This is a genomic window from Bradyrhizobium sp. USDA 4452 (assembly GCF_054063575.1).
In genome coordinates this window covers 4,183,637-4,631,132 of the sequence record NZ_JBSSGK010000001.1, presented here as the reverse complement: position 1 = coordinate 4,631,132, position 447,496 = coordinate 4,183,637, and the positions used below count along the sequence as shown (strand labels likewise).

Sequence of the window (447,496 nt, the reverse complement as noted above, 5' to 3'; positions counted from 1 at the left end):
CGTGCGGACCCTTCGTAGATGGATGCGCGGGTCAAGCCCGCGCATGACGAGCGGTGGTCAGAACCAGCGCTCGCCGACGAACACCGTATCGCCCGGGCTCATCGGGGTGCCCAGCGGCACCACGGCGCGGCCGGCGCCGGATGCGTCCGTGTGGGTCAGCGTCACGCTGTCGCGGCGGGCGCGCGGCGAGAAGCCGCCGGCGATCGCGACCGCGCTTTCGACGGTCATGTTCGGCACGTAGGGATATTGGCCGGGAGCCTGGACCTCGCCGAGGATGAAGAACGGCCGGTAGGATTCGATCTCGACCGCGACCGAAGGCTCGCGGATGAAGCCGTTGCGCAGCCGCGCCGAGATTTCACCGGCGAGCCCGGCCGGCGTGCGGCCGCGTGCCGGCACCGAGCCGATCAGCGGCATGGTGATCGCGCCGGCGGCGTCGATCGCATAGGAGTTGGTCAGGCCTTCCTGGCCGTAGACCACGACGCGGAGCTTGTCGCCCGGGCCGAGATAATAAGAGTTGTCGTAACCGGCGGGCCCACCGGGGGCGGCGGCATAAACCACCGGGGCGGGGCCCGGCGCGGGATAACCATAACCAGGAGACGTGCTGGCAAAGGCGGAGCGCAATGCGCTGATCGCACCACCGCCGCCTGCATCGGCAACCGGGGCGGGTGCGTAGGCCGGGCCATAGGTCACGGCGTCGACGCCTTGCGGGCCGACGGCGACCGGACCCGACGTGCTCATGCAGCCAGACAGCGCGAGCGCAGCCACAACGGCAGTGATCGGCAATCGTAACGCGTGTGCAACCGGCACCGGACCTATCCCTCAACGGCGAGACAGGCCCAGTCTTGCACCACTTATGGTTAATAAAGGGTTTTCGAGCACCGAGCGGGGAGCCGGAAAGCCCGCCTCCCCCTCGATTTAGCGCATGACCAGGGCGATCAGGCGGTGACGCCGACGCCGATCGGGCAGGACACGCCGGTGCCGCCGAGCCCGCAATAGCCCGCCGGATTCTTGGCGAGGTATTGCTGATGGTAGTCCTCGGCGAAGTAGAATTCGCCGGCCGGAGCCACTTCGGTCGTGATCGCGCCGAGGCCCTTGGCGGCCAGCGCTTTCTGATACATCGCCTGCGACGCATCGGCGGCTTTGCGCTGCGCGTCGCTGAACGTGTAGATCGCGGAACGATACTGCGTGCCGATGTCGTTGCCCTGGCGCATGCCCTGCGTCGGGTTGTGGTTCTCCCAGAACGTCTTCAGCAGCTTCTCGTAAGAGACCTTCTTCGGATCGAACACGACCAGCACGACCTCGGTGTGGCCGGTGCGTCCCGAGCAGACCTCTTCATAGGTCGGGTTCGGCGTGTGGCCGCCGGCATAGCCGACCGCCGTGGTGTAGATCCCGTCGCCGAGTTCCCAGAACTTCCGTTCCGCGCCCCAGAAGCAGCCGAGCCCGAACACCGCCTGCTCGAGGCCTTGCGGATAGGGCGGCGTCAATTTGCTGCCATTCACGAAATGGGTTGTCGCGGTCGGGATCGGCGTCGCGCGGCCTGGCAGCGCCTCGGCGGCGCTCGGCAACGCGGTGGTCTTGCGCATGAACAACATGGATACCTCCAGGCGGGACATCGGACGACGCGGGCTGCGGCCTGCGGGCCGGCCGTCACCTATATATGTCCTTACGCGGATGATGGCAGCCCCGTTACTGAACGGCTGCAGCGAAGACAAGCTCAAGCGGGCCGCTGCCTGTTCAGTCGCGTGCGTAGCCGATCAGCGGCTTGCGCGGCCGGAACAGGATCATCAGCAGGATGCCGGCAATGCCGAGCACCGCGAACACCGGCTGCTCCAGCAGCACGCGGATCACGCTGTTCCAGAGCCAGGGCGCGAAGCGATCCACCCAAGCATGGAACGCCTGCTGGCTCGACTGGTGGATATCGTTCCAGAACTGGCCGAATTGGGTGAACCGCAGGCTCTGGTCGGCGACGTAGCGGGCCCCGTCATAGACCATGAAGATGAAACTGCCGGCCAGCAGCAGAAGGCCGATCAGGCGGAAAAAGCCGCGGATCATGCGTCACCATAACTCCCTGTCGCGCCCCACGCGTCGTCAGGCCTTACCGGGCGGCCCCCGGAAATTCAACCTCTTCAGCGGCTTATCCGGCCCTCGTGAGGCCCGATTTCGGGCCGTTTTTCGGTCCCGAAAGCGTTGACGGTTAAGCCTGCGCCATCTATAAGACCGGCCGATGGCGGCGGGCGCAATCCTGCCGCCGCTGTTCTTTGGACAGTGCCGCATGCGGGGGCAGCATTATGCGCCTTGGCATGGCCGCCTCAAGGACACCCAAGAAATCCACCTTGGACAAATAGCATCAGAGTAGAGATTTGAACCGGCCGGTGCGCGCAAGCCCGACCACCGAGCGATCACCGCCGAAGGACAGTTAGAGAACCATGGCCAACACCACCTCCGCCAAGAAGGCGACCCGCAAGATTGCCCGCCGCACCATCGTCAACAAGTCGCGTCGCACGCAGATGCGTGGCGCGGTGCGCACGGTCGAGGAAGCGATCAAGAGCGGCGACCGCGAGGCGGCACTCAAGGCGATGCGCAAGGCCGAGCCCGAACTGATGAAGGCAGCGCAGCGCAACATCATTCACAAGAACCTCGCGAGCCGGAAAGTGTCACGCCTTACGCAGAGCATCGCCAAGCTCGCCAAGTGAGGCGACCAAGCGAGCTCAGCGAGTAACGCTCGCGCGCGTGAGTTGACTGAGGAACAGATTTGTCACGAAGCCCGGCTTGCGCCGGGCTTTTTGTTTTGGTCTCGCATTTTGTGTGGAAGTTTCACAACGCGAGAAGAGCAGGCGTTGCCGTGCAACGAACTGCGTGTCATGTTTCGTCCGCGTCCGTAGTTCTACCGGCTCAATATGCTTAACGCGCCGCACTCGCGCACAGATTGTTCTGCGCTAAGCTAGGTAGATGGAATAATACGCGAACATCTCGCGTTGAAAATTGCGAAGCGGGGTTACCCTGCAAAAGTAATCGCGAAAAATGACGTCTCGCGAATTACTTATGCACATAGCGCCGAACAGCGATTGGAAAAATGACCGGCGCGAGACCGAATGTAAATTTTCTATGAAAAATTTTTGGTATTGCACCGTCGTTTGTGACACGCGTGAATCTGTGCGCTGATTCAAAACCTTGCTTTCGCAGCTCTGTGTCGGCAACACCGCAACAGTCGCGAAGAGTCTCGATCCCCGTCGAATCCACGGATTGTCAGAAAATACGCTTGGTGTATCTATTTGTTGTTCGCGACGCCCACGGCTCTGCAGATCAGCGCGGTTTGAGAACCAAGGGCGGACGCACAAATCGGCGGCGGTGTGTGCGTTAGCGACGCTTTCCAAGCGAAGCTGGATTGACGGCTCATAGCGATATGGGGACGGTCGACCTGTGTCTAAATATCTCCGGCGATGCCCCGGTAATTTGGGGGATCGAACAAGAGAGACCAGGACGTCAGTCGGAATCCGGCAGCGGGAACGCGGCGCGAGCGAACGGGTTGACGACGACACGCGGCGGCGAAGCGCCGGGCATCTCGGTGTTCGGTAGCGGCAGTTCGCATTTGAAGACACCAGCAAGCTGACAACTTGCCGCGATACGTCGCGGCGGGAGGGGGAGGAGTTATGCCTTACGGGATCATCACTGCAGTCGAACCAACGACAGCTGAAGTGCAGCTCTCCAGTGGTGCCGTAATCAACTCCTCGGACGTCGGCCCTTACCCGCAGGCGCCGTCGAGTACGCGCTGACCTCGCGGGACGCATCTTCTCCAAACAGCTGACCTGTCGCGTGGCGCATGGCCGCCACACGGGAGAGCTTTGTCCGGAGCAGATCGCGCCCGCTAGAGGTCGCGTCGTGGCAGGAAACCTGCGCGGCGCTTTCGCAACAATTATCTCTCAGACTTGGAAGTACGAAGGCAATGACGAACACGGAACAGGATCGCTGGTCGCGGGTGAAGGGACGTTTGCGGACGAGCGTCGGCGAGGACGTTTACACGAGCTGGTTTGCACGGATGGATCTGGAGAGCGTGCACAATGAGAGCGTGCATCTGTCGGTTCCGACCCGGTTCCTCAAGAGCTGGATCCAGGCGCATTACGCCGAACGCGTGCTCTCCTGCTGGCAGGCCGAGATGCCCGAAGTGCATCGCATCGATCTCACCGTGCGCTCGGCCATCCGCGCGACGGCTCCGGTGAAGGAAGCTGCCGCGCCGGCCGAAGTGCGCCGTGTCGAGCGCCATGACGGCCGTCCCGCGCCTGAACTGCGCTCGTTCGCGACCGCGCCGGTGTCCGCGAGCCATGACGCGCTCGGCGGCTCGCCGCTCGATCCGCGCCTGACCTTTGCAAGCTTCGTCGTCGGCCGTTCCAACACGCTGGCCCATGCGGCTGCGCGCCAGGTCGCGGAAGGTCGCCGCGGCGACCCCGTGATGTTCAACCCGCTCTACATCCATGCCGGCGTCGGCCTCGGCAAGACGCATCTGCTGCAGGCCGTGACCTGGGCCGGCAATTCCGGCGGCGAGCGCAAGGTGCTGTATCTCACCGCCGAGAAGTTCATGTACGGCTTCGTCGCGGCGCTGAAGACGCAGACGGCGCTGGCGTTCAAGGAGGCGCTGCGCGGCATCGACGTGCTGGTGATCGACGACCTGCAGTTCCTGCAGGGCAAGTCGACGCAGGCCGAGTTCTGCCACACGCTGAACGCGCTGATCGATGCCGGCCGTCAGGTCGTGATCGCGGCCGACCGTCCGCCGTCCGACCTCGAAAGCCTCGACGACCGCGTGCGCTCGCGGCTGGCCGGTGGCCTCGTGGTCGAGATGGGCTCGCTCGGCGAGGAACTGCGGCTCGGCATCCTGAAGTCGCGCGTCGCCGCGGCCCGCGCCCACCACGCAAGCTTCGACGTGCCGGAGGAAGTGCTCGACTATCTGGCGCGCACCATCACCCACAACGGCCGCGACCTCGAAGGCGCGATCAACCGCCTGCTGGCGCACTCCAAGCTCAACAACCAGCCGGTGACGCTGGAGATGGCCGAGCGCGAGGTGCGCGACCTGATCCGCCCGCAGGAGCCGAAGCGGATCAAGATCGAGGACATCCAGCGCGTCGTCGCCCGGCAGTACAATGTCAGCCGCTCCGACCTCCTGTCGTCCCGCCGCACCGCCAACGTGGTACGTCCGCGCCAGGTTGCGATGTACCTGGCCAAGACGCTGACCCTGCGCTCGCTGCCGGAGATCGGCCGGCGCTTCGGCGGCCGCGACCACACCACGGTGTTGCACGCGGTGCGCAAGATTGAGGCACTGGTCGCCAAGGACACGACGCTGTCCGAGGAAGTCGAATCGCTGAAGCGGCAATTGCAGGAATGAGACTGCAGGAATACGGCCTGCCTCATCCGGCCGGATCGGCCCATAGCCCTTCCCTTTATCGAGAGGGGAGGGCTAAACTTTTTCCGGCCCAAAACGTGGGGAACGGGGCCCGTTTCGCGCCCGTATCCCTTGCACCGGCCGCCCATCCGCGCCACCTTGCGGTCCCCCCGTGGGTTTGATCAAATCCGGTATTGATCCGGCTTATCGGGTTTCCAATGCCGCGGTGCTGCCCTGAACGGCCGCCCGGCTTTTCCATCTGAGGGATCTGGCGGGTATTGCAATGAAGGTCACCGTCGAGCGCGCGCAACTCCTGAAATCGCTGGGTCACGTTCACCGCGTGGTCGAGCGCCGCAACACCATCCCGATCCTCGGCAACGTGCTGATCCGCGCCGAGGGCGCCAAATTGTCGCTGAAGGCGACCGACCTCGATCTCGAGGTGACGGAGACGCTGCCGGCGGAGACCGGAACCGCCGGCTCGACCACGGTGCCCGCGCACATGTTCTACGACATCGTCCGCAAGCTGCCCGACGGCTCGCAGATCGTGCTGGAGGCCGACGGCGACCGCTCGGTGCTCGCGGTGCGCGCCGGCCGCTCGCGCTTCACGCTGCAGACGCTGCCCGAGAGCGATTTCCCCGGCCTTGCCGCCGGCGACATGACGCATTCGTTCTCGCTGCCGGCCTCCGACATCAAGCGGCTGATCGACCGCACCCAGTTTGCGATCTCGACCGAAGAGACCCGCTATTACCTCAACGGCATCTATCTGCACGCTGCCGGCAGCGCCAAGGCCGCGACCCTGCGCGGGGTTGCGACCGACGGTCATCGTCTGGCCCAGATCGACCTCGCACTGCCCAAGGGCGCGACCGGCATGCCCGGCGTGATCGTGCCGCGCAAGACGGTCGGCGAGGTACAGCGGCTGATCGAGGGCGACGACGCCGAGATCTCGATCGAACTGTCGGACGGCAAGATCCGCTTCACGCTCGGTAATGTGGTGCTGACCTCGAAACTGATCGACGGCACCTTTCCGGACTATGGCCGCGTCATTCCGCAGAACAACGACAAGGAACTGGTGGTCGACAAGAAGGATTTCGAGGCCGCCGTCGACCGCGTTTCGACCATTTCCAGCGAACGTGGCCGCGCCGTGAAGCTGGCTTTGTCCCCGGGCAAGCTGGTGCTCTCGGTCACCAACCCGGATTCCGGCAGCGCCACCGAAGAGCTCGAGGTCGAGTACGCCTCCGACGCGCTCGATATCGGCTTCAACTCGCGCTATCTGCTCGACATCGCCGCCCAGATCGAGGGCGAGGTCGCGGTGCTGAAGCTCGCCGATCCCGGCTCGCCGACCCTGGTGCAGGACCGCGACAGCAAGGGCGCGCTCTACGTGCTGATGCCGATGCGGGTGTGACGCTACTTCTCTTGGCGCACATCAGCACTAGATTGCGTCGTGGCTGGGCACGACTGCCCGGCAATGACGAGCTGAGATGACCCCGTCCCGCATTCATCGCCTGTCGCTGACGCATTTCCGCAATTACCGGGCGGCGACGCTGCAGGTCGCGGGCGACATGGTGGTGCTGGTCGGGCCGAACGGCGCCGGCAAGACCAATTGCATGGAGGCGGTCTCGTTCCTGTCACCGGGCCGCGGGCTGCGCCGCGCGACCCTGGAGGACATCGCCGACAATCAGGGCGACGGCTCCTGGGCGGTCTCGGCGGAAGTCGAGGGCGCGCTCGGCCTCGCCACGCTCGGCACCGGCATCGATCCCCCGACCGGCGAGGCGAGCAACAGCCGGCGCTGCCGCATCGACCGAGAACCGGTGGGGTCCGCAACCGCGTTCGGCGACCATCTGCGCATCGTGTGGCTGACGCCGGCGATGGACGGCCTGTTCATGGGTGCGGCGTCGGAGCGGCGGCGCTTCTTCGACCGCCTGGTGCTGGCGATCGATTCCGAGCATTCCAGCCGGGTCTCGGCGCTGGAGCGCTCGCTGCGCTCGCGCAACCGGCTGCTCGAGGTGCGCAACTACGACGACCATTGGTGTGATGCGATCGAGCGCGAGACCGCGGAGCTTGCGGTCGCGGTCGCCGCATCGCGCGGCCAGACCGCCGCCAAGCTCGCCGTGATGCTGCATGAGCGCGGCGCGGCGTCGGCCTTCCCGTCCGCCGAGATCATGCTCGACGGCTGGATGGAGAATGCGCTGCTGCAGGAGCCCGCAACGGCGGTGGAGGACCGCTACCGCGAGATCCTGCGCGCCAGCCGTCCCCGCGACGCCGCCGCCGGGCGCACGCTCGACGGCCCGCATCTGACCGATCTGCAAGTGGTCTACGCGCCGAAGAACATGCCGGCGCGCGATGCCTCGACCGGCGAGCAGAAGGCGCTGTTGATCGGGCTGGTGCTGGCGCATGCCACGATGGTCGCGGAGATGACCGGCATCGTGCCGCTGCTGCTGCTCGACGAGGTCGTCGCCCATCTCGATCCCAACCGGCGCAAGGCGCTGTTCGAGGAGCTCGCCAGGCTCGGCGCGCAGGTCTGGATGACCGGCGCCGATCCTGCCGCCTTCGTCGATATCGGCCCGACGGGTGAGATTTTCGACGTCGAATCCGGCCGCGCCACGCGGCGCGGCTAATTGGGGCAATCTGAAGCGATGGCGCCGTTGCGGAGCGCATCGGCAAAATATCGAAAACAACCCCATGCACAGTAGCCGGCGACGGCCGGTCGGGAGAAGCGAGCCTCCCAATCCGCTCCAATTCAGCCTGGTCCCATGATGTTTCCGGCGACACAGAATCGACCCCGATGAGGGCCCCGAATCCGCCCTCGAAACGGGCTTTTCAGAGCCTCCCGAATCGGCCTTTGAAGACCTTGAAAAAGGCCTAAAAAATCCTATTTATTCAATAGTTTGTAGACGGAGACTTTGCGCTAGGCGCAACTCGTCTTTCATGGCACAAATAGCGGAATCAGCGCCTCATTTTGTGCAGCTGATTCGGGACATCCTCGAAGGCCTCACATGACTGAACCTGCCCGGCAGACCCCTGCCGAATCTGAGCATCCCATTCCTGCTGAATATGGTGCGGAATCGATCCGGGTGCTGAAGGGCCTCGACGCTGTCCGCAAGCGGCCCGGCATGTATATCGGCGACACCGATGACGGGTCCGGCCTGCATCACATGGTCTACGAGGTCGTCGACAACGCGATCGACGAGGCGCTGGCGGGCCATGCGAGCCGCGTCCTGGTCACCCTCAACGCCGACAATTCCGTCACCGTCTACGACGACGGCCGCGGCATTCCGGTCGACATCCACAAGGGCGAAGGCGTCTCGGCGGCCGAGGTCATCATGACCCAGCTGCACGCCGGCGGAAAATTCGACCAGAATTCCTACAAGGTCTCCGGCGGTCTGCACGGCGTCGGCGTCTCCGTCGTCAATGCGCTCTCGAGCAAGCTCGAGCTGCGCATCTGGCGCGACGACAAGGAACACTACATCGAATTCGCGCACGGCGATGCCGTGGCGCCGCTCAAGGTGGTCGGCGATGCCCCGGGCAAACGCGGCACCGAGGTCACCTTCCTCGCCTCGACCGAAACCTTCAAGAACGTCGAATATGATTTTGCGACGCTCGAGCACCGGCTGCGCGAGCTCGCCTTCCTCAACTCCGGCGTCCATATCGTGCTCTCAGACATGCGTCACGCGGTCGAGAAGCGCGAGGAGATGCACTATTCCGGCGGTGTCGAGGAATTCGTCAAATATCTCGACCGCAACAAGAAGGCGATCGTGCCGGCGCCGATCATGGTGCGCTCGGAAGCCAATGGCATCGGCGTCGAGGCCGCGCTGTGGTGGAACGACAGCTACCACGAGAACGTGCTTTGCTTCACCAACAACATCCCGCAGCGCGACGGCGGCACCCATCTGGCCGGCTTCCGCGGCGCGCTGACGCGCCAGGTCAACGGCTACGCCGAGGCCAATGCGAAGAAGGAAAAGATCGCGCTGACCGGCGACGATTGCCGCGAAGGCCTCACCGCGGTCCTGTCGGTGAAGGTGCCCGATCCGAAATTCTCGTCGCAGACCAAGGACAAGCTGGTGTCCTCGGAGGTTCGACCGGTGGTCGAGAACGTCCTCAACGAGGCGCTCGCCGCGTGGTTCGAGGAGAATCCGAAGGAAGCCAAGGAAATCGTCGGCAAGGTGATCCAGGCCGCCGCAGCCCGCGAGGCCGCGCGCAAGGCACGCGAGCTGACCCGCAAGAACCCGCTCAGCGTCTCCTCGCTGCCCGGCAAGCTCGCCGACTGCCAGGAGAAGGATCCGGCCAAGTCCGAACTGTTCATCGTCGAGGGCGACTCGGCAGGCGGCAGCGCCAAGCAGGGCCGCAACCGCGAATTCCAGGCGGTGCTGCCGCTGCGCGGCAAGATCCTCAATGTCGAGCGCGTGCGCCCCGACAAGATGCTGTCGTCGGAGCAGATCGGCACGCTGATCACCGCGCTCGGCACCGGCATCAGCGACGATTTCTCGGTCGACAAGCTGCGCTATCACAAGATCATCGTGATGACCGACGCCGACGTCGACGGCGCCCATATCCGCACGCTGCTGCTGACCTTCTTCTATCGCCAGATGCGCTCGATCATCGATGGCGGCTATCTCTATATCGCCCAGCCGCCGCTCTATAAGGTCTCGCGCGGCAAGTCCGAGCAATATCTGAAGGACGAGCGCGCGCTGGAGGACTATCTGATCTCGACCGGGCTCGACGAATGCGTCTTCAAGCCGGCCTCAGGCGAAGACCGATCGGGCCGTGACCTGCTGTCGCTGGTCGAAGACGCGCGGGTGATCCGCTCTGTGCTGCGCAATTTGCACAGCCGCTACAATCGCGCGGTGATCGAGCAGGCCGCGATCGCGGGCGTGCTGAGCCCGAGGATCACCGGCGAGGTCGCCACCGCCAACTCGGCGGCCGAGTACATCGCCAAACGGCTGGACGCCGTGGCCGAAGAGGTCGAGCGCGGCTGGGTCGGCACCTTCACGGAGGGCCAGGGCTTCCACTTCGAGCGCACCGTGCGCGGTGTCAAGGAAGTGGCCGTGATCGACGACGCGTTTCTCGGCTCGGCCGATGCACGCAAGCTCGACGAATATGCGACCAGGCTGCAGGAGATCTACGTGCGGGCGGGCAAGCTCCGACGCAAGGACGCCGAGCAGATCATCCATGGTCCAGTCGACCTGTTCGAGGCGGTGACCGACGCCGCCCGCAAGGGCATCTCGCTGCAGCGCTACAAAGGTCTCGGCGAGATGAATCCGGAGCAGCTGTGGGAGACCACGCTGGACACCGAGGCGCGCTCGCTGCTCCAGGTAAAGGTCAAGGAGGTCGACGAGGCCGACGACATCTTCACCAAGCTGATGGGCGACGTGGTCGAACCGCGCCGCGACTTCATTCAGGAAAATTCGCTGAGCGCCACCATCGACATCTGAGGATCGCGGCCGGCCGGCTTGCGGCTGCCGGCGCGATGGCTTGGCGAACTTGACGTCTCCGTGACCGCGCGATCCGCCCGGCCGCACTGCTACCTTTCGGGTGGAAGCTACGCCGGGAGTTGTGTTACGGTGCCGGGCAGCCATTGATTCCGTTGCGGAATTTCGCGTGGCCAAGTTCGAATCCAAATCTGGATGATGCGTTTAGGGGACATTCCGCGTGCCGCCGATCCAATACATCGTCGAAGGCGGCCGCCGCCTTTCGGGCACTATCGAGCCGTCGGGCAACAAGAACTCTGCGCTGCCGATCATCGCAGCCGCCCTGCTCACCGAGCACCCGGTCACGCTGACCAACGTGCCGCGCATTCGCGACACCGAGACGCTGGTCGAGCTGTGCCGTTCGGTCGGCGCCAGCGCCGAATGGACCGAGCGCAATACGCTGCAGATCCACGCCAGGGAGATTCGCGCCGCCGATCTCGATCCGGCGCTGTGCGCGCGGATCCGCGCCTCGATCCTGCTGGCGGGGCCGCTGCTCGCCCGCTGCGGCGAGGTCGCGCTGCCGCCGCCCGGCGGCGACGTGATCGGCCGCCGCCGGCTCGACACGCATTTTCTGGCCTTCGAGCAGCTCGGCGCGACGGTCACCGCGACGCACCGGCTGGAATTCCGCGCCTCGCGCCTGAAGGGCGCCGACGTGTTCCTCGACGAGCCCAGCGTCACCGCGACGGAGAACGCGCTGGTCGCCGCCGTCGCTGCCCGCGGCACCACCTATCTGCGCAACGCGGCGTCCGAGCCGCATGTGCAGGACCTCGCCAATTTCCTGGTCGCGCTCGGCGCCAGGATCGAGGGCGTCGGCACCAACACCATCATCGTGCACGGCCAGGCGACGCTCGGCGGCACGAGTTTCGCGATCCAGCCCGACCATATCGAGGTCGGATCGCTGATCGGGCTCGCCGCGGTGACCCGGTCGCCGCTGCGCATCGCGCGCGCCGGCGTCGAGCATCTGCGCTCGATCCGGATGGGCTTTGAGCGGCTCGGCATCGTCTGCGGCATCGAGGGCGACGACCTCGTCGTGCCGTCGAACCAGACCATGAAGATCCAGGACGATTTCGGCGGCCATGTGCCGAAGCTCGAGGACCAGCCCTGGCCGGCCTTCCCGGCGGACCTGATGTCGATCGCAATCGTCACTGCGACGCAGTGCGACGGCATCATCCTGATGCATGAGAAGATGTTCGAGTCGCGGATGTTCTTCGTCGACAATCTGATCGCGATGGGTGGCCGGATCGTACTGTGTGACCCGCACCGCGCGATCGTGGCAGGTCCCAGCCGCCTGCGCGGCGCGCCGATGAACTCGCCCGACATCCGCGCCGGCATGGCGATGCTGCTCGCCGCGGTGTGCGCCAACGGCACCTCCACCATCAACAATGCCGACCAGATCGAGCGCGGCTATGAGCGGATCGACGAACGGCTCAACGCGCTCGGCGCCAAGATCAAGCGGATACCCGCGCGATCGTGATCCGCGTCTAACCCGCGCTGGGATCATGCGCGAACGACAACTCGGGATGCGATGACCTCTGCGTGAGATCGTCGCGTTTGGGCAGCTTGGCCATGCTTTTGGCCGGTCCGCCGTGCTAGGCACACAACCATGACCTGCATCGACAAGATCGACCCGGCCGCGTCGCGCACGGCCGTCGTCCCACCTCGCAAGCTGCTCACGGCCGAGCTCGCGGAAACGCTGAAGCTCGCCGTGCCGCTGGCGCTGACGCAGCTCGGGCAGATCGCGATGATGACGACCGATCTCGCCTTCATCGGCCGGCTCGGCAGCGAGAACGTCGCCGCGGCGGCACTGGCGCACACCGTGTATTTCGTCAGCTTCACCATCGGCATGGGCATGATGTCGGCGGTCTCGCCGCTTGCCGCGCAGGCGTTCGGCGCCCGCGATCCGCGGGTGATGCGGCGCGCGCTCCGCGTCGGCCTGTGGGCGGGGTTCTTCATGGTGCTGCCGCTGATGGCGCTGCCGTTCCAGGGCGAGCGCATCCTGCTCGCGCTCGGCCAGACGAAGGCCACCGCGCATCTGGCGCAGCAATATCTGTTCGGGCTCGCCTGGGGCATCCTGCCGGCGCTTTGCTTCATCGCGATCCGCGGCTTCATGAGCGCGGTGAACCGGCCGGAGCCGGTGCTGTGGATCACGCTCGCGGCGATCCCGGCCAATGCGCTGATGGTCTATCTTCTGCTCTACGGCAAATGGGGCATGCCCGAACTCGGCATGTTCGGCGCCGGACTTGCGACCACGATCGTCAATCTCGGCACCTTCCTCGCCGGCGTGTGGTTCGCGGCGCGTCGCCGCCCGTTCCGCAAGTATCACGTGTTCAGCCGGGTCTGGCGCATCGACTGGCCGTTGTTGGGCAGGCTGGTTACGATCGGCGCGCCGATCTCGATCGCGTTCCTGCTTGAATACGGCCTGTTCGGCGCGGCCGGCCTCTTGATGGGCCTGATCAGCACCACCGCGCTGGCGGCCCACCAGATCGCGCTGCAGATCGCGGCAATCCTGTTCATGGTGCCGTTCGGCGTCAGCATGGCCGCCACCGTGCGGGTCGGCCAGGCGGTCGGCCGCCGCGACCCCGATGCGGTGCAGCGTGCCGGCTTTGTCGCGGTCGCGCTGTCAGGCGTGTTCATGAGCGTCATGACGCTCGCGGTGATCCTGGCGCGCTTCGAGATCGCAGCGCTGTTCCTCGGCGAAGCCTCCGACGCCACCGCGCAGCTCACCGCGACGCTGCTGCTGATCGGCGCAACCTTCTTCATCGCCGATGGCGTGCAGACCACAACCGCCGGCGCGCTGCGCGGCATGCACGACACCCAGGTGCCGCTGCTGTTCGCCGTCATCAGCTACTGGCTGATCGGCTTCGCGTCGGCCTCCGCGCTGGCGTTCTGGGCCGGGCTCGACGCGCCCGGCGTCTGGATCGGGCTGTCGCTCGGCACTGCGGTCTATGCGACGCTCCTGATCTTGCGTTTCCGCCTGCTGGCACGCAGACTGGTTGGATGATGGTCGACGAGGAGGCTAGCGCATGACCTTGTCGGTCGATCTGTTCTTCTCATTCCGCAGTCCGTACAGCTATCTGGCGCTGCCGAAGACATTGAAGATGGTCGCCGACTACGACCTCGCGGTGAATTTGCGGCCGGTCTATCCGCTCGCAGTGCGCGTGCCCGGCTTCTTCAAGAGCACCAATCCGCAATTCGCCCGCTATGTCGTGCTCGACTCCCGTCGCGTCGCCGAGCATGAGAACATCCCGTTCCGCTTTCCGCGACCGGACCCGATCGTGCAGGACATGACGACGCTCGACGTCGCCGCGCACCAGCCCTACATCCATCGCCTGACCCGGCTCGGCGCTGCAGCCCAGCTCGAAGGGCAATCACTCGCCTTCACGGCCGCGATCAGCCGCGTGCTGTGGGACGGCTCGGTAAAAGGCTGGAACGAGGGCGATCATCTCGCCAAGGCCGCCGGTGCCGCCGGCTTCGATCTCGCGGCGATGGATGCGGTGATCACGGCCGATCCCGATCGCTATGAAGCGGTCATCAAGGACAACGAGAACGCACACGCGGCCTCCGGCCATTGGGGCGTACCGACCTTCGTGTTCGAGAACGAGCCGTTCTTCGGCCAGGACCGAATCGACCTGCTGATCTGGCGCATGGAGAGCAAAGGCCTGACGCGCCGCTTGACCTAGATCATGATGCGCTTCCTCAGAGTCGCATCATGATCTCATCTCATTGTTTGAGCATAATCTTTTCGGAAAACCGCTTCGCACTTTTCCGGATCATGCTCTAGCCCAAGGTCATGCCGCGCTCTTCTCCGACGTTTCCGCAACGATCTTCTCGGCAGCATCCTCGTTGGTGCACCAATTGCTGTGGCAGCGCTTGAGGTCGCTGAGGTTCTGCCGCATCTGGTCGAGCGAGAAGCCGAGCGCGAAGAACCGCTCCATGGCATCGACCGGCAGGCCCCGGGTCAGGCCCTCGCTGCGCACCGCGGCGACCTCCTCGCTATAGGCATGCAGCGCGGCATCGACCGGCGCCATGTCGGCCGGGCCGCTGCCGGCGCGCAGGGCGGTCGCGACCGCCATCATGTAGGTGACGATCGCCTTGCTGACCTCGGCCAGCGGCCGCGCCAGCCTGGCCTGGATATCGGCCGGCAGCGGCACGACGCAGGCGCGCCCGATCATCACGACGTCGTGCCGCAGACGCTGGATCGTTCGCAGCAACGGACCGGTCTCCGGCCCCGACGACAGATGCATGGTGCGTTCGCGCTCGGCCTCGAGGCCGGTCGCGTGCAGATTGGTCACCGCGGTGCCGATGCCGTCCTGGATACGATGCAGCGCGTCGTTGTCGAGCCCGCGCGTGAGGCCGGCGAGCAATTCGGCGAACGCCGCCGAGAGCAGTTCCAGGAGCTTTGACGCATTGACCCGGATCTGGCTGACCGCGCGCGACGGCAGCACCAGGAACGAGATCAGAAGTCCGGTGAGCGCGCCGACGGTCACCTCGAGGACACGGTCGATCGCGGAATCCAGCGGATTGGAATGATGCATCGTCGGCAGCAGCAGCACGATCACCGCCGTCACCGTCGCCGAGTTCAGGCTGGGATTGAGCGCGGCGATAAACGCGAGCGGCACGATCGCCAGCACCAGCAGCGCCAGCAGGCTGCCTTCGCCGGAATGCGGGATCAGCACCGCGATCGCACCGCCATAAATGGCACCGCCGATGGTGCCGAGCATGTAATCCCGCGTCGCCTTCAGCGAGCGGCCGACACTCATTTGCGTCACGATCAGCGAGGTCAGCACCGCCCAGAGCGGCAGCATGAGGTTCAGCGCCACCGCGATGACATAGGCCGCCACGCCGGCGGACGCGATCCGGACCGCCAGCGCCAGTTGCGTCTTGCGGGTCCAAAGCTTGTCGAACATGCGTTTTGCGAAGGTCCTCATGCACCCTGATCCGCAATCAATGGAAAGGCCCGTGTTACATGACTTGACGTCCAGCGACCCGAAGCATGGCTGCTGCCCGCGGCGGCAAGGTGGCTTGAAAGGCCAAACCCGCCCGCCTACCCTGCGCCGCAAAATTGAGGAAACACGATGGCCCACGAAACCGCAACGCTCGCCGCCTACGTCGCCGACCTGAAATATTCCGATATTCCGCCGGAGGTGCTGGAGCGCGCCAAGGTTTTGACGCTGGATTTCCTGGGCAGCACCATCCGCGCCCGCCGCGACGCGGAATCGACCCCCTCGCTGATGAAGATGCTGGAGGCGCTGGCGCTGGACGGCAAGGGCGAGGCCACGGTGTTCGGCGACAGCAAGACCTGGACCCCGGCGGTGGCGGCGCTGCTCAACGGCGCGCTCGGCCATTCGCTCGACTTCGACGACACCCACGCCGATTCCTCGCTGCATCCGAGCGCGCCGGTGGTGCCCGCCGCGTTTGCGGTCGGCGAGATGGTCGGCGCCTCCGGCCGCGACGTGCTGACCGCGATCGTTGCCGGTTATGAAGTGTGCTGCCGGCTCGGCAACGCGCTCGATCCGACCTCGCATTACGCCAAGGGCTTCCACCCGACCGCGACGGCCGGCACCTACGGCGCGGCGGCGGCGGCGGCAAAACTGTTCGGACTGTCGAAGGAGCAGATCGTCTCCGCGTTCGGCGTCTCCGGCAGCCAGGCCGCCGGCTCGCTGCAATTCCTGGTCAATGGCGCCTGGAACAAGCGCTACCAGGTCGGCGCCGCCGCGATGAACGGCGTGATCGCTGCGACCCTGGCGCGCAACGACTTCATCGGTTCGAGCGAGTCGGTCGAAGGCAAGCACGGCCTCCTGGTCGGCTATACCGACGACGCGCATCCGGACAAGGCGGTGGCCGGCCTCGGCAGCACCTACGAGACGCTGAAGATCGGCGTGAAGCCGTATCCGAGCTGCCGCTATACCCATGCCGCAATCGACGCGCTGATCGCGATGCGGCGCGAGCACAATCTGACGCCGGACCAGATCAGGAAGGTCGAGATCGGCCTGCACCGCAACGGCATCACGCTGACCGGCGATGCCGCCACCAAGCGTCACCCGACTTCGGTGGTCGGCGGCCAGTTCTCGATGTTCTTCACCGGCGCGATCGCGCTCGACCAGGGCCATTTCGGCTGGGATGATTACGACCGCCTCGGCGACAAGGCCATCGACGCGCTCGCCGACAAGTTCGACGTGGTGCAGGACGACCGCCTCGAAGTCGGCCGCACCCACCCGTTCGGCGCCCGCGTCTCGATCACCACCGATGACGGCACCCACGAGCGCCTCTATGCCGACCCCTCGGGTGAGCCGACCTCGTTCCCCGATGCAAAGGCGATGCAGCAGAAGTTTTTGACGCTGGCCCGCCCGGTGCTCGACAAGCGCGCCGACCAGCTCGCCGACGCGATCCTGACGCTGGAGCGGTTCGATCGGGTGGAAAAGGCGACGCAGCTGGGAAGGCAGTAAGGGCGCCGCTGAGGCGCAGGCTACACGCCACGCCTACACCTGTCGTCCTGGCGAAAGCCAGGACGACGAGAAGGATGGTTACGATTCTAGTTATCAAACCTCACTGTCATTCCGGGGCTCGCGTAGCGAGAACCCGGAATCCACTGGACCGCATCACGTGAGGGGAAATGGATTCCGGGCTCGCGCCAGGCGGCGCGCCCCGGAATGACGGAGAGCCTGCTCCGCGCCTCCAATGATCACGAAATCCCCGCCTTGCGTGACGTCTCCGTTAGTTGCCGCCCGCGAGCCGCGCAGTTGTGGAGGTCGCCGTCACCACGTCGCGAACCAGCTCGAACACGCCGTCCGCCTCGGGCGGCATGTTCGGCGAGCGGCCGAGCCGCACGATGACGAGGTGCTGCGACGGCACGATGATCGCATACTGCCCGATCGTGCCCTTGGCGAAGAAGGCGTCGCGCGGCCAGCCGTGCTTGACACGGAAGTTGGCGCCAAGGCTGTCGCCGAGATTGGTCCAGAAGCCGGCGCCGATGCCGACCCAGCCGTTCGGTGTCGGCGATGCGGAATACTTGACCCAGCCTTCGGGCAGAATGCGCTTGTCGCCGGCCATCCCGTCGTTGAGGTAGAGCTGGCCGAGACGCGCCCAGTCGCGTGCGCTCGCCATCATCGCGCCCGATCCTTCCGGCGTGCCCGCAGCATCGAACTGCATCACGACATTGCGCATGCCGAGTGGATCGAACAACTCCCGACGCGCGAAGCGCATCACATCAGCCGCATGCCCGCCCGCGGCGTTGCGGATCAGATGCGAGAGGATCAGGTAGTTGCCGTCGTGATAATTCCAGACCCGTCCGGGCACGCTCTCCAGTGCAGCGCGCTCGGCAAAGGCGGCCATGTCCGATTCCATGTACTTCATGCGGTTGACCGGCTCGAGCACGGACGCCAGCGACGCCTCCAGCGAGCTGCCGAGCGCAAGCCCGGCGGTGTGGCGCAACAGCTCGTCGACCGTGATCGCGTGGCGCGGATCCTTCGGATCCTGCCAGGCCGCGATCGGCACCGGCCGGTCGACTGCGAGCTTGCCGTCGCGCACGAGGATTCCGATCAGGGCCGAGATCGCCGACTTGCTCATGGAGAAGCCGAGCAGCGGCGTCTCGATGCCGATGCCGTCGGCATAGCGCTCGGCGACGATGCGGCCGTCCTTCATCACCACGACGGCGCGGGTGTGGCGGAACGGCGGCTCCGCCGGCTCGGCAAAGGCGCGGTCGAGCGCAGCCGCGAGCTGCGGGCTCTGCGGCGCGACGAGCACAGGACCGGCGATCTCGGGCAGCGACGCGGCTTGCGGCCTCGCAGGCGGAAGCGCGGTATCGGCCAGCATCTCGCCATGTTCGAGGGTGCAGCCGAGCCCCTCGCGATAGACCGCATGGCTGCGGCCGAGCCCGAACAGCGTCACGGTGACGTCGCGGCGATCGAGGTCGACCTCGGTATCCATCGCCCAGGTGAGCAGGCGAGCCCCGGGCATCGCATCGATGGTCTCGGTCACGTTTCGCCTGGGGTCGAGGCCGCTGACGAAGGTCTCCGAGCAGACGATATTCGCAACAAAGCCGGTTGCGACCTTCGGCACGTCGCGGGCACGGGCGGCGGACAGCGCCAGCGCGCCGCACGCGGTGCTGGCGGCGAGAATGAGAAAGAGCTTTCGACGGGTCACGGGATCCTCCGGCATCGCGCGATGGGCGCGTGGCCGGGATCAGGCCGGAGCGGGCGCAGTGGCGCTCGCCGGATTTGGAAATGGGGCTAGTCGAGGATTGCGGACGGCTCGCCGATTCTGGAATCTTTCAACGATTGTAGTGGTTTAGGGACGAGGCAGCCTCTCCCTTCTCCCCTTGCGGGAGAAGGTGGCGCGGGCGCAGTCCGCGACGGATGAGGGGTCTCTATCCGCGGAGACAGACCCCTCACCCCGCTTCGCTGCGCGAAGCGACCCTCTCCCACAAGGGGAGAGAGTCCAGCGGAGCCGCCCAGCGACGATTACACCGCGTTGGCCTTCTTCCGGTACTCGGTCGGGGTCACGCCTGTGGTCGCCTTGAAGGCGCGGTTGAAGGGGCCGAGCGACTGAAAGCCGGCGTCCATGGCGATGGTGATGACGGGGACTTCGGCCTGCGAGGGATCGGCGAGCGCGGCCTTGGCTTCCTCGATCCGGTGGTTGTTGAGGAAGACGTTGAAGTTGCGGTAGCCGAGCCGCTGGTTGATCAGCCGCCGCAGACGGTACTCGGGGATCTTCAGCCGGGTCGCCAAACTGCCGATCGTGACGTTGTCGTGGCGGTAGATGCGCTCGTCCGCCATCAGCCGCATCAGCGCGTCGACCAGCTTGCGGTCTGCCGCCTCCTCGGCCGCGGCCGGCTTCGTCAGCACGACGGCCTCCGCCGGCACCGTGAACAGGTCGGCGCCATCGACGCGCATCATCGCCCAGGTGATCGCGGCCACGACAGCAGTGAGCACGGCCGCGTTCACCAGATTGGCCCATTCCACGGTCACGCGGCTGCCGGCATAGGCAATCTGAAGCAGCGCGTTCATTCCGCCATACAGCGCAGAGGCGACGACGATGAAGACGCGGACACGGCGGCGGCGCTCGACCAGATCCGCCGACCACGAGGTGATGGTCTGTGCCACCGCAAGCGCAATGAAGACGAGCGAGAGCGAATTGACCATGGTGATCGCGAACCGTGCGTGACCGGCGGGTGCGATCCATATGCAACTGACGAAGCTGTAGGCCACGACCGCAGCCCAGATCAGGCCGTGCCACCAGCGCAGCACAAACGCATCATCGAACAGCGCGCGCGTGAACAGCCAGAACACCACGATAGCGCCGGTCGAGAGCGCGATCAGCGGCGCATGCCAGTCCGAGACCGGCGGCCCGGCACCGATCGACGCGGTCACCGCATGCGCGGCCGAACCGAGCGCGAAGGCGGCCGCAAGTCGCCCGGCCAGTACCTTGCCGAAATCCGCGACCATCGAGGCCGCGAGCACCAGAAGCAGCGTCACGGTGGCGGCGCGCAGGCACAATTCGGTCGCGGCAAAGGTCATCGGTCGGTGCGATCTCCAAGGTGAGCAGAGAATCGTCCGTCAGGGGCGATTTTTCAAGAACCATCGCGCGGCCAGCGGCTGCGCTGCGTGACCCAGATATCGACAACATCGCCCTCGAGCTTGCCCGGGCCCTCGTTCACCGCCCCCAGTCGCCGCGCCACTGCCTGCGAGGCCACGTTGGCCGGATCGATGCAATGGATGATACGGTCGACCGTGAAGTTCGCGAATACAAAATCGATCGCGGCGCGCGCCGCCTCCACCGCATAGCCCTTGCCGCGATACTCCCTGGCAATGCCCCAGCCGACCTCGAAGCCCGGCCATTCCGGCGGACAATACGGGCCGACACGCCCGATGTAGCGGCCGGAGGATTTCTCCTCGACCGCGAACATGCCGAAGCCGTGCAGCGCCCAGTGGCCGGAGATGACCGCCGCATTGCGCCAGCCCTTCAGCTCCGAGGTGACGGGCTGATGATCCGGCGTGATGAAGCGCGCCGTCTCGGGATCGGACAGCATCCGCGTGTTGTCGACGACGTCGGATGCGCGCCATGGCCGCAGGATGAGCCGCGCGGTTTCGATCACGGGACCATCGACCTGCAACAACCTTGCGCCCGGCTTGATCAGAGAAACCATCGGCACCCCCGGTTTCCAAGTTTACGCTGTTATCACGCACGCGCACACGCCAGAAGTACTTCGTCGTCCCGGCTCGTGCGGCGCCTTGTCATCGGGCGGCGCTTCCCGCCGACCCGTTGCCTTGGCCGGGACGACGGTTGGAGTATGATCAAGGCAAGCAAGAAGGAGACTTTACCATGAGCTGGCAGCCCTCGACCGATCCCGAACTCGGCGATCCCAAGACCTGCGACGCGCTGGATCTGATCATCGTGCCGCGCACCCGCGATCTCGGCGACGGTTTTGCCGTGCGCCGCGCGCTGCCGCACGGCAAGCGGCAGATGGTGGGGCCGTTCATCTTCTTCGATCATTTCGGTCCGGTGCAATATCTCGCCGGCAAGGGCATGGATGTGCGGCCGCATCCGCATATCGGGCTCGCCACCGTCACCTATCTGTTCGACGGCAGCATCATGCACCGCGACAGCGAGGGCAACATCCAGGAGATCCAGCCCGGCGCGATGAACCTGATGACCGCGGGTCGCGGCATCGCGCATTCCGAGCGCACCCCCGACGTGCAGCGTCGCGACGGCCAGAAGATGCTCGGCCTGCAAAGCTGGATCGCTCTGCCGGCCGGCAAGGAAGAGATCGCGCCGTCGTTCCAGCATTATGGCGCGGGCGACCTGCCGATGATCTCGGAACGCGATTTCACCGCGCGCGTCATCGCCGGCTCGGCGTTCGGCATCAGCTCGCCGGTCAGCATGGTCTCGCCCTGGTTCTACACCGAGGTGACCGCGCAGGCCGGCACCTCGGTGCCGCTCGACCCCGATCACGAGGAGCGCGCGATCTATCTCGTCGACGGCGAGGTCGAGATCGCGGGTGACCGCCACGAGGGGCCGCGGCTCCTGATCTTCCGGCCCGGCGACCGCATCACCGTGAAGACGCTGCGACCGACCCGCATGATGTTCCTCGGCGGCGACGCCCTGGAGGGGCCGCGCCACATCTGGTGGAATTTCGTCTCCTCCTCGAAGGAGCGGATCGAGCAGGCCAAACAGGACTGGAAAACCGGGCGTTTCGCGCAAGTTCCGCACGAACACGAGTTCATTCCGCTGCCGGAGTGAGCTATTTCCTGTGTTAGTCTCTCGCGCCCGCACGGCTCGTGCGGGCGCTCGTCGTTGAAGCCACCCGGAAAGACCACGCCCATGACCGCGATGCTGTCCAGCGATTTGCCCCTGCCCCGGATCGGCCGCGGCAAGGTACGCGATATCTACGCCGTCGGTGACGACCGCGTGCTGCTGCTCACCACCGACCGGATCTCGGCATTCGACGTGGTGATGGCGGAAACCATTCCGATGAAGGGCGCGGTGCTGACCCAGATCAGCGCCTGGTGGTTCCGGCAACTCGAAGGCACCGTGCCGCATCACATGATCAGCGCCGATGCCGACGAGATCATCCGCGCGGTGCCCGAACTCAAGAACCATCGCGCCGACATCCTCGGCCGCGCGATGCTATGCAAGCGCACCACCGTGTTTCCGATCGAATGCGTGATCCGCGGCTACATCTCCGGCTCGGCCTGGAAGGAATACGCGGCCGAGGGCACGCTCGCCGGCGAGAAGCTGCCGGCGGGCCTGATCGAGAGCCAGAAGCTCGAGCCTGCAATCTTCAGCCCGGCGACCAAGGCCGAGGCCGGCCATGACGAGAACATCACCGTTCAGCGGGTGCGCGAGATCGTGGGTGCTGATGTCGCTGCGTCGCTGGAGAAGATGGCGCGCGACGTCTACGCTTTCGGCGAGCAGACCAGCCGCGCCCGCGGCATCATCATCGCCGACACCAAGTTCGAATTCGGCCGCGACAAGGACGGCCGCATCATCCTGATCGACGAGGTGATGACGCCGGATTCGTCGCGCTTCTGGGCGGTCGATGCCTACAAGCCCGGCCAGCCGCAGCCGAGCTTCGACAAGCAGCCGCTGCGCGACTATCTCGACGTCGAGCGCCACGCCGGCCGCTGGAACGGCGACGCCCCCGCCCCGCCGCTGCCCGCCAGCGTGGTGGATGCGACCAGCAAGCGGTATCTGGAAGCGTATCGCCGTGTGACGGGGACTGAGCTGAAGGTCTGACCTCTCCGTCATTGCGAGCGAAGCGAAGCAATCCACTTCGCCGATTGCGGAGGCATGGATTGCTTCGTCGCTTCCGCTCCTCGCAATGACGGCCTGAGGTGAATCCCATTCACCCCTGTTGAAGACATACCTTTTGTCGTCACCGCCGCCTCCCTGCACTCTCCGACCAAAACGGAGAGTGCACGATGCGGCAATTGACTTATATCGGCGGCAACAAGGTCGAGTGGTGGGACGTTCCCTCACCGCGCCTGCAGGATGACCGCGACGCGCTAGTGCAGCCGCTCGCGGTGACGCGCTGCGATCTCGATCTTGCGATCGTGCATGGCCGATCGGGCTTCGCAGGTCCATTTGCGCTCGGACATGAGACCGCCGGCCGCATCGTCGACGTCGGCGGCGCCGTGAGGAATTTCGCGCCTGGCGACCTCGTCATCGTCCCGTTCCAGATCAGTTGCGGGGCTTGCGACCGCTGCCGCCGCGGACACACCAATGCCTGTACGGCGGTGCCCTTCCGTTCCTCCTACGGGTTGAAGCCGGTCTGCGGCGTGGAGTATGGCGGCGGTCTGTCCGACCTGATCCGCGTGCCGTTCGCCGATCACATGCTGGTCCGCCAGCCGAACGGCCATGCCCTGTCGCAAACCGCGGGATTGGCCGACGGCGCGACCGACGGGTTCAGCGCGGTGGCGCGCTGGCTCACGCAACGGCCCGGCGCCGACGTGCTCGTGATCGGCGGCTTCGCCCAGTCGCTCGCGATGTTCGCGGTGCAGGCGGCGGTGGCGCGCGGTGCGAGCCGCGTCGTCTATCTCGACGACCACGCGCCGCGCCTTGCCAAGGCGAAGTCGCTCGGTGCAGACATCATCGAAGCCCCAAGCGGCCTGTCGATCGAGCCGCCCGGCCTGTTCCCGATCGTGATCGATGCGGCCGCGACCGACGCCAGCACCCTGCTGGCATTCCGCGCAACGGAACCGAACGGCATCTGCCAGCGGATGTATGGCGACTTTGCCGAGACCACGCCGGTGCCGCTGCGGCATATGTATGGAATCGGCATCACGCTGAAGGTCAGCCGCGTCAATGTTCGCGCCGAACTGCCGGATTGCGTTGCCCATGTTGCGGCAGGCGATTACCACCCAGAACACGTCATCACCCGCCGCGTTCGCTTCGAGGATGCGCATGAGGCGATCGGGGACCCGACCATCCGCGTCGCTTTCGTTCGCGATGGCATTGCCTGACCGGGACCGCTAGGTTGGCTCCAACCAACAAACTCAGGGAGCGATCCATGTCCGATGCCGATACCGTGCTCGTCGAGCGCGACGGTCCCGTCACCATCATCTCCATCAACCGTCCGCACAACCGCAACGCCGTCGACGGCGCCACCGCGCGGAAGCTGTATGACGCATTCCTTGCCTTCGACGCCGACGCAAGCGCATCGGTCGCGGTGTTCACCGGCACCGGCGGCTATTTCTGCGCCGGCGCAGACCTCAAGGCAGTGGCGGCGGGCGATCCCGAGAAGAAGCGCGAGATCGGCGGCCACAACACGATCGCGCCGATGGGACCGAGCCGGCTGCGGCTGTCGAAACCGGTGATCGCCGCGATCGAGGGCTTTGCGGTCGCCGGCGGCATGGAGCTTGCGCTGTGGGCCGACATGCGCGTCGTCGCCGAGGACGCCACCTTCGGCGTGTTCTGCCGTCGCTTCGGCGTGCCGTTGATCGACCTCGGCACCATCCGCCTGCCGCGCCTGATCGGCCATTCGCAGGCGATCGATCTGATCCTCACCGGACGTCCAGTCGCAGGGCCCGAGGCATTTCGCATGGGGCTCGCGAACCGCTTGGTGCCGAAGGGCGAGACGCGCGCGCACGCCATTGCGCTTGCCAAGGACATTGCGAAATTCCCGCAGAACTGCATGCGCGCCGATCGCCTGTCGGCGCTGCGGCAGTGGGATCTGGAGGAAGAAGACGCGATCAGGAACGAGATGCGCGGCGGGCTCGAGGTGATCAGGTCGGGCGAAACGCTGGCGGGTGCGACGCGCTTTGCGTCGGGCGTCGGCCGCCACGGCGCCTTCGGCAATGAGGGCGGCAACGGTTAAGGCGATCTGCGTGGACGTAGCCCGGATGGAGCGGAGCGCAATCCGGGCTACGAGGGTGAGTTGAACTACAGCAACCCGCGGCTTTCGCTCGCCGCGAGCTCGGCCATCAGCGCCCTGTCGTCATAGCGCGCGAGCGAGAGGCTGCGGGCGAATGCGGGCGCCGGCGCGTCGGCCACGACGCGAGCGCAGAGATCACCGGTAGCACAGGCGCCCATCGTGCCGTAACCCGACAGCGCGGTAGCGAGGAAGACGCCCGATGTCTTCGCCGCGCCGATCAGCGGCCAGTTCTCCTTCGTCATCGGATAGTAGCCGCCGTAGTGCACGCGGTCGCGTGGCAGCGCACCGAGATATTGCGCAAGGCGCGGCTGCAGCCGGCTTGCCGCACGCAGCACGACTTCAGGGAAATACGGATTGAGCTCCGGCTCGCGGACCGGCGCCGTGGTCGGCTCGGTGTTGAAGGCCCAGCCGAGCTTGATCCACTCGCCGTGATCGCCGCCGTCGGGCCGGCAATGGATGCTGCCCGGCATCGGCGCCAGCAGGCGCGCGAATTCCGGCGCCGCCGACAGCGCCTCGCGCTCGTCGTCGGACCAGGCCAGCGTCTGGCCGTCGAGATCGATCGCGAACGGCATCCTGCGATCGACCGCGCGGTTGCGATCGGCGAAGGCGATCTTCTGCTGCAGCACATTGACGATCGGCAGCTGCTCGCCATGCATCGCCGCGACATCCGCGGCGAACGGCCCCGCGGCATTGACGATGATATCGGCCTTGATGGTCTGCCGCGCGCCATCGGCCAGCACGTCGACGGCGAAGCGATCGCTCTTCGCAATGCCGACCACCCTCGCCTGCTGAAACTGCGCACCCAGCGGGCGCATGGTCTCCAGCATGTACTGGCCGAGCTGCTGACCGCTGATGTCCCCCGCCCTGCGGATGTGCAGCGCGGTTGTAACCTCCTTGTCGAACGTCGGATAATGCGCCTGGATCAGATCGCGCCCCTGCAGGACGTCGACGCCGTCAGGCGCCCGCTGCCAGTCCGCCGAATGCGGCGGCACATAGCCGCGGCTTGCTCCTTCATGCAGGCGGATCAGTCTTGCAGCCTGCTCGCCGTAGCCGGCGTAGAGCTGCTGCAGCAGCGCCTCAGGCTTCTCCTCGCGCGTGACCAGCAGATATCCGCGCCGCGTCATGTGGATGCGGTTGTCGCTGCGGCGTGCGATCTCCTCCATCAGGTCGGTACTGTGGTTGGTGAAATCGGCCATCGTCGGATGCGGCCACCAGTTGCGGTAGTTCTCGCCCGATTGCGCCGAGGTCACCGCCATCGGCTGGCCTTCGTCGACGATCAGCAGACGCGACCGCTTGTGCTGGACGGCGAGGTAGTAGGCCGTGGCGATGCCGACGATGCCCGCACCGATCACCAGGATTTCGACGTCATTGGTCTTCACGCATAGTCTCCCAAAGGCCCGTTGCGGGGCCTGCAATGATTCAGATTGTTCGAGCGATCAGACTGAGCGTTCGGGGCTCGCATCGCGCACCGCCTGGCGCTGCGCCGAGCGCAGCGTCTTCTGCGTTTCCTCGATATGATCGCGCAGCAGGCGGACGGCCTTCTTGACCTCGCCGTCACGGCAGAATTCGAGCAGCCGGTAGTGCTCGCGCTGCGGACGCTCCTTGCCGGTCGCCTGCGACACCAGCGCCCGCGTGAAGCGGCCGACGTGGCCGTAATTCGCCTCGATCATGCCGAGCAGGCGCGGTCGGTTGCACGGCGCGTAGAGCGTGGCGTGGAATTTCCAGTTGAAGGCGCCCCATTGCGCCGGATCGGGCTCGGCGTCGTAGGCGCGGAGGATTTTCGTCGCTTGTTCGAGATCGATCTCGCCCATCGCAGGGATCGCCAATCGCAGCGCGTGGCATTCGAGCGCGATCCGGATCTCGAGCAGCTCGATCACCTCGTCGATCGACAGGTCGGAGACGACAGCGCCGCGGTTGGGCAGGAAGGTGACAAAGCCTTCGGCCTCGAGCTGGCGCAGCGCCTCGCGCACCGGGATGCGGCTGGTACCGAACCGCGCAGCGAGCTCGTCCTGGCGGAGCTGCAATCCGGGCGCGAGCTCGCCCGAGCTGATCGCGGCCCGCAGCGCCTCACGCACGGCGTCAGGCGCGGAACCGTGAGGTCCGGCCCCTCGATGGGTTGCGGCGGTTGCGGGTTCCATCCGGTATCTCTCTGGCTGGCGTCAAGCTACGGTATCCGACTTGGCCATGATTGTATAAAATCAGATTGCCGATTATGCAATCCAATGTATAAAATCTTGGCTGATCGTATCCAATTCTGCCGGCGAGCGCGAGCACCTGATGAATAATCCACTCAAGCAATTGACTCTCCTGGCTTTTCTTGCGGCGACGATATCAGCCCCGGCACAGGCCCAATCGCCCGGTGGCACGCTGGCCAAGATCCGCGACATCGGCGAGATCCGGCTCGGGCACCGCGACGTCTCGGTCCCGTTCTCCTATCTCGACGATAACCAGAAGCCGGTCGGCTTTGCGATGGACCTCTGCGCGCGGATCGTCGATGCGGTGAAGGACGAACTCAAGCTGCCGGCGCTGGAGACCCGGCTGCAGCCAGTCCAGCTCTCCACCCAGATACCGCTGATCGAGAACGGCACCATCGACATCGTCTGTGGTCCCGCGACCAACACGCTGGAGCGGCAGAAGGTCGTCGCCTTCAGCACCACGATCTTCGTGTCGAGCATTCGCGCGGTGGTGCAGAAGGACGCGCCGATCAAGACCTTCGAGGATCTCGGCGGCAGGCCGGTCTCTCTGACCTCAGGCTCGACCTCGATCGGGCTGCTCAGCGCACGCGCCCAGGCGAAGAATTTTCAGACCAAGAACATCCTGACGCCGGACCATGCGGCATCGTTCCTCGCGCTGACCACCGGACGCAGCGACGCCTTCGTGATGGACGACATTCTGCTCGCCAGCCTGATCGCCGGCAGCCCCAATCCGTCGGACTGGCGCATCATCGACGACAGCCTGCGCACCGAGCCCTACGGGCTGATCATCCGCAAGGGCGATCCGGACTTCAAGGCGCTGGTCGACAGGACGCTGGTCGCCATGATGAAGAGCAACGAATTCCAGGAGCTCTACGCCAAATGGTTCACGCGGCCGATCCCGCCGAAGAACGTGAACCTGAATTTCCCGATGACGGCGCCGCTGAAGGACGCCGTCGCCAATCCGAACGACAAGGGCGTGTGACGGGCGCATCTGGTCAGGCGAGTTCTCGGCTGCGGCCGCCTTGCTTTGCGGCTGCGGCGGGCGAAGCCCATTTAAAAGGCGGCTTCGAAGCGCCGCGCTAGATGTCCCTTTGCGCTGGATCAAAGCAAGCCCCCCTTGCCGGCCGCATGTTGAATCAAGATGAGGCACTGGAAGGCGTGCATCCTCGGGGTTCGCATTGGGTCCCTGGCAAGGATCGCGCCCGTCGAGAATTGGAACGCGCATGAAAGTAAAGCCATTTACCGCCTTGTTGCTCGCCATGTCGGCCGCCGCGGTGATTCCGACCAGTTGGGCCCAGTCACCTCCCGGGGCGGGCAATGCCGAGCGATATATCCCTCAGCTCGCCAACATCATGACCGCCGCGCAGCTGCAGCACCTCAAGCTGTGGTCGGCGGGAACGGCCCATAACTGGCCGCTCGCGGCCTACGAGCTGCAGCAGCTCCGGGAGAGCCTCGTGGAGGCGGCGCTGCTCTACCGCGGAATTCCGGTCTCCAACGTCACGACACTCGCCTCGTCCATTTCCGTCATGACGGAAGCGATCGACCGAAAAGACCCAGAGCGGTTCGCGAAGGAGTTCGCCGAGCTGACCAAGGGCTGCAACACCTGTCATCAATCGATGGACCGCGCCTTCATCGTGTTGCGCACGCCTGCCGAGCAACCATTTTCCAACCAGGCGTTCCAGCCGAAGAGCAAGCCTTAGCCATATGCCAATGCGAACGCACCGCGCGCCCACAAGCTGAAACGTGAGAACCAAAGCGCCGTGGATCTCGGGGCAGTGCCGGGTCAGACGCCGCCCGGTGAGCCATCCAGGTCACAGCCGAAAACCTGACTGGTGCGACCGCCGTCCGCGATCACCTGATGCCGGAGGCATCGTCCGCAGACGGCGAATTCAGCGGCGATGACGACAGCTGATCAGACGCCGGCCATCATCACGTATTTGATCTCGACATATTCATCCATGCCGTGGCGCGAGCCTTCGCGGCCGAGACCCGATTCCTTGACGCCGCCGAAGGGGGCGACCTCGGTCGTGATCAGGCCGGAGTTGACGCCGACCATGCCCGACTCCAGCGCTTCGGCGACGCGCCAGACGCGGCCGATGTCACGCGAATAGAAGTAGGAGGCGAGGCCGAACGGCGAGGCGTTGCACATCGCGATCACATCGGCCTCGTCCTTGAACCGGATCACCGGCGCGAGCGGGCCGAAGGTCTCCTCCTGCGCCACCAGAGCGTCGGGCCGCACGTCCGACAGCACGGTCGGCTCGAAGAAGCTGCGGCCCAGCGCCGAGCGCTTGCCGCCGGTCACGACCTTGGCGCCGCCCTTCACGGCGTCGGCAATGTGCCGCTCGACCTTTTCGACCGCCTTCATGTTGATCAGCGGTCCCTGGGTCACGCCGGACTCGGTGCCGTCGCCGATCTTCATCTCGGCGACCTTCTTCGACAGCTTCTCGACGAACTGGTCGTAGATCTTGTCCTGCGCGTAGAGACGGTTGGCGCAGACGCAGGTCTGGCCCATGTTGCGATACTTGGAGACGATCGCGCCTTCGACCGCGGCATCGATGTCGGCATCGTCGAATACCACGAAGGGCGCATTGCCGCCGAGCTCGAGGCCGAGCTTCTTCACGCCGACCGATGCTTGCCGGTACAGGATCTTGCCGACATTGGTCGAGCCGGTGAAGCCGACGAAGCGCACCGCCGGATGTTCGCACAGCACCTTGCCGATCGGCGGCGCATCGCCGGTAATGATGTTGAGCACGCCCTTCGGCACGCCGGCCTTCTCAGCCAGCACAGCGAGCGCGAGCGCCGACAGCGGCGTCTCGTTGGCGGGCTTCAACACGACGGTGCAGCCGGCGGCCAGCGCCGGCGACACTTTTCGCGTGATCATCGAGTTTGGGAAATTCCACGGCGTGATGGCGCCGCAGACGCCGATCGGCTGCCGGATCGCGAGCAGGCGCGCGTCCGGACGCTGGGTCGGAATCGTCTCGCCATAGACGCGGCGCGCTTCCTCCGCGAAGAACTCGACATAGGCCGCGCCGATATCGACTTCGCCGAGCGCTTCAGCGAGCGGCTTGCCCTGCTCGGAGGTCAGGATCAGCGCGAGGTCCTCGCGGTTGGCGATGATCAGGTCGAACCATTTGCGCAGGATATTGGAGCGCTGCTTGGCGGTCAGCTTGGCCCAGGCCGGAAATGCGCGCTGGGCGGCCTCGACGGCCCTGGTCGTGTCATCGGCGCCGAGCTGCGGGATCTTGATCAGTTCCACGCCGGTCGCCGGATTGTTGATGGCGAATTCGGGGCTGCCGACCCAGGCGCCGTCGATATAGCAGCGGTCGCGCAGCAGCGACGGATCCTTCAGGCGGCTTTGCAGGGTGGATGCTGCGGATGGCGTGGCGCGTGCGGCAACGGGCGGGGTCATGGCGTTACTCCTGGAATTTCTTTGGGAGGTCTTCGCCTATATAAGCGGAAAGCCGACGCGATGCATTGTCCGTGACGCTCATCTGCTGGCGCGCAAATGCGACCCTGTCCACGTCATTCCCGGGCGATGCGAAGCATCGAACCCCAGGTGCGCAATTGCGCACCTGGGAATCTCGAGATTCCCCGGAGTGACATTCTTCCTTCCGTCAGATCGCGCCGCCCGACATGTAGGTTTCACGGCGGCCGATCATACGCTCGGCCGCGGCCTTGGCATCCGCCTTGGTCGAGGTTGCGCAAGTCCGGTATTCGAGGTCGGCCTGCGCCCGCGCATCGCGGCGGCCGAACCAGGACTTGGTGCCGGTCTGCAGCAGCGCCAGTGCCTGGGCGACATTGTCGACGGCCTCGAACGAGTGCAGGGCGCCGGTACCCGCGTAGCGCACTTCGTAAAGACCCGGGCTGACCGGCGCCTCGATATTCTCGCCGCGGCCCGGCCGCGGATAGCGCTTCCATTCACTCCATGTCGAAATCATTGCTGCGTCCCCGCGAGGCGCGAAATGACGAATCTTTTCGTCAAATCCATCCAATCCGCCGCACCGTTTGTGCAGCGATCTGAATGCGTTAATGCAAAAAAACAGGTACGAAAATCAACTCGTGGATCACGTTACCGTGGCCGCCTTGTGGGGTCACCGGGACCGCTGCGGAGTCCACCGCAAAATCTGCGCGCGTGGTGAACAGCTGTTTGAGCGTGGCCGCCCTGCCGGGCCGGCTGTCACGACATCGCGACAGCATCGCATCGCGGCCGCCTTGCGGGACCCCGAAAGCGGGAGGATGATCCGCCCCGTTTCAAAACAATAAACCCCCACCGGAGGACGCCCCCAATGCAGAGCAAGGCTCAGATCGATCAGGTATTGCGGCAGAAGAGCGAGGCAAAGGAGATTCCCGGCGTGGTCGCCGTCGCGGCCACCGGCAAGGACGTGATCTACGAGGGCGCGTTCGGCAAGCGCGACCTCTCCAAGAGCGATCCCATGACGGCGGACAGCGTGTTCTGGATCGCCTCGATGACCAAGGCGGTGACGTCAGCGGGCGCGATGCAGCTCGTCGAGCAGGGCAAGCTCTCGCTCGATGAGCCGATCGGCAAGCTGCTGCCCGATCTCGCCGCCGTGCAGGTGCTCGACGGCTTCGACGCCAAGGGCGAGCCGCAGCTGCGGCCGGCAAAAAAGCCGATCACGCTGCGCCAGCTGATGACCCACACCGCCGGCTTCGCCTACGACATGTGGGACGCCAATCTCGGCAAATACCTGGAGAAGACCGGCACGCCCGGCATCATCACCTGCCTGAACGCCGCGCTGAAGACCCCGATCATGACCGACCCCGGCACGCGCTGGGAATACGGCACCAATATCGACTTCGTCGGCAAGGCGGTGGAAGCCGCGTCCGGCAAGAAGCTCGATGCCTATCTGCGCGACAACATGTTCGCGCCGCTCGGCATGAGCGACACCGCATTCAAGATCTCGGACGACATGCGCAAGCGGCTGGTCGGCATGCATGCGCGCGGCGAGGACGGCACGCTCGCCGCGATCCCGTTCGAGCTCGAGCAGAACCCTGAGTTCCACATGGGTGGCGGCGGCCTTTATTCGACCGCGGCCGACTACATCAAGTTCTGCCAGATGATCCTCAACAAGGGCAAAGGCAACGGCAATCAGGTGCTGAAGGCCGAGACCGTCGCAACGATGGGACAGAACCACATCGGCGAGCTCACCGTCGACAAGATGACGACGGCGGCACCGATGTACACCAACGACGTCGATCTCTGGCCCGACATCGTCAAGAAGTGGGGCCTGAGCTTCCTGATCAACACCGCCAAGACGCCGGAAGGCCGCAGCGCCGGCAGCCTCGCCTGGGCGGGCCTCGCCAACACCTATTACTGGATCGATCCGTCGCGCGACGTCTGCGGCGTGATCCTGACCCAGCTGCTGCCGTTCGCCGACAAGCATAGCCTCGAGGCCTTCGCAGGCTTCGAGAAGGGCATCTATGCCGGCCTCGACGCCGGCAGCGGACAAAGGGCGGCCTGAGGTTCCGGTCCGGCAACAAGAAATCCCTCCCCTCGCGGGGAGGAATTTTTCGTGCCCGCCATAGGTCGGGCCTGTCCTGCCGGCGTCAAACGACTAAGATCGCGCAAAAAAGCGCGACGACACGAATACGACCACGAGGAGGACGAGCTTGGCACCCAAGATTCCGGCACCCAAGGCAGACAGCTATGTTTGCGGCATTTCCGATACGCCGCTGCTCGGCGAAACCATCGGCCGCAGCCTCGACCGCGCACGCGCCCGCTGGGGCGAGCGCGAAGCGCTGGTCTCGTCCAGCCACAATGTGCGCTGGACCTGGAACGAATTCGCCGACCGCGTCGAAGCGCTGGCCGCCGGCTTCCTCGCGCTCGGCCTGCAACGCGGCGAGCGGATCGGCATCTGGTCGCTGAACCGGCCGGAATGGACGCTGACGCAATTCGCCGCCGCAAAAGCCGGCCTGATCCTCGTCACCATCAATCCCGCCTACCGGTTGAGCGAGCTCGAATTCGCGCTTCACAAGGTCGGCTGCGCCGCGATCGTGACCGCGACCGCGTTCAAGACCTCGGCCTATATGGAGATGCTGAACACGCTGCTGCCGGAGCTTGCGAGCGCCACACCCGGCCAATTGCGCTCGGCGCGGCTGCCGCAGCTGCGCGCCGTGATCCAGATCGGCGGACCGGCGGCACCGGGCACGATTCCATTCGAGCAAGTGTCGCAGATGGGCGGCAAGCGCCATCGCGAGCAACTCGCGGCGCTCGGCGACAGCCTGCAGTTCGACGATCCCGTCAATATCCAGTTTACCAGCGGCACCACCGGCTCGCCGAAGGGCGTCACGCTGACCCATCACAACATCCTCAACAACGGGTACTTCACCGGCCGCGCGATGCGCCTGACCGAGCAGGACCGCATCTGCATCCCGGTGCCGCTCTATCATTGCTTCGGCATGGTGATGGGCAATCTCGCCTCGGTCACGCTCGGCACCACCATGGTCTATCCCGGCGAAGGTTTCGATCCGCTGGCGACGCTTGCGACGGTCGCGCAGGAGAAATGCACGACGCTGTACGGCGTGCCGACCATGTTCATTGCCGAGCTCGATCATCCCGAGTTCAAGCGCTTCGACCTGTCCTCGCTGCGCACCGGCATCATGGCCGGCGCGCCCTGCCCGATCGAGGTGATGAAGCGCGTCAACACCGAGATGAACATGCGCGAGGTGACGATCGCCTACGGCATGACCGAGACCAGCCCGGTGAGCTTTCAGAGCGCGACCGACGATCCGCTGGAGCGGCGCGTCTCGACTGTCGGCCGCATCCATCCGCATGTCGAGGTCAAGGTCGTCGATCTCGACGGCAAGGTGGTGCCGCGCGGCGAACGCGGCGAGCTCTGCACCCGCGGCTACAGCGTGATGTCAGGCTATTGGGACGAGAAGGAAAAGACGAGCGAGGTGCTCGACGCCAATGGCTGGATGCACACCGGCGACCTCGCCGTGATCGACGACGAGGGCTATTGCAACATCGTCGGCCGCATCAAGGATTTGGTGATCCGCGGCGGCGAAAATCTCTATCCGCGCGAGATCGAGGAATTCCTCTACCGCCATCCGAAGATCCAGGACGTGCAGATCTTCGGCGTCGCCGACCAGCGCTACGGTGAGGAGCTGTGCGCGTGGGTTCGCGTGCGGGCCGGCGAGACGCTGACCGCCGACGAGGTCCGCGCCTTCTGCCAGGGCCAGATCGCCCACAACAAGATCCCGCGCTATGTCGAATTCGTCGATGAATTCCCGATGACGGTGACCGGCAAGATCCAGAAATTCGTGATGCGCGATGCAGTCGAGCAACGGCTCGGGCTGAAGGCGGCGAAGACGGCGTGACGTTGCTCTTCTGCCTCTCCCGCTTGCGGGAGAGGCAAGAAAGAGCTTCGCCCTTACACCAACAACCCCTTCTGCTTCGCCAGATCCTTCAGCGAAACCAGCGGCCGGGCGCCGATGTGCTGGATCACTTCGGCGGCGGCGAGCGCGCCGAGGCGGCCGGCATTCTCATGACCGATGTTGCGGACGAGACCGACCAGGAAGCCGGCGGCGAACAGGTCGCCGGCGCCGGTGGTGTCGACCAGCCTGTCGATCGGAGAGGCGGGCGCCGATACGACGCTATCACCTGAGATCACGACGCAGCCCTTCTCGCTGCGCGTGACGACGCCGAGTTTGGTGTCCTTGCCGAACTGCTTCAGCGCGGTGTCGAAATCCGAGGTCTGGTACAGCGAGTGCAATTCGGACTCGTTGGCGAACACGAGATCCACCGTGCCCTTGCGCATCAGCGCGAGGAATTCGTCGCGGTAGCGATCGACGCAGAATGAATCCGACAGCGTCAGCGCGACCTGGCGGCCCGCGCCATGCGCGATATCGGCCGCCTTCACGAAGGCGTCCTTGGCGTTCTTCGGATCCCAGAGATAGCCCTCGAGATAGATGAAGCTGGCGGCTGCGATCTGGGCCGGATCGATGTCGTCGGGCGTCAGGTCCTGCGCCGCGCCGAGATAGGTGTTCATGGTGCGCTCGCCGTCCGGCGTCACCAGGATGTAGGAGCAGCCGGTGGCCGGGCCGGCCTTGGCCGGCGCGGTATCGAAGGTCACGCCGGCGGCGCGGATGTCGTGGACGTAAAGCTTGCCGATCTGGTCGTCCTTGACCTTGCCGACATAGGCGGCGCGGGCGCCGAGATTGCCGACGCCGACGATGGTGTTCGCGGCCGAACCGCCCGACATCTCGGTCGCGACCCCCATGTCGCTGTAGATCGCGGTGGCGCGCGCCTCGTCGATCAGCTGCATCGAGCCCTTGGTCATGCCGTGACGGGCAAGGAACCCCTCGTCGGTCTGCACCAGCACATCGAAGATCGCGTTGCCGATCCCGAGAACGTCGTATTTTGCGTCAGCCATAGACCTGCCCTGTGTTAACGCCACCCAACAAGAGCCGCGACCTATCACGTTACGGCTAGCGCCAGCAAGGGAAGCGGCTGCTATACAGAGCCAATGTTCCGCTCCTTCCTCACGGTCTCCACGGGAACGCTGACCTCGCGACTGCTCGGCTTCGTACGCGATTCCGTGATCGCGGCGCTGCTTGGCGCGGGGCCGGTGGCGGACGCTTTCCTGGCGGCATTCCAGCTTGTGAATGTCGTGCGACGGCTGCTGGCCGAGGGTGGATTGAATGCCGCCCTGGTGCCGGCCTGGCTGAAGGCGCGCGATGCCGACGGCATGGCCGCGGCAACCGCGTTTGCTGGCCGCGTGCTCGGCACCGTCAGCGCAGCGGTCATCGCCGCCGCGCTCGTGATCGGCGCGTTGATGCCGCTGGTGATCGCGGCGATCGCGCCCGGCTTTGTCGGCCGCGAGACGCTGCAATTCGCGGTCGACAACGCCAGGCTGATGCTGCCCTATCTCGCCTTCGCCGGCCCGGTCACCGTGATGATGGCGCTGCTCAATGCGCAGGGACGCTTTGCCCTGACGGCGTTTTCGCCGCTGTTGTTCAACATCGCGCTGATATCGGTGATGGTTGTGTTGTTGGTACGGCAACAGGACCCGATGCAGGCCGCACTGATCATGGCCGCGACGATCGGCGTCGCCGGCTTCCTGCAGCTCTCGATGCTGGCGCTGCGCGGCGCAAGGCTCGCCGCACCGCTGCGGATATCGTTCGATCCCGAGATGCGCGGCTTTCTCGGCCGTGCGATCCCCGGCATGATTGCGAGCAGCGCGCCGCAATGGCTTGTCGTGGCGGGCGCCGTGATCGCATCGACCTCGCCATCGGCGGTGTCCTGGCTCTATTTCGCCAACCGCCTGCTTGAGCTGCCGCTCGGCATCGTCGGCGTCGCCATGGGCACCGTGTTGATCCCGGAGATGACGCGCGCGGTGCGCAGCGGCGAGCCCAGCGCGATCGCGCATGCGGAATCGCGCGCCCTGGAGCTTGCGGTCGGGCTGGCGCTGCCGGCGACGCTCGGCCTGATGGTGCTGAGCGAGCCGATCGTGCGGATGCTGTTCGAGCACGGCGCGTTCACCGCCGAGGATACCGCGGCGACCGCGCAGGCCCTGATCTGGCTGACGCTGGCCTTGCCGGCACATGTGCTGGTGAAGTCGCTGTCGCCGGCATTCTTTGCGCGCGAGGACACGCTGACGCCGCTGTTTGCGACGCTGAAGGCCATCGTGGTGGCGATCGCGGCGGCCTTCCTGCTCGGCCGTATCTTCGGCGCCAACGGAATTGCCGCGGGCATTGCGCTCGGCGCCTGGAGCAATGCGCTGGCGCTGATCCGCAGGGGCGCCACAACCTTCGGCTTCTCGATCGACGCCGCGGCGCGCCGCCGGCTGCCGCGCATCCTGGCCGCAGCGCTCGCGATGGGCGTCCTGCTCTGGCTCGCGGCAGGCGCGCTGCCGGCAGCCGGCCGCCACGGTTTCGTGCAGGCGGCCTCTCTCCTCGTGCTGATCGCGGCCGGGATCGCCGGTTACGGGCTGTTCTTGCAGCTTTTCGGCGTCACCGGCTGGCGCGACGCGGTTAACGCCGTCAGGCAAAGACGCCCCGCCTGACTTGCGCGCGCAGGGCTTAAGTGGCAAACGACGCCGCAAAGCCGATCATTTCCGGGAATCGAGACCATGGCGTTCGTTGAACGGGTTTTCTCAGGCGTCCAGCCGACGGGCAATCTGCACCTCGGCAACTATCTCGGCGCCATCGTCAACTTCGTGAAGATGCAGCAGACCCATAACTGCATCTATTGCGTCGTCGACATGCACGCGATCACGCAGGGCGTCGACGTCTGGGGCGGACCGGCCGAGCTCGCGCGCAACACCCGCGAGGTCACCGCGGCCTTCATCGCCGCCGGCATCGACCCGAACAAGCACATCGTGTTCAACCAGAGCCAGGTTGCCGGCCATGCCGAGCTGACCTGGATCTTCAACTGCGTTGCCCGTGTCGGCTGGCTCAGCCGCATGACCCAGTTCAAGGAGAAGGCGGGCAAGGACCGTGAGAACGCTTCCGTCGGTCTCTACGACTATCCGGTGCTGATGGCGGCCGACATCCTCCTGTACCGCGCCACCCACGTGCCGGTCGGCGAGGACCAGAAGCAGCATCTCGAACTGTCCCGCGACATCGCGCAGAAGTTCAACAACGACTTCGGCGATTCGATCCGAGGCCACGGCTTCGATGACGGCCTCTATTTTCCGATGCCGGAGCCGTTCATCACGGGGCCGGCGACGCGGGTGATGAGCCTGCGCGACGGCACCAAGAAGATGTCGAAGTCGGATGCGTCGGACAATTCGCGCATCAACCTCACCGACGACGCCGACACCATCGCGCAGAAGATCCGCAAGGCGAAGACCGATCCGGAGCCGTTGCCCTCCGACGAAAAGGGCCTCGAGACGCGCCCCGAAGCCGACAATCTGGTCGGCATCTACGCGGCGCTCGCCGAGATCACCAAGCAGGAGGTGCTCAATCAGTTCGGTGGCGGACAGTTCTCCAGCTTCAAGAACGCGCTGGTCGAGCTGTGCGTCGCAAAACTGGCGCCGATCGCAGGTGAGATGAAGCGGCTGGTCGCCGATCCCGGCCATGTCGATTCGATCCTGGCCGACGGGGCCAACCGGGCACGGATCATCGCCGACGAGACCATGCGCACCACGAAAGACATCGTCGGCTTCATCCGCCAGCGCTGACATCACCGGCAGACCTGCGCGCTCCCTCTCCCCAACGGGGAGGGAGTGTGGCAGCATGGGTTGGTTTGGTTCAGCACCGGGACATGCATGACCACCCAGCGACGCAGCTACGAGACAGGTCACAAGCCGAAATGCCTCGTCATCGTTGACGACACCGCGGAATGGGACCGCGCGGTCTATTACGCCAGCCGCTGGGCGATCCGGGTCGGCGGCGGCGTCGTGATGCTGCGGGTGATCGAGACCGAGGACCAGAACCAGCAATGGCTCGGGGTCGCGGACATCATGCGCGCGGAAGCCGAGGAGGCCGCCAATGAGGCGCTCGACCGCGCCGCCGGCCGCGCCAACGGCATCGCCGCGATCACTCCCGAGCGGGTGATTCGCGAGGGCGACCCAACCGAGCAGATCCTCGACGTGATCGACAAGGACGTCGATATCGCGATGCTGGTGCTGGCCGCCAATCCGGGCGCCGAGGGCCCCGGGCCGATCATCACCACCATGGCCAAGACCATGGGGGCGTTCCCGATTCCGGTGACCATCGTGCCCGGCGGCCTGACCGACGCCGAGATCGACGCCCTATCCTAGCGTGAGCGGGCCTTTGAGGCCGCTCCAGAGCATGGATTGTGGCCCGGAACCGCGGTTTTGCAGCTTGATCGCCGGCTTTTTAATTGCCATCTGGTAGGGGAACCCAACGCGCCGGCCTTGAACCGGCGACGCCGGAGACAGCAAATGTTCATTCAGACCGAAGCTACGCCCAATCCCGCCACCCTGAAGTTCATCCCGGGCCGCACGGTGCTCGACAGCGGCACCCTGGAATTCTCCTCGGCCGAATCCGCCGCGCGCTCCCCGCTCGCCGAGCGGCTGTTCGCCGTGCCGGGCGTCACCGGCGTGTTCTACGGCGCCGATTTTGTCACCGTGACGAAGGCGGATGGCGACTGGCAGCACCTCAAGCCCGCGATCCTCGGCGCCATCATGGAGCATTACATGTCCGGCGCGCCGCTGCTCGCCGATGGCTCCGCTGCCAGCGACGAGGCCCGCGACGAGGAAGACGAGTTCTTCGACGAGGCCGACGCCGAGACGGTCGAGCAGATCAAGGACCTGATCGAGACCCGCGTGCGTCCGGCGGTTGCCAATGACGGCGGCGACATCACCTTCCGCGGCTTCAAGGACGGCATCGTCTATCTCAACATGAAGGGCTCCTGCGCCGGCTGCCCGTCATCGACCGCGACCCTGCAACACGGCATCCAGAACCTGCTGCGGCACTTCGTGCCCGACGTGCAGGAAGTCCGGCCGATGTGATGGAGCGACGAATGGCGCGTGGCGGATCGCGGATCGCGTTCTCCTCGAATTTCCTGTTCGTCATTTCGTATTCGCCATTCGCCCTCCCATGATCATTCTCGCGATCGATACCGCGCTCGACGCGTGCTCCGCGGCGCTGCTCGACACCACCTCCGGCAATACCATTGCGATCGAATCGCAGGCGATGCAGCGCGGCCACGCCGAGGCGCTGATGCCGCTGATCGCGCGGGTGATGAAAGAAAGCGGCATCGGCTTTGCCGGGCTGGACCGCATCGCCGTCACCACCGGTCCCGGCAGTTTCACCGGCCTGCGCGTCGGACTGTCGGCGGCGCGCGGCATTGCGCTCGCAGCTTCCAAGCCGATCGTCGGGCTGTCGACGCTCGCCGCCTACGCCGCGCCGGTCGTTGCCGAGAATGGCACATCCCCGATCTTGTCGGCGATCGACGCGCGGCACGATCACGTCTATTTCCAGCTGGTTGCAGGCGACGGCGGCCCGATCCTCAAACCGAAGGTCGCGCCGATCGCGGAGGTGTTCGAGGCTTCCCAATACGGCGCGCTGCATCTGGTCGGCAACGCCGCCAACATCCTCGCCGAGCGCTGGCCTGCCGACGCCCCGCCGCCGGTCAAGGTCGACAGGCAGCCCGCACCCGACATCATCTGGGTCGGCTGGGTCGGCGCCGCCGTGGATCCCGACACCGCACCGCCGCGGCCATTCTATCTGCGCGCGCCCGACGCGAAGCCGCCGAGGGATCGCTTGGTCATCAGCGCGCCGCCATCGACATGACCGGCTGGCTGTCGCGATGGTGGGGCGGCGGCACGCCCGCGGTCGAGCCCGCCTCCTTGCGCGATGCGGCGCGGCTCGCCCAATTGCACGGCGCGTCGTTTCATCGCGGCTGGGGCGAAGGCGAATTCGAGGCGATGCTGACCGAGCGCAACACGCTGGTGCACCGCCTGCGCCAGGGACGCACGGTGATCGGCTTTGCCGTCTCGCGCATGGCGGCGGACGAAGCGGAAATCCTGTCGATTGCGATCGATTCCAATCAGCGCGGGCGCGGCCTGTCGCGCGACCTGCTGTTGACCCATCTCGGCCATCTCGCCGGCCGCGGCATCCGCACCATCTTCCTCGAGGTGGAAGAGAACAATCAGCCGGCGCGACGACTCTATGAACGGGCCGGATTCGGCGTGATCGGCCGCCGCGAACGCTATTACAAGCAGCCCGGTGGGGAACATTTGAACGCGCTTCTGATGCGGCGCGACTTGTCGTAACATCGGCGCGATGGCAGAACACCTCCCGCTCTGCCACTCAGGTTTGAAGAATACGGCCCGAAACCCATGACCACGGTGAAAATCCCGCCTGCGCACAAAAATACCGGCATCGAGGCGCGCTGCGCCGCGACCGGCATGCGCATGACCGAACAGCGCCGCGTGATCGCGCGGGTGCTGGCGGAGGCGATGGATCATCCCGATGTCGAGGAACTCTACCGCCGCTGCGTGGCGGTCGACGACAAGATCTCGATCTCGACGGTCTATCGCACCGTCAAGCTGTTCGAGGATGCAGGGATCATCGAGCGCCACGATTTCCGCGAGGGCCGCGCACGCTACGAGCAGATGCCCGAGAGCCATCACGACCATCTGATCAATCTGCGCGACGGCAAGGTGATCGAGTTCACCTCCGAGGAGATCGAGAAGCTGCAGGCCGAGATCGCGCGCAAGCTCGGCTACAAGCTGGTCGATCACCGTCTCGAGCTCTATTGCGTGCCGCTCGACGACGACGGCAAGTCGTAAGCCGTAGCGTTTTGAAGCGAAGTGGGCACCGGTTCGCGTGAAGAAAACGCACCAACGGAACATGAGCTTCGAACTCGTCATCTTCGATTGCGACGGCGTGCTGGTCGACAGCGAGGTGATCTCCTGTCGCGCGCATGCGGACACGCTGACAAGGCACGGCTTTCCGATCACGCCCGATGGCGTGCTGAAGCGCTTCCTCGGCGTGTCCGACCGCGAGGCGCGGCGGATCGTCGAGAGCGAGATCGGACGCGCGCTGCCCGAGACCTTCGAGGCCGAGGTCAAGCACGCGACGCTCAGTCTCTATGCCGACGATCTCAACGCGATCGCGCATGTCAGCGAGGCGATATCAGCCCTGACCTTGCCGAAATGCGTGGCCTCCAGCGGCACGCCGGAAAAGATCCATCACGGCCTGACCTGCGCCGGGCTCTACGATCAGCTGGCGCCGCATATTTTCTCCGCCACCCAGGTCAAACGCGGCAAGCCGGCGCCCGATCTGTTCCTGTTCGCCGCAGACCGGATGGGCGCCACCCCGGCGCGCTGTGTCGTGATCGAGGACAGCGTGGCCGGCGTCACCGGCGCCCGCGCTGCCGGGATGACCGTGCTCGGATTTCACGGCGGCAGCCACTGCACGGCGGAACATGAGGACATGCTGCGCCGGGCAGGTGCGGCCGTAACCTTCGCCGATATGCGCCAATTGCCCGATTTGATCGCCCAGACAGGGGCCAAAACCCAGTTGCGTGAGCATTCTTCTCCTTCCCCCTGAAAGGGGGAAGGTCGGGATGGGGGTCCAGCCGCGGGCGGCGCTGCGTGCAGAGAGAGCAAATCCCCACCCGCTTTGCTCTGGCGAGCAAAGCGACCTCCCCTTGGAAAGGGGAGGTTACTAAACCGTCCCCGGACCGCTGGATTTTCGCCCGTTTAAGCTATATTTCAGCATCGGCGCCCTGATGGCGCCGTTTCCATTTTCGTACTCAGGGTTCCATGACGCCGCCGCGCAAGCTGCACATCAAGTCCTATGGCTGCCAGATGAACGTCTACGATGCGCAGCGCATGGTGGACACGCTGGCCGGCGAGGGCTTTGTCGAGACCGCGAGCGCCGAAGACGCCGACCTCGTGATCCTCAACACCTGCCACATCCGCGAGAAGGCGTCGGAAAAGGTCTATTCCGAACTCGGGCGGCTGCGCGTCGCCAAGGACGAGGCTGCACGCCAGGGCCGCGAGATGAAGATCGCGGTCGCGGGCTGCGTCGCGCAGGCCGAAGGCGCCGAGATCATCCATCGCGCGCCGACCGTCGACATCGTGGTCGGGCCGCAGAGCTATCATCATCTGCCTGCGCTGCTGAAGCGCGCGAAGGAAAGCGGCCGCGCGCTCGAAACCGAATTCCCGGTCGAGGACAAGTTCGGCTTCCTGCCGCAGCCGAAGCCGGACGCGATCCGCGCCCGCGGCATCTCGGCTTTCGTCACGGTGCAGGAAGGGTGCGACAAGTTCTGCACCTTCTGCGTGGTGCCCTATACGCGCGGCGCGGAAGTCTCGCGACCGGTCGCCAGGATCATCGACGACGTCAAGCAGCTCGCCGACAACGGCGTGCGCGAATTCACGCTGATCGGACAGAACGTCAACGCCTATCACGGCGAAGGCCCCGACGGCCGGGTCTGGCCGCTCGGCAAATTGCTGCAGCACCTCGCCACCATTCCCGGCGTCACGCGGTTGCGCTATTCGACCAGCCATCCGCGCGACGTCGACGACAGCCTGATCGCAGCGCATCGCGATCTGCCCGAGCTGATGCCGTTCGTGCACCTGCCGGTGCAATCCGGGGCGGACCGGATCCTGGCCGCCATGAACCGCAAACATACCGCCGATGACTACCGGCGGGTCATCGACCGGTTCCGGGCGGCACGGCAAGACATTGCTTTTTCATCAGATTTCATCGTGGGCTTCCCCGGAGAGACCAGGGAAGAATTTTCCGCCACCCTCGCGCTCGTCATGCAAATCGGGTACGCTGCGGCGTATTCATTCAAGTATTCGCCGCGGCCAGGTACGCCGGCGGCGGAGATGCGGGAGACGGTGTCAGCGGCGGAGATGGACGAGCGCTTGGGGCGGCTTCAGGAATTGATCGACAGCCAGCAATCGGCCTTCAACCGTGCTGCGATCGGCACAACGGTCGATGTGCTGTTCGAACGCGCCGCGCGCAATCCGGGCCAGATCGTCGGCCGCACCGCCTATCTGCAGCCCGCCCATGTGATGGCGTCACCCGACATCATCGGCCAGGTCCGCTCCGTGAGGATCGACAGCCTCGAGCGCTACAGCCTGATCGGCGAGCTCGCAACGCAATCCGCACCCGGCCTCATTTCGCAGACCATTGGAGCCTGAAATCCTTGCCCAAAAGCGCATCGGATTCGTCTTCGCTCGCTCCCAGCCGCAAACCTGACCGCGACATGCAAATGCCACCTGAGACTCAGGTCGTCATCGATTTCGACGACAACCGCGCCGCATCCGCGCTGGTCGGCCCCTATGGACAAAATCTGGCGCTGATCGAGCGGCGGCTCGGCGTGGTGGTCGATTCCCGCGGCAACCATGTCACCATCGCGGGCTCCCGCGACGGCTGCGACGCGGCGCGGCGCGTGCTGGAGACACTCTACGCCCAGGCGGTCGCCGGACACGATCTCGATCAGGGTGAAGTCGAAGGCGCGATCCGCGCCGTGATCGCGCAGGGCTCGCTGTTCGAATTCGACAACAAGACCGCCAAGCCGACGTTTGAGACGATCAATCTGCGCAAGCGTCCGGTGCGCGCCCGCACCGCGGCGCAGGATTCCTACATCCGCGCGCTGAAGCGGCACGAGCTGGTGTTCGGCATCGGCCCGGCCGGCACCGGCAAGACCTGGCTCGCGGTCGCCCATGCGGCGCAATTGTTCGAGCGCAAGGAAGTCGATCGCATCATCCTGACGCGGCCCGCGGTCGAAGCCGGCGAGCGGCTCGGCTTCCTGCCCGGCGACCTCAAGGAGAAGGTCGATCCGTATCTGCGCCCGATCTACGATGCGCTGTACGATCTGATGGATGCCCGCGTCGTCGAGCGCGCGCTGCAGGGCAACGAGATCGAGATCGCGCCGCTCGCCTTCATGCGCGGCCGCACCCTGACCAACGCCGCCATCATCCTCGACGAGGCACAGAACACCACGACGATGCAGATGAAGATGTTCCTGACGCGTCTTGGCGAAAACAGCCGGATGATCGTCACCGGCGACCCGTCGCAGATCGACCTGCCGATTGGGCAGACCTCGGGGCTCGCGGAAGCCGTGAAGCTGCTCGACGGCGTCGAAGGCATCGCGCAGGTGCATTTCAAGGCCGAGGACGTCATCCGCCACGAATTGGTGGCGCGCATTGTGGCCGCCTATGAGGGATTGCCGCAAAAGCCGGCAAACGCCAGATCTTGAGACCAATAGCTTCGGCCGCGAGCCCGCGCGATGCGGGTTCCGGCCATAACGCAGATTTTGAAACGAACGTGTCTGCCTTCCCTGCAACCGAGGTTCTCGTCACCGCCGAATGCTGGCAGGCCGAGCCCGATGCCGACGCGGTGATTCACCGCGCCATCGAGGCTGCCGCCGCAATCGCCGATGCCGATGTCGCGGATGCCGAGCTGGCGGTGATGCTGACCGACGACGCCGGAATCCGCACTCTGAACGCCAACTGGCGCAGCATCGACAAGCCGACCAACGTGCTGTCGTTTCCGGCGCTGCAGCCGGAAGGCGCCGGCGGCGAAGGCGATGCCCCGCGCATGCTCGGCGACATCGCGATCGCCTATCAGACGACGCGGCGGGAAGCCGACGAGGAACAGAAACCGTTCGACCATCATTTGAGCCATCTCGCGGTGCATGGCTTCCTGCATCTGATCGGTTACGACCACGAGAACGACGACGATGCCGAGAACATGGAGGCACTCGAGCGCGAGATCCTCGCCTCCCTCGGCATTCCCGACCCCTATGCGGATCGGATCGCCTGACATGCCGGATTCCGACCCGACCCATGACAATCCGCGCAACGTGAGCAACCTGCCCGTCGTCGTCCACGAAGGCGAGGTGCAGCGCCCGGCGGCCGAAGGCTGGCTGGTGCGTGCGATCCGAACGCTGTTCGGCTGGAAGGCCGGCTCGGTGCGCGACGATCTGCAGGTCGTGCTCGACGCCTCGACGCCCGACGATGTCGGATTCTCGGCGATCGAGCGCACCATGCTGCGCAACATCCTGTCGCTGAACGAGCGGCGGATCGCCGACGTCATGATCCATCGCGCCGACATAGTCGCGGTCAAGCGCGACATCCCGCTCGGCGAATTGATGAGCCTGTTCGAGAGCGCGGCGCATTCGCGGCTCGTGGTCTACAACGAAACCCTCGACGACCCCGAGGGCATGGTGCACATCCGCGACCTGCTCGCCTTCATGACGGCGAAAGCGCGCGTCACCGACGCGACCAAGACCAAGCGCAAGAAGCCGTTCCCGGCCGGGCTCGACTTGCGCAGCGTCGATCTCGCGCTGCCGCTGGCCGACGCCCACATCATCCGCAAGCTGCTCTACATCCCGCCGTCGATGCGCGCGATCGACCTGCTGGCGCAGATGCAGGCCTCGCGCATCCATCTCGCGCTGGTGGTCGACGAATATGGCGGCACCGACGGGCTGGTGTCGATCGAGGATATCGTCGAGCAGATCGTCGGCGAGATCGACGACGAGCACGATTCCGACGAGCCGCCGTCCATCGTCCGCCAGCCGGACAACTCCTTCATCGCCGACGCGCGCGCCAGCCTCGATGATGTCCGCTCGGTGATCGGCGAAGATTTCGTCACCGGCGAGGCCGGCGAGGAGGTCGAGACGCTGGGCGGCTATCTGGTGTCATTCGTCGGCCGCCTGCCGGTGCGTGGCGAGGTGATCTCGGGGCCCGGCAATTACGAGGTCGAGGTGCTCGATGCCGATCCACGCCGGGTCAAGCGCGTGCGGATCACGACGCGCAAGGAGCGGCCGGCGCCGCGCAAGGAGCGCGAGCGACGCCGCGAGCAGGCCCCGGATTCCGGCAACCCGCAGGCGAATGACAACCAGCCGCCGCCCGGCGAAGGAGCCGGTCCGCAGTGAGGCTCTCCGACAGGCTCCGATCGATCGGCCTCGCCGTCATCCTGACCTGGGGCTGGAGGCGCGTCGTGCTCGCGCTCGCAGCGGGCGCCTTGTCATCGCTGGCGATGGCGCCGTTCAACGCCTGGCCGGTGCTGTTCCTGACGTTTTCGATCGCGGTCTGGCTGATCGACGGCAGCGCTGCCGGACGCTGGCGCGGCGTACCCGCCGCAGCGCTGTCCGGCTTCTGGTTCGGCCTCGGCTATTTCGTGCCGGGACTGTACTGGATCGGTTACGCTTTCTTCGTCGACGCAGACACCTTCGCCTGGCTGACGCCGTTCGCGGTGCTCGGCCTGCCCGCCTATCTCGCGCTGTTCACCGCCTTTGGCTTCGCGCTGGCGCGGCTGATCTGGCCGCGCGACGCCACGCGCGTGCTGGCGCTGGCGGTCAGCTTGACGATTTCCGAATGGCTGCGCGGCCATCTGCTCAGCGGCTTTCCGTGGAATGCGTTCGGCTACGCGCTGACCGAACCCCTGGCGCTGGCGCAGAGCGCATCGCTGATCGGGCTGTGGGGCATGACGTTCCTGGCCGTCGCGATCTTCGCAAGTCCCGCCGTCTTGATCGACGGTGCCTCGCGCGGCCGCAAGCCGTGGCGCGCGCCGGTGGCCGCGGTGCTGGTGCTCGCCGCGATGCTGGCGTTCGGTGCGGTCCGCCTCTCGCAACAGCCGACCAGTTTGGTCAGCGGCATCAAGCTGCGCATCATGCAGCCCGATCTGCAGCAGGACGCCAAATTCAACTACTCCGCCAAGGCGGCGGTGATGCAGAAATATCTCACTCTGTCGGATCGTGCCTCCGGGCCGCACTCGACCGGCGTAAGCGACGCCACCATCCTGATCTGGCCGGAATCGGCGTTTCCATTCTTCCTGACCAAGGAAGCCGACGCGATGGCGCAGATTGCCGATCTGCTGCCGAAGGGAACCGTGCTGATCACAGGCTCGGTGCGCACGCCCGATCTGCCGCCCGGCGTCCGCGTCACGCGCGCCTACAATTCGATCTACGTCATCGACCATGACGGCAGCGTGCTTGCGGTCTACGACAAGCTGCACCTCGTCCCGTTCGGAGAGTATCTGCCGTTCCAGGACTGGATGGAGAAGCTCGGCTTCGTGCAGCTCACCAAGGTGCAGGGCGGCTTCATTCCCGGCACGATCCGCCGCACGCTCGATATTCCGAATGCACCGCGCGCGCTGCCCTTAATCTGTTACGAGGCGATCTTCCCCGGCAACGTCGTGAGCCGCGACGACCGTCCCGGCTGGATCATCAACGTCACCAATGACGGCTGGTTCGGAATCTCGACCGGCCCCTATCAGCATCTGCAGCAGGCCCGGCTGCGCTCGATCGAGGAAGGCCTGCCGATGGTGCGCGCCGCGAATACGGGCATCTCGGCCATCATCGACCCGCTGGGGCGGACCGTCGCCCAGCTCGGGCTCGGCATCGAAGGCGTGCTCGATGCCGGCCTGCCGGCGGCCATCGCGCCGACGATCTATGCGCGTGTCGGCAACATCCCGGCCGCAGTGATTGTGTTAGTTGCCCTCGCAATCGTCCTGCGGAAGCGTTTTGTCAGGCGAAAACCCTGACGGCGCGTATCGCCGATAGTCACACGAACCCGAAAAAGTGTCGAAATTTACCTCAGTGTGATTCCACCTGTTGACAGATCGACCGTGCACTTCGCATTGTACGGGTCCACGCGAAATCACAAGCCAAGTCAGCCCCTTTGCGCAAATTGTCCGCATTTCGTCCCGATCCTCCTTGCAGGATTTGACGGCACCGGCGCCTGAGGCATACTCCACGTCCAACTTGCCTCACCCCCGGGCGCGCAATCCCTTAGGAGAGTTGGAAATGTCCACCAAAGCGCCCAATCCTGTTGACAAATATGTCGGCAGCCGCGTCCGCATGCGGCGCATCATGCTCGGCATGAGCCAGGAAAAACTGGGCGAGGCGTTAGGCCTGACGTTCCAGCAGGTGCAGAAATACGAGAAGGGCACCAACCGCGTCGGCGCCAGCCGGCTGCAGCAGATCTCCGAAATCCTGCAGGTGCCGGTCTCTTTCCTGTTCGACGGCGGCCCGAGCGGCGTCAAGACCGCCGACGGCTTCAGCGAGGGCTCCTCGCCGGCCTATGTGTCCGATTTTCTGGCAACCGCCGAAGGCCTGGCCCTGACCCGGGCGTTCACGCGGATAGCGGATGCCAAGCTCCGCCGCAGCATCGTCGAGCTGGTCGAGCAGATCGCGGCGCGTGAGGCCGCCGAGCAGGCCTGATCCGGCCATATCCGTTTGAGAGATCGTCAAATCTGGAATATGTCATTCCGGCGCACGCTAGGGCGCGGCGAGTTCCGTTGAATCGTCGTCGCGCTTTAGCTCTTTGTTTGTGCATGATCTTTCCGGAAACCACTTCACGCTTTTCCGGATCATGGCTCGGCGCGTGCGCTGAATGACAACGCGAATTCACAGGCGACGACAGCAGCATGCCCAGCAATCCGTTCGAAGCAGCTGAGATCCTCGACGGCATTCGCCGCTGGGTCGAGATCGAATCGCCGACGGAGCGGCCGGACCAGGTCAACAGACTGGCCGACCTCGTCGCCTCTGAATATCGCGACCTGCCGGCCACCGTCGACCGCGTTGCCGGACGCGACGGCTGTGGCGATCACCTGGTCGCGCGCTCGTCCTGGGGGCAGGACGCGCCGGGCATTCTGGTGTTGAGCCATCTCGACACAGTTCATCCGATGGGATTCATCGAACGGTTACCATTCAAGATCGAAGGCGACAGCGCGTTCGGCCCGGGCATCTACGACATGAAAGGCGGCGCGTATCTTGCCTATCACGCGTTCCGGCAGGTCTGCGCCGATGGCGCGCGCCCGCCGCTCGGCATCACCCAGCTCTACGTCTCTGACGAGGAGATCGGCAGCCCGACCTCGCGCGCGCTGATCGAGGCCGAAGGACGCAAGGCGAAATACGTGTTGGTGACCGAGCCGGCGCGCGACGGCGGTAAGATCGTCACCGGACGCAAGGGAGTCGCGCGCTTCGACGTGCATATCAAGGGCGCGCCGGCACACGCGGGCACGCGCCCCGAGGATGGCCGCAGCGCGATCCGGGAACTCGGCCATGTGATCCTGGCGCTGGAGGCGATGAACGATATTGCGCGCGGCGTCACCGTCAATGTCGGCGTGGTGCGCGGCGGCACCAAGCCGAACGTGATCGCCGAAGAGGCCTACGCCGAAGTCGACATGCGCGTGCCGTCCATGGCCGACGCCGACGAGCTGGTGCCGAAAATCCTCGGCATCACCTCGCGCACCGACGGCGTCAGCGTCAAGGTGACCGGGGAATTGAACCGTCCGCCCTACGAGAAGAGCAATGCCGGCGCCGCGCTCTACGAGCACGCCAGGGAGCTTGCCGGCGAACTCGGCTTCGAGCTGCTCGATGTATTCACCGGCGGCGGCTCCGACGGCAATTTCACCGCGCCGCATACCGCAACGCTCGACGGCCTCGGCGTCGACGGCAAGGGCGCGCACACCCATTACGAGCAGCTCTACATCTCGTCGATCGAGCCGCGCGCACGGCTGCTCTACCGGCTCTATCAGACGCTGCGATGACCCCTGCTCCGAACGACAGAGACGATCGCGATTCGTCCGACGATGGCGCGATGGCCCATTCGCGCGGCTCATTTTTCGGGCGGCGCAAGGGTCACAAACTGCGCGCGCACCAGGCCGATCTGATCGACACGCTGCTGCCGCATCTTTCGCTCGACATCTCGGCGACCGCACCCGAGGCGCTGACCGAGCTATTCGATGATGGCATTGAAAACGTCAGGCTCGAAATCGGCTTCGGCGGCGGCGAGCATCTGATCGCGGAAGCTCAGGCTTTTCCGGCGACGGGCTTCATCGGCTGCGAGCCCTATGTCAACGGGATGGCCAAGATCCTGACCCAGATCGAGGCGCAAAATATCGCCAACATCCGTCTGTTCGCCGGCGACGCCGCCGAGCTGCTGGCTTGGGCGCCAGCCCGCTCGCTGGCGCGCATCGATCTCATTCATCCCGATCCCTGGCCGAAGCGGCGGCACTGGAAGCGGCGCTTCGTGCAGGATGCAACGGTCGCGGCGATGAGCCGGTTGCTGCCGCCGGGCGGCGAATTCCGCTTCGTCAGCGACATCGACGATTACTGCGCGTGGACGCTCGCACATCTGATGCGCTCGCCCGACTTCGCCTGGCTCGCCGAGCGCGCGATCGACTGGCTCAAGCCGTGGCCGAACTACACCATGACGCGCTACGGCGCCAAGGCCGAGCGCGAAGGGCGCAAGGCGGCATATCTGCGATTTCGGCGCTTGGCCTAAATCGTCGTCATTGCGGGGCGTACGAAGCACGGACCCGAAAGCCATTGCGCCGCGTGCAAGCTGAAAAATGGATTCCGGGCTCTCGCTGCGCGAGCCCCGGAATGACGAACAGTTATCCCTGTCCCGCCATCCGCGCCTTCCTGACGTCGGTCGCTTCCCAAACCATGCGCTTGCCGCGCTCGCGACCGAGCAGCTCGATCGGATCGTGATTGTCGATGTGGCCGAACTGGCCCTTGTAGACGCTGTAACCGCACAATTCCTGCAAGCGGCGCGGAAAGCGCGCCGCGGTCTCGCGCGGAATGCCGAGTTGCAGATTCTCCTGCTGGCGCATCCAGCCCCAGCAATAGGCGCAGGAGAACGCAAAGCGCCTGGCATCGCTGGTGTTGGGGCCGCCGCCATGCCACAGCGCGCTGTCGAACAGCATCACACTGCCCGCCGGCATGGTCGCGGTGACCGCGTCGTAATGCTTGCCGTACTCCGGCGACGATTTGAATTTGTGGCTGCGCGGAATGATCCGCGTCGCGCCGTTGTCGTCGCGGAAATCGGACAGCGCCCAGATCGCATTGATCGTGATCGGAATGTGCGGCCGCGGCAGCGGGATCAACTGGGTGTCTTCGTGGATCGGCTGCGCTTCCTGGCCGGGACCGAGCACCAGCGAGCAGAACGACGACAACAGGCATTCCTTGTCCAGCACGCGTTCGACCACCGGCAGCACGTTGTCATGCAGCGGCACCTCCCAGAACAGTTCGTCATAGGTCAGGAGGTTGTTGATGCGCAGCGTCTTGAAGCCCTCGAACGAGGTCCGGGCGAGGCCAAGATTGTGCTCGCTCTCGATCCGCTCGACCGCCGCCTTCAATCCCTCGACCAGGTCCGGCGAGGCGGCGCGCTCGATCACGGTGTATCCGTCGTCGCGGATCCGCTCGGCGTGCGATTGGATGTCGGCGTCCGTCAGCATGGCAATCTCCCCGTTGGCGCTGTGTCGCGCCTTGCGCAAAGCATAGCGGGCCGATGCAATTTTTGGGAAGGGATTTTTGATGCTGCGGCCCAGCCTCGTCATTGCGAGCAAAGCGAAGCAATCCATCTGTCCGCTTGCGTGGAAGCATGGATTGCTTCGTCGCTTCGCCCCTCGCAATGACGAAGGGGAGAGCGTACCGCCAATGGTCGTGTGACGCTCGACTTCAGCGCGACTTCCAGAAGTCCACGACGCGCTGCGCCGTTGACGGCATCAGGCGGACGAAATTCACCCGCGCACCTTCGATATCGGCCGGCGACGGCACGCGGTTCGGCCCGAGGCGCATCAGGATCAGGGCGCGCACGGTCGGCCATTCGAAACCGATCGTCTTGCTGGCGATCAGGATCGGATCGTAGCGATCGCCGGCGATCAGGCGATCGAGCGTCACAATCTTCACGCCGGTCATCGCCGCGAGCGCCGCCACGCATTCCTCGTATTTGAAGGCCTTTGCGAAGCCTGCCACCGCGGCCTCGTTCAATTCGCCGGCGCGGTGCAGGGCCAGGATCGCGCGCTGCGCGGCAGCGAAATCGCGGCCCTCGACCTGGGCGACGACGCCTTCGATCTCGTTCAGCGCCAGCTTGATCTCGGCCTGCCGTTCCGGCTTGGCGACGATCTGCAACCGGCGGCGGATCACGTCGATCGAACCGGCCAGCAGGCTCTTCAGATGCACGGGCGGAAGATCGTCACGGCGGCCGATCCGCAAGGTCAGCACGCCGTCCTGAGCGGCGCGCCGCACCAGCGTCGCGAACGATGCGTCCGAGAACGCGGCGCCGGCATTGCCGGCCGCGCTTCGGATCACATCGCGATCGCCGCGACGGACGATGACGTCGGTCAGTGCGGTCGAGAGCCTGGATCGCTCACTCATCGCCAGCAGATGGCCCTGGCCCTTGGCATTGGCGATCTCGACCAGCACCCGATCGTCGAGGACGGGCGAGCGGCGCAGCACCGGGCCAGCGATCGCGACCTCGTCCTCGTGGGCGAGTTGCCCGACCAGACACCGCGGCGCGTTGGCGAGCGGCGCGAGCCGTTCGGCGAGATCGATGCGCGCCGCAAGCTCGGCATGCGGCACCAGACTGGTCAGCACCCCGTCGAACAGGTCGATATGGTCGGGGCGAAAGCTCGCCGCACCCTGCAGGAACAGATCGCCGAGCCGCCGCGCGGCCTCGGCGCGGCGCCTGGGGTCGCCGCGGCGAACGATGTCGTCGAGTTCCGGGATCAGCGCGGGGGCTGTCGTCATGAGCCTTGTCCAACCGGCGACTTCTGCCGATTTTCGGCAATCTATGGCCCGGTTCGTAAACGGAGGGTTAGACCAAACCTGCACCCTCCAGGCCGCAAAATCGCCCTCCGCCCGGGCCGGAGGCCTTGCCGGGCCCCGGCAAAAGGGCTATATCGGGCGCAACTTATGGTATCTCATACGATCGCGTAGGAGAGTGGGCCCCCCGGGACCCGCTCTTTTTTATTACCTGACGGGACCCGGCGAGGCCGGATCCGGCTTAGGTAGCGTTAGCGGCCCCTTAAGGCCACCTGAACAACACAACAGACCTCAGACAGCCGTTAGACCCTAGACAGCCTTTGACACTGGACATGACCGATCCGACCGCCACGCCCGTGGACACCGAACTGCTCGCCGAGCCGCGGCTCGTCGTCGAGCCCGGGGTCGCGGCCCGCGTCGCAGCGGTCGCGGTCCCGGTGTTGCAGGGTATGGGCTATCGCCTAGTGCGCATCAAGGTTTCCGGCGACGCCGGTTGCACCGTGCAGATCATGGCCGAGCGCCCCGACGGCTCGATGCAGCTCGAGGATTGCGAGGCGATTTCGCGTGCGTTGTCGCCGGTGCTCGATGTTGCCGATCCGATCGAGCGCGCCTACCGGCTGGAAATCTCCTCGCCCGGCATCGACCGGCCGCTGGTGCGCCGCTCCGACTTCGAGCGCTATACCGGGCATCTGGTGAAGATCGAGATGGCGGTGCCGCATCAGGGCCGCAAGCGGTTCCGCGGCCTGCTCGCCGGCGTAGAAGGCAATGCGGTCCGCGTCAGGCGCGACGACCCGCGCCCGACCGAGGACGCCGAGGTCGTCCTTGTCATGGAGGACATCTCGGACGCGCGGCTGGTGCTGACCGACGAGCTGATCGAGGAATCGATGCGCCGCGGCAAGGCCGCCGAGCGCGAACTGCGCCGCGAGCTCGGCCTCGCGCCGCCGCAGCCGGCCCACGCCAAGAAGAGCGATCCGGCGAAGAGCCAGAAGCCGAAACCCAAGCCTGGTGACAAGCCTGCTCATAAGCCCGGCAAGAAGCCGGCCCCGACCAACACCAAAAAGCACCGCCTGGCCGCCGAGCGCGCGCGCCGTGGCGAGATCGATCCATTCGAAGGAGACTAAGCCATGGCAGTCAGCGCCAACAAACTCGAACTGCTGCAGATCGCAGACGCAGTTGCGCGCGAAAAGTCGATCGACCGCTCCATCGTGATCGCGGCGATGGAAGACGCCATCGCCAAGGCCGCCCGCGCCCGCTACGGCAGCGAGACCGACGTCCATGCCGAGATCGACGCCAAGAAGGGCGAGCTGCGGCTGACCCGCCACATGCTGGTGGTCGATGTCGTCGAGAACTCGTCGAACCAGATTTCGCTGCAGGATGCGCAGCGCGCCAATCCGGGCGCCCAGGTCGGCGACACCATCGCCGACACGCTGCCGCCGCTGGAATATGGCCGCATCGCCGCGCAGTCCGCCAAGCAGGTGATCGTGCAGAAGGTGCGCGAGGCCGAGCGAGACCGGCAGTACCAGGAATTCAAGGACCGCATCGGCGACATCGTCAACGGCATCGTCAAGCGCGTCGAATATGGCAGCGTGATCGTCGACCTCGGCCGCGGCGAAGCGATCGTGCGCCGCGACGAGATGCTGCCGCGCGAGGTGTTCCGCAACGGCGACCGCGTCCGCGCCTACATCTTCGACGTCCGCCGCGAGACCCGCGGCCCGCAGATCTTCCTGTCGCGCACCCATCCGCAGTTCATGGCGAAGCTGTTCGCGCAGGAAGTGCCCGAAATCTACGACGGCATCGTCGAGATCAAGGCGGTCGCCCGCGATCCCGGCTCGCGCGCCAAGATCGGCGTGATCTCGCGCGATTCCTCGGTCGACCCGGTCGGCGCCTGCGTCGGCATGCGCGGCTCGCGCGTGCAGGCCGTGGTGAACGAGCTGCAGGGCGAGAAGATCGACATCATCCCGTGGTCGCCCGACATCGCGACCTTCGTCGTCAACGCGCTTGCGCCGGCTGAAGTCGCCAAGGTCGTGATCGACGAGGACCGCGAGCGCATCGAGGTCGTGGTTCCCGACACCAACAACCAGCTGTCGCTGGCGATCGGCCGCCGCGGCCAGAATGTCCGCCTCGCCTCGCAGCTGACCGGCTGGGACATCGACATCCTGACCGAGCAGGAAGAGTCGGAGCGCCGCCAGGCCGACTTCGAGAACTCGACCCGCGTGTTCATGGAAGCGCTCAATGTCGACGAGGTGGTCGGCCAGCTGCTCGCCTCCGAAGGCTTCACCTCGGTCGAGGAGCTCGCGCTGGTCGACGTCAAGGAGCTCGCCGGCATCGAAGGTTTCGACGAGGAGACCGCCACCGAGCTGCAGACCCGCGCCCGCGAATATCTCGAGCAGCTCGAGGCTGAGCTCGAGGCCAAGCGCAAGGAACTCGGCGTCGAGGACGCCATGAAGGACGTGCCCGGCATCACCGGCAAGATGCTGGTGAAGCTCGGCGAGAACGATGTGAAGACCGTCGAGGATCTGGCCGGCTGCGCCACCGATGATCTGGTCGGCTGGACCGAGCGCAAGGAAGGCGGCGAGCCGACCAAGCATGCCGGGTTCCTCGATGGCATCGAGATCACGCGCGACGAGGCCGAGGCCATGATCATGCAGGCCCGCCTGAAGGCCGGCTGGATCACCGAAGCCGACCTCGCCAAGCCTGCCGAGGAGGCCGAGGCCGCCGAAGCAGAAGCGGCGTCGTAGCGCGTGTTCCGCAAAGGTGGATACCGGCTTTGCGATAAGAACTCGCGCAGATTTATGATGGAGATGCCCTACGGATGCTCGCTCAGGCTGACCCCGATCTCGACGATGGGCCGCGGACGCAGAAGTCCGCGACCACGCGGATGTGCGCGGTCAGCCGCGAGGTGCGTCCGATCGACGAGTTGATCCGGTTCGTCGTCGCACCCACGGGCGAGGTGATCCCGGACCTCAAGCGCAAGCTGCCGGGCCGCGGATTATGGGTCTCCGCATCGCGGCGCAGCGTTGCGGAAGCGGTCCGCCGTCACCAATTTAGCAAGGGATTCAAGCGCGATGTCCGCGTCGCGCCGACCCTTCCCGCCGACACCGACGCTCTCCTGGTCCGCAGCGTCACCGAGGCCCTGGCGATGGCCGCCAAGGGCGGTCAGGTCGTGGCAGGCTTCGGCAAGGTCGAGGACGCACTCAACCGGAACGAAACTGCAGCCCTGATCCACGCTTCCGACGGCGCAGCGGACGGAATCCGCAAATTGGACGCGATCGTCCGGCAAAGGGGCGAAAAACGTGGTGAATCGCCGGTAATCGCCGTCGTCAATGTTTTGACGTCGGAAGAATTGGATTTGGCACTTGGGCGGTCAAATGTGATACATGCTGCGCTGCTCGCGGGCCCGGCGAGCAAGACGTTCCTGTCGCGCTGCCAGATGCTGGTCCGATACCGGATGGCCGACGACGACAAGACCGCCGAAGCGGCCAGAAATTCCAGAGCCTGATCCAGGAAGGCGGATGCCGTCTTTCCGACCGGATCATGCTCAGCAAACGACGACACGTTGAAGGATTTGTGCGGTAAACGCACAGCGAAACGAGATTAGGACTGCTGAATGGTTGATACCAAGACCCCTGGCGACAAGACTTTGAGTGTCCCGAGCAAGACGTTGTCGCTGAAGCCGCGCGTCGAGACGGGCACCGTGCGCCAGAGCTTCAGCCACGGCCGGACCAAGCAGGTCGTGGTCGAGAAGCGCGGCAAGCGTCGCGTCGGTGGCGATGTTCCCGGCGAGGCGCATGCGCCGGAGCCCGTGGTTGCAAAGCCGGCGGCGCCCGCCCCGAGGCCGCCGCAGGGCCGCCCCTCGGGCCCGCCTCCCGGCCAGCAACAGCGCAACACCCGCTCCGGCGTGGTGCTGCCGACCTTGACCGAAGACGAGCGTTCCGCGCGCGCGAGCGCGCTGGCCGACGCCCGTCAGCGCGACATCGAGGAACGCCGCCAGGCCGAAGAGGAAGCCAAGCGCCGTGCTGCCCGCGAGGCTGCCGAGAAGATCGAGCGCGAGGCCGCCGAGGCCCGCCGCAAGGCGGAAGAGGAGCGTCACCGCCACGAGGAAGAGGCCAAGCGCAAGGCCGAGGTCGAGGCCAAGCGCCGCTTCGGCGAGGGCGAAGCCAAGCCCGGCGCGACGCCTGGCGCTGCACCGGCCAAGCCGGCCACAGCCGCACCCGCGTCTGCTCCGGCCGCCCGCGCGCCCGCAGGCCGCCCGGCGACCACGACAACCGCGCGCACGCCGGCCTCTGCGCCGGCGAAACCGCCGGCCGTTGCCGCCGAAGCCGACGAGGACGAAGGTCCGCGTCTGGTGCGCCGCCCCGGCGGCATCGTGCGTCCCGCCGCCGCACCGAAGACCACCCACAAGCCCGGCCCGCAGAAGCAGCGCGGCCGCCTGACCGTGACCACCGCGCTCAACGTCGACGAAGTGCGCGAGCGTTCGATCGCCTCGTTCCGCCGTCGCACCCAGCGCCTGAAGGGACATGCGTCGAACGAGCAGAAGGAAAAGCTGGTCCGCGAAGTCATCATTCCGGAAGCGATCACGATCCAGGAACTCGCGAACCGTATGTCGGAGCGCGCGGTCGATGTCATCCGCATGCTGATGAAGCAGGGCGCGATGCACAAGATCACCGACGTGATCGACGCCGACACCGCGCAACTGATCGCCGAAGAGCTCGGCCACAGCGTCAAGCGCGTCGCCGCCTCCGACGTCGAGGAAGGCCTGTTCGACGTTGTCGACGATTCCACCGACACCGAGCCGCGTTCGCCCGTGGTCACGGTCATGGGTCACGTCGACCACGGCAAGACCTCGCTGCTCGACGCGCTGCGCCACGCCAATGTGGTGTCGGGCGAAGCCGGCGGTATCACCCAGCATATCGGCGCCTACCAGGTGCTGTCGCCCGAGAGCGGCACCAAGATCACCTTCATCGACACGCCCGGCCACGCCGCGTTCACCGCGATGCGCGCCCGCGGCGCCAAGGTCACCGACATCGTCGTGCTGGTGGTCGCCGCCGATGACGGCGTGATGCCGCAGACGATCGAGGCGATCAACCACGCCAAGGCGGCCAAGGTGCCGATGATCGTGGCGATCAACAAGATCGACAAGCCCGATGCGCGGCCCGAGCGCGTCCGCACCGAGTTGCTGCAGCACGAGGTGCAGGTCGAATCGCTCGGCGGCGACGTCGTCGACGTCGAGGTTTCCGCAAAGAACAAGACCAATCTCGACCGGCTGCTCGAGATGATCGCGCTGCAGGCCGAAATCCTCGACCTGAAGACCAATTCGCAGCGTCCGGCGGAAGGCACGGTGATCGAAGCCAAGCTCGATCGCGGCCGCGGTCCGGTCGCGACCGTGCTGGTCCAGCGCGGCACGCTGCGGATCGGCGACATCATCGTGGCCGGCGCCGAGATGGGCCGCGTCCGCGCCCTGATCTCCGACCAGGGCGAGAATCTCGATGAGGCCGGCCCGTCCGTGCCGGTCGAGGTGCTCGGCTTCAACGGCCCGCCGGAAGCCGGCGACCGTCTCGCCGTCGTCGAGAACGAAGCCCGCGCCCGTCAGGTCACGAGCTACCGCGCGCACCAGAAGCGCGAGAACGCGGCTGCCTCGATCTCCGGCATGCGCGGCTCGCTCGAGCAGATGATGTCGCAGCTCAAGACCGCGGGCCGCAAGGAGTTCCCGCTGATCGTCAAGGCCGACGTGCAGGGCTCGCTGGAAGCGATCCTGGGCTCGCTCGAGAAGCTCGGCACCGACGAGGTCGCCGCCCGCATCCTGCATGCCGGCGTCGGCGGCATCTCGGAGTCCGACGTCACGCTGGCGGAAGGCTTCAACGCCGCGATCATCGGCTTCTCGGTTCGCGCCAACAAGGAAGCGGCGGCCGCAGCCAAGCGCAACGGCATCGAGATCCGCTACTACAACATCATCTACGACCTCGTGGACGACATCAAAAAGGCGATGTCCGGCCTGCTCGCCCCCACGCTGCGCGAAACCATGCTGGGCAACGCGCAGATCCTGGAAGTGTTCAACATTTCCAAGGTCGGCAAGGTCGCGGGTTGCCGCGTCACCGACGGCACCGTCGAACGCGGCGCCAATGTTCGCCTGATCCGCGACAACGTCGTGGTGCACGAAGGCAAGCTGTCGACGCTGAAGCGCTTCAAGGATGAAGTGAAGGAAGTGGTCGCCGGCCAGGAGTGCGGCATGGCATTCGAGAACTACGGCGACATGCGCGTCGGCGACGTGATCGAATGTTACCGCATCGAGACGATCCAGCGCTCTCTGTAAGTCCAAATCTTACGAAGAGCAGATCTTACTAGGTGTTGGGTCCATTTAACTGAAAATGCGACGACGTGGCCGGACTTCAGTCCGGCCACCCGCGCATCGTCCGATTGAAAGCAAAGCTAGGACATTGATGCCCGCGGCCACGGCCGGCGGGCGCGACGGTTTTGGAAAAAGGTCATGCCCCGTCAAAAGAAGAGTTCCAGCCCCGGCGGATCGCAACGTCAGCTGCGCGTCGGCGAAACGGTTCGCCATGCAGTTGCCGAGATTCTGTCACAGGGTGAGGTTCACGATCCCGATCTGGAAGGCCACATCATCACCGTTCCCGAGGTGCGTATGTCGCCGGACCTGAAGCTCGCCACGATCTACGTGATGCCGCTCGGCGGCCGCGACACCGACACGGTGATATCTGCGCTTGAGCGCAACAAGAAGTTCCTTCGCGGCGAGATCGCGCATCGCGTCAACCTGAAATTTGCACCCGACATTCGCTTCCGCGTCGATGAGCGGTTCGACGAGGCGGAGCGCATCGAGAAACTACTGCGGACACCTGCGGTGCAGCGAGACCTTGCACCCGATTCGGACGACGAGGAATGACTGTGATGACGACCAACAGCGTGATCGACGCGAAGGATGCCGACGCGCGCGACGCTGAGCGGGACGCCTTTGCCGGGCCGCGCACCGACGATGCGCGCCGCACCAACAACGACCCGCGCCAGAAGCACGGCAAGCAAAACCAGCAGCCGCGCCGCGACAAGCGCGACGTCCACGGCTGGGTGGTGCTCGACAAGCCGATCGGAATGACCTCGACGCAGGCCGTCGCCGTGCTCAAGCGCCTGTTCCAAGCCAAGCGCGCCGGCCATGCCGGCACCCTCGACCCGCTCGCCTCCGGCGGGCTGCCGATCGCGCTCGGCGAGGCCACCAAGACGGTGCCGTTCGTGATGGACGGCCGCAAGCGCTACCGCTTCACGGTCAGCTGGGGCGAGGAACGCGACACCGACGACACCGAGGGACGGCCGGTCCGGACCAGCGAGAGCCGGCCGACCGCCGATTCGATCCGCGAACTGCTGCCGCGTTTCACTGGGGTGATCGAGCAGATCCCGCCGCAATATTCGGCCATCAAGGTGCAGGGCGAGCGCGCCTATGACCTGGCGCGCGACGGGGAGACTGTGGAACTGAAGCCCCGCCCAGTCGAGATTCACGAATTAACCCTTGTAGAACATGGAGATAACGGACAATCCGTGTTCGAGGCCGAGTGCGGCAAAGGAACCTATGTCCGGGCCCTGGCCCGCGATATGGGCCGAATTCTGGGCTGTTTCGGCCATATCTGCGCCCTGCGGCGGACCCTGGTCGGTCCGTTTACCGAACGGGACATGATTCCGCTGGAACAGTTGGAGGCTTTATGCAATAGAGCCGCGTCTGGCGAGGGCAGCCTCGCCGACGCGCTTTTGCCCGTTGAGACCGCGCTGGACGACATCCCGGCACTGGCCGTCACACGGGCTGATGCGGCAAGGCTCCACAGGGGCCAGGCCGTTTTGTTGCGCGGACGGGATGCGCCCAATACTAGCGGCACAGTCTATGTCACGGTGGCAGGCCGGCTTCTCGCGCTTGCTGAAATTGGCAATGGCGAACTCATCCCCAAGCGCGTGTTCAACCTGAACGGACTGACTGCCGGTCCGGCTCGCAACAATGAAAGTAACTGACGATGTCGATTACCGCAGAACGCAAAGCGGAAGTCATCAAGACGAATGCCACCAAAGCCGGCGACACCGGCTCGCCCGAGGTCCAGGTCGCGATCCTGTCGGAACGCATCAACAACCTCACCGAGCACTTCAAGAGCCATGTGAAGGACAACCATTCACGCCGCGGCCTCCTGAAGCTCGTGTCGACGCGTCGCTCCCTGCTTGACTACATCAAGCGCAAGGACGAGGCGCGCTACAAGGCGCTGCTTGAGAAGCACAACATCCGTCGTTGATTTGAGAAGCACGCGCGCGAGGTTCGCGCGCGTTTTCGCATGGTCGTCCGTGAACTCGGGCTTTCGAATTGTCGAAAGATGATCATGCGCAACAGCATGGCAATCGCACCATGCACACTAGCGTCCAGCAGCAATCCGGCCGCTGGACCGGGCAAGATGCCCAGATGACCGAAAGGATGGACGCCATCCGAAATCCAGGGACCATGGCAGGATCGCCGGATGCTGGTCGCGACAAGCGCATCAGTATCTCGCCGTCTTGGCATGGTCTTTGTGTTTCAGGGCGCCGTGCTTTCGTGAAACCATGAAAGAAACCGAAATGTTCAATTCGCATTCCGTCGAGATCGACTGGGGTGGACGTCCCCTCAAACTTGAAACCGGCAAGATTGCCCGCCAGGCCGACGGCGCCGTGATGGCGACCTACGGCGAGACCGTGGTGCTCGCCACCGTCGTCGCCGCGAAGGCACCGCGCGAAGGCGTCGACTTCCTGCCGCTCACGGTCGACTACCAGGAGAAGACCTACGCCGCGGGCCGCATTCCCGGCGGCTATTTCAAGCGCGAGGGCCGTCCGACCGAGAAGGAGACGCTGGTCTCCCGCCTGATCGACCGCCCGATCCGCCCGCTGTTCGTCGACGGCTGGCGCAACGAGACCCAGGTGATCGTCACCGTGCTCTCGCACGACATGGAGAACGATCCGGACATCGTCTCGCTGGTCGCCGCCTCCGCCGCCCTGACGCTGTCGGGCGCGCCGTTCAAGGGTCCGATCGGCGCCGCGCGCGTCGGCTTCGCCAATGACGAGTTCATCCTCAACCCGACGCTCGACGAGATGGCCGAAACCCAGCTCGACCTCGTCGTCGCCGGCACCGCCGACGCCGTGCTGATGGTCGAATCGGAAGCCAAGGAGCTCAACGAAGACGTGATGCTCGGCGCGGTCATGTTCGGCCACCGCCACTTCCAGCCCGTCATCAACGCGATCATCGAGCTCGCCGAGAAGGCCGCCAAGGAGCCGCGCGAGGTCACCACGATCGACAATTCGGAGATCGAAAAGGAGATGCTCGGCATCGCCGAGCAGGACCTGCGCAAGGCCTACGCGATCCCGGTCAAGCAGGAACGCTATGCCGCGGTCGGCGCCGTCAAGGAGAAGGTGCTGGCGCACTTCTTCCCGGAAGGCCAGGAGCCGAAATACGACAAGCTCCGCATCGCCGCGGTGTTCAAGGAGCTGGAAGCCAAGATCGTTCGCTGGAACATCCTCGACACCGGCAAGCGCATCGACGGCCGTGACGTCAAGACCGTGCGCAACATCATCGCCGAAGCCGGCGTGCTGCCGCGCGCCCACGGTTCGGCGCTGTTCACCCGCGGTGAGACCCAGGCGATGGTGGTGACCACGCTCGGCACGGGCGAGGACGAGCAGTACATCGACGCGCTGTCGGGGACGTACAAGGAAACATTCCTGCTGCACTACAACTTCCCGCCCTACTCGGTCGGCGAGACCGGCCGCCTCGGCGGCACCAAGCGCCGCGAGATCGGCCACGGCAAGCTCGCCTGGCGCGCGATCCACCCGGTGCTGCCGCCGCACCACGAGTTCCCGTACACGATCCGCGTGGTCTCCGAGATCACCGAGTCGAACGGCTCGTCCTCGATGGCTTCGGTCTGCGGCGCTTCGCTGTCGCTGATGGACGCCGGCGTGCCGCTGAAGCGGCCGACCGCGGGTATCGCCATGGGCCTGATCCTCGAAGGTCAGCGCTTCGCGGTGCTGTCGGACATCCTCGGCGACGAGGATCATCTCGGCGACATGGACTTCAAGGTCGCCGGCACCGACCAGGGCATCACCTCGCTCCAGATGGACATCAAGATCGAGGGCATCACCGAGGAGATCATGAAGGTGGCGCTCGGCCAGGCCAAGGAAGGACGCATCCACATCCTGGGTGAAATGTCCAAGGCCCTGACCGCTGCGCGCGCCGAGCTCGGCGAATACGCACCGCGCATCGAGACCTTCAAGATCGCCACCGACAAGATCCGTGAAGTGATCGGCACCGGCGGCAAGGTGATCCGCGAGATCGTCGAGAAGACCGGCGCCAAGGTCAACATCGAGGACGACGGCACCGTGAAGGTCGCCTCCAACGACGGCGAGGCGATGAAGGCTGCGATCAAGTGGATCAAGTCGATCGCCTCCGATCCGGAGGTCGGCCAGATCTACGAGGGCACCGTCGTCAAGGTGATGGAGTTCGGCGCCTTCGTGAACTTCTTCGGCGCCAAGGACGGCCTCGTCCACATCAGCCAGCTCGCGGCCAACCGCGTGCAGAAGACCTCCGACGTCGTCAAGGAAGGCGACAAGGTCAAGGTCAAGCTGCTCGGCTTCGACGACCGCGGCAAGACCCGCCTCTCGATGAAGGCGGTCGACCAGGAAACCGGCGAGGACCTCGAGGCCAAGCAGAAGGCCGACGCTCCGGCGCCGCGCGAAGCTGCCGGCGAGTAAGCCTGCTCGAAGCGAAACAACGAAGGGCGGCCGAGAGGCCGCCCTTTTTGTTTGGGTTGGCACACGCGGCGCATGAACCGGATGACGAAAACTCGCCGGCTGCATCATCATCCTGTAGGTTGAGCGCACCACAGACGCCGCGATTCCACGCGAGACGCATCGCAGTCCGAGAGATCGACAATGACGCCACTGGTGATCCGCATCGCCCGACCGGACGAGTATGACGAGATCGCTCTGGTCTGGATGGAGAGCTGGGTCACGACTGGTCTCGCCGAGGCCAATGACGCCCTGCTCTCCAATCTGCGCGAGCGTGTGCGCCACGAGATCGCGCAAGGCTGGAGTCTGTTCGTCGCTGACGACAACGGTACGCTCGCCGGCATGTTGGCGCTGCACATATCCGACCATTACCTCGATCAGCTCTTCGTCGCCCCCGGCTATCAGGGCAGGGGCGTCGGGCGCCATTTGCTTGCCTTCACACGCGAGCAGATGCCCGACGAGGTCTGGCTGAAATGCGCGAGCGGAAACGAAAAGGCCTGGCGCTGGTATGAACGTGAAGGCTTCTTGTATGAAGAGGAGAAGATCAACCCGCTGAACGGGTTGATGATGAAGTATTACCGGTGGAAGAGGGCTTGCGGCTGATCTGCCCCAGATCATTGAGTTGGCCAGCATATCGATTTGAGGCCGGAGCGCTCGTCCAGCCGTCGTAAGTTGCCAATTGGAGCCGGACGCGCGATGAACGGGCCCGTTCGTCCACGTCGCAGAAAGGCTGAAGCACCATGATCAAGCTGTACTGGTCGCCACGCTCGCGCTCGTTCTCCGCGATCTGGTTGCTCGAAGAATCCGGCCTGCCCTACGAGCGGGTGCTGACCGACATCAGCACCGGCGCGCAGAAGTCACCGGAGTTCCTCAAGATCAACCCGATGGGCAAGGTGCCGGCGTTGACCGACGGCGATGCGCAGCTCGCCGAGGCTGCGGCGATTTGCGCTTATATCGCCGACCGCTATCCCGAAACGAAGCTTGCGCCGGCCGTGACCGATCCGAAGCGCGCACGCTATCTGCAATGGCTGTTCTTCTCGCCGGGCTGCATCGAGCCGGCCCTGATCCAGCTCTTCACCAAGCTCGAAGTGCCGACCAGCACCGCCGCTTGGGGCAGCGCGGCGCAGGTGTTCGACGTGCTCGACGCCGAGCTGCAGAAGGGGCCATGGATCCTCGGTGAGCAGTTCTCCGCCGCCGACATCGCGATCAGCGCGGGGCTGAACTTTGCGGTACGCATCTTCAAGATGGTGCCGCCGCGGCCGTCATTCGAGGCCTATATCGACCGCTGCGTGGCGCGGCCCGCCTTCCAGCGGGCAGAGAAGATCGCGGCCGGGTGAGGCTCGCGTAGCCGGATGACAGCAGTAGCTTCCCGAACCGCCTAACCCGGCACGACGCGCGGATCGACGTCCTGCGTGTAATCGACGCCGTCGATGCCGAAGCCGAACAGGCGCAGGAACTGGCTCTTGTATTCGCCGAGATCCGCCAGCTCGCCGAGCGTCTCGGTGGTGAGCAGCGGCCAGCGCCGCGACACCTCCGTCTGCACTTCGGGCGAAAGCTCCCAATCGTCGACCCGGATGCGTTGCGTATCGTCGAGCGCGACGCCCTTGCCGAGCTTCGTCCGGAACAGGCGGTCGATCTGCTCGATGCAGCCCTCATGCAGCCCGAGCTGCTTCATGACCTTGAACAGCACCGTGCCATAGAGCGGCACCACCGGAATGGCCGAGCTCGCCTGGGTGACCACGGCCTTCAGCGCGACGACGCGGGCGGCGTCCGCACCGAGCCGGCTCCGGATCGCTTCCGCCTTGCGGTCGAGATCGACCTTGGCGCGGCCGAGCGTGCCGTTCCAGTAGATCGGCCAGGTCAGCTCGCTGCCGATATAGGTGTAGTTGAGTGTCCGGAAGCCCGGCGCCAGTACGCCGGCGTCAGCCAGCTGGTCGATCCAGCGTTTCCAGTCGTCACCACCCATCACCGCGACCGTCGCCGCGGTCTGCTCCTCGTTCGCGGGCTCGAGCGTGGTCTGGAACACCTCGCCGGTCTCGGTGTCGAGCGTCTTGATCTCGACCGGAGCGCCGAGCGGCTTGATCACCGAGCGATAGGTCTTGCCGGTGTCCGGATCGGTGCGGACCGGAGCTGCCATGCTGTAGACCAACAGGTCGAGCTGACCGAATTTTTCGCGCACGCGCGCGATGAAGTCCTTCTTCATCTCGTCGGAGAAGGCGTCGCCCTCCAGCGTGAGCGGCGAGCGTCCGATCTTCTCGGCCTCGATCTCGAAGGCGCGGTTGTTGTACCAGCCGGCGCTGGCGCTTCTCTTTTCCGACGGCTCGCGCTCCAGCGACACGCCGATCGTGTCGGCGCCGCCGGCGAAGGTGGCAACGATGCGGCTCGCGAGACCATAGCCCGTCGAGCAGCCGAGCACGGCAACCCGTTTCGGGCAGTCCGCGACCGGACCCTGCTTGAGCACATAAGCGATCTGTTCGCGGACATTCGTGGCGCAGCCGACGGGATGTGCCGTCGTGCAGATGAAGCCTCGCACGCGCGGTTCAATAATCATTCCCACCCCATTCCGGATCGTTGCAATATCCCCATTGGCCGCCTGCGGATCTCCCTCAGCAAGCGAGGAGAGTCGAAATCAGGCATCAAGCCGCCTGAACACGAGCGTGGCGTTGGTGCCGCCGAAGCCGAACGAGTTCGACAGCACGGTCGTGAGCTTGGCGTTGTCGATGCGCTTGCGCACGATCGGCATGTCGGCGAACACCGGATCGAGCTCGGTGATGTGCGCGCTTTCGCAGACAAAGCCGTTGTTCAGCATCAGCAGCGAGTAGATCGCTTCCTGCACGCCGGTGGCGCCGAGCGAGTGGCCGGTCAGCGCCTTGGTCGCCGAGATCGGCGGGCACTTGTCGCCGGTGCCGAACACCTTGCGGATCGCCTCGATCTCCGGCGGATCGCCGGCCGGCGTCGAGGTGGCGTGCGGATTGATGTAATCGACCGGCGTGTTCACCGTCGACATCGCCATGCGCATGCAGCGCTCGGCGCCCTCACCCGACGGCGCCACCATGTCGTAACCGTCCGAGGTCGCGCCGTAGCCGACCACCTCGCCATAAATCCTGGCGCCGCGCGCCTTGGCATGCTCGAGCTCTTCGAGCACCACGACACCCGCGCCGCCGGCGATCACGAAACCGTCGCGGCTGATGTCGTAGGGACGCGAGGCGGTCGCCGGCGTGTCGTTATACTTCGACGACATGGCGCCCATGGCGTCGAACAGCACCGACAGCGTCCAGTCGAGTTCCTCGCAGCCGCCGGCGAAGATGATGTCCTGCTTGCCGATCTGGATCGTCTCATAGGCATTGCCGATGCAATGGTTCGACGTCGCGCAGGCCGACGAGATCGAATAGTTCACGCCCTTGATCTTGAACCAGGTCGCGAGCGTCGCCGACGCAGTCGAGGACATGCCCTTCGGCACCGCGAACGGGCCGACCCGCTTCGGGCCCTTGGCGCGCGCGATGTCGGCCGCCTCCACCAGCGTGCGCGTCGACGGTCCGCCGGATCCCATGATGATGCCGGTGCGGATGTTGGATACCTCGTTCTCCTCGAGACCGGAGTCGCGGATCGCCTGCTCCATGGCGACGTGATTCCACGCCGCGCCTTCGGCGAGGAACCGCATCGCGCGGCGATCGATCACCTCGGCGGGATTGAGCGTCGGCGCACCGTGCACCTGCGACCGGAAGCCTAGCTCGGCAGCCTTCTCCGCACGCGAAATGCCCGACTTCGCCTCGTAGAGACTCGCAAGCACTTCCTGGGTGTTGTTACCGATGGACGAGACAATCCCCATCCCCGTGATGACAACCCGCCTCATGTTCGCCTCGCCCTGCCTTTATGTTGCCGCATGATCATCCTGCTCAGGATGGCGCCGTGCCCTGCTTGAACAATCCGACCTTCAAGTCCTTGGCGCGATAAATAATCTCGTCGTCCATGGAAAGCCACCCGTCGGCGATTCCAAGCACGAGCTTTGACCGCATCACGCGCTTGATATCGATGTTGTACACAACCTTGCGCGCGTGCGGCAGCACCTGTCCGGAGAACTTCAACTCGCCGAGCCCGAGCGCGCGGCCGCGACCTTCGCCGCCGATCCAGCCGAGATAAAAGCCGACCATTTGCCACATGGCATCGAGGCCGAGGCAGCCCGGCATCACTGGATCGTTCTTGAAATGGCAGCCGAAGAACCAGAGATCGGGCTTCACCTCGAGCTCGGCGCGCACCAGCCCCTTGCCGTACTCGCCGCCACTCTCCGAGATCGCGCTGATGCGATCGAACATCAGCATCGGCGGCAGCGGCAACTGGGCGTTGCCGGGACCGAAAAGCTCGCCCCGTCCGCAAGCCAGCAAATCCTCGTATTCGTAACCGCCGCGCCGATCCAGCATCCTCTTTCCACCTCTGATGTCCCGATGAAGCGCTTTGCTTGGTCGGACCCTAATCTACCCACGGGAACCGGAATAACCCGTCCCGCATCTTGGCGCTACCTGGGTACGCTACCGACCTGTTATCTCTGCCGAAAGCGCATATGTGGTCCGCGCGCTCTCTAACATAGGGCCAACTGGGCGGCAAAGCGGCATTCCGATGATAAATTGCCGTTTCTCCTTAGGTTTCTACCGCAGCTTGGATTCGTTCTAGTTGCGAAAAACTTGCATCTGACGGGCATCCTTTTTATATTTATGAGGAATATTGCCTGAGTTGGGTGCATAGAGTGGATATGAACGAGGAAGTACCGGCTGTGAACGATGATGCCGTGCACCCGGCTGCGCGGGGCGCTGGGCACCACCCGGCCCTGACCGGCTGTCCGTGGCATGACGTCAACGAGATGCTGCAGTCTGCCGGTCTCCGGCCGACCCGGCAGCGCATGGCGCTGGGTTGGTTGCTGTTCGGCAAGGGCGCCCGCCACCTGACCGCTGAAATGCTGTACGAGGAAGCCACGCTGGCCAAGGTTCCGGTGTCGCTGGCGACCGTCTACAACACGCTCAACCAGCTGACCGATGCCGGCCTGCTGCGCCAGGTCAGCGTCGACGGCACCAAGACCTATTTCGACACCAACGTATCGACGCATCACCACTTCTATCTCGAGCACAATCACGAGCTGGTCGACATTCCCGACCCGCACCTCGTGTTGTCGAAGATGCCGGACGTGCCGGATGGCTACGAGATTTCCCGTGTCGACATGGTCGTACGGCTGCGCAAGAAGCGCTGAACGATCTTGCCGTCGATCTCAGTTGTAATGGCCGGGCTCGTCCCGGCCATTTTCATTCGGGTAGGTGGAAACTCAGTCCACCTTCTCGTCGGCGTAGACGCCCCACAGGCGCTGCTGCTCGATCCAGCCGTCGAAGCCGTTGCCGGTGACCCGGCACCAGTTATTGGCGCATTTCTTGACCTGCGCGACGACGCCGGCCTGCAACCGCGCCGCGATGGCGCTGGTGGCGTCGGGGCGATCGTACAGCGAGGCCAGATCGTCCTTGTTCTTCATCGTCACGACCGCGGTGCGGCGACCGGACAGCAGCGAATGATAGACCCAGCCTTCGGCACCTTCGGAATCGCGCACCCGCCGCCAGTTCTCGAACTCGGCGGTGATTTCGACCGGCAGCCCCGACCGGGTGTAGACCCAGGCGACGTCGTTATCCTTGGTCGGGCCGGCCCGGACGTTCACATGGTCGGATTTCAGGCTGACATAGCGCGGAATCGGCAGGCCGCTGGTGGTGGGGCTCAAATCCTTGGCGGAATGTCCGGGCATGACCGACGCACTCAGCATGCTCCCGACCAGAGCCACCAATGAACCGAAACGCCAGACCATCCACTCGTCTCCTGCCGAGATGTCCAACCCGCATCCGGCGAGCTGCAACCCAAACCCAAATCCAAACCCGTGCCCGAAGGCCGCTGCGCCAGCGGTGTTCGTTCCCCGCCCGCATGGCTCCGAGGGGTTCTTGTCTTGGCCCGGCCTTCTGCTAGAGAGGACGGAACGCCTGAGAGCCAGAACACCCGAATTTCCCGACATCGCCGCTTTGCGAAAGCCGGGGCAAGTATCGGGGAACCCTAGGAAACGCGAAGGAAACGCCGGGACAGCGCGGCTATCAGCAGTGTCGAACAACCGGGTTAATGAGGCCTCAACGGCTCGGTTTTTGGCGAGCCGCGCGCCTCATGAAAGCAGGACATGTCGGTGAAGAAAAAGCCTCTCGTCGTCGTCACTCGCAAGCTGCCGGACTCGATCGAGACCCGGATGCGCGAGCTGTTCGATGCCAGACTGAATCTCGACGACACGCCGATGACGCCGGAACAGATCGCCGAGGCGGCGAGGACCGCCGACGTGCTGGTGCCGACCGTGACCGACATGATCCGCGAGGACGTGATCAATCAGCCCGACTGCAAGCTGAAGATGATCGCCAATTTCGGCAACGGCGTCGACAATATCGACGTCACCGCCGCACATGCCCGCGGCATCACGGTGACCAACACCCCGAAGGTGCTGACCGAGGACACCGCCGATATGACCATGGCGCTGATCCTGGCGGTGCCGCGGCGCCTGATCGAGGGCGCCTCGATCCTGACCGAAGGCAAGCAGCACTGGGCGGGCTGGTCGCCGACCTGGATGCTCGGCCACCGCATCGGCGGCAAGCGCCTCGGCATCATCGGCATGGGCCGCATCGGCCAGGCCGTGGCGCGCCGCGCCCGCGCCTTCGGCCTGCAGATCCACTATCACAACCGTCGCCCGGTGGCTCCCATGATCGCCGAAGAGCTCGGGGCGACCTATTGGGAAAGTCTCGACCAGATGCTGGCGCGGATGGACATCATCTCCGTGAACTGCCCGCATACGCCGGCGACCTATCACCTGCTCTCGGCGCGGCGGCTCAAGCTGATCCGCAAAGAGGCCTATATCGTCAACACCGCGCGCGGCGAGGTGATCGACGAGGACACCCTGATCAAGCTGATCGAAGCCGGCGATGTCGGCGGCGCCGGTCTCGACGTCTATGAGCACGAGCCTGCGGTGAACCCGAAACTGGTGCGGCTCGCCAGGGCCGGCAAGGTGACGCTGCTGCCGCATATGGGCTCGGCTACCATCGAAGGCCGCGTCGAGATGGGCGAGAAAGTGATCATCAACATCCGAACCTTCCTCGACGCTCACAAGCCGCCGGATCGCGTGCTGCCGAGCATGCTGTGATTTCGCAGCTCCACCTCCCCTTGAAAAGGGGAGGTCGCTTTGCTCGCCAGAGCAAAGCGGGTGGGGATCCACTCTGTCCGCATGGAGTGTCACCTGCGGCTGGACCCCCATCCCGGTCTTCCCCCTTTCAGGGGGAAGGAGAAGAACCGTAGCCCGGATGGCGCCGCCAAAAATATCGAAAACAACCCCATGCACAGTAGCCGGTGCGGCCGATCGGGGCCCATCCTGCAATCACGCACTCGGTGCCGTCCCTGCGAAAGCAGCGACGACGATGTGGTGAGAGCTCGACCTATCTCTTCCGCCGCGCCTGCTTGCGCCAGTCGGCGACGAACGCCACGAAGGCGGCGAGCGCCGGCGGCGGCTGGCGGCGGCTCGGATAGTACAAAAACGGTCCGTCGAACGGCGGACACCAGTCGTCGAGCACGCTGACCAGCGCGCCGGACTTGATGCCGTAGCGGACATAGCCCTCGAACGTCGCCCAGTAGCCGACGCCGTCATGGACCGCACGCAAGGCGAGGCCGAGATAGGTCGCGATCAGCCTGGCCGGTGGCGAGACCTTCACGACGCGGCCGTTCTTCTCGAACTCCCAATCAAAGATCGCGCCGCTGCCGAAGCGGGTGCGGATGCAGGCGTGCTTGAGCAGATCCTTCGGATGCATCGGCCGGCCGTGCCTGGCGACATAATCGCTCGACGCCACCACCGCGTAGCGCTGCGGCGCGCCGAGCGGCACCGCCACCATGTCCTGCGCGAGATGCTCGCCATAGCGCACGCCGGCGTCAAATCCCTGCGCGACGATGTCCACGAACGCGCTCTCCGCCACGACATCGAGATCGACCTGCGGATATCTGGCGAGGAACGGCGCGATCATCGGCGCCAGCACCAGATCGACCGCGGGCGGCGGCGCGTTGATGCGCAGCCGGCCCGACGGCTCGGCGCGCAGGCCGCGGACCTCCGTGATCGCGTCCGCGACGTTGGCGATCGCCGGTGCGACGCGGGCGAGCAGCAGCTCGCCGGCCTCGGTCAGCGCGACACTGCGGGTGGTGCGGTTCATCAGGCGGACGCCGAGCCGCTCCTCCATGTCGCGCAGCCGCTGGCTGAGGCTCGAGACCGAGACGCGGCTCTCCAGCGCTGCACGCCTGAAATTGCGGGTGCGCGCCACCGCCACGAAGGCGTCGAGGTCGCGAAGGTCGAAATCCTGCATTGTTCGATATAGTGAACAACCCATTCGGGATTGTCCAGCTTATCGCGGAAGCCGGATCGGCCCATATCGGCGGCGTCATCTGCCGGCGGATCATCCGCTGCACAACTTTGGGAACACCACCATGGACGCACGCAAACTCGGTTCCACCGGCCCCACCGTTTCGCTGATCGGCCTCGGCTGCATGGGCATGTCCGACTTCTACGGCCCGACCGACCGCAGCGAGAGCATCGCCACCGTCCATGCCGCGCTCGAGGCCGGCATCACGTTGCTCGACACCGGCGACTTCTACGGCATGGGTCACAACGAGATGCTGATCGGCGAGGCGCTGAAGAGCAGGAGCCGCGACAATCTCGTGATCAGCGTCAAGTTCGGCGCGCTGCGCGATCGCAACTACGGCTTCCTCGGCTATGACTGCCGGCCCAATGCCGTGAAGAATTTCGTCGCCTATTCGCTGCAGCGGCTCGGCGTCGACCACATCGATATCTATCGGCCGGCGCGGCTCGATCCCAATGTGCCGATCGAGGACACGATCGGCGCGATGGCCGACATGATCAAGGCCGGCTGGATCAGGCACATCGGTCTGTCGGAGGTCGGCTCCGACACCATCCGCCGCGCCCACAAGGTGCATCCGATCGCCGATCTGCAGATCGAATACTCGCTGATCTCGCGCGGCATCGAGACCGACATCCTGAAGACCTGCCGCGAGCTCGGCATCGGCGTCACCGCCTATGGCGTGCTGGCACGCGGACTGATCAGCGGGCACTGGTCGAAGAACCAGGCAGGCGAAAAGGATTTCCGCCTGATGAGCCCGCGCTTCCAGGCCGGCAACATCGACACCAACCTCGCGCTCGCCGAGCGGCTGCGCGGCATCGCCGGCGAGATCGGCGCCTCTCCGGCGCAGGTTGCGATTGCCTGGGTCGCAGCGCAAGGCAAGGACATCGTGCCGCTGGTCGGCGCGCGGCGGCGCGAGCGGCTGACCGAGGCGCTCGGCGCGCTCGATGTGAGATTGACCGCGGCGCATCTTGCCGTGCTCGCCGAAGCATTTCCGCCTGGTGCTGCCGCCGGCGGCCGCTATCCGGAAGAGCACCTGCGGCACATGGACAGCGAGAAGCCCGCGACCGCGTTCTGAAAAATGATGAGATCAAGTTGAGCTAGGGAGGCATCGAAGGTTCACCTCTCCCTTGGGAGAGGTCGATTTGCGCAGCAAATCGGGTGAGGGGTTACGGTCTATCGAGAGAGCAAGAGCCCTCACCCGGATTGCTTCGCAATCCGACCTCTCCCCGCTGGGGAGAGGTGGACCGACATCGCGGTAAGCTGATTCAACCCAATTGGCTCAGAGATGCCCGCTCAGGTCGGTGATGCCTGGCGCATCGCCGTTGAGCGGGTTCTGCGGATCGCGCGCGTAGCGCAGGGTTTCGAACCGCATCGCGCGCGCATCCACCATCAGGAGGCGGCCGACCAGGCCCTCGCCGAAGCCGACGATCTCGCGGATCGCCTCCAGTGCCATCATCGATCCCATGAGGCCGGCGAGCGCGCCCATCACGCCGGCCTCGGCGCAGGCCGGCACCGTGCCCGGCGGCGGCGCTTCCGGGAACAGGCAGCGATAGGTGGGGTTGAACATGCCGTCTGCATTCTTCTCGTGTGCGCGGATCGTGGTCAGCGAACCGTCGAACTGCCCCAGCGCCGCCGTGATCAGCGGCCGCTTCGCGAGGAAGCAGGCATCGGCGACCAGATAGCGGGTTTCGAAATTATCGGAGCCGTCGAGCACGAGATCGTAATTTCCGATCAGCGCCATCGCATTGTCGGCGGTCAGCCGCACCGGATGCGCTTCGAACTTCACATGCGGATTGAGCGCATGGATCTGCGCCGCCGCGCTGTCGACCTTGCGCTTGCCGATGTCTGATGTCGTATGGATGATCTGGCGCTGCAGATTGGAGAGCGAGACGATGTCGTCATCGATCACGCCGAGCCGGCCGACGCCGGCGGCGGCCAGATACATCAGCACCGGCGCGCCGAGGCCTCCGGCGCCGATCACCAGCACCGACGCTTTCTTCAGCGCATTCTGGCCGGGGCCGCCCACCTCGCGCAGCACGATGTGGCGGGCGTAGCGTTCGAGTTCGTCAGCACTCAGCATGATGATGTCCTGCGCGCTGTTCCCTGAACCGGAGCGCGGTTGTTGCCGACCAAGCAGATGTGCTTAATTGCGTGGACGTCAATGGTTTCAGTCATTTCCCTGGATTTGTCATGAGATTGGTGCTTTCGGCAACATTGATCGTCGCGGCTGTAGGCGCGGCGCACGCCCAGTTGACGCCGCCGACGACGGCCGGGGCCAAGCCGAAAACGGTGACGACGGTGCCGGTTCGCCCCGCGCTGCAAAAGCCGGAGGATACCGCGGGCGCGATGGCGCAGGCCGAGCGGCTGGCGCTGCAATCCGACCTCGCGTGGGTCGGCGAATATAACGGCGCGATTACCGGCGACGTCAGCGAGCGCATGGTCAATGCGATCAAGGAATTCCAGAAGAACCGCGGCGGCAAGCCGACCGGCGTGCTGAACCCGCAGGAGCGCGGCGTGCTCGCCGACACCGCGCGGCGGAAGCAGGAGAGCGTCGGCTGGCGCATCGTCACCGAACCTGCCACCGGAGCGCGGCTCGGCATTCCCACAAAATTGGTGCCGCAGCTCACCAGCGATGCCTCCGGCGCCAAATGGACTTCACCCACCGGCACCGTTCAGGTGCTGCTGACCCGGCGCAAGGAAGCGAGCCCGACCACCGCAAAGGTTGCCGAGCAGGAGAAGAAGGAGCCGGCCGGCCGCACCATCGACTACACCGTGGTGAAGCCGGATTTCTTCGTGCTGTCGGGCATGCAGGGGTTGAAGAAGTTCTATCTGCGCGGCACCTTGAAGGGCGACGAGGTGCGCCTCCTCACCATCCTCTATGACCAGGCGATGCAGACCACCGTCGAGCCGGTGGTGATCGCGATGTCGAGCGCCTTCAACGCATTTCCGACGGGCGTGCAGGCCGGCCCGCCGCCGCGCAAGACGGTCGAATATGCCACCGGCGTCGTGGTCAGCGACGATGGCGCAATCATCACCGATCGCATCGCGACTGACGACTGCATCGCGCTGACGATCCCGGGCTACGGCAATGCTGATCGGGTCGCCGCCGACAAGGAGCACGACCTCGCTTTGCTGCGCATCTATGGCGCACGCGGACTGAAGCCGCTCAACATCGCGGGCCAGGCGACGCAGACCGCGCTCGACGTCACCGGCATCGCCGATCCGCAGAACCAGGGCGGCGGCGCGGCCGCGAGCAGCGTCAAGGCCGCTGCAGCGCAACTCAGCGGCGGCGATCAGGCGCTGTCACCGCCGCCCGCGATCGGGTTCTCCGGCGCGGCGGCACTCGACAGCAGCGGCAAGTTCGCCGGCATCGCGGTGCTCAAGCCGGTCATCGTTGCAGGCCCCGCAAACGCCGCGCCGCCGGCGCAAGCCGCGTTGGTGCCGGCCGACACGGTGCGCAACTTCCTGAAGGCGCACGGCGTCAACGCGTCGGGCGAATCGGCGGACGCCAAGGCCGCCGTGGTCCGCGTCATCTGCGTCAGGAAGTAAGTTCACCTCGCCCCGCTTGCGGGGATAGGGAGCCTGACCACCTCACCTCAACGCAAACCGCACCCCGGCACGAGCGAGACCGCCGGCGATGCCGACCGGCGTGCCGTCGGCGCGCCAACAGGCCGCGCCCGACATCGTACCGTCGGCGTGGAACTGGATCGCGTTCATGCCGCCGGCGACCGTCGGCACGACTTGCACCTTGTGGCCTTTCGCCGACAGCGCGGCGCGGATGGTCTCCGGCACCGCGTGCTCGACCTCCAGCGCATTGCCCTCGGTCCACACTCGCGGCGCCTCGACCGCTTCCTGCAGCTCCATGCCGTGATCGATCAGATTGATCAGCGCCTGCATCGCGCTCGGGAAGATGCGCTTTCCGCCGGGCAGGCCGAGCGCATAAACCAGTTTGCCGTCGCGCAGCGCCATCATCGGCGACATCGAGGTGGTGACGCGCTTGCCTGCGGCCAGCGACAGCGCGTGTCCCGGCCGCGGATCGAACAGGTTCATGTAGTTGTTCGGCACGGTGCCGAGGCCCGGGATCAGGATCTTGGCGCCGAACAGATTGTTGATGGTCTGGGTGGTCGCGACCACGTTGCCCATCGCATCCGCCGCAGTCATGTGCGTGGTGTGCGCGCTTTCGAGCTGGCTGACGCCGGCGCCCCACGCCTGCGCGCGGTCGGGATCGATGGCGCGGCGGCGCTCCTCGGCATAGGCCTTGGAGGTGAGCCGCTCCACCGGCACGTTGATATAGGCGGGGTCGCCGCTCGCAGCTTCGCGGTCGGCAAAGGCGATCTTCAGCACCTCGGCAAGATAATGGATCGTCTCGGTCGTGCCGAAGCCGAGGCCTGCGATGTCATAGCCTTCGAGGATGTTGAGCATCTGCGTGATGTGCACGCCCGACGCTGCCGGCGGCGGGGGCCCGAGGATTTCCCAGCCGCGGTAGTCACAGCGGATCGGCTGCCGCTCGACGGTCTTGTAGGTCGCAAGATCCTCCTGCGCGATGAAGCCGCCGTGCTTCGTCATGTAGTCGACCAGGATGTCGCCGAGCGGTCCCTGATAGAGCGCGTTGTCGCCATGGTCGGCGATGTATCTCAGCGTCTCGGCATATTCGGCCTGCACCACCCGCTCGCCCGGCTTCAGCGGGGTGCCGCCAGGCAGATAGATCGCCGCAATCGGCTTGTCCTTCAGCATCTCCTCAGCGCCGTCGGTGATGCATTCATGCAAGTAAGGCGTCGCCGCGTAGCCGCGCGCGGCGTGCTTGATCGCGGGCTGCATCACGTCGGCGAGGCTCATGGTGCCGAAGCGGCGCAGCGTTTCGCACCACGCCTTCAGCGAGCCCGGCACCGCGACCGCCTTCGGCCCGTTCAAATTCTCGTTGCCGACGGTATCGAACACGTCATGCGCCGAGCCGGGCTTCGATATGTACGTATCCGGCCGCACCGCCTTCGGCACCGTGCTCTGGCCGTCGATGAAGCGATGGCTGCCGTCGGCGAGGCGGATATGCGCCATGCCGCCGCCGATGATGCCGACCATCATCGGCTCGACCACCGTCAGCGTGAACAGCGTCGCGATCGCTGCATCGATCGCATTGCCGCCGGCGGCCAGCATCTCGGCGCCGGCGCTCGATGCCAGCGGATGATTGCTCACCACCATGCCGCGGCTAGAGGTAGCTGGCTGCTTCTCGCACTGAAAGCTCGTCGCGGCGCGATCGCGCCAATTGCCGTTCATCGCCATTGTGTTCTCGTTTTTTGGGGAGCGATCGGCGCCATGTTCTCCGGCCCCGCAGGCGCGGTCAAGCCGTCGGTCGATCACGCAGCCAGGTCTCGCGCGTAACCTTCCACTTCTCCGCCCGGGACTCGCCATTGTGGTGCGGAAGCTCGACGAGGCCGACGAATTCGGCGCCGGTCTTCTGCTTGACCCTGCGCGAGGCGACGTTGGACTGCGCATTGCAGACATGGAAGTGATGGAGGCCGAGCGTCAGGAAGGCGAAATCATTCACCGCGGCGATCGCCTCGGTCATCAAGCCCTGATTCCAGAAAGGCTCTGCAAGCCAGAAGCCGCGATTGCCCTTGCGGCCGTCGGCGCGCGGCCGGAAATTGATGCTGCCGATCGCCTCGCCGTCACCGTCGCGCAACACCAGCACCCATTGATAGCTTTCCTCGCCGGCCGCGATCTTGTGCAGCTCGCGCTTGATGAAGCTCTCCGCGCCGTCGTCGGGATAGGGCCACGGCACCACCGTGGCGAGGGTCCTGATCACGTTCCAATTGTTGAAGTGATGCTGGATCGCCGCGGCATCCGACAGCGCAAGCGGCCGCAGGATCAGCCTCCGCGTCTCGATGCGCGGTGTCTCGAACATGTTACTTCTGGCACTTCGGGCACCAGAACGTGGAGCGGCCGTTCTGGGTGAAGCGCCGGACGATGCCCTCGCAGCCCGAGGTGCGGCAGGTCTCGCCCTCACGGTCGTAGACCTGGAATGAATGCTGGAAGTAGCCGAGGTCGCCGTTGGTCAAGCGATGGTCGCTGATCGAGGAACCGCCGGCCTTGATCGCCTGGTTGAGCACCGAATGGATCGCATCGACCAGCCGTTTGGCGTGGTCGGTCGGCTCGGCTTTCTTCGTCGCCAGCGTCGCGGCCAATCGCCGCGGCGACAGATGCGAGCGAAACAGCGCCTCGCAGACGTAGATGTTGCCAAGTCCCGCCACCACGCGCTGATCGAGCAGCGCGGCCTTCAGGCTGGTCTTCTTGTTGTGGCAGGAGCGCGCCAGCATCGCGGCGTCGAATTCGTTGCCGAGCGGCTCAGGTCCGAGCCCCTTCAGCAGCGGCTCATCCTCGATCGCGTTGCGGGCAATGATCTTCATGTAACCGAAGCGCCTCGGATCGTTGAACACGACCGCCGCGCCCGACGACATGTGGAACACGACGTGATCATGCGCGCGGTCATCACTGCGCGGATGGTGGAATTGCCCCGGCGTCGCACCGTCTTCGTCCTTGAGCACCCGAAACGAGCCCGACATGCCCAGATGCATCAGCAGCACGTCGCCGGAGTTCAGGTCCGCCATCAGATATTTGGCACGGCGGCCGAGCCCGGTGATGGTCTGGCCCTCAAGCCGGGCGATAAAGTCTTTTTGAAACGGAAACCGCAAATCCTTGCGGCGGGCCTCGGCCTTGAGGATTTTGGAGCCTTCCATGGCCGGCTGCAGGCCGCGGCGGACGGTCTCGACTTCGGGTAATTCCGGCATGGCAGGCATTCACCTTTTGGAAGTGACGTGATAGCGCCATTGCGGCCGCCGCGCTATGGTTTGGCTGGGCGCTTTCGAGCGAAGAAAACGCGACCAAAAGGGTAAGAGTTCTGAGTGATGGATCGGCCGGATCAAACCACCCATTTCGGCTTCAGGGACGTGCCCCTGGGCGAGAAGCAGACGCTGGTGAACGATGTGTTTCACAGCGTGGCACGGCGCTACGACCTGATGAACGATCTGATGTCGGCAGGCCTGCACCGGGCCTGGAAGGACGTCATGATCACGGCGCTCGACCCGCCGAAAGGCGACCGGCCGTTCGCGCTGCTCGACGTCGCCGGCGGCACCGGCGACATCGCGTTCCGGGCCGCCAAGGCCGCGGGCACCGGCTTCCATGCCACGGTCTGCGACATCAATACCGACATGCTCGCCGTCGGCCGCGAGCGCGCCGCCAGGCAGCATCTCGACGACCGCGTGTCGTTCGTCGAGGGCAATGCCGAGTCGCTGGGCTTCGCCGATCGTTCGTTCGACGCCTACACGATCGCGTTTGGAATCCGCAACGTGCCGCAGATCGACCTTGCGCTGCGCGAGGCCTATCGGGTGCTCAAGCCGGGCAGCCGCTTCCTGTGCCTGGAATTCTCCACCGTCGACGTCCCCGGCCTCGACAAAATCTACGATCTGTTTTCCTTCAAGGTGATCCCGCCGCTCGGCCGCGCCGTCACCGGTGACGCCGAGTCCTATCAATATCTGGTCGAGTCGATCCGTAAATTCCCGCGGCCGAACGCGTTCGCCGACATGATCGGCGCCGCCGGCTTTGCGCGCGTGAAATGGCAGAGTCTCTCCGGCGGCATCGTGGCGCTGCATTCGGGCTGGCGTTTGTGATCTCTGCACTGACCCACATCTCGCGCCTTGCCCGCGCCGGTTTCGTGTTTGCGCGCGAGGGCGTGTTCGGCGTCGTCGATCCCGCGCTGGTGCCGCCGCCCGGGCAGCTCGCGCTGAAGCTGGCGCGGCTGATCGAGCGCCGCTCCGCCAAGTCCGGTCCGCGGCTGTCGCGCGCGCTGACCCGGCTCGGGCCCGCCTATCTCAAGCTCGGGCAATTCCTCGCCACCCGCCCCGACGTGGTCGGCGTCGCGATGGCGCGCGATCTCGAAAGCCTGCAGGACCGGCTGCCGCCGTTCGCGCAGGAGGAGGCCGAGACTGTCATCGCGCAATCGCTGGAACGGCCGCTGGCGCAGGCCTTCGTGCGGCTGGGTCCGGCGGTGGCCGCAGCCTCGATCGCGCAGGTGCATCGCGGCGAGGTCGAGCGCGACGGCGTGCGGCAGCAGGTTGCAGTCAAGGTGCTCCGGCCCAATGTCGCCGCGCGCTTCCGCCGCGACCTCAGCGACTTCTTCTTTGTCGCGCACAAGGCCGAAGCGCATTCCGCCGAGGCGCGTCGCTTGCGGCTGATCGAAGTCATCAACACGATGTCGCGCTCGGTCGCGATGGAGATGGACCTGCGGCTCGAGGCGGCCGCGCTGTCCGAGATGGCCGAGAACACCCGCGACGATCCGGATTTCCGTGTGCCGGCTGTGGACTGGGATCGCACCGCGCACAGCGTGCTGACGATGGAGTGGATCGACGGAATCGCGCTGAACGACCACGCTCGCCTTGCGCAGGCCCAGGTCGACCTGCCGGACCTTGGCCGCAAGGTGATCCAGAGCTTCCTGCGCCACGCGCTGCGCGACGGCTTCTTCCATGCCGACATGCATCCGGGCAATCTGTTCCTCGACGACGCCGGCCGCCTCGTTGCGGTGGATTTCGGCATCATGGGGCGGCTCGGGCTGAAGGAGCGGCGCTTCCTCGCCGAGATCCTGCTCGGCTTCATCACCCGCGACTATCGCCGCGTCGCCGAGGTGCATTTCGAGGCCGGCTATGTCCCGGGCCACCATTCGGTGGAGAATTTCGCACAGGCGATCCGCGCCATCGGCGAGCCGATCCACAACCGCACCGCCGAGGAAATCTCGATGGCGAAGCTGCTGACGCTTCTGCTCGAGGTCACCGGCCTGTTCGACATGCAGACGCGCCCCGAACTGATCCTGCTGCAGAAGACCATGGTGGTGGTCGAGGGCGTGGCGCGCGGCTTCGATCCCAAGCTCGACATCTGGAAGATCGCCGACCCCGTGGTGCGCGAATGGATCACGCACAATCTCGGCCCGGCCGGCCGGATTCAGGGCGCGATATCGGGTGTGGGCGAGCTCAGCCGCATCATCGCCAATTTGCCGTCGATCGCCAGCCGCGCCGTCACGGTGCTCGAGCAGCTCGAGACCATGACGCGGGAGGGCCACATGTTGTCGTCGGATTCGATCGACGAAATGGCCCGCGCCGAGGCCCGCAAGGCGCGGGTGCAGACCGTCGGCCTTTGGGTCATTGCCGCCGCCCTGATCGCAATCTTTTTCGCCATCCGGGCGCACTGATTGCAATGCATGCACCATGTGATAGCATCGCTATCACAATGATGCCTGAGGGCACGCCATGGCCAGCCTGACCATCCGCAAACTCGACGACAATTTGAAAGCCTATCTGCGGCTGCGCTCCGCCAGGAACGGGCGCTCGGTCGAGGAGGAGATCCGGGTGATCCTCCGCGAGCTCGCAGAGGGCGGTACGGAGCTCACGGAGGCGCCGGCGGCGGGTTCCCTGACGGTTACAGCCTCTGTACCACGGGTCACCAGCGCGGCCGGCGAGCCCAGGGTGACCCTGATCATCGGCGGCGGGATTGCGGCCTATAAGGCGCTGGACCTGATCCGGCGGCTCAAGGAGCGGCACATCCAGGTCCGCTGCGTGCTGACCAAGGCGGCGCAGCAGTTCGTGACGCCGCTGGCCGCCAGCGCGCTGTCGCATGAGCGCGTCTACACCGACCTGTTCGACGCCGAGAGCGAATTCGACGCCGGCCATATCCGGCTGGCGCGGGATTGCGACCTGATCGTGGTGGCGCCGGCGACCGCCGACCTGATGGCCAAGATGGCGCAGGGCCATGCCGACGACCTCGCCACCGCCACCCTGCTGGCGGCCAACCGGCCGATCCTGCTGGCGCCGGCGATGAACCCCTTGATGTGGAACAATCCGGCTACCCGCCGCAATGTGCTGCAACTGCGCCGCGACGGCGTCCACACCGTCGGCCCCAATGCGGGCGAGATGGCGGAGGCCGGCGAGGCCGGCGTCGGGCGGATGGCCGAGCCTGTCGAGATCGCTGCCGCCGCCGACCGCATGCTGCGGCCGCCGCAGCCGCGCCCGCTCGCCGGCAAGCGCGTGCTGATCACCGCCGGCCCGACCCACGAGGCGATCGATCCGGTCCGCTACATCGCCAATCGCTCGTCCGGCAAGCAGGGCTTTGCGATCGCCACCGCCGCGCGCGCCGCCGGCGCCGAGGTCGTGCTGGTGACCGGCCCGGTCGAGCTCGGCGACCCCGCCGGGATCTCCGTGATGCGCGTGGAATCCGCGCGCGACATGCTGCACCGGGTCGAGGCCGCGCTGCCGGTCGACGTCGCGATCTTTGCGGCCGCGGTCGCCGACTGGCGGGTCGCCACCGAAGGCAGCCAGAAGCTGAAGAAGACCGCAGCCGGCATGCCGCCGCTGCAGCTGGTCGAGAACCCCGACATCCTCGCGACGATCTCGAAACTGAAGGAGAAGCGGCCGCCGCTGGTGATCGGCTTCGCCGCCGAGACCGAGCATCTGATCGAGAACGCCAAGGCCAAGTTCGCCCGCAAGGGCTGCGACTGGATCGTCGCCAACGACGTCTCGCCGGCGACCGGCGTGATGGGCGGCGACCGCAACACCGTTCATTTGCTCTCGCGCGAGGGCAAGGATGTCACCGTCGACTCCTGGCCCGTGATGACCAAGGAAGAAGTCGCGACCGCGCTGGTGTCGCGGATCGCAAGAGAAGTAGGAATCGCATCGTGAGCGCCACCATCAAGGTCGAAGTCCGCCAATTGCCGCATGGCGCAGACCTTCTGCTGCCGATCTACCAGACCGCCGACGCGGCCGGCCTCGACCTGCTTGCGGCCGTGCCGCAATCGGCGCCGCTGCTGCTGCTGCCGGGCCGCTACGAAATGGTTCCGACCGGACTGACGATCGCGCTGCCGCCGGGCTATGAGGCCCAGGTGCGGCCGCGTTCCGGCCTCGCCGCCAAATACGGCGTCACGGTGCTGAACTCGCCCGGCACGATCGACGCCGACTATCGCGGCGAGATCAATGTGCTACTGGTCAATCACGGCCACGAGGTATTCCCGATCCGGCGTGGCGAGCGCATCGCGCAAATGGTGATCGCGCCGGTCACCAGGGCCGAGCTGGTTCCGGTCGACGTGCTGCCGGCGACCGATCGCGGCAGCGGCGGCTTCGGCTCGACCGGGCGCTAGAATGGCGACCGGAGAAGTGTGCGGCGCTCTCCGGCAGATCACGCTCCCCCGCGTGAATACGGAGTCAATTCGCGTAAAATCCACATCGCCAGCCGCATTTTTTCACAGCGGATTCTGCGTTCACGGTCTGGACTCTTACTCGCCGAGTCCGGTTGGGACTATTCTGGATTGATTCGAGCGCGACGGGGGGTCTTCGTCGGGCTGTCGGGTCCTGCTTGGGCATGATCCCCGGACAAACGTCCAACGTTTGCCGTGAGGGAATAGCGGTTCTGCTGCTTTCCGGATCATGCCTTAAGGTTTGTGCGTTCTGGGGCAACATATGTCGGGCGTAGTCGCGGCAATGCGTCGAACCCTGCTGTCATGCACCTCACTGGCGCGCGACGGCATGCTTGGGCTCGCCATGTCAGCATTGCTGCCGGCCCGCGCCTCGTTCGCCGCCGAGAGCCTGGTCGCCAAGGCGCTGTCGGACCATCTCGGCTTCAATCACCAGGAGGTCGCGGTTCTCGCGACCTCGTTCGCGCTGGTCGGCTTCTCGGCCGTCGCCGCGATCCTTCTGATGCGTACCCGCCTGCGCGCGACGCGGAACGAGGAGCAGCTGCAATCCGAGATCACGGACCTGCAGGCGCAGTCGGACCGGCTGCGGGCGCTGCTGTTCGTCGAGCCGCAGGTCCTGATCTCCTGGGCCGCGGGCGACAACCGGCCGCAGATCTCGGGCGACATCTCGCTGGTGATGTCGCAGGAAAGCGCGCCGCAACGCATCCTCGCGTTCGGAACCTGGCTGCCGCCCGAGCCGGCGCTGCAGATGGATCACGCGGTCGACGCGCTGCGCGAGAAGGGCGAGGCGTTCCTGCTCAACCTCTCGACCTCGGCTGGCCGCGCCATCGAGGCGATGGGCCGCGCGATCGGCGGCCAGGCCATCGTGCGGATCCGGGAACTTGGCGGCCTGCGCCGCGAGCTTGCCGAGTCCAACCTGCGCTACAAGACGCTGCAGGAGGAGACCGAGCTGCTGCGCGATTTCGCCGCCGCCGCGCCATGGCCGATCTGGGCCAAGAGTCTCGAGGGCAATCTGCGCTATGCCAACGCGGCCTATGTCCGCGCCACCGAAGGCAAGAGCGTGTCGGACGCGCTGCAGCGCAACCTCGAACTGCTCGAAAGCGACCAGCGCAGCGAACTGACCCGCGCGCTGAACGACAACGCCCATTATGCCGCCCGGCTGCCGATCGTCGTCAGCGGCGAGCGGCGGATCTACGACGTCCAGGCGCTGAAACTCTCCGGCGGCAGCGCCGGCATTGCGATCGACGCCAGCGAAGCCGCGGCGCTGCGCGCGGCGATCGCGCGGATGGTCGAAGCGCACCGGCGCACCCTCGATCAGCTCTCCTCGGGCGTCGCGGTGTTCGATGCCGACCGGCGGCTCACCTTCTACAACGAGTCCTATCGGCGGCTGTGGGGCCTCGACCAGGCCTTCCTCGACAGCAACCCGGACGATTCCAGCGTGCTCGACCGGCTGCGCGCCAACCGCAAGCTGCCCGAGCAGCCGGACTTCCGCGCCTGGAAGGCCAAGCTGCACGAGGCCTATCGCGCGGTCGAAGCCGAGACCTACACCTGGTTCCTGCCCGACGGCCGCGCCATCAGCGTCGTCACCACGCCGAATCTCGAAGGCGGCGTAACCTACCTGTTCGACAACGTCACCGAGAGCCTGGACCTCGCGCGCCGCTACGACCGCCTGACCCGGGTGCAGCGCGAGACCCTCGACAATCTCGGCGAGGCGGTCGCGGTGTTCGGCAGCAACGGCCGCGCCGAGCTGTTCAACCCGCCGTTCGCCAAGATGTGGAAGCTGCCGGCCGATGCGCTGCAGGGCGAACCGCATATCGAGGCGGTGGAAGCGCTGTGCCGGCCGCTGTTCGACGACGCGCCGACCTGGCGGACACTGCGCGAGCAGATCACCGCGATCGAGAACCGCGCCCAGGTCGCGCTCAAGCTCGAGCGCAAGGATGGCAGCGTGCTGAATTGCATGACGGTGCCGCTGCCGGACGGCAAGACCCTGCTGGCCTTCCAGGACATCACCGACACCGAAAATGTCGAGCGGGCGCTGCGCGAGCGCAACGAGGCGCTGGAAGCCGCCGACCAGATGAAGGTGGATTTCGTCCACCACGTCTCCTACGAGCTGCGCGCGCCGCTCACCACCATCATCGGCTTCGCGCATTTCCTCAGCGATCCCTCGACCGGGCCGCTGACGCCGAAGCAGGCCGAATATCTCGACTACGTCACCAAATCGACCAACGCGCTGCTGGCGCTGACCAACAACATTCTCGATCTCGCCACCATCGACGCCGGCGCGATGAAGCTCGAGCTCGGCCCGGTCAATATCGGTCAGGCGATCGAGGCCGCCGCCGAAGGCATCCAGGACCGTCTCGCAACCGACCGCATCACGCTCAAGGTCGATATCGAGCCCAACATCGGCGCCTTCGTCGGCGACGAGCGGCGCGTGGTGCAGGTGCTCTATAATCTGCTCGCCAATGCGGTCGGCTTCTCGCCGCATGACGCCACCGTCACGATCAGCGCGCACCGCACCGAGCACAGCGTGGTGTTTGCGGTGACCGACGCCGGTCCCGGCATTCCGGCCGAGATGCGCGACAAGGTGTTCAACTGGTTCGAGAGCCATTCGCACGGCTCCCGGCACCGCGGCGCCGGGCTCGGCCTGTCGCTGGTCCGCTCCTTTGTCGAACTGCATGGCGGACGGGTGCGCGTCGATTCGACCGTAGGCCGCGGCACGACCGTGACCTGCGACTTCCCGATCGACCAGACCGCCCATCGCAACGCCGCGGAATGACGGCGACCTCGACATTCTCGGTGGCGCTCGCGAACGAAGCCGCGACGTCAGAGCTGATGGCCGACCTTGCGCTCCTGATCGGCGCCGGCGACGTCATCACGCTGTCGGGTGACCTCGGCGCCGGCAAGACCGCGGCCGCCCGCGCGCTGATCCGCTACATCGCGGCCGACGATGCGCTGGAAGTGCCGAGCCCGACCTTCACGCTGGCGCAGACTTACGAGCTGCCGTCGTTTCCGCTGGTTCATGCCGACCTCTACCGCATCAACGATGCCAGCGAACTCGAGGAGATCGGGCTGTCGCCAATGCCCGACGACACCGTGGCGCTGATCGAGTGGCCCGAGCGCGCGCCGGACGCGATGCCCGCGGACCGCATCGACATCGCGTTCAGCCACCGCCCGGCGCTCGGATCGGCCGCACGCGCAGCCGAGATCACCGGCTTTGGCAAGGGTGCGGCGAAGGTCGCGCGGCTGCACGAGCTACGCCAGTTCCTCGAGCGAAGCGGCTTCCTCAATGCCCGGCGCGAGCGGATGCCGGGCGACGCCTCGACGCGCTCCTATGCGCGACTGCGCAACGACGACGGCAGCGTCATCCTGATGAACTCGCCGCGCCGCCCCGACGGCCCGGCGATCTACGACGGCCGATCCTACAGCGCCGCGGTGCATCTCGCCGAGGACGTCAGGCCGTTCGTCGCGATCGGAAACGGCCTGCGCAAGCACGGCTTCTCCGCACCGGCGATCCGCCACATCGATCTCGAATCGGGCTTCCTGATCACCGAGGATCTCGGCGCCGAAGGCGTGATCGAGGGCGATCCGCCGCAGCCGATCGCCGAGCGTTACGAGGCCGCCGTCGACATGCTGGCGGCGCTGCATCGCGAGGTGCTGCCCGACACGCTGCCGCTGACAGCAGACGAGAGCTACGCCATCCCGGTGTTCGATATCGACGCCTGGCTGATCGAGATCGGGCTGATGCTCGAATGGTACCTGCCCGACCGCGGCGTCCAGGTCAGCGATGAGCTCCGCGCCGACTTCCTCGGGATGTGGCGCGGCCTCTTGCAGAAGCCCGCCGCGGCGCCACAGACCTGGGTGATCCGCGACTTCCATTCGCCGAACATCATCTGGCTTGCCGAGCGCACCGGCATTCTGCGCGTCGGCATCATCGACTTCCAGGACGCGCTGCTCGGCCCTGCGGCCTATGACGTGGTGTCGCTGCTGCAGGACGCGCGGATCGATGTACCCGAGCAGCTCGAGCTGTCGCTCCTGACCCGCTACATCAAGGCGCGGCGCGCCACAGACGAGAGCTTCGATGCCGCCGGCTTCGCCGAGCTCTATGCGATCATGTCGGCGCAGCGCAACACCCGTCTGCTCGGCACCTTTGCGCGGCTCAACCGCCGCGACGGCAAACCGCAATATCTGAAGCACCAGCCGCGGATCTGGACCTACCTCGAACGGTCGCTGGCGCATCCGGCACTGGCCACCTTCCGGATCTGGTACACAGCTAACGTCCCTCCCCCGGTACCTTAGTTTACGGGTTATTAGCCTCAGCTCCCCTAAGGTCGCGGAGGCCGTACCTCATCCAGGGCGCGGCCTGATCGGGAGCGGGACCACACGATGGGGACGGAACGACGCAGGGGCGATCGTGTCACGTTTGAGCGCGGCATAGCCGCGCACATGATGGGCATTGACGGCACCTGGCGGCGCGACTGCACCATGGAAGACGTGTCGGAGACGGGCGCCAAGCTGACCGTCGAAGGCTCGGTCGAGGGCCTGAACCTGAAGGAGTTCTTTCTGCTGCTGTCGTCCACAGGATTGGCCTATCGACGCTGCGAGCTGGCGTGGGTCAATGGCGACCAGATCGGCGTCAACTTCCTTAAACAAGGCGACAAGAAGAAGAAAACTGCCAGGCGCGGCGCGCAGGCTGCCGACGTCTAGGCCCCGTTGCCGTCTTACGGCCGTCATGTCCCGTGACTATGGCGGATATGATTGCCGAATCGCCGTGATATGATCGGCGCCGAGAGATGATGACCGAGAATATCAGGAAAATGCCCGTCACTCCCCACAAGGCTATGGTGCTCGCTGCGGGCCTCGGCGTACGCATGCGCCCACTGACCAACACGATGCCGAAGCCGCTGGTGAGCGTCGCCGGCCAGCCGCTGCTCGACCATGTGCTCGACAAGCTCGCCGGCGCCGGCGTCAGCGAAGCGGTCGTGAATGTGCACTATCTGCCCGACCAGATCATCGAGCACGTCAAGCCCCGCAGCCGCCCGCGCGTCATCATCTCCGACGAACGCGACGAGGTGCTCGGCACCGGCGGCGCGGTCGTGAAGGCGCTGCCGCTGCTCGGCGATGCGCCGTTTTTCCATCTCAATGCCGACACGATGTGGATCGACGGCGTGCGCTCCAACCTGTCGCGGCTGGCGGAAACTTTCGATCCCGCGCGGATGGATATCCTGCTGCTGATGGCGCCGACAGCCTCGAGCATCGGCTATAGCGGCCGCGGCGACTACTCGATGCTGCCGGACGGCGCGCTGCGCAAGCGGCGCGAGAACCAGGTGGTGCCGTTCGTCTATGCCGGCGCCGCGATCATGTCGCCGGCGCTGTTCGCCGACGCTCCGGCCGGCGAATTCTCGCTGACCAAGATGTTCGACCGCGCCAACGAGCAGGAACGGCTGTTCGGCCTGCGCCTCGACGGCGTCTGGATGCATGTCGGGACCCCCGACGCGATCCTGGCCGCGGAAGAAGCCTACCTGGAAAGCGTCGCGTAGAGCCTGGCGAGATTAGCCTGAGATAGAACGGCATCGCACGTTCACCTCTCCCTTGGGAGAGGTGAACCGAGACCGCGCCAAGCCGATTCGACCGAAACTCGTCCTCCTTTAGGCAAGGCTGTCGTCAATCAGCGCTGTCGATGGCGAGCACTGCAAAGCTCGCGAGCCAGTGTTCGCCCATATAGTCGCCGGCGATATGCGGCAGGCCGGCGTCGAGATGATCTCGCGCAGCATCCAGCAGAATCGGACGACGCGGATCGGCTTCCGGCAACGCACCAGCCAGCGCGCGCCAGCACCAGGCGCGGCTGAGATTGAGTCCGTCGAGATGCGCGAGCTTGCCGTCGGTGCGATCGGTGACGGTGGCGGGCCTGAACAGGGTTGCGGGTTCGCGTTGCGCCAACCGCGGCAGGAAGCGGTCGAACCAGGGCAGGAAGTCGCGAGGCCCCAGCAGCCGGCGCATGCATTCGGCTTCGATCAGCGCAGGCGACTGGAAATCGTCGCCGCTCGGCTCGCCCCAGGCGGGGCAATCCTGATCGGCGCCGTACCAGCGCAGCGCGGTCTCGCGCAGCAGCGCATTGAGCGCATCGTCCTGCGTCACCGCGGCATAGTCGGCGGCCATGCGAAGCCCGAACGCCGTGTTGAAGTGTGTCCCGACCCGCACCGGATAGGTGGCGAGCGGCAGGAAATCGCGGAAGCGCTGCGCGAAGATTGCGGCCAGCGGCGCGATCTGCTCGTACCACCGCGCCGCGTCGAGCAGCGCGAGCTCTGCCGCCAGCTTCAACAGCCAGCCCCAGCCGTAAGGCCGCTTGAAGCCACGCGCGGTCGGTGCCGCAAGATAGGCGCATTCGGCCGCGACCTTCTCGTCAACGAACTGTGCGTCGAACAGTGTGCGGATATCGCCCGCTACGTCGGATACCGGATAGCGACGGAGCAACCGGGCGAGCATCCAGTAGCTATGGACGCAGGAGTGCCAGTCATAGCTGCCGAAGAACACCGGATGCAGCTCGCGCGGCGTGCGCGCGTCCTTCGGTCCCGCCAGCACATGATCCGGCTTGTTCGGATACTCGCGCGTGACATGGCCGAGCGCGATGCGGGCGAAACGCGCGGCGAGGTCTTCAGTCAGGATCGTCTCGCTCATGATGAGGCTTTCTCCTTGCGCTCGCGCCGGACCAGCAGCTCGATCAGCCGCGGCATCATATAGATCGGAAACTGCGTGGCGGCGAAGAACAGCGCCGTCATCGGCGACACCGCCGCGCCCATCGCCGACCAGACCAGTCCGACATTGCGGTTGCTCAGAATGAGGCCCGTGGTCAGCCGCTCGGCCAGCGGACCCGGCGTGAGCAGCGCGCCGAACGCCTGCAGCGCGAGATTGCAGGCGAAGGCAAGGCCCGCCAAGGTCAGCGCGGTGGCCGGCTGCGCTGCGATCTGTGCGCGCACCCCCGCCATGGTCGAGATCGCGAACACCAGCAGCGCGGCGAGCACAAATGCATCGATGATGCGCGAATGCCGCGCCAATTGCGCAGCGGCCTGGCGGCGCAGCAAGAGCGCCAGCGCGCCGGAACCGACCACCAGCAGCGCGAGCCGCGCGGCGAGCGCCAGTGGATCGAGCGCGAGACCGGCAAATCCCGCTGCGATCAGCGGAACCGTGATCGGCGCCAGCACCATCGACAGCAGCGTCACGGCGAGCGGAATGGTCGCGTCGAAGCCGAGCATGCGTGCGACCGCCGCCGTGCCGGTCGACGGCGGCGCGCACACCGACAGCACCAGCGCCACGATCAGCTCGGTGCGAAATCCGGCGCCGCGCGCGGCGAAGCCGACCGCAAGCGGGCAGGCCAGCATCGCCAGCGCTGGCAGCAGCAGCGAGACCAGCGGTCGCGCCAGCGCACGCCGGAACGCCGCGGCGTCGACCTGGAGAAAAGTCCCCAGCGCCAGCACGAAGATCGCCGCCGCCATCAGTGGGCGCACGCTGTCCGCCAAGGCAGGGAAAGCCAGTCCGGCCAGGACGCCGATGACCAGCAAGGTCGGCCCGCGCGGCATCAGTCTCGCGAATGAGTCTTTCCGCCTCGTCATCCTGTCGGTCACCACCGTAAGCGCGGGCAGAGCATTGTTGAAATCGATTATCATTATGATCATTATTGCTAGGATGAATTTAGCCGCCGTCGATCTCAACCTGCTGGTCGCCTTTGAGGCGCTGATGGAGGAGCGCCACGTCACGCGCGCGGCCGAGCGTATCGGGCTGGCCCAGCCGTCGATGAGCAGCGCCCTACGGAGACTGCGCGCCCTGTTTGCTGACGAATTGTTCCTGCGGGCCGGCGCGGGCATGCAGCCGACCGAGAAGGCGCTGGCGCTGGCCGGTCCGATCGGCGAGGCGCTGCGGCAGATCAGGGGCGCGCTGGCGCCCGACCGGAGCTTCGATCCGGCCAACGCGCGAAGGCGCTTCACCATCGCAGCGACCGACTATGGCGACCTCGTTCTGGTGCCGGAACTGAGCCGCCTGCTGCGGATGGAAGCGCCTGGCACCGAGCTTGCCGTGCGTCCGCTGACCGACACGACGGCGGCGTTGGCCAGGCTGGAGCGCGGTGAACTCGATGCGCTGATCGGCGGCCACCTGCCGGACTCGCCGCGCTGCGTCCGGCACCGCTTGTTCGAGGAACGCTTCGTCTGCATCCGCGACTGCGCGCGCGCGAGCCGATCGGAAGCGCTCAGCCTGGAGGATTATGCGAGCCTGCAGCACGCGCTGTTCTCCGCGGCCGGCGGCGACGGCCTGCCGAGCGTGATCGATGCGCTGCTGGCGCGCCATGGACTGAAGCGACGGGTGGCCGTCACGCTTGCGCATGTGGTGGCCGTTCCGTTCGCCGTGGCCGGCACCGATCTGATCGCCACGATGGCCGAGCGCGTCGCCCGCCGCTTCACGCAGCTCGCCGAAATCACCGTCGTGATGCCGCCGATCGAGATCCCCGCCTTCGCGATCGACCTGATCCACACCAGCCGGGCGGCCGAGGATCCGGCGCTGCGCTGGTTCCTGGATGCCGTCGATCGCGCCGCCGGCCGGCTGCGTCATTGAGCTGTTATGGCTGACCTGCAGGGGTGGCTAACGATGGCCGCCGCTCCCTATATTGGCGCCTGATTCGAACAAGGCAGCCCATGCGCGTTTTCAGCGTTCCCGTCTCTGCGCCGTTCCTGCGCACCGTGATCTCGGCGCTGGTGGATGGCCGGCTGGTACCGGGATTCGAGGCGCAGAGCGATCCGGCAAAGCTCGCCACCGCCACGCTCTATCTGCCGACCCGCCGCGCCGGACGGCTGGCGCGCGAAATCTTCCTCGACGTGCTCGATTCCGATGCCGCGGTGCTGCCGCGCATCGTCGCGCTCGGTGAGATCGACGAGGACGAGCTCGCCTTCGCCGGCCAGGGCGACGATTTCGGCGGCGCCGCGCCGCTGGAGATCCCGCCAAGGCTCGGCGAGCTCGAGCGCCGGCTGACCCTGGCGCATCTGGTCGCGGCGTGGGCGAAGACGCCGGTGTCGGCACCGCTGGTGGTCGGCGGCCCTGCCTCGACCTTGCAGCTCGCCGGTGATCTCGCGCGGCTGATGGACGACATGGTGACGCGCGGCGTCGACTGGCGCGCGCTCGACCGCCTGGTGCCTGACCAGCTCGACAAATACTGGCAGCACTCGCTCGACTTCCTGCGCATCGCGCGCGATGCCTGGCCGAACTACCTCAAGGAGATCGGCCGGATCGAGCCCGCGGCGCGCCGCGACCTGCTGATCGAGGCGGAGGCGGCGCGGCTGACCGCGCATCCCACGGGCCCGGTGATCGCGGCCGGTTCGACCGGCTCGATGCCGGCCACCGCAAAATTCCTCCACGCAGTGGCGAAGCTTCCGAACGGCGCCGTGGTGCTGCCCGGACTCGACACCGATCTCGACGAGGAGTCCTGGGACACGATCGGCGGCGAGCGCGGCGACGACGGCAGGTTCACGACGCCGCCCTCCTCGAACCATCCGCAATTCGCGATGCACGCGCTGCTCGACCGCTTCGGCATCAGGCGCCGCGACGTCGAGAGCCTCGCCCAGCCTGCGCCGCAGGGACGCGAGGTGCTGGTGTCGGAGACGATGCGCCCCTCGACCGCGACTGCGCAGTGGCACGACCGGCTGGAGCGGCCCGAGATCGTGGCGCGGATTTCTGCCGGGATGACCAACCTCACCGTGGTCGAGGCGCCCAATCCGGAAATGGAAGCGCTGGCCATCGCGGTCGCGATGCGCGAGGCGCGGCATCTCGGCAAGTCGGCCGCGCTGGTGACGCCGGATCGCGCGTTGGCGCGGCGCGTGATGGCCTCGCTGACCCGCTGGAATCTGGAGTTCGACGATTCCGGCGGCGATGGGCTGATGGAAACGCCGGCCGGCGTATTCGCCCGCCTCACCGCGGAGGCCGCGGCCAAGGGGCTGGAGCCGCCGACCTTGCTCGCGCTGCTCAAGCATCCGCTGTTCCGGCTCGGCGGCGCCCATGGCGCGCTGAAGCGCGCAACCGAGGTGCTGGAGCTCGCGCTGCTCCGCGGCACCCGGCCGCAGGCGGGAACCGCCGGCCTCGCGCGCGACTTCGCCCGCTTCCGCGCCGAGCTCGTCAAGCTGCATGGCGGCGAGACCTCGTCGCTGCATGCCATGGAGCCGCGCGCCCGGCTGCGCGACAACGAGCTCAACCAGGCCGAGGGCCTGATCGCCAAACTGCAGGCGGCGCTGGCGCCGCTCGAAGGCACGGCATCGTCAAAGCCCTACGACTTCGCCGAGCTGGCCGCGCGTCATCGCGAGGTGCTGATCGCGCTGTCGGCCGATCGGAACGGCGTCGCCATCGTGTTCGAGGAGCGCGCCGGGGGATCGCTCGCGTCCGCCTTCGACGAGTTGCTCGCCAAGCAGCAGCCGAGCGGGCTGGCGACGCCGCTCGCCGATTACCCCGAGGTGTTCCAGACCGCGTTCGCCGACCGCATGGTGCGGCGCCCGGACTCGGCGCGCGCGCAGCTCAACATCTTCGGCCAGCTCGAGGCGCGCCTGACCGAGTCTGATCGCGTCATCCTCGGCGGCCTGGTCGAGGGCGTCTGGCCACCGGCGCCGCGGGTCGATCCGTGGCTGAGCCGGCCGATGCGGCACGAGCTCGGGCTCGATCTTCCCGAACGGCGCATCGGCCTCTCGGCGCACGACTTCGCGCAGCTGCTCGGCCATGACGAGGTGATCCTCACCCACGCGGCCAAGGTCGGCGGCGCGCCGGCGGTCGCCTCGCGCTTCCTGCACCGGTTAGAGGCGGTTGCGGGCGAAGCGCGCTGGAAGGCGGCGACATCGGCCGGAGAAACCTACGTGCAATATGCCGCCGAGCTCGACCGGCCCGACACCGTCGCGCCGATCGCTCAGCCGGAGCCGCGGCCGCCCCGCGAGGCGCGGCCGCTGAAAATGTCGGTGACCGCGATCGAGGACTGGCTGCGCGATCCCTACACGATCTATGCGTGCTATATCCTGAAGCTAGATCCGCTCGATCCGGTCGACATGCCGCTGTCGGCCGCCGATCGCGGCTCGGCGATCCACGAGGCGCTCGGCGAGTTCACGCAAACTTACGCGGACGCGCTGCCCGCCGACACCATGCGCGCGCTGCGCGAGATCGGGGCCAGGCATTTCGCGCCGCTGATGGAGCGGCCCGAAGCGCGTGCGCTGTGGTGGCCGCGCTTCCAGCGCATCGCGGCGTGGTTCGCCGAATGGGAACAGGCGCGGCGCGGCAGCATCGACGCAATCAGGGCCGAGATCCGCGGCGAGATCGGCATTCCGCTCGATGCTACGAGGACATTCACGCTCTCCGCGCGCGCCGATCGCATCGAGCGGCGCGACGACGGCAGCTTTGCGATCCTCGACTACAAGACCGGCCAGCCGCCGACCGGCAAGCAGGTGCGCATGGGGCTGTCGCCGCAGCTGACGCTGGAAGCCGCGATCCTGCGCGAGGGCGGCTTTGCCGATATTCCGGCCGGCTCCTCGGTCGGCGACCTCGTCTATGTCAGGCTGAGCGGCAACAACCCGCCGGGCGAGCAGCGTTCGCTGGAGCTGAAGGTCAAGACCAGCGACACGCCGCAGCCGCCCGATGAAGCCGCCGACGCCGCGCGGCGCAAGCTGGAAGCCTTGATCCGCGCCTTCGACGACGAGAGCCAAGCCTACACCTCGCTGAACCTCTCGATGTGGGCGAACCGTTACGGCGCCTATGACGACCTCGCGCGCATCAAGGAATGGTCCGCCGCCGGCGGCCTGGGGATCGAGGAATGGTAAAGGCACCGCGCCCAATCCCGCCGGCGGTGCGCGACGCGCAGGCGCGCGCGTCCGATCCGAAAGCGTCGACCTTCGTGTCGGCCAATGCCGGCTCCGGCAAGACCCATGTGCTGGTGCAGCGCGTGATACGCCTTTTGCTGTCCGGCGTGCCGCCGGAGAAGATCCTCTGCATCACCTTCACCAAGGCCGCCGCGGCGAACATGGCCGAACGCGTGTTCACGACGCTCGGCCACTGGGTGACGCTCGATGACGCCGGGCTCGATGCCGCGATCCGCGAGGCCGGCATCGCGCATCCCAGCGTCTCGCTGCGGCGCGAGGCGCGAAAACTGTTTGCCTGTGCGCTGGAGACGCCCGGTGGGTTGAAGGTGCAGACCATCCACGCGCTGTGCACCCGCCTGCTGCAACAGTTTCCGTTCGAGGCCAACGTGCCGGCGCGGTTCGCCGTGCTCGACGATCGCGACCAGAACGAGATGATGGAGCGCGCCAATCTCGCCGTGTTCCTCGAAGCTTCGCGGATTCCCGACAGTCCGATCGGCCGCGCGCTGCGGACGGCGATGGCGAATGCCGCCGACGTCACCTTCAAGGAGGTGGTGCGCGAGGCCTGCCTGAGCCGCGACCACTTCATGGCCTGGACCGATGCCGCCGGCAGCGCCGCGGCCGCCGCCGCGCAGATGTCGGCGGCGCTCGGCGTCTCCTCCGATGATCGCATCGAGGATGTCGAGCGCGAGATCGTCGACGGGCCGAACCTGCCGCGCGCGAGTTGGAAGGAGATGGCGACGCTGCTCGACACCAGCAGCAAGGCGGATCAGAAGCAGGCCGAACGGCTGCGCAGCGCGCTGGCCTTCACCGGTGCGGCGCAGGTCGACGAGTATCTCGGCGTCTTCCTGACCGACGACCGCGCGCCGCGCGCCTCCGTCATCACCAACAATTTTATCAAGAAGAACCCTGTTGCAGGCCACAGGTTCGAGGCGGAGATCGATCGTCTCGGTCCCTTGATCGAGCGGCGCCGCGCGGTAGTCGCGCGCGACCGCAGCGAAGCACTGATCCACATCGCGACCGCGGCGGCTGCGCACTACCGGCGCGAGAAGCTGGAACGCGGCCTGCTCGACTATGACGACCTGATCGACAAGACGCTGGCGATGCTCGACCGCGTCTCCTCGGGCTGGGTGCATTACAAGCTCGACCGCGGCGTCGACCACGTGCTGATCGACGAGGCGCAGGACACCAGCCCGCGGCAATGGGATATCGTCGCCCACATCATCTCGGAATTCACCTCCGGCGCCGGTGCGCGCGACGGCTTGGTGCGCACGGTGTTCGCGGTCGGCGACGAGAAGCAGTCGATCTTCTCGTTCCAGGGCGCAGCACCCCGTGAGTTCGACCTGCGCCGGCGCGAGCTGAAACGGCGGTTCGAGGAGGCCGGGCTGAAATTCGATCCGGTGTCGTTCACCTATTCGTTCCGCTCGGGGCCGGTGATCCTGCATTCGGTCGACCATGTATTCCGCGAGCAGGAGATCTTCCGCAGCATCCATGCGGTCGAGAACGGCTACCCGATCCACAATGCGATGGCCGATGCCGGCCCCAGCCTGATCGAACTCTGGGATCTCGCAGTCGCCGACGACCGCCAGGATATCGAAGGCTGGCGCGCGCCGTTCGACGGCGTCGCGGTGACGAGCCCCGAAGTGAAGCTCGCACGGCGCATCCAGGCCGAGATCAAGCGCCTCGTCACCAGCGGCACCATGACCGGCAGCGCCGGCAGCCGGCGGCCGTTGCGTTACGGTGACATGCTGATCCTGGTGCGGCGGCGCGGCAACGCCTTCGACGCTGTCATCCAGGCGTTGAAGCACGCCGGCATCCCGGTCGCCGGCGCCGACCGGCTGAAGCTGACCGAGCACATCGCGATCATCGACCTGATGAACCTCGCCGACGCGCTGCTTCTGCCGCAGGACGATCTCGCGCTTGCGGTGGCGCTGAAGAGCCCGCTGTTCGGTCTCGACGACGACGATCTGTTCAAGCTGGCGTATCAGCGCCGCGGCTCGCTGCGCGAGGCGCTGACTGCGCACGCGCCGACCGATGAACGCTTTTCGGCCGCCTTGCGCCGCCTGGAACAATGCGAGCGCCGTTTCACCCAGGAGACGCCGTTCGCGTTCTACGCCTGGCTGCTTGGCGGGGACGGGGGACGCGCGCGCATCCTGCGCCGGCTCGGCCACGAGGCCAACGACGCGCTCGACGAGTTTCTCGAACTGGCTCTGAGCTACGAGCGCAAGGCGCCGGCCTCGCTGCAGGGCCTCGTCGCCTGGCTGCGCGCCGCCGACACCGAGGTGAAGCGCGACATGGAGATTTCGCGCGACGAGGTCCGCGTCATGACCGTGCACGGCGCTAAGGGCCTCGAAGCATCTGTCGTGTTCCTGGTCGACACCACAACCTCGCCGTCGGACACGCAGCGGCTGCGGCTGATCCATCTGCCGCAGGGCAACGCGGCGCCGAACGCGCCCGGCGTCGTGGTGTGGGCCGGCAAGAAGGCCGAGGATCCCCCCAATGTCGCTGAGGCGCGCAAGGCAATGCTCAGCGACACCGAGGACGAATATCGCCGCCTGCTCTATGTCGCGATGACCCGCGCCGCCGACCGGCTGATCGTCGGCGGCTGCATGCCCGGCAACATGAACACGGTGCGGAAATCCTCCTGGTACGATCTGATCGCCAGGGGGCTCGCCAATTCCGGGCTTAAGCTCGAAGAAGAGCAGACGCCGGCCGGCAAGGTGATGCGCTATTCGCGGCCGGACGACATTGCCGAACTCACCGGCGCTTCTGCATCGGCAGCTGCGCCGCCGATCGTGCTGCCGTCCTGGCTGCGCGCTGCGGCAGCCCCTGAAGCATCCGCTGCGCGCGTGCTGCGCCCGTCCGATCCGGCTGACGGCGACAGCCATCCGATCCGAACCGGCGAATCGGTGCTGCTGCGCGCCCGCGCCCTGCAACGCGGCACGCTGGTGCATCGCCTGCTGCAATCGCTGCCCGATGTCGCGGTGGAACGACGGCTCGGCGCGGCGCTCGGTTATCTCGCGCGTAACGCCGACGGCTGGAGCGAGGAAGAGCGCGCTGCGCTGGCTCGGCAGGTGGTCGCCCTGACGGTCGATCTGCGCTTTGCGCCGGTGTTTGCCCCCGGCAGCCGTGCCGAGGTTTCGATCGTGGGCCGGCTGGAGCGGCCGGGCCAGCCGAAGGTGCTGGTCTCGGGCCAGATCGACCGCCTGGTGGTCACGCCGAACGAGGTCCTGATCGTCGATTTCAAGACCAACCACGCGCCGCCAAAGACCGCCGCCGACGCCCCCGAGGGTTATATCCGGCAGCTCGCGCTGTACCGTGCGGTGCTGGCAAAACTTTATCCCCAAAGGATCATCCACGCCGCCCTGCTCTGGACCGAAATCCCTGAAATGATGGAGATTTCCGCCTCCGCGCTGGACGCCGGGCTGGCATAAGTTCATGTCGGCGTGAGCGAGCTTGACCCGGCAAGGGGGCATTCATACGTTTGCCCCATGCTCCCGGGCGCGATTCTCAACCGCGCCCTTTATCCCAACCGAACGAGGTACTCACATGGCCGTTGGCAAGGTTTCTGACGCCGATTTCGAAGCCGAAGTGCTCAAGGCGACCGGGCCGGTGGTCGTCGACTTCTGGGCCGAATGGTGCGGCCCGTGCCGCATGATCGCACCCGCTCTCGATGAGATTTCCGGCGCGATGGGCGACAAGGTCAAGATCGTGAAGCTCAACGTCGACGAGAGCCCGAAGACCGCGTCGAAGTACGGCGTGATGTCGATCCCGACCCTGATGATCTTCAAGGGCGGCGAGATGGCCTCCCGTCAGGTCGGTGCCGCGCCGAAGGCCAAGCTGCAGCAGTGGATCACCGCTGCGGTCTGATCCGGTTCTCCTGATTAAATAATTTTGAGCACGGCCGGCGGATTCGCCGGCCGTTTGCGTTGGCATGACGTGTGTTGCCTCGAAAGGTCCCAGCGCTTGCCGTCCTCGCGTCATAAGCCCCCGTCCGGAGCGGCTCGGCTTGCTGCCATGGAAGCGCGTTCGGTGGCTGACATTCCCCGGGGCGAGCAATGGCAGTACGAGCCCAAATGGGACGGCTTCCGCTGCCTGCTGAGACGCGACGGCAACAAAGTCGATCTGCGCTCGAAATCCGGCGAGGATCTCAGCCGTTATTTTCCCGAGCTCGTCGTTGCAGCACAAGAAGTGAAGGCCAAGGGCTTCGTACTCGACGGCGAGATCGTGGTGCCGCATGGCCGGACGTTTTCCTTTGATAACCTCCTGCAGCGCATCCATCCTGCCGTCAGCCGCGTGAAGCGGCTCGCGCGGGAGACCCCGGCCTTGTTCCTGGTGTTCGACCTGTTGGCCTGCCCGAGCGCGAAGCAGCTATCGAGACGACCGTTGAGCGAGCGGCGGCCGAAGCTCGAAACGTTCGCCCGGTCGCAGTTGAAATCGAACTCCAGCTTTCGCCTCTCACCGGCGACGCCAAGTTATCTGCTCGCGAAGAAGTGGCTGGCGCGGTCGGGCGGCGGCTTCGACGGCGTCATCGCCAAGCGCCTGGATCTGCCCTATCAGGCCGGCAACCGCGACGGCATGCAGAAGATCAAGAAATTCAGAAGCGCCGATTGTGTGGTCGGCGGCTTTCGCTATGCCACGAACAAAATCGACGGCCGCAAGGTGGTGGGTTCACTGCTGCTCGGCCTCTACGATCACGACGGCCTGCTGCACCATGTGGGCTTCACCTCGGCGATCAAGCAGCAGGACAAGCCGGCGCTCACGGATCGCCTCGAGCCGTTGATCGCCAAGCCGGGCTTTACCGGAAATGCGCCGGGCGGCCCGAGCCGGTGGTCGACCGAGCGCTCGGCACAATGGTGCCCGCTGCGGCCCAAACTCGTGATCGAGGTCTGCTACGACCATTTCAGCGGCGATCGTTTCCGCCACGGCACCTCGATCCTTCGCTGGCGGCCGGACAAGGCGCCGAAACAATGTACGCTCGACCAGCTGAAGCAGAAGGCCGCCGATCCGATGAAGCTGTTGAAGGCATAGCTCCGTCAGCGTATCCACCCCGTTGCCAGCGCCGAGGCGAGTTCGGCCTGACCATTGCGCCGCGCCAGCGCCGCCATCGCTGCGTGGTCGTACGGGATGTGACGGAAGGTGACGTCCCAGTTGCCGTCGACCTGTTCGAGAACGGCGTAGCGCGCAGCGGGCGAACCGGCTTCGACGACATGCGGATACGGCTTGCCGGCGCTATAGCCGGGCGAGCCGACGCTGCCGGGATTGACGATCAGCCGCCCGTCGCGAAGCCGCACCGCGCGCGCGGTATGTGTGTGTGCGCAGAGAATCAGCGATTGCGTCACGCCGGCCGCCCTCGCCTCGATCGATTCCAGCGACGACATCAGGACTTCGCCGCCCGGCAGCACGGTCTCAAGCCAATAAGTGTCGTCGTCCTGCGGCGTGGCGTGACAGAGGAACACCGCGTCGCGATAGACCGCGTTCGCCGGCAGCGTGCGCAACCAGTCGAGATGTCGCGGCTCGAGCTGGGTGTAGGTCAGCCGCTCCCATGAGCCCATCTTCTCGTGCGGGCGGTCGATCAGATAGCGGTCGTGATTGCCGAGCAGATGAACCGCGTCGAGTGCCATCAGCATATCGATGGTCGGACGGGCGTCGAGTGGCCCGCTCACCATGTCGCCGAGATCGATGATCTCGGAAATCCCTTGCGCGCGAATGTCCGACAGGACAGCTTCAAGAGCGAGATGGTTGCCGTGGATGTCGGCGATCGCAGCAAAACGCATGATGTGTTGTCCTCCCGTAGCCCGGATGGAGCGAAGCGCAATCCGGGGTCCTGCTACCACGGATCGAGCCGTCCCGGATTTCGCTGCGCTCCATCCGGGCTACGACGCCGACCTCATGCAGGAGGCGTGCCGTTGGCGGCAAGCACCGGGCCGGCAAGGTACAGCGAGCCGGTGATCAGGATACGCGGCGGCACCTCATAGGCCAGCGTGGCGAGCCGTTGCAGCGCGGCGTCGACACCGGATGCGATCTCGACCCGCATGCCGAGCGCACGCGCGGCGTCGGCGAGCTTGTCCGGCGCCATGCCGTTGTCGCGGCCAGGCACCGGGACTGCGATGATATGGCGCGTCAGTCCGGCGAAATTGGCGAGGAAGGCGTTGGCATCCTTGTTGGCCATCATGCCAGCGATCACGACCAGCGGCCGCGACACGCGCTCCTCAAGATCGCCGAGCGCTGCCGCCGCGACGCGGCCGCCCTCGGCATTGTGGCCGCCGTCGAGCCAGACCTCGGAGCCCTGCGGTCCCTGGCAGGCGAGGCTGCCTGCGACCAGCCGCTGCATCCGCGCCGGCCATTCCGCGCTGACGATGCCGGCCTCATAGGCCGCGATGTTGAGCCTGAAGGTGCCGATCGCACGCAAGGTCGCGATCGCAAGGCCCGCATTGTCGAACTGGTGCCGGCCGAACAGTTTTGGCGCAGCAAGATCCATCAGGCCGTGCTCGTCCTGATAGACCAGCCGGCCGCGCTCGACGCCGACATGCCATTGCTGGCCGGCCGCATGCAGCGGCGCGCGCATGCGGTTCGCCTCCGCCTCGATCACCGCCATCGCATCCGGCGCTTGCTCGGCGCAGACCACCGGCACCTTGCGCTTGATGATCGCGGCCTTCTCGCCGGCGATCAGAGCCAGCGTATCGCCAAGGAATTCCATGTGATCCATACTGACCGGCGCGATCACCGAAGCGAGCGGCGTCTCGACCACGTTGGTGGAATCGAGGCGGCCGCCGAGGCCGACCTCGAGCAACGCGACGTCGGCCGGATGCTTCGCGAACAGGCAGAAAGCGACCGCCGTCTCCATCTCGAAGATGGTGATGGGATGGCCGGCGTTGATGCGCTCGCAATGCTCGAACGTGGTGCGCAGCTCGTCGTCACCGACGAGCTTGCCGCCGCCTGCGGCGCCCAGCCGGTAGCATTCGTTGAGCCGCACCAGATAGGGCGAGGTGAAGACGTGCACGCGCAGGCCGGCGGCCTCGAGGATCGCGCGCAGATAGGCGATCGTCGAGCCCTTGCCGTTGGTGCCGGCGACATGGATCACCGGCGGCAGCTTGCGCTCAGGATGATCGAGCCGCTCCATCAGGCCGCGCATGCGATCGAGGCTGAGATCGATGTGCTTCGGATGCAGCGCCGATATCCGCGCGATCAACGCCTCGAACGAGGGTCGCGATGGGGCGGCGCTTGCGGTCACGCGTGCGGCGCAGCCGGCACCGTCTCCGGTGCCGTGACGATCTGGGCCGGCTCGGTGACGGCGACCGTGGGCTTGGACGCGGTTTCGAGCGCCGGCGCCTTGGTGAGCAGGCGACACAACCGCGCCAGCGTGGCCTTCATGTCATGGCGGTGCACGACCATGTCGACCATGCCGTGCTCGCGCAGATATTCGGCGCGCTGAAAACCTTCCGGCAGCTTCTCGCGAATGGTCTGCTCGATCACCCGCGCGCCGGCAAAACCGATCAGCGCACCGGGTTCGGCGATCTGGACGTCGCCGAGCATCGCATAGGAAGCGGTGACGCCGCCGGTGGTCGGATTGGTCAGTACGACGATATAGGGCTGCCGCGCCTCGCGCAGCATCTGCACGCCGACCGTGGTGCGCGGCATCTGCATCAGCGAGAGTATGCCTTCCTGCATCCGTGCGCCGCCGGACGCGGCGAATACGATGAAGGGCGACTTCTTCTCGACCGCGAGTTCGAGCCCGCGCACGATCGCCTCGCCTGCGGCCATGCCGAGCGAGCCGCCCATGAAATCGAAATCCTGTACCGCGACCACGACGCCGGTGCCTTCCAGCTTGCCGTAACCGACCTTGACCGCGTCGTTCAGGCCGGTCTTGCTCCGCGCATCCCTGATCTTGTCGATATATTTGCGCTCGTCGCGGAATTTGAGCGGGTCGGCGACGACCTCGGGCAGCGCGACGTCGAACCAGGTCTCGTTATCGAAGATCGACTTCAGCCGCGCCACCGCGCCCATGCGCATGTGGTAGTTCGAGCCGGGGATCACGAACTGGTTCGCCTCGACGTCCTTGTAGAACACGAGCTGGCCGGAATCCGGGCACTTGATCCAGAGGTTTTCCGGCGTCTCGCGCCGCAGGATGTTGCGAATCTTCGGCCGGACGACGTTGGTGAGCCAGTTCATGGTTCGCTCCGAAATGCGGGTCGCTCCCGCACCAGCTGGATATATGGCGGGCCGGGCGAACCCGGCAAGCCGCCGTCTGCGGCCTTGTTGCCGCAAAATGTGGCTTATTCAGCGGCCTGCTTGGCGCCCCGGACCCCCTGTGCCAGCGCGGACACCAGGTCCGCCACCGCGCTCACGGTCTTCGGCGTCGCGCGGCCCTCGGCATCGAGATTGGCCCGCACCACATCGACGATCGCGGTGCCGACCACGGCGCCATTGGCGTTCTCGGCAATCGCACGTGCCGTTTCCGGGGTGCGGATGCCGAAGCCGACACAGACCGGCAGCTTGGTGTGGCGCTTGATGCGGGCAACCGCTTCCGCGACCGCGTTCGAATCGGCCGTCGCAGCGCCGGTGATGCCGGTGATCGAGACGTAATAGACAAAGCCCGAGGTATTCGCGAGCACCGCGGGCAGGCGCTTGTCGTCGGTGGTCGGCGTCGCGAGGCGAATGAAGTTCAGTCCGGCCTTCATCGCGGGGATGCAGAGCTCGGTGTCTTCCTCCGGCGGCAGGTCGACGATGATCAAGCCATCGACGCCGGCCGTCTTGGCATCGGCCAGGAAGCTGTCGACGCCGTAGATGTAGATCGGATTGTAGTAGCCCATCAGCACGATCGGCGTCGCGTTGTCCTCCTTGCGGAAGTCGCGGACCATCGCCAGCGTCTTGCGCAAGGTCATGCCGCCCTTGAGCGCGCGCAGGCCGGCGGCCTGGATCGACGGGCCATCGGCCATCGGATCGGTGAACGGCATGCCGATCTCGATGACGTCGGCGCCGGCCTTCGGCAGCGCCTTGAGGATGTCGAGCGAGGTTTTTGCGTCGGGATCGCCGGCCATCACGAAAGTGACGAAGGCGGAGCGGCCCTGCTGCTTCAGCTCGGCGAAACGTGCGTCGATACGGGTGGTCACTTCTGCCTCGCCTTCAAGATGTCGCCGACCTGCGGCACGTCCTTGTCGCCGCGGCCTGAGAGGTTGACCACCATCAGGTGATCCTTCGGCCGCTGCGGCGCGAGCTCGGACAGTTTCGCGATCGCGTGCGCGGATTCCAGCGCCGGGATGATGCCCTCCAGCCGCGACAGCAGCTGGAATGCGGCCAGCGCTTCCTCGTCGGTGGCGGAGAGATATTTGACGCGGCCGGTGTCATGCAGCCAGGCATGCTCGGGGCCGATGCCGGGATAATCGAGGCCGGCCGAGATCGAATGCGCTTCCTCGATCTGGCCGTCGGCGTCCATCAAAAGATAGGTGCGGTTGCCGTGCAGCACGCCGGGCCGCCCGCCGGCGAGCGAAGCGGCATGCAACTGCGTCAGCCCGTGACCGGCCGCCTCGACGCCGAAAATCTCGACCGAGGGATCATCGAGGAACGGATGGAAGAGGCCCATCGCATTGGAGCCGCCGCCGATGCAGGCGATCAGCGAGTCCGGCAGGCGGCCCTCGGCCTCCTGCATCTGCGTGCGCGTCTCGTGGCCGATGATCGACTGGAAGTCGCGCACCATCATCGGATAGGGGTGCGGACCCGCCACCGTGCCGATGCAGTAGAAGGTGTTGTGCACGTTGGTGACCCAATCGCGCAGCGCGTCGTTCATCGCGTCCTTCAGCGTGCGCGCGCCCGACTGCACCGGGACGACCTTGGCGCCAAGCATCTCCATGCGGATCACGTTGGGCTGCTGCCGCTCGACGTCGACCGCGCCCATATAGACCACGCATTCGAGCCCGAAGCGCGCGCATAGCGTCGCCGTCGCCACGCCGTGCTGGCCGGCGCCGGTCTCGGCGATGATGCGCTTCTTGCCCATCCGGCGCGCGACCATGATCTGGCCGAGCACGTTGTTGACCTTGTGCGAACCGGTGTGGTTGAGCTCCTCGCGCTTCAGATAGATCTTGGCGCCGCCGAGATGCTCGGTGAGCCGCTCGGCGAAATACAGCGGCGAGGGCCGGCCGACGTAGTCCTTCAGATAGACGTTCATCTCGGCCTGGAACGCCGGATCCGCCTTGGCGTCGGCATAGGCCTTTTCGAGATCGAGGATCAGCGGCATCAGCGTTTCCGCGACGAAGCGTCCGCCGAAAATGCCGAAATGCCCGCGCTCGTCGGGGCCGCTGCGGAAGGAATTGGGCAGGTTTGGATTCATCGAACCATCAGTTCTTGGGTCGTACTTTGGGTTGCGCGTGCGGCGCGGATGAAGGCGCGGATCAGCTCGGGATCCTTGACGCCGGGCGTGCGCTCGACGCCCGATGACACGTCAACCCCGCCGGCGCGGGTGACGCGGACAGCCTCGGCGACGTTATCGGCGTTGAGCCCGCCGGAGACCATATAGGGCAGCGCGAGATCGAGATTTTCCAGCACGTGCCAGTCAAAGGGCGCGCCGAGACCGCCCGGCCGCGTCGCATCCTTCGGCGCGCGCGCATCGAACAGGATACGGTCGGCGACGCTGGCATAGCCCGGCAGCGGCGCGAGGTCGGCTGCGGTCTCGACCGGCAGCGCCTTCATCAGCGGCAGGCCGAACTTCTGCTTGATGTCGCGCAGCCGCGCGGTGGTCTCCTTGCCGTGCAATTGCAGAATGTCCGGCCGCAGCGTCTCGATGATGTTTTCCAGCGTCGCGTCGTCGGCATCGACGGTCAGCGCAACCTTGACGGCGCGGCCCTTGGCGCGGCCGCCCAGCTCGCGCGCGGTCTGGAGGCTGATATGGCGCGGCGACGGCGGGAAGAACACGAACCCCACCATGTCGGCGCCGCCCTCAAGCGCGACGTCGAGCGTCTCGCGCGTGGACAGGCCGCAGATTTTGACGAGCAGGGGCATGGTCTCGAAACGGGTCTCAAAACGGGTTTTCGGGCGTCCGGAACAGGGCTGTACCGATCCGACGGGGCGGGTTCTACAACGTCGCGCCCTGCTTGTCTCGCCCATTGGGCCCGTAAAAGCCCAGCTGGGCCGGGGCCGAACGGCGCTGCGCGTCGTCCCGGGAGGCCGCCGCCCGAAGGTCAGCCAGCTCTGCGCGGACGTGGCGGGCGTCCGCCTCGTGCTGCCGGGCGGCACGGCGCCAGCGCCCTTGCTTGAACCAGGTTCCGATGCCGCCCGCGATCACACCCAATATGGCAGAGGCGATGATGACGACGAACAGCGGCAGTGTGACCGCAACCGTCGGCGTCACAGAGTTGAAGGGATCGAACGACACCGTCACCCAGTGACGATTGGCGACGGCGAAGATGATGAAAATCAGTCCGAGCGGAACGACGAAGACTGCCGTGAAGAACTTTCGCATGACCATCTCTCGCAACGATGGAGAAGGTACGGGCACCTCGCCCGCAGCACGGCAACGCTCGACGTCGCGCGTTAAGCGCCAGCCTTGTTACGCATCGGCCTTGGGCGCGTCGACCTTGGAGCCGCCCGCCGCAGTCTCGTCGCGATTGAGACGCTCGCGCATTTCCTTGCCGGTCTTGAAGAACGGCACGCTCTTCTGATCGACCGGCACATGCTCGCCGGTGCGCGGATTGCGGCCGGCACGCGCCGGGCGATGCTTCACCGAGAAAGCGCCAAAACCGCGCAACTCGACGCGGTCGCCACGCGCCAGCGCCGCGACGATTTCATCGAGAATCGCATTCACAATGTTCTCGACATCCCGCTGATAGAGGTGCGGGTTGTGCTCGGCGATGCGCTGAACAAGTTCGGATTTGATCATCGAAAGTGGGATCCGGGCTCTTGCGGAAACCCATTTCCGTGAAAATGCCGTGCACTGTCAAGACGCTAAATCGATTTAGGACGCCGTGAATTCGCGTGACAAATAACCCAATTGGGGCATGCGGCGATTCCCGCAGAGCGGGAATACCCTGATCAACACGCCTTTCGCTCCCGATGGAGCCCCGTTCCGATTGAATCGGAACGCAGCTCGGGATTTTTGCTTTGACGCGTTTTCTTCACGCGAACCGGCGCCCACTTCGCTCGAAAACGCTCTAATCGGTTCCTCCGGGAGTCCACAGCGCCAGCATGCCGTCGAGTCCGAACCGGTCGACCGCCTGAGCGACACCGCCCTGCTCGATCCGTCGCGCGATGCCGCCAAGGCCAAACGCATCGAGCGTCATCGATGCTGCGGTGCGCAGGAAGGTCAGGTCGCTGAATCGCGGATTGAGCTTGTAATTGCGCACCGGCAGGTCGCTTTTGACCTTCTTCTCCGCGACCAGCCAGGCGATCGCGGTCTTTTCGTCCCCGAGCTGATCGATCAGCTTGAGATCGACCGCCTGCCGGCCGGTGAAGACGCGGCCATCCGCGACCTTCTCCAGCAGGCCGTCATCCATGCCGCGCCGCTCCTTCACCAATCCACGGAACCATGCATAGGAATCCTTGACCAGGCCGTCGATCGCAGCGCGGGCCTCCGGGCTGGTCGGCTCAAAGCCGTTGGGCGCCGCCTTCAGCGGCGAGGATTTGATTTCCTCCATCTTCACGCCGACGGTCTTGAGCAACTCGGACACGTTGGGAAACTGGAAGAGCACGCCGATCGAGCCGACCAGCGAGGTCTGCTGGGCGACGATATGGTCGGAGGCGATCGCCGTGATGTAACCGCCCGAGGCCGCCAGGCCCTCGACCACGACGACGAGCGGCTTCTTCGCCTTCAACTGCATCAGCGAGTCGTAGAGCTGCTCGGAGCCCGCGGTGGTGCCGCCGGGCGAATTGATGTGCACGACAACCGCCGCATAGCTCGATTTGCCGAGCCGCTCCAGCGCCTCGACGCGCTCCTGGTCACTGCGGATCAGGCCGTCGATATTGATCCGCGCGATCGTGTTCGACGTCGAGAAGCTGCCGCGTCCGCCGGCGGCGATCACACCCACGCCGACGATGGCGGCGATCGCAATGACCGCAGCGGCGAGGCGCCAGAACGTCAGCTTGCGCCTGATCCGGCGGCGGTCGACGATCACGTCAGAATCCAGCGACATCCGATCTCTCCAGAAACAGTCAGCGCGCAATCCGCGCGTTTTGCCGTCGCAGCGTCACTATCAGCTTAGCCAAATACATCAATTGCGACGCAATATGAAGAAAACAAGGCTCCGTCTTTGGAGGTACCTGTAGCCCGGATGAAGCGAAGCGCAATCCGGGAGCGCTTCACCCGCGGATGCAAGACCCCGGATTTCGCTGCGCTCCATCCGGGCTACGGGCATTCCCAAAACAAAAGGGCCCCGGCTTTTCGCCGGGGCCCCGATGTTCGCCTCAACGAGACGGGTGCTTACTTGTCGGTGCCGCGGTTCTTCAGCGCGGTGCCGAGGATGTCGCCGAGCGTCGCTCCCGAATCGGAGGAGCCGTACTGCGCGATGGCTTCCTTCTCTTCGGCAACTTCCAGCGCCTTGATCGAGACCTGCACCTTGCGGGCCTTCTTGTCGAACTGGATGACGCGGGCATCGACCTTCTCGCCGACGGCAAAGCGTTCGGCGCGCTGGTCGTTGCGATCGCGGGCCAGCTCGGACCGCTTGATGAAGGTGGTGAACTCGGTGCCCGAAATCCGGACCTCGATGCCGCTCTCCTTCACTTCGAGCACTTCGCAGGTCACGACCGCGCCCTTCTTGACGTCGCCCGGCTCGGCGAAGGGGTCGCCTTCGAGCTGCTTGACGCCGAGCGAGATGCGCTCCTTCTCGACATCGACATCGAGCACCACGGCCTTGACCATGTCGCCCTTCTTGAAGTTGTCGATGACCTGCTCGCCCGGAAGCTTCCAGTCGAGGTCGGAGAGGTGGACCATGCCGTCGACGTCGCCCTCGAGGCCGAGGAACAGACCGAACTCGGTCTTGTTCTTGACCTCGCCCTCCACCACCGAACCGACCGGGAACTTCTCGACGAAGACTTCCCAGGGATTGCGCATGGTCTGCTTGAGACCGAGCGAGATGCGGCGCTTGACCGAATCCACTTCGAGCACCTGCACTTCGACTTCCTGCGAGGTCGAAACGATCTTGCCGGGGTGCATGTTCTTCTTGGTCCACGACATCTCGGAGACGTGGATCAGGCCTTCGATGCCCGGCTCGAGCTCGACGAACGCGCCGTAGTCAGTGATGTTGGTGACGCGGCCGGTGAAGCGGGCACCCAACGGGTACTTGGCTTCGATGCCCTGCCACGGATCATCCAGCAGCTGCTTCATGCCCAGCGAGATGCGGTGGGTCTCGTGGTTGATCTTGATGATCTTGACCTTCACGGTCTGGCCGATGGTCAGCACCTCGGTCGGGTGGTTGACGCGGCGCCAGGCGATATCGGTCACGTGGAGCAGGCCGTCGATGCCGCCGAGATCAACGAACGCACCGTAGTCGGTGATGTTCTTGACCACACCGTCGATCACCTGACCCTCTTCGAGGTTCTGCACCAGCTCCTGGCGCTGCTCGGCGCGGGTCTCTTCGAGAACCGTGCGGCGCGACACCACGATGTTGCCGCGGCGGCGGTCCATCTTGAGGATCTGGAACGGCTGCGAGTTGTTCATCAGCGGCGCAACGTCGCGGATCGGACGAATGTCGACCTGCGAGCGCGGCAGGAAGGCCACCGCACCGTCGAGGTCGACCGTGAAGCCGCCCTTGACCTGGTTGAAGATGACGCCGTTGACCTTTTCGTTGTTCTGGAACGCCTTCTCGAGCTTGCCCCAGCTCTCCTCGCGGCGTGCCTTGTCGCGCGACAGCACGGCTTCGCCGAGCGCATTCTCGATCCGGTCGAGGAACACCTCGACTTCGTCGCCGACTTTCAGATCGCTTTCACGGCCGGGGCCGGCGAATTCGCGCAGCGCGACGCGGCCTTCGGTCTTCAGGCCGACGTCGATGACGGCCATGTCCTTCTCAATTGCAACCACCTTGCCCTTGATGACCGAGCTTTCCTGCAAATTGCCGCCGGCAAAGGACTCATCAAGCATCGCCGCGAAGTCGTCGCGGGTCGGGGTATAGGAAGACACAGTATTCGAAGCCATTTGTTCTCCAGTGCGGGATCTTGCCGGCCGTTCGGGTTGATGGGCGCACCGCGCGTGAAGTGTCAGGGTTCCGCAAACCCTGACGACCGCTCATTGCAGGAGGTGCAACAGCGGGCCGGCAGCAAAACTGCACGTTCGGTACGTTTGAATTGATTGGAGCCTGATAACGAAAATATCGCCTTCAAGACCTGGGAGCGGGCGTTCCTCCAGATGCGGCGAGGGCTAAAACCCGGCGCCGGCCCGCTCAGACACGGCCTCGACACGGTCGATGGCGCTCCGAACGGCGCTGATATAGCCCTGCAAGCCGTTTTCGGCAAGCAGGAAATGCCCCATTTTGCTGGGTTTTCGGGCCGAAAGGGCCTTCCGATGCGGGCTATTCTAGCGTCGGGCGCGCGCCGCCTCGACGATGGCGATAGCGGCGCGGACGCCAGCCTCGATGTCGAGATTGGAATTATCCAGCGTGTGGGCGTCCGGAGCCGGCCGCAACGGCGCAATGGCGCGGTTCTGGTCCCGCTCGTCGCGCTTGAGGATGTCGGCCAGCACCGCCTCTTCGTCGGCGTCCTCGCCGCGGGCGCGGGCCTCCAGGGTGCGCCGCCGTGCCCGCACGCGGGGATCGGCGACCACGAAGATCTTCACGTCGGCGTCCGGGCAGATCACGGTGCCGATATCGCGGCCATCGAGCACCGCACCGGGCGGATCGGCGGCGAACTGTCGTTGGAAGCTGACCAGCGCCTCGCGCACCCTCGGAAAGGCCGAGACAACCGACGCGCCCTCGCCGACCTTCTGGGTCTTCAGGATCGGATTGCCGAATTTTTCAGGATCGAGTTCGAGCGCAACGGCCACCGCCAGCGCCTCGTCGGTGAGGTCGGCACCCTGCGCCATCATCGCATAGGCCACCGCGCGGTAGATCACACCGGTGTCGAGATGGCGATAGCCGTAATGGTGGGCGAGCCGCTTGCCGAGCGTGCCCTTGCCGGAGGCGGCGGGTCCGTCGATGGCGATGATCATGCGAAGTCAGCTCCGAGCGCGCGCATCATCGGGATGAAATCCGGGAAACTGGTGGCGATGAAGGCGGTGTCATCGATCTTCACCGGCCGGTCCGAAGCACAGCCCATCACCAGCGCCGACATCGCGATGCGATGATCCATGTGGGTGGCAACGAGGCCACCGCCTGGAACGTGGCCGCGGCCCTCGACGATCAGGTCATCACCGGAAACCTCGACCTTGACGCCGTTGACGCGCAGCATGTCGGCGGTGGCTTCGAGGCGGTCGGATTCCTTGACGCGCAGCTCCTGCAGACCGCGCATGATCGTGGTTCCCTCGGCAAACGCCGCCGCAACCGCCAGCACCAGATATTCGTCGATCATCGACGGCGCGCGCTCCGGCGGCACCTCGACGCCCTTCAGCTTCGAGGCCCGCACGCGCAATTGCGCCATCGGCTCGCCGGCATCGCCGCGCACATCGCTCTCGTCAATCGAGGCGCCCATTTCGCGCAGCGTGGTGAATAGGCCGGTGCGCAGCGGATTGGTCATCACGTCGGAGAACACGACGTCGGACCCTTCGACAATCAGCGCCGCCACGATCGGGAACGAGGCCGAGGACGGATCGGCGGGTACCACGACCTCTGCGCCGTGCAGCTCTGGCTCGCCGTTCAGCGAGATCCGGCGGCCGTGGCTGCCTTCCTTCTCCGAGGAGATCTCGGCGCCGAAATGCTTCAGCATCAGCTCGGTGTGGTCGCGGCTCGCCTCCTGCTCGATGACCGTCGTGATGCCGGGCGCGGACAGCCCCGCCAGCAGCACCGCGGACTTGATCTGGGCCGAGGCGACCGGGGTCTTGTAGACGATCGGCACGGGATAACGGGCGCCATGCAGGGTGAGCGGCAGCCGGCCGCCCTCCCTGACATCGCTGGTCCGGGCACCCATCAGCTCCAGCGGATCGAGAATCCGGCGCATCGGCCGCGAACGCAGCGAGGCGTCGCCGTCGAAAACCGCCGCGATCGGGCAGCCGGCCACCGCGCCCATCACCAGCCGGCAGCCGGTGCCGGAATTGCCGAAATCGAGCGGGGCCGAGGGCTGGGCGAAGCCGCCGACGCCGACGCCGGCGACCGACCACGCAAAAGGCGCCGTCCGCTCCACCCTGGCGCCCAGCGCGCGCATGGATTTGGCGGTATTGAGGACGTCTTCGCCCTCCAGAAGGCCGGAAATGCGGGTTTCGCCGACCGAAAGCGCCCCGAGGATCAGGGCACGGTGGGAAATCGATTTGTCGCCGGGAACGCGGACCTTGCCGGCCAGCGGGCCGCAGGCGCGTGATTCCAGCGGGGTCGGGGTGTCGGAATGAGCCAAGATTGTGTCCTCTCGCGCCGCGGCAGGTATCACATAGGCAACACCGCGTCACGCGCCCGTCACTTGCGCGCACACCGCTATTGACAGCGGCGGCTCAACTAGCCAAGTGAAGCTCCGTTTTTCAGCAAAATTCTGGGATGACCACGTTGGCCAAGTCCGAGCTCGGAACCAAGCGCATTTGCCCGACCACGGGCAAGAAGTTCTACGATCTCAACAAGAATCCGGTGATTTCGCCCTACACCGGTGAGGTCGTGCCGATCGCGCCCGTAGCCCCGCCGCGGGGCCGTGGCGCCCCCGTCAATTCGCCTGCGACCGCCGCCGACATGCCGGAGCCCGCCGAGGCCGAAGAGTTGGTCTCGCTCGAGGAGGCCGATGCCGAGGAGAACACCGGCAAGGTCAAGGCGCAGGTTCCCGAATCCGAGGACGATATCGAGGTCGATGAGACCATCGACGACGATGACGACGACGATTCGACCTTCATCGCCGACGAGGAAGAGGGCGATGAGGACGTCACCGATATCATTGGTGACGTCGGCGGCGACGAAGAGACTTGAGATCGGCGCCGATCTGTGATCAACGGTGCTCCCGCGCGAGTCGCCTAGGCCGTGCGGACCGGGATTGATCCCCCAGGATCGACCCAACTGGATAAGGGGCCATAGCTCAGCTGGGAGAGCGCTTGCATGGCATGCAAGAGGTCGGCGGTTCGATCCCGCCTGGCTCCACCACGCTTCGCCCTTCGGGCTACGCGTGGCGCAGCCGCGCGGAGCCTGAGGGGCGAAGCGTGGTGTCCGGCGTAGCCCGAAGGGCGAAGACGGACTGCCAAGGGTTCTGTTGCCCGCGCTTCAGTGGATGCGAATGTGGTACGTCTACATCATCCGCAGCATCGAATTATCTGACCAGGAATACGTTGGCGCCACCGAGGACCTGAAGCGCCGCATCCCCGAGCAGAACGCCGGCAAATCCGCGCACACTTCAAAATTCAAGCCGTGGGAGCTGGTCTGGTACTGCGCATTCCCAGACAAGTACAAAGCCCTCGCGTTCGAGAAGTATCTCAAATCGCACAGCGGCCGCGCCTTCGCCAGGAAGCGGCTCTAGCCACCGTCCGCCTACTCCCCCAGCGCCGCATTCAACCGGTCGCGCAGGGCGACGATCTCGTCCTTCATCGCCAGCAACTCACCAACCGTGCAGTCGGAAGCCGCGAGGATCGACTGCGGAACGGCCTTGGCCTTTTCGCGCAGCGCGTGGCCCTGCGGCGTCAGCGCGATCAGCACGACCCGCTCGTCCTCGGTGCTGCGGGTCCGCCTGATCAGCTCGGCCGCCTCCAGCCGCTTCAGCAGCGGAGTCAACGTGCCGGAATCCAGGAACAGGCGCTCGCCGAGGTCCTTCACCGCCACGTCGTCGCGCTCCCACAGCGCCAGCATCACGAGATACTGCGGATAGGTGAGGCCGAGCCGGTCGAGCAGCGGCTTGTAGACGCGGTTGAAGGCGTGCGCGGTCGAATAGACCGCAAAGCAGATCTGGTTATCGAGCCGCAGCGCCTGATCCGCCGCCGTCTGTTTCCTGACCATGATTCCCATCGAATCCATCTCGCTTTCCAGGTCATTCTGGCCTCCCGTGACCGCGGATTCAATTGCGAACAATTAAATGTGAGGCCGCATATTTTATATTGTGCACAATATAACTGTGTGCAATACATCTCTCGTCGAATTCAAACCCAAGCCTAAACTACCCGGTCCAAACCAAGGGAGACCACGATGTCTGTGAACGTGCTCTACAAGACCAGCGCCAAGGCAACCGGCGGCCGCGACGGCCATGCGGCAACGCTCGACGGCGCGCTCGACGTCAAGCTCACCACCCCGAAGGAGCTCGGTGGCGGCGGTGGCGCTGGCAACAATCCGGAGCAGCTGTTCGCGGCCGGCTATGCCGCCTGCTTTATCGGAGCCATGAAGTTCGTGGCCTCCCAGGGCGGCCCCAAGGTTCCGGCCGACGCCGCGGTGACCTCGACGGTCGGCATCGGCCCGCGCTCGGAAGGTGGCTTCGGCCTCGCGGTCGAGCTCGCCGTCTCGCTGCCCGGCCTGTCCCGCGCCGACGCCGAGGCGCTGGTCGAGAAGGCCCACCATGTGTGCCCCTATTCCAACGCGACCCGCGGCAATGTCGACGTCAAGCTGAGCGTCGTCTAGTCCACCGACTGCCGATAGTCCGCCACGTGCCGCGTGGCGGACTATTGCGTTTCAAGAGAGCACTGCAGATGCCAGTTCGCTTCTTTCAGTTCGCTTGGCGAACGTACGCGCCGCCTGCTGCATGGGCCTGCGCCGACGGAAGCATTGCTGCCTCGCCTGAAGACCGTTAGCTCTGGGATCGCATTTTTCCGATCCCAACTGAGCGAAGGTTGTTTCCATGAATACCCCAGCGGCTACGGGCGCGATGGCCGGACTGCGCGTGATCGATCTGACGCGTGTGCTCGGCGGCCCGTATTGCACCCAGATCCTTGCCGACCACGGCGCCGACGTGATCAAGGTCGAGCCGCCCGCCGGCGACGAGGTGCGCGACTGGGGCCCTCCCTTCCATGAGGAGGACGCGGCCTATTTCGTCGGCATCAACCGCAACAAGCGTTCGATCGGCCTCGACCTCGCCTCCGAGGGCGGACGCACCGTGCTGATGAAGATGCTCGAGACCGCCGACGTGCTGATCGAGAATTTCAAGCCAGGCACGCTCGACAAATGGGGCATCGGCAACGACGTGCTGCGCGCGAAGTTTCCGCGTCTCGTGCATTGCCGGATCTCCGGCTTCGGCGCCGACGGCCCGCGCGGCGGCAATCCCGGCTATGACGCGATCATCCAAGCGATGACCGGCATGATCGCGGCGACCGGCTCGCCCGAGAGTGGCCCGATGCGCATCGGCGTGCCGCTGGTCGACATCACGACCGGTCTCTATGCGGCGATCGGCATCCTGATGGCGCTGTCGGAGCGGCAGCGCTCCGGGCTCGGCCAGTTCATCGAGACCACGCTGTACGAGACCGGGCTTGCGATCATGCATCCGCACACCGCAAACTATTTCATGCATGGCAAGCCGCCATCGCTCACCGGCAACGAGCATCCGAACCTCGTGCCCTACGCGATCTTCCCGACCAAGACCGACAACATCTTCATCGGCGTCGGCAATGACGGCACCTTCCGCAAGCTCGCCAAGGAGATCGGCAAGCCCGAGCTCGGCACCGATCCGCGCTTTGCCCGCAACAAGGATCGCATCGCCAACCGCGACGCGCTGCGCGCCGAGCTTGCCGCGGTCTTCAGCCAGCACGAGGCCGAGCCGCTGTGCAACCGGCTGCTCGCCGCCGGCCTGCCGGCCGGCCCGGTGCAGAAGATCGACCAGGCGCTGACCAACCCGCATACGATCCATCGCGGTGACGTCATCGAGAAGGATTGGTACAAGGGCGTCGCCTCGCCGATCCGCCTCGACCGCACCAAGCCGAGCCTCCGCCGCACGCCGCCGAAGTTCAGCCAGCACGCCGCCGAAGTGCTCGGCGAGTTCGGCTACTCCAAGGATGAGATCAGCGGCCTGATCGACAAGGGCGTGGTCTGCGGCCCTCAGCGAAAGCGCTGATAGCACCTCGAACCAAGCCCGTCCCGCACGCGATGTGGGACGGGCACCGGTTTTCCGTCAAGCCAACACGTCCTGCCCCTGCGGTGCAACGTCGCGTCCGGCGTTGCACCGCACGCACGTGGGCTGCGATGTCAGCCTTTTTTACCGCTTCCCTTCGCCTCGGCTTCCCCCCTACCATGGCTTTCGTTTATACGGTCATTTGAACGTCATCCGGCGCTGATAACGCGCGCAACGAAAGATGGCGTTCCAACCGGGAGGGGCTTTTGATGATCTTCAGACGACTTGGCGCTGCTGCGGCAGCCGCTGCCGCACTTGTATTCGCGTCGCCTGCGTTTGCGGTGACGGAGATTCAGTGGTGGCACGCGATGACCGGCGCCAACAACGACGTCATCGTCAAGCTGGCCAACGACTTCAACGCTTCGCAGTCCGACTACAAGGTGATCCCGACCTACAAGGGCGGCTATGCCGACACCATGAACGCCGGCATCGCCGCCTTCCGTGCCGGCAACGCGCCGGCCATCATGCAGGTGTTCGAGGTCGGCACCGCGACCATGATGGCCGCCACCGGCGCCGTGAAGCCGGTCTACAAGCTGATGGCCGACGCCGGCGAGAAGTTCGATCCGAGCGTCTATCTGCCCGCGATCACCGGCTACTACTCGACCTCGAAGGGCGAGATGCTGTCGTTCCCCTTCAACTCGTCGTCGACCGTGATGTGGGTCAATCTCGACGCGCTGAAGAAGGCCAACATCGCCGAGATCCCGAAGACCTGGCCGCAGGTGTTCGAGGACGCCAAGAAACTGAAGGCCGCCGGCTACGCCACCTGCGGCTTCTCCGGCTCGTGGGTCACCTGGGTCAATCTCGAGCAGCTCTCGGCATGGCACAACGTGCCGCTCGCCAGCAAGGCCAACGGCCTCGACGGCTTCGACACCGTGCTCGAATTCAACGGCCCGCTGCAGGTCAAGCATCTCGAGAACCTGGTCGAGCTGCAGAAGGACAAGACCTACGACTATGCCGGCCGCACCAACACCGGCGAAGGCCGCTTCACCTCCGGCGAGTGCCCGATCTACCTGACCTCGTCGGCCTTCTTCGGCAACGTCAAGGCGCAGGCCAAGTTCAACTTCACCGCCGCGCCGATGCCCTATTATCCCGACGTCAAGAGCGCACCGCAGAACTCGATCATCGGTGGCGCCTCGCTCTGGATCATGGGCGGCAAATCGGCCGAGGAATACAAGGGCGTCGCCAAATTCCTGACCTTCCTCTCGGACACCGACCGCCAGGTCTGGATCCACAAGGCCTCGGGCTATCTGCCGATCACCAAGGCGGCTTACGCCAAGGCCAAGGAAGAGGGCTTCTACAAGGACCAGCCCTATCTGGAGACCCCGCTGCTCGAACTCACCAACAAGGAGCCGACCGAGAACTCCCGCGGTCTGCGTCTCGGCAACATGGTGCAGCTGCGCGACATGTGGTCGGAGGAGATCGAGCAGGCGCTGGCCGGCAAGAAGACCGCCAAGCAGGCGCTGGACTCGGCCGTCGAGCGCGGCAACCAGATGCTGCGGCAGTTTGAAAAGACCGCCGTCCACTGACATGATGATGCCTTGAGGCACCCGGCAGGCCGCAAGCGCGCGGCCTGCCAATTCTTCCGAGATCATGCAGAAGCAATCGATTTTCCAATCAAAGCTGTTGCCGTACGCGCTGGTTGCCCCGCAACTCGCGATCGTCCTGATCTTCTTCTACTGGCCGGCCGCGCAGGCGGTGATCCAGTCCTTCCTGCTGCAGGACGCCTTCGGCCTTTCCACCAGCTTCGTGTGGTTCGAGAACTATCTCGAATTGTTCAAGGACCCGGCCTATTTCGCCGCGATCGTCCGAACCTTCGCGTTCTCGTTCGCGATCGCAGTGTCCTCGCTGTCGTTCGCGCTGCTGCTCGCCGTGATGGCCGACAAGCCGCTGCGCGGCTCGACGCTCTACCGCACGCTGCTGATCTGGCCCTACGCCGTCGCCCCGCCGGTGGTCGGCGTGCTCTGGGTGTTCATGCTGCACCCCTCGCTCGGTGTGCTGTCCCGCTATCTGCGCGCCATGGGCGTCGACTGGAATCCACTGCTCAACGGCGACCAGGCGGCGGCCCTGATCATCCTCGCCGCGGCCTGGAAGCAGATCTCCTACAATTTCCTGTTCTTCCTCGCAGGCCTGCAGAGCATCCCGAAGAGCGTGATCGAGGCCGCCGCGATCGACGGCGCCCGCCCGATGCGGCGGTTCTGGACCGTGATCTTCCCGCTGCTGTCGCCGACCATCTTCTTCCTGCTGGTCATCAACATCGTCTACGCCTTCTTCGACACCTTCGGCATCATCGACACGATGACCCGCGGCGGCCCCGGCAAGGCGACCGAAACGCTGGTCTACAAGGTCTACACGGACGGCCTGCTCGGCGGCAATCTCGGCTCCTCGGCGGCGCAATCGGTCATTCTGATGGTCATCGTCGTCGTGCTGACGGGCATCCAGTTCCGCTTCGTCGAACGCAAGGTGACCTACTGATGGTCGAGGAGGAAGGCTTCCAGCGCTATCTGGCTCACATCATCCTGTGGATCGGGATCGCGATCGTCGCCTTCCCGGTCTATCTGGCGCTCGTCGCCTCGACCCAGGACAACGCCGTCATCGCCAACGGCCAGATGTCGCTGCTGCCCGGCGGCCATTTCCTCGAGACCTACTACCAGACGCTGTTCGTCGGCACGAGCGGCTCGACCCGCGAGCCGGTGCTCAACATGATGCTGAACTCGCTGATCATGGCGCTGCTGATCGCGGTCGGCAAGATCGCGATCTCGATCATCTCGGCCTACGCGATCGTCTATTTCCGGTTTCCGTTCCGGATGGCGATCTTCTGGATCATCTTCATCACCTTGATGCTGCCGGTCGAGGTACGCATCTATCCGACCTACAAGATCGTTGCCGATCTGCATCTGCTCGACAGCTATGCCGGCCTGTCGCTGCCGCTGATCGCCTCCGCCACCGCGACGCTGCTGTTCCGGCAGTTCTTCATGACCGTGCCGGATGAATTGCTGGAGGCCTCGCGCATCGACGGCGCAGGCCCGTTCCGCTTCTTCTGGGATACGCTGCTGCCGCTCTCGCGCACCAACATGGCCGCGCTGTTCGTGATCCTGTTCATCCTCGGCTGGAATCAATATCTCTGGCCGCTTTTGATCACCACGCGTGACGACATGCAGACCATCCAGGTCGGTATCCGCAAGATGATCACCACGACCGACGCGCTGACCGAATGGCCTGTGGTGATGGCGACGGCGCTGCTCGCGATGCTGCCGCCGGTGTTCGTCGTCGTCGTGATGCAGAAACTGTTCGTGCGCGGATTGGTGGAGACGGAAAAGTAATGGCTAACGTCACGCTGCGCAGCGTCCGCAAGACCTATCCCGGCGGCTTCGAGGCCATCAAGGGCGTCGATGTCGACGTCGGCGACGGCCAGTTCTGCGTGCTGGTCGGCCCAAGCGGCTGCGGCAAGTCCACGCTGTTGCGCATGGTCGCGGGGCTGGAGACCATCACCGGCGGCGAGATCGACATCGGCGGCCGCGTCGTCAACCAGATCGAGCCCGCCGATCGCGACATCGCGATGGTGTTCCAGAACTACGCGCTCTACCCGCATATGAGCGTCTACAACAACATGGCCTATGGTCTGCGCAACCGCGGCATGGCTGAAGCCGAGATCAAGACCCGCGTCGAGGAAGCCGCCCGCGTCCTCGAACTGTCGCCGATGCTGGAGCGCAAGCCGCGGCAGCTCTCCGGCGGCCAGCGCCAGCGCGTCGCGATGGGCCGCGCCATCGTGCGCCAGCCGAAAGTGTTCCTGTTCGACGAGCCGCTGTCGAACCTCGACGCCAAGCTGCGCATCGCGATGCGGGTCGAGATCCGCAAGCTGCAGCGCCGGCTCAACACCACCTCGATCTACGTCACCCACGACCAGCTCGAGGCGATGACGCTCGCCGACATCCTCGTGGTGATGAATGGCGGCCAGGTCGAGCAGATCGGCAATCCGCTGGACATCTATCAGAAGCCGGCGACCACCTTTGTCGCCTCCTTCATCGGCGCGCCGCCGATGAACCTGATGCCGCTGCGTTCGGACGAGCTGACCTCCCAGATCGCGGGCGCCGATGGCGCCGGCATCGTCGGTATCCGGCCGGAGGATTTCGTGATCACGGCCGAGACTGCCGCCGGCGGCGTCGCGCTCGGCCTGACGGTCGAGGCGATCGAGCATGTCGGTGCCGAGACCTTCGTCTACGGCAGCCGCCAGCGCGAGGAGCGGGGCGTTGCCGCCAATCCGGGCGAGCTGCCGCCGGGCGAGGTCATCGTCCGGGTTCCCGGCGCCACTGGACCTGCCGTCGGCGAGCGGATCCGGGCGGTTGCGCCACGCGATAAACTGCATCTATTTACCGCCGACGGCCGCAAGCGCGTCAGCCCGTAACCGATCGGGAAGAATTTACCCTCATGTTGCGGGCGTTTAGGCTGGTTTCGGGGCTGCTTGAACGCTATCCAGATCGCCCCCATATCCCTCACTGACCGGCAGGCCAGACGGCCCGCCGGTTGCATGGGGTGCCGCAAGGGCCCCTCAAAGTCGCTTCGAGAGGACTTTGTAATGTCTCGTGTTCCATCGTTGTCCAGTCCGTTCCTTCTGGGATTCGACGAGATCGAGCGTGCGCTCGACCGCGTCGTGAAGGGCGCTGACGGCTATCCTCCGTACAACATCGAGCGGTGCGACCGTACCAACGGGCAGCCCGAGCGGCTCCGCATCACGTTGGCGGTGGCGGGCTTCACCCGCGACCAACTCGATGTAACTATTGAGGAAAATCAGCTCGTTATCCGCGGCCGCCAGCAGGACGACAAGGCTCGGCAATACATCCATCGCGGCATCGCCGCGCGCCACTTCCAGCGCACCTTCGTGCTGGCGGAGGGGATGCAGGTGCTGGGCGCGGATCTGAAGAACGGGCTGTTGTCGATCGACCTGGCGAGGCCAGAACCTGAACGGGTCATTAAGACAATCGCTATCAATGAACACGAATAATAGAAACAAGGAGCGGACTCGACCGCTTATCTGACTGAGGAGTCGAGACCATGAGTGACATGAGTACCACCACCATTGAATCCAGCAACGTCACGCCGGAAGCGCTGGCCCATCTGGGCGAAGGTCATATCGCCTATGTGAAGCAGGTCCGTTCCGAGGACGTGCCCGATCTCTTTCCGCAGGCGCCGAAGATCGCGCCGGGCCTCAAGCTGTTCGCACTGCATGCCGCCGACGGCACGCCGATCATGCTGACCGACAGCCGCGAAGCCGCGATCGCGAACGCCTGGAGCAACGAGCTGCAGGCCGTCAGCGTCCACTGACGCCCGGCTCAATCCAACATCCGCGAGTTCGATGCGCGGGCAGGCCTCGACACCGAGGCCGCCCGCGCATTTTTTATGGCCGTATCCTTTATGACGATGTGTTTGATGCGGCGAGCATCGGCCCCATGCTGAGCTGCACCTCGCCGGGCACGTTGTAGTCGCGCATCAGCATGCGGTTGTTGCGCAACCCGCACGCCTCCCGCTGCACCACGAACATCCAGAGCGCATGACCGGCCTCCCGCACAAGGATGCGGCGCGCCTGTTGTCTTGCTTCGGAGGGCTGATGGGCAGCATCGAACTCGCGCAGCTTAGCGAGCGCCTGTTCCAGCGCGCGGCCCATGCGTCCGAGTGCGCTCGCCCGCTCCTCGGCGAGCTCGTAGGCGAGAACATCGATCGGAGCACGGTCAAGGCGAAAATCGCGGGACATCAGCCATCCCTGGTTCGCACGCGCAATATTGCGCACGACCGTCTTCTGGCGTCACCGGCAAGTTGTCAATACACGTTCAGGCCAGCCGCGCGCGGATGTCGGGCTTCAGCACCTTGCCGACCTTGGACCGCGGAAGATCGTCCCAGACTTCGATCTGCTTCGGTGTCTTGATGCTGCCGATCTGCTGCTTGACGAACGCCGCAAGCGCCGCCGCATCGACGGTGTGGCCGGCGCGCGGCTGCACAACCGCGACGATGCGCTCGCCCCATTTGTCGTCGGGTAGCCCGATCACCGCGCAGTCCTGCACCGCTTCATGGGCCCGCAACGCATTCTCGACCTCGATCGAATAGACGTTGAAGCCGCCGGTGATGATCATGTCCTTGGCGCGATCGACGATGTAGAGGTAGCCGTCGTCGTCGATGTAGCCGATATCACCAGTGTGGTGCCAGCCATGCGCCGAGGCCTCGCGTGTGGCCTCCGGGTTCTTGTAGTAGCCTGCCATGACGAGCGAACCACGCACCACGATCTCGCCGCGCGATCCCGAGGGAAGCAGCTTGCCGTCGCCATCCATGATGCCGGCCCGCACCAGCGGGCCGATCCGTCCGGCGGAGGCAAGGCGCTCCATCGCGATGGAGCCGTCCGCATTGTAGTGATCGGCCGGCGCCATCATCGAGATCATCATCGGCGCCTCGGTCTGGCCGAACAGCTGCGCCATCGGCCCGATCCGTTGCAAGGCTTCCGCGAGCCGCGTCGCCGAAATCGGTGCCGCGCCGTACCAGAAGCATTGCAGCGAGCTGCGGTCGGTCGCATCGAGCCTCGGATGATCGAGCAGCATGTAGATCACGGTCGGCGGCAGGAATGTGTGCGTGACGCGATAGCGCTCGATCAGCGTGAGGAACTCGCCGATGTCGGGGTGATGCATGATCACGACGCGGCCGCCCAGCGTCATGATCGGGAAGCAAAGCACGCCGGCGGCATGGGTCAGCGGCGCCAGCGCGAGGTAGACCGGACGGCCCTTGAACGGATAGCCCATCAAGGTCAGCGCCGTCATCGCCTCGATGTTGCGTCCCGAGAGCATCACGCCCTTGGGCTTGCCGGTGGTGCCGCCGGTGCCCGGGATCATCGCGAGATCGTCGATCGTCTCGCGCTGATAGACATCATCGGCGAGCCCGCTGAGCCAGCGATCGAATGACGGCGCGAACGGCAATTCGGTATCGAGGCAGACCAGCGCGCGCAGCTTGGGCAGATCCTGCCGCACGGCCTCGACCATCGGCGCGAAGCTCGAATGAAACAGCAGCAGGCTGCAATCGAACTGGTCGAGGATGAACTTGTTCTCGGTCGCCTCGTTGCGCGGGTTGATCGGGCACCACACCGCGGCGGCGCGCGAGATGCCGAACACGCAAGAGAACGCGAGCGGATCGTTGCCGGACAGGATCGCAACCTTGTCGCCGGGCGCGATGCCGGATCGCTCGAGCCCGCGCGCGATCCGGTAGCTCAGCCGCTGCACCTCGCCATAGCTGAGGTCGCGGCCGTCCATGGTGAGGCACGGCGCATCAGTGCCGAGCGAGGCACCCTTGTCGAGGTAATCGATGAAGCGCATGGCGGGCCTCGCGCAAAGGGCGGGTGACGCGCGACTGCGTCACCCGCGCAAGGGGCGTTTTCGAGCAAATCGGATACCGGTCCGCCTGACGAAAACGCTTCAGGGAGCGGAATGCTGAGCCCCGATCCGATCGGGGCTCAAGCTCAATCATGCACGGTCAGGACCGGCTTGCCGACCAGGCCGAAGCTGCGCAATTGGCCGAGCAGTTCGTGATGTCCGAACGCCTGGCAGCCGGAGGCGAAGCCTGTGCGCTTGGGCGGCTGCTGCAGCAGATACGCCGCGGCAAAGGCCTGCAGCATGCCGGTCTGCTTGTAGTTGCTGTTGCCGTAGATCACGCAGTGCGCGCGGCCCAGCGGGCCGGAGGCATACACCGAATCCATCGACTTGTTGACGCGCGGGTTCTCGCGCGGCGGCATGGTGTTCATCACGCCGGCAGCAGTCTGCGCAAGCGCGGCATAGCGCTCGTCGGGCTTCATGTCCTTGGTCGCCTCGAGCGCTGCGGCGACGATCTGCGGCACGCCCAGCATCAGCGCGCGGTTGAACACGCCGCCCAGCACCTTCACATTGGCGACGCGCGGATCGCGCTTGAACCACACCGGGTGCGAGGTGCCGCCCCAGGGCAGCGCCATCTCGTCCAGGAACTTGACACTTGTCAAGCCTGAATTTGACAAGTGTCAAAGAGGATGATTGTGAAGAGATGGAGTGCGCCGCGGTTTGCGCGGTATAAGTTCGCTCGAGGGAAGAGACAGGAAAGGCACGAGATGGCGCGGCAAGCGACGGGAGCGGCCCACCGCGTGACGGTGGCAGCCGAGACACTGCGCGACGAGAAGTTCAACGCCCGCCGCATCGAGCTTGCCGAAGCCGCGCTGGAAACGCTCGGCGAACTCGGCTTCGCGCGCACCAGCCTGCGCGAGATCGCGCAGAACTCCGCATTCACGCACGGCGTGTTTCACTACTACTTCAGCGACAAGCTCGACCTGATCTGCTGCTGCGTGCGTCACTACAAGGCGAAATGCGTGACGCGCTATGACGAGGTGGTGACGACGGCACGCAGCCGCGACGAACTGACCGAAGGCTTTCTCGCCAAGCTCGCGGCGACGCTGCGCGACGAAGCGCGCATGCACCGGCTCTGGTACGATCTGCGCTCGCAGGCGATGTTCGAGCCGGCGTTTCGCAAGGACGTGCTCGAGATCGACAAGAGCCTGGAAGCGATGATCTGGCGGATCGCCACGCGCTACGCGGAGCTCGGCAACAGGAAGCCGGCATCGTCTCCGGCCGCGCTCTACGCGCTGTTCGACGGCCTGTTCCAGAGCGCGCTGCTCAGGCACCTCGCCAGCGACGAGAAGGCCGTGCCCGATCTGCTCGACGAAGTCCGTCGCCTGCTGCCGACGATCTGCTGAGAGAATTGCGGCGTACACAGCTTCGTAGCCCGGATGAAGCGCAGCGAAATCCGGGACTCGTGCCAGCCGTGAGATTTGCCCCGGATTGCGCTTCGCTTCATCCGGGCTACGGGAATTCGAACGTCGACGACGCATTGGCGCGCGTCATCACGTGGCGCATCGATCATGCTCCGGTGACAGTTGCGCGAACGAGTTCGCTGACGCGGATGACTACGCCGCGCTCGCCGGCGGCAGCGCGAGCACCGAGTAGATGGCCTGCGCGTCGCGCGAGGCGCGCAGCTTCTTGGCGACGTCCTGGTCGCGCAGCAGGCGGGCGATGCGCGCCAGCGCCTTGAGGTGGTCGGCGCCGGCGCCTTCCGGCGCCAGCAACAGGAAGATCAGATCGACCGGCTGTCCGTCCATCGCCTCGAAATCGATCGGGCGCTCGAGGCGGGCGAAGAAGCCGAACAGCTTCTCCAGCTTGGGCAGCTTGCCGTGCGGAATGGCAACGCCATAGCCGACCGCCGTGGTGCCGAGCTTCTCGCGCTGCAGCAGCACTTCAAAGATCGCGCGTTCGTTCTGCCCGGTCAGCGCGGATGCACGCGCCGCGAGTTCCTGAAGCGCCTGCTTCTTGCTGATGACTTTCAAAGCCGGAAGTATCGCCTCGGGTGCGACCAGATCGGTAATCGGCATTGGGACGTTCCGAGGTGAATGAACCGTCAGGTTGCGAATAGGCTTTACAGCGGCGGCGTCAAGAAGTTGAGGTGGGATGCGGGCTTAGCCCGGGTCCAGCTGGCAGGGCTTCTACTCCAACGTATCGGCGGTGCCAACACCTGCGAACCCTGTTCCGCCCCCCTTATTGCCGGAGGCGGCGGACCATAAGCAGGGCGGGCTTCGGACGTCAATGCCATCTGCCAACTATCCTCAGGGGCTCACCGCCGGCGGATCGACCCAGCCGACGTTGCCGTCCGTACGGCGGTATATGATGTTCAACCGGCCACTGCCGCCATGCTGGAATACCAGGCAGGAGGCACCGGTCAGATCGAGCTCCATCACGGCTTCGCTGACCGACAGCCGCTTCAGCGCAGTGGTTGCCTCGGCAATGATCACCGGGCTGTACTCGGTGATCTCGTCCTCGTTCTCGGGTGCCTCGATGACGTAGCTCGGCGCGTCGAGGCCTGCGCTGTTGAGGCCTGCGCCGTTCAATTCGGCAAGCGCAGCGGTCGCGGCATAGGCCTTGCGGGCCGAGCGGTCCTTGAGCCGGCTCTTGTAGCGGCGCAGCCGCTTCTCGATCATCAGGAGCGCGGCGTCCGCGCTGGCATAGGCGTCGGCGGCGTTGGATTCGGCTTCCAGCGTGATGCCGGAATCCAGATGCAGCGCGCAGTCGGTGCGGAAGCCAAAGCCATCCTTGCTCAGCGTGATGTGACCAGAATAGTTGCCATCAAAATACTTTCGCAGGACCTCGTCGGTGCGCTCGCTGACGCGCGCGCGAAGCGCCTCGCCGATGCTGATGCTCTTTCCCGAGATTCGAAGGGTCATTTGATGCCTCGATTGCTGGATGCCTCGATCACTCTTGCAGGAGCGTGGAGCTTGCTGGGCTTCCGGTTACCTCCCTGTCTGGATGGCGCTTCGCCTGGAGAGGTTGAGACTATTCCGATTTGGCACGAACGCAACGAGCGGATGGCCCGCTCCGTACTCGGACGGAGCCATACTCAAGAAGTAACCTAAACGGGGGCTGTATCGCGCGAGCGGTCGGGCGAGGAGGCAGGAGCCGAAAGGGCATTACCGAGCATGCTCTGTTTGTCACGGCGGCGCTGCACCGAGGATGGTATCCGCATCGCCTCGCGGTACTTCGCGACGGTGCGGCGGGCAATATCAATGCCCGAAGCGCGCAAACGTTCCACGATCGTGTCGTCGGACAGGATCGCCGACGGCGCCTCGCCGTCGATCAACTGCTTGATGTGGTGACGCACCGCTTCGGCCGAATGCGCCTCGCCGCCGTCGGCGGAAGCGATCGACGCGGTGAAAAAATACTTCAATTCAAAACTGCCGCGATTGGTCGCCATGTATTTGTTGGCCGTGACGCGCGACACCGTCGATTCATGCATCTGGATCGCATCCGCTACCGCCTTCAGATTGAGCGGCCGCAGATGCGCGACGCCATAGGTGAAGAATCCATCCTGCTGGCGGACGATTTCAGTTGCGACCTTCAGGATGGTTCGGGCTCGCTGATCGAGCGCGCGCACCAGCCAGGTCGCGTTCTGCAGGCAATCGGTGAAGTACGACTTGTCCCCGTCCTTGCGGATCGTCTTCGACAGCTCAGAGTAATAGGTCTGGTTGACCAGCACGCGCGGCAGAGTGTCGCTGTTGAGCTCGACATGCCAGCCGCCGTCGGGACCCGGACGCACATAGACGTCGGGCACCATGGTCTGCGTCCGCGCGGTGCCGAACTTCAGCCCGGGCTTCGGATCGAGCCGGCGGATCTCGGCGATCATGTCGGTGATGTCTTCGTCGTCGACGCCGCACAGCTTTCGCAGGGCCGCGATGTCGCGCTTGGCGAGCAGGTCGAGATGCTCGACCAGCGCCTGCATCGCCGGATCGTAGCGATCGAGCTCGCGCAGCTGGATCGCCAGGCACTCGCTCAGGTTTCGCGCGCACACGCCCGGCGGATCGAACTTCTGCAGCACCGCGAGGACCTCGTCGACCGCCTGCTGCGAGGCACCGAGCCGCTCGGCGGCCTGGCCGAGGTCGGCCGGCAGGTAGCCGGCGTCGTCGACCAGGTCGATCAGGTACTGCCCGATCATGCGCTGCGCCGGCGCCGAGAACGCCACCGCGAGCTGTTCGGCAAGGTGGTCGGCGAGCGTCAGCTCGGCGGCCACGAAGGCTTCGAGATTGTATTCGTCGTCGCTGGAGGCCCCACCGCCCCATTCGGTATAGACCGACGGGGCTGCGTCCTGCGCGGCGCGCGCGGCGGCTTCGGCCGGTTCCTCGGAGAACACATTGTCGAGCCTGGTATCGAGCGTCTGCTCGATCTCGGCTCGGGTGCCGAGGTCGCGGTTCAGCCATTCCTCCTGGCCGGGCTCAAAGCCGGCCTCGCCGCCCGAACCTGCAGCCATGTCAGAAGCGTCGCCATCGTCCCCGTAGCTATTGGAACCGTTGGAATCGCCGTAGTCCGGCCGCTCCATCACCGGCTCGCCCGCCACCGGCGGTTCCGGCCCGTCTGCGGCCCGCTCGAGCAGCGGATTGCGTTCCAGCTCTTCCTCGACAAAGGCCGACAGATCCAGGTTCGACAGTTGCAGCAGCTTGATCGCCTGCATCAGCTGCGGCGTCATCACCAGCGACTGCGACTGGCGGAACTCTAGTCTTTGCGTCAGTGCCATGGAGGCAAGATCGACCTTAAAAGTTGGCTCGATTCTTGCTTATCTTAGTCCGTGAAGCTTGTACACGGCTTGACGGACGCAAAATTTTGGCTACAGCCGGAATTCCTCGCCAAGGTAAAGCCGGCGTACATCGGGGTCGTTAACGATCTCCTCCGGGCTGCCCTCAGTCAAGATCTCACCGGCATAGACGATGTAGGCACGGTCGGTCAGGCCGAGCGTCTCGCGGACGTTATGGTCGGTAATGAGCACGCCGATGCCGCGGTTGGTCAGATGACGGACCAGGTCCTGAATGTCGCCGACCGCGATCGGGTCGATGCCGGCGAACGGCTCGTCGAGCAGCATGTAATTCGGACGCGTCGCCAGCGCGCGCGCAATCTCGACGCGGCGGCGCTCGCCGCCGGACAGCGCGATCGACGGGCTCTTGCGCAGCCGCGTGATGTTGAACTCGTCGAGCAGCGAATCCAGTTCGTGCTCGCGCTTCTTCCTCGAGGGCTCGACGACCTCGAGCACCGCGCGGATGTTCTGCTCGACCGACAGGCCGCGGAAGATCGAGGCCTCCTGCGGCAGATAGCCGATGCCGAGGCGCGCGCGCTGATACATCGGCAGCTTGGTGACGTCATGGCCGTCGAGCTCGATCGCGCCGCGATCAGCCTTGATCAGGCCGGTGATCATGTAGAACACCGTGGTCTTGCCGGCGCCGTTGGGTCCGAGCAGGCCGACCGCCTCGCCGCGGCGCACATAGATGCTGACGCCGCGCACGACCTGGCGGCTGCCAAAACTCTTTTCCACGCTGTGCACAGCGAGGTAGCCCGGCCGCTTGATGAGCTGCGGCGCTGAAGCGGCGTTGTTCCTGGCCGGCCTTGCCCGCGCCGGGGCGGCCGCAGCCGCTGGCTGGGATCGCGGCAGCTCGACGGCGGGAACCGGAGCGGCACGCGCCATCGGCGGCGCGTCGCGCACCGGTGACGTCAGCATCTCGCCGAACTGGTCGCCGAGCGCCGTGATGTCGTCATGCGCGCGCGCAAATCCGGAACTGCGTTTCGCAGGGCGCCGCCGGAACATGCCGAGAAAATCCACCATCCCCGCTTCGCTTCAGCCTTTCACGGTGATCCCGCGACCTTGCCTGCGGACCGATCGATTCGCACGGCAAAGCGCGATCACCCGCGCCTTGAATGAATGGATGCCCCTGTCCCGGCCGACATAACTCCCCCTCGAAGGCACATCGTCCGGCCGGGCCGCTGGAGTAGATACAGTCTCGCCCCGCGCGCTTCAACCTCGCGGTCGCAAGATATTATCTAACTTATTGATTCTACTTCACCTTACGTGAGGCTTACTTTGTGGTGCCTATTTCGGCTTGCTGCCCGGAAGCAGTTGAAGCGGCGACGGGGCCGGGGCCGTGCCGGGGGCGGCCGGCGTGCCGCAGCCGCCCTTGCCGTTCTGGCCGCCCTGGGACTGGATGAACAGGCCCTGCACCTTGCCGCTGTCGGATTCCACCCGCGAGACGCCGGTGGTCATGTCGACCAGCAGGCGGTCGCCGCGCAGCACGTTCTGGCACTGGGTCAGCACCACCTGGCCGCCGCCTCCGCCGAGCATGGTGATCAGATTGGTCTTGGTGTCGAAGATCGCGGTCTCGCCGGTGACGACCTGATCCTTCTGGGTGACGACGACATTGCCCTTCGCCTCCAGTCGCTTGATCGAGGACGCGCCGCCGGGGCCCGGGGTCGCCGATTGCATCGGCGCGCCCTTCTGAGCGGCGGCAGCCTTGGTGCCGCTCGCGGCCGGCGCCGGCGCCGCTGTCGACTTGTCCTCGTAGAACACCACCAGGATCTTCGAGGTCATGGTGGTATCGCCCTGCACGACCTTCACATTGCCGGAGAAGGTCGCCTCCTTCTTCTTGTCGCGCATCTCGAGCGCGGCGGCCTCGATCTGGATCGGCTGGTCGCGGTTCTGCGAAAAGCCCTGCATGGCGTTGGGAACACCGGACATCGAGCCCTGCGCCGCGGCGTAGTTCACGGCGAACAGCGCGAGCAGAAAGGCCGCAATTGCGATGCCGTGCGGAAAGCGTCTCATCATCAAATTCATTTCGTGTTGGCGGATTTGCGCGCCTTCGGCGGCGCAGGAGGAGGTGGTGGTGGTGCGGGCTCGGCGGGCGCGCTCGCATTGTTGTCGCCGAGCTTGTCGAGATACATCACGACATTGCCTTCGAACCGCACGAGATCGCCGCTGTTGTAGATCCTGAGCCTGTCCGATGTCAGCGTGCCCTGGAGCAATTTGACGTCGACATGCTCGTCCGACGAGACGTTGCCCTTGTTGATGTCGACGAAGGCCTGCGTCAGCTTGGCTTCATAGCCGGTGGACGACTGCAGGAAGATATCCTGGCGCAGGTCGAGCAGCTGCTTCTTGTTGTCGAAGAAGCCGGTGCGCGCATCCATCGTCACGGTCGACTCATCCTGCTGCGCCACCTTGGCGCGGATCGTCTTCAGCTCGACATGATCGGGGTCGGTGACGTCCTGGATCGCCGCCTTGGCCCACATCTCATAGGGCCGCCCCTCGGCCGAGAAGCCGGCGATGTGCGGCGATTCCATCGTGATCTTGGTGCCGGAGACGACAAGATTGTCCATCTCGACCGGCAGCTTGGGGATCATCTCGCGGAATGGATTGTAGACCGAGACGAAGATGATCGAGGCCATCGACAGCCCAACCACCGCAGGCACGGCGATGCGCAGGATCCGCACCATGCGGCTGTGCCGTGCGGCGGCGGCAAACCGCGCCTCGAGGCCCGTGACGTAGCCGGGATTCTGGGCTGGATTCTGAACCGAATTCACCTGAGCTCCAGAGGCACGAAATTGCCCCTATCCTAGCCGGAGCCGCCCGATTATGCAGCCCGGACCTCGCGTCGCGCCCCTGCGGGAGACCACGCGTGAACAGTTTGGCCGAAACGGGGCGGAACCGGCCCCGCCGCGACGAATTCGCGCCCCATCATTAACGGGCGAAATCACGAATGGGCGAAGATGTCCTCGGCCTCCCAGCCGTCGAGGTCGAGCCTGGCGCGGGTGGGGAGGAAATCGAAACAGGCCTTCGCGAGATCGGTGCGTCCCTCACGCGCCAGCATCACATTCAACTTGTCGCGCAACGCATGCAGGTGCAGCACGTCGGATGCGGCATAGGCGAGCTGGGCTTCGCTGAGGCTTTGCGCACCCCAGTCGCTCGACTGCTGCTGCTTCGACAGCTCGACGTTCAGCACCTCGCGCACCAGGTCCTTCAGGCCGTGGCGGTCGGTATAGGTGCGCGAGAGCCGCGAGGCGATCTTGGTGCAATAGACCGGCGCCGGCATCACGCCGAACGTGTTGTAGAGCACCGCGACGTCGAACCGCGCAAAATGAAAGATCTTGGTGATCGCAGGGTTGGCGAGCAGCGCCTTCAGGTTCGGCGAGTCGGTGTGGCTCTTCGGGATCTGGATCACGTCGGCGGTGCCGTCGCCGTTCGACATCTGCACCACGCAGAGCCGGTCACGATGCGGATGCAGTCCCATGGTCTCGGTGTCGATCGCAACGGAATCGGTATAGCGAGTGAGATCGGGCAGGTCGCCGCGATGCAGGCGGATGGTCATGAAATAAGGCCTCGGGTCTCGGATCGATTCGACAGGCGACACTAGCCCCCAAACGCCGGGGATGCGAGCGGATAGGCGGTCGCGGCCGGCTCAGCCAGGGGTTACGCCCCCCTCTTGCCATATCCCGGCACGGCTGCCCAGCATCGCGTGAACTCTGTTGCATTTGGATCACGCGCAATTCAAACGATTGGCAATGGGATGACCCGAGGCCTCGCAATACCCATATGGAGGAGCGAGAGTTTCGCGGTTTTTGATCAGTCCCGCATAATTTTTTGCGCGTCCGCGCCGATGAAATCCACGGATGGCGCCCTATCTGTGCCCAGCCGCTCGCACGTCCTACTCATCTTCAGAAATGAGCCTCATGTCGGACCAGACCATCGCCGCGCCGATCGATGACGAGCCGCAGGAGCGCGGCTTTACGCGCTATCAGACGTTCCTGATCGCGCTGCTCGCCTTCACGCAATTCACCCTGATCCTCGACTTCATCATCATGTCGCCGCTCGGCGCCATCCTGATGCCGTCGCTCGACATTACGGCCGGGCAGTTCGGCGTCGCGGTGTCGGCCTACGCCTTCGCGGCCGGGATCTCCGGCATCCTCGCCGCCGGCTTTGCCGATCGCTTCGACCGCAAGCGGATGCTGCTGTTCTTCTATGTCGGCTTCACCTTCGGCACCGTGCTGTGCGCGCTGGCGCAGAATTTCCACGTCCTGCTGCTCGGCCGCATCGTCACCGGGCTGTTCGGCGGCGTGATCGGATCCGTGGTGCTCGCGATCGTCACCGACCTGTTCCCGCTGCAGCTGCGCGGCCGGGTGATGGGCTTCATCCAGACCGCGTTCGCCGCGAGCCAGGTGCTCGGCGTGCCGGCCGGACTTTTTCTCGCCAATCACTGGAACTGGCACATCTGCTTCGTTGCCATCGTCGGCCTGTCGATCGCTGCGATCGCCACCATCGCGTTGTTCATGCAGCCGGTCGACGGTCATCTCAAGCTGCAGCACGATCGCAACCCGTTCCAGCATTTGTTCGCAACCGTGACGCAGCCGCGCTACACGCTGGCCTTCATGGTGACGACGCTGCTGGCGACCGGCGGCTTCATGCTGATGCCGTTCGGCAGCGCCTTCACGGTGCACAATCTCGGCATCGACATCGTCCATCTGCCGACGATCTATCTGGTCTCCGGCCTGTTCAGCATCCTGATGGGGCCGCTGGTCGGCCGCGCCAGCGATGCGTTCGGCAAATATCCGACCTTCATCTTCGGCTGCGTGGTGTCGGCGATCATGGTGCTGATCTACACCCATCTCGGCCACGTCTCGCTGCTGACCGCGATCATCGTCAATGTGCTGATGTTCGTCGGCATCTTCTCGCGCATGATCCCGTCGCAGGCGCTGATGTCGGCGATCCCCGACGCCAGCCAGCGCGGATCGTTCAGCGCGGTCTCAGCCTCGGTGCAGCAGCTCTCCGGCGGACTGGGCTCGGTGGTCGCGGCCGCGATCGTCGCCGAGACTGCGGACGGCTCGCTGCTGCATTTCGACCGGATCGGCTACGTCGTCGTCGCGAGCTCGATGATCTCGATGATCGCAATGTACTTCGTGCAGAAGCCGATCGCGCGGCGGGCGGGACGGCGGGTCGTGTGAGGGAACTCGAAATCCGAGAAACGCCGTGAATGGCCAATCGCCAGTCTTGGAGGTTCGATTCTCCGCTTGGAAATTGTTCAAGTACGTTCTGCTGGGCGGTGCGATGACAGCGCTCTGCGTTGCCATCGCCTTCGGCTATTTCACGAAGCCCGCGCCCAGTATGTTCGTGCGATTGGCAGCTGACTTTGGCATCGTCTTGTTCGGTGGCGGCACGCTGCTCTCGACATGCTACGCCATTGCGCGATTGGGCAAGCCGGTGATCACCCTCAGCCCAGATGGCATTCGAGACGATCGCGTTGCGAAGGAAATCATTCCATGGAGCGCCGTCGAGAGCGTATCGACGCGGCGGTTTGATCCGCCAAGATCTGGGGCGATATGGCCGGTACCTTATCCAGCCGATTTGCGATTGATGATTTTGCGGCTCAAGCCGGAGGCTGAGAAACATCTCTGCCTGACGGCTGCATCAAAGTTGTTCAGACGTCCGAACCGCGCACTGGGCGTCGATGGGATCGTCATCAGCCCGACTGGACTTGATATCGAATACGACGAACTTTTTGACTTGAGCCCAGCCTATGTCGCGGCCGCTGCCGAGGTTGGCGGCCAGCCTGCGCTTTGAACCTGCAAGCGGTCAAACGCCTGGCGCGTCAGGTAGATTGGTAATGGCGCCATCCGCCGTCTCAGCCGCCTCCGGCGGTCGCGGCCTCGCCGCACCCACCCTCCGGATGCTGAGCGATTTCAATCGCTTAAAAAGGGGGTGGTGCCCAGGAAAGGACTCGAACCTTCACGGCCGTTAAGCCACTGGCACCTGAAGCCAGCGCGTCTACCAATTCCGCCACCTGGGCATGTGGAGCGGCTTAGTAAGGATCGGTTACGCGCTTGTCAAATTCGCGATTGAAAATTCAATTAGCCTGTACAGGATTGGGCTGATGTCGTATCGCCAGAGGCTGTAAATACGCTCAATCGCTCTCGAATCCGGCAGGAATGGACCTCATGGCATCGAACCTGGAAACGCTCGTCACGGTATTCGGCGGATCCGGATTTCTGGGGCGGAACGTGGTCCGGGCGCTCTGCAAGCGCGATTACCGCGTGCGGGTCGCGGTGCGGCGGCCTGAACTGGCCGGCCATCTGCAGCCGCTCGGCCGCGTCGGGCAGATTCATGCCGTCCAGGCCAATGTGCGCTACCCGGCCTCGGTCGAGGCGGCGATGCGTGATTCGCATATCGCGATCAACCTGGTCGGCATCCTGGCCGAAGGCGGCGGGCAGAGCTTTGACGCCGTGCAGGTGAAGGGCGCCGAGACCATCGCCAAGGCAGCCGCCGCCGTGGGCGGGCGAATGGTCCACGTCTCGGCGATCGGTGCCGACGCGGATTCGCCCTCGGGTTATTACCGCGCCAAGGCGGAGGGCGAGCAGGCCGTGCAGGCGGCCCTGCCAGAGGCCACCATCATGCGGCCGTCGCTGCTGTTCGGGCCCGAGGATCAGTTCACCAACCGGTTTGCGGCACTGGCGCGGATGTCGCCGGTGCTGCCGCTGGTCGGCGGCGGGGTCAACAAGGTGCAGCCGGCCTATGTCGCAGATGTCGCGGACGCCGTGGCCGATGCCGTCGACGGCAAGGCGAAGGCAGGCGCGACCTACGAACTCGGCGGGCCGGAAGTGCTGACCATGCGCGAGGTGATGCAGATCATCCTTCAGATCACCCAGCGCGACCGCGTGCTGGCGCCGCTGCCGTTCGGCCTTGCCAAGCTGCAGTCGTATGTCCTGCAATTCGCGCCCGGCCCCTTCACCTTGACGCCGGACCAGGTCGCTATGCTGCGTTCGGACAATGTGGTGTCGGATGCCGCCAAGGCCGCCGGCCTTACTTTCGCGGGCCTCGGCATCACGCCCGATTCGATGGAAGCGATCGCCCCGCAATATCTCTGGCGCTTCCGCGCGACCGGGCAGTTCCAGAAGAAGAGCGCGTAGGCACCTCTCCAATCGTCGTCCCGGCGAAGGCCGGGATGACGAGATTAGGTCTTACTTTCCCATCGCCAGCGCGATCAGACCGAGCGTGCCGACGATCACGCGCCACCAGGCGAAGAACGTGAAGCCGTGGCGGGTGACGTAGTTGAGGAACGTCTTCACCACGACCATTGCCACGACGAAGGAGACCACGAAGCCGACCGCGATGACGCTGAGATTGTCCGAGGTGAAATCGGCGCGGTTCTTGTAGAAATCATAGACGAACGCACCGACCATGGTCGGGATCGCGAGGAAGAACGAGAACTCCGCCGCCGAGCGCTTGTCGGCGCCGAGCAGCATCGCAGCCACGATGCTGGCGCCGGAGCGCGACACGCCGGGGATCATGGCCAAGCACTGCGCGACGCCGATCCAGAAATACATCAGCAGCGGGAACCGGGTCGCGTCGTCCTCGTACACTTTGAGATCGAGCTGATCGACCCAGAGCAGGATGGCGCCGCCGACGATCAGCGTGAAGCAGACCACCCACGGATTGAACAGAAATTCCTTGATGTACTTGCCGGCGATCAGGCCGATCACGACGGCGGGCAGGAACGCCACCAGCACGCCGATCACGAAGCGGCGGTCGTCGGGATTGGAGAACATGCCAAGCGCGACGCGCCACAATCTGGTGAAATAGAGCACGAGGATCGCGAGGATCGCACCGAGCTGAATCAGGATCGCAAAACTCTTCCAGAAATTGCCTTCGCCGAGATTGAAGAAGCGTTCCGCGAGCAGCAGGTGGCCCGTCGAAGAGACCGGCAGGAACTCGGTGACACCCTCGACAATGCCGAGAATCACCGCCCGCAGCATATCCGTCATCATGATCTGATCTGCCCTGTGTGGAAAACCGAATTCTTCTCGCTTATTCGCACATAGGCCGCAATCGCAAAGAATCGTCAAACAATGGGTTACCCGGCCGATTTGCTGGGCTATAGCGTTTTTGTGACCCGCACCATCCGCGGAGGTGGCTTCCGGTTTGCGTGCCGACGCGACATAGAGACGAGCGGAACTGGTCCGGCCAATTCACAGGTCAGGTCACACAGGTTGATGGTTTCTTAAGCGCCACGACACTACCAAGGGCTTCATGTATACGCTGTATCACCATCCGTTCTGTCCGCATTCGCGCTTCATTCGGCTCGTGCTCGGCGAGTATGGCCTCGATCTGCGCCTGGTGGAGGAACGGGTCTGGGAGCGGCGCGAGGCGTTCCTGGCGCTCAATCCGGCGGCGACCACGCCGGTGCTGATCGCCGAGGGATTTCCGCCGATTCCGGGTGCGCCTGTGATCGCAGAATATGTCGACGAGACGCATGGCCTCGACGCCGGCGAACGTCGGCTGCTGCCGACGTCTTCGGCCGAGCGTGTCGAGGTGCGCCGGCTGATGGCGTGGTTTAACGAGAAATTTTTCGAGGAAGCCTCCAACCCGCTGGTGACCGAGCGGATCTACAAGCGCTTCATGAGCGAGGACAATGGCGGCGGCCCGCCGGCACCCGACATCATGCGCGCCGCCAAGGTCAATGTGCGCTATCATCTGAGCTATATCGGCTGGCTGGCGAAGACGCGGAACTATCTCGCCGGCGACCGCCTCACCTACGCGGACCTCGCCGCCGCTGCGCATCTCTCGGCGATCGACTATCTGGGCGACGTGCCATGGAGCGAGGACGACGCGGCAAAGGCGTGGTACGCACGGGTGAAATCCCGCCCGTCGTTCCGCCCGCTGCTCAGCGAATGGCTGGCGGGGGTGCCGGCGTCGCGCACCTATGTGGACCTCGACTTCTGAGCCAGGCGGTCCGGCTCTCTCCGTCCGATCTCAAGGACGCACTTCGGCGCGAGGCGCGCGCGCTCGGCTTCGATGCCATCGGCTTCACCGATCCTGATGCGACGCGCGAGGCCGGCAGACATTTTCTGGAATTCCTCGACTCCGGCGGCCATGGCGAGATGGACTGGCTCGCGGCCAATCCGGAACGGCGCACCGACCCGCGCGTGCTGTGGGATGGCGTGCGCTCGATCATCATGCTCGGCGTCAATTACGGGCCCGCCGATGATCCGCTCGATATTCTCGCGTGCCGATCGCATGGCGCAATCTCGGCCTATGCGCAGGGCGACGACTATCACGACGTGATCAAGAAGCGGCTGAAGACGCTGGCGCGCTGGCTCGCTGCCGCGACCGGCGACGAGGTGAAGGTGTTCGTCGACACCGCCGCGGTGATGGAGAAGCCGCTCGCACAGGCCTCCGGCATCGGCTGGCAGGGCAAGCACACCAATCTGGTGTCGCGCCAATTCGGCTCGTGGCTGTTTCTCGGCGCGATCTATACCGCGACCGAGCTGCCGCGAAACGAAGCCGAAGCCGATCATTGCGGCAGTTGCCGCGCCTGCCAGGACATTTGTCCGACCGCAGCGTTTCCTGCTCCCTACAAGCTCGATGCGCGGCGCTGCATCTCGTATCTGACGATCGAGAACAAGGGTCCGATCCCGCAGGAATTCCGCAAGGCCATCGGCAACCGCATCTATGGCTGCGACGATTGCCTCGCGGTGTGCCCGTGGAACAAGTTCGCCGAGGCCGGCCGCGAGCAGAAGCTTGCGGCACGCGATGCGTTGCGCGCGCCCGCGCTCGCCGATCTCGCGCGGCTCGACGATGCGGCTTTCCGCACATTGTTCACGAAATCGCCGGTCAAGCGCATCGGCCGTGACCGCTTCATCCGCAATGTGCTGATCGCGATCGGCAACTCCGGCGACGCAGACCTCGCCGCCGAAGCGCGTCGTCTGCTCGATGACGCAAGCCCGCTGGTGCGCGGCGCTGCGGTGTGGGCGTTGTCGCAACTGATCGCCCGCGACGCGTTCGCGGCGCTGGCGTCACGTGCCGGCGGCGAGCCTGATCTCAGCGTGCAGCAGGAGTGGCGCGCGGCAGCCGCCTCTTGATTTCATCGCGCTGTTCCCGTCATGGTCGCGGACCATGACAAACCAGCCCTTCTTCACCAGACATGGCGACGGCTTCATGCCGACGTCAGTTGCGAACGGTCCGTGGAGCCCGGAATCGATGCACGGCCGCGTCGTGATCGGCCTGCTCGGCTTCGTCATCGAGGAGCGCCACGGCTCCGACGATTTCGTCCCCGCGCGGCTCACGGTCGACATGTTCCGGCTGCCCAACATCACGACGCCGGTCGAAGTGACGACCAGGCTGGTACGCGATGGGCTCCGTATCAAGGTGATCGAGGCCGAGTTCGTCTCCGGCGGCACCAGCATGGCGCGCGCCTCCTGCCAGTTGTTGCGCAGGACGGAAAATGCACCCGGCAATGTGTGGTCGCCGCTGAACTGGCAGGTGCCCGCGCCCGCCGACATTCCGAAGCCGGCCGATCCAAGGCTCGGCATGAACGGCAAATGGGAGACGCGGCCGATCACAGGCCACATGGGCTCGCTCGGCGAACGGCGGCTGTGGATGAGCGAAGTCCGCGAGCTCGTCGAAGGCGTGAAGATGACGCCGTTCGTCCATGTCGCGACCGGCGCGGATTTCGCGAGCCCGTTCGCCAATGCCGGCGACCAGGGCCTCGGCTACATCAACAGCGACGTCACGATCTATCTGCACCGTTTGCCGGTGAGCAACTGGATCGGCTTCGAGGTGGTCAATCACCACGCGACAGACGGCATCGCGATCGGCGAGTGCTGGCTCTATGACGAGAAGGGCCCGATCGGCACCTCCACCGTGGCCGCACTCGCCCAGCGCAAGCCGATGAGCAATCCGCCGCCGCCGTAGAATCTCCACCGTCGTCGTTTGGCCCGGTTCAGGCTGCACGCCACGCTGCGATTTAACATGACAGTTTTAAGAATGATCTAGCGCAAGGATCGCGCCGCTTGGGTGACGCATACAGGTGAGACCGAAATCTCATCTTGCCCTGTGTGTCATGAAAGCCCAGATCCTCAAAGAACTCGGACAGGCAGACATACTGCTGCCGTCCCTGGTAGCCGCCGGTCTGTCCGCCAACGATCGCATCAAGGTTCGCCTGAGCGCGCTGCAGGCCGCCGCCGCACATGCGCGGGAACCCGGGCGTCCGGTCAATGAGCTTGCAGTTGAGAGCCATGCCGCCGGCATCGCGCCGGCGGCGATCGCATCCTTGATCAACAGCGCGGATCTGATCGGCGAAAGCCGGCTGACTGCCCCCAATCTCGCAAAGCTGATGAAGGAGATCCAGGGCGACATCGACACCATGATCCGCTCCGTCAGCGCCGGCGATGCAGTGGAAGCGGATAGGGCGCGCGGCCGCCTGAATGCGATTCAGGCCGCTGGACTGCTCGATGCGTCGCCTGAGATCGAGCTTAGCCGGATCACCCGTCTGACAAGTGCGGCGCAAGACGCTGGCGACACCCTGCATCGGCTGGTCATGGATCTGCACAAGGCGTTGAACAGGCTTGCCGTCGGCTGCTCGGAAGAAAATCTGGCAGGAGCACAGGTGTTCGGCCTGCAGAGCGAGGATCGCGTGCCGGTCGAAAGTTTCATGCGAGGTCTGGCAGAGACCCGCGCGCTGAAATTCGACCATCCCGGCCTTGATACGATGGCAACCAGATCGGACGGCCGGCTCCTGATTCAGAACGACATCGGAACTACCGACGCGCATGTCCTGGTGGTAGCCGTCAAACGCAATGCGGTGACCGTGACTTATACGGACGTGCATCTGGCTCGCGCAAAATTCTTCGTCTCGCTATTCGGCCACTTCGACGCCGAATGGAGCGGTCTTGATCATCATGCGTCGACGGGATTTGAAGACGGCGGCTTCTTCCTCGTGACCGGCCGATTGCAGGCCAGGACGGCCACGGATCGTAATGAATTCCTTACCGCCGTCGGCTCTGCGCTCGTGTTCCTGATCGACTGGAACAAAGCCCGCAAGCTGTTGCGAAACTGGGTCAACAAGGATGACGCGGCGAAGATTCTCGAATGGGCGGCGCGGCAGCGCGTTGGCCATCGTGGCTTTCTCGAACTCGGCGGCAATGAGTTGCTCGGCAGTGCCGTTCGCAACGCGGCACCAACGCGTATCGGCTTCGGCGAGCGATTGGACCAGGTGCTCGGCCGCACGGCAGCAATGGATTTCCTGAAGTGCGCGCTGCGCCTCTCGACCGAAGCGCTGCTCGCAGGTCATTCGGTCAGGACCGTGCGGGACGAACTCGAGGCTGAGCTGGTCAGGCGCCTGGAGCGCGTCGAGAGCGCGTTGCTTGCTGTGGTGCTGCGGCAGGTCGGGCTGGCACACGACCTCAGCATCACGATCTCTGGCTATATCGCCGGACTGCTGGCCGGCCAGGAGACCGACGGCAAGGCATTGGCGGCGCGCGCCAGCCGGATCGAGCAGAAGGCGGACCGGATCGCGCTCGAAGCGCGCAGGGAGGTCAACCGCTTCGGTGCCCGGCCGATCATCGAACAACTGGTGGACCGCGCGGAGGAGGCCGTCGACGAACTCGAGCAGGCGGCCTTTATCGCTTCCCTGACGTCGGCGAGCGTCGACAAGCAGCTGATCTCCGCACTGGGTGAACTCTGCGCGATTGCCGTCACCGCCGCCGAGGCGGCGGCCAGCGGGCTGGCTGCGGCCGCGGAAGTACCGGAGGGCCGTCGTGCCGATTCCGAAGACGCGCTTGCCGCGGTGGTGCGTCTTGTCGACGCCGAGCACGCCGCGGACTGCCAAGAACGGGCGATCACGTCGCTGGTCTTCACCGGTAACCACGACACCACGACATCGCTCTCGGTGCTCGAACTGGCGCGCGCCATCGAACGTTCGACCGATCGTCTCGCCGGCTTCGGCCATCTGCTCCGGCAGCACGTCATGACTGATCTGGCAGCCTGAAGAGGGGTCCAACATGCACATCGTATGCATTGGCGGGGGATCGACCGCTTTGCACCCTGCCGAAGAGATCGGTGCCAAAGCGGCGAATCTCGCCCGGATGGCCGCGCTTGGTCTTGCGGTGCCGCCGGCGTTCGTATTGCCGGTCGGGCTGTGCGCCGACATCATCGGCGGGCGGACGGCTGCGGAGCGCCATTTGCTGGACGGATTGAAGGAAGGCATCGGGTTCCTCGAGCGCTCCACCGGCAGGCGCTTCGGCGATCACAGACGTCCGCTGCTGGTTTCGGTGCGGTCGGGCGCAGCCCGCTCGATGCCCGGCATGCTGGACACCGTCCTCAATGTCGGCTGCACGACGCGCGCCGTGCGCGGCTTGATCCGATCGACGGGACGCTCACGGCTCGCATGGGATTGCCGGCGCCGATTTCTGGAGAGTTACGGCGAGGCCGTGCTCGGCCTCGACCCTGCGCCCTTCGCGGCGCGGATCGCCGCGCTGACCGCCGAGGAAGGCGTCGCCAATGACCGCGAGCTCGACAGCGAAGCGATCGAGCGTCTTGCCGGTGAGGAACTGGCGCTGATCGAGGGCGGAGACGATCGCTGGCTCGAGGACGCAGACGAGCAGCTCGAGCGGGCGGCGCGGGCGGTCTATCGATCCTGGATGAGCGAGCGGGCGCAGACCTATCGCCGGCTGCAAAAACTCGAGCATCTGGCGGGAACGGCCGTGACCGTGCAGGCCATGGTATTCGGCAATGGCGGGCTTTCGTCGGGAGCGGGCGTCGCGTTCTCCCGCGACCCTTCGACCGGATCGACGCAGCCCGTCATCGATCTGGTACTCGACGCGCAGGGCGAGGACGTCGTGTCGGGCCGGCGCACGCCGGATAGCGGGGAGATGATCGCCCGCGCATTGCCGATGCTCATCGCCGATCTCGGCAACGTCCTGACGCGCCTCGAGCATGAGTTCGGCGACGTCCAGGACGTCGAGTTCACCGTCGAGGACGGAAAGTTATGGATCCTGCAGACGCGTCCGGCAAAGCGCACGCCACGCGCCGCGCTCAGGATCGCGATCGACCTCGTCCATGACCGGCTCATCACTCCGAAACAGGCACTCGACCGCCTGAGCGATCTCGATCTTGCGTCGCTGGAGGAAGTTTCCCTGGTCTCGGCCGACGATCCGATTGTCGCAGGGATCGGTGCGTCCGGCGGCATTGCCGTCGGGCGTGCCGTCTTCGACTCCGACGCTGCGCAGCGGCTTGCAGCAGCCGGCGATCCCGTCATTCTGATGCGTCCCGATACCTGCACTGCAGACGTTGCCGGTTTTGCCGTGGCCTGCGGCATCGTAAGCAGGGTTGGCGCGCGGACCGCTCATGCCGCGCTGGTGGCGCGTCAGATGGGAAAACCGTGTGTGGTGGGCTGCGGCAGCATGACGATCGAGGCCGCCGGCGAGCGCGCCGCACTCGGCAAGGCGGTGATTTCGGCAGGCGACTGGGTCACGATCGACGGAGACAGCGGTGGCATCTTTCTCGGGCGGCGGGAAACCCGGACAGTCCGGCCCGAAGCGGAGCTTGCCGAAGTCGCGAAATGGCGATCGGAAGTGCGCGGGGGCGCGGTTCGTCGCCGCCGGCCGCGCAAATCGGCCGCGGCCTGATCCACGCCGCATTGCAGTCGCCAGTAGCGACGATCAGGTCTCCAGGTGCCGCTTCATCTCCGGCCGCGCCCGCAGCGCAGCGCCCTGCTTGCCGACGATCTTGGCGATCCGCTCCGGCGCGAAGTTGAGGTCGACGAAGGCCGGCGCGGTGTTGGCGACCTCGTGATATTCCGTGATCTTGCCGTCGCGCAGCCGCATGATCGCGACGCCCTCGAACATCGCCCGCGCCCCCTTGGCTTCCGGCAGGGTCGAGCGGTAGCTGAACGTGTAGCGCGCGTAGAGCGTCGTGCCGTCGCTGACGGGATCGTGCATCACCCAGCGGAAATCGGTCGCAGTCCGGTAGAACCAGTCGTCGATCATCTCGGCGATCCTGGCGTGCCCCTCGAACGCGCCATAGAACACGTCGTGGTAGACGCCGTCCTCGGTGAAGAGGCTTGCGAAGGCCTTGCCGTCGCGCTGTTCGACCGCGTCGCAGAACGCGCGCAGCATCGTTGTCGTGTTCATGGCGCCTTTCCCAACCACTTCTGTCATGCCCGCGCATGCGGGGCATCCAGCATTCCAGAGCTCCCGCCTTGAATCGAGAGGCCGCGGCGTATCCGCTTTCGCGGATGATGACATCGAACAAGATGGGCGACGTTAGCCGATCTCCGCCACCGCGGCGATGATGCGCGCGATGTCCTGTGGCCGCGACAGCCGATGATCGCCGTCCTGGATCATGGTCAGCACCACATCCTCGGCCGGCAGGCGGTGCACCAGCGCGAAGGCATGCTTCCACGGCACGTCGGGATCCTGCGCGCCCTGCAGGATGCGCACCGGACAGCCGACATCGATCTTGCTTCCGAGCAGCAAATGGTTGCGGCCCTCCTCGATCAGATTACGGGTGATCGGATAGGGCGAGCCGTCGCCATATTCGGATGGCCTGAGCCAGACGCCCTTGGTCTCGATCTCGGCACGGATCTCCGGCGAAAAACCCTTCCACATCAATTCCTCGGTGAAGTCGGGCGCCGGTGCGATCAGCACGAGGCCGGCGAGCTGTGCCTTCGCCTTGCCGCGCTTTGCGATCTCGCGCGCCAGCAGCAACGCCATCCAGCCGCCCATCGAGGACCCGATCACGACCTGCGGCCCGCTGCAGAACTGCGAGAAGACCGCGACGCTCTCCTCTAGCCAGCAGCCGATGGTGCCGTCGGCGAATTCGCCGCCGGATTCGCCATGGCCGGAATAGTCGAACCTGACGCAACTGCGGCCGTGCTCGGCGGCCCATGTGTCGAGCGCGATCGCCTTGGTGCCGGTCATGTCGGACTTGAAGCCGCCGAGCCAGAACAGTCCCGGCGCGCTACTTGCGCTGCCCGGCGCGCCACTGGCGCTGCCGGGATTGCTCCCCGCCCGGGCGCGCACCGCGATCCGGCGTGCGCCATGGCCCTCGCCGACCTCGATGAAGGCAGGTTCCTGCTCGGATGCGGTGGTTTGGCTCATGGTTCGGTCACTCGCGTGTCAGAGATCTGGTTTTCAATCGTGGCGCGGCAGCGGTCAACGGCAGCAGGCCCGCCTTGCAGAGCAGGCGCGCCCGCTATATGTGCCGAGCGTGGCCAAAATGCCTCGCAATTGACGGTTTTGCCGCTTAAAAGAGCGAGTTCGCTTGCCCGTCGCAGCGTCTTGCTTCAAAATATCCGCCTTCCCTTTCACAACTTTGGAGAGTTACCCATTCGCCGTCCCAATAGAGCCCCGCCCACAGTCGCAAAAGACGGGCCGCGCACCAATGATGAGATTCGCAACGCGCAGATCCAGCTGATCGATCAGGATGGTGTCAACCAAGGCACCGTCGAAACCATGGTGGCCATCAAGATGGCCATGGAAGCCGGCATGGACCTCGTCGAGATTTCGCCGAATGTCAGTCCTCCGGTCTGCAAGATCATGGACTACGGCAAGTACAAATATTCCGCGCAGAAGAAGGCCGCCGAGGCTCGCAAGAAGCAGAAGGTCGTCGAGATCAAGGAGATCAAGCTCCGCCCGATGATCGACGATCACGACTATGACGTGAAGATGCGCGCCATGCAGCGCTTCTTCGAGGAAGGCGACAAGGTCAAGATCACATTGCGCTACCGCGGTCGTGAGATGGCGCACCAGGAGATCGGCACCAAGCTCTTGGACAAGGTGAAGGCCGACGTTGCCGAGTTCGCCAAGGTCGAGCAGGACGCGAAGTTTGAGGGCCGCCAGGTCGTGATGGTGCTGGCGCCGCGCTAATTCGAGTTTGTCGCTTTGTTGAAATGAAGTGGCCCGCCGGATCGCCCGGCGGGCTGTTTCCATTTTGGCAGCCCGGATGGAGCGCAGCGCAATCCGGGACGGCAGCGTCCGCGGCGCGACCTGCCCCGGATTGCGCTTCGCTCCATCCGGGCTACCGGTTCCGCCAAAATCTCGAAAACAACCCCATGCAAAGGAGCCGACGACTGCTGCGGAGCGGACCGATCTGCCGCCGGTTCCGCGCTTCAAACGTTGCAAAAGCGCCGATCCTCTGTCATAAGCCGGGCCTTCGCCGCCCGGCTGATCAAGGGCTGCCGTGGCGACGTCCAGTGCAGGTTCTTTCAATTCGGAAAAAACCTTAGCACTTTCAACGCTCTAACGAGCATTTTAGCCGGCCGAACGCCTCTTTGGGCGATATTCGTGTTGGGCGACAGGAGAGCTAAATGCCCAAGTTGAAGACCAAGTCGGGCGCTAAAAAGCGCTTCAAGGTGACTGCCACTGGCAAAGTCATGCACGCCCAGCGCGGCAAGCGCCACGGCATGATCAAGCGGACGAAGAAGCAGATCCGTCAGCTCCGCGGCACCCGCGTGCTGTTCAAGACCGACGGCGACAACGTCAAGAAGTACTTCTTGCCGAACGCCTGATCGCGCTCATCCGCTTGAACCCGGCCGCGCCTCGCGCGGCGCCCCGTCACTTCTTCTAGATCTCAAGGATTTCCGTCATGTCTCGCGTCAAACGCGGTGTGACCGCTCACGCCAAGCACAAGAAAGTCTACAAGGCCGCCAAGGGCTATTACGGCCGCCGCAAGAACACCATCCGCGTCGCCAAGCAGGCCGTCGAAAAGGCCGGCCAGTACGCCTTCCGCGACCGCAAGCGCAAGAAGCGCACCTTCCGCGCGCTCTGGATCCAGCGCATCAACGCCGCAGTCCGTCCGTTCGGCATGACCTACAGCGTGTTCATCAACGGCCTGTCCAAGTCGGGCGTTGTGGTGGACCGCAAGGTGCTGTCGGATCTCGCGATCCACGAGCCGGTTGCGTTCCAGGCGATCGCCGAGAAGGCCAAGGCCGCGCTGGCCGCCTGATCCTGGCGGGCGATCCTAGCGCGCGCTGGCGCCCGCTTTCAGCGCCTTCTGCGAATAGCGCTGGGCGACCTGCGCCCGGCAGAACGCCGTAAACGAGATGTACATGGTGCCGGATTCATTCCGGTACTTGCGGTCGCAGACCTGCATCTCGTGCCGGTACGTCCGTTTCGGCCCGCCCTTGAGGCCGGACAGGAAGTCCGCCTCGCATTTCTTCTCGACCACGGCACCGAACTGGACGTCGCCGCTGGCGCCGTATTCGCACGCCTCGAAGATCTTCATCGCGCGGTTGCAGCTCGGCGCCTTCTCCAGCACCGCGATGATGTCGTCCATCTGGGTCGATTTGGCAGGACATTCCTCGGTCGCGGCATGCGCCGGGACCAGCATGAACAGGACCGCCGGCACGGCCAGGCAAGATCGCAGCAACATCGTGTGGGTCTCCTTGCACTCCCCTTGGGTAGCGCGGCCTCCGCGCGAAGTTCAATGCCGCCGGCCACGAGCCCGAATGACCGGCTTTTTGCTTGACGTTACGGCCTTCGGGCGGCGACAACCCAGCCGAATTTTGGCGCATGGTTCGGAAGCCGGCTCTTCCCGCCGGATCATGCTCAGCGCAGGAATTGACCGTGTCCGACCTCGCAACGCTCGAAACATCCATCCTCGACCAGATCGCCTCGGCCGCTGACGAGGCCGCCCTCGAGGCGGTGCGCGTCGCAGCACTCGGCAAAAAGGGCTCGATCTCGGCCTTGCTCGCCACCCTCGGCAAGATGTCGCCGGAGGAACGCAAGACAGAAGGCGCGAAGATCAACCTCGCCAAGGATGCGGTGACGCAAGCGCTCGCGGCCAGGCGCGACGTGCTGAAGGCGGCTGCGCTCGATGCCCGCCTTGCCGCCGAGACCATCGACGTCACGTTGCCGCTGCGCGATGCGCCGGCGGAGACCGGCCGCATCCATCCGCTGAGCCAGGTGTGGGACGAGCTCACCACGATCTTCGCCGACATGGGCTTTGCGGTCGCCGAAGGTCCCGACATCGAGACCGACGATTACAATTTCACCAAGCTGAACTTCCCCGAAGGCCACCCGGCGCGCGAGATGCACGACACCTTCTTCTTCAGGCCGAAGGAAGACGGCTCGCGCATGCTGCTGCGGACCCACACCTCGCCGGTGCAGGTGCGCACGATGCTGAGCCAGAAGCCGCCGATCCGCGTGATCTGCCCGGGCCGCACCTATCGCATCGACTCGGATGCGACGCACACGCCGCAATTCCACCAGGTCGAAGGCCTCGTGATCGACAAGGGCTCGCATCTCGGCCACCTGAAATGGATCCTGCACGAGTTCTGCAAGGCGTTCTTCGAGGTCGACCACATCAACATGCGGTTTCGGCCGTCGTTCTTCCCGTTCACCGAGCCGTCGCTCGAGGTCGACATCCAGTGCCGCCGCGACAAGGGCGAGATCCGCTTCGGCGAGGGCGAGGACTGGATGGAGATCCTCGGCTGCGGCATGGTGCACCCGAACGTGCTGCGCGCCTGCGGCATCGATCCTGACGTCTACCAGGGTTTTGCATGGGGCATGGGCATCGACCGCATCGCGATGCTGAAATACGGCATCGCCGATCTGCGCCAGCTGTTCGAGAACGACATCCGCTGGCTCAGCCACTACGGCTTCAAGCCGCTCGACATCCCGACCATCGCGGGGGGATTGAGTTCGTGAGGCTCGTTCTCAACCATAATCGCATCCGGTCTCTCTCCGTTCCCTCCCCCCTTGTGGGGGAGGGTCAGGGAGGGGGGTAGCCCAGGATGCCGCACGCAGTCGTCAGCGAACGTCAGCGCAACAGAGCGAAGCAGCTTCGCCAAACGATGACGCGCGCCGAAACGCTGCTGTGGCGCCACCTGAAGGCCAATCGAATGGACGGGGTCGGATTTCGTCGTCAGACGCCGATCAAGAATTACGTCGTCGACTTCGTTTGCTTCTCCGCAAATCTGATCATCGAGCTCGATGGCGACTCGCATGATTTCGAGGAGCGTCAGAAGGCGGACGAACGTCGCGATGCTTTCTTTAGCTCTGAGGGCTTCCGGGTTCTGCGCTTCACCAATGAACAAGTGACGTCGAATCTGGAAGGAGTCGTAGAAGCGATCCGCGAGGCGACCAGGGTCGGAGCAAGCGGCTCACCCCCCTCCCTGACCCTCCCCCACAAGGGGGGAGGGAACGGAAACACCGATCAAGATCAATCAGTAACCACCAACAAGAACCGAGGCATGCAGCCGTGAAGTTCACCCTCTCCTGGCTGAAGGAACATCTCGAGACCGACGAGCCGCTCGACAAGCTCGCCGACAAGCTCACCATGATCGGTCTCGAGGTCGAGAACATCGAGGACAAGGCGAAACAGCTCGCGCCATTCACCATCGCACGCGTGATCTCGGCCGAGCAGCATCCGAATGCCGACCGGCTGCGCGTGTGCATGGTCGACACGGGCGACGGCGGCGCGCCGGTGCAGGTGGTGTGCGGTGCGCCGAATGCGCGTGCGGGACTGATCAGCGTGTTCTCGCCGCCCGGCACTTACATCCCCGGCAAGGACATCACGCTCGGTGTCGGCACCATTCGCGGCGTCGAGAGCCGCGGCATGCTGTGCTCGGCGGCCGAATTGCAGATCTCGGAAGACCACGACGGCATCATGGAGCTGCCGGCGGACGCGCCGATCGGCAAGGGCTATGCCGAATGGGCCGCGCTCGGCGATCCCGTCATCGAGATCAATCTGACGCCGAACCGGCAGGACTGCACCGGCGTGCACGGCATCGCGCGCGATCTCGCCGCCGCCGACATGGGCAAGTTCAAGGATTCCGGCATCAGGCCGATCAAGGGCGAATTCCCCTGCCCGATTCAGGTCAAGGTGGAAGACGCCACGCTGTGTCCGGGCTTCGCGCTGCGGCTGGTGCGCGGGGTGAAGAACGGTCCGTCGCCGGAATGGCTGCAGAAGCGGCTGACCTCGATCGGCCTGCGCCCGATCAACGCGCTGGTCGACATCACCAACTTCATGACCTACGACCGCGCCCGTCCGCTGCACGTGTTCGACGCCAGGAAGGTGCAGGGCAACCTCACCGTACGCCGCGCGAAAGACGGCGAGACACTGCTCGCGCTCGACGGCCGCACCTACACGCTCGACAGCAAGACTTGCGTGATCGCCGACGAGCACGGCGTCGAGTCGCTCGCCGGCATCATGGGCGGCGAAGCCTCGGGCTGCGACGACAACACCACCGATGTGCTGATCGAATCGGCGCTGTGGAACGAGATCAACATCGCGCAGACCGGCCGCAAGCTCGGCATCAATTCGGATGCGCGCTACCGCTTCGAGCGCGGCGTCGATCCGGCCTTCATGGTGCCCGGGCTCGAGCTCGCCACCAGACTGGTGCTGGAGCTGTGCGGCGGCACGCCGTCCGTGAACGTCGTGGTCGGCAAGCAGTTCGGCGAAGACCGCGTGATCGACTTCCCGCTCAGCGAGGTCAAGCGGCTCGCCGGCATCGAGGTGCCGTTGGTCGAGGTCAAGATGATCCTCACCCGGCTCGGCTTCATGCTGGCCGGCAACGGGCCCGTCGTGAAGATCGCGATCCCGTCCTGGCGCACCGACGTGCAAGGCAAGGCCGACATCGTCGAGGAAATCGTGCGCATCGTCGGCGTCGACAAGGTGCCGATGACGCCGTTCGAGCGTGGCGAGGAGCCGCGCAAGCCGGTGCTGACGCCGATGCAGCAGCGCACCCGACGCGCCAAGCGCGCGCTCGGCGTTCGCGGCATGGTGGAAGCCGTGACCTGGTCGTTCATCACCAATGATGCGGCAAAACTGTTCGGCGGCGGCCAGAGCGAGCTGGTGCTCGCCAACCCGATCGCGGCCGATCTCTCCGACATGCGGCCGAGCCTGCTACCCGGCCTCGTCGCGGCGGTTCAGGCCAACATCAACCGCGGCTATCCTGACGTGGCGCTGTTCGAGGTCGGCCAGGTGTTCCGCGGCGACCGCCCGGAAGACCAGCTCATGGCCGCCTCCGGCGTGCGCCACGGCTACGCCTCGTCGAAGGGCATCGGGCGGCACTGGACCGGCTCGACATCGGCGGATGCGATGGATGCCAAGGCCGACGCCTTCGCCGTGCTGGCGGCCGCCGGCGCGCCGATGCAGGCGTTGCAGATCGTCCCTGGCGGTCCGGCGTGGCTGCATCCGGGACGATCGGGCACGATCCAGATCGGCCCGCAGAACGTGCTCGGCTATTTCGGCGAGCTGCATCCGCGTGCCGCCGAAGCGCTCGGCGCCGACGGTCCGATGCTCGTGTTCGAGGTGATCCTCGAGCGCATCCCGCAAGGCAAGCAGAGGGCGACGCGCGCCAAACCGGTGCTGGAGCTCTCCGCGTTCCAGCCGGTGTCGCGCGATTTCGCCTTCATCGTCGACCGCAGCGTCAAGGCCGGCGACATCGTCCGCGCCGCGCAGAGCGTCGACAAGAAGCTGATCACCGACGTGACGGTGTTCGACGTCTACGAAGGCAAGGGCATCGATCCCGACAAGAAGTCGATCGCGATCGCGGTGACGATCCAGCCGCGCGAGAAGACGATGACCGACCAGGAGATCGACGCGGTCGCCGCCAAGGTCGTTGCCGAGGTGACCAAGAAGACCGGCGGTACGCTGCGGGCGTGAGGCGGGCTGGGGTGCCGCATAGCTGCAGGGCCGCGGACTCAAACCCATCACCGTCACCCTGAGGTGGCCGCTTCTTCAGCGGCCCTCGAAGGGTCGATGGCCCCGTCGGTGGCCGTGCATCCTTCGAGGCTCGCTGCGCTCGCACCTTAGGATGACGGGGGTTGATAACATGGCGCTCGCGTTTGAGGCTCTCTTCGCTCACTCATGACTTCTCTCTCCCTGATCCCCTCCGACATCTCCACCAACATCGCGCTTGCGATCTGCGCGATCGCGTTCGTGTCGGGCACGGCGCGCGGCTTCTCCGGGTTCGGTTCGGCGCTGATCTTCATGCCGCTCGCGAGCAGCGTGGCGGCGCCGCGGCTGGTGGCCGCGCTGCTGCTGATCATCGATTTCGTCGCCGCGGCGCCGCTGCTGCCGAACGCCTGGACCCACGCCGACCGCAAGGCCACCGCGGTGATGGTCGCGGGCGCGCTGGTCGGCGTTCCCGTCGGCACTTATTTCCTGACCGTGCTCGAGCCAGTGACGACGCGCTGGATCATCTCCTGCTTCGTCGCGGCGCTGCTCGCGCTGCTGCTGTCCGGCTGGCGCTACCACGGCAAGGATCACCCCGCGCTCTCGATCGGCGTCGGCGGCCTGTCCGGCTTCTGCAGCGGCCTCGCACAGACCGGCGGGCCGCCGATCGTGGCCTACTGGCTGGGGCGCCCGATCTCGTCGGTGATCTCGCGCGCCAACATCGTGCTGTTCTTCGGCGCCTCGGATTTCTTTTCGCTGGCCAGCTACTGGTTCACCGGACTGATCACGATCGAATCGGTCAAGTTCTCGCTGATCGTAGGTCCGGTCTACGGCATCGGCGTCTGGTTCGGCGCCGCGCTGTTCGGCAAGGCAAGCGAGCAGATGTTTCGCGCGATCTGCTACGCGCTGATCGCAGCCGCGGTCATCGTCGGCCTGCCTGCGCTTGATGGCATTTTGCGCGGCGGTTAGGGTCGCGTTCGGAATAAAGCCAAGGGAGGAAGACCATGATCGATCGCCGCAATGCATTGAAACTGGCGCTCGGCAGCGCTGCCCTGCTCGCGGCCCCCGGCGTGCACGCTCAAGGCACAAAGCCGCGCACGCGCATCGTGTTCCTCGGCACCAAGGGCGGTCCGCGGGTCGGCATCGGCGCCTCCAATCCCGCCAATCTCGTCGTCGTCAACGACACGCCGTTCGTGATCGATTGCGGCATGGGCGTCAGCCGCCAGCTGGTCAATGCCGGCGTGCCGATCCCGTCCGTGAAATACATCTTCATCAGCCATCACCATTCCGATCACAATCTGGAATACGGCAATCTGTTCTACAACGGCTGGGCGGCCGGCCTCTCGACGCCGGTCCATTCGTTCGGCCCCAAGGGCATCGAGGCGATGACCAAGGAATATTGGGAGCTGAACAAGTTCGACGTCGAGACCCGGATCGCGGATGAAGGCCGGCCCGATCCGCGCAAGCTGCTGATCGCCAAGGACATCACCGACGACGGTGTGGTGCTGAAGACGCCTGACGTCACCGTCACCGCGTTCCGCACGCCACATCCGCCCATCGTCGACAATTTCGCCTACAAGTTCGAGACGGCGGACGGTGTGATCGTGTTCTCCAGCGACACGGCCTACAATCCGAAGCTCGCCGAATTCGCCAGGGGTGCCGACGTGCTTGTGCACGAGTGCCTGTACATTCCGGCGGTCGATCGGCTGGTGGCGAAGACCAGGAACGGCGCGACGCTGAAGAAGCACCTGCTCGACAGCCACACATCGACGGAAGATGTCGGCCGCATCGCAGCCGCCGCGGGCGTCAAGACGCTGGTGCTGAGCCACTTCGTTCCCGGCGACGACCCTGATGTTACCGACGACGACTGGACGCGGGACGTGAAGACCAATTTCAAGGGCCGGATCGTGGTGGCCAAGGATCTGATGGAACTGAAGCTGCCCGTGTGAGGCGGATGTGCGACTCCAAGATCGTGCAACAAACCGCTGTCGTCCCGGGCAAGCGAAGCGCGGCCCATAACCACAGGCCCTGATTGCTGCACGACGCGGCGCCACAGCTCACTCCTGCGGCACACCCCTGTGGGTGATCGGTCCCGGCTTTCGCCGCGACGACAGCTGTTATGCGGCAGCGTTCTGGTCGCATATCGAGCAGCGCTACTCGATCTCACCCCACCGTCAATTCATCGGCCCCGCAGAGCGCGGCGCGCGGCGCTTGTGTTTTGCGGCGGGCACTGCAGGTTCCGGCGTCGTCTCCTTCACCCCTCCGATCCGGCGCAGCGCGGCGTCGGCGGCGCGCTCGCCGCTCTCCCAGGCGCCGTCGACCGTGCCCCATAGCGTCTCATGCGTGGCCTCGCCGGCGAGATACATCGCGCCGATCGGCTCGGACAGGATCCGGCGCGAGAATTGCGCGCCGGGCGCCGCCGCCGACATCGCGCCGAGGATGAAGGGCTGCGCATTCCAGCGCGTCGCGCTGGTCTTCTTCACGGCGGCGCCGGCCTCGCTGCCATAGAGCTTGCTCAGCCACTCCACTGCGAAAGCTGTCATCGCCTTCTCGCCCTGTACAGACAGGTCGCGGCCGAACGAGCCTGCGACGTCGATGGTGCACAACGAGGAGCCCGCGATATTGCCGTAGAACAAAGCCGTCCTGGTCGAATTGCTCTGCTCGACGATGACGTCATCGCGCGACAACCCGAGCGGATTGCCGGGGATCTGCAACGCGATGCGGTCGTAGCTGCCGAGGGTCAGCTTGGCGGCCGCGTCGAGCGCGCGCTTCGGCAGCTCCGGTGCAAACTTGATATTGCCGCTCGCCAGCACGTTGCTCGACACCGTGACGATGGCCGCGCGCGCGACAATCTTGCCGGATGCCGTCTCGACCGTCACGTCGCGGTTGCTCCACAGGATGCGCTGCGCCGGTGTCGACAGCACGAGCGGCAGCCCCTCGCCGAGCTTTGCGATCAGCGCGCCGAGCCCCTGCCGGCAGGCGATCGCGGTGTTGCGATCCTGCGCTCGCACCTTGTCGACGGCCGAGAGGTCCTTCAGATCCTTGCCGCTGAAATTGGCGCCGAGCAGGAACTCCGCGGTGCCGGCCCAATCGCCGAGATCCTTCGGCATGGCAGCAGCGCAGGCGATATCGGCCTTGCGCGAGGCGTCGTCGATGGCGCGATTGGCACGCACCAGCGCCGCAAGAAACTCCTCGGTCTCGCCGGGGCGGGCGTAACGACGGCCGATGCGAATCTTCTGGCCGGCGGGCGCCGTGACGATGTCGAGGCCCGCCGAGCGCGCCAGGCGGATCATCGGATTGGTTTCGGGATTGTGCATCCAGCGCGCCCCGCGGTCGAACGGCACGTCGAAGGTCGTTGCATCGGTCTGGCAGCGCCCGCCGACCTGGCCGGACGCCTCCACCACGATCACCTTGCGGTTCGCGGCGGCGATCCGCCGCGCCGCGGCGATGCCCGCGGCCCCCGCGCCGACCACGACGATGTCGGCCTCGCGCGGCAGCGGCGCGGCGACAACCCGCCCGCCGAGCGCGGGCGCCAGCGCGAGAGCTGCAGACGCCGACAGGAAATCGCGGCGGGTCACTGGCATGACATAGCTTCTGGCATGGTTTCCGGGGACTTGCGGAGAAAGGGAACGCTTCGCGAACTGTGCCGCATCTCACCGACCGCAGCAACCATCATGGTAAATCAATCATGATTGATCCGCCGATGGCATGAACTAAATTGCAACGGCTTGCGACCATGATTAAGTCAACAGAAGCGGTCGTAGAACCGCTGGGGGGAATCCATGGGCGTAATGCTCGATACCGTCGGTAAATGGATCGCGGGGTACCTGTCGAAGGAAGTGCCCGGCTACGAGCCGTTCACGCCGAGCGATCCCGACCATCTGCGTGGCATCATCCAGGAAGGCGATGTCCTGCTGGTCGAGGGCAACAACCGGATTTCCGGCATCATCAAATACCTCACGCAATCGACCTGGTCGCACGCGGCGCTGTTCGTCGGACCGATCGACGGCGCATTCGAACCAGACGGCGAGCAGCATGTGCTGATCGAGGCCAATGTCGGCGAGGGCGTCACCTCCGCGCCGCTGTCGAAATATTTCACCTATCACACCCGCCTCTGCCGCCCGGTCGGGCTGTCCTTCGAGGACCGCACCACGGTGTGCCGCTACGCCATCAACCGGATCGGCTTCGGGTACGACACCAAGAACATCGTCGATCTCGCACGCTATCTGTTTCCGCTGCCGATCCCGCAGCGCTGGCGGCGCCGCATGATCGCGTTCGGCTCCGGCGATCCGACCAAGATCATCTGCTCGGCGCTGATCGCGCAGGCGTTCGACGCCGTGCGTTACCCGATCCTGCCCAAGATCACGCGCGCCGCCAGCCGCAAGGCGCGCCGCGAGATCCTGCACATCCGCGATTCCTCGCTCTACATGCCGCGCGACTTCGACATCTCGCCCTATTTCGAAATCGTCAAACCCACCATCGTGCACGGTTTCGACTACACGGCCCTGCACTGGGCCGACAAGCAAAAGCCGCTCCAGGAGGTAGCCGGCGAATTCAGTGTGTTTCCAGAGCGCAAGTCGCCGCCGCTTGTTCCTGAAGCGACTGACGAAGAGACGGCGCTTCCGGCTGCGGAAATGACCGCGGCAGAGATCGCGCCGGCGTGACGGACGCGGGCGTCGGGCTCGACATGTCGAGCACCGGCCGCGTCAACCATTGATCCGGAATCCGTCTTATCGTCCCGCTTCGTCGTTGAGTTCTCGCGGCCGCATCATTAGGGTGCGCGCGCTTCAAGCTTGTTTTCATTCGGTAGTTTTACGGTGCTTTCGCTCATCAATTTCTCGGCGATGGCCGCGGCGTCGGAGAAGGATCCGGCGCGCTGGCGTCGTCCATTGATCACATGGCTGGAGGGAATCGAGACCGGCTGGTCGATCCCGATTCTGCTCGTGCTCTTCGTCGCGATCTGGACTGCATATCTCGTCATCGCCTATCTCGGCGCCGGCCTGCACCCCGACGTGCTCGAGACCTGGACGCTCGGCCGGCATCTCGCATGGGGATACCCCAAGCATCCGCCGTTGATGGGCTGGATCGCGCGGGGATGGACCGCGGTTTTTCCTCTGACCGACTGGTCGCTTCAGTTGATGGCGATGGTCAACGCAGCGGTAGCGCTGTGGGCGGTCGATCTGATCGCCCGCCGCTTCGTCCGTGGCGAGAAGCGGGCGATCGTGCTGCTGCTGTTGATGCTGCTGCCGGTCTATCAATTCCATGCCCAGCGATTCAACGCGAACACGGTGCTGTTGGCGGCCTGGCCGCTGGCTACCTACTGCTTCCTGCGTGCGTTCGAGGCGCCGAGGCAGCTCGGTTGGGCGATCGCGGCAGGCGCAGCCTGCGCGCTCGCGATGCTCGGCAAGTATTATTCGATCTTCCTGGTCGCAAGCTTCGTCTTCGCTTCCGTGCTGCATCCGGATCGCCGCCGCTACCTGCTGTCGGCTTCGCCCTGGATCTCGGCGCTGGCCGGCATGCTCGTGCTTGGGGCGCATCTGCACTGGCTCGCCACGACAGGGGCGACGACGTTCGACTATGCGCTCGCGCATGCCGGCGTCGATCATGTCGCCGCACTGTGGGAAGTCACCTATTTCATCCTGGGCCTGATCGCAGCGCTCGCGATCCCGGCGGTGACCTGGGTATTCATTGCCGGCCCCCGGCTGGCGCGGCTGCCGGCCGATTTCCGCGCGATGAACGCCGGGCTCCGCCTGCTGCTGCTGGTCGCAATTGGAACCATCCTGTTTCCGGCGATCGTCTCGCTCGCGGTCGGCACCGACCTGCCCTCGCTCTGGGCGGTGCAGGGTCTCTTCCTGTTCGTGATCCTGATCGTGTGCACGACGAGCTACCCGATCGAGCGCTTCTACGCGGTCAACTTGGCTGTCATGGTGGCCGGGATCGCCATTCTCGCGGTCGTCGTCGGCGCACCGATCCACGCCCTTTATCGGAACGCTTACGGCTACGAAGAAGGCCGCGACTTCTATCACGCCGCCGCGGCAGAGCTCACCGCGCGATGGCGCGACGCGGCCGGGACGCCGCTCGCCGCCGTCAGCGGCGACGACGCGCTCGCCTTCGCTGCCGCCTTCTACAGCCCGGATCATCCGCGCTATGCCCGGCCGTTCGCCTATCAGTACACCTGGGGCCTGCCGCGCAAGACCACGCTCGATCGCGGCTGGGCCGCATTGTGCTTCGCCGACCAGACGGACTGCCTGAGCTGGATGGCGCGCACGACGTTGCGCGCAACCGACGTCTTTCGCTCCGAGTTCGATGCACAGGCGACGCTGCTGGGCAGGCCCGGTCGGACACGGCGGGTCGTGATGCTCATCGTCCCGCCTTATCGCGAGACACCGCCTGTGCAGCCCGATGTCGAGGACTTCAGCTCGATCCGCCGCACGCGCGACTGATCAGAACGTCGCCGCCAGCGTCAGGCGCACGGCGAGCGGCTCGGCGGGATGTACATGACGGTCGGCGACGCCATCGATCGGCTCGCCCGGCAGCCGCGACAGATAGTAATATTCGATCTGGTTGGTTTGCGCATTGAAGAGATTGAGGACGTCGAGCTGCAGCCGCATGCCGTTGTCGAATTTGTAGCCGGCGCGGGCGTTGACGATGAACGACGACAGCGAACGCACGCTGTCGTCCTCGATCAGCGGACGCGGGCCGAAATAGCGGGCGCGCAGGCTGCCGAACCAGCCGGTGTCGCGGCCGAAGGTGACGCCGCCGCTGGCGACCCAGGCCGGAGCGCCGGGAATAAAATTCCCGATCGGATCGAAATCGGTGAAGCGGGCGCGGGTATAGGCGAGGTCGAAATCGAGACTCATCCATGGCAGCACTTTGTACTGGTTGGTCCACTCGACGCCGACCCGCCGGCTCGGGCGGCTCGGCTCGGTGGTGCCGGCGTCGCCGACGAACAGCAGTTCGGAATCGAAATCGAGCACGAACACCGCGAGCGACGAGGTGAGACCGTCGATCGCCTTGCTGCGGATGCCGAGCTCGGCCCCCTTCGAACGCACCAGGAGCGGGACGCGTCCGAGCGGCGTCATCTTGTCGTTGGGATCGACGGTGATGGTCGCGCCGCGGATATCATTGGAATGCAGGCCGAACCCGACATTGCCGTAGAACTCGGTCCTGGACCAGGGGCCGAGCACGATGCCGGCCTTCGGGCTCGTCATCGCCGCCTGCGCGTTGCCGGAATTCTGCGGCGCGTCGCTCAGCACGTGGCCCGCGAAATAGTCCTCGCGGATGCCCACCGTAGTGCGCAGCCAGTCAGTCCAGCGCGCGGTGCTATCGGCCCACAGCGCGACGCTGCTCTCCTGCACCTGGTCGTTGCGCACGGTAGACAGGATCTCGCGCTGCGCGGTCTTGAACAGGCCGACATTGATGTCGTCGTAGCGCGTCTGCACACCGACCCGGGTCTGGGTGTCGATGCCGGCGATACGGATATCCGCGGCATGGCCGGCATCGAAGCCATAGACGGTGCGCCTGTCGGTCTGGCTGAACTGATCGCCATTGATGGGATCGTCGAGGAAGTAAGTGAAGTCGTTGTAGAGCTGCAGCGACGAGCGGATCACGTAGGCGTTGAGCCTGGTCTGCCCGTAGTCGTTGGACTGCGCCCAATTGCCGGACAGGCTAAAGCGGCTGGAGGTGCCGCCATCGGTCGGATCGAGCGAGCCGTAACGGCCGATCAGACCCCGATCGATCGCGCGCTGCGCCACCTGGTCGGTCGAATTCCAGCCGTTGGAATAGGCCATCGCGGTCAACGAGAAGCCGTCGGTCGCAGTGCCCTGGCTGTAGCGCAGGACGCCATTTAGCTTGCGGATGTCGTCGGGCACGTCCCACGGGCCATTGTACTTGGTGGCCTCGAAGGCTGCGAGCAGCGTCCCGTCACCGATCTTGGTCGAGCCCGCCGCCATCGCGCGCTGGTAGCCGAAGCTGCCGGCGGCCAGCTCCACGATATTCTTGGAAAGCCGATCGAGGTAGTTGATGTCGACCGCGCCCGCGGACGCGAAGTCGCCCTTGTCGGCGTAGTAGGGACCCTTGCGGACATCCATTGACCGGATCAACTCCGGGATCAGAAAATTGATGTCGGCATAGCCCTGGCCATGACCATGGGTCGGCATGTTGACCGGCATGCCGTCGACGGTGATGGCGAGATCGGTGCCGTGGTCGAGATTGAAGCCGCGCAGAAAATACTGATTGGCTTTGCCTTCGCCGGAATGCTGGGTGACGATCAATCCCGGCACCGCCTCGAGGACCTCGCCGACGCGCGAAACCGGCCGTGCATTCACCTCCTCGCCGCTGATCTGCCGCTCGCTCGCCGCGGTCGGTTGCAGGCTGGAGGCAGACACGGTCGCAGAGTGGCCGCTGACGCCGGTCGCCGGCACAGCTTGGCTCGCTTGCGGTGCCGTGGGCGTGCGGCGACCAGCGGCGACGTGATGTCGACGCTGCGATGGCCCGGCGCGCTTGGGCGGAGCCTGATCGGGCGAGGTCACGGTCACCGGCGGCAATTGCCCGGGCGCGGTGGGAAGCATCTGCGCTTCGGCGATCGGCGCGAATGCTGCAATGGATGCGGCGGCGGGAAATATCCGCCATGCAGTACGACGCAATGCGCATGCCCCCGCATGATACCTGCTACAGTCACGCGACGACCGCACCAGCCCAAACCAATCCCGGCGAAACGACGCTAGCAAGCTCGGTATGATGATTCAAGATCAATGTCATACTGACGACCAAGACGGATAGTCCATGCAACGCATCACCATTACCATCGAAGATGATCTGCTCGCGGAGATCGACGCCGCCGCCGAAGCGCGCGGCTATCAGAACCGCTCCGAGATCATCCGCGATCTCGCGCGCGCCGGCCTGCAACAGAGCGCGGAGCACGCGCCGTCAGGGCAATGCGTCGCGGCACTGGTCTATGTCTACGATCACGCCGCGCGCGACCTGTCGAAGCGGCTGGTGCAGAATTTCCATGGCCATCACGATCTGTCGTTGGCCACGCTGCATGTGCATCTCGACGACGACAGCTGCATGGAGGTGACGGCGCCGAAGGGCGCCAGCAGCGAGGTCCGCCACCTCGCCGACCACGTCATCGCCGAGCGCGGGGTGCGCTACGGCCGCGTCGTGATGATCCCGACAGCGGCGGACAAGAAGCCGCGCAAGCGGGGGCACCGGCACGATTGAGCTTGCGTGCCTCCATCCGGGCTACGCGGGCGTCACGCCGCCTTCGCTTTGGTGCCGCGCGGCAGGCCGGCGCGGGCGAGGCCGCCATAGAGCTGCTCGTTCGGCATCTCGGCCTTCAGGATCGCGCGCACCTCGACCAGCCGGTCGAGATCGATGCCGGTCGGAAATCCCTTGCTCTCGCAGAGGAAGACGAGGTCCTCGAACACGACATTGCCGGTGGCGCCCGGCGCGAACGGGCAGCCGCCGAGACCGCCGAGCGAGCCGTCGAGCACGCGGGCGCCCTCGTCGAGCGCGGCCGAGGCATTGGCGATGCCCATGCCGCGGGTGTCGTGCAGATGGACGCAGACCGGCCTCGAGCCTGCGATCCTCACCGCGCCGCGCGTCAGCTCGCCGACCTGCTTCGGCCCGGCATAGCCGACGGTGTCGGCGATCGCGACCATGTCGACGCCGACCTCGTAGAGCTTCTCGGTGAGGCGCAGCACTTCCTTCGGATCGACCGCGCCCACGATTGAGCAGCCCAGCCCCATCGAGATCGCGGCATTGACCAGCGGCTTGTGCGCGCTGGCGTCGCGCAGCTCGCAGAGACGCTTGATGTTCGCGATTGCCGACTCGCGCGAGCGGTTCGCATTGGCCTGGCTGTGCTCCTCGGTCGCCGACACCACCGAAGCGATCTCGGCGACCCCGGAGGCCAGCGCCTCGTTGACGCCGCGCTCGTTCAGCGCCAGCGCGATGCCATGCGCCCCGGGCAGCGATGCGATGGTGGCAACCACATCGCGGACATCGACGAACTGCGGAAATGTCTTGGCCGGCAGGAACGAGCCGACCTCGAAGTGCCGGACGCCGGCGGCATATTCGTCGCGCACCCAGCGCTGCTTCGCCGCGGTGGAGGGGAATGTCTTCACGAGCTGCAGGCCGTCGCGCAGACCGACCTCGCGCAGGCTTACCTTGTCGTTGGGATAGATATCGTGGACGCGGGTCATGTCAGCCTCACGCAGCGTTTCCGGTTGATGAAATTGTCTGTTGCGCGAGTTCAGCGCGCACATCATCGGTATCGGCGCCAAGCACCGGCACTGTCAGGCCTTCGCCGATGTTGCTGCCGTTCCACTCGACCGGCAGCGCAGGGACGCGGAACGGCTTGCCGTCAGCGTTGACATTGTTGACGAGTCCACCCGGACGCAACACATGCGGGTCCTGCAAAAGGTCCTCGGGCCGGTTGATCGGCGAGAAACAGATGTTGAGCGCGTCGAGCCGCGCCGAGAGGTCGGCGACGTTCCAGCCCTCGATCACCTCGGCGACGCGCGGAATGATGCGGTCGCGCGCCATGATGCGGTCCGTGGTCGAGCTCAACGACGGATCGTCCGCGAACTCCTGCAAACCGAACTCGCGGCAAAAACTCTGCCAATGGCCTTCGGTGACGACCCCGATGAAGATGCGATCGCCGCCGGCGGTATCGAAGATGTCGTAGATCGGCCAGGCATGCTCGCGCTCCGGCATCGAGCGCGGCTTGCGCCCGGTCATCTCGTATTCGACCATGTGCTGGGCAACCAGGAACAGGCAGTTCTCGAACAGGCCGATGCGGATGTCGGCGCCATCAGTGTTGCCGCCGCGCTTCTGGTAGAGCGCGGCGAGGATCGAGATCACGCCGAACATGCCGCCCATGATGTCGTTGGCGGAAGAGCCGACGCGCTGCGGCTTGTCGCGCGTGCCGGTCATCGCCGCGAGCCCGGACATCATCTGCACGACCTCGTCGAGCGCCGGACGGTGATCGTAGGGCCCGGAGAGAAAGCCCTTGTGGCCGGCGATGATCAGATGCGGATATTTCGCGCGCAGCTCCTCAGGCCCGAGCCCCTGCTTGTCGAGCTGTCCGTCGCGGAAATTCTCCAGGAACACGTCGGCGCTCGCGAGCAGCCGGTGCATCGTGTCGCGGTCCTCGGGCTTGGCGAGGTCGAGCACGACGCTGCGCTTGCCGCGATTGAACAGCGGGAAGAACGAGACGCCCATACCGCCGAGCGAGCGGGTCTTGTCGCCGGCCGGAGGTTCGACCTTGATCACCTCGGCGCCGAGTTGCGCCAGGATCATACCGCAGGTCGGCCCCATCACCATGTGGGTCATCTCGATGACCCTCACGCCCTCCAGCGGCAGTCCGCTCCCGGTCATCGGTTTCTCCGTGCTCGTTGCGCTCGTTTGAGTGATCGGCGCAGGTTAGGCTTTCGCACGCTATCTGAAAAATATAATCTGTCGAATAGTGTATTCGTCGTTTTAGAACGCTCATCCCGTATGGATTCACGCCAGCTCCGCTATTTCATCGCAGTTTACGAGCAGCGCAACCTGTCGCGGGCGGCGGATCAGGCCAATGTCGCGCAATCTGCGCTCAGCCACCACATCGCCAATCTGGAGGCGGAATTCGCCACACCGCTGTTCGAGCGCAAGCCGCGCGGCATGGAACCGACCGCGGCAGGTGAGCGGCTGTACGAGCATGCCCGCATCATCCTGCGGGCGATGGCGGCGGCCGAGCGCGAAATCAAGGAAGGCGGCAGCGCGATTGCCGGCGAGATCTCGATCGGCATGGCCAATTCCGGCATGAAGGCGATCGGCGTGCCGCTGATGCGCACCGTGCTGGCGAAGTATCCCAACCTGAAGCTGTCGCTGACCGAAAGTCTCTCCGGCGCGACACTGCTGCATCTGATGAGTTCCGAGGTCGACCTGGCACTGGTCTACAATCCGCCGTCGGAAAAGGATCTGATCGCCGAGCCGGTGCTGGAGGAGCAGATGTTCTGCGTCGGCACGGAGAAGCTGATCGGCAAGAAGGGACCGATCACGTTCGACGAGGTGGCACAGCTGCCGCTGATCCTGCTGCGGCACGGGCTGTCGGCCCGCGCCCTATTGGATGACCCCGTGCCGCTGAAGCGGCTGGAGGCCAATGCTATCCTGCACCTCAATTCGACCAGCGGCATGATCGGCGCGCTGACCGCAGGTCTCGGCTGCACGATCGCCACGACGCACTTCGTCAGCGAGCCCTTGAAAGCGCGATTGCTGGTCGCACGCGAGGTGATCGAGCCGAAGCTGAGCCGGACGCTCTATCTCTGCCGCCTGCGCAACCGGCCGATGACCTACGTCATGGAGGAGATGTGCCGGCTGATCCGCTCCCTGATCGCCGAACAGGTCGGACGCGGCGCCTGGGAGGCAACGCTCCTGATCTAAATGTGCCTCCAAGCGCATCAGAAGCAACGCTATCGAAAATATCGAACGGTTCCTTCGATATGTTCGTCTGGATTTCTGGCACCCGGCCGCCAAACATGCCGGAGCGGCACGCCTTCGCAAGAAGGGCGGCCGCCGGACCATTCGGGGAGGATCATCATGAGCGCCGTCGAACTCGGCTCGGTTGCCGATCTTGCCAACACGACTTGCGGACCTGACGAGATCTCGCGCCGGCTCGAGGCGCTGCCGACTTCCGGCTATGTCTGGCGGCTCGTGATCCTGCTCTCGCTCGGCGGCTGCTTCGAAATCTACGATCTGTTCTTCACCGGCTACATCGCGCCGGGCCTCGCCCGCAGCGGGCTGATGACCACGACGACCCAGGCGTTCTTCGGCTTCTCCGGGATCGGCGCCTTCGTCGCGGCGACCTTCGCCGGCCTGTTCATCGGCACCTTCTGCCTCGGCTTTCTCGCCGATCGCTACGGGCGCAAGACCGTGTTCACTTATTCGCTGCTGTTCTACAGCGCGGCGTCGGTGATTATGGCGTGCCAGACGACGCCGGGCGGCCTCTTGCTGTGGCGCTTCATCGCCGGGATCGGGATCGGCATCGAGGTCATCACCATCGACGCCTACATCACCGAGCTGGTGCCGAGCTGGATGCGCGGCCGGGCCTTTGCGATCAACCAGGCGGTGATGCTGTCGGCGGTGCCTGTTGTCGCCGCGCTGTCGTGGTGGCTGGTGCCGCTGTCGCCTTACGGCGTCGATGGCTGGCGCTGGGTGGTGCTGATCGGCGCCGCCGCCAGCATGATCATCTGGGTGCTGCGGCTCTACGTGCCGGAAAGCCCGCTCTGGCTGGCTCGGCATGGCCGCCTTGCCAAGGCCGAAAAGATCATGCGGACGCTCGAGGCTGCATCGCCTGCCGCCGCGCCGCGCCCTGTCCGCACCGCAGCGACCACGCCGGCGCGTGCGCCAATCGAGACCGGCTATGCCGATCTGTTCCGGCCGCCCTATGCCTCGCTCGTCCTGCTGTTCATGATCTTCAATCTGTGCCAGGCGTTCGGCGTCTACGGCTTCTCCAACTGGGTTCCGGCGCTGCTGGTCGAGAAGGGCATCAACGTCACCAAGAGCCTGCAATATTCCTTCATCATCGCCTTCGCCTATCCGCTCGCGCCGCTGCTGGCCGCAACCTTCGCCGACCGCTTCGAGCGCAAATGGATCATCTGCGGCGCCGCCGCCGCGATCTCGGTGTTCGGCCTCGCCTTCGCGCAGCTCACCGAGCCGGTGCTCCTGATCGCCAGCGGCGTGCTGGTGACCGGCGCCAACATGACGCTGTCCTATGCCTATCACGCCTACCAGACCGAGGTGTTCCCGACCGCGATCCGGGCGCGCGCCGCAGGGCTCGTCTATTCGATGAGCCGGCTCAGCGCGACCTTCTCCGGCTTCATCGTGGCGTTCATGTTGAAGGAGGCCGGCGCCATTGGGGTGTTCGGCCTGATCACCGCAGCGATGGTCATCGTGATCATTACGATCGGTGTCTGGGGACCCAACGTCCGCGGCAAGCCGCTCGACGCCTAGCGCATTAACACTCTCATCGCGACACACGCGGCACTTGCCGAAGCCATAACGGGTGGCTACCTCTCGCTCGTCAATTTGCAGAGGTAACCCGGTCATGTTCGACGCCGCCGTCAAGGCGCTTTCGCAAATCCTGTCGCCGCCGATGCGCACGATCCTGTGGCGCTCGATCGGCCTTGCGCTGGTGCTGATCACCGTGCTGGCAATCGGATTGCAGCGGCTGCTGAGCTGGTTTGCCGAAACCGGCGAGGTCTGGGCCGAAGGCATGCTCGGCCCCGGCTTCCATTCCACGCTGCACGTGCTGTCCTGGATCATCTCGATCTCTGCCGGCCTCGGCGTCGTGCTCGGCGGCATCTTCCTGATGCCGGCGATCACCTCGCTGGTGGCGAGCCTGTTCGTCGACGACGTCGCCGACCATGTCGAGCGCGAGCACTATCCGGCCGACCATCCCGGCGTCGCACTGCCGGTCACGCTCGCGACGATCGAAGGCGTCAAGACGGCACTGCTGACGGTCCTGGTCTACCTAGTCGCGCTGCCGTTCGTGCTGTTCGCGGGCGCGGGCTTCATCATCTTCTTCATCGCGACCGCCTGGCTGCTCGGGCGCGAATATTTCGAGCTCGCCGCGATGCGCTTCCGCTCGCCTGATGACGCCAAGGCGATGCGCAAGGAGAATGCCGCGACCGTGTTCACCGCCGGCCTGTTCATCGCCGCCTTCGTCTCGATCCCGATCATCAATCTGGCGACGCCGCTGTTCGGGATGGCCTTCATGGTGCACATGTACAAGCGGCTGTCGGGCCCGCGGCGCGAGCTGATCGAGCCGGCGCGGCGCAGCAACGTGTCCTCGATCTAGACGGCATTCCGCGGCACCTGCACCGATGCAGGCGTCCGATCGCGCGCCAATGGTACCAGCAGAAGCCCGACGATCGCCACGCAGGCGAGCAGCGCCCATGCCTCGTTGACGCTGAGCGCGAGCGATGCCCGCTCGACCAGCGGTCGAACAAACGCCACCGCCGCCTCGTCCGGCGCACCTGGCGGACGGTTGATCAGCAACATCGGATCGAGGCCGATCGCCTGTGCCGCGTTGAGATCGCCTGCCAGCAGGCGTGCACGAAAATCCTCACCGTAAATTGGGCTTCGCCCGTAGAGGATGGTGTCGATCAAGGCGATCCCGATCGCGCCACCCAGATTGCGCATCAGGTTGAACAGTCCGCTGGCATCGGCAACCTCCGCATCCGGCAAGGCACCCAATGCAATGCGAGTCGGCGGCAGCAGGCAGAACATGATCGCGACGCCGCGCACGATTTGCGGCCAGAGCATTTCTCCGAAATCCGCCGTGCGGGGCTGAAAGGCGCTCAAGCCGAGACCCAGCGCGAACAGGGCGAAGCCCGCGCTCGTCAACGCAAGCGCGCCGATACGGCTTTCGAGGATGGCCGCCAGCGGCGCGGCGACGAGCTGTGCGACTCCCGTGACCAGCATGACGGTGCCGATCTCGAAGGCATCATGGCGGCGGACGAAGCCGAGGAACACCGGCATCAGATAGGTCGATCCATAGAGGCCGATGCCGAGGCAGAAGCTCAGCGCGCAGCCGATCGCGAACGAACGCCGCCTGAAGAGCGTCAATCGCGCAATCGGATGTGCCGCGCGGAGCGTGCGCCGGATCAGCAGCGCCATCCCGGCCATGCTTCCGGCCAGCAGGCTGAGGCAAAACATCGAGCCCCAGCCGCGCTGCGGCGCTTCCTTCAAGCCGATCATCAGGCTTGCGAGCGCCGCTGCGAGCAGGACCAGCGACCACGTGTCCAGTCTGGCGAATGCGCGGGGATTCGCGCTCTGCTTCGGAAGCAGCAGCGGCGTGACGATCGCCGCAATCGTTCCCGGAATCAGGTTGATCAGGAACAGCCACGGCCAAGACCAGGTCTGCGTGATCCAGCCGCCGACAACAGGTCCGACGGTCGGTGCGAGCACCGCGACGACACCGCCGATCGTGGTCGCCACCGCATGGAGCCGCGCCGGGAACAGCATGAACACGGCGGAGAACACCGCGGGGATCAGGACGCCGCCGGAAAGTCCCTGCAGCACACGAAAGGCCAGCAGCACGGCAAAGCCGCCGCTGACGGCGCAGCCGACCGAGGCGATCGTGAACACGCTCACGGCGAACGCGAACAGCCATCGCAATGACAGCGCATGGGTGAACAATCCGGTCAGCGGGATCGCGATCACCTCCGCGATCAGATAGGCGGTCTGGATCCAGCTCATCGCGGACGGCGAGATCGCCAGCGCACGCTGGATCGTCGGCAGCGCGGTCGCGACGACCTGGATGTCGAGGATCGCCATGAACATGCCGATGCACATCAGCAGGAAGCCCGCCCAGGTCGCCGCCGACGGGCTGTCGGTTGGGTGATCCGCCCGGTCGCTCATGGCGTGCTGACGCGCGGCCAGTCCGCAACCGAGAGCGCGCGGCTCTCGGCGCGAATCCGGATCGTAAGCACCGCGAGATTCAGCAAGGTGAAAATCAGCGCTAACTCCCGCAGATGCAGTGCGAGCGGAAGCAGCGCGATCTCGCCGACGACGACGGCATAGTTCGGGTGCGGGAAATATCGGTACGGCCCGGATGCGACCAGCGGCGTGCCCGGCAACACGATGATCCGCGTGGTCCAGCGCGGCCCGAGCGCAGCGAGCACCCACAGCCGCAAGGCCTGCAACGCCAGAAAGGCCGCGAGTATGGCCAGGTTGACATCCTGGTTGCGGCCCCAGATCCAAAGCGCGGCGAGCCAGCCGGCGTGAACCAGCACGATGAGCGGATAGTGAGCGGCACCGACCTCGATCACGCCTTGCGCCAGCAGCCGCGCCGTATTGCGACGTGACAGAACGAGCTCGCCGAGACGCTGCAAGGTGACCGACGCAAGAATGAGCGAAGCCAGGCTCATGCCGCGTGCCTGAGCGCAACGCAGCTGAGCGTGAAGCCGGGCCCGAGCGCGGTGAGCAGCGAGCGCGGCGGCAAGCCGTTGGCGCGGGCGCGTTCGAGAACGAAGAGAACGGTCGGGGCCGACATGTTGCCGCACGCCGCGATGACGTCGCGTTCGTGACCAAGCGTGCCCTGGTCGAGCGTGAGCGCGCGCTCCAGCGCGGCGATGACCTTGGCGCCGCCGGGATGACAGAGGAAGCGATCGATATCATCGGCCGTCAGCTCCATCCGCGCCAGGATCTCGGCAACGGCCGGCCCGACATGGTCGCGAACGAAATCCGGAATGGTGCGCTGAAAGACGACACCGAATCCTTCCGGATCGACCGTCCAGCCCATGATGCCGAGCGTATCCGGCCACAGCTTTTCGCCGGCCGCCTCGATCCGGGTCGCACCGCCGTCGCCGGCGCGCAGCACGATCGCAGCGGCGCCATCGCCGAACAGGCTGGCCGCGACGATATTCGCCTTGGTGAGCTCATCATGGCGAACCGCGAGGGTGCAGAGCTCGAGCGCAACCAGCAGCACGTTCGCACCAGGCTGTGCCTGCGCCAGCCGCGCCGCGATCGACAGGCCCGACACGCCGCCCGCGCAGCCGAGGCCGAACACCGGCACGCGCGATACATCGGTCCGCAAGCCGAGCTGGCTGGCGACGCGCGCCTCCAGCGTTGGCGTGGCAATGCCCGTCGAGCACACTGTGACCACGACATCGATGTCGCTGCCGCTCAGGTCGGCGCGCGCAATCGCCTTGCGGGCGGCTTCGACGAACAGCGCCTCCGCGCCTTCCAGGAACGCCTGCGTGCGCTCGGGCCAACCGCGGCGCTCAAGATACCATTCGATCGGCTTCACGCCGTAGCGATGCTGGATGCCGGTGTTGGCGAACAGGCTGGAGAGCGTGGCGAATTCGGGATAGCGGTCGGCAAGAAGGTTGCGCGCCGCCTGCAGGATTTGTCCCTGATGGAATAGATGCGGTGGAACCGTCGTCGCCATGGAAACAAGCGCGGCCGTCTGCTTGGTCTCGATCATCGTGGCTCCCGTTCCCCCGCTTATGGAACCACGCGACCTGCAAAATATTTCAGACGCCCGCGAGATAGCCGGAGCGCTGCATTCACTATAAATTGACGCCGCCGGCGAAATGCACGCCGCGCGGTTTCGGAGATCAGGGCGCGGCGGCGTCCGGCTTGCGCAGCACGGTCTTCGCGAAACCGAACGGCACCGGCGACAGCGGGCCCTGCGGCGCGCGCGTGATCAGGGCGACCAGGAACAGCGCCAGGATCGCGAGCCAGAAGCACAGCCAGAAGCCGTCGATGTAGGCGAGCGTGTTGGCCTCGCGCTGCACCAGCGCCGCGAGCGTTCCGACGGCGCGCCCTGCGGCTGCGCCGATGCCGTGGGCGGAAAATTCACCGGCCAACTGCTTCAGCAGGTTCACGACGTCGACATCGCCGTTCTGGACATGCTGGCCGAGATAGTTCGAATGGATCTGCTCGCGGACACGCAGCCAGGTGCCCATCAGGGCGATGCCGATCTCGGCGCCGCCGAGCCGCATGATCTGGATATAGGCCGCGAATGCCGTCGCCCGTGACGGGTCGGAGTTCGACAGCGCCATGATGATGATCGGCAGCAGCGTCAGCGCCTGCCCGACCGACGTGAGCAGCACGATGCCGATAAAATCCTCGCGCGCCCAGACATGGCTCAGCTGCGTGCCCCAGAGATTGGCGGCGGCGAATGCCGAGAAGCCGAGCACCACGACGATGCGCGGATCGAGGTGACGAAGCAGAACAATCGAGATCGGCACCAGCACGAACATCGGCAGCGCACCGTAGCTGAACAGCAGCGCGCCCGACTGCTCCGGCCGCAGGCCGCCGACGGTGCCGAGGAAATTCGGCACCAGCGACGAATTCGACAGGCTGGTCAGCGTGTAGAGCAGGATGACGATCAGCGAGAGCCCGATATTGCGCGAGAACAGCACGTTGAAATGCGCCCACGGCCGGCGCGCGACCATCTCGTTGATCATGAAGGCGACGATCAGGAGGCCGCCGCCGATCAGGAGCGCCATCACGGTGCCTGACGAGAGCCAGTCCAGCCGATTGCCCTGATCGAGCCCGGCATAGACCATTCCCAGGCCGGCGCCGAGCAGCAGCATACCGCCCCAATCGGCATGGTGCAGCAGGTCGCGATTGACCGATTCCTTCGGGGTGCCGAGATACACCATCAATCCCATCAGCGGCGCGATCACGACACCCTGCCAGTACAGCCACTGCCAGCCGAGGTGCTCGACATAGAAGCCGACCAGCGAGCTCGATGAATCCAGCGCAAAGCCGACGCGGATCGAATACATCGCGATCGCCGGCAGCCACCAGCGGATCGGCAAATTGCGCAGGATGATCATTAGCGTCGCCGGCACGAAGGTGCCCAGCAGCATGCCGTGCGCAATGCTGAGCGCGATCAGCGTCGTGTAGTCGTGCACGAACGGGATGGTCAGCGAGACCATGGCATAGACGAGGCTCGGAATGCCGAGGACGCGGCGCAGGCCGAACGCGGTGGCGAGCCACGCCACCGCGGGCGCGATGAAGATCTGCGAACCGATCGCCGCGGTCGAGAGCCAGGCGCCCTCATCGAAGCTGAGCGAGAACGCGCCCCGCAGGTCAGGCAGGCCAACCGTGGTCAGGCGGCTGTCGAAATTCGCCAGGAACGCGCCGAGCAGCACGGCGACGACGGCGAACAGCGGATAGCGCGCGACGTCGCCGCGCGAGACCGGACCGCTGTTGCGGTCGTCACTCTCCGCCATTGGCGGCCGCCTCGCCGGTATTGATCCGCGTCACCACGGACATGCCCGGCAGCAGGCGCGCGAGCAACGGCTGGTCCTTGTCGAACTGGATGCGCACCGGGATGCGCTGCACCACCTTGGTGAAATTGCCGGTGGCGTTATCGGGCGGCAGCAGCGCGAATTGCGATCCGCTGGCCGGCGCGATGCGTTCGACCGTGCCGCGCAGCTTCTGGCCGGAGAATGTATCCACGGTGACCTCGACCGGCTGGCCCGGCCTGACGTTGGTCAGCTGGGTTTCCTTGTAGTTGGCGATCACATAGACGTTCGGCAGCGGCACCACATTGACCAGATTGGTGCCGATGTTGACGTAGTCGCCGGGCTGCACCTGGCGCTCGCCGGTGACGCCGTCGAACGGCGCGACGATCTTGGTGTAGCCAAGCTTGAGCCTGGCAGAAGCCAGCAACGCCTTGGCGGCGTCGAGATCGGCGGCGCGCTGCTTCTTGGTGCCCTGCAGAACCTCAAGCTGATGGCGCTGCGCTGCGATCACCGCACGGCTGGCCTGCACGTCGGCCTCCGACTTGGCGTAGGAAGCCGTCGCCTGCTCGAGCCGCTGCCGCGTGCCGGCATCGGTTTGCGACAGCGACTGCTGACGCTCCTGCTCCTGACGCGCCAGGGTCTGCTGCGCTTCCGCTGACAGCCGCGAGGCCTCGGCCTGCGCGATGGTCGCATATTGCAGCTCGACCTGGTTGTTGAGGTTGTCGAGCGCGGCTTGCGCGCCGACCACACCCGCCTCGGCCTGCGCGACCTGCGCTTGATAATCGGCAGGATCGATCTGCACCAGCAGATCGCCGGCCTTGACGCGCTGGAAATCGGAGACCGCGACCGTCAGCACTTCACCGGACACGCGGCGGGAAAGCTGGGTGAGCTCGGCCCGTATGTAGGCATCATCTGTGGTCTGGATTTTTGCGCTGCCGACCCACGCGTTCCAGCGCGAGGTCGCTACGACGACGAAGGCGATCGCGACGAGCACGGCGAACAGCGGGATGGCGAAGCGGCGCCAGAAGCCCTTGGTCGCAGATTTCGGCGTGACCGCCGTCGCCGGAGCAAGAGCCGGCTGGGTGGCCCGTGAGGCACCATCTTGGACCTGCTCTGTCACACTATACTCCCCATTCACGCACCGGAACGCCGGGCGAGCCTAATAACACATGATGACGATCATGGCTTAGACGGTCTTCTCCGGCCATCGGCAAAGATCGTTGATCAGGCAAACATCGCAGCGCGGACCGCGGGCGAGGCAGGTGTAGCGGCCATGCAGGATCAGCCAATGATGGGCGTGCAGCATGAACTCGGCCGGGATCACCTTCTCCAGCCCGAGCTCGACCTCGAGCGGCGTCTTGCCGGGCGCGAGGCCGGTACGGTTGCCGACACGGAACACGTGGGTGTCGACCGCCATCGTATGTTCGCCGAACGCCATGTTGAGCACGACATTCGCGGTCTTGCGGCCGGCGCCGGGCAATGACTCGATCTCGGCACGGGTGCGCGGCACTTCGCCGCCGAACTCGGCGATCAGCTTCTCGGACAGCGCGATGACGTTCTTCGCCTTGTTGCGATAGAGCCCGATGGTCTTGATGTAGTCGCGCACTCTGTCTTCGCCGAGCTCAAGCATCTTCTGCGGCGTGTCGGCGACCGCAAACAGCGCGCGCGTCGCCTTGTTGACACCGGCGTCGGTTGCCTGCGCCGACAACACCACGGCGACCAGCAGCGTGTAGGGATTGAGGTGCTCGAGCTCGCCCTTCGGCTCCGGATTGGCTTTGCGGAACCGGTCGAACGCCTCAAAGACCTCCGCCGCCGTCCATGGCTTCGGCTTTGCGGTTTTCTTGGCAACCTTCTTGGCGGCCTTGGTCGCCGGCTTCTTTGCCGCGCGTTTGGGCAGCGGGGTTGCCGCTTTCGCAGCTTTCTTCTTCGGCGCGGACCGAACGCTTGAGGTGTCGGCGCGTTGAGAGCGGATGATTTTGGCCATGAACGGGATATACTGATACGTCATGACCGCAGGCAACGACTTTGATCCGGGCGAAGACCCCGGGGGAGACCTCAGGGCCGATGCCCCGGACGTCGATGCGCCCGAGGGGGAGCCGAAGCTGTTCTCGGCGCTGCTCACGCCGCACCGCTCGCTGAATCGCACCGGCTTCATCGTGCTGATGTCGTTCGTCACCGTGGTCAGCTTCGTCGCCGGCGCGGTGTTCTGGTGGCTCGGCGCCTGGCCGATCTTCGGCTTCTTCGGTCTCGACGCGCTGGTGATCTATTGGGCGTTCAAGGTCAATTTCCGCACCGCCAGGGCGAGCGAGGAGATCACCGTCACGCCGTCGGAACTGCGGGTGCGCCGGATCAGCCACCGCGGCCATGTGGCCGAATGGGTGCTCAATCCGCTCTGGGTGCGGTTCGAGCAGATCTCGCACGAGGAGTTCGGCATCGAGCGGCTTTATCTGGTGTCCCGGGGCCGCCGGGTCAGCGTCGGCAGTTTCCTGAGTCCCGACGAAAAGGCCAGCTTTTCGAAGGCCTTGACCGCGGCGTTGAATACCGCGAAACGCGGTCCGACCTACACCCCCATTCACTAGGCCCGCTTGTCAGAAATCGGGTGGTCTGGACGCGCCATGGCTCCTAAATCAGACACCATGATGACACTCGCCATACACGATCAGCGCCTGGCCAAGCCGGGCCTCCAGAGCGCCGCGCTGCGCGACTACGACTCGGTGCGGCGCGCCATCGCGTTCATCTCCGAGCACTGGCGCGCACAGCCGACCATCGAAGCGATGGCCGATGCCGCGGCCGTCACGCCGGATGAACTGCACCATCTGTTCCGCCGCTGGGCCGGGCTGACGCCGAAGGCCTTCATGCAGGCGCTGACGCTCGATCACGCCAAGAGCCTGCTGCGCGATTCCGCCAGCGTGCTCGACGCGGCGCTCGACTCAGGTCTTTCAGGCCCGGGACGGCTGCACGATCTGTTCGTCACGCACGAGGCGATGTCGCCGGGCGAATGGAAGACCGGCGGCGGCGGCATGACGCTGCGCTACGGCTTCCACCCCTCGCCGTTCGGCACCGCGATCGTGATCGCAACAGACCGCGGACTCGCAGGCCTTGCCTTCGCCGACCCGGGCGACGAGCAGACGGCGTTTGCGGACATGAAACGGCGCTGGCCGAATGCGACCTATGTCGAGGACACCGCCGGCACCACCGCGCTGGCGCAGCGCGTGTTCGATACGAAGTTGTGGCGGGCGGACCAGCCGCTGCGCGTCGTCCTGATCGGCACCGACTTCGAGGTGCGCGTGTGGGAAACGCTGCTCAAGGTGCCGATGGGCCGCGCGGTGAGCTATTCCGACATCGCTTGCAAGATCAACAGCCCGAGGGCCTCGCGCGCGGTCGGCGCCGCAGTCGGCCGCAATCCGGTGTCGTTCGTGGTGCCCTGTCATCGCGCGCTCGGCAAGAGCGGCGCGCTGACCGGCTATCACTGGGGTATCACCCGCAAGCAGGCAATGCTGGGCTGGGAAGCGGGACAGGTGGGCTTGCACTGACCTCTATCTCGTCATTCCGGGATGGTCCGAAGGACCAGACCCGGAATCTCGAGATTCCGGGTTCGATGCTGCGCATCGCCCCGGAATGACAACATCAAACCTCTACCCCGCCAGATCGACCTTCGATGCAACGGTGGAATCGGCGTTGAGCCGATAGACCACCGGCGCGCCGGTCGCGAGTTCGCGCTTGAGGATCTGCTCCGGCGAAAGCTTCTCCAGCACCATGATCAGCGCGCGCAGCGAGTTGCCGTGGGCGGCGATCAGCGTGCGCTGGCCGCGCAGCACGCCGGGCAGGATCTCCTGCACGTAGTAGGGCAGCGTGCGCGCCAGCGTATCCTTCAGGCTCTCGCCGCCGGGCGGCGGCACGTCGTAGGAGCGGCGCCAGATCAGGACCTGGTCCTCGCCCCATTTCTTGCGGGCGTCATCCTTGTTGAGACCGGAGAGATCGCCGTAGTCGCGTTCGTTGAGCGCCAGATTCTTCGTGGTCGGCAGTTCGGTCTGGCCGATCTGCTCCAGCATCAGCTTCAGCGTGTGCTGCGCGCGCGTCAGATCGGAGGTGAAGGCCACGTCGAACGACAGGCCTTGCGCCTTCAGCTTGCGGCCGGCTTCCTTGGCTTCCGCGATGCCCTGCTCGGTGAGATCGGGGTCCTTCCACCCGGTGAACAGGTTCTTCAGATTCCATTCGCTCTGACCGTGACGAACGAGCACAAGAAGACGATCACTCATTTCAGATTCCGTTTTCGCTTGGCTGGATTGATTTCGTCGGCGGGCTCAGTCGCTCAGCCCGAGCACGTCGGTCATCGAGTACATGCCGGGCTTCTTGCCGTGCGCCCACAGCGCCGCCTTCAGCGCACCCTGCGCGAACAGCGCGCGGTCCTCGGCATGATGCGACAGCGTGATGCGCTCGGAGGGACCGGCAAAGATCACGCTGTGATCGCCGGCCGCAGTGCCGCCGCGCAACGAGGCAAAGCCGATATCGCCGGCACGCCGCGCCCCGGTGAGACCATCGCGGCCGCGCGCCGAATGCTGGTCGAGCGCGATTCCGCGCCCCGCAGCGGCAGCTTCGCCGAGCATCAAGGCGGTGCCCGACGGCGCATCGATCTTGGACTTGTGGTGCAGCTCGAGGATTTCGATGTCAAAACTCTGGTCGAGCGACTGCGCGACGCGCTTGACCAGCGCGGCGAGCAGATTGACGCCGAGGCTCATATTGCCCGACTTCACCACGATCGCGCGGTCGGTGACGCTGCGGATCACCGCATCGTCGGACTGCGACAAGCCGGTGGTGCCGATGACGTGGACCAGGCCGCGCTCGGCCGCGATCGCGACATTGGCGATGGTCGCAGCCGGCACGGTGAAATCCAGGATGCCGTCGGCGTTCGCCGACATCGACCACAGATCGGCCGACAGATTGACGTCGTTGGCGGGAAGGCCGGCGAGCACGCCGGCGTCCTTGCCGAGCAGCTCCGAGCCCGGCGCTTCCAGCGCGCCGACCAGCACCGCTCCGGGGGTTTCGGAAATCACCCGCGTCAGCGTGCGGCCCATCCGGCCGCCGGCTCCCGCAACGATCAAACGCATGTCAGCCATGGCTCACCTCTCACCGCCGTATAAAGCATGATCCGGCAAAGGGGAAACCGGTTTTCCGGCGCGGGATCATGCCTAAACGGCGGTCATCGGCGACTGTTCCAGCCAGCCGAACCGGCGGCCCGGTGTCCGAGGCTACGGGCTGTCGTACCCCTCGATGATGATGAGATCGGCGATCGAGTGCGGCTGCCGCACCTTGATGTTGGCCTGGTATTCCGGCGAATTGTAGCAGGCGAGCGCGGTGGCGTAGTCCGGGAATTCGATCACGACATTGCGCGAGCGGCTCTGACCCTCCACACCGGTGAACTTGCCGCCGCGCACGATGAACTTGCCGCCGAATTTCTGGAAGATCGCCGGGTTGGCCGCCATGTAGGGCTTGTAGCCCTCCTCGTTATGAACGTCGACGCGTCCGATCCAGTATCCCTTCGCCATCTCTGTTCTCCCTTGTTGTCGGTTCAGGCGAGTGCCTGGGCGATCTCGGCGTGAATGGCTTCAGCGGCGGCCTTCGGATCGGCGGCTTCCATCACCGGACGTCCAACCACCAGATAGTCGGCGCCGGCGGCAATGGCGCGGGCCGGCGTCATGATGCGCTTCTGGTCGCCGGTCGCCGAGCCCGCGGGGCGAATGCCCGGGGTCACGAGGTTCATCTGATCGCCGACGATCTTGCGCAGGGCGGACGCTTCCTCGGGTGAGCTGACGACGCCGTCGACACCGAGCGCCTGCGCCTGCCTGGCGCGCGCTTCGACGAGATCGGAGACATTGAGGCGATAGCCCGCCGCCTGCAGATCACTGTCGTCGTAGGAGGTCAGCACTGTCACCGCGAGGATCTTCAGGCCCGAGCCCGCGCGCGCCTCGACCGCTGCCTTCATGGTCTGCGGATAGGCATGCACGGTGAGAAAGGTCGCGCCGAGGGCGGCGACGCTTTCGACGCCGCGGGCGACCGTATTGCCGATGTCGTGCAGCTTGAGATCGAGAAAGACCTTCTTGCCGCTGACCGCGAGCTGCTTCGCCAGCGACAGCCCGCCGGCGTAACCGAGCTGATAGCCGATCTTGTAGAAGGTGACGGCATCGCCGAGCCTGTCGATCATCGCCTCGGCCGCAGCGACCGACGGCAGATCGAGCGCTACAATCAACCGGTCTTTCGGTGCGATCATCTGGGCTGGCTGCATGTCACCTCACATCATGCGTTGGGAATGGTCGATCAGCTGCCGCACCAGCGCCCGCATCGCGTCGATATCGGCCGGATGCTTCAGATGATCCATATCGTCATAGGCCTGCTCGGCGAATGACAGCGCGAGCTGGTTCGGGATCACGGCGGCATGGCACGCCGTCAGGATCAGGCGCAGCGCGGCCAGTGCGCGCGTGCCGCCGAGCCGGTTGCCGGATGCCGCGGCGATCGCGAAGGCGCGGCCGTGGAACACCTGGCCGCGGGTCTCGTGCGGGTCCTGCACGCGGCTCACCCAGTCGATCGTGTTCTTCACCAGCGCCGGCACCGAGGAATTATATTCCGGCGTCACGATCAGCACGCCATGATGGGCGCCGATCATCCGCTTCAGGTTGACGGCGTGCTGCGGCACGCCCGATTTGGCCTGCAGATCGCCGTCATAGATCGGCAGCGGGAAATCGCCGAGCGAGATCCGCGTGACGTCGGCCCCGAGTTGTGCGAGCTCATGCGCCAGCACGGCGGCTAGCTTCGCGTTGAGCGAGCCCGATCGCAGCGATCCCGGGATCACGAGGATTTTCAGCGCCGACATTTTGAAATCGCAGGTGTAGGTCGCACCCAGCGCGACGGCGCCGGAAGGTCAGCCCTTGCGATACACCCAGACCCGCGCGGGCGGAAGGTTCATCCAGATCCGCTCGGAGGCCTCTGTGGACACGCCGGGCAGCGACTTCGGAATCGGCGGCGCCACCGAATAGGTGAACTGGACGAACGGCGCACCGGGCGCGAGGGCCAGGAAGGCGTCGCGGACCAGCTTCAGGCGGGTCAGCATCGGCTTGGTGACCAGCGGCAGGCCGGAGACCACGGCCGAGGCTGGCGTCTTCAGGACGTCCCACAGCGTATCGCGAAGGCGGTAGGCGTCGCCCTGGACCACCCTTGCCTGCGGATAGCGTTCGCGCAGCAACGCGCAGAAGCCTGGATTGTATTCGACCAGGACGAGACGCTTTTGATCGACACCGTGTTCGATCAGCGCATTGGTGATCGGCCCGGTGCCGGGTCCGAGCTCGACAACCGGCCCGTCGGCTTCGGGATCGACATATTGCGCCATGGTGCGTGCAAGCAGCCGTCCGGACGGCATCACCGCGCCCATATGCAGCGGCTTCTCCATCCATGAACGGAGGAAACGAACCTCGTCGTCGAGACGGAGGGGCTTCTTCGACGCACGCACGGACGATTGCAGAGGCATGTCGCTACCAGGCGGGACCGCGCACAATCGAGCGGTTGTCAGAAAACGGTCATAAACACGTATAGATCGAAGTCGTTACGGTCAAGCATAACGACTGCGGCTAGACGGAGCGGCTTCCGAAGAAGTCCTTGACCTTAGAGAAGAAACCCGCCGCCTCCGGTTGCGTTGCGCCGGACGAGAGTTTTTCGAACTCCATCAGCAATTCTTGCTGCTTCTTGGTCAGATTCTGCGGCGTTTCGACCACAACCTGGACATACATGTCGCCGGTCTGGCGCGAGCGCAGCACCGGCATCCCCTTTGATGCGATGCGGAATCGACGGCTGGACTGGGTCCCGGCCGGCACCTTCACCTTGGTCTTGCCCTTGTCGATGGTCGGCACCTCGAACTCGCCGCCAAGGGCCGCGGTCACCATCGAGATCGGCACGCGGCAGTGCAGGTCGGCGCCGTCGCGCTGGAAGAACTGGTGGGTGGCCAGCGACAGGAAAATGTAGAGATCGCCGGGCGGTCCGCCGCGGACGCCGGCCTCGCCTTCGCCGGCGAGACGAATCCGCGTGCCGTCCTCGACACCCGGGGGAATGTTGACCGACAGCGTGCGCTCGCGCGTCACCCGGCCGGAGCCGGCGCAGGAGGCGCAGGCGTCCTCGATCATCTGGCCGCGGCCCTGACAGCCGGGGCAGGTCCGCTCCAGCGTGAAGAAGCCCTGGGCCTGCCGGATACGGCCGGCGCCGCCGCAATGCGAGCAGGTCTTCGGCTTGGTGCCGGCCTTGGCGCCGGTGCCGGAGCAGGATTCGCAGGTGACCGAGACCGGGATCTCGATCTGCGCGGTCTTGCCCTGGAAGGCCTCCTCGAGCGTGATTTCCATGTTGTAGCGCAGGTCGGCACCGCGTTCGCGGCCACCGCCACCCCGGCGCTGCCCGGCCATGCCGAACAGATCCTCGAAAATGTCGGAGAAGGAGGAGGCGAAGCCGGCGCCGAAGCCGGGGCCGCCGCCGCCCATGCCCTGCTCGAACGCGGCATGGCCGAAGCGGTCATAGGCGGCGCGCTTGTCGCCGTCCTTCAGCACCTCGTAGGCTTCGTTGATTTCCTTGAAACGCACCTCGCTGGTGGCGTCGCCCGGGTTCTTGTCCGGATGCCATTTCATCGCGAGCTTCCGGAAAGCCGATTTCAGCTTGGTCTCGTCCGCGTCCCGTTCAACCTCGAGGGTCTCGTAATAGCAGCGCTTGGTGGACATCCTTCAATTCCGTCCGAAGTTCATCGCGATCGCCGAAGATTGCGCAAAGGATTGCGCCGAGAATCGCGTCAAGGATTGCGCTTGTCTGGAAGATGCAGCGATCGCCTTAAAGAAAAATGACCCCCACTCCTCCGAGACGCCTGGCGTGCTCATTGGTGTGAGGGTCATGATCGCAAATCCGCTTAGGCAGACTTCTTGCTGTTCTTGTCGTCGTCGACCTCGGTGAACTCCGCGTCGACAACGTCATCCTTCGCAGCGTCCTTGGCCGCATCGGCCTCGGCCTGCTGCTTGTACATGGCCTCGCCGAGCTTCATCGAGGCCTGTGCCAGCGTGTTGGTCTTGGCCTTGATCGCCTCAGCGTCGTCGCCCTTCAGCGCTTCCTTGAGGTCGCTGACGGCGTCCTCGATCGCACGGCGATCGGTCTCCGGGATCTTCGAGCCGTGTTCGGCCAACGCCTTCTCGGTCGAATGCACCAGGCCGTCGGCATGGTTCTTGGCATCGACCGCCTCGCGGCGCTTCTTGTCCTCGGCCGCGTTGGCCTCGGCGTCCTTGACCATCTTGTCGATGTCGGCCTCGGACAGACCGCCGGATGCCTGGATCCGGATCTGCTGTTCCTTGCCGGTCGCCTTGTCCTTGGCCGAGACGTTGACGATGCCGTTGGCGTCGATGTCGAAGGTCACCTCGATCTGCGGCATACCGCGCGGAGCCGGCGGAATGCCCATCAGGTCGAACTGGCCGAGCATCTTGTTGTCGGCCGCCATCTCACGCTCGCCCTGGAAGACCCGGATGGTGACCGCGCCCTGATTGTCTTCGGCGGTCGAGAACACCTGGCTCTTCTTGGTCGGGATCGTGGTGTTGCGGTCGATGATGCGGGTGAACACGCCGCCCAGCGTCTCGATGCCCAGCGACAGCGGGGTCACGTCGAGCAGCAGCACGTCCTTGACGTCGCCCTGCAGCACGCCGGCCTGAATCGCAGCACCGATCGCGACGACTTCGTCGGGATTGACGCCCTTGTGCGGCTCCTTGCCGAAGAACTGCTTCACCACTTCCTGGATCTTCGGCATGCGGGTCATGCCGCCGACCAGCACCACTTCGCCGATCTCACCGGCGGTCAGGCCGGCATCCTTCAGCGCCTTGCGGCACGGCTCGATGGTCTTCTCGACGAGGTCGGCCACCAGCGCCTCGAACTTGGCGCGGGTCAGCTTCATCGTCAGATGCTTCGGACCGGTCTGGTCGGCCGTGATGAACGGCAGGTTGATTTCGGTCTGCGTGGTCGACGACAGCTCGATCTTGGCCTTCTCGGCGGCTTCCTTCAGGCGCTGCAAAGCGAGCTTGTCGTTACGCAGGTTGATGCCCTGCTCCTTCTGGAACTCGTCGGCGAGGTAGCCGACCAGGCGCATGTCGAAGTCTTCACCGCCGAGGAAGGTGTCGCCGTTGGTCGACTTCACCTCGAATACGCCGTCGCCGATCTCGAGGATCGAGACGTCGAAGGTGCCGCCGCCGAGGTCGTACACGGCGATCGTGCCGGATTTCGACTTGTCGAGACCGTAGGCCAGCGCGGCAGCCGTCGGCTCGTTGATGATGCGCAGCACTTCGAGGCCGGCGATCTTGCCGGCATCCTTGGTGGCCTGACGCTGCGCGTCGTTGAAATAAGCAGGAACCGTGATGACGGCCTGATCGACCTTCTGGCCGAGATGCGCCTCAGCGGTCTCCTTCATCTTCTGCAGAATGAAGGCCGAGACCTGCGAGGGCGAATAGGTCTTGCCGTCGGCTTCGACCCAGGCATCGCCGTTCGATGCTTTGACGATCTTGTAGGGAACGAGCTTCTTGTCCTTTTCGACCATCGGGTCGTCATAGCGGCGGCCGATGAGGCGCTTCACCGCAAAGAACGTACGCTCGGGATTGGTCACCGCCTGGCGCTTCGCCGGCTGTCCGACGAGGCGCTCGCCATCGTCGGTGAAAGCAACGATCGACGGCGTCGTTCGCATGCCCTCGGCATTCTCGATCACCTTGGCGTTCTTGCCATCCATCACGGCGACGCACGAATTCGTGGTGCCGAGGTCGATCCCAATGACCTTACCCATGGTTTTGATATCCTCTTTGCTACGGCAGGTTGGTTGGGCCCTGACGGCGCTCCGTACCGAACCCCCAGACGTTCACATACTCGCGATATTGCGACGGTGAGCCTGATATAGGAGGGAGGGTCCTGCCCGCAAGGACCGGACGCAACGTTGAGGCCTGAAAAGACTGACGTTTGAAAGATTGTGTCAGCCCGACCGTGGCAGCGGTTCAAGCCCGGACCAAGTTAACAAATCGGCAATGATCCCTCCCGCCATCGACCGCGACGTCAGCGCTGTTGAGTGAACGCTCACAAACGTCGTATGCGAGAGCGGCGCATGGGTCGGGGGCGCGCTGTTTGGCCGCTGGCGGCCGCAGGTGAGCGTTCTTTGGAAATGCCGGGAAACTGGAAAGTGCCTGCCAATCAAGGCGAAAAGCCCATGGAATCGCGCCTGCGGGCCCCGAGCGGAGATTTGGCGGCCTGTTGCAGGGCCATCAAAACCGCTAAAAGCGGTCCGACTGAAAGAGGCCATCCAGCCCTGCACCGGCCCCGTTGCGCGGCCACCAAGCAAAACCGGTAGATCCCCCATGACGCCTTTTCGAGCTCTCGTTGCGGTCGCCTTGCTGATTGCTGCCACCTGTCGTGGCTTTGCCGCCGACGTGGTGTTTCCGCCGGGCGCGCATGTCGGGATGAAACCGCTGGTCGGCCTCGTCCGCGCCAAATTGTTCATCGGCTTCGAGACCGAGGACCAGGGCGTCAAGGTCCTGATCGCCGACCTGCCCGCGGACGCCTACAACGAGGTCGTGACCGCCTTCAAGGCCAACCCCGCCGGCACCGGAAACATCAAGCCCGAGAGCCTCGAGACGTCGGCCGGCCTCGCCTACTACACCGTGGAGAGCGCCCGCGACGGCGCCAGCAATGTGCGCCGCTACTCCATGATCCTGCCGGGCCCGACCTTCTCCGGGTACGTCGCGGTCCAGGTGCCGGAGAACGCCAGCAAGATCTACACCGACGACGCCGTCCGCCAGATGTTCGCCTCGGCCGAAATCCGCAAGGAGGTGCCGGTCGACGAGCAGCTCGGCATGATGCCGTTCAAGGTCACCGAGCTCGGCAGCTTCAAGAACATCCGCATGCTGGCGCCGGGCGCAGCGCTGCTGATGGCCGACGGCGACGACAAGGGCCTCGAGACCAAACCCTTCATGCTGCTCGGCGTGATCGGCTCGGCGCCGGCCACGCCCGACGATCGCGGCCGCTTTGCCCAGCAGATCGCCACCACGATCCCCGGCGTGCGCGACGGACGGATCACCATGTCCGAACCGATCCGGATCGACGGCCAGCCCGGCTTCGAGACCCGGATCGACGCCATCAGCGGCAAGGACAACACCCCGGTGACCATCGTGCAGTGGCTGCGGTTCGGCGCGCAGACATCGGTGCGGATCATCGGCAGCTCGCCGCGCACCGATTGGGAGACGGCCTTCCCGCGCTTCCGCGCGGTCCGCGACGGCATTCAGCCGCGCGGCTGATCGGTTCGCCAGGCCTTTCGAAAAATCGGACTTTCGCAGGTCCACGAACGGAACTAGCCTCCTCCAGCGGTATCAAAGCGAGGAGGGGCGCGATGTTGGATCGACGACAGATAGTTGCAGGCCTCGGCACGCTGGCGCTTGCGACCCTCGTTCCCAGGAGTCTCTGGGCGGCTGCGATCAAGCCCGACGACGGCTCCGCGCTGCTTGTGATCGACGTGCAGAACTGCTTCCTGCCCGGCGGCAGCCTTGCGGTGAAGGACGGCGAGCAGGTGGTGCCGGTCATCAACAAGATCGCCAAGAGCTTTGCCAATGTGGTGATGACGCAGGACTGGCACACGCCCGGACACGTGTCGTTCGCGTCGGTCCATGAAGGCAAGAAGCCGTTCGAGACCATCGACCTCGCCTACGGCAAGCAGGTGCTGTGGCCCGACCACTGCGTGCAGGGTACTGATGGCGCCTCGCTGTCCAAGGAACTCGCGATCCCGCAGGCCGAGCTGATCATCCGCAAGGGTTTTCACAAGGACGTCGACAGTTACTCCGCCTTCACCGAGGCCGACGGCAAGACCACCACCGGGCTTGCCGCCTATCTGAAGGCGCGCAATGTCGAGCGGGTTTTCGTCGCCGGGCTCGCCACCGATTTCTGCGTGGCCTGGACCGCTCTCGACGCGCGCAAGGCCGGCTTCGAGACCTATGTCGTGGAGGACGCCTGCCGCGGCATCGACACCCAGGGATCGCTGGCCAAGGCCTGGACCGACATGGACAAGGCCGGCGTCAAGCGGATCCAGTCGTCGGATATCGCTTAGGCGCCAGCGCGCGAGGTCCGCATGGCCGAGCCTGCGGCCCCCGCCGAATTCGATTTCGCCTGGCGTCCGCCATCGCCGCGGATGGCGGGCCTGATTGTCGGGATCACGGGCTATCGCGAGACGGCCGCGGGCCGGTTCTTCCACCGCCAGACCGCGCCGCTCATTGTGCCCTTCATCGTCAGCTTCGGCTCGCCCTATCTGATCGCGCTGGCGCGGCAGCCCGGACCGTCCGACCTTCAGCTCAGCTTCACCGCGGGACTGCACGCCGGCCCCGTCAACATCGAGTCCGACGGCCGCGCCGAGTCCGTGCAAATGGATTTCACGCCGCTCGGCGCCTATCACTTCTTCGGAGGTGCCATCACTGAGCTCGTCGGGCGCATGGTCGATATTGGCGATGTGCTGGGCCACGACGCGCGGCGGCTACGCGATCAGCTCGGAGCCGAACCGTGCTGGCAGCACCGCTTCGATCTGCTCGAGGATTTCGTGTTGCGCCGCCTTGGCCGCGGACCGTCCGAGGAAGTCGCGTTCGCTTATCGCATGTTGGCGCGATCGGGCGGCACCGCCCGGATCACGGCGGTTGCTTCGGAGATCGGTTGGAGCCGCAAACACCTCGCCGGCCGGTTTCGATCCGAGCTCGGCCTCGCGCCCAAGCCGGTGGCGCGCATGATGCGCTTTCATCGGGCTTGCCGGCTTGCGCAGGCTGGCGCGGCCGACGGCTGGGCCGCAATTGCTGCCGAGAGCGGCTATGCCGATCAAGCCCATCTTGTGCGTGAATTCGTCGAGTTTGCCGGGGAATCACCGACCGCCTGGGCACGCCGCCTGACGTTGACCGACAGCCGGCTGTCCCATTCCGGCGAGCTGCAGCCCGACTGGTAACAAACCTTCAAGCCGAAGCCGCATTGCCTCGTGCAGAGTGGCGTCATCAGCCAACGAGGTGAGCCGCCATGACGCACGACATCGAACCGCCACGCATCTATCCGACCCTGCGCTGCAAGGACGCCGAGGCGATGATCGGCTGGCTCAAGGCCGTGATCGGATTCACCGAACACGTGGTCTATCGCGACGGCGGCGTGATCCACCACGCCGAGCTCGCCTACGGTTCCTCGATGCTGATGCTCGGCCAGAGCCGCGACGATGCCTATGGCAAAATAGTCGGCGATGTCGCCGGCCGCCGCACCGATTCAATCTACATCGCCGTCAACGATCCCGACGCCCTGTATGCGAAGGCTCGGGCGGCGAGAGCCAAAATCGAAATGGAACTACGTGACACGGATTATGGCAGCCGTGATTTCGCCTGCCGTGACCCGGAAGGAAATCTCTGGAGTTTCGGCACCTATTGGCCGAAGGCGCATGAGAAGCCGCTGCCGTGAAGCCACGACAGCGCGCTCACACTCTCGCAGTCAAAGTCGGTTGGATCAGACCGTGATGTCGGCGCTCGGAGCCGCCTTGGCGCCGCCCTTGGAGACGCCGACCAGCGCCGGACGCAGGATGCGCTCGCCGATCATGTAGCCGGCCTGCACGACCTGCACCACGGTGCCCGACGGCACCGAGGTGTCCGGCACCTCGAACATCGCCTGCTGGAAGTTCGGATCGAACTTCTCTCCGATCGGATCGAACTTCTTGACGCCGTTCTTCTCCAGCGCGTTGAGCAGCGACCGCTCGGTCAGCTCGACGCCTTCGATCAGCGCCTTCAGGCCGGGATCGGCCGCTTCCTTGGTCTCGGCCGGCACGGCGTCGAGCGCGCGCTGCAGATTGTCGGCGATATCGAGCACGTCGCGAGCGAAGCCGGTGATGCCGTAGATCTTGGCGTCGGCGACCTCGCGGCGGGTGCGCTGACGGAGATTCTCCATCTCGGCCAGTGTGCGCAGCGTCCGGTCCTTCGCCTCGGCGAGTTCCTTGGCCAGCGCCTCAGCCGATCCCACTTCGGGATCGTCAGGCATGATGTAGGGCTTCGAGACCACGGGCTCACCCGTCGGCGCCGAATTCTCGGTGTTGTCATTGGCCCGGTTCGGATCGGTCATGGCTTGCCTTCTCGAAAACTCGCGTCGGTTCAAATCTTGGGGATTGCTTGCCGGGATATCGTGCTTTGGGCGGCGAAAATCAAGCGCAACATGCCGCCTTCGGGAACAGGAACCTCCGACTTGGGTGACGAAAACCCGTCAAATGAAAGCGAAATGCACTCCGGTCAGCCGCCCAGCATCTTGCTGACGATGCGCGCGGCATAATCGACGGTCGGGATCACCCGCGCATAGTTCAATCGCGTCGGTCCGATCACGCCGAGGACGCCGACGATCCGGCCCTGGGCGTCGCCATAGGGCGCGATGATGGTGGAGGAACCCGACAGCGAGAACAGCTTGTTCTCCGAACCGATGAAGATCCGCACGCCCTCGCCGCGCTCGGCTCGGCCGAGCAGATCGATCACGCCGCGCTTGGTCTCGAGATCGTCGAACAGCGACTTGATGCGTTCGAGATCGTCGAGCGCATGCAGATCCTCGAGCAGGTTGGCGTGACCGCGCACGATCAGCTGGCGGTCCTCGCTCTCGCCGCCGGACCAGCTCGCGATGCCGGCCGCGACGACCTTCTGGGTGAGCTGATCGAGTTCGGCGCGGTTTTGCGCCAATGCCGTCTCGAGCTCGAGCCGCGCTTCGGCCAGCGTCCGGCCGCGGATTCGCGCGTTGAGGAAATTGGTTGCCTCCGTCAGGGCCGACGACGGAACACCGGGCGGCAGCGCCAGCACCCGGTTCTCGACCTGGCCGTCCTCGCCGACCAGCACGACCAGCGCCTTCTCCGGCTCCAGCCGCACGAATTCGATGTGCTTCAGCCGCGCATTCGACTTCTGCGTCAGCACCACCGCAGCCGCGCGGGTCAGCCCCGACAGTTGGGTCAACGCTTCGCCGAGCGCCGCCTCGACCGATTGCGCACGTCCGACGGCGGCGAGCTGGGTCTGGATCGATTGCCGCTCGGCCTCGGTGAGGTCGCCGACCTGCATCAGGGCGTCGACGAAGAAACGCAGGCCAAGCTCGGTCGGCAGCCGGCCGGCCGAGGTGTGCGGCGCATAGATCAGGCCGAGCTGCTCGAGATCCGACATCACATTGCGGACCGAGGCCGGCGACAGCGGTAATGCGATCAGGCGCGAGATGTTGCGCGAGCCGACCGGCTCGCCGGTCGCGAGATAGCTTTCGACGATTTGACGAAAAATGTCGCGCGACCGCTCGTTGAGCTGGGCGAGCCCGGCATGCGGCGCGATCAGGCCTATCGGATCGTGGTGAGTCACACTCCAGTCCCTCACAATTGCTGCCTAATTTGTCGATCCGGAAGGCCGGTGACAAGCATGCATTCGGCCCCCAGGTACCGGGCCACACCGGGGTCGAAAACCCCAGCCAAAACCCCGCCAAAACCCTTGGCAAGACCCTTGCCGCTGCCGCTTCCCCCTCCTACAAGCACGCCCAGCCTTAATCTCTCGGAATTCTGGAGGATTTCCATGCGGCCAAGCCGCCGTGCGCCCGATGAACTGCGTCCCGTGTCGCTGGAACGCGGCGTCGTCAAATATGCCGAGGGTTCCTGCATGGTGAAGTTCGGCGACACCCACGTACTGGTGACCGCCACGCTGGAAGAGCGGCTGCCGCCATGGCTGAAGGGCCAGGGCCGCGGCTGGGTCACCGCCGAATACGGCATGCTGCCGCGCGCCACCCTGGAACGCACCCGCCGCGAGGCCTCCGCCGGCAAGCAGGGCGGCCGCACGGTCGAGATCCAGCGGCTGATCGGCCGCTCGCTGCGCGCCGCCGTCGACCTCGAGGCGCTCGGCGAGCGCCAGATCACGGTCGATTGCGACGTCATCCAGGCCGATGGCGGCACCCGCACCGCCTCGATCACCGGTGCCTGGGTGGCGCTGGCCGACTGCATCAACTGGATGAAGACCCGCAACATGCTGAAGACCAACGTGTTGCGCGACAACGTGGCGGCGATCTCCTGCGGCATCTACCAGGGCACGCCGGTGCTCGATCTCGACTATGCCGAGGACTCCGAGGCCGACACCGACGCCAATTTCGTCATGACCGGCGACGGCCGCATCATCGAGGTGCAGGGCACCGCCGAGAAGACGCCGTTCTCGCAGGACGAATTCCTGGCGCTGATGGCCCTGGCGCGCAAAGGTGTCGCGCGTCTGGTCGACTTGCAAAAGATCGCGGTGGCGTAGTCAGATTGGCCATGCATCGCCGAATCACCGGAAGGCTCGTGATCGCCACCCATAATCCCGGCAAGCTTGCCGAGATGCGGGAACTGCTGGCGCCGCATGGCGTCGAGGCGTTGTCGGCCGGCGATCTCGGCCTCGCCGAGCCCGAGGAGACCGGCGACACCTTTCGCGCCAATGCCGCGATCAAGGCCATCGCCGCGGCAAAGGCGACGGGACTGCCGGCCTTCGCCGACGATTCCGGCCTCGTGGTCGACGCGCTCGACGGCGCACCCGGGATCTACTCGGCGCGCTGGGCGGGCGACGGCAAGGATTTCATGGCGGCGATGACGCGGATCGAGCGCCTGCTGCAAGAACGCGGTGCCACGACGCCGGAGCAACGCAAGGCGCACTTCGTCTCAGCGCTGTGCGTGGCCTGGCCCGACGATCACCTCGAAGAGGTCGAGGCCCGGGTCGACGGAACCCTGGTCTGGCCGCCGCGCGGCACCGCCGGATTCGGCTATGATCCGGCGTTCCTGCCCGACGGATACACGCGGACCTTCGGCGAGATGAGCAGCATCGAGAAGCACGGCCTGCCGCCGCTCGGACTCGGCCTGTCGCATCGCGCGCGCGCCTTCGTGAAGCTCGCGGAGATCTGCCTTGAGCCACGCTGAACGAGAAGCTTTCGGCGTTTACGTGCACTGGCCGTTCTGCCTGTCGAAATGTCCGTATTGCGATTTCAACAGCCACGTGCGGCATGCGCCGGTCGACGAGGCGCGCTTCGTGCGCGCCTTCGCCCGCGAGATCGAAACCACGGCGGCGCGGGTGCCGGGGCGCGAAGTGTCCTCGATCTTCCTCGGCGGCGGCACGCCCTCGCTGATGCAGCCGCAGACCGTCGGCGCCGTGCTCGATGCGATCGGCAAGCACTGGCAGGTCGCGCACGATGTCGAGGTGACGCTCGAAGCCAATCCGACCAGCGTCGAGGCGACGCGGTTTCGCGGCTATCGCACAGCCGGCGTCAACCGCGTCTCGCTGGGCGTGCAGGCACTGGACGATGCGTCGCTGAAGGCACTAGGCCGCTTGCACACCGCGCGCGAGGCGCTGGACGCGGTCGCGATCGCCCGAAGCGCATTCGACCGCTACTCGTTCGATCTGATCTATGCGCGGCCCGACCAGACGCCGCGGATGTGGGCCGACGAACTGAAGCAGGCGATCTCGGAAGCGGCCGAGCATCTGTCGCTCTATCAGCTCACGATCGAGGAAGGCACACCGTTCTTCGGGCTGCATGCCGCCGGCAAATTGCAGACCCCGGATGAAGCGACCGCGCGCGCGCTCTACGACGTGACCCAGGAGGTCTGCGCACGCGAAGGATTGCCGGCCTACGAGATCTCCAACCACGCCCGCGCGGGCGCCGAGTGCAAGCACAACCTCGTCTACTGGCGCGGCGAGGAATATGCCGGCATCGGTCCCGGCGCGCATGGAAGGCTCGATATCGACGGCGTCAGGCACGCGACCGCGACCGAACGGCGCCCCGAGGCCTGGCTGCTGAACGTCGAGGAGCGTGGCCACGGCGTCGTCACCGATGACAGCCTCAACAGCGAAGAGCGCGCCGACGAATTTCTCTTGATGGGGCTGCGGCTCGCCGAAGGCATCGATCCCAGGCGCTATGCGAAGCTCTCGGGCCGTCAGCTCGATCCGCACCGGATCGCGATGCTGCGCGAGGAAGGCGCGATCGCCGTCGATGCCGATGGACGGCTGCGCGTGACCAAGTCGGGATTCCCGGTGCTCGATGCCGTCGTGGCGGATCTCGCCGCCTAGAGCGCGATGAGATTAGGTCGAGCTGGAACGACATCCAAGGTTCACCTCTCCCGTGGGAGAGGTCGATTTGCGCAGCAAATCGGGTGAGGGGTTACGGTCTATCGGGAGAGCAAGAGCCCTCACCCGGATTGCTTCGCAATCCGACCTCTCCCCAACGGGGAGAGGTGAGCAGAACCCGGCGGCAAGCTTATTCACCAAAATCACCCCGCTCCAGGCCCACGCTGCGAAAATATCGAAAACAACCCCATGCACAGTAGTCGGCGGGTATAGGCGCTCGACAAGGCAGCTTGACCGCCTGACGAAAATCAGGCGCCGAAACTCTTCGGCGAGCCGGCGACCGGCGTGCTGCCGCCGGAGGCCACCTTCATGACCGCAAGGCCGCGCTCATTGGTGCCGTCGGACCGGAAGCGGAACAGGCCGTCGATGCCGGCAAAGCCGGACGGGTTGGTCAGCGTCTCCGGCGCGAAGCGCTGCGCGCCCTGGGTGCGCGCAAGTGCGGCCATCAGCGCGACGGCGTCATAGGCAAGCGTTGCGGTGCGCACCGGCTCGCCGCCGTATTTGGTGCGGTAGCGGCCGGCGAAACTGCGGAACCCGGACGGATCGGGCGCGGCGTAGAGGCCGCCCTGCAGGACGGGGCTCGCGAACACCCGCGGATTATCCCACAGCCCGGTGCCGAGCAGCTGGATATTGTGCAGATTGGCGCCGGCTGCGGTCAGCGCATCGGCCGTCGCGACCACCGAATCGCCGTCGTCGGCAAGCAGCAACGCATCGGCTTGGCCGAGCGCCTGGGCCACCGTCCGCGCCGGCGTCGCGCGATCGGCGCCATATTTCTCGAATGCGACGACGCGGCCGTTCTTGCGGCCGACCGCCTGCTTGAACGCGGCCTCGACCACGTTGCCATAGGCGTTGTCAGGCACCATCGCGGCGAACGAACGTTTTCCGATCCCCGCGGAATAATCGACGATCCGGTTGATGTCTGACTCCGGCAGGAAGCTGAGCAAATAGACGCCGCGGCCGGCCACGCTCGAATCCGTGGAGAATGCGATCACCGAGGTTCCGCGCGGCCGCGTCAGTTGCGCGACGGCCGGGACGGAGCCTGCGAACAGCGGTCCCAGGATGATCTCGGCGCCCTCGGACAGCGCCTGCTGGGCACCCTGCGACGCGCCCTGCGGGCTGCCGCCATCGTCCTTGATCAGGAGCTGGATGTTCGGGTTCTGAAATTCCGCGAGCGCCATTTCGGCGGCGTTGCGCATCGACTGGGCGGCGAGCCCTGCGTTGCCGGACGCCGACAGCGGCAAAATCAACCCAATTTTGACCTGACCGGTGCCGACCGCCTGCGGTTGTTGCTGCGGGCCGGCGGGACCGGCTTCCGGGTTGCTGCTGGAAAATTGGCTCAAGCTCTGCTGGATGCCGGAACATGCCGCCAGCAACGGCGCACCCACGATCAGGCCAAGCGCGGTCCGCCGGGTCGTGCCCGACGGCAGGGTCTTGCGGTGATGCGGGCCTTCCATCGTCTCTCTTCTCTTGGCCGACCATGATCGGCCAGGACTCCATCCGGCTCTCATCAGGCGGGCGGATTCAGGCATATTGTCGGCGAATAGTTAACTAAAACAAAAGGATTATGGCCCCGCGGCGCCGTTGCCGCGGCCTCCATTTCTCTCCCCTCAGGCGGCGTTCCGTCACCGCCTTTTGCCGATGTGGCGCGAGCGCCGCCATCCCGCTAGAGCCTATATCCACTTCGCTCGAAAACGCTCTAGATTGCCATTATGCGCGCAAAAGCCAGTTCCCTCCACCATTCGGATGCCACGACGGGTGCTGCGGCCAGAACCTTTTCGATCGGCGGCCAGCAACTCGCCGCGCCGAAAGCCAGGGCCGGGCTCCATCTGGTGGCGACCCCAATCGGGAATCTCGCCGACATCACCTTGCGCGCGCTGGAGACCCTTGCCGGCGTCGACGTCATCGCCTGCGAGGACACCAGGATTACGCGCCGGTTGACCGAGCGTTATGCGATCACCGCTGACCTCGCGCTCTACCACGAGCACAACGCGGCCCAGGCCCGGCCCAAGATCCTCGAGCGGCTGGCGCAGGGCGCCGCGATCGCACTGGTTTCGGATGCCGGCACGCCGCTGATCTCCGATCCCGGGTTCAAGCTGGTGCGTGAGGTCTGCGCCGCCGGCCATGCCGTCATCGCGGTGCCGGGGCCGTCGTCGGTGTTGACTGCGCTGTCGGTCGCGGCGCTGCCGACCGACCGGTTCTTCTTCGAGGGATTTCTGCCGGCCAAGGAGCACGCGCGCCGCGCCCGGCTCACCGAGCTCGCCCGGATCGATGCGACGCTGGTGATGTTCGAGTCAGGCAATCGCGTGCAGGACACGCTGCGCGATCTCGCCGCGATCATGGGCGGACGCGATGCCGCGATCTGCCGCGAGCTGACCAAGCTGCACGAGGAGGTCAAGCGCGCGCCGGTCGCCGAGCTTGCCGCTAGCGCGGACGCGCTGGAGACCCGCGGCGAATTCGTGCTCGTGATCGGGCCGCCGGCCGACGATGCCGGGATGATGGACGAGAATTCGCTCGACGACCTCCTGCGCGCGCAGCTCGGCCGCGGCAGCGTCAAGGATGCGGTTGCCCATGCCGTCGAACTGTCGGGCCGGCCGCGCCGCGAGGTCTACGCCCGCGCGCTCGAGCTTGCGAAAACCATCGGGGACGGCGATGGCGAAGACTGACAGCGCCTCGCCTGAACGCGTCGCCGCATTCCGCACCGGCATCTCGGCCGAAAGCCGCGCCGCGGCGCTTCTGATCGCCAAGGGCTATCGCATCCTGGCGAGGCGCTTCCGCACCCCCTACGGCGAGATCGACCTGGTGGCGCGGCGGCGCAACCTCGTTGCCTTCGTCGAGGTCAAGGCGCGGGCCAGCCTCGATGAGGCCGCCTATGCGGTGACGCCGCGCCAGCAGCAGCGCATCGTCAACGCCGCCCAGGCCTGGCTGATGGCGCATCCCGAACATGCCGAATTTGACCTCAGATTCGACGCCGTGCTGATTGCGCCCAAGAGCCTGCCGCGCCATCTGTTAGCGGCATTCGACGCCAGCCCTTAAAGTATTCTCAGACCTCGCGAGACACGCCTATGACACTGAAGATCGCCGTCCAGATGGATCCCATCGCGCGCATCAACATCCGCGGCGATTCGACCTTCGCGCTGCTGCTTGAGGCGCAGAAGCGCGGCCACGGCATTTCCTACTACACGCCCGACAAACTGTCGCTGCGCGGCGAGGAACTGGTGGCCCCGGTGCAGCCGCTCACCGTGCGCGACGAGGTCGGCGATCACTTCACGCTGGGCGAGCCGAAGCGGGAAGCCCTCAATGGCTTCGACGTCGTGCTGTTGCGGCAGGACCCGCCGTTCGATCTCGCCTACATCACCTCGACGCACTTTTTGGAGCGCATCCATCCGAAGACCCTGGTCGTCAACGATCCGGCCAGCGTGCGCAACGCGCCGGAAAAGCTGTTCGTGATGAATTTCCCGCAGCTGATGCCGCCGACGCTGATCTCGCGCGACCTCGACGAGATCAACGCCTTCCGCGACCAGCATGGCGCGGTCGTCATGAAACCGTTGCACGGCCATGGCGGCGCGGCAGTCTTCCGCGTGATGCCGCAGGACATGAACTTCGGTTCGCTGTTCGACATGTTCTCGGTCACCTTCAAGGAGCCCTGGGTGATCCAGCGCTTCCTCCCCGAGGTGAAGCATGGCGACAAGCGCATCATCCTGGTCGACGGCGAATTCGCCGGCGCGGTCAACCGCGTGCCGGCGGCAGACGATCTGCGCTCCAACATGGTGCGCGGCGGCGCGGCCAAGGCGACCGAGCTGTCGGATCGCGAGCGCGAAATCTGCGCCACGCTCGGGCCCGCGCTGCGCGAACGCGGCCTGCTGTTCGTCGGCATCGACGTGATCGACGGCAATCTGACCGAGATCAACGTCACCTCGCCGACCGGCATCCGCGCCATCCAGCGCCTCAACGGCCCGGATGTCGCGGCGATGATCTGGGATACCATCGAGAAGAAGCGCGCCCCGAAATAATCCTCCTCCTTTGTGCGCCGCACAGGCTGGCTGAAATTTTAGCCAGCGTACGGGCGCGCGTGCGTTCGCCTTATTCTTCTTGCCAGCTTGCGCAGGCGAAGGCAGCATCCTCTTGCCTGCGTCAGGTCAAGCGGCGGGCTGACGCGGGCGACAACGCGAAACATCATAAAAATTGTGGAGGAAGAACGTTATGACGCTCAATGTCTCACGACGATCCTTGCTCGCGCTCGGCGCCGGTCTCGGCGCCAGCACACTGCTTGGGGGCACCGCCCAGGCGAAGGCACCGAAGCTCGGCACGCAGACACCCTATTGGCACCGCTTCGTTCTCGGCGATGCCGAAGTGACCGTCGTCTCCGACGGCCCGCTTCCGCTCGGCGATCCCTCCGGCACCTTCACCGGCGTGCCGAAGGAAGAAGTGAAGAAGATGCTCTCCGACAATTTCCTCTCGCCCGACAATGTCGTGCTCGAGCAGAATTCGCCGATCGTCAACACGGGCGACAAGCTCATCCTGTTCGATACCGGCATGGGCACCTCGAAGGCGTTCGGCCCGACCACCGGGCGTCAGCAGAAGAGCATGCAGGAAGCCGGCATCAAGCCGGAGGACATCGATGCGGTCGTGCTGTCGCACGCGCATATCGACCATATCGGCGGCATCGTCGGTGCCGACGACAAGCCGCTGTTCCCGAATGCGCAGTACTACATCGCGCAAAGCGATCTCGATTTCTGGACCGATGAAGGCAAGATGGGCAGTCCGTTGAAGGACTTTATCGTGCACGCCCGCAAGAACCTGCTGCCGGTGCGCGACCGCATCGTTTTCTTCAAGGACGGCCAGGAATTCCTGCCCGGCGTGACGGCGATCGCAGCGCCCGGCCACACCGTGGGCCACACCATCTTCATGGTGAGCTCGGGCGGCAAGTCCTTTGCCTTCCTCGGCGACCTCTCGCATCACGCGGTGCTGCTCCTGGAGCGGCCGCGGATGGAATTCTCCTACGACACCGATCCGAAGCAGGCGGCGAACTCACGGGTCAAGCTGCTGGAGATGCTGGCCGCGAACAAGACGCCGGTCATGTCGTATCACTTCGCCTGGCCGGGCTACGGCCATGTCGCCAAGGCCGGCGAAGGCTTCCATTATTATCCCGAGCCGATGCAGATGACGCTGTGACGAGCGGGCGCTTGGGGGCGGCGCGCGTCGCCCCCATGCGCTGCCCGGATGCCCCCGTCCTGCCTCACGCAGCGGGATTAGTCGGGAACGGCTTTGGTCGCCTCTATTCTCTCCGCGCAAAGGAGCTCGTTGCAGAGCTTGTCGATGAAGCTGCTGTTGATTGCCCTCAAGCCGACGAACCCGGCTGTCACGACATCTGCGGCGTCGGACCACGTGGTGTCCTTGGTGGGAGTCTGCGCCTCCTTTATCTTGTCGAAGATCTGCATTCTCGTGGCCGACCATTTCGCGATTTCCTCGCGCATGAAATCTTTTTCCGGTCCATCCCGAAAGCCATTCAGCAAGGGCGGGTCGTCATGTTCGTCCTTTGGCGGATTGAGCCCGAATTCTTCAGCCTCGGCCTCAACCAGGACGATCTCCTGCTGAAGCTTCTGCAGCAACTCGGCCTTCTTCTTTTCGGGGAATTTCGGGTTCTTGTTGAGTTCGTCGGACAAGGGCAAGACGCGCTGGCGAAAGCGGATCGACAGGATCAGCGCGCTCAGCAGCAGCGATGTCTTGAACGTCAGATTGAAGCGCCGATCCCGCGACGGAATGAATGCGACGTAGCACCGCCTGGCGCCGTTTCTGAAATTCAGGTTTCTGGCGATGATGGGCCGGTAGAACTTGCCGTCGTTCCCCAGGCAGAGAAAATCCGTCTGCGTCGGTACTTTGCCAAGCAGGAGGTCCCTTGCCGCTGTCTCCATGTCGTTGATCCAAAGCGGGGTCATCTCATTGCCGCTTCGCGCGGAAGCCACCGCCTTGATATCGGCCCAGGTCGTCGAGGTCCCAGCAATTGTGAAGATGTTGGGCAACGCGTTGAATTCCCCCGTCACCACGGTGGTCGGGGTCAGTCCCTCCGCGCTTTGCGATGGTGGCGGCACCATAAAGCTGATGCGTGGTTGAAAGACGTCTTCGCCGACGAAGTCATTGGCTCCGTTTTGAACGAATGCCCGTGTGATTCTTCGCACGCCATTCCTCATGGCTTTGCGCGTGTTGGGGTCGTCAATCCCACGGAAGGAAATACCCGTCGAGTTCGTCAGCAGATTCTCGAAGAAGTCGAATAGCTCCGTGTTTTCGTAAGCGAGCGAGTCGTCATTGTCGGCGTCGACGTTGAGCAATACGTCGTTACGATTGCGGATCGATACCAGGGAGCCTTGATAGCGGGACAGTTGATCCGGACGATCGACGTCGTACAGGAAGCAAATTCGATCTCGCACCGCTTCTTTCTGATCTGCCCGTTCGAGCTTGGCGCGGAACTGGCCGGCTTCGTAGAAGCACCAGCTCATGTCCTTTTCCGATTTGTTTCCCCCGCTACAGATGAAAACGAACCACTGGGATTTCTGAATCGATTCCGAAATCTTGGCTTCGTAGTCGTCGCCGCCTTCAATTCCGGCACGATCGATGAACACCTCGAGATTCGTCGACAGGCCGGCGAGCGACTCCACCACCGCTTCTGCGATTTTCTTGTCTTTGTGATTGTACGATATGAAGACTCCGGTCTGGGCCATGGTTGTCCTCTCAGCGCAATGTTTCTGGCAGCGAAATATTCCTGGACCGGCAGATGCCGTCCTTCGTCTGGTTTCCGGCATTGGAGGCCCGAGACTGGAGCAGCACCGCTGCGACCAGGAACAATATTTTCCAAACTCGAAATGAAGGTTCGGGCTTCCTCAAGCTGAAAGCTTAGGGTCACGCTCGTACAGATTGCAATGAAGCAAATCACACATCCCGAAATCCCGGACCGGGCCGGATCGGCCGGAGGGACTAGCCGCCTCCGCTCCGGTGTGGTTTGCGTCTGCCCGAATACCGGCCCATCCCCCGAATGTTCCTGTAATGTTCTTGACTTCACCCCCCGCTCCGCTACCTTGGGTGGCGGAAGATAGGGGCAGCATGGTCCAGCGGGTTTCCACCGTCGCATTCGAGGGGATTGAGGCCCGCGCGGTCGACGTGCAGGTGCAGGTCGCGCCGGGACTGCCGGCGTTTGCCATCGTCGGCCTGCCCGACAAGGCGGTGTCGGAGGCGCGGGAGCGGGTGCGTTCGGCGCTGATCGCTTCTGGCCTCGCGCTCCCCGCCCGCCGCATTACCGTCAACCTCGCGCCGGCCGATTTGCCCAAGGAGGGCAGCCATTACGACCTGCCGATCGCGCTCGGCCTGATGGCGGCGATCGGGGCGATCCCGCCGGATGCGCTCAGCGGCTTCACCGTGCTCGGCGAGCTCGGGCTCGACGGCTCGATCGCAGCCGTCGCGGGCGTGCTGCCCGCGGCGATCGGCGCCAATTCGCGCGACGAGGGACTGATCTGCCCGGCCGCCTGCGGCTCGGAGGCCGCCTGGGCGAGCCCGGACATCCAGATCATCGCAGCCCACTCGCTGATCCAGATCGCCAATCACTTCAAGGGCACGCAGGTGCTGTCGCGGCCGCAGCCGAAGGTGCAAGACCAGAACGAGGCGCGCGAGGAAGCGCTGCTCGACCTGCGCGACATCAAGGGCCAGGAGAGCGCAAAGCGCGCGCTCGAGATCGCCGCCGCCGGCGGACACCATCTGCTCATGATGGGCTCCCCCGGCGCCGGCAAATCGATGCTGGCGGCGCGGCTGCCTTCGATCCTGCCGCCGCTGTCGCCGTCCGAACTGCTCGAAGTCTCGATGATCGCATCCGTCGCCGGGGAGATCCGCGACGGCGCGCTGACCGCGCGGCGCCCGTTCCGCAGCCCGCATCATTCCGCCAGCATGGCGGCGCTGACCGGCGGCGGCATGCGCGCCAAGCCGGGCGAGATCTCGCTCGCGCATCAGGGCGTGCTGTTCCTCGACGAATTGCCGGAGTTCGATCCGCGGGTGCTGGATTCGCTGCGCCAGCCGCTGGAGAACGGCGAGGTTTCGGTGAGCCGGGCCAACCATCGCGTCACCTATCCGGCGCGCTTCATGCTGGTCGCGGCGATGAACCCGTGCCGCTGCGGCCATGCCTACGAGCCCGGCTATTCCTGCAAGCGCGGCCGGCTCGACCGCTGCACCGCCGATTACCAGATGCGGATCTCCGGCCCGCTGATGGATCGGATCGACCTGCGGATCGAGGTGCCGGCCGTGACCGCGGCAGATCTCATCCTGCCGCCCCCGGCGGAAGGATCGGCCGAGGTCGCCGCCCGCGTCGCGGCGGCACGCGACATCCAGCTCGCGCGCTACGCTGCGGCCGGCATGCCGCATGTCCGCACCAATGCGGAGGCACCGAGCGCGCTGCTGGAGACCATCGCGCAGCCCGACGCGCATGGCCAGAAGCTGCTCCGCGAGGCCGCCGAGACCATGCACCTCACCGCGCGCGGCTATCACCGCGTACTGCGGGTGGCGCGCACGCTCGCCGACCTCGACGGCGCTGATACGATCGGCCGGCTGCACCTCGCCGAAGCGCTGTCCTATCGTGCATTGGCCGACGATTTGCGCCGCGCGGCGTGATCGCCCCCGTTTTGTGCCCGGCGCGCGCCGCGTCAACACGACGGTAACCACTCTCATTTACGCTCCGCAAACCATAAGCACCGCGATCCGCGGCAGGCTTGGGTCGAGAGTTGTGTCATGTTGCGTATGAAGGTTCTGGCCTCGGTGGTCCCGCTTGCCGTGGCCGCGGTATTCGCCCGCGCTGAAATCCTGCCGGGCCCCCGGCCCTGCATCGAGGTCGGCGGCGCCACGATGCAGATCGTATCGGTCCCCTGGCAGGCGCAGCTTCACGTAAGCTTCACCGACGACCCCAGCCTTGCGACCGTCCGGGTCCGGATCGCCGACAGCGCCGAGGCCGCCGATTTCACCGTGATCGACGACATCGACGATGCCGAGGCCGGCACCTGCGAAAGCAATGCGGTGCCGCAGCTGATCGGGATTTCCAGCGCGCCGACCGCAACCGGCCCGATCATCTATCTCGCCCATGACGGTCCGTTCGATTACCGGGTCTACGTGCAGTCGAAGACGTTCTCGGCGCGCGATGCCGCGGCCCTGATCGTCAGCGCCCGCGGCGGACACCGCCGCCTTGAGGCGGCATCGCTCGCGCCGCACATGCGCTTCCGCGACCAGTCGATGGCGGAGTTAACCTCCCGTTAACCCTGTTCCGAGGGGCGGCGCGAAACGGCCGCCAACCTCAAGCACTTTGCAAGGTGGCCGACGCATCGTCATCGCCAGACCAAGCACTCTCAGGACCACCATTGATGGGGCGTTTCTTCCGAATCAAGTTACGCCTTCGCCGCTTCCTGCGGCGCCATTCCTGGGTCGCGGCGATCGTCCGTTCCTTCACGATCTTTTCCGTCGCATTCGGCGGCGCCTTCGGGTTCATTTCCGGCGCCCTCTCGCAACACAGCGGCTACGATCCCAATACATTCGCGATCGGCGTCAGCTTCCTGTTCGCGATCGCCTGCCTCTGGATCGTGACGCTCGGCATCCGGCTGCGGCTGATGCGCAGGAGGTTGCGCACCATCGCCATGCACAACGAGGCGATGGCCGACCGCAACTGGGAACTGCAGGAAGCCGAACAGCGCGCCTCGACGCTGTTCGAGGCGCGGGACGATCTGATCGTGCTGCGCGACATCGACGGCCACATCACCTATGCCAACGACGCCTATTGCGAGCTGGCACAGATCGCCCGCGGCGAATTGATCGGCAGCACTGCGACCCTCAAGGTGCTCGAGCAGGGCAACACCGCGCTCGAATCCAACGGCACGCGGGTCTACGACCAGAAGATCGAGGGACCGCACGGGCCGCGCTGGATCGCCTGGCGCGAAGGCCTCGTGCGCAACGATGCCGGCGCGCCGGCGGAGATGCAGAGCGTCGGCCGCGACGTCACCGACCGCACCGAGAGCGAGCGCGCGCTGGCAGAAGCGCGCGATCAGGCCGACGCCGCCAACCGCGCCAAGTCGCGCTTCCTGGCGATGGCAAGCCACGAGATCCGCACGCCGCTGAACGGCATCATCGGCATGAGCGGGCTGCTGATGGACACCCAGCTGACGCCGGAGCAGACCACCTACGTCAAGGCGGTCAAGACCTCCGGCGACGCGCTGCTCGCGCTGATCGAGGAGCTGCTCGACTATTCCAAGATCGAAGCCGGCAAGATCGATCTCGAGCACCGCGCCTTTGCGCTGTCCGGCCTGATCGAGGAGATCACCGAATTGCTGGCGCCGCGCGCGCAGGCCAAGGGCATCGAGATCGCCGCCTATGTCGACGAGCGGCTGCCGATGCAGGTGACCGGCGACGCCGCGCGGCTGCGTCAAGTGCTGCTCAATCTCGCCGGCAACGCCATCAAGTTCACCGCGACCGGCGGCGTCGCGCTGATCGTCGAGCCCGGCATCTGGCCGAACGAGATCAGCTTCCTGGTTCGCGACACCGGCATCGGCATCGCACCGGAAGCGCAGCAGCGCATCTTCCGGGAGTTCGAGCAGGCCGACGACCGCATCGCGCGCAGCTATGGCGGCACCGGCCTCGGCCTCTCGATCAGCGACCGCATCGTCAAGCGCATGGGCGGCCGGATCTCGCTGGCGAGCACGCCGGGCGCGGGCTCGACCTTCGAGGTCTCGATTCCGCTCGCCGCCGCCGACACCGGCGAGGCCCATGGCTTCACGGCGCCCGACCTCGCCGGCCAATCCATCATGCTGCTCGCACCGCACAGCATCGAAGCCTCGCTGATCTCGCGGCGGCTGCAGCGCTGGGGCGCGCAGACCTGTATCGTGTCGGATCCCAATGTCGCCGAAGCACTGCTGCCGGAACGGAGTTGGCACACGGTCCTGATCGATCACTCGCTCGGCACGCAAGCGATGGAGGCGTTCGCTGGCGCGGCTCGCATCCACGCAACCCATCGTATCGTGATGGTTACGCCGGCGACGCGGCAGGACCTTCCGGCCTCCGAGACAACCATGCTCACCGGCTATCTGGTCAAGCCGCTGCGGGCGTCGTCGCTCGCCGCGCGCCTGACCGCCTCACCCGAGATCGCCGCACCAAGCCTCGTGATGCCAGGCCCTGCGATCGAGACGGTCGCGGAGTCCGCGCCAACGGCGCCGGCGGCCGCACCGGCGCAGCAGGGGCTGTCGATCCTGGTTGCGGAAGACAATGAGATCAACGCGCTCCTGATGCGCTCGCTGCTCGCCCGACTCGGTCATACCGTGGTCATAACAACCAACGGCGAGCAGGCGATGGAGTCCTGGCTGTCGGCGACGTCGGCCGGCACGCCCTACGATCTCGTGTTGATGGACATCCAGATGCCGCGCCTCAACGGCATCGAGACCACCAAGCAGATCCGTGCCCATGAGTCGGGCGGGCTGGCCGGCCAGTCCGGACGCCGGACGCCGATCCTGGCGCTGACCGCCAATACGCTGGTCGAGGACCGCTATGCCTGCTTCGAAGCCGGCATGGATGGCTTCCTGATCAAGCCGCTGGATCGCGAGAAGCTCGAGGAAGCGCTCGCGGGCCTCGCCGCTGCTCGGCACATCGCCGCGTAGATTTTAATCGCCATTGCGAGCCACCCGGTCGGCGCAAAGCGCCGCCGGATGACGGGCTCCGCGAAGCAATCCACGCATCCGCCTATGCAGAACGATGGATTGCTTCGTCGCTCAGCTCCTCGCAATAACAGCCGAGACGGCGGATCCTACAGCCGCCGCAGCGCGACGGACTGCACCACGTGATCGGCGCCCTTCTTCAGGATCAGCGTCGCGCGCGGCCGGGTCGGCAGGATGTTGTCCTCGAGATTGGCGAGGTTGGTGCGTTCCCAGATCGCGATCGCGGTTGCGGTCGCTTCCTCGTCCGACAGCAGCGCATAGCGATGAAAGTAGGACCTTGGATCGGTGAACGCGGTGTCGCGTAGCGCCAGGAAGCGCTTGATGTACCACTGCCGCAGCGCGGACTCGTCGGCGTCGATATAGACCGAGAAATCGAAGAAGTCGGAGACGAACGGGACCGCCTTGCCGTCACGCGGCAGCCGCCCGGTCTGCAGCACGTTGACGCCCTCGACGACCAGAATGTCGGGCTGGTCGATCTCGACCCATTTGTTCGGCACGATGTCGTAGGTCAGATGCGAATAGACCGGCGCGCGGACGCGACGCCGTCCCGCCTTGATGTCGCTGAGGAATGACAGCAGCGTCGGCAGGTCGTAGCTCTCGGGAAAACCCTTCTTCTGCATGATGCCCTGCCGCTCGAGCACGGCATTGGGGAACAGGAAACCGTCGGTCGTGATCAGGTCGACCTTCGGGCGCGGCGACCAGCGCGCCAGCAGTGCCTGCAGCACGCGCGCCGTGGTCGATTTGCCGACCGCGACCGAGCCGGCGACGCCGACGATATAGGGCATCTTGCGATCGCGGATCGCGAGGAACTGGCGCTGCGAATAATACAGCCGCTGGGTCGCATCGACATAGATCGACAGCAATCGCGACAGCGGCAGATATATGTCCTCGACCTCCTGCAAATCGAGGCGATCGTGCATCGAACGCAGGCGATCGAACTCGCCCGGCTCGAGCGTCATCGGCGTATCGTCGCGCAGATGCGACCATTGCTGGCGCGTGAATGTGCGATAGGGGTTGTATTGCTGATCTGGTGCCCGGATGTCCATGACGCCCCTCTCCATGCGCTCGATCATGTGCGCTAGTCGCGCTTGCGCGACGCCTTCTCTTCCAGTCCCGACATCGCGGTGCGCTTCTGAAGCGCGGCCTCGACATCCTCCAGCCTCACGCCGCGTGACTTCAACAGAACCAGCAGGTGAAACACGAGATCGGCACTTTCGGCGATGAGGTGGTCGCGGTTGTTCTCGACCGCAGCGATCACGGTCTCGACCGCCTCCTCGCCCAATTTCTTGGCGCAGTGCTCCGCGCCCTTGTCGAGCAGCTTGCGGGTATACGACGCCTCGCCGCCCGATGCAGCGCGGGCGTCGATGGTGGCGGCCAGATCGTGGACCGTGAAACGCGACATCAACTCAACTCAAGCATGCGCACCGGCACCGCCAAGGTGCCATCCCCTAGGTGGGGGCTTAGCATTTTTGTGACAAGGAGTCCCAAATCACGCGCCAGCGCTGGAGATCAAGGCTTAAGGATCGAGGCGCATCGGCAGGCCGGCGCGCACCATGTGATCCTTGGCCTGGCGGATGGTAAATTCCCCGAAGTGGAAGATCGACGCCGCCAGCACGCCGGTGGCATGACCCTCGCGGACTCCGTCGACCAGATGATCGAGATTGCCGACGCCGCCGGAGGCAACGACCGGTACGGGGACACTGTCCGCGATCGCCCGGGTCAGCGGCAGATCAAAGCCCTGCCGCGTGCCGTCCCGGTCCATCGAGGTCAGCAGGATCTCGCCGGCGCCGAGCGAGACGACCTCCTGGGCATATTCGATGGCGTCGATCCCGGTGGCATTCCGTCCACCATGGGTGAAGATCTCCCAGCGGTCGGAGCCGCCGGCGCGCTTGACCCGCTTGGCATCGATCGCGACCACGATGCACTGCTCGCCGTACTTCTCGGCCGCTTCCTTGACGAACTCGCGGCGGCTGACCGCCGCCGAATTGATCGAGACCTTGTCGGCGCCGGACCGCAGCAGGATCTTGATGTCGTCGACGGTGCGGACGCCGCCGCCGACCGTCAGCGGCATGAAGCAGGCCTCCGCCGTCCGCCGCACTACATCCAGCATGATGCCGCGGTTTTCATGGGTGGCGGTGATGTCGAGGAAGGTGAGCTCGTCGGCGCCGGCGGCGTCATAGGCGATCGCGGCCTCGACCGGATCGCCGGCGTCGCGCAGGTCGACGAAATTGACGCCCTTGACCACGCGGCCGTCCTTGACGTCGAGACAGGGGATCACGCGAACCTTGAACATGTCTCTAACTCCTAAACCGCGCTGCGGATCAGCTTGAGCGCGGCGGCCGGATCGAGCCGTCCGTCATAAAGCGCACGGCCGACGATGGCGCCGGCGAGCTTCTTGGCGCGCGGCTCCAGCAGCGCCTTGACGTCGTCGATCGAGGCGAAGCCGCCGGAGGCGATCACCGGGATCGAGATGCGGTCGGCGAGGCCGATCGTGGCATCGAGGTTGAGGCCCTTGAGCAGGCCGTCGCGGGCGATGTCGGTGAAGATGATCGCGGCGACGCCGGCGTCCTCGAATCGCTGCGCGATCTCGAGCGCGGTCACATGCGAGGTCTCGGCCCAGCCCTCGACCGCGACCTTGCCGTCGCGCGCATCGAGGCCCACCGCGACGCGGCCGGGAAACTGCTTCGCCGCGCCCTTCACCAGTTCGGGATCGCGCACGGCAGCGGTGCCGATGATGACGCGCGTGATGCCCTTGTCGAGCCAGGCTTCGATGGTCTTGAGGTCGCGGATGCCGCCGCCGAGCTGCACCGGCATGGTGACGGCCTTCAGCATCGCCTCCACCGCATGCGCATTCATCGGCTTGCCGGCGAAGGCGCCGTCGAGATCAACGACGTGGAGATATTCGAAACCCTGCGCGGCGAAGCTCCTGGCCTGCGCCGCCGGATCGAGATTGAACACGGTGGCGCGCGCCATGTCGCCTTGCTCGAGGCGCACGCACTGGCCGTTCTTCAGATCGACCGCTGGAAAAAGGATCACGGCTTCCACTTCAAGAAATTGGAGATCAGAGCGAGGCCGAAGCGCTGGCTCTTCTCGGGGTGAAACTGGGTGCCAACAGCGGTGTCCTTGCCGACGATCGCGGTCACCGGCCCGCCATAGTCGGCGCGCGCCAGCACGTCGGCCTCGTTGGCGGCGTTGAGGTGATAGGAGTGCACGAAATAGGCGTGGCGCCCCTTCGGCCCGAGCGGCAGCCGCTCCAGCACCGGATGCTCGCGCACCATATCGAGCGTGTTCCAGCCCATGTGCGGGACCTTCAGGCTCTCGTCGCGCGGCTCGATCTTCACGACATCGCCGCCGATCCAGTTGAAGCCCTCGGTGATGACGTGCTCCTTGCCACGCGTCGCCATCAGCTGCATGCCGACGCAGATGCCGAAGAACGGCCGCGCCTTGACCCGCACCGCCTCGGTGAGCGCCTCCCGCATGCCGTCGACCGCGTCGACGCCGCGGCGGCAATCGGCGAACGCGCCGACGCCGGGCAGCACGATGCGATCGGCGCGATACACCGCGTCGGGATCGCGCGTCACCTTGATGGCTTGCGGATCCTCCATGCTGCGCGCCGCGCGCTCGAAGGCCTTTGCCGCCGAATGCAGATTGCCGGAGCCGTAATCGATGATTGCAACGGTCATCGCGATCCTCCTGGCTCTGGAAACAATCCGATGATGCCGCCCTGCGGCATCGGCGGGGGTTTTGAGAAAGATTGGCCGGGCACGTCCCGGGTCGGCGGCGGCCCACCGCGATCGACCGACCGCTGGTCATTGAAGGCGCCGCGATGCCGCGCGATCCAGCGTTCGAAGAAGCGGCGCTCGGCGGCGTCCTTGTTGTCGGCCACGACGATGTCGAGCTGGCGCCATTTGCGCCGCGACAGCGTCCAGCGTTGCAAGGTCGGGGCCTCCAGCCCGATCAGCACCATCAACACCAGGTCGACGAGCAAGATCGCGCCGCGGCCGATCCCGAGCTTGGTCAGCGCAAAATCGATCGCGAAAGTCAGCACCAGCCAGCCGATCAGCGCCAGCCAGAGCCGATGCCAGACCAGCCAGATCGCGCCGGCGACCGCGGCCCAGAAATGGAAGCCGTCGCGCACGAAAACGAACTTGTCGGCCGCCGCGAGATCGGCGCCGCTGGCCACGGGGGCATGCACTGTATAGACCGGCATCGAACGCTCCGCCGAGGATGGACTTTTACTTACAGCATGATCTCCGGGAGAACGGGTGCCACCGTGTCCGGATCATGCTCCCGGGGTCAGCCGCCGAGCTGACCCTTGGTCGAGGGCACTTCGCCCTGGGCACGCGGATCAATCGCAATCGCCGTCCGCAGCGCCCTCGCCAAACCCTTGAAGCAGGATTCGGAGATATGATGGCTGTTCTCGCCATATAGGGTCTCGACGTGGAGAGTCACGCCGGCATTCATCGCGAAGGCGTTGAACCATTCGCGCACCAGCTCGGTGTCGAACTCGCCGATCTTATCACGCGGGAACTCGACCTTGAACACCAGCACCGGGCGGCCGGAAATGTCGATCACGACGCGCGACAGCGTCTCGTCCATCGGCATGTGGATCGAGGCGTAGCGGGTGATGCCCGCCATGTTGCCGAGCGCCTGCTTCACGGCCTGCCCGAGCGCGATCCCGACGTCTTCGGTGGTGTGGTGGTAATCGACATGGAGGTCGCCATCCGCCTTCACCGTGATGTCGATGCGCGAATGCCGGGCCAGGAGGTCGAGCATATGGTCGAAGAAGCCGATCCCGGTCGAAACCGTGGATACGCCTGCTCCGTCGAGGTTGACCGTCACCTCGATGTCGGTCTCCTTGGTCTTGCGCTTGATGGTTGCCGTGCGCATGAAGATTAAGCTTTCCCGTGCCGAAAACGCCGGTCTTTTAACAGGCTGATGTCACCTTCGCTACTGCGGGATGACCCCGAAACGCCCTAACTTCGGGCCATGGTGACCCAAATTCCTTGCCGTCTTGTCATACCGCGTTTTCTTCACGCGAACCGGTGCCCATCCCGGATCAAGTCCGGGACGGGCTTCGCTCGAAAACGCTGCTTTTCGCCCGATTGTAACCCTCTGCCCGACCGCCTAAATCTGCCCGGAAGAGAGGTAACCTATGCAAGCATCCCAAAATGAGCTGCCGGTCTGGCATGGCACCACGATCTGCACGGTCCGCAAGGGCGGCAAGGTGGTGATCGGCGGCGACGGGCAGGTCTCGATCGGCCAGACCGTGATCAAGGCCAATGCCAAGAAGGTCCGGCGGATCGGCAAGGGCGACGTGATCGGCGGCTTTGCCGGCGCCACCGCCGACGCCTTCACGCTGTTCGAACGGCTCGAAAGCAAGCTGGAGCAATATCCGGGGCAATTGACCCGGGCGGCCGTCGAGCTCGCCAAGGACTGGCGGACCGACCGTTATCTGCGCCGGCTGGAGGCCATGATGATCGTGGCCGACAAGGACGTTTCCCTGGTGCTGACCGGTACCGGCGACGTGCTGGAGCCGGAATCCGGGGTCATGGCGATCGGCTCCGGCGGCAATTATGCCCTCGCCGCGGCCCGCGCGCTGGTCGACACCGACAAGGACGCCGAGACCATCGTGCGCCGCGCGCTGGATATCGCCGCCGATATCTGCGTCTACACCAACCGCAACGTGACGATCGAGACGATCGGCGGCTAGGCATGGCCGGTCGCTATCGTTTCCGCCCAATGACGACGGCCGACCTGCCGCAAATCAGGCAGTGGCTGGCGCTGCCGCATGTCCGCCAGTGGTGGGGCGACCCGGCCGAGCAATACGCGCTGGTCAGCGGCGACCTTGAGGAGCCTGCGATGGACCAGTTCATCGTTGCCGCCGAGGGCAACGATTTCGGCTACATCCAGTGCTACGACCTGACGGCATGGAATTCCGGGTTCGGCAAGCAGCCGGAAGGCACCCACGGCATCGATCTCTTCATCGGTGCGCCCGACATGATGGCAGGCGGCCACGGCTCGGCGCTAATCCGCGCCTTTGTCGACGACCGGCTGGCTAACGGCGCGCCACGCATCGTCACCGATCCCGACCCGGCCAATGCGCGGGCCGTGCGCGCCTATGAGAAGGCCGGCTTCCGGAAGGTCGGAATGGTCGATACGCCCGACGGACCGGCGCTGCTGATGGCGCGCGACAAATGACCCAAAACGCTGGCGCATACCGGCGCTTGCCGAGACCATTCCTTCAACCTAGCTAGAGCCAATGACCGACTTCTCCCCCCGCGAAATCGTTTCTGAACTTGACCGTTTCATCGTCGGCCAGGCCGATGCCAAGCGCGCGGTATCGATCGCGCTGCGCAACCGCTGGCGGCGGCTGCAGCTTGCCGGTTCCCTGCGCGAGGAGGTTCTGCCCAAGAACATCCTGATGATCGGGCCGACCGGCGTCGGCAAGACCGAGATCGCGCGACGGCTAGCCAAGCTCGCGGGCGCGCCGTTCCTCAAGGTCGAGGCCACGAAATTTACCGAGGTCGGCTATGTCGGCCGCGACGTCGAGCAGATCGTCCGCGACCTCGTCGAGGTGGCGATTTCGCAGACCCGCGAGCGCAAGCGCAAGGACGTCCAGGCCCGTGCCCAGCTCGCCGCGGAGGAGCGCGTGCTGGATGCGCTGGTCGGCCCCGGATCGAGCCCGGCGACGCGCGAATCGTTCCGCAAGAAGCTGCGTGCCGGCGAGCTCAACGACAAGGAGATCGAGATCGAGACCCAGTCGGGCAGCAGCGGCATGCCGATGTTCGAAATCCCCGGCATGCCCGGCGCCCAGATGGGCGCGATCTCGCTCGGCGATATCTTCGGCAAGATGGGCGGACGCAGCAAGACCCGCCGCCTGACGGTGGAAGGCTCGCACGAGATCCTCGTCAACGAGGAATCCGACAAGCTGCTCGACACCGATCAAGTGGTGCAGGAGGCGATCAACGCCGTCGAGAACAACGGCATCGTGTTCCTCGACGAGATCGACAAGATCTGCGTGCGCGAGAACCGCGCCGGCGGCGACGTCTCGCGCGAGGGCGTGCAGCGCGATCTGCTGCCGCTGATCGAGGGCACCACGGTCTCGACCAAGCACGGCGCGGTCAAGACCGACCACATCCTGTTCATCGCCTCGGGCGCCTTCCATATTGCCAAGCCCTCGGACCTGCTGCCCGAACTGCAGGGCCGGCTGCCGATCCGCGTCGAGCTGCAGGCGCTGACCCGCGACGACATGCGCCGGATTCTGACCGAGCCGGAAGCGTCGCTGATCAAGCAATATGTCGCGCTGCTGAAGACCGAGGGCGTCACGCTCGACGTCACCGACAGCGCAATCGACGCGCTGGCCGATGTCGCGGTTGCGGTCAATTCGACAGTCGAGAATATCGGCGCGCGGCGGCTGCAGACCGTGATGGAGCGGGTGCTGGACGAGATCTCCTTCACCGCGCCCGATCGCCACGGCGAGACCATCCAGGTCGACGCCGACTACGTGACCAGGCATGTCGGCGACCTCGCGAAGAACGCCGATCTGAGCCGGTTTATTTTGTAGGCGGCGCAGCCATCGTCGCCCCGGCGCACGCCGGGGCCCATAACCCACTGCTGCTTGCATTGAGCCAAGACTCGGGCCGCTATCCCGTCTAAGAACTGACTTCGGTGGTTATGGGTCCCGGCCCCCGTGCGCAATTGCGCACTAGGCCGGTACGACGTGGTGGACAATCTATGAATCTGCGGGTAGCGCAAAACCCCTGGCGCGTGATGCTGGCCGTCAATGCGGCCGTGCTGGTCGGGGTGTTCCTGCACAAGATCGCACTGCCGCCCTTCGTCCCCTACATCCATCTCCTGGTCGACTATCACTACGGCTTCACCAAGCGCGCGCTGATCGGCGCGATCGTGTCGCTGTTCACCGACAAGGTGCCGGTGTGGCTGGTGTTCGCGCTGGCCGGCGCGATCTGGCTGGTGACGTTCGGGCTGTTCGTCAGGCTTTTTCATCGCACATTCGGCTTCCGCGATGGGCATTGGCCGCTGTTCGTCTTCATTGCGGGATCGCCGTTTTTCCTGAAGAACTTCATGCACACGCTCGGCCATTTCGACATCTACGGCTGTGCGCTGACGATCGTGCTGCTGCTGATCCCGGCGCGCTCCGTGATGTACGTGGTGATTGCAGCGCTGATCTCGATCTTGCTGATCCTGGTCCATCACATCTTCGTCTTGATGTATGTGCCGACGATCGCGGCGATCGTGGTGCTGCGCTTCTACCTGACGCAGGGGGCGACGCCGCGAAACATCGCCATCGGCCTCGTGGCGCTCGCCGCGGTCGGCATCCTGTTCCTGGTCGCGCAATTCGCCGGCACGGTCGAGGTGCCCTATGACGAATTCATCCGTCACCTGCAGAGCCGGATGGCCGATCCGTCGCGGACCGACCTGCTGCAGTTCGGCTACATCTGGTACCAGCCGCTGTCGAAGGAGTTCGCCGACACCTGGGCCCGGATGCCCTCTAACATCCTGGGCGTCCCGGTATTTGCGCTGCTGATCTGGGTGCATGTGCCGCTGTGGCGCTATTTCGCGCGGCTGATCGGCGCGCTGGCGCATGAGCTGCATCGGCGGATCGTGTTCGCCGCGCTCATCATGATCAGCGCCGGCTATTTCGTGATGTTCGTGACCGTGTTCGACTATTCGCGCTGGATCTCGAACTGGGCGGTCTGCATGTTCCTGATGCTGCACGCGGTGAAGATGCTGCCGGCCTCGAAGGACGTAGCGCCGATCGATTCAGACGATCGCAAGACCACAGTCTTGGGCTGGATCGTCACGCTGATCCCGCGCGTCGGGATCGTTCGCCCTTTCTGATCTCAGGATCTCGCGCGACGGACCCGCACATAGAGCGCGCCCTCGCCGCCATGGCCGATATGCGCTTCCTCGAACCCGACGACCAGCGTGCGGAATTCCGGCAGGCTGAGCCATTCCGGCACCTGCCGGCGCAACACGCCGCGTTCGGACTCGAGGCCACCGACCTTGCCCTTGCCGGTGATGACCAGCACGAAGGTAAGCCCGTCGCTATGCGCACGCTGCAGGAAGGTGAACAACACGCGATGCGCGCGCATCTGCGTCATGCCGTGCAGATCGAGCCGCGCATCGATCTCCTGTCGGCCGCGTGACAGTTTTGCGCGCTCGCGGCGGCCGATCGGCGCCAGCGGCGGCACAGGCGGACGCGGCGCCGGCGCCGCCTTGGCCGACGTCACCGGCTTGACCGGAATGGGCTTGGCTGCGGCGTGATGCGTGGGCGGGTCAGCGGCGACGGCATGGGCTTTCGGTGCGGCCGGCTTCTTGCGCAGCGGCTTGACCTGCTTGGCCACGCTCTCCCAGAGCGCACGCTCCTCCTCGCTCAGCGCACGCTTGCGCCGCGACGGAGCGGACAGATCGAGGATCGGCGCGGGTCGTTTCATTGATCGCGGTGATGGCGAGTGCGCCTATAGCGCCGCTTCTCCGGTTGCTGCGGAATGTCGGGCCGGGCGACCGGCAACGGCACCGGTTCTGCCACAGGAGCGGCCTGCGCGACAGGGGCCGTCGTCCCGGACGCAGCGGGCGGAGCATCCTTTGCAGGGGGGCTCACGGACGGGTTCCTGGCGGCGCCGTTGCCGGCGTCTTTCGTCCCAGCCCTTGTCCCGGCCTTGGCAACGGTCGCCGTGGTCGCATCCGCAGGCTTCGCTGCCGCCTTTTCCTTCGGCGGATCGGTCTGCGGAAACAGTTTTGCGATCCTGGCCGACGGCCGCTCGTCAGGGATCGGCAGCTTGTGGCCGCGCGCGACGGGATCGAGCCCCTTCGGCACCAGCATCACGAACTGCATGTTGTGGCGCAGCCGGCCCGAGACCTTGCCGGCATCAGCGCCGGCGCCGAAATAGAGATCGGCGCGCGCCGGGCCGACGATGGCCGACCCGGTGTCCTGCGCGATCATCAGCCGGTGGAACGGCGTCCTGGATTGCTCGGATTCGATCGGCAGTTCGCCGGCGATGAAGAACGGCGTGCCGTAGACATGCAGCGCCTTGTCGACCGCGATCGAGCGGCCCGGCGTCAGCGGCACGCCCTGCGCACCGACCGCCTCGTCCTTGTCGGACAGCGGCACTTCGCGGAAGAACACGTAGGCGCGGTTCTGCCGCCGCAGCTCCTTGGCGCCGTCGGGGTTCTGCTCCATCCACTCCCTGATCTTCTGCATCGACATCTGATCCTTCGGGATGATGCCGCGGTCGATCAGGACGCGCCCGACCGGCGTATAGGGATAGCCATTATGCGCATCGTAATTGATGCGGAGCGTGGTGCCGTCCTCGAACTTGATCCGCGCCGAGCCCTGGATCTGGGCGAACAACAGGTCGGTCTGGCTCTTCAGCCAGGCGATCTCCAGCCCACGGCCGGCGATCGCGCCGTCCTCGATCTGGCCGCGGTCGTAGTAGGGCACGAGCTTGCGCCGGCCGATCTTGCGATACACCGGACCGCTGTTGGGCAGGCCGACCGACGCCTGCGTCTTGCCGCGCACGAACAGGTTGGACGGCCGGCGATAGACCGGAACATTGTAGACGTCGGTCTGGGTCCGCGAGCCATCGAGCACCGGCTCGTAATACCCGGTGACGAAGCCGGCGCCCTCGCCGAGCCGCGAGATACGCAGCGGCACAAAGTTCTCCTCGAAGAACTCCTTCGCTTTCGCGCCACCGGCGAGATCGAGTCCCTTCGCGATCCGGCAGGGATCGCGCAGCGAGCTGCCGAGCGCCTTCGACTCCGCGGGCGCGCCCTGCTGGGCCGCGATCGGCTTGCAGCTGGTGCGAAATGCTCGGTAGGCCGCGAGATGATCGTCCTCGCTCCAGCCGGTGACATCGGCCCAGGCCAGCGGCTCATACTGGCTGCCGCTGACCTGCAGCGGCAATTCCAGATCGGGATAAGGGATCGGGTGGGACTGCTGGAGTCGCGGCGCGGCGTGCCGGCTCGACCTGTAGCGTGCGGCGATCGCCGCGGTGGAGCACACAACCGCGAGCGCGCAGCACGCGATCGCGAGGCGCCCGTAGCTGAGATGTTTAGTGAGCGCTTCCAGTGCCAACCAGCTTCCAATTCGGATCGCGGGAAGTCGAGTCGCGGGCGAATGTCCAGATGTCGGTGATGTCGGCGACCTTGTCCGGGCTGCCGTCGACGATGGTCCCCGCCTTGTCGCGCGTGACCGAGATCATCTGCGACACGAAGCGGACGGTCAGCTGGGTCGAGCGATCGCGCGTCTCGGCGCCGACGATCTCGGCCTTGTCGATCGACACGAACCGCGTTTCGGTCTTCTGCTCGTGCTTCTCGCGATCTTTGATCGCGGCCTCGAAGCTCTCATAGACCTCGGCAGACAGCAGGTCGCGCAGCGCGCGGCGATCGCCATTGGCGAAGGCCAGCACGATCATTTCATAGGCCGAGCGGGCGCCCGAGAGGAAATGCCGCGGATCGAACGAGGAATCCTGGGCGACAACCGCGTCGAGACCTTGCGCCAGCGGCGTGCCGGGCTCGGCGATGCCCTTCCAGCGTTCGGTCGGCTCGACCGGATCGGCGGGCGCAGCCGGGGCCGGCTGATCGATCACCGATCCCGGGATCGGCACGACGTTGTTATCCTGGCCGCGCTGCAGGACGTTGGGTGCTGCACGATCATACGGCGGCCGCTCGCTTCCCGTGCGCTGTCCGAGAACGCTGCGCAGACGCAGGAAGATAAATACGGCCAGCGCCAGGAAGATGATGGTGTAGATATCCACGTCGAGTTCGCTTTCTGCTCTCTGCCGGCAACGGGGCCGGGCATCAAAGCGTTCCCGGTCGGGAACGGCAGAGATTACATCACCGATTGAGTCCGCTGCATGTAGGCACGAAACTATGCCCGGCCAATGGCGCTTTTTGGCACGGGCAAGTGTAGCGCGTTTCGGCCCCGGGGGGAAACCCGTTCCGTCCCGGAAATCGCGTATCTTCAATAATTTAGGAAGCCGTTAAGGGATTGGGCGGAGTTGCGTTCGCAAACCCGTTGCGGAAGATTTGGCCGCAGGCCCGCCTGGATGCAGGCGCTCGTCGTCCTTGTGGACCGAGCCGGGCCTATGATAGCCACTCGCCGGCATCGGCATTTCCAAACCTTAACGCGTGCCGTCGGACATCCTGTCCCGAGCGCCGCTCCAGGAGACATTTTCATGACCAATGGCAACGGCGCCCCCGTCGAACAGCCCGCCCCCCAGCTCAACGTGCTGGCGCAGTACACCAAGGACCTGTCGTTCGAGAACCCGAATGCGCCGGCCTCGCTCGGCCAGCAGCAACAGCAGCCGGCGATCAACATCCAGATCAACGTCTCCGCCAACAACCTGTCGGAAAACGAGTTCGAGGTGATCCTCTCGATCGAGGGCAAGGCCGAGTCGGCCGGCAAGGTGATGTTCAGCTTCGACCTCGCCTATGCCGGTGTCTTCCGGATCGTGAACGTGCCGAAGGAGAATTTGCACCCGCTGGTCATGATCGAGTGCCCGCGGCTGCTGTTCCCGTTCGCGCGCGAGATCGTCGCGACCTCGGTCCGCGATGGCGGCTTCCCGCCTTTGCTGCTCGACCCGGTCGATTTCGTCGGCCTCTACCGTCAGAACATGGAGCGGCAGGCAGCCGCCCAGGCCGCTTCCGGCGTCAAGCCGAGCTGATCCCGAAAGTTCGATCGTTTGGCTCCCGTCACCCTGAGGAGCCCGCGCTTGCGGGCGTCTCGAAGGATCGGCGGGCGCCGATCGTGGCCGATTCATCCTTCGAGACGCCGCTTCGCGGCTCCTCGGGATGAGGGGAAACATTAATCTTGAATCAAGCCGCCGGTGCTGCAGCAGGTGCCGGCGGCGGCAGATAGTCGTTCCAGATCGGCTTGTCGCCGAGCGTCGCGACGAACGCCCGGTGGGCTTCGCGATCCGCGTCGCTGACCCGCGCAACCAGCGCGGTTTCGCGCTGCCGCCGCGGCGTATCGCCATAGCTTCCGCTGCGCGCATCCGAATTTTCCGACGCCAGGATGAGCTGCGACTGCCGTGCCCCGATCAGGTCGATGTAGACCTCGGCCAGCAGCTCGGCGTCGAGCAAGGCGCCGTGCTTGGTGCGGCGGGAATTGTCGATCTGGTAGCGCGAGCAGAGATCGTCGAGCCGGTTCGACACACCAGGATGCTTGCGTCGCGCCAGCAGCAGCGTGTCGACCAGCCGGTCTTTCGGGATCGCCTTCCGCTTGATGCGGTCGAGCTCGGCGTTGATGAAGCTGATGTCGAACGACGCGTTGTGGATCACCAGCGGCGTATCGCCGATGAAGGCCAGGAACTCGTCGACCACTTCAGTGAACAGCGGCTTGGAGGCCAGGAACTCGGTCGACAGCCCGTGCACGGCGAAGGCCTCCGCCGGCATGTCGCGTTCGGGGTTGATATAGACGTGGTAGGTCTGCCCGGTCGGCATGCGGTTGAAGATCTCGACGCAACCGATCTCGACCAGCCGGTCGCCGCGCAGCGGATCGAGGCCGGTGGTTTCGGTATCGAGAACTATTTCGCGCATGACGTAAGGGAATCCGGAACAGCGGGGCGAATCAGGTTCGCCGCTCCGGCATCTTAGCAACCTCGGCCAGAATGTCGCGGATCCGCGCCCGCACGGGGTCAAGTCCGAGCGAGGTATCCACGATGAAATCCGCGCGCTTGCGCTTCTCGGCGTCCGGCATCTGCTTGGCGATGATGGCATCGAGCTTGGCGGCATCCATGGTGCCGCGCGCCAGCACGCGCTCGCGCTGCAGTTCCGGCGATGTGGTGACGACGACGACGGCATCGACGCGTTTCTCGCCGCCGGTCTCGAACAGCAGCGGGATATCGAGCACGACGATAGGTGCGCCGGCGGCCTCTGCGTCGGCGAAGAATTTCTGGCGCGACGTACCGAGCATCGGATGCACGATCTGCTCGAGCTGTTTGATCGCTACCGGGTCCTGCACCACGCGTGCCGACAGCTTGGCGCGGTCGACCTTGCCGTTCGCAGTGGTGCCGGGAAAGGCCGCCTCGATCGCCGGTGCCGCTTCGCCTTCATAGAGCTGATGCACGGCCGCATCGGCGTCGTAAACCGGTACGCCGGCCTCCATGAAGAGCTTGGCCGTGGTGGATTTCCCCATCCCGATCGAGCCGGTCAGTCCAAGAATCAGCATCGCATCAACATCGTTTCAGTATGTCTTCGTGGCATGCGTCTCAGGCGTTCACACCGCAAGCAACTTCTCACGGCGCAGGAACGCGAGCAGCGACAATAGCGGCAGGCCGAGGATGGTGAAATGGTCGCCTTCGATCCGCTCGAACAGATGCACGCCGAGGCCCTCGAGCTGGTAGGCGCCGACGCTGGTCGTCACCGCCTCCCCGGCCTGGTCGAGATAGGCTTCGATCTCGCCGGCCGCGAGCCGCCGCATCGTCATCCGGGCCACGCTCACGTCGTCGAACAGGACTTTACCATCGCGCGCCACCGAGACGGCTGAATGCAGCGCGTGCGTCTGTCCGGCGAGCAGGCCGAGTTGCTCGGCAGCTTGGGCGCGGCCGGCAGGCTTGCTGAACATCCGCTCTCCCAGCGCCAGCGTCTGGTCGGCGCCGACGACATATCGACCCGGCTTCTGCCTCGATATGAACAGCGCCTTCTCGCGCGCCAGGAGCGATGCGATATCGGCCGGGGCCGAAAGGCCGGAATTTTTCTGCACCGCGCGTTCATCGATATCGGCCGGCAGCGCCTCGAATTCGAGCCCGGCATTCTCGAGCAGCATCCTTCGCGCACGGCTTTGCGAGGCAAGGATCAGTTTCTGCGGGCCACGCCAGATGCTCATGATTTGGCCGCTACTCCGACGGCCGCGCGCGCTGGCGGTCGTTGTAGAGCTTCATGATCGCAGCCGCCGTTTCCTCGATCGAGCGACGCGTCACGTCGAGCAATGCCCAGTTGTATTTCGCACTCAGCCGCCGTGCAAACGCGACTTCGTCGGCCACCGCCTGCTTGTCGATATAGGTGTCGTTGTCGCGGTCGCCCATCGTGAGCAGGCGGTTCTGCCGGACCTGGATCAGGCGTTCCGGCGTCGCATGCAGGCTGACCACCAATGGCTTCTTCAGGGTCTCGAGCTGGTGCGGCAACGGGATGCCCGGCACCAGCGGCACATTGGCGGTTCTTATGCCGCGGTTGGCGAGATAGATCGAGGTCGGGGTCTTCGATGTGCGGGATACGCCGACCAGGACGACGTCAGCCTCCTCGAGGCCTTCGACATGCTGGCCATCGTCATGGATCATCGTGTAGTTCAGCGCGTCGATCCGGCTGAAATATTCCGCGTTCAGCACATGCTGCGCACCGACGCGTCCGGTCGTCGCGGCGCCCAGATACGCCTCGAACAGCTGCATCACCGGCCCGATGATCGACAGGCTCGGCACGTTGATCTCCTTGCACTTGCCCTCGAGCCGGCCGACCAGATCCTTCTCGAGCAGCGTGAACAGGACAATGCCGGGCGATTCCTCGATCTCGTCGAGCACACGATCGAGCTGCTTCTGGCTCCGTACCAACGGATAGACATGCTCGACCGCGGTCACGTTGGCGTATTGCGCAGCGACCGCGCGCGCCACGGTGATCAGCGTCTCGCCGGTCGAATCGGACACCAGATGCAGGTGGAAATAATTGGAGGTCGTCGGCACCGAAGCCCCTGTCTATCCTGTGAATCCCTGTGGAGGTCGAGGAGAAGAATCCGGGTCCGCCGCCAGGTCCCTGTATATCGCGTCGCCTTCTTCACAGCACCGCCGAAAAGGATAAGTCGACGTCATGGCGCGGATGATAGTGAACCGGTGTGGATTTGTCTCTTGATAAGCTGGCCACAGAGGCCCGCAACCGATTGAGTAAAGCGACAGATTCCGGATATCCGCCCTCGCTGGTCGAAATGTTGAGGGATGTGAACAAGCCCGCAAGAACGGCTGGATTGCGTTGCGTGAGTCAAATTCACCGCCACTAAGACTCAAACCTTAGATTCTAAAATTAATTAGGTTTAGGAGAGCCCTGTGTGCGGATATGTATCCGTCCCTCGCAAGCAGAGCTTGGCTCGCAACGCCGAGACCGCCCGAGCTGTTCCCTGAAAGGCATCACCGCGATGTTGTATGACTGGATCAAGGCCCTGCACATCATTGCCGTGATCTCCTGGATGGCGGGCATGCTCTATCTGCCACGGCTGTTCGTCTATCATTGCGAGGCCGAAGCTGGCTCGAAGCAGTCCGAGACCTTCAAGGTCATGGAGGGGCGGCTTTTGAAGGCGATCATCAACCCGGCGATGATCGTGACCTGGCTTGCCGGGCTTTATCTGGTCTGGGCCGGACACTGGTACCTATCGGGCTGGTTTCACCTCAAATTTATGCTGGTGCTCATTATGTCGGGTATCCACGGCTTTTTGTCCCGCTGCGTAAAGGATTTCGCCGCCGACCGGAATCAGCGCACCCAGAAATTCTACCGCATTATCAACGAGGTGCCGACGCTTCTGATGATCCTGATCGTGATCATGGTGGTCGTGAAGCCGTTCTAGACATCGCGATGCTCAAGACGCATGCTTCAGTCCTTCTTGCGAAGGACGAATCGATTTTCTATATAGGGTTCATCCCACCCCACGCAGGCGGATGTGGTCGCGTTTCGGTTCTTTTTGGGCCGGCGCCGCATCAGGTTTGGAAGCCCAAACGGCACTTTCCTGGCTGAGACCTGCGGACCTTCCTTTGGCGTCCGCTTTTTCCAAGCCACCTCGCACCCCTTCCCTACTTACTTCCTCACAGGACGACCCCAATGCGGGAAATCAAGCTCCAGGACCTCAAATCGAAAACGCCGGCCGAGCTCGTCTCGTTCGCGGAAGAGAATGGGGTCGAGAATGCCAGCACCATGCGCAAGCAGGAGCTGATGTTCGCAATTCTCAAAAACCTCGCCGCCGCCGAGACCGACATTGTCGGCGAGGGCGTCGTGGAGGTGCTGTCCGACGGATTCGGCTTCCTTCGTTCGCCCGACGCGAACTACCTGCCCGGTCCCGATGACATCTACGTCTCGCCCTCGCAAATCCGCCGCTTCGGCCTGCGCACCGGCGACACCATCGAAGGGCACATCCGCAGCCCGAAGGAAGGTGAGCGCTATTTTGCGTTACTGAAGGTCAATACGCTCAATTTCGAGGATCCCGAGAAGGCCAAGCACAAGGTCAATTTCGACAACCTCACGCCGCTGTTTCCCAATCAGCGTTTCCGCATGGAGCTTGAGGACTCCACCAAGAAGGATCTCTCTGCCCGCGTCATCGACATCGTCGCGCCGATCGGCAAGGGCCAGCGCGCGCTGATCGTGGCGCCGCCGCGCACCGGCAAGACGGTGCTGATGCAGAACATCGCGCACTCGATCACCGCCAATCATCCCGACTGCTATCTGATCGTGCTTCTGATCGACGAGCGTCCGGAAGAAGTCACCGACATGCAGCGCTCGGTGAAGGGCGAGGTGGTGTCGTCGACCTTCGACGAACCCGCCGTACGTCACGTCCAGGTCGCCGAAATGGTGATCGAGAAGGCCAAGCGTCTCGTCGAGCACGGCCGCGATGTCGTGATCCTGCTCGATTCGATCACGCGCCTCGGCCGCGCCTACAACACCGTGGTGCCGTCATCCGGCAAGGTGCTGACCGGCGGTGTCGACGCCAACGCCCTGCAGCGCCCGAAGCGCTTCTTCGGTGCGGCGCGCAACATCGAGGAGGGCGGTTCGCTGACCATCATCGCGACCGCGCTGGTCGATACCGGCAGCCGCATGGACGAAGTCATCTTCGAAGAGTTCAAGGGCACCGGTAACTCGGAACTGATCCTCGACCGCAAGGTCTCGGACAAGCGGACCTTCCCGGCGATCGATATCGCCCGCTCCGGCACCCGCAAGGAGGAGCTGATCACCGATCCGCAGGTGCTGAAGAAGATGTATGTCCTGCGCCGCATCCTCAATCCGATGGGTACCATGGACGCGATCGACTTCCTGCTCGACAAGCTCCGGAACACCAAGAGCAATTCGGAATTCTTCGATTCCATGAACACCTGAGCCTACGGCTGAACAGAAGAGGGCGCTCCGCACAAACGGGGCGCCTTTTTCATGTTGCGGGTTTGCTGCAGCGGAGTGCAGCATGAATTGGTCGAGCTTCCGCGCCGAACCTTCATCTAACTGTCTGATATAATTTATATTTATATTTATATCCTGCCTGTATCGGGCCGGGGCACCGCAGCAAAATTGCTGCACGCCTGCTGCGCAGTAAAATGAGGCTATGCTGCATTGCAGCATAATGCCGTGGGGGCATGCGAGATCGAAGCGGCATTGCCTTTGCTGATTTGCTGGAAGAAATAGGCGATGCATCCGCGCGACCAGACCATCTTCGCATTATCCTCCGGGCGGCCGCCGAGCGCGATCGCCATTGTCAGGCTGTCTGGCCCAATGGCCGAGTCGGTCATTGCTGGACTGGCGGGCAAGACTCCGGCCCCGCGAATGGCCACCCGTGCGTTGATCCGCGATTCAAACCATCAACCGATCGACGACGCGGTCGTGTTATGGTTCCCCGGCCCGGCGAGCGCGACCGGCGAGGACGTTGCCGAATTTCATGTCCATGGCGGGCGCGCGGTGTTGGCGGCGCTGCTCGATGCCATCGCCGCGTTCGAGAATGTGCGGCCGGCTGAGCCAGGCGAGTTCACCCGGCGGGCCTTCGAGAACGGCAAGCTCGACCTGACCGAGGCCGAGGGTCTCGACGATCTGATCCACGCCGACACTGACCGTCAGCGGCGCCAGGCGCTGCGCCAGCTGAAGGGGTTGCTCGGCGATCGCGCGCGCGACTGGCGTGAGCGGATCATCGCGGCGTCGGCGCTGATCGAGGCCGGCATCGATTTCTCGGATGAAGGCGATGTCCCGGCCGAGCTGGTCGCACCTGCGCTTGAGACGATCCGAGCGCTGCACGACGAGATCAGGCAGGTGCTTGCAGCGCAGGGGCAGAGCGAGCGGCTGCGCGACGGCCTCGTGGTCGCGATCGCAGGTCCGCCGAATGTCGGCAAATCGACCCTGATCAATCAGCTTGCCAAGCGCGAGGTCGCGATCGTCTCGCCGCATGCCGGCACCACGCGCGACGTGATTGAGGTGCAGCTCGATCTCGACGGCTATCCCGTCACGGTCATCGACACCGCCGGGATTCGCGAGACCGACGACCCGGTGGAGCAGGAAGGAGTTCGCCGCGCGCGGGCCCGCGCCGCAGAAGCCGATCTCGTGCTGTGGCTGGCCGACAGCCGCGGCGCGAAGGTCGGGCATGGTGGAACCACGCCAACCTGGCTGGTGCGAAACAAGATCGACTTGGTGAGGAGCGCGACAGGCGAGGGAGGTAGCTACCCCGAGTTCCGGATCTCCGCGTCCCGCGGCGACGGCCTCTCTGAGCTGATCGCCGCGCTGGTCGGTTTCGCGCACGACTATTTCGCGACCAGCGAGGGCGGTCTGATCAGCCGGACGCGGCAGCGCGGACTGCTGGAGGAGACCGTCGAGTCGCTTCGGCGTAGCATCGACGTGGTCGGGCAGGGCGAGGAACTCGCCGCCGAGGAACTTCGCAGTGCGGCCACCTCACTCGGACGTTTGCTCGGCCGGGTCGATGTCGAGGACATCCTGGACGTCATCTTCCGCGAGTTCTGCGTCGGGAAGTAGCAAGCCCCATCTGTTTCACGTGAAACATGGTTTCGATTTGGTTAAGGAAGCCGCCTGCCGTTTCACGTGAAACAATTGCTGCGCCCGACCGGGCTGTTTCACGTGAAACAACCCCGCCCCGTTATTGCGGGCGAAGCAACGCAATCCATATCTCGACTGTTAAATCGGTTCTCAGACCGACGGCCTAACTTCGTTCTTCCGGCTTTCATCACTCCGCGATAGAAGTCCCGCCATGACTATCAGGGCAGACTCATTTGACGTCATCGTCATCGGCGGCGGCCATGCCGGCTGCGAGGCCGCGAGTGCGGCTGCCCGGATGGGCGCGAAGACAGCCCTGGTGACCCATCGTTTCGCGACCATCGGCGCGATGTCCTGCAATCCCGCGATCGGGGGCCTCGGCAAGGGTCATCTGGTCCGTGAGGTTGACGCACTGGACGGACTGATGGGCCGGGTCGCCGACGCCGGCGGCATCCAGTTCCGCATGCTCAATCGCCGGAAGGGTCCGGCGGTCCGTGGACCTCGGGCCCAGGCCGACCGCAAGCTCTATGCGGCGGCGATGCAGGCAGCGATCACCGAAACCGCGAACCTCAGCGTCATTGAGGGCGAGGCGGATGAGCTGATTGTCGTCAATGGCCGCGTGACCGGCATTCGCCTGGGCGATGGCCGCCAGCTGTCATCCGGCGCGGTCGTCGTCACGACCGGCACCTTCCTGCGCGGTCTGATCCATCTTGGTGAGAAGAACTGGCCGGCAGGCCGGGTCGGCGAGGCGCCGGCCATGGGCCTGTCAGCCTCGTTCGAACGAGCGGGTTTTGTGCTCGGTCGGCTCAAGACCGGAACGCCGCCACGACTCGACGGCACGACGATCGACTGGTCCGCGGTCGAAATGCAGCCGGGAGACGATCCACCGGAGCCGTTTTCGGTCATGACGGACAGGATTACGACCCCGCAGATCCAGTGCGGGATCACCCGGACCACACCGGCGACCCATGAGGTGATCCGGGCCAACGTCCATCGCTCGCCGATGTATTCCGGCCAGATCAAGAGCTCCGGACCGCGTTATTGCCCCTCGATCGAGGACAAGATCGTCCGTTTTGGCGATCGTGACGGCCATCAGATCTTCCTGGAGCCGGAAGGGCTCGACGACAGCACGGTCTATCCCAACGGCATCTCGACCTCGCTTCCCGAAGAGGTTCAGCTCGCGATCCTCGCCAGCATCCCCGGCCTCGAGCGGGTCAAGATGGTTCGTCCGGGCTACGCGATCGAATACGACCACGTCGATCCCCGCGAGCTCGATCCGACCTTGCAGACCAAGCGCCTGCGCGGGCTTTTCCTGGCCGGCCAGATCAATGGCACCACAGGCTACGAAGAGGCGGCGGGGCAGGGCATCGTTGCCGGGCTCAATGCCGCGCTGGCCGCCAGTGGTGCCGATCCGATCCTGTTCGATCGTGCCGATGGCTATCTCGGGGTGATGATCGACGACCTCGTAACCCGCGGGATCACCGAGCCCTATCGGATGTTCACCTCGCGCGCCGAATACCGGCTGACGCTGCGGGCCGACAATGCCGACCAGCGCCTGACCGACAAGGGTATCGCGCTCGGTTGCATCGGTTCAGCCCGCGCGGAACGTCACCGGACCAAGATGGCGGCGCTGGACGCGGCCAAAACCTTGGCGAAGTCGCTTGCGATTACGCCAAACGAAGCCGTCAAGCACGGGCTGGCGCTCAATCGCGACGGTCATCGTCGATCTGCATTCGAGCTGCTGGCCTATCCGGAGATCGAGTGGCCGGCAGTGCAGGCGATCTGGCCGGAACTGTCGGCCATTGACCCTGCGATCGCCGTGCACCTTGAGATCGATGCCAAATACGACGTCTATCTGAAGCGCCAGACCGCCGACGTCGACGCCTTCCGGCGCGACGAGGGCCTGGTCCTGACCGATGTCGACTATGCCGACGTGCCCGGGCTTTCGAACGAAGCCCGCGCCAAGCTGCAGAAGGCGCAGCCGCGGACGGTCGGGCAGGCGGGTCGGATCGACGGTATGACGCCAGCGGCGCTGGGTATCCTTGCGGCGTATCTGCGGCGTGAGGCGCGGCGGAAGTCAGCCAAGGCGTCGGCCTGACGTTTCACGTGAAACGCGACGGGGGAGCGCCTATCTTTTGCGAAGGCGAATCGACCCACGCGCCGCGCGTCGGCCTCGCCACCGGTTCTCACTACGTCAGACAAACGGCCCTGTTCCCCGATGGCTCCAGCCGCGCAATCCGCCGGACTCAGCGTCTCCGCCAAGGATAGGGCCGAGGCGCTCACGCTGACGCCTGTTTCACGTGAAACGGAAGCGCGGCTCGATCGCTACATCGCGCTCCTGCTCGAGTGGCAGGCCAAGACCAATCTCGTCGCGCCCTCCACGCTACCGAACCTCTGGACGCGGCATGTCTCCGATTCGTTGCAGCTTCTGAGCCTCGCACCCTCGGCAAAATCCTGGGTCGATCTCGGCAGCGGCGGCGGCTTTCCTGGTGTCGTGCTGGCGTGCGCGTTGGCCGAGACACAAGGCGCGCGGATCCATCTGGTCGAGCGAATCGCCAAGAAGGCTGCGTTCTTGCGCGAAGCAATTCGAGTAACGGCCTCGCCAGGGACGGTGCATCTGGCTGATATCGGGGATACTGTGGATAGAATCGCGGGCCCGATCGATTGCGTCACCGCGCGGGCGCTGGCTCCGTTACATCAACTCATCGGCTTTGCGGAGCCGTGGGTCAAAAAGGGCGCCAAGGCGCTGTTTTTGAAGGGTCAAGATGTAGAGGCCGAATTGACCGAGGCCACTAAATATTGGAATATTGAGCCAAAGCTACACTCCAGCCGGACCGGCGGACAGGGCTGGATCGTCGAACTCGGGTCAATCGAGCGGCGCCAGGGGACTCCGCAAAAGTAAATGGTATTTTGGTATGACGGTGATGGACGAGGTTTATCAAGGGGATAAGGCGCTCCAGGCGCCGGGCCATCCGCGCATCCTGTCGCTCGCCAACCAGAAGGGCGGCGTCGGCAAGACCACCACAGCGATCAATCTTGGCACCGCACTCGCTGCGATTGGCGAGCGCGTCCTGATCGTCGACCTCGATCCGCAGGGCAACGCCTCGACCGGTCTCGGCATCGATCGCCGCAACCGCAGCTGCTCGACCTACGACGTGCTGATCGGCGAAGCGCCGCTGCGCGACGCGGTGGTCGCGACCGCGGTGCCGCGGCTCCACATCGCGGCCTCCACCATGGATCTTTCCGGCCTCGAGCTGGAGCTCGGCACCACGCCGGGCCGCGCGTTCCGGCTGCGCGATGCGATCGCAGGATTGAACAACAACGTATCGCCGGAAGCCGACTACACCTACGTGCTGATCGACTGCCCGCCCTCGCTCAATCTGCTCACGGTGAATGCGATGGCGGCGTCGGACGCGATCCTGGTGCCGCTGCAATGCGAGTTCTTCGCGCTCGAAGGTCTGTCGCAATTGCTGCAGACCGTGGAGCAGGTGCGCTCGACGCTCAATCCGAACCTATCGATCCACGGCATCGTGCTGACCATGTTCGACTCGCGCAACAACCTCTCCAACCAGGTGGTCGCCGACGTCCGCCAGTTCATGGGCGACAAGGTCTACGACACCATGATCCCGCGCAATGTGCGCATCTCGGAGGCGCCGTCCTACGGCAAGCCGGTGCTGGTCTACGACCTCAAATGCGCCGGCAGCGATGCGTATCTCAAGCTCGCCACTGAAGTGATCCAGCGCGAGCGCGAGCTGCGCACGCATTGACGATGCCCAAGATGGGCAGAGCGCAGCGAAACCCATCACTCTCGGTGTGTGCCGCGATGGGCTTTGCTGCACGCGGCCCATTCGACGATTCTGAAATTCAAGTCTGGAGTATTGCGTGTGAATCCAAGGGAGCTCGCAACAATGGCCGATGAAGCGCGTTCGCGACTGGGGCGCGGGCTGGCAAGCCTGATCGGAGATGTCGGCGGCGAGGCGGCCGCGCATGTCGAGCGGCCGCGCACGCAGCGCAAGGTGCCGATCGAATTTCTCAAGGCCAACCCGCGCAATCCGCGGCGCAGCTTCGCCGACGCCGAGCTCGGCGAGCTCGCCGATTCGATCAAGGCGCGCGGCGTGATCCAGCCGATCGTGGTGCGCGCCATCAAAGGCGTGCAGGACCGCTTCGAGATCATCGCCGGCGAACGCCGCTGGCGCGCCTCGCAGCTCGCCGGCCTGCACGAAGTGCCGATCGTGCCGGTCGAGGTCAATGATGCCGACGCGCTCGAGATCATGATCATCGAGAACGTCCAGCGCGAAGACCTCAACGCGATGGAGGAGGCGCTGGGCTACCACGCGCTCGCCGACGAGTTCAAACGCAGCCAGGAAGACATCGCCAAGATCGTCGGCAAGAGCCGCAGCCATGTCGCCAACATGATGCGGCTGACCAAGCTGCCGGCCGAGGTGCAGGCGCTGATCTCGAAGGGCGACCTCTCCGCCGGCCACGCCCGCGCGCTGATCGGCGTGCCGGATCCGCTCACCGCCGCGAAGCGCATCGTCGCCGAGGGCCTCAACGTCCGCCAGGCCGAAGCGCTGGCGCATGAGGAGGGCGTGCCGGAACGCAAGCCGCAGAAGCCGCGGAGCAGCGCCGCGGCCAAGGTCGACAAGGACGCCGATACGCTGGCGCTGGAGAAGCGCGTCAGCGATGCGCTCGGCCTTGCCGTCACGGTGAGCCATCGCGATCCCGGCGGCACCGTCCAGATCAGCTACCGCAACCTCGAGCAGCTCGACGAGGTGGTGCGGCGGCTGGAAGGCGGCTAGTCTAGTTCGTCCGACACGCATCCACGTCATTGCTTTGCTTCGCTCGCAATGACACCTTCCCGGTATCGTGCGTCACGCCCGCCGCTTCGCATTCGCGGCGATCGACAGCAGCGCGCGCTGCGCGATGACGGCGGCGAGCGAGGCCTGCTTGCGCATGTCGAGCGCTGCGGTGGCGAGCTGATCGATCACGTTGACCAGCCGCGGCGGTGTGAAATTGCGCAGCGCGATCTCGACCGCCGGCTTGCGCGAGAAGTGCAGCCGCGGAAATCCGCCCTCGAGCACGGTCGACGCCGGCGTGCCGTCCGCGATCGCGAGCGCCGATTTATGCAGCCACGCCGCCTGGCGCTGCGCGGCCGAGATGATCACGCCGGGATAGGTGCCGGCGACCATCGCCTTGGTGAACTCGCTTTCCACCAGCGCGGCGTTGCCGGCGAAGGCGCCGTCGACGATCGGATCGAGCTTCAGCTCGGAGGCGTCGGAGACCACGGTCATGACGTCGTCGAGCGTGATCTCGCCCTTGCCGTGCGCGAACAGCGCGAGCTTGCGCAGCTCGTTGCGGGAGGCCATGCGGTCGCCGCCGAGCAGCGACATCAGCACCGCGCGTGCATCGCTCGCAAGCCGCAGGTTGGAGACGCGCAGCTCGTCCTCGATCAGCTTGGTGAGATCGCGTTCGGTGTCGGGATAGCAGCCGATCGCGACCGCATTCTTGGCGCGCTCGCAGATCTTGCGCAGCGGCGATTCCGGCCTGAGCTCGCCGGCCTCGATCACGATGCGGCAATCCCTGAGCGCGGTGGTCTCGGTCAGCGTCTCGACGCCGCTTGCGAAATTGCGCGAGCCGGCGCGGACCCGGATGGCGCGGCGGCCGCCGAACAGCGGCACCGTCATGGCCTCGTCGACCAGCCGCGACGGTTCGGCGGCGAGTTCGTCGCCGTCGAGCCGGACCAGCGAGAATGGATCATTGGGATCGTCGACGGCCGAGGCCATCAGCGCGTCGGCGCGCTCGCGCACCAGGCCGAGGTCCGGACCGTAAAGCAGGATGATCGGGCGACCGGCGTCAGGCCGGGCGAGGAAACTGTCGATCTCTTTTCCGCGAAGTGCGACCATCTAGCCTAACTGTCATTCCGGGCGCCTCGTCAGAGGCGAACCCGGAATCTGGAGATGATGGATCGAGATTCCGGGTTCGTGCCCCGTACGCCCTGAAATGACATCGGTGGCTTAGGTTCCGGAGGAGAAGAACGAGGCGAGGCGGGTCTGGATGTTGTCGGCGATCTCCTGCGCGGCGCGGTCCTCGGCGTCGCGGAGGGCGCGGGCCCGGGCGAAGCGCTGGTAGGAGCCCGGCATGTCATAGGACACGCGCGAGAACGTGCTGCCGGTCATGACCGACTTGTTCGACGCGATCTCGATCAAGTTGAAGTTGGCATCGACGCCGTAGTTTTCGCTGGTCGGCAACGCCGTGTTCTGGTCGATCATCAGCGAGGAGCGGCTGGTGGTGAAACGGAGCACCAGGCGGTGCGTCGGCGGTGCGCCGGTGGCGGTGCCGTAGAGCTTGAAGGCGAGGGCGTTGCGGACCTCGACGCCGACCCGGGCCTCGCGGGAGGCGTTCGGCTTGTCGACCGGCGGAACCTCGACGCTCATCAGCTTTTCGCGCAAGGCGGACGACTGACCATCGAGGGTGCGCTCGGCATACATCGGCTGGAAGCAACCGGCCGTCAGCGCGGCCAAGGCTGCCACGGCCACGAGCCGGGCGGCGATCCTGATCCTAGCCGACAACATTGACGATCCTCATGGGCACCACGATCACCTTGCGGACGGGTTTGCCGCCCAGTGCGGCTTTTACCGCATCGAGCGCCAAAACGGCAGCCTCTATATCCGCATTTTGCGCCGCCCGTGGCACGGTAACATCACCTCGTTTTTTACCGTTGACCTGGACGACCAGGGTCACGCTGTCTTCGACCAGCAAATCGCGTTCGATTTGCGGCCAATCGGCCTCGGAAACCAGCCCGGATTGGCCCAGCACCACCCAGCACTCCTCGGCCAGATGCGGCATCATCGGCGAGAACAGCTGGACCAGGATGGTCGCGGCCTCCTTAACCGCCCAGGCGAGATCCGGCGCCGGCTTGTCGCCCGATCCAGCTTCTTGGGCCAGCACCTCGGCCAGCGCGTTGGCGAACTCGCGGATATGGGCGAGGCAGACGTTGAAATGCAGCCGCTCGATCCCGGACGACACCTTGTCGAGCGCGCCATGGGCGGCCTTGCGCAGCGCCAGCGCCTCGGGCCCGAACGTGCCCGGCCGGGCCGCCGGCGCCGATTTGGCGATCTCGGCCGATTCGTTCACCAGCCGCCACAGCCGCTGCACGAAGCGCGCGGCGCCCTGCACGCGCTCGTCGCTCCAGATCACGTCGCGGTCCGGCGGCGAATCCGACAGCATGAACCAGCGCGCGACGTCGGCGCCGTAGCTCGCGATGATGTCGTCGGGGTCGACGGTGTTCTTCTTCGACTTCGACATCTTCTCGATCGGGCCGATCGCGATGTCCTCGCCGGTCGCCAGCAGCACCGCGCGGCGGCCGTTGCCGCCGACCTCGATCTTCACCTCGGCCGGCGTGACCCAGCCGCCGTCGGCCTTCTGGTAGGTCTCGTGCACCACCATGCCCTGGGTGAACATGCCGGCGAACGGCTCACTCATGTCGATGTGGCCGGTGGCCTTCATCGCGCGGGTGAAGAAGCGGCTGTAGAGCAGATGCAGGATCGCGTGCTCGACGCCGCCGATATACTGGTCGACCGGCATCATCCGGTTGGCGACCGCGGGCGTGGTCGGCGCGGTCGCGTTCCACGGATCAGTGAAGCGCGCGAAGTACCACGACGAGTCCACGAAGGTGTCCATCGTGTCGGTCTCGCGCACCGCCTTGCCGCCGCACTGCGGACAGTTGACGTGTTTCCAGGTCGGATGATGGTCGAGCGCGTTGCCCGGCCTGTCGAAGCTGACATCCTCCGGCAGCGTTACCGGCAGCTGGTCGTCGGGCACCGGCACCACGTCGCACTTCGGGCAGTGGATCACCGGGATCGGGCAACCCCAATAGCGCTGGCGTGAAATGCCCCAGTCGCGCAGGCGGAAATTGACCTGCCGCTCGGCGACGGGCGCGTTGCCGCGCAGTTCGCTCTCCAGACGCTTCGCAACCTCTTCCTTGGCCGCTTCGATCGTCATGCCGTCGAGGAAGCGCGAATTGATCATGCGGCCGTCGCCGTCATAGGCGGTGTCGGTGATGAAAAACGTCTTCGGGTCCTGGCCCTCGGGGCAGACCACCGGCACATTGCCGAGGCCGTATTTGTTGACGAAGTCGAGGTCGCGCTGGTCATGCGCCGGGCAGCCGAAGATGGCGCCGGTGCCGTATTCCATCAGCACGAAGTTTGCGACATAGACCGGCAGCTTCCAGCTCGGATCGAACGGATGCACCGCCTTGATGCCGGTGTCGAAACCCTGCTTCTCGGCGGTGTCGATGATCGACTGCGCGGTGCCGATCTTCTTGATGTCGGCGATGAACTCGGCAAGCTTCGGGTTCTTCGCGGCGGCCGCCTGCGCCAGCGGATGATCCGCCGAGATCGCCATGAATTTCGCGCCGAACAGCGTGTCCGGCCGCGTCGTGAAGATCTTCAGCTCGCTCTCGCCGGCCGGCGTGGTCGCCGGATCCAGTGCGAAACGGATCAACAGGCCCTCGGAGCGGCCGATCCAGTTGCGCTGCATCAGCCGCACCTTGTCGGGCCAGCGGTCCAGACCGTCCAGCGCGTCGAGCAGTTCCTGCGAGTACTTCGTGATCTTGAAGACCCATTGGCTCATTTCCCGTTGTTCAACAACGGCGCCCGAGCGCCAGCCGCGGCCGTCGATCACCTGCTCGTTGGCGAGCACGGTCATGTCGACCGGATCCCAGTTCAGCTTGCGCTTCTCGCGCTCGGCGAGGCCGGCGCGCAGCATGTCCAGGAACATCTTCTGCTGATGCTTGTAGTAGCTGGGGTCGCAGGTCGCGAATTCGCGGCTCCAGTCGAGCGACAGCCCGATCGACTTGAGCTGCTTCTTCATCGCGGCGATGTTGTCGTAGGTCCAGGCCTTCGGCGCCACCTTGCGCTCGATCGCGGCGTTCTCCGCCGGCAGGCCGAACGCGTCCCAGCCCATCGGGTGCAGCACGTTGAAGCCCTTGGCGCGCATGAAGCGGGCCAGCACGTCGCCGAGCGTGTAGTTGCGGACATGGCCGATATGGATGCGCCCCGACGGGTACGGGAACATCTCGAGCACGTAGTATTTCGGCCGCGGATCGTCGTTCTTGGAGGCGAAGATCGCCTTTTCGTCCCAGATGGCTTGCCAACGGGGTTCGGATTCACGGGCGTTGTAGCGTTCGGCGGTCATGAAATCGCAGGGATTCTGGGTGGCTTTGGGTGATTTTCGGGTCCCATCCGGGGACGGCGGACTAGGCCACAAAAGCGCCTGCGGGGTCAACGGCTTGGGGGCCGCCAAATGGTCATGCCTGCGGTCGGTGCGGAGGAGGGAGGGCCGGGCTGAAAGGGTCGCCGCACGGCAGCCCGTCCGGAACCCATCCGGTGTCGTCGCCCGGCTTGATCGGTGACCCAGTATGGGGCGCGATTTTCACCCTGGCACCCGCGCATCACGTCCGAGCAAGGCCCTGCATATCTCAGGGTTTCGGCTGCATGCCCTGCAGGAAGCGAAGCGGGTTGAGCGGGCCAATGGGGATCAGTTCGAAGCTCATCATATGTGCTTTACCCAACGGCAGCTTCTCGAGCATGTCGTGGGCGACAGCTGGATCGGTGGCGTTGATGATGAACGCAACGCCCCGCTTTTCCCCCTGCAGCGAGTACCACTGCTCGATCTTGCCATCGAGGTAGAGGTCGGCAGTTTCCCGAACTTCATCCGGCAGGACAGCAAACACCTGCGATTGTTCAAAGCCGGGATTGATGGTCCCAATGGCAAGAATCTTGGTTGTCGGCGTTGTCTTCATGGCGGCTCCTTGTGCGCTTGCGGAATTGAAGCCGACAAGGCAGCCCACAAGTGCCAATGCGGCGGCAGATACGAATTTCATGCTATCTCCCCTCTGTCATGTCACTCAGGCGACCGGTGAACTCGTTGGGAGAACATAGGCGAACGTTGCCTTGTCGGTTCAATCGATTTGCCGTGAGTACAGCAGACCGGCGCGTCGAACTTCAGCTCAACGCCCAGCCGCTGGCGGCTCATCGGAAGGCGGCACGAACCTCATCGATGGCCCGCGTTGGGTCTTGCAAATGGGGAAAATGGCCAATGCCGGGAAGAAGGGTCAGCTCCGCATGCAGCCTTGCGGCGAACTCCACTCCCATCGCCTTGTTGATGTAGAGATCGTCCTCGCCCCAAACCACTTTCACGGGTGTCTTGAGCCGCGCCAGCTGCGATTCGAAGTGATCCTGGTCTCGCGTAAAGTGCGAGTAATAGTGGGAGAACGCGTCCGCGGTCGTCATCGCTCCATGGGTCCATGCCCGGGACATGTCGTCCTTGAATTCACGCGCGACCTCAAAATGCGCTTCCTTGGGCAAACCTCGCGTGAAGGTGTTCTCCAGGATCTCGTCGCGATTGCTGTTCAGGGCGGCGCGGACCTGGTCCATCGCAGGCCCGGCCTTCAGGGCTTGCAGGCTCGCATACATGAACTGGGGCCGGTTGAAGGGGGCGAAATCGCCCACGATGATAGTCCTTGCGATATCGGGTTTTTCCACGGCCAACAGAAGCGCCGGCAGCGCTCCGATATCGGTTGCGTAGATTGCGAGCTTCGATGTGTCGATGCCCGCCTTACCGATGTATCGATCGAGAACACGCGCGTAGTCCTTTGGCGCATAGGAAAACCTGTCCGCCGTTGGCCTCGCTGACAGGCCGTAACCTGGCCAGTCGAAAGCGTGGACCTCGTAGTCATCAGCCAAAGCCTCGGCGATATCCTTCCAGGCATACAGCGTTTCCGGAAACCCATGCAGGAGGAGAACGGTCCCCTTCGGGTTCGCGTTGCACAGAACCATGCGTCTGAGCGTGATATCCCCGTCGATCTCGAAGAAGTCGATCGTGTCGTCGTTAGCTGGCTGTGACATGATGCAAATCCTTCGCTGCTTGGCGGTGATGGATAAGCCCTTCCGAAATTGATCGGTATCGGGCAATATCGAGAAACATTCTTCCAAAAACTGGAAGCAACATGGATCGCTTCGAAGGAATGTCGATCGTCCTGGCAGTGGCCGAAGCCGGAAGCCTGACTGCTGCGGCCCGTCGCCGGAAAATGCCGCTGGCGACTGTGAGCCGCAAGGTGTCGGAGCTGGAGGCGCATCTTCGCACGAAGCTGTTCAATCGGTCGACGCGCGCATTCGTGCCGACCGACGCGGGGGTCTCCTACATTGCCGCAGCAAAGCGAATCCTCGCCGACGTCGCGGAGGCCGAGCGGGCTGTTTCCGGCGAGTACAAAACACCGCGAGGAGAGCTGAGCGTTACGACGCTGGTCGCGCTCGGGCGCTCATGTCTGCAGCCGATTCTGTCAGAGTTCCTGATGACCTTCCCCGAAGTGGACGTTCATCTCAATCTAGAGGATCGGACGGTCAATCTCTTGGAAGAGCACATTGACGTTGCGCTTCGCGTTGGCGAACTGGCTGACAGCAGCCTGATCGCGGTCCGTGTGGGGCAAATCCACCGCGTGGTTTGCGCCAGCGCGGAATATTTGGAAGCTCGCGGAACGCCCAAATCGCCTGACGACCTCCAGGTGCACGATTGCATCAGCTATCCGCCGATGCAGTCGCCATCCACATGGAGATTCAAACGCGACAGGACCGACTATGTGGTGCCCGTTCGGTCGCGCTTCATTGCGAGCAATCTCGAGTCGGCGTGCGATGCTGCACGCGAAGGCCTCGGAATCACCGAGGCGTTCTCTTATCTCCTCGCCGATTCGATAAGCTCGAGGCAGCTGATTCCGCTTCTGCAGGATTTCCAGCCGCCGCCGCAACCCGTCAACTTCGTGTATTCGCCAAATCGCTTCATGCCGGCCAAATTGCGCGCGTTTCTCGACTTCGCGGTGCCACGTCTAAGGGAGCGCCTCGCCGCACCAAATGGCATGACCCCGAAAAGCGACCCCCGCAATCGTGCTTCTCGTGGATAGAATTGCTCAATTCTTCGCCCTGCACGGCGAAACGCTCAACTCGCCAGCGCCATCCCCGCTTCATCCAGCGTCTGCAGGAAGCCGTGCTCGATCACGGCATTCCTGCCGCGGCGCTTGGCGGCGTAGAGGGCGGCGTCGGCGGCTTCGATCAGGTCGCCGGGGCGCTGGGTCTCGTTCGGCTTTGTCGTGGCGACGCCGACGCTGACGGTGACGACGCAATGGCTCGAGGGGGCGTGCGGCACGGCGAGGCCGAGCACCGCAGTGCGGACAGTCTCGCCGATCGCCAGCGCATGCGCGGCATCGGTATTCGGCAGCAGCAGGCAAAACTCCTCGCCCCCATAGCGGCCGGCGAAGCCCATGGTGTCGGCGGCGATGCCCGACAGCGTCTCGCCGATCCGGGTCAGGCAGGCGTCGCCTTCGGGATGGCCGTAGGTGTCGTTGTAGAGCTTGAAGTGATCGACATCGATCATCATCAACGACAGCTCGCACTCATATTGCTGCGCCCGCATCCACTCGAAATCGAGCCGGCTCTGGAAGCCGCGCCGGTTGGCAAGGCCGGACAGAGCATCGATCGAGGCCATCACCGTGAGGCGATCGTTGGAGGCGACGAGCTCGCGCTCGCGCTGGCTGAGCTGCGCCGCCATCGCGTTGAAGGCGCGCGCCAGCGGCACGAATTCCGAGGGCAGCTTGTGTTTGGCGACGCGCGCGGTCCAGTCGCCCTCGCCGAACCGCCGCGCCATGCTGGTCATCAGCTCGATCGGGTGGATCACCAGCCGCTCGGCACCGACGAGAGCACCCAGCAAAACGAAAAGACAGACGAAGCCGAGCTGCAGATAGGCGGTGCGGATCTCGCGGCTGATCGCCGCCGTTACCTTGGCCTCATCCATGCTTACGATGAGGCGGGACTGCGTTCCGGCGATGCGGGCAAAGCTCAGCGTGCGCTGCGCGCCATCGGATGCCGTGAACGACACCGAGCCTGACGGCTCGTCGTAGCTCAGTGCCTTCTCCGCGATCGCCGACATCAGGGGGATGCTGTCGAGCGAGCGGCCGATCAGGCTCGCATGATCTGCGGGGGCTGCGACCACGACGCCGGTCGAGTCGACCAGCACGGCCGACATGCCGGGCTGGCCGCCGAGATTGGCCATGATCTGCGACAGCCAGTCAATGTTGATGCCGGCGACGACGATGGAGTCGAGCTCCGGATTGATCGCGGCCACCGGATAGGCAGCCATCATCATCGGGCGGCCGTTGGTCCTGCCGCGCAGATAGTCGCTGAACACGAAGCCGCGGTTGTCCTGCGCCTTCTTGAAATATTCGCGGTCGCCTAGATTGAGTCCGACCTGGCTGTTGAGCGTCGAGCACTGCACCAGCCCGTCCCTTGAGACGAACATGATGCTGCGGATCCACGGCAGCACCGTCGGTAGGCTGGCGCGCAGCACCTCGCAGCTCTGCCCGATGCCGCCGGAGGCGCGGATATAGGCGGCCGATTTCAGCATAGTCTCGACCGAGGAGACCACCTCGCGCTGGGTTTCGGCGGCATGCGCGGTGAGGTTGGCATAGCCTGCCGCGGCCTGCGCGATCTGCGTCGAGCGGAAATTCTCCAGCGTGCGGACGCGATCGAGCATCAAGGGCGCGACCAGCATCACCGCAAGCAACGCGAGCCGGGCACGAATGCCCAGAACCTTCTTGAGTCTGACCCGGTTACGGTTGAAAGTGACGCCCGACATTCTGGTCCCTTGCCCGGGCGCAAGGTAGAGTGAAGGGCTTCAAAAAGCCTTTCCCGAATTTGGTAAAATTCGAGCCAACCCCCCGCGCCTGTCAGAGAACGGCACAAGCATGACACAAAGCCCGACCGCGCCGTTATCGGCTGATTCACCACATGACCCGGCCTCTGGCCTCGCCGCCGTGGAGCGGGAGATCGCCCATGCCTGCAAGGAAGCGCGGCGCGATCGCGCGTCGGTGACCCTGATCGCGGTGTCGAAGACATTCGCAGCCGACGCAATTTTGCCGATTATTCGCGCCGGCCAGCGCGTATTTGGCGAAAACCGCGTGCAGGAGGCCAAGGGCAAGTGGCCGGAATTGATCCAGGCGAACCCCGGACTGCAGCTGCATCTGATCGGACCGTTGCAGTCGAACAAGGCCAAGGAGGCGGTCACGCTGTTCGATGCGATCCATTCAGTCGACCGCGTCAGCATTTGCGAAGCGTTAGCCAAGGAAATCAAAAATCAGGGCAGGCATCCCGAGCTGTTCGTCCAGATCAATACCGGCGAGGAGCCGCAGAAGGCCGGCGTCGCGCCGCAGGATGCGGATACCTTCATCGCAGCATGCCGCGACACCTATGGCCTGCAGATTTCAGGACTGATGTGCATCCCGCCGGTCGACCAGGCCCCGGCACCGCATTTCGCGCTGTGCGCCAAGATCGCCGCGCGCAACGGGCTGAAGAATCTGTCGATGGGCATGAGCGCGGATTTCGCGGTCGCGATCCAGATGGGCGCGACCCATGTGCGGGTCGGCTCGGCGATCTTCGGGACGCGGACGACGTCAGTTGTGCGGTGAGCACGACTTACGCGAACTTCACCGACACTTTCCCGATCGCGCCGAAATCGGCTGCGAACACATCGCCCGCCTGGATCGGCAGCGGCGGATGGCAGGTGCCGGTGGTGACGACCTCTCCTGCCCGTAACGTCAGCCCGAGCGCGCGCAGCTCGTTCGCGCACCAGGCGAGCGCCATACGGGGATCGCCGAGCACGTTCTTGCCGTGACCAATGTAGCGCTCGCCGCGCAGCGTGATGGTCGGGCGCTCCTCGACCAGATCGATCGCCCGCCAGTTGGCCGACGTTGCAGGTCCGAGCACGAACAGATGCGCGCAGGCATTGTCGGCGATCAGTTGCGCCTCGCCGGCGGAGACGAAATCGGCGAAACGTGAGTCCGGGATCTCGATTGCGGGATGCAGCGTGCCGACGGCATCTAGCACTTCCTGCACACTGAATGGTGTCGCGCGCGGCGCGAGATGACGCGCCATGCGGAAGGCGTATTCCGGTTCGCCGACGCGCATCGCGTTGCCCTTCATCGATGCAGTGCCGCCATCTGCGATCAACGTCTCGGCGAGGATGCGCCCGGCCAGCGGGCCTGCGACATTGATATGCTTCTGGCCGGCCGCGCTGGTTGCCGCGATCTTCCAGCCGAACAGTTTTTCGCGCGACGTCTTTTCCAGCTGAGCCTGCACCGCGTAACCCTCGGCACGGTCGCGCGGCCGCATGGCGCCGTCGAGCGCGGCGAGTTTCGTTCCCGCGTGCCAGTGATCGTGCAGGACCTTGGCGGCGGCGACGATCTGGTTGTTGTCGAGCATGCGATTTCGTCCCTGCGGGAATTTTCTGTGTTGCGCATGATCTCAGCACAAGCGCGTCGTGTCTGTCGCGTGGGAAAACCGATGCTCAGCCATTCCAGAACTTTACCCGATGATGATCTTTGTCTTTGGCGACATCCGCCGCAGCAGCCGCAGCATCGACGCCTTGGTCATCGAGACACAGCCCGCGGTCGGGGCGAAATTCGGGCGCGCCAGATGCAGGAACACGGCGCTGCCGCGGCCGGCGATGCGCGGCGTGGCGTTGTGATCGATCTCCACAATGAAGTCGTAAAGATGATCCTCGCGGGTCAGGCGGTCGCCGCTCTGCTCCCGGTCGAGCCGGATCGGCTGGTTGTAATGCCGGTCGGCCGGATCCTCGCACCAGGCGTCCTCGCGACGGATCGGTCGGGCCGGCAGCAAGGTCACGGGGCGACGGTGCCGGTCGGCGCGCCACCACAGCTGCCTGGGATGGAAGATGCCGCGCGGCGTGCCGCCGTCGCCTTCGCGCTTGTTGGCGAGGATTCCGCCGCGTCCGAGCGCCACCGGAACGGTCCAGCCATCGGCGGTCAGCCAGCCCCGGCGCGGGTCGCCGGCGGCGCCGTGGACCTCGATGGCAGAGAGCGGGCGATCACGTTTCGCTGTCATATAAGTGATTGAAATGGCTGATCTTCCTTTAAGAATCGTTCAAAACTGAACTTGCCTTGGAAGCCCCAAACATTCTATCTCCCGGCATTACAGGACATTCACGCCCTGCCCCGCCGGATTTGAGGTAGACTGCGTTGCCTTGTGAATCGGTAACGATGGCCTACCTGAGCACGTATCTAGCCGACGCTACGGCCAAAAGCGCGCCCCGCTTCTGACCGCCCCGCCCCCGAAGGATTGTACCTATGGCCAATGCCCGCAAGATCTTGATCGTGGATGACGATACCGATCTGCGCGATACGCTGGTCGAGCAGCTGTCCCTGCACGAGGAATTCGAAGCCTCTGCAGTCGACACCGGCGCCAAGGGCGCCACTGCCGCCAAAGCCAATTCTCCCGATCTGGTCCTGATGGACGTTGGCCTGCCCGACACCGACGGCCGCGAAGTGGTCCGCAGCCTGCGCAAGGGCGGCTTCAAGGCCCCGATCATCATGCTGACCGGCCATGACACCGATTCCGACACCATCCTCGGACTGGAAAGCGGCGCCAACGACTACGTGGCGAAGCCCTTCCGCTTCGCAGTGCTGCTGGCCCGGATTCGCGCGCAGCTGCGCCAACACGAGGCCAGCGAGGACGCGGTGTTCTCGGTCGGCCCCTACTCGTTCCGGCCCGGCTCGAAGATGCTCACCGGCGCCAATGCCCGCAAGGTGCGGCTGACCGAGAAGGAAACCGCCATCCTGCGCTTCCTCTACCGCGCCGGCCAGATGCCGGTGTCGCGCGAGACCCTGCTCCAGGAAGTCTGGGGCTACAATTCCGGTGTCACCACCCACACGCTGGAAACCCACATCTACCGCCTGCGCCAGAAGATCGAGAAGGACGCCGCCAACCCGGAAATCCTGGTCACGGAAGCCGGTGGCTACAAGCTGGTGCCGTGATACGCTTCGCGCTCAACGATTCGTGAAATCGAGGCGCACCGCGGTTACCGGCCCTGAATGTCGATCGATGATGACGTAGCCCTGCTCGAGCGGGTTCCGACGATGCGTCTGCTGGGCGACAGCTCCTTGCGCATGCTGGCGATCGGCTCCGAGCAACGTGACTTCAACGCAGGCGAGGTGCTGTTCAAGACCGGTGACACGGCGGACGCCGGCTACGTCGTGCAGCGCGGCACCTTCCGCGTCGAGGAAGGCGGCGCCGAGATCATCGCCGGCCCTGGCGCGCTGATCGGCGAGCTCGCACTGATCGTAGCGATGAAGCGGCCCTCAACGGCGACCGCGCTGGAGCGCGGCTCGGTGATCCGAGTCGCGCGCAGCCTGTTCCAGCGCGTGCTGGAAAGCGACCCGGCCGCCGCCCGCCGTCTGCGCGACGAACTCGCGCTACGCACCAGCCAGCTGGCTAGCGACATCCTGATAGCGGGCGGGAAGCTGAGTACGTAGCTGCCGTCTATTGACCCGTCACCCTGAGGATGACGGTGCTTAGGCTGACGACAGCTTAAACCTCCATCACCGCCGTGACCGGCACGTGATCCGACGGCCGCTCCCAGCTGCGGGCGTCGCGGGTGATCTTGAAGTCGCTGACCTGATCCTTCAGCGCGCGCGAGACCCAGATGTGATCGAGCCGGCGGCCGCGGTCGCCGACAGTCCAGTCCGCGGCGCGATAGCTCCACCAAGTGTAGACTTTCTCCGACATCGGAATCCGCTCGCGCGCGATGTCGAACCATTCGCCATGCGCCTGCGCTGCGAGCAGCTTCTCGGTCTCGACCGGCGTGTGCGAGACCACTTTCAGCAGCTGCTTGTGCGACCACACGTCGTTCTCGTGCGGCGCGACGTTGAGGTCGCCGACCAGGATGTGGCGGTCGTCGCCGCGCGGGTGCAGCGGCTCGCAACTCTTCATCTCGTCGAGGAATTGCAGCTTGTGCTCGAACTTCGGATTGAGCGCGGGATCGGGAATGTCGCCGCCGGCCGGCACGTAGAAATTATGCAGCACCAGCGGCTTTGAAAGCTGCGCCTTCTCGCCAAACGACACTGAAATGTGCCGCGAATCGATCTTGTCGCAGAACGTCCGGATGTCCGTGGTCTCGAACGGCAGGCGCGAGACGATGGCGACGCCGTGATAGCCCTTCTGCCCGTTCAGCGCGACGTGCTCGTAGCCGAGCCGCCTGAAGCGCTTCAGCGGAAACGCATCGTCGATGCATTTGGTCTCCTGCAGGCACAGCACATCCGGCCGCGCGCTCTTCAGGAATTTGGCGACGATGTCGATGCGCAGGCGCACCGAATTGATGTTCCAGGTGGTGACGGAGAACCGCATGAGAGGTGCGTCTTAGCACGGTTCGCGGTGCGGGTTGGCGCCTTGTCCACAAGCAAGCGCTCTACCCGTCCCTACGCAAGACGGTTATCCCGGCGATGAGCCCGGATAGGTCGTGAAGTCGATCTTGAACAGTCCGGGATCCGGCTTCTGCGTCGCGTCGAGATTGTAGACCGCAACCGTCGTGTCGTAGCCCTGCGGGTCGGTGACGGTCCACTGCTTGAGCTTGCCGTCCTTGGCGCCGATCATCAGCAGGAAGCGGCTGGTGCCGACTAGCGCCTGCTTCTCCTCGATCGTGATGCTGACGAACACGTCGTCGGCGGTGACGCTGACGACGTTGGTGTCCTTCATCAGGTCGATGCGGTCCGACAGCAGATAGCGCAGCGGGGTCTGCGACAGCGGATAGATGTCCTGGGTGGCGAGCCTGCGGTCGCGCACCGCGACCGACGAGCCGTCGGCGATCACCTCGATGGTGCTCGGATTGTCATATTCGAAGCGCAGCTTGCCGGGCTTCTGGATGTAGAAATCGCCCTTGGTCTTGGTGCCGTCTGGGCCGACCTGGACGAAATTCCCGACCAGCGTCTGCAGCGACGACAGATAGGCCGAGACCTTGGCGGCCTGCGCCTTCTGATTGGCGTCGAAGGTCTGGAAGATGTTGGCCGGCACGTTGCGGCGCGGATCGGGAATCACCGGGTCCGGCGGTGCCTGGGTGGCGCCCGTGGTCGTCGGGCCCTTGTCCGCATTGCTCTGCGCGCCGGCGTCCCTGGCCTTCGGCGCTGCCTTGGGTGCGGGTTTCGGCGCAGGCGCATTTTGCGCAGTCGCGCCGCCGGCGATCGCGGCGGTGACGAGAAGAGCCAGCGCAGTGCGCGCGCCGCGGTCAATGAGATGTTTTGCCATCAGATATGTCAGGTCTCTGTTCGACGCTCGTCCCGCTGCGCCGGATTTTATCCCGCCTCTTCCGAGGGAGATATGGTTTTTCCGTGATGATCGCCCCCGGTCAGAACTGGCCTTCTTCCTCCCCGACCAGGATTTCGCGCTTTCCGGCGTGATTCGCCGGGCCCACGATGCCCTCGAGTTCCATCCGCTCCATCAGCGAGGCGGCGCGGTTATAGCCGATCTGCAGCCGGCGCTGGATATAGGAGGTCGACGCCTTGCGGTCGCGCTTGACGATCGCAACCGCCTGGGTGAACAGATCGCCGCCGCCGTCGCCACCCATGCCGGTGGCATCGAACACGGCGCCGTCCTCGTCGGTCGGCTCTTCCGCGGTGACGGCTTCGAGGTATTCCGGGGCGCCTTGCGTCTTCAGGTGGCGCACCACCTTCTCGACTTCCTCGTCGGAGGCGAACGGGCCGTGCACGCGGCTGATGCGGCCGCCGCCCGCCATGTAGAGCATGTCGCCCTGGCCGAGCAGCTGCTCGGCGCCCATCTCGCCGAGGATGGTGCGGCTGTCGATCTTCGACGTCACCTGGAAGGCGATGCGGGTCGGGAAGTTGGCCTTGATCGTGCCCGTGATGACGTCGACGGACGGACGCTGCGTGGCGAGGATCACATGCAGGCCGGCGGCGCGCGCCATCTGCGCGAGGCGCTGCACCGCGCCTTCGATGTCCTTGCCGGCGACCATCATCAGGTCGGCCATCTCGTCGACGATGATGACGATATAGGGCAGCGGTTCGAGGTCGAGCTTCTCCTCCTCGTAGATCGCCTTGCCGCTCTCCTTGTCGAAGCCGGTGTGCACGGTGCGCGTCAGCTCTTCGCCCTTGGCCTTGGCTTCGACCAGGCGCGCATTGTAGCCGTCGATGTTGCGCACGCCGAGCTTGGCCATCCGCTTGTAGCGCTCTTCCATCTCGCGCACGGCCCATTTCAGCGCGACGACGGCTTTCTTCGGATCGGTGACGACGGGCGTCAGCAAATGCGGGATGCCGTCATAGACCGAGAGTTCGAGCATCTTCGGGTCGACCATGATCAGGCGGCACTGGTCCGGACGCAGCCGGTAGACCAGGCTCAGGATCATGGTGTTGATCGCGACCGATTTGCCGGAGCCGGTGGTGCCCGCGATCAGCATATGCGGCGTGCGCGCGAGGTCGATGATGACGGGATCGCCGCCGATCGTCTTGCCGAGGCACAGCGGCAGCTTCGCAACCGAATCGACGCTTTCCTTGGCGACCAGCAGCTCGCGCAGATAGACCTTCTCGCGATGCGCGTTCGGCAGCTCGATGCCGATCGCATTGCGGCCGGCGACCACGGCGACGCGGGCCGACAGCGCGCTCATCGAGCGGGCGATGTCGTCGGACAATCCGATCACGCGCGACGACTTGATGCCGGGCGCGGGCTCCAGTTCGTACAGCGTGACGACCGGGCCGGGGTTGGCCTTGACGATCTCGCCGCGCACGCCGAAGTCCTGCAGCACGCCCTCCAGCGCACGCGAATTGGTTTCGAGTTCGGCCTTGCTCAGCGGCTGGCGATCGCTCGCCTTCGGCGCACTGAGCACGGAGACCGACGGCAGCTCGAACTTGTCGGAGTTCTTCTTCTTCGGCTTCGGCTCGGCCTTCTTGCGCGGGGCGCGCGCGACCGGAGCTTCCTCCTCGTCGTCCTCTTCTTCCTCGTCGAAAGCCTCGGCCTCGTCTTCGTCCTCGTCGTGATCTTGATGCGCAGGCGCGATCGAGGGCGCCGTGCGGCCGCCGCCGATATTGGGCTCCTGGCGCTCGAACGCAGCGCTGCGGCCCTGCGCTCCGCTCGACACCAGCGATTTGTAGGCGGTCGTGAACAGCCAGCCGAGCCGGGCTTTCGCGCTCATCAGCGCGTGGAACAGCCAGCCGAGCGAGACCGAGCTGCGGTCGTTGTCGTCGTCTTCGACGAACGGCTCGTCGTCGTCAGATATCGGCGTCAGCTCCTCGTCCTGTTCCTTGGCGCCCCAGCCGCAGGCGAACAGGAAGGTCGCGGCCATCGCGACGAACAGGATCAGGCCGAGCACGACGCGATAGAGGAAACCGGGCGGCCCGAACACCACGGCCGGCGTGCGCAGCAGCGCGTCGCCGACCACGCCGCCGAGCCCGGTCGGCAGCGGCCATGACGTATTGTGCGGCCAGCAGCTGGCGAAGCCCGCCGCGATCACGGTGCACAGGATCCAGCAGCCGAGCCGCAGCGCCTCGCGGTCGAACGGACGATGCGTCAGCATCCGCCAGCCCCACACCGCCACCGGCAGCAGCAGCATGATGGCGCCGAGGCCGAGGATCTGCATCAGGAGGTCGGCGCCGATCGCGCCGGGATAGCCGAGCACGTTGCGGATCGCGCGCGAGGTGGCATGACTGAGCGAGGGATCCTGCACCGACCAGGTCATCAGCGCTGCGGTGACCGCGCCCGACAGCGCGATCAGGCCAAGCCCGGTGAGTTCGCGCAGCCGTCGCGCCAGCGCCTCGCGCAGCGAGAGCGGCAGATGGCCGACCAGGGGGATGACACGTTCGATCGCTGGCATACTCAATCTTCGCGCTTCGCGATTAACCCAGGGTTTCGACCAGGCGATGCATCGCCTCGGCCGTCGATTCACTGTCGGAGACCAGCGCAAGGCGGATATAGCCAGCGCCCGGATTGGAACCGTCGCTCTGCGTGCGCGCCAGATAGCTGCCCGGGATCACCCGAACGCCGGCGTCGCGATAGAGCCTGACGGTCGTCTCCTCGTCGCCGCCGCGATCGGAGACGTCGAGCCAGACGCAGAAGCCGCCGGCGGGACGCTTGTAGCCGTAGCGGTTGCCGAGGATCTGGTCGGCGAAATCGAACTTGATGCGATAGAGCCTGCGATTCTCCTCGACATGCACCTCGTCGCCATAGGCGGCGACCGCGACATGCTGCAGCGGCACCGGCACCTGCGGCGCGGCGACGTTGCGCAGCTCGAGGAAGGCGGCGAGAAACTTCCGGTCGCCGGCGGCGAAGCCGACCCGCATGCCTGGCAGGTTCGAGCGCTTAGACAACGACTGGAACGCCACGACATTGCGGAAGTCGGGCCCGGCGCATTCCAGCATGCTGCCCGGCGCCTCGCGCGTGTAGATCTCCGAGTAGCACTCGTCGGACAGGATCATGAAGCCGAACCGGTCGGCGAGCTCCTTCAGCCGCACGAAATAGGCGCGCGAGGCGACCGAACCTTGCGGATTGGCCGGCGAGGCGATGAAGAAGGCGACGGTGCGGGCCCATGTCGCCTCGTCGATCGCATCGAGGTCGGGCAGGAAACCGTTGGCGAGCGTGGTCGGCAGCTGGATCTGCTCGCAGCCTGCCGCGCGCGCGCCGGCGCCATAGGCCGGGTAGAATGGATTCGGCATCAGCACCGCCGGCCGTCCCTTGCGCGGGGCGACGTAACGCGCGGCTGTGATCGCGGCAAAGAACAGCCCCTCGCGGCTGCCGTTGAGCACCAGCACCTCGTTCTCGGGATCGACCGGACGCGGCAATTGGAACCGGCTCGATAGCCAGGTCGCGACCGCGCGGCGGAACGGTTCGATGCCCTTGGCCATCGGGTAGCGGCCGAACTCTGCGGTGTGCCTCGCCAGCACCGGCCCGACGAAGTCGGGCACCGGATGCTGCGGTTCGCCGACCGACAGTGTAATCAAGGGCTTAGCCGGCTGGTACGGCGCCAGAAGTTCGGTGGTTCGCACGAATGGGGAGCGCTCGGCCTGGCCGGCGGATGTGGCATCGGCGGCGCCCTGCGCCACGCCGGATGAGGCGGTCATTGCCATGATTGAAAAGCCAGCACTTTCACTGCGGTCGGAGGGGTGGGGGGAGCCGACCGTAAACCGATCAAATCACCATAGATAGGGCGAGGTTAAGACGCGATTAACCATCGGCGGCGCGCCAGGATGGGCTGCGGCGTGATAGCAGTGCTCACCCAAGAAAGACCGCATCGAAATTGCTCCGAGACATGATCCACCGCCGCGCCGTCAGGGCGCTCATCATCACCGGCGAACGCGAGGTCCTGCTGATGCGGATCCGCCGGCCAGAGGGGGATCGCTTCTGGATCGCGCCCGGCGGCGGCATCGAGGGCGACGAGACGCCTGAAGCGACGTTGCAGCGGGAGCTGGCCGAGGAACTGGGCCTAGTCGATTTCGAACACGGCCCCGCCGTCTGGCGGCGTCATCACACCTTCGATTGGGACGGCCGGCGGATCTCCCAGAAAGAAGAGTACCGGATCGTCCACGCCGATCGATTTGTGCCTGTGATGGCCGATGTGGCCGAAGCGAGGGTGCTGGATTGCTTCCGCTGGTGGCCAATCGCTGATCTGGCCAGCGCGGAGGAGCGCCTCACCCCGCTGTCGCTCGCCAACATCCTCGAAAGCTATCTGCGCGACGGCGCGCCGAGCGAACTGCCAAATGAGGAAGTCTTGGTCGACTGACAGAGCTTGCCGGTCATTGCCGCGCATTCGAGTGATCCGCTTTACCCGCCATTAAGGCCGGCGCGCCGCGTCACGAGTTCCTTCAGCAATTCGCAACACAGCACGCCGAATGATCCCGCGTATTGCGAGGATCTGCAGACGGACATGACCATCAGGATCGAGACCCGCGGCGACGTTCTGCGCCGCACCTGCAAGGTGATGGTGATTGCCGCCGGCATGACTGCGATGATGTCCTTCACCATCGGCATGCTGGTGTTCGGCCGCGATCTGTCCGCGCCGATCACGGTCGGCCAGATGCAGCTGTTCGGGCTCACCGCCGGCGTGTTCATCTCGATCGCGCTCAGCGGCGCGATGTCCTATCGCGCCGGCCTGTTGATGTTGGAGCTCGCGCAGACCCGGCGCGAGCTGGCGCAGATCTCGCAGACCGACCAGCTGACCGGCCTGTTGAACCGTCGTGGCTTCGACACCGAGGCCGCCGCCGCACTCGACCAGGCGCAGGCGAATGGCGCGGCGGTCGCGGTCCTGATGTGCGACATCGATCATTTCAAGTCGATCAACGACCGCTACGGACATGAGATCGGCGACAGGGTGCTGGTCGAGATCGCCGACGTGCTGCGCCAGTTCGCGAACCGGCACGGCGCGCTGGTCGCCCGCTACGGCGGCGAGGAATTTGCAGCCGTCGTGACCGGCCTGACCCACGAGCAGGTCGCGCACGGTGCCGAGGAGATCCGCCGCGACTGCGCAGGCCGCACCATCCTCGATGGCGTGACCCTTCTGCCGGTGACCATCAGCATCGGCTTCACCTTGAAGGACTCCGGCTTCGACCTCGGCAATCTGATGCGAACCGCCGACCAGGCGCTCTATGCCGCCAAGCGCCACGGCCGCGATCGCGTCGAGCACGCCCGCGACGCGGCGTGAGCTTTGCTCGTCACAGCTAAGCGGGTGAGGATCCGGTCTCTCCACGAGTAGCGATGCGCGCGGCGCCCCCATCCGGACCTTCCCCCTTTCAGGGGGAAGGAGAAGAGGACCGTAGCCCGGATGAAGCGCAGCGAAATCCGGGGCGGTCTTCCCTGCGGCGATACCGTTCCGGATTGCGCTTTGCTGAATCCGGGCTACGCATGCGACGTGTGACGACTACCGCGCCGGCAGCTTCTCGAACGACGGCTTGCCTTCGGGCAGATGGTGGAAGGTCTGCTTGTCGCAGGTGTAGATCGTCATCTGCGGGGTGAATACGCTGGGATCGTCGAATGTGCCGACCTTCAGGATCGTGGCGGGCAGGCCGGGCACCTTGGTCACGAGATGGGTGCCGCATTCCGGGCAGAATTCGCGCGTCACGGCGCGCTCGAGGTCCTTCCGGGTGAACTGCTTGGGCTCGCTGGCGGTGTATTTGAAGCCGGTGGCCGGCATCGCCATGAACATGTTCGGTCCGCCACCGGTGATGTACTGGCATTCGCGGCACAGGCATTGCGCCGCCATCATCGGTTCGCCTTCGGCCTCATAGCGCACGTTGCCGCAATAGCACCTGCCTTGCACCTTCATGACGTCCTCCCTTTCTTGTTATTGGTAGCCTGTCGTTTCACAATGACGGGCAATTCCGACATTATTTTCTCAAGCCGCGGAAAAAGAAAGGGGCTCCAACTTGCGCTGGAGCCCCTCAACGGTCCGGACATTGCCGGGTATGTGCCCGGACCGTAGTTCTGGGAACGACCGCTTGGGGAGGTCGCGCCCCGGGAGAACCTCTTACATGTTGTAGGCGCGCTCCGTGTGTTCGGTGATGTCGAGGCCTTCACGTTCGGTCTCGACGTTGGCACGCAGGCCGACGATCACGTCCACGATCTTGTAGAGGATCGCCGAACCGATGCCCGACCACACCAGCGTGGTGGCGACGCCCCAGCACTGCGAGATCATCTGCGCCGCGAAGTCGTAGTCGGCAACCTTCGGCGGGATCGCGGTGTAGTCGATGATCCCCGCACCGCCGAGCGCCGGGTTGACCAGGATGCCGGTGCCCAGCGCGCCGATGATGCCGCCGACGCAGTGGACGCCGAACACGTCGAGCGAGTCGTCATAGCCGAGCGCGTTCTTCACGACCGTGCAGAAGAACAGGCAGACCACGCCGACCACGAGGCCGAGGACGATGGCGCCCATCGGACCGGCATAACCGGCCGCCGGCGTCACCGCCACGAGGCCCGCGACCGCGCCCGAGAGCGCGCCGAGCAGCGAGGGATGGCCCTTGATGATCCATTCCGCGAACATCCAGGCCAGCGCCGCCGCAGCCGTGGCCACGAAGGAGTTGGTCATGGCGAGCGCAGCGCCGCCATTGGCTTCGAGGTTGGAGCCGGCGTTGAAGCCGAACCAGCCGACCCAGAGCAGCGAAGCGCCGATCATGGTCATGGTCAGCGAGTGCGGAGCCATCAGCTCCTTGCCGTAGCCGGTGCGCTTGCCGATCAGGAGCGCGCCGACGAGGCCGGCGATGCCGGCGTTGATGTGCACGACGGTGCCGCCGGCGAAGTCGATCGCACCCTTCTTGAAGATCCAGCCCGCATCGGCATTGACCGCGTCGAGGGCGGCCTGCGCCTTCGTCTTGGCATCGCCGTCAGCCGCGGCGGCAAGCGCCTTGGCGGCATCCTGGATCGCGTCCGGGCCCGGCCAGTACCAGACCATGTGCGCGATCGGGAAGTAGATCACGGTGACCCAGATCGGGATGAACAGCGCGATCGCCGAGAACTTCATACGCTCGGCAAAGGCGCCGACGATGAGGGCCGGCGTGATCGCCGCGAAGGTCATCTGGAAGCACATATAGACGAGCTCCGAGATGTTGGCGTCGACCGAGAAGGTCGCGGCCTTGGAGTCCGGCGTGACGCCCATCAGGAAGGCCTTGGAGAAGCCGCCGATGAAGTCGGAGCCGCCGGTGAAGGCGAGGCTGTAGCCGTAGAGGGCCCAGAGCACGGTGACGATGCAGACGGTGTAGAACACCTGTGCCAGCACCGAGAGCATGTTCTTGGAACGAACGAGACCGCCATAGAACAGCGCGAGGCCCGGGATGGTCATCAACAGCACCAGCACCGTCGATGTCAGCATCCAGGCGTTGTCGCCCTTGTTGACGGTTGGCTCGGCGTAGGCGGCGGTTGCGGCGAACAGGCCGACTGCGAGGGCCGCCAGTCCCGCGCCATAGGGACGCTTGAACGTCATGTTATTTCACTCCTGAGGTCTTAAAGGTTTGAGCGCGAAATCAGAGGGCCGCAGCATCGGCCTCGCCGGTGCGGATGCGTACGGCGTGCTCGAGGCTGATGACGAAGATCTTGCCGTCGCCGATCTGTCCGGTCTTGGCGGCGGAGGTGATGGCGTCGATGGTCTTGTCGACCTGATCGGAGGCGACTGCGACCTCGATCTTGATCTTGGGCAGGAAGCTCACCGCATATTCGGCGCCCCGATAGATTTCCGTGTGGCCCTTCTGACGGCCGTACCCCTTGACTTCCGTCACCGTGAGACCGTGAACGCCAATGGCGGTCAGGGCGTCACGGACCTCTTCCAGTTTGAATGGCTTAATGATCGCCATAACAATTTTCATGAGTCCTATCCCCGCTTGGGCCCGGTGCGAACGAACACCGGGAGTTTCGACTGAGGTTCACCACGCGGAGGACATCCACTACGCGGGCACAGCCGGGACCCTTAGAATCAAATGCCGTGCCAAACGGCTCCGGTTCGCTAATGGATTATGAATCCGGACCTTTTCCCGCATTGCGGGAGCTCGGTGCTGCTGCGCTATTCCGTCGCGCCTAAAATCTAATCAGATTGGCCTAATTCGTGAGCAAGCCAGGGTCTGGACACAATTCTGCTCAGTCGCGGTGCAGGCCACGGTATTGAGATAAGGAAATGCCGGGCCATTAGGCGGCGTCGCGGGCTGCAAAAACCTTGTCGATCAATCCCCATTCGAGCGCCTGCTCCGCGGACATGAAGTGATCGCGGTCCAGCGTCCGCTCCACGTCCGCCTCGGTGCGCCGGCAGTGCTGCGCATACAGCCGGATGATGCGCCGTTTGGTCGCCTGCATCTCGGCGGCATGGATCTGGATGTCGGAGGCCTGGCCCTGGAAGCCGCCGAGCGGCTGATGCACGTGGAGGCTGGCATTCGGAAGCGCGGCGCGGTGACCGGGCTCGCCGGCCATCAGCAGGAACGATCCCATCGACCGCGCCGTGCCCATGCACAGCGTGTGCACTGGCGCCTTGATGAACTGCATCGTGTCGTACATCGCAAGCCCGCTGGTGACCACGCCGCCATAGGAGTTGATGTAGAGGTTGATCGGCTTGTTCGGGTTGTCGGCCTCGAGGAACAGCAGCTGGGCGCAGACCAGCCCGGACATCGCATCATTGACCTCGCCGTTCAGGAAGATAATGCGCTCGCGCAAGAGTCTGGAATAGATGTCGAAGGAGCGTTCGCCGCGCGACGACTGTTCGACGACCATCGGGACGAGTTGCATCATGTCGCGCATCGGCGACCTCCCTTTTCAGCAGGTGGTGAAGTCTCAGCGAGTGAAGCGCGGGATCAGGCCGCGCGCATCAGCGTGCGGCTGTTGCTGTTTGCCGCTTGCGGCTGGTTTGCGCGCTGGTCGCAGGCTTGCTGGATGATGCGAAACCGGGTGCCACCGGCCTCGTTCGGCTCGATCCGGAAGGTGACGTCGCTCTCGCGAAACGGCGGCTCGGCATCGCGCAGCCGGTAACGCACCTCTTCACCCGTGATCGATGATAGAGGTTCAGCGCCGGCGAGATCGCAGTCCGGCAGCCAGCGCTCGCGCAGGGCTGGGATGGTGACGGCGCGCCATACCTTCTCGGGCGGTGCGTCGAGCTCGTATTCGATCACCAGAGCTGCGTCCGCGTCAGGCTCAACCGTGTTGCTCATTGATCCATGTCCTTCAGGAGGTCGGAGAGCGCCTCGATGCGCTTCGGCCAATAGGCGCGATAGCGGGCGAGCCAGGTCCCGATGCTGGCGATCCCGTCCGGGTCGACTTCATAGTTGACGAAGCGGCCCTGCCGCTGCTCGCGCACCAGTCCGGCCGCGCGCAGCACTGCCAGATGCTGCGACATCGCCGGCTGGCTGATCTCGAGTCCGTCGCGCAAGGCGCTGGCGTTCAGGCTGCCGCCGGCCAGCTTCTCAAACACCTTGCGGCGGGTCGGATCGGCCAGTGCCTTGAAGATATCGGTATCGACCATGCCAACACATAAGCACATACTTATGTGTCGCGCAAGCCTGAACCGTCACGTGAAGCGTGAGTTTCGCGGCGCCCGGGTACTGTGCATGGGGTTGTTTTACGAATTTGTCCCGGCAGCGCCCATCTCGTCCGCGACACGAGCTCGGCTGCTACTGGAGCGCTTCACCGTGCTGCGAGATGTCGAGACCCTCCAGCTCCTGCTGCATCGAGACGCGCAGCGGGACGAAGGCGCTGACCAGCTTGAGCAGCACGAAGGTGATGCCGCCGCACCAGACCAGCGTGACGACGACGCCGTAGAGCTGGATCAGGAGCTGCCCCGGATTTCCCTCGAGCAGGCCCGACGTGCCGCCGATCGCGGCGGTGGCGAAAATACCCGCGAGCAGCGTGCCGGTCAGGCCGCCGATGCCGTGCACGCCGAACACGTCGAGCGAGTCGTCGTACTGGAAGCGATGCTTCAGCCAGGTGCAGGCCCAGAAGCAGACCAGGCCGGCGATGATGCCGATGATGATGCCGTGCCACGGCGCGACGAAGCCGGATGCCGGAGTGATGGTGCCGAGCCCGGCGACGGCGCCCGAGATCATGCCGAGCACGGACGGCTTGCGGCGCGTCGCCCATTCGATGGCGCCCCAGGTCAGCGCGCCGGCGCAGGCCGCCAGGTGCGTTGCGGTGATCGCCATCACCGCGCGCGAATTGGCCGCCAGCGCCGAGCCGCCGTTGAAGCCGAACCAGCCGACCCAGAGCAGGCCGGTGCCGACCACCGCGAGCGACAGGTCGAACGGCGACAGATTGTCATGGCCATAGCCATGCCGGTTGCCCATCACCTTGGCCGCGACCAGGCCGCTGATGCCGGCGGACAGATGCACGACGAGGCCGCCGGCGAAATCCATCACGCCCATCGAGGCGAGGAAGCCGCCGCCCCACACCCAATGCGCCAGCGGCACATAGGCGAAGATGAACCAGCCGATCGAGAACAGCACATAGGCGGAGAACCGCATGCGGTCGGCGACCGAGCCGGCAACCAGCGCCACCGTGATGATCGCGAACGTCATCTGGTACAGCATGAACAGCGCTTCCGGGATGGTCTTTGCCGCCGGATTGACGCTGTCCATCGTGATGCCGGCCAGGAACCAGCTGTCGAGCGAGCCGAGCCATGGACCGGTGCCGACGAAGGTCAGCGAATAGCCGAAGATGACCCACAGGATCGAAATGATCGCGACCGCGGCGAGGCTCTGCGCCATCGTCGCCAGCACGTTCTTCTTGCGCACCATGCCGGAGTAGAACAGCGCGAGCCCCGGGATCGTCATCATCAGCACCAGCGCAGTGGCGACGATCATCCAGGCGGTGTCGGCGGGGTTGATGGCGGAGGCGCCGGAGTCTTGCGCCGACGCCGGCGTGCCCCACGAGAGCAGCATTGCAGCGGTGATCGGCGCAGCTGATATCGCTGCACGAAGAGCTCGTGCCCCCATCATCATTCCCCGGCGTGTCGTGGTTTGTTTACGTTGCTTTTGGTGTGTGCCGGCATCGCTGGCGGCGGTGATCTAGTTTCTTTGTTTGAGCATGGTCTTTTCGGAAAACCGGCGTCCACTTTTCCGGACCATGCTCCGAGACTCAGAGCGCGTCGTTGTCGGTCTCGCCGGTGCGGATGCGCCGGGCGTGATCGATAGGCGTCACGAAGATCTTGCCGTCGCCGATCTGGCCGGTGCGGGCGTGCTCGGTGATGACGCTGACCGCCTTCTCGGCGAGCGCGGTGTCGACGGCGATCTCGATCCTGAGTTTGGGCAGGAAATTCACGACGTATTCGGCGCCGCGATAGATCTCGGTGTGGCCCTTCTGGCGGCCATAGCCCTTCACCTCGGTCACCGTCATGCCGTGGACGCCGATCGCGGTCAGGGCCTGGCGCACCTCATCGAGCTTGAACGGTTTGATGATCGCGACGACGAGTTTCATGGTTCAGGCCTTCATTCCCTTGAGGTTTTCCGTGTGTGCCCGTCCCCGGAGCGGCACTTGCCGTGTCCGAGCCTGCATGTCCCACCGCCAGAGCGGCAGTTTGCCGCCACCAAATCTGGCAGCTTTCTGGGCAAATGGCATAAAAAAGTTGCAGGTTGAAGGGGAAAACGTACGCAGCGCGTGAACTCCGTCACTGTACGGGACGACAACCGCAGGCCAGAATATGGCTTTCCCGCCCCGGCCGGCGCTCCCGCTGGCTCGCTCTCGCCACAGCGCGTGCACCCGCGCCCCGAGGAATCAAGAAAATGTCGAATCGAAACTGGTTTTATGCATCCGAAGGCCAGCAAAAGGGCCCCTTGCCTGAAGCTCAGCTCCGCGACCTGATCACCCGTGGCATGGTGGGCGCCGATACCCTGGTGTGGACCGAGGGCATGGCCGGCTGGCAGAAGGCCGGGGAGATCCCCGGCCTTGTTCCGAGCGCCGGTGCGCCGCCGGCGTTCCCGCAAGCCGGCGGACCGCCGCCGGTGGCCGCATCCGGCAGCTATAGCGGCGGGGCGCTCTCGGCCGACTTCCCGATCTGGGGCCTGTTCGGGCGGAGCCTGCTGATGTTCATCGGTCAGATTTTCGTCATCCCGGCGCCGTGGACCGCGACCGGCCTGTATCGCTTCGCGATTCCCTATATCCGCGTGCCGGGCCGGCCGCATCTCGGCTTCACCGGGCAGCCGCTCGACATCTGGTACGTCTTCATCGTGCTCGGTCTTTTGACCTATGCCGGAGCGGCCAACAGCAACATCGTCACGCTGCTCTCGCTGCTGCTGCAGGGCTTCCTGAGCTGGATGATCGTTCGCTGGATCTTCAGCCGTCTCAGCTCGAGCGGCCAAGAGCTGCCGATCTCGTTCAAGGGCAGCCCGGCCGTGTATGTCGGCTGGTACGTGCTGATGGTGGTCGCGGCTATCACCATCATCGGCTGGGCCTGGGTGATGACGGCGTGGTTGCGCTGGATCTGCCGCAACGTCGAGGGCACACGCCGCGAGGTCACCTTCAATGCCTCGGGCCTCGATGTGCTGTGGCGAACCATCGTGTTGACCGTCGGCTTCGGATTCCTGATCCCGATTCCGTGGGTGCTGCGCTGGTACGCCAACTGGTTCATCTCGCAATTCGCGCTGACCGAGCGCGGCGCCTACGCAGCTAGCTAAGGATTACTTGCGTTCGCGCACCGAGCCTTCTTGTGCGACGGACGCCACCAGCGTGCCGTCGGGCTTGAAGATCTGGCCGCGAGTCAGGCCGCGGCCTGACTGTGCGCTCGGCGAATCCTGCGCGTAGAGCAGCCATTCGTCGGCGCGGAACGGGCGGTGAAACCACATCGCGTGATCGAGGCTCGCCGGCATCATGCGCCGGTCGAACAGCGTGCGGCCGTAGCGCGCCATCACGGCATCGAGCAGCGAGAAGTCCGACGCATAGGCCAGCGCGCACAGATGCAGCGCCGGATCGTCGGGCAGTTTCGCCGCGGTGCGGATCCAGACATGGATGCGGCCGTCGTCGATCTGCTGGCCGAAATAGCGGCCGAGCTCGACCGGGCGCAGCTCGATCGGCCGGTCGCTCTCATAGTAGCGGCGGATGAACTCCGGCATTTCCTTGAACATCGGCTGCTTCGAGACTTCCTCCGCGGTCAGCTTCTCCGGCGGCGGCACGTCGGGCATCTTCTCCTGATGATTGAAGTTGCTCTCTTCCTCGGCGTGGAACGAGACCATGATGGAGAAGATCGCGTTGCCGTGCTGGATCGCGGTGACGCGGCGGGTGGTGTAGCTCTTGCCGTCGCGCAGCCGCTCGACCTGGTAGATGATCGGAATTTGCGGATCGCCCGGCAGGATGAAATAGCAATGGATCGAGTGCGGCAGCCGGCCCTCGACGGTGCGGCAGGCCGCGACCATCGCCTGGCCGATCACCTGGCCGCCGAACACCCGCTGCCAGCTCGTCTTCGGGCTGTTGCCGCGGAACAAATTCACCTCGAGTTGCTCGAGATCGAGGATGGACAACAGGTCGATCAGGCTCTTGGACATGGGGCTCTCTTTCGTCATTCCGGGGCTCGCGAAGCGGGAGCCCGGAATCCATTCATCCACGGAACATGCGGCCTGATGGATTCGGGCTCGTGCTGCGCGCGCCCCGGAATGACGTTCGTTAAGGTCGAGGACCTTGTTTCTGCCCCCTGTTTCGCCCAGCTAATATCAGGTAGCAAGCACAGTCTGACGGCGCGGGGCGCGTAAGGAAAAGGCATGCCGGCACAACGAAGTATCGTGATCTGCGGGGGCGCTTTTGCGGGGCTGGCGCTGGCCGTGGCGTTGCGTCAGGGGCTTGGGCCGGACGTTCCGGTGATCGTGGCGGATCCGGCGCTGAGCCAGCGCCCGAGCCGCGATCCGCGCGCGACCGCGATCGTGGCGGCCTGCCGGCGGCTGTTCGAGACCCTCGGCGTCTGGGGGCAGGTGGCGCCGACCGCGCAGCCGATCACCGACATGGTCGTAACCGATTCGAAGCTGGAGGATGCCACCCGTCCGGTGTTTTTGACCTTCGCCGGCAACGTCGAGCCCGGCGAGCCGTTCGCCCACATGGTCGAGAACCGCTATCTGATCGATGCGCTGGCGACCCGCGCCGAAGCCGAGGGCGTCGAGTTGCGCGCCACCGCGGTGTCGAGCTTCGACGCGCGGCCCGACGGCGTCAGCGTCCGGCTGGCCGACGGCACCGATATCGAAGCGAGCCTCTTGGTCGCCGCCGACGGCGCGCGGTCGAAGCTGCGCGAGCGCGCCGGGATCGCGACCCATGGCTGGGACTACGACCAATCCGGCATCGTGGTCACCGTAGGCCATGAGCGCGAACATCACGGCCGCGCCGAGGAGCATTTCCTGCCTGCCGGCCCGTTCGCAATTTTGCCGTTGACCGGCAACCGCTCGTCGCTGGTGTGGACCGAAACGCGCAAGGATGCCGCGCGCATCACGGCGCTGAGCGAAGAGGAATTCCAATCCGAGCTCGAGCGGCGCTTTGGTTTGCATCTCGGCGAGATCAAGCCGCTCGACAAACCGCGCGCATTCCCGCTCGGCTATTTCGTCGCGCGCTCGTTCATCGCCGAACGCCTGGCGCTGATCGGCGATGCCGCGCATGTGATCCATCCGATCGCAGGACAGGGGCTCAACATGGGCCTGAAGGATGTCGCGGCACTGGCCGAGGTCGTGGTCGATGCGGCACGGCTCGGCATGGATCTCGGACAGGCCGACGTGCTCGAGCGTTATCAGCGCTGGCGGCGCTTCGACACGATGGCGATGGGCGTTGCGACCAACTCGCTGAACTTCCTGTTCTCCAACGAATCGACACTGCTGCGCACCGTGCGCGATATCGGTCTCGGCCTCGTCGATCGCGCGCCGCCGCTCAAGAGCATGTTCATCCGCCAGGCCGCAGGATTGTCAGGCGAAGTACCGCGGCTGCTGAAGGGCGAGGCGCTGTAGGGCTACGGCTTCACCGCGCATCCGCTCACTACTGTGAAATGAAGCCGGCCACCGCGTCGATCAGGTCGGGATCGAGCGGACGCTCCGGCTCATTGTAGCTTGCCACATCGTCCGCCGCGTCGGTGACGTCGACCAGCAGGTGATTCATCTCCGGCAACCACAATGATGTGGCCGCGATATCGGCGGTGGTCAGCGCGAGGAAGTCGAGCCGCGCGAGCTGATGGTCGCGGCCGCCCGCGACGATCAGCGTCGGCCCGGTGATCTTCTTCATCGGATCGATCGGATCCTCGGTAAAGGCGGATGCAATGGCGGGCTGCATCGCAGGCGCGATCGCCAGTCCCGCCGGAGGCGGATCGACGATCTGCCCGGCCATGATGTCGTCGATGGCCTTTCCGACCGGTGCGAATTTGTCCGGTGGCAGCTGCTTTTCGAGCTGCGCCTTCAACACGACGCCCTGCTTGCGCGCCGCCGTTGCCAGCAGCACCAGCCGGTCGATCGGCGCGCGCTGCGCGGCGAGGATCGCGACCAGGCCGCCCTCACTGTGCCCGATCACCGCAACATGAGCGAACCTGCCGCTGCCGCGCAGATAGTCGATCAGTGCCGCCGCGTCGCTGACATAGTCCTTGAAACGAAAGTCCTCCGGACGGCCGAACTCCTTCTTCCATTCGCCGGCGCCGCGCTTGTCATAACGCAGCGTCGCGATGCCGCGTGCGACCAGCTGCTCGGAGAGCTTCTTCAACGTCGCCGGCTTGAGCTGCGGCCCGTTGCCGTCATGGTCGGTCGAGCCGGAGCCGGCGATCAGCAGCGCCACCGGCGGTTTTGCGATGTCGGGCGGCACCGTCAGCACCGCGTCGATGGCGCCGATGCGCAGCGTGCTCTCGTCGGCTGCCACGCTCGCCACCGAGACGAGCAGCAGCAGCGTTGTGACGAGCGCGCGCATCAATCGATCTTGCGCGCCTCTTCCGGCAGCATGATCGGGATGCCGTCGCGGATCGGATAGGCAAGCTTTGCGGAGCGCGAGATCAGTTCCTGCCGCGCGGCGTCGAACTCCAGCGGTCCCTTGGTGATCGGGCACACCAGGATTTCGAGCAGTTTTGGGTCGGCGGTGCTTTCGAGATGATCAGTCGTCGAATTCATTGCGGTCTCCGGTTGCCCGTCGTCTAGCATATTCCGAGGCGGGCTGTCAGCGCTTGGTCAGGTGCAACAGCTCGTCGATCGCGGCCTGCTGGCGCGGCTTCGGCAGCGTCTGTTCGGACAGCGCGTAGCCGATGAAAGCCCAGTAGAAGATCTGCGCCCGGCCGCGCGCCACGTCGTCGGGGAATCCGGCATGCCGGAGCAGGGTTTCGATGTAACCGATGCGGCGCCGGTCGACCTCGAGCACGGCGGCGCGCGCCGCGGCATCGGCGGTGGCCCAGCTGCGCACCGCGCGTTCCAGCGCCATCCGGGCCGAGAAAGTCCGGCGCAGCAGCAGCGCCAGCGCGTCACCGCCTTCAGGAATGGTCTCGAGTTCGGCGATCACCTGCTCGGCGGCGACCTCGCGCCAATGGTCGAGGATCGCGGTCCGGTAGGCGCCGATATCGGCGAAATGCCAGTAGAAGCTGCCGCGCGAGACCCCCATGGCCTTGGCCAGCGGCTCGGCCTTGAGCGCCGTGAAGCCGTGCTTCGCCAGCGTCTTCAGGCCCTGATCGAGCCAGTCCTTGACCGAGAGCTGTTCCGTCATGGTTCCCGTTCCGCGTCTCGACCATACACAAGTGTATTGACAGGCGCCAGTCGGCGGTGTCCTATCCATACAGTACTGTATGGAGGCGTTACGATGCGTGATCTTCTGCTGCAAGGCGCCGGTGTCATCGCCATCCTGGTCAGCCTGATCCATGGCGTTCTCGGCGAGACCAAAATCTTCGCGCGCGCCACCGTCGAACCTCCGCGGCTGCGTCTGCTGCTTCGCCTCGTCTATCAGGCCGGCACGGTCGCCTGGATCGGCGGCGGCGTGCTGCTGGTCGCCGCGCCCGCGATGGCCTCCGATGCCGCGCGGCACTGGATCGTGGCCACGCTTGCCATCGTGTTCGGCAGCGCCGCGCTCGCCAATGCGGTCGCGACCCGCGGCCGGCATTTCGGCTGGATGGCGATGAGCGCCGTCGTGGCGCTCGCCGCCGCCGGCTACTAGCGCGGAAGATCATGATGATGATCGCGCCGGCCGGAGCATCACCATCACCATCACCATCACCATCGTCAGCGCTACTACTCGTGGAGACCGAACAGGGCGGGGCGTCGCTGGTCGCAACCGGCGAAACCGTCCTCGTTCCGCTCGAGCGTTGAGGGCACGCAATCGCAGGGGTGTGCAGAATCTATAGAGCCATCAAATTCCGTGTGGAATCGGCTTACGCGCGGATAACCATGCCACTGAAAGTTGTAGAAAATTATCGAGAAGACAATTCAATCGGCCTAGCTTGTCCGCGCGGACAACCATGGACCGACGCATGTTTCGTGTTCTTACGTGTCTTTCAGGTGAGCATGACTGGCGGCTCGTACTGCTCGCCGGCCTGGTCTGCTTCGTTGCGAGCATTGTCGCCGTCAACATCTTCCACCGCGCGATCGCGTCGCAGGCGAGGACGCGGCTGATCTGGATCGCGATTGCGGGAGCCGCGATCGGCTACGGCATCTGGGCAACGCATTTCATCGCCATGCTCGCCTACGAGCCGGGCGTGCCGACCGGCTACGGTATCGTCCTCACGGCGCTGTCGCTCGCGGTTGCGATGATGCTGACGTCCGGCGGACTCGGCCTTGCCGCCAGCGACTCCGGCTCCTGGCGTGCGCCGGCCGGCGGCGCGGTGATCGGAGCCGGCATCGCCAGCATGCATTATCTCGGAATGTGGGCACTGGAAGTGCCGGGCCATGTCGTGTGGTCGCTCGACCTCGTGGCGGCCTCCATCGTGCTCGGCATGCTGTTCGGTTACGCCGCGCTGTCGGTCGCGGTCCGCTATCAGGATCGCTGGATGTCGCTCGTCGCGGCGCTGTTGCTGACGCTTGCGATCGTGTCGCACCATTTCACCGCGATGGGCGCGGTCGAGATCGTTCCGGACCCGCTGCTGGCGCCGGCGGCGTTGTCGCTCTCTCCCGCCTTCCTCGCCATCGTGATCGCGGGCGTGGCGCTCTCGGTGCTCGGGATGAGCCTGGTCGGTGTGCTCGCCGATCGGCGTCTCGCGCTTCGCACCCGCCGCTTCGAGGAGATCATCAGCCAGCTCTCGCTGGCCCGGCAGCAAGTCGAGGCCTCGCAGAAGGAACTGGAAGAACAGCGGCTCCGGCTCGACACCGCGATCAACCACATGGGCGAGGGCCTCTGCATGTTCGATGCGGAGAAGCGCCTCGTCGTGTGCAACGAGCGCTACGCCAAGATGTACCGGCTGCCGCCCGAACTGCTGCTGCCCGGCACCGCCCATCGCGAAATCATCACGCATCGGATCGCCAACGGCATTCTCAAGGGCGAGACCAGCGACAGCGCCGCGACCCAGGTGCTCGCGACATTGAACGCGCTGCCGGCCGACGAGATCAGCAGCCGGGTCGACGAGCTCGCGGACGGCCGGCTGATCTGCGTGACGCGGCAGCCGATGCCCGGCGGCGGCTGGGTCGCGACGCATCGTGACGTCACCGAACAGCGGCGCTCCGAGGCCAAGATCACCCATATGGCGCAGCACGACGCGCTGACCGATCTGCCGAACCGCGTGCTGCTCAAGGAGTGGATGGAGCAGGCGCTCTCCGGCGCGCGGTGCGGCGGACCGAGCCTTGCGGTGCTGATGCTCGATCTCGACCGCTTCAAGGACGTCAACGACACCCTCGGGCATCCGGCCGGCGATGCTTTGCTCAAGTCGGTGGCCGCGCGGTTGCGCAGGTGCGTCAGCGATACCACGCTGATCGCACGGCTCGGCGGTGACGAGTTCGCAGTGATCGACTACGTCACCGATCCGGTCACGGAAGCCGGAGTGCTCGCCGAGAGGATCAGGAAGGCGCTCAGCGAGCCGATCGATCTCGGCGATCATCGGGTGACCACCACGACCAGCATCGGGATTGCGATCGCGCCACGTGACGGCACCTCCTCCGACGAGGTCCTGCGCAGCGCCGATCTTGCGCTCTACTCGGCCAAGAGCTGTGGCCGCGGCTCGTTCCGCTTCTTCGAGCCGGAACTCGACCGGCTGCTGCAAACCCGGCGCAGCCTCGAACGCGACATGCGCAGCGCGCTCGCCAATGGCGAGTTCGAGCTGCACTATCAGCCATTCATCCATGTGGCGAGCGGGGAGACCTGCGGCTTCGAGGCGCTGTTGCGATGGCATCATCCAGAGCGCGGCATGGTCTCGCCGGCGCAGTTCATCCCGCTGGCGGAAGAGACCGGCCTGATCGTGCCGCTCGGCGAATGGGTGCTGCGCACCGCGTGCGCGGAAGCCGCCAAATGGCCCGACGACCTCAAGATCGCGATCAATCTGTCGCCGGTGCAGTTCCGGAGCCCGGAATTGGTCCCGGTGATCGTGCACGCGCTGGCGAGCTCCGGCGTTTCGCCAGGACGGCTCGAGCTCGAAGTCACCGAAACGGCGATCATCCAGGACAGCGAAGCGGTGTTTGCGGCGCTCAGCCAGTTGCATGATCTCGGGGTGCGGATCGCGCTCGACGATTTCGGCACCGGCTATTCGTCGCTGAGCTTCCTGCAGAAGTTTCCGTTCGACAAGGTCAAGATCGACCGCAGCTTCGTGTCCGAACTCTCGGGCGCAACCGACGAGTCGCGCCGGATCGCGCGCGCGATCGTTCGCTTCGCCGTCAGCCTCGGCAAGACGACGACGGCCGAAGGCGTTGAAACGAGGGAGCAGCTCGACATCCTGCGCGCCGACGCCTGCGTGGAAGTGCAGGGCTTCCACTTCAGCCCCGCGGTCCAGAGCGAGAAAGTCGCTCAGATGATCGGTGGGCGGGCCTCGGCCACAGCCGAACGCCCCGCAATTCGTCTCGCAATGGTCGGTGCCGCGTCCTGAGGCGTAAGGCCGCAGCAGGCGCTCAAGCCCAAATTGCGCGTGGAGCGCAAAGCGGTTTTCGCGACCGTTAGAATTTCTCTAAAGCGTGCCGCGTTGGCGCTTCCTTGACTTGGCAATCACCTCGGCATTGTTCACGCATGTGCTCGGCGCGATGGCGTTGTGGGCATGATCGTCAACGGAGGGGAGATGCGCGTGAGAGTGATTCTGAGCGCTGTGCTTGCAGTGTGCGTTCTGGGGTTTGCGGGATCGGCAGCGTTCGCCGACGGCTACAAGACTTGTACCAAGCTCGACAAGGCGTCATGGAAGCCGGCAACCGATGCCGAAGCCAAGGCCAAGGCGGCGGGCTACGAGGTGCGCCGCTCGAAGGTCGAGGGCTCCTGCTACGAAGTCTATGGCGTCAAGGAAGGCAAGCTCTACGAGCTGTTCTACAGTCCGGAGGATCTCAGCCTGAAGCACACGATCGCCAAGTGAACCGCGAATTGAATCGCCGAGTGAAGCAGACGCGATGACGAAGGCGGCGCCCGGCGCCCGCGGCGCCACCAGCGTGCAGGTCTGGGACCTGCCGCTGCGGCTCTGGCACTGGGCGCTCGCCATCCTCGTCCTGGTCGCATGGGTGACGCCCAACGTCCATGACCGGCTGCACCGGCTGGCGGGCTATTCCGTGATCGCCCTGTTGGCGTTCCGGGTGATCTGGGGCTTTGCCGGCACCCGCTATGCGCGTTTCGGCAAGCTCGGAGTCAGGTTGCGCGCCGCGCCGCGTTTCATCTGGCGGCATCACCGGTCGCTATATCGGGCTCAATCCCGCGGGCACCGTGATGCTGGTCGCGCTGCTGCTCACGCTCGCGGTGTCCGCGATCACGGGCGCAATGGAGGTCACCGTCACCTTCTTCGGCGTCTGGTGGATCGAGGACACCCACGCCTATGCCTCGGATGCGGTGATCATCCTGGTTGGGCTGCACGTGCTCGGAGTCATCGCGGTCGGATTGCTGCAGCGTCAGAACCTGGTGCGCGCGATGTTCACCGGACGCAAGCAGCTTCGCGATCGCTGATCCGTCTGGCCGCAGCCTTACTGCACCGGCGGGTCGCCGCTGGTGCGCTTCTTGGCGAGGTCCATTTCGGTGACGGCGATCAGGATCTCGGCGCGGGTCTTCAGGTCGGGTGCCTCGAGCATCGCCTGCTTCTCGGCGGGACCGTAGGGCGACATCATCGCCAGCGCATTGACCAGCGCCTCGTTCGGCGCGGATTCGATGCCCTCCCAGTCGACCTTCAGATTGTTGGCTTCCAGGAAATCGGCGAGAACTTCCAGCAGCGCCTTGCGGTCGACGGCGTCCTCGCCCTTGCGCGCGGTGAAGTCGCCGGTGAAGGAGAAGAAGTCGACCTTGCACTGCCGGTACGGCGTCTGCACGTTCAGCTCCTCGACCACCTTGAAGCGTGCGACGCCGGTCAGTTCGAGGATGTAGCGGCCGTCGCCGGATTCGGCGAGCTGGGTGATGCGGCCGACGCAGCCGATGCGAAACAGCGCCGGCTTCGCCTCGTTCTGCGAATGCGCCACGTCGGGCTGGATCATGCCGATCAGGCGGTGACCGTCGCGCAGCGCGTCGTCGATCATCGCGAGATAACGCGGCTCGAAGATGTTGAGCGGCATCTGGCCGCGCGGCAGCAGCAGCGCGCCAGGCAGCGGGAACACCGGGATCACCTCGGGGAGCTCGCCGGGCCCGCGATATTCGGCATTGATCGGCATCTGCGGTCCCGCTGCTGTGACGGGTGTGTTTTACGAGAACAGAATCGTCGACAACCGCCTGCGCCCCTCGACGGTTGCCTCATCGGTGCCGCCCCAGGCCTCGAAGAACTGCACCAGCTGCTTGCGCGCGCCGTCGTCGTTCCACTTGCGGTCACGCTTGACGATTGCGAGCAGCTGCTCGGTCGCCTCCGTGCGCTTGTTCATTGCATTGAGCGCGGTCGCGAGATCGAACCGGGCCTGATGATCGAGCGGGTTTGCGGCGACCTTCTGTTCCAGCTCCGCGATCGGTCCGACGGACTGCGCCTGTTCGGCGAGATCGATCGCCGCCTGCACCGCCTTCACCGCGGCGTCATTGCGTTTGGCCTCCGGCACCATCGCGAGCGTCTGCTTGGCCTGCTCGACCGCGCCCGATGTGACGTAGCATTTGGCGAGGCCGGCCAGCGCCGCGATGTTGGTGGCGTCGTGCGCCAGCACTTCGGCATAGATCTGCGCCGCACCCTCGACATCGCCCTCGGCCAGCACGGCGTCGGCCTCGGCCAGGATCTCGGCGAGATTGGGCTCGCCGGCGGCGGGCACGCCCTTGGTGATCTTCTCGATGAAGGCGTTGATCTGGCTCTCCGGCACCGCGCCCATGAAGCCGTCGGCGGGCTGACCGTTGACGAAGGCGATCACGGCCGGGATCGACTGGATACCCATCTGGCCGGGAATCTGCGGATGCTCGTCGATGTTCATCTTGACCAGCTTGACCCGGCCCTTTGCGTTGCGAACCGCCTTCTCCAGCATCGGTGTGAGCTGGCGGCAGGGACCGCACCACGGCGCCCAGAAGTCGATCATGACCGGCTGGCGGCGCGATTCCTCGATGACGTCCTTGACGAAGGTCTGGGTCGTCGTCTCCTTGATCAGATCGGGCGCTGCCTGGGGCGTGGGGCCGCCCTGCTCCATTATCGTCACGTTGTCCTCGCCTGCTTCTGAGGTCGGAAATCCCGGGGGCGTTCTACCACGCTCCGAGCGGCTCGTTCAGCCGTTCTGTCAGCCTAAATGGCGGTCACCCAAGCAAAATTCAATCGTTTCCTGCCCGGCCTGTTCCATCGGAGATCGGGTGGGCCCGCGCCCCCGAACGGCCGATGATGGCACTCCTTCATCGCAGCAGGGGATCGCCCATGGCAAAGGCCTATTACAGCACCGTGTTCGAGCAGCCGGCCGGCGAGGTCTGGAAAATCATCCGTGATTTCAACAATTACCCGGTCTGGGTCCATGGCGCGGGCAGCAGCGAGATCGAGGACGGGAAGTCCGGCGACACCGTCGGGGCCGTGCGCAATGTCCTGTACCGGGAACGGCGGATCCGGCAGCGGCTGCTCGCACAGTCCGATGTCGAGCGCTTGCAGACCTACGAATTTGCCGGTCCGCCGACCCTGCCGGTGACGGATTTCAGCGCGACCCTGCGGGTGACCCCGGTGGTCGACGGCGATCGGGCCTTCATCGAGTGGTGGGCCATGTTCGATTGCGACGCGGATCGCCGCGTCGAACTGGCGCAGACGCTGACCGGCTGGTTCGAGATCTGGCTCGAATCGCTCCGCGACGAGATGGCTCTGAGGCTGGTTCCGGCCGAAACGTAAAAAGAAATCGTCGCGACGACTGGTTTTGGCCGATTCGGGGTCAATTTTTAAGGAAACCGTGCGATTTCGTGAAGTTCGGACCGCGCTCTTGTGTTGCATTCACGGACAGCATTTGGCATAGGTCTGCCGTTGCCGGCGAGCGATCGCCGCCATTTCGGATGCGGGTGTAGCTCAGTGGTAGAGCACGACCTTGCCAAGGTCGGGGTCGAGGGTTCGAGCCCCTTCGCCCGCTCCAAAACATCTCGCTGACCGAGCTGACGGTCTGATGAAGGCCCGCCCTTTGGCGCGGGCTTTTTGTTGTTCGGGCGGTGTGGTGATCTCGCGGCCAAGATGCCGCGGTCCGCGATGGGCGGTTCTGCCCGCCGCCGCGGTCAAACTGCGTTCCGGCTCCGACATGCGCCGCAACCGAAGCGCGCGAGAGCTGCAAGGCGCTCGCAGACGGATTCCGATTCCAGCGCGAGATCGTGCCGCAATGCGCGCGCCGCGTCGCCGATTGCGATCGCGGACAGCATGACGCCGTGGAGCGGCGACATCATCGCCGTCGATGGCGGCTTCGAGATCGCGGCGAACTTCGGCGGGCAGAAGCGCGGTGTCTTGTGCGGGCCGTTGCCGAAGGCACATGCGCTCGGGCGTTCGCGCCTCTCGTGGCGATAGACGCGATCGCGTGCGTTAGCTTCGTTCGAATATTACGCTGTCGCGCAGAATGCCTTCTTATCAGGCAGCCGGTGCAAGAAAATTTGGTCTCGAGTTTCGTCTCAACTTGTTTTGACGCAGCGCACACCATTGCATGCGCTTTTCAGCGTCGATGGATGTGCTACCATTTTGCCGTCTGACCTACCTCACAGACCGCCACCATCATCTCTCAGGGCGTTCAAAATCAATAACAGGCAAGCTGCAACGGCTTGCGTAGGGGAGTGACGCGATGAAATCGGCTTTCAATCGATCCATACTTGCGTTCGCGGCGATTGCGCTGCTGGCGGGGACAACCTTCGCCAATGCGCAGCAACAAACTGACAAGAACCGGGCACTGAAGAAGTACGAGTCCGGTACCAAGGAATTCTGGACCCATCCGCCGGATGACTGGTTCCTCGGCGACGAGACCGAAGCGCAGAAGGGCCTTGCCCCGCCGTCCGGTCCGCCGACCGGCGCGTCCGATGCCGAGCTCGCCACCATGATGAAGAAGATCAAGCTGCCGCCGGGCTTCAAGATCGAGGTCTATGCCTCGAACGTGCTCGCGGCGCGGCAGATGGCCTGGGGCGACAAGGGCACGCTGTTCGTCGGCTCGTTCGGCCTCGGCAACGTCTATGCGATCAAGGACAACAACGGCAAGAAGGAGGTCAAGACCATCCTCAAGGGCCTCAACATGCCGACCGGCCTCGCCTTCAAGGACGGCGCGCTCTATGTCATCGCAGTCGACAAGCTGATCAAGTACGACAACGCCGAAGCCAATCTCGACAATCTCGGCAGCGGCAAGGTGGTGTATGACGACATGCCGTCCTATGCGGCGCACGGCTGGAAATACATCGCCGTGGACAAGGACGGCTGGTTCTACATTCCGTTCGGACCGCCCTTCAACATCGGCATCCCGCCGACCTCGGTGTCGCAGATCCGGCGCGTCGATCCGAAGACCGGCAACGCGGAGATCTGGGCGCTCGGCGTGCGCAACTCGGTCGGCGGCGACGTCGATCCGCGCACCGGCAAGTACTGGTTCACCGAGAATGCCCGCGACTGGATCAGCGACGATCTGCCGAGCGACAAGCTCAACATGATCTCGAAGATCGGCGAGCATTTCGGCTATCCCTATTGCCACCAGGGCAATTTGCCGGACACCAAGTTCGCGATGGGTCACAAGTGCTCGGAGTTCACCCCGCCGGTCTACAATCTCGGCGCACACGTGGCTCCGCTCGGCATGAAGTTCTACACCGGCAGCCAATTCCCGGCCGATTACAAGAACAGCATCCTGATCGCCGAGCACGGCTCCTGGAACCGGCACAAGTACCAGGGCGGCCGCATCGTGAAGATCACCGCGAGCCCCGACGGCAAAAATGCCAAGCAGGAAATCTTCGCCTCCGGCTGGATCGAGGGTGACCAGGGCTATCTCGGCCGTCCCGCCGACATCCTGCTCGACAAGGACGGCTCCATCCTCGTCGCCGACGACTGGGCCGGTGCGATCTATCGCATCAGCTACAGCAAGAAGTAACGGTTGAACCATGCGGGGCTGCGGCGGCCGATGAGGCAACCGCAGCCCCGTTTGCTGAGACGACTACGGAACAGACTCGTCATGCCCGGACTTGATCCGGGCATCCATCCCAACAAAAACCCTTGTTCAAGTCAGATGGATTGCTGGGTCAAGCCCGGCAATGGCAGCCGGAGAAACTGACAATGCGTCATGCGTCTTTTGGAGTTCTAGCAGCGGCCATCCTGCTGGCATCGTCCGCTCAGGCCGCTGACGTTGCCGCCGGCAAGGCAAAGGCCGAAATCTGCGCCGGCTGCCATGGCGACAACGGCATCTCGCAGACCGAGAACATTCCCTCGCTGGCCGGCCAGCTCGACCAGTTCATTCAATGGCAGCTGGTGTTCTTCCGCGCGGGTGCGCGCAAGAACGAGCAGATGCAGCCGATCGTCGAGCAGCTCAACAACGACGACATCCGCAATCTCGGCGCCTATTTCGCGCAGCTTGCGCCGTTCAAGGGCGGCAAGGACGACAATCCGGACTTGTCCGAGAAGGGCAAGCAGGCCGCGGCCGGCCGCCGCTGCGCCTCATGCCATGGCGACACCTTCGCCGGCACCAAGGCGGTGGCCCGCATCGCCGGGCAGCGCGAGGAATATCTGGTCAAAGCGCTGCACGACTACAAGTCGGGACAGCGCTCCGGCGGGGCGCAGGCGGCGATGGCCGATGTGGCGTATCCGTTGAGCGACGAGGAGATCACCGCGCTCGCGCACTATCTGGCGCATTTGTGACAGCGTACTTGCGTCGCCCGAATACCTGTACCATTTGCAAAACTGCTTTGACCTCCCCTTGAAAAGGGGAGGTCGCTTTGCTCGCGAGAGCAAAGCGGGTGGGGACCGGCTCTCACCGCATGGCGCACCATCTGCGGCTGACCCCCATCCCGACCTTCCCCCTTTCAGGGGGAAAGGGAAGTCAGCGTGTCATCCGGGTCTAGATCCATGTTACGCTTGCCGCTGCTTCTCATATGCCTTGAGATGCGTGTAGGCGGTGCGCAGTTTCGGCACCGGGATCTTGGCGGCATCGGCGCGCACGATCAGGTCGCCGATCACGTGGTCGGCCTCGACCGGCAGCCCCGCCTTGATGTCGCGGAACATCGATGCGGTCATCGGCGATCCTTCGGTGGTCAGGAGTCCGCGGGTGCGCTGGAAGAACGGACCGCCCGGCATGTGGCCGGCGTCGGCGGCGATCGCGCTGCATTCGTCGAGGATGCCGAGCAGGAAATCCTGCCCGCCGGGCGCGGCGAGGATGTTGCCGACCGAGGTCCGCATCAGGCTGGTGGAGGCGGCGAGCGACGCCAGGAACACCCACTTCTCCCACATGTCCTGCATGATGTGCTCGCTGGCGGCCGCGCCATTGATCGCGGAGAAGGTCTCGGCGATCGCGCGCACCCGGTCCGACAGGCCGCCGGCGCGCTCACCGAAACCGAGCGACTGCATCGGCTGCAGCTGCACCACCTCGCGCTTCTCGTTCAGCGTCGCCGCGATCGCGCAGAGGCCGCCGAGCACGTGCTGAGCGCCGAATGTCTTGTCGAGCGCATCGAGATGCAGCATGCCGTTGAGCAGCGGGATGATCGCTGTCTTGTCGCCGACCGCTGGCGCAAAGGACTTGATCGCGTCTTCGAGATCGAACGCCTTGCAGCTCAACAGCACGACGTCGAACTTGTCCGAGAGCTTGTCGGCCTGCACGGTCGGCGGGTTGTTCAGCGTGACGTCGCCGTTCGGGCTCTTGATCACGAGCCCTGAGGAGGCGAGCTCGGAAGCGCGGCGCGGCCGGACGAGAAAAGTCACGTCGCGACCGGCCTGAAGCATCCGGCCGCCGAAATAACCGCCGATCGCACCGGCGCCGACCACGAGAACGCGCATGGGAATTTGTCCTTCTTTGTTGGTGCCTCGAAGAGGCGCAAATGGCGAATAGATAGGGATGTTAGCGCGCTATTCGCTACCTGCTATTGGCCATTCGCTCATCTCACTTTCCCGACACCAGTTCCTCGACCTCGCGCAGTTGCTCCTTGCCGAAGAAGATCTCGTTGCCGACGAAGAAGGTCGGCGAGCCGAACGCGCCACGCTCGACGGCGGCCTGGGTGTTCGCGATCAGCCTGGACTTCACGTCGGCGTCCTGTGCACGGGCGAACAGTTTTGCGGCGTCGAGACCGGACGAAGCGAGGGCTTTGCCGGCCACTTCGGGATCGTCCATCTTCTTCGGCTCGACCCACATGTGGTGGAAGGCCGCCTCGATGTATTTCTCGAATACGCCCTCGAACTGGGCGGCGACGGCCGCGCGCATCAGGTTCAGCGTATTGACCGGGAAGAACGGGTTCCACACGTAGGGCTTGACGCCAAAGCGCCTGAGGAAGCGCTCGGTCTCGATCTGCATGAATTCGGGCTTGTTCTTAACGCCGGCCAGCGTCTCGGCCGGCGACTTGTTGTTGGTGGCCTTGAAGATGCCGCCGAGCAGGATCGGGACATATTCGAACTTGACGCCGGTGCGCTGTTCGATCGCCGGGATCGCCTCGTGGCTGAGGAAGGCATTGGGGCTGCCGAAATCGAACAGGAATTGCGGATTTGGGCTCACGGCGGTCTCTCCCTCGGCTTGCTTGGCATCTCTCTAGCATAGGCCTGCTGCCGCAGGCGCCATCAGGAGAATATGATACTCATCATGTGAGCAGCAGTGCGCGATGTCAAATCAGCCGCTTGATGGTCTGCTTGCGCCATACCAGGGCGTAATAGGCCATCTGCAGCAGGAACATGGTTGCGAAGGTGACGGGATAGGCGATCCAGATGCCGCTGACGCCTATGCTGCGGCTCAGCAGGGTCGCGACCGGCACCTCGACCAGCGCGATCGCAAGGGTCGAGAGCAGCAGCGGCATCCACACCGTGCCGCCGGCGCGCATCGCACCTGAGAACACCGTCGCCATGCCGAACAGCACCATGCTCCACAGCACGATGTAGAGAAGCTGCTGGGCGAGCGCGAGCACCGCGCCATCGACGATGAAGAGGCCCATCAGCGGCCGCGCAAAGAGATAACCGAGCACCACCAGTCCGCCGGTCAGCGCGAGGTTCATTTCGATGCCGGTGCGGACGATGGCGCCGACCCGGTTGGAATCGCCCCGGCCGATCGCCTGCGCGCCGAAGATCGACACCGATATGGCGATCGAGATCGCCGGAAACTGCACATAGCCGATCACCTGGTTGACCGCGCCATAGGCCGCGGTGGCGTCGGAGCCGAAGCCGTTGACGAGGCCGAGCAGCACCAGTTCGGCGAGCGAGACCACCACCATGCCGATCGCGGTCGGAATGCCGAGCCGCAGCACGATGCGCAGCAGCGCGCCGTTCGGTCGCATCGCGCGCAGGAAAGCGGCGTCGAAGGCGAGCGGATGCTTGTGCCGCAGCATGTGGACATGCAGCCAGAGCAGCGTGACGACGCCCGAGACGGCGGAGGCAATTGCGGCGCTGGCTACGCCGAGCATCGGCAGGCCGAGCCAGCCGCGGATCAGCGCGGGCGTCACCACGAGGCCGACGACGGTTGAGACCGTCAGCGCCACCAGGGGTGTCACGGTGTCCCCGACACCGCGCATCATCGCCGCCAGCAGCAGGAAGCCGAACGTGACGGGCATCGTGATCATCATGATCCGCGCATAGGACACCGCGGCGTCGAGCACGTCCGGCGGTGTCGCGAGCGCGATCAACAGCGGCCGGGCGAACAGGCCGCCGAGGATTGCAATCGCCAGCGCCAGCAGCAGCGTCACGGTCATGGTCGTACCCGCGACCGCCTTGACGCGGTCGGGCTCGCCGGCGCCCCAGGCCTGGCCGATCATCACCGAGGCGCCGGCGCCGAGGCCGATCACGAAGGAGATGAAGAAGAACATCACCGGGAAGAACACCGACGCCGCCGCGAGTGCGTCGACCCCGATCATCTGGCCGAGATAGATGCCGTTAATGGTGCCGAACAGCGATTGCAGCACATTGCTCAGCAGCATCGGCGCCAGGAAGAACAGGAAGGATTTGCGTAAGGAGGGAGGCTTGGACACGTTCAACTTCCAAAAATGATGAGACCGTCAGGACGGCGGCGGGGCGGGTCTGCGGTTCCGCTCTGAAAGCCGAATCGCCGACGCGCTGCCGCCGCCTATTTCGCGTGAAAGCGCTTCAGTCCGCTTGATCGCTATAGGCGAGCGCGATCGCGTGGTCGCGGATATCGGCCGGCCAGTCCGCAATCAGTGTCGCAAAGCGCCGCCGGTCGTGTGCGAACAGGGCGCGGATCGCGTCCTCGTAGTTCGGCCGGTTGCCCCCCATCGTTGTCATGAAACGATAGGCGGCATCCTGCGCGCTGCGCGTGCGGTCCTTATCGCCGCTCGCGCGCCGCGCCTCGTCGACCAGCTTGCGGAGCGCGACCGAAGCGCCGCCCTTCTGCTGTGCGAGCCAGTCCCAGTGGCGCGGCAACAGCGTGATCTCGCGCGCGACGACGCCTAGCTTCGGCCGTCCCGGACCGCGCGGCGCTGCCGGCTCCTCGACGGGCGGAGTCGCGAGCTTCGGCAGCCGCGCCAGCACGTCATCGACCGAGCCGCGGAAATCGATATCGACCAGCGCCGAGGTGCGGCCGTTGAACACCAGGACCGCGGCCTGCTTGTGCTGGTCGAGGTGTTGCTTGGCGGCGCGGGCGACCTCAGGGAGGTCGCCGGTCCCGATGCGATGCTCGCCTTCGAAGGCGACATAGGCAGGAATCATGGTAGACCTCTCCGATTGCGCCGACATTTCAGAGGACGCCCATGTTGACGGTTCATCATCTCAACAATTCCCGCTCGCAGCGCGTGCTGTGGCTGCTCGAGGAGTTGGGCGTTCCTTACGAGATCGTGCGCTACCAGCGGCAGCCCGACATGCGGGCGCCGAAGGAACTGCGCGCGATCCATCCGCTCGGCAAGTCGCCGGTCGTCACGGACAACGGCAACACCATCGCGGAATCCGGCGCTATCCTCGAATACATCATCGCAACCTACGGCAAGGGCCGCCTGATCCCGCCGGCCGATACGCCGGAGCGGCTGCGCTACACCTATTGGCTGCATTATGCCGAAGGCTCGGCGATGACGCCGCTGCTGTTGAAGCTGCTGTTCACGCTGATGCCGAAGCGGGCGCCGGCGCTGCTGCGGCCACTGGTGCGCAAGGTCTCGAACCAGGCGCTGTCCACCCTGGTCAATCCGCAGCTCAAGCAGCACATGGCCTACTGGGAAGGCGAGCTCGGCAAGAGCGAGTGGTTCGCCGGCAACGAATTCTCCGGCGCCGACATCCAGATGAGCTTTCCGCTCGAGGCTGCCGCCGCGCGCGGCGGGCTCGCGGACGGTCATCCCCGATGCGTCGAATTCCTCGAGCGCATCCACGCCCGCCCGGCCTATGCGCGGGCGCTGGAGAAGGGCGGGCCGTACGAGGTTGGGCGCTAGCATCCCGGTCATCGCGGCAACTCCACCAGCGGCAGCAGCCGCGAATCCGCAAGTGCCGCCGTGCGGTGTCCGATGCCGGCGAGATAGGCCTCCGCCGCCGCGAAGGCGAGGAATGCGCCACGGCTCTTCTGCCGGATCAGCATCGCGCGATCCCAGTGCTCGCCCTCGGGCCCGATCAGGAACGAGCCGCCTTCACCCATGAACAGGATATCGCCGCCGCTCTTCCGCAGATGCGGCAGCGTGTGGGCGATATAGCGGTCGTACGCCTCAGCCCCCGTGATCGGCTGCGGCGGGGCCAGCTCCGGACTTTGCGAATAGTCGGCGATCTGCCGGAAGCGCAGCAGATTGAGCATCACCAGCTCGCCGGCGATCGCGCGCTGGGCAAAGTCGCGCCCGGCATTCCAGGTCGGCTCCAGATGGCAGGTGATGTCCATGTCGACTCGTCCCATTTGCTTTCGATGGCTAAGTTTTATCCGGGTGTAATTGCCATGTCAATAATATCCGGGTAAAAATAGAGCCAACCGACAGGAGCCGACCATGAAGACCGAGGACCGCAAGCTCGCCATCGCCGACTACAAGAAACGCGCTGCCGTCGCCGGCGTGTTCGCGATCCGCTGCCGCGCGACCGGGGAGGTATGGGTCGGGCAGGCGCCCGACCTGGAGAAAATTCAGAACCGGATCTGGTTCACACTGAGGATGGGAAGCCACCGCAATGCCGAGTTGCAGCGCGCTTGGTCGGCGCACGGCGCGGACAATCTCTCGCTCGAAACGCTGGAGCGTATCGAGGACGAGGAGCTCGCCTATGTGCGCGATACGCTGCTCAAGGAGCGCGTGCAGCACTGGCGCGCAGAGCTGAACGCGTCGGCAATCTAGCCGCGTTCAACGCGACGGCAGCGCCTGCACGGTGACGCCAGGCGGCGGCACGTCGTCGTCGGGAACGAAGAAATCCGACATCAACGGCACCGAGGGATCGACGCGGTAGCGCTCGAAGTCGCGCACGCCGTTGGCATAGAGCACCTTGTCGTCGATGCAGAAATTGCCGGTGAACTCGCGCGATGGCCGGGTGATGATCGCGTAGGCCGCATCGCCCATGATCTCGGGGGTGCGGCTCGCCCGCATCATGGCGTCGCCGCCGAGCAGATTGCCGACCGCAGCGGTCGCGATCGTCGTGCGCGGCCACAGCGCGTTCACGGCAATACCGGCGGATTTCTGCTCGCCGGCCAGCCCGAGCACGCACATGCTCATGCCGAATTTCGCCATCGTGTAGGCGGTCGAGTGCTCGAACCACTTTGTCTTCATGTCGAGCGGCGGCGACAGCATCAGGATGTGCGGGTTCTCCGCCTTCTTCAGATGCGGGATGCAGTATTTCGACACCATGAACGTGCCGCGGGTATTGATCCCCATCATCAGATCGTACCGCTTCATGTCGGTCGCCTGCGAGTTGGTCAGGCTGATGGCGCTGGCATTGTTGACGCAGACGTCGATGCCGCCGAATTCGGCGACGGTCTGGTCGATCGCCGCCATCACCTGCGCCTCGTCCCTGATGTCGCAGATGACAGGCAGGGCCTTGCCGCCGGCGGCGCGGACCTCGTCGGCGGCAGTGTAGATCGTGCCTTTCAGCTTCGGATGCGGCTCTGTGGTCTTCGCCGCGATCGCGACATTGGCGCCGTCACGTGCGGCGCGAAGCGCGATCGCCAGCCCGATGCCGCGGCTCGCACCCGAGATGAACAGCGTCTTGCCTTTGAGCGATGTCATGAGAACCTCCTGTGAGGGACGCACGAGACGGTGGCTCCCTCTCCACTTGTGGGAGAGGGTTGGGGGTGAGGGGTATCCCTCCACACGGCAAACTGCATGGAGAGATCGCGACTCCTCGCGCGGATTGCATCTTTCGATGCAATCCGGCCACTCCCACAGGGGGAGAGGCAAAGCGGAGCAAGGGCCGCAGTCATCGCCTTACCTCATCACCTACCCACCCGCATGCAGCACGCGGCCACGCGTTTCCGGCAGCGCGTAGGCGGCGATGAAGAACACGGCGTAGGCCGCCACCGCGAAGATCGCGATCGCATTGGCGAGCGAGGTCGTGGTCGAGAGCGCGCCGACCAGGAACGGAAACAGCGCGCCGACGCCGCGGCCGAAATTGTAGCAGAAGCCCTGGCCGGAGCCGCGCAGCCGGGTCGGATAGAGCTCGGTCAGGAATGCGCCCATGCCGGAGAAATAGCCCGAGGCAAAGAAGCCGAGCGGGAAGCCCAGCACCCACAGCACCTCGTTGGACAGCGGCAGCTGGGTATAGAGCAGCACGACCGCGATAGCGCCGAGCGAGAAGATCAGGAACAGATTGCGTCGGCCGATCCGGTCGGCAAGCCAGGCGCCGACCAGATAGCCGATGAACGAGCCGATGATCAGCGTCGCGAGATAGCCGGTCGAGCCGACCACCGAGAGCTTGCGCTCGGTGGTCAGGAAGCGCGGCACCCAGAAGGTGATGGCGTAATAGCCGCCCTGCATGCCGGTGCCGACCAGCGAGGCCAGCAGCGTGGTCTTCAGGATCGGTCCCTGGAAGATCTCCCACAGCGCGGCGGGCCCGCTGCCGGATGCCTGCTGCTGCGCCATCGTCGCGGCGGAGATCTCCGGCTCGGTGACATAGCGGCGCAGATAGAACACCAGCAGCGCCGGCAGCGCGCCGATCACGAACATCCAGCGCCAGGCGTTCTCCGGAGGCAGGATCGAGAACAGAACCGCCTGCGCCAGCACCGCAAGGCCCCAGCCGATCGCCCAGCCCGACTGCACCGAGCCGACCGCGCGCCCGCGATATTGCGGCCGGATCGCCTCGCCGATCAGCACCGCGCCGGCCGCCCATTCACCGCCGAAGCCGAGACCGAGCAGCGCGCGCGCGATCAAGAGTTGGTCGAAATTCTGCACCACGGCGCAAACCAGCGAGAAGAACGAGAACCAGATGATGGTGAGCTGCAGTGTCTTCACCCGCCCGATCCGGTCGGACAGATAGCCGCCGAGCCAGCCGCCGACCGCGGAAGCCAGCAGCGTCACGGTGCCGGCGAGGCCTGCAGTACCGGCATCGACCTTCCACAGCGTGATGATGGTGCCGATCACCAGCGGATAGATCATGAAATCCATGCCGTCGAGCGTCCAGCCCGAGGCGCAGGCCCAGAACGTGCGACGCTCCTGCAGGTTCATGTCGCGATAGAAGGCGAGGAGGCTGGTGTCCTCGATCTCTGCGAGTTCGATTGATTTGGATTCGGCCGTGCTCATGCGCGTTCCCCGGAGAAATCATTCACCGGCTGTTTGCGATCCGCGGCCGGAGTTGCGCGGACCGCCAATCTATCGCGATGTTGCAGGCCGGGCAAAGCCGCGTTTGCGCTGGCTTTTTTGTTTTGGCGCGTTTTCTTCACGCGAACCGGGGCCACTTCGCTTGAAAACGCTCTCTAGTACCCCGCGGCCTCCGAGCCGCGGGTGCGTGGATCGGGCGCGCCGAGCAGACCGCTGGTCGTGACGACGATCGAGTTCGCGGAGGAGTAGCCGAGCGGTTCGACCGGCTTGTGGCCCTTGGCGCGCAGCTCGGCGAGCACCTCGTCGGGAAACCCTTTCTCGATCCGGACCTCGTCGGGCAGCCATTGATGGTGCATGCGGGGTGCGGCGACCGCGGCCGCGATGTCCATCCTGTAGTCGATCACGTCGACGATGATCTGCGTCACCGCGGAGATGATGCGGCTGCCGCCGGGCGATCCCGTCACCAGCACCGGCTTGCCGTCCTTCAGCACGATGGTCGGCGACATCGACGACAGCGGGCGCTTGCCGGGTCCCGGCAGATTGGCCTCGAAGCCGACCAGGCCGAACGCATTGGAGGCGCCGGGCGCCGCGGTGAAATCGTCGAGTTCGTTGTTGAGCAGCACGCCGGTGCCGTCGGCGACGAGGCCGACGCCGTAGGGGAAGTTCAGCGTGTAGGTGTTGCTCACGGCGTTGCCGGCGGCGTCGACCACCGAATAATGCGTGGTGTTGTCGCCCTCACGCGGCTGTCTGGCGTTGCGCACATCGGTCCAGGGCGTGGCGCGGGCGAGATCGATCGTGGCGCGCTGCTTCGCGGCATAGTCCTTGTCGATCAAGAGCTGGGTCGGCGCGTCGACGAAGGCGGGATCGCCGAGATAGCGGGCGCGATCGGCATAGGCCCGCTTCATCGCCTCGATCATGACATGCAGCGAGGCGGCCGAGCCCTGCTTCATGTCCGACATCGGAAAGCCCTCGAGGATATTGAGGATCTCCAGCAGCACGACACCGCCGGAGGAAGGCTGCGGCATCGAGACGATGTCGTAGCCGCGATAGGTGCCGCGGATCGGCGTGCGGATCACCGGCCGGTAGGTTTTGAGATCTTCCAGCGTGAAGATGCCGCCGGCATTCTTGATCCCGCTGACAAGCTTCTCGGCGACCACGCCTTCGTAGAAGCCGCGCGGTCCCTGTTCGGCGATCGCGGTCAGCACGCCGGCGAGATCGCCCTGGATCAGGCGGTCGCCTTCATGCAGCGGCGTGCCGTCGGCATGTGAGAACGTCTTGGCGGAGTTCGGCCAGCGCGACATGCGGCGATACATGTCCGCCAGCGTATCCGACGTATCGTCGGTGACGATGAAACCGTCGCGGGCGAGATCGATCGCTGGCTTGAGGATCTGCGCCAGCGTGAACTTGCCGGAGCCGTATTTCTCCAGCGCCAGCGCGAGGCCCGCGACCGTGCCGGGCACGCCGATCGCGAGCGCTGAGTTGCGCGACTTGTCGGGATCGGGCTTGCCGTCGGCGTTCAGGAACATGTCGCGGGTCGCGGCCTGCGGCGCAGTTTCGCGATAGTCGATTGCGACGTCTTCATTGCGGCCGGCGAGATGGATCACCATGAAACCGCCGCCGCCGATATTGCCGGCGCGCGGATAGGTCACCGCCATCGCAAAGCCGGTGGCGACCGCGGCGTCGACTGCGTTGCCGCCTTGCCGCAGGATGTCGGTGCCGACCCGCGCCGCCAGCTTCTCCTGCGCCACCACCATGCCGTGTTCGGCGCGGATGCTTTGAAGCGTGTTGGTGGCCGAGGGCTCGTAAGCGCGCCGCTGCACCTGGCCGAGGGCCGGTGTCGCGATGCCGATCATCAGGAGAGCGGCAAACAGCCGTCGCGACATCGTTGCCGTCAGCGCCATCGAAATGTCCTGCCCTGTTCATCGCCGTATCAGCAAACCGGCCCATGCTATATGGGAACGGATTGAAGCGGCAAAAGCGTGCCTGTGGTTCGGTTTGGAGAATATCTTTCACGATGACGACAACAATGCAGACGGGCACCGGACATGCGAGGACCTCCACCACGATCTATCCTGGCCGCGCCGCCGTCATCAGCTGGATCTTCTTCGACTGGGCCGCGCAGCCCTATTTCACGCTGATCACGACCTTCGTGTTCGCGCCGTATTTCGCCAGCTTCGTCGCTTCAGATGCCGCGAGCGGGCAGGCGCTGTGGGGCTTTGCCACCGCGGCCGCAGGCCTTGCGATCGCGTTGCTGTCGCCGGTGCTGGGTGCGATCGCCGACGCCAGCGGCCGGCGCAAGCCGTGGATCGCCGTGTTCGGCGCGCTGCTGGTGATCGGCGCGAGCGCGATGTGGATCGGCACGCCGGGCACTCCCGACATCATCCCCGCGCTGCTGCTCGCCTACGCGATCGCCAGCGTCGGCGTCGAGTTCGCGACCGTCTTCAACAATGCGATGATGCCGACCCTGGTGCCGCCGGACCGGATCGGGCGCCTGTCCGGCACCGGCTGGGCCACCGGCTATGTCGGCGGCATCCTTAGTCTCATTCTCGTGCTCGGTTTCCTCGCCGCCAACGCCGAGACCGGCAAGACGCTGTTCGGCTTCACGCCGCCGTTCGGTCTCGATCCCACCATGCATGAAGGCGATCGCATCACCGGGCCGTTGACCGGGCTGTGGTTCATCATCTTCGTGACGCCGATGTTCCTGTTCACGCCGGACTATCCGGCGAAACGCCCGATGCGCGCGGCGCTCGGCGAGGGCCTGCGCGAGCTCAGGGAATCCTTGGCGAGCCTGCCGAAGCAGAAGTCGCTGGCGCGGTTTCTGCTGGCCAACATGATCTACACCGACGGGCTGGTCTCGCTGTTCGCGTTCGGCGGCATTTATGCCGCCGGTACGTTCGGCTGGGACACCATCCGGATCGGCACCTTCGGCATTATCCTGGCGGTCGCCGGCACCTTCGGCGGCTGGCTCGGCGGCAAGCTCGACGACGCGCTCGGGCCGAAGCGCGTGATCACCGGCAGCCTCGTGATCCTGCTGTTTGCGATCGTCGTGATCCTCACCGTGAACAAGGATTCCATCCTGTTCATCCCGGTTGCGCCCCCGATGCCTGGCGGTCCGTTGTTCGCGGGCGCCGCCGAGCGCGCCTATATCGTGCTGGGCTGCCTGATCGGCGCCACCGGCGCGCCATTGCAGGCGGCCTCGCGCTCGCTGCTGATCCGCCTCGCGCCGAAGGACCGCATCGCGCAGTATTTCGGCTTGTTCGCGCTGACCGGAAAGGTGACGTCCTTCATCGGCCCGCTGCTGATCGGCGCGATCACGGCTGCGACCGCAAGCCAGAAGGCCGGCATGGCCGTGCTGGTGGGGTTCTTCGTGGTGGGATTGGCGTTGCTGGCGAAGGTGCGCGAATAACAACCGCTGTCGTCCCGGCCATGCCCCGTAGCCCGGATGCAGCGAAGCGCAATCCGGGGTCTTTGGTCCGCGGAGAAACCGCCCCGGATTACGCTGCGCTCTATCCGGGCTACGGGTCCAATTAATGCCTGAAATGCCGGACGCCGGTGAACACCATGGCGATGCCGTGCTCGTCGGCGGCCTTGATCACTTCATCATCGCGCATCGAGCCGCCAGGCTGGATCACCGCTGTGGCGCCGGCCTCGATGCAGGCGAGCATGCCGTCGGCGAACGGGAAGAACGCATCGGAGGCGACCACTGAGCCCTTGGTCAGCGGCTCGGCGAGCTTCAGCTCGGCCGCCGCATCCAGCGCCTTGCGCGCGGCGATCCGCGCCGAATCCACCCGGCTCATCTGGCCGGCGCCGATGCCGACGGTGGCGAGGTCCTTGGCATAGATGATGGTGTTCGACTTGACGTGCTTGGCGACGCGGAAGGCGAATTTGAGGTCGCGCAGTTCGGCGTCGGTCGGCGCTCGCTTGGTCGCGACCTTCAGGTTCATGTCCTCGACGACGGCATTGTCGCGGCTCTGCACCAGCAGGCCGCCGGCAACGGTCTTGGCGGTGAGGCCGGCTGCGCGCGCGTTCGGCAGGCCGCCTGCGAGCAGCAGGCGCAGATTGCGCCGGCCGGCGATGATCGAGATCGCCTCTTCGGTCGCGTCGGGCGCGATGATCACTTCGGTGAAGATGCCGATGATGGCGCGCGCGGCGTCCGCATCGAGCGTGCGGTTGACCGCGATGATGCCGCCATAGGCCGAGGTCGAGTCGCAGGCCAGCGCGCGGGCGTAGGCGGTGGCAAGATCCGGACCCTCGGCGACGCCGCAGGGGTTGGCGTGCTTGACGATCACGCAGGCCGCGGTGCGCTGCGGATCGAATTCGCCGACGCATTCATAGGCCGCATCGGTGTCGTTGATGTTGTTGTAGGACAGTTCCTTGCCCTGTAGCTGGCGTGCGGTCGCAACGCCCGGCCGCTTCTCCGGCGTCGCATAGAACGCCGCGGTCTGGTGCGGGTTCTCGCCATAGCGCAGCGACTGGATCAGCCGGCCGCCGAAGGCGCGGAAGTCCGGCGCCTTGGTGTCGAGCTGCACGGCGAACCAGTTCGAGATCGCGGCATCATATGCCGCGGTGCGCGCATAGGCCTTGGCGGCGAGCCGGCGGCGCAGGCCGAGCGAGGTCGCGCCCTTGTGCGCGGCGAGTTCATCGAGCACCGATTGATAGTCGTTCGCTTCGACCACCACGGCGACGTCGTCATGGTTCTTGGCCGCGGCGCGGATCATCGCGGGGCCGCCGATGTCGATGTTCTCGATGCACTCCTCGAAGCCGGCGCCTTTGTCGACGGTGGCCTCGAACGGATAGAGGTTGACGACCAGAAGATCGATCGGCGCGATGCCGTGCGAGGCCATCGCGGCCGCATGTTCCTTGTTGTCGCGGATGGCGAGCAGGCCGCCATGCACCTTCGGATGCAGCGTCTTGACCCGGCCGTCCATCATCTCCGGAAAACCGGTGAGCTCGGAGACGTCCCTGACCTTCAGCCCGGCCGCCGCGATCGCCTTGGCGGTGCCTCCGGTCGAGACCAGCTCGACGCCATGGTCGGACAGCGCCTTGGCGAAGTCGATCAGTCCGGTCTTGTCGGAAACGGACAACAGAGCGCGGGTCACGCGGCGAAGCTGCTCGGTCATATCGGAAAATCCCTGGCTGTTAAGGCAGCCGGGTAGCACGGTTTTTCGGGGTTCGGAACCGTGAAGGGCCGGTTTGGCCACAAATTTACAGCGGCAGTTCGGGCTCGCGGCGGGCGTTGCGGCGGGCGTTGGTGGCGGTGGCCGAGGTCGAGGAGCGCACGAAGCTCCAGCGGATGGTGGCGGCCTGCCTGGCGTCCTGCCGGATCACGATCTGGGAGGTGCGGCGCGGGCCGTCATTGCCGGCCAGGAACACGCTGTCCTCGAGGTCGACCTTGTCGTCCATCGCCTCGAAGGTCCAGACGTCGCGGTTGGGCAGCACCAGCATCACGCCGCGGGCGTCCGACAGCCGGCTTGCCTTCACCGAGGGGTGCAGGTGGAAGCGCAGCGCGAAATCGGCCTCGCTGCCCTTGATGCGGCCGCCGGGTGCCGGCGTCAGCTGGTCCTCGCCCTCGAGGCGGGTGCCGTCCTGGGAGACCATCAGCACGCGGCGGTGGATTACGCCGAAGCGCGAGAGATAGCCGTCGTGCGAGGCGGTCAGCACGTCGCCGCCGGGAACCGCTTCGCGGTAGCTCTCGACATTGCTCGGGCCGCTGGTGACCGGCGCGCCGCGGAGCAGCCGCTTCATCGCCGACAGCTCGACGAACTGGCACGACGAGGTGTCGCGATAGGTCAGCGTCGAATGCGCCGCGGTGGAGCGCGCGAACGGCCGCCAATTGTCGCGCCCGGTGTTCGGCATGCCGCAGTTGACGACGATGCGGCTCACGCCGGAGGAGAGCTCGAACGACAGGCAGCCGGCATGCGCATCCTGGCTGACGCTGGCCGGCGGCGGCGGTCCGGTGTCGATGATCAGGGTGGTGTTGCCGGCATCGAGCCGCTGGAAACCGGTGTGCGGCATGCTCGCCATCGGTACGCCGCGGGTGTCGTCATAGGCGAGCAGTGTTGCGACCAGATCGGAGGGCGCGGTCGACATGCCGTTGAACAATGCGAAGCTGCCGTCGCCGTGCCGGAAGAAGCGCAGCATCGGCATCATGCGGTCGATGGCGTTGAGCAGCGCCGGCGGCGGCGCGATGTTCCGTGCAGCAAAGGTCTGCCGCAGCGGCAAGAGATCGCTGAGCAGTTCGACCAGCGCGCCGGGGTTGCGCGAGATGTGGCCGCCGTCAGGCAGGATCTGGCGCTGCAATTCGTCCGACAATTTGCGCGTGGCGGATTTGATGTTTCGCGCCTGGTTGGCAAGGCAGAGCGAGGCGTAGCACAGCGCGATCAACGCCTGCAGGCGCGGCACGCCGTCATTGTCGAGCGTCGAATGGCGCAGATAGCGGATCTCGCGCGCCAGTCCGCGCAGATATTTGCGGTAGAATTTTCCGTCGGTGTCGCCGAGCACCAACGGGGCCTGCGACAGCAGCGAGATCACCCGGCGCGCGCGCACATCGGCGCGCCGCTCCAGCGGCCGCTTGCGGGCCTGGTTGGAGATCCAGTCGTCGACCAGCGAGCGGGCATTGGCGCGGGTCAGCGCAGTGTCGGCGGCGCGCAGATGGCGCAGCCAGCCGAAGCCGAGCAGGGCGGCCTCCCAATCCTCCGACGGCGGCTCGAGATCGAAGATCGAGCGGCCGTGGCAGGTGACGATCTTGCCGGCGAACACGAATCGCCCGGCATAGATCTCGGCCGCGCGGGTGGCGTCGGCGGTCCTGAGGTCGTGCGGCGCGATGATCAGCCGGTCGGTACGGCCGGGCCAGAGCCGCGACAGCGCGACCGTGCTCCCGCTGGCGCGCGCGATCATGCTGCGGGCAAAGCGGCCAGCAATCAGCGTCGAGATGCGTCTGCTTTGAGCGACCGACACGCCTAACCTTGCGGGGAGGGAATTTTCAACGAATCCTTATTTAATCCGGAAACGCGGCCAAGACACCCTCTTGATATCCGAGACACCCTCTTGATACCGCGCGAATCACTTCGAGCTTAGAGGACTGAAGTTTAAAATCAGGATTTGACGAGCCGGGCGGCGTAAAAGCCGTCCAGCCCGCCCAGCCGCGGGTCGGCGTTGGGTAAATGGCTGGGCAGGGTGCGCAGATCGCCGTCGGCGGTGATGATATCGTCGAGGCCGGCGACCTCGTCCTTCTCGACCGGCGCACGGCGCAGGCCTGATTCGCTCGCCAGCAGCGCGGCAATCGCGTGCTCGCCTTCCTCCGGCTCCAGCGAACAGGTGCAATAGACCAGCGTGCCGCCGGGCTTCAGCAGATGGACGGACTTCTGCAACAGCCGCTTCTGTAACGCCGACAGCGCGGCGATGTCGCCTTCCTGGCGCAGCCAGGCGACATCGGGATGGCGGCGGATGGTTCCCGTCGACGTGCAGGGCGCATCGACCAGGATACCGTCGAAGCTTGCGGCCTCGGCGGGCCATTCGGCGGCGTCGGCTACGACGGTCTCGGCTTGCAGCGCCAGCCGCGTGAGATTGTCGCGCAGCCGCGCCACCCGCGCCGGCGAGCGGTCGACCGCGGTGACCTGTGCACCGGCCTGCGCGAGCTGGGCGGTCTTCCCGCCGGGTGCCGCACAGAGATCAGCGATCCGCTTGTCCCTGATGTCGCCGAACAGCCGCGCCGGCAACGCAGCGGCGGCGTCCTGCACCCACCAATGGCCCTCGGCAAAGCCCGGCAGCATCGTGACGGAACCCTGCAGCAGGGTACGCACGGTTCCCGTCGGCAGGATCTCGCCATGCAGGCGGCTCGCCCATTGCGGCGCGTCGGACTTCACCGTGAGATCGAGCGACGGCTCGTGGCCGAGCGCCAGCGCCATCTCGCGCGCGGTGGCTTCACCGTAATGCGCGTTCCAGCGCGCCAGCATCCATGGCGGCAGGTCCAGCGTCTGCGTGCTGATCTCGTCGATCAGGCCCTGGCCCTCGCGCGCGCAGCGACGCAGCACGGCGTTGACCAGCCCTGCATACTTTGCCGCGCGCCGGTCCGACTGCACCAGCCGCACCGAGAGATCGACCGCGGCATGGTCAGGCACGTCCATCCAGAGGATCTGCGCGGCGCCGATCAGCAGCGCGCTCTGCGCACGCGGCGCATCGGTCGGCACGCCGCGGTCGAGCAGCCGCGACAGCAGATGGCCGAGCGTTCCGAGCTTGCGCAGGATCGTCGACACCAGCCGGCGCATCAGCGCGCGGTCGCGATCGGCCAGCGATTTCAGGCCGGGATGCGCGCCGGCGCCGTCGAGCTGATCGTCGAGCGTGCGGCGCTTGTGCAGCACGCCATCGAGGATGTCGGCCGCGATACGGCGCGCTGCGAGACCGGGGACTTCGGCAGGAACTGCAAATCTTGAAGGAGGCATGGAGCGGAGATATCTCGAAGGTGCTGAGTTACGTTCGGCTCATGCCATCAACTCGAAAACACCACTGGCATGCGAATATGCCAAATGTAAGAATCGTCTTGCGGAATTCGTGATCGTGATGTCGTCACTGAGCCAGGTCAGAGATACGAAATTCGCGGGCAGAAAGTTTTGCCGAGAAACGTTTGCCAAGAAGGCTTGCCATGTCTGAGAAGTCGCCACCTCCGCCGGAACCCGCGCCGCGCAAGCCGCTGACGCCGGCCGCGCAGCGCGCGCTCGCCGAGGCCGCGGCGCGGCGCAAGGCGGCCGAGGAGCTCGCCGCGAAGGATGCGGCCGCGCGGCCGAAGGAATTCCAGGGCCCGAAGGGGCCGGAACCGACGCGTTACGGCGATTGGGAGACCAAGGGCATCGCCTCGGACTTCTGAGAGTCTTGCCTGAGGGCTCGACTCAAGCCAGTCTGGGAATATGTCCCCATACGAGAGAATAAATCCTTATCGTGGGACGGAGCGTCCGCCTTTCCGCAGGACGCCTCCACGGTCACCTTGGCGCCGCCGCGTCTCGGCGGCACTGCCCTGGGTGTTCGTGCTCGGCATCGCCGTCGGCAGCACATTGCCGATCCGCCAATATGTGCCGCAATGGATGCCCTTGCCGTCGCACTGGTCGTTGGAGCGGTCGCGCGATGCCGAAATGATCCGGCAGCGTGGCGGCACGCCCGACGCGCGGCATGCCGTCGATGTCGTCAGGACGATCGATGGCGATACGTTCGAGGCGCGGGTGCATCTCGCGCCGGGCCCCGATCTGTATACGCGGGTCCGGCTGCGCGGCATCGATGCGCCGGAGCTGAAGGCGTCCTGTGCGCGTGAGTTGCAAATGGCGCAAGCGGCGACGGTGGCGCTGCGCGATCTGCTCGGCGAGGGCGATGTCGCGATCTACAATATCGGTCCCGACAAATATCAGGGTCGCGTCGTCGCCGACGTCGCGACCAGGAAGACTGACAATGTCTCGGCGGCGCTGCTCGCGGCCGGTCATGCGCGCGCCTATAATGGCGGGCACCGCTTCGGCTGGTGCGGAAGTTTTATGCGCTGAGTAACAGCGTCACGGCCGTGCCCGCGCTGGACAAGCGAACAAAAAGCCGCGCAGTTGCGCGGCTTTTCGTTCGGCGAAGCTCGTGCGCGATCAGCGGGTGACGACAACAGTCGTGCCGACCGAGACGCGCGAGTAGAGGTCGGTGATATCGGTGTTCAGCATGCGGATGCAGCCGTAGGAGACGAAGCCGCCGACCGAGCCCGGCACGTTGGTGCCGTGGATCGCATATTCGCCGCCGGCCAGCGTCATCGCGGCGACGCCCATCGGGTTGCGCGGCGAGCCGCCGGCGATCACGTCCGGGATGCTCGGCTTGTCGCGCTTGACCTCGGCGGGCGGCGACCAGGCCGGGTTGCGATACTTGCCGTCGATCTTGGTGGTGCCGGCCCATTGCTTGCCGGATTTGCCGACGCCGACCGGGTAACGCATCGCGTGGCCGGAATCGAGAATGAGATAGAGCCGCCGCTCGTTGGTCCTCACCACGATGGTGCCCGGCTCATAATTGTCGGCGTGGATTCCGACCATTTCCGGCCGGGCTTCGGCCGTCTGCGACGTCAGGGCAACGGCACCGAGCGTGGCGGCGAACGCCACCGCAAACTTCATCGACATCAACCTCTCCACTTCCCAACAGCTCCGGCAAGGGAGCCAAAAACGAAGATGCAGAGCCCTGAAAAAACCGGGCCCGCCGGTCTCACGCACGCAATATTAACCGCGTGTCTTAACGGGGTGGTTTCACACCGGCCGCGAGACACGTCCTGATGGCGCGCAGAAAAGGAAAAGTTCGGATTAAAGTAAATGACCTGAAAACAACACTCGGCCACAAACGCGCCGCAATGGCGCCGCGCCTCTGACAATCCCGTGAAAGGGCTGTCCAGAGCCGTCTTCGAGTGCAGCGGACGCGGCTCGCGTGCAGAAAAAAGGCCGCGGCGGTGATCGCGCGCGGCCCTACAAGGTCTCGATATTGGCGTTGCCGGATTACTTCTTGTTCTGCCGGTTCTGCACGAGATCGTCGACCACGGCGGGATCGGCCAGGGTCGAGGTGTCGCCGAGGCTGGACGGTTCGTCCTCGGCGATCTTGCGCAGGATGCGGCGCATGATCTTGCCGGAGCGCGTCTTCGGCAGGCCGGGCGCGAACTGGATCAGGTCCGGCGAGGCGATCGGGCCGATGTCCTTGCGGACCCAGGCGACGAGTTCCTTGCGCAAGGCCTCGGTCGGCTCGGTGCCCTTCATCAAGGTGACATAGGCGTAGATGCCCTGGCCCTTGATGTCGTGCGGGTAGCCGACCACAGCGGCTTCCGACACCGCCTCATGCGCAACCAGCGAGCTCTCGACCTCGGCGGTGCCCATGCGGTGACCGGAGACGTTGATGACGTCGTCGACCCGGCCGGTGATCCAGTAATAGCCGTCGGCATCGCGCCGGCAGCCGTCGCCGGTGAAGTACTTGCCCTTGTAGGTCGAGAAATAGGTCTGCTCGAACCGCGCGTGGTCGCCATAGACCGTGCGCATCTGGCCCGGCCATGACTTGGCGATGCAGAGATTGCCCGAGGTCTCGCCCTCCAGCGTCTTGCCGTCGGCGTCGACGATCTCAGGCACCACGCCGAAGAACGGCCGCGTCGCCGATCCCGGCTTCAGCTTGGTGGCGCCGGGCAGCGGCGTGATCAGGATGCCGCCGGTCTCGGTCTGCCACCAGGTATCGACGATCGGGCAGCGGTCGTCGCCGACCACGCGGTGGTACCACTCCCAGGCTTCGGGATTGATCGGTTCGCCGACCGAGCCGAGCAGGCGCAGCGATTTGCGCGAGGTCTTCTTCACCGGCTCGTCGCCGCCCTGCATCAGCGCGCGGATCGCGGTCGGCGCGGTGTAAAAGATGTTGACCTTGTGCTTGTCGACCACGTTCCAGAAGCGCGAATTGTCCGGGTAGTTCGGCACGCCCTCGAACATCAGCGTGGTCGCGCCGTTACAGAGCGGACCGTAGAGGATGTAGCTGTGGCCGGTGACCCAGCCGACGTCGGCGGTGCACCAGTAGACGTCGCCGTCGTGGTAGTCGAACACGTATTGATGCGTCATCGACGCGAACACGAGATAGCCGCCCGAGGTGTGCAGCACGCCCTTCGGCGTGCCGGTCGAGCCCGAGGTGTAGAGGATGAACAGCGGGTCCTCGGCATGCATGTGCTCGGCCGGACATTCCGTCGTCACCATCTCGGCGGCCTCGTGATACCAGAGGTCGCGGGTCGGGTTCATGTCAACAGCACCGCCGGTGCGCTTCACCACCACGACCCAATCGACGCCGCCGGTTTTGGCGATCGCGGCATCGACATTGGCCTTCAGCGGCACCTTCTTGCCGCCGCGCAGGCCCTCGTCGGCGGTGATGACCACCTTGGAATCGCAGTCCTTGATGCGCTGGGCGAGGCTGTCCGGCGAGAAGCCGCCGAACACCACCGAATGGATCGCGCCGATCCGGGCGCAGGCCAGCATGGCGTAGGCCGCTTCCGGAATCATCGGCAGATAGATCGTGACACGGTCGCCCTTCTTGACGTTCCGCGTGCGCAGGATGTTGGCCATCCTGCAGACTTCGTCGTGCAGCTGGCGGTAGGTGATGTGCTTGGATTCGGAGGGGTCGTCGCCCTCCCAGATGATCGCGGTCTGGTCGCCGCGCTTCTCGAGATGGCGGTCGATGCAGTTCCAGGCGACGTTCAGCACGCCGTCCTCGAACCATTTGATCGAGATGTTGCCGGGCGCGAAGGAGACGTTCTCGACCTTGGTGTAGGGCTTGATCCAGTCGATCCGCTTGCCGTGCTCGCCCCAGAAGCCGTTGGGGTCCTTGACCGAGTGCGCGTACATCTCGCGATATTTGGCGTCGTTGACATAAGCGCGCTTGGCCCAGTCGGCCGACACGTCATAGATCTTCTCGGACATCGCTTTCCTCCACACATTGCCGATCGCAAACGACGCGACGGCAAGCCTTTTTGATTCAAAGCCGTCTTGATCATTGCCGCGATTATGCGTTGCCGCATTCCGGCCCGGCAAGGAAAAAGGACTGTCACTTTCGTCGCGCTGAAGCGGCCAAGCATTCCGCCGGCCGCCTCGTCTGATCGGGCGGTTTACCGCGCCTCGTTGACGAGTGAAACCTATGCTTCATCGCGTGCTCGAGGTCACTGGTCTCTTGGTCGTAGTGGTATCGTTCTCTGCTCCGCTTGCCGGGCTCTCACGCCGTCGGCGCGGACGGTGGCTGTCGCGAAAGAGTTGCCGACCGCGATCCGCCTGATGCCGAGATGGGAAAGCCTCAAGGCCATGTTCAGGCGCGAGTTGAGGCCGACTGCGACGCGACGCCTCGACGTCAATTCTGCTGGATCACCAGCAGCGCATTCGGAAGAACAATCGCAGGGCCGCCGCGGCGATCTGCGCCGACGATTTCGCCCGAACCGCCTGTGCGCCTCGATCGCCAGGAGGGCCGGGTCGATCGTGAGGGGGCCATCCGGACTTGGCGCGAAACGGCACCGTCCCGGACCTGTCTGCTTTGGCCGGGTCGTGCCGCTCAGAACCCTGTTCCCAAGCCCGACTCCCGCCATTTTGACCGATCCGGGAGGGGGCCGAAATCAAGGTTATCGGGCGAATGACACCCATGAAAGGTATTTAGAAACCTCCGATAACCGATTCGCGACTCGCAATGTCGGCCCTGACGCCCTAAATCGCGAAACCGAGGCCGAGTGGCCAACCGGAACCAAGCCCGAAGCACGGCATTACCGGGAGAACAGCGGAACAAGGCGTCTTGGAAGTATGATGGATCAGCAGAACATCGCGGCTGTGCGGCCCATGTCCGCCGATCCCGCTGTCGCCCTGGCTAAGGCGCTGGGCCAATGGCCCAAACAGCCGCAGGCAAAGCTGCCGTCGCCCCGGGCGAAGCTCAAGCTTGACGCGTCCGTTGCCATCAAGACCTCCGTCGAGGATCTGGCGCGCGATCTCGGCCTGCGGCTCGGTGACCAGAACGAGCTGACCATCCGCCGCATCAAGCGTGGCAAGAATTATTCATTCGTTCGCGCCAATGGCTCGCGCGTTCGGGATGCCCGTACGATCCGCCGGCTGCACGCCATGGCGATGCCGCCGGCCTATCGCCAGGTCCGCTACTCCACCGATCCGAATACGCATTTGCAGGCGGTTGGCCTCGATGCCGCGGGCCGCTTGCAATACCGCTATCACGCCGACTGGGAGAAGGTCCGCGAGCAGCGCAAGGCGCATCGCCTTGCCAAGCTCGTCGCCGCGCTGCCGAAGATCCGGCGCAAGGTGTCGGCGTTCCTGTCCGGCGACGAGCCGACGCGCGAGTTCGCGCTGTCGGCGGTGATCGAGCTGATCGCGCGCACCGCGATCCGGCCCGGCAATGAATCCTATGCCCGCCTCAACGGCACCCGCGGCGCCACCACGCTTTTGAAGTCCAACGTCACGCTGGAAGACGATTCGCTGGTGCTGACCTTCAAGGCCAAGGGCGGCAGGGCCGTGCGCAAGGAATGCGACGCGGCCAAGCTGGTGCGTGCGATCGGCATTCTGCGCGCTGTTCCGGGCAAGCGCATGTTCCAGTACTACGACCGCTCCGGCGTCGTCCGCGCCGCCTCGACCACGGCGGTGAACGCGTTCCTGCGCGAGCTCGCCGGCATCAAGATCTCGCTGAAGGATTTCCGCACCCTGATGGCCTCGGCCGTCGTCGTCGAGTCGCTGTCGCGGATCACGCCGGCGGCCAGCCAGCGCGGCCGCAAGCGCCAGGTGCTGGACGCGATCCGCGCCGCCGCCGACCAGCTCTCCAACACGCCGGCGATCTGCCGCAGGAGCTACGTCCACGACACCATCGTCACGGCCTTCGAGGACGGCATCCTCGAACGCTTCGCCGCGACGATGGGCGGTTACCGCACCCAGTCCAAGCGCGAGCAATTGCTGGCGCAGGTGGTGATGGCGGCGGGGGCGTAAGCGCCGCCGCAAACTCCGCCGTCGTCCCGGCGAAGGCCTGGACCCGTTACCCCACATGTTGATTGTTGAGGCGAACTGGGGCCACAGCGCGCTCCAACAATGCGCGCCTGTGATATGGGTCCGGCCTGCGCCGGGACGACGGTAGAATTTGCTTGGGTCGCTACAGCCCGCCCATCTTGCAGACGTACTTCCACTCTTCCGCGGTCACCGGCTGCACCGAGAGGCGCGAATATTTCACCAGCGCCATGTCGGCGAGCTTCTTGTCGGCCTTGATCGCGGCCATCGTCACCGGGCTCTTCAGCGGCTTGTCGGCCTTGATGTCGACGCAGACGAACTTGCCGGTCTTGTCGGTCGGATCGGGATAGGCTTCCTTGACGATCTCCGCGATGCCGACGATCTCCTTGCCCTCGTTGGAATGATAGAAGAACGCCTTGTCGCCCTTCTTCATGTTGACGAGGTTCTGCCGCGCCGTGAAGTTGCGCACGCCGGTCCAGGCTTCGCCCTTCGCACCCTTGGCGACCTGCTGGTCCCATGACCAGACCGACGGCTCGGATTTCACCAGCCAGTAATTCATCGCAGCTCACCCCGTTCGATTGCGCTGCAATCTATAACCAGGCAGATGCCCGCGACAAGCGTGGGCATCTGGCCGTCCTGCCATGCTTACTGCTTCAGATATCGATCGAAGAATTTGGCGATGTCGGTGAAGGCTTCCTTGGTTTCAGGCGCGTCGATGTTCATCTGGTACTGCGCGTGGGATTGCCCCTCATAGACATTGAGATCGGCGATCACGCCGGCGCGGCGCAATTTGCGGTGCGTGCGAACCGTGTTGCTGAGGAACAGGTCGCGCGTGCCCGATGTCAGGATGGTCGGCGGAAAGCCCTTGAAGTCACCATAGATCGGCGAGATGTAGGGATTCTTCAGGCTGGTCCCGTTGGCGTAGAGCTTGGCCGCACGGCCGAGCCAGCCGTCCCAGGTCACCAGCACATTGTCGACCCACTCATTGCTCGCGTAGCTGTCGCCGATCTTGTCGATGTCGGACCACGGCGTGCCCGGCGCGATCGCGGCCGGCAGGGGCAGCTTCTCGTCCCTCGCCCGCAACACCATCGCAAGGGTCATCGCGCCGCCGGTCGAGGTGCCGAAGATCGCCAGCCGGTGACGCTCGTGCGATTTCAGGACTTCCTTCCAGACCGCCATCGCGTCGTCCATCGCGGCCGGATACGGGAAGTCCGGCGGCATCCGATAGTCGACCGAGATCACCTTGTAGCCGCCGAAGCCCGCCATCATGATGGCTTCCGGCAACGCGGCTTCGCGGGGGCCGAACACGTAGCCGCCGCCATGGACATGGATCAGCAGACGCCGCCGGTTCTCGAGCGCGATCTTGTTCGGCGTCACGACGTAGCAATGCACGCCGGCAATTTTGGTCTCTTCGACCTTGACGCCGAGCTTCGCCTTCATCGCGGGGATATTCGCGATGACCCCCTTGGCGCGGCGGTCGATCAACTCCTTCCATTCCGCCGGGGTCTTCGGGTCGGCGTTGAAATGCGGCGGATAGGGCGCGCCGATCACCGCCTGCATCTCCGGAGAGACGTCACTTGAGGGATTGCCGATCGATTTGAGCGGGGCGACCCGCTTGCCGTCCTCGGCGTTGGCCGCAGCCTCGCTCCTGGCGAGGTCGTCGTAGGACGTTGCGGTTTGCGCGTGGACTATAGCGGATGAAGCGGTGAGGGCGACGGCAAGGCCGATCGTAAGGATGGCGCGTTGCGGTTGACGCATGGTCTTTTCCTTGGGATCCGTTGTTCGATTTGTTCGACCGGGATCCGACGGTTCGCCGTAACGCTATTACGATGTACGCGGATCGTGAAGCTCAGCCATCTGCGCCCGTGGTCTGCGTTACTCGGCCTTGAACGGTCGCGTCAGCAGGCCTTCGATCGCGGCATCGATGGTTAGCCGATCGCCGAGGATCGCCGCGACCGCGTTTGATACCGGCATGTCGACCTTCTGCGCGGCGGCGAGCTCGCACAGCACCGGCGCGGTGAACGCGCCTTCGGCGAGCTTGCCGACCGGCGCCGCTTCGCCGCGACCGAGCGCGAGGCCGAGCGCGAAATTGCGCGATTGCGCGGTGGAGCAGCTGAGCAGGAGATCGCCCAATCCGGACAGGCCGGCGAGGGTCTCGGCGCGCGCGCCGCAGGCGCGGCCCAGCCGTGCGAGCTCGCTGAAGCCGCGCGTGGTCAGCGCGGCGAGCGCGGAGGCGCCGAGATTGCTGCCGACCACGATGCCGGCGGCGATCGCCAGCACGTTCTTGGCCGCGCCGCCGATCTCGACGCCGCGCACGTCGGTGGTGTGATAGGGCCGGAAGGTCGCCGAGCCGAGCGCCTGCACGAGCGCGCGTGCCAACGCCTCGTCTTTGGCGGCCAGCGTCACAGCGGTCGGCAATCCGCGCGCGACGTCATCGGCAAAGCTCGGTCCCGACAGGATCGCGGGCACGGCGCGCGGTGCTGCTTCGGCGATCACCTCGGTCATGAATTTGTGGGTGCCGTGCTCGATGCCCTTGGCGCAGGCGATGACGGGCGTCTCGGGTTTGAGGTACGGTGCAAGATGACTGACCGCCGCGCGCAGATGCTGCGCCGGCGTCACGGCGAGAACGATGTCGGCGCGCGCGGCGCCGGCGATATCCGACGTCACCGCGATGCCGGGCTGAAGCTGGACGCCGGCCAGCCGCGGATTGATCCGCGTCGTCTGGATCCGCGCGGCATGCTCGGCATTGCGGGCATACAGCGTCACCTTGCGTCCGGCGCGCGCTGCGACCTCGGCCAATGCCGTGCCCCAGGCGCCGGCACCGATCACGCTGACTGAGATATCCGCGGGCATCGCGACCCCTAGCTCAATATCCGGCGCGGCTGTTGGCGTGGCCGGCCGGCGCCTTGGCATTGGCATCGAGCAGCCAGCGCGCGCGCGGCGGCGCTTCCAGCGTGTCGGTCAGCCCGAGCGCCATCCGCTCGGCGCCGGCCCAGGCGATCATCGCGCCATTGTCGGTGCAGAGCGCCGGCGGCGGGATGATCAGCGTGGTCTGCGCTGTCGCCGCGACATCCTGCAGCGCGCTGCGGATCGCATGGTTGGCGGCGACACCGCCGGCCGCGACCAGCGCGCGCGGCGTGCCGAACCGCTCCTCGAACAACCGCAAGCCGACGGTCAGCCGGTCCGCGGTCGCTTCCAGCACTGCGGCCTGGAAGCTTGCGCAGAGGTCGCTGATGTCCTGCGGCTCGAGCGGCTCCAGCCGGCTCGCTTCATTGCGCACCGCGGTCTTCAATCCGGACAGCGAGAAGTTCGCATCGGGACGGCCGAGCATCGGGCGCGGAAACGCGAACCGCGTCGGGTCGCCGCCGGCCGCTGCGCGCTCGACTTGCGGTCCGCCGGGATAGGGCAGCGACAGCATCTTCGCCACCTTGTCGAACGCCTCGCCCATCGCATCGTCGACGGTGGTGCCGAGCCGGACATATTCGCCGACGCCGACCACGGCGACGATCTGGGTGTGGCCGCCCGAGGCGAGGAACAGGCAATAGGGAAACGCCAGCGCGCAGGTCAGCCGCGGCGTCAGCGCGTGCGCCTCGAGATGGTTGACCGCGATCAGCGGCGTGTCGTGCACCATCGCGATCGCCTTGGCGGTGGTGAGGCCGACGATCACACCGCCGATGAGGCCAGGACCGGCCGCGGCCGCGACCGCCGACAATTGTCCGTAGCCGACACCGGCCTCCTTCATGGCGGAGGCGACGATCCCGTCGAGCAGGTCGACATGGGCGCGCGCCGCGATCTCCGGCACCACGCCGCCGAAGCGGGCGTGCTCGTCGGTCTGCGAACGCACGACGTTGGAGAGGATCCTGGCCTGCCCGTCAGCCTGGCGCTCGACCACGGCGGCTGCGGTTTCATCGCAGGTGGTCTCGATCCCCAGCACCAGCATCGGTGGTTCGTGTCCCAATTTCGGCCCTTGTGCTACCAGCATGATCCAGTCAGGCCGGAACCGGTTTCCGGCGAGGTCATGTTCATCAAAACGCCCCTCCGGGGTAGCATTGCGAGGTCTCAAAGTGCAATCGGTCGGCAAGGCCCAATTCGCAAGGCGGGAGCCCTGAGGCGTGACCATCCTCGTCACACGACCGCATCCGGACAATGAAGCGACACTCGCGACGCTGCGCCAACGCGGCTTTGAGGCCCTCGCGGCACCGGTGCTGCGCTTCGAGCCGTTACCGTTTCATGACGACGATGCGGATTACGACGCGGTCATCCTGACCAGCGCCAACGCGCCACGCGCCATCGATCTCGCCGGCAGCCGGCTGTTGCGGCTGCCGCTGTTCGCGGTCGGCGCGCACACCGCCGACGCCGCGCGCGCCGCGGGCTTCGACAAGGTGATGGTGGCCAAGGGCGATGCGGTGAGCTTGCGCGATCTCGTGCTGGCGCGGGTCGAGGCCGGCGAACTTTCGCCGTCGGCCACGCTGCTTTATCTCGCCGGCGCCGACCTGTCGCGCGATCTGGCGGGCGAGCTCGGCGAAAGGGGGCTGGCCGTCATCACCCACACCACCTACCGGATGGCGCCGGTCGTCGCCCTCCCTAGGGAGGTCAGCGACGCCTTCCTGGCGAACCGGATCAGTGCGGTGCTGCATTATTCCCGCCGCAGCGCGCAGGCGTTCCTGGACGCGATACGGGCCGACGGAATCGAGATTTCGGCGCTTGCCCTGCCGCAATGCTGCATTTCGGCGGCGGTCGCCGCGGTGCTCCATGATGCCGGCGCGACCAAGGTGGTGGTGGCGGCGCGGCCGGACGAAGACGCGCTGCTGGAGGCGCTCGGCCGTGCCCTGCGGCCGTGACCGCAATTAATTCTTTCGTCTGACCATGATGTTAGGCAATGCTCCGTTTTTAGGATCGTGCTCTAAGAACGCCGGCCGATTCTGCTACAATGTGCGGCCAGTAGTTTTGAGGACCCTCGCGATGGCTGAAGAAAGGCCCGACGACCCAGGACCTTCGCCGGATTCCCGGCCCAAGCGCCCGCCGCCGACCATCGATCTTCAGGCGACCGAGATCTCCAGCGAGCCGCAAAGGACCGAGGGGAGCGCGGAAGCCGGCAAAGATACCGAAAAGGATAGCGACAAGGATACCGACAAGGCGGCGGAAGCGTCGGCGCCCGAGGCGGAGCCGCATCCGGATCCTGCTCCCCACCCGGAGCCGCACCCCGAGGCTGCATCCGCGGCGTCCGGTGCGGAACCGTCGCGGCCAGTGTCGCCCTGGGTGGTGGCGCCGATATCGGGCGCGGTCGCGGCGGCGCTGGTGATCGGGGTTGGCTGGCTGCTCGGCTGGCCCGCAGTGCAGCCTGTGTCCGCGCCGCCGCCCGGTGCCGTAACATTGGATGAGCTCGGTACGCGCCTCGCCGCGCTCGAGTCAAAGCCGAGCAAGCCGCTCGCCGCGGCCGCCGATCCCGCGGCAACCGCGCGGCTGGAGGCGCTCGACAAATCGATCGCGGCACTGCGCACCGAGATTGCGGCGACGCGGGCGCAATCCGACAAGCTCGTCGCCGCCGTCAATGAGGCGACGGCCGCGCCGCGCGATGGCGCGGCTGCGCCTGATATCTCCGGCATCACGGCGCGCATCGACAAGGTCGAGGGCGCGGTGAAGGCGCAGGGTGCCGCGATCGCAAGGCAAGACAGCAAGATCGCCGACAGCAAGGCCGAGGCGAAGGCAGATGACGTGCCGCTGCGCCGCGTGGTCGCTGCAGCGTTGCTCGACGTCGCGGTTCGTCACGGCGATCCCTATGCTTCGGCGCTCGAGGCCGCGAAAGCGATCACCGACAATCCCGACCTGCTGAAGCCGCTCGACGTGTTCGCGGCGTCAGGCGTGCCGACCCCGAATCATCTGTGCCGCGAGCTGATCGAGATCGTGCCGCAACTCGCGCCGCCGCCGCCGGAAGCCGCGGCAGCCAGCGCCGGGCTGGTCGATCGTCTGCAGGCCGGCGCGTCCAAGCTGATCCGCATCGAGCGGACCGACGGCACCGGGACCGACCGCGGCAGCATCGTCGCGCGCGTGACATCGGCCGCCGTCCATAATGATCTTGCATTGACCGAACGTGAACTGAAGTCGTTGCCGCCGGCGGATCGCACCGCGGCGCAAGCCTGGCTCGCCAAGGTGGACGCGCGCCGCGCCGCGCTCGACGCGTCGCGCAAATTTGCCGACAACGCCATGGCGGCGCTCGCCACGGTCAACCAGTAAGTCCTTGCAATGGGTTCGCGATGATCCGGATCATTCTGTTCCTGCTGCTGATCGCCCTCGCCGCAGCGGGTGCGGCCTGGCTGGCCGATCAGCCCGGCGATCTCGTGCTGAACTGGGGCGGTCTGCGCCTGACGTCCAAGCAGCCGATGTACCTGCTCGGCCTCCTCATCGTCGTCGCGATGGTTGCCGGCGTGATCCTGCGCGGCCTGTGGAAGATCCCCTCGCACATCCGCCGCGGCCGGCGTGAGCGGCGCCACGCGCGCGGCCGTCACGCCATCACGCAAGGCCTGCTCGCGATCGGGCACGGCGATTCGTCGGCGGCGCGGGCGCATGCAGAAGTGGCACGGAGCCACGCCGGAGGCGATCCGCTGGCGTTGCTGCTGCACGCGCAATCGGCGCAGCTCGACGGCGATCGCGACGGCGCGCAGCGCGCCTTCCGCGCCATGGCCGAGCGCCCCGACACGCGGCTGCTCGGCTTGCGCGGCCTGTTCATCGAGGCGCAGCGCGCCGACGATCCGGTCGCGGCCGTGATGATTGCCGAGGAAGCGCTGAAAATGTCGCCGTCCTCGTCCTGGGCGTCGCATGCGGTGCTCGGCTTCTGCTGCGCCAAGGGCGATTGGGCTGGTGCGCTGTCGATCATCGACAACAACCAGGCCGCAGGCCTGATCGACAAGGCGACCTATCGGCGCCAACGCGGCGTGCTGCTGACGGCGCGTGCGCTGGAGTTCGAGACCGTCGATCGGGATTTGTCTCGCGCTAGCGCGATGGAGGCGCTCAAGCTGGCGCCGACGCTGATCCCGGCCGCTGTGCTTGCCGCCAAATTCGAGAGCGAGGCGCATCAGGTGCGCCGTGCGATGCGCATCGTCGAGACTGCGTGGCTGGCGCAGCCGCATCCCGATCTCGCCGATGCCTATTCGCATGTGCGGCTCGGCGATTCCGCGCGCCAGCGCCTGGTGCGCGTCGAGACCTTGGCGGCGAAAACGCCCGGCCATATCGAGGGCGCGCTGGCGATCGCCCGCGCTGCGATCGATGCGTCGGAATTCGCCAAAGCGCGCGCGGCGCTGGAGCCGTTCATCGCGGCGCCGACGCAGCGCGTCGCGCTGCTGATGGCGGAGATCGAGCGCACCGAACATGGCGACAGCGGCCGGGCGCGGGCCTGGACCCTGCGCGCCGTGCGCGCGTTGCACGATCCGGTGTGGACCGCCGACGGCTATGTCTCCGACCGCTGGCGTCCGGTGTCGCCGGTCACCGGCCGTCTCGATGCCTTCCAGTGGCAGACCCCGGTGGCGGCACTGCCGTCCGACAAGGGCCATGCGATCGAGCCCTCGCCGTTCGAGGAGGCGATGCTGGCGCCGCGCCGGGTCGAGCCGCCAAAGGAGGTGGCCAGCGAGCCGGTGGCCGCCAAACCGCCGGAGGCAGCCGAGCCGCCGGAGGCAGTCAAGCCGGTTGAGCCGGTCGAGGTGAAGCCGGTCGAGATCAAGCCCGCCGAGCCGGCCGAGCCGACCGCGCAGGATAACGCCCCGGTGCCGGCGGCCATCGAGGCCGAGCCCGCGCCGACCGCATCAGCCGCGCCTGAGCCGGCTCCGCCGCCACCAGCCGCCGAACCGGCGCCGCTGTTCCGCTCCCGGTCCGACCTGCCCAAGGCGCCGCCGGCGCCGATCCCGGCCGTGATCCCGATCGTCCGGGCCCCCGACGACCCCGGGGTCGACGAGGACGGCCCGGTCGACGAATTCGCGGAACAAATCGGCCCGCCCAAGGCCCAGGCGGGCGGCTGGCGCGGATTTCTGTCACGTTTGGGAAGCTAATTCGCGGTTAGATAACCGCGGCACGGTTAAATACCCGCGTCATCTTGCCAATCGGGGTCATGCCCGATATCAGGTGGCACGAATGATCCGGCCGTCGCCGAAACGGTTCGCCGCAATAGCTCAGTTGGTAGAGCACGTCATTCGTAATGACGGGGTCGGGGGTTCGAGTCCCTCTTGCGGCACCAGTTATCCCTTTGATGTCACATTATTTTTCATGCGCAGCGTTCCTTGCGATTGGCTGAAGAACAATCAAGGAACCACCGCGTAACCACCAACTCAGGACTGACAAATGGCGCCTCTGCCCACCGAGCCGGTACACCTCATCGAAGACGCTGCTACTGGCGACCGCTTCTTGGTGTACGGGACGGATAAGGGGCTCAGGGTCGAACTGCGATACGAGGGCGAAACCCTCTGGATGACGCAGCCCCAAATGGCGGAACTCTTTGGCGTGACCCGCCAGGCGGTGAATGCCCACCTGAACAACATCTACGACGAGGGTGAGCTTGATCGCGAATCAACCTGCAAGGAAAGCTTGCAGGTTCGAGACGAAGGCGGCCGGGAGGTCAGCCGTAAAGCCCTCATCCACAATCTCGATGCCATCATTGCCGTGGGCTATAGGGTGTCCTCCAAGCAGGGCACCGTTTTCCGCCGGTGGGCGACTGAGAAGCTGGTTCAGTTCGCCACAAAGGGCTTTGTGATCGACGCCGAGCGCCTGAAGGCGCCCGACAGCAGGGACCGTGTCGCCGAGCTCAAGGAAATCATCCGAGACATTCGCTCGGATGAAGCAAATGTCTACCGTGAAATCAAACGCATTTGCACGATGTGCAGCGACTACGATCCGAAGTCGCCAGCGTGGCATGCATTCTATGCGCATACGCAGGCCAAGCTGATGTATGCAGTCACCACCCACACGCCTTCTGAGATGGTTTATAGCCGCGCCAACGCCGATCATCCGAACATGGGCTTGCGCACATGGAAGGGCGACAACGTCACTCAGGCAGACGTGGACGTTTCAAAAAACTATCTCGCCGAAGGTGAGCTGCGCGAGTTCAATCGTTTGACCGTGATCCTGCTCGACATATTCGAAGACCAGCTTGATCTCGGCAAAATCAACACGATGGCGGAGATCGAAGCCCTGCTAGACAACCAGCTCAAGTCGCTCAATCGGAGCCTGCTCCGAGGTGGCGGAACTGTAAAGACAGAGCAGGCTAGCGGTTCGGTGCCAAGGTTTTCGACACGGGAGGCGCGCACAATGCCGGCCAGCGGAGCGACGCCGATGCGGGTTTGCATCGTTGAGAGGCTTCTATCGTTGACGTTCTCCAGAACGAACCGGTTGAAGGCTGCGTCAGTTTTGCGCAGGTGAGCCCACTGAACGGCGTCCATCGATCGCTCGGGCCCCCTGATGATCTGCTCGATCCTGTAACCAGCAACCAGGCTGCGCTTGGCTCTTTCGATCATTTTGGGAGTGATCGGCTTGACCTTGGCGTGGTTCATCAGCATGCATGTCTTGCACTGGCGCGTGCCGTTGGTTGACCGGAAATAGACGTTGTCGAGAGTGTACTCGTGACCGCGCTTGCAGTGCGTTCTTGCCGCCATTTTTGCCTTCCACGCTGCGACACGTGCATGGTGCATGTTCGTACGCATCAGGGGCGTTACAATAGCGTCCCACTCTGGGTGTTCCGCCCGATATCGATCGAACGAATGATGCTCCTTCCCTGCCGGCATCCGGATTTTCTTTAACGTCTTGCCGGCCTCGAGCTGTTGCAAAATCAAGGCTGCCTCGGCCGGCGTGAGATCCTTACATTTCCTGCACATGTGATGGCGGTAGCCCTTGCCGGTCAGCATGACCGCGATGTTTTCCGGCGTGAGACGATGACCCGCTTTGCAATGGGTCCGCTGCGGTCGGCCGATGCTGACGCCGACGTACACAGAAAGTTTTTTTGCCGCGGCCTGCACTTCCTCAGCCGTGAATTGACGCGGCTTGTATTCCATCTGACTGCGGCAGACCAAACACGCGCGGGGATTCCAGCCGACCGCCCCCTCCGGCATCAGGCCCCTGTCGAATGTCTCTGGCGTCAGCTCGTGCCCACGGGTGCAATGAGTTCGATCCATGCGAGCACGCGCCGCAGCTGCAGCTTTTTTCTTGTCGGCGTTGATATCTGCGAGCGCTTCGACCCGGGCCGACCAGTCCGGGTTCTCCTTGCGATACGCTTCGAAGCCCATCTGTTTCGTGAAGCTCAAGTTGAGGTCTTTGATGGAGGCGCCGGCCTCCATCCTCGCCTCAATCGAGGCAACATCGTCCGGTGTCAGGTCCATGCACGTGCGACACTGACGCCAGGGATACTTGTGCCCCCTTGGCTGCACGATCCTAGTGTTCTCTGGCGTCATTGCGTGGCCGTAGTTGCAGTGCGTCTTAACCATCGGATCGCTCCATGAGATGCGCGGAATAGCGCACGGGAAGCCGATTCCTGAATCCGGATCGATGCCATTAAGACAAGATGACAACCCCCGCATTGCCCGCAATCCACTGCCCCGGACTACTCAGCGGGGCAGTCGATGCAATCCGGAACAAGGTGTGGGAGCGCGGGTTGCTCATGCAATCGCGCCTGCTGCGTGTCAGCTATCGCCGATTGAATTGCCACTCTAAACGTCGTCGGCACTGAGCGCAGGTTCATCCAACATCCGCGCATGTCGGGCTGCTCAGCTCTTACTCGGGGCCGCTTGCCCGGTTCGTAGAACCACTCGTAGCAACGTCGCTTTGTCCTGGCGGTGCCATGCCAGAGGCTGCAGCCAGGGAGCGGCGGGATCGTACTTGTGATGCTGACCTGTCTCATGCCATGGCTCCCTGCTGCCAATCCTGGGTACCGACCTGCTCTAGCAAGCCATCCATGTCGCCGATCCCGCTGTCGTTGTCCTCCTCGAGGTCGTCGGTTCCGCCAGCAGCCCAATGGGTCTGAGAAGCCCGGTCAAGACTGCCCAGATCGGGCTCGTCGTCCTCGAAGCAGTCCTCGCGCTCGTAGTCGTCCAACTCGCGCTCGGTCATCACATACTCATCGCTGGCATCGAGGAAGGCGATCAGGCGCTCGATCTCGGCCCGCGCCTCTTTCCTCAGCTCGGAAAGGCGCTGGAGAGTCGTTTCCCGCTCTCGCTGTTGGATAGCGAGACCAGTGAGCATCTTTGGCCGCTCCAAGACGTGCGTATCAGTCATTGCCGACCTCCATCGGTACAGCAGCGTCGGCGCTGCCGTTATTAAAAGTCCGCTTGGCGTTTTCAATTGCCAGCACCAAGGCTCTATACCGGCGCGGAGGCAGGATCCCGGTACTCACCGCGCTTTCAGCCGCCGTGAGCAAATCGGACACTGCCAATAAATGAGCCAGGGTTAGCCGCATGTCAGAAAGCCGACCGGCGAACGCCGCTGCGCTCAGCACCGAACGCAGTGACCATCACGTATTCGATGGGGAGGCCATGGCGTTCGCGCCAAGCGGTCTGGAGTTGCGGGATGATTCCGGCATACTCGCGGATGGCGGATCGCAACGACCGAGGGGTGATTGCGCCATAATCAGACATGGCCCGACGACGAGCGAGGCCCTTGAGAACCGAAGCGCGGACCTCCCCATTTTGCTCGTCAATGAGGTTGTGGATGCTCAGGATGGTTGAAGGCATAGCTCCGCCGCTCACCGAATAGGTGCTTTTGCTCATCTGGGTTGCCTTTGGGCTTCTGTCTTGATACAAAATGGATCATATCAATGATCCAAAAAGTGTCAAGCGGGAATCGTGATGATTTCGATCGAACAGATAAGAGCGGCGCGTGGCCTACTCGGTTGGTCTCAGACCGACCTTGCAGAGGCCGCCGGGCGCTCGCTACCGACCATCAAGCGCCTAGAGCGGGAGAGCGACGACGGCTCTGCTGTGTCAGAGGATGTTCGGGATGCGGTACGTCATGCCCTGGAGAAGGCCGGCGTCGAGTTCATCCCGGAGAACGGTGGTGGCGCTGGCGTGAGGATGAAGAAGCGGAAGCGCTGATTTTTTATTCGGAAGTACCCCACCCAATTTGGGGCCCCAACTGCCCGACTAGTCAGCTCTAAAAGAGCCTTTCGGCCAAGTCCTTGAGGCGAAAACCCCGCCGACCTTGCGCATCCCATAAAGGAAGCATTTTTTGAGGCCGAAAATGCAAGTTGTGCCCGATTCTAAAGGACGAAAAATCACTTCGAAAATCCAGATCACCCGATTTTTCGGACTATTGTTGGCTGCGGCCACCTTGCAGGCAGGAACGGCCCGTGCAGACGAGTTGATCGGGCAGGCAAGTGTGATCGACGGCGACACGCTCGAGATCCACGGCACCCGCGTTCGGCTGTGGGGCATCGACGCGCCCGAAAGCGCCCAGCTCTGCCGGGGCGATGACAGCCTGCAATACCGCTGTGGTGCCAAGGCGGCCAACGACCTTGATGCGTTCATTGCGCGCAGGCCGGTAAACTGTGCTCCGGTTAGCAGGGATCGCTATGGGCGAACGGTCGCGACATGCACCGTCGGCGGGGTCGATCTCGGGGAATGGCTGGTCCGCAGCGGCCTCGCGCTCGACTGGCCGCAGTATTCCAAGCGTAGGTACGATACGGCTCAGCACGAAGCAGAGCGCGCCGGCCGCGGCCTATGGGCTGGCAGCTACGTTGCGCCGTGGCTGTATCGGGGTTGCGTCAAGGATAGTGGGAGGTCGGGCGATTGCTCCGATGACGCCAATGCACACCCGTAAAGACGGCTGCACCCTATTGATCTCGCGCGCTGGTTGCGGTTGGATGGTCCGAGATACAGGTCGCATATTTTTGGCGTTGTGGCGCCCTGCGAGGCGTTTAGGTTTCTGACCTGATCGCCGGTATCGCAGTGGTGAAAATCTTTAGAGGGGGCCGACTGATGAAGCGCACGATCCTGCTAGTGGGGCTTTCTATTGCATGGGCCAGCACTGCTCTTGCTCAAGGGAATCTTTCAGCCAATCGATACGCGCCGAACTCGACTTCTAACTCTTACGGTGCTGGCAGCCCGTACGATCCAAACAGCATCAACAACCCGTATGGGCGATATGGCAGCCCTTACAGCAATGAATCGGCGAACAATCCTTACGCGACCAACGCTCCGAAGCTGTACGATTCCGACGGAAATTATCGAGGACGCCTCAGCAGCAACCCCTACGATCCGGACTCGGTATCGAATCCTTACGGCCGATACGGCAGTCGCTACTCACCGGACAGCATCAACAATCCATATGGTGCCGGCAATCCATACTCGCCGGACAGCCCAACTAACCCTTATGGCTCCGGGCTGTCTATTCAGGGTGATGACGACTAAGCGAAAAGTACTCCCCAGCGGCGGAGACAGAAATCTATGTGGGTCCAAACAGCCTGCGAAGCGCTGACCAAGGGCTGCGTTTTAGAGCTTCTGTACGACGGATATTTCCGATTGGTCGAGGTCCACGCTGTTGGCTTCACGCAAGAGGGGAACGCCATCATGCGGGTTTGGCAAACTAGCGGTGGTAGCGTCAGCAATGAACCTGTCGGTTGGAAGCTCTTGCGGCTTGATGAAGCTACCGGGGCTAACGTTACCAACGTCCGTTCCGCAGCTCCTCGAACGGGCTACCGACGAAATGACCGCGTCATGGTCCGCATCGTCTGCCAACTCTAAACCGCCACAATTGCACTCGCCGCGCGGTAAGGCGGGCTCGTTATAGATCGCACAATCAGAGTAGTGTTTCATATTTTCAGGTCCTAGTTTTCTTCGGTGAATGGCCTAGCCGGGATAGCTCTCGCCGTCTGGCGATGACGTAGGCAACCAGCAAATCCCTTGGATCGGCACGTCAGGTCCCTCGATAGCCTGCCTTTTCCGAATTTCCTCCCTCAGACGGTCTTCCGTCAGCGCGAAGAGGATGATCGGATTTTGGCGAGGTGCGATCGATTTTTCCAGATCCTCTACCCGCTTGTGCAATCGCATCGCGTTCTCCTCAGAATGTAACCCGATCAAGAACGAGGTACGCCAGTGCTCACGAACAGGCTCGCAGGAGTAGCTCTGCCGGAGGCGATCAATTCATCTATTTCGCGCCGACGCTCTTCGTATAAAGAGCCGGACAGGACAACAATTCCCTGCGGGCCACGAGCCACTTCCAATTTCTTAAGCCGGCTTAGCAACTTCATCTGAACCACCGAATTTCATGAGGCAGACAAAGAGGCTATCGGGATCTGCACGGCCCGAGGTAATCAGAGCATCAATCTTCTCTCGGTGTTCGGCATTGGAATGCCCAGAAACCACGAACAGGCCGCGCCTGCCTCGGCGCGTTACCTCTTCTAGCTTTGCCAATCTCGTCGCGAGCTTCATGGCGTGCCAGTCTTCTCTATGGGCGGCCAGATGAAATCGCTCACGGAAGCGACCTGTCCGGACCGATCCTCATACAGGTTGCGAAACAGGATTCGCGTCGGGGATTCATGCCGAGCCTCAAGCGCCGTCACTCGCCTCTCCAAGCTCATTGACTTGTCATCCTCTCGAGGCGTTCGATGCGTGCTGCCAAATCGGCAATCTCGACGGCTTTGACGAATGTCTCTACCAGCTTGGCGACCTCACCAGCCTCGCCTGGTGTGATCTGCCCAGCCGATACTCCGACAAGAATGGATGCCATTGCCGCTGCCGCTTCCGCTGGCTCCTTGATCGCCGGCATATCGAAGGTCACAGGCCGGTCGCGACGTGGCGGAACAATCCGCTCCATGCAGAGGCGGAGCGCGGCCATGTCTCCGCCCTTCGCGAGCTCGATCGCTTTACGAGTGAGTTCTTCGGCCTCACCATCAAACAACGCCTCGATGGCCACCGTGGTGGCGTTCCTGGCCCCCTTGGGACGGCCAGCAGGGTTTCCGGACTGACCGGGCTTGAACGGGCGTCCCCGCTGTTGCTTTGTTGTATTTTCAGGGGCGCCGGTCAATTTGATGCTCCGTTTTGAGCGGTCCTTGCCAACATGAGCAGCGCGGCCCTTTTTGTGTTGGTTATGGCCCACATGACGCCGTCGATGGCCTTGGACGGATCGCCATACTTGGCCTCAAGGATCGCGTCCCTCATGATCACTTCGCCCTGACGCAGATCTTCCAGAACGCCGGTTTCGGAACCGCTGATGATGGCGGCAGTCTCTTCATCGAACGGCATCGCTATCGTTCCCACCTTGGCGCGCTTCAAAAGAGCCACCAGAAATCCAGCTTCAATGTCCCTGATTGGGCGCTGGGCAATAGCGAGCAGGACGAACAGCAGGAACAGGTCCCGAGTGTGACCCGCGAATTTAATAGCTTCGGCGCAGTGAAGCATTCCAAGATTGAAGTCGATATCGCCGTCCCCGGTGACCGCTGGCGCCCAATGGTCATAGTTTGACAAGTCGGAGGGCTGCTTCGTCGCTTCCGGTCGGACGCCTACAAAGCTCGGAAGCTCGGATAGCCACGCCGGGGCCAAACATGGTAAGTGATCGCTCATTGGGTGCTCAACCTCACCGGTTTTGCCATGCTCCGCATCATCGTTTGTTCAGCCGTGTTGTTCGCCATCCTGGCTGGCGTAAAATGGGGCTATTGGCGGCGCCTTTAGCGCGTGGGGCGACGGCTGGGGCATGACGATCTGTCTGGTAGGATTTGGCGCTACCTGCTTCATCGCGTACCTGTACGACCGCGCAAATACTCGTTCTCAAGAAGCGCTGCCGCCAAAGCAGCCCGATCGCCGATAGCCGGCGCTATGGCCCTTTGGGCCTCGTGATTTCGCAGAGCCTCCGACAACGCCAGCAAATAGCGGTCGCGCTCGGCTCCCTGTGCTGAGAGCACACGAGCAATCTCCCCATATTGCGCTGTTGGATCGGCCCTCATGCCGTTGATTGCCCAATTGGCCGCCTTCTTCGCGCCAGCCGACACCAAACCGATGCCGGTCGTCTGCGGCGTGATCAGCTGCATCTCGCCAGGCACTTCCGGCTTCATGTTTTCTGCCGCGGCGCGGCGCTGAGCAGTCTGCGAGTTCTCAACGACCTTGTTATGGGTGTCTCGGAACTTCGCATTGCGCTCGACTGATGCCATCAACTCGTCAGCGGCGTCCTGTCCATGAACGGTCGCAATCTTTGCGGTATTCCAACCTCCTTCCCCTTGCAGCTCGCCCTTCAAGGCCTGCAGGTCGTTCGCCTTGGTGCCGAGCACGCGATCGATGTTCCCGCGCGAGCCCTTCGCGAATGCGATCTGCTCTCCGTGCTCGAGCCGGCCGAACTCGTCGGCGAACCGCCCAGGTGACGGCGTCGTCTTGCCGGACCCGAGATACTGCGTCCCCGCTTCGACGGCATCGCCCCGGCGAGCGAGAGCAGCAGACTGCCGATTGGCATTCGCATAGCCCGGGACCTGCTGCTCAAGCGCTTCGTTCAGCTGACCACGCATCATCCGGAGCGCGCCCTGCTGGCGCGAAACGGCGCCGGCCGGAATGCCAAGGCCCGGCGCGTCATACTGAATGACGTTGTCGAGTTCTTGCTTCACCTTGTGGAGGACTTCCGCATTATTCTGCGAAACCGGCACCTCGTCAAACACCGGCTGACCTGTCCGCGGGTTGACTTCCTGATGCCCAAACTCATCAAGCCGCGGTCGGCGCTCGGTCGTCATCATCATATTGCGCAGGTTGGTCAACGCCCGACGCTCCATGCCGACAGCGCGCGGGATCATGTCATCCAGCTGCGTCAGGATCGGCGCCGTCTGCACATCGGGAGCGTTATTCAGCGCTGCTGGATAGTTTGCATTATCGACCTCTGCGCGTCGGGCCCGAATCGCGTTGGAGACCGTTTGCGGATCTTCTGCAGGTCCCAGCGCGCGATTGACATCGTCTGTGATTCGCTGGTTCGTGCCTTCATTCCGGCGCGTGAGCGCATTGACCATCTGTGAGCGACCTTCGTCGCTATTCAGCGTCACGCCCTGCGCTTTACCGAGGAATGCGGGTCCCGCGTCAGACAACATCGCATCCGGTCCGAGTTCGTCCAACCGCGAGCGCACAGCGGCTGGCGTATCGGCCGTCAGCGCAGCGGCGAGCTGCTTTGTTGCAGGCCGTGTAAGGCCTTCGCCTTTCAGCATCGCCGCAGTGAAGGCGTTGTAAGCAGAGCCGACCGCTTTTGCGGTGCCCGGAAGTAGGCCACCAACCAGCAATCCCACGCCCGCGCTGTTTCGCGCTCGCCGGAGGGTATCCGGCAAATCGGCTAAATCCGGCGCGTCTGACGCACCCTGCGCACCGCCGAAAACAGCACCGGTGCCACCACTCAACAGCGTCTTACCCAGCAGGGTTGCGCCCTTAGCAGCTGCCCCTGCCGTTCCCAAGGGCAGCATCGCCCCGCCAACCAAATGCGCCGCGGTGTTGGCGATCGGGGCAGCCTCCTCGAGCCGCCTGTCCTCTGCACGCTGCTTTTCGAGGTTGCCCGCATAGTCGCCGCGCTCCCCGCCGATACCGGTCAGGGCCCCCATGCCAGCCGCGAACCGGTCCATGAACGGGATGCCGTTGGCAACCGCGCGCACCCCGCCGTCAACCGCACCTAGAACGTGGCGCATCTGTTCGCCGCCGTAGGGCATGACCGGGCTAGGCGCCTGTTCATCCGAGGTCACGCCGGTCGCATTGCCCATCAGGTCAAATCCGGGCGCAGGAAAACCCTGTCTGGTTTTCAACTCCGGGACATGATCACTCTCCAAGGCCGCGATCAGCCTTGGATCCGTTACGCGCTTTCCCGGTGCTTCCGCGGCTTCGAGCTGAGCCAACAGCGCCGGATCGGTGACTTGATTTCCCGCCATCACTGCTTCTCAAACCAGTTGCCGTCTTGCTTGACGTAAGTCCTGCCGTTGACGATTTTCTCGATCGGTTCAGGTGCAGCCTGTTTTAGGGGCTTTGCACTGTTCTCCAATCGCTCCGTCACCTTCTGATCGGTGATCGGTACCAAACCATCCTGGCCTTTTCGGAACCACGTGTAGCCGCCTTGCCCGGTTGATGGGAGCTTGACGAACTGCGAACCGTCGCCGTTGTTGATCGGCGGCGCGACGCTGAAACCGGAAAGCGGGCGAGGGTTTCGCTTTGATTTCCGCATTCCACTTCTTCTGAAAACCGTCGAGACTGTGGTTATTTTCTCGCCAGTAGTCCTCCTGAGCCTGAAGGTAGTCGCGTTTGATAGCGATACCGTTTCGGTTCAGGTCCAATAGATACTTGTTACCGCCATCGCTGGTCTCAAGCCCAGGATTTGCCCGCTGCGCGTTCTCGAACTCCACCTTCAAGACGCGGCTGCCGCCGATAGCTTTTGCCATGTCGCCGGAGGCCTTGATGCCACCCTTGTTGAAGGTCTCAAGGCTCGTGAGCGTGGTGGGGTCGCCACCGAGATCGACGCCCCAATTGTTCTTGATGTAATCCGCGGTGCGAGCGAGATCCAAGCCGGCCTTCGCAAGCGCCCCACCGGTGGGGAGCTTGCCTCCGTTGCGCTCGATCGCGTCCTGCATCATCTGGAAATTGTGGTCAGCATCTTCCAATGCCGGCGTTGTCTCGTTCTGACCTTTGCGCACCGCTTCCGCGTCGAGTTTGCGAGCCTCGTCCAGTCCCTTGTTCTCGCCACCGACTACGACACTGGTATTTGCGGCCCCAGCGCGCGCCTTCTGCACTGAGAAAGTGGCATAGTCCATCGGCTGCGGCTGGGTCGGACTTGGCTTGAAGTTCTTCAGATAGAAATTGTACTCGAGCACTGACGTTGGCGTTTTGTCATCCGCCTCATACAGCCTGCGACCTTCACCCGTTCGGCTATTATAGAGATAGCCATTGCCGGCGCTCGACCATTGATCCTGCTTCGTGGCTCCGGAGACAATCGCGGCCATGACCTGCTTTTCAGCAGCCGATGCATAGGGACTGTTTATGACAGCCATGGCCGCCGCAATGTTCGGCTGCGGACGCCGGGGCATATTCGGAAGCTGCCCTTGTGTCGGCTGCGCGTTGGCGGGCGTTTTCTCGTCATCATCATCATTGCCTGCCAACTGCACATGCACCGGATCGTTGGCGACGGGCTGCGCCAGGCCATATTGAGGCAGCATCGCGCGCTGCGCAGGCGTCATCCCGCCGATGTCTGCGGCCAAGCCCTGCTCATGCAAAGACGTTCCCGGAGGCGCGACGGGATTCGGATTATTCGCCCGATCTGCATAGAGTCGCGCCTGATCGTCCCGGCTCCGAATCCCGCTGGAGAGAGAGGTCCCCGGATTGTCCTGGATGAAGTCTTGCGTCCGATCGGCAAGACGCTGATCCATGCCGACCGTTCCCGGAATGGCATTGGCGTCGTTCTGGACGGTCGGGCCGGCGGTAAGTGGTCCCTCCGATAAGCCAGACGCGGAAGGAATTCCGGGAGCGACGGTCGGAGAGGAGTCAGCCCCCAATGCCTTGGCAATCCACTGTGCCTTCTGGCGGTCACCTTCTGTTTCCTGCCGGTCCAACTGACCGGATTGATAGCCGCCAAGCGCGCCAGCCAAACCGCGATTGAGCACCGTGACCCAGCCGCCCCCAGGACCCCCAGCGGCAGGAGTGGAATCCATCCCCTGCTTCATCAGCGCCTCGGCATACATGCGCCTACGTTTGAGACTGTCAGATGTCCCCGACTGGTTGCTAGTGTCGATCGTGTAGTCAGGAAGGACCATTTATGCAGCCCCCGGCAGCTCGGTGGGATCGATGCCATCCGCTTTCAGTCGGTCAATGACGCTGCGTCGGACAAACTCGGACTTCGTCTGACAATTGCGGCGAGCGGCCGTTTCGATTGCATCGGAAAGAAATTCCGGCGCTCGAAACTGCAGAAGCTTCATCGGTTCATGCTGCATGGCAATCTAGTCCGCATGTGAATGTCATGCGGGACACGATACGAGCAGCGACTGCTCTGTGAAGCTCAAGCGTGTTCCACGTTTTCCGCAATTGCCGATGTCGCCTAGCGTTTCGCTTGGCCGTCCCCATCCGCTGCGATGCCGAGCATGGCAAAATAAGCGAGCACTCGTTCACCCTTGCGACCGTTCCGCTCGTACTCTTTCAATGCCTCACGGTCGCGATAGAAAAATAGCATCGTCAAAGCTACGATGCTGACTTGCCATTCGCGCCCGCGGGCGAGTTGCGCGCCGATGCCGAAGTCATGGCACCAATTGCGAATCGTTCGCTCCGACATCCCGGTTCGTGCGGCGGCATCCGCAATGGAAATTGCCTCTTCCTTCATGAAAGGAACGAGTACTTTGGACCTGGTCATGATCGCTCGACCTCGTTCAGCAAGGTTGCAAGCGGACTGGGAGCGCCGCCGGATCTCGCCAGAGCATGGCGGATGGTCTCGACCGGGCAACCATGCTGGAGAGCCAAGGACGCGACAATTGCCGCGTCCTGAGCGTTGGTCTCGGCGGCTGTGCCGACCTTTGCCCCGTTGATAAACACCTCGGCGATCCGGCCATCCTCGAACCGGCCGATGCCGCCGGTGTAGGTCTGGCCATCGCATTCGAACCGGAAGAGCCAGTGAGCTCTCCGATCATTCAAGCGCTTTCGGAGGCCCGTCATTGCGAACCTCCGACCTCTCCATGGGCGCCCAAATCATCCATAGGCGCCCTTGTTTCGGAGGGGGCGCCCATGGGGTTTTTGGGTGCCCATGGGGCGTCCGGCAACTCCAGCACGTACCGGGAACCGGGTCCAAAGCCGTCGCGGGTAGACTTGATGCCCAGTTCGGCTCGGCCGTCACGGAAGGCCTTGCTCTTGCTGAGCCGCTTGTCGTCCTCCAGCAGAGCTGCCGCCCGAGCTTGGCGCTCGACCTCTAAAACGTCCACCGGGCCAGCCGAGAGAATGTCCCTCAGGAACTGCACGACGTCCTCCTTGCCACCGCCCGATTGCCCCTTCCTGGTCCCACGGCTCTCGGAGGCAGACAGCGCCTCATCGATCGACTCGCTGACATGGTCGCCCTCGAACATGACGTTCGATGACATCACGTCGTCGCCGACCAGGCGCTGCTCGAGCCGGAAGGCCAGACCCTTGCACTTCTTGCCGAGGTTATTCTTGGCCTGAAGCAGGAACCGCCGCTCGTCGTCCTCGGGATCCTCGATCACTGCGAAGGCTGCACGAGCCGCGGCGACGAACGCGATTGAACCGGCGAACCGGTTCAACGCGCTCTGATTGCCACCGCCGCCGCCCTTGTTGAGGTGCGTTACGGCGACCACGGCGATCCGGAGACGGTTCGCCATGTCAGCCAACGGCTCCAGGACTTCGCGGGTCTCTACGTTGCCGTTGCCATCACTGCCGCCCATGTACGCAGAGATGGGGTCAACGATTATGAGCCTGACCGCGCCGATTTTCCTCGCCATCTCCTCCAGGAGGTCCACGTCCGTCTTCAGGCTGAATGTCTTCCGACCGGTCCCGTCCGGCTTGGTCGCGGCTGAGACGATGTGAACGCGCTCACGGTCCGCTCCCGCTGCCATGAGCCGCGGGATGATGGTGTCCTGCACGCCGTCCTCCGCCGACATGAAGATGACATCGCCCGAGAGAGTCGAGCCCTCGCCGCACGGCCAGTGGCCGCCATTCGAGACCGTAGCTGACATGAAGGCGGTCAACTGGCTCTTGCCCAGACCGGGCGGCCCACCGAGCAGCACAAGCTTGCCTTCAGGGATGCGGCCGGGCCACACCCATACGAGCTTTTCCGGCTCCAAGTCGCTGGCTCGATGCGCGATCAGCCGTCGCTTCGGCGCGGTCTTTGGCGATAGCTCGATCGGCGGAACCTCGATCTTGGCCACAGCATCTGAGATGATCCTCTGGATTTCCTCGGGAGACTTGCCGAACGAGCTGTGGGCGTCCGCGACTTCTTGCAGGCGGTCCGCGATGATGGCCTTCGGCAGCCACCGCTCGACCACCGCGGCAGCCAGCGTCGCTGCCGCAGCTTCAAAGGCCACGAGCTTTCCATCGGCGGGTGCCAAGGCAACATCTCGTTTGCAATCGCGGATGATGCCGGCTGCACGCTCTCCATATTGACGAGCATCGGCCTTCTCCAGCATCGGCTCCCGGCTTGCGTTCAGAACTTGGGCCCGCTTGGCGAGTTCAGCCGGCGTGAGGGGCGATCGGGACTGAAACGTCATTGCTGCGCGACCTCCGCAGATACGACTTCCAGCGGCGTCTCAAGGCGGTAACGTCCGTGTGTTCCCGGAAACTCGCCTTCGTGTCCCTCGTAGTCAGTGGAGATGCTCAAACCGGCTCGCCGAAGTTTGTAGATGTAATGAGACCAGCGCGGCGCCGGATGCTCCAACGTGGTCAAGCCACGCGCCCCGGCCTCGACGAGCTGGCGGAGAGCCCAAGCTTCCCGGCCGTTGAAGGTCTGTTGAACGCCGCTCGGCTTTCGGATGGTCAGCTTGCTCATCGCTCGACTCCAGCACCGATCCCGGCCAAATTCGCCACGAGGTCCGCAAATGCCGGATGCACCCGATATCGGCGCGCAACGAAGTTTCCGGCTGGAGTAGCCGGGCGCAGGACAACGACCCGCCAGGCGAACAGCGGAAGGTCGGAAACGGGTTGAGATTTGGGGTGTCGTTTGATACAGCTTTTCAAGTTGAAGACTCCAAGAGAGCCCGGTGCGCGCGATCTGATCCGCCAAGATGTGGATCGTGCAGCCGGGTTTTCGTTTGAGGATGGTGGCTAGGCGACGCGACGGACTTCAGAGGTCGATCGGACCAGGGGGCCGATCTTTTTCTTTGCCCAGTCGTCGAGACCGGAGATCGGATAGAGGGGAAATCGTCCGGCCAGCCGAAAAGGCGGCCCCTCCGAACTCACACAGGCAAGCTTCGCAAGCGTTTTCGGGGAGCAAGGAACGTTGTACGTTTCCGTGACGTACAGGGCCGCCTCCTTCCGTCGAAGGTGGCGCTCATTGGGAGATGTTTGATCAGTGTCCATCGTGGTCTCGCATCATCACGGATCAATCTCCGTGGGTGCGAGGTAATTGGACGATCCCAAAATGCGCCGTAAAGATGCGCGGCTAATGCGCGGCGCAAGTTATGGCGTATTTGTAGCGGCCTATTTGCCGCGCATTACCTCGACTTCTCCCCTCGCTTTCGCCCACCGAATTTCTTCACGAGTTCTCTCACCTCCGCCCGGCTGACTCCGTATCGCTTCATGTGAGCAATATCTTCTGTGGCGGTCGGTACGTAACCTGCTGGCTGCTGCGCGCGCCATCGCTTGAACATGGGCTCGATCTCGCGTTCCGCGATCCGGCGATTAACGCTGGTTGATCTAGGAGCGGAGTCAACCGGTTCACCTATCGAACTATCGTTATCTACGGCATACTCGCTGTCTTCTTCCGCGCAGCGCGCTTCGGCAACATCCTCGCTGCGCCCTAATGGCCAAAGTCTTTTGACGTCCAACCGCGCAAACTCTACGTCCCGATAAACCCGATCGGGACCGATCAGGATCGCTTTGCCTGAAGGCTCCTTCCCGCGCAGCAGTCGAGACCAAAGATAGTGCGGAATCTCGACCATCTTGCCATTGAAGTCGCTTGCGTCGGCGCACTCCAATCCAGTTGCCTTGATTTTGTTCTCGCCGGCCGCGAGCCAAAGGGCGTCGATTGAAACGTCTGGGTGAATGCCTTCACTGCGGATCCTCATTTCGAGCCCGTACCAAGAAGAGGGACCCCACGAGGCAAGACGCCATTCGCCGCTCTTTAATCGGCGATCAAGCTCCGGGTCGTTTGGCGCAATGTCGCCGGCTTCAAGATTTCGCAGGGCAAGTTTTCCTACCTCTGCTAGCGCCGCGGGATTGCTGTGAAAGGTCCAATCAGCACATTCTTCCCGAAAGGTATTCCATTGTTCACGGACGCGACCAAGGTCCCCCCAGACAATCCAAGCAATCGTCATGGTGATCGACCAGTGTGACAGCTTGTCGGGATCGTATCTCTCCTCGACAGGCCTTATTCGGCGCGCCCAGGCCTCCTCTCTTGAGTTTGGAGGAGTATCGTTTTCGAACATCGTTGGTCCTCCGCAAGGACACGTCCGCAAGTGGACGACGCGGCAGGCTGGTGCGGACCAGCTTTTCGGGAGCTACCCTAGCCGCGCCGGTTCTTTGATCGCTTGGCCTTTGACAGCTTGGTGACGTTATTGCGCGGCTTCACCTCGCCCATTGCCGTCGCAAGCCTGCTGCCGATGTGCTCTGCCGCCTTCTTGACCGGATCATTATCCAGATGAGCGTACCGCTGGGTTGTCGCTACCTGCGTGTGACCGAGCAACTTGCCGATGATAGGCAGACCCAAGCCGACGCCAACCCCGACCGACGCATGCGTGTGCCGCAGATCGTGAATCCTCACCCCCTCGAGACCGGCCCGCTTCGAAATGGCCTTCCAAGGCTTCTTTAGGTCTGATCGCGGTTTCTCCTCGTCGGTGCCGGCGGACATGCCGGCAATGACGTGGGCGCCAACCCGTGGAAGCGAGTTGAGAATGGCCAAGGCAGGTGCGTTCAAAACAATTGTCTTTTTGCCAGTTTTGCTGGTCGGCAGGAGCAGCAGGCCTCGTTCGAAATCGACCTCTTCCCATTTCAGATGCAGGATCTCGCGCAACCTGGCGCCCGTGAATATCAACAGGCGGATTGCCGCCGCGGCATGCGGGCCAATCACGGTCCGGCGGCTCTCCTCTTTTGGAGCATGTTTAGCGGCCGGCTTGGTTTCGTCCACGCTATATGGAAGGCCGATCGTTTCAGCCTCCCGGATTGCTTCGCCAATGGCGGCCAGCTCTTGGGACGTCAGGTAGCGCTCGCGCCCCTCCTCGGGAAAGAACTCGATGCCACGGCAGGGGTTGAAGCCGAGCGGGACGATGTGAGCCTTGGCTGCGAACGTATAGAGGCTGCTCAGAACCCTCAGCATCCGGTTGGCCTGATAGGGACTGTGGCCGAGCTTCGAGTGCATCCGCTGCACTTCGGCCGTGGTGACTTTCTCCGCTTTCCTTTTGCCGATCTCGGGGATTACGAGCCGTTCGAGCAGATCCCGGTACGACGTCGCGGAGGAGGCGGCACGCTTCGCTTCAACGTGTTCCTTGAGGAACTGTTCGGCAGCTTCTGCTACGGTGGACGCGCGCTTTTCAGCCGCCCGCTGGGCTGCCGGGTCAGCACCATTGGCGACGGCGCCGAGCGTCTTCCTAGCGAGTGTCCGAGCCTCTTCGGGGGTTATCTTTCCGACCTGGGACAATGTGAGGCGCCGCGTAGGGGCTCCACGACCGGCGCCGGCCCGGTATTTGACGACGTAGGACTTCGCGCCAGTCGTCTGGACACGAATGCCGAATCCGGCGAGGGAGCTGTCCCAGACGAAGTATTCGGCATCTCGGGGCTCTAGCCCTTTGATCAATCGCTGGGTAATTTGACCTGTCGCCACGGGCGCCTCTAGGAACCACGTAACCACCGAGGAACCACGAATCGGCAAATCGGGGTAACGTTGAGCAATCACCGTAGACAAACAAGCCGTTGCTACAAGGCCATTTTCTAGCTTTTGGAAATTTGGAGAAATCTCAAGAAGTTACGGGCCGCATAATTCGTAATGACGGGGTCGGGGGTTCGAGTCCCTCTTGCGGCACCATCCTTCTAATCGGCTCGAAGCGCTCTCCCAGGCAGCAAGACGCATTTCCTACGCTTTCTGATACCTAATCAGGCCTTGCGGTTGTGCTCTCTCGAGCACCGTGGTTACGCGCGGGTTACAGGTTCGAATGAGAGTTGTGTCGGCGCCCGGAAGGCCGCTCGGTCTCGATGGCAAACTGTACCGAGAGTTCGAATCCCTGTCGCTCCGCCACCTCGCCCCGAAATTTCGTACCTCCGAACGGAGACAGCCCCGAAAACTCGGCCGTTTTCGTGAATCTTTTTGCCCTGGAGAATAGGGGGCGTACCAAAAATGAGCCGAGAATAGGGCTGGAGAACGGGTTTTTCTCCGAATCCTAGAACGTCGGGAATCGGTACAGTACGGCATTTCAGCGAAAACATGGTGGCCGGTTTCGCATCTCTCTCGCTCAACCAAAAAACTCAAGAAACCGAAATGTAATGTTGGCATAAGACATGGGACTAAAAGGGAAAATACCGGAAGCTGTCGCGTACCTCCGGACCTCGTCGGCAGCTAACGTCGGTGCCGACAAGGACTCCGAGAAGCGACAGCGGGCAGCCATCGAGAGCTATGCCAGACGCGCAGGGGTCAGTTTGGTCGGGGAGTTCACGGACGCTGCCGTGTCAGGTGCAGACCCAATCGAGAGCCGTGCCGGCTTCGCTGCCTTGCTCGATCAGATCGAGGGCAATGGTGTGAGGACCGTGATCGTCGAGGACGTCAGCCGCTTCGCTCGCGACCTTATGATCCAAGAGCTTGGCATTCTGGCTTTGATCAATCGCGGTGTGCGGGTCCTGACCGCGAATGGTGATGACTTGACCGATAGTAGTGATCCGTCGCGGGTCATGATGCGGCAGATCGCAGGGGCGTTTCACCAGTGTGAGAAGGCGCGGCTCGTCGCCAAGCTGAAGGTCGCACGGGACAGGAAGCGGGCCGAGGGCATGAAGGTTGAGGGCCGGCGGAGCAACGTGGAGATCGACGCCGCGAAGACCGGAGGACAGATGCTTGCGCTCGCCCGGAAGCTGCGGCGCAAGACTCCCAAGGGAGGCCGGAGATCGCTGCGAGCCGTGGCAACTGAGCTTGCGAAGGCCGGATTCTTCAGCAGCAGTGGCCGGCCATACGAGCCCACGGCCGTCGGGCACATACTCGGCGAGATCAAATAGCGGCAGAACTGACCAGATCAGAAAGCCCTTTGGGTCTTCAATATCCCCGCTCTTTTCAGCCGCATGCTCCTCCTCTTCGTGTTCGGGTCGATCCGGCGCAGGATGTGTGGATCGCTGAGCCAATTCACACAAATGCACACAACTGCACATCAATGATGATTCATTTACATTTCTGCGACAAACTGCACATGATGGCGGCCGAATCAGCGGTCTTGACTGATGGCTCCGGATGTCGAATCCTGCCCGTGTTCACGTTTTGGTCCCGCAAGAAGAGGCCGAGCGCTTCGACGCCTACTGTCGAAGCCGAGGCTTCAAAAAATCGACGCTGATCGTTCGACTTATACGCGAGCACCTTGACCGCGAAAATTTTCAGTTGCAGCGCGAGATGTTTAACAGCTCCACACCGCCAGAGCGTAAGCCATGAACCCGTACCTGTTGAGAATGCCCGGGCAGATTCGCCTTAGGTCGAGGCCGACAGCCGTCGATCTGTTCTCCGGCGCCGGTGGGATTACACTAGGGCTTTTGAACGCGGGCTTCGACATCGTATTTTGCTCAGATCGCGATCAGACCTGCGCTGTCACTCATCGCCGTAACTTCCCCGACATTCCGTTCGCTGAGGCGTCTGTCGAGCAGCTGAGCGGAAGCGACATCCTTCGTGGTGCCGGCCTCAAGCGCGGCGAATTGGACCTGCTGATCGGCGGGCCGCCTTGCCAGGGCTTCAGCATCATCGGCCAGCGAGAAATCTGGGATGTTCGGAACGGGCTCTTCCGCGAGTTCCTGCGCCTCGCAAAAGAGCTGCGGCCGAAGTGCGTGGTCATAGAAAACGTGCCGGGGCTCGCCACGCTGGCGGATGGCACAGTGCTTCGTCAGATCGGGGACGCCTTCCGGGATGCTGGCTATTCGATCGATTGTGCCGAGCTGCTTGCCGCTCAATACGGCGTGCCGCAGATGCGCTGGCGGATGTTCTTCATCGGATGGCGCACTGACCTCGGGAAGCGCGGCGGATTTCCGGAGCCCACCCACGGGCGGGCAGGCATTGGTGATCTCTATCCCAACAACACGATCTCGCCGGAGGACTCGGCTGGGTTTGTGACGATCCGCGAGGCACTTGGTGATCTGCCTCGCGTCCAGGCTGGGGAAATCGAAACCAAATATTCCAAACCACCGCAGGGTCTGTATCAGGAAGCCATGCGACGGTCCGCACCGCAGTCGCTTGCGAACCATTACGCACCGCGTTTGTCCGATCAAAATCTGGCGCGTATCAAATCGCTAGAGCCCGGCCAGGACTGGCGTGACCTGCCCCGAGAATTGCTTCCGCCGAGCATGCAGCGAGCACTCCGGAAGGATCACACGAGGCGGTATCGGCGCATGCGCTGGGACGGAATTGCTCGATCCATCATCACTCGCTTTCGCGACCCGAAATCGGGCGAGTACATTCACCCGGAGCAGGACCGCACCATTAGCATCCGAGAGGCGTCACGCATTCAGAGCTTCCCGGATTGGTTCGTGTTCGAGGGAGGCTACTCGGCTCAGTACGACCAAGTCGGGAACGCTGTCCCACCGTTGCTTGCGCGAGCCGTCGGTCTCAAGATTCGCGAGATGCTTCGGCGCCAAGGGCCAGTGCAGCAACCACCGGTGAAATCTCGTTACCAGATCCCGACCGACCTGTTCCAGCTCGCGGCGGAATAGGGATGGCGAAGAGCAAGTCCGACGCGGGGAATTTTGTCAGCGAGTGGTTCGGCCACCGGGTTTACCCGTCGGTGGTTTCGTCAGCGCAGGCGATCGCCGATCAGAACTCGGAGCGGTGCCCCTTCCTCAGCCAGGCCACCGGCGAGGACCGTGTCTGCATCAAAAATGTCAGGTCGAGGGGCGTCTGTTCTGTCAGCTGTCCCAGCAACGGTACGCGCCAAGACTGGCTTGTCTGTCCGTACCGTGCGCTCAGTCCTGAGATCGTCAATGGTGCTGTGCGGCGCCTGTTCGGCCTTGCTGATCAAGTAGACCCGTTTGTCACTCCCGCGGTCAATCTCGTGAAGGAGGACGTGCGAAGCGACATCCAGCAGCGTCTTGAAGCAGGGCAGCCCGTCTTCACTTACTTCGACGAGAAGATGGGCGGGGAGCTGTCGATCCCGGCGACTGACAAGTCCCCAGAGTTCGCTTTCGACGTCACGATCATCGAAATAACGCTCAGCGAGGGTGTTCCAGAGATCGGGCGCTTTGGCATCCTGGAGATACAGACCACCGACTTCCACGGCTCGTACCAACACGCGGTGCGAAACCTGAAGGACGGGCTCAGGCTGCACAAGACCACGTTTGCCGACACGCTGCAGAAGAACCAGGGCTGGCTGTCTGACGGGATTGAGGGGCCGAACATCGCGAACGTGTTTAAGCGCACGTTCTACCAGATGATGTTCAAGTTCCAGTTGGGGCAGCACGGACGCTGCGCCGGGTGCATTCTTGCGATCCCTAAGTCCGTCTGGGACAGTTGGGACCGGCACCTTGGAAACCCACAAGTGACAGCTGAACGCGATGGCACGTTCAGTTTGTTGAAGCCAGGTCAAACCCGGTCCGCTGAGTGTCCTGCCTGGATCTTCGTTTTTGATCCGGATGCCGCATCGGCGACCACGCCGTCGCCCATCATTGTGAATCGCACCATTGGCACGGACGCCCCGTCGTTTTCGTATTGGGCCTTGGAAGTCGCACCTGAGGCGGCAGTCTCCAACATAGACGCGGAGGCCGGGTTTCTGGCCAGCCTGTCACGGCGGATGAAGGGGGTGTGGCCAGCGCTTGCCAAGGCGGCCATCGTCGAGAAGACTACGACGAAAGGGCGCAAAAAGAAGATGCCGATCCAGGCGCTGGAGGAGGCCTCGGATCATGACCAGCCCGGTCCCGACGCGGTCAACTCAGATCCGGACACATCCAGCGGATAAGCCTCAGGTCGCCTCTAGCGTGCGCGCAGGCGCTTGAGCGCCTTGGCGAGACGCCGGAGGAGCGTGTGGTCATCGACTTGGCACTCCCATACCACGAAGACGTTCCATCCTGCCGATTGCAGGGCCTTGAGCACCGCAGCATCGCGCGCCTGGTTGCGGTTGATCTTCTCGAACCAGTAGCTGGTGTTCGATCGAACTGAGCGGCTACCTACTCGACAATGGGGACAGCGATGCCAGAAGCAACCGTGCACGAAGACGACCGCGCTTCTCCGCCGGAAGACCAGGTCCGGTTTCCCCGGAAGCTGGGCAGCGTGTAGCTGATACCGGAGTCCTTGCGCATGTAGGAAGCGACGCACCGCCAGCTCCGGCTTGGTGTTCTTCCCCTTGATTGCAGCCATATTCCGGCTGCGTTGTTCCCGGCTCACGGTGTCCATCGCCAAGTCGCTATATCACCGCAATCCGTCTTGAAAACGGTGCATGAGTAAGCGGCGAGGCGGCCAGTTGCTTGCAGCTTAGATGCGACGAGGGAACGGTTTGACCTCGGCCGCCTGCGGCTCTTCCTCTTTCTTCGAGGCGATGCCCGCAAGGTCGCCAAGGGTTAGATCAGCAAGCTTGATCTCGCCCAGAAGCCGCTTTCGCAGTTCGGGGGAGACGGTGAAGCCGTGGGTATCGATCAGGTCCACGTCAAGCTCCTTTCCATTCCACGCCTTGAACAGGTGCACGATGTCCGTCGAGGTGAGGTTGATCTCCATCCGGTAGTTGCCCGTGTAGGACATCTTCTGTCGCCAGTGGATGCCAATCGAGCTAAAGCCTTTGAAGAGCGAAATACCATCCCACTGCACCCACTCGCGAGGGTCACGCACGGGTGAAATTTCCGACAAGTCCGCGGTGGCAAGACACTTCGTGCCCATATCGCGGCTCCAACCACGCAAAGTGACGTCCATGGCACTCTCCTGAAGTTGTTTATAGAGGGAACTTTGCGTCAAATCGGGACGGAACTTTGGCGTTATGCTAAGTTTAATTGAAATATTATGGTGTTACATCGGCCTCAATAGAATTTTTATTCCACGTTGCGGCCTAACTTGTCGGCATGACTACAGATTTTCCCCGCCAGGTTGTCTATATTTAGTATCTGGATTGGGCTCGGTGTTCGGGCGAAACATCCCGGATCATCGCGACGTGATCACGGGCGAGCTGGCGCAGCGCGGGGACTGGATCGTGGCCAACATCGCGACCAGCAGCCCCTGGCCTATCGCAGAAGGTGCGGTGGCGGGGTGCTGACATTTGGATCATGCCGGTGATGAAAGAGTTCTTCCCGGCCGTCGCCATGATGGTCCCGCCTGGCAAGACCCGGACCGAATGCGAGGAGCTGGTGATGCGCTTCATCTCCATGCTCAGCTGGGTCGAGGAGCGTTGGTACGCGGTCGAGGGCGGTGGTCTCGGCGGCGGAAGTCTCCCGAGCCCCATGGGACGCGACAAGCAGCGCGGCTTCATGATCTGCGACGAGTTCGACCTGTCGTACTTCCCCGAGGTCACCGCAGAGAAGGCGATGCTCGCCTTGGCGCTGATGCGGGAGGGGCGCGGGCTCAACCACGTCGGCTACGCATTCTTGTCCTTCTACAAGGTGCTCGAAACCGCCTTCCCGCGCGACGAGAAGCGTATTGCCTAGATCGCGGGCGCGATAGCCGACCTTGACGGCTTCGGGGTCAAGGAGGCGATCGACGTTATCAAGGCGCAGGGCTTCTCGACCGCCGAGGACATCGGTACGCACCTGTTCAAATCTGGCCGATGTGCCATGGCGCATGGTGCACGGAAGCCGATCGTTGACCCTGACATCCCGGGCGATCTCCGTCGGCTCGGGTCTGAGCTTCCGATCGTGCGGGCTCTCGCGATCAGGGCAATTGAGCAGGTTTTTGGCATCGAAACTCGGGGGACGAACTTCAGGAAGCACCTTTACGAGCTGGCGGGCTTCAAGAAGATCTTGGGGCCTGAGATCGTGAAGGGCATGCAGGAAGGTAAGCCGCCTTCTGGCGATCCCGTCGTGGACGTGCCGGACATCAGCGTGCGCATTCGCCGAAAGGCGGCCTATAGCCCGCTCGAAGTCTGCGGTGCAAACACCTAGGCCATTCGGGCAGCGTCGTTCAGATGCACTTCGAGTCGCTTCAAGGGGACGTCACGTTCAGGTTTTTGCTCGACTTCGGGCAGGAGCGTATCGTTTTCGACGTGTTCAAGGATATCGGGGTGCGGGACACCGGCAGCGCTGACTCGGCGGAGCGGGTTCATGAAGTCAGGCGGTTCGAGCAGGATTATTTTGGCAACGGCCAGCTCCATATCGTCGAGGCCGACACTGGTGAGCTGATCGGACGCAAGGACGCCTTCATTCCGATGAACATGTATCTCGACGGCGCTGGAGCCAAAGCGGAGCTGGCGCACTGGAAGGCCCTGGCGGGCCAGCGCCGGCGTCGCGATGAGGAATTTGCTCGGCAGATGGAGCGCGACGCCATGGGTTATCAGGTGGAGGTAACCGTCGGCAGTTCGAGCTGAACTGCTTGTTTCCGGTACACAACACCGGTACACAGGACCTAGCCGGTAGGCTCGAATCCCCTAGAAAATAGGGCAATTTCAGTGGTGGCGACCCAGTCCTTTCCTGGGCACCAGCAAGGGGGTGCCCTCTTCTTTTCTAGTTCCATAACATTCGATGGGCGCGATCGGTGATCGCTGCCCGCTTGCGATCGGCAGATCGGAGCTGCATCGTCAGGGGATTTACTGGTAGCCCGACACCTGCCGGCTCCTTTGCATGGGGTTGTTTTCGATATTTTGGCGGAGCCGCCGCCGGGCTGCGATCAGAAAACGAAAGCGCCCCTGGATCGGATCCAGGGGCGCCTTGGGTTGAGCGTGTTGCGTGCGTCTGCGGCGTTACTCGGCGACGGTCTGCACGACGTTGCCGATCGGCCGGCCGGTTGCGATCGGCTTCTCGGTCTTTGCCATCATCGCGTCGTATTCCGGCAGCGTCTCGATCTGGGTCTTGGCCTTCATCCAGACCACCTTGTAGCCGCCCGCCTTCAGCTTGCGCAGCAGGGTCGGCAGCGCCTGCGCGGTGTGCTTCTGCAGATCGTGCATCAGGATGATGCCCTTGTGCTCCTTGTCGAGCTTGGTCATCACGTTGTTGATCACCTCGTCCGAACTCTTCGACTTGAAGTCGTTGGAGTCGACGTCGACCGAGAACATCGCAATGTTGCGGCTGCCGAGATAGGCTGTGGTCGCCGGGGTGTGCGCTAGCGCCGGGAAGCGGAAGAACGGGGCGGGGTTGGCACCCAGCGCCAGCTTCACCGCGCTAAAACCCTTCTCGATCTCGTCCTTGGCCTGCTGCTCGGTGATCTTCTTGCTCGCCAGATGCGCATGCGACCAGGTGTGGGCGCCGATGGTGTGGCCGGCGGCGGCGACCTGGCGCAGGATGTCCGGGTGATAGGTGGTGTGCAGGCCGATCGGGAAGAACACCGCCTTGGTGCACTCGTCCGCCAGCGCCTTGAGCACGGCGGGCGTGGTCGGCCACGGACCGTCGTCGAAGGTCAGTACCACCTCATGGTCGGTCAGGAAGTCATACTGCTTGTACTGCAGGAAGCCGAAGCCCGGGCCGCCCGTGGTGTCGACCACGACGGTACGGCTGACGCCGAGCCCGTCGGGATTGGCGCATTTCGGCGCGGCTGCGACCGGAGCCGGCATCGGGGCTGGTGCGGGCGCCGCGGCAGGAGCCGCCGCCTGGGTGGCATCGGCGCGCTTCGACAGCGCGGCCGTCGTCTCGACATCGTCCCTGGCAGCCTGCTTTGCCGCCGCCGCGGGAAGCGGCTCGGCCTTCGCTGCTGCCGTTGTCTGCGGAGCAGCCGCGTCGGCACGCGGCGAGGAGGTCCAGAACCACACGCCGGCGATCACGATCGCCGCTACAACACTGGCCAGCATCAGGCCCAACGCACTACGCATCGCTACACACTCTCTCGAAACCCAAGGATACGCCACCGCCGTAACGAGCGATTAATGCCAACAAGGTCTTAACGCGATCCCAACAGGGCGCCGGAAGCGGAAGAAAAAGTGCGGTTTGCGCGTACGTGATGACCATCACGGTCGGTCCGTGCGCTCCCGTGCAGGATCAGACCCGTCAAACGACGGGCCCGCCATTTGCGGTGCCGATGGGAGCCGATCATGACCACCGTCTTTACGAGTGAGGTTCTTGGGTGTGGCGTTCGCAGTACCGGCCTCGCGTTGGCTTTTGCGGCCGGCGTTTCCGTGCTGTCGTCGACTGCGAGCTTTGCGTTCAGCGCCGAGGCGCAGCAGATGTGCTCGGGCGATGCGTTTCGCCTGTGCAGCGCGGAGATCCCGAACATCCCCAGGATCACCGCCTGCATGGTCAGGAATCGTTCCCAGCTGAGCAGCGGCTGCCGCGTGGTAATGGACCGCGATCTCGCCGCGCAGCGCAGGGCCGCCGCCGAGTGATTTGCAGCGCATCGAATCGGGCGGAACCGGCCCGTTCGCGCCGCCGTTTCGAGCTTCTTCGCCGCGCTGAAAGCGCTATAACCGGCGTCGCATTCCTTAGAGGCTTTGAGAGATGACCCGATTCGTGTTCGCCGTCGTTCCGCTGGTTCTGGTGACGTCGGCCGCCTCGGCACAGCAGCAGGGCCGCGATGCCTGCTCGCGCGACGCCTCGCGGTTCTGCCGCGCCCATCTCAGCGAGGGCGATCAGGTCGTGCTGGCCTGCCTGAAGGAGCATCGCAGCCGCCTCAGCAAGGCCTGCCAGCAGACGCTCACCGACAACGGGCAGTAACGCGCGCTTCGTCACGTGCTGCTGCCCGCCGCGGTCGCCACGACCGGGATCACTTCCTTGGCGGCGCGGTCCGGGGTCTCGTCCTTCCAGCGCACCGAGCCGAAGGGACGCTCCAGCATCCGGCGCACGCGAATCGGCTCGGCGCCGATGTGGAAGCCGGCCGCTTTCTGATGCAGCTCGCGCTCGATCTGGGTGGCGCGGTTGCGCTGGCGCAGGAAATCGAGCCAGGTCGGACAGTGATAGCGCTCGGTCCACAATTCGGGATCGGCGATGTCGCGCGCGATCGACCAGCCATAGGCGCCGTTGCGCTGGCGGCTGAGCTGCACGTCCTGCATAACATTGTGGAAGGCGCGGGCATTGTCCTGCGCCACCCGGTATTCGATCTCGACCACCAGCGGCCCGCTGCGCCCGGTCAGTTGCAGCCGCACCTCGGGATCGGCCAGCATATCGGTCGCGTCCTCGTTGCGCGCGCCGACCGGCGGCATCCGGAGCCAGATGCCGAGCAGCGGCGATGCCAGCATCAGCCCGGCGGAGATCAACAGCGCCATCTCGACGCCGCCGAGGTCGGTGATGCGGCCCCAGCACCAGCTTCCGATCGCGATGCCGCCGGCGATCGAGGCCTGGAAGGCGGCCAGCGAGCGGCCGGCGACCCAGCGCGGCGCCGACAGCTGCACGCCGATATTGAACAGTGCGACCGCAAGCATCCACACCGCGCCGGCCACCACCAGCGCGGCAGCGGTGAGCACCGGCTGCTTGCTGACCGCAACCGCGGCGATTGCCGCGCCCATCGTCAACGCGCAGACGCGGATCGCGGCTTCGCCGCTGAGCCGGCTGCGGATCTCGCTGATGTTGAGCGCGCCGATCACCGCGCCCATGCCGAAGGCGCCGAGCATGATGCCGTAGGTCTGCGCGCCGCCATGCAGGAGGTCGCGCGCCACCAGCGGCATCAGCGCCGAGACCGAGCCGCCGATGATGCCGGTCACCATGGTGCGGGTCAGCACGATCTTGATCGACGGCGAATTGGTGATGTAGCGCACGCCGGAGACGATGGCGCGGTTCAATCGTTCACGTGGCAAACGCGACGGCTCGCTGACGCGATTCCACAGGAACAGCACGACGAGCAGCGGCAGATACAGCACGGCGTTGGCGGCAAAGGCCGCCACGGCGCCGGCGGAGGCGACCACGATGCCGCCGATCGCGGGTCCAAAGCTGCGCGCGATGTTGTAGCTGATGCCGTTCAGCGCGACCGCGGCGGGCAGCGTCTCCGACGGCACCTGCTCGCTGACCGAGGATTGCCAGGCTGGACCGAACAGCGCCATGCCGCTGCCGACCACGAAGCACAGCGCCAGCAGGATGTTCGGCGTCACCAGATTGAGCCAGGCCAGCACCGTCAGCGTGGTGGCGCCGGAGAGCGCGATCGCCAGCGACACCAGCGCGACGATGCGGCGGTCATGCATGTCGGCGATGGCGCCGGCCGGCATCGAGATCAGCATGACAGGCAGCATCAGCGCGGTCTGCACCAGCGCCACCTTGTCCGCCTCCGCGGTCATCTGCGTCATCGCCCAGGCGGCGCCGACGCCCTGGATCAGGATGCCGAGATTGGAGAGCAGGCTGGCGAGCCAGATTCGCCTGAAGATTGAATGCCGTAGTGGCGCAGTGATACTGTCGGATCGATCGCGCGGTTCGGTCATATCCGGTTCCGGTTGGCCTGCTATGGCTTGTTGAAATGGCTTGTCGAATGATTCCGGCTGCATCACTGATGCCCGCGAAATGCGTGTCCTGTCCAGCGATTACGCCATCCTGGGCGGCGGTAGGACACAGCTAACGCACTGAAAGACCTGAGGAAGGTTTGGGGAAGGGCACCGATGGCGCTGTCGCGGCGGAGATTGTTGCAGGGGGCCGGCGCGCTGTCGCTGCTGGCGGGCCGGCTCGGCGTCCCGGCGTTGGCGCAATCGGCGGCGGCCAGCGACATCCCGCCGATCCTGTTCGTACACGGCAATGGCGATCACGCCGCGCTCTGGCTGACGACGCTGTGGCGGATGGAATCCAACGGCGTGCCGCGCGAGCGCATGGCCGCGATCAATTTCACCGATCCCCTGGCGCGCACGGACGACAAGGTCGAGCAGGCGGGCCGCTCCTCGACCGAGGACCAGCGCCGCGAGCTCGCCGAGGCGATCAAGGAACTGAAGCAGAAGACGGGTGCCGCGCGCATCGCGCTGGTCGGAAATTCGCGCGGCGGCAATGCGATCCGCAACGCCATCAAGAACGGGAGCGGCGACGACGTCAGCCACGCGGTACTGTGCGGCACACCCAATCACGGTGTGTATGCCTGGGACGACGGGCTCGGCAACGAGTTCAACGGGCGCGGTCCGTTCCTGCGCGGGCTGAACGACGGCGACAGCGAGGTGACATCCGGCACCGCCTTCCTGACCTTGCGCAGCGAGGGCCTCGACAAATACGCGCAGGCCGACGGTCGCTTCATCGGCAAGCCGGGCACGCCGACCAATGTGACCGCGGAAGGTCCGGCGCTCAAAGGCGCGACCAATCTCGTGCTCGGCGCAGTGGACCATCGCGAGACCGCGTATCATCCGCGCGCCTTTCGCGAGATCTACAAATTCATCACAGGGCACGAGCCGTCGCGGATCGAGATCGTGCCGGAGACGACGGTGCGGCTGAGCGGCCTCGTCACCGGCACGCCGGGCGGCGTGCCGACCAACCGGCCGGTGCCGGGCGCCACGGTCGACATCTATCGCGTGTCGGCGGAAACCGGCGAGCGCCTCGGTGGTCCGCTGCACAGCTCGCAGACCGGTGCCGACGGCCGCTGGGGGCCGGCGCAGGTCGATCCATCCTGGCCGCTCGAATTCGTGTTGACCTCGCCGGATGCGGTGACGACGCATATCTATCGCGCGCCGTTTCCGCGCTCCTCCGAGGTCGTGCATCTGCGCGCGGCGCGGCCGCTGTTGCCGGCCGATGCCGGTGCCGGCGCCATCGTGCTGATGTCGCGGCCGCGCGGCTATTTCGGGCTACCGCGCGATATCGTGCTGTTCGATGGCAAGGAACCGGCCGATGTCAAATCCGGCGTGCCGACGGATGCGGTGACGACGTTGCGGCTCGCCGCAGCCGATATCGGCCGCCCGGTGGTCGCGATCTTCAACGGGGAACGCATCGTGATGCGGGCCTGGCCGGCGTCGGAGAATCGGATTGCAGTCGCCGAGCTGACTTATTAGGTCTGGTGCAGGGTCCGCGCGCCTTCATGGCGCCGGGATCGCATGGCCGGATCGGCCGTTGCGTGAGGCAGGAAGCGAGGACCATGAGCATAGCCGAAGTCTACGACATCACGGTCACGCGGCGTCCCCTGGTCCCGCCGGCGCCGCCGCGCGCGCCCGAGGACATGACCGCGTTCCAGCGGATGCGGGTGATGCGCAACTCGCCGATCGAGACCTGGGGCCGGCGCGCCTATGAGGACGACATCGTCCAGGGCCGCTTCTTCAACCACTCGAGCTTCATCCTCAATACGCCGGATGCGATCCGCCATGTGCTGGTCGACAATTACGAGAACTACACCCGTACGCCCGCCGGCCTTCGCGTGCTGCGTCCGATGCTGGGCGAGGGATTGCTGATCGCCGAGGGCCGCGCCTGGAAACATCAGCGCCGCACGCTGGCGCCGGCGTTCACGCCGCGCGCGGTGACGACGCTGGTGCCGTACATGATCGCTGCGGTCGACGAGACCATCGCCAAGCTGAAGGCCGCGAGCGGCGGTCCGGTCGATCTGCGCGAGGTCATGCAGCGCATGACGTTGGAGATCGCCGGCCGCACCATGTTCTCGTTCGGCATGGATCGCCACGGCGCCGCACTGCGCGACTTCGTGATGGAGTATGGCGACACGCTGGCGCGGCCGCACATGCTGGATTTGGTGCTGCCGTTGAGCTGGCCGACCCCCCAGGATTTCCGGCGTGCCCGCTTCCGCAAGCGCTGGACCGCGTTCATCGGCATGCTGATGGCCGAGCGCCGCGCCGCCGGCAAGGACGACAACGCGCCGGCCCGCGACCTGTTCGACCTGATGGGTGCCGCGCGCGATCCCGAGACCGGCCAGGCCTTCTCCGACGCCCAGCTCGGTGACCAGGTCGCGACCATGATCCTGGCCGGCCATGAGACGACCGCGACCGCGCTGTTCTGGGCGCTCTACCTGCTGGCGCTCGATCCCGAGACCCAGGAACAGTTGGCGGCAGAAGTCAGGAGCGTGACGGCGTCAGGCGCGCTCGACATCGAGCGGTTGAAATTCACCCGCGCGGTGGTCGACGAAACCATGCGGCTTTATCCGCCGGCGTTCCTGATCGCGCGTGCGGCAGCCGGCCCCGACACCATTGCGGGCCGTCCGGTCAGGAAGCATGACGTAATCCTGATCGCGCCATGGCTGCTGCACCGGCATGAAAAGCTGTGGCGCGATCCTAACGCGTTCGTGCCGCAGCGTTTCATGACGGAGGCGCCGCCCGATCGCTTCGCCTATCTGCCGTTCGGTGTCGGTGCGCGGGTCTGCATCGGCGCGCATTTCGCGCTGGTCGAGGCGACGCTCGCGCTTGCGAAGATCATCGGCGCGTTCCGCGTCGCGCTGGCGGACAACGAGCCGGTGCTTCCGATCGGCGTGGTGACGACACAGCCGAACCGCTCCCCGGTGTTCACGATCAAGCCGCGCTGACCTTGCGCGGCTGTGTCTCAATGCTCATTTAGGGGCTGACCATGAGCGATACGCAAGCCCACTTCGCAGTCCTCAGGCAGACGGCCGATCCGGCCGTCGTCGACGCCATGCAGCAGCTGATCGCCGATGGCCACGATCGCGAGCTCAATCGCATCAACGTTCTGGATTTCTCGCGCCGTACCGGGCTCGACCAGGAGAAGGTGATCTCCGGCTTCCTGCATGCCTCCCGGCTCGGCCTGTTCGACATGAGCTGGAACGTGCTGTGTCCGGGCTGCGGCGGCGTCCTCGACGCCCACACCACGCTGAAGTCGCTGCGCCATGACGACTACAATTGCGCGCTGTGCGCGGCCGGCTACGAGGCTTCCGTCGACGAGCTGGTCGAGGTGGCCTTCACCGTCAGCCCGCGGGTCCGTCACATCGCCGCGCACGATCCCAACACGCTGCCGATCTGGGAATATTTCCGGCAGATATTCTGGAGTTCAGGGATCGAGTTCGACGAGAGCTCGGTGTCGACCCTGATCAACGAGGTCACGCTGGAGGGGCTCGAACTGCCGCCCGGCGAGAAGGCGATCCTGTCGCTCAATCTGCCCAATCAATTCGTCATCGTGTTCGAGCCGGTGACGCATTCGGCGCACTTTTTTGCCGTCGAGGGCGAGCCGACCACCGAGCGTCAGCAGTTCTCGATCGCGTTCAACAAGTCGCATGCGCCGACCGGCACCTCGACGATGCGGCCGGGGCCGCTGCGCCTCGCGCTGGAGAATCACGCCGACGTCCGCGTGCTGCCGTCGGTGTGGATCGCGGGCGATCCGCTGCACAAATTGCTCGGCAAGCGCAAGCCGATCCTCACCGCGAAGCGGATGCTGTCGAACCAGACTTTCCGCGACGTGTTCAAGGCCGACAACCTCACCGTCGACCAGCGGCTGAAGATCACCGCGCTGACCTTCCTGTTCACCGATCTGAAGGGCTCGACCGCGCTCTATGAGCGGGTTGGCGATCTCGCCGCGTTCGATCTGGTGCGCGCGCATTTCCACGCTTTGCTTGAGATCATCGCCTCCGAGCACGGCGCCGTCGTGAAGACGATCGGCGATGCCGTGATGGCGACCTTCATCCGGCCCGAGCATGCATTGTCGGCGGGCCTGCGCATGCGGGCCGCGATGAAGCAGCTCAACACCGAGCGCGGCAAGGAAGACCTGGTCGTCAAGATCGGCATCCATGAGGGGCCGTGCCTCGCGGTGACGCTCAACGATCGGCAGGATTACTTCGGACAGACCGTGAATATCGCAGCCAGGGTGCAGAGCCTGTCGACGTCGCAGGAAATCCATTTGACCCAGCCGGTCATGGAATCCGCAGAGGTCGCCGGCATCCTCGATCGCGCCGCGATCAAGCCGATCCAGAAGGAAGCGGCGCTGCGCGGCATTGCCGACAAGCTCGTGGTGTACGAGATACCGTAGTCATATTGCCGACACGTAATGCTTGCTGAAACGTAATGCCGCAGCGGGAACCCGCGCGGATTGCGTCGGCTCTGTTTCCACGCCATATAGATTTCAACGGCGCATGATCCGGAAGTGTCCCGGACCGATGCTCAAATCAAGCTTCCAGGCTTCATCCCACAGAGAGAGCGATGCTCGACGGACTCCGCCAATTCATTGCCGATATCGTCTCCCCCGATGCACAGGCCGACCGCAGCTTCGACGACAGCGATTATCGTCTGGCGGCGACTGCGCTCCTGGTGCATGTCGTGTCGCTCGATGGCGAGCCGACGCCGGCCGAAAAGCTCAAGCTGCACAGCCTGATCGAGAGCCGTTTCGGCCTCGATCCCGGCACCGCCGACAGGTTGATTGCCTCCGCGATGCGCGTCGAGGGCGAGGCGGTGGATCTCTATCACTTTACCAGCGTGATCATGCGCTCGGTGAATGAGGAGGGACGGCTGCGCATCGTCGAGATGATGTGGGAGCTGGTCTATGCCGACGGCCAGGTCAGCGAGTTCGAGGACAATGTGGTCTGGCGCGCTGCCGATCTGCTCGGCATTTCCTCACGCGACCGCATCGATCTCAAGCACCGGGTCGCCGAGAAGCAGGCGGAGCTGCCAAAGGGCCCCTGGGGCACGGCTGACACGGCTGCCTGACAGGCGGACGCCCCCTACCGGCATGGCGGATAACGAAATTTTAATGTCAGCCGCGATTGTGAGCGATCCGACTGAAAATTGGTCGTTTCGTCGCGAAACCAGCGTTCTGCCGCTATCCACAAGCCCATACGCGGCTTGCGTCACACCGCATGCCTATGCTCTCGTCGCCCCGTTGGGGACTTCACTAGAATTTGCAGTAAGAGTCTGAAACGTGACTGAGCGTGTGACGCTGATAACCGGGGCATCGGCGGGCATAGGCACCGAACTGGCGCGCGTGTTTGCATCGAATGGTCACCGCGTGGCGCTGGTGGCGCGGCGCGCCGATCGCCTGACAACGCTCGCCGACGAGCTCGGCGCCAAGGGTGGCGCGGCGCCGATCGTGATCCCCTGCGATCTGCAGCAGGCCGATGCGGGCGACCGGATCGCGCAGGCCCTGACCGAAGCCGGGGTCGAGGTCGAATATCTCGTCAATAATGCCGGTTTCGGCCTGTTCGGCCTCGCTGTGGAGCGCGACCGCGTCGAACAGCTCGACATCATCAATCTCAATATCCGCGCGCTGACCGACCTGACGTTGCGCTTTGCCGACCAGCTGATCCGCAACCGCGGCGGCATCCTCAATCTCGGCTCGATCGCCGGATTCCTGCCGGGCCCCGGCATGGCCGTGTACTATGCCAGCAAGGCCTATGTGCTGTCGTTTTCCGAGGCGCTGCGGTGTGAGCTGGCGCCGAAGGGCGTGCGCGTCACCGTGGTTTGCCCGGGTCCCGTGCCGTCCGAATTCCAGGACCGCGCCGGCTTTGCCCCCGGCTTCGATTCCGCCATCCTCAACGTCGCGCCGGCCGAGGTCGCCCGGCAGGCCTACCGCGGCCTGATGGCCAACAAGCGCGCCGTGCTGCCCGGCGCCTTCATCAAGCTGGTGCCGTTTCTGCTCCGGCTGTTTCCGCGCTCCTTCATCCTGACCGCGGTCGGCGGTTTTCAGCTGCGCAAGCGCTAGCTTCCCCCGGATCGCCGTTAAGCCTGTATCTGGCCCGCGAATTGCTTCGCACGGGTGTGCGCAAACTCACACGATGTTAACGACCACTTAGCTATGATCGTGCCTTACGTGCCGAAACTTTAAGCAGAGGCCAAACCTTCAAGCAGAGGCAATGTCGTTCCGGTCTGACCAGAGCCGTGTCGTGGTGCCCTTCGTGAGCCGAAGGCCGGCCGCGGTCACGCCCGAGGATCGAATCCGGGATCAGGCTTCGCTGCGGCCGGTGCTGGTCGTGCTGCACCAGGAGACGTCGACACCCGGCCGGATCGGCAATGCCCTGCGCGCGCTCGGCTACCCCCTCGACATCCGCCGTCCGCGTTTCGGCGACGCGCTGCCCGATACGCTCGACGCGCATGCCGGCGCGGTGATCTTCGGCGGCCCGATGAGCGCCAACGATCCCGACGATTATGTGCGGCGCGAGATTGACTGGATTTCAGTCCCGCTGCGCGAGCAGCGCCCGTTCCTCGGCATCTGCCTCGGCGCGCAGATGCTGGCGCGGCAACTCGGCGCCAAGGTCGCGCCGCATCCGCAAGGTCGCGTCGAGGTCGGCTATTACCCGATCAGGCCGACGGCGGCGGGCCGCGCTTTGTGCCCGGACTGGCCGGCGCGGGTCTATCACTGGCATGGCGAGGGCTTTCAATTGCCCGCCGGCGCGGACCTGCTCGCGGCGGGCGATGATTTTCCGGTGCAGGCGTTCCGGATCGGCAACGCCTTCGGCCTGCAATTCCATCCCGACGTGACCTACGCGATGATGCATCGCTGGACTACGCGCGGCTGCGCGCGAATGGATTCGCCGGGCGCGCAGCCGGGCCATCTGCACTTCGCCGAGCGCGCCGTGCACGATGCCGCCGAGCGCGCGTGGCTGAAGCATTTCGTCGACGGCTGGATCGCGCGCGTGCCGCGGCCGGTGATGCTGCAGGCCGCCGAATAGCCGCCGCGCGGAATTTCGCGCCGCAGACGACACGGCTTTTCATTTTCGCTTCCGTGCTAATCTCGTACAGGCTGCGCGCGCCGTCGCGTAGTCGCGCGAACACAAGACAACAAAACAAACACAGCACAGGGAGATCGCCGTGAGCTACCAACACATCCTCTATGAGGTCAGCGAGCGGATCGCGACCATCACGCTCAACCGCCCCGACCGCATGAATGCGTGGACCGCGATCATGGAGCGCGACGTGCGCCACGCGATGGAGACTGCAGCGAACGACGACAATGTTCGCGTCATCGTGCTGACCGGCGCGGGCCGCGGTTTCTGCGCCGGCGCCGACATGGAAGCGCTGCAGGGGATCGATCCTAACGAGGTCCGGCGCGGCGAGAGCATTCCGTTCGACATGAACCGGCGCGCCGACTGGCAGACCCGCTACGCCTATTACCCTGCGATCAAGAAGCCGGTGATCGCGATGCTCAACGGCGCCACCGCCGGCATCGGCCTGGTCCACGCGCTGTATTGCGATCTGCGCTTCGCGGCCGACAGCGCGGTGTTCACCACAGCCTTCGCACGGCGCGGCCTGATCGCCGAGCACGGCATCAGCTGGATGCTGCCGCGCATCATAGGTCACGCCAATGCGCTCGATCTTTTGATGTCGGCACGGCGCGTGTCGGCTGCGGAGGCGCTGCGCATCGGCCTCGTCAACCGGCTCGCTTCGCCGGAGAAGCTGCGCGAGGAAACTTATGCCTATGCCCGCGATCTCGCCGATTTCGTCTCGCCGAGCGCGATCGCCGTGATCAAGCGCCAAGTCTACGACGTGCCGTTCCAGACGCTGGCAGAGGCCACCATCGATGCCAACCGCGAGATGCAGATCGCGCTGAAGAGCAATGATTTCAAGGAAGGCGTGGCGAGTTTTGTTGAGAAGCGGCCGCCGAGGTTTACGGGTACGTGAGGGGGAGGGAGCCTGGTGGTGAACCGGTCCGTCTCCGCCCTTTGGGCTTCGCCGGACACCACGCTTCGCCCTTCGGGCTTCGCGCGGCTGCGCCACGCGTCGCCCGAAGGGCGAAGCGTGGTGGAGCCAGGCGGGATCGAACCGCCGACCTCGTCATTGCGAACGACGCGCTCTCCCAGCTGAGCTATGGCCCCATTGCGGCCGGGTGTTGCTGAGTATCCCGGCCGTCAGTCGGGCGCCATTTACAGTCCCGCCCAAGGCCAAGTCAAGAACGCTGAAACGACGGTTTTCAGCCTTTCCCGCCGGGAACTTCCCTTGTTTGCGGGGGGATGAACCGATATTTAGAGCATGATCCGGACCCGGCGGGCCGCGCCAGCAACAAGTGCGTCGCGGTTTTCCGAAAAGATCCTGCTCAACAAGAAGCGCGCTGTTGGCCCAGTCCGGTCTCGTTGCGCTTCATTTGGTCGTCCCACCCGCGAGCCCCCATCATATGCGCGCTGTTCTCGACATCGTCATCATCGTCCTCGACCTCTATGTCTGGCTCTTGATCGCCTCCGCCATCCTGTCCTGGCTGGTGGCTTTCAACGTCGTCAACACGCGCAACCAGTTCGTCTCCGCGGTGGCCGAGTTCCTGTACCGGATCACCGAGCCGGTGCTGCGGCCGATTCGCAACGTGATGCCGAATCTGGGCGGGCTCGATATCTCGCCGATCATCGTGATCCTGATCATCATGTTCATCCAGCGGGTGATCGCCTATTACATCTATCCCAACGTGATCTGATCCTGCGCGAGGGCCGATGGATCCCTGGCGTTACTCCAGCGAGGGCATCAGCATCGCGTTGCGCGTGACCCCGCGCGGCGGCCGCGACGACATCGACGGGATCGAGACGCTGGCCAACGGCCGTTCGGTGGTGAAAGTGCGGGGCCGCGCCATCGCCGAGGGCGGCGAGGCCAACCGCGCGGTGACCGAACTGCTGGCCAAGGCGCTCGGCGTACCCAAGGCCAGGGTGAAGCTGTTGTCCGGCGCCACGTCGCGGCTGAAGCAGGTGGCGGTCGACGGCGACCCGAAGGGGCTCGGCGAAACATTGCGGAAGTTGACGGCGGCCAAGCCGAACCAGGAAACGAAGGACTGACATGACTGCCCGCATCATCGACGGAAAAGCCATCGCCGCCGAGCTCAGAGCCCGCGTCGCCGACGAGGTCGCCCGCGTCAAGCGCGACCATGCGCTCACGCCGGGGCTCGCGGTCGTGCTGGTCGGCCATGATCCGGCCAGCGAGGTCTATGTTCGCAGCAAGCACACCCAGACCCAGGCCGCCGGCATGGCCTCGTTTGAGCACAAGCTGCCGGAGGACGTGTCGCAGGCCGATCTGCTGGCGCTGATCGCACAGCTCAACCGCGATCCGAAGGTGCATGGCATCCTGGTGCAGCTGCCGCTGCCGAAAACGCTGCACACCGAAACCATCATCAACGCGATCGACCCGGCCAAGGACGTCGACGGCCTGCATCCGAACAATGCCGGCCGGCTCGCCGGCGGCCTCGCCGCGCTGTCGCCCTGCACGCCGCTCGGCTGCATCATCCTGACCAAGAGCGTGCATGCCTCGCTCGAGGGCATGAATGCGATCGTGATCGGCCGCTCCAATCTGGTCGGCCGTCCGCTGGTGCAATTGCTGCTGAACGAGAATGCGACGGTGACGATCGCGCATTCGCGCTCGCGCGATCTGCCGAAGCTCTGCGCCCAGGCCGATCTGGTCTATGCCGCGGTCGGCCGTCCGGAGATGGTGCGTGGCGACTGGCTGAAGCCGGGCGCGACCGTGATCGATGTCGGTATCAACCGCATTCCGGTCGACGGCGGCAAGCCGAAGCTGGTCGGCGACGTCGCGTTCCAGGAAGCGCTTGGCGTCGCAGGCGCGATCACGCCGGTGCCCGGCGGCGTCGGGCAGATGACGGTCGCGTGCCTGTTGGTCAACACGCTGCGCGCCGCCTGTGCGATTGCCGGCCTGCCGGCGCCGGCGGTGTGAGTTAGCGGGGAAATCTCTCGGCCGTCATTGCGAGCGAAGCGAAGCAATCCATCGCCCAACGTTCGCGGAACCATGGATTGCTTCGTTGCTACGCTCCTCGCAACGACGGGGGAGTCAGACGGACCTCGGTCCTTCTACTTCTTCTTCGCGCGCTCGATGCCTTCGAGGATCAGCTTGCGGGCTTCCTCGGCGTCGCCCCAGCGCAGCACCTTCACCCACTTGCCCTTCTCGAGATCCTTGTAGTGCTCGAAGAAGTGCTGGATCTGCTGCAGCGTGATGTCGGGCAGGTCGCTGTAGTTGTGCACCTTGTCGTAGCGCTGGGTCAGCTTCGACGACGGCACCGCGATGATCTTCTCGTCACCGCCGGCCTCGTCCTCCATCAAGAGCACGCCGACCACGCGGACGCTCATCACGGCGCCCGGCACGATCGCGCGGGTGTTGACGATCAGCACGTCGCAGGGATCGCCGTCGCCCGACAGCGTATGCGGGATGAAGCCGTAATTTCCGGGATAGCGCATCGGCGTGTAGAGGAAGCGGTCCACCACCAGCGTGCCGGCCTCCTTGTCCATCTCGTACTTGATGGGCTCGCCGCCGACGGCAACCTCGATGATGACGTTGACGTCGTGGGGCGGGTTTTTTCCGATCGATATGGCGTCGATACGCATGGATTGCTCCGCGTGGCCTTTTGGAAGTTGAGAACGATGTGATTTTTTGGTTGGCGCCGCCAGGCCGCAAAACAGCACCAGGCCCGGCCTTGGGGCCGGGCTGGCCGTCGCGCGCAAACGCTCAGGCTGTTTAGCCTTGCTGCAGCTGCGAGAGAAGCGGGATTTTCAGTTGGCCCAGGCGAAAGCGACCTTGTCGAGCGACTTCGGCCCGAACCGCTCCGAGGAGCGCGCCACCATGCGGCCGCCCAGCGCGCGGTAGAACTCGGTCGCCGGCTCGTTGTCGGAGAGCGCCCAGATCACCATGGTCTTCAGGCCGCTCTGCAGCAGGTCGCGGCGAGCTGCGGCGAACAGGCGCCGGCCGAAGCCGAGGCCCTGGAATTCCGGCCGCAGATAGAGCTCGTAGATCTCGCCTTCGAAGTGCAGGCTGCGGGCACGGTTGCGGCCGTAATTGGCGTAGCCCGCGATCCGGTCGCCGAACACCAGCACGCTGACGCGGCTGCCCTTGCGGATGGCGCTGTCCCACCACTGCGGGCCACGTCGATTGATCAGCTTTTCGAGTTCGGCGCCGGGGATGATTCCCTGATACGCCGAGCGCCAGGCTTCGTCATGGGTAGACGCCACCGAGGCTGCGTCTGCAGCTTTGGCCGGCCGGACCTCGATTAGCGTTGTGCTCATGGACGTAATCAAAGCAAGTCGGAGGGCCGCCTTCAAGGTCCATCGTTAATTATCAGTTAACCTGTGGATTTTTTGCATCAGTGTCATGAAAACTTGTACCGAAAAAGGACACTCGCCCGGCTTGCGCGACCAATCGCCGATCCTAGCCTGTGCAAAGCGTCGATCGCGAGTTCTCTATGGCAATGTCGCAATTCGGGAAAACGCCGTTCGGAGCTGATTCGGTGTCGGAATTTGCGAATGAATCCAATTGCGACGGGGGTGCGTCGAGCGCGCCGCCGCAGTGGAATTTCGCGCGCGTCCGACCTATGGCAGCGGCGGTATTTGCGCGCACCGCGACCGGCCCGATCACGAGCGGACTGCAATGACGCTCTACTTCCTGATCAAATATCTGCATGTGCTCGGCGCCATCGTGATCCTCGGCACCGGGACCGGGATCGCCTTCTTCATGCTGGCGGCGCATCGCACGCACGATGCGGCTTTCATCGCGCGCACGGCGGCGACCGTCGTGATCGCGGACATGATCTTCACGCTGAGCGCCGTGCTGCTGCAGCCGGTGAGTGGCGGACTATTGATGATGCTGTCGGCGACAAGCCTGACCGAGCGCTGGCTGCTGGTTTCGCTGGCGCTCTACGCCCTGGCCGGCGTGTTCTGGGTTCCCGTCATCTTCATGCAGATCGAGATGCGCGACCTCGCGCAGGCGGCCGCCGAAAAAAGTCTGCCGCTGCCGCCGCGCTACTTTGTGCTGTTTCGCCGCTGGTTCCTGTTCGGGATTCCCGGCTTCGGATCGGTGATGATCATCCTGTGGCTGATGATCGCGAAGCCGTTTTGAAGCATGATCCTATTCCCATGAGTGACGATGTATCACACAACATCCTCGTGCTCGGCGCATCCGGCCTGATCGGACGCCACCTCACCGACGATCTGCGGGCGCGCGGCTTTCACGTGATCGGAATCGCGCGGCATTTCACGCCTGCGCAAAAGATGAGCGCGGCCGACCTCGAACTTCCCGTGATGTCGATGGATGCCGCCGCGCTGGCGCAGCTTGTCCGCACGCACGAGGTGGATGTCGTGGTGAACTGCCTCGGCGTGCTGCAGGATGGTCCGGGCAGCGACACAAGCGCGGTGCATCGCGACTTCGTGGCGCGGCTCCTGCAGGCTGTTAGGGACAGCCACCGTGCCATCCGTCTCGTTCACATTTCGATTCCCGGCACCGCCGAAGAGGATCGCACGGCCTTCAGCACCACCAAGCGCGAGGCCGAACGGCTGATCGCTGCATCCGGCGTTGCCTACGCGATCCTGCGCCCGGGTTTTGTCATCGCGCCGTCGGCCTATGGCGGCAGCGCCATGCTGCGCGCGCTTGCGGCGCTGCCGGTCGATCTGCCGGCTGAAGAGGCGGCGACGCCGTTTCAGCCGGTCGCGGTCGAGGATATCGCCGCCACCATCGCCTGGCTTGCGGCGCGCGATGTCACTGATGAAGCGGTGCGATCGGTGACATGGGATCTGATGCAGCCACAGCCGATCTCGCTCGGCGGCGTCATCGCCCGGTTCCGTTGGTCGTTCGGCACGGCGAAACATTTTCGACTTCCGACGCCGCCGTTCCTGATCGATCTCGGCGCCCGTCTCGGCGATCTCACGAGCCGCTTGGGGTGGATGCCGCCGCTGCGTTCCAATGCGATTGCCGAACTGCGCCGCGGCGTCACCGGCGATCCCGCGGCCTGGATCGACGCGACCGGCATCGTGCCGAAGACGATCGCGCAAGCCGTCGGCGGCCGCCCGGCGACCATTCAGGACAAATGGTTCGCGCGGCTGTTCCTGATCAAGGCGCTGATCTTCGCAAGCCTCGTGCTGTTCTGGGTTGCGTCCGGCTTCATCGCGCTGGTCATCTCCTATGACGCCGCCGCCGGCATGCTGAGCGCGCACCATTTCCCGCCTGCCCTGGTCGGGCCGGTGACGGTGCTGACCAGCCTGATGGACATGAGCATCGGTGTGCTGATCGCCTTCCGCCGCACCGCGGCGTTCGGTCTGGTTGCGGGCATCATTGCCTCGCTCGGCTACATGGCGGGATCTGCGATCCTGACGCCAGATCTCTGGATCGAGCCGCTCGGCGCGCTGGTGAAGACGGGGCCTGCGATAGTGTTGATGCTGGTCGCGCTGCTGATATTGGACAACCGATGAGCAAGTGGCCTGACGACGACGTGATCCTCTATGACGGCGTCTGCATCTTCTGCTCGCGCTGGGTCCGCTTCGTCGTCGCGCGCGACACGACGCGCCGCTTCCGCTTCACGCCGATCCAGTCCGGTTACGGCACCCGGCTGGCAAGGACCTTCGGCATCGACCCCGATGACCCCGACACCAACGGCGTGGTCCACGGCGGCATCGCCTGGATGAAGTCGGACGCGGCCCTGACGGTGCTGAGTCATCTCCCCGGCTGGGGCTGGACCCGCGTGCTGTTCGGCGTGCCAAAACCGCTGCGCGATGCGGTCTACAGCCTCATCGCACGCACCCGCTACAGGATCTTCGGGAGGTACGAGACGTGCTTCGTGCCGGATGCCGACATGCGGGTGAGGGTGCTGGAGTAATCCGCGCCGTCATTGCGAGGAGCGAAGCGACGAAGCAATCCATGCTTCGGTTATGCTGCGCGATGGATTGCTTCGTCGCTTCGCTCGCGATGACGATGCGGCTACTTGCGCGCCGCCTCCGACACCACTTCCTTCGCCGCCCGCTCCCCCGAGTCCCTTGCTCCATGCGCCGTCGAGAAGAAATGCGGTGACGTCGCCTCGCCGGCGAAGAACAGCCGGCCGTCGACCGGTGCGGCCAGCACGGCGCGCTTGTCGGCGTGGCCGGGCAGCGCGTGCGAGTAGGAGCCGCGGGCGAACGGGTCGTGGGCCCAGCGGGATTCGCTGAGCGGCGTCAGCTTGCGGCGGAAATCATTGCCGAGGAAGGAGACGATCTCGTCGATGCTGTGGGCGGCGATGGCGCCGTCGCCGGCATCTTCGAGCTGTTGCGCAAAACGGCCGCCGAAAAAGCCCTCGATGCAGGGCTGGCCGAACGGGCGGATGTGATAGGTGCCCATCTCGGTGCGCATGGTGGCGCCGCGCAGATTGCCTTCCCTTGGCAGCGCCTCGGGCTCGGCGAGCGCCAGCGTCACCTTGTCAGCAAGGCCGAGCGGCAGGCCGCGTGCGGCGTCGAGCTTGTCGGGCAGCGCAGGGACAAAGCGGATCGCCTCAATGGCGATCAGATTGGTCGGCACGGTGATGATCACCTTGTCCGCCTCCAGCACGCCGCGCGATGTCTCGATGCGCAGGCGCGGGCCTGCGTGATCGATCAGCCTGACCTCGCAGTTCAGCGCGACTGGAACCTGCGCGCCATAGGCCGCGATCAGCGCGCCATAGCCGCGCCGCACCCGCCAGTTGATGTTGGTATCCTCATAGGCGTCGACGTCGAGGATCGAGACCTGGTCGAGCTCGCAGCCATTCACATAGGTCGAGATCGCATCGATCATCGGGTTCCAGCGATTGCCGGGCTCGAGGTACAGATTGGCCGGGGAGTCCTTGCCTTGCTGAGCGGCCCGCTCGATTCGATCGTAGAAATCGTCGAGGGCCAGCGTGAAGTCATCGCGGTCGGCCAGCGGAAACGCCTCGCCGTAGGCCCGTTCGCGCCACGGCGGGAGGTCCTTGTTGAGCTCGAAGCCGAGCTGCTGGGCGATGCCGACAAAGCTGTTCTGGTCGGCCGAGTGCAGCCAGCCACAGCCGACGTCGAACACCACGTCGGGCGCGGCCTTGATCGTATGCGCGCGGCCGCCAAGACGGTCGCGGGCTTCCAGCACGATGGCGGAAAGGCCGCTGCCCTTCAGCGCATGCGCGGCGCCGAGGCCCGCAGCGCCGGCGCCGATGATGGCGACATTGACCGTGGAAGGGAGGGAACTCATGTCACGGCTCTAGCACGTCCGCCGCCGGGCCTGAAGCCGCCGCATGCATGACTGTCATCACCCGCGAAACCGGATGCGGGTGATCCCGTATTCCGGAGACAGCAGAGACTGAGCCGATCAGCCGCGGCGTACTGGGTGCCCCGGTCGAGCCGGGGCACGACAGATGAGGCTTACGCCACCGCTTCCTTGGCCTTTTCGGCGCGCTTGCGGTCGTTCGGATCGAGATGCTTCTTGCGCAGCCGGATCGACTTCGGCGTCACCTCGACGAGTTCGTCGTCCTCGATATAGGCGAGCGCCTTTTCCAAGGTCATCCGGATCGGCGGGGTCAGGCGCACCGCTTCGTCCTTCGAGGTGGTGCGGATGTTGGTGAGCTGCTTGCCCTTCAGCACGTTGATCTCGAGATCGTTGTCGCGGGTGTGCTCGCCGACGATCATGCCTTTGTAGACCTTCCAGCCCGGCTCGATCATCATCGGGCCGCGGTCTTCCAGCTTGAACATCGCATAGGCCACCGCTTCGCCCTGGTCGTTGGAGATCAGCACGCCGTTGCGGCGGCCCTGGATCTCGCCCTTGTAGGCGGCATAGCCGTGGAAGATGCGGTTCATGATCGCGGTGCCGCGGGTATCGGTGAGCAGTTCGCCCTGGTAGCCGATCAGGCCGCGGGTCGGCGCGTAGAACACCAGCCGCAGGCGGTTGCCGCCGGACGGCCGCATCTCGATCATCTCGGCCTTGCGCTCGCTCATCTTCTGCACGACGACGCCGGAATGCTCCTCGTCGACGTCGATCACGACCTCCTCGATCGGCTCCTGCCAGGCGCCGGTGGCCTCGTCCTTCTGCAGCACGACGCGCGGGCGCGACACCGAGAGCTCAAAGCCCTCGCGGCGCATGGTCTCGATCAGGATCGCGAGCTGCAATTCGCCGCGGCCGGAGACTTCCATGGAATCCTTGTCGGCGGCCTCGACGACGCGCAGCGCGACGTTGCCCTCGGCCTCGCGCATCAGGCGGTCGCGGATCATGCGCGAGGTCACCTTGTCGCCTTCGGTGCCGGCGAGCGGCGAGTTGTTGACGATGAACGACATCGACACCGTCGGCGGATCGATCGGCTGCGCCGGCAGCGGCGTCTCGACGCTGGGATCGCAGAAGGTGTCGGCGACGGTGCCCTTGGTGAGGCCCGCGATCGCGACGATGTCGCCGGCCTCGGCCTCTTCCAGCGGGGTGCGCTCGAGGCCGCGGAAGGCGAGGATCTTGGTCAGGCGGCCGGTTTCGATCAGCTTGCCGTCGGCGGACAGCACCTTGACCTGCTGGTTCGGCTTGATCGAGCCGGAGGAGATGCGGCCGGTGATGATGCGGCCGAGATAGGGGTTGGCTTCGAGGATGGTGCCGATCATGCGGAACGGACCTTCCTCGACCTTCGGCGGCTCGACATGACGTACGATCAGGTCGAACAGCGGCTGCATGCCGAGGTCCTTCGGGCCCTCCGGGCTCTCCGCCATCCAGCCCTGCTTGGCCGATCCGTACAGGATCGGGAAGTCGAGTTGCTCCTCGCTGGCGTCGAGCGCCGCGAACAGGTCGAACACCTCGTTGATGACTTCGGTCGGGCGCGCGTCGGGACGGTCGACCTTGTTGATCACTACGATCGGCTTGAGGCCGATCTTGAGCGCCTTCGACACCACGAACTTGGTCTGCGGCAGCGGACCCTCGGCGGCGTCGACCAGCACCAGCGCGCCGTCCACCATGTTGAGGATGCGCTCGACCTCACCGCCGAAATCGGCGTGGCCGGGGGTGTCGACGATGTTGACGCGGATGTCCTTCCACTGCACCGAGGCCGCCTTGGCCAGGATGGTGATGCCGCGCTCACGCTCCAGGTCGTTGGAGTCCATGGCGCGTTCGGTGACCTTCTGGTTCTCACGAAAGGTGCCGGATTGCTGCAGCAGGCGGTCGACGAGGGTGGTCTTGCCGTGGTCGACGTGGGCGATGATGGCGACGTTGCGAAGGTTCATGGCTCTTCTTCTGGTCGTGCAATGGTCAGATGCGCGATCTCGCCGGACCAGTTTGGCCGGCCGCTCGCTCGCGTGGCCCCTCAGGGGCCCGGATCACGCTCATACCCAAGAAATTTGACGGGGACGCATCACCCCAAAAAGGAAGCCCGGTCAGAGGACCGGGCACCTTGCGCGTTGCGGCGCAATATAGTCGGAAAACGTCAAAAAACAATGGTTTATTGGTCGTTTTGAGGGCCGATTTTCGCTCCGGAGGCTGGTTTTGATGGGCTTTTCGGGTGTGATTCAGCCTCGCTTCTGCGCACGCGCGAACACGACCAGCCCAAGCCCAACAAGCGTCACCAGCACCGAGACCCCGGTGAGCGGGTTGCCGGACCCGCCCAGGGTGACATTGAGGACCACACAGAGGGCGCCCGGGACCAGCAGCAGCACCCCGACGACCAGCATGAAAATCGTGCAGCCCGGCGGCAGTCTCGGTTCTCGTGGAGGCTGGTCCAGATTGCTCATGAGCTTCCCTTGATCGCGGCGCGGACCAGCATCACGCCGGCGAAGCCGACCGCGAGCCCGAGCAGGGCCAGGGAAAGTAGCGAGGGATCGGGGCGCGAATCGAAGACGGTGCTGCCCCCGATCAGGAGTGCACAGAGCCCGGGCAGCAGCAGGAACAACCCGAATAGCGCCATGAACGCGGTCGCACAGCCGCCGCGCCGTGGCGGAAGCGGCGGAGGCAGCGAGGGCGGAGATCCGTCCGGATTGATGGGCCGGCTCTCGTCGCTCATCGCGGCACCTCCTCGCTCTGCCGTGTCTCCCGGTAGGTCTGGCCGGCGAGCGCGGCGCGAATGCCGTCGATCTTTCCATCGCGGTAGAACAGGTTGTAGGTGTCGAACGGGATAATCGCACCGCTCTCGGTGACGAAGTGGATGCAGCTCCGCTTGACGTTGCCGACGCAGAAATTGAAGCGATCGAGAAACTGCACGATGGTGACGCGGAACACGTTCTCGTAGCTGAGGCCCTCCGGCACCTCGAAGCTCGGCAGGCAGCACAGCAACTCGCAGACCCGCTCTGAGGTGTTTGATGGTCCCGACGACAGCGAGAACAAATCGACGAACTTCTCGCGCAGCACCGGATATTTCTCCGGGCTGATCGTGTTCGGCATCACGGCGACGAGCTGCTCCTGCTGAAACAGCGAGGTCAGCGGCAGCACTTTCTCGCCGTTGCGCAGGCCGTAGCCGATCGAGATGCTCTCGGGATTGCATGGCAGCGGGATCATGTCCTTGTCGCCGAACACCCCGGTCTCGATCACGCGCTGGCGAATCTCCGACAGCATGATGCGGTCGGTGTCCTTGTTGAAATGCTCGTTGCGGCCGGCGTCCTGCACCGGCTGCAGCGTGACGCCGCGCACGCATTTCCATGTCAGCGCGTGGCGGACGATATCGCCGATCTCGGCATCGTTGACGCCGCGCTTGACGGTGGCGACCAGCGTGGTCGAGACGCCCGCGCGCTCGAGATTCTCCAACGCCTGCTGGCGGATCCTGCGCAGGTCCGCGCCGCGCAGATTGATCAGCGCCTCGCGCTTGAGCGAATCGAACTGCAGATAGACTTCCAGCCCGCGCTTGTTTTCGGCAAGCTTCGCCACGAAGTCCGGCTCGCGCGCGATCCTGAGGCCGTTGGTGTTGATCATGACGTGACGGATCGGGCGGGCCCGCACCGCATCCAGAATGGCGAAGAAATCCGGATGCAGCGTCGGCTCGCCGCCGGAGATCTGCACGAGGTCGGGCTCGCCCTCGCTCGCCACCAGCGCGTCGAGCATTGTCTCGATCTTGGCCAGCGGCGTGAAGCTGGTACGCGCCGGCGAGGAATCGGCAAAGCACACCGGGCAGGTCAGGTTGCAGTGCTCGGTGATCTCGATCAGCGCCAGGCAGGAGTGCTGCTCGTGGTCCGGGCACAGCCCGCAATCATAGGGACAGCCGAATTCGGTGTGGCGCTGGAAGGCGAGCGGCCGGTCGCCGGGCTTGATGAAATCCTTGCACAGCCGCCAATAGGCCGCATCGGTCGAGACCAGGGTCGATTGCACGCCGTGCTGCTTGCAGCGCTTCTCGTACCAGACCTCGTTGCCTGAGATCTGGATCTTGGTCGGAACCAGGGCCAGGCAGGTCTCGCACAATGATTGGGTCTGGCCCCAGAAGATGTAGGGGCGGGACTTACGCAGCGGCGCGTTCATGCTTCACCCTCACATTCGGCGCCGTCGTCAGCATGACGGCGGCATAGACCATGACAAACAGCGACAGCAGGTGGAACAGCGAGAACGGGCCGATCAGCGCGCCATAGGGCTTGATGAACTCCCACACGAAGCGCTGCAGGCCGTAGTAGAACAGCACGAGGTAGAATCCATTGGTGATGACAGTGGCGTTGCGGTTCAATACGGCCCAGACATAGAAGATCGCGAACGCCGTCATCGCCAGGCTCTCATAGAGCTGCACCGGATGGCGCCGGATGCCGTCGCCGAAATCGTGGCCCCAGGGCAGCGCGGTCGGCGTGCCATAGGTGAAATCCTCGAGCCCCGCGCAATAGCAGCCGAGCCGGCCGACCGCGACGCCGACCGCAAGCGGCAGCGCGAACCGCGCCCCGGTGCGCAGCGAGATGCCGTGCCGCCATTTGTAGAGCTCGATCGCGAGGATGCCGCCCGCCAGCGCGCCCTCGACCGAGCGGGCGATGCCGGACATGCCCGAGAACCACAGGTTCAGCGTGCCGAAGATGTAGGCGCCAATGCCGGCGCCGAACACCAGCGCGGCGATGTACGTCAGCTCGAAGGATTGCCGCGGGAATTGCAGCCCGCGCACCCGCGATAGCCACCACATCGCGATGGCGGCTGCGCACCATGCTGCAACGTCGAAAATGGCGTGAAGTCCAGCCCCGCTCATGCGGCGAGTGTAACGTGATTTTCGCGGTGGACGATAGCGGGTTCCCGATTGCGGCCGGCCGTCTAGTTCGCCGGGTTGTCTTCGCTTGGATACACCCCGCGCAGCACTTCCTCGAAGTGATCCTTCACCGCGTCATTGCACAGGCAGGAGCGCAGCTTGAGCTTGTCCGGGTCGCGGATCACGATCGCGCCGCGGCGCGTGTCCAGCACGCCCTCCGCCTTGAAGTTCTGGATCACGCGGCTGGTGTAGCTGCGGCCGACGCCGAGCAGGGTCGAGAGCTGCTCATGCGTCAGCGGCACCACACCGTTGCCGTCGGTGCGCTCCATCGCCGAGATGATCCATTTCGCGGCGCGCTGCTCGATCGAGTGGATCGCATTGCAAGCGGTCGCCTGGAAGATCTGCGCCAGCATGCAGTCGGCGTAGCGCGCGAAGATGTTGCGCACCGAGATCGACTTCAGCTTGGCGGCGTCGAGCTTGCTGATCGGCAGCCGCGCGAATGGCCCGCCGAACTTGACGGTGATGCGGGTGAAGGCCGGCAGGAATCCCTGGCTGACGATGCCGCCGACCGCGCCCTCGCGGCCGACCAGGATGGTCTCGACGTCGCGGCCGTCCTCGTTGGCCACCATGTAGGACGCAAGGCTGGGCCCACATGGGAAATGCACGATCTGGACGTCGTCGCCGGGATTGTAGAGCAGCTCGCCGGCCGCAGCATCGACCACCGCAAGGTGCGGTGCGATCAGCTCGTAGTCGGCGGCGTTCAGCCGGCGCAACAGGTTGTTGAACGGCCGGTCGTTCGTCCCGGCCAAATCGGTCCGTTTCGCAATCATTGGAAAATCCTGAAGACCCAACGCCGACCATAATTAAAAAGTTCCCGATTTTATGTGCACTAGTGAACAGACGCGGCCGCTCACGATGTGGTGGTTTCATTTCGGGAACAGCCGGCGTGCTTTCGGGCGCCGGTCGCGGGCCATCCGGCCGGACTGATCCGGTCTCTTATCCATCATCGAAGCAAATGGACACCGTGCCATGGAATCCGCTCCCAATGCCGGCATGCCCGGTGACGTCCTCGTGGTCGAGGACGATCCGATCATCTCGCTCTATTTCGAGGACGCCATCCTGGGCTTCGGCGCCCGGACGGTGCGCACCGCGGCGAACGTCGCCCGCGCGCTCGAATTGATCGCCGAGCGCGCGCCGGATTTCGCGCTGCTCGACGTCGGTCTCGTCCGGGGCGAGAAGACCTTCGCGATCGCCGAGCGGCTCGATGCATTGAAGGTGCCGTTCGCGTTCGTCACGGGCTACGGCGCCGATATCAGGCTGCCGGAATCGTTCGCCGGCAAGCTGCGGCTGACCAAGCCGTGTACGAGCGAGGCGCTCGAAGCCGCGCTGAGAAATGGGCACTGACCGATCGCCAGGCTTCGGCCTCGCCGGCGGCGCGTTCGTCGTCTACCATCCGGACTATCGGATTCGGCGACGCACAGGCATCGGGAAGCCGTCATGGCGATCAGGACGTCCGCCGCTGCGCGTGCAGCGGCGCTCTCGCTCGGGCTGCTCCTCGCGCCGCCGCTTGCCTGGACCGTCGTCGGTAGCTTGGTGTCTCCCGCGATTGCCGGGCCGGCCACGCTGACGAGCGAGCAATCGGCCGCGCTTAAGACTTACGACAATGCCCTGAAGGACTTCGTCTCGATCCTGCGCCAGCGACGGGCGCAGATCGATTCCCGTCAGCCGCTGCCCGACCTGCCGGGCCAGGCCGTTTACCTTGCGCGGGTCGAGATGATGAGCGCCTACAAGGATCTCACCGATGCGCTTCCGACCAGGATTGGAAGACCCAACAGATTCGGAATCCCTCCGGCCTATTTTGATGCCGACAATGAGCCGCTGCTCGATGAGTACAGGAAGCTGTTCGACGTGATGGAGGCGCCGCCTGCAAGCGCGCAGAGCTCCGGGACGCCGTTCGAGGACGTGGTCGATCTGGCGACGGTGATTGCGCGCGCCAGGGGTCTGGATGCCGCCGACGCTACTGTCGCCGGCCGGATCAGCCTCGGCCTGTTCTTTGCCGAGACGAACGGCAAGCAAAATGCCGGTAATGCGCGATCGAACACCTACAAGGGCAGCCTGCAGACCGGTCCGTCGGAGGATCGTAACGGTCGAAGGAAGTGGGCCGCGATCAAACCGTCGATCACGACGCTGGATCCTGCGCTGAGCCGTCGCGACGACAGGGAAGAGGCCCGGGCCGGCAACCTCGATCACCGGTTCAATCACTGGACCGCGGTGCGGGACGGCCTGATGAACGCGCACGCGGAGATTTTCCCGCAGGTCCCGGCGATCGCACGAGCCCTGCCCAATCCGATCGATCAGATGAAGCTGTTCGAGCTGATCCAGATCATTCCGACGCCGACCAGGGCCGCGCTCCGGTCGGGTAATCTGACGGGTTACAGGATCTCCGATCCCAGGATCATGGGATATCTGCGAAACAACAGCGTCTTTGCCTTCGGCCGAGCCGACCGGGCCCGAACGTCCGCGACCTTCCGCGAAATCCTCGACGCGATGTGGCTGTTCAACGCCAAGTTCGAACAGGCGCTGGCCAAATTCGCCGAGCTTAAGGCCGGCAAGCGGGAATGAGATCAGCGAGGCGTCAAAGCGGGCCGAGCAGCGCCCAGCGCGGATCGCAGAATTCCTTCACGGCAGAGGCGACGCCGCCGGCGATGATGTTGCGACGCTCGGGCGAGCCCATTGCGAGCTCTTCGTCGCGGTTGATGATCGAGCCGGCCTCGAGCAGGACCGCGGGCATCGCGGTCTTTCGCAGCACGATCAGCTCGTCATAGCTGTAGACGCCGGTGTCCTTGTTCAGCAGCGGGTGCTGGTCCTGACCCATGATGGGCAAACTATATTGCGCGGCATAGCGCAACCCCCCAGCCTTCATTTCCCTCGCGACCAGTTCGGCGAATCGAAGACTCGTCCTGAAGTCCGGATTCTCCCGCGAGACGAACACGGAGTAACCGCTGAAGCGGTCGCTGTAGTGGCTCTTCTTGCCCTCGAACTCCCAGTCCTCGAGCATCTTGTTGGGCACGGAGTCGTGGTGGATCGACAGCAGCAGATCCGCGTGCAGATTGTTGGCGCTCGCGACCCGCCTGAACAGGCTCGGCCGCGCCTTGCCTTCGGTCAGCAGCAGCCTGGTTTCGGCAAAGCCTTCGGCCTTCAGCTTTTCCTCGATCAGCTGCGCAAGGCGCCGGTTGAAGGTGAACTCGGCGACATTGCGCGCGCTGATCGCGCCCTCCGATTCGGCGGTATGTCCGACATCCAGCACGATCCGGAATGTTGTGGGATCGCATGCGGCCGCGGTCGGCTTGGCTGCGGATGGCGGCAGGGCGATCGGTCCAAGCGCGGCAAGCCGCGTGGCGCGAGGCTTTGATGGCGCGCGGTGCTTCGCCAATTTGGCGTACCTTGTCGATTGCCGCGCCGACTTCGCGTGCTTGGGCGATTTGGCTTGCTTGGATGAGGTCTTGAAGAGATCAGGAAGCCAGCCGGCATCGCCGGCCTTGATCGGCAGCAGCGCGAACACCGCGATCGCGACCACAATCAAGCGGCGAGGCCGAAACCTCGCGACGACGCCACCGAGCACGCGAAAGAATTCGCAGCGCCTCATGCTCCGCCCCTCCGGGCCCCCAGCATAACCGCTCTGATATCGGTACCGGAAGAGGCAGGTCGCGTCCATCCTCCGTCAATCGCGGCGCCCTTGCTTTCGGGGCAGGGGCGTCGAGGACAGGGGCGTCAGGTTCCGTCGTGGCCGCGACTACACCGGCTTCGGATCGAGCGTGATCGCCCACAGCTCGGCGTCGACGCGGTCACGCAGGCTCACCGTCATCTGCCCGCTCCTGCCGTCGATCTTGACGTGGCCGAAGAACTGCATGCCGGCCGACGGCGGCAGGTTCTGGTTGGCTTCGCCCGGCGCCTTGACGAACTTCACCTCGGGGCCAAACGTGTTGTCGAGCTCGTTCGGACCGAACGTGCCGGCATGCAGCGGGCCGGAGACGAATTCCCAGAACGGATCGAACTCCTGGAACTGGGCCTTGTTCGGGTTGTAGTAGTGCGCAGCCGCGTAGTGCACGTCGGCGGTCAGCCACACCGTGTTGACGATCCCCGCTGGTCTTGATGAAGCGCAGGATGTCGGCGATCTCGAGCTCGCGGCCGCGCGCCGGTCCGTCGCCCTGCGCGAAGGCTTCCGAGCCCTTCTTGTTGGTCGCATCGTCATAGACGATCAGCGACAGCGGCATGTCGGAGGCGATCACCTTCCAGGTGGCGCGCGAGTTGAGCAGCGCGCGCTTCAGCCAGGCCATCTGATCCGGGCCGATGAAATAGGCGTCGGGTCCGTAGGTCTCCTGCAGATTAGGACCGTTGGGGCCGCGATAGCTGCGCTCGTCGAGCATGAAGACGTCGAGATGCGGGCCGTAGCTCAGCGTGCGATAGACCCGGCCCGGCTCGACGATGCTCTCGCGCATCGGATACATCTCGTGGAAGGCCTTTGCCGCGCGCGCGGCCAGCACGGTGATGTCGCGCTCCTTGTAGGCCGCCGGCAGCTGCTTCGACAGCGACCAGTTGTTGGTCACCTCGTGGTCGTCCCACTGCACGAAGATCGGCACCTCGGCATTGAAGGCGCGCAGGTTGGAGTCGAGGAAATTGTATTTGTGCGCGGCGCGGTATTCGTCGAGCGTCTCGGCGACCTTGGCCTTCTCCGGGATCGTGATGTTCTTCCAGATCTTGCCGTCGGGCTGCTTCTGCTCGGCGGTGATGATGCCGTCGGCGTAGATGGTGTCGCCGGAATGCAGGAAGAAATCCGGGGCGTGCTTCTTCATCGCGGCAAAGGTGATCATGCCGCCGTCATCGGGGTTGATGCCCCAGCCCTGGCCGGCGACGTCGCCGCCCCACACGAACGAGACATCGCGACGGTCGCTCGGCGCGGTGCGGAAGCGGCCGACCACGGGCTCGCCGACCACGTCGATATGGGCGAGGTCGCGGAAGCGGACGCGATAGAAGATGTCCTGGCCCGAGGGCAGATTCTCCAGCAGCATCTTTGCGGTGAAGTCGCTCTCCGGCAGCGCCGTGATCGGCGGCAGCGCGCGGGCATTCTTGAACGAATCTGTCGTCGCGACCTCGACCATCATCTGCGACGGCCGGTCCGCACGCGCCCATACCACGCCGCCGTCGACGCCGACATCGCCGGACTGCACGCCATGGGTGATCACCGGGCGATCGGCGGCGCGTGACAGGTAGGGCATCGCGATCACGCCGGCGCCGGCCGCAGCAGCCGTCGAGAGAAAGCGTCGGCGGGTCAGATTTCGCGAGAACCGGATCGTCATGGGGAGCCTCCTTAAGGTCACAGCGACAATGCGCCGCGGGCGAGGACAGACCTAGAAAAATTCCATGACGGTGAGATTACAGGGGTGGGTGCGCGGGATGTCAGAGACAGTGCGCTTCGTAAGGTGGGCACGCACGTCAGGCTCCTTCCCCCCTTGCGGGGGAGGGGTGGGGAGAGGGGTAAGCCCCGAGCGAGATGTCCGTTGAGAACGACGCCTTCGCAGCTCGGTCGCCTGTTGTCGAACTGCATCTTGAGAGAGCACGTCGTGTGGCACCCCTCTCCCTAACCCTCCCCCGCAAGGGGGGAGGGAACGGAGAGAGTTCGTTCGCCGATGGCGTAGTCGTGCAGTATGGAGACCTACGCCGTGCCCGCCGCCCTGAACTGGCTCGCCGCGCGCTGCAAATTCTGCGGCATGCTGAGCAGCAGCGCCTTGCGGTCGGCGACGGCGTTATGGAACTGCTCGAGCGCGATGTTGAACGCGGTCAGCGTGCCTTCCTCGATGGCGCCGTGCTCGAAGCAGTCCAGCGTGTGGCGCAGGATGTCGTCGGCTTCCGCCTGCAGCTGGTCGAGCTCGTCGGTCGAATCGCTCTGCCGCGCAGTCTTCAGCATCTCCAGCAGGCGCTCGCGCTGCGAGGTGTTGGTGTTGCGTTCGTCCTGCTTGAGATAGCCGGCGAACCATGCACCGGCCGAGCCCATCGCCGAGAACGCCATCAGGCTCCACCAGATGTAATCGCTGTAGCGGTCGAGGAAGGTCTTTTCCTCGCCATCGACGAAGGCGGCCGCGCCGGGATGCACCGGGATGGTGGCGTCCTTGTCGGTGTCTGGCGTCTCGATCTTGGCGGCGAGCGGGAAGTCGTTCTTGAGCGATTGCCGGATCGCGAACAATTGCCGGGTGAATGCCGCGACGGTGGCGTCCGACAGGCCCTTTCGCGCGACGATATGGTGCGAGAAGCTGATCGTCTTCACCTCGTCGTCGGGCCGGTCGGCCGAGCCGAGCGAGCCGGCGGGAATTTCCGCGGCCTCATAGGCCGGATGGTTCTGCGCAATCGCCTCGGACGCGTCGATCGGCAGGAAGGTGGGCTCGCCGCCGTCCTTGGCCGACGCCGTGATCGCATCGATGGTGAGCTTGCTGTTGGCCGGCCCCACGGCGAGATAGGCGTCGGCCTTCAGGTTCTTGATGGCGTCGACCGCTTCATTGGCCGGGAACTGCACGATCTCGACCTTCATCGGGTCGACACCGTATTGCGTCAGGATCAGCTTCAGCAGATTGACGTTGGCCGGGGTGCGGCCGACGACGCCGATCTTGCGGCCGGCAAGCTGTGCGATCTTGGTGATCTTTGCAGCCTTGCGGCCCTTGCTCTTGCCCTTGGCTGCGGGCGGCACCCACATCACCACGACGTTCTTGCGCAAGGTTGCGACCGCCTGCGCATTCTTCGGCACATCGAGATCGCCGCGGATGATGGCGAGGTCGGCCTTGCCGTCCGCCAGCGTCTGCGCGCTGGCGCTGGCGCCGTCGGTCTGCACCGGGCGGAGCTTGACCTGGGTGTGCTGCTGGTTGTTGAAGGCCTGCGCCAGCGCCTGCACCACCTTGACGTCGTCGCTGTTGGCGGGGCCGACCGCGATCTTCAGCGTCACCGGGCGCACCGCGAAATAGTAACCGGCGATCGTCGCGCCGATGATGGCGAGCGCGCCTGCGATCAACACGAACATCAGCCGTCGCTTTGCGGAGCGCAGCGGCTTGGGCGATATGCTGGCGGAGCCGTCTGTCATCGATCTCGCAAACAATCGTCGGGGCTCAATCTCGTAAAACTACCAACGCGCACACATCCGCTACTTGTAGCAAATTCCTGGAGCCACAGATGTTACATCTCCGTCATGGTTACCAGCGGCGATAGGACGCTATTTCGGCCTTAATTTCGGCGTGGATCCCCCTCGAAGGCCGGTTGTTGGGATAAGGTCGGCGTCAAACGGGAGGGTTGCCATGGTCGAAAGGCTGTCAGCGGAAGCAAGGAAGGCCGCGCTTTGGGAACTGGCCGGCTGGTCGGAGCTGGCCGGGCGCGAGGCGATCGCAAAGACCTTCGTGTTCAAGGACTTCAACGAGGCCTTCGGCTTCATGGCGCGCGCCGCTTTGGTCGCCGAGAAGAGCGATCATCACCCCGAATGGAAGAACGTCTACAAGACGGTCGAGGTCGTGCTGGCGACCCACGATGTCGGCGGGGTGACCAAGCGCGATATCGACCTCGCCAAGGCGATGAACGCGATTGCAAGGCAGCTCGGGGTCAGTTGACCCGGCTGCCGCGCAGCCTTGCGCCGGTTGGCCGACATCCCCAGATTCGCATCGTCCGCCGCCGATCCGTCGCGCGGCACTGAGGGAACCTTGCGATGCCGTCGACCGACAGCGGCGTGGGATTCGGGCCTGCCGACCGGTTGGCGCAGGACCCCGAAAGCCTGCGCCGCCGCTTCTGGATCAAGTTCAAGAAAGTGGTGGCGCGGCTGCCTTTCGCCGAGGATCTGCTGGCCGCCTATTACTGCGCCTTCGACCGGCAGACGCCGCGCCATGTGCAGGCCGCGCTGCTCGGCGCGATCGCCTATTTCATCCTGCCGTTCGACTTCATCCCGGACATGCTGCCGGTGCTCGGCTTCACCGACGATGCCGCGGTGCTCGCAACCGCGATCCGCATGGTGGCAAACCACATCAAGCCCGAGCACCGCGAAGCCGCCCGCGCCGCGTTGAAGCGCGGGGTGCCTGAGAGCACCGAATAAGAAGTAGCCCGGATGAAGCGAAGCGCAATCCGGGTCTTTCTCGCAATCGATCGAGCGGTCCCGGATTTCGCTACGCTCCATCCGGGCTACGCTATTCTTCCGTCAGCTTCCCGGATGCAGGATCACCTTGCCCATCGCCTTGCGGCCGGCGAGCACTTTCAGGGCCTCTGCAGTCTGCGACAGCGGGAAGGTCCGGTCGACATGCGAGGAGATCTTGCCTTCCGCGGTCCACTGCACGAGCTTCTCGAGGTTCTTGCGGTTCTTCTCCGGATTCTGCCGCGCCCACGCGCCCCAGAACACGCCGCGGATGTCGCAACCCTTCAGCAGTGCGAGGTTGAGCGGAATCTTCGGAATGTCGCCGGCGGCAAAGCCGATCACCAGGAAGCGGCCTTCCCATGCGGTCGAGCGCAGCGCCGCCTCGGCATAGGCGCCGCCGACCGGATCGAACACGATGTCGGCGCCCTTGCCATCGGTCAGCTTGCGCAGGCCTTCTTTGAGATCTTCCTTGGCGTAGTTCAGCGTCAGCTCGGCGCCGTGCTGCTTGGCGAATGCGAGCTTCTCGTCCGACGACGCGCAGGCAATCACCTTCAGGCCCATCAGTTTGCCGAGCTCGCACGCGGCAAGGCCGGTGCCGCCGGCGGCGCCCAGCACCGCGAGCGTCTCGCCCGGCTTCGGGCTGGCGCGATCTTCCAGCGCATGCAGCGCGGTGCCGTAGATGATGATGATGCCGGCGGCGCGGTCGTAATCGAGATTGTCGGGAATCTTCACGATCGTATTCGCCGGGAGCGCGATCTTGTCGCGCGCGCCGTTGTGGCCGCATGACGCAGCGACGCGGTCGCCGACCTTCAGGTCGGTGACGCCGGCACCGATGCTCTCGATCACGCCGGCGACTTCGGCGGCCGGCGAGAATGGGAACGGCGGCTTGATCTGGTACTTGCCCTGGATCATCAGGATGTCGAAGAAATTCAGCGCCGCCGCCTTGATCGCGATCACGGCTTCGCCCGGGCCGGCCACCGGATCGGGCACGTCAGCCAGAACGAGATCGTCGGGTTGACAGTATTGCGAGCAGAGGATGGCTTTCATGGACACACCTGAGTTTCGGACGCAGAAAGAACTGCAAGATCTTGGACTACAAGCTTCATGCCGGATTTGTGGCGGAGCGACAATACAGTGCGGAGGGATCAAACTATGTTTGAAAAGGGCCTGCTAGCGAAAAAGCGCATCCTGATCACCGGCGGCGGCTCCGGCCTTGGTGCTGCGATGAGCGCCCGCTTCGCCGAACTCGGTGCCGAGCTGATCATCTGCGGCCGGCGCGAGGCGCTGCTGGAGGAAACCGCAGGCAAACTCCGCAGCGAGCTCGGGGCCAAGGTGTCGACCGCGCGCTGCGATATCCGTGACGGTGCCGCGGTCGAGGCGATGATGGATCAGGTCTGGCAGGACGCGCCTATCGACGTTCTCGTCAACAATGCTGCCGCAACCTTTATTGCGCAGAGCGAACATTTGTCATTCCGCGCGGCGGACGCGATCCTCGCACCGACGCTGCATGGCACGATGTATTGCACGCTCGCCGCGGGCCGCCGCTGGATCGAAGGCAAGCAGAAGGGCGTGGTGCTCTCGATCCTCTCGACCTCGACCATCACCGGCCGCGCCTTCACGGTGCCGTCGTCGATGGCCAAGACAGCGGTGCTGGCGATGACCAAGAGCCTTGCCGTCGAGTGGGGTCCGAAGGGCATCCGCACCGTGGCGATCGCGCCGGGCGCGTTTCCGACGCCGGGTGCGACCGGGCAGTTGCGTCCCGAAGGGCGCAGCGAGACCTGGTCGCAGCGCAACCCGCTCGGCCGCGCCGGCGAGCATTCGGAGCTCGCCAATCTGGCGACCTTCCTGATCTCCGATCAGGCCGGCTACATCAACGGCGAGATGGTGGTGCAGGACGGCGGCGCGCATTTGCGCAGTTCCGGCGCCGAAGACCTGCTGCAATGGACCGACGAACAGTGGGAGAAGCAACGCGCGGCGCGCGCCACGGGCTGATCGAGGGATGATCAAGGGCTGATGCGCGACAACGAGCGCTGAATTGCGACGATGCGCGTGCGGCCGTGGCCGGCACGCGCGTTCGGGTCGAACTGCCTTCCCAAAAAAGCGTTTCCCGGTTATCCATCCGAGCCGGCGGAGGGGGAATCGCCGGGCCATCTTGCAGTCACAATGATGGGGGAACCAGTTGGCTGTGCGGCAGATTCTGACATCACTGGCGGCTTGTATCCTGTGCGGGATCATCTCCCTCGCGGCAGCGCAGGCTGCACCCAGGAAGGATGCGGCCAAGGAAGCAGCAAAGTCGGCGCCTTCGGCCGCCGCGGCTGCGGCCGGCGGTGCTGAGCCGACGCTGATCGGCCAATTCGGAACCTGGGGCGCCTACACCGCATCGCCGAACGGCAAGAAGGTGTGCTTTGCGCTCGCCAAGCCGTCGTCGTCGAAGACTAACCCGCCGAACCGGCCGCGCGATCCGGCCTATGCCTTCATCTCGACCCGCCCGGCCGAGAAGGTCGTCAACGAAGTCTCGATTATGATCGGCTACACCGTGAAGCCGGGCTCGGAATCGACGCTCCAGGTCGGCGGCGGAACCTATGCGATGTATACCCAGGGCGACGGCCTCTGGATCAAGAATGCGGCCGAGGAGGAGCGGATGGTGGAAGCCATGCGCAAATCGGCCGATCTGACCGTAAAAGCGGTCTCGGCCAAGGGTACCGAGACGATCGACAGCTTCTCGCTGAAGGGCCTGGCGCAGGCGCTCGACCGGCTTGGGCAGGACTGCCGGCGTTAAGACCGACTCTGAGACGTGAAATTGAGGCATTTGGCGGCTTTCCAGCACCGGCTGGAAGGCCTATTTGAGGTTTCATGACCGACACCGTGACCACGACAGCCGTGTCCGGCGCCAGCGCGCTGGTCGAAAAGGTTCCGCTCGAGACCTATGTGCCGCCGGCCAAGCCGTCGCTGATCGGGCTGTCGCGCGCCGAAATCGCCGACCGCCTCGGCGAGATCGGGGTGCAGCCGGCGCAGCGCAAGATGCGCACCCAGCAGCTCTGGAACTGGATGTATTTCCGCGGCGCCAAGAACTTTGGCGAGATGACCAACGTCTCAAAGGACATGCGCGCCCAGCTCGAGAAGCATTTTACCGTCGACCGTCCCGAGGTGGTCGCCGAGCAGATCTCCAATGACGGCACGCGCAAATGGCTGCTGCGGCTGCCGAGCGGAAACAATCTGGAGAAGCCGCACGAGGTCGAATGCGTCTACATCCCCGAGACCGATCGCGGCACGCTGTGCGTCTCTTCGCAAGTCGGCTGCACCTTGAACTGCTCGTTCTGCCACACCGGCACGCAGCGGCTGGTGCGCAACCTCACCGCCGGCGAGATCGTCGGCCAGGTGATGGTGGCGCGCGACCGGCTGAACGACTGGGCCGACCGCGAGGACGGCACGCGGCGCGTCACCAACATCGTGATGATGGGGATGGGCGAGCCGCTGTACAATTTTGAAGCAGTGCGCGATGCGCTCCTGATCGTCGGCGACAACGAAGGCATCGGCATCTCTCGCCGCCGCATCACGCTGTCAACCTCGGGCGTGGTGCCGAACATCAAGCGTACCGGTGAGGAGATCGGTGTGATGCTCGCGATCTCGCTGCATGCGGTGCGCGACGACTTGCGCAACGAGCTGGTGCCGCTGAACCGTAAATACCCGATCAAGGAACTGCTGCAGGCTTGCCGCGACTATCCCGGCGCGTCGAACGCGCGGCGCATCACCTTCGAATATGTGATGCTCAAGGGCGTCAACGATTCGCTCGACGATGCGAAACTGCTGGTGAAGCTGCTCAAGGGCATTCCGGCCAAGATCAATCTGATCCCATTCAACCCGTGGCCGGGCACCGCCTATGAATGCTCGGACTGGGAGCAGATCGAAAAATTCTCCGAATACATCTTCAATGCCGGCTATTCCTCGCCGGTGCGCACGCCGCGCGGCCGCGACATCCTCGCCGCCTGCGGCCAGCTCAAGTCGGAGACCGAAAAGCTTTCGGCCCGCGAGCGCCAGGCGCTGCGTGCGATGGCGATGACGGATTGAGACGTGCCGCCCTCGATGCAGTTCGTCATTGCGAGGAGCGAAGCGACGAAGCAATCCATGTCTCGGCAAGTGGCGAAGTGGATTGCTTCGCTCCGCTCGCAATGACGGGGAGGTAGCATGGCCCTGATCGGCCGCCTGTTCGTCGTCGCGTTCGGCTTCCTGATGGCCTGCTTCGTGGCCGGGATCATCGTGGTCGTCGCGGTGTTGTATCCGGAGATCAGCGATTTCGGTGGCCAGATCGATCAAAGCGCGATCGACATCGTGCTCGGCTTCGGCTTCGGCTTCATCTTCATCTCAGGCTTTGCGCTGCTGCCCGCGCTGATCGTGGTGCTGCTGACTGAAGCCTTCTTCATCCGGAGCGTGCTGGCCTATGCAGTCGGCGGCGCGATCGTCGGCGCGGCCTGCTATCTCGGCCTGGTTCCGTTCGATCCCGACATGATGCAGTTTCACGGCATCGTGCGCCGGCACATGGAGATCATGACCGGCGCCGGCATCGTCGCGGGCCTGGTCTACTGGCTGATCGCCGGCCGCACCGCCGGCGCCTGGCGCGAGCCGCCGCGCCCCCCCCGCCTTTGCCGTCGCAATCGCCGCGGCCGTGATGCTTCCCATGCCCCACCGCCTCGGCTAAACCGCGCGCCATGAACCGGACCGGACTCTTCATCGCGCTGGCGCTCGCGCTCATCATCGGCATCCTGTTTGGGGCCTATCCCGAACTCGATCTGAAGCTCGCGGCGCTGTTCTACGATACCGCGGAAAAAACCTTCCCCGTGAAGCTCGACGCGGTGGCGCAGTTCGCGCGCGATGCGGCGATGTGGATCGCCTGGGCGCTGGTGCTGCCGGCGATCGTGACCATCGTCTGGAAATTCATCCGGCCGGATCGGCCGATGCTGATGTCCGGCCGCGCCGCGGTGTTCCTGCTCACCACGATGCTGCTCTCGGCCGGCGTGCTCACCAACCTCACCTTTAAGAACTATTGGGGCCGGCCGCGGCCGGTGTTCGTGACGCAGTTCGGCGGCGACCTGCCATTCAAGCCGTGGTGGGATCCGCGCGGCGGCTGCCCACGCAACTGTTCGTTCTTCTCCGGCGAGGGCGCCACCGCGTTCTGGACCTATGCGCCGGCGGCGCTGACGCCGCCCGCCTGGCGGCCGCTGGCTTTTGCCGGGGCGACCGCGTTCGGCATCGTCACCAGCGGGCTTCGCATGGCCTTCGGCGGCCATTTCTTCACCGACGTCGCGATCGCCGGCCTGGTGTCGTTCTTCACCGTCTGGCTGTTCTATGCGCTGATCTACCGCTGGGCCGCGACCCGGCTGACCGACGAGGCGGTCGATGCCGCGCTGACGCGGCTGGCGATGCCCGGCTACCGGCTGATGCAGCGCTGGCGCCGGGGCGGCAAGGCCGAGCCCGGCGGTACGGAAGCCTGATTAAAGGCGTGCCCAGGCTCCGGAAATTTGATATTCGCCCCCAGAGCATGATCCGGAAAACTGGAAGCCGGTTTTCCGAAAAAGATCATGCTCAAAACAGTAGCATCCCGATTTCGACCGATTGGACCGTCCCATGAGTACGATTCTGAAAAGCCTGCCCACCGGCGAGAAAGTCGGCATTGCGTTCTCGGGCGGGCTCGACACCTCAGCGGCGCTGCTCTGGATGAAGCTGAAGGGCGCCAAGGTCTTTGCCTATACCGCCAATCTCGGCCAGCCCGACGAGGCCGATTACGACGCGATCCCGCGCAAGGCGATGGATTTTGGCGCCGAGAAGGCCCGCCTGGTCGATTGCCGCACCCAACTGGTGCATGAGGGCATCGCCGCGATCCAGTCCGGCGCGTTCCACATCTCGACCGGTGGCATCACCTATTTCAACACCACCCCGCTCGGCCGCGCGGTGACCGGCACGATGCTGGTCGCGGCGATGCAGGAGGACGGCGTCAACATCTGGGGCGACGGCTCGACCTATAAGGGCAACGACATCGAGCGCTTCTACCGCTACGGCCTGCTGACCAACCCGAGCCTGCGCATCTACAAGCCCTGGCTCGACCAGCAGTTCATCGATGAGCTCGGCGGCCGCGCCGAGATGTCGGCGTTCATGACCGCGCAGGGTTTTGCCTACAAGATGAGCGCGGAGAAAGCCTATTCGACTGACAGCAATCTGCTCGGCGCGACGCATGAGGCCAAGGATCTCGAAAGTCTTGCGAGCGGCATCACCATCGTCAATCCGATCATGGGCGTCCCGTTCTGGCGCGCCGACTGCGACGTCAAGGCCGAGAAGGCCACGGTGCGCTTCGAGGAAGGCCAGCCGGTCGCGCTGAACGGCAAGACGTTCGCCGATCCGGTCGCGCTGTTCCTGGAGGCCAATGCGGTCGGCGGCCGCCACGGCCTCGGAATGAGCGACCAGATCGAGAACCGGATCATCGAGGCCAAGAGCCGCGGCATCTACGAGGCGCCCGGCATGGCGTTGCTGCACATCGCCTATGAGCGGCTCGTCACCGGCATCCACAACGAGGATACGATCGAGCAGTACCGCATCAGCGGCATGCGGCTCGGCCGCTTGCTCTATCAGGGCCGCTGGTTCGATTCGCAGGCCCTGATGCTGCGCGACACCGCGCAGCGCTTTGTGGCGCGCGCCATCACAGGCGAGGTTACGCTCGAACTGCGCCGCGGCAACGACTACTCGATCCTCAACACCGAGAGCCCCAACCTGACCTATGCGCCGGAGCGGCTCAGCATGGAGAAGGTCGAGGACGCCGCCTTCTCGCCGGCCGACCGCATCGGCCAGCTGACGATGCGCAACCTGGACATCGCCGACACCCGTGCCAAGCTCGGCCTCTACAACAAGACCGGCTTGATCTCGAGCGGCGGAGGCTCGCAGATCTTCCAGCTCGAGAACGACAAGCAGTGAGGCGAGGCGCCACCGCCGTCATTGCGAGGAGCGAAGCGACGAAGCAATCCATCTTTCCGCGCGTGTGGAGGGATGGATTGCTTCGCTGCGCTCGCAATGACGGTGGAAAGAGCGTGGTCACAGATTCTTCTATTCACTTCACCCTGAGCGCATCCAGCAGCGAGCCGAACGCGCGCGCGTAATCCGTGCCGGTCTTGCCGATATCGGGCCCCGCGGACACCGCGACCGCAGCTTCGGTCACCGCGCCGAGCAGCAGCCGCGCCAGGGGTTCGATCGGTTGCCGCGCGATCACGCCGGCATCCATTGCAGCCGCCAGCGCGCGCGGAAATTTGCCGCCGAAATGTTTTGCGTCGATCTCGCGCCAGCGCTCCCAGCCAAGCACGGCCGGGCCGTCGCGCAAAATGATCTGGCCGATCGGGCCTTTTGAGCACGCCGCGAAATAACCCTGCGTTCCCGCCGCCATTGCCGCGAGCGGGTCGTTCTCGGCGCGCGAGATGCGGTCGAGATCGGCGACGAGGTCTATCGAGACCTGCTCGAACACGGCCTCGAACACCGCCTCCTTGGTCGCGAAGTGATGATAGACCGCGCCCTTGGCGACGCGCGCGCCGCTCGCGATGTCGTCCATCGTTGCCGCCGCAAAGCCGCGTTCGCCAAAAATGCGCCGCGCCGCCTTGACGATCGCGGCTCTGGTCTTCTCGCGCCGTTCGGCCTGGGTTGCCATGATGAATGTCTAGCCCAGGTTCCGCAGCAGCGCCAGTTGACTTACCGACTGTCAGTCGATAAATACCGACCATCAGTCGGTAAATGGAGAGTGCCATGCCTTCCCTCGAGACGCTGCAAGCCTTCGCGGACACGGTCGAATCCAACGACCATGTCGGCGCAATCAGGAAGTTCTATACGGCCGATGCCCGCACCCAGGAGAACGACGGCGAATGGCGCGTCGGCCGCGAGGCGCTGGCGGCGCGCGAAGCGGCGGTGCTGGCTGCGGTCTCCGGCGTAAAGACCACACGGCTCGGACCGCTGCTGCTCGACGGCGACCATTCGGCGATCTGCTGGCGATTCGAATTCACCGGCAAGGACGGCAAGGTCCGTAGCATGGAGGAGGTCGCCTGGCAGACCTGGCGCGGCGAGGAGCTGATCGAGGAGCGCTTCTTCTACGATCCGCAGCAGATGGCGCGCTGACTCCCGTCCTTGCGGCAATACGTCCCGGCGCCGCCTCATTGCGGCGTCATCCGCCGCAACTAGCCTCCGCCCCGGCACGCATCGTGCGCAAGGGACGGAGCATCGATCATGATCAAGTCATTGGCCGGCGTGGCCGTCACGCTGCTGGTGTCGGCGGCGCCGGCGCTCGCCCAGACCATCTATCCGATCGATCGCGCCGAGATCCTCGTCGGCGCCAAATTCGACTTCAAGGTCGAATTTCCCGGCCTCGTCGATCAGGCCCGGCTGAAGGTGACGCTGAACGGCGCGGACCATGCTGCGGTGTTCGGCCAGAGCGGTACGTTCATCGCGCGCGAGGCCGGCAAGGATCAGTCGGCGTTGCTGCTTCGCGATGTCTCGCTCGCCCGGCCCGGCCCCGTCACCGTCGAGGTCAGCGACGGCACGCAGAGCCGTAACGTGACCTGGACGGTCTACGACACCGGGCCGCGCAAGGCGAAGAACGTGATCCTGTTCATCGGCGACGGGATGTCGCCGGCGCATCGCGTCGCCGCGCGAATCCTCTCCAAGGGAATCGCGGAAGGCAAGAGCCGCGGCAAGCTCGCCATCGACGACATGCCGCACATGGCGCTGGTCGCGACCGCAGGCTCCGATTCGATCATCACCGACTCGGCGAATGCCGCGAGCGCCTACGCCACAGGCCACAAGGCCGCGGTCAATGCGCTCGGCGTCTACGCCGATCGCACGCCCGATCCGCTCGACGACCCCAGGGTCGAGACCATCGCAAGTCTTGCCAAGCGGGCCGGCCTCGCCGTCGGCATCGTCACCAACACCGAAATCGAGGACGCGACGCCGGCCGCGATGGTCGCGCATACCCGCCGCCGCGCCGCGTATGATGCGATCGTCGCGCAGTATTTCGATGCGAAGCCGGATGTGCTGATGGGCGGCGGCGCCGCGAATTTCCTGCCGCAATCCGCCGCGGGATCGAAGCGCAAGGACGATGTCGATTATCTCGCCCGCTTCCGTGACGCCGGCTATCCGGCCGCGACCACCGCAGCCGAGCTGAGTGCGCTCGCCGCGAAGCCCGCGACGCGCCAACTGCTCGGCCTGTTCGCCCCCGGGAACATGGACGGCGCGCTCGACCGCAAGTTCCTCAAGGGCGGCGGCGTCAGGAAATTTCCCGAGCAGCCCGACCTGACCGAGCAAGTCCAGGCGGCGCTCACCGTTCTGTCGAAGCATGATGCCGGTTTCTTCCTGATGGTCGAGTCCGGCCTGATCGACAAATACGCCCATCTGCTCGACATGGAGCGCGCGGTCTACGACACCATCATGCTCGATAATGCGGTCCGGCTGGCAAAGGACTGGGCCAAGGCGCGCAACGACGACACGCTGATCCTGGTCGTTGCCGACCACAACCATCCGAACAGCCTGGTCGGCACCATCAATGACGACATGACTGCTGTACCCAACGTGCCGCTGCGCGAGCGCGTCGGCGTCTACGACAAGGCCGGCTTTCCGAATTACCCGGCGCCCGATGCCGAGGGCTATCCGTCACGCGTCGATGTCTCCAGGCGGCTTGCGATCTTCTCGGCCAGTCTGCCGGACCATTACGAGACGTTCCGTCCGAAGCTCGACGATCCGAACGAGCCGACCGTGAAGGGCGATCAGGGCGACACCTTCAAGGCCAACGACAAGTACAAGGACGTTCCCGGCGTCGTGCTGCGTTTCGGCAATCTGCCGGCGATGATCGGCGCCAGCGTGCATTCCGGCGAGGATGTCATCCTCACCGCGACCGGGCCAGGCAGCGAGCGCGTCCACGGTTCGATGGACAACACCGAGGTGTTTCGCGTGATGGTCGATGCGCTGGGGCTGGGGGCGGGGAAGTAGGAAATGATGTTGGCGTGAGCGGCGACGCTTCTCCGACCTCCCCTTGAAAAGTCCTTGAAAAGGGGAGGTCGCTTTGCTCGTCAGAGCAAAGCGGGTGGGGATCTGCTCTCTCCGTGAGCAGCGTCGCCTGCGGCTCGGCCCCTCCCGACCTTCCCCCGTTCAGGGGAAGGAGACCAAACAGAAATGGCCGGGATCGCTCCCGGCCATTTCGTATCGTGATGTGGCGCCGGCTCAGCGCGGCGGCGCGGCGGAGGCGGTGCCGCCGTTGAGCAGCGGGGTGATGCGGCGAACGGTGACGCGCCGGTTGATGCGGCTCGGTCCGTCGGTCTGCTCCTTCAGGTACTGCGAGCCGTAACCCTGCGAGGTCAGGTTTTCCGCCGGAACGCCGAATTGCTGCGTCAGCAGCTCGGCGGCGGATTGCGCACGGCGGTCGGACAGCGACAGATTGTCGGTGTCGTTGCCGGTCGCATCCGTATGGCCTTCGATCAGGAACACCTCGCGCGGATTGCGCTGGATGGCCCGGTTGAGACCGTCGGCGATCACCTGCAACCTCGCCGCCTGATCCGGCGGGATGGTCCACGAACCGGAGTCGAAGTTGATCGTGTTGAGGTCGATGCTCGGCATCTGCATGCGGACATTGGGGCTGTAGCGGATCTCTTCGAGCGAGTAGCGCCGATCGATCCGCTGCACCGGCGGTGCCTCCATGGTCTCGTAGATCACGTCGGGCGACGCTTCCTGAGCGTCGACGATGTAGCGATCGTAGGGAATGTTGACCACCGGCGGCGGCACGTCGACATAGAAGCCGCCGACCGCGCGCGGATCGCGATAGCTGTTGTCGATGATGACGAGCTCGCGCCCGCCGGGATCCCTGCGGATCCGGCGCAGCATCTGGCCGTCGGCACCGACCACCGTGATGATCTCGCTGCCATCGGGACGGACCACAATGGTGCGGGTTTCGCCGCCGATCGTTTCGGTGCGGATGTCACGCGCGCCATAGCGGAAACGATAGACGTCGTCGCCGCGCACATAGGCCTGGCCGCTCGGGTCGCGAATGATGACCCGGTCCGGTTCGGTGTAGATGGTGCGGCCGTCTTCGACGACCTCCTGCCGCTGGCCGCGCAGGTCGGCGATGCTCCCGCCGATGATCGCACCGGCCACCACGCCCGCACCGACCGCGGCGCCGATCGCAAGCGGCGTAATGTTGTCATGCCGCGGCGGCGGCGGCAGCGGCGCTGCGACCGCAGGCGCGGCCCGGAATGCCGGTGCAACCGTCGGCGGGGCGTATTGCGCCTTGCCGGGCGGAGGCGTTGCAGCCGCCGAGCCGGGGACGACGGTCGGTGCCGCGGGCGCGCCCATGGCGGCTCCCTGGGCCGGTGACACGCCGGGCGCAACGCCCGGGCGTGCCTGCTGAGCCGGAGCCGGTGTCGTGCCGGGAGCGCCCATTGCCGCGCCCGGAGCCGGAGGCGTTCCGGGCGGCGTGGCTGGACGTCCCTGCTGACCCGGAGCCGGTGGCGCTGGCGTGGCGCCCGGCGGCGTGGTTGCGGCGGGCGGGGCGCCGGGGGTGCCAGGTCGTGCCGGCGGCTGCCCGCCAGCGGCGGGAGGCGTCGTCGGTGTGGCAGGCGCAGGCGTTGTCGGTGTTGCGCCGGGCGCAGGCGTGGGCGGTGTACCGGGCGGTTGCTTGGCACCGCCAGGACGCTCACCGTTAGGCCGTTCGCCGCGCTCGCCGCGTGGGCGTTCGCCCGGTGCCACTGACGGAGCTGCAGGTGTTGGCGTTGCGGCCGCGGGCGGCGTGCCGGGGCGTGCTGCGGGAGCGGCGGTGCCCGGCGCTGCCGGTGTTGCGGCACCCGGGGCCGGCGTCGGCGGCGTGTGCGCGGGACCTGCGCCGGGCGCCGGTGTACCCGGGCGTTGTGGTGCTGCGGCAGGCGGCGGCGGGGTCGGCGTCGGATGTGCGGGCGCCGCTGCCGGTGGCGGTGGCGTCGCAGGCTTCGCGGGCGCCGCTGCAGGCGGCTCCGGCCGTGCGGGTGCAGCCGGCGGCGGTGGCGTTGCTGGCTTCGCGGCCGGTGGCTCGGGTCGCACGGGTGCGGCTGCCGGCGGAGGCGGCGCCGGGCGCGCTGCGGGCGGTTCGGGCCGTGCAGGAGCGGCCGGCGGAGCAGGGTGTGCGGGCGCGGCCGCGGGCGGCGGAGGCGGAGCGGGGCGTGCAGGCGCGGCTGCGGGCGGAGCTGGCGGCGTCGGATGCGGCGCGGCCGCCGGAGGTGGCGGTGTCGGATGAGCAGGCGCAGCTGCCGGAGGTGGCGCCTGCGGATGCGGTGCGGCTGCGGGCGGAGCCGGATGCGCGGGAGCGCCCGGCGCGGGCCGCGGCTTGGGCTTTCCGTCGGGTCCGAGCTCTTCCTTTGGCTGCGCTTGTGCGACGACCAGCGGCGAAGTTTGTGCGTGCGACGCTGAGGCGGCGAATTGCATCACCGTCAGCGCAGTCGTGGCGAGCAGCACGAGACGAAGCTTTGTCATGGTATTGGAGTCCCCGGGCGGAAAGTCTGGGCAGGAGAGAAAGTGAGAGCCGAACAATTCGGCAGGACGATGAATTGCCAGCCGTTAGGCCGGATTGTGGCGAGCACCGAATCATCGGCGAAGTTTATTTCGACATTATAACGGGTTGCATGTGCCTTTGTTCACTGGCCATTCAGAAGAAACGCTCGGACACACTCGCGATCGATGTGGAACTGAGGCGCGCTCGTGAATCAGCGGGCTGCGGGGCGATCTGTCGCAGGCGGTGGACCGGATGGTCCGGGCGGTCCGCGCACCGGTGATTCGTCGGGCGTGTTGCCGGGCAACTCATCCGGTCGTGGCGGCTCGCCGGGTTCGCGCACCGGCGGTGGAACCTCAGGCTGCGGATTGCCGGGCGGAATTCCCGGCGGCGGTTCGCTCGGATTGCCCGGCGTCGCGGGCGGAATCTCGGGTGGTTCGATCGGCATCAGATCGAGACCCTGTTGCCGATGTCGGGTCCGCTGATGTCAGGTCGCATTGCGCGCATCGATCGCTCCATCGAAGTTCCAAGCGATAACGGATCGCGCGCCGCGCCGTTCCCCTGAACTCATCCGGGGGTGTGGCAGACCGCTTCGATATTGTGGCCGTCGGGATCGAGCACGAAGGCGCCGTAATAGTTCGGATGATAATGCGCGCGAATGCCGGGCGCGCCGTTGTCGCGGCCGCCGGCCGCCATCGCGGCCTTGTAGAAGGCGTCGACGGTGGCGCGGTCCTTGGCCGCAATCGCGATATGCACCGGCTTGTTCAGCGCGCCTTCGCCGCCGATCCAGAAATCCGGCTTGCCGTCGGCGCCGAAGCCTGCCGCTGGCGCGTGCCCCGCAACTTCAGCAGGCACTTCCATGATCAGGCCGTAACCGAGCGGCGCCAGCGCCGTCTGGTAGAACGCCTTCGCGCGCTCGTAGTCGGAGACCGAAAAGCCGATATGGTCGATCATTGCGAGCTTCCCTTGCTGTGCCGCATTGTCATGCGCACCTCCCCTTGAAACGGGGCAATGACGATGTAGCCCGGATGCAGCGAAGCGCAATCCGGGCTGCTCTAGCCGAGGATGGTCTGACCCCGGATTTCACCGCGCTTCATCCGGGCTACGATCCCGTCGTCATGCAATTGCGTCCGCGTTCTCGCTTCGCCTCCTCTTCGAAAGGGGCTAACGCCTGGCGAAATGTCGTTGCGGGGGATCGCATATGGCCCATCGAAAGCGGCGCATGCATAGCCGGTCGTGACGGGAGCGCCAACGCCCGCTATGCCGCCTTGTCCGACACCTTGGCCGAGGCTCGCTGTTGGCGCAAGAAGCGCCCGAGCAGCCGCCGCTTGCCCTTGCGCGGGATCAGCTTGACATCGCTGACCAGCTTCGCGCCGCCCTTGCGGCGCTCCAGCACGATCTTGCGGCTATGGAATGCCTCGAGCTCGACGCGATGGGCGACGCTGACGATGGTCGCCTTCGGCAATTCCGTCGTCACCATCTCCATCATGTTGTCCTGGCTCTTCTCGTCGAGCGCGGAAGTCGCCTCGTCGAGCACGACGATGTCGGGGTTGTGCAGCAGCAGCCGCGCAAAGGCGAGCCGCTGCTTCTCGCCGCCGGACAGCGTCTGGTCCCACGGCGCCTCCTCCTCGATCTTCTCCTTGAGATGGTCGAGCCCGACCTTGTGCAAGGCGTCGCCGATCTCATCGACGCTCCAGTCCTCGGCGGCGCCGGGATAGGCCACCGCGCGCCGCAGCGTGCCCGAGGGCACGTAGGGCTTTTGCGGCAGCATGAACAGGCGGCGGTCCGCGTGCAGGCCGACGCTGCCGCCGCCCCATGGCCACAAGCCGGCGATGGCGCGCACCAGCGTGCTCTTGCCGGTGCCGGATTCGCCGGCGACCAACAGCCGCTCGCCCGGCTCAATGACCACTTCGGTCTCGCCGACCACGGCGGTGCCGTCGTCGAGCGTGACGGAAAGGTCGTTGAGGCTCAGCATGGCATCGCCCTCGGTCTCGCCACGCTCGATGCGGCCGAAGCCGTCGCCGGTCTCGGCGCGCTCCAGCCCGTCAAGCGACATCATCAGCGAGGCGATGCGTCGTGCGCAGGCGTTCCAGTCGGCGAGCCGCGGATAGTTGTCGACCAGCCAGCCGAACGCCGTCTGCACGATAGTGAAGGCCGAGGCTGCCTGCATCACCTGGCCGAGCGACAAGCTGCCATCGAGGAATTTTGGCGCGCACAGCAGCAAGGGGACCACCGGCGCAATGAGATTCGATCCCTGCGATACCAGCGTCGTGCGCATGTGCTGCCCAGCGAGCCGCGCCCATTGCCGCAACACGTTCGAGAACGCCTTGTCGATGCCGTCGCGCTCCTCGGTTTCGCCGCCGAGCAGCGCGATGCTTTCGCCATTCTCGCGCACGCGGGTCAGGATGTAGCGGAATTCCGCTTCCGCCTGGTTCTTGTCCTCGGAGATCTGCACGAAGCTGCGGCCGATCGCCGTGATCGAGCCCGACGCGACCGCCGCATAGATGATCGCAGCAATGACCAGGAAGCCCGGGATACTGATGGACGAGCCGCCGAGCGTCACCGTCAGCGCGCCGCCGATGGTCCAGAGCACCACGATGAAGGTGACGGCCGAGAGCAGCGCCGACGTCACGCCAGCGATGAAGTCGACCGGGGAGTCGGTTGCGATCCGCAGATCCTCGGCGATGCGGTATTCCGGATTCTTGTGGTCGCCGTCGACCAGATTGAGCTGGTAGTAGCGGCCGTTCGCCAGCCAGCGCGACACGACGGCGTTGGTCAGCCAGGCGCGCCAGCGCCGCTGAATACTCATGCGACCGAACACCTGGCCAACGCCCAGCAGCACGCTGCCGATCGCAAGCGGAAAGAAGATGGCCGTCAGGTGGAACACCGCGGCCGAGTCGCGCTTCTCGATCGCATCGAAGATCGCGCGATTCCAGACATTGATGCCGTACTGCACGGCGACGTTGGCGACGATCAGCAGCAGCAGACCGATCGTGAACAGCCATGCCAGCCGGTCGCCGCCTTGGCTCCAATAGCCGCGCGCGCTGATCCAGAACCGCGTCAGCAGATAGTCCTTGCGCGCTTGTTCGGCCTCTTCGGGCGACAGTTCGGGATCGGGCTCGACAACGTCCGGCGGCGGCGGTTCGACATGGTCGCCGTTTTCGGCGACGATCTCGACGAATTCCGATTTGTCGTCGGCTTTGCCCTGTGCGGCAGCGGTGTCTTCGGTACCGCCGCGCGTCGCGCCCGCTTTCCGAGGCGCGTTGGTCTTCGCCGGCGCGGGCCTGTTCGACGATCCGGATTTTGCCTCGGCTTTGCGCATCGCGCGATAACGCGAGGGAAATCAGAAGGTTCCAAGCCAATTCCGGCGTATGCGACGGGATGATCCGACGGGCAAGCCGGCAAAATCCGTCAATGGCTGAGCCGCAAACCCAGTGTCATCCCTGCGAAAGTTTTCGCAGGCGCGGCAGCGAATGCGCGATACGCGTACGCGGTTCATTCACCCCGCCGGCGCCTGGTCCCGCTTCAGCCGGCGCGAGCGGGTGGCCTTGTGCAGCACCCGCGCCAGCTGCTCGGCCGAATACGGCTTCTGCAGCAGCTCGAAGCCGCCGCTGCCTTGCTGCGACAGCACCTGGCTGTAGCCGGAAGCAAGCACGATCGGCAGGTCGAGGCCCTGCCGGCGGATCTCCTCGGCAAGCTCGATGCCGCTCATGCCGGGCATCACGACATCGGTGAACACGAGGTCGAACCTGTCGGGGTCGACGGCCAGCTCCTCCAGCGCGTAGGTGGCGTTCTCCACGAGCACGCAGGTGCAGCCGAGCTGGGTCAGCGTGTCGGCGGCGAACTTTCCGACCTCGGCATTGTCCTCGACGATGAGGACCGACGCGCTGGTCGGCTCGACCGACGGCGCGTCCTCCGTGAGCGGCGATTGTGCGTTGTGCTTGCCGACGACACGCGGGAGATACAGCGTGAACGTCGAGCCCTTGCCGACTTCGCTGGTCACGGTGACCTCGCCGCCGGATTGCTTGGCGAAGCCGAACACCTGCGACAGGCCAAGGCCGGTGCCGTGACCGACCTCCTTGGTGGTGTAGAACGGCTCGAAGATGCGGCCGAACAGCTCCTGCGGGATTCCGACGCCGGTATCGGTCACCGACACCGCGACATGGCCGTGCTGGCTCGGCGGCGTGATCGCCTCGGCCGGCAGATTGCTCACGGCGCGGACCGCGATCGTGAGCCGGCCGACGCCGTCCATCGCGTCGCGCGCATTCACCGCCATGTTGATGATGGCGGTCTCGAACTGGCCCGCATCGGCGTTGACGAGGCAGGTCTCGTCCGGCACCTGCGCCGTGATCTCGATCCGCGAGCCGATCAGGGTGGTGATCATCTCGCTCAGGGTGCGGACATTCTGGCAGACGTCGAACACCTCGGGCTTCAGGGTTTGGCGGCGCGCGAACGCAAGCAGCTGGTTGGTCAGCTTGGCGGCGCGGTTCACGGTGTTGGAGATCGCATCGATATAGCGCTGCCGCCTCGCCTCCGGCAGGTCCGACCGCCGCAGCATGTCGACCGACGCGCGGATCACGGTGAGCAGATTGTTGAAGTCATGCGCGACGCCGCCGGTGAGTTGTCCGAGCGCCTCCAGCCGCTGACCATGCCGCAGCGCGTCCTCGGCTTCGATGCGCCTGTCGGCTTCCTCCAACATGCGCTCAGTTCTCTGATAGGCGAGCACGAGCAGGCCGAACAGCAGCGCGGTCGCCGGTATGCCGAAGATCAGGTGCTGCGCCATGGTCGATATCCAGCGCGCATGGATCGCCGAGGTTTCGAGCCCCGCGCTGACATAGATCGGGTACTCGGCCAGCCGCTGATAGCGCATGCGCCGTTCGATGCCGTCGGCCGGCGAACGGATCGTCATGCCGCCGGCTTCGGGATTGGCGACGATCTGTCGCCCGAGCGGGCCGCTCGGCTCGAACCTGGCGTCGTGGTCGATGACCGGAAAATGCGCCAGGATCGAGCCATCGGTCCGGATCAGCGCCAGGAAGCTGCCGGGCTCGCGGCCGATCTTGGCGTAGAAATTCTCGAAATATTCCGGAAGCACGGAGGCCTGGATCACGCCGCCAAAGCTGCCGTCCTCGTTGTTGCGGCGGCGGCCGACGCTGAAGAACCGCGCACCCTGATAGGGTGGCCGCGGCGTCAGCACCTCGCCGATATAGGTGCCGATGTCGCGCTCGGCGTGGATGCGGAAGTAATCCCGATCGGAGAAATCGATGCCGGGGGCCGGTTGCACCAGGCTGTTGACCAGGGCATGGCCGTTGGCATCGAACACCCAGATCGATTTCACCTGGGGGAGCGCGTCCGCGAGCCGGCGCAGCCGCTCGTGCAGGCCCTTCTCGCGCGCGACGATCTCGGCGTCGCCCATGCCGCGGACGACCTCGGTGACCTCGGCAAGGCTGCGGTCGATGGTCTCGAACACCTTGAGCGCGTGCTCGTGGGCGACGTCGAGCGTGCGCTGGATCTCCTGGTCGGCGGCCTCGCTGGTCGACATCCGGGACATCGAGGATGCAAACACGAACAGCGCCAGCGGAAGGGCCAGCGATGCGGCCATCATCCATTGCAGCAGTCTCAGCGAATTGCGTTGTGCGGTCTGCACGGGCGCTCCGGCTCCTTGCGGACCTTAACGCAAACCGTCGCGCCGGAGGAAGCAAAACCCCGTCCCGGCACCCGGCGCCGCGGCTGCCTCGCCTTGCAGCCGCCGGTCAAGGTTACCGGAGGCCAACCCGGATCGATCAAGTGCGAGCCGGCACGCGTCCGGGGCGACGCAGGGCGGATGCCGCCTGGCGTCATCACGACCCTGTTGCTCCACGCCGGCCGTTAAGCGGAAAAACGACCCAGATGACGCTTCCCGGCGCTGTTTTTAGGGGTTCTAAAACCTCTCACGGGCAAATGCTTGACCCTATGACTAGCTGCTGAAAAACAGGCCGCATGACAGGCGATCCAAACTCCTCCCAGGATAAGCTACAGGACATCCGGCTCGGACATGCGGATCGCGGTTTTGTCGGAAAAATCATCAGGCTCGATGCGCTCGTGACGGGTTCATCGCTGTCTCCGCAGGAGCTCGAGCAGCGCCTGGTGGAGATGGGATTTGTCGAGGGCGCACGCGTGGAAATCCTGCATGAAGGCACCATCCGGCGGGATCCGATCGCGGTGCGCGTCGACAACATCACGATCGCGCTGCGTCGGAGCGAAGCCATGGCTGTGATCGTCGAATGACAACTGCATCCTTGCGCCTGGCGCTGGTGGGCGCGCCGAACACCGGCAAGACGTCGCTGTTCAACAGTCTGACCGGCAGCCGCCAGAAGGTCGCCAATTATCCCGGCGTCACGGTCGAGCGCAAATCCGGCGGATTCGTCACGCCGGAGGGCCGCAGCGTGACGGTGCTCGACCTGCCCGGCACCTATTCGCTGCGCGGCCGCAGCCCGGACGAGGAGATCACCCGCGACATCGTGCTCGGCCGCTTCGACGGCGAGGCCGTGCCCGATCTCGTGCTCTGCGTCGCCGACGCCACCAATCTGCGGCTGACCTTGCGGCTGGTGCTCGAGCTGAAGCGCGTCGGCCGGCCGATGATGCTCGTGCTCAACATGATCGACATCGCGAAGCGCCGCGGCGTAACGATCGATCTCGATCGCATGTCGCAGGAGCTCGGCCTACCGATCGTGACCTCGGTCGCGGTCCGCAAGGGCGGTGTCGACGAGCTCTTGAAGCGGACTGACGAATTCCTGGCGAAGTCGCACGAGGTGGCGGCCAGCCAGTGGACGACGCCGACGATCGCGGACCTCAAGGCCGCGCAGCGCGAGGCGGACCGCATCATTGCCGCAGCGGTGACACTGCCGACCAAGCCCGACACGCTGACCAACCGGATCGATTCGGTCGTGCTGCACCCGGTCTGGGGTCTCATGATCCTCGCCGTGATCCTGTTCGTGATGTTCCAGGCGGTGTTCACCTGGGCGCAGCCGGCGATGGAGTTGCTGTCGGGCGGCTTCGCCGCGCTCGGGCAGCTGATCCACGATCTGCTCCCCGAAAGCTGGAGCCTGTTGCAGAGCTTCCTGCAGAACGGCCTGATTTCGGGCGTCGGCAGCGTCATCGTGTTCCTGCCGCAGATCATCATCATCTTCCTGTTCATCTTGCTGCTGGAAGATTTCGGCTACATGGCGCGCGCCGCATTCCTGATGGATCGCATCATGGGCGGCGCCGGGCTGCATGGCCGCGCTTTCATTCCGCTGCTGTCGAGCTTCGCCTGCGCCATTCCCGGCATCATGGCGACGCGGGTGATCGACAACCGGCGTGATCGCCTGACCACGATCCTGATCGCGCCGCTGATGACCTGCTCGGCGCGAATTCCGGTCTATACGCTGATCATCTCGGCGTTCGTTCCGGCGACCACGCTGTGGGGCTTCGTCAATCTGCAGGGGCTCGTGATGTTCGGCCTCTATGCCGCCGGCATCACCAGCGCGCTGACGGTCTCGGCGATCGCAAAGTTCTTCCTGTGGCGCGACCATGCGCCGGCGCCGTTCCTGCTGGAATTGCCCGACTACAAGGTGCCGCGGCTGCGCAGCATCGCGATCGGCGTGCTCAATCGCGCCAAGATGTTCCTGTATCGCGCCGGCACCACGATCCTCTCGATGATGGTGCTGATCTGGTTCCTCGCCTCGTTCCCGACCGCGCCCGCCGGCGCCGAGGGGCCGGCGATCAATTACAGCTTCGCGGCGATGATCGGCCATGCGCTCGAGCCGCTGCTGCGGCCGATCGGCTTCAACTGGCAGATCGCGGTGGCGCTGATCCCGGGCATGGCGGCGCGCGAGGTCGCGGTCGCGGCGCTCGGCACCGTCTATTCGATCGAGGGCGGTAAGGAGGCGGCGGAGCAGATCGGCCAGGTGCTGGCACAGAAATGGACGCTGGCGACCGCGCTGTCGATGCTGGTCTGGTACATCTTCGCCCCGCAGTGCGCCTCGACGCTCGCGGTGATCCGCCGCGAGACCGGCGGCGCGAAGTGGATGGTCGTGACGTTCCTGTACATGCTCGCGCTGGCCTATGCCGCGAGCTTCCTGACCTTCAATCTGGCGCAGGCGCTGGGGCTGCATTAGCCGGGCCGTTGCGTTCTGTCGCGGCGGCAATGGGTGCAACCGGGCGGGCGACGCAGTAGAGTTCGTTCGGGGCGCCTTGCGCGCATCCACGGGTTCCCTGCGAGACCTTGCAATGTCGACGTACGGCCTGGAGCGGCTATTTTCGCCTCGAAGCATCGCCATTGCCGGCGGCAGCCCCCGCCCGTCGTCGCTCGGCGCGGCGGTGCTGCGAAACCTCAAGGCGAGCGGCTTCGCCGGCAAGGTCGGCATCGTCAATCGGCACTATGCCGATGTTGACGGCGAGCCCACCGTTGCCGACCTGAAGTCGCTTCCGTTCGTTCCGGACCTCGTCGTCATCAGCGCACCGGCGGCGGCGATCCCGGAGATCGTCGCGGAGGCCGGGCTCGCCGGGGTTGCCGGTGCTGCGATCCTGTCGGCCGGTCTCGGCCATGGCGCAGGCTCGCTCGCGGAGATCGTGGAGCAGGCGGCGCGGCGTCACGGCATGCGCCTGCTCGGGCCGAATTGCCTCGGAATCATGGTGCCGCGTGCGAAGCTGAATGCGAGCTTCGCCTCGCATCAGCCGTCCGATGGCCATGTCGCACTGATCTCGCAGTCCGGTGCGGTCGCGTCGGCGATGATCGAGTGGGCGGCGGAACGGCGGCTCGGCTTCTCCGGCATCGCCTCGATCGGCGACCAGCTCGATGTCGACGTCGCCGACCTCCTGGATTATTTCGCGCTCGACGATCACACCGGCGCGATCCTGATCTACCTCGAAGCGGTGAAGGACGCGCGCAAGTTCATGTCGGCGGCGCGCGCCGCCGCACGCATGAAGCCGGTCGTCATCGTCAAGTCGGGCCGGATGGCGGAGGGAGCAAGGGCCGCCGCGACCCACACCGGGGCGCTGGCCGGCTCCGATGCGGTCTATGACGCCGCGTTCCGCCGCGCCGGCATGCTGCGGGTCTACGATCTTCGCCAGCTGTTCGATTGCGCCGAGCTGCTCGGCCGCGGCTTCGTGCCGCGCGGCAACCGGCTCGCGATCCTGACCAATGGCGGCGGGCTCGGCATCCTCGCCACCGATCGGCTGGCCGAGCTCGGCGGCGTTCCCGCGACGCTGACGGTTGAGACGATCGAGCGGCTCGACAAGATGCTGCCGCCGGGTTGGTCATGCGCCAATCCAGTCGACATCGCGGGCGATGCCGATGCTGCCCGCTACGTGGTGGCGCTCAACGCGCTGCTCGATGACCCGAACAGCGATGCGGTGCTGGTCGCGAATGTCGAGACGGCGGTGGCGCCGGCCGATGGCATTGCCGAGGCGGTGGCGCAATGCGTGCGTGAGCGTAGGACGAAGCGGAGTGCGGTGGCAGCACTGGTGCTTGCGGCGTGGGTCGGCGCCGATGAGCGCACCGGCGCGATCTTCGAGGCGGCGCGGATTCCGCACTTCCCGACCGAGGACGATGCGGTGCGCGCCTTCATGTATCTGGTGCGCTATCGCGAGGCCTCCACCGCGCTCGCCGCGACCCCGCCTGGCGTCGCATCGGTGTTCACGCCGGAGACGGCCGCGGCGCGGCACGTGGTCGTAAACGCGTTGTCGGAAGGGCGCGCCTGGCTCGATCCGGCCGAGATCGTCACTCTGTTCGAGGCCTATCGCATTCCGATCGTGACGACGGTCGTCGCCGACAATGCGGAGGACGCGGCCGAGAAGGCGGCGCCGTTCCTCGCCGAAGGGCATGCGATCGTGGTCAGGGTGTTCTCGCGCGACATCAGGCACGCGGCTGATGTCGGCGGCGTCATCCTCGACCTGCGCACCAGGGAAAGTGTCGTCGAGGCCGCCCGCACAGTCATGCAGCGGGCACGCAGCGCGCGGCCCGATGCCACCCTGCAAGGCGTGACGATCCAGCCGATGATCGTGCGGCGCGCGGCGCGCGAACTGATCCTCGGCATCGCCGACGATCCGACCTTCGGGCCGGTGATCGTGTTCGGCCGCGGCGGCCCTGCGGTCGAGGTGATCAACGACAAGGCGCTGGCGCTGCCGCCGCTCGACATGAATCTCGCTCGCGAGCTGGTCGGACGCACGCGTGTCTCGCGGCTGCTCGGTGGCTATGGCGATGTGCCCGCTGTTCCGGCCGATGTGGTGCCGCTCACTTTGGTCAAGCTGGCGCAGATGGCGGCCGACATTCCCGAGGTCGCCGGGCTCGACATCAATCCGATGCTGGCGGACGAGGCCGGTGTGCTTGCGCTCGATGCGCGGGTGGCGATCCGCAAGCCGGCGCGGCTGTTCGCCGGTCAAACCAGATTGGCGGTCAGGCCCTATCCGTCGCAATGGGAGGGCGAGCTTGCGCTGCGCGACGGCTCGCGCGTCGTGGTGCGGCCGATGCGGCCGGAGGACGAGCCGATGGTCGCCGAGTTCTTCAAGCGCGTCACCGCCGAAGATCTCAGGCTGCGCTTCTTCCACGCGATGAAGGAATTCTCGCACGCCTTCATCGCGCGCCTGACCCAGCTCGACTATGCGCGCGCGATGGCGTTTGTGGCGCTCGATCCGGCGACCGGCGAGATGATGGGAGCGGTCCGGCTGCATTCGGACTCGCTGTACGAAAACGCCGAATACGCGATCCTGCTGCAGTCCGATCTCAAGGGCAAAGGGCTCGGTTGGGCGCTGATGCAGCTCCTGATCCACTATGCGCGATCGGAGGGATTGAAGCGGCTGTCCGGCCAGGTGCTGACCGAGAACACCACGATGATCGGGATGTGCCGCGATCTCGGCTTCACCGTGACGATGGATCCGGAGGATCACAGCATCGTCGACGTCGTGCTCGATCTCCGCAAGCCGGGAGTCGAGGCGGTCGGCTCCGATATCCTGATCCGGGCTGGGGCGGCTGCCCGCTGATACCAGCAGCGGCAGCCGCGATCGGGTCGGATCAGATCTGGCGTTCGACCATCTTGAACTTGAGCTCGGCGATCGCTTCCGAGGGATTGAGGCCCTTCGGACACGCCTTGGCGCAGTTCATGATGGTGTGGCAGCGATAGAGGCGGAACGGATCCTCGAGATTGTCGAGCCGCTCGCCGGTCGCTTCGTCGCGGGAATCGGTGACCCAGCGCGTGGCCTGCAGCAGCGCGGCGGGACCGAGGAAGCGCTCGCTGTTCCACCAGTAGCTCGGGCAGGAGGTCGAGCAGCAGGCGCACAGGATGCACTCGTAGAGACCGTCGAGCTTCTCGCGGTCCTCGTGGCTCTGCCTCCACTCCTTCTGCGGCGTCGGCGTCGTGGTCTTCAGCCACGGCTCGATCGAGGCATACTGGGCGTAGAAATTGGTGAGGTCGGGGACGAGGTCCTTGACCACCGGCTGGTGCGGCAGCGGATTGACCTTGACCGCGCCGCCGGCGCCGACGTCGTGCATCGACTTGGTGCAGGCCAAGGTGTTCTGGCCGTCGATGTTCATCGCGCAGGAGCCGCAGACGCCTTCGCGGCATGAGCGTCGGAAGGTCAGCGTCGGGTCGATGTGGTTCTTGATCCAGATCAGGCCGTCCAGCACCATCGGACCGCAATCATGGGTGTCGACATAATAAGTGTCGACGCTCGGATTCTTGCCGTCGTCCGGGTTCCAGCGATACACCCGGAATTCGCGCGTCTCGGTGGCGCCGGCCGGCTTCGGCCAGGTCTTGCCGCCGGAAATCTTCGAATTCTTTGGAAGTGCGAATTCAACCATGCTTGCTCGCCTTCGTTCTCAGTAGACCCGCGCCTTCGGCGGGATGTACTGCACATCATTGGTCATCGTGTAGTCGTGGACCGGACGATAATCGATCGCGGTCTTGCCGGCCGGATCGATCCAGGTCAGCGTGTGCTTCATCCAGTTCTTGTCGTCGCGGGCCGAGAAGTCCTCGCGCGCATGCGCGCCGCGGCTTTCGGTGCGGTTCGCCGCCGAATCCATCGTCACGATCGCCTGCACGATCAGATTGTCGAACTCCAGCGTCTCGACCAGGTCGGAATTCCACACCAGCGAGCGGTCCGACACCGAGATGTCGCCGACGCCGCCATAGACCTTGTGAATCAGGTTCTGGCCTTCATGCAGCACGTCGCCGGTGCGGAACACCGCGCAATTGTTCTGCATCACATGCTGCATGCTGTCGCGCAGCTTCGCGGTCGGCGTGCCGCCGGAGGCGTGGCGGAAGCGATCGAGCCGGCCGAGTGCGAGGTCGGCCGAATCCTTCGGCAGCTCCGGCTGCTTGGCGTTCGCCGTCAGCTTGTCGGCAAGGCGCAGCGCCGCGGCGCGGCCGAACACCACGAGGTCGATCAGCGAGTTGGAGCCGAGGCGGTTGGCGCCGTGCACCGAGACGCAGGCGGCTTCGCCGATCGCCATCAGGCCCGGCACCACCGAATTGTCGTCGCCGTTGCGCTTGGTCAGCACCTCGGCGTGATAGTTGGTGGCGATGCCGCCCATGTTGTAGTGCACGGTCGGCACGATCGGGATCGGCTCGCGGGTGACGTCGACATTGGCGAAGATCTTCGCCGATTCGGAGATGCCCGGCAGCCGCTCGTGCAGCACCTTCGGATCGAGGTGGTCGAGGTGAAGGAAGATGTGATCCTTCTTCTTGCCGACGCCGCGGCCTTCGCGGATCTCGATCGTCATCGCGCGCGAGACGACGTCACGCGAGGCGAGGTCCTTGGCCGAAGGCGCATAGCGCTCCATGAAGCGCTCGCCCTCGGAATTGACGAGATAGCCGCCTTCGCCGCGCGCACCCTCCGTGACGAGACAGCCCGAGCCGTAGATGCCGGTCGGATGAAACTGGACGAACTCCATGTCCTGCAGCGGCAGTCCGGCGCGCAACACCATGCCGCCGCCGTCGCCGGTGCAGGTGTGCGCCGAGGTGCAGGAGGCATATGCGCGGCCATAGCCGCCGGTCGCGAGAATCGTGGTCTGGGCGCGGAAGCGATGCAGCGTGCCGTCATCGAGCTTGAGCGCGATCACGCCGCGGCAGACGCCCTGGTCGTCCATGATCAGGTCGATGGCGAAGAATTCGATGAAGAACTCGGCCGAGTGGCGCAGCGACTGGCCATACATCGTGTGCAGCATGGCGTGCCCGGTGCGGTCCGCGGCCGCGCAGGTGCGCTGGGCCTGGCCCTTGCCGTAGTCCATGGTCATGCCGCCGAACGGGCGCTGATAGATCTTGCCGTCCTCGGTGCGCGAGAACGGCACGCCCCAATGCTCGAGCTCGTAGACCGCGTCGGGCGCGTTGCGCACCATGTATTCGATCGCGTCCTGATCGCCGAGCCAGTCCGACCCCTTCACGGTGTCGTACATGTGCCAGCGCCAGTCGTCCGGATGCATGTTGCCAAGCGAGGCCGAGATGCCGCCCTGCGCCGCAACGGTGTGCGAGCGGGTCGGGAACACCTTGGTGATGCAGGCGGTGCGCAGGCCCGCTTCCGAGCAGCCGACCACGGCGCGCAGACCCGCGCCGCCGGCGCCGACCACGACGACGTCGTAGGTGTGGTCCTGGATCGGATAGGCCTTGCCATTGGTGGCCGGGCCACTGCCGTTGGTGGCCTTGCCGTTTCCTTCACCGGCCATGGGTTATACTCCCGACGACAATTTGAGGATTGCGTAGATCGAGGCCAATGCGACCGCGACGCAGAAGAAGTTGTTCGCCATCACGCTGGCGATCTTCAGCTTCTCGTTGTGGATGTAGTCTTCGATCACGACCTGCATGCCGATCTTCATGTGCCAGGTGCTGGCGACGATGAAGAGCAGCAGGATGATGGCGATCGGGATCGAGCCGAGGATCTGTGCCGCGCCGGCATGGTTGCGGCCGATCAGCATGATCACCACGACGATCACGGGAACGATCAGCAGCGTCATCGCTACCGCGGTAAGCCGCTGGCGCCAGAAATCGCCGGTGCCGGTGTGGGCGGAGCCGAGGCCGCGGACGCGCTCCAGCGGCGTGCGCATCGAAGAGGGGCCGCTCATCGTCCACCTCCAACCGCGTAGGCAATGATCCAGACCAGCACGGTCAGCGCGATGCCGGCGACCAGCGCGCCCCAGGTCAGAGCTTCGCGCTCATTGGCCTTGAAGCCGTAGCCGAGGTCCCAGACGAAATGCCGGATGCCGCTGCACAGATGGTGCATCAGCGCCCATGTGTAGCCGAACACGATCAGCTTGCCGATCGCGCTGCCGGTGAAGGCCTGGACGTTGGCATAGGCGGTCGGGCCGGAGGCGGCTGCGATCAGCCACCATGCGAGCAGCAGGGTGCCGAAATAGAGTGCCACACCTGTGGCGCGGTGGACGATGGACAGCGCCATCGTCAGCGTCCACCGGTAGGTCTGCAAATGGGGTGAAAGCGGTCGTTCGATCCTGGCGGTCATCGGCGGGCTTTATGGTGTGAGGGACCGCGGCCGGCCCATCGGGGAACGCGGTAGAGGAGTTCTATTTACGGAGTCGCACCCCGCCGCGCAACGGCCAAATAGCCTTCGGTCGAACCGAAGTTCATTGTTAGAGTTGCCGAATTCTGGTTGATCCGCAGTGTGGTATTCTATATGCAAGGTCGGTCGAACCAAAAAATGAATCATTGATCATTGTATCACTCAGCGAGTTGAAGGCGACGCGGAGGGGGGCGTGAGGCGTCGATTTGCCCCATTGTTCCACCGGATAATTGGCTGTTGCCCTGATCTTAGGCGCTGGTCCGCGTGACGGGCGAAACGCCAGCTGCACTGGAGTAGCTGGCGGCTCGCGGCCGAACGGCACGCCGCGACCGGCCACTGACGCGGCCAGACTGCAGATGTCGGCGCCGGCACGCGGACGATGCCGGCGCGATACCGCAGCGCATCAACCAACGTCTCCAGGCCATTCATCCAAAGCCGACCGGATATGCGGAATTCGCGATTCGCCTTCGTACCGTCGATAGGACGCACGCGAGATTTGCATGAGGTCCTGCGCAGTCGCGCCGATACTCCCGAACCTGAAAAGCGGTTATTGCTCGCGAGCGACAGTCGCGAGACGCCGCCGAAGCATCCGCTCTGGCGACACCAACCTGATGCTGCACGAAAAGGACAATGGCCGGCCTCGATCCCCGGGAGTTGCTCGAGCTTGCGCTGCTGCTGATCGCGGTCGGCGCGCTGTCCGGATTTCTCGCCGGGCTGTTCGGCATCGGCGGCGGCGCGATCCTGGTGCCGGTGTTCTACGAATGCTTTCGCCTCGCCGGCGTGCCGCTCGAAGTGCGGATGCCGCTCTGCATCGGTACCTCGCTCGCGATCATCATCCCGACCTCGCTGAGCTCGTTTCGCGCCCACTATCGCCGCGGCGCGGTCGACATGGAGATCCTGAAGCGCTGGTGGCTGCCGATCGTGATCGGCGTCGCCGCCGGCAGCGTCACCGCGCGCTTCGCCCCGGAGCGGCTGTTCAAGATCGTGTTCGTGCTGGTGGCCTGGTCGGCGGCGGCACGGCTGCTGCTGGCGCGCGAGACCTGGAAGTTCGGCGACGACGTGCCGAAGGGATTTCTGATGCGCGTCTACGGCTTCTTCGTCGGCCTGCTGTCGACACTGATGGGGATCGGCGGCGGCCTGTTCGCCAACCTCTTGATGACTTTCTATGGCCGGCCGATCCATCAGGCGGTCGCGACGTCGTCAGCGCTCGCGGTGCTGATCTCGATCCCCGGCGCGCTCGGCTACGTCTATGCCGGCTGGCCCGCCGCCGCGCGCTTTCCCGATGTTACGGCGCTGCAGCTGCCGTTCGCGCTCGGCTACGTCTCGCTGATCGGAGCGCTGCTGGTGATGCCTACCACGCTGGTCACCGCGCCGCTCGGCGTCAGGGTCGCGCACGCGCTGTCGAAGCGGGCGCTGGAGGTGGCGTTCGGGGCCTATCTCTTCATCGTCGGCGGACGGTTCGTGATCAGCCTGTTGGGCGGCGCATAACCTCCCCTTGAAAAGGGGAGGTCGCTTTGCTCGCCAGAGCAAAGCGGTGGGGATCTGCTCTCTCGGCTTGCAGCAGGTCTGCGGCTGACCCCCATCCCGACCTTCCCCCTTGCAGGGGGAAGGAGAAGACAGGCAGGCTGCGACACCGAGCTACTTCGCGTAAATATCCTTATACGTATCCCGCAAGATATTCTTCTGCACCTTGCCCATCGCGTTGCGCGGCAATTCGTCGACGACGAAGACGCGCTTGGGCATCTTGAATTTGGCGAGCCGCCCGTCGAGCGCCTTCAGCACCGAGGCCTCGCTGATATCGGCGCCCTTGTTGCAGACGAGGACGGCGGTGACGCCTTCGCCGAAATCGGCATGCGGCACGCCGATTACGGCGGATTCGATCACGCCGGGCATGGCGTCGATCTCGCTCTCGATCTCCTTCGGGTAGACGTTGAAGCCGCCGGAGATCACGAGATCCTTGCCGCGGCCGAGGATGTGGACGTAGCCCTTGTCGTCGATCTTGCCGAGGTCGCCGGTGATGAAGAAGCCGTCGGCGCGGAATTCGGCTTTGGTCTTCTCCGGCATCCGCCAATAGCCCTGGAACACGTTCGGGCCCTTGACCTCGATCATGCCGATGGTCTCCCGCGCGAGCTCCTTGCCGGTCTCGGGATCGGTGACCCGCACCGAAACGCCGGGTAGCGGGAAGCCGACCGCGCCGGGCACGCGGTCGCCGTCATAGGGATTCGACGTGTTCATGTTGGTTTCGGTCATGCCGTAGCGCTCGAGCACGGCGTGGCCGGTGCGCGCGGACCATTCGCGGTGGGTGTCGGCGAGCAGCGGCGCGGAGCCCGAGATGAACAGCCGCATGTGTTTGGTGGCGTCCTTGTTCAGGCCGGGGTTCTGCAACAGGCGGGTGTAGAAGGTCGGCACGCCCATCATCACGGTGGCGCGGGCCATCAGCTTCAGGATCGCGTCCGGATCGAACTTCGGCAGAAAGATCATCGAGGCGCGCGAGAACAGCGTCACGTTGCTCGCCACGAACAGGCCGTGGGTGTGATAGATCGGCAGCGCGTGGATCAGCACGTCCTTGTCGGTGAAGCGCCAGTAATCGACCAGCGAGTAGGAGTTCGACGCCAGATTGTCGTGCGACAGCATCGCGCCCTTGGAGCGGCCGGTGGTGCCCGACGTGTAGAGGATCGCGGCGAGGTCGTCATTGCCGCGCGGCACAGTGGCGAAGTCCTTCGGCGCCTTGTCGGCGGCCTCGGTCAGCGAGCCCTTGCCGGTGGGATCGAGCGTTTCGATCTTCGCCCCCACCTTGGCGGCGATCGCCTTGATGCCGTCCAGCTTGGACGGATCGCAGACCACCAGCGACGGCTCGGCGTCGGTGATGAAGTATTCGAGCTCGTTCAGCGTGTAGGCGGTGTTGAGCGGCAGATAGACGCCGCCGGCGCGCACGGTGGCGAGATAGAGCACCAGCGCCGAAACCGACTTCTCGGTCTGCGCCGCGACGCGGTCGCCCGGCTTGACGCCGCGCTCCACCAGCACGTTCGCCATCCGGCCCGCGCGCGCGATCAAATCGCCATAGGAGATGCGGCTGCCGTCGAGCTGCTCGATCGCGAGCCGATTGGGGTCGTCGAGGCCGTCGAACAGGCGGGAAAACAGGTTGGCGTTGGTGGTCGTGTTCATGCAACATCCCCTGAGGGGCGAAAGCGCCGGTAAAGGTCCGGCTGGATTAGCAAAAACGCCCTTCGGAAAGCAACGGAGACAGTTTGCATGACAAATAATGGGAAGCGCGTGGCCTGGGTCACCGGTGGCGGCACTGGAATCGGCGAATCCGGGGCGGAATTCCTGGCTGCGGACGGCTGGACCGTGGTGGTGTCCGGCCGTCGCAAGGAAGAGCTCGACCGCGTGGTGGCCAACATCGCGAAAAAGGGCGGCAAGGCCGAGGCGATCGCGCTCGATGTCAGCAACAAGACCGCCGTCAACAAGGCAGCTGAGGCGATCGTCGCCAAGCACGGCCGCATCGACCTTTTGGTCAATAGCGCCGGCATCAACGTGCCGAAGCGCAGCTGGGCCGACATGGAACTGGAGGGCTGGGACAAGCTGGTCGAGGTCAATCTCAACGGCGTGCTGTATTGCATGCGCGCCGTGCTGCCGGCGATGCGCAAGCAGCAGGACGGCTGCATCATCAACGTCGCCTCCTGGGCCGGCCGCCACGTCTCGAAGATGCCGGGTCCGGCCTACACCACGACCAAGCATGCGGTGCTGGCGCTGACCCATTCCTTCAACATGGACGAATGCGTCAACGGCCTGCGCGCCTGCTGCCTGTCGCCGGGCGAGGTCGCAACCCCGATTCTGAAGCAGCGGCCGGTGGTGCCGAGCGAGGCCGAGCAGGCCAAGATGCTGCAGCCGGAAGATTGCGGCCGCACCATCGCCTTCGTCGCCAGCATGCCGGCGCGGGTCTGCGTGAACGAGATCCTGATCAGCCCGACCCACAACCGCGGATTCATTCAGACGCCGGCGAACCGGGACTAGGTCTCCTCCTTCCCCCTGCAAGGGGAAAGGTCGGGATGGGGTCGGCCACAGGCGACACTGCTGGTGGAGAGAGCTGATCCCCACCCGCTTTGCTCTGCGAGCAAAGCGACCTCCCCTTTCCAAGGGGAGGTTGACTTACGTAGCCCGGATTTCGCTTCGCTCCATCCGGGCTACATGCTCACTCGCTGATCTCGTTCAGCTCCTTGCCGGTATGCTCCGGCACGCAAAAGAACACGCCGACCGCCATCGCGATCATCAGCACGGGGATGCAGAGGAACGCCAGCGCGAACGAGCCGGTGTGCTGCTGGAGCGCGATCGAGACGAACGGGAATAGCACGAAGCCGACGAAATAGGCGATCGCCCACACCACGCCGTTGGCGGCGCCGCGGATGCGGGTCGGGAAGATCTCCGCGGTCAGCGTCGTGCTCGGGCCCCAGAAGCCGAGGAAGCCGAGACACCAGAGCAGTCCGAACGTCCACAGCAGCACGCGATCCTCGGAATAAACCCAGAGCGTCATGAAGATCGCGCCCTCGATCAGGGTGATGATGAAGGTGCGGCGGCGGCCGATCTTGTCGATCAGCCAGCCGACCAGGCACAGGCCGAGGAAGCCGCACAGGCCATAAAACACGTAGAACAGGCTGTATTCGGCGGTCGACCAGTGTTTCTCGGTCGAGAGGTAAAGCGGCATCCAGGCGCCGACCGTGCCGTAGATGCAGGTCGAGGCGCAGGCCACGAACAGCGCGACCAATGTCGACGGCAGCACGTCGGGCATGAACACCTGGCGGATGCCGACTGACTTGGCCTTGCCGAACCAGGCGCTGTCATCGGCGCCCACCGTGCCGCCGCGCGCCAGCGTTTCCGAGATGCGCCGCTTGCGATCCTGCGACCGCACCCAATAGGGCGATTCCGGACAGGTGGAGCGGATATAGATCGCGAGCAGCGCGATCGCGCCGGGCACCATCACGGCGATACGCCAGCCGAAATTGGCGGCGACGAGGCCGGTGATCGCGCCGGCAAGCGTGGCGCCGATGCACCAAGCCGAGCGCGTGATGCTGATGACGCGGCCGCGCAGGCGGGCCGGCCAGGTCTCCGCCACCAGCATCGAGCCGAGCGACCATTCGCCGTTGAGTGCGAAGAACAACAGCGAGCGCGCGATCACGAACACCGTAAAGGTCGGCGAGAGCGCCGCGACCGGCATCAGAAGCGAGAACAGCGCGATGTTGACGGCGAGCAGCGTGCGGCGGCCGTAGCGGTCGGCGAGCCACGGCCAGAAATAGAGCCCGGCGATGCCGACGAACAGCGCGATCTGCATGCCCGAACGGTATTCCGGCAGGCTGAGCTGGAATTCCTTGATCACCATCGGCGAGATCAGCGCGAAGATCACGCCGTCCATGCCGTCGAAGCCCCAGCCGAGCGCGTTGGCGGTGGCGATGTGCCAATGGGTTTTCGTCAGCTCGGTGCTGCCGGCGACCGCGCGGTAGTTGGCGTATTGCAGATGTTTCTGCTCGAGCGGGCCGACGTCGCCGTCGGCATCGTTGACCACAGGCGCGGCGCGCCCGTCCGCCGTCATGCTGCTCATGATTGGCATCCCCACGACTGCCTGCGGCGAAGCCGCACCGCAATCTCAGGCTGAACCAATTGCACCATAGCGGCAAGCGAATTGCTCGCGGCAGCGCACGCGTCCATTCCGTTGAGTGGAATGCGTGGGCGCGCTGCGTAAAGCGCCGCATGTACGAAGCGCGGCCCGCCCGGTTTCAGGAATCACAAAGAGTTATTTCCGGAAACCGCCCGGAAAACCTGCCGTAGCTCAGGTCGACGACGACGCACACACCATCCAACCCGCGCCGTTGTTGCCCCTTCATCGCCGGCGAAACTGAGCCGGCCAGATTGCCCATCGGGAGACGAACCATGTCGAAGCGTATTGCCTATCTTGCCGCCGCCGCCTTCAGCGCGCTCGCGATCACCGCCACCGTCGTGGCGCCGGTCCGCGCCGAGGAGAAGACCGTGATGGTCGGTGGTGCCGCGATGTTCCCATCGAAGAACATCATTCAGAACGCCGTCAATTCGAAGGACCACACCACCCTCGTCGCCGCGGTGAAGGCCGCCGGTCTGGTTGGCACGCTGGAAGGCAAGGGGCCGTTCACGGTGTTCGCGCCGACCAACGCCGCGTTCGGCAAGCTGCCGGCCGGAACCGTCGACAATTTGGTCAAGCCCGAGAACAAGGCGACGCTGACCAAGATCCTCACCTACCATGTGGTGCCCGGCAAGCTCGAAGCCTCCGACCTCACCGACGGCAAGAAGCTGAAGACCGCCGAAGGCGAGGAACTGACCGTGAAGCACCAGGACGGCAAGGTCTGGATCGTCGATGCCAAGGGCGGCACCTCGATGGTGACGATCTCCAATGTCAACCAGTCGAACGGCGTGATCCACGTGGTCGACACCGTGCTGATGCCGGCGACGTAACACCCCGCGGCCCGATTTAGTCCCTGGACCGACCTGCAAGACAGTGAGCCGGAGCCTCGCTCCGGCTCGCATTTTTGTGACCGTGCGAACTGGCATATATCGAACTGATGATGCGCGACCCCGTAACGGACCGCCGGTTCCCGGCGTATAAGCCGGTAACGACCATAAGCAGAGACATTCCATGACGAGCCTTGCCGTCAGTGACCACCAGGCAGAGACCGCGGCGCCCGCGAAGGTGATTCAGCCGGTCTGGGTGCGGCTGGTGCACTGGATCAACGCGTTCGCGATGATCCTGATGATCATGTCCGGCTGGCAGATCTACAACGCCTCGCCGCTGTTCGGCTTCACCTTCTCGCACAGCATCACGCTCGGCGGCTGGCTCGGCGGCGCGCTGCTCTGGCACTTCGCGGCGATGTGGCTTTTGATGGTCAACGGCCTGATCTATCTGGCGCTCGGCTTCGCCACCGGCCGCTTCCGCAAGAAGCTGCTGCCGATCACCCCTGGCGGCGTGATTGCCGACACCAAGGCGGCGCTGACCTTCAAGCTCTCGCATGACGATCTCAGCAAGTACAATTCGGTGCAGAAGCTGCTCTATGCCGGCATCATTACCGTCGGCGTCGTCATCGTGCTGTCCGGCTTGTCGATGTGGAAGCCGGTGCAGTTGCATTGGCTGGTATCGCTGTTCGGCGGCTACGACATCGCGCGCTATGTCCACTTCACCTGCATGGCGCTGATCGTCGCCTTCCTGGTGATCCATGTTGCGCTCGCGCTGCTGGTGCCGAAGAGCCTGCGCGCCATGATCATCGGGCGCTGAGGGAGGGTGTGATGGGTCGTCTCAGAAAACTCCTGATCCCCGGCGTCGACAAGAAGCTGCTTGTGCGCGACGCAGTGAAGACGATGCCGGAGCTGACGCGCCGCCGCTTCATCACGGCCGGCACCAGCCTCGGCGCCTTGACGCTGTTGACCGGCTGCGACGTGGTCGATTCGTCGTCGGCGGAGGAATTGCTGAAGAAGGTCTCGAAGTTCAACGACGCGGTGCAGGCCTGGATGTTCAATCCGGATGCGCTGGCCCCGACCTTCCCCGAGAGCATGATCACCAAGCCGTTTCCGTTCAACGCCTATTACGATCTCGACGATGCGCCCGAGATCGCAGGCGCGGACTGGAAGCTCGAGGTGCGCGGGCTGGTCGAGAACAAGAAGTCGTGGACGCTCGACGAATTGTACAAGCTGCCGCAGGAGAAGCAGGTGACGCGCCACATCTGCGTCGAAGGCTGGAGCGCGATCGGCAGCTGGACCGGCACGCCGCTGCGCGATTTCCTCAAGCTGGTCGGTGCCGACACGCGCGCCAAATATGTCTGGTTCCAGTGCGCCGACAAGGACGGCTATAATTCACCTTTGGACATGCGTACCGCGCTGCATCCGCAGACCCAGATGACGTTCAAATTCGCCGACCAGATCCTGCCGCGCGCCTACGGCTTCCCGATGAAGATCAGGGTGCCGACCAAGCTCGGCTTCAAGAACCCGAAATACGTGCTCTCGATGGAAGTCACCAACGACTACAAGGGCGGCTACTGGGAAGACCAGGGCTACAACTCGTTCAGTGGGAACTGATGTCGCTCCTTGAAAGCCTCACGCGCTATCGATGCCGAGGGAGCTTGGTCAATTTCTGCAGGGCCTGTTGTGCAGATCGAACGACATCATGCCATGCGGGGTCATCGAGGATGGCCGCGTTGTCGTAATCATTTCCAGCTGGAGATTTGTGGGCGGCAAGCGTCTTGCCGAATTCGATTAGGATTGTCGCCTCGGCGGGCGATAGCCAGCCCTTTTTCTGACCTGCTTCTAATTCATCCGTATCAGGATATGAGCAGACGAACTCGACATACGACCAGTGCGGGTTCTTGTTGTTGGGATCGAGCCACGTCCGTCGCTGGAGATCGAGATTCCCGATCTCATCCAAGGATGACCACCAGATTTTCCGGACTAAGCGGCCGGTCTCTTCATTGGTGACGCTCACGCGCAGTTCCTCCGACGTCCAATTTCTTCTGAAACGCCGACAGCACCGCCCCCAACGCCAGCATCGCGGCCGAGACGTTCAGTGCAAACGACAGGCTGCCGACCGCGTCGGTGATGGCGCCGACTACGATCGGGCCGAGCGTCTGGCCGATGCCGAAGGCGATGGTCATCGCCGCGATTGCGGTCGGCCAGGCTTCCGGTGGGTAGTTGAGGCGCACGAAGGCGGTGGTCGAGCCGACCACGGCGAAGAACGCGACGCCGAACACCAGCGCCGAGATCGCGAGCAGCAGAGGCGAATGGCCGAAGATCGGCAGCGCCGCGCCGAGCGCGTTGACACCGAGGATGATGGTGGTCGCGAGCCCGCCGCGGTCGAGCGCCAGCACCCGCCGCCAGACCCATGGCGTCACGAACGCGCTGATGCCGATCAGGCTCCAGAACGCGCTCTGTGCGGCTGCGCCACCGCCGCCGTCGCGGACATAGGCGATCATGAAGGTCATGTAGGCGATGTAGCCGGCGCCGAACAGGAAGTAGGCGGTGAGGTAGATCAGGACCGGCGCGATGGCGAATTTGGTACGCACGATGCCGCCGGCGATCGCATCGGCGTGGAGTGGCGCCAACATCAGCGGCACGATCATGATCGCGGAGAGCAAGGTCATCGCCCACCACACGATCCACCATGAGCCGGCGCCAAAGCCCTGCAACACGAACGGCGCGATCAGGCCGGATGCCAGAATGCCGACGCCCGGCCCGGCATAGAACAGGCTGAGCAGGAAATTCGCGCGCTCCGGCCGTGATTGCGCGATGGTTGTTGCGAGCGCGCCGCCGCCGACGAAGCCGAACGCGGCGGCGAAGCCGGCCAGCAGGCGGGCGAAGCTCAGCACCGCGAAATTGCCTGATATGGCGCACAGCGCCAGCGAGAGCACGCAGGCCAGCGTCGACCAGCGCACCGACGCGGCCAGCCCGAAGCGCCGGATCAGGCGCGAGGCGAACAGCGCGCCGACCAGATAGCCGGCGGCATTGATCGTGTTCATGAAGCCGGCGGCCGAATACGACCAAGCCAGCTGCTCGCGCATGTCGGGCAGAACAAGCGAATAGGCGAAGCGGCCGATGCCGAGACCGACCGTCGGCGCGAGCGACAAAATCAGGATCAGCCGCGCGGGATGCGGGTAGGCTGGGGAGGGGGCTCTCACAATTCACTCCGGCAATATCGACATTGTGGCAGGCCGCGCCGGTCCTGCCCAGCGCCGTGGGCGGCAACACTGCCTTGCGGATCGGGCAATCAGGCGATCAGGACCAGCGCGACGCCGATCACGGTCAGCAGGGTTCCGGCGACGATCCGCGCGGTGATCTCGACATGCTTGAGCATGACGGCGCTCAGCGCCACGGTCACCAGCGGGTAGATCGCAGCGAGCGGCGCCACCAGCGTGATCGGGCCGTTGCGGACCGCGGCGAACAGGCTGAGCGCACTGAGCCCGTTGCTGATTCCGGTCAATGCAAACCAGAACCGGCCGTCACGCGGCGCCTGCACCATGAAGCTGCCCTTGCGGACGCGCTGCACCGTCAGCAACACCAGCGAGGACATGATGTAGCCAACCAGGCAGGCCCATAGCGGGCTCGGCCAGATCGCCAGCCCGAGCTTGGCAATCGGCGGCACGATGCCGCGCACCAGCGCGCTGGCAAGCGGCAGCAGCAGGGCCCAGCTGCGCCAATGACCGAGATCGCGCGGCCGGGTCACGGTAATGATCGCGGCACCGGCCACCGCGACCACGAGCCCGATCAGCTGTTGCGGTGCGAGCGGCTCGTGCAGCAGCACCACGGCGGCGGCGACCGCAAGCAGCGGCGCCAGATTGCCCAATGTCGAGGTGATGACAGGTCCAAGCGCCCGGTTCGAGGCGAAGGTGAGGAGCGTCAGCGAGGCTGGGAAGAACAGGCCGATCGCCATGAAGATCGGCAGGCCGCGCCAGACCATCGGCTCGCCATGCAGGATCAGCGGCGACAGCATGAGGAATAGCAGGGTGAAGGATGGCACGCTGATCGCTGCGCCCGACAGCGGTTCGACGGTACGCAGGCCAAGCTGCGCCAGCACGACGCCGGCACCGAGGAAAATGGCCGAGGCGAAGGCGTAGATAATGGCTGCGGTCATGAGGTCCGTCTTGTTGGCTTCTCTTGGGGCGCGGTTGGCTCTTTGCGGGTCATTTTGGCCCTGTCCGGGGTGCCTTGCCAATCGGTGCGGGGCGTTTTAGCACTCGCGCGGAATGATGGCGGGCATGCCCGATTGAGCGAGGTAACGACCATGGCGACCCATAAACTGCTGCTTCTCCCCGGCGACGGCATCGGCCCCGAAGTGATGGCCGAGGTGCAGCGCCTGATCGACTGGCTGAACGCGCAGGGCATCGCGAAATTCGAGACCGAGCAGGGCCTGGTCGGCGGCTCGGCCTATGACGCGCACAAGGTGTCGATCTCGGAAGCCGATATGGCCAAGGCCAATGCGGCCGACGCCGTGATCTTCGGCGCGGTCGGCGGTCCGAAGTGGGACAGCGTGCCCTACGAGGTGCGCCCCGAGGCCGGCCTGCTGCGGCTGCGCAAGGATCTCGGCCTGTTCGCCAACCTGCGTCCGGCGGTGTGCTATCCGGCGCTGGCGGATGCTTCGAGCCTGAAGCGCGAGGTGGTCGAGGGTCTCGACATCATGATCGTGCGCGAGCTCACCGGCGGCGTCTATTTCGGCGAGCCGAAGACCATCACCGATCTCGGCAATGGCCAGAAGCGCGCGATCGACACCCAGGTCTACGACACCTTCGAGATCGAGCGGATCGGCCGCGTCGCCTTCGAGCTGGCGCGCAAGCGCAAGAACAAGGTGACGTCGATGGAAAAGCGCAACGTCATGAAGTCCGGCGTGCTCTGGAACGAGGTCATGACCCAGCTCCATGCGCGCGAGTACAAGGACGTCACGCTGGAGCATCAGCTCGCCGATTCCGGCGGCATGAACCTCGTCAAGACGCCGAAGCAGTTCGACGTCATCGTGACCGACAATCTGTTCGGCGACATGCTGTCCGACATCGCCGCGATGCTCACGGGCTCGCTCGGCCTGCTGCCGTCGGCCTCGCTCGGCAAGGAGGACGCCAAGACCAAGGAGCGCAAGGCATTGTACGAGCCTGTGCACGGCTCGGCGCCCGACATTGCCGGCAAGGGCCTTGCCAATCCGATCGCGATGATCGCCTCGTTCGGCATGGCGCTGCGCTATTCCTTCGGCATGGGCGATCTCGCCGACAAGGTCGATGCCGCGATCGCCGCCGTGCTCGCCAGCGGCCTGCGCACCGCCGACATCAAGTCGGCCGGCACCACGTCCGTCAGCACGGCGCAGATGGGCGAAGCGATCCTGAAGGAATTGCAGAAGTTGCACGCGTAACGGCTCGCCCCGGAATGACGAAGCCCAAAACAAAAATGCCCGGCCGGAGCCGGGCATTTTCGTATCGGCTATCAGCCGAAATTCAGTACAGCGGGAAATTCCGCGGATAGCCGCCGAGGTCGGCCGGCGGGCTGAGCGGCTGGCGATCGATCGGGCGGTTGTTGTTCTCGCGCGCGAACGACGGGTAGCCGACATCCGGCGGATAGGCGTAGTCGTTGAACTTGCGGTCGCCGGGCAGCACTTCGGTGCCGGCGTCGAGCCAGGAGCGCGTGGTGACGTAAACCCGGGTGCGCGGCCCCTGCTGATAGACCCGGTTCGGACCCTGCGCGCCGTAATAGCGGCGGCCGTCGCGGTCATACTGCTCTTGCTGCTTGCGCTTGCTCGGGGTCTGCTGCGCGCTGGCCGCGGTCATGCCAAACGCGGTTGCGGTGACGACAGCCGCGGCAAGCAACACCACGAGCTTGTTCGCGGCAGGGAATTTCAAGGTCATCGCATCCTCGTCATTACGGCCCCCATTGGGGGCTGGCGCATCAGCCAAAATCACTCGGAACACATTGTAGCCATGGTGGGAGGCCGTCACTAGGTCAATTGCGCCACACCATTAGAGATAATGCGTGTCCAAGCGCAAAAGTTTCATGAAAACCAGTACGTTGCCACGGTCTCGCCATCAAAGCGCGCCGCGCAGAAGCGGGTTCTCGCTGCCCATCACCCAGTCGGCCGACAGGGCAGGCGGGCCGGAGGTAACGCAGTCGGTGCGGCGCAGCTCGGCATGCGCGAACAGCGCGGCGAGCCTTGGGTCGTTGCCCGCGGCCAGCAGGGTCAGGCGGTTCAGCATGCAAATGATCGCAGCGCGCTGGGCCGGCAGGCTGGCGCCCTGGCAGGTCCAGCCCGAGATGCGCAAATCAGGTGCGTCGGCCTGCTTGAGGAAGCCGAGGCAGGCGCGGCTGCCGTCCGGCCGCGCCGGACGCAGCAGGGCGACGCTGCCGAACTTGCTGTCGACGATGCCGGCGGCCTCGAGGTCGCGGACGCCGCCCGGGTCGAGCCGCCCGGCAATCTCGGCAACCGCGGATCCCATGGCCTCGCCGCCGGGGCGGTAGATTTCCAGCTCGGCCGCCGGTGCGCCGTTGGCATCGGTCCAGCGGAAGACGTCCTTGCGGCCGCCCTCGGGATGCCGGAAGATTTCGTAAGTCTCTGTTTTATCTCGCGGATCGAGCCTGCTCACGGCGAAGGCAGGCGCCTGCCGGCCAGCCAGGCTCCAGCCTGCGGCGGCGGGGACCGGCGTCGCCGTTGCCTCCGGCAGTTGCTTCCATAGATAACTGCCGAGGGCGGCGAACAGCGCGAGCACGGCGGCATAGGCGAACAGCCCGGAGAGCGTGGCGTAGACCTCATCGACGAAGCTCGTCAGCGCGGACGGATTCCTCGTATGATGGGGCGCGGCCGGATCGGCCCGAAATAAACGCATCAAAACGCTCAAAAGCTTGCGCAACGTTGTCTTGACAGGGTTTCTCGCATAGAAGCGCTGCCTCTTCCCTTTCCTTGAGTTACGGGGAAACGGGCATTTTTCGTCGGAGAGTGAACGATGGGTTACAAAGTCGCGGTGGTCGGAGCGACCGGCAATGTCGGGCGCGAAATGCTCAACATTCTCGACGAGCGCAAATTCCCCGCCGACGAGGTCGTCGTGCTGGCCTCGCGCCGCAGCGTCGGCATTGAGGTCTCCTATGGCGACCGCACCCTGAAGGTGAAGGCGCTCGAGCACTATGACTTCTCCGACATCGACATCTGCCTGATGTCGGCCGGCGGCTCGGTCTCCAAGGAATGGTCGCCCAAGATCGGCGCCGCCGGCGCGGTCGTGATCGACAACTCCTCGGCCTGGCGCATGGACCCGGACGTGCCGCTGATCGTGCCAGAGGTGAACGCGGATGCAGCCGCCGGCTTCACCAAGAAGAACATCATCGCCAACCCGAACTGCTCGACCGCGCAGCTCGTCGTCGCCCTGAAGCCGCTGCACGACAAGGCGACGATCACGCGCGTCGTGGTCGCGACCTATCAATCGGTGTCGGGCGCCGGCAAGGATGCGATGGACGAATTGTTCTCGCAGACCAAGGCCGTCTACACCAATGACGAGCTGGTCAATAAGAAGTTTCCCAAGCGCATCGCCTTCAACATCATTCCGCAGATCGACGTCTTCATGGAAGACGGCTTCACCAAGGAAGAGTGGAAGATGATGGCGGAGACCAAGAAGATCCTCGATCCGAAGATCAAGCTGACCGCGACCTGCGTGCGCGTGCCGGTGTTCGTCAGCCACTCCGAGGCCGTCAACGTCGAGTTCGCCAACCCGATCACGGCGGACGAGGCACGCAACATCCTGCGCAACGCGCCGGGCTGTCTCGTGATCGACAAGCACGAGCCGGGCGGCTACGTCACGCCCTACGAGGCCGCCGGCGAGGATGCGACCTATATCAGCCGCATCCGCGAGGATGCGACCGTGGAGAACGGTCTGTCGTTCTGGTGCGTCTCGGACAATCTGCGCAAGGGCGCGGCGCTGAATGCGATCCAGATCGCGGAAGTCCTAATCAACCGCAAGCTGATCACCGCGAAGCAGAAAGCGGCCTAAAGGACGGGGACCAACGGGGGGCGCAACCATGTCGGAACAGTTGGCTCCCACCCCATCGAGCCCTCCGACGCCGCGCATCATGCGCGGCTTCGAATATGTGCTGTTCAACAGCCGCTGGCTGATGGCGCCGTTCTATGTCGGCCTGGTGGTGGCGCTTGCCGTGCTGCTGCTGAAATTCGCGCGCATGCTCTGGGAATTCGTCCTGCATGCGTCCGGCTACAAATCGACGGAAGTCATCCTCGATGCGCTGGCGCTGATCGACGTCACGCTGGTCGCCAACCTCATTCTGATCGTGGTGTTTTCAGGCTACGAGAACTTCGTCTCGCGCATCGACACGTCGGGCAATCCGAACTGGCCGATCTGGATCACCAAGATCGATTTTGCCGGGCTGAAGCAGAAGCTGCTGGCGTCGATCGTCGCGATCTCCGCGATCCATGTGCTGGAAGCGTTCCTGAACATCGATGCCGCGTTCGACGCGACGCGGATGACCTGGCTCGTCGCGGTGCACCTGGTGTTCGTGATCTCAGCGCTGCTGCTCGCGCTGTCGGATCGCTGGGGCGGCTATCACGGTGATGAGTAGCCGATCGCGCGCAGCTACGCGCCGGCCTTCACGGCCTCGGCAACGCTGATGAATTCCTTGGCGACCCGATCGAGCACGAACAGCGAGCCCTCGGCGACGCCGAAATAGGCGCCATGCAGCTGCATCTCGCCGCTTTCGACGCGCTCGCGGACGAACGGGAAGGTCATCAGGTTTTCCAGCGAGCGGAATACCGCGGCCTTCTCGATGCGGGTGACGAAGTCCTGCATGCTCTCATGGTCGCGCTGTTCGACGATCTCGCCCGGCTTGATGAACATCTGCATCCATTTGCCGATGAAGTCGCCGGGCGTCAGCGGCTTGATCTTGTCGATGAAGGCGCGGATGCCGCCGCACTGGGCGTGGCCCAGCACCACGATGTTCTTCACCTTCAGCACGGTCACGGCATATTCGAGCGCGGCCGAGACGCCGTGGGCATTGCTGTCGGGCTGATAGACCGGAACCAGATTGGCGATGTTGCGGACCACGAACAATTCGCCGGGTCCGGCATCGAAGATCACTTCCGGCGAGACGCGGGAATCGCAGCAGCCGATCACCATGGTCTCGGGGAACTGGCCGCGCTCCGACAGGTCCCGGTATCGCGACTGTTCAGTCGGCAACCGTTGGGTCGCGAACGTCCGGTAGCCGTCGATCAACTGCTTCGGAAAGAATTTCATGGCCTCTGGCTAACCACATGCTGGTGACGGGAACAAGACTTTCGGTGTGCCGCCTGAGATGATACGGCAGCATTGAACGATGGTTCCGCCCAATGCCCAAACAATGGACAGTGGCGGGGCCGGAGCCCCCTGGAGAATGCCGATGACCCGTCCGCGCCGCAGCCTGTTGTTCATGCCGGGATCGAATGCACGGGCGCTGGAGAAGGCCCGCACGCTGGCGGCGGACGGCATCATCCTCGACCTCGAGGATTCCGTTGCCCCCGACGCCAAGGCGGTGGCCCGCGAGCAGATCGCCAAGGCGGTCGCCGCCAAGGGTTTTGGCAAGCGCGAGGTCCTGATCCGTATCAACGCGCTCGACAGCCCGTGGTGGGTCGACGACATCGGTATGGCCGGCAAGGCGCAGCCGGACGGGATCCTGGTTCCCAAGATCTCCACCGTCGAGGATTTGAAAGCTGTCGCCGACCGGCTGCGCGGCGCTGACGTCTCGATCCGGGTCTGGGCCATGATCGAGACCGCGCGTGCCGTGCTCGACGCCGACAAGCTTGCCGCGGCATCGAAGGATTCCGAAATCCGGCTCGCCGGCTTCGTGTTCGGGCCGAACGACATCGCGCGCGAGACCCGGATCCGGATGAAGCCGGGCCGCGCGGCGATGATCCCGATGATCACGCATTGCATCCTGGCGACCCGCGCGCACGGGCTCGAAATCCTCGACGGTCCCTATGGCGATATCAGCAATATCGACGGCTTCGCCGAGGAATGCGCGCAGGGCCGCGATCTCGGCTTCGACGGCAAGACGCTGATCCATCCGAGCCATATCGATGCGTGCAACGCGATCTTCACGCCGCCTGAGGCCGAGGTCGCCGAGGCCCGCAAGATCATCGCCGCGTTCGAGCAGCCGGAGAATGCCGCCCGCGGTGCGATCCAGCTCGACGGCCGCATGGTCGAGCGCCTGCATGCCGAGATGGCCAAGCGTACCATCGCGATCGCGGATGCGATCGCCGCGATGCGGTCGTGACGACCGTCGATCCTGCGGCGAGCGCTAGTCCCGCTTCAGGCTCATGATGTAATTCGCGAGATCGTCGGCCTCGCCTGGCCCGATGATGATGTTAGGCATCGTCGGATGACTCGTTTTCAGGAATACCTTCAGCCAGAGCACGGTGGTTGAGGGCCGGTTGGCGACGGCGGCGAAGTCCGGCGGGACTTTCTTCGCGCCCGTCGCGAGCGGGCCGACGAGATGACACTCCATGCACCAAGCTTCCGCCAGCCGATGCCCGGCCGTGATGCTATCCGAAGGCTGTTCCGCGCCGTTGGCCTGATGCAGGCGCAGCAGCAGGAGCGCGGCCATCCCGACCAGCAGGATCAGCAATGCGTGACGCCAGACGGCGTGCTGATTCAGCATCGATTTACCTTCAAGACGGTGATCTGCCGTGGCGTACAGCCTCACCCAGCGCTTCGATCGTGGGGGCGTTCGGACAGTATTGCTGATAGCACGCACCGGAGGTGCCGGCAGCGAGATCATGGTCGCACTGCCGCTTGTGGCCGCACAGGCTGCAGACTCGCTCCATGTCACGCAGCACCAGTGTCTCGGCGCGGGCCAGCTTCTCCCGATCGATCCCGAGCGCCTCGAGCAGCATGGGCAGTTGGTCCGCACTGTGCGGACCCTGGCGCGCCAGCGCCATGAGGTCCTCGGGGCTGATCCGCAAGTCGCTCGCAATCTGGCTGAAGCTTGCGTCGTCCAGTTCGCGCAGTTCGCCGAGCTCGCGCTGATGCTTCAGCCAGTTGCTGAACAGATCGATCAGATATTCAACGACGGGGTACTGGGCTTCTGTGGTCATGCGCACCTCCGATAAAGAGTGGCCGCCTATCTGAAACCTTCTGCGCGATCTCGCCTTGCGGCAGATCAAATCCGCTCAGGCTTGGCCGAAGCGCTCCGCCGCCCACGCATAGAGGCTGCCGGGGATCGGCGCCTCCTTGCCGCGTCCTTTCGGCGAGATGTGCAGGCCGATGATTGCGGGATCGTTCAGGTAGCGCGAAACATCCGACGGCTCGAAGAACAGTCTTGGTTCGGCATGCACCGCATAAAACGAGCGCTTCGGCAGCGCGTGCTGTAACTCGCCTTCGCGGCGTGCGAGCGCGGTCAGCGCTGCGGGGCCAAAGATCGCGACGCGGATGTCGGAGAGGCGATTGGATTTGCCGCGCAGCTTGCGCATCGCGAAGGTCAGGCGGTGGCGCAGCGCCAGCCAGTCCGGCGTGAGCTCGTCCTGCTGCATCAGCGCTTCGAATGCGCGTACGATCGGATCGTTGTGCGGCAGATACAGCACGGAGTTGCCGAGCTGCCGCGGCCGCTCCCAGGCAAAATAGGGCTTTGCCGGATCGATCTCGACACCCTTCAAGAGCAGCACATCGGCGTCGAGCCAGAGCCCGGCGCGCTGCGCCATCAGCCGCATGCGGAAGAAGTCGCTGAACTGCAGGATGGTCCAGTCGCGCCATGATCCGTCGCGCTCGGCCGGGCGCAGCCGCTCCGAGAACGAATGCGGCAGCACGGCCTCGGCCTCGGCGTTGCCGATGCCATCCGGCAGGCCGGGAATTGGATCGAAACTGTAGACGGTGACCTTGTGCCCGGCGGCCAGCTGCGAGCGCAGACAGGTCCGGCGCAGCGCGTCCATCGATCCATGCCAGAAGGTGACGATGTCAGGCAGCATGGGCGTCAGCCATCAGCAGGTTCGTGAGGAGACAATCTCGCAAAGAAAAGCCCCGGCGCCTGAAGGCACCGGGGCGCGACGAACGGATGCGCCTCAGGCCCAGGCGCGTTCCTTGAGCCTGGCTTCATAGCTGTCGATCGACGACTTCTTCTCCATCGTCAGGCCGATATCGTCGAGGCCGTTGATCAGGCAGTGCTTGCGGAACGGGTCGATCTCGAACTTCACCGTGCCGCCGTCGGGACCGCGGATCTCCTGGTTGGGGAGATCGATGGTCAGGGTCGCATTAGCGCCGCGCTCGGCATCGTCGAACAGCTTGTCGAGGTCTTCCTGCGACACGCGGATCGGCAGGATGCCGTTCTTGAAGCAGTTGTTGTAGAAGATGTCGCCGAACGAGGTCGAGATCACGCAGCGGATGCCGAAGTCGAGCAGCGCCCAGGGCGCGTGCTCGCGGCTGGAGCCGCAGCCGAAATTGTCGCCGGCGACCAGCACCTTCGCATTGCGATAGGCAGACTGGTTGAGAACGAAATCGGGGTTCTCGCTGCCGTCATCCTTGTAGCGCTGCTCGGAGAAGAGCCCCTTGCCAAGGCCGGTGCGCTTGATGGTCTTGAGGTACTGCTTCGGAATGATCATGTCGGTGTCGACATTGATGATCTTCAGCGGTGCCGCGACGCCTTCCAGCGTGGTGAACTTGTCCATCGGTGCTCTTCCCGGGCCAAAAAGTGGGGGTAGGGGCTGGATATCTATCTCGAATGTGACACCGGTAAAAGGGCCATTTCTGCACAGCTAGCCCGCATCGGCCTCAATCGCCTCCATATCGGCGTCGGAGAGGCCGAAATGGTGCCCGATTTCATGGATCAACACGTGGCGGACGATTTTGCCGAGGGTCTCGTCGTGCTCCGCCCAGTAGTCCAGGATGGGCCTCCGGTAGAGCCAGATCAGATTGGGGAGACGGGCCACGTCGCCATGGCTCTGCTGCGGCAGGCCGATGCCGTGAAACAGGCCGAGCAGGTCGAACTCGCTCTCGGCCTGCATCTCGTCGAGCACCTCGTCGGTCGGGAAGTCGTCGACACGGATGATCAGGCCCTCGCAGAGGGCCCGGAACGTTGGAGGCAGGCGCTCGAAGATCTCGTGCGCCACGGCCTCCATCTCGGCGAGCGAGGGGGCTTTTTCTGTGGTCCACATGACACTCCTTTAGCGCGAGTGCCTCAGCCGGCGCCAGCGCAGTTGACCTTGGCGGTGCAATGGGAGACCGTGCGGCCCAAGATTGGGGCTCAAGAATGGGGCTTGGGTGGCGTGATGAAACGGATCGTGACGGCAACGCTGTTGGCGGTGGCAGTCGGGCTCTCGCTCCCGGCGGGAGAGGCGCGGGCACAGAGCGCGGCGGCCGAAGCGCGCATCGGTGAGCCGGCGCCGGTCGTGCGCGAGCGTGTCGTCGAGCACCGCCGGCTGAGGCGCGTGCCGATTTACCGGTCGCGCCCCGATCATTGGGAACCGGATGTCATCCCGCGCTACAATCCCGGTCCGAACGCCGTGCGCGATTGCACCGCGACCTATGTTCAGGAGCACCGGCCGAGCGGCACCGTGATCACGCCGCGCATGAACTGCTTCTGGCGCCCGGGCTAGCTCGTCTTCGAGCAGCGCGGCAGCTAGAGGTGACGCTGGCGCACAGCGCCGATCAGTCCAGCCGCGACGACCGCTCCTGTCGTTCCATAGACCGCGAGCGCCATCAGCATTTGCGTGAGATGGCTCGCCGTTCCCCTGCCGCCGCCCGGTCCTTGCGAGGACAGCGCGACATCAATTGAAATCATGGAACCAGCGAGCACTGCCGCGGCGAGCGTGGACCATTTGCGCGAGCCATGTTGTGTCATTGGCGATCTCCTGTGCGAGGCTCCTTACAACATACGACCATCGTCTATTCCGGTTTTACGCACGGACATGAAAATTCCAGCGGCTGTGCCGGAACCTGCGCGCGCCAGCGGCATTCACCCAAGTGGCGCAGTCATTCACATCCCATTCACGTCGCCCGCATTTGGCTTGCGATCTGCGTCGCGGCAACGGGGGTCGATTCGCATGTCATGGCGTTTTCGAGCGAAGCGGATTCCGGTTCGCATGAACAAAGCGCGTCAAGGCAAGAAGCTCGAGTCGTCGTTGCAAGGCGTGACATCAGGGGATCAAGGAGAAAACTCATGAAGGTGATGAAAGTTCTGGGGCTCGCGGCCGTCGGCGCCGTGCTGGTTGTGGCGGCGCCGGCCGAGCGCGCGAGCGCGATGTCGCTTGCGACGCCGGGCACTGCCGCAGCGGTTCAGGACAACGCGAACCAGACGACCACCCAGGTACGCTGGGGCCATGGACATCACCGTGGCTGGGGTCGCGGACATCACCATGGTTGGGATCGTGGACACCATCGTGGCTGGGGCCATCGAGGCCACTGGCGCCGCTGATCGCGCGGCGTATCAGCGCAGTTGAGACACAGGCCCGTGAGCAGCGGGCCTGTTGTCGTTCCAGCCATCAAACCGGCAGATTCGCGCGCCCGAGATGACATCAATCGCAATCTACAGGAGTTGATCATGATGAGATGGATCGGTGTTGCCGCGGTCGCTTGTGCATTGGCGCTGACGGCGCCGGCATCGGCAAGTGCCGTGGCGTCAGCCAAGCCGCAGGTCGCGGCACAACAGCAAGCGGCGGGCAAGGCGACCGACTTCAGCGCGCAGCGCCATCATCGCCACTACCATCGTCACCATTATCACCGCGGCTACCGGCCCTATCACCGGCCGTACTACCAGCCCTATTCCTATTACCGGCCCTACGGCTCCTATTATTACGGGCGGCCTTATTACTATCGGCCGTATCCATACGCCGTGCCGGCGCCGTTCACCTTTGGCTTCGGGTTCGGCCCGTTCTGGTGATGCAACTGGCGGCGTTGCGATCGTCGCCGACATTCCACGTCGGCTATCGCGCCGGCGGCTTCCATCGTCACCACTGGCAGCCGTGTCGGGTTTATTGGTGAGGGCTGAAATGACAGCGGGCGCCTCACGGCGCCCGTTTTTCAGTCTAGTCCCAGTCCTTCAGCTTCCAGGACTTTATCTTCCACGGCGTCAGGTTTTCCATCCGCCATTGCGTCCAGCGCTCCGGCGGCCAGTGGCTGAGGCGTGAGGTTTCCTTCACCTCGGGCAGCGGATCGATGATACGTGGTGCGGCGCGACGGCGCTTCTGCCGCGTCGCCTCACTGATCATGTCGACGAATTCGGGTTTGTCCGCCACGGCACGCACTCCTTGCGAAGACTTGGTTTCGCAAGGAGGCAGTGTGCGTACGTCACGTTAACGAGCCGTTTCCACAACGGCTCGAGCTTGAGACAAGCCATAGCGTTTTCGAGCGAAGTGGAGTCCGGTTCGCGTGAAGAAAACGCGTCAAAAAAGAGAATCGGGTTTCGGTTCTGATCTGGTCAGAACCGAAGCTCCCGCGCTTGCCTTATCGCCAGTCGCGGACGTCGACGAAGTGGCCGGCGATCGCGGCGGCCGCAGCCATCGCGGGTGACACAAGATGGGTGCGGCCCTTGAAGCCCTGGCGGCCCTCGAAGTTGCGGTTCGAGGTCGAGGCACAGCGCTCTTCCGGCTTCAGCTTGTCCGGGTTCATCGCCAAGCACATCGAGCAACCCGGCTCGCGCCATTCGAAGCCTGCCGCGATGAAGATCTTGTCGAGGCCTTCGGCTTCCGCCTGCTCCTTCACGATGCCCGAGCCCGGCACGATCATCGCGTTGACGTTGGCGTTGACGGTCTTGCCCTCGGCGATCTTCGCCGCGGCCCGCAGGTCCTCGATGCGGCCGTTGGTGCAGGAGCCGATGAAGACGCGGTCGAGCTTGATGTCGGTGATCTTGGTGCCGGCGCTCAAGCCCATATATTTCAGCGCGCGGTGCTTGGAGAGCCGCTTGGCCTCGTCCGCGATCTTGTCGGGATCGGGCACGAAGCCGGTCACCGAGATCACGTCCTCCGGGCTGGTGCCCCAGGTGACGATCGGCGGCAGCTTGGCAGCGTCCAGCCGCAGCTCGTGATCGAAATGCGCGTCCTCGTCGGAGCGCAGCGTCTCCCAATAGCGCATCGCGGCATCCCAGGCCGCGCCCTTCGGCGCCTTCGGGCGGTCGCGCAGGAAGTCGAACGCCTTCTGGTCGGGCGCAACCAGGCCGGCGCGGGCGCCGCCTTCGATCGACATGTTGCAGACCGTCATGCGGCCTTCCATCGAGAGCGCACGGATCGCCTCGCCGGCATATTCCAGCACATAGCCGGTGCCGCCGGCGGTGCCGATCTCGCCGATGATCGCCAGGATGATGTCCTTGCCGGTCACGCCGTCGGGCAATTTGCCGTCGACGATCGCGCGCATGTTCTTGGCCTTCTTCTGGATCAGCGTCTGCGTCGCCAGCACGTGCTCGACTTCCGACGTGCCGATGCCGTGCGCGAGTGCGCCGAACGCGCCGTGGGTCGAGGTGTGGCTGTCACCGCAGACGATGGTGGTGCCGGGCAGCGTAAAGCCCTGCTCCGGACCGATGACGTGGACGATGCCCTGGCGCTTGTCGAACTCGTTGTAATACTCGATGCCGAACTCCTTGGCGTTCTCGGCGAGCGCCTTGATCTGCTCGATGCTCTCGGGGTCGGGGTTGGGCTTGGTGCGATCGGTGGTCGGCACGTTGTGGTCGACGACGGCGAGGGTCTTCTCGGGCGCGTGCACCTTGCGGCCGGTCGCGCGCAGGCCTTCGAACGCCTGCGGCGAGGTCACCTCGTGCACCAGGTGGCGATCGATATAGATCAGGCTGGTGCCGTCTTCGGCCTCGTGGACCAGGTGGTCGTTCCAGATCTTGTCGTACAGCGTGGTCGGTTTGGACATGAGCTTCAGCTCCAGAAGAAATTCGGTGGTGAATGGCGGCGAGCGCGGGCAGGCCGCGCCGGCAGGCGAGAGCGTCCAGGCAGCGTTACGCTGCGGGTCTAAGCTCTGATGTCGCCGACGTGGCAAAGCGCCCGAAGAAGCGGCCGGGCAGCCGCGAGCGATCGTCGATCACGACGCGCTGGCAGCTCTGACTTGGGTAGCGCTGGCTTGCTTGATCCGGAACCATTCTAAATTTCTAACACAGGGCTTACGCCCGCGACAATCGATCGATACGCGGGCCTGTCCATCAGATAGGTATGCCGCAACGAAAAAGCGCGGGGCAGGCCCCGCGCTTTTGACCACATTCCCTGAAGGGAAGAGTTACTCGCCGACGGCGGTCTGGCGGTCCTGCTTCTCGACGATGCGGGCCGACTTGCCGCGCAGGTTGCGCAGGTAATACAGCTTGGCGCGACGCACCTTGCCGCGACGCACGACCTTGATCGAGTCGATCATCGGCGACATCACCGGGAAGACGCGCTCGACGCCTTCGCCGTACGAAATCTTGCGCACGGTGAAGCTCTCGTTGAGGCCGTGGCCGGAGCGACCGATGCAAACGCCTTCATAGGCCTGCACGCGGGTACGCTCGCCTTCGACCACCTTCACGTTGACGATGACGGTGTCGCCGGGGCCGAATTCCGGGATGGCCTTGGTGGCGGCGAGCTTGTCGAACTGCTCTTTTTCGAGCTGCTGAATAAGGTTCATTGAAATCTCCATCGGCGGCGCGCCCAGCCTTCGCGGGCTGCGCAAACGTCCATCTATCCTGCGCGGGGTGCGGATTTGGCCGCCCGTATAAGGCAAAGCGCAGGGTTTGTCACCCGTCTGTCGTGTTTTTTGTCCCGCGCGGAGCGGTTTTTTGGCCGGCCTTCCGGGCCCACAGATCGGGCCGCCGGGCTGCCGTCAGGGCCTCGGATTGGGCCAGCCGCCAAGCCGCGACCTTCGCGTGATCACCGGAAATCAGGATTTCAGGGATCTGGCGGCCTTCGAACTCCTGCGGACGGGTGTATTGAGGGTATTCCAGTAGTCCCTCAGAGAAGCTTTCCTCGGTTCCCGAGGCCTGCTTGCCCATCACCCCCGGCAACAGGCGGACGCAGGCGTCGATCAGGGCCATCGCGGCGATCTCGCCGCCGGACAGCACATAATCGCCGATCGAGACCTCCTCGAGCCCCCGCGCCTCGATCACCCGCTGGTCGATGCCCTCGAAGCGGCCGCAGACGATCAGGGGGCCGGGCCCGGCCGCCAGTTCCACCACTTGGGCCTGGGTCAGAGGCCGACCCCGTGGGCTCATCAAGAGCCGCGGGCGGCCAGGCGCGGTATCAGCGGCATCGATTGCCGCCGCGAGTACGTCGGCGCGCAGCACCATGCCCGGACCGCCGCCGGCCGGCGTATCGTCGACGCTGCGGTGCCTATCGGTCGCCGACGCCCTTATATCGCGCGCCTCCAGCGCCCAGAGTCCGCTGGCCAGCGCCTTGCCGGCCAGGCTGACGCCGAGCGGTCCCGGAAACATGTCCGGGAACAGGGTCAGCACGGTGGCGCGCCACGGCGTCGCCTGGGACGGGGTCTCTTGCGAGGTCATGGCCTCTGGTTACGGCACCACGGCCGTGAGGTCGAGGCTCTGCATCATTGCGGCGGCGTCGACCGCGCGGCGGAAGTCGGCGAGCTTGAATGTCGCGACATTGATCTTGCTTAGATCGAGCAGGCCCTCGGCGGCGAGGCCGGCGAGCTGGCCCGGCGCCGTCCGATCGTACATGAACTGCCCGACCACTTCCCAGTCATTGGCCAGCATCTCGCGGAACGAGAGCTCGAGCGGCACCTCGGCGCTGCCCATCAGCACCATCCGGCCGCCGCGCCTGAGCGCGCGCAGGGACGACAGCGTGGTCGAGGTGCTCTTGGCGGCGCCGAGCAGGTCGAGCGCGACATCGGCGTTGCCGCCGGCGGCGCGGCGGATGATCGCAAGGTCGGCGGCGGCATCGCCGGTGACGACGACTGGAATGACGCGCGGGCCGAACGCATCGCGCAACTGCTCGAGCGCGGCCTGTTTGCGTCCGACCGCGACGACACGACCCGCGCCCATCGCGACCGCGAGCATCACGCCGCCCGAGCCGAAATAGCCGGTCGCGCCGTTGACGATGATGGTCTGCCCGCCGCGCAGGCCGGTGCGCTGCAAGCCGCCGAACGGCACAATCAGTTTTGCCAGGCCGATCAACTCGGTCGCCGGTCTGTCGTCGAGATTGGCAAGCGGCGTGACGCTGGCGGCAGGCCAATGCGCGATCTCCGCAAACACCCCGTCGCGCCAGCGCGCCTGCAGCGCGAACGCCTCCGGCGTCGTCACCGTGGCAGTGAGGCCGATCAGGATCTGCGGCGGATCGCGATCCGGCACGTCGCCGCGCAGATGCGGGCTCAGGAACACGCGGTCGCCGCTCCGCACATGCGTGACGTTGTCGCCGGTGGCGACGATCCGCGCGATCGCGTTGGTCCCCGGCACGAACGGCATCGGCGGCAGGCTGTAGGGCAGCGCGCCCGACAAGAGCTTGTTGGTATAGGACAGCACCATGCCGGCTTCGATCCGGACTACGACGCCATCGGGCGCGGGCCTCGGCGTTGCGACATCCTCGAAGCGAAGATCATTGTGGGCGTGCAGCCGCCAGGCCTTGTGCGTGCTTGTCATTGGGATGCTCCGTGACACCAACGCTATAAGTAGCCCGGATGGAGCGCAGCGCAATCCGGGAGCGGACCATCCGCGGCGAGAGCGGCCCCGGATTGCGCTGCGCTTCATCCGGGCTACCAGCCAAACCGCATTTTGCGTCACGCCGCCGTCGGGTCGTCGGCGAGATGCCGCGCAAGCGCGACGGCCAGCGGACAGATCGCCAGCGCCGTGAGCGCGGTCGCGGTGGTTGCGAGCGTCGGGCCGAGCGCGTCGCCAAGCAGGCCGTAGATGACAGGCGCGATCGCGCCCGATCCGATCGTCCCCGTATAGAACAGCGCGAAGGCGCGCTCGGTCTGATGCGGCGGCGTGAGCTCGGGCACCGTGCCATAGAGCACCGAGGAGGTGCCGTTGAGCATCACGCCGAGCAGCGGCAGCAGCACGATGGCCGGCGCCAGCGGCAATACCAGCACCGCAAGGATCAGCGCCGCCGTGCCGCCTTCGGTGATGAGCACGGTGCGCAGCGTGCCGATGCGCGCGCCGAGCCAGCCGCAGGTGAATTTCCCCGCGGCGCCGCCGATGAACACCAGCGCCAGCGCGAGGCCGTTGGTCGGCAGCGAGGCCCCCTTGTCGCGCAACAGGAACGGCAGGAAGGTGAGAAAACCCATCCTGACCGCGGTGTCGAGGATTCCGATCGCGAGCAACCAGTAGAAGCCGCCGCCGGTAGCTTCGTGGCGTGATGCGGCGACCGTCTTGCGCTCTGCGCCCTTGCCGACCGACGGCATCCAGAGTGCGATGCAGATCGCGACCAGCAGGCCTGCAAGCGCGAGCACGAGCAGCGTGTGCCGCCACGACATGATCACGAGCAGGATCGAGGTCAGGGCCGGGATCGCCGCCTTGCCGAGGTCGCCACTGAAATTGTAGATGCCGAGCGGGCCGCGCGCCGCCGCGCCGTAGGCGCGCGACACCGCCGCGGATGCGATCGGATGCTGCGTGCTCGAACCCGCGCCGGAGAGCGCGAGCGCCAGGCCAAGCCCGATGACGCCCCCGGACAATCCGGCCAACACATAGCCGAGCGCCGACAGCACCGTGCCTGCGATCAGGATGATCTTGCCGTCGATCCGCTCCGCGATACGCCCGACCGGGATCTGCATCCCGGCCATGGCGCCGGCATAGAGCCCGCGCAGCAGCGCCAGCAAGCCGTAGCTCAGCGCGAACTCCGCCTGCCAGACCGGCAGCAGCACGTAGATCAGGTCGGTGTAGCCGTCATGGAGGGCGTGGTTGAGCCCGGTCACCGTCAGTGTTCGGGGCGCATGGACATGGTCGGAACGGGATGCGCCGGCTTCCGCGGATGCGCTCATCGTTGGCGCCGAAAGCAAGAAAAACTAAAGATAGAGCGGCTGTACATTGGAGAATGCCTTCGAAAATCGATGATTTGTGAGTGGCTTGCTGCGCAATATGCGCCCGAACGGTCGCTGTCACAAATCAGTAATAATCGGATCATACGTTAGAAAATCTGGTATTAAGACGTCATGTTCGTCCCACGCCGCAGCCTGCCGCCGCTCAATGCGGTTCGCGCCTTCGAGGCCGCCGCGCGGCTCGGCAGCTTCAAGGAGGCGGCCGCCGAGCTCAGCGTCACCCATGGCGCGGTCAGCCAGCAGATCCGGCTGCTCGAGGAGTGGCTCGGCGCGCCGGCGCTGTTCCGGCGATCGGTGCGGCGCGTGGTGCTGACACCGGCGGGTGCGGCGTTGTTGGCGGAGTTCGCTCCGGCACTCGACCGGATCTCCGCCGCCGTGCAGCAGCATCGCGAGCGGCGCGGCGATGCAGTGGTGGCGGTGCTGCGCGTCAATGCGCTCGCGACCTTCAGCCTGCGCTGGCTGTTGCCGCGGATGAGCCGGTTTCGCGCCGAGCATCCTGATATCGAGGTGCGCTTGAGCACGTCGAACGATCCGGTGGACGCGCTGCCTGACACATTCGACGTCCTGATCCGGGGCGGTCCGGATACATTTCATGGCTTCTCGTCGCGCTTCCTGGTGTCGGAGCGGAGATTGCCGGTGTGCAGTCCCTCGCTATCGGCGCAATTGCCGCTGCATGAGATCGCGGATCTCTCCAGGCATACGCTGCTGCATGTCACGTCGATGCCGCGGCTGTGGCGCGACTGGTTGACCGAGGCCGGGCACTCCGCGCTGGAGCCGGCAGCTTCGCTGACGTTCGATCATTTCTATCTAACGATCCAGGCCGCGCTCGATGGCCTCGGCGTTGCGATGGGTCCAACCGCGCTGATTGCGGACGACCTCGCGGCCGGGCGGCTGGTGACGCCGTTTCCGGCCGTTAGCCTGCCGGCGCGAAGCTACTTCGCGTATTTTCCGGCGGGCCGCAGCAACGATCCGCATAGCGCGGTGTTCTGCGACTGGCTCGAGCAGCAGGGCCGCATGACTGGCTGACGAAAAATGTTGATCAGGCTGCCGACGGATCGTCGCCGTCGATTTCCTGCGGCAGGTCGATCACGACGCGGCCGGCGTCGAGATCGACGGTCGGCACCACGGCGTTGGTGAAGGGCAGCAACATCGTCGCGCCTTGCTTTGGTGCGATCTCGATGATGTCGCCGGCGCCGAAATTGTGGATCGCGATCACCTTGCCGAGCGGCTGCTCTGTGGTCGTCACCGCGGCGAGCCCGATCAGGTCGGTGTGGTAGTATTCGCCGTCGTCGGTTTCCGGCAGCCGGTCGCGCGGAACATAGAGCTCGAGGCCGTTGAGCCGTTCGGCATCATCGCGGCTGGCGACGCCCTTCAGCGTCACCACCAGATGGTCCTTGGCCTCGCGCGCATGCGTGACCTCGAACTGGCGCGTGCCGTCCTTGGTCATCAGCGGGCCATAGTCCTTCACGGCCAGCGGGTCTTCGGTGAAGGTCCACAGCCGGACGGCGCCGCGCACACCATGCGCAGCGCCGATACGGGCGACACAGACCGGTGCAGTCACCGTGGTCGCCGTTCCGCTTAGGCCTTGGCGGCGGCTTCGGCCTGCGCCTTGCGCTCCTTGCGCGGCACGGCCTTTTCCGGGTTGTTGCGCGCGGCGCGCTTGACGACGCCGGCGGCGTCGAGGAAGCGGGTCACGCGATCCGACGGCTGCGCGCCCTTGGCGAGCCAGGCCTTCACCTTGTCCATGTCGAGCTTGAGGCGGGCCTCGTTGTCCTTCGGCAGCAGCGGGTTGAAGTGGCCGAGACGCTCGATGAAGCGGCCATCGCGCGGGAAGCGCGAGTCGGCGACGACGACGTGATAGACCGGGCGCTTCTTGGTGCCTGCGCGAGCGAGGCGGATAACAACGGACATTTAGTTCTCCTTCAAAGGTCGATGTGTTCGATTGATTGGCATTCCGCGTCGCGCCGGCTGCGTGCGAGCCGTCGCGACGAATTCCTCATTTCTTCTTGCCCGGGAAGCCGCCGAGCCCCGGCAGCATCGGCTTGCCGGAAAGGCCGGTCAGGCCCGGCACGTTCGGCAGGCCGCCGCGCAGCCCGGCCGGCAAATCCTTCGGCAGGCTCGGCAGACCGCCGCCGGCGCCGCCCTGCATCTTCTCGGCGAGCGCCTTCATCTCCTCGGGCGAGGGCGGCTTCATGCCGCCGCCGAAACCCATCGCCTGCGCGATGCCGGCGAGCGGGCCGCGCTTGCCGCTTCCCATGGCCTTCATCATGTCGGCCATGTTCCGGTGCATCTTCAGCAGCTTGTTGACGTGCTCGACGCTCTGGCCGGCGCCGGCCGCGATCCGCTTCTTGCGGCTCGCCTTCAGGAGGTCCGGATTCTTCCGCTCCTGCCGCGTCATCGAATCGATGATCGCGACCTGGCGCTTGATGATCTTGTCGTCGATCCCTGCGGCGGCGATCTGGTTCTTCATCTTGGAGATGCCGGGCATCATGCCCATCAGGCCGCCGATGCCGCCCATGTTCGCCATCTGCTGCAGCTGTTCGCGCATGTCGTTGAGGTCGAACTGACCCTTGCGCATCCGCTCGGCGGTGCGCGCGGCCTTCTCGGCGTCGATATTGGCCGCGGCCTTCTCGACCAGCGAGACGACGTCGCCCATGCCGAGGATGCGGCCGGCGATGCGGTTCGGATGGAAGTCTTCCAGCGCATCGGTCTTTTCACCGGTGCCGATCAGCTTGATCGGCTTGCCGGTGACCGCGCGCATCGACAGCGCGGCGCCGCCGCGGCCATCGCCGTCGACGCGCGTCAGCACGATGCCGGTGAGGCCGACGCGCTCATCGAACGAGCGCGCCAGATTGACCGCGTCCTGGCCGGTGAGGCTATCCGCGACCAGCAGCACCTCATGCGGGTTGGCGGCGGCTTTGATCTCGGCCGCCTCCTTCATCATGTCTTCGTCGAGCGTGGTGCGGCCGGCGGTGTCGAGCAGCACGACGTCGTAGCCGCCGAGCTTGCCGGCCTCCAGCGCGCGCCTCGCGATCTGCGGCGGCATCTGGCCGGCGACGATCGGCAGCGTCGGAATATCGAGGTCGCGGCCGAGCACCGCGAGCTGCTCCATGGCCGCCGGGCGGTAGACGTCGAGCGAGGCCATCAGCACCTTGCGCTTGTCGCGCTGGACCATGCGGCGCGCGAGCTTGGCGGTGGTGGTGGTCTTGCCGGAGCCTTGCAGGCCGACCATCATGATCGGGACCGGCGGCACGGAATTGATGTCGATGGTCTGGCCGTCGGAACCGAGCGTGGCGACCAGCTCGTCGTGGACGATCTTCACGACCATCTGGCCCGGGGTCACCGACTTGACGACGGTGGCGCCGATCGCCTGCTCGCGGACCCGGTCGATGAAGCTGCGGACCACCTCGAGCGCGACGTCGGCTTCGAGCAGCGCGCGGCGCACCTCGCGCATCGCGGCATCGACGTCCTTTTCGGTCAGCGCGCCGCGCCCCGTCAGACGATCGAGAATGCCACCAAGCCGCTCCGACAGATTGTCGAACAATGCCGTTGTCCTTCGTTGCGCTCGTGAGCGCTCGCTGCATTCACTTGCCGTCATGCCCCGCGAAAGCGGGGGTATCCAGTGCGCCGCGACTCCTCGGTTCAAGCCGAGCTGCCTCTGGAATACTGGATCACCCGCTTTCGCGGGTGATGACCAGATAGTTTGCCTTGGCACCGTGCCAAGATGGCGCGCCAAGACGATGGTCCAAACACTTTCGCGCCCGAGGGCGCATCGCGCTGTCGGGCGTTGGCCTCTGGCCTCCAGGACCAGTCGGCGGGTCGAAAAGAAGGATCTTTCCGAGAAAGTCGCGGCGTTAAACGCTGCCGCAGCGGCAAAGTCAAGGAAAGTTTCGCGGCAAGTCGGCTCGCCTTGACCTTAAGCCATTGAAATTACAGCGATTTACCGCCCTGGTTCCGAATTCTGCGTCGTCCCCCATATAACCGGAGCCAGCCTCCTGTTTGGGAACCCGCTTGCCCATCACCCGCCGCCGCGTTCTCGCCAGCTTGACCGGAGCCGTCGCAGCACTCGGCGTGCCCTCGATCTGGATGTCCCTGATGAAAACTTATGACGGCCCCGTCTCCGATCATTTCGACGGCCTGCACTTCTTCGATCCGGATGGCGCGCCGCCGAAATCGCTTCGAGAGGTGCTGCGGTGGCAGTTCGGCGGCGCAAGGCAGCGCGCGGTCTGGCCGGATTGGGCGCCGAGCCCCTATGCCGATACGCCGCCGCCGCGGGTCGATGGCGACAGAGTGCGGCTCTGCTTTGTCGGCCACGCCAGTTGGCTGATCCAAACCGCAGGTCTCAACCTCCTGGTCGATCCGGTGTGGTCGATGCGGGCCTCCCCGTTCGGCTTCGCAGGTCCCAAGCGGCACAATGACCCCGGCATAGCATTCGAGAAGCTGCCCAAGGTCGACGTCGTGCTGGTGTCGCACGGCCATTACGATCATCTCGATGTCGCGACGCTGTCGAAGCTTGAGGCGGCGTTCAGCCCTCGCGTCGTGACGCCGCTCGGCAACGATGTCACGATGCGCGCCTCCGATGCCGCGATCAAGGCCGAGGCGTTCGACTGGCACCAGCGCGTCGAACTCGGCGGCGGCGTTGCCGTGACGCTGGTGCCGACGCGGCACTGGTCGGCGCGCGGCCTGTTCGACCGCAACAAGGCGCTGTGGGCGAGCTTCGTGCTGGAGACGCCGGCGGGCAAGCTCTACATCGTCTGCGATTCCGGCTATGGCGACGGCCGGCATTTTCGCCGGGTGGCCGAGGCGCACGGCGCGCTCCGGCTCGCGATCCTGCCGATCGGCGCCTACGAACCGCGCTGGTTCATGTGCGACCAGCACATGAACCCGGAAGATGCGGTGAAGGCGCTGGCCGATTGCGGCGCGGCGCAAGCGCTGGCGCATCACCACGGCACGTTTCAGTTGACCGACGAAGCGATCGACGCGCCGGCGATCGCGCTGGGTGAAGCGCTCGACGCTGCGGGCGTGCCGCGGGAGAAGTTTGTCGCGCTAAAGCCGGGGCAGGTGTTTGAGATTTAGAAGGAAGGGTAGCCTGGATGGAGCGCAGCGAAATCCGGGGAAGTCCATCCGCGGAGAAGCCGACCCGGATTTCGCTGCGCTCCATCCGGGCTACGCCTGTGGCTCTACTTCTCCTTGATCGCCCAGGAGACGGTTACGTTGACGGTCAGCGTTTCCTCGCCCTGCGCCACCGGCGTCGGAGCCGCAAATCCCGCCGTGGCCATCTTGGCGCGGAACATCGGGACCGGCGCCGAGCCGACCTCCGCGATGTTCAAGGGCGCGCCGAGCGTGACGCCGGCGGCCTTGGCGTAGATCTCGGCCTTGCGGCGGGCGTCGGCGATCGCGCGCTCGCGTGCCTCGTCGAGCAGCTTCGAGGCCTGCGACACCGAGAAATTGAGCCCGCCGATATCGTTGGCGCCGGCGCCGACCAGCACGTCGATCACGCCAGCGACCTTGCTCACATCGCGCAGCTTGATCGTGACGCGATTGCTCGCGTGATAGCCGACGATGCTGGGCGGGGCGTTGTTCGACGACGGGGTGCGGTTGGCGAATTGCGGCTGCAGCGACAGCCGCGAGGTCTGATAGTCCTTCTCCGCGACGCCGGCGCCCTTCAGCGCCGCCAGCACCTTGCCCATCGTCACATTGTTGGCGTCAGTGGCCTCGCGTGCGGTCTTACCGTCGGTGGTGACGCCGGCGTCGAGCTGCGCCTCGTCGGGCGCGGCCGACACGGTGGCCTCGCCCGTGACCGAAATTGCTGGCGGGAAGTCGGTATCGGCCATGGCGGGTGCGGCGAGCAGGGTGGTTGCGAGGAAGGCCGCGGCGAACGGGACGCCGGGGAAAAGGCGATGGGTCATCTGGCTCACTTCAGGGGTACGTAGACGTTGATCACAAGCTTGTCTTCGGCGGTCTTCAGCGGATCGGTGATGTATTCCTCGATGAAGGTGTCCTTGGCTTCGAGCTTCTTGTCGTCGAGGTGATTGGTGATCGCCTCATAGGTGTTGTCCATGTTGTCGTAGGACCCGCGATGGACGAATTTGAGCGCCTTGCCGTCGGGCGAATTGCCCATGCTCATGTTCTTGCCGAGGTTCTTGACGTCCTGGTCGACCGGGATCTCGGCGATGAAGGTGAACCCGGTGTCGTCGGTCGAGGTGTAGACGATCATCGGATTGCCCGCGGCCTTGACGCCGTCCTTGTCGAGCAGCGCGGTGAGCTGCTTGAACGCCTCGATCAGCGCGTCGAAGGCCGAATCCCAATTGGCCGTGCCCTTCAGCATCACGACCTTCTTCGGTTCCAGCGTGAACGGCTCGCCGAACGGGTCGGCGGTCTGCACCGCAGCGGCCGGGGGCGGTGTCGGGGACTGCGATGCGGCGGGGCTGTCAGCCGGCGACTTGGTCTCGGCCGGCGGGGGCACCGGGGTTGCCGATGGCGCAGGCGCAGGCGTTGGGCTCGCGCTTGCCGCCGGAGCGGGCGAGGCTGATGGCGACTGGGCGGGCGCCGGGCTTGCCAGGGCGATCGTGGCCAAAGGGAGCAGCGCGACCAGGGCCGCGCGGAGCGTGCTGATACGGTTCATTCGGTATTCTCCATCCCCTTCCTCAAACGGCCGCTCGATCTGTCCCGGCGCGCACGGTCCCTGAGGCGCGATATTCCTAACACGCGAGTTCTGCATTCGTCCCATGACAGATGTGTCATAGGGCCATTCAGACTGGTGCTCCAATTCCGAAGTTCGCAAGCAAGTGCGGCGGAAACTATGCGAACTTCGGAATTAGAGGAGCACCAGCAAACGATTGTTCCTAGTGCGGTTTCGAATTTGAAGCTCCTACAGAACCCGCGGAGCCACCGCAGGAGCTTCAAATTCGCCGCACTAGCCAATCGGCCACAACTCGCCATATAACCGGGCAGAATTTAGGAAAATCGATGAGCGCGCTCGCCAATCACGCATTCGCCAAGATGAACGGCATCGGCAACGAGATCGTCGTCGTGGACCTGCGCGATTCCAAGGCGCAGGTTTCGGCTGACGAGGCGCGCGCCGTGGCGTCGCCGGCCGGCGGCGTGCCCTACGACCAGCTGATGGTGTTGCAGCCGCCGCGGCTCGACGGCACCGAAGCGTTCATCTCGATCTACAACAATGACGGCTCGGAGGCCGGGGCCTGCGGCAACGGCATGCGCTGCGTGGTGCGGCGGATCTTCGAGAAGACCGGCCAGACCACGGCGACGTTCCAGACCCGCGCCGGCCTGCTCAATTGCTGGCAGGGGCCGGCGCCGGATCTCTACACCGTCGACATGGGCGCGCCGAAGTTCGGCTGGCAGGACATTCCGCTGGCTGAGGAATTTCGCGACACCCGCTACATCGAGCTGCAGGTCGGGCCGATCGACAATCCGGTGCTGCACTCGCCCTCGGTGGTCTCGATGGGCAATCCGCACGCGATCTTCTGGGTCGACGACGTCGATGCCTACGATCTCGAACGTTTCGGACCGCTGCTGGAAAACCATCCGATCTTCCCGGAGCGCGCCAACATCACTCTCGCCCATATCGTCGATCGCGACCACATCACGATCCGTACCTGGGAGCGCGGCGCCGGCCTCACCAGGGCCTGCGGCTCGGCGGCGTGCGCGACCGCGGTCGCGGCGGCGCGACTGAAGCGCGCCAACCGGATCGTCGAGATCACGCTGCCCGGCGGCAAGCTCGGCATCGAGTGGCGCGAGCGCGACGATCACGTGCTGATGACCGGCACCGCCGATTTCGAATATGAGGGCCGCTTCGATCCGGCGCTGTTCGCCAGCGTCGCCTGATCGGGTGCGAGATCGATCATGGGCGTCGATGTCGTCACCTTTGGCTGTCGCCTCAATTCGTTCGAATCCGAGGTGATCAGGCGCGAGGCGGAGCAGGCGGGACTTTCCGACACCATCGTCATCAACAGCTGCGCCGTCACCAATGAGGCGGTGGCGCAGGCACGGCAGTCGATCCGCAAGCTGAAGCGCGAACGCCCGGCCGCGCGCATCGTCGTCACCGGCTGCGCGGCGCAGACGCAAAGCCGGATGTTTGCCGAGATGGCCGAGGTCGATCGCGTCGTCGGCAATGACGAGAAGATGCGCGGCCGCGCCTGGCAGGCGACGCGTGCGGCCTTCGCTGCGCCGTTTGGCGTCGATGCGAGCGAGAAGGTCGCGGTTGCCGACATCATGGCGGTGACCGAGATGGCGCCGCATCTGCTCGACGGCTTCGAGCGCGGCCTGCCGCGGGTGTTCGTGCAGGTGCAGAACGGCTGCGATCATCGCTGCACCTTCTGCATCATCCCCTACGGCCGCGGCAATTCGCGCTCGGTGCCGATGGGCGCGGTGGTCGATCAGGTCCGGACGCTGGTCGAACGCGGCCATGCCGAGATCGTGCTGACCGGTGTCGATCTGACGAGCTATGGCGCCGACCTGCCGGGCGCGCCGAAGCTCGGCCAGTTGACCCGGCAGATCCTCCGCCATGTGCCCGAGCTGAAACGGCTGCGCATCTCGTCGATCGATTCGATCGAGGCCGATCGCGACCTGCTCGATGTGATCGCCGACGATCCGCGGCTGATGCCGCACCTGCATCTGTCGCTGCAATCGGGCGACGACATGATCCTGAAGCGGATGAAGCGGCGGCATTCACGCCGGGACGCGATCGATTTCTGCGCGCAGGTACGCCGGCTGCGGCCGGACATCGCGCTCGGCGCCGACATCATCGCGGGCTTCCCGACCGAGACCGAGGAGATGTTTGCGCGCTCGCTCGATCTGGTCGCGGAATGCGATCTCACCTTCCTGCACGTGTTTCCGTATTCGCGACGTCCGGGCACGCCGGCGGCGCGGATGCCGCAGGTCGAGGGCGGGACGATCAGGGAGCGCGCCAGGCGGCTGCGCGCAGCCGGCGAAGCCGCGCTGGTGCGCCGGCTGGCTGCGGAAGTCGGCGCGACGCGCGAGGTGCTGATCGAAAGTCGCACGCAGGGCCGCACCGAACACTTCCTGCCGGTTGCGATCGATGGCCATATGTCCGGCACGGTGCGGCGGCTGGCCGTAACCGGTCACGACGGCACGCGCCTAGTTGCAGCGTCCGCCGGCGTTCGCTGAGGCAAGGCGCGCGCTTTCCCGGGGCGGCGTGCCACTCTTTCGTCGTTCCGGGGCGCGCCTTTTGGCGCGAGCGCGGAATCCATTCGTCCACTTGTCGTGCGGCCCGATGGATTCCGGGTTCTCGCCTTCGGCGAGCCCCGGAATGGCGACGGAGTATTTCGGTCGCGACATCGCACACGACGTTCTCAGTGCGCGCGGCTGCCGGGCCTTGGCGAATGCGAGGCGCGAACCTGCCAGAACCGCAGCAGGCGGTCGGCGTTTGCGCGGGTCAATTTCGTAAACTGGCTCTTCGCATTGGCGAGTTCGACGGGGCCCATCGAGCCGGTGGTGTAGCGGCATTCCATCACCGCGGCGGTGGTCTCCCAGCTCAGGCCCGCTGCCCGGCACGGCACCAGCAGGCCCTCGCTGCGCAGGCTTTGCATCAGGGAGCGGATCACCTCGATGCTCGACGGCGCGAGGTCCGCCAGCGCAACGATGGTCTCCTCATATTTTCGCTGCCTGGCGAAGCCGAGCAGGGCGGCCTCGTCGAGCTCGCCGCTGTCCTTGAGCTTTGCGATGTGGCGTCTGGCTGCGGTGAAATCGCGGACCTGCGACATGTCGCGCTCGACGCCGGCGGCGACCGCGGCGATCGCGTGCCGGATTTCCTCGTACAGATACGGCGGGGCACGTTCCAGCAAGCGGCCGCGCACCTCTTCCGTGGCCCGACGCAAGAGCTGAAGGCGGAGCTCCGCCGGCAGGTCCGCGCGGATGCCGGTCTCGACTGCGAGGACCGGATCGTGCTCTGCCTGCGCGAGGATGACGGCAAATCCGTCCGGCGATACCTTGGCGCCGGGATTGGTGACGAGGCGATGGCTCACGCTGGCAAAGCGACGGGCCAGCAGCGCATCCGTGACGACTTCCTTCAGCCACCAGCGGCCGGCGACGGCGAGCAGATGCTGCTCGCTCTTGGTCTGCGCGATCTCGACCAGGTCCTCGGCGCTGAGGCGCGAGGACTCCTGCAGCATCGGCCGCGCGATCCGGATCTCGTCGTTGCTGGCGAGGCGGCGAACGATCGTGGGCGGTGCCTGCGCGACCGGGGCGAGCTGCTCGCTGATCTCGGCAAGCGCCATCCGGGCGCTGATCTCGGCGAGCGCGCGCAGCTCGATGGTCTTGACCAGCCGCTCGAGCACATTGTCGAACAGTTCGATCTGCTCGCTGTTGAAGCTGCCGGCGGAGTGGAGGAAGAGATCCGTGACGCGCTTCGCCGTCGCGATGCATTTTTCGGCGGAGCCGGCGCGTATCGCAGCCTCGACCTCGTCGACAATTGCCTGCCCGGCAGCCAGCATTGCTCGTCCTGAGCCCGTCCGATTGCTTGTTCTAAGCCGGTTTGCAGCTTTATCGAGCGGACCTGAACGTTTCGTAAGGATAACGATCAGTAGAATCCCGGAGGAAGCTCCACCACTGGAAAGCGCGCTACTCGCCGTTCCAGCCGCAGGCCTTGAGCCGCTCCTGCATGTGCGCCGGCGCCGGCGCGACGACATGCACCGGGTCCTTGTTGCGGGAGATCGGGATGCCGATTTCGCGCGAATGCAGATGCAGGGTCGGCTCGCCGAAGCGCGGACCGTTACCGTAGATATTGTCGCCGACGATCGGCCAGCCCATCGCCGCCGAATGCACCCGGAGCTGATGGGTGCGGCCGGTGACCGGCTCCATCGCGAGCCAGGCGATGCCCTCGCCGCGGCCCAGCACCTTCCAGTTGGTGATCGCCTTCTGCCCGTCCGGGTCCGGCTTCTGCCACCAGCCGCGTTCGGCGTTGAGCCGGCCGAGCGGCATGTCGATGGCGCCTTCGTCCTCGGTCGGGCCGCCCTCGACCACGGTCCAATAGGTCTTGGAGATCTTGCTGTGCTTGAACAGCAGCCCGAGCGAGGCGGTGGCCTTGCGGTGGCGTCCCAGGACGAGGCAGCCGGAGGTGTCCTTGTCGAGCCGATGCGCCAGCACCGGCGGCCGCGGCAGGCCGAACCGCAATGCGTCGAACGAGGCCTCCAGATTGGGGCCGCCCTTGGGGCCGCGGTGCACCGGCAGGCCGGCCGGCTTGTCGATGACCAGCATCAGGCCGTCGCGGTGGAGCACCCGGCCCAGGATTTCTTCCGCGGTCAATTGGGGAACATCGATCAATTCGTCGAGACTTTCGTTTGTGAGCCGAAACGGCTAACACGTCCGCGCCATGAACGATACCACGGGAACAAAACAGAGCTGGTGGCAGCGCCTGAAAGGCGGCCTGAAGCGAACCTCGAGTTCGATCGGGACCGCGGTCGCCGACCTCGTCACCAAGCGCAAGCTCGATTCGGCCATGCTCGATGACATCGAGGATGTGCTGCTGCGCGCCGACCTCGGCACCGATGTCGCGGTCCGCATTGCGCAGGCGGTCGGCAAGGGCCGCTACGACAAGGCGATCTCTGCCGACGAGGTGAAGGATGTGGTTGCGACCGAGGTCGAGAAGGTGCTGGCGCCGGTGGCCAAGCCGCTCGAGATCGATGCGACGCTGAAGCCGTTCGTCATCCTGGTGGTCGGCGTCAACGGCTCCGGCAAGACCACGACGATCGGCAAGCTGGCCGCGAAATTTTCTGCCGAGGGCCGCAAGGTCATGCTGGCCGCCGGCGACACCTTCCGCGCCGCGGCGATCGAGCAGCTCAAGGTCTGGGGCGAGCGCACCAAGTCGCCGGTGATCGCGGGTGCCCAGGGCTCGGATTCGGCAAGCCTCGCCTTCAGCGCGCTGACGGCGGCCAAGGAGCAGGCGCGCGACGTGCTGCTGATCGACACCGCCGGTCGGCTGCAGAACAAGTCCGAGCTGATGAACGAGCTCGAAAAGGTCGTGCGCGTCATCAAGAAGGTCGATGCGTCGGCGCCGCATGCGGTGCTGCTCGTGCTCGACGCCACGGTGGGACAAAATGCGCTGTCGCAGGTCGAGGCATTTCATCGTACGGCAGGCGTCACCGGCCTCGTGATGACCAAGCTTGACGGCACCGCGCGCGGCGGCATCCTTGTCGCGCTGTCGGAGAAGCACAAGCTGCCGGTGCATTTCATCGGCGTGGGCGAAGGCGTCGAGGATCTTGCGCCCTTCACCGCGAAGGATTTTGCCAAGGCGATTGCCGGAATCGAGAGTTAATGGACAAGACCCAGCCGCATCCGCTGTTCAAGCTTGCGACCGAACTCGGGCCCCTGCTCGTGTTTTTCGTCGCGAACGCCAAGTACCATCTGTTCGTCGCGACGGCTGCGTTCATGGTCGCGATCGTGGCCGCCATGATCGCGTCCTATGTGGTGACCAAACACGTGCCGATCATGGCGCTGGTGACCGGCGCGATCGTGCTGGTGTTCGGCACCCTGACCTTGGTGCTGCACGACGAGACCTTCATCAAGGTCAAGCCGACCATCATCTACGGCCTGTTCGCGGCCGTGCTCGGCGGCGGGCTCTTGTTCGGCCGCTCCTTCATCGCCGTGATGTTCGACCAGATGTTCAATCTGACGCCGCAGGGCTGGCGCATCCTCACCATGCGCTGGGCACTGTTCTTCGCCGGCATGGCCATCCTCAACGAGATCGTCTGGCGGACGCAGACCACGGATTTCTGGGTCAACTTCAAGGTATTCGGCGTGACGCCGCTGACCATGATCTTCGCCATCGCCCAGATGCCGCTGACCAAGCGCTATCACCTGGAGCCGGTCTCGCTGGAAACCAGCGAGGCGGAAGCCGGCGACCTGCGGAAATAGATCGGAACGCAGCGCGGGGATTGCGCCGCGCTGCGTTCGAGGCTCAGAGCTCAGCTCTTCTGCTTGGCGACGATCTTGTCCTTGATCTTGTCGTAGGTCGCCTGCGGCAGGATGTGCTTCTGCACCAGTTCATCCTTGCCCTTGTAGGGGCGGCCCTTGATGATCGCGGCCGAATAGGCCTTGCCGACACCGGGCAGCGCGTCGAGCTGGTCAGGGCTGGCGCTGTTGATGTCGAGCAGGTCGTCCTTCGCCATTCCCGTCGTCTTCAGATCGGGCGCCGCCGTTTTCGGCGCTGGCGCCGTGTGGCTCTCGGATTTGGCGGCGGGCGCGGCCGGCTGCGGCGACTGGGCCATCGACGGTGTGGCCGTCATCAGGCCGAGCGTGAGTGCGGTAGCGAGAAGTGAGGCGAGCGTGGTCTTGCGCATATGTCCCCTCCAGAGGAACGTTGATGTCAACGTCACTGAGTTGGGGGTGCGTTCATGGCGTTGCCGTGGCCGCGAAATGAACCGCAGATAAATGTGTCGAAGTATTATGCCGCAGGTGTTTGCTCGCGTCGTTCATGCGCACTTCAGGTTCGCCAGTCACGGCGTGCCGACGCGACTACTTGTCCGCGCGTAGCGCCTTCTCGATCTCGACCTTGAGCACGGTGTTGACGTTGTCAGGCGTCACCGGGCCGACCAGCTTGTAGACGATCGTGCCGTCGCGCCCGACCAGGAAGGTCTCGGGCACGCCGTAGACGCCCCATTCGATGGAGGCGCGGCCGTTGCCGTCGACGCCGACGATGCCGAACGGATTGCCGTAGCGGCCGAGGAAGCGCCGCGCGTTGTCGGGCGAGTCCTTGTAGTTGATGCCGATGATCTGGAAGCGCTGGTCCTTCCCGAGCTCGGTCAGCAGCGGCGTCTCATCGTGGCAGGGCACGCACCAGGACGCCCAGACGTTGACGATCGAGACCTTGCCCTTGAAGGCCGCGGGATCGAGGCCGGGGACGGGCGCGCCATCCTTCACGAGGCCGTCGAGCGCGGGCAAGACGGTCTGCGGTGCCGGCCGGCCGATCAGGGCCGACGGGATTTTCGAGGGATCGCCGCCATAGAGCCGCAGCAGGAACAGCCCCGCGAGGGCGAGGAAAACCACCAGCGGCAGCACCACCAACAGGCGGCGGGCTTGCGGCGGACTGTTGGTCGCCTGCTCGCTCATCTGATATCCGCCGCGCTGCGGCCGGAGCGGCGCGTGACGCCGCTGGCTTCGATCTCCTTGAGGCGCGCCTGCTGCCGGCGATAGTCGGCGATGATCCAGACGATCAAGAGCAGCACGACGGCCGCGACCAGTGCGTAGGACGTCACGATGAAGGACGCGTAGGGGCCAAGCGACATCGTGCTACGCCGCCCCGATTTCTTTTGGGCCGGCGGACGTTTCGCTCGTAAACGTGACGCGACTGGCTTGCATCATCTGCAGGCTGCGCACACGCCGGCGCAGGATCTCGTTGCGCATCGCCGCCAGGTGCAGCGTGATGAAGAGCAGCGAGAACGCGATCGCCATCACCAGCAGCGGCCACAGGAACGCCTTGTCGAGCGTCGATCCGCCCATCCGGAGCACGGATGCCGGTTGATGCAACGTGTTCCACCAGTCGACCGAGAATTTGATGATCGGGATGTTGATCGCGCCGACCAGGGTCAGCACCGCCGCCGCCCGTGCCGCGCGCGAAGGATCCTCCACCGCGCGCCACAGCGCCATCAGGCCGAGATACATCAGGAACAGGATCAAGACCGAGGTCAGCCGCGCGTCCCATTCCCAATAAGTGCCCCACATCGGCCGGCCCCACAGTGAGCCGGTGACCAGCGCAAGGAAGGTGAAGGCGGCGCCGATCGGGGCGGCGGCTTTCGCAGCGACGTCGGCGAGCGGATGCCGCCACACCAGCGTGCCGAGCGCGGCCACGCTCATGACGCCCCAGACGAACATCGACAGCCATGCATTCGGCACGTGGATGAACATGATCTTGACCGTGGCGCCCTGCTGGTAGTCGTCGGGCGCCATCGCCGACTGGTACAGCCCGATCGCGAGCAGGATCGCGGTCACACCCACGAGCCACGGCAGGATGCGCGCGGTCAGCGCCAGAAACCTGGTCGGATTGGCGAGGTCGGTCAGCGTCTCGGTCAGCTTCATGGCACCCTGATAATCGTCCGGTGTGTCACAGGCAATTGGCCGAATTCCCTTCGGCGAGATTTGATCGAGCTCAACTCAGTCCAGCCCGTGCCGCAGGCTCGCGGCGGCGGCAAACGGGCCGATCACGAGGCTGGCAAGCGACAACGCGCAGAGGATCGAGAACGGTGTTCCAAAGGGCAGGGGTCCCGAGATCGCCGCCTGCGAGGCCGCGACACCGAAGATCAGCACCGGGATCGACAGCGGCAGCACCAGCACCGCGAGCAGCAGCCCGCCGCGATGCAGCGTCACCGCCAGGGCCGCGCCAATCATGCCGGTGAAGGTCAGCGCCGGAGTTCCCGCCAGCAGGGTCGCGGCAACCGCGAGCGTCGCGGTGCCGTCGAGATTGAGCAGCAGGCCGAGCACCGGCGTCGCGACGATCAGCGGCAGCCCGGCGGCGATCCAGTGCGCCAGCGCCTTGGCCGCGCAGGCGAGTTCCAGCGGCGTCCGGCTCATCACGATGAGGTCGAGCGAGCCGTCCTCATGGTCCGCCGTGAACAGCCGGTCCAGCGTCAGCAGGCTCGCCAGCAGCGCGCCGAGCCAGAGGATGGCGGGGCCGAGCCGCGACAGCAGCGCCAGATCGGGCCCGACCGCGAACGGCATCAGCACCGTGACGGTGAGGAAGAACAACACCCCGATCAGCGCCCCGCCGCCGGCGCGCAGCGCGATCCGGATGTCGCGGCGAATCAATGCGGCCAGTGCGCTCATGCCGCGCCTCCCATCCGCAGATCGCGCGCATCGATGCCGAGCGGAAGGTGGGTCGCGGCGACGATCAGGCCGCCGCTCGCGAGATGATCGCGCATCAGGGCGACGAACAGCGCCTGTCCGGCCGCGTCGAGCGCCGACGTCGGCTCGTCCAGCAGCCAGACCGGCCGTCGCACCGAAAGCAGGCGCGCGATCGACAGCCGGCGGCGCTGGCCGGCGGAGAGGTAGGCCGCCGGCAGGTGCGCGGCATGGTCGAGCGCCACGGCCGCGAGGCATTGGGCGGCATCGCGGGTCTCGCCGCCGAGGAAATCCCGCCAGAAGGAAAGATTTTCCGCGACGCTGAGCGCCGGCTTCAAGGCGTCGCGATGGCCCAGGTAGTGGGCCTGTTCGGGCAGGCTGAGCTCGGCGTCGCCGCCTTCCAGCGCGATAGACCCTTCGGCGGGAACCAGCAGCCCGGCAAGGACGCGCAGCAGCGAGGTCTTGCCCGCGCCGTTGGGCCCGGTGACGGCGAGCGCCTCGCCGGCCGCAGCCGACAGATCGAGGCTGGAAAACACCTCGCGTCCGCCGCGCACGCATTTCAGATTTCGTCCCGAGAGCCGCATGGTTCGTTGTGTCACAGCCCTCTGAAATCTTTCGCTACCGCGTGAGAATTTTTGGGTCACGCAGCGTTGTCGCACGCTTGTCGGTGTGGCGGCGCTTCTAGAAAGGTTCTATAAGCCCGGAACTTGATGCAGCACACACAATCGGCGGCCGCAACCCACCCAGGCCATCCCCTCGGCCAGTGTCGATCGCCGGTGTTTAGTTACCCTTGCCGGGTATAACTGAAAATTGGGATTCCTCGCATGACCTCGCTCGACAGCTTCAAATGCCGCAAGACCATGAAGGTCGGCGCCAAGTCCTACGTCTATTACAGCCTGCCCCAGGCAGAGAAGAACGGACTGAAGGGCATTTCGAAGCTGCCGTATTCGATGAAGGTTCTGCTCGAGAACCTGCTGCGCAACGAGGACGGCCGCACCGTCAAGAAGGAAGATATCGTTGCGGTGTCGAAGTGGCTCAGGAAGCGCCAGCTCGAGCACGAAATCGCATTCCGCCCGGCGCGCGTGCTGATGCAGGATTTCACCGGCGTTCCGGCCGTGGTCGATCTCGCGGCGATGCGCAACGCGATGCAGAACCTCGGCGGCGATGCCGAGAAGATCAACCCGCTGGTGCCGGTCGATCTCGTCATCGACCACTCGGTGATCGTCAACTTCTTCGGTGACAACAAGGCGTTCGCGAAGAACGTCACCGAGGAATACAAGCAGAACCAGGAGCGCTACGAGTTCCTGAAGTGGGGCCAGAAGGCGTTCTCGAACTTCTCGGTGGTCCCGCCCGGCACCGGCATCTGCCATCAGGTCAATCTCGAATATCTCGCCCAGACGGTCTGGACCAAGAAGGAGAAGATGACGGTCGGCAAGAAGACCGGCACCTTCGAGGTCGCCTATCCGGACTCGCTGGTCGGCACCGACTCGCACACTACGATGGTCAACGGCCTTGCCGTGCTCGGCTGGGGCGTCGGCGGCATCGAGGCGGAAGCCTGCATGCTCGGCCAGCCGCTATCGATGCTGCTGCCCGAGGTGGTCGGCTTCAAGCTCAAGGGCCAGCTCAAGGAAGGCGTCACCGCGACCGACCTCGTGCTGACCGTCACCCAGATGCTGCGCAAGCTCGGTGTGGTCGGCAAGTTCGTCGAGTTCTTCGGCCCCGGCCTCGACTATCTCTCGGTCGCGGACAAGGCGACCATCGGCAACATGGCGCCCGAATACGGCGCGACCTGCGGCTTCTTCCCGGTCGACGCGGCGACCATCGATTACCTGAAGACCTCGGGCCGCAAGGCCGATCGCGTCAAGCTGGTGCAGGCCTATGCCAAGGCGCAGGGCCTGTTCCGGACCGCCAAGTCGGCCGACCCGGTGTTCACCACCACGCTGACGCTCGACCTCGGCGACGTCGTGCCGTCGATGGCCGGGCCGAAGCGCCCCGAAGGCCGCATCGCGCTGCCGGCGGTGTCGACCGGTTTCGCGACCGCGCTGGTCGGCGAATACAAGAAGCCCGAGGGTGAGACGAAGCGCTTCGCGGTCGAGGGCCGTGACTTCGACCTCGGCCATGGCGACGTCGTGATCGCGGCGATCACCTCCTGCACCAACACCTCGAACCCGAGCGTGCTGATCGGCGCCGGCCTCCTGGCGCGCAAGGCGGTCGCCAAGGGCCTGAAGGCCAAGCCCTGGGTGAAGACCTCGCTCGCACCGGGCAGCCAGGTGGTGGCGGAATATCTCGCCAATTCCGGCCTGCAGGCCGATCTCGACAAGGTCGGCTTCAACCTGGTCGGCTTCGGCTGCACCACCTGCATCGGCAACTCCGGCCCGCTGCCGGAAGACATCTCGAAATCGATCAACGAAAACGGCATCGTCGCCGCCGCCGTGCTGTCGGGCAACCGTAACTTCGAAGGCCGCGTCTCGCCGGACGTGCAGGCGAACTACCTCGCCTCGCCGCCGCTGGTGGTCGCGCATGCGCTCGCCGGCACCGTGACCAAGGATCTCGCGGTCGAGCCGCTCGGCATCGGCAAGGACGGCAAGCCGGTGTTCCTCAAGGACATCTGGCCGACCGCCAAGGAGATCAACGCCTTCATGAAGAAGTACGTCACTGCGACGATCTTCAAGAAGAAGTACGCCGACGTGTTCAAGGGCGACACCAACTGGCGCAAGATCAAGACCACGGAAAGCGAGACCTATCGCTGGAACATGAGCTCGACCTATGTCCAGAACCCGCCCTATTTCGAGGGCATGAAGAAGCAGCCGGATCCGGTCACCGACGTGGTCGACGCCCGCATCCTCGCGATGTTCGGCGACAAGATCACCACCGACCACATCTCGCCGGCCGGTTCGATCAAGCTGACCTCGCCCGCCGGCAAATTCCTCAGCGAGCACCAGGTGCGCCCCGCCGACTTCAACCAATACGGCACGCGGCGCGGCAACCATGAAGTGATGATGCGCGGCACCTTCGCCAACATCCGAATCAAGAACTTCATGCTGAAGGGCGCTGACGGCAATATTCCGGAAGGCGGTCTGACCAAGCACTGGCCCGACGGCGAGCAGATGTCGATCTACGACGCCGCGATGAAGTACCAGGCCGAAGGCGTGCCGCTGGTGGTGTTCGCCGGCGCCGAATACGGCAACGGCTCGTCGCGCGACTGGGCCGCGAAGGGCACCCGCCTGCTCGGCGTGCGCGCGGTGATCTGCCAGAGCTTCGAGCGCATCCATCGCTCCAACCTGGTCGGCATGGGCGTGCTTCCGCTCACCTTCCAGGACGGCACGTCGTGGTCCTCGCTCGGCCTCAAGGGCGACGAGAAGGTCACGATCCGCGGGCTGCAGGGCGATTTGAAGCCGCGCCAGACGCTGACGGCCGAGATCGTCTCCGCCGACGGCGGCAAGAAGGACGTCCCGCTGCTCTGCCGCATCGATACGCTGGACGAGCTCGACTACTATCGCAACGGGGGCATCCTGCATTACGTGCTGCGCAAGCTCGCGGCCTAAGCCCCTTGTTCGAGCATGATCTCCGCGCAAACGCCTTGCGTTTGTCGCGGGGAAAACCGCTTCGCACTTTCCGGACACGCTCTCGCGCGGATTTGTGATCGATGCCTCACTGCTTAGTGAGTAGCGGCTAAAAAGAAGGCGGCCTATGAAAAGGCCGCTTTCTCGCGTTTTGGGGCACGCAAGTTCAGGGACAGACTTCATGCTCCGTACAATTACGGATAGAAATCATCACGACTGGTTCGCAGTATGACAGCGATGATGGCCTATAATTCTATCTCGCGATGGTCCAGCGCGCTTGGGTTCTGCGCGATCGTTGCGATCATCCGCCCCGCGCACGCCGATCCGCGTGCTGTCGTCGAACTCTTCACCTCGCAGGGATGCTCGTCCTGTCCGCCCGCGGACAAGATCATCGGGGAGCTCGCGAAGGATCCCAACGTCATCGCGCTGAGCATGCCGATCGACTATTGGGACTATCTCGGCTGGAAGGACACGCTGGCCGATTCCCGTTTCAGCGCGCGCCAGAAAGCCTATTCGCACATGCGCGGCGACCGCGACGTCTACACGCCGCAGGCCGTGATTAACGGCTCCGCGCATGTGATCGGCAGCGACCGTGCCAGCATTGAGGACGCCATCAAGGACACCGAGAAGAGCGGCAGCGTGATGTCGGTGCCGGTGACGATGACGCTCACCGGCAAGCAGATCAACGTGTCGGTCGCCGCATCGAAATCGCCCGCGGCGTCGCGCGGCGAAGTCTGGATCTGCTCGATCTCGAAGTCGGTACCGATCTCGATCGCGCGCGGCGAGAACCGCGGCCGCGAGATCACCTACCACAACGTGGTGCGCAATCTCCTCAAGGTCGGTGACTGGAATGGCTCGTCCGGGAGCTGGACCGTGCCGCTGGAGAACATCACGCGCGATGGTGTCGACGCCGCGGCCGTCTACGTCCAGGACGGCAATCGCGAAAAGCCGGGCCCGATGCTCGGCGCCGCATTCACCTCGCTGCGCTAGTTTCAGTCGGCCGCGTCGTCGAGACGCATGCGTGTTGTCGCGCCGCCTTGCGCGGCGGCGAGCGTGCGTCCGGTTTTTCTTGAAGCAAGGCGCCGGGGCCTTGCGCAAGTCTCGATCGCGCGTTGATCGAGCAGGGTCCCAAAAACAAAAAGGACCAACTTTCGTTGGCCCAGTGTTGGGATTTGATTCCCCTGCGAACAGGCCCGATCCCGACGGCCCCGGGGGGCTGGGGGCTGAGGAATCCGGAACCGAAAGGACCGGGCCAACGCAGGATTATCTTTTCGCAGGGCAGCGGGGCGGGCGATGGGCGGAAGTGGGGCAGCAATATGATTCTGCTAACGTTCCCGTGACTCTTCGGTTTTCCGGACAATTCGTCGCGCATGCCCGTGGTTAAGGGCTGGTTGCATTGCGAATGGCCCCTTGCGGCGTCCTTCGCTTAGCGCGATCATGTCACTCTCGTGACGATCCCAAGGTGGGGGCACCGGGCTTCGGAGCTTGATCGTCACCGGGATGACAGGAGGCGCTCGATGAGTTTGATCTCGGAGGACACCGATCCGAGCGGGAGTCGTGCCGCGGCGCGTCCCGCCGCCGCGACCCCTCAGCCCAACCGCGTGACATTCAACCGACTTGAGCTCAACCGCATTCTGAATCTCTACGGCCGCATGGTCGCCGACGGCGAGTGGCGCGACTATGCGATCGACTTCCTCAAGGACCGCGCCGTGTTCTCGGTGTTCCGGCGCGCCTCCGAAATGCCGATCTACCGGATCGAGAAGGATCCCCGGCTCGCGCGCAAGCAGGGCATGTACAGCGTGATTTCGGCGACCGGCCTGATCCTGCGCCGCGGCCACGAGCTCGAACGGGTGCTGTTCGTGATCGATCGCAAGCTGTCGCTGGTGTAGGCGCGGCAAACTCGCCGCTTCGTAGCCCGGATGCAGCGCAGCGCAATCCGGGGCTGCCATAACAGCGGATGGACTTGTCCCGGATTGCGCTGCGCTCTATCCGGGCCACGCGGTCGTCGTTCCAATCCGCCGGAAACCGTTGTGCAGCCCATGCCGAGCGTGTGCCGCATCGTCAGTATTTTCCCGGCGCAAAAGAAAAGCCCCGGCCGCATGGCCGGGGCTTGCAAGGCTTGGATTTGCAAGGCTTGGATCGATTGGCTGGCGCGAGCCGCTTAGTCGCGCTGGCCGAGCAGCTGCAGCAGCAGCGTGAACAGGTTGATGAAGTTCAGGTAGAGCGACAGCGCACCTGTGATTGCCGCACGCTCTGCCATCACGCCACCCTGCGAGGCGTAGCCGTAGATGTAGTCGTTCTTCAGCCGCTGGGTGTCCCAGGCGGTGAGGCCTGCGAACACCAGCACGCCGACCACCGAGACGATGAACTGCAGTGCCGAGCTGGCCAGGAACAGGTTGACCAGGCTCGCGATGATGATGCCGATCAGGCCCATGAACAGGAACGAGCCCATGCCGCTCATGTCACGCTTGGTGGTGTAGCCGTAGAGGCTCAGCGCACCGAACGTCGCCGCGGTGATGAAGAACACGCGCACGATCGAAGTGTGCGTGTACACCAGGAAGATCGACGACAGCGACAGGCCCATCAGCGCCGAGAACACCCAGAACAGAAGCTGGGCGGTCGCGGGCTGCAGGCGGTTGATGCCGGCCGAGATGACGAACACCATCGCCAGAGGGGCGAGGATGAACAGCCACTTCAGCGGGCTCACGAACATCGCGTAGCCGAACTGCGTCAGATAGGCATTGCCGAATTTGGCGACGGCGGCGGACTGGTCGGTCGTCACCGCGCCCATGTAGACGCCGAGCGCGGCAAGGCCGGTGATGGCCAGGCCGATGCTCATGTAGTTGTAGATGCGCAGCATGTAGGCGCGCAGACCGGCGTCGACGGCCGCAGCGTCAATGCGCCCGGCGGCCCGGCCGAAAGGAGAAGCGTAGTTGCGGTCTAGGTCCGACATGGTCGAATTCCCGTGGTTGGTCCCGGTGGAGCGCAAGGGATTTGCGGCGCCGGTCGTAAATCTATCTCAGATGGCTCGGTTTGCGGAACATTAATTGCGTGTCATTCAAACCGACTATCCGACCCGAGTGGTATGTGGGAAATTAACACATCCGACGCAAGCTTCCACGCGCGGCCGAATGTCGCTCTGGCCTAGCATTTTCAGGCAAAACGGCGCTGCCGCCGCTACAAATTGTCACAAATTCCGCAGCACCGAGGCCGGCTTCTGGTTCAGCGCGAGCAGCGTCCCCCCCAGCCCCAATCCGACGGTGACGACCAGCGCGGCGACCACGACCAGCGCGGCGCTGCCGGCCTGCCAGATGAAGCTCAGCGTCATCAGCCGCGTCACGATCAGCCAGGCGGCGACCGAACCTGAGATCACCCCGAATATTGCGGTTGCAAAGCCGATCATCAGGTACTCCAGCGCGTAGGCGCCGAGCAGTCGCGCCCGCGTGGCGCCGAGCGTCTTGAGGATCACGGCGTCATAGACGCGGTGGCGGTGCCCGGCGGCGAGCGCGCCGCCCAGCACCAGGATCGCCGAGATCAGCGTCACGGCGCTGGCGCCGCGGATCGCCAGCACCAGATTGCTGACCACGGTGCCGACCGTCTCCAGCGCCTCGCGGACCCGGACGCTGGTCACCATCGGGAATGCGTCGGCGACCTGCTTGATGATGCGCGCGTCATCGGTGGCGCCGGCATGGGGTTCCGTCAGGGTCGCGACGTGGCTATGCGGCGCGCCCTTGAAGGCATTCGGCGAGAACACCAGCACGAAATTGATGCCGAGGCCCTGCCAGTCGATGTTGCGCAGATTGGCGATCTTGGCCGGCACATCGCGGCCGAGCACGTTGACCACGATCTCGTCGCCGATCTTCAAGGACAGGCCATCGGCGATCTTCTTTTCCATCGAGACCAGCGGAGGTCCGCTGTAGTCCGGCCCCCACCATTCGCCCTCGACGATCTTTGAACCCTTGGGAATTTCGCCGGTGTAGGTCAGGCCGCGGTCGCTTTGCAGCACCCATTCCGAATCGACCGACGGCTTGAGCTGGTCGGCCTTGACGCCGCGCGCGGCGACAATGCGCCCGCGCAGCATGGCCACGTCCTCGATGGTCGAGTCCGGAGAGATCTGCTTGAGGAAAGCACCAAAGCGGTCGGCCTCGGTCGAGGGGATGTCGATGAAGAAGAACGACGGTGCCCGTTCCGGCAATGCGGCCAGGAACTGTCGGCGCAGATTGCCGTCGATCTGGGTGATGGTGACGAGCACCGCGAGGCCAAGACCCAGCGACAGCACCACCGAGGGCGTCAGCGCGCCCGGCCGGTGGATGTTGGCGATGGCGAGCCGCAGCATGGTCATGCGGCTGCGCGGCAGCCGCCGCGCCACCGCCATCAGGATCTCGGCGATCCCGCGTAGCAGCAGGAACACTGCGATCGACGAGGCGACGAACACCGAAGCCACCCGCTTGTCGTAGGCGAGCCCGATCGCGACGCCGATGAGAAGCGCGACCACCGCCGCCATCAGCGCGAGATAGCTCCAGCGCGGGCGGTGCCACTCGCTGGCGACGGTTTCGCGGAACAGCGCGGCGACCGGCACGTCATGGACCCGGCCGAGCGGCCACAGCCCGAACGCCAGCGCGGTGAGCTGGCCGTAGAGGAAGGAGAGCGCCAGCTCGTCGGGATGCAGGGCCGGCACCACCGGCAGCGGCAGCAGCTTGCCGAACAGGCCGACAATGATGAAGGGCAGCGCGGCGCCGAGTACCAGCCCGATCACCGAGCCGATCCCGGCCAGCACCACCACTTGCGTGCAGTAGATCGTGAAGACGTCGCGGCCGGTGGCGCCGAGCGCCTTGAACGAGGCGATGACGTCGCGGCGCCGGTCGATATGGCTCTTCACCGCGTTGGCGACGCCGACGCCGCCGACCAGCAGGGCGGCGAGGCCGACCAGGGTCAGGAACTGGGTGAAGCGGTTGATGGTGCGCTCAAGCTGCGGCGAGGCGTTGTTGCGGCTGCGGACCTCCCAGCCGGCCTGCGGCGCGGCAGCCCGCGCGCCGTCGATCAACGCGGTGGTGGCGCGATCGTCGTTGGCGCCGTCGGGCAGCTTCACCCGGTAGATCCAGCGCACCAGGCTGCCGGGCTGCAGTAGGTCGGTGGCGCGCAGGCTGACTTCGCTGATCAGGAAGCGCGGGCCGAGGCCGACGCCGCCGGCGAGCTTGTCGGGCTCGGCAGCCACCACGCTGCGGATCTGGTAGGTCGCGCTGCCGATGGTGACGCGGTCGCCGAGCTTCAGGTCGAGCCGCGCCAGCAAGGTTGAGTCGGCAGCCGCGCCGAAAACGCCGTCGCGTTCGGCGAGCAGATCGGCGACCGGCATGTTCGGCTCGAGCGTCAGCTCGCCGAGCATCGGATATCTGCCGTCGACCGCCTTGAGCTCGACCAGCGCCAGCTTGCCGTCGCCGCTGCGGGCCATCGCGCGCAGTGTGGCTGCAATCGAAACCTCGCCGCGGGTGCGCAGATACGCGACCTCGTCGGGCTTGGCCTCGCGCGAGATCAGCGAGAATGCGACGTCGCCGCCGAGCAGCGTGCGGCCCTCGCGCGACAGGCCGTCGCCGAGGCTCGCAGCGACCGAGCCGACGCCGGCAATCGCCATCACGCCGAGCGCGATGCAGGCGATGAACACGTAGAAACCGCGCAGGCCTCCGCGCAGTTCGCGCAGCGCGTAACGGAAGGCAAGCGACGACGCGCGGCCTTGCACCGCAACTTCGGATGCAATGCTCATGTCGCGGCAAAGCTCATGTAGTTGACTGCCCGTCGATGCGGCCGGAGCGCAGCCGCACCACACGATCGCAGCGCTGCGCGAGCGCGAGATCATGCGTCACCAGCACCAGCGTCATGCCGCGCTCGGCGTGCTTGGCGAACAGCAGGTCGACGATCTGCTTTCCCGTCGTCTCGTCGAGATTCCCGGTCGGCTCGTCGGCGACCAGGATCGCGGGATCGGGCGCGAGCGCACGCGCGATCGCGACGCGCTGCTGCTCGCCGCCGGAAAGCTGCGTCGGATAGTGATGCAGCCGTTCGCCGAGCCCGACCGATTGCAGCTCCTGCGCAGCGCGCGCGGCGGCATCGGGATTGCCGGCGAGCTCGAGCGGCACGGCGACGTTCTCCAGCGCCGTCATGGTCGGGATCAGATGGAACGACTGGAACACGATGCCGACCTGGCGACCGCGGAAGCGCGCCAGCTCATCTTCGTCGAGGGCATTGAACGACGTGCCGTCGACGACCACTTCTCCGCTGTCAGGACGTTCAAGCCCCGCCATCACCATCAGCAAGGTCGACTTGCCCGAGCCCGACGGGCCGATCAGGCCGATCGCCTCACCCGCTGCCACACGAAGGCTGATATCTTTGAGGATATGAACCCGTGCCGCACCGGTGCCGAGCGAGAGATTGACGTTCCTGACGGCAATGGTGTCCGGCTCGACGCCGGTCAATGAAGAGGATTCGATGAGACTGTCCATGGCTCGGTCATATGGCACTTCCGCAGCTGCGGTCGAGGGCCGGTTGAAAATTGTCGTGCACATACTCGTGTTGCTTATGGGCTTGATGACGGCGGCAAGTGCGCAGATGCCAGCACCGGAGAATGCCCCGGCGCAGGGTTCGGCGAAACCGATCAGAATAGTGGTTCTGGGCGATTCCCTGAGCGCCGGTTACGGCCTTCCGGCCGCGGCGGCATTTCCGGTCCGGCTGCAAAAAGCTTTGGAAGACAAGGGGATAAAGGTTGATATGACCAATGCCGGGGTGTCCGGCGACACCGCCTCAGGGGGGCGCGAGCGGCTCGACTGGTCGGTGGCCGAGGGAACCGACGCCGTGATCGTCGAGCTCGGCGCCAACGATGCCTTGCGCGGCATCGATCCCGCGGTCACGCGTGCCGCGCTCACCGACATCATCACAAAGTTGCAGGCCCGCAAGATCGCCGTGCTCTTGTGCGGCATGCTCGCGCCACCGAACTATGGCAGCGAGTATGCAGCGAAGTTCAACGCGATCTATCCGGATCTGTCGAAATCGCTTGGCGTGCCGCTGTACCCGTTCTTTCTCGACGGCGTTGCTGCTAATCCGAAGATCAATCAGGCCGACGGCATGCATCCGACGGCCGAAGGTGTGGACATCGTCGTCAAGAACATCCTGCCCACGGTGGAGGCATTTCTCGGCGCATTATCAGGGCAACGCAGTTGAAACGCAGGCAGCGAGCCGTGTCGTGTCCGTAGGTTTACGAGCTGTTAACGGGTCATGCTTCGCAGAGTCACATATCTCGGGTACAAATAGGCATCGGTGATTCGTCACCGGGCTGTTATGGGGTGCGGGCTCCCAAAACCCGCGCCAAGCATCGAGGATTATTGCGATGCCGCGTCTGTTCACTGGACTGGAAATTCCGGCCGAGATCGGCCAGACACTTTCCAATTTGCGTGGCGGCCTTCCCGGCGCACGCTGGATCGATCCCGAAAATTATCACGTCACTCTGCGCTTCATCGGCGATATCGACGGCATCTGGGCCAACGAGATCGCGACGATGCTGTTTCGGGTGAACCGAAAACCGTTCGAGGTCAAACTGCAGGGCCTGTCGAGCTTCGGTGGACGCAAGCCGCGCGCGGTGGTTGCCGCCGTCGAGCCCAGTCGGCCGCTGATCGAACTGCAGGCCGAGCTCGAGCGGATGATGCAGCGGATGGGGCTCAATCCCGAGGGCAGGAAATTCACGCCCCATGTCACGCTCGCGCGTCTGCATGACGCATCGAGTCAGGACGTCGCGGATTATCTGTCGGTGCGCGGCTACTTCCCGAGCCGCAGCTTCATGGCGGACCGCTTCGTGCTGTTCTCGTCGCGCGCGTCGACCGGTGGCGGCCCCTATGTGGTCGAGGATTCCTACGAGCTTTGCGCGTAAGGCATCGGAGATCGCGGCGAGATCGCGCTTCCCGGCCCGGCGAGGTCGTGCGGTAGGCCGGGGTGTGCAAGGGCTTGCGCTTGCATACCCCATTGGCACAATTCACGGCTTGCAATTTGCCGCGCACTAGGGCCGTAAGGTGGGCTCATGCTGTCCGCCTCGCCGAGTTCCTTCCTCGAACACTACAAGTCCCTGGTCGCCTCCGGTGCGATCGAGGCCGATCCCGCGCAAGCCCGCGCCGCCGATGCATTCGGCGCACTCGATGAGCGGCTCGCGAGCTACAAGCCGCCGCGCAAGCAGGGTCTGTTCGGGCGGCTGTTCGGCGGCAACGGGGACGACAAGCCGCCGCGCGGGCTCTACGTCCATGGCGAGGTCGGCCGCGGCAAGACCATGCTGATGGACCTGTTCTTCCAGCAGAGCCCGGTCGAGCACAAGCGCCGCGCGCACTTCCACGAATTCATGGCCGAAGCGCATGAGCGCATCTACGGCTACCGCCAGCAGATCGCGCGCGGCGAGATCGCCGACGGCGATGTGATCGCGCTCACCGCGCAGGCGATCTTCGACGAAGCCTGGCTGCTCTGCTTCGACGAATTCCACGTCACCGACATCGCGGATGCGATGATCCTCGGACGGCTGTTCGCAAAGCTGTTCGATCTCGGCACCGTCGTGGTCGCGACCTCGAACGTCGCGCCTGACGATCTCTACAAGGGCGGTCTCAATCGCGCGCTGTTCCTGCCGTTCATCGCGCAGATCTCCGACCACATGGATGTGCTGCGGCTCGATGCACGCACCGACTTCCGGCTCGAGAAGCTCGCCGGCGTGAAGATGTGGCTGGTGCCCGCCGATGACGCGGCTCGCGATGTGCTCAGCGCGGCGTGGCGCAAGATGACCGGCAACGCGCCGTGCAAGGCGCGCCTTATCGAAATCAAAAAGCGTTTGCTGACAGTGCCGTGCTCGTCGCATGGCGTCGCGCGCTTCAGCTTCGCCGATATCTGCGAGAAGCCGCTCGCCGCGTCCGATTACCTCAGGCTGGCGCACGACTACCACACGATCCTGATCGACCATATTCCGGTGATGGATTACGCCGAGCGCAACGCCGCCAAGCGCTTCATCTCGTTGATCGACACGCTCTATGACAATGCGGTGAAGCTGATGGCCTCGGCCGAGGCCGATCCGGTGTCGCTGTACCTTGCGACCGACGGCATCGAGGCGATGGAGTTCAAGCGCACGGCCTCGCGCCTGATCGAGATGAGCTCGGAATCCTATTTGGCGCTGCCGCACGGCCGCAAGGACTCCTCGGCCAGCGGCTCGTCGACCGGTCTGGTCGAGACCTGAAGTTCAACCGTGAAATTCGGCCCTCATATTCGGTCTTGCGTGCAGTCCGGTTCGGAGCAACTTTTCGTGTCTCCGGGCGGATGTTGCTGGCATGCCTGATCGAATTGCAGGCACGGCCGGCAATCGGGCAGGCCGCGACTTGAATGGATCATTCGAAAGGGATAACCACCCTTGCAACCGACTTCCCTCCCTCCTGCACCAGTTCAAAGGACTGATTTCCCATGGCACGCGACAAGATTGCTCTGATTGGCTCCGGACAGATCGGCGGAACGCTGGCGCACCTCGTCGGCCTCAAGGAACTCGGAGACGTCGTGCTGTTCGACATCGCCGAGGGCGTGCCGCAGGGCAAGGCGCTCGACATCGCGCAGTCGTCGCCGGTCGACGGCTTCGACTCCAACCTGGTCGGCGCCAACTCCTATGAAGCGCTCGACGGCGCCAAGGTCTGCATCGTCACCGCCGGCGTGCCGCGCAAGCCCGGCATGAGCCGCGACGATCTGCTGTCGATCAACCTCAAGGTCATGGAGCAGGTCGGCGCCGGCATCAAGAAGTACGCGCCCGACGCCTTCGTCATCTGCATCACCAACCCGCTGGATGCGATGGTCTGGGCGCTGCAGAAGGCGTCCGGCCTGCCGCACAAGAAGGTCGTCGGCATGGCCGGCGTGCTCGACTCCGCACGCTTCCGCTATTTCCTGGCCGACGAATTCAACGTCTCGGTCGAGGACGTGACCGCCTTCGTGCTCGGCGGCCACGGCGACACCATGGTGCCGCTGACCCGCTACTCGACCGTCGCCGGCATTCCGCTGCCCGACCTCGTCAAGATGGGCTGGACCTCGCAGACCCGCATCGACGAGATCGTCGACCGCACCCGCAACGGCGGCGCCGAGATCGTCAATCTGCTCAAGACCGGCTCGGCCTTCTACGCGCCGGCGGCGTCCGCGATCGCGATGGCCGAGAGCTATCTGAAGGACAAGAAGCGCGTACTGCCCTGCGCCGCCTATCTCAACGGCGAGTACGGCGTGAAGGACATGTATGTCGGCGTCCCCACCGTGATCGGCTCCAAGGGCGTCGAGCGCATCGTCGAGATCGAGCTCGCCGGCAAGGACCGTGAAGCCTTCGACAAGTCGGTCGGCGCGGTGCAGGGCCTGGTCGACGCCTGCAAGAAGATCGCGCCCGATCTGCTCGGCAAGTAATCTCGATCGGCAATGGCCCGATAGACGATTTCAATCGCCTGTCGGGCGCAAGGTGATGAAATTCCGACGAATTTTGTAGTTGCGCGAGTCTTGGTATGTGGTATGCCAGAACTAGGGGTGACGTGAAGTTCGCCGCACGAGGGTTTGGGAGCGTCTTTCCATGAATATCCACGAATACCAGGCCAAGGCACTGCTGCATGAATTCGGCGTGCCGATCTCGCGCGGGGTGCCGGTGCTGAAGCCGGAAGATGCCGACGCGGCGGCCAAGCAGCTCCCCGGTCCGATCTGGGTGGTGAAGAGCCAGATCCATGCCGGCGGCCGCGGCAAGGGCAAGTTCAAGGAGGCATCCGCCGGCGACAAGGGCGGTGTCCGCATCGCCAAGTCGGTGGCCGAGGTCGACGAATTCGCCAAGCAGATGCTTGGCGCGACCTTAGTCACGGTGCAGACCGGCCCGCACGGCAAGCAGGTCAACCGCCTCTACATCGAGGAAGGCTCCGACATCGACAAGGAGTTCTATCTCTCGCTCCTGGTCAATCGCGAGACCTCCGAAGTTTCCTTCGTGGTGTCGACCGAAGGCGGCGTCAACATCGAGGACGTCGCGCATTCGACGCCGGAAAAGATCGTCTCGTTCTCGGTCGATCCCGCCACCGGCATCATGCCCCACCACGGCCGCACCGTCGCCGAGGCGCTGAAGCTGAAGGGCGATCTGGCCAAGCAGGCCGAGAAGCTGACCGGTCAGCTCTATAACGCCTTCGTCGCCAAGGACATGGCGATGCTCGAGATCAATCCGCTGGTCGTCACCAAACAGAGCCAGCTCCGTGTGCTCGACGCCAAGGTGTCGTTCGACAGCAACGCGCTGTACCGCCATCCCGACGTGGTCGCGCTGCGCGACGAGACCGAGGAAGACGCCAAGGAGATCGAGGCGTCGAAATATGACCTCAATTATGTCGCGCTCGACGGCACGATCGGCTGCATGGTCAACGGCGCCGGCCTCGCCATGGCGACGATGGACATCATCAAGCTCTACGGCATGGAGCCGGCGAACTTCCTCGACGTCGGCGGCGGCGCCAGCGTCGAGAAGGTCGCAGCTGCGTTCAAGATCATCACCGCCGATCCGAACGTGAAGGGCATTTTGGTCAACATCTTCGGCGGCATCATGAAGTGCGACGTGATCGCCGAGGGCGTGGTCGCCGCGGTGAAGCAGGTCGGCCTCAAGGTGCCGCTCGTGGTGCGCCTCGAAGGCACCAATGTCGAGCTCGGCAAGAAGATCATTCGCGACAGCGGTCTCAATGTTCTCGCCGCCGACAATCTCGATGATGCCGCACAGAAGATCGTGAAAGCCGTCAAGGGAGGCTAGCGATGGCCGATCATCTCGACGCTCCGACCCCGCTGGACGAACACCGCAAGCTCGCGGTTTTCGCGGGAGAGTGGAACGGCGAAGAGGTGGTCTATCCCTCGCGCTGGACCGCGGGCGGTCCAGCCACCTCGCATGTCACAGCGCGCATCGCACTGAACGGTTTCTACCTGATCCAGGACAGCGTGCAGAGGCGCGACGGCAAGGAGAGCTTCGCGACCCACGGCGTCTTCACCTACGACCGCGAGGATCGCGCCTACAAATTGTTCTGGCACGACTCGCTCGGCTACTACCCGCCGTCGCCGGCGTCCGGCGGCTGGGCCGGCAAGTCGCTGATCCTGGTGCGCGGTTCGCTGCGCGGCAATGCCCGTCACGTCTACGAGGTCGTCGACGACAACACCTACAACATGAAAATCCAGTTCTCGCCTGACGCGGAAGGGTGGGCCGACGTGCTCACCGGCGTGTACCGGCGTATCCACTAAACCCTTCTCGTCTCGCGAAAGCATCCCATGTCCATTCTGATCGACAAGAACACCAAGGTCATCTGCCAGGGCTTCACCGGCAAGAACGGCACGTTCCATTCGGAAGCGGCGATCGCTTACGGCACCAAGATGGTCGGCGGCGTGGCGCCGGGCAAAGGTGGCTCGACCCATCTCAACCTGCCGGTGTTCGACACCGTCGCGGACGCGCGCGCCAAGACCGGCGCCGACGCCAGCGTGGTCTATGTCCCGCCGCCGGGCGCGGCGGACGCGATCTGCGAGGCGATCGATGCGGAGATCCCCCTGATCGTCTGCATCACCGAGGGCATTCCGGTGCTCGACATGGTGCGCGTCAAGCGCTCGCTGTCGGGTTCGAAGTCGCGGCTGATCGGGCCGAACTGCCCCGGCGTGATGACCGCCGGCGAGTGCAAGATCGGCATCATGCCGGCCAACATCTTCAAGCCCGGCTCGGTCGGCATCGTCTCGCGCTCCGGCACCCTGACCTATGAGGCGGTTTTCCAGACTACTCAGGAGGGCCTCGGCCAGACCACTGCGGTCGGCATCGGTGGCGATCCGGTCAAGGGCACCGAGTTCATCGACGTGCTGGAGATGTTCCTGGCCGACGAGAACACCAAGTCGATCGTCATGATCGGCGAGATCGGCGGCTCCGCCGAAGAGGATGCCGCCCAATTCCTCAAGGACGAAGCCAAGCGCGGCCGCAAGAAGCCGATGGTTGGGTTCATCGCTGGTGTTACCGCACCTCCCGGCCGCCGCATGGGTCATGCCGGTGCGATCATCTCCGGCGGCAAGGGCGACGCCGGTTCCAAGACGGCGGCGATGGAAGCCGCCGGCATCAAGGTGTCGCCGTCGCCAGCGCGGCTCGGGCACACGCTCGCCGAGATGCTGAAGTAACCTCCGTCAGGCCAGGTTCCCTTCGGATTTTAGCGGAATTTTGGGCGGGTTCTCCTTGGGGAACCCGCTTATTTGTTGCGTTTTGCCGCGAGAATGTTGATCAATAAAATATGAAAATTAATTCATTTCTTGGTTCTTTTAGGCAGGAATATCCGACCTAGATAGGGTAAAGGGTATCTATCCAGCCGGCGCACTTCCAGACCGGCGCCAGCGCCGTCTCCTACGCGCGAACCGAAAAAATCACCAGGACTGCCCCATGTCTCGCCAAGACGCGAATGCTGCTTTTGCTCTCTCATCATTCCTGCAGGGCACCAACGCCGCCTATATCGACGACCTCTACGCCCGCTACGAGCAGGACCCAGCGTCGGTTGACGCCGAATGGCAGGATTTCTTCAAGAGCCTGAAGGACGCCCCGGCCGACGTCCAGAAGAATGCCGAGGGCGCCTCGTGGGGCCGCGACAACTGGCCGGTGACGCCGCGTGACGAGCTGACCTCGGCGCTCGACGGCAACTGGGCCCAGGTCGAGAAGGCGGTTGGCACCAAGCTCGCGGCCAAGGCACAGGCCAAGGGCGCCGAACTGTCCGACGCCGACGTGCACCAGGCCACCCGCGATTCGGTTCGCGCGCTGATGCTGATCCGCGCCTATCGCATGCGCGGCCATTTCCACGCCAAGCTCGATCCGCTCGGCATCGAGGCGCCGCGCGACCGCGAGGAGCTCGATCCGCGCTCCTACGGCTTCAGCGAGGCCGACTTCGATCGCAAGATCTTCCTCGACCACGTGCTCGGCCTCGAATACGGCACGCTGCGCGAGATCGTCCAGATCTGCGAGCGCACCTACTGCCAGACCCTCGGCGTCGAGTTCATGCACATCTCCAATGCCGCGCAGAAGGCGTGGATCCAGGAGCGCATCGAGGGCCCGGACAAGGAGATCAGCTTCACGCCCGAGGGCCGTCGCGCGATCCTCAACAAGCTGATCGAGGCCGACGGCTTCGAGAAGTTCTGCGACACCAAGTTCACCGGCACCAAACGCTTCGGCCTCGACGGCGGCGAATCGCTGATCCCGGCGCTCGAACAGATCATCAAGCGCGGCGGCAATCTCGGCGTGAAGGAGATCGTGGTCGGCATGCCGCATCGCGGCCGCCTCAACGTGCTGACCCAGGTGATGGGCAAGCCGCACCGCGCGCTGTTCCATGAATTCAAGGGTGGTTCGGCCAATCCGGACTCGGTCGAAGGCTCCGGCGACGTCAAGTATCACCTCGGCGCCTCCTCGGACCGCGAGTTCGACGGCAACAACATTCATCTGTCACTGACCGCGAACCCCTCGCATCTCGAGATCGTCGATCCGGTCGTGATGGGCAAGGTGCGCGCCAAGCAGGATCAGCACGGCGATCCGCCTGACATGCGCATCTCGGTGCTGCCGCTTTTGATGCACGGCGACGCGGCGTTCGCGGGCCAGGGCGTGGTGGCGGAATGCTTCAGCCTGTCCGACCTGAAGGGCTACCGCACCGGCGGCTCGCTGCACTTCATCGTCAACAACCAGATCGGCTTCACCACCTATCCGCGCTACTCGCGCTCGTCGCCTTATCCGTCCGACGTCGCGAAGATGATCGACGCGCCGATCTTCCACGTCAATGGCGACGATCCGGAGGCCGTGGTGTTCGCGGCCAAGGTCGCGATCGAGTTCCGGCAGAAATTCCACAAGCCGGTCGTCATCGACATGTTCTGCTACCGGCGTCACGGCCACAACGAGGGCGACGAGCCGGCGTTCACCCAGCCGGTGATGTACAAGAAGATTGCCTCGCATCCGTCGACGCTCGAGATCTACGCCAAGCGGCTGGTCGCCGATGGCGTCTTGACCGAGGGCGAGGTCGAGAAGGCCAAGGCCGACTGGCGCGCCCGGCTCGATGCCGAGCTCGAAGCCGGCTCGGGCTACAAGCCGAACAAGGCCGACTGGCTCGACGGCAAATGGGCCGGCTTCAAGTCGGCCGATCAGGAAGAGGACGCCCGCCGTGGCGTCACCGGTGTCGATGTCGCGGTGCTCAAGGAGATCGGCCGCAAGATCACCAAGGTGCCGGACGGCTTCCGCGCCCACCGCACCATTCAGCGCTTCCTCGACAACCGCGCCAAGGCGATCGACACCGGTGTCGGCATCGACTGGGCGACCGGCGAGGCGCTGGCGTTCTGCACGCTGTTGCAGGAGGGCCATCATGTGCGCCTGTCGGGCCAGGATTCCGAGCGCGGCACGTTCTCGCAGCGCCATTCGGTCCTGATCGATCAGGAGGACGAGAGCCGCTACACGCCGTTCAACCATCTCGGCGGCGAGGATACCGGCCATTACGAGGTCATCAACTCGCTGCTGTCGGAAGAGGCGGTGCTCGGCTTCGAGTACGGCTACTCGCTCGCCGAGCCGAATGCGCTGACGCTCTGGGAAGCCCAGTTCGGCGACTTCGCCAACGGTGCGCAGGTGGTGTTCGACCAGTTCATCTCCTCGGGCGAACGCAAATGGCTGCGCATGTCGGGCCTCGTCTGCCTGCTGCCGCATGGCTACGAGGGGCAGGGACCGGAGCACTCCTCCGCGCGCCTCGAGCGTTATTTGCAGATGTGCGCCGAGGACAACATGCAGGTGGTCAATCCGACCACGCCGGCAAACTACTTCCACGTGTTGCGGCGCCAGCTGCATCGCGAAATCCGCAAGCCACTGATCCTGATGACGCCGAAGTCGCTGCTGCGTCACAAGCGCGCCGTGTCGCGGCTCGACGAGCTCGGCAAGAACGCCACCTTCCACCGCATCCTGTACGATGACGCGCAGATGCTGCCGGACGAGAAGATCAAGCTGGTGCCCGACGACAAGATCCGTCGCGTCGTGCTGTGCTCCGGCAAGGTCTACTACGACCTGTACGAGGAGCGCGAGAAGCGCGGCATCGACGACATCTATCTGATGCGCATCGAGCAGCTGTATCCGGTGCCGCTAAAGGCGCTGGTGCAGGAGCTCAGCCGCTTCAAGCGTGCCGAGGTGGTCTGGTGCCAGGAAGAGCCCCGTAACATGGGTTCCTGGCACTTCATCGAGCCCTATCTGGAATGGGTGCTGAACCAGGCCAACGCAGCCAACAAGCGTCCGCGCTATGCCGGCCGTCCGGCATCGGCGGCGACCGCCACCGGCTTGATGTCGAAACACCTGGCGCAGCTCAAGGCGCTGCTCGACGACGCACTGAACTAACGGCCTTCACTGAAGCCATGCCCCGCTCTGTGCGCAACTGCGCACTGGAGCGGGGCATCCGGTATCCCGCGTCATCCAGCCTCACCGCTGTCGTCTCGGAGTACCGGGTCGTTCGCTTTGGCGGACGGTGGCGGACCAGGTTTGTGACTGCCAAATTTTGCGACCGCAAGGTTATCGAGGAAAAGATCATGACTGAAATTCGCGTTCCAACGCTCGGTGAATCCGTGACTGAGGCCACGATCGGCCGCTGGTTCAAGAAGGCCGGTGAAGCCGTCGCGGTGGACGAGCCGTTGGTGGAGCTGGAGACCGACAAGGTCACCATCGAGGTGCCCGCGCCGGTCGCCGGCACGCTCGGCGAGATCATCGCCAAGGATGGCGAGACCGTCGCCGTCGGCGCGCTGCTCGGCCAGATCAATGACGGCGCGGCGCCGGCCAAGCCGGCTGCCGCCGCCGCGCCTGCCAAGGCTGCCGCCCCGGCTGCTGCGGCTCCTGCCGCCGCTCCCGCGCCTGCCGCGCCCAAAGTGCCGCCGGCGGATGCGCCGCTGGCGCCTTCGGTGCGCAAGCTGTCCGCCGAAAGCGGCGTCGACGCTTCCACCGTTCCGGGCTCGGGCAAGGACGGCCGCGTGACCAAGGGCGACATGCTGGCCGCGATCGAGAAGGCCGCCTCGGCGCCGACCCCGGTCAACCAGCCGGCTGCCGCCGTGCAGGTCCGCAGCCCCTCGCCAGCGGACGATGCCGCGCGCGAGGAGCGCGTCAAGATGACCCGGCTGCGCCAGACCATCGCGCGCCGCCTCAAGGACGTGCAGAACACCGCCGCGATGCTCACCACCTTCAACGAGGTCGACATGACCGAGGTGATGAAGCTGCGCGCCCTCTACAAGGACACGTTCGAGAAGAAGCATGGCTCGAAGCTCGGCTTCATGGGCTTCTTCACCAAGGCGGTCGTGCAGGGGCTGAAGGACATTCCGGCCGTCAACGCCGAGATCGACGGCTCCGACCTGATCTACAAGAACTACTACCACATCGGCGTCGCGGTCGGCACCGACCGGGGCCTGGTGGTGCCCGTGGTGCGCGACTGCGACCACAAGTCGATCGCCGAGATCGAGAAGTCGATCGCCGATTACGGCCGTAGAGCCCGCGACGGTCAGCTCAAGATCGACGAGATGCAGGGCGGCACCTTCACCATCACCAATGGCGGCATCTACGGCTCGCTGATGTCGACGCCGATCCTCAACGCGCCGCAGTCCGGCATCCTCGGCATGCACAAGATCCAGGAGCGGCCGATGGTGGTCGGCGGCAAGATCGAGGTGCGGCCGATGATGTATCTGGCGCTGTCCTACGATCACCGCGTCATCGACGGCAAGGAAGCGGTCACCTTCCTGGTGCGCGTCAAGGAGAGCCTGGAAGATCCGGCCCGCCTGGTGCTGGACCTCTAAGGTCAAGTCGCACGCGGCGCCCGATCGGCTCGGGCGTCGCGATTCGTTGGGTGCTTACGTTTGGGGATCGCTGTGACGGATAAAGTCGTTGTCATCACCGGCGGCAGCCGCGGCATCGGCCGCGCCACCGCGCTCGCGGCTGCTGCGCGCGGCTATCGCGTCCTGGTCGGCTACGCCACAAACCAGGCTGCGGCGAACGAGGTCGTTGCCGCGATCGAGACGAAGAACGGCAAGGCGATCGCGGTGAAGTGCGACATCGGCAGCGAACAGGACATCCTGGCGCTGTTCAAGGCGGCGGATGCCTTCGGCACGCTCGGCGCCCTCGTCAACAATGCCGGCATCGTCGGCAAGAGCGGCGTGCGTGTCGACGAGATGTCGGCCGAGCGCATCCAGCAGATGATGGCGGTCAACGTCACCGGCAGCATTTTGTGCGCGCGCGAGGCGGTGAAGCGGATGTCGACCAGGCACGGCGGCCAGGGTGGCGTCATCGTCAACCTCTCCTCGGTCGCGGCGAAGCTCGGCGCGCCCAACACCTATGTCGACTATGCCGCCTCCAAGGGGGCGATCGATTCCTTCACGGTCGGCCTCGGCTACGAAGTCGCCGGTGAAGGCATTCGCGTCGCCGGCATCCGGCCGGGACTGATCGATACCGACATCCATGCCGCGGGCGGCGAGCCCGATCGCGCCCATCGGCTCGCCCATATGGTGCCGATGAAGCGCGTCGGCACCGCGGACGAAATCGCCAACGCCATCGTCTGGCTGATCTCGGACGAGGCTTCCTACGTCACCAGCGCGATCCTCGACGTGTCGGGCGGTCGCTAGAATACGATCAAACGGGAAGCGGTCTTCCGACTAGATCGCGCGCCCGCCCAACTGTCACCGAGTTTAGCTACAGGATCTCAATCATGGCTTCTTACGATCTCGTCGTCATCGGCACCGGCCCCGGCGGTTACGTCTGCGCGATCCGCGCGGCGCAGCTCGGCATGAAGGTTGCCGTCGTCGAGAAGAACGCGACGCTGGGCGGCACCTGCCTCAATGTCGGCTGCATGCCGTCAAAGGCGCTGCTGCACGCCTCCGAGATGTTCGAGGAAGCCGGACACTCCTTCGCCAAGATGGGTGTCAGCGTCCCGGCGCCGAAGCT

The 447,496-nt window shown here is 65.0% G+C and carries 424 protein-coding genes, 5 tRNA genes and 4 pseudogenes (1 of these 433 only partly in view); 220 read left to right on the top strand and 213 right to left on the bottom strand.

From position 1 onward, the window contains the following. Positions 1-57 precede the first annotated feature (57 nt). The 3 genes from ACVISU_RS22200 to ACVISU_RS22190 all read right to left on the bottom strand — a co-directional run bounded on the left by ACVISU_RS22200 (position 58) and on the right by ACVISU_RS22190 (position 2,052). Positions 58-807 carry a polysaccharide biosynthesis/export family protein gene (locus ACVISU_RS22200; RefSeq protein ID WP_456708312.1) on the bottom strand — a complete coding sequence of 250 codons (750 nt, stop codon included), beginning with the start codon at positions 805-807 and terminating at the stop codon, positions 58-60. A gap of 128 nt (positions 808-935) precedes the next feature. Beyond that, complete coding sequence (msrA, locus tag ACVISU_RS22195) at positions 936-1,592, bottom strand: peptide-methionine (S)-S-oxide reductase MsrA (protein ID WP_050405451.1); 657 nt, start codon at positions 1,590-1,592, stop codon at positions 936-938. A 142-nt stretch (positions 1,593-1,734) separates the two neighbouring features. After that, complete coding sequence (locus tag ACVISU_RS22190) at positions 1,735-2,052, bottom strand: hypothetical protein (RefSeq protein WP_050405452.1); 318 nt, start codon at positions 2,050-2,052, stop codon at positions 1,735-1,737. Between the two features lie 374 nt (positions 2,053-2,426). Here ACVISU_RS22190 and rpsT point away from each other — a divergent pair, with 374 nt between their 5' ends. The 8 genes from rpsT (at position 2,427) to ACVISU_RS22150 (ending at position 14,516) form a co-directional block, all read left to right on the top strand. Continuing rightward, complete coding sequence (gene rpsT, locus ACVISU_RS22185; RefSeq protein ID WP_021077661.1) at positions 2,427-2,693, top strand: 30S ribosomal protein S20; 267 nt, start codon at positions 2,427-2,429, stop codon at positions 2,691-2,693. A 1,250-nt stretch (positions 2,694-3,943) separates the two neighbouring features. Further along, positions 3,944-5,374 carry a chromosomal replication initiator protein DnaA gene (gene dnaA / locus ACVISU_RS22180; RefSeq protein WP_050405453.1) on the top strand — a complete coding sequence of 477 codons (1,431 nt, stop codon included), beginning with the start codon at positions 3,944-3,946 and terminating at the stop codon, positions 5,372-5,374. A 280-nt stretch (positions 5,375-5,654) separates the two neighbouring features. Continuing rightward, positions 5,655-6,773: a DNA polymerase III subunit beta gene (dnaN, locus tag ACVISU_RS22175; RefSeq protein ID WP_456708311.1), complete on the top strand. Its 1,119-nt coding sequence runs from the start codon at positions 5,655-5,657 to the stop codon at positions 6,771-6,773. A gap of 76 nt (positions 6,774-6,849) precedes the next feature. After that, positions 6,850-7,986: a DNA replication/repair protein RecF gene (gene recF, locus ACVISU_RS22170; RefSeq protein WP_050406231.1), complete on the top strand. Its 1,137-nt coding sequence runs from the start codon at positions 6,850-6,852 to the stop codon at positions 7,984-7,986. Positions 7,987-8,364: 378 nt separating this feature from the next. Next, positions 8,365-10,800 carry a DNA topoisomerase (ATP-hydrolyzing) subunit B gene (gene gyrB / locus ACVISU_RS22165; protein ID WP_063695629.1) on the top strand — a complete coding sequence of 812 codons (2,436 nt, stop codon included), beginning with the start codon at positions 8,365-8,367 and terminating at the stop codon, positions 10,798-10,800. 217 nt (positions 10,801-11,017) lie between these two features. After that, positions 11,018-12,310, top strand: coding sequence for a UDP-N-acetylglucosamine 1-carboxyvinyltransferase (gene murA, locus ACVISU_RS22160; RefSeq protein ID WP_456708310.1), 1,293 nt, complete (start codon positions 11,018-11,020; stop codon positions 12,308-12,310). 129 nt (positions 12,311-12,439) lie between these two features. Next, on the top strand, positions 12,440-13,837 hold the full coding sequence (locus tag ACVISU_RS22155) for an MATE family efflux transporter (RefSeq protein WP_456708309.1): 1,398 nt from the start codon (positions 12,440-12,442) through the stop codon (positions 13,835-13,837). 22 nt (positions 13,838-13,859) lie between these two features. Further along, a complete protein-coding gene (locus ACVISU_RS22150; protein ID WP_050406228.1) occupies positions 13,860-14,516 on the top strand; it encodes a 2-hydroxychromene-2-carboxylate isomerase in 657 nt (218 codons plus the stop codon). A 108-nt stretch (positions 14,517-14,624) separates the two neighbouring features. Here the strand turns inward: ACVISU_RS22150 and ACVISU_RS22145 are convergent, their stop codons facing one another. Further along, the gene (locus ACVISU_RS22145) at positions 14,625-15,764 is read right to left on the bottom strand and encodes an FUSC family protein (RefSeq protein WP_050406227.1); all 1,140 of its coding nucleotides are present in this window, start codon (positions 15,762-15,764) and stop codon (positions 14,625-14,627) included. A gap of 147 nt (positions 15,765-15,911) precedes the next feature. Between ACVISU_RS22145 and ACVISU_RS22140 the strand changes: the two genes are divergently transcribed. Beyond that, on the top strand, positions 15,912-17,282 hold the full coding sequence (locus ACVISU_RS22140) for an MmgE/PrpD family protein (RefSeq protein WP_456708308.1): 1,371 nt from the start codon (positions 15,912-15,914) through the stop codon (positions 17,280-17,282). A 268-nt stretch (positions 17,283-17,550) separates the two neighbouring features. On the opposite strand, the gene ACVISU_RS22135 is transcribed toward ACVISU_RS22140, so the two are convergent. The 3 genes from ACVISU_RS22135 to ACVISU_RS22125 all read right to left on the bottom strand — a co-directional run bounded on the left by ACVISU_RS22135 (position 17,551) and on the right by ACVISU_RS22125 (position 20,980). Continuing rightward, complete coding sequence (locus ACVISU_RS22135) at positions 17,551-18,978, bottom strand: serine hydrolase domain-containing protein (RefSeq protein WP_456708307.1); 1,428 nt, start codon at positions 18,976-18,978, stop codon at positions 17,551-17,553. Between the two features lie 317 nt (positions 18,979-19,295). Then, a complete protein-coding gene (locus tag ACVISU_RS22130; protein ID WP_456708306.1) occupies positions 19,296-20,351 on the bottom strand; it encodes a helix-turn-helix domain-containing protein in 1,056 nt (351 codons plus the stop codon). Between the two features lie 53 nt (positions 20,352-20,404). Beyond that, on the bottom strand, positions 20,405-20,980 hold the full coding sequence (locus ACVISU_RS22125; protein ID WP_456710877.1) for a GNAT family N-acetyltransferase: 576 nt from the start codon (positions 20,978-20,980) through the stop codon (positions 20,405-20,407). 176 nt (positions 20,981-21,156) lie between these two features. Between ACVISU_RS22125 and ACVISU_RS22120 the strand changes: the two genes are divergently transcribed. From ACVISU_RS22120 to ACVISU_RS22105, 4 genes are all read left to right on the top strand, one after another. Further along, complete coding sequence (locus ACVISU_RS22120) at positions 21,157-22,074, top strand: pirin family protein (RefSeq protein ID WP_050406223.1); 918 nt, start codon at positions 21,157-21,159, stop codon at positions 22,072-22,074. Positions 22,075-22,155: 81 nt separating this feature from the next. Next, positions 22,156-23,070 (top strand): phosphoribosylaminoimidazolesuccinocarboxamide synthase, encoded by a 915-nt coding sequence (locus ACVISU_RS22115; RefSeq protein WP_456708305.1) that lies wholly within the window; start codon positions 22,156-22,158, stop codon positions 23,068-23,070. A 185-nt stretch (positions 23,071-23,255) separates the two neighbouring features. Beyond that, positions 23,256-24,296 carry a zinc-dependent alcohol dehydrogenase gene (locus ACVISU_RS22110; RefSeq protein ID WP_456708304.1) on the top strand — a complete coding sequence of 347 codons (1,041 nt, stop codon included), beginning with the start codon at positions 23,256-23,258 and terminating at the stop codon, positions 24,294-24,296. A 47-nt stretch (positions 24,297-24,343) separates the two neighbouring features. Continuing rightward, the gene (locus tag ACVISU_RS22105) at positions 24,344-25,150 is read left to right on the top strand and encodes a crotonase/enoyl-CoA hydratase family protein (protein WP_456708303.1); all 807 of its coding nucleotides are present in this window, start codon (positions 24,344-24,346) and stop codon (positions 25,148-25,150) included. 65 nt (positions 25,151-25,215) lie between these two features. Here the strand turns inward: ACVISU_RS22105 and ACVISU_RS22100 are convergent, their stop codons facing one another. Together ACVISU_RS22100 and ACVISU_RS22095 are read right to left on the bottom strand one after the other, a co-directional pair. Continuing rightward, complete coding sequence (locus ACVISU_RS22100; protein WP_456708302.1) at positions 25,216-26,586, bottom strand: NAD(P)/FAD-dependent oxidoreductase; 1,371 nt, start codon at positions 26,584-26,586, stop codon at positions 25,216-25,218. Positions 26,587-26,643: 57 nt separating this feature from the next. After that, positions 26,644-27,345, bottom strand: a complete 702-nt coding sequence (locus tag ACVISU_RS22095) for a GntR family transcriptional regulator (RefSeq protein WP_456708301.1) — start codon at positions 27,343-27,345, stop codon at positions 26,644-26,646. 139 nt (positions 27,346-27,484) lie between these two features. Between ACVISU_RS22095 and ACVISU_RS22090 the strand changes: the two genes are divergently transcribed. Then, complete coding sequence (locus ACVISU_RS22090) at positions 27,485-28,384, top strand: amino acid ABC transporter substrate-binding protein (RefSeq protein WP_456708300.1); 900 nt, start codon at positions 27,485-27,487, stop codon at positions 28,382-28,384. Between the two features lie 241 nt (positions 28,385-28,625). Then, a complete protein-coding gene (locus ACVISU_RS22085; protein ID WP_050406216.1) occupies positions 28,626-29,102 on the top strand; it encodes a hypothetical protein in 477 nt (158 codons plus the stop codon). A gap of 212 nt (positions 29,103-29,314) precedes the next feature. Here ACVISU_RS22085 and ACVISU_RS22080 read toward each other — a convergent pair whose 3' ends face one another. Together ACVISU_RS22080 and ACVISU_RS22075 are read right to left on the bottom strand one after the other, a co-directional pair. Next, entirely contained in the window at positions 29,315-30,811 is a 1,497-nt protein-coding gene (locus ACVISU_RS22080) for an NAD-dependent succinate-semialdehyde dehydrogenase (protein ID WP_050406215.1), read from the bottom strand. Between the two features lie 205 nt (positions 30,812-31,016). After that, positions 31,017-31,340 (bottom strand): hypothetical protein, encoded by a 324-nt coding sequence (locus ACVISU_RS22075; RefSeq protein ID WP_050406214.1) that lies wholly within the window; start codon positions 31,338-31,340, stop codon positions 31,017-31,019. A 348-nt stretch (positions 31,341-31,688) separates the two neighbouring features. Between ACVISU_RS22075 and ACVISU_RS22070 the strand changes: the two genes are divergently transcribed. Together ACVISU_RS22070 and ACVISU_RS22065 are read left to right on the top strand one after the other, a co-directional pair. Continuing rightward, entirely contained in the window at positions 31,689-32,882 is a 1,194-nt protein-coding gene (locus ACVISU_RS22070) for a serine hydrolase domain-containing protein (protein WP_456708299.1), read from the top strand. A gap of 148 nt (positions 32,883-33,030) precedes the next feature. Then, positions 33,031-34,740, top strand: coding sequence for an AMP-binding protein (locus ACVISU_RS22065; RefSeq protein ID WP_456708298.1), 1,710 nt, complete (start codon positions 33,031-33,033; stop codon positions 34,738-34,740). A gap of 53 nt (positions 34,741-34,793) precedes the next feature. Here the strand turns inward: ACVISU_RS22065 and ACVISU_RS22060 are convergent, their stop codons facing one another. Then, the gene (locus ACVISU_RS22060; protein ID WP_456708297.1) at positions 34,794-35,795 is read right to left on the bottom strand and encodes an adenosine kinase; all 1,002 of its coding nucleotides are present in this window, start codon (positions 35,793-35,795) and stop codon (positions 34,794-34,796) included. Between the two features lie 93 nt (positions 35,796-35,888). Here ACVISU_RS22060 and murJ point away from each other — a divergent pair, with 93 nt between their 5' ends. From murJ to ACVISU_RS21980, 16 genes are all read left to right on the top strand, one after another. Beyond that, the gene (murJ, locus tag ACVISU_RS22055; RefSeq protein ID WP_456708296.1) at positions 35,889-37,427 is read left to right on the top strand and encodes a murein biosynthesis integral membrane protein MurJ; all 1,539 of its coding nucleotides are present in this window, start codon (positions 35,889-35,891) and stop codon (positions 37,425-37,427) included. A 66-nt stretch (positions 37,428-37,493) separates the two neighbouring features. Beyond that, positions 37,494-38,546: a tryptophan--tRNA ligase gene (gene trpS, locus ACVISU_RS22050; protein WP_050406210.1), complete on the top strand. Its 1,053-nt coding sequence runs from the start codon at positions 37,494-37,496 to the stop codon at positions 38,544-38,546. Between the two features lie 87 nt (positions 38,547-38,633). Further along, positions 38,634-39,128 carry a universal stress protein gene (locus tag ACVISU_RS22045; protein ID WP_050406209.1) on the top strand — a complete coding sequence of 165 codons (495 nt, stop codon included), beginning with the start codon at positions 38,634-38,636 and terminating at the stop codon, positions 39,126-39,128. Positions 39,129-39,272: 144 nt separating this feature from the next. Continuing rightward, the gene (locus tag ACVISU_RS22040) at positions 39,273-39,842 is read left to right on the top strand and encodes a NifU family protein (RefSeq protein ID WP_456708295.1); all 570 of its coding nucleotides are present in this window, start codon (positions 39,273-39,275) and stop codon (positions 39,840-39,842) included. Positions 39,843-39,930: 88 nt separating this feature from the next. Next, entirely contained in the window at positions 39,931-40,626 is a 696-nt protein-coding gene (tsaB, locus tag ACVISU_RS22035; RefSeq protein WP_456708294.1) for a tRNA (adenosine(37)-N6)-threonylcarbamoyltransferase complex dimerization subunit type 1 TsaB, read from the top strand. Then, a complete protein-coding gene (rimI, locus tag ACVISU_RS22030; protein ID WP_050406206.1) occupies positions 40,623-41,108 on the top strand; it encodes a ribosomal protein S18-alanine N-acetyltransferase in 486 nt (161 codons plus the stop codon). Before tsaB ends, rimI begins: the two co-directional genes overlap by 4 nt. Before the next feature lie 66 nt (positions 41,109-41,174). Continuing rightward, on the top strand, positions 41,175-41,627 hold the full coding sequence (locus ACVISU_RS22025) for a Fur family transcriptional regulator (RefSeq protein WP_050406205.1): 453 nt from the start codon (positions 41,175-41,177) through the stop codon (positions 41,625-41,627). Between the two features lie 61 nt (positions 41,628-41,688). Then, entirely contained in the window at positions 41,689-42,390 is a 702-nt protein-coding gene (locus ACVISU_RS22020) for an HAD family hydrolase (protein ID WP_456708293.1), read from the top strand. 215 nt (positions 42,391-42,605) lie between these two features. Next, positions 42,606-43,994 (top strand): tRNA (N6-isopentenyl adenosine(37)-C2)-methylthiotransferase MiaB, encoded by a 1,389-nt coding sequence (gene miaB, locus ACVISU_RS22015; RefSeq protein ID WP_456708292.1) that lies wholly within the window; start codon positions 42,606-42,608, stop codon positions 43,992-43,994. A gap of 65 nt (positions 43,995-44,059) precedes the next feature. Continuing rightward, entirely contained in the window at positions 44,060-45,055 is a 996-nt protein-coding gene (locus ACVISU_RS22010) for a PhoH family protein (protein ID WP_456708291.1), read from the top strand. Positions 45,056-45,123: 68 nt separating this feature from the next. Next, a complete protein-coding gene (ybeY, locus tag ACVISU_RS22005; protein WP_456708290.1) occupies positions 45,124-45,621 on the top strand; it encodes an rRNA maturation RNase YbeY in 498 nt (165 codons plus the stop codon). A gap of 1 nt (position 45,622) precedes the next feature. Next, the gene (locus tag ACVISU_RS22000; protein ID WP_050406237.1) at positions 45,623-46,735 is read left to right on the top strand and encodes a hemolysin family protein; all 1,113 of its coding nucleotides are present in this window, start codon (positions 45,623-45,625) and stop codon (positions 46,733-46,735) included. After that, complete coding sequence (gene lnt / locus ACVISU_RS21995) at positions 46,732-48,345, top strand: apolipoprotein N-acyltransferase (RefSeq protein WP_456708289.1); 1,614 nt, start codon at positions 46,732-46,734, stop codon at positions 48,343-48,345. Before ACVISU_RS22000 ends, lnt begins: the two co-directional genes overlap by 4 nt. 262 nt (positions 48,346-48,607) lie before the next feature. After that, on the top strand, positions 48,608-49,024 hold the full coding sequence (locus ACVISU_RS21990) for a helix-turn-helix domain-containing protein (RefSeq protein WP_050406199.1): 417 nt from the start codon (positions 48,608-48,610) through the stop codon (positions 49,022-49,024). A 206-nt stretch (positions 49,025-49,230) separates the two neighbouring features. Further along, a complete protein-coding gene (locus ACVISU_RS21985; protein WP_456708288.1) occupies positions 49,231-50,355 on the top strand; it encodes a M20 family metallopeptidase in 1,125 nt (374 codons plus the stop codon). After that, a complete protein-coding gene (locus tag ACVISU_RS21980; RefSeq protein WP_456708287.1) occupies positions 50,352-51,092 on the top strand; it encodes a tRNA (guanine(46)-N(7))-methyltransferase TrmB in 741 nt (246 codons plus the stop codon). Before ACVISU_RS21985 ends, ACVISU_RS21980 begins: the two co-directional genes overlap by 4 nt. 112 nt (positions 51,093-51,204) lie before the next feature. On the opposite strand, the gene ACVISU_RS21975 is transcribed toward ACVISU_RS21980, so the two are convergent. Further along, positions 51,205-52,047, bottom strand: a complete 843-nt coding sequence (locus tag ACVISU_RS21975; protein WP_456708286.1) for a phytanoyl-CoA dioxygenase family protein — start codon at positions 52,045-52,047, stop codon at positions 51,205-51,207. Between the two features lie 223 nt (positions 52,048-52,270). Next, on the bottom strand, positions 52,271-53,341 hold the full coding sequence (locus ACVISU_RS21970) for a DUF2336 domain-containing protein (protein ID WP_456708285.1): 1,071 nt from the start codon (positions 53,339-53,341) through the stop codon (positions 52,271-52,273). Between the two features lie 347 nt (positions 53,342-53,688). On the opposite strand from ACVISU_RS21970, the gene rimP reads away from it, so the two are divergent. The 10 genes from rimP to ACVISU_RS21920 all read left to right on the top strand — a co-directional run bounded on the left by rimP (position 53,689) and on the right by ACVISU_RS21920 (position 65,478). Continuing rightward, entirely contained in the window at positions 53,689-54,477 is a 789-nt protein-coding gene (gene rimP, locus ACVISU_RS21965; protein WP_050406235.1) for a ribosome maturation factor RimP, read from the top strand. Positions 54,478-54,480: 3 nt separating this feature from the next. Further along, a complete protein-coding gene (gene nusA, locus ACVISU_RS21960; protein WP_050406195.1) occupies positions 54,481-56,094 on the top strand; it encodes a transcription termination factor NusA in 1,614 nt (537 codons plus the stop codon). Between the two features lie 74 nt (positions 56,095-56,168). Beyond that, positions 56,169-56,855, top strand: a complete 687-nt coding sequence (locus ACVISU_RS21955) for an RNA-binding protein (protein ID WP_050406194.1) — start codon at positions 56,169-56,171, stop codon at positions 56,853-56,855. Between the two features lie 108 nt (positions 56,856-56,963). Further along, a complete protein-coding gene (infB, locus tag ACVISU_RS21950) occupies positions 56,964-59,666 on the top strand; it encodes a translation initiation factor IF-2 (RefSeq protein ID WP_456708284.1) in 2,703 nt (900 codons plus the stop codon). Between the two features lie 174 nt (positions 59,667-59,840). Next, on the top strand, positions 59,841-60,254 hold the full coding sequence (rbfA, locus tag ACVISU_RS21945) for a 30S ribosome-binding factor RbfA (protein ID WP_050406192.1): 414 nt from the start codon (positions 59,841-59,843) through the stop codon (positions 60,252-60,254). Next, positions 60,251-61,360 carry a tRNA pseudouridine(55) synthase TruB gene (gene truB, locus ACVISU_RS21940; RefSeq protein ID WP_050406191.1) on the top strand — a complete coding sequence of 370 codons (1,110 nt, stop codon included), beginning with the start codon at positions 60,251-60,253 and terminating at the stop codon, positions 61,358-61,360. Before rbfA ends, truB begins: the two co-directional genes overlap by 4 nt. 2 nt (positions 61,361-61,362) lie before the next feature. Continuing rightward, positions 61,363-61,632, top strand: coding sequence for a 30S ribosomal protein S15 (gene rpsO / locus ACVISU_RS21935; protein WP_050406190.1), 270 nt, complete (start codon positions 61,363-61,365; stop codon positions 61,630-61,632). Positions 61,633-61,948: 316 nt separating this feature from the next. Further along, positions 61,949-64,105: a polyribonucleotide nucleotidyltransferase gene (pnp, locus tag ACVISU_RS21930; RefSeq protein ID WP_456710876.1), complete on the top strand. Its 2,157-nt coding sequence runs from the start codon at positions 61,949-61,951 to the stop codon at positions 64,103-64,105. Positions 64,106-64,285: 180 nt separating this feature from the next. Then, the gene (locus tag ACVISU_RS21925) at positions 64,286-64,744 is read left to right on the top strand and encodes a GNAT family N-acetyltransferase (protein WP_456708283.1); all 459 of its coding nucleotides are present in this window, start codon (positions 64,286-64,288) and stop codon (positions 64,742-64,744) included. A gap of 137 nt (positions 64,745-64,881) precedes the next feature. Next, the gene (locus ACVISU_RS21920) at positions 64,882-65,478 is read left to right on the top strand and encodes a glutathione S-transferase family protein (protein WP_456708282.1); all 597 of its coding nucleotides are present in this window, start codon (positions 64,882-64,884) and stop codon (positions 65,476-65,478) included. A gap of 41 nt (positions 65,479-65,519) precedes the next feature. Here ACVISU_RS21920 and fabV read toward each other — a convergent pair whose 3' ends face one another. From fabV to fabA, 3 genes are all read right to left on the bottom strand, one after another. Continuing rightward, complete coding sequence (gene fabV, locus ACVISU_RS21915; RefSeq protein WP_456708281.1) at positions 65,520-66,692, bottom strand: enoyl-ACP reductase FabV; 1,173 nt, start codon at positions 66,690-66,692, stop codon at positions 65,520-65,522. A gap of 78 nt (positions 66,693-66,770) precedes the next feature. Then, positions 66,771-67,994 (bottom strand): beta-ketoacyl-ACP synthase I, encoded by a 1,224-nt coding sequence (gene fabB / locus ACVISU_RS21910; RefSeq protein ID WP_050406186.1) that lies wholly within the window; start codon positions 67,992-67,994, stop codon positions 66,771-66,773. Positions 67,995-68,037: 43 nt separating this feature from the next. Further along, positions 68,038-68,559, bottom strand: coding sequence for a 3-hydroxyacyl-[acyl-carrier-protein] dehydratase FabA (gene fabA / locus ACVISU_RS21905; RefSeq protein ID WP_050406185.1), 522 nt, complete (start codon positions 68,557-68,559; stop codon positions 68,038-68,040). A 329-nt stretch (positions 68,560-68,888) separates the two neighbouring features. On the opposite strand from fabA, the gene irrA reads away from it, so the two are divergent. Then, entirely contained in the window at positions 68,889-69,380 is a 492-nt protein-coding gene (irrA, locus tag ACVISU_RS21900; RefSeq protein WP_050406184.1) for an iron response transcriptional regulator IrrA, read from the top strand. Between the two features lie 72 nt (positions 69,381-69,452). Here irrA and ACVISU_RS21895 read toward each other — a convergent pair whose 3' ends face one another. Then, positions 69,453-69,977 (bottom strand): SH3 domain-containing protein, encoded by a 525-nt coding sequence (locus tag ACVISU_RS21895; RefSeq protein ID WP_050406183.1) that lies wholly within the window; start codon positions 69,975-69,977, stop codon positions 69,453-69,455. Positions 69,978-70,334: 357 nt separating this feature from the next. Here ACVISU_RS21895 and ACVISU_RS21890 point away from each other — a divergent pair, with 357 nt between their 5' ends. Beyond that, on the top strand, positions 70,335-71,339 hold the full coding sequence (locus ACVISU_RS21890; RefSeq protein WP_456708280.1) for a 2-hydroxyacid dehydrogenase: 1,005 nt from the start codon (positions 70,335-70,337) through the stop codon (positions 71,337-71,339). A 289-nt stretch (positions 71,340-71,628) separates the two neighbouring features. Here ACVISU_RS21890 and ACVISU_RS21885 read toward each other — a convergent pair whose 3' ends face one another. Beyond that, complete coding sequence (locus ACVISU_RS21885) at positions 71,629-72,540, bottom strand: LysR family transcriptional regulator (RefSeq protein WP_456708279.1); 912 nt, start codon at positions 72,538-72,540, stop codon at positions 71,629-71,631. 121 nt (positions 72,541-72,661) lie between these two features. Between ACVISU_RS21885 and ACVISU_RS21880 the strand changes: the two genes are divergently transcribed. Continuing rightward, complete coding sequence (locus tag ACVISU_RS21880) at positions 72,662-73,669, top strand: aldo/keto reductase (RefSeq protein WP_456708278.1); 1,008 nt, start codon at positions 72,662-72,664, stop codon at positions 73,667-73,669. Between the two features lie 204 nt (positions 73,670-73,873). Here ACVISU_RS21880 and ACVISU_RS21875 read toward each other — a convergent pair whose 3' ends face one another. Next, entirely contained in the window at positions 73,874-74,674 is an 801-nt protein-coding gene (locus ACVISU_RS21875; RefSeq protein WP_456708277.1) for a HesA/MoeB/ThiF family protein, read from the bottom strand. 110 nt (positions 74,675-74,784) lie between these two features. On the opposite strand from ACVISU_RS21875, the gene ACVISU_RS21870 reads away from it, so the two are divergent. Further along, entirely contained in the window at positions 74,785-76,143 is a 1,359-nt protein-coding gene (locus ACVISU_RS21870; RefSeq protein ID WP_456708276.1) for a serine protease, read from the top strand. Positions 76,144-76,185: 42 nt separating this feature from the next. Here ACVISU_RS21870 and ggt (ACVISU_RS21865) read toward each other — a convergent pair whose 3' ends face one another. The 3 genes from ggt (ACVISU_RS21865) to mutM all read right to left on the bottom strand — a co-directional run bounded on the left by ggt (ACVISU_RS21865) (position 76,186) and on the right by mutM (position 79,376). Beyond that, entirely contained in the window at positions 76,186-77,865 is a 1,680-nt protein-coding gene (gene ggt / locus ACVISU_RS21865; protein WP_456710875.1) for a gamma-glutamyltransferase, read from the bottom strand. A gap of 64 nt (positions 77,866-77,929) precedes the next feature. After that, positions 77,930-78,493, bottom strand: a complete 564-nt coding sequence (locus tag ACVISU_RS21860; protein WP_456708275.1) for a GNAT family N-acetyltransferase — start codon at positions 78,491-78,493, stop codon at positions 77,930-77,932. Between the two features lies 1 nt (position 78,494). Continuing rightward, positions 78,495-79,376: a bifunctional DNA-formamidopyrimidine glycosylase/DNA-(apurinic or apyrimidinic site) lyase gene (gene mutM / locus ACVISU_RS21855; protein ID WP_050406233.1), complete on the bottom strand. Its 882-nt coding sequence runs from the start codon at positions 79,374-79,376 to the stop codon at positions 78,495-78,497. 117 nt (positions 79,377-79,493) lie between these two features. Between mutM and ubiE the strand changes: the two genes are divergently transcribed. From ubiE to ACVISU_RS21815, 8 genes are all read left to right on the top strand, one after another. Further along, positions 79,494-80,255, top strand: a complete 762-nt coding sequence (gene ubiE / locus ACVISU_RS21850; protein ID WP_456708274.1) for a bifunctional demethylmenaquinone methyltransferase/2-methoxy-6-polyprenyl-1,4-benzoquinol methylase UbiE — start codon at positions 79,494-79,496, stop codon at positions 80,253-80,255. After that, complete coding sequence (gene ubiB / locus ACVISU_RS21845; RefSeq protein ID WP_456710874.1) at positions 80,252-81,826, top strand: 2-polyprenylphenol 6-hydroxylase; 1,575 nt, start codon at positions 80,252-80,254, stop codon at positions 81,824-81,826. Before ubiE ends, ubiB begins: the two co-directional genes overlap by 4 nt. 58 nt (positions 81,827-81,884) lie before the next feature. Further along, entirely contained in the window at positions 81,885-83,309 is a 1,425-nt protein-coding gene (gene coaBC / locus ACVISU_RS21840; protein WP_456708273.1) for a bifunctional phosphopantothenoylcysteine decarboxylase/phosphopantothenate--cysteine ligase CoaBC, read from the top strand. Further along, positions 83,306-83,764: a dUTP diphosphatase gene (gene dut, locus ACVISU_RS21835; RefSeq protein ID WP_050406232.1), complete on the top strand. Its 459-nt coding sequence runs from the start codon at positions 83,306-83,308 to the stop codon at positions 83,762-83,764. Before coaBC ends, dut begins: the two co-directional genes overlap by 4 nt. A 319-nt stretch (positions 83,765-84,083) precedes the next feature. Then, positions 84,084-86,594, top strand: coding sequence for an ATP-binding protein (locus tag ACVISU_RS21830; protein ID WP_456708272.1), 2,511 nt, complete (start codon positions 84,084-84,086; stop codon positions 86,592-86,594). Beyond that, a complete protein-coding gene (tsaE, locus tag ACVISU_RS21825) occupies positions 86,591-88,114 on the top strand; it encodes a tRNA (adenosine(37)-N6)-threonylcarbamoyltransferase complex ATPase subunit type 1 TsaE (RefSeq protein ID WP_456708271.1) in 1,524 nt (507 codons plus the stop codon). Before ACVISU_RS21830 ends, tsaE begins: the two co-directional genes overlap by 4 nt. An 87-nt stretch (positions 88,115-88,201) precedes the next feature. After that, a complete protein-coding gene (locus tag ACVISU_RS21820) occupies positions 88,202-88,522 on the top strand; it encodes a PilZ domain-containing protein (RefSeq protein WP_456708270.1) in 321 nt (106 codons plus the stop codon). 110 nt (positions 88,523-88,632) lie between these two features. Beyond that, the gene (locus ACVISU_RS21815) at positions 88,633-89,355 is read left to right on the top strand and encodes a nucleotidyltransferase family protein (protein WP_050402163.1); all 723 of its coding nucleotides are present in this window, start codon (positions 88,633-88,635) and stop codon (positions 89,353-89,355) included. A 124-nt stretch (positions 89,356-89,479) separates the two neighbouring features. Here the strand turns inward: ACVISU_RS21815 and ACVISU_RS21810 are convergent, their stop codons facing one another. Together ACVISU_RS21810 and ACVISU_RS21805 are read right to left on the bottom strand one after the other, a co-directional pair. Then, entirely contained in the window at positions 89,480-90,493 is a 1,014-nt protein-coding gene (locus tag ACVISU_RS21810) for a DUF2891 domain-containing protein (RefSeq protein ID WP_456708269.1), read from the bottom strand. Further along, on the bottom strand, positions 90,490-91,392 hold the full coding sequence (locus ACVISU_RS21805) for a hypothetical protein (protein ID WP_456708268.1): 903 nt from the start codon (positions 91,390-91,392) through the stop codon (positions 90,490-90,492). Before ACVISU_RS21805 ends, ACVISU_RS21810 begins: the two co-directional genes overlap by 4 nt. A 106-nt stretch (positions 91,393-91,498) precedes the next feature. Here ACVISU_RS21805 and ACVISU_RS21800 point away from each other — a divergent pair, with 106 nt between their 5' ends. From ACVISU_RS21800 to ACVISU_RS21780, 5 genes are all read left to right on the top strand, one after another. After that, on the top strand, positions 91,499-92,419 hold the full coding sequence (locus ACVISU_RS21800) for a LysR family transcriptional regulator (RefSeq protein ID WP_456708267.1): 921 nt from the start codon (positions 91,499-91,501) through the stop codon (positions 92,417-92,419). 80 nt (positions 92,420-92,499) lie between these two features. Further along, the gene (gene addB, locus ACVISU_RS21795) at positions 92,500-95,646 is read left to right on the top strand and encodes a double-strand break repair protein AddB (protein ID WP_456708266.1); all 3,147 of its coding nucleotides are present in this window, start codon (positions 92,500-92,502) and stop codon (positions 95,644-95,646) included. Continuing rightward, entirely contained in the window at positions 95,640-99,116 is a 3,477-nt protein-coding gene (addA, locus tag ACVISU_RS21790) for a double-strand break repair helicase AddA (RefSeq protein WP_456708265.1), read from the top strand. The genes addB and addA overlap by 7 nt, the downstream gene beginning before the upstream one ends. A gap of 115 nt (positions 99,117-99,231) precedes the next feature. Beyond that, positions 99,232-99,552: a thioredoxin gene (gene trxA, locus ACVISU_RS21785; protein WP_016847387.1), complete on the top strand. Its 321-nt coding sequence runs from the start codon at positions 99,232-99,234 to the stop codon at positions 99,550-99,552. A gap of 147 nt (positions 99,553-99,699) precedes the next feature. Further along, positions 99,700-100,713, top strand: coding sequence for an ATP-dependent DNA ligase (locus tag ACVISU_RS21780; protein WP_456708264.1), 1,014 nt, complete (start codon positions 99,700-99,702; stop codon positions 100,711-100,713). Between the two features lie 5 nt (positions 100,714-100,718). Here the strand turns inward: ACVISU_RS21780 and ACVISU_RS21775 are convergent, their stop codons facing one another. The 12 genes from ACVISU_RS21775 to aroA all read right to left on the bottom strand — a co-directional run bounded on the left by ACVISU_RS21775 (position 100,719) and on the right by aroA (position 113,142). Then, positions 100,719-101,459 carry a metallophosphoesterase family protein gene (locus tag ACVISU_RS21775; protein ID WP_456708263.1) on the bottom strand — a complete coding sequence of 247 codons (741 nt, stop codon included), beginning with the start codon at positions 101,457-101,459 and terminating at the stop codon, positions 100,719-100,721. Positions 101,460-101,572: 113 nt separating this feature from the next. Further along, positions 101,573-102,817: a bifunctional folylpolyglutamate synthase/dihydrofolate synthase gene (locus ACVISU_RS21770; protein WP_456710873.1), complete on the bottom strand. Its 1,245-nt coding sequence runs from the start codon at positions 102,815-102,817 to the stop codon at positions 101,573-101,575. Between the two features lie 95 nt (positions 102,818-102,912). Further along, positions 102,913-103,854: an acetyl-CoA carboxylase, carboxyltransferase subunit beta gene (accD, locus tag ACVISU_RS21765; RefSeq protein WP_456708262.1), complete on the bottom strand. Its 942-nt coding sequence runs from the start codon at positions 103,852-103,854 to the stop codon at positions 102,913-102,915. Between the two features lie 104 nt (positions 103,855-103,958). After that, the gene (gene trpA / locus ACVISU_RS21760; RefSeq protein WP_050425713.1) at positions 103,959-104,795 is read right to left on the bottom strand and encodes a tryptophan synthase subunit alpha; all 837 of its coding nucleotides are present in this window, start codon (positions 104,793-104,795) and stop codon (positions 103,959-103,961) included. Then, positions 104,792-106,009, bottom strand: coding sequence for a tryptophan synthase subunit beta (trpB, locus tag ACVISU_RS21755; protein ID WP_456708261.1), 1,218 nt, complete (start codon positions 106,007-106,009; stop codon positions 104,792-104,794). Before trpB ends, trpA begins: the two co-directional genes overlap by 4 nt. Further along, positions 106,006-106,677, bottom strand: a complete 672-nt coding sequence (locus ACVISU_RS21750; RefSeq protein WP_456708260.1) for a phosphoribosylanthranilate isomerase — start codon at positions 106,675-106,677, stop codon at positions 106,006-106,008. Before ACVISU_RS21750 ends, trpB begins: the two co-directional genes overlap by 4 nt. A gap of 73 nt (positions 106,678-106,750) precedes the next feature. Further along, the gene (locus ACVISU_RS21745) at positions 106,751-107,137 is read right to left on the bottom strand and encodes a LapA family protein (RefSeq protein WP_456708259.1); all 387 of its coding nucleotides are present in this window, start codon (positions 107,135-107,137) and stop codon (positions 106,751-106,753) included. Between the two features lie 87 nt (positions 107,138-107,224). After that, a complete protein-coding gene (locus ACVISU_RS21740; RefSeq protein ID WP_050404277.1) occupies positions 107,225-107,554 on the bottom strand; it encodes an integration host factor subunit beta in 330 nt (109 codons plus the stop codon). A gap of 271 nt (positions 107,555-107,825) precedes the next feature. After that, positions 107,826-108,803 carry a signal peptide peptidase SppA gene (gene sppA / locus ACVISU_RS21735; protein ID WP_456708258.1) on the bottom strand — a complete coding sequence of 326 codons (978 nt, stop codon included), beginning with the start codon at positions 108,801-108,803 and terminating at the stop codon, positions 107,826-107,828. A 287-nt stretch (positions 108,804-109,090) separates the two neighbouring features. Then, a complete protein-coding gene (gene rpsA, locus ACVISU_RS21730) occupies positions 109,091-110,800 on the bottom strand; it encodes a 30S ribosomal protein S1 (protein ID WP_050404279.1) in 1,710 nt (569 codons plus the stop codon). A 378-nt stretch (positions 110,801-111,178) separates the two neighbouring features. Beyond that, positions 111,179-111,808, bottom strand: a complete 630-nt coding sequence (gene cmk / locus ACVISU_RS21725; RefSeq protein WP_050404280.1) for a (d)CMP kinase — start codon at positions 111,806-111,808, stop codon at positions 111,179-111,181. Continuing rightward, positions 111,805-113,142 (bottom strand): 3-phosphoshikimate 1-carboxyvinyltransferase, encoded by a 1,338-nt coding sequence (gene aroA / locus ACVISU_RS21720; RefSeq protein WP_456708257.1) that lies wholly within the window; start codon positions 113,140-113,142, stop codon positions 111,805-111,807. The genes cmk and aroA overlap by 4 nt, the downstream gene beginning before the upstream one ends. 146 nt (positions 113,143-113,288) lie before the next feature. Here aroA and ACVISU_RS21715 point away from each other — a divergent pair, with 146 nt between their 5' ends. From ACVISU_RS21715 to ACVISU_RS21705, 3 genes are all read left to right on the top strand, one after another. Next, a complete protein-coding gene (locus ACVISU_RS21715) occupies positions 113,289-113,696 on the top strand; it encodes a TIGR02300 family protein (protein WP_050404342.1) in 408 nt (135 codons plus the stop codon). A 95-nt stretch (positions 113,697-113,791) separates the two neighbouring features. Beyond that, a tRNA-Ala gene (locus ACVISU_RS21710) sits at positions 113,792-113,867 on the top strand. A 130-nt stretch (positions 113,868-113,997) separates the two neighbouring features. Continuing rightward, a complete protein-coding gene (locus ACVISU_RS21705; RefSeq protein WP_456708256.1) occupies positions 113,998-114,237 on the top strand; it encodes a GIY-YIG nuclease family protein in 240 nt (79 codons plus the stop codon). An 11-nt stretch (positions 114,238-114,248) separates the two neighbouring features. Here ACVISU_RS21705 and ACVISU_RS21700 read toward each other — a convergent pair whose 3' ends face one another. Continuing rightward, on the bottom strand, positions 114,249-114,710 hold the full coding sequence (locus ACVISU_RS21700) for a MarR family winged helix-turn-helix transcriptional regulator (RefSeq protein WP_050404343.1): 462 nt from the start codon (positions 114,708-114,710) through the stop codon (positions 114,249-114,251). Positions 114,711-114,896: 186 nt separating this feature from the next. Between ACVISU_RS21700 and ACVISU_RS21695 the strand changes: the two genes are divergently transcribed. The 8 genes from ACVISU_RS21695 to ACVISU_RS21660 all read left to right on the top strand — a co-directional run bounded on the left by ACVISU_RS21695 (position 114,897) and on the right by ACVISU_RS21660 (position 122,121). Then, a complete protein-coding gene (locus tag ACVISU_RS21695; RefSeq protein ID WP_063695625.1) occupies positions 114,897-115,322 on the top strand; it encodes an organic hydroperoxide resistance protein in 426 nt (141 codons plus the stop codon). A 217-nt stretch (positions 115,323-115,539) separates the two neighbouring features. Then, positions 115,540-116,745: a CaiB/BaiF CoA transferase family protein gene (locus ACVISU_RS21690; protein ID WP_050404284.1), complete on the top strand. Its 1,206-nt coding sequence runs from the start codon at positions 115,540-115,542 to the stop codon at positions 116,743-116,745. Positions 116,746-117,011: 266 nt separating this feature from the next. Then, on the top strand, positions 117,012-118,328 hold the full coding sequence (gene ugpB / locus ACVISU_RS21685) for a sn-glycerol-3-phosphate ABC transporter substrate-binding protein UgpB (RefSeq protein WP_050404285.1): 1,317 nt from the start codon (positions 117,012-117,014) through the stop codon (positions 118,326-118,328). A gap of 64 nt (positions 118,329-118,392) precedes the next feature. Continuing rightward, positions 118,393-119,274: a sn-glycerol-3-phosphate ABC transporter permease UgpA gene (gene ugpA / locus ACVISU_RS21680; RefSeq protein WP_050404286.1), complete on the top strand. Its 882-nt coding sequence runs from the start codon at positions 118,393-118,395 to the stop codon at positions 119,272-119,274. After that, a complete protein-coding gene (ugpE, locus tag ACVISU_RS21675) occupies positions 119,274-120,122 on the top strand; it encodes a sn-glycerol-3-phosphate ABC transporter permease UgpE (protein WP_050404287.1) in 849 nt (282 codons plus the stop codon). Before ugpA ends, ugpE begins: the two co-directional genes overlap by 1 nt. Continuing rightward, on the top strand, positions 120,122-121,204 hold the full coding sequence (locus ACVISU_RS21670; RefSeq protein WP_050404288.1) for a sn-glycerol-3-phosphate import ATP-binding protein UgpC: 1,083 nt from the start codon (positions 120,122-120,124) through the stop codon (positions 121,202-121,204). The genes ugpE and ACVISU_RS21670 overlap by 1 nt, the downstream gene beginning before the upstream one ends. Before the next feature lie 171 nt (positions 121,205-121,375). Then, entirely contained in the window at positions 121,376-121,801 is a 426-nt protein-coding gene (locus tag ACVISU_RS21665; RefSeq protein WP_021082592.1) for an Hsp20 family protein, read from the top strand. A gap of 50 nt (positions 121,802-121,851) precedes the next feature. Then, positions 121,852-122,121 carry a BQ00720 family protein gene (locus ACVISU_RS21660; RefSeq protein WP_050404289.1) on the top strand — a complete coding sequence of 90 codons (270 nt, stop codon included), beginning with the start codon at positions 121,852-121,854 and terminating at the stop codon, positions 122,119-122,121. Between the two features lie 88 nt (positions 122,122-122,209). Here ACVISU_RS21660 and ACVISU_RS21655 read toward each other — a convergent pair whose 3' ends face one another. From ACVISU_RS21655 to ACVISU_RS21645, 3 genes and pseudogenes are all read right to left on the bottom strand, one after another. Then, the gene (locus ACVISU_RS21655) at positions 122,210-122,548 is read right to left on the bottom strand and encodes a DUF6665 family protein (protein ID WP_050404344.1); all 339 of its coding nucleotides are present in this window, start codon (positions 122,546-122,548) and stop codon (positions 122,210-122,212) included. 76 nt (positions 122,549-122,624) lie between these two features. Further along, on the bottom strand, positions 122,625-124,148 hold the full coding sequence (locus ACVISU_RS21650) for an acyl-CoA synthetase (protein WP_456708255.1): 1,524 nt from the start codon (positions 124,146-124,148) through the stop codon (positions 122,625-122,627). A gap of 143 nt (positions 124,149-124,291) precedes the next feature. Next, positions 124,292-124,777, bottom strand: a pseudogene (locus ACVISU_RS21645) (DUF5938 domain-containing protein); the annotation flags it as partial. A 132-nt stretch (positions 124,778-124,909) separates the two neighbouring features. Here ACVISU_RS21645 and ACVISU_RS21640 point away from each other — a divergent pair. Continuing rightward, the gene (locus ACVISU_RS21640; protein WP_157113661.1) at positions 124,910-125,548 is read left to right on the top strand and encodes a TetR/AcrR family transcriptional regulator; all 639 of its coding nucleotides are present in this window, start codon (positions 124,910-124,912) and stop codon (positions 125,546-125,548) included. A 210-nt stretch (positions 125,549-125,758) separates the two neighbouring features. On the opposite strand, the gene ptsN is transcribed toward ACVISU_RS21640, so the two are convergent. The 7 genes from ptsN to ACVISU_RS21605 all read right to left on the bottom strand — a co-directional run bounded on the left by ptsN (position 125,759) and on the right by ACVISU_RS21605 (position 132,514). Then, positions 125,759-126,220 carry a PTS IIA-like nitrogen regulatory protein PtsN gene (gene ptsN, locus ACVISU_RS21635; RefSeq protein ID WP_016843543.1) on the bottom strand — a complete coding sequence of 154 codons (462 nt, stop codon included), beginning with the start codon at positions 126,218-126,220 and terminating at the stop codon, positions 125,759-125,761. Positions 126,221-126,451: 231 nt separating this feature from the next. Beyond that, positions 126,452-127,066: a ribosome hibernation-promoting factor, HPF/YfiA family gene (hpf, locus tag ACVISU_RS21630; RefSeq protein WP_050404292.1), complete on the bottom strand. Its 615-nt coding sequence runs from the start codon at positions 127,064-127,066 to the stop codon at positions 126,452-126,454. 185 nt (positions 127,067-127,251) lie between these two features. Then, positions 127,252-128,907 carry an RNA polymerase factor sigma-54 gene (gene rpoN / locus ACVISU_RS21625; RefSeq protein WP_456708254.1) on the bottom strand — a complete coding sequence of 552 codons (1,656 nt, stop codon included), beginning with the start codon at positions 128,905-128,907 and terminating at the stop codon, positions 127,252-127,254. 90 nt (positions 128,908-128,997) lie between these two features. Next, positions 128,998-129,984, bottom strand: coding sequence for an LPS export ABC transporter ATP-binding protein (gene lptB / locus ACVISU_RS21620; protein WP_050404294.1), 987 nt, complete (start codon positions 129,982-129,984; stop codon positions 128,998-129,000). Positions 129,985-130,248: 264 nt separating this feature from the next. Next, positions 130,249-130,977: an LptA/OstA family protein gene (locus tag ACVISU_RS21615; protein ID WP_456708253.1), complete on the bottom strand. Its 729-nt coding sequence runs from the start codon at positions 130,975-130,977 to the stop codon at positions 130,249-130,251. A gap of 5 nt (positions 130,978-130,982) precedes the next feature. After that, positions 130,983-131,729 carry an LPS export ABC transporter periplasmic protein LptC gene (gene lptC / locus ACVISU_RS21610; protein WP_456708252.1) on the bottom strand — a complete coding sequence of 249 codons (747 nt, stop codon included), beginning with the start codon at positions 131,727-131,729 and terminating at the stop codon, positions 130,983-130,985. 170 nt (positions 131,730-131,899) lie between these two features. Beyond that, complete coding sequence (locus ACVISU_RS21605; protein WP_456708251.1) at positions 131,900-132,514, bottom strand: ribonuclease H-like domain-containing protein; 615 nt, start codon at positions 132,512-132,514, stop codon at positions 131,900-131,902. Between the two features lie 361 nt (positions 132,515-132,875). On the opposite strand from ACVISU_RS21605, the gene ACVISU_RS21600 reads away from it, so the two are divergent. After that, the gene (locus ACVISU_RS21600; protein WP_456708250.1) at positions 132,876-134,144 is read left to right on the top strand and encodes an MFS transporter; all 1,269 of its coding nucleotides are present in this window, start codon (positions 132,876-132,878) and stop codon (positions 134,142-134,144) included. A 25-nt stretch (positions 134,145-134,169) separates the two neighbouring features. Next, a complete protein-coding gene (locus ACVISU_RS21595) occupies positions 134,170-134,760 on the top strand; it encodes an STM3941 family protein (protein WP_456708249.1) in 591 nt (196 codons plus the stop codon). Between the two features lie 139 nt (positions 134,761-134,899). On the opposite strand, the gene ACVISU_RS21590 is transcribed toward ACVISU_RS21595, so the two are convergent. Beyond that, positions 134,900-134,986 (bottom strand) — tRNA-Leu (locus ACVISU_RS21590). A 148-nt stretch (positions 134,987-135,134) separates the two neighbouring features. Between ACVISU_RS21590 and ACVISU_RS21585 the strand changes: the two genes are divergently transcribed. After that, the gene (locus ACVISU_RS21585) at positions 135,135-136,103 is read left to right on the top strand and encodes a complex I NDUFA9 subunit family protein (RefSeq protein ID WP_456708248.1); all 969 of its coding nucleotides are present in this window, start codon (positions 135,135-135,137) and stop codon (positions 136,101-136,103) included. A 51-nt stretch (positions 136,104-136,154) separates the two neighbouring features. Here the strand turns inward: ACVISU_RS21585 and ACVISU_RS21580 are convergent, their stop codons facing one another. After that, positions 136,155-136,961 (bottom strand): undecaprenyl-diphosphate phosphatase, encoded by an 807-nt coding sequence (locus ACVISU_RS21580; RefSeq protein WP_050404298.1) that lies wholly within the window; start codon positions 136,959-136,961, stop codon positions 136,155-136,157. Between the two features lie 262 nt (positions 136,962-137,223). On the opposite strand from ACVISU_RS21580, the gene ACVISU_RS21575 reads away from it, so the two are divergent. The 5 genes from ACVISU_RS21575 (at position 137,224) to ACVISU_RS21555 (ending at position 143,600) form a co-directional block, all read left to right on the top strand. Next, positions 137,224-137,916 carry a glutathione S-transferase family protein gene (locus ACVISU_RS21575; protein WP_050404299.1) on the top strand — a complete coding sequence of 231 codons (693 nt, stop codon included), beginning with the start codon at positions 137,224-137,226 and terminating at the stop codon, positions 137,914-137,916. Further along, positions 137,865-139,055, top strand: a complete 1,191-nt coding sequence (queG, locus tag ACVISU_RS21570) for a tRNA epoxyqueuosine(34) reductase QueG (protein WP_456708247.1) — start codon at positions 137,865-137,867, stop codon at positions 139,053-139,055. The genes ACVISU_RS21575 and queG overlap by 52 nt, the downstream gene beginning before the upstream one ends. A gap of 34 nt (positions 139,056-139,089) precedes the next feature. Beyond that, entirely contained in the window at positions 139,090-139,887 is a 798-nt protein-coding gene (locus ACVISU_RS21565) for an acyl-CoA thioesterase domain-containing protein (RefSeq protein WP_456708246.1), read from the top strand. Between the two features lie 148 nt (positions 139,888-140,035). Then, on the top strand, positions 140,036-141,961 hold the full coding sequence (locus ACVISU_RS21560) for a hypothetical protein (RefSeq protein WP_456708245.1): 1,926 nt from the start codon (positions 140,036-140,038) through the stop codon (positions 141,959-141,961). 13 nt (positions 141,962-141,974) lie between these two features. Next, complete coding sequence (locus ACVISU_RS21555) at positions 141,975-143,600, top strand: PEP/pyruvate-binding domain-containing protein (RefSeq protein WP_456708244.1); 1,626 nt, start codon at positions 141,975-141,977, stop codon at positions 143,598-143,600. Positions 143,601-143,633: 33 nt separating this feature from the next. On the opposite strand, the gene ACVISU_RS21550 is transcribed toward ACVISU_RS21555, so the two are convergent. Then, positions 143,634-144,104 (bottom strand): nuclear transport factor 2 family protein, encoded by a 471-nt coding sequence (locus ACVISU_RS21550; RefSeq protein ID WP_456708243.1) that lies wholly within the window; start codon positions 144,102-144,104, stop codon positions 143,634-143,636. 132 nt (positions 144,105-144,236) lie between these two features. After that, the gene (locus ACVISU_RS21545) at positions 144,237-145,073 is read right to left on the bottom strand and encodes an alpha/beta hydrolase (protein ID WP_456708242.1); all 837 of its coding nucleotides are present in this window, start codon (positions 145,071-145,073) and stop codon (positions 144,237-144,239) included. Positions 145,074-145,301: 228 nt separating this feature from the next. On the opposite strand from ACVISU_RS21545, the gene infC reads away from it, so the two are divergent. From infC to rplT, 3 genes are all read left to right on the top strand, one after another. Next, a complete protein-coding gene (gene infC, locus ACVISU_RS21540; RefSeq protein WP_050404350.1) occupies positions 145,302-145,841 on the top strand; it encodes a translation initiation factor IF-3 in 540 nt (179 codons plus the stop codon). 440 nt (positions 145,842-146,281) lie between these two features. After that, on the top strand, positions 146,282-146,482 hold the full coding sequence (gene rpmI / locus ACVISU_RS21535; RefSeq protein WP_008539890.1) for a 50S ribosomal protein L35: 201 nt from the start codon (positions 146,282-146,284) through the stop codon (positions 146,480-146,482). 77 nt (positions 146,483-146,559) lie between these two features. After that, entirely contained in the window at positions 146,560-146,919 is a 360-nt protein-coding gene (gene rplT, locus ACVISU_RS21530; protein WP_018269297.1) for a 50S ribosomal protein L20, read from the top strand. Between the two features lie 15 nt (positions 146,920-146,934). Here the strand turns inward: rplT and ACVISU_RS21525 are convergent, their stop codons facing one another. Further along, entirely contained in the window at positions 146,935-147,345 is a 411-nt protein-coding gene (locus ACVISU_RS21525) for a hypothetical protein (RefSeq protein WP_456708241.1), read from the bottom strand. 194 nt (positions 147,346-147,539) lie between these two features. On the opposite strand from ACVISU_RS21525, the gene pheS reads away from it, so the two are divergent. From pheS to ACVISU_RS21500, 5 genes are all read left to right on the top strand, one after another. After that, positions 147,540-148,622, top strand: a complete 1,083-nt coding sequence (gene pheS / locus ACVISU_RS21520; RefSeq protein ID WP_456708240.1) for a phenylalanine--tRNA ligase subunit alpha — start codon at positions 147,540-147,542, stop codon at positions 148,620-148,622. Positions 148,623-148,708: 86 nt separating this feature from the next. Further along, positions 148,709-149,179 carry an endonuclease domain-containing protein gene (locus ACVISU_RS21515; RefSeq protein ID WP_456708239.1) on the top strand — a complete coding sequence of 157 codons (471 nt, stop codon included), beginning with the start codon at positions 148,709-148,711 and terminating at the stop codon, positions 149,177-149,179. Next, on the top strand, positions 149,176-151,584 hold the full coding sequence (gene pheT, locus ACVISU_RS21510) for a phenylalanine--tRNA ligase subunit beta (protein WP_456708238.1): 2,409 nt from the start codon (positions 149,176-149,178) through the stop codon (positions 151,582-151,584). The genes ACVISU_RS21515 and pheT overlap by 4 nt, the downstream gene beginning before the upstream one ends. 204 nt (positions 151,585-151,788) lie before the next feature. Continuing rightward, positions 151,789-152,565: a sulfite exporter TauE/SafE family protein gene (locus tag ACVISU_RS21505; RefSeq protein ID WP_050404310.1), complete on the top strand. Its 777-nt coding sequence runs from the start codon at positions 151,789-151,791 to the stop codon at positions 152,563-152,565. 35 nt (positions 152,566-152,600) lie between these two features. After that, on the top strand, positions 152,601-153,545 hold the full coding sequence (locus tag ACVISU_RS21500; protein WP_456708237.1) for an MBL fold metallo-hydrolase: 945 nt from the start codon (positions 152,601-152,603) through the stop codon (positions 153,543-153,545). Between the two features lie 225 nt (positions 153,546-153,770). Here the strand turns inward: ACVISU_RS21500 and ACVISU_RS21495 are convergent, their stop codons facing one another. After that, positions 153,771-155,180, bottom strand: coding sequence for a flavin monoamine oxidase family protein (locus tag ACVISU_RS21495; RefSeq protein WP_456708236.1), 1,410 nt, complete (start codon positions 155,178-155,180; stop codon positions 153,771-153,773). 198 nt (positions 155,181-155,378) lie between these two features. Here ACVISU_RS21495 and ACVISU_RS21490 point away from each other — a divergent pair, with 198 nt between their 5' ends. Then, positions 155,379-156,260 carry a YiiX/YebB-like N1pC/P60 family cysteine hydrolase gene (locus ACVISU_RS21490; protein WP_244522176.1) on the top strand — a complete coding sequence of 294 codons (882 nt, stop codon included), beginning with the start codon at positions 155,379-155,381 and terminating at the stop codon, positions 156,258-156,260. A 180-nt stretch (positions 156,261-156,440) separates the two neighbouring features. Continuing rightward, complete coding sequence (locus ACVISU_RS21485; protein WP_456710872.1) at positions 156,441-158,039, top strand: glycosyltransferase family 39 protein; 1,599 nt, start codon at positions 156,441-156,443, stop codon at positions 158,037-158,039. Here the strand turns inward: ACVISU_RS21485 and ACVISU_RS21480 are convergent, their stop codons facing one another. Further along, positions 158,040-160,166 (bottom strand): TonB-dependent receptor, encoded by a 2,127-nt coding sequence (locus ACVISU_RS21480; RefSeq protein ID WP_456708235.1) that lies wholly within the window; start codon positions 160,164-160,166, stop codon positions 158,040-158,042. 214 nt (positions 160,167-160,380) lie between these two features. Here ACVISU_RS21480 and nikR point away from each other — a divergent pair, with 214 nt between their 5' ends. Further along, a complete protein-coding gene (nikR, locus tag ACVISU_RS21475; RefSeq protein ID WP_456708234.1) occupies positions 160,381-160,818 on the top strand; it encodes a nickel-responsive transcriptional regulator NikR in 438 nt (145 codons plus the stop codon). Positions 160,819-160,850: 32 nt separating this feature from the next. Here the strand turns inward: nikR and ACVISU_RS21470 are convergent, their stop codons facing one another. Both ACVISU_RS21470 and ACVISU_RS21465 read right to left on the bottom strand, forming a co-directional pair. Next, positions 160,851-161,798 carry a hydroxymethylglutaryl-CoA lyase gene (locus tag ACVISU_RS21470; protein ID WP_456708233.1) on the bottom strand — a complete coding sequence of 316 codons (948 nt, stop codon included), beginning with the start codon at positions 161,796-161,798 and terminating at the stop codon, positions 160,851-160,853. 7 nt (positions 161,799-161,805) lie between these two features. Beyond that, positions 161,806-162,975, bottom strand: a complete 1,170-nt coding sequence (locus ACVISU_RS21465; protein ID WP_050404317.1) for a CaiB/BaiF CoA transferase family protein — start codon at positions 162,973-162,975, stop codon at positions 161,806-161,808. Positions 162,976-163,095: 120 nt separating this feature from the next. On the opposite strand from ACVISU_RS21465, the gene ACVISU_RS21460 reads away from it, so the two are divergent. From ACVISU_RS21460 to ACVISU_RS21450, 3 genes are all read left to right on the top strand, one after another. Then, positions 163,096-164,019: a LysR family transcriptional regulator gene (locus tag ACVISU_RS21460; protein ID WP_050404318.1), complete on the top strand. Its 924-nt coding sequence runs from the start codon at positions 163,096-163,098 to the stop codon at positions 164,017-164,019. A gap of 156 nt (positions 164,020-164,175) precedes the next feature. Then, a complete protein-coding gene (locus ACVISU_RS21455; protein ID WP_456708232.1) occupies positions 164,176-165,588 on the top strand; it encodes an MFS transporter in 1,413 nt (470 codons plus the stop codon). 94 nt (positions 165,589-165,682) lie between these two features. Beyond that, positions 165,683-166,435: a sulfate transporter family protein gene (locus ACVISU_RS21450; protein WP_456708231.1), complete on the top strand. Its 753-nt coding sequence runs from the start codon at positions 165,683-165,685 to the stop codon at positions 166,433-166,435. On the opposite strand, the gene ACVISU_RS21445 is transcribed toward ACVISU_RS21450, so the two are convergent. From ACVISU_RS21445 to nth, 6 genes are all read right to left on the bottom strand, one after another. Continuing rightward, positions 166,432-168,000 (bottom strand): DHA2 family efflux MFS transporter permease subunit, encoded by a 1,569-nt coding sequence (locus ACVISU_RS21445; protein WP_456708230.1) that lies wholly within the window; start codon positions 167,998-168,000, stop codon positions 166,432-166,434. The genes ACVISU_RS21450 and ACVISU_RS21445 overlap by 4 nt on opposite strands. Continuing rightward, positions 167,997-168,509: an isoprenylcysteine carboxyl methyltransferase family protein gene (locus ACVISU_RS21440; protein WP_456708229.1), complete on the bottom strand. Its 513-nt coding sequence runs from the start codon at positions 168,507-168,509 to the stop codon at positions 167,997-167,999. Before ACVISU_RS21440 ends, ACVISU_RS21445 begins: the two co-directional genes overlap by 4 nt. After that, positions 168,506-169,567 carry a type III polyketide synthase gene (locus ACVISU_RS21435; protein WP_456708228.1) on the bottom strand — a complete coding sequence of 354 codons (1,062 nt, stop codon included), beginning with the start codon at positions 169,565-169,567 and terminating at the stop codon, positions 168,506-168,508. Before ACVISU_RS21435 ends, ACVISU_RS21440 begins: the two co-directional genes overlap by 4 nt. A gap of 133 nt (positions 169,568-169,700) precedes the next feature. After that, a complete protein-coding gene (locus ACVISU_RS21430; protein ID WP_456708227.1) occupies positions 169,701-171,329 on the bottom strand; it encodes an MFS transporter in 1,629 nt (542 codons plus the stop codon). Next, a complete protein-coding gene (locus ACVISU_RS21425; RefSeq protein ID WP_456708226.1) occupies positions 171,316-172,464 on the bottom strand; it encodes an HlyD family secretion protein in 1,149 nt (382 codons plus the stop codon). Before ACVISU_RS21425 ends, ACVISU_RS21430 begins: the two co-directional genes overlap by 14 nt. A 66-nt stretch (positions 172,465-172,530) precedes the next feature. Beyond that, entirely contained in the window at positions 172,531-173,352 is an 822-nt protein-coding gene (gene nth, locus ACVISU_RS21420) for an endonuclease III (protein WP_456708225.1), read from the bottom strand. Between nth and ACVISU_RS21415 the strand changes: the two genes are divergently transcribed. Continuing rightward, positions 173,351-173,923 (top strand): DUF2244 domain-containing protein, encoded by a 573-nt coding sequence (locus tag ACVISU_RS21415; protein ID WP_456708224.1) that lies wholly within the window; start codon positions 173,351-173,353, stop codon positions 173,921-173,923. The genes nth and ACVISU_RS21415 overlap by 2 nt on opposite strands. A gap of 57 nt (positions 173,924-173,980) precedes the next feature. Next, a complete protein-coding gene (locus tag ACVISU_RS21410) occupies positions 173,981-174,877 on the top strand; it encodes a methylated-DNA--[protein]-cysteine S-methyltransferase (protein WP_050404325.1) in 897 nt (298 codons plus the stop codon). A 102-nt stretch (positions 174,878-174,979) separates the two neighbouring features. On the opposite strand, the gene ACVISU_RS21405 is transcribed toward ACVISU_RS21410, so the two are convergent. The 8 genes from ACVISU_RS21405 to dnaK all read right to left on the bottom strand — a co-directional run bounded on the left by ACVISU_RS21405 (position 174,980) and on the right by dnaK (position 182,178). Then, the gene (locus ACVISU_RS21405) at positions 174,980-175,603 is read right to left on the bottom strand and encodes a 2,3-bisphosphoglycerate-dependent phosphoglycerate mutase (RefSeq protein ID WP_050404326.1); all 624 of its coding nucleotides are present in this window, start codon (positions 175,601-175,603) and stop codon (positions 174,980-174,982) included. A gap of 45 nt (positions 175,604-175,648) precedes the next feature. Further along, the gene (gene dapB / locus ACVISU_RS21400) at positions 175,649-176,461 is read right to left on the bottom strand and encodes a 4-hydroxy-tetrahydrodipicolinate reductase (protein WP_456708223.1); all 813 of its coding nucleotides are present in this window, start codon (positions 176,459-176,461) and stop codon (positions 175,649-175,651) included. A 132-nt stretch (positions 176,462-176,593) separates the two neighbouring features. Then, positions 176,594-176,890 (bottom strand): DUF1330 domain-containing protein, encoded by a 297-nt coding sequence (locus tag ACVISU_RS21395; protein ID WP_050404328.1) that lies wholly within the window; start codon positions 176,888-176,890, stop codon positions 176,594-176,596. Between the two features lie 23 nt (positions 176,891-176,913). Further along, a complete protein-coding gene (gene pyrF / locus ACVISU_RS21390; protein WP_456708222.1) occupies positions 176,914-177,627 on the bottom strand; it encodes an orotidine-5'-phosphate decarboxylase in 714 nt (237 codons plus the stop codon). A 6-nt stretch (positions 177,628-177,633) separates the two neighbouring features. Beyond that, positions 177,634-178,212 (bottom strand): NADPH-dependent FMN reductase, encoded by a 579-nt coding sequence (locus ACVISU_RS21385; protein ID WP_050404330.1) that lies wholly within the window; start codon positions 178,210-178,212, stop codon positions 177,634-177,636. A gap of 48 nt (positions 178,213-178,260) precedes the next feature. Next, on the bottom strand, positions 178,261-178,863 hold the full coding sequence (locus ACVISU_RS21380; protein ID WP_456708221.1) for a class I SAM-dependent methyltransferase: 603 nt from the start codon (positions 178,861-178,863) through the stop codon (positions 178,261-178,263). A gap of 100 nt (positions 178,864-178,963) precedes the next feature. After that, positions 178,964-180,094, bottom strand: a complete 1,131-nt coding sequence (gene dnaJ / locus ACVISU_RS21375) for a molecular chaperone DnaJ (RefSeq protein WP_050404332.1) — start codon at positions 180,092-180,094, stop codon at positions 178,964-178,966. A 182-nt stretch (positions 180,095-180,276) separates the two neighbouring features. Next, a complete protein-coding gene (gene dnaK, locus ACVISU_RS21370) occupies positions 180,277-182,178 on the bottom strand; it encodes a molecular chaperone DnaK (RefSeq protein WP_050404333.1) in 1,902 nt (633 codons plus the stop codon). Between the two features lie 562 nt (positions 182,179-182,740). Between dnaK and ACVISU_RS21365 the strand changes: the two genes are divergently transcribed. The 4 genes from ACVISU_RS21365 (at position 182,741) to ACVISU_RS21350 (ending at position 185,849) form a co-directional block, all read left to right on the top strand. Further along, positions 182,741-183,676: a hypothetical protein gene (locus ACVISU_RS21365; RefSeq protein ID WP_050404334.1), complete on the top strand. Its 936-nt coding sequence runs from the start codon at positions 182,741-182,743 to the stop codon at positions 183,674-183,676. A gap of 92 nt (positions 183,677-183,768) precedes the next feature. Beyond that, entirely contained in the window at positions 183,769-184,479 is a 711-nt protein-coding gene (gene pncA, locus ACVISU_RS21360) for a bifunctional nicotinamidase/pyrazinamidase (RefSeq protein ID WP_050404335.1), read from the top strand. A 21-nt stretch (positions 184,480-184,500) separates the two neighbouring features. Beyond that, complete coding sequence (locus ACVISU_RS21355) at positions 184,501-185,355, top strand: AraC family transcriptional regulator (RefSeq protein WP_050404336.1); 855 nt, start codon at positions 184,501-184,503, stop codon at positions 185,353-185,355. Between the two features lie 68 nt (positions 185,356-185,423). After that, positions 185,424-185,849, top strand: a complete 426-nt coding sequence (locus tag ACVISU_RS21350) for a VOC family protein (RefSeq protein WP_456708220.1) — start codon at positions 185,424-185,426, stop codon at positions 185,847-185,849. 45 nt (positions 185,850-185,894) lie between these two features. On the opposite strand, the gene grpE is transcribed toward ACVISU_RS21350, so the two are convergent. Both grpE and hrcA read right to left on the bottom strand, forming a co-directional pair. Then, complete coding sequence (gene grpE, locus ACVISU_RS21345) at positions 185,895-186,500, bottom strand: nucleotide exchange factor GrpE (RefSeq protein ID WP_050404338.1); 606 nt, start codon at positions 186,498-186,500, stop codon at positions 185,895-185,897. A 164-nt stretch (positions 186,501-186,664) separates the two neighbouring features. Then, positions 186,665-187,753, bottom strand: coding sequence for a heat-inducible transcriptional repressor HrcA (gene hrcA, locus ACVISU_RS21340; protein ID WP_050404339.1), 1,089 nt, complete (start codon positions 187,751-187,753; stop codon positions 186,665-186,667). 207 nt (positions 187,754-187,960) lie between these two features. Here hrcA and rph point away from each other — a divergent pair, with 207 nt between their 5' ends. Genes rph through hemW form a run of 3 tightly spaced genes read left to right on the top strand, consistent with a single transcriptional unit; the run spans position 187,961 to position 190,465 of the window. Next, the gene (rph, locus tag ACVISU_RS21335) at positions 187,961-188,674 is read left to right on the top strand and encodes a ribonuclease PH (RefSeq protein ID WP_021078183.1); all 714 of its coding nucleotides are present in this window, start codon (positions 187,961-187,963) and stop codon (positions 188,672-188,674) included. A gap of 11 nt (positions 188,675-188,685) precedes the next feature. After that, entirely contained in the window at positions 188,686-189,321 is a 636-nt protein-coding gene (gene rdgB / locus ACVISU_RS21330; RefSeq protein ID WP_456708219.1) for an RdgB/HAM1 family non-canonical purine NTP pyrophosphatase, read from the top strand. Continuing rightward, the gene (gene hemW, locus ACVISU_RS21325) at positions 189,308-190,465 is read left to right on the top strand and encodes a radical SAM family heme chaperone HemW (RefSeq protein ID WP_063695621.1); all 1,158 of its coding nucleotides are present in this window, start codon (positions 189,308-189,310) and stop codon (positions 190,463-190,465) included. The genes rdgB and hemW overlap by 14 nt, the downstream gene beginning before the upstream one ends. A gap of 305 nt (positions 190,466-190,770) precedes the next feature. On the opposite strand, the gene ACVISU_RS21320 is transcribed toward hemW, so the two are convergent. Further along, complete coding sequence (locus tag ACVISU_RS21320; RefSeq protein ID WP_456708218.1) at positions 190,771-191,976, bottom strand: penicillin-binding protein activator; 1,206 nt, start codon at positions 191,974-191,976, stop codon at positions 190,771-190,773. 255 nt (positions 191,977-192,231) lie between these two features. On the opposite strand from ACVISU_RS21320, the gene rsmI reads away from it, so the two are divergent. The 4 genes from rsmI to ACVISU_RS21300 all read left to right on the top strand — a co-directional run bounded on the left by rsmI (position 192,232) and on the right by ACVISU_RS21300 (position 195,694). Next, positions 192,232-193,185: a 16S rRNA (cytidine(1402)-2'-O)-methyltransferase gene (gene rsmI, locus ACVISU_RS21315; RefSeq protein WP_456708217.1), complete on the top strand. Its 954-nt coding sequence runs from the start codon at positions 192,232-192,234 to the stop codon at positions 193,183-193,185. Continuing rightward, positions 193,172-193,555 carry a YraN family protein gene (locus ACVISU_RS21310; RefSeq protein ID WP_050401270.1) on the top strand — a complete coding sequence of 128 codons (384 nt, stop codon included), beginning with the start codon at positions 193,172-193,174 and terminating at the stop codon, positions 193,553-193,555. The genes rsmI and ACVISU_RS21310 overlap by 14 nt, the downstream gene beginning before the upstream one ends. A gap of 29 nt (positions 193,556-193,584) precedes the next feature. Continuing rightward, a complete protein-coding gene (gene gshB, locus ACVISU_RS21305; RefSeq protein WP_456708216.1) occupies positions 193,585-194,532 on the top strand; it encodes a glutathione synthase in 948 nt (315 codons plus the stop codon). A 190-nt stretch (positions 194,533-194,722) separates the two neighbouring features. Further along, on the top strand, positions 194,723-195,694 hold the full coding sequence (locus ACVISU_RS21300; RefSeq protein ID WP_456708215.1) for an MBL fold metallo-hydrolase: 972 nt from the start codon (positions 194,723-194,725) through the stop codon (positions 195,692-195,694). Positions 195,695-195,771: 77 nt separating this feature from the next. Here ACVISU_RS21300 and ACVISU_RS21295 read toward each other — a convergent pair whose 3' ends face one another. Next, on the bottom strand, positions 195,772-197,238 hold the full coding sequence (locus ACVISU_RS21295) for a toll/interleukin-1 receptor domain-containing protein (RefSeq protein WP_456708214.1): 1,467 nt from the start codon (positions 197,236-197,238) through the stop codon (positions 195,772-195,774). A 379-nt stretch (positions 197,239-197,617) separates the two neighbouring features. Here ACVISU_RS21295 and ACVISU_RS21290 point away from each other — a divergent pair, with 379 nt between their 5' ends. From ACVISU_RS21290 to ACVISU_RS21280, 3 genes are all read left to right on the top strand, one after another. Then, on the top strand, positions 197,618-199,168 hold the full coding sequence (locus ACVISU_RS21290; protein ID WP_456708213.1) for a YifB family Mg chelatase-like AAA ATPase: 1,551 nt from the start codon (positions 197,618-197,620) through the stop codon (positions 199,166-199,168). A 117-nt stretch (positions 199,169-199,285) separates the two neighbouring features. Then, entirely contained in the window at positions 199,286-199,804 is a 519-nt protein-coding gene (locus ACVISU_RS21285; protein WP_456708212.1) for a hypothetical protein, read from the top strand. Positions 199,805-199,908: 104 nt separating this feature from the next. Beyond that, complete coding sequence (locus ACVISU_RS21280) at positions 199,909-202,185, top strand: ATP-binding protein (RefSeq protein WP_456708211.1); 2,277 nt, start codon at positions 199,909-199,911, stop codon at positions 202,183-202,185. Between the two features lie 146 nt (positions 202,186-202,331). On the opposite strand, the gene coaA is transcribed toward ACVISU_RS21280, so the two are convergent. From coaA to hisB, 7 genes are all read right to left on the bottom strand, one after another. Continuing rightward, on the bottom strand, positions 202,332-203,288 hold the full coding sequence (gene coaA, locus ACVISU_RS21275) for a type I pantothenate kinase (RefSeq protein ID WP_050401343.1): 957 nt from the start codon (positions 203,286-203,288) through the stop codon (positions 202,332-202,334). A gap of 32 nt (positions 203,289-203,320) precedes the next feature. After that, the gene (locus ACVISU_RS21270; protein ID WP_456708210.1) at positions 203,321-203,644 is read right to left on the bottom strand and encodes a phosphoribosyl-ATP diphosphatase; all 324 of its coding nucleotides are present in this window, start codon (positions 203,642-203,644) and stop codon (positions 203,321-203,323) included. Positions 203,645-203,758: 114 nt separating this feature from the next. Then, entirely contained in the window at positions 203,759-204,535 is a 777-nt protein-coding gene (gene hisF / locus ACVISU_RS21265; protein ID WP_456708209.1) for an imidazole glycerol phosphate synthase subunit HisF, read from the bottom strand. An 11-nt stretch (positions 204,536-204,546) separates the two neighbouring features. Continuing rightward, positions 204,547-205,278, bottom strand: a complete 732-nt coding sequence (hisA, locus tag ACVISU_RS21260; protein ID WP_050401344.1) for a 1-(5-phosphoribosyl)-5-[(5-phosphoribosylamino)methylideneamino]imidazole-4-carboxamide isomerase — start codon at positions 205,276-205,278, stop codon at positions 204,547-204,549. Then, complete coding sequence (hisH, locus tag ACVISU_RS21255; protein WP_456708208.1) at positions 205,275-205,925, bottom strand: imidazole glycerol phosphate synthase subunit HisH; 651 nt, start codon at positions 205,923-205,925, stop codon at positions 205,275-205,277. The genes hisA and hisH overlap by 4 nt, the downstream gene beginning before the upstream one ends. After that, positions 205,922-206,452 (bottom strand): DUF2628 domain-containing protein, encoded by a 531-nt coding sequence (locus ACVISU_RS21250; protein WP_456708207.1) that lies wholly within the window; start codon positions 206,450-206,452, stop codon positions 205,922-205,924. The genes hisH and ACVISU_RS21250 overlap by 4 nt, the downstream gene beginning before the upstream one ends. Before the next feature lie 86 nt (positions 206,453-206,538). Then, positions 206,539-207,132, bottom strand: a complete 594-nt coding sequence (gene hisB, locus ACVISU_RS21245; protein WP_106321818.1) for an imidazoleglycerol-phosphate dehydratase HisB — start codon at positions 207,130-207,132, stop codon at positions 206,539-206,541. A gap of 265 nt (positions 207,133-207,397) precedes the next feature. On the opposite strand from hisB, the gene hslV reads away from it, so the two are divergent. The 4 genes from hslV (at position 207,398) to ACVISU_RS21225 (ending at position 211,104) form a co-directional block, all read left to right on the top strand. Then, complete coding sequence (gene hslV / locus ACVISU_RS21240) at positions 207,398-207,955, top strand: ATP-dependent protease subunit HslV (protein ID WP_024583062.1); 558 nt, start codon at positions 207,398-207,400, stop codon at positions 207,953-207,955. Between the two features lie 2 nt (positions 207,956-207,957). Then, complete coding sequence (locus tag ACVISU_RS21235) at positions 207,958-208,443, top strand: GNAT family N-acetyltransferase (RefSeq protein WP_456708206.1); 486 nt, start codon at positions 207,958-207,960, stop codon at positions 208,441-208,443. Positions 208,444-208,504: 61 nt separating this feature from the next. Beyond that, complete coding sequence (hslU, locus tag ACVISU_RS21230) at positions 208,505-209,809, top strand: ATP-dependent protease ATPase subunit HslU (protein WP_456708205.1); 1,305 nt, start codon at positions 208,505-208,507, stop codon at positions 209,807-209,809. A 170-nt stretch (positions 209,810-209,979) separates the two neighbouring features. Beyond that, entirely contained in the window at positions 209,980-211,104 is a 1,125-nt protein-coding gene (locus ACVISU_RS21225; RefSeq protein WP_456708204.1) for a hypothetical protein, read from the top strand. 2 nt (positions 211,105-211,106) lie between these two features. On the opposite strand, the gene ACVISU_RS21220 is transcribed toward ACVISU_RS21225, so the two are convergent. From ACVISU_RS21220 to ACVISU_RS21210, 3 genes are read right to left on the bottom strand one after another with little or no spacing between them, the layout of a single operon-like run. Then, positions 211,107-211,700: a Smr/MutS family protein gene (locus ACVISU_RS21220; RefSeq protein WP_456708203.1), complete on the bottom strand. Its 594-nt coding sequence runs from the start codon at positions 211,698-211,700 to the stop codon at positions 211,107-211,109. Then, a complete protein-coding gene (gene mltA / locus ACVISU_RS21215; protein ID WP_050401285.1) occupies positions 211,697-213,340 on the bottom strand; it encodes a murein transglycosylase A in 1,644 nt (547 codons plus the stop codon). The genes ACVISU_RS21220 and mltA overlap by 4 nt, the downstream gene beginning before the upstream one ends. Next, on the bottom strand, positions 213,318-214,022 hold the full coding sequence (locus ACVISU_RS21210) for a Tim44/TimA family putative adaptor protein (protein WP_050401286.1): 705 nt from the start codon (positions 214,020-214,022) through the stop codon (positions 213,318-213,320). Before ACVISU_RS21210 ends, mltA begins: the two co-directional genes overlap by 23 nt. 420 nt (positions 214,023-214,442) lie before the next feature. On the opposite strand from ACVISU_RS21210, the gene secB reads away from it, so the two are divergent. Then, a complete protein-coding gene (secB, locus tag ACVISU_RS21205; protein WP_050401287.1) occupies positions 214,443-214,931 on the top strand; it encodes a protein-export chaperone SecB in 489 nt (162 codons plus the stop codon). Positions 214,932-215,082: 151 nt separating this feature from the next. Here the strand turns inward: secB and dnaQ are convergent, their stop codons facing one another. The 4 genes from dnaQ to ACVISU_RS21185 are packed head-to-tail and all read right to left on the bottom strand — an operon-like array spanning position 215,083 to position 217,940. After that, on the bottom strand, positions 215,083-215,805 hold the full coding sequence (gene dnaQ, locus ACVISU_RS21200) for a DNA polymerase III subunit epsilon (RefSeq protein ID WP_050401288.1): 723 nt from the start codon (positions 215,803-215,805) through the stop codon (positions 215,083-215,085). A gap of 31 nt (positions 215,806-215,836) precedes the next feature. Then, complete coding sequence (gene coaE, locus ACVISU_RS21195) at positions 215,837-216,436, bottom strand: dephospho-CoA kinase (protein ID WP_456708202.1); 600 nt, start codon at positions 216,434-216,436, stop codon at positions 215,837-215,839. Positions 216,437-216,484: 48 nt separating this feature from the next. Beyond that, on the bottom strand, positions 216,485-217,093 hold the full coding sequence (locus ACVISU_RS21190) for a Maf family protein (protein WP_456708201.1): 609 nt from the start codon (positions 217,091-217,093) through the stop codon (positions 216,485-216,487). A gap of 10 nt (positions 217,094-217,103) precedes the next feature. Continuing rightward, positions 217,104-217,940, bottom strand: coding sequence for a pyruvate, water dikinase regulatory protein (locus tag ACVISU_RS21185; protein WP_050401291.1), 837 nt, complete (start codon positions 217,938-217,940; stop codon positions 217,104-217,106). 449 nt (positions 217,941-218,389) lie between these two features. Here ACVISU_RS21185 and hemJ point away from each other — a divergent pair, with 449 nt between their 5' ends. Both hemJ and rho read left to right on the top strand, forming a co-directional pair. Beyond that, positions 218,390-218,812 (top strand): protoporphyrinogen oxidase HemJ, encoded by a 423-nt coding sequence (hemJ, locus tag ACVISU_RS21180; protein WP_456710871.1) that lies wholly within the window; start codon positions 218,390-218,392, stop codon positions 218,810-218,812. A 251-nt stretch (positions 218,813-219,063) separates the two neighbouring features. Further along, on the top strand, positions 219,064-220,329 hold the full coding sequence (gene rho / locus ACVISU_RS21175; RefSeq protein ID WP_028341998.1) for a transcription termination factor Rho: 1,266 nt from the start codon (positions 219,064-219,066) through the stop codon (positions 220,327-220,329). Between the two features lie 218 nt (positions 220,330-220,547). On the opposite strand, the gene ACVISU_RS21170 is transcribed toward rho, so the two are convergent. Next, on the bottom strand, positions 220,548-220,733 hold the full coding sequence (locus ACVISU_RS21170; RefSeq protein ID WP_244522229.1) for a hypothetical protein: 186 nt from the start codon (positions 220,731-220,733) through the stop codon (positions 220,548-220,550). On the opposite strand from ACVISU_RS21170, the gene mnmE reads away from it, so the two are divergent. From mnmE to ACVISU_RS21145, 5 genes are all read left to right on the top strand, one after another. Beyond that, positions 220,654-221,958, top strand: a complete 1,305-nt coding sequence (gene mnmE, locus ACVISU_RS21165; RefSeq protein ID WP_456710870.1) for a tRNA uridine-5-carboxymethylaminomethyl(34) synthesis GTPase MnmE — start codon at positions 220,654-220,656, stop codon at positions 221,956-221,958. The genes ACVISU_RS21170 and mnmE overlap by 80 nt on opposite strands. Before the next feature lie 232 nt (positions 221,959-222,190). After that, positions 222,191-224,074 carry a tRNA uridine-5-carboxymethylaminomethyl(34) synthesis enzyme MnmG gene (gene mnmG / locus ACVISU_RS21160; RefSeq protein ID WP_456708200.1) on the top strand — a complete coding sequence of 628 codons (1,884 nt, stop codon included), beginning with the start codon at positions 222,191-222,193 and terminating at the stop codon, positions 224,072-224,074. Between the two features lie 120 nt (positions 224,075-224,194). Further along, positions 224,195-224,878: a 16S rRNA (guanine(527)-N(7))-methyltransferase RsmG gene (gene rsmG / locus ACVISU_RS21155; protein WP_456708199.1), complete on the top strand. Its 684-nt coding sequence runs from the start codon at positions 224,195-224,197 to the stop codon at positions 224,876-224,878. Between the two features lie 13 nt (positions 224,879-224,891). After that, the gene (locus ACVISU_RS21150) at positions 224,892-225,743 is read left to right on the top strand and encodes a ParA family protein (protein ID WP_050401295.1); all 852 of its coding nucleotides are present in this window, start codon (positions 224,892-224,894) and stop codon (positions 225,741-225,743) included. A gap of 141 nt (positions 225,744-225,884) precedes the next feature. After that, entirely contained in the window at positions 225,885-226,775 is an 891-nt protein-coding gene (locus tag ACVISU_RS21145) for a ParB/RepB/Spo0J family partition protein (RefSeq protein ID WP_456708198.1), read from the top strand. A gap of 72 nt (positions 226,776-226,847) precedes the next feature. Here the strand turns inward: ACVISU_RS21145 and holA are convergent, their stop codons facing one another. The 5 genes from holA to ACVISU_RS21120 all read right to left on the bottom strand — a co-directional run bounded on the left by holA (position 226,848) and on the right by ACVISU_RS21120 (position 232,883). After that, a complete protein-coding gene (holA, locus tag ACVISU_RS21140; RefSeq protein WP_050401297.1) occupies positions 226,848-227,879 on the bottom strand; it encodes a DNA polymerase III subunit delta in 1,032 nt (343 codons plus the stop codon). A 111-nt stretch (positions 227,880-227,990) separates the two neighbouring features. After that, complete coding sequence (gene lptE, locus ACVISU_RS21135; protein ID WP_050401298.1) at positions 227,991-228,548, bottom strand: LPS assembly lipoprotein LptE; 558 nt, start codon at positions 228,546-228,548, stop codon at positions 227,991-227,993. After that, complete coding sequence (gene leuS / locus ACVISU_RS21130; RefSeq protein ID WP_456708197.1) at positions 228,535-231,171, bottom strand: leucine--tRNA ligase; 2,637 nt, start codon at positions 231,169-231,171, stop codon at positions 228,535-228,537. Before leuS ends, lptE begins: the two co-directional genes overlap by 14 nt. A 283-nt stretch (positions 231,172-231,454) precedes the next feature. Then, positions 231,455-231,859 (bottom strand): hypothetical protein, encoded by a 405-nt coding sequence (locus tag ACVISU_RS21125; RefSeq protein WP_050401300.1) that lies wholly within the window; start codon positions 231,857-231,859, stop codon positions 231,455-231,457. Between the two features lie 148 nt (positions 231,860-232,007). Next, positions 232,008-232,883 carry an alpha/beta fold hydrolase gene (locus tag ACVISU_RS21120; RefSeq protein WP_456708196.1) on the bottom strand — a complete coding sequence of 292 codons (876 nt, stop codon included), beginning with the start codon at positions 232,881-232,883 and terminating at the stop codon, positions 232,008-232,010. 101 nt (positions 232,884-232,984) lie between these two features. Here ACVISU_RS21120 and ACVISU_RS21115 point away from each other — a divergent pair, with 101 nt between their 5' ends. Then, the gene (locus tag ACVISU_RS21115) at positions 232,985-233,932 is read left to right on the top strand and encodes a LysR family transcriptional regulator (RefSeq protein WP_456708195.1); all 948 of its coding nucleotides are present in this window, start codon (positions 232,985-232,987) and stop codon (positions 233,930-233,932) included. A 35-nt stretch (positions 233,933-233,967) separates the two neighbouring features. Here the strand turns inward: ACVISU_RS21115 and ACVISU_RS21110 are convergent, their stop codons facing one another. Next, positions 233,968-235,659: a sensor domain-containing diguanylate cyclase gene (locus ACVISU_RS21110; protein WP_456708194.1), complete on the bottom strand. Its 1,692-nt coding sequence runs from the start codon at positions 235,657-235,659 to the stop codon at positions 233,968-233,970. Positions 235,660-235,768: 109 nt separating this feature from the next. Here ACVISU_RS21110 and ACVISU_RS21105 point away from each other — a divergent pair, with 109 nt between their 5' ends. Next, complete coding sequence (locus tag ACVISU_RS21105; RefSeq protein ID WP_050401303.1) at positions 235,769-236,488, top strand: YggS family pyridoxal phosphate-dependent enzyme; 720 nt, start codon at positions 235,769-235,771, stop codon at positions 236,486-236,488. A gap of 7 nt (positions 236,489-236,495) precedes the next feature. Here ACVISU_RS21105 and ACVISU_RS21100 read toward each other — a convergent pair whose 3' ends face one another. Continuing rightward, positions 236,496-237,281, bottom strand: a complete 786-nt coding sequence (locus ACVISU_RS21100; protein WP_456708193.1) for a 2-keto-4-pentenoate hydratase — start codon at positions 237,279-237,281, stop codon at positions 236,496-236,498. A 102-nt stretch (positions 237,282-237,383) separates the two neighbouring features. Next, a complete protein-coding gene (locus ACVISU_RS21095) occupies positions 237,384-237,923 on the bottom strand; it encodes a L,D-transpeptidase family protein (RefSeq protein ID WP_050401305.1) in 540 nt (179 codons plus the stop codon). A 242-nt stretch (positions 237,924-238,165) separates the two neighbouring features. Between ACVISU_RS21095 and ACVISU_RS21090 the strand changes: the two genes are divergently transcribed. Together ACVISU_RS21090 and ACVISU_RS21085 are read left to right on the top strand one after the other, a co-directional pair. Continuing rightward, positions 238,166-238,852: a response regulator transcription factor gene (locus ACVISU_RS21090; RefSeq protein WP_016841446.1), complete on the top strand. Its 687-nt coding sequence runs from the start codon at positions 238,166-238,168 to the stop codon at positions 238,850-238,852. 57 nt (positions 238,853-238,909) lie between these two features. Beyond that, positions 238,910-239,350, top strand: coding sequence for a Crp/Fnr family transcriptional regulator (locus tag ACVISU_RS21085; RefSeq protein WP_050401306.1), 441 nt, complete (start codon positions 238,910-238,912; stop codon positions 239,348-239,350). 55 nt (positions 239,351-239,405) lie between these two features. On the opposite strand, the gene ACVISU_RS21080 is transcribed toward ACVISU_RS21085, so the two are convergent. The 4 genes from ACVISU_RS21080 to ACVISU_RS21065 all read right to left on the bottom strand — a co-directional run bounded on the left by ACVISU_RS21080 (position 239,406) and on the right by ACVISU_RS21065 (position 244,939). Beyond that, positions 239,406-240,221, bottom strand: coding sequence for an exodeoxyribonuclease III (locus tag ACVISU_RS21080; RefSeq protein ID WP_456708192.1), 816 nt, complete (start codon positions 240,219-240,221; stop codon positions 239,406-239,408). An 84-nt stretch (positions 240,222-240,305) separates the two neighbouring features. Continuing rightward, positions 240,306-241,115, bottom strand: a complete 810-nt coding sequence (locus ACVISU_RS21075) for an outer membrane lipoprotein carrier protein LolA (protein WP_050401308.1) — start codon at positions 241,113-241,115, stop codon at positions 240,306-240,308. 100 nt (positions 241,116-241,215) lie between these two features. Further along, positions 241,216-243,696, bottom strand: a complete 2,481-nt coding sequence (locus tag ACVISU_RS21070) for a DNA translocase FtsK (protein WP_063695698.1) — start codon at positions 243,694-243,696, stop codon at positions 241,216-241,218. Positions 243,697-243,712: 16 nt separating this feature from the next. Beyond that, positions 243,713-244,939 carry an aminotransferase class I/II-fold pyridoxal phosphate-dependent enzyme gene (locus ACVISU_RS21065; RefSeq protein WP_456708191.1) on the bottom strand — a complete coding sequence of 409 codons (1,227 nt, stop codon included), beginning with the start codon at positions 244,937-244,939 and terminating at the stop codon, positions 243,713-243,715. Between the two features lie 182 nt (positions 244,940-245,121). Here ACVISU_RS21065 and ACVISU_RS21060 point away from each other — a divergent pair, with 182 nt between their 5' ends. Further along, positions 245,122-245,592, top strand: a complete 471-nt coding sequence (locus tag ACVISU_RS21060; RefSeq protein WP_456708190.1) for an NUDIX hydrolase — start codon at positions 245,122-245,124, stop codon at positions 245,590-245,592. A gap of 144 nt (positions 245,593-245,736) precedes the next feature. Further along, on the top strand, positions 245,737-246,510 hold the full coding sequence (locus ACVISU_RS21055; RefSeq protein ID WP_050401312.1) for a GGDEF domain-containing protein: 774 nt from the start codon (positions 245,737-245,739) through the stop codon (positions 246,508-246,510). A gap of 216 nt (positions 246,511-246,726) precedes the next feature. Here the strand turns inward: ACVISU_RS21055 and ACVISU_RS21050 are convergent, their stop codons facing one another. The 8 genes from ACVISU_RS21050 to ACVISU_RS21015 form a co-directional block, all read right to left on the bottom strand. Next, positions 246,727-247,131, bottom strand: a complete 405-nt coding sequence (locus tag ACVISU_RS21050) for a GFA family protein (RefSeq protein WP_456708189.1) — start codon at positions 247,129-247,131, stop codon at positions 246,727-246,729. Positions 247,132-247,332: 201 nt separating this feature from the next. Beyond that, on the bottom strand, positions 247,333-248,781 hold the full coding sequence (locus ACVISU_RS21045; RefSeq protein ID WP_050401314.1) for an ammonium transporter: 1,449 nt from the start codon (positions 248,779-248,781) through the stop codon (positions 247,333-247,335). 40 nt (positions 248,782-248,821) lie between these two features. Continuing rightward, on the bottom strand, positions 248,822-249,160 hold the full coding sequence (locus ACVISU_RS21040) for a P-II family nitrogen regulator (RefSeq protein WP_029080945.1): 339 nt from the start codon (positions 249,158-249,160) through the stop codon (positions 248,822-248,824). A gap of 316 nt (positions 249,161-249,476) precedes the next feature. Beyond that, a complete protein-coding gene (locus tag ACVISU_RS21035) occupies positions 249,477-250,079 on the bottom strand; it encodes an ATP-dependent Clp protease proteolytic subunit (protein ID WP_456708188.1) in 603 nt (200 codons plus the stop codon). A gap of 53 nt (positions 250,080-250,132) precedes the next feature. Beyond that, positions 250,133-250,486, bottom strand: a complete 354-nt coding sequence (locus tag ACVISU_RS21030) for an SRPBCC family protein (RefSeq protein ID WP_456708187.1) — start codon at positions 250,484-250,486, stop codon at positions 250,133-250,135. Next, positions 250,483-250,797, bottom strand: a complete 315-nt coding sequence (locus tag ACVISU_RS21025) for an ArsR/SmtB family transcription factor (protein ID WP_016841428.1) — start codon at positions 250,795-250,797, stop codon at positions 250,483-250,485. Before ACVISU_RS21025 ends, ACVISU_RS21030 begins: the two co-directional genes overlap by 4 nt. 148 nt (positions 250,798-250,945) lie before the next feature. After that, complete coding sequence (locus ACVISU_RS21020) at positions 250,946-252,262, bottom strand: ammonium transporter (protein WP_050401347.1); 1,317 nt, start codon at positions 252,260-252,262, stop codon at positions 250,946-250,948. A 142-nt stretch (positions 252,263-252,404) separates the two neighbouring features. Next, positions 252,405-252,743, bottom strand: a complete 339-nt coding sequence (locus ACVISU_RS21015; protein WP_050401317.1) for a P-II family nitrogen regulator — start codon at positions 252,741-252,743, stop codon at positions 252,405-252,407. A 305-nt stretch (positions 252,744-253,048) separates the two neighbouring features. On the opposite strand from ACVISU_RS21015, the gene ACVISU_RS21010 reads away from it, so the two are divergent. Continuing rightward, entirely contained in the window at positions 253,049-253,939 is an 891-nt protein-coding gene (locus ACVISU_RS21010; protein ID WP_456708186.1) for a DUF4339 domain-containing protein, read from the top strand. Positions 253,940-253,942: 3 nt separating this feature from the next. Here ACVISU_RS21010 and tesB read toward each other — a convergent pair whose 3' ends face one another. Further along, a complete protein-coding gene (tesB, locus tag ACVISU_RS21005; protein ID WP_456708185.1) occupies positions 253,943-254,803 on the bottom strand; it encodes an acyl-CoA thioesterase II in 861 nt (286 codons plus the stop codon). A gap of 213 nt (positions 254,804-255,016) precedes the next feature. Here tesB and ACVISU_RS21000 point away from each other — a divergent pair, with 213 nt between their 5' ends. After that, complete coding sequence (locus tag ACVISU_RS21000) at positions 255,017-256,237, top strand: ubiquinone biosynthesis hydroxylase (RefSeq protein WP_050401320.1); 1,221 nt, start codon at positions 255,017-255,019, stop codon at positions 256,235-256,237. Between the two features lie 28 nt (positions 256,238-256,265). Here the strand turns inward: ACVISU_RS21000 and ACVISU_RS20995 are convergent, their stop codons facing one another. The 3 genes from ACVISU_RS20995 to ACVISU_RS20985 are packed head-to-tail and all read right to left on the bottom strand — an operon-like array spanning position 256,266 to position 257,957. After that, a complete protein-coding gene (locus ACVISU_RS20995) occupies positions 256,266-257,177 on the bottom strand; it encodes an alpha/beta hydrolase family protein (protein WP_456708184.1) in 912 nt (303 codons plus the stop codon). Then, positions 257,177-257,374, bottom strand: a complete 198-nt coding sequence (locus ACVISU_RS20990) for a Trm112 family protein (RefSeq protein WP_018269337.1) — start codon at positions 257,372-257,374, stop codon at positions 257,177-257,179. The genes ACVISU_RS20995 and ACVISU_RS20990 overlap by 1 nt, the downstream gene beginning before the upstream one ends. 46 nt (positions 257,375-257,420) lie before the next feature. Then, positions 257,421-257,957 carry a TetR/AcrR family transcriptional regulator gene (locus ACVISU_RS20985; protein WP_456708183.1) on the bottom strand — a complete coding sequence of 179 codons (537 nt, stop codon included), beginning with the start codon at positions 257,955-257,957 and terminating at the stop codon, positions 257,421-257,423. Positions 257,958-258,050: 93 nt separating this feature from the next. Between ACVISU_RS20985 and ACVISU_RS20980 the strand changes: the two genes are divergently transcribed. The 4 genes and pseudogenes from ACVISU_RS20980 (at position 258,051) to ACVISU_RS20965 (ending at position 262,298) form a co-directional block, all read left to right on the top strand. Beyond that, positions 258,051-258,401, top strand: coding sequence for a hypothetical protein (locus ACVISU_RS20980; protein WP_456708182.1), 351 nt, complete (start codon positions 258,051-258,053; stop codon positions 258,399-258,401). Between the two features lie 313 nt (positions 258,402-258,714). Continuing rightward, positions 258,715-261,249, top strand: a complete 2,535-nt coding sequence (locus ACVISU_RS20975) for a bifunctional diguanylate cyclase/phosphodiesterase (protein WP_456708181.1) — start codon at positions 258,715-258,717, stop codon at positions 261,247-261,249. Positions 261,250-261,435: 186 nt separating this feature from the next. After that, a complete protein-coding gene (locus tag ACVISU_RS20970) occupies positions 261,436-261,720 on the top strand; it encodes a PepSY domain-containing protein (RefSeq protein ID WP_456708180.1) in 285 nt (94 codons plus the stop codon). A gap of 34 nt (positions 261,721-261,754) precedes the next feature. Further along, positions 261,755-262,298, top strand: a pseudogene (locus tag ACVISU_RS20965) (cytochrome b/b6 domain-containing protein). A 17-nt stretch (positions 262,299-262,315) separates the two neighbouring features. On the opposite strand, the gene ACVISU_RS20960 reads toward ACVISU_RS20965, so the two are convergent. Continuing rightward, positions 262,316-262,990, bottom strand: coding sequence for an LON peptidase substrate-binding domain-containing protein (locus tag ACVISU_RS20960; RefSeq protein WP_050401328.1), 675 nt, complete (start codon positions 262,988-262,990; stop codon positions 262,316-262,318). A gap of 30 nt (positions 262,991-263,020) precedes the next feature. Further along, positions 263,021-263,941 (bottom strand): thioredoxin, encoded by a 921-nt coding sequence (trxA, locus tag ACVISU_RS20955; RefSeq protein ID WP_456708179.1) that lies wholly within the window; start codon positions 263,939-263,941, stop codon positions 263,021-263,023. Between the two features lie 209 nt (positions 263,942-264,150). Here trxA (ACVISU_RS20955) and ACVISU_RS20950 point away from each other — a divergent pair, with 209 nt between their 5' ends. From ACVISU_RS20950 to ACVISU_RS20930, 5 genes are all read left to right on the top strand, one after another. Then, entirely contained in the window at positions 264,151-264,606 is a 456-nt protein-coding gene (locus ACVISU_RS20950; RefSeq protein ID WP_456708178.1) for an SRPBCC family protein, read from the top strand. A 160-nt stretch (positions 264,607-264,766) separates the two neighbouring features. Then, positions 264,767-264,841, top strand: a tRNA-Gly gene (locus tag ACVISU_RS20945). A 275-nt stretch (positions 264,842-265,116) separates the two neighbouring features. Then, a complete protein-coding gene (locus tag ACVISU_RS20940; protein ID WP_456708177.1) occupies positions 265,117-265,260 on the top strand; it encodes a hypothetical protein in 144 nt (47 codons plus the stop codon). A gap of 268 nt (positions 265,261-265,528) precedes the next feature. Then, the gene (locus ACVISU_RS20935) at positions 265,529-266,806 is read left to right on the top strand and encodes a PQQ-dependent sugar dehydrogenase (RefSeq protein ID WP_050401332.1); all 1,278 of its coding nucleotides are present in this window, start codon (positions 265,529-265,531) and stop codon (positions 266,804-266,806) included. A 182-nt stretch (positions 266,807-266,988) separates the two neighbouring features. Then, complete coding sequence (locus ACVISU_RS20930) at positions 266,989-267,567, top strand: c-type cytochrome (protein WP_050401333.1); 579 nt, start codon at positions 266,989-266,991, stop codon at positions 267,565-267,567. 210 nt (positions 267,568-267,777) lie between these two features. Here ACVISU_RS20930 and panE read toward each other — a convergent pair whose 3' ends face one another. The 4 genes from panE to ACVISU_RS20910 form a co-directional block, all read right to left on the bottom strand. Continuing rightward, positions 267,778-268,698, bottom strand: coding sequence for a 2-dehydropantoate 2-reductase (gene panE / locus ACVISU_RS20925; RefSeq protein WP_050401334.1), 921 nt, complete (start codon positions 268,696-268,698; stop codon positions 267,778-267,780). A gap of 103 nt (positions 268,699-268,801) precedes the next feature. Next, entirely contained in the window at positions 268,802-269,407 is a 606-nt protein-coding gene (locus tag ACVISU_RS20920; RefSeq protein WP_456708176.1) for a DsbA family protein, read from the bottom strand. A 106-nt stretch (positions 269,408-269,513) separates the two neighbouring features. Continuing rightward, complete coding sequence (locus ACVISU_RS20915; RefSeq protein ID WP_157113741.1) at positions 269,514-270,869, bottom strand: MATE family efflux transporter; 1,356 nt, start codon at positions 270,867-270,869, stop codon at positions 269,514-269,516. 109 nt (positions 270,870-270,978) lie between these two features. After that, positions 270,979-271,557 (bottom strand): DUF2239 family protein, encoded by a 579-nt coding sequence (locus tag ACVISU_RS20910; RefSeq protein WP_456708175.1) that lies wholly within the window; start codon positions 271,555-271,557, stop codon positions 270,979-270,981. A 41-nt stretch (positions 271,558-271,598) separates the two neighbouring features. On the opposite strand from ACVISU_RS20910, the gene ACVISU_RS20905 reads away from it, so the two are divergent. Further along, positions 271,599-272,264 carry a glutathione S-transferase family protein gene (locus tag ACVISU_RS20905; RefSeq protein WP_050401338.1) on the top strand — a complete coding sequence of 222 codons (666 nt, stop codon included), beginning with the start codon at positions 271,599-271,601 and terminating at the stop codon, positions 272,262-272,264. A gap of 8 nt (positions 272,265-272,272) precedes the next feature. Here the strand turns inward: ACVISU_RS20905 and ACVISU_RS20900 are convergent, their stop codons facing one another. Then, the gene (locus ACVISU_RS20900) at positions 272,273-272,713 is read right to left on the bottom strand and encodes a DUF1330 domain-containing protein (RefSeq protein ID WP_456708174.1); all 441 of its coding nucleotides are present in this window, start codon (positions 272,711-272,713) and stop codon (positions 272,273-272,275) included. Between the two features lie 88 nt (positions 272,714-272,801). On the opposite strand from ACVISU_RS20900, the gene ACVISU_RS20895 reads away from it, so the two are divergent. Beyond that, positions 272,802-273,137 (top strand): GIY-YIG nuclease family protein, encoded by a 336-nt coding sequence (locus ACVISU_RS20895; RefSeq protein WP_050401340.1) that lies wholly within the window; start codon positions 272,802-272,804, stop codon positions 273,135-273,137. 6 nt (positions 273,138-273,143) lie between these two features. Here the strand turns inward: ACVISU_RS20895 and ACVISU_RS20890 are convergent, their stop codons facing one another. The 3 genes from ACVISU_RS20890 to ggt (ACVISU_RS20880) form a co-directional block, all read right to left on the bottom strand. Next, positions 273,144-274,019 (bottom strand): SDR family oxidoreductase, encoded by an 876-nt coding sequence (locus ACVISU_RS20890; protein WP_456708173.1) that lies wholly within the window; start codon positions 274,017-274,019, stop codon positions 273,144-273,146. 210 nt (positions 274,020-274,229) lie between these two features. After that, on the bottom strand, positions 274,230-275,528 hold the full coding sequence (locus ACVISU_RS20885; protein ID WP_456708172.1) for an MFS transporter: 1,299 nt from the start codon (positions 275,526-275,528) through the stop codon (positions 274,230-274,232). 173 nt (positions 275,529-275,701) lie between these two features. Then, on the bottom strand, positions 275,702-277,447 hold the full coding sequence (gene ggt / locus ACVISU_RS20880) for a gamma-glutamyltransferase (protein ID WP_456708171.1): 1,746 nt from the start codon (positions 277,445-277,447) through the stop codon (positions 275,702-275,704). A gap of 125 nt (positions 277,448-277,572) precedes the next feature. Here ggt (ACVISU_RS20880) and ACVISU_RS20875 point away from each other — a divergent pair, with 125 nt between their 5' ends. Continuing rightward, the gene (locus tag ACVISU_RS20875; RefSeq protein ID WP_456710869.1) at positions 277,573-278,952 is read left to right on the top strand and encodes an MFS transporter; all 1,380 of its coding nucleotides are present in this window, start codon (positions 277,573-277,575) and stop codon (positions 278,950-278,952) included. Between the two features lie 121 nt (positions 278,953-279,073). On the opposite strand, the gene purH is transcribed toward ACVISU_RS20875, so the two are convergent. The 3 genes from purH to ACVISU_RS20860 form a co-directional block, all read right to left on the bottom strand. Beyond that, entirely contained in the window at positions 279,074-280,666 is a 1,593-nt protein-coding gene (purH, locus tag ACVISU_RS20870) for a bifunctional phosphoribosylaminoimidazolecarboxamide formyltransferase/IMP cyclohydrolase (protein WP_456708170.1), read from the bottom strand. Between the two features lie 85 nt (positions 280,667-280,751). Further along, complete coding sequence (locus tag ACVISU_RS20865) at positions 280,752-282,503, bottom strand: heparinase II/III family protein (protein WP_050406168.1); 1,752 nt, start codon at positions 282,501-282,503, stop codon at positions 280,752-280,754. Positions 282,504-282,640: 137 nt separating this feature from the next. Beyond that, a complete protein-coding gene (locus ACVISU_RS20860) occupies positions 282,641-283,987 on the bottom strand; it encodes an RsmB/NOP family class I SAM-dependent RNA methyltransferase (protein ID WP_050406167.1) in 1,347 nt (448 codons plus the stop codon). A 200-nt stretch (positions 283,988-284,187) separates the two neighbouring features. Here ACVISU_RS20860 and ACVISU_RS20855 point away from each other — a divergent pair, with 200 nt between their 5' ends. Together ACVISU_RS20855 and ACVISU_RS20850 are read left to right on the top strand one after the other, a co-directional pair. Next, entirely contained in the window at positions 284,188-284,409 is a 222-nt protein-coding gene (locus ACVISU_RS20855; protein ID WP_050406166.1) for a DUF1674 domain-containing protein, read from the top strand. A gap of 151 nt (positions 284,410-284,560) precedes the next feature. Next, positions 284,561-285,070, top strand: coding sequence for a thermonuclease family protein (locus ACVISU_RS20850; protein WP_456708169.1), 510 nt, complete (start codon positions 284,561-284,563; stop codon positions 285,068-285,070). A 90-nt stretch (positions 285,071-285,160) separates the two neighbouring features. On the opposite strand, the gene ACVISU_RS20845 is transcribed toward ACVISU_RS20850, so the two are convergent. Next, entirely contained in the window at positions 285,161-285,676 is a 516-nt protein-coding gene (locus tag ACVISU_RS20845; RefSeq protein WP_456708168.1) for a L,D-transpeptidase, read from the bottom strand. A 366-nt stretch (positions 285,677-286,042) separates the two neighbouring features. Next, positions 286,043-287,983, bottom strand: a complete 1,941-nt coding sequence (acs, locus tag ACVISU_RS20840) for an acetate--CoA ligase (RefSeq protein WP_456708167.1) — start codon at positions 287,981-287,983, stop codon at positions 286,043-286,045. An 861-nt stretch (positions 287,984-288,844) separates the two neighbouring features. On the opposite strand from acs, the gene ACVISU_RS20835 reads away from it, so the two are divergent. Next, positions 288,845-290,023 (top strand): DNA topoisomerase IB, encoded by a 1,179-nt coding sequence (locus tag ACVISU_RS20835; RefSeq protein ID WP_456708166.1) that lies wholly within the window; start codon positions 288,845-288,847, stop codon positions 290,021-290,023. 160 nt (positions 290,024-290,183) lie between these two features. Here ACVISU_RS20835 and ACVISU_RS20830 read toward each other — a convergent pair whose 3' ends face one another. From ACVISU_RS20830 to tsaD, 4 genes are all read right to left on the bottom strand, one after another. Then, the gene (locus ACVISU_RS20830; protein ID WP_050406162.1) at positions 290,184-290,597 is read right to left on the bottom strand and encodes an EVE domain-containing protein; all 414 of its coding nucleotides are present in this window, start codon (positions 290,595-290,597) and stop codon (positions 290,184-290,186) included. An 86-nt stretch (positions 290,598-290,683) separates the two neighbouring features. Continuing rightward, the gene (locus ACVISU_RS20825; RefSeq protein ID WP_456708165.1) at positions 290,684-291,796 is read right to left on the bottom strand and encodes an alpha/beta hydrolase; all 1,113 of its coding nucleotides are present in this window, start codon (positions 291,794-291,796) and stop codon (positions 290,684-290,686) included. A 117-nt stretch (positions 291,797-291,913) separates the two neighbouring features. Further along, positions 291,914-292,891, bottom strand: coding sequence for an NAD(P)H-dependent glycerol-3-phosphate dehydrogenase (locus tag ACVISU_RS20820; RefSeq protein WP_456708164.1), 978 nt, complete (start codon positions 292,889-292,891; stop codon positions 291,914-291,916). Positions 292,892-292,904: 13 nt separating this feature from the next. Beyond that, complete coding sequence (tsaD, locus tag ACVISU_RS20815) at positions 292,905-293,978, bottom strand: tRNA (adenosine(37)-N6)-threonylcarbamoyltransferase complex transferase subunit TsaD (protein ID WP_050406159.1); 1,074 nt, start codon at positions 293,976-293,978, stop codon at positions 292,905-292,907. A 172-nt stretch (positions 293,979-294,150) separates the two neighbouring features. On the opposite strand from tsaD, the gene ACVISU_RS20810 reads away from it, so the two are divergent. The 5 genes from ACVISU_RS20810 to rhuM all read left to right on the top strand — a co-directional run bounded on the left by ACVISU_RS20810 (position 294,151) and on the right by rhuM (position 299,440). Further along, positions 294,151-294,879, top strand: coding sequence for a uroporphyrinogen-III synthase (locus ACVISU_RS20810; RefSeq protein ID WP_456708163.1), 729 nt, complete (start codon positions 294,151-294,153; stop codon positions 294,877-294,879). 121 nt (positions 294,880-295,000) lie between these two features. Beyond that, positions 295,001-296,272 carry a COG4223 family protein gene (locus ACVISU_RS20805; protein WP_456708162.1) on the top strand — a complete coding sequence of 424 codons (1,272 nt, stop codon included), beginning with the start codon at positions 295,001-295,003 and terminating at the stop codon, positions 296,270-296,272. A gap of 20 nt (positions 296,273-296,292) precedes the next feature. Then, positions 296,293-298,077: a heme biosynthesis HemY N-terminal domain-containing protein gene (locus tag ACVISU_RS20800; protein ID WP_456708161.1), complete on the top strand. Its 1,785-nt coding sequence runs from the start codon at positions 296,293-296,295 to the stop codon at positions 298,075-298,077. Between the two features lie 109 nt (positions 298,078-298,186). Further along, positions 298,187-298,262 (top strand) — tRNA-Thr (locus tag ACVISU_RS20795). 104 nt (positions 298,263-298,366) lie between these two features. Then, entirely contained in the window at positions 298,367-299,440 is a 1,074-nt protein-coding gene (rhuM, locus tag ACVISU_RS20790) for a RhuM family protein (protein ID WP_456708160.1), read from the top strand. 1,467 nt (positions 299,441-300,907) lie between these two features. On the opposite strand, the gene ACVISU_RS20785 is transcribed toward rhuM, so the two are convergent. The 3 genes from ACVISU_RS20785 to ACVISU_RS20775 are packed head-to-tail and all read right to left on the bottom strand — an operon-like array spanning position 300,908 to position 301,776. Further along, positions 300,908-301,285, bottom strand: a complete 378-nt coding sequence (locus ACVISU_RS20785) for a hypothetical protein (RefSeq protein ID WP_456708159.1) — start codon at positions 301,283-301,285, stop codon at positions 300,908-300,910. Then, entirely contained in the window at positions 301,278-301,466 is a 189-nt protein-coding gene (locus ACVISU_RS20780) for a hypothetical protein (protein WP_456708158.1), read from the bottom strand. Before ACVISU_RS20780 ends, ACVISU_RS20785 begins: the two co-directional genes overlap by 8 nt. 1 nt (position 301,467) lies before the next feature. Next, entirely contained in the window at positions 301,468-301,776 is a 309-nt protein-coding gene (locus ACVISU_RS20775) for a hypothetical protein (RefSeq protein ID WP_456708157.1), read from the bottom strand. Positions 301,777-301,854: 78 nt separating this feature from the next. Between ACVISU_RS20775 and ACVISU_RS20770 the strand changes: the two genes are divergently transcribed. From ACVISU_RS20770 to ACVISU_RS20760, 3 genes are all read left to right on the top strand, one after another. Then, positions 301,855-302,100: a helix-turn-helix domain-containing protein gene (locus tag ACVISU_RS20770; protein ID WP_456708156.1), complete on the top strand. Its 246-nt coding sequence runs from the start codon at positions 301,855-301,857 to the stop codon at positions 302,098-302,100. 145 nt (positions 302,101-302,245) lie between these two features. Next, positions 302,246-302,824, top strand: coding sequence for a thermonuclease family protein (locus tag ACVISU_RS20765; protein WP_456708155.1), 579 nt, complete (start codon positions 302,246-302,248; stop codon positions 302,822-302,824). Positions 302,825-302,982: 158 nt separating this feature from the next. Next, complete coding sequence (locus ACVISU_RS20760; RefSeq protein WP_456708154.1) at positions 302,983-303,414, top strand: hypothetical protein; 432 nt, start codon at positions 302,983-302,985, stop codon at positions 303,412-303,414. Between the two features lie 438 nt (positions 303,415-303,852). Here ACVISU_RS20760 and ACVISU_RS20755 read toward each other — a convergent pair whose 3' ends face one another. The 13 genes from ACVISU_RS20755 to ACVISU_RS20695 form a co-directional block, all read right to left on the bottom strand. After that, positions 303,853-304,053, bottom strand: a complete 201-nt coding sequence (locus ACVISU_RS20755) for a hypothetical protein (RefSeq protein ID WP_456708153.1) — start codon at positions 304,051-304,053, stop codon at positions 303,853-303,855. A gap of 177 nt (positions 304,054-304,230) precedes the next feature. Then, on the bottom strand, positions 304,231-304,434 hold the full coding sequence (locus tag ACVISU_RS20750) for a hypothetical protein (RefSeq protein WP_456708152.1): 204 nt from the start codon (positions 304,432-304,434) through the stop codon (positions 304,231-304,233). Positions 304,435-304,579: 145 nt separating this feature from the next. Next, positions 304,580-305,029, bottom strand: coding sequence for a DUF5681 domain-containing protein (locus ACVISU_RS20745; protein ID WP_456708151.1), 450 nt, complete (start codon positions 305,027-305,029; stop codon positions 304,580-304,582). Next, positions 305,026-305,469 carry a hypothetical protein gene (locus tag ACVISU_RS20740; RefSeq protein WP_456708150.1) on the bottom strand — a complete coding sequence of 148 codons (444 nt, stop codon included), beginning with the start codon at positions 305,467-305,469 and terminating at the stop codon, positions 305,026-305,028. Before ACVISU_RS20740 ends, ACVISU_RS20745 begins: the two co-directional genes overlap by 4 nt. A gap of 263 nt (positions 305,470-305,732) precedes the next feature. Next, positions 305,733-307,883, bottom strand: a complete 2,151-nt coding sequence (locus tag ACVISU_RS20735; RefSeq protein ID WP_456708149.1) for a hypothetical protein — start codon at positions 307,881-307,883, stop codon at positions 305,733-305,735. Between the two features lie 69 nt (positions 307,884-307,952). Continuing rightward, entirely contained in the window at positions 307,953-309,752 is a 1,800-nt protein-coding gene (locus ACVISU_RS20730) for a M15 family metallopeptidase (protein WP_456708148.1), read from the bottom strand. After that, positions 309,753-309,914 carry a hypothetical protein gene (locus ACVISU_RS20725; RefSeq protein ID WP_456708147.1) on the bottom strand — a complete coding sequence of 54 codons (162 nt, stop codon included), beginning with the start codon at positions 309,912-309,914 and terminating at the stop codon, positions 309,753-309,755. Between the two features lie 119 nt (positions 309,915-310,033). Continuing rightward, entirely contained in the window at positions 310,034-310,342 is a 309-nt protein-coding gene (locus ACVISU_RS20720) for a hypothetical protein (RefSeq protein ID WP_456708146.1), read from the bottom strand. Further along, complete coding sequence (locus tag ACVISU_RS20715) at positions 310,339-310,641, bottom strand: TSCPD domain-containing protein (RefSeq protein ID WP_456708145.1); 303 nt, start codon at positions 310,639-310,641, stop codon at positions 310,339-310,341. Before ACVISU_RS20715 ends, ACVISU_RS20720 begins: the two co-directional genes overlap by 4 nt. Further along, positions 310,638-312,200: an AAA family ATPase gene (locus tag ACVISU_RS20710; RefSeq protein WP_456708144.1), complete on the bottom strand. Its 1,563-nt coding sequence runs from the start codon at positions 312,198-312,200 to the stop codon at positions 310,638-310,640. The genes ACVISU_RS20715 and ACVISU_RS20710 overlap by 4 nt, the downstream gene beginning before the upstream one ends. Next, positions 312,197-312,478, bottom strand: a complete 282-nt coding sequence (locus tag ACVISU_RS20705; RefSeq protein WP_456708143.1) for a winged helix domain-containing protein — start codon at positions 312,476-312,478, stop codon at positions 312,197-312,199. The genes ACVISU_RS20710 and ACVISU_RS20705 overlap by 4 nt, the downstream gene beginning before the upstream one ends. A gap of 664 nt (positions 312,479-313,142) precedes the next feature. Beyond that, on the bottom strand, positions 313,143-314,075 hold the full coding sequence (locus tag ACVISU_RS20700; RefSeq protein ID WP_456708142.1) for a hypothetical protein: 933 nt from the start codon (positions 314,073-314,075) through the stop codon (positions 313,143-313,145). Positions 314,076-314,152: 77 nt separating this feature from the next. Next, the gene (locus ACVISU_RS20695) at positions 314,153-315,466 is read right to left on the bottom strand and encodes a tyrosine-type recombinase/integrase (RefSeq protein WP_456708141.1); all 1,314 of its coding nucleotides are present in this window, start codon (positions 315,464-315,466) and stop codon (positions 314,153-314,155) included. Between the two features lie 671 nt (positions 315,467-316,137). On the opposite strand from ACVISU_RS20695, the gene ACVISU_RS20690 reads away from it, so the two are divergent. The 3 genes from ACVISU_RS20690 (at position 316,138) to ACVISU_RS20680 (ending at position 319,769) form a co-directional block, all read left to right on the top strand. Next, positions 316,138-316,842 carry a recombinase family protein gene (locus ACVISU_RS20690; protein WP_456708140.1) on the top strand — a complete coding sequence of 235 codons (705 nt, stop codon included), beginning with the start codon at positions 316,138-316,140 and terminating at the stop codon, positions 316,840-316,842. A gap of 420 nt (positions 316,843-317,262) precedes the next feature. Beyond that, positions 317,263-318,531 carry a DNA cytosine methyltransferase gene (locus ACVISU_RS20685; protein WP_456708139.1) on the top strand — a complete coding sequence of 423 codons (1,269 nt, stop codon included), beginning with the start codon at positions 317,263-317,265 and terminating at the stop codon, positions 318,529-318,531. Between the two features lie 2 nt (positions 318,532-318,533). Continuing rightward, positions 318,534-319,769 carry a hypothetical protein gene (locus ACVISU_RS20680; protein ID WP_456708138.1) on the top strand — a complete coding sequence of 412 codons (1,236 nt, stop codon included), beginning with the start codon at positions 318,534-318,536 and terminating at the stop codon, positions 319,767-319,769. A gap of 14 nt (positions 319,770-319,783) precedes the next feature. On the opposite strand, the gene ACVISU_RS20675 is transcribed toward ACVISU_RS20680, so the two are convergent. Then, entirely contained in the window at positions 319,784-320,203 is a 420-nt protein-coding gene (locus tag ACVISU_RS20675; protein WP_456710868.1) for a very short patch repair endonuclease, read from the bottom strand. 78 nt (positions 320,204-320,281) lie between these two features. Then, positions 320,282-320,713: a hypothetical protein gene (locus tag ACVISU_RS20670; RefSeq protein WP_456708137.1), complete on the bottom strand. Its 432-nt coding sequence runs from the start codon at positions 320,711-320,713 to the stop codon at positions 320,282-320,284. Between the two features lie 347 nt (positions 320,714-321,060). Between ACVISU_RS20670 and mauJ the strand changes: the two are divergent. Together mauJ and ACVISU_RS20660 are read left to right on the top strand one after the other, a co-directional pair. After that, positions 321,061-321,891, top strand: a pseudogene (mauJ, locus tag ACVISU_RS20665) (methylamine utilization protein MauJ). Between the two features lie 23 nt (positions 321,892-321,914). Further along, positions 321,915-322,313, top strand: coding sequence for a hypothetical protein (locus tag ACVISU_RS20660; protein WP_456708136.1), 399 nt, complete (start codon positions 321,915-321,917; stop codon positions 322,311-322,313). Positions 322,314-322,685: 372 nt separating this feature from the next. On the opposite strand, the gene ACVISU_RS20655 is transcribed toward ACVISU_RS20660, so the two are convergent. Next, positions 322,686-323,747, bottom strand: a complete 1,062-nt coding sequence (locus tag ACVISU_RS20655; protein ID WP_456708135.1) for a polysaccharide deacetylase family protein — start codon at positions 323,745-323,747, stop codon at positions 322,686-322,688. Positions 323,748-323,966: 219 nt separating this feature from the next. Between ACVISU_RS20655 and ACVISU_RS20650 the strand changes: the two genes are divergently transcribed. Further along, positions 323,967-324,257, top strand: a complete 291-nt coding sequence (locus ACVISU_RS20650; protein ID WP_050400779.1) for a hypothetical protein — start codon at positions 323,967-323,969, stop codon at positions 324,255-324,257. Positions 324,258-324,369: 112 nt separating this feature from the next. Continuing rightward, complete coding sequence (locus tag ACVISU_RS20645) at positions 324,370-324,585, top strand: cysteine rich repeat-containing protein (RefSeq protein WP_456708134.1); 216 nt, start codon at positions 324,370-324,372, stop codon at positions 324,583-324,585. A gap of 11 nt (positions 324,586-324,596) precedes the next feature. Here ACVISU_RS20645 and ACVISU_RS20640 read toward each other — a convergent pair whose 3' ends face one another. Then, on the bottom strand, positions 324,597-326,276 hold the full coding sequence (locus ACVISU_RS20640) for an MFS transporter (protein ID WP_050400781.1): 1,680 nt from the start codon (positions 326,274-326,276) through the stop codon (positions 324,597-324,599). Positions 326,277-326,450: 174 nt separating this feature from the next. Here ACVISU_RS20640 and ACVISU_RS20635 point away from each other — a divergent pair, with 174 nt between their 5' ends. From ACVISU_RS20635 to ACVISU_RS20605, 7 genes are all read left to right on the top strand, one after another. Then, positions 326,451-327,812 (top strand): hydrolase, encoded by a 1,362-nt coding sequence (locus tag ACVISU_RS20635; RefSeq protein WP_456708133.1) that lies wholly within the window; start codon positions 326,451-326,453, stop codon positions 327,810-327,812. Between the two features lie 83 nt (positions 327,813-327,895). Then, a complete protein-coding gene (locus tag ACVISU_RS20630) occupies positions 327,896-329,281 on the top strand; it encodes a cytochrome P450 (RefSeq protein ID WP_456708132.1) in 1,386 nt (461 codons plus the stop codon). A gap of 41 nt (positions 329,282-329,322) precedes the next feature. Continuing rightward, a complete protein-coding gene (locus ACVISU_RS20625) occupies positions 329,323-330,732 on the top strand; it encodes a DUF5939 domain-containing protein (protein WP_456708131.1) in 1,410 nt (469 codons plus the stop codon). Between the two features lie 170 nt (positions 330,733-330,902). After that, positions 330,903-331,406: a tellurite resistance TerB family protein gene (locus ACVISU_RS20620; RefSeq protein WP_456708130.1), complete on the top strand. Its 504-nt coding sequence runs from the start codon at positions 330,903-330,905 to the stop codon at positions 331,404-331,406. A gap of 211 nt (positions 331,407-331,617) precedes the next feature. Further along, a complete protein-coding gene (locus tag ACVISU_RS20615) occupies positions 331,618-332,397 on the top strand; it encodes an SDR family NAD(P)-dependent oxidoreductase (protein ID WP_456708129.1) in 780 nt (259 codons plus the stop codon). A gap of 151 nt (positions 332,398-332,548) precedes the next feature. After that, a complete protein-coding gene (locus ACVISU_RS20610; RefSeq protein ID WP_050400786.1) occupies positions 332,549-333,364 on the top strand; it encodes a glutamine amidotransferase in 816 nt (271 codons plus the stop codon). Between the two features lie 139 nt (positions 333,365-333,503). After that, positions 333,504-334,313 (top strand): enoyl-CoA hydratase, encoded by an 810-nt coding sequence (locus ACVISU_RS20605; RefSeq protein ID WP_456708128.1) that lies wholly within the window; start codon positions 333,504-333,506, stop codon positions 334,311-334,313. Between the two features lie 118 nt (positions 334,314-334,431). Here the strand turns inward: ACVISU_RS20605 and ACVISU_RS20600 are convergent. Beyond that, positions 334,432-334,507, bottom strand: a tRNA-Ala gene (locus ACVISU_RS20600). A 296-nt stretch (positions 334,508-334,803) separates the two neighbouring features. On the opposite strand from ACVISU_RS20600, the gene ACVISU_RS20595 reads away from it, so the two are divergent. From ACVISU_RS20595 to folD, 3 genes are read left to right on the top strand one after another with little or no spacing between them, the layout of a single operon-like run. Further along, the gene (locus tag ACVISU_RS20595; protein WP_021078230.1) at positions 334,804-335,094 is read left to right on the top strand and encodes a YggT family protein; all 291 of its coding nucleotides are present in this window, start codon (positions 334,804-334,806) and stop codon (positions 335,092-335,094) included. Positions 335,095-335,110: 16 nt separating this feature from the next. After that, positions 335,111-335,446 carry a DUF167 domain-containing protein gene (locus ACVISU_RS20590; protein ID WP_456708127.1) on the top strand — a complete coding sequence of 112 codons (336 nt, stop codon included), beginning with the start codon at positions 335,111-335,113 and terminating at the stop codon, positions 335,444-335,446. Position 335,447: 1 nt separating this feature from the next. After that, positions 335,448-336,332, top strand: coding sequence for a bifunctional methylenetetrahydrofolate dehydrogenase/methenyltetrahydrofolate cyclohydrolase FolD (gene folD / locus ACVISU_RS20585; protein WP_456708126.1), 885 nt, complete (start codon positions 335,448-335,450; stop codon positions 336,330-336,332). Positions 336,333-336,466: 134 nt separating this feature from the next. Here folD and ppa read toward each other — a convergent pair whose 3' ends face one another. Together ppa and ACVISU_RS20575 are read right to left on the bottom strand one after the other, a co-directional pair. Then, positions 336,467-336,997 carry an inorganic diphosphatase gene (gene ppa, locus ACVISU_RS20580; RefSeq protein WP_024583161.1) on the bottom strand — a complete coding sequence of 177 codons (531 nt, stop codon included), beginning with the start codon at positions 336,995-336,997 and terminating at the stop codon, positions 336,467-336,469. 165 nt (positions 336,998-337,162) lie between these two features. Further along, a complete protein-coding gene (locus ACVISU_RS20575) occupies positions 337,163-337,672 on the bottom strand; it encodes a GNAT family N-acetyltransferase (RefSeq protein WP_050400790.1) in 510 nt (169 codons plus the stop codon). A gap of 361 nt (positions 337,673-338,033) precedes the next feature. On the opposite strand from ACVISU_RS20575, the gene ACVISU_RS20570 reads away from it, so the two are divergent. From ACVISU_RS20570 to ACVISU_RS20560, 3 genes are read left to right on the top strand one after another with little or no spacing between them, the layout of a single operon-like run. Next, entirely contained in the window at positions 338,034-338,501 is a 468-nt protein-coding gene (locus ACVISU_RS20570; protein WP_456708125.1) for a DUF2269 family protein, read from the top strand. A gap of 17 nt (positions 338,502-338,518) precedes the next feature. Next, positions 338,519-339,847 (top strand): SDR family oxidoreductase, encoded by a 1,329-nt coding sequence (locus tag ACVISU_RS20565; protein ID WP_456708124.1) that lies wholly within the window; start codon positions 338,519-338,521, stop codon positions 339,845-339,847. Beyond that, positions 339,844-340,251, top strand: a complete 408-nt coding sequence (locus ACVISU_RS20560; protein ID WP_456708123.1) for a thiol-disulfide oxidoreductase DCC family protein — start codon at positions 339,844-339,846, stop codon at positions 340,249-340,251. The genes ACVISU_RS20565 and ACVISU_RS20560 overlap by 4 nt, the downstream gene beginning before the upstream one ends. A gap of 101 nt (positions 340,252-340,352) precedes the next feature. Here the strand turns inward: ACVISU_RS20560 and ACVISU_RS20555 are convergent, their stop codons facing one another. From ACVISU_RS20555 to ACVISU_RS20525, 7 genes are all read right to left on the bottom strand, one after another. Continuing rightward, positions 340,353-341,600 (bottom strand): flavin monoamine oxidase family protein, encoded by a 1,248-nt coding sequence (locus ACVISU_RS20555; RefSeq protein WP_456708122.1) that lies wholly within the window; start codon positions 341,598-341,600, stop codon positions 340,353-340,355. Between the two features lie 170 nt (positions 341,601-341,770). Beyond that, entirely contained in the window at positions 341,771-343,597 is a 1,827-nt protein-coding gene (gene typA / locus ACVISU_RS20550) for a translational GTPase TypA (protein ID WP_050400796.1), read from the bottom strand. Between the two features lie 282 nt (positions 343,598-343,879). Beyond that, a complete protein-coding gene (locus ACVISU_RS20545) occupies positions 343,880-344,101 on the bottom strand; it encodes a hypothetical protein (protein WP_456708121.1) in 222 nt (73 codons plus the stop codon). Then, complete coding sequence (locus tag ACVISU_RS20540; protein WP_456708120.1) at positions 344,098-344,370, bottom strand: hypothetical protein; 273 nt, start codon at positions 344,368-344,370, stop codon at positions 344,098-344,100. Before ACVISU_RS20540 ends, ACVISU_RS20545 begins: the two co-directional genes overlap by 4 nt. Continuing rightward, positions 344,367-345,812 carry a radical SAM protein gene (locus ACVISU_RS20535; protein ID WP_456708119.1) on the bottom strand — a complete coding sequence of 482 codons (1,446 nt, stop codon included), beginning with the start codon at positions 345,810-345,812 and terminating at the stop codon, positions 344,367-344,369. The genes ACVISU_RS20540 and ACVISU_RS20535 overlap by 4 nt, the downstream gene beginning before the upstream one ends. After that, positions 345,793-346,512, bottom strand: a complete 720-nt coding sequence (locus tag ACVISU_RS20530; RefSeq protein ID WP_456708118.1) for a prolipoprotein diacylglyceryl transferase — start codon at positions 346,510-346,512, stop codon at positions 345,793-345,795. Before ACVISU_RS20530 ends, ACVISU_RS20535 begins: the two co-directional genes overlap by 20 nt. Positions 346,513-346,574: 62 nt before the next feature. Next, positions 346,575-347,339, bottom strand: a complete 765-nt coding sequence (locus ACVISU_RS20525; RefSeq protein WP_050400800.1) for a Crp/Fnr family transcriptional regulator — start codon at positions 347,337-347,339, stop codon at positions 346,575-346,577. Positions 347,340-347,538: 199 nt separating this feature from the next. Here ACVISU_RS20525 and ACVISU_RS20520 point away from each other — a divergent pair, with 199 nt between their 5' ends. Together ACVISU_RS20520 and ACVISU_RS20515 are read left to right on the top strand one after the other, a co-directional pair. Further along, the gene (locus tag ACVISU_RS20520; protein ID WP_456708117.1) at positions 347,539-347,913 is read left to right on the top strand and encodes a response regulator; all 375 of its coding nucleotides are present in this window, start codon (positions 347,539-347,541) and stop codon (positions 347,911-347,913) included. A 93-nt stretch (positions 347,914-348,006) separates the two neighbouring features. Continuing rightward, on the top strand, positions 348,007-349,131 hold the full coding sequence (locus ACVISU_RS20515) for a hypothetical protein (RefSeq protein WP_456708116.1): 1,125 nt from the start codon (positions 348,007-348,009) through the stop codon (positions 349,129-349,131). Positions 349,132-349,144: 13 nt separating this feature from the next. On the opposite strand, the gene ACVISU_RS20510 is transcribed toward ACVISU_RS20515, so the two are convergent. The 3 genes and pseudogenes from ACVISU_RS20510 to ACVISU_RS20500 all read right to left on the bottom strand — a co-directional run bounded on the left by ACVISU_RS20510 (position 349,145) and on the right by ACVISU_RS20500 (position 353,635). Next, positions 349,145-350,155, bottom strand: coding sequence for an N-acetylmuramoyl-L-alanine amidase (locus tag ACVISU_RS20510; RefSeq protein WP_456708115.1), 1,011 nt, complete (start codon positions 350,153-350,155; stop codon positions 349,145-349,147). 147 nt (positions 350,156-350,302) lie between these two features. Further along, positions 350,303-351,785 (bottom strand): annotated as a pseudogene (locus ACVISU_RS20505) (alkaline phosphatase D family protein). Positions 351,786-352,222: 437 nt separating this feature from the next. After that, positions 352,223-353,635, bottom strand: coding sequence for a TAXI family TRAP transporter solute-binding subunit (locus ACVISU_RS20500; protein WP_244522233.1), 1,413 nt, complete (start codon positions 353,633-353,635; stop codon positions 352,223-352,225). A 211-nt stretch (positions 353,636-353,846) separates the two neighbouring features. On the opposite strand from ACVISU_RS20500, the gene ACVISU_RS20495 reads away from it, so the two are divergent. After that, positions 353,847-354,152 (top strand): 4a-hydroxytetrahydrobiopterin dehydratase, encoded by a 306-nt coding sequence (locus ACVISU_RS20495; protein WP_050404938.1) that lies wholly within the window; start codon positions 353,847-353,849, stop codon positions 354,150-354,152. A 95-nt stretch (positions 354,153-354,247) separates the two neighbouring features. After that, the gene (locus ACVISU_RS20490; protein WP_456708114.1) at positions 354,248-354,628 is read left to right on the top strand and encodes a YkvA family protein; all 381 of its coding nucleotides are present in this window, start codon (positions 354,248-354,250) and stop codon (positions 354,626-354,628) included. A gap of 102 nt (positions 354,629-354,730) precedes the next feature. On the opposite strand, the gene ACVISU_RS20485 is transcribed toward ACVISU_RS20490, so the two are convergent. Further along, entirely contained in the window at positions 354,731-355,711 is a 981-nt protein-coding gene (locus ACVISU_RS20485; protein ID WP_456708113.1) for an NADPH:quinone oxidoreductase family protein, read from the bottom strand. Positions 355,712-355,816: 105 nt separating this feature from the next. On the opposite strand from ACVISU_RS20485, the gene ACVISU_RS20480 reads away from it, so the two are divergent. The 6 genes from ACVISU_RS20480 (at position 355,817) to argG (ending at position 361,624) form a co-directional block, all read left to right on the top strand. Further along, positions 355,817-356,656, top strand: coding sequence for an SDR family oxidoreductase (locus tag ACVISU_RS20480; protein ID WP_456708112.1), 840 nt, complete (start codon positions 355,817-355,819; stop codon positions 356,654-356,656). 193 nt (positions 356,657-356,849) lie between these two features. Then, the gene (locus ACVISU_RS20475) at positions 356,850-357,443 is read left to right on the top strand and encodes an invasion associated locus B family protein (protein ID WP_430641599.1); all 594 of its coding nucleotides are present in this window, start codon (positions 356,850-356,852) and stop codon (positions 357,441-357,443) included. A 74-nt stretch (positions 357,444-357,517) separates the two neighbouring features. Then, the gene (gene rlmN / locus ACVISU_RS20470) at positions 357,518-358,732 is read left to right on the top strand and encodes a 23S rRNA (adenine(2503)-C(2))-methyltransferase RlmN (protein WP_050404943.1); all 1,215 of its coding nucleotides are present in this window, start codon (positions 357,518-357,520) and stop codon (positions 358,730-358,732) included. Positions 358,733-358,849: 117 nt separating this feature from the next. After that, positions 358,850-359,374, top strand: a complete 525-nt coding sequence (locus ACVISU_RS20465; protein WP_456708111.1) for a hypothetical protein — start codon at positions 358,850-358,852, stop codon at positions 359,372-359,374. Next, positions 359,371-360,153: a phosphatase PAP2 family protein gene (locus ACVISU_RS20460; RefSeq protein WP_456708110.1), complete on the top strand. Its 783-nt coding sequence runs from the start codon at positions 359,371-359,373 to the stop codon at positions 360,151-360,153. Before ACVISU_RS20465 ends, ACVISU_RS20460 begins: the two co-directional genes overlap by 4 nt. Before the next feature lie 133 nt (positions 360,154-360,286). After that, positions 360,287-361,624 carry an argininosuccinate synthase gene (argG, locus tag ACVISU_RS20455; protein WP_456708109.1) on the top strand — a complete coding sequence of 446 codons (1,338 nt, stop codon included), beginning with the start codon at positions 360,287-360,289 and terminating at the stop codon, positions 361,622-361,624. Between the two features lie 133 nt (positions 361,625-361,757). On the opposite strand, the gene ACVISU_RS20450 is transcribed toward argG, so the two are convergent. Next, positions 361,758-362,345 (bottom strand): TetR/AcrR family transcriptional regulator, encoded by a 588-nt coding sequence (locus tag ACVISU_RS20450; protein WP_456708108.1) that lies wholly within the window; start codon positions 362,343-362,345, stop codon positions 361,758-361,760. Positions 362,346-362,440: 95 nt separating this feature from the next. On the opposite strand from ACVISU_RS20450, the gene ACVISU_RS20445 reads away from it, so the two are divergent. Beyond that, positions 362,441-362,806, top strand: a complete 366-nt coding sequence (locus ACVISU_RS20445) for a hypothetical protein (RefSeq protein ID WP_050404948.1) — start codon at positions 362,441-362,443, stop codon at positions 362,804-362,806. 108 nt (positions 362,807-362,914) lie between these two features. After that, the gene (locus ACVISU_RS20440) at positions 362,915-364,669 is read left to right on the top strand and encodes an alkaline phosphatase (protein ID WP_456708107.1); all 1,755 of its coding nucleotides are present in this window, start codon (positions 362,915-362,917) and stop codon (positions 364,667-364,669) included. A 231-nt stretch (positions 364,670-364,900) separates the two neighbouring features. On the opposite strand, the gene ACVISU_RS20435 is transcribed toward ACVISU_RS20440, so the two are convergent. From ACVISU_RS20435 to ACVISU_RS20415, 5 genes are all read right to left on the bottom strand, one after another. Continuing rightward, positions 364,901-367,174 (bottom strand): OmpA family protein, encoded by a 2,274-nt coding sequence (locus ACVISU_RS20435; RefSeq protein WP_456708106.1) that lies wholly within the window; start codon positions 367,172-367,174, stop codon positions 364,901-364,903. 230 nt (positions 367,175-367,404) lie between these two features. Beyond that, positions 367,405-367,638 (bottom strand): hypothetical protein, encoded by a 234-nt coding sequence (locus tag ACVISU_RS20430; RefSeq protein WP_456708105.1) that lies wholly within the window; start codon positions 367,636-367,638, stop codon positions 367,405-367,407. A gap of 119 nt (positions 367,639-367,757) precedes the next feature. Then, on the bottom strand, positions 367,758-368,144 hold the full coding sequence (locus ACVISU_RS20425) for a VOC family protein (RefSeq protein ID WP_456708104.1): 387 nt from the start codon (positions 368,142-368,144) through the stop codon (positions 367,758-367,760). 304 nt (positions 368,145-368,448) lie between these two features. Further along, complete coding sequence (locus ACVISU_RS20420; protein WP_456708103.1) at positions 368,449-370,512, bottom strand: ABC transporter ATP-binding protein/permease; 2,064 nt, start codon at positions 370,510-370,512, stop codon at positions 368,449-368,451. 177 nt (positions 370,513-370,689) lie between these two features. Beyond that, positions 370,690-372,834, bottom strand: a complete 2,145-nt coding sequence (locus tag ACVISU_RS20415; protein ID WP_456708102.1) for an ATP-binding protein — start codon at positions 372,832-372,834, stop codon at positions 370,690-370,692. 332 nt (positions 372,835-373,166) lie between these two features. Between ACVISU_RS20415 and ACVISU_RS20410 the strand changes: the two genes are divergently transcribed. The 3 genes from ACVISU_RS20410 to ACVISU_RS20400 all read left to right on the top strand — a co-directional run bounded on the left by ACVISU_RS20410 (position 373,167) and on the right by ACVISU_RS20400 (position 378,188). Next, a complete protein-coding gene (locus ACVISU_RS20410) occupies positions 373,167-373,454 on the top strand; it encodes a FeoA family protein (RefSeq protein WP_456708101.1) in 288 nt (95 codons plus the stop codon). Further along, positions 373,451-375,325 (top strand): ferrous iron transporter B, encoded by a 1,875-nt coding sequence (feoB, locus tag ACVISU_RS20405; protein WP_456708100.1) that lies wholly within the window; start codon positions 373,451-373,453, stop codon positions 375,323-375,325. Before ACVISU_RS20410 ends, feoB begins: the two co-directional genes overlap by 4 nt. Before the next feature lie 112 nt (positions 375,326-375,437). Then, the gene (locus tag ACVISU_RS20400; protein ID WP_456708099.1) at positions 375,438-378,188 is read left to right on the top strand and encodes a bifunctional acetate--CoA ligase family protein/GNAT family N-acetyltransferase; all 2,751 of its coding nucleotides are present in this window, start codon (positions 375,438-375,440) and stop codon (positions 378,186-378,188) included. A 31-nt stretch (positions 378,189-378,219) separates the two neighbouring features. On the opposite strand, the gene ACVISU_RS20395 is transcribed toward ACVISU_RS20400, so the two are convergent. From ACVISU_RS20395 to sdhC, 4 genes are read right to left on the bottom strand one after another with little or no spacing between them, the layout of a single operon-like run. Then, positions 378,220-379,005: a succinate dehydrogenase iron-sulfur subunit gene (locus tag ACVISU_RS20395; protein WP_050402509.1), complete on the bottom strand. Its 786-nt coding sequence runs from the start codon at positions 379,003-379,005 to the stop codon at positions 378,220-378,222. A gap of 18 nt (positions 379,006-379,023) precedes the next feature. Continuing rightward, entirely contained in the window at positions 379,024-380,865 is a 1,842-nt protein-coding gene (gene sdhA / locus ACVISU_RS20390) for a succinate dehydrogenase flavoprotein subunit (RefSeq protein ID WP_456708098.1), read from the bottom strand. A gap of 3 nt (positions 380,866-380,868) precedes the next feature. Then, positions 380,869-381,243 carry a succinate dehydrogenase, hydrophobic membrane anchor protein gene (gene sdhD, locus ACVISU_RS20385; RefSeq protein ID WP_083992366.1) on the bottom strand — a complete coding sequence of 125 codons (375 nt, stop codon included), beginning with the start codon at positions 381,241-381,243 and terminating at the stop codon, positions 380,869-380,871. A gap of 14 nt (positions 381,244-381,257) precedes the next feature. Next, positions 381,258-381,656 carry a succinate dehydrogenase, cytochrome b556 subunit gene (sdhC, locus tag ACVISU_RS20380; RefSeq protein ID WP_050402512.1) on the bottom strand — a complete coding sequence of 133 codons (399 nt, stop codon included), beginning with the start codon at positions 381,654-381,656 and terminating at the stop codon, positions 381,258-381,260. Positions 381,657-382,343: 687 nt separating this feature from the next. Between sdhC and ACVISU_RS20375 the strand changes: the two genes are divergently transcribed. Next, complete coding sequence (locus tag ACVISU_RS20375) at positions 382,344-383,201, top strand: sulfite exporter TauE/SafE family protein (RefSeq protein ID WP_456708097.1); 858 nt, start codon at positions 382,344-382,346, stop codon at positions 383,199-383,201. Positions 383,202-383,351: 150 nt separating this feature from the next. Here the strand turns inward: ACVISU_RS20375 and ACVISU_RS20370 are convergent, their stop codons facing one another. After that, the gene (locus ACVISU_RS20370) at positions 383,352-384,878 is read right to left on the bottom strand and encodes a malonate--CoA ligase (RefSeq protein WP_456708096.1); all 1,527 of its coding nucleotides are present in this window, start codon (positions 384,876-384,878) and stop codon (positions 383,352-383,354) included. 87 nt (positions 384,879-384,965) lie between these two features. Here ACVISU_RS20370 and ACVISU_RS20365 point away from each other — a divergent pair, with 87 nt between their 5' ends. Beyond that, entirely contained in the window at positions 384,966-385,727 is a 762-nt protein-coding gene (locus tag ACVISU_RS20365; RefSeq protein ID WP_456708095.1) for an SDR family oxidoreductase, read from the top strand. Between the two features lie 178 nt (positions 385,728-385,905). Here the strand turns inward: ACVISU_RS20365 and ACVISU_RS20360 are convergent, their stop codons facing one another. Continuing rightward, positions 385,906-387,306: an MFS transporter gene (locus ACVISU_RS20360; RefSeq protein WP_456708094.1), complete on the bottom strand. Its 1,401-nt coding sequence runs from the start codon at positions 387,304-387,306 to the stop codon at positions 385,906-385,908. Positions 387,307-387,635: 329 nt separating this feature from the next. Between ACVISU_RS20360 and ACVISU_RS20355 the strand changes: the two genes are divergently transcribed. From ACVISU_RS20355 to ACVISU_RS20345, 3 genes are all read left to right on the top strand, one after another. Continuing rightward, positions 387,636-388,190, top strand: a complete 555-nt coding sequence (locus ACVISU_RS20355) for a fasciclin domain-containing protein (RefSeq protein ID WP_456708093.1) — start codon at positions 387,636-387,638, stop codon at positions 388,188-388,190. Between the two features lie 181 nt (positions 388,191-388,371). Beyond that, positions 388,372-389,004, top strand: coding sequence for a cytochrome b/b6 domain-containing protein (locus ACVISU_RS20350; protein ID WP_050402518.1), 633 nt, complete (start codon positions 388,372-388,374; stop codon positions 389,002-389,004). An 11-nt stretch (positions 389,005-389,015) separates the two neighbouring features. Further along, positions 389,016-389,801 (top strand): molybdopterin-binding protein, encoded by a 786-nt coding sequence (locus ACVISU_RS20345; protein WP_456708092.1) that lies wholly within the window; start codon positions 389,016-389,018, stop codon positions 389,799-389,801. A 25-nt stretch (positions 389,802-389,826) separates the two neighbouring features. Here the strand turns inward: ACVISU_RS20345 and ACVISU_RS20340 are convergent, their stop codons facing one another. The 3 genes from ACVISU_RS20340 to ACVISU_RS20330 form a co-directional block, all read right to left on the bottom strand. Continuing rightward, positions 389,827-390,204, bottom strand: a complete 378-nt coding sequence (locus ACVISU_RS20340) for a hypothetical protein (protein ID WP_157113696.1) — start codon at positions 390,202-390,204, stop codon at positions 389,827-389,829. Next, positions 390,188-391,393 carry a YbfB/YjiJ family MFS transporter gene (locus ACVISU_RS20335; protein ID WP_456708091.1) on the bottom strand — a complete coding sequence of 402 codons (1,206 nt, stop codon included), beginning with the start codon at positions 391,391-391,393 and terminating at the stop codon, positions 390,188-390,190. Before ACVISU_RS20335 ends, ACVISU_RS20340 begins: the two co-directional genes overlap by 17 nt. Positions 391,394-391,482: 89 nt before the next feature. Continuing rightward, positions 391,483-392,346, bottom strand: a complete 864-nt coding sequence (locus ACVISU_RS20330; RefSeq protein ID WP_456708090.1) for an EamA family transporter — start codon at positions 392,344-392,346, stop codon at positions 391,483-391,485. A 150-nt stretch (positions 392,347-392,496) separates the two neighbouring features. On the opposite strand from ACVISU_RS20330, the gene leuB reads away from it, so the two are divergent. Further along, positions 392,497-393,609: a 3-isopropylmalate dehydrogenase gene (gene leuB, locus ACVISU_RS20325; protein ID WP_456708089.1), complete on the top strand. Its 1,113-nt coding sequence runs from the start codon at positions 392,497-392,499 to the stop codon at positions 393,607-393,609. A gap of 82 nt (positions 393,610-393,691) precedes the next feature. Here leuB and ACVISU_RS20320 read toward each other — a convergent pair whose 3' ends face one another. After that, positions 393,692-394,099, bottom strand: a complete 408-nt coding sequence (locus ACVISU_RS20320; protein WP_456708088.1) for a hypothetical protein — start codon at positions 394,097-394,099, stop codon at positions 393,692-393,694. A gap of 177 nt (positions 394,100-394,276) precedes the next feature. After that, on the bottom strand, positions 394,277-395,071 hold the full coding sequence (locus tag ACVISU_RS20315) for a hypothetical protein (protein WP_456710867.1): 795 nt from the start codon (positions 395,069-395,071) through the stop codon (positions 394,277-394,279). A 117-nt stretch (positions 395,072-395,188) separates the two neighbouring features. On the opposite strand from ACVISU_RS20315, the gene ACVISU_RS20310 reads away from it, so the two are divergent. Both ACVISU_RS20310 and ACVISU_RS20305 read left to right on the top strand, forming a co-directional pair. Then, the gene (locus tag ACVISU_RS20310) at positions 395,189-396,223 is read left to right on the top strand and encodes an aspartate-semialdehyde dehydrogenase (protein WP_050402525.1); all 1,035 of its coding nucleotides are present in this window, start codon (positions 395,189-395,191) and stop codon (positions 396,221-396,223) included. A 28-nt stretch (positions 396,224-396,251) separates the two neighbouring features. After that, a complete protein-coding gene (locus ACVISU_RS20305; protein ID WP_050402526.1) occupies positions 396,252-396,803 on the top strand; it encodes a TIGR00645 family protein in 552 nt (183 codons plus the stop codon). A 14-nt stretch (positions 396,804-396,817) separates the two neighbouring features. Here the strand turns inward: ACVISU_RS20305 and ACVISU_RS20300 are convergent, their stop codons facing one another. Continuing rightward, a complete protein-coding gene (locus ACVISU_RS20300; RefSeq protein ID WP_456708087.1) occupies positions 396,818-397,474 on the bottom strand; it encodes a carbonic anhydrase in 657 nt (218 codons plus the stop codon). Positions 397,475-397,616: 142 nt separating this feature from the next. Here ACVISU_RS20300 and ACVISU_RS20295 point away from each other — a divergent pair, with 142 nt between their 5' ends. Then, complete coding sequence (locus ACVISU_RS20295) at positions 397,617-398,489, top strand: HpcH/HpaI aldolase/citrate lyase family protein (RefSeq protein WP_050402545.1); 873 nt, start codon at positions 397,617-397,619, stop codon at positions 398,487-398,489. A gap of 24 nt (positions 398,490-398,513) precedes the next feature. On the opposite strand, the gene ACVISU_RS20290 is transcribed toward ACVISU_RS20295, so the two are convergent. The 5 genes from ACVISU_RS20290 to ACVISU_RS20270 all read right to left on the bottom strand — a co-directional run bounded on the left by ACVISU_RS20290 (position 398,514) and on the right by ACVISU_RS20270 (position 401,358). Further along, entirely contained in the window at positions 398,514-398,873 is a 360-nt protein-coding gene (locus ACVISU_RS20290) for a c-type cytochrome (RefSeq protein WP_050402528.1), read from the bottom strand. A gap of 10 nt (positions 398,874-398,883) precedes the next feature. Further along, positions 398,884-399,309, bottom strand: coding sequence for a hypothetical protein (locus ACVISU_RS20285; protein WP_050402529.1), 426 nt, complete (start codon positions 399,307-399,309; stop codon positions 398,884-398,886). 75 nt (positions 399,310-399,384) lie between these two features. Next, positions 399,385-400,176 (bottom strand): hypothetical protein, encoded by a 792-nt coding sequence (locus tag ACVISU_RS20280; protein ID WP_456708086.1) that lies wholly within the window; start codon positions 400,174-400,176, stop codon positions 399,385-399,387. A gap of 93 nt (positions 400,177-400,269) precedes the next feature. Further along, positions 400,270-400,872, bottom strand: coding sequence for a 3-isopropylmalate dehydratase small subunit (gene leuD / locus ACVISU_RS20275; protein ID WP_050402531.1), 603 nt, complete (start codon positions 400,870-400,872; stop codon positions 400,270-400,272). Between the two features lie 87 nt (positions 400,873-400,959). Further along, entirely contained in the window at positions 400,960-401,358 is a 399-nt protein-coding gene (locus tag ACVISU_RS20270; RefSeq protein ID WP_456708085.1) for a metallopeptidase family protein, read from the bottom strand. Positions 401,359-401,472: 114 nt separating this feature from the next. Here ACVISU_RS20270 and ACVISU_RS20265 point away from each other — a divergent pair, with 114 nt between their 5' ends. Continuing rightward, positions 401,473-401,799, top strand: a complete 327-nt coding sequence (locus tag ACVISU_RS20265) for a hypothetical protein (protein ID WP_050402533.1) — start codon at positions 401,473-401,475, stop codon at positions 401,797-401,799. A gap of 23 nt (positions 401,800-401,822) precedes the next feature. Here the strand turns inward: ACVISU_RS20265 and ACVISU_RS20260 are convergent, their stop codons facing one another. After that, entirely contained in the window at positions 401,823-402,044 is a 222-nt protein-coding gene (locus ACVISU_RS20260) for a hypothetical protein (RefSeq protein ID WP_050402534.1), read from the bottom strand. Positions 402,045-402,362: 318 nt separating this feature from the next. On the opposite strand from ACVISU_RS20260, the gene ACVISU_RS20255 reads away from it, so the two are divergent. Both ACVISU_RS20255 and ACVISU_RS20250 read left to right on the top strand, forming a co-directional pair. Continuing rightward, positions 402,363-402,617, top strand: a complete 255-nt coding sequence (locus ACVISU_RS20255) for a hypothetical protein (protein ID WP_456708084.1) — start codon at positions 402,363-402,365, stop codon at positions 402,615-402,617. Positions 402,618-402,743: 126 nt separating this feature from the next. After that, positions 402,744-403,082 (top strand): hypothetical protein, encoded by a 339-nt coding sequence (locus tag ACVISU_RS20250; RefSeq protein ID WP_063695662.1) that lies wholly within the window; start codon positions 402,744-402,746, stop codon positions 403,080-403,082. A gap of 145 nt (positions 403,083-403,227) precedes the next feature. On the opposite strand, the gene ACVISU_RS20245 is transcribed toward ACVISU_RS20250, so the two are convergent. The 6 genes from ACVISU_RS20245 to ACVISU_RS20220 form a co-directional block, all read right to left on the bottom strand. Further along, positions 403,228-403,437 (bottom strand): hypothetical protein, encoded by a 210-nt coding sequence (locus tag ACVISU_RS20245; RefSeq protein ID WP_050402546.1) that lies wholly within the window; start codon positions 403,435-403,437, stop codon positions 403,228-403,230. A gap of 208 nt (positions 403,438-403,645) precedes the next feature. Further along, complete coding sequence (gene leuC / locus ACVISU_RS20240) at positions 403,646-405,052, bottom strand: 3-isopropylmalate dehydratase large subunit (protein ID WP_050402536.1); 1,407 nt, start codon at positions 405,050-405,052, stop codon at positions 403,646-403,648. A gap of 360 nt (positions 405,053-405,412) precedes the next feature. After that, on the bottom strand, positions 405,413-405,793 hold the full coding sequence (gene rplS, locus ACVISU_RS20235) for a 50S ribosomal protein L19 (protein ID WP_456708083.1): 381 nt from the start codon (positions 405,791-405,793) through the stop codon (positions 405,413-405,415). A 109-nt stretch (positions 405,794-405,902) separates the two neighbouring features. Further along, complete coding sequence (gene trmD / locus ACVISU_RS20230; protein WP_456708082.1) at positions 405,903-406,664, bottom strand: tRNA (guanosine(37)-N1)-methyltransferase TrmD; 762 nt, start codon at positions 406,662-406,664, stop codon at positions 405,903-405,905. A 9-nt stretch (positions 406,665-406,673) separates the two neighbouring features. After that, positions 406,674-407,756, bottom strand: a complete 1,083-nt coding sequence (locus tag ACVISU_RS20225) for a zinc-binding dehydrogenase (protein WP_456708081.1) — start codon at positions 407,754-407,756, stop codon at positions 406,674-406,676. Between the two features lie 137 nt (positions 407,757-407,893). Next, positions 407,894-409,093: an MFS transporter gene (locus ACVISU_RS20220; protein WP_456708080.1), complete on the bottom strand. Its 1,200-nt coding sequence runs from the start codon at positions 409,091-409,093 to the stop codon at positions 407,894-407,896. A gap of 171 nt (positions 409,094-409,264) precedes the next feature. Here ACVISU_RS20220 and gcvA point away from each other — a divergent pair, with 171 nt between their 5' ends. Next, entirely contained in the window at positions 409,265-410,176 is a 912-nt protein-coding gene (gene gcvA, locus ACVISU_RS20215; RefSeq protein WP_456708079.1) for a transcriptional regulator GcvA, read from the top strand. 13 nt (positions 410,177-410,189) lie between these two features. Here gcvA and rimM read toward each other — a convergent pair whose 3' ends face one another. From rimM to ffh, 3 genes are all read right to left on the bottom strand, one after another. Beyond that, complete coding sequence (rimM, locus tag ACVISU_RS20210) at positions 410,190-410,711, bottom strand: ribosome maturation factor RimM (protein WP_050402542.1); 522 nt, start codon at positions 410,709-410,711, stop codon at positions 410,190-410,192. A 17-nt stretch (positions 410,712-410,728) separates the two neighbouring features. Continuing rightward, positions 410,729-411,061: a 30S ribosomal protein S16 gene (gene rpsP / locus ACVISU_RS20205; protein ID WP_050402543.1), complete on the bottom strand. Its 333-nt coding sequence runs from the start codon at positions 411,059-411,061 to the stop codon at positions 410,729-410,731. An 85-nt stretch (positions 411,062-411,146) separates the two neighbouring features. Further along, positions 411,147-412,694 carry a signal recognition particle protein gene (gene ffh, locus ACVISU_RS20200; protein WP_063695656.1) on the bottom strand — a complete coding sequence of 516 codons (1,548 nt, stop codon included), beginning with the start codon at positions 412,692-412,694 and terminating at the stop codon, positions 411,147-411,149. A gap of 467 nt (positions 412,695-413,161) precedes the next feature. Between ffh and ACVISU_RS20195 the strand changes: the two genes are divergently transcribed. Next, a complete protein-coding gene (locus ACVISU_RS20195) occupies positions 413,162-414,226 on the top strand; it encodes an MBL fold metallo-hydrolase (RefSeq protein ID WP_456708078.1) in 1,065 nt (354 codons plus the stop codon). A gap of 104 nt (positions 414,227-414,330) precedes the next feature. Here ACVISU_RS20195 and ACVISU_RS20190 read toward each other — a convergent pair whose 3' ends face one another. Both ACVISU_RS20190 and ACVISU_RS20185 read right to left on the bottom strand, forming a co-directional pair. Next, a complete protein-coding gene (locus tag ACVISU_RS20190; RefSeq protein ID WP_456708077.1) occupies positions 414,331-415,059 on the bottom strand; it encodes an SIMPL domain-containing protein in 729 nt (242 codons plus the stop codon). Between the two features lie 5 nt (positions 415,060-415,064). Next, a complete protein-coding gene (locus tag ACVISU_RS20185) occupies positions 415,065-415,775 on the bottom strand; it encodes a GyrI-like domain-containing protein (RefSeq protein WP_456708076.1) in 711 nt (236 codons plus the stop codon). Between the two features lie 344 nt (positions 415,776-416,119). On the opposite strand from ACVISU_RS20185, the gene dapF reads away from it, so the two are divergent. Next, a complete protein-coding gene (dapF, locus tag ACVISU_RS20180; protein WP_050405624.1) occupies positions 416,120-416,995 on the top strand; it encodes a diaminopimelate epimerase in 876 nt (291 codons plus the stop codon). A gap of 18 nt (positions 416,996-417,013) precedes the next feature. Continuing rightward, positions 417,014-418,297, top strand: coding sequence for a tRNA (N(6)-L-threonylcarbamoyladenosine(37)-C(2))-methylthiotransferase MtaB (gene mtaB / locus ACVISU_RS20175; RefSeq protein ID WP_456708075.1), 1,284 nt, complete (start codon positions 417,014-417,016; stop codon positions 418,295-418,297). A gap of 185 nt (positions 418,298-418,482) precedes the next feature. Here mtaB and ACVISU_RS20170 read toward each other — a convergent pair whose 3' ends face one another. Continuing rightward, positions 418,483-419,622, bottom strand: coding sequence for a DUF2336 domain-containing protein (locus ACVISU_RS20170; RefSeq protein ID WP_456708074.1), 1,140 nt, complete (start codon positions 419,620-419,622; stop codon positions 418,483-418,485). A 127-nt stretch (positions 419,623-419,749) separates the two neighbouring features. After that, on the bottom strand, positions 419,750-420,451 hold the full coding sequence (locus ACVISU_RS20165; RefSeq protein ID WP_050405627.1) for an RluA family pseudouridine synthase: 702 nt from the start codon (positions 420,449-420,451) through the stop codon (positions 419,750-419,752). Positions 420,452-420,500: 49 nt separating this feature from the next. Here ACVISU_RS20165 and ftsY point away from each other — a divergent pair, with 49 nt between their 5' ends. Then, a complete protein-coding gene (gene ftsY, locus ACVISU_RS20160) occupies positions 420,501-421,442 on the top strand; it encodes a signal recognition particle-docking protein FtsY (RefSeq protein WP_063695658.1) in 942 nt (313 codons plus the stop codon). Beyond that, positions 421,442-422,041 (top strand): septation protein A, encoded by a 600-nt coding sequence (locus tag ACVISU_RS20155; RefSeq protein WP_050400895.1) that lies wholly within the window; start codon positions 421,442-421,444, stop codon positions 422,039-422,041. Before ftsY ends, ACVISU_RS20155 begins: the two co-directional genes overlap by 1 nt. 50 nt (positions 422,042-422,091) lie before the next feature. Here ACVISU_RS20155 and ACVISU_RS20150 read toward each other — a convergent pair whose 3' ends face one another. From ACVISU_RS20150 to ccmA, 6 genes are all read right to left on the bottom strand, one after another. Beyond that, positions 422,092-422,466: a ComEA family DNA-binding protein gene (locus ACVISU_RS20150; RefSeq protein ID WP_456708073.1), complete on the bottom strand. Its 375-nt coding sequence runs from the start codon at positions 422,464-422,466 to the stop codon at positions 422,092-422,094. Positions 422,467-422,641: 175 nt separating this feature from the next. After that, a complete protein-coding gene (locus tag ACVISU_RS20145; RefSeq protein ID WP_456708072.1) occupies positions 422,642-423,235 on the bottom strand; it encodes a DsbE family thiol:disulfide interchange protein in 594 nt (197 codons plus the stop codon). Continuing rightward, positions 423,232-423,411 carry a heme exporter protein CcmD gene (ccmD, locus tag ACVISU_RS20140; protein ID WP_050400892.1) on the bottom strand — a complete coding sequence of 60 codons (180 nt, stop codon included), beginning with the start codon at positions 423,409-423,411 and terminating at the stop codon, positions 423,232-423,234. Before ccmD ends, ACVISU_RS20145 begins: the two co-directional genes overlap by 4 nt. Before the next feature lie 4 nt (positions 423,412-423,415). Continuing rightward, the gene (locus ACVISU_RS20135) at positions 423,416-424,201 is read right to left on the bottom strand and encodes a heme ABC transporter permease (RefSeq protein WP_050400891.1); all 786 of its coding nucleotides are present in this window, start codon (positions 424,199-424,201) and stop codon (positions 423,416-423,418) included. Between the two features lie 75 nt (positions 424,202-424,276). Beyond that, positions 424,277-424,945 (bottom strand): heme exporter protein CcmB, encoded by a 669-nt coding sequence (gene ccmB, locus ACVISU_RS20130; protein WP_456708071.1) that lies wholly within the window; start codon positions 424,943-424,945, stop codon positions 424,277-424,279. Next, a complete protein-coding gene (gene ccmA, locus ACVISU_RS20125) occupies positions 424,942-425,544 on the bottom strand; it encodes a heme ABC exporter ATP-binding protein CcmA (RefSeq protein ID WP_456710866.1) in 603 nt (200 codons plus the stop codon). The genes ccmB and ccmA overlap by 4 nt, the downstream gene beginning before the upstream one ends. Before the next feature lie 240 nt (positions 425,545-425,784). Between ccmA and acnA the strand changes: the two genes are divergently transcribed. The 3 genes from acnA (at position 425,785) to ACVISU_RS20110 (ending at position 430,412) form a co-directional block, all read left to right on the top strand. Beyond that, positions 425,785-428,505, top strand: a complete 2,721-nt coding sequence (gene acnA / locus ACVISU_RS20120; RefSeq protein ID WP_050400888.1) for an aconitate hydratase AcnA — start codon at positions 425,785-425,787, stop codon at positions 428,503-428,505. 246 nt (positions 428,506-428,751) lie between these two features. Then, positions 428,752-429,513 (top strand): DUF1223 domain-containing protein, encoded by a 762-nt coding sequence (locus ACVISU_RS20115; RefSeq protein ID WP_050400887.1) that lies wholly within the window; start codon positions 428,752-428,754, stop codon positions 429,511-429,513. A 527-nt stretch (positions 429,514-430,040) separates the two neighbouring features. Then, a complete protein-coding gene (locus ACVISU_RS20110) occupies positions 430,041-430,412 on the top strand; it encodes a DUF2794 domain-containing protein (RefSeq protein WP_050400886.1) in 372 nt (123 codons plus the stop codon). A gap of 272 nt (positions 430,413-430,684) precedes the next feature. On the opposite strand, the gene ACVISU_RS20105 is transcribed toward ACVISU_RS20110, so the two are convergent. The 3 genes from ACVISU_RS20105 to ACVISU_RS20095 form a co-directional block, all read right to left on the bottom strand. After that, positions 430,685-431,476: a Bax inhibitor-1/YccA family protein gene (locus tag ACVISU_RS20105; RefSeq protein WP_021078796.1), complete on the bottom strand. Its 792-nt coding sequence runs from the start codon at positions 431,474-431,476 to the stop codon at positions 430,685-430,687. A gap of 234 nt (positions 431,477-431,710) precedes the next feature. Then, complete coding sequence (locus tag ACVISU_RS20100; RefSeq protein ID WP_456708070.1) at positions 431,711-434,281, bottom strand: ABC transporter permease; 2,571 nt, start codon at positions 434,279-434,281, stop codon at positions 431,711-431,713. Positions 434,282-434,294: 13 nt separating this feature from the next. Then, positions 434,295-435,014: an ABC transporter ATP-binding protein gene (locus ACVISU_RS20095; RefSeq protein ID WP_456708069.1), complete on the bottom strand. Its 720-nt coding sequence runs from the start codon at positions 435,012-435,014 to the stop codon at positions 434,295-434,297. A gap of 55 nt (positions 435,015-435,069) precedes the next feature. Here ACVISU_RS20095 and ACVISU_RS20090 point away from each other — a divergent pair, with 55 nt between their 5' ends. From ACVISU_RS20090 to lpdA, 11 genes are all read left to right on the top strand, one after another. Then, the gene (locus tag ACVISU_RS20090; RefSeq protein WP_456710865.1) at positions 435,070-435,729 is read left to right on the top strand and encodes an arylesterase; all 660 of its coding nucleotides are present in this window, start codon (positions 435,070-435,072) and stop codon (positions 435,727-435,729) included. 166 nt (positions 435,730-435,895) lie between these two features. Then, the gene (gene thpR, locus ACVISU_RS20085) at positions 435,896-436,432 is read left to right on the top strand and encodes an RNA 2',3'-cyclic phosphodiesterase (protein ID WP_050400883.1); all 537 of its coding nucleotides are present in this window, start codon (positions 435,896-435,898) and stop codon (positions 436,430-436,432) included. Between the two features lie 147 nt (positions 436,433-436,579). Further along, positions 436,580-437,767 (top strand): cell division protein ZapE, encoded by a 1,188-nt coding sequence (gene zapE / locus ACVISU_RS20080; RefSeq protein ID WP_456708068.1) that lies wholly within the window; start codon positions 436,580-436,582, stop codon positions 437,765-437,767. 221 nt (positions 437,768-437,988) lie between these two features. Further along, positions 437,989-438,957 (top strand): malate dehydrogenase, encoded by a 969-nt coding sequence (mdh, locus tag ACVISU_RS20075; protein ID WP_456708067.1) that lies wholly within the window; start codon positions 437,989-437,991, stop codon positions 438,955-438,957. A 160-nt stretch (positions 438,958-439,117) separates the two neighbouring features. Continuing rightward, complete coding sequence (gene sucC, locus ACVISU_RS20070) at positions 439,118-440,314, top strand: ADP-forming succinate--CoA ligase subunit beta (RefSeq protein ID WP_050400880.1); 1,197 nt, start codon at positions 439,118-439,120, stop codon at positions 440,312-440,314. Positions 440,315-440,316: 2 nt separating this feature from the next. After that, positions 440,317-440,793 carry a DUF1579 family protein gene (locus ACVISU_RS20065; RefSeq protein ID WP_050400879.1) on the top strand — a complete coding sequence of 159 codons (477 nt, stop codon included), beginning with the start codon at positions 440,317-440,319 and terminating at the stop codon, positions 440,791-440,793. A 27-nt stretch (positions 440,794-440,820) separates the two neighbouring features. After that, entirely contained in the window at positions 440,821-441,702 is an 882-nt protein-coding gene (gene sucD, locus ACVISU_RS20060) for a succinate--CoA ligase subunit alpha (RefSeq protein WP_050400878.1), read from the top strand. A 256-nt stretch (positions 441,703-441,958) separates the two neighbouring features. Next, positions 441,959-444,919, top strand: a complete 2,961-nt coding sequence (locus ACVISU_RS20055) for a 2-oxoglutarate dehydrogenase E1 component (RefSeq protein ID WP_050400877.1) — start codon at positions 441,959-441,961, stop codon at positions 444,917-444,919. 188 nt (positions 444,920-445,107) lie between these two features. Next, positions 445,108-446,355 (top strand): 2-oxoglutarate dehydrogenase complex dihydrolipoyllysine-residue succinyltransferase, encoded by a 1,248-nt coding sequence (odhB, locus tag ACVISU_RS20050; protein WP_050400902.1) that lies wholly within the window; start codon positions 445,108-445,110, stop codon positions 446,353-446,355. Positions 446,356-446,427: 72 nt separating this feature from the next. Continuing rightward, positions 446,428-447,177, top strand: a complete 750-nt coding sequence (locus ACVISU_RS20045) for an SDR family oxidoreductase (RefSeq protein WP_456708066.1) — start codon at positions 446,428-446,430, stop codon at positions 447,175-447,177. A gap of 83 nt (positions 447,178-447,260) precedes the next feature. Further along, positions 447,261-447,496: the beginning of a dihydrolipoyl dehydrogenase gene (gene lpdA / locus ACVISU_RS20040; protein ID WP_456708065.1), read on the top strand. It continues 1,165 nt past the right edge of the window; only the first 236 of its 1,401 coding nucleotides appear in the window; its start codon is at positions 447,261-447,263; its stop codon lies off the right edge, out of view.

What these genes read in the sequence shown, in the direction of transcription:
- sdhD (WP_083992366.1), bottom strand. Translation starts at nt 381,243, where the DNA reads ATGCGCACGCCGCTGGAGCGCGTCCGCGGCCTCGGCTCCGCCCACACC.
- accD (WP_456708262.1), bottom strand. Translation starts at nt 103,854, where the DNA reads ATGAACTGGCTCACCAACGTCGTCCGGCCGAAGATTCGCAACATCCTG.
- truB (WP_050406191.1), top strand. Translation starts at nt 60,251, where the DNA reads ATGACTGTGATGACGACCAACAGCGTGATCGACGCGAAGGATGCCGAC.
- ggt (WP_456708171.1), bottom strand. Translation starts at nt 277,447, where the DNA reads ATGGCGCTGACGGCAACGATGTCGCGACGGCTGTTTGCCGCTCTCCTG.
- ACVISU_RS21480 (WP_456708235.1), bottom strand. Translation starts at nt 160,166, where the DNA reads ATGCTTCCCACCGCGCCCGGGCAATTGCCGCCGGTGACCGTGACCTCG.
- ACVISU_RS20555 (WP_456708122.1), bottom strand. Translation starts at nt 341,600, where the DNA reads ATGAGTTCCCTCCCTTCCACGGTCAATGTCGCCATCATCGGCGCCGGC.
- ACVISU_RS22150 (WP_050406228.1), top strand. Translation starts at nt 13,860, where the DNA reads ATGACCTTGTCGGTCGATCTGTTCTTCTCATTCCGCAGTCCGTACAGC.
- ACVISU_RS21490 (WP_244522176.1), top strand. Translation starts at nt 155,379, where the DNA reads ATGGGCGTAATGCTCGATACCGTCGGTAAATGGATCGCGGGGTACCTG.
- ACVISU_RS20995 (WP_456708184.1), bottom strand. Translation starts at nt 257,177, where the DNA reads ATGCGCGCGCTCGTCACAACGCTGCTGCTGCTCGTCTCGGTGGCGAGC.
- ACVISU_RS20545 (WP_456708121.1), bottom strand. Translation starts at nt 344,101, where the DNA reads ATGAGCAATCTGGACCAGCCTCCACGAGAACCGAGACTGCCGCCGGGC.
- ACVISU_RS21115 (WP_456708195.1), top strand. Translation starts at nt 232,985, where the DNA reads ATGGATCGCTTCGAAGGAATGTCGATCGTCCTGGCAGTGGCCGAAGCC.
- rsmG (WP_456708199.1), top strand. Translation starts at nt 224,195, where the DNA reads ATGGCTCCAGCCGCGCAATCCGCCGGACTCAGCGTCTCCGCCAAGGAT.
- ACVISU_RS21515 (WP_456708239.1), top strand. Translation starts at nt 148,709, where the DNA reads ATGCCGCACGCAGTCGTCAGCGAACGTCAGCGCAACAGAGCGAAGCAG.
- ACVISU_RS20480 (WP_456708112.1), top strand. Translation starts at nt 355,817, where the DNA reads ATGTTTGAAAAGGGCCTGCTAGCGAAAAAGCGCATCCTGATCACCGGC.
- pnp (WP_456710876.1), top strand. Translation starts at nt 61,949, where the DNA reads ATGTTCAATTCGCATTCCGTCGAGATCGACTGGGGTGGACGTCCCCTC.
- ACVISU_RS22190 (WP_050405452.1), bottom strand. Translation starts at nt 2,052, where the DNA reads ATGATCCGCGGCTTTTTCCGCCTGATCGGCCTTCTGCTGCTGGCCGGC.
- ACVISU_RS21885 (WP_456708279.1), bottom strand. Translation starts at nt 72,540, where the DNA reads ATGCAGGATTTCGACCTTCGCGACCTCGACGCCTTCGTGGCGGTGGCG.
- ACVISU_RS20635 (WP_456708133.1), top strand. Translation starts at nt 326,451, where the DNA reads ATGGCGCTGTCGCGGCGGAGATTGTTGCAGGGGGCCGGCGCGCTGTCG.
- dnaK (WP_050404333.1), bottom strand. Translation starts at nt 182,178, where the DNA reads ATGGGTAAGGTCATTGGGATCGACCTCGGCACCACGAATTCGTGCGTC.
- ACVISU_RS21545 (WP_456708242.1), bottom strand. Translation starts at nt 145,073, where the DNA reads ATGAGCCAAACCACCGCATCCGAGCAGGAACCTGCCTTCATCGAGGTC.
- ACVISU_RS20785 (WP_456708159.1), bottom strand. Translation starts at nt 301,285, where the DNA reads ATGACTGATACGCACGTCTTGGAGCGGCCAAAGATGCTCACTGGTCTC.
- ACVISU_RS21985 (WP_456708288.1), top strand. Translation starts at nt 49,231, where the DNA reads ATGCCCAGCAATCCGTTCGAAGCAGCTGAGATCCTCGACGGCATTCGC.
- leuC (WP_050402536.1), bottom strand. Translation starts at nt 405,052, where the DNA reads ATGTCCAAACCGACCACGCTGTACGACAAGATCTGGAACGACCACCTG.
- leuD (WP_050402531.1), bottom strand. Translation starts at nt 400,872, where the DNA reads ATGGACAAGTTCACCACGCTGGAAGGCGTCGCGGCACCGCTGAAGATC.
- ACVISU_RS20620 (WP_456708130.1), top strand. Translation starts at nt 330,903, where the DNA reads ATGCTCGACGGACTCCGCCAATTCATTGCCGATATCGTCTCCCCCGAT.
- ACVISU_RS21095 (WP_050401305.1), bottom strand. Translation starts at nt 237,923, where the DNA reads ATGACAGCGAAACGTGATCGCCCGCTCTCTGCCATCGAGGTCCACGGC.
- lptE (WP_050401298.1), bottom strand. Translation starts at nt 228,548, where the DNA reads ATGTTGTCGGCTAGGATCAGGATCGCCGCCCGGCTCGTGGCCGTGGCA.
- ACVISU_RS20630 (WP_456708132.1), top strand. Translation starts at nt 327,896, where the DNA reads ATGAGCATAGCCGAAGTCTACGACATCACGGTCACGCGGCGTCCCCTG.
- ACVISU_RS20420 (WP_456708103.1), bottom strand. Translation starts at nt 370,512, where the DNA reads ATGCGCAAAGCCGAGGCAAAATCCGGATCGTCGAACAGGCCCGCGCCG.
- ACVISU_RS21740 (WP_050404277.1), bottom strand. Translation starts at nt 107,554, where the DNA reads ATGATCAAATCCGAACTTGTTCAGCGCATCGCCGAGCACAACCCGCAC.
- ACVISU_RS21020 (WP_050401347.1), bottom strand. Translation starts at nt 252,262, where the DNA reads ATGGGGGCACGAGCTCTTCGTGCAGCGATATCAGCTGCGCCGATCACC.
- ACVISU_RS21525 (WP_456708241.1), bottom strand. Translation starts at nt 147,345, where the DNA reads ATGTTGCTGCGATCTTGCCTGGCCGTGCCGGCGGTCCTGTTCATGCTG.
- ACVISU_RS20440 (WP_456708107.1), top strand. Translation starts at nt 362,915, where the DNA reads ATGATCAAGTCATTGGCCGGCGTGGCCGTCACGCTGCTGGTGTCGGCG.
- ACVISU_RS20345 (WP_456708092.1), top strand. Translation starts at nt 389,016, where the DNA reads ATGGGTCGTCTCAGAAAACTCCTGATCCCCGGCGTCGACAAGAAGCTG.
- ACVISU_RS21470 (WP_456708233.1), bottom strand. Translation starts at nt 161,798, where the DNA reads ATGACCCGCGTCCACGATATCTATCCCAACGACAAGGTAAGCCTGCGC.
- ACVISU_RS20845 (WP_456708168.1), bottom strand. Translation starts at nt 285,676, where the DNA reads ATGTCGATGAAGTTTGCGGTGGCGTTCGCCGCCACGCTCGGTGCCGTT.
- ACVISU_RS20460 (WP_456708110.1), top strand. Translation starts at nt 359,371, where the DNA reads ATGAACCGGACCGGACTCTTCATCGCGCTGGCGCTCGCGCTCATCATC.
- ACVISU_RS20990 (WP_018269337.1), bottom strand. Translation starts at nt 257,374, where the DNA reads ATGAATTCGACGACTGATCATCTCGAAAGCACCGCCGACCCAAAACTG.
- ACVISU_RS20715 (WP_456708145.1), bottom strand. Translation starts at nt 310,641, where the DNA reads ATGACGGGCCTCCGAAAGCGCTTGAATGATCGGAGAGCTCACTGGCTC.
- rhuM (WP_456708160.1), top strand. Translation starts at nt 298,367, where the DNA reads ATGGCGCCTCTGCCCACCGAGCCGGTACACCTCATCGAAGACGCTGCT.
- murJ (WP_456708296.1), top strand. Translation starts at nt 35,889, where the DNA reads ATGTTCCGCTCCTTCCTCACGGTCTCCACGGGAACGCTGACCTCGCGA.
- ACVISU_RS20710 (WP_456708144.1), bottom strand. Translation starts at nt 312,200, where the DNA reads ATGACGTTTCAGTCCCGATCGCCCCTCACGCCGGCTGAACTCGCCAAG.
- ACVISU_RS21970 (WP_456708285.1), bottom strand. Translation starts at nt 53,341, where the DNA reads ATGACGACAGCCCCCGCGCTGATCCCGGAACTCGACGACATCGTTCGC.
- ACVISU_RS21560 (WP_456708245.1), top strand. Translation starts at nt 140,036, where the DNA reads ATGAAAGCCCAGATCCTCAAAGAACTCGGACAGGCAGACATACTGCTG.
- mnmG (WP_456708200.1), top strand. Translation starts at nt 222,191, where the DNA reads ATGACTATCAGGGCAGACTCATTTGACGTCATCGTCATCGGCGGCGGC.
- rplT (WP_018269297.1), top strand. Translation starts at nt 146,560, where the DNA reads ATGTCTCGCGTCAAACGCGGTGTGACCGCTCACGCCAAGCACAAGAAA.
- ACVISU_RS20650 (WP_050400779.1), top strand. Translation starts at nt 323,967, where the DNA reads ATGACCACCGTCTTTACGAGTGAGGTTCTTGGGTGTGGCGTTCGCAGT.
- hslU (WP_456708205.1), top strand. Translation starts at nt 208,505, where the DNA reads ATGACCGACTTCTCCCCCCGCGAAATCGTTTCTGAACTTGACCGTTTC.
- ACVISU_RS21085 (WP_050401306.1), top strand. Translation starts at nt 238,910, where the DNA reads ATGTCGATCGATGATGACGTAGCCCTGCTCGAGCGGGTTCCGACGATG.
- ACVISU_RS20570 (WP_456708125.1), top strand. Translation starts at nt 338,034, where the DNA reads ATGACGCTCTACTTCCTGATCAAATATCTGCATGTGCTCGGCGCCATC.
- ACVISU_RS21700 (WP_050404343.1), bottom strand. Translation starts at nt 114,710, where the DNA reads ATGGTCAGGAAACAGACGGCGGCGGATCAGGCGCTGCGGCTCGATAAC.
- ACVISU_RS20395 (WP_050402509.1), bottom strand. Translation starts at nt 379,005, where the DNA reads ATGGTTGAATTCGCACTTCCAAAGAATTCGAAGATTTCCGGCGGCAAG.
- gshB (WP_456708216.1), top strand. Translation starts at nt 193,585, where the DNA reads ATGACACTGAAGATCGCCGTCCAGATGGATCCCATCGCGCGCATCAAC.
- hpf (WP_050404292.1), bottom strand. Translation starts at nt 127,066, where the DNA reads ATGACCCTTCGAATCTCGGGAAAGAGCATCAGCATCGGCGAGGCGCTT.
- ACVISU_RS21050 (WP_456708189.1), bottom strand. Translation starts at nt 247,131, where the DNA reads ATGAAGGTGCAAGGCAGGTGCTATTGCGGCAACGTGCGCTATGAGGCC.
- ACVISU_RS21500 (WP_456708237.1), top strand. Translation starts at nt 152,601, where the DNA reads ATGATCGATCGCCGCAATGCATTGAAACTGGCGCTCGGCAGCGCTGCC.
- ACVISU_RS20425 (WP_456708104.1), bottom strand. Translation starts at nt 368,144, where the DNA reads ATGATCGACCATATCGGCTTTTCGGTCTCCGACTACGAGCGCGCGAAG.
- ACVISU_RS20950 (WP_456708178.1), top strand. Translation starts at nt 264,151, where the DNA reads ATGGCAAAGGCCTATTACAGCACCGTGTTCGAGCAGCCGGCCGGCGAG.
- ACVISU_RS20645 (WP_456708134.1), top strand. Translation starts at nt 324,370, where the DNA reads ATGACCCGATTCGTGTTCGCCGTCGTTCCGCTGGTTCTGGTGACGTCG.
- ACVISU_RS22155 (WP_456708309.1), top strand. Translation starts at nt 12,440, where the DNA reads ATGACCTGCATCGACAAGATCGACCCGGCCGCGTCGCGCACGGCCGTC.
- ACVISU_RS21650 (WP_456708255.1), bottom strand. Translation starts at nt 124,148, where the DNA reads ATGCGCTTCATCGATTACCTCGACAAGGGTGCCTCGCTCGGCACTGAT.
- ACVISU_RS21385 (WP_050404330.1), bottom strand. Translation starts at nt 178,212, where the DNA reads ATGTCGGCGCTGAAAATCCTCGTGATCCCGGGATCGCTGCGATCGGGC.
- ACVISU_RS20280 (WP_456708086.1), bottom strand. Translation starts at nt 400,176, where the DNA reads ATGCTGCCTGACATCGTCACCTTCTGGCATGGATCGATGGACGCGCTG.
- mdh (WP_456708067.1), top strand. Translation starts at nt 437,989, where the DNA reads ATGGCACGCGACAAGATTGCTCTGATTGGCTCCGGACAGATCGGCGGA.
- ACVISU_RS20190 (WP_456708077.1), bottom strand. Translation starts at nt 415,059, where the DNA reads ATGACCCATCGCCTTTTCCCCGGCGTCCCGTTCGCCGCGGCCTTCCTC.
- ACVISU_RS20055 (WP_050400877.1), top strand. Translation starts at nt 441,959, where the DNA reads ATGTCTCGCCAAGACGCGAATGCTGCTTTTGCTCTCTCATCATTCCTG.
- ACVISU_RS20350 (WP_050402518.1), top strand. Translation starts at nt 388,372, where the DNA reads ATGACGAGCCTTGCCGTCAGTGACCACCAGGCAGAGACCGCGGCGCCC.
- ACVISU_RS21820 (WP_456708270.1), top strand. Translation starts at nt 88,202, where the DNA reads ATGGGGACGGAACGACGCAGGGGCGATCGTGTCACGTTTGAGCGCGGC.
- ACVISU_RS20515 (WP_456708116.1), top strand. Translation starts at nt 348,007, where the DNA reads ATGGCGATCAGGACGTCCGCCGCTGCGCGTGCAGCGGCGCTCTCGCTC.
- zapE (WP_456708068.1), top strand. Translation starts at nt 436,580, where the DNA reads ATGCTGTCCGCCTCGCCGAGTTCCTTCCTCGAACACTACAAGTCCCTG.
- ACVISU_RS21565 (WP_456708246.1), top strand. Translation starts at nt 139,090, where the DNA reads ATGACAAACCAGCCCTTCTTCACCAGACATGGCGACGGCTTCATGCCG.
- queG (WP_456708247.1), top strand. Translation starts at nt 137,865, where the DNA reads ATGGCTGGCGGGGGTGCCGGCGTCGCGCACCTATGTGGACCTCGACTT.
- ACVISU_RS21640 (WP_157113661.1), top strand. Translation starts at nt 124,910, where the DNA reads ATGGCGCGGCAAGCGACGGGAGCGGCCCACCGCGTGACGGTGGCAGCC.
- ACVISU_RS20185 (WP_456708076.1), bottom strand. Translation starts at nt 415,775, where the DNA reads ATGAACCGTATCAGCACGCTCCGCGCGGCCCTGGTCGCGCTGCTCCCT.
- ACVISU_RS21145 (WP_456708198.1), top strand. Translation starts at nt 225,885, where the DNA reads ATGGCCGATGAAGCGCGTTCGCGACTGGGGCGCGGGCTGGCAAGCCTG.
- ACVISU_RS21395 (WP_050404328.1), bottom strand. Translation starts at nt 176,890, where the DNA reads ATGGCGAAGGGATACTGGATCGGACGCGTCGACGTTCATAACGAGGAG.
- coaA (WP_050401343.1), bottom strand. Translation starts at nt 203,288, where the DNA reads ATGGACATCCGGGCACCAGATCAGCAATACAACCCCTATCGCACATTC.
- leuB (WP_456708089.1), top strand. Translation starts at nt 392,497, where the DNA reads ATGGCGACCCATAAACTGCTGCTTCTCCCCGGCGACGGCATCGGCCCC.
- ACVISU_RS21405 (WP_050404326.1), bottom strand. Translation starts at nt 175,603, where the DNA reads ATGAGTGATCGTCTTCTTGTGCTCGTTCGTCACGGTCAGAGCGAATGG.
- mtaB (WP_456708075.1), top strand. Translation starts at nt 417,014, where the DNA reads ATGGGCGTCGATGTCGTCACCTTTGGCTGTCGCCTCAATTCGTTCGAA.
- ACVISU_RS21890 (WP_456708280.1), top strand. Translation starts at nt 70,335, where the DNA reads ATGTCGGTGAAGAAAAAGCCTCTCGTCGTCGTCACTCGCAAGCTGCCG.
- ACVISU_RS20525 (WP_050400800.1), bottom strand. Translation starts at nt 347,339, where the DNA reads ATGATTGCGAAACGGACCGATTTGGCCGGGACGAACGACCGGCCGTTC.
- ACVISU_RS20680 (WP_456708138.1), top strand. Translation starts at nt 318,534, where the DNA reads ATGGCGAAGAGCAAGTCCGACGCGGGGAATTTTGTCAGCGAGTGGTTC.
- ACVISU_RS21110 (WP_456708194.1), bottom strand. Translation starts at nt 235,659, where the DNA reads ATGTCGGGCGTCACTTTCAACCGTAACCGGGTCAGACTCAAGAAGGTT.
- ACVISU_RS20560 (WP_456708123.1), top strand. Translation starts at nt 339,844, where the DNA reads ATGAGCAAGTGGCCTGACGACGACGTGATCCTCTATGACGGCGTCTGC.
- ACVISU_RS20105 (WP_021078796.1), bottom strand. Translation starts at nt 431,476, where the DNA reads ATGTCGGACCTAGACCGCAACTACGCTTCTCCTTTCGGCCGGGCCGCC.
- secB (WP_050401287.1), top strand. Translation starts at nt 214,443, where the DNA reads ATGACCAATGGCAACGGCGCCCCCGTCGAACAGCCCGCCCCCCAGCTC.
- ACVISU_RS21170 (WP_244522229.1), bottom strand. Translation starts at nt 220,733, where the DNA reads ATGACCGACTCGGCCATTGGGCCAGACAGCCTGACAATGGCGATCGCG.
- ACVISU_RS21665 (WP_021082592.1), top strand. Translation starts at nt 121,376, where the DNA reads ATGTCTCGTGTTCCATCGTTGTCCAGTCCGTTCCTTCTGGGATTCGAC.
- ACVISU_RS20100 (WP_456708070.1), bottom strand. Translation starts at nt 434,281, where the DNA reads ATGAGCATTGCATCCGAAGTTGCGGTGCAAGGCCGCGCGTCGTCGCTT.
- sucC (WP_050400880.1), top strand. Translation starts at nt 439,118, where the DNA reads ATGAATATCCACGAATACCAGGCCAAGGCACTGCTGCATGAATTCGGC.
- gcvA (WP_456708079.1), top strand. Translation starts at nt 409,265, where the DNA reads ATGTTCGTCCCACGCCGCAGCCTGCCGCCGCTCAATGCGGTTCGCGCC.
- ACVISU_RS20300 (WP_456708087.1), bottom strand. Translation starts at nt 397,474, where the DNA reads ATGAAATTCTTTCCGAAGCAGTTGATCGACGGCTACCGGACGTTCGCG.
- ACVISU_RS21410 (WP_050404325.1), top strand. Translation starts at nt 173,981, where the DNA reads ATGATGACACTCGCCATACACGATCAGCGCCTGGCCAAGCCGGGCCTC.
- ACVISU_RS20260 (WP_050402534.1), bottom strand. Translation starts at nt 402,044, where the DNA reads ATGACACAACATGGCTCGCGCAAATGGTCCACGCTCGCCGCGGCAGTG.
- nusA (WP_050406195.1), top strand. Translation starts at nt 54,481, where the DNA reads ATGGCAGTCAGCGCCAACAAACTCGAACTGCTGCAGATCGCAGACGCA.
- ACVISU_RS20625 (WP_456708131.1), top strand. Translation starts at nt 329,323, where the DNA reads ATGAGCGATACGCAAGCCCACTTCGCAGTCCTCAGGCAGACGGCCGAT.
- tsaE (WP_456708271.1), top strand. Translation starts at nt 86,591, where the DNA reads ATGACGGCGACCTCGACATTCTCGGTGGCGCTCGCGAACGAAGCCGCG.
- ACVISU_RS21035 (WP_456708188.1), bottom strand. Translation starts at nt 250,079, where the DNA reads ATGCGCGACATGATGCAACTCGTCCCGATGGTCGTCGAACAGTCGTCG.
- ACVISU_RS21125 (WP_050401300.1), bottom strand. Translation starts at nt 231,859, where the DNA reads ATGAAATTCGTATCTGCCGCCGCATTGGCACTTGTGGGCTGCCTTGTC.
- ACVISU_RS20805 (WP_456708162.1), top strand. Translation starts at nt 295,001, where the DNA reads ATGGCTGAAGAAAGGCCCGACGACCCAGGACCTTCGCCGGATTCCCGG.
- ACVISU_RS20065 (WP_050400879.1), top strand. Translation starts at nt 440,317, where the DNA reads ATGGCCGATCATCTCGACGCTCCGACCCCGCTGGACGAACACCGCAAG.
- ACVISU_RS20690 (WP_456708140.1), top strand. Translation starts at nt 316,138, where the DNA reads ATGGGACTAAAAGGGAAAATACCGGAAGCTGTCGCGTACCTCCGGACC.
- ACVISU_RS21040 (WP_029080945.1), bottom strand. Translation starts at nt 249,160, where the DNA reads ATGAAAATTGTTATGGCGATCATTAAGCCATTCAAACTGGAAGAGGTC.
- ACVISU_RS20595 (WP_021078230.1), top strand. Translation starts at nt 334,804, where the DNA reads ATGCGCGCTGTTCTCGACATCGTCATCATCGTCCTCGACCTCTATGTC.
- ACVISU_RS21310 (WP_050401270.1), top strand. Translation starts at nt 193,172, where the DNA reads ATGGCGAAGACTGACAGCGCCTCGCCTGAACGCGTCGCCGCATTCCGC.
- ACVISU_RS21575 (WP_050404299.1), top strand. Translation starts at nt 137,224, where the DNA reads ATGTATACGCTGTATCACCATCCGTTCTGTCCGCATTCGCGCTTCATT.
- ACVISU_RS21015 (WP_050401317.1), bottom strand. Translation starts at nt 252,743, where the DNA reads ATGAAACTCGTCGTCGCGATCATCAAACCGTTCAAGCTCGATGAGGTG.
- hisF (WP_456708209.1), bottom strand. Translation starts at nt 204,535, where the DNA reads ATGTTCAAGGTTCGCGTGATCCCCTGTCTCGACGTCAAGGACGGCCGC.
- ACVISU_RS20445 (WP_050404948.1), top strand. Translation starts at nt 362,441, where the DNA reads ATGCCTTCCCTCGAGACGCTGCAAGCCTTCGCGGACACGGTCGAATCC.
- ACVISU_RS21120 (WP_456708196.1), bottom strand. Translation starts at nt 232,883, where the DNA reads ATGTCACAGCCAGCTAACGACGACACGATCGACTTCTTCGAGATCGAC.
- ACVISU_RS20495 (WP_050404938.1), top strand. Translation starts at nt 353,847, where the DNA reads ATGGTCGAAAGGCTGTCAGCGGAAGCAAGGAAGGCCGCGCTTTGGGAA.
- hisH (WP_456708208.1), bottom strand. Translation starts at nt 205,925, where the DNA reads ATGACCGTTGCAATCATCGATTACGGCTCCGGCAATCTGCATTCGGCG.
- ACVISU_RS20720 (WP_456708146.1), bottom strand. Translation starts at nt 310,342, where the DNA reads ATGACCAGGTCCAAAGTACTCGTTCCTTTCATGAAGGAAGAGGCAATT.
- ACVISU_RS20830 (WP_050406162.1), bottom strand. Translation starts at nt 290,597, where the DNA reads ATGAATTACTGGCTGGTGAAATCCGAGCCGTCGGTCTGGTCATGGGAC.
- rpsA (WP_050404279.1), bottom strand. Translation starts at nt 110,800, where the DNA reads ATGGCTTCGAATACTGTGTCTTCCTATACCCCGACCCGCGACGACTTC.
- ACVISU_RS20780 (WP_456708158.1), bottom strand. Translation starts at nt 301,466, where the DNA reads ATGCGGCTAACCCTGGCTCATTTATTGGCAGTGTCCGATTTGCTCACG.
- rpsT (WP_021077661.1), top strand. Translation starts at nt 2,427, where the DNA reads ATGGCCAACACCACCTCCGCCAAGAAGGCGACCCGCAAGATTGCCCGC.
- sucD (WP_050400878.1), top strand. Translation starts at nt 440,821, where the DNA reads ATGTCCATTCTGATCGACAAGAACACCAAGGTCATCTGCCAGGGCTTC.
- ACVISU_RS21235 (WP_456708206.1), top strand. Translation starts at nt 207,958, where the DNA reads ATGGCCGGTCGCTATCGTTTCCGCCCAATGACGACGGCCGACCTGCCG.
- ACVISU_RS21250 (WP_456708207.1), bottom strand. Translation starts at nt 206,452, where the DNA reads ATGCCGGTCTATACAGTGCATGCCCCCGTGGCCAGCGGCGCCGATCTC.
- ACVISU_RS21830 (WP_456708272.1), top strand. Translation starts at nt 84,084, where the DNA reads ATGTCGGGCGTAGTCGCGGCAATGCGTCGAACCCTGCTGTCATGCACC.
- ACVISU_RS20315 (WP_456710867.1), bottom strand. Translation starts at nt 395,071, where the DNA reads ATGCGTTTATTTCGGGCCGATCCGGCCGCGCCCCATCATACGAGGAAT.
- ACVISU_RS22020 (WP_456708293.1), top strand. Translation starts at nt 41,689, where the DNA reads ATGAGCTTCGAACTCGTCATCTTCGATTGCGACGGCGTGCTGGTCGAC.
- lptB (WP_050404294.1), bottom strand. Translation starts at nt 129,984, where the DNA reads ATGGTGGATTTTCTCGGCATGTTCCGGCGGCGCCCTGCGAAACGCAGT.
- ftsY (WP_063695658.1), top strand. Translation starts at nt 420,501, where the DNA reads ATGAACGATACCACGGGAACAAAACAGAGCTGGTGGCAGCGCCTGAAA.
- ACVISU_RS21705 (WP_456708256.1), top strand. Translation starts at nt 113,998, where the DNA reads ATGTGGTACGTCTACATCATCCGCAGCATCGAATTATCTGACCAGGAA.
- ACVISU_RS21880 (WP_456708278.1), top strand. Translation starts at nt 72,662, where the DNA reads ATGGACGCACGCAAACTCGGTTCCACCGGCCCCACCGTTTCGCTGATC.
- ACVISU_RS21320 (WP_456708218.1), bottom strand. Translation starts at nt 191,976, where the DNA reads ATGGAAGGCCCGCATCACCGCAAGACCCTGCCGTCGGGCACGACCCGG.
- trmD (WP_456708082.1), bottom strand. Translation starts at nt 406,664, where the DNA reads ATGACCTCGCAAGAGACCCCGTCCCAGGCGACGCCGTGGCGCGCCACC.
- ACVISU_RS21445 (WP_456708230.1), bottom strand. Translation starts at nt 168,000, where the DNA reads ATGAGCGACCGGGCGGATCACCCAACCGACAGCCCGTCGGCGGCGACC.
- ACVISU_RS22045 (WP_050406209.1), top strand. Translation starts at nt 38,634, where the DNA reads ATGACCACCCAGCGACGCAGCTACGAGACAGGTCACAAGCCGAAATGC.
- ACVISU_RS20575 (WP_050400790.1), bottom strand. Translation starts at nt 337,672, where the DNA reads ATGAGCACAACGCTAATCGAGGTCCGGCCGGCCAAAGCTGCAGACGCA.
- ACVISU_RS20290 (WP_050402528.1), bottom strand. Translation starts at nt 398,873, where the DNA reads ATGCTGAATCAGCACGCCGTCTGGCGTCACGCATTGCTGATCCTGCTG.
- ACVISU_RS21550 (WP_456708243.1), bottom strand. Translation starts at nt 144,104, where the DNA reads ATGAACACGACAACGATGCTGCGCGCGTTCTGCGACGCGGTCGAACAG.
- ACVISU_RS21815 (WP_050402163.1), top strand. Translation starts at nt 88,633, where the DNA reads ATGCCCGTCACTCCCCACAAGGCTATGGTGCTCGCTGCGGGCCTCGGC.
- ACVISU_RS22110 (WP_456708304.1), top strand. Translation starts at nt 23,256, where the DNA reads ATGCGGCAATTGACTTATATCGGCGGCAACAAGGTCGAGTGGTGGGAC.
- ACVISU_RS20885 (WP_456708172.1), bottom strand. Translation starts at nt 275,528, where the DNA reads ATGAGCACGGCCGAATCCAAATCAATCGAACTCGCAGAGATCGAGGAC.
- ACVISU_RS20905 (WP_050401338.1), top strand. Translation starts at nt 271,599, where the DNA reads ATGTTGACGGTTCATCATCTCAACAATTCCCGCTCGCAGCGCGTGCTG.
- ACVISU_RS20590 (WP_456708127.1), top strand. Translation starts at nt 335,111, where the DNA reads ATGGATCCCTGGCGTTACTCCAGCGAGGGCATCAGCATCGCGTTGCGC.
- ACVISU_RS21655 (WP_050404344.1), bottom strand. Translation starts at nt 122,548, where the DNA reads ATGTCCCGCGATTTTCGCCTTGACCGTGCTCCGATCGATGTTCTCGCC.
- ACVISU_RS22090 (WP_456708300.1), top strand. Translation starts at nt 27,485, where the DNA reads ATGAATAATCCACTCAAGCAATTGACTCTCCTGGCTTTTCTTGCGGCG.
- ACVISU_RS21980 (WP_456708287.1), top strand. Translation starts at nt 50,352, where the DNA reads ATGACCCCTGCTCCGAACGACAGAGACGATCGCGATTCGTCCGACGAT.
- dnaQ (WP_050401288.1), bottom strand. Translation starts at nt 215,805, where the DNA reads ATGCGCGAAATAGTTCTCGATACCGAAACCACCGGCCTCGATCCGCTG.
- thpR (WP_050400883.1), top strand. Translation starts at nt 435,896, where the DNA reads ATGCCGCGTCTGTTCACTGGACTGGAAATTCCGGCCGAGATCGGCCAG.
- ACVISU_RS20735 (WP_456708149.1), bottom strand. Translation starts at nt 307,883, where the DNA reads ATGGCGGGAAATCAAGTCACCGATCCGGCGCTGTTGGCTCAGCTCGAA.
- ACVISU_RS21505 (WP_050404310.1), top strand. Translation starts at nt 151,789, where the DNA reads ATGACTTCTCTCTCCCTGATCCCCTCCGACATCTCCACCAACATCGCG.
- tesB (WP_456708185.1), bottom strand. Translation starts at nt 254,803, where the DNA reads ATGTCCAAGAGCCTGATCGACCTGTTGTCCATCCTCGATCTCGAGCAA.
- ACVISU_RS20980 (WP_456708182.1), top strand. Translation starts at nt 258,051, where the DNA reads ATGCGTGATCTTCTGCTGCAAGGCGCCGGTGTCATCGCCATCCTGGTC.
- ACVISU_RS21485 (WP_456710872.1), top strand. Translation starts at nt 156,441, where the DNA reads ATGGCCGCGGCGTCGGAGAAGGATCCGGCGCGCTGGCGTCGTCCATTG.
- ACVISU_RS21450 (WP_456708231.1), top strand. Translation starts at nt 165,683, where the DNA reads ATGTTCGACGCCGCCGTCAAGGCGCTTTCGCAAATCCTGTCGCCGCCG.
- rbfA (WP_050406192.1), top strand. Translation starts at nt 59,841, where the DNA reads ATGCCCCGTCAAAAGAAGAGTTCCAGCCCCGGCGGATCGCAACGTCAG.
- rlmN (WP_050404943.1), top strand. Translation starts at nt 357,518, where the DNA reads ATGACCGACACCGTGACCACGACAGCCGTGTCCGGCGCCAGCGCGCTG.
- ACVISU_RS21060 (WP_456708190.1), top strand. Translation starts at nt 245,122, where the DNA reads ATGATCCACCGCCGCGCCGTCAGGGCGCTCATCATCACCGGCGAACGC.
- ACVISU_RS21690 (WP_050404284.1), top strand. Translation starts at nt 115,540, where the DNA reads ATGAATACCCCAGCGGCTACGGGCGCGATGGCCGGACTGCGCGTGATC.
- rpsP (WP_050402543.1), bottom strand. Translation starts at nt 411,061, where the DNA reads ATGTCCGTTGTTATCCGCCTCGCTCGCGCAGGCACCAAGAAGCGCCCG.
- ACVISU_RS21495 (WP_456708236.1), bottom strand. Translation starts at nt 155,180, where the DNA reads ATGCCAGTGACCCGCCGCGATTTCCTGTCGGCGTCTGCAGCTCTCGCG.
- ACVISU_RS20150 (WP_456708073.1), bottom strand. Translation starts at nt 422,466, where the DNA reads ATGCGCAAGACCACGCTCGCCTCACTTCTCGCTACCGCACTCACGCTC.
- ppa (WP_024583161.1), bottom strand. Translation starts at nt 336,997, where the DNA reads ATGCGTATCGACGCCATATCGATCGGAAAAAACCCGCCCCACGACGTC.
- ACVISU_RS20110 (WP_050400886.1), top strand. Translation starts at nt 430,041, where the DNA reads ATGAGTTTGATCTCGGAGGACACCGATCCGAGCGGGAGTCGTGCCGCG.
- ACVISU_RS21660 (WP_050404289.1), top strand. Translation starts at nt 121,852, where the DNA reads ATGAGTGACATGAGTACCACCACCATTGAATCCAGCAACGTCACGCCG.
- ggt (WP_456710875.1), bottom strand. Translation starts at nt 77,865, where the DNA reads ATGAACGGCAATTGGCGCGATCGCGCCGCGACGAGCTTTCAGTGCGAG.
- ACVISU_RS20465 (WP_456708111.1), top strand. Translation starts at nt 358,850, where the DNA reads ATGGCCCTGATCGGCCGCCTGTTCGTCGTCGCGTTCGGCTTCCTGATG.
- ACVISU_RS20935 (WP_050401332.1), top strand. Translation starts at nt 265,529, where the DNA reads ATGAAATCGGCTTTCAATCGATCCATACTTGCGTTCGCGGCGATTGCG.
- ACVISU_RS21920 (WP_456708282.1), top strand. Translation starts at nt 64,882, where the DNA reads ATGATCAAGCTGTACTGGTCGCCACGCTCGCGCTCGTTCTCCGCGATC.
- grpE (WP_050404338.1), bottom strand. Translation starts at nt 186,500, where the DNA reads ATGACCGATCCGAACCGGGCCAATGACAACACCGAGAATTCGGCGCCG.
- irrA (WP_050406184.1), top strand. Translation starts at nt 68,889, where the DNA reads ATGAACGAGGAAGTACCGGCTGTGAACGATGATGCCGTGCACCCGGCT.
- ACVISU_RS21190 (WP_456708201.1), bottom strand. Translation starts at nt 217,093, where the DNA reads ATGAGCATCTGGCGTGGCCCGCAGAAACTGATCCTTGCCTCGCAAAGC.
- ACVISU_RS20530 (WP_456708118.1), bottom strand. Translation starts at nt 346,512, where the DNA reads ATGAGCGGGGCTGGACTTCACGCCATTTTCGACGTTGCAGCATGGTGC.
- ACVISU_RS21080 (WP_456708192.1), bottom strand. Translation starts at nt 240,221, where the DNA reads ATGCGGTTCTCCGTCACCACCTGGAACATCAATTCGGTGCGCCTGCGC.
- ACVISU_RS20970 (WP_456708180.1), top strand. Translation starts at nt 261,436, where the DNA reads ATGCGCGTGAGAGTGATTCTGAGCGCTGTGCTTGCAGTGTGCGTTCTG.
- ACVISU_RS21415 (WP_456708224.1), top strand. Translation starts at nt 173,351, where the DNA reads ATGACCGCAGGCAACGACTTTGATCCGGGCGAAGACCCCGGGGGAGAC.
- sdhA (WP_456708098.1), bottom strand. Translation starts at nt 380,865, where the DNA reads ATGGCCGGTGAAGGAAACGGCAAGGCCACCAACGGCAGTGGCCCGGCC.
- ACVISU_RS21800 (WP_456708267.1), top strand. Translation starts at nt 91,499, where the DNA reads ATGAATTTAGCCGCCGTCGATCTCAACCTGCTGGTCGCCTTTGAGGCG.
- ACVISU_RS20890 (WP_456708173.1), bottom strand. Translation starts at nt 274,019, where the DNA reads ATGACATCGCTCAAAGGCAAGACGCTGTTCATCTCGGGTGCGAGCCGC.
- ACVISU_RS21810 (WP_456708269.1), bottom strand. Translation starts at nt 90,493, where the DNA reads ATGAGCGAGACGATCCTGACTGAAGACCTCGCCGCGCGTTTCGCCCGC.
- ACVISU_RS20500 (WP_244522233.1), bottom strand. Translation starts at nt 353,635, where the DNA reads ATGACAGACGGCTCCGCCAGCATATCGCCCAAGCCGCTGCGCTCCGCA.
- ACVISU_RS20370 (WP_456708096.1), bottom strand. Translation starts at nt 384,878, where the DNA reads ATGAACACGACCACCAACGCCAACCTGTTTTCCCGCCTGTTCGACGGC.
- ACVISU_RS20655 (WP_456708135.1), bottom strand. Translation starts at nt 323,747, where the DNA reads ATGCGTAGTGCGTTGGGCCTGATGCTGGCCAGTGTTGTAGCGGCGATC.
- ACVISU_RS20770 (WP_456708156.1), top strand. Translation starts at nt 301,855, where the DNA reads ATGATTTCGATCGAACAGATAAGAGCGGCGCGTGGCCTACTCGGTTGG.
- ACVISU_RS21300 (WP_456708215.1), top strand. Translation starts at nt 194,723, where the DNA reads ATGACGCTCAATGTCTCACGACGATCCTTGCTCGCGCTCGGCGCCGGT.
- ACVISU_RS20675 (WP_456710868.1), bottom strand. Translation starts at nt 320,203, where the DNA reads ATGGACACCGTGAGCCGGGAACAACGCAGCCGGAATATGGCTGCAATC.
- ACVISU_RS21460 (WP_050404318.1), top strand. Translation starts at nt 163,096, where the DNA reads ATGGATTCACGCCAGCTCCGCTATTTCATCGCAGTTTACGAGCAGCGC.
- coaE (WP_456708202.1), bottom strand. Translation starts at nt 216,436, where the DNA reads ATGCTGATTCTTGGACTGACCGGCTCGATCGGGATGGGGAAATCCACC.
- nth (WP_456708225.1), bottom strand. Translation starts at nt 173,352, where the DNA reads ATGACGTATCAGTATATCCCGTTCATGGCCAAAATCATCCGCTCTCAA.
- ACVISU_RS20430 (WP_456708105.1), bottom strand. Translation starts at nt 367,638, where the DNA reads ATGCCGATCGAACCACCCGAGATTCCGCCCGCGACGCCGGGCAATCCG.
- ACVISU_RS21925 (WP_456708283.1), top strand. Translation starts at nt 64,286, where the DNA reads ATGACGCCACTGGTGATCCGCATCGCCCGACCGGACGAGTATGACGAG.
- ACVISU_RS20930 (WP_050401333.1), top strand. Translation starts at nt 266,989, where the DNA reads ATGCGTCATGCGTCTTTTGGAGTTCTAGCAGCGGCCATCCTGCTGGCA.
- ACVISU_RS22080 (WP_050406215.1), bottom strand. Translation starts at nt 30,811, where the DNA reads ATGACCCCGCCCGTTGCCGCACGCGCCACGCCATCCGCAGCATCCACC.
- ACVISU_RS20360 (WP_456708094.1), bottom strand. Translation starts at nt 387,306, where the DNA reads ATGAGCAGCATGACGGCGGACGGGCGCGCCGCGCCTGTGGTCAACGAT.
- rdgB (WP_456708219.1), top strand. Translation starts at nt 188,686, where the DNA reads ATGCATCGCCGAATCACCGGAAGGCTCGTGATCGCCACCCATAATCCC.
- ACVISU_RS21010 (WP_456708186.1), top strand. Translation starts at nt 253,049, where the DNA reads ATGTCGAATCGAAACTGGTTTTATGCATCCGAAGGCCAGCAAAAGGGC.
- ACVISU_RS22060 (WP_456708297.1), bottom strand. Translation starts at nt 35,795, where the DNA reads ATGGCTGACGCAAAATACGACGTTCTCGGGATCGGCAACGCGATCTTC.
- ACVISU_RS20520 (WP_456708117.1), top strand. Translation starts at nt 347,539, where the DNA reads ATGGAATCCGCTCCCAATGCCGGCATGCCCGGTGACGTCCTCGTGGTC.
- ACVISU_RS20565 (WP_456708124.1), top strand. Translation starts at nt 338,519, where the DNA reads ATGAGTGACGATGTATCACACAACATCCTCGTGCTCGGCGCATCCGGC.
- ACVISU_RS20095 (WP_456708069.1), bottom strand. Translation starts at nt 435,014, where the DNA reads ATGGACAGTCTCATCGAATCCTCTTCATTGACCGGCGTCGAGCCGGAC.
- ACVISU_RS22105 (WP_456708303.1), top strand. Translation starts at nt 24,344, where the DNA reads ATGTCCGATGCCGATACCGTGCTCGTCGAGCGCGACGGTCCCGTCACC.
- ACVISU_RS22140 (WP_456708308.1), top strand. Translation starts at nt 15,912, where the DNA reads ATGGCCCACGAAACCGCAACGCTCGCCGCCTACGTCGCCGACCTGAAA.
- ACVISU_RS21105 (WP_050401303.1), top strand. Translation starts at nt 235,769, where the DNA reads ATGACACAAAGCCCGACCGCGCCGTTATCGGCTGATTCACCACATGAC.
- ACVISU_RS20855 (WP_050406166.1), top strand. Translation starts at nt 284,188, where the DNA reads ATGTCTGAGAAGTCGCCACCTCCGCCGGAACCCGCGCCGCGCAAGCCG.
- ACVISU_RS20835 (WP_456708166.1), top strand. Translation starts at nt 288,845, where the DNA reads ATGATGGATCAGCAGAACATCGCGGCTGTGCGGCCCATGTCCGCCGAT.
- ACVISU_RS21860 (WP_456708275.1), bottom strand. Translation starts at nt 78,493, where the DNA reads ATGTTCGAGACACCGCGCATCGAGACGCGGAGGCTGATCCTGCGGCCG.
- ACVISU_RS21350 (WP_456708220.1), top strand. Translation starts at nt 185,424, where the DNA reads ATGACGCACGACATCGAACCGCCACGCATCTATCCGACCCTGCGCTGC.
- ACVISU_RS21440 (WP_456708229.1), bottom strand. Translation starts at nt 168,509, where the DNA reads ATGAGCCTGGCTTCGCTCATTCTTGCGTCGGTCACCTTGCAGCGTCTC.
- ACVISU_RS21270 (WP_456708210.1), bottom strand. Translation starts at nt 203,644, where the DNA reads ATGTCGCGTTTCACGGTCCACGATCTGGCCGCCACCATCGACGCCCGC.
- tsaB (WP_456708294.1), top strand. Translation starts at nt 39,931, where the DNA reads ATGATCATTCTCGCGATCGATACCGCGCTCGACGCGTGCTCCGCGGCG.
- ACVISU_RS20400 (WP_456708099.1), top strand. Translation starts at nt 375,438, where the DNA reads ATGTCGACGTACGGCCTGGAGCGGCTATTTTCGCCTCGAAGCATCGCC.
- purH (WP_456708170.1), bottom strand. Translation starts at nt 280,666, where the DNA reads ATGACCGAGCAGCTTCGCCGCGTGACCCGCGCTCTGTTGTCCGTTTCC.
- ACVISU_RS22040 (WP_456708295.1), top strand. Translation starts at nt 39,273, where the DNA reads ATGTTCATTCAGACCGAAGCTACGCCCAATCCCGCCACCCTGAAGTTC.
- miaB (WP_456708292.1), top strand. Translation starts at nt 42,606, where the DNA reads ATGACGCCGCCGCGCAAGCTGCACATCAAGTCCTATGGCTGCCAGATG.
- ACVISU_RS21615 (WP_456708253.1), bottom strand. Translation starts at nt 130,977, where the DNA reads ATGATGAGACGCTTTCCGCACGGCATCGCAATTGCGGCCTTTCTGCTC.
- ACVISU_RS20825 (WP_456708165.1), bottom strand. Translation starts at nt 291,796, where the DNA reads ATGCGTCAACCGCAACGCGCCATCCTTACGATCGGCCTTGCCGTCGCC.
- sdhC (WP_050402512.1), bottom strand. Translation starts at nt 381,656, where the DNA reads ATGACCGCCAGGATCGAACGACCGCTTTCACCCCATTTGCAGACCTAC.
- ACVISU_RS22025 (WP_050406205.1), top strand. Translation starts at nt 41,175, where the DNA reads ATGACCACGGTGAAAATCCCGCCTGCGCACAAAAATACCGGCATCGAG.
- ACVISU_RS20875 (WP_456710869.1), top strand. Translation starts at nt 277,573, where the DNA reads ATGCAGACGGGCACCGGACATGCGAGGACCTCCACCACGATCTATCCT.
- ACVISU_RS22000 (WP_050406237.1), top strand. Translation starts at nt 45,623, where the DNA reads ATGCCGGATTCCGACCCGACCCATGACAATCCGCGCAACGTGAGCAAC.
- ACVISU_RS20115 (WP_050400887.1), top strand. Translation starts at nt 428,752, where the DNA reads ATGACAGCGATGATGGCCTATAATTCTATCTCGCGATGGTCCAGCGCG.
- odhB (WP_050400902.1), top strand. Translation starts at nt 445,108, where the DNA reads ATGACTGAAATTCGCGTTCCAACGCTCGGTGAATCCGTGACTGAGGCC.
- trpS (WP_050406210.1), top strand. Translation starts at nt 37,494, where the DNA reads ATGGCGTTCGTTGAACGGGTTTTCTCAGGCGTCCAGCCGACGGGCAAT.
- gyrB (WP_063695629.1), top strand. Translation starts at nt 8,365, where the DNA reads ATGACTGAACCTGCCCGGCAGACCCCTGCCGAATCTGAGCATCCCATT.
- ACVISU_RS20220 (WP_456708080.1), bottom strand. Translation starts at nt 409,093, where the DNA reads ATGAGCGCATCCGCGGAAGCCGGCGCATCCCGTTCCGACCATGTCCAT.
- nikR (WP_456708234.1), top strand. Translation starts at nt 160,381, where the DNA reads ATGCAACGCATCACCATTACCATCGAAGATGATCTGCTCGCGGAGATC.
- ACVISU_RS20730 (WP_456708148.1), bottom strand. Translation starts at nt 309,752, where the DNA reads ATGGTCCTTCCTGACTACACGATCGACACTAGCAACCAGTCGGGGACA.
- ACVISU_RS21805 (WP_456708268.1), bottom strand. Translation starts at nt 91,392, where the DNA reads ATGCCGCGCGGGCCGACCTTGCTGGTCATCGGCGTCCTGGCCGGACTG.
- ACVISU_RS21670 (WP_050404288.1), top strand. Translation starts at nt 120,122, where the DNA reads ATGGCTAACGTCACGCTGCGCAGCGTCCGCAAGACCTATCCCGGCGGC.
- addA (WP_456708265.1), top strand. Translation starts at nt 95,640, where the DNA reads ATGGTAAAGGCACCGCGCCCAATCCCGCCGGCGGTGCGCGACGCGCAG.
- ACVISU_RS20860 (WP_050406167.1), bottom strand. Translation starts at nt 283,987, where the DNA reads ATGCCTCCTTCAAGATTTGCAGTTCCTGCCGAAGTCCCCGGTCTCGCA.
- hisB (WP_106321818.1), bottom strand. Translation starts at nt 207,132, where the DNA reads ATGCGCACGGCAACCATCAAGCGCAAGACCAAGGAGACCGACATCGAG.
- pyrF (WP_456708222.1), bottom strand. Translation starts at nt 177,627, where the DNA reads ATGCAGCCAGCCCAGATGATCGCACCGAAAGACCGGTTGATTGTAGCG.
- argG (WP_456708109.1), top strand. Translation starts at nt 360,287, where the DNA reads ATGAGTACGATTCTGAAAAGCCTGCCCACCGGCGAGAAAGTCGGCATT.
- ACVISU_RS20510 (WP_456708115.1), bottom strand. Translation starts at nt 350,155, where the DNA reads ATGAGGCGCTGCGAATTCTTTCGCGTGCTCGGTGGCGTCGTCGCGAGG.
- ACVISU_RS21150 (WP_050401295.1), top strand. Translation starts at nt 224,892, where the DNA reads ATGACGGTGATGGACGAGGTTTATCAAGGGGATAAGGCGCTCCAGGCG.
- feoB (WP_456708100.1), top strand. Translation starts at nt 373,451, where the DNA reads ATGACAACTGCATCCTTGCGCCTGGCGCTGGTGGGCGCGCCGAACACC.
- ACVISU_RS21290 (WP_456708213.1), top strand. Translation starts at nt 197,618, where the DNA reads ATGGTCCAGCGGGTTTCCACCGTCGCATTCGAGGGGATTGAGGCCCGC.
- ACVISU_RS20375 (WP_456708097.1), top strand. Translation starts at nt 382,344, where the DNA reads ATGGCCGGCCTCGATCCCCGGGAGTTGCTCGAGCTTGCGCTGCTGCTG.
- ccmB (WP_456708071.1), bottom strand. Translation starts at nt 424,945, where the DNA reads ATGAGCGCACTGGCCGCATTGATTCGCCGCGACATCCGGATCGCGCTG.
- hslV (WP_024583062.1), top strand. Translation starts at nt 207,398, where the DNA reads ATGCAAGCATCCCAAAATGAGCTGCCGGTCTGGCATGGCACCACGATC.
- ACVISU_RS21600 (WP_456708250.1), top strand. Translation starts at nt 132,876, where the DNA reads ATGTCGGACCAGACCATCGCCGCGCCGATCGATGACGAGCCGCAGGAG.
- acs (WP_456708167.1), bottom strand. Translation starts at nt 287,983, where the DNA reads ATGTCCGAGAAGATCTATGACGTGTCGGCCGACTGGGCCAAGCGCGCT.
- ACVISU_RS21000 (WP_050401320.1), top strand. Translation starts at nt 255,017, where the DNA reads ATGCCGGCACAACGAAGTATCGTGATCTGCGGGGGCGCTTTTGCGGGG.
- leuS (WP_456708197.1), bottom strand. Translation starts at nt 231,171, where the DNA reads ATGACCGCCGAACGCTACAACGCCCGTGAATCCGAACCCCGTTGGCAA.
- ACVISU_RS20365 (WP_456708095.1), top strand. Translation starts at nt 384,966, where the DNA reads ATGACAAATAATGGGAAGCGCGTGGCCTGGGTCACCGGTGGCGGCACT.
- rimP (WP_050406235.1), top strand. Translation starts at nt 53,689, where the DNA reads ATGACCGATCCGACCGCCACGCCCGTGGACACCGAACTGCTCGCCGAG.
- ACVISU_RS20170 (WP_456708074.1), bottom strand. Translation starts at nt 419,622, where the DNA reads ATGCTGGCTGCCGGGCAGGCAATTGTCGACGAGGTCGAGGCTGCGATA.
- ACVISU_RS21895 (WP_050406183.1), bottom strand. Translation starts at nt 69,977, where the DNA reads ATGGTCTGGCGTTTCGGTTCATTGGTGGCTCTGGTCGGGAGCATGCTG.
- ACVISU_RS20450 (WP_456708108.1), bottom strand. Translation starts at nt 362,345, where the DNA reads ATGGCAACCCAGGCCGAACGGCGCGAGAAGACCAGAGCCGCGATCGTC.
- dnaN (WP_456708311.1), top strand. Translation starts at nt 5,655, where the DNA reads ATGAAGGTCACCGTCGAGCGCGCGCAACTCCTGAAATCGCTGGGTCAC.
- ugpE (WP_050404287.1), top strand. Translation starts at nt 119,274, where the DNA reads ATGGTCGAGGAGGAAGGCTTCCAGCGCTATCTGGCTCACATCATCCTG.
- ACVISU_RS21770 (WP_456710873.1), bottom strand. Translation starts at nt 102,817, where the DNA reads ATGCGCGGCCTGATGGAGCGGCTCGATCATCCTGAGCGCAAGCTGCCG.
- ccmA (WP_456710866.1), bottom strand. Translation starts at nt 425,544, where the DNA reads ATGCGGCTCTCGGGACGAAATCTGAAATGCGTGCGCGGCGGACGCGAG.
- ACVISU_RS20355 (WP_456708093.1), top strand. Translation starts at nt 387,636, where the DNA reads ATGTCGAAGCGTATTGCCTATCTTGCCGCCGCCGCCTTCAGCGCGCTC.
- ACVISU_RS21975 (WP_456708286.1), bottom strand. Translation starts at nt 52,047, where the DNA reads ATGCTGACGGACGCCGACATCCAATCGCACGCCGAGCGGATCCGCGAC.
- ACVISU_RS20685 (WP_456708139.1), top strand. Translation starts at nt 317,263, where the DNA reads ATGAACCCGTACCTGTTGAGAATGCCCGGGCAGATTCGCCTTAGGTCG.
- ACVISU_RS20800 (WP_456708161.1), top strand. Translation starts at nt 296,293, where the DNA reads ATGATCCGGATCATTCTGTTCCTGCTGCTGATCGCCCTCGCCGCAGCG.
- ACVISU_RS21355 (WP_050404336.1), top strand. Translation starts at nt 184,501, where the DNA reads ATGGCCGAGCCTGCGGCCCCCGCCGAATTCGATTTCGCCTGGCGTCCG.
- panE (WP_050401334.1), bottom strand. Translation starts at nt 268,698, where the DNA reads ATGCGCGTTCTCGTGGTCGGCGCCGGTGCGATCGGCGGTTATTTCGGC.
- ACVISU_RS20660 (WP_456708136.1), top strand. Translation starts at nt 321,915, where the DNA reads ATGCACTTCGAGTCGCTTCAAGGGGACGTCACGTTCAGGTTTTTGCTC.
- rpmI (WP_008539890.1), top strand. Translation starts at nt 146,282, where the DNA reads ATGCCCAAGTTGAAGACCAAGTCGGGCGCTAAAAAGCGCTTCAAGGTG.
- ACVISU_RS22075 (WP_050406214.1), bottom strand. Translation starts at nt 31,340, where the DNA reads ATGATTTCGACATGGAGTGAATGGAAGCGCTATCCGCGGCCGGGCCGC.
- mutM (WP_050406233.1), bottom strand. Translation starts at nt 79,376, where the DNA reads ATGCCGGAATTACCCGAAGTCGAGACCGTCCGCCGCGGCCTGCAGCCG.
- ACVISU_RS21990 (WP_050406199.1), top strand. Translation starts at nt 48,608, where the DNA reads ATGTCCACCAAAGCGCCCAATCCTGTTGACAAATATGTCGGCAGCCGC.
- ACVISU_RS21745 (WP_456708259.1), bottom strand. Translation starts at nt 107,137, where the DNA reads ATGCGAAAGTTCTTCACGGCAGTCTTCGTCGTTCCGCTCGGACTGATT.
- holA (WP_050401297.1), bottom strand. Translation starts at nt 227,879, where the DNA reads ATGGTCGCACTTCGCGGAAAAGAGATCGACAGTTTCCTCGCCCGGCCT.
- trpB (WP_456708261.1), bottom strand. Translation starts at nt 106,009, where the DNA reads ATGAATCCAAACCTGCCCAATTCCTTCCGCAGCGGCCCCGACGAGCGC.
- rsmI (WP_456708217.1), top strand. Translation starts at nt 192,232, where the DNA reads ATGCGCGCAAAAGCCAGTTCCCTCCACCATTCGGATGCCACGACGGGT.
- ACVISU_RS22010 (WP_456708291.1), top strand. Translation starts at nt 44,060, where the DNA reads ATGCAAATGCCACCTGAGACTCAGGTCGTCATCGATTTCGACGACAAC.
- ACVISU_RS22125 (WP_456710877.1), bottom strand. Translation starts at nt 20,980, where the DNA reads ATGGTTTCTCTGATCAAGCCGGGCGCAAGGTTGTTGCAGGTCGATGGT.
- acnA (WP_050400888.1), top strand. Translation starts at nt 425,785, where the DNA reads ATGACCTCGCTCGACAGCTTCAAATGCCGCAAGACCATGAAGGTCGGC.
- ACVISU_RS21955 (WP_050406194.1), top strand. Translation starts at nt 56,169, where the DNA reads ATGCTCGCTCAGGCTGACCCCGATCTCGACGATGGGCCGCGGACGCAG.
- ACVISU_RS21285 (WP_456708212.1), top strand. Translation starts at nt 199,286, where the DNA reads ATGTTGCGTATGAAGGTTCTGGCCTCGGTGGTCCCGCTTGCCGTGGCC.
- ACVISU_RS21455 (WP_456708232.1), top strand. Translation starts at nt 164,176, where the DNA reads ATGAGCGCCGTCGAACTCGGCTCGGTTGCCGATCTTGCCAACACGACT.
- ACVISU_RS20320 (WP_456708088.1), bottom strand. Translation starts at nt 394,099, where the DNA reads ATGACCTTGAAATTCCCTGCCGCGAACAAGCTCGTGGTGTTGCTTGCC.
- rplS (WP_456708083.1), bottom strand. Translation starts at nt 405,793, where the DNA reads ATGAACCTTATTCAGCAGCTCGAAAAAGAGCAGTTCGACAAGCTCGCC.
- ACVISU_RS20135 (WP_050400891.1), bottom strand. Translation starts at nt 424,201, where the DNA reads ATGAAGCTGACCGAGACGCTGACCGACCTCGCCAATCCGACCAGGTTT.
- ACVISU_RS22085 (WP_050406216.1), top strand. Translation starts at nt 28,626, where the DNA reads ATGAAAGTAAAGCCATTTACCGCCTTGTTGCTCGCCATGTCGGCCGCC.
- rimI (WP_050406206.1), top strand. Translation starts at nt 40,623, where the DNA reads ATGACCGGCTGGCTGTCGCGATGGTGGGGCGGCGGCACGCCCGCGGTC.
- fabA (WP_050406185.1), bottom strand. Translation starts at nt 68,559, where the DNA reads ATGCTGGATCGGCGCGGCGGTTACGAATACGAGGATTTGCTGGCTTGC.
- ACVISU_RS21870 (WP_456708276.1), top strand. Translation starts at nt 74,785, where the DNA reads ATGAGATTGGTGCTTTCGGCAACATTGATCGTCGCGGCTGTAGGCGCG.
- ACVISU_RS21220 (WP_456708203.1), bottom strand. Translation starts at nt 211,700, where the DNA reads ATGAAACGACCCGCGCCGATCCTCGATCTGTCCGCTCCGTCGCGGCGC.
- ACVISU_RS21295 (WP_456708214.1), bottom strand. Translation starts at nt 197,238, where the DNA reads ATGGCCCAGACCGGAGTCTTCATATCGTACAATCACAAAGACAAGAAA.
- dnaA (WP_050405453.1), top strand. Translation starts at nt 3,944, where the DNA reads ATGACGAACACGGAACAGGATCGCTGGTCGCGGGTGAAGGGACGTTTG.
- ACVISU_RS21280 (WP_456708211.1), top strand. Translation starts at nt 199,909, where the DNA reads ATGGGGCGTTTCTTCCGAATCAAGTTACGCCTTCGCCGCTTCCTGCGG.
- msrA (WP_050405451.1), bottom strand. Translation starts at nt 1,592, where the DNA reads ATGTTGTTCATGCGCAAGACCACCGCGTTGCCGAGCGCCGCCGAGGCG.
- ACVISU_RS20535 (WP_456708119.1), bottom strand. Translation starts at nt 345,812, where the DNA reads ATGAACGCGCCGCTGCGTAAGTCCCGCCCCTACATCTTCTGGGGCCAG.
- ACVISU_RS21605 (WP_456708251.1), bottom strand. Translation starts at nt 132,514, where the DNA reads ATGACCATCCGCCTGCATCGCGGCGACCTGCCCGATCTCACTCGCTAT.
- dapF (WP_050405624.1), top strand. Translation starts at nt 416,120, where the DNA reads ATGAGCGCGCTCGCCAATCACGCATTCGCCAAGATGAACGGCATCGGC.
- pncA (WP_050404335.1), top strand. Translation starts at nt 183,769, where the DNA reads ATGTTGGATCGACGACAGATAGTTGCAGGCCTCGGCACGCTGGCGCTT.
- ACVISU_RS21775 (WP_456708263.1), bottom strand. Translation starts at nt 101,459, where the DNA reads ATGCGTTTTGCTGCGATCGCCGACATCCACGGCAACCATCTCGCTCTT.
- ubiE (WP_456708274.1), top strand. Translation starts at nt 79,494, where the DNA reads ATGGATCGGCCGGATCAAACCACCCATTTCGGCTTCAGGGACGTGCCC.
- ACVISU_RS20540 (WP_456708120.1), bottom strand. Translation starts at nt 344,370, where the DNA reads ATGAGCGACGAGAGCCGGCCCATCAATCCGGACGGATCTCCGCCCTCG.
- ACVISU_RS21030 (WP_456708187.1), bottom strand. Translation starts at nt 250,486, where the DNA reads ATGAGCAACACGGTTGAGCCTGACGCGGACGCAGCTCTGGTGATCGAA.
- ACVISU_RS20490 (WP_456708114.1), top strand. Translation starts at nt 354,248, where the DNA reads ATGCCGTCGACCGACAGCGGCGTGGGATTCGGGCCTGCCGACCGGTTG.
- coaBC (WP_456708273.1), top strand. Translation starts at nt 81,885, where the DNA reads ATGGCCAGCCTGACCATCCGCAAACTCGACGACAATTTGAAAGCCTAT.
- infB (WP_456708284.1), top strand. Translation starts at nt 56,964, where the DNA reads ATGGTTGATACCAAGACCCCTGGCGACAAGACTTTGAGTGTCCCGAGC.
- rpsO (WP_050406190.1), top strand. Translation starts at nt 61,363, where the DNA reads ATGTCGATTACCGCAGAACGCAAAGCGGAAGTCATCAAGACGAATGCC.
- ACVISU_RS20765 (WP_456708155.1), top strand. Translation starts at nt 302,246, where the DNA reads ATGCAAGTTGTGCCCGATTCTAAAGGACGAAAAATCACTTCGAAAATC.
- ACVISU_RS21585 (WP_456708248.1), top strand. Translation starts at nt 135,135, where the DNA reads ATGGCATCGAACCTGGAAACGCTCGTCACGGTATTCGGCGGATCCGGA.
- ACVISU_RS21380 (WP_456708221.1), bottom strand. Translation starts at nt 178,863, where the DNA reads ATGCCTCTGCAATCGTCCGTGCGTGCGTCGAAGAAGCCCCTCCGTCTC.
- ACVISU_RS21225 (WP_456708204.1), top strand. Translation starts at nt 209,980, where the DNA reads ATGAATCTGCGGGTAGCGCAAAACCCCTGGCGCGTGATGCTGGCCGTC.
- trxA (WP_016847387.1), top strand. Translation starts at nt 99,232, where the DNA reads ATGGCCGTTGGCAAGGTTTCTGACGCCGATTTCGAAGCCGAAGTGCTC.
- ACVISU_RS20155 (WP_050400895.1), top strand. Translation starts at nt 421,442, where the DNA reads ATGGACAAGACCCAGCCGCATCCGCTGTTCAAGCTTGCGACCGAACTC.
- ACVISU_RS21580 (WP_050404298.1), bottom strand. Translation starts at nt 136,961, where the DNA reads ATGATGACGGATATGCTGCGGGCGGTGATTCTCGGCATTGTCGAGGGT.
- ACVISU_RS20960 (WP_050401328.1), bottom strand. Translation starts at nt 262,990, where the DNA reads ATGCCGATCAATGCCGAATATCGCGGGCCCGGCGAGCTCCCCGAGGTG.
- ACVISU_RS20255 (WP_456708084.1), top strand. Translation starts at nt 402,363, where the DNA reads ATGAAGGTGATGAAAGTTCTGGGGCTCGCGGCCGTCGGCGCCGTGCTG.
- ACVISU_RS20700 (WP_456708142.1), bottom strand. Translation starts at nt 314,075, where the DNA reads ATGTTCGAAAACGATACTCCTCCAAACTCAAGAGAGGAGGCCTGGGCG.
- ACVISU_RS20145 (WP_456708072.1), bottom strand. Translation starts at nt 423,235, where the DNA reads ATGAGCGAGCAGGCGACCAACAGTCCGCCGCAAGCCCGCCGCCTGTTG.
- addB (WP_456708266.1), top strand. Translation starts at nt 92,500, where the DNA reads ATGCGCGTTTTCAGCGTTCCCGTCTCTGCGCCGTTCCTGCGCACCGTG.
- ACVISU_RS21695 (WP_063695625.1), top strand. Translation starts at nt 114,897, where the DNA reads ATGTCTGTGAACGTGCTCTACAAGACCAGCGCCAAGGCAACCGGCGGC.
- ACVISU_RS21045 (WP_050401314.1), bottom strand. Translation starts at nt 248,781, where the DNA reads ATGACGTTCAAGCGTCCCTATGGCGCGGGACTGGCGGCCCTCGCAGTC.
- ugpA (WP_050404286.1), top strand. Translation starts at nt 118,393, where the DNA reads ATGCAGAAGCAATCGATTTTCCAATCAAAGCTGTTGCCGTACGCGCTG.
- ACVISU_RS20760 (WP_456708154.1), top strand. Translation starts at nt 302,983, where the DNA reads ATGAAGCGCACGATCCTGCTAGTGGGGCTTTCTATTGCATGGGCCAGC.
- ACVISU_RS20610 (WP_050400786.1), top strand. Translation starts at nt 332,549, where the DNA reads ATGTCGTTCCGGTCTGACCAGAGCCGTGTCGTGGTGCCCTTCGTGAGC.
- ACVISU_RS20985 (WP_456708183.1), bottom strand. Translation starts at nt 257,957, where the DNA reads ATGACGGAACAGCTCTCGGTCAAGGACTGGCTCGATCAGGGCCTGAAG.
- ptsN (WP_016843543.1), bottom strand. Translation starts at nt 126,220, where the DNA reads ATGCCGATTACCGATCTGGTCGCACCCGAGGCGATACTTCCGGCTTTG.
- ACVISU_RS20895 (WP_050401340.1), top strand. Translation starts at nt 272,802, where the DNA reads ATGAAGACCGAGGACCGCAAGCTCGCCATCGCCGACTACAAGAAACGC.
- ACVISU_RS21875 (WP_456708277.1), bottom strand. Translation starts at nt 74,674, where the DNA reads ATGCTGAGTGCTGACGAACTCGAACGCTACGCCCGCCACATCGTGCTG.
- ACVISU_RS20435 (WP_456708106.1), bottom strand. Translation starts at nt 367,174, where the DNA reads ATGACAAAGCTTCGTCTCGTGCTGCTCGCCACGACTGCGCTGACGGTG.
- ACVISU_RS21365 (WP_050404334.1), top strand. Translation starts at nt 182,741, where the DNA reads ATGACGCCTTTTCGAGCTCTCGTTGCGGTCGCCTTGCTGATTGCTGCC.
- ACVISU_RS22095 (WP_456708301.1), bottom strand. Translation starts at nt 27,345, where the DNA reads ATGGAACCCGCAACCGCCGCAACCCATCGAGGGGCCGGACCTCACGGT.
- ACVISU_RS20725 (WP_456708147.1), bottom strand. Translation starts at nt 309,914, where the DNA reads ATGAAGCTTCTGCAGTTTCGAGCGCCGGAATTTCTTTCCGATGCAATC.
- ACVISU_RS20310 (WP_050402525.1), top strand. Translation starts at nt 395,189, where the DNA reads ATGGGTTACAAAGTCGCGGTGGTCGGAGCGACCGGCAATGTCGGGCGC.
- ACVISU_RS20940 (WP_456708177.1), top strand. Translation starts at nt 265,117, where the DNA reads ATGACGCCGTGGAGCGGCGACATCATCGCCGTCGATGGCGGCTTCGAG.
- folD (WP_456708126.1), top strand. Translation starts at nt 335,448, where the DNA reads ATGACTGCCCGCATCATCGACGGAAAAGCCATCGCCGCCGAGCTCAGA.
- ACVISU_RS21750 (WP_456708260.1), bottom strand. Translation starts at nt 106,677, where the DNA reads ATGCCCCTGCTCGTCAAAATCTGCGGCCTGTCCACGCGCGAGACGCTC.
- ACVISU_RS20755 (WP_456708153.1), bottom strand. Translation starts at nt 304,053, where the DNA reads ATGCGATTGCACAAGCGGGTAGAGGATCTGGAAAAATCGATCGCACCT.
- rph (WP_021078183.1), top strand. Translation starts at nt 187,961, where the DNA reads ATGCGGCCAAGCCGCCGTGCGCCCGATGAACTGCGTCCCGTGTCGCTG.
- ccmD (WP_050400892.1), bottom strand. Translation starts at nt 423,411, where the DNA reads ATGTCGCTTGGCCCCTACGCGTCCTTCATCGTGACGTCCTACGCACTG.
- ACVISU_RS21090 (WP_016841446.1), top strand. Translation starts at nt 238,166, where the DNA reads ATGGCCAATGCCCGCAAGATCTTGATCGTGGATGACGATACCGATCTG.
- ACVISU_RS20330 (WP_456708090.1), bottom strand. Translation starts at nt 392,346, where the DNA reads ATGACCGCAGCCATTATCTACGCCTTCGCCTCGGCCATTTTCCTCGGT.
- ACVISU_RS20975 (WP_456708181.1), top strand. Translation starts at nt 258,715, where the DNA reads ATGTTTCGTGTTCTTACGTGTCTTTCAGGTGAGCATGACTGGCGGCTC.
- ACVISU_RS21435 (WP_456708228.1), bottom strand. Translation starts at nt 169,567, where the DNA reads ATGATCGAGACCAAGCAGACGGCCGCGCTTGTTTCCATGGCGACGACG.
- ACVISU_RS21555 (WP_456708244.1), top strand. Translation starts at nt 141,975, where the DNA reads ATGCACATCGTATGCATTGGCGGGGGATCGACCGCTTTGCACCCTGCC.
- ACVISU_RS20750 (WP_456708152.1), bottom strand. Translation starts at nt 304,434, where the DNA reads ATGAAGCTCGCGACGAGATTGGCAAAGCTAGAAGAGGTAACGCGCCGA.
- ACVISU_RS21065 (WP_456708191.1), bottom strand. Translation starts at nt 244,939, where the DNA reads ATGGCAATGACCGCCTCATCCGGCGTGGCGCAGGGCGCCGCCGATGCC.
- ACVISU_RS20265 (WP_050402533.1), top strand. Translation starts at nt 401,473, where the DNA reads ATGAAACGGATCGTGACGGCAACGCTGTTGGCGGTGGCAGTCGGGCTC.
- ACVISU_RS20225 (WP_456708081.1), bottom strand. Translation starts at nt 407,756, where the DNA reads ATGACAAGCACGCACAAGGCCTGGCGGCTGCACGCCCACAATGATCTT.
- tsaD (WP_050406159.1), bottom strand. Translation starts at nt 293,978, where the DNA reads ATGCTGGTGCTGGGGATCGAGACCACCTGCGATGAAACCGCAGCCGCC.
- rho (WP_028341998.1), top strand. Translation starts at nt 219,064, where the DNA reads ATGCGGGAAATCAAGCTCCAGGACCTCAAATCGAAAACGCCGGCCGAG.
- ACVISU_RS22130 (WP_456708306.1), bottom strand. Translation starts at nt 20,351, where the DNA reads ATGACCTTTGCCGCGACCGAATTGTGCCTGCGCGCCGCCACCGTGACG.
- ACVISU_RS20900 (WP_456708174.1), bottom strand. Translation starts at nt 272,713, where the DNA reads ATGGGACGAGTCGACATGGACATCACCTGCCATCTGGAGCCGACCTGG.
- ACVISU_RS20820 (WP_456708164.1), bottom strand. Translation starts at nt 292,891, where the DNA reads ATGCCCGCGGATATCTCAGTCAGCGTGATCGGTGCCGGCGCCTGGGGC.
- ACVISU_RS22070 (WP_456708299.1), top strand. Translation starts at nt 31,689, where the DNA reads ATGCAGAGCAAGGCTCAGATCGATCAGGTATTGCGGCAGAAGAGCGAG.
- ACVISU_RS21055 (WP_050401312.1), top strand. Translation starts at nt 245,737, where the DNA reads ATGACCATCAGGATCGAGACCCGCGGCGACGTTCTGCGCCGCACCTGC.
- fabB (WP_050406186.1), bottom strand. Translation starts at nt 67,994, where the DNA reads ATGAGGCGGGTTGTCATCACGGGGATGGGGATTGTCTCGTCCATCGGT.
- fabV (WP_456708281.1), bottom strand. Translation starts at nt 66,692, where the DNA reads ATGATTATTGAACCGCGCGTGCGAGGCTTCATCTGCACGACGGCACAT.
- ACVISU_RS20410 (WP_456708101.1), top strand. Translation starts at nt 373,167, where the DNA reads ATGACAGGCGATCCAAACTCCTCCCAGGATAAGCTACAGGACATCCGG.
- rpoN (WP_456708254.1), bottom strand. Translation starts at nt 128,907, where the DNA reads ATGGCACTGACGCAAAGACTAGAGTTCCGCCAGTCGCAGTCGCTGGTG.
- ACVISU_RS21430 (WP_456708227.1), bottom strand. Translation starts at nt 171,329, where the DNA reads ATGGCGGAGAGTGACGACCGCAACAGCGGTCCGGTCTCGCGCGGCGAC.
- ACVISU_RS20775 (WP_456708157.1), bottom strand. Translation starts at nt 301,776, where the DNA reads ATGAGCAAAAGCACCTATTCGGTGAGCGGCGGAGCTATGCCTTCAACC.
- sppA (WP_456708258.1), bottom strand. Translation starts at nt 108,803, where the DNA reads ATGTCGCTGGATTCTGACGTGATCGTCGACCGCCGCCGGATCAGGCGC.
- ACVISU_RS20285 (WP_050402529.1), bottom strand. Translation starts at nt 399,309, where the DNA reads ATGACCACAGAAGCCCAGTACCCCGTCGTTGAATATCTGATCGATCTG.
- ACVISU_RS20485 (WP_456708113.1), bottom strand. Translation starts at nt 355,711, where the DNA reads ATGAAAGCCATCCTCTGCTCGCAATACTGTCAACCCGACGATCTCGTT.
- typA (WP_050400796.1), bottom strand. Translation starts at nt 343,597, where the DNA reads ATGAACCTTCGCAACGTCGCCATCATCGCCCACGTCGACCACGGCAAG.
- ACVISU_RS22115 (WP_456708305.1), top strand. Translation starts at nt 22,156, where the DNA reads ATGACCGCGATGCTGTCCAGCGATTTGCCCCTGCCCCGGATCGGCCGC.
- ACVISU_RS22145 (WP_050406227.1), bottom strand. Translation starts at nt 15,764, where the DNA reads ATGAGGACCTTCGCAAAACGCATGTTCGACAAGCTTTGGACCCGCAAG.
- ACVISU_RS21780 (WP_456708264.1), top strand. Translation starts at nt 99,700, where the DNA reads ATGGAAGCGCGTTCGGTGGCTGACATTCCCCGGGGCGAGCAATGGCAG.
- dnaJ (WP_050404332.1), bottom strand. Translation starts at nt 180,094, where the DNA reads ATGTCCACCAAGCGCTGCTATTACGAGACCCTCGAGGTTGAACGGGAC.
- ACVISU_RS20250 (WP_063695662.1), top strand. Translation starts at nt 402,744, where the DNA reads ATGATGAGATGGATCGGTGTTGCCGCGGTCGCTTGTGCATTGGCGCTG.
- ACVISU_RS20305 (WP_050402526.1), top strand. Translation starts at nt 396,252, where the DNA reads ATGTCGGAACAGTTGGCTCCCACCCCATCGAGCCCTCCGACGCCGCGC.
- ACVISU_RS20910 (WP_456708175.1), bottom strand. Translation starts at nt 271,557, where the DNA reads ATGATTCCTGCCTATGTCGCCTTCGAAGGCGAGCATCGCATCGGGACC.
- ACVISU_RS21075 (WP_050401308.1), bottom strand. Translation starts at nt 241,115, where the DNA reads ATGGCAAAACATCTCATTGACCGCGGCGCGCGCACTGCGCTGGCTCTT.
- ACVISU_RS21465 (WP_050404317.1), bottom strand. Translation starts at nt 162,975, where the DNA reads ATGACCGGGAGCGGACTGCCGCTGGAGGGCGTGAGGGTCATCGAGATG.
- ACVISU_RS20270 (WP_456708085.1), bottom strand. Translation starts at nt 401,358, where the DNA reads ATGTGGACCACAGAAAAAGCCCCCTCGCTCGCCGAGATGGAGGCCGTG.
- ACVISU_RS21025 (WP_016841428.1), bottom strand. Translation starts at nt 250,797, where the DNA reads ATGGTCGATACCGATATCTTCAAGGCACTGGCCGATCCGACCCGCCGC.
- cmk (WP_050404280.1), bottom strand. Translation starts at nt 111,808, where the DNA reads ATGATCATCGCCATCGACGGACCCGCCGCCTCCGGCAAGGGCACGCTC.
- recF (WP_050406231.1), top strand. Translation starts at nt 6,850, where the DNA reads ATGACCCCGTCCCGCATTCATCGCCTGTCGCTGACGCATTTCCGCAAT.
- dapB (WP_456708223.1), bottom strand. Translation starts at nt 176,461, where the DNA reads ATGGCTGACATGCGTTTGATCGTTGCGGGAGCCGGCGGCCGGATGGGC.
- ACVISU_RS20705 (WP_456708143.1), bottom strand. Translation starts at nt 312,478, where the DNA reads ATGAGCAAGCTGACCATCCGAAAGCCGAGCGGCGTTCAACAGACCTTC.
- ACVISU_RS20640 (WP_050400781.1), bottom strand. Translation starts at nt 326,276, where the DNA reads ATGACCGAACCGCGCGATCGATCCGACAGTATCACTGCGCCACTACGG.
- ACVISU_RS20670 (WP_456708137.1), bottom strand. Translation starts at nt 320,713, where the DNA reads ATGGACGTCACTTTGCGTGGTTGGAGCCGCGATATGGGCACGAAGTGT.
- ugpB (WP_050404285.1), top strand. Translation starts at nt 117,012, where the DNA reads ATGATCTTCAGACGACTTGGCGCTGCTGCGGCAGCCGCTGCCGCACTT.
- ACVISU_RS20295 (WP_050402545.1), top strand. Translation starts at nt 397,617, where the DNA reads ATGACCCGTCCGCGCCGCAGCCTGTTGTTCATGCCGGGATCGAATGCA.
- ACVISU_RS22120 (WP_050406223.1), top strand. Translation starts at nt 21,157, where the DNA reads ATGAGCTGGCAGCCCTCGACCGATCCCGAACTCGGCGATCCCAAGACC.
- ACVISU_RS21100 (WP_456708193.1), bottom strand. Translation starts at nt 237,281, where the DNA reads ATGCTCGACAACAACCAGATCGTCGCCGCCGCCAAGGTCCTGCACGAT.